General features: G+C 44.7%; 362 protein-coding genes, 2 tRNA genes and 3 pseudogenes (2 of these 367 cut by a window edge). 217 read left to right on the forward strand and 150 right to left on the reverse strand.

All coding sequences use genetic code 11. From position 1 onward, the window contains the following. The 4 genes from DTQ70_RS10745 to DTQ70_RS10760 all read right to left on the reverse strand — a co-directional run. Positions 1-358: the 5' portion of an MFS transporter gene (locus DTQ70_RS10745; protein WP_122930801.1), read on the reverse strand. It extends 812 nt beyond the left edge of the window; the window shows 358 of its 1170 coding nt (coding positions 1-358); its start codon is at positions 356-358; its stop codon lies off the left edge, out of view. Positions 359-425: 67 nt separating this feature from the next. Continuing rightward, positions 426-2879 carry a TonB-dependent receptor domain-containing protein gene (locus DTQ70_RS10750; protein WP_122930802.1) on the reverse strand — a complete coding sequence of 818 codons (2454 nt, stop codon included), beginning with the start codon at positions 2877-2879 and terminating at the stop codon, positions 426-428. Between the two features lie 277 nt (positions 2880-3156). Further along, positions 3157-5619, reverse strand: coding sequence for a TonB-dependent receptor domain-containing protein (locus tag DTQ70_RS10755; RefSeq protein WP_122930803.1), 2463 nt, complete (start codon positions 5617-5619; stop codon positions 3157-3159). A gap of 81 nt (positions 5620-5700) precedes the next feature. After that, entirely contained in the window at positions 5701-9147 is a 3447-nt protein-coding gene (locus tag DTQ70_RS10760) for a glycosyl hydrolase (protein WP_122930804.1), read from the reverse strand. 355 nt (positions 9148-9502) lie between these two features. Between DTQ70_RS10760 and DTQ70_RS10765 the strand changes: the two genes are divergently transcribed. The 3 genes from DTQ70_RS10765 to DTQ70_RS10775 all read left to right on the forward strand — a co-directional run bounded on the left by DTQ70_RS10765 (position 9503) and on the right by DTQ70_RS10775 (position 11769). Continuing rightward, positions 9503-9865: a hypothetical protein gene (locus DTQ70_RS10765; protein ID WP_122930805.1), complete on the forward strand. Its 363-nt coding sequence runs from the start codon at positions 9503-9505 to the stop codon at positions 9863-9865. A gap of 58 nt (positions 9866-9923) precedes the next feature. Further along, positions 9924-10349 carry a hypothetical protein gene (locus DTQ70_RS10770; protein WP_122930806.1) on the forward strand — a complete coding sequence of 142 codons (426 nt, stop codon included), beginning with the start codon at positions 9924-9926 and terminating at the stop codon, positions 10347-10349. A gap of 217 nt (positions 10350-10566) precedes the next feature. After that, complete coding sequence (locus DTQ70_RS10775; protein WP_122930807.1) at positions 10567-11769, forward strand: nuclear transport factor 2 family protein; 1203 nt, start codon at positions 10567-10569, stop codon at positions 11767-11769. A 78-nt stretch (positions 11770-11847) separates the two neighbouring features. On the opposite strand, the gene DTQ70_RS10780 is transcribed toward DTQ70_RS10775, so the two are convergent. After that, the gene (locus tag DTQ70_RS10780) at positions 11848-13026 is read right to left on the reverse strand and encodes a hypothetical protein (RefSeq protein ID WP_122930808.1); all 1179 of its coding nucleotides are present in this window, start codon (positions 13024-13026) and stop codon (positions 11848-11850) included. Positions 13027-13158: 132 nt separating this feature from the next. On the opposite strand from DTQ70_RS10780, the gene DTQ70_RS10785 reads away from it, so the two are divergent. Beyond that, positions 13159-14757: a hypothetical protein gene (locus tag DTQ70_RS10785; protein WP_122930809.1), complete on the forward strand. Its 1599-nt coding sequence runs from the start codon at positions 13159-13161 to the stop codon at positions 14755-14757. 93 nt (positions 14758-14850) lie between these two features. Here the strand turns inward: DTQ70_RS10785 and DTQ70_RS10790 are convergent, their stop codons facing one another. Then, positions 14851-18468, reverse strand: coding sequence for an alpha-L-rhamnosidase (locus tag DTQ70_RS10790; RefSeq protein ID WP_122934359.1), 3618 nt, complete (start codon positions 18466-18468; stop codon positions 14851-14853). Between the two features lie 127 nt (positions 18469-18595). Then, on the reverse strand, positions 18596-19003 hold the full coding sequence (locus DTQ70_RS10795; protein ID WP_122930810.1) for an EthD family reductase: 408 nt from the start codon (positions 19001-19003) through the stop codon (positions 18596-18598). A 125-nt stretch (positions 19004-19128) separates the two neighbouring features. Between DTQ70_RS10795 and DTQ70_RS10800 the strand changes: the two genes are divergently transcribed. The 3 genes from DTQ70_RS10800 (at position 19129) to DTQ70_RS10810 (ending at position 20857) form a co-directional block, all read left to right on the forward strand. Then, positions 19129-19995: a LysR family transcriptional regulator gene (locus DTQ70_RS10800; protein WP_122930811.1), complete on the forward strand. Its 867-nt coding sequence runs from the start codon at positions 19129-19131 to the stop codon at positions 19993-19995. A 63-nt stretch (positions 19996-20058) separates the two neighbouring features. Beyond that, positions 20059-20439: an STAS/SEC14 domain-containing protein gene (locus DTQ70_RS10805; RefSeq protein WP_164489967.1), complete on the forward strand. Its 381-nt coding sequence runs from the start codon at positions 20059-20061 to the stop codon at positions 20437-20439. Next, positions 20432-20857, forward strand: coding sequence for an HNH endonuclease (locus DTQ70_RS10810; protein ID WP_122930813.1), 426 nt, complete (start codon positions 20432-20434; stop codon positions 20855-20857). The genes DTQ70_RS10805 and DTQ70_RS10810 overlap by 8 nt, the downstream gene beginning before the upstream one ends. A gap of 58 nt (positions 20858-20915) precedes the next feature. Here DTQ70_RS10810 and DTQ70_RS10815 read toward each other — a convergent pair whose 3' ends face one another. The 3 genes from DTQ70_RS10815 to DTQ70_RS10825 are packed head-to-tail and all read right to left on the reverse strand — an operon-like array spanning position 20916 to position 26767. Then, complete coding sequence (locus DTQ70_RS10815) at positions 20916-21788, reverse strand: metallophosphoesterase (protein WP_122930814.1); 873 nt, start codon at positions 21786-21788, stop codon at positions 20916-20918. Positions 21789-21838: 50 nt separating this feature from the next. Further along, positions 21839-23962: a molybdopterin cofactor-binding domain-containing protein gene (locus tag DTQ70_RS10820; RefSeq protein ID WP_122930815.1), complete on the reverse strand. Its 2124-nt coding sequence runs from the start codon at positions 23960-23962 to the stop codon at positions 21839-21841. Between the two features lie 24 nt (positions 23963-23986). Then, positions 23987-26767 carry a c-type cytochrome gene (locus DTQ70_RS10825; RefSeq protein WP_122930816.1) on the reverse strand — a complete coding sequence of 927 codons (2781 nt, stop codon included), beginning with the start codon at positions 26765-26767 and terminating at the stop codon, positions 23987-23989. Positions 26768-27033: 266 nt separating this feature from the next. Here DTQ70_RS10825 and DTQ70_RS10830 point away from each other — a divergent pair. Next, a pseudogene (locus tag DTQ70_RS10830) lies at positions 27034-27567 on the forward strand (Uma2 family endonuclease); the annotation flags it as partial. A gap of 5 nt (positions 27568-27572) precedes the next feature. Here the strand turns inward: DTQ70_RS10830 and DTQ70_RS10835 are convergent. The 3 genes from DTQ70_RS10835 to DTQ70_RS10845 form a co-directional block, all read right to left on the reverse strand. Beyond that, positions 27573-28343, reverse strand: a complete 771-nt coding sequence (locus DTQ70_RS10835; protein ID WP_122934360.1) for an SDR family NAD(P)-dependent oxidoreductase — start codon at positions 28341-28343, stop codon at positions 27573-27575. Positions 28344-28360: 17 nt separating this feature from the next. After that, positions 28361-28852, reverse strand: coding sequence for a cupin domain-containing protein (locus DTQ70_RS10840; RefSeq protein ID WP_122930817.1), 492 nt, complete (start codon positions 28850-28852; stop codon positions 28361-28363). A 174-nt stretch (positions 28853-29026) separates the two neighbouring features. After that, entirely contained in the window at positions 29027-30004 is a 978-nt protein-coding gene (locus tag DTQ70_RS10845) for a ThuA domain-containing protein (RefSeq protein WP_122930818.1), read from the reverse strand. Positions 30005-30189: 185 nt separating this feature from the next. Between DTQ70_RS10845 and DTQ70_RS10850 the strand changes: the two genes are divergently transcribed. Further along, a complete protein-coding gene (locus DTQ70_RS10850) occupies positions 30190-30486 on the forward strand; it encodes a DUF6958 family protein (protein WP_122930819.1) in 297 nt (98 codons plus the stop codon). Positions 30487-30524: 38 nt separating this feature from the next. Here DTQ70_RS10850 and kdgD read toward each other — a convergent pair whose 3' ends face one another. The 10 genes from kdgD to DTQ70_RS10900 all read right to left on the reverse strand — a co-directional run bounded on the left by kdgD (position 30525) and on the right by DTQ70_RS10900 (position 45803). Continuing rightward, positions 30525-31430, reverse strand: coding sequence for a 5-dehydro-4-deoxyglucarate dehydratase (kdgD, locus tag DTQ70_RS10855; protein ID WP_122930820.1), 906 nt, complete (start codon positions 31428-31430; stop codon positions 30525-30527). A gap of 21 nt (positions 31431-31451) precedes the next feature. Continuing rightward, positions 31452-32765 (reverse strand): enolase C-terminal domain-like protein, encoded by a 1314-nt coding sequence (locus DTQ70_RS10860; RefSeq protein WP_122930821.1) that lies wholly within the window; start codon positions 32763-32765, stop codon positions 31452-31454. Positions 32766-32877: 112 nt separating this feature from the next. Beyond that, positions 32878-33996 (reverse strand): mannonate dehydratase, encoded by a 1119-nt coding sequence (locus tag DTQ70_RS10865; RefSeq protein ID WP_122930822.1) that lies wholly within the window; start codon positions 33994-33996, stop codon positions 32878-32880. Between the two features lie 21 nt (positions 33997-34017). After that, positions 34018-35448, reverse strand: a complete 1431-nt coding sequence (locus DTQ70_RS10870; RefSeq protein WP_122930823.1) for a GntP family permease — start codon at positions 35446-35448, stop codon at positions 34018-34020. A 188-nt stretch (positions 35449-35636) separates the two neighbouring features. Continuing rightward, positions 35637-37187 (reverse strand): SusD/RagB family nutrient-binding outer membrane lipoprotein, encoded by a 1551-nt coding sequence (locus tag DTQ70_RS10875; protein WP_122930824.1) that lies wholly within the window; start codon positions 37185-37187, stop codon positions 35637-35639. Positions 37188-37252: 65 nt separating this feature from the next. Further along, on the reverse strand, positions 37253-40342 hold the full coding sequence (locus DTQ70_RS10880; protein ID WP_122934361.1) for a SusC/RagA family TonB-linked outer membrane protein: 3090 nt from the start codon (positions 40340-40342) through the stop codon (positions 37253-37255). Positions 40343-40834: 492 nt separating this feature from the next. Continuing rightward, positions 40835-41836 carry a FecR family protein gene (locus DTQ70_RS10885; RefSeq protein WP_122930825.1) on the reverse strand — a complete coding sequence of 334 codons (1002 nt, stop codon included), beginning with the start codon at positions 41834-41836 and terminating at the stop codon, positions 40835-40837. Between the two features lie 44 nt (positions 41837-41880). Further along, positions 41881-42549, reverse strand: a complete 669-nt coding sequence (locus tag DTQ70_RS10890) for an RNA polymerase sigma-70 factor (protein ID WP_122930826.1) — start codon at positions 42547-42549, stop codon at positions 41881-41883. 184 nt (positions 42550-42733) lie between these two features. Further along, positions 42734-44317 (reverse strand): galactarate dehydratase, encoded by a 1584-nt coding sequence (gene garD / locus DTQ70_RS10895; protein WP_122930827.1) that lies wholly within the window; start codon positions 44315-44317, stop codon positions 42734-42736. Positions 44318-44363: 46 nt separating this feature from the next. Further along, the gene (locus DTQ70_RS10900; protein WP_122930828.1) at positions 44364-45803 is read right to left on the reverse strand and encodes a GntP family permease; all 1440 of its coding nucleotides are present in this window, start codon (positions 45801-45803) and stop codon (positions 44364-44366) included. A gap of 179 nt (positions 45804-45982) precedes the next feature. Here DTQ70_RS10900 and DTQ70_RS10905 point away from each other — a divergent pair, with 179 nt between their 5' ends. After that, the gene (locus tag DTQ70_RS10905) at positions 45983-47365 is read left to right on the forward strand and encodes an FAD-binding oxidoreductase (protein ID WP_122934362.1); all 1383 of its coding nucleotides are present in this window, start codon (positions 45983-45985) and stop codon (positions 47363-47365) included. A gap of 111 nt (positions 47366-47476) precedes the next feature. Continuing rightward, the gene (locus DTQ70_RS10910; protein WP_122930829.1) at positions 47477-48907 is read left to right on the forward strand and encodes a TlpA disulfide reductase family protein; all 1431 of its coding nucleotides are present in this window, start codon (positions 47477-47479) and stop codon (positions 48905-48907) included. Positions 48908-49031: 124 nt separating this feature from the next. Here the strand turns inward: DTQ70_RS10910 and DTQ70_RS10915 are convergent, their stop codons facing one another. Both DTQ70_RS10915 and DTQ70_RS10920 read right to left on the reverse strand, forming a co-directional pair. After that, positions 49032-51566 (reverse strand): ABC transporter permease, encoded by a 2535-nt coding sequence (locus tag DTQ70_RS10915; RefSeq protein ID WP_122930830.1) that lies wholly within the window; start codon positions 51564-51566, stop codon positions 49032-49034. Positions 51567-51577: 11 nt separating this feature from the next. Beyond that, a complete protein-coding gene (locus DTQ70_RS10920; RefSeq protein ID WP_122930831.1) occupies positions 51578-52246 on the reverse strand; it encodes an ABC transporter ATP-binding protein in 669 nt (222 codons plus the stop codon). Positions 52247-52362: 116 nt separating this feature from the next. On the opposite strand from DTQ70_RS10920, the gene DTQ70_RS10925 reads away from it, so the two are divergent. Continuing rightward, positions 52363-53052, forward strand: a complete 690-nt coding sequence (locus DTQ70_RS10925; RefSeq protein WP_122930832.1) for an arylesterase — start codon at positions 52363-52365, stop codon at positions 53050-53052. 5 nt (positions 53053-53057) lie between these two features. Here the strand turns inward: DTQ70_RS10925 and DTQ70_RS10930 are convergent, their stop codons facing one another. Then, complete coding sequence (locus DTQ70_RS10930) at positions 53058-54407, reverse strand: aspartate aminotransferase family protein (RefSeq protein ID WP_122934363.1); 1350 nt, start codon at positions 54405-54407, stop codon at positions 53058-53060. A gap of 107 nt (positions 54408-54514) precedes the next feature. Here DTQ70_RS10930 and DTQ70_RS10935 point away from each other — a divergent pair, with 107 nt between their 5' ends. After that, a complete protein-coding gene (locus DTQ70_RS10935; RefSeq protein WP_122934364.1) occupies positions 54515-56281 on the forward strand; it encodes a long-chain fatty acid--CoA ligase in 1767 nt (588 codons plus the stop codon). A gap of 73 nt (positions 56282-56354) precedes the next feature. Here the strand turns inward: DTQ70_RS10935 and DTQ70_RS10940 are convergent, their stop codons facing one another. The 5 genes from DTQ70_RS10940 to ffh all read right to left on the reverse strand — a co-directional run bounded on the left by DTQ70_RS10940 (position 56355) and on the right by ffh (position 62852). Next, positions 56355-59474: a two-component regulator propeller domain-containing protein gene (locus DTQ70_RS10940; RefSeq protein ID WP_164489968.1), complete on the reverse strand. Its 3120-nt coding sequence runs from the start codon at positions 59472-59474 to the stop codon at positions 56355-56357. A 71-nt stretch (positions 59475-59545) separates the two neighbouring features. After that, complete coding sequence (locus DTQ70_RS10945) at positions 59546-60454, reverse strand: LD-carboxypeptidase (RefSeq protein ID WP_122930834.1); 909 nt, start codon at positions 60452-60454, stop codon at positions 59546-59548. A gap of 46 nt (positions 60455-60500) precedes the next feature. Continuing rightward, positions 60501-61031, reverse strand: coding sequence for an NADH-quinone oxidoreductase subunit J (locus DTQ70_RS10950; RefSeq protein ID WP_122930835.1), 531 nt, complete (start codon positions 61029-61031; stop codon positions 60501-60503). A gap of 6 nt (positions 61032-61037) precedes the next feature. Further along, positions 61038-61526, reverse strand: coding sequence for a hypothetical protein (locus DTQ70_RS10955; protein ID WP_122930836.1), 489 nt, complete (start codon positions 61524-61526; stop codon positions 61038-61040). A 12-nt stretch (positions 61527-61538) separates the two neighbouring features. Continuing rightward, positions 61539-62852, reverse strand: a complete 1314-nt coding sequence (gene ffh / locus DTQ70_RS10960; protein WP_122930837.1) for a signal recognition particle protein — start codon at positions 62850-62852, stop codon at positions 61539-61541. Positions 62853-62996: 144 nt separating this feature from the next. On the opposite strand from ffh, the gene DTQ70_RS10965 reads away from it, so the two are divergent. From DTQ70_RS10965 to DTQ70_RS11020, 12 genes are all read left to right on the forward strand, one after another. Continuing rightward, positions 62997-65162: a sialate O-acetylesterase gene (locus DTQ70_RS10965; RefSeq protein WP_164489969.1), complete on the forward strand. Its 2166-nt coding sequence runs from the start codon at positions 62997-62999 to the stop codon at positions 65160-65162. Between the two features lie 142 nt (positions 65163-65304). Then, positions 65305-65679: an NADH-quinone oxidoreductase subunit A gene (locus tag DTQ70_RS10970; RefSeq protein ID WP_122930839.1), complete on the forward strand. Its 375-nt coding sequence runs from the start codon at positions 65305-65307 to the stop codon at positions 65677-65679. 18 nt (positions 65680-65697) lie between these two features. Further along, entirely contained in the window at positions 65698-66243 is a 546-nt protein-coding gene (locus DTQ70_RS10975; protein ID WP_028526557.1) for an NADH-quinone oxidoreductase subunit B, read from the forward strand. Positions 66244-66267: 24 nt separating this feature from the next. Next, complete coding sequence (locus DTQ70_RS10980) at positions 66268-66771, forward strand: NADH-quinone oxidoreductase subunit C (RefSeq protein WP_122930840.1); 504 nt, start codon at positions 66268-66270, stop codon at positions 66769-66771. A gap of 18 nt (positions 66772-66789) precedes the next feature. After that, on the forward strand, positions 66790-68022 hold the full coding sequence (locus DTQ70_RS10985) for an NADH-quinone oxidoreductase subunit D (RefSeq protein ID WP_122930841.1): 1233 nt from the start codon (positions 66790-66792) through the stop codon (positions 68020-68022). A gap of 12 nt (positions 68023-68034) precedes the next feature. After that, on the forward strand, positions 68035-68535 hold the full coding sequence (gene nuoE / locus DTQ70_RS10990) for an NAD(P)H-dependent oxidoreductase subunit E (RefSeq protein ID WP_122930842.1): 501 nt from the start codon (positions 68035-68037) through the stop codon (positions 68533-68535). Positions 68536-68557: 22 nt separating this feature from the next. After that, positions 68558-69898 carry an NADH-quinone oxidoreductase subunit NuoF gene (nuoF, locus tag DTQ70_RS10995; protein ID WP_122930843.1) on the forward strand — a complete coding sequence of 447 codons (1341 nt, stop codon included), beginning with the start codon at positions 68558-68560 and terminating at the stop codon, positions 69896-69898. Between the two features lie 35 nt (positions 69899-69933). Then, on the forward strand, positions 69934-71043 hold the full coding sequence (locus tag DTQ70_RS11000) for a 2Fe-2S iron-sulfur cluster-binding protein (protein WP_122930844.1): 1110 nt from the start codon (positions 69934-69936) through the stop codon (positions 71041-71043). Positions 71044-71061: 18 nt separating this feature from the next. After that, on the forward strand, positions 71062-72165 hold the full coding sequence (gene nuoH / locus DTQ70_RS11005) for an NADH-quinone oxidoreductase subunit NuoH (RefSeq protein WP_122930845.1): 1104 nt from the start codon (positions 71062-71064) through the stop codon (positions 72163-72165). A 70-nt stretch (positions 72166-72235) separates the two neighbouring features. After that, positions 72236-72814: an NADH-quinone oxidoreductase subunit I gene (locus DTQ70_RS11010; RefSeq protein ID WP_122930846.1), complete on the forward strand. Its 579-nt coding sequence runs from the start codon at positions 72236-72238 to the stop codon at positions 72812-72814. 12 nt (positions 72815-72826) lie between these two features. Next, the gene (locus DTQ70_RS11015) at positions 72827-73372 is read left to right on the forward strand and encodes an NADH-quinone oxidoreductase subunit J (RefSeq protein WP_122930847.1); all 546 of its coding nucleotides are present in this window, start codon (positions 72827-72829) and stop codon (positions 73370-73372) included. A gap of 11 nt (positions 73373-73383) precedes the next feature. Further along, entirely contained in the window at positions 73384-74580 is a 1197-nt protein-coding gene (locus DTQ70_RS11020) for an anhydro-N-acetylmuramic acid kinase (RefSeq protein ID WP_122930848.1), read from the forward strand. 45 nt (positions 74581-74625) lie between these two features. On the opposite strand, the gene DTQ70_RS11025 is transcribed toward DTQ70_RS11020, so the two are convergent. Next, positions 74626-75882 (reverse strand): aspartyl protease family protein, encoded by a 1257-nt coding sequence (locus DTQ70_RS11025; RefSeq protein ID WP_122930849.1) that lies wholly within the window; start codon positions 75880-75882, stop codon positions 74626-74628. A 247-nt stretch (positions 75883-76129) separates the two neighbouring features. Here DTQ70_RS11025 and tpiA point away from each other — a divergent pair, with 247 nt between their 5' ends. From tpiA to DTQ70_RS11060, 7 genes are all read left to right on the forward strand, one after another. Then, positions 76130-76894, forward strand: a complete 765-nt coding sequence (gene tpiA, locus DTQ70_RS11030; protein ID WP_122930850.1) for a triose-phosphate isomerase — start codon at positions 76130-76132, stop codon at positions 76892-76894. An 81-nt stretch (positions 76895-76975) separates the two neighbouring features. Further along, the gene (locus DTQ70_RS11035) at positions 76976-78067 is read left to right on the forward strand and encodes a hypothetical protein (RefSeq protein WP_122930851.1); all 1092 of its coding nucleotides are present in this window, start codon (positions 76976-76978) and stop codon (positions 78065-78067) included. A 142-nt stretch (positions 78068-78209) separates the two neighbouring features. Then, positions 78210-78491 carry a 2TM domain-containing protein gene (locus tag DTQ70_RS11040; RefSeq protein ID WP_122930852.1) on the forward strand — a complete coding sequence of 94 codons (282 nt, stop codon included), beginning with the start codon at positions 78210-78212 and terminating at the stop codon, positions 78489-78491. Between the two features lie 30 nt (positions 78492-78521). Continuing rightward, positions 78522-79571, forward strand: coding sequence for a YihY/virulence factor BrkB family protein (locus DTQ70_RS11045; protein ID WP_229600114.1), 1050 nt, complete (start codon positions 78522-78524; stop codon positions 79569-79571). A 373-nt stretch (positions 79572-79944) separates the two neighbouring features. Next, positions 79945-80949: a glycosyltransferase gene (locus DTQ70_RS11050; protein WP_122930853.1), complete on the forward strand. Its 1005-nt coding sequence runs from the start codon at positions 79945-79947 to the stop codon at positions 80947-80949. A 101-nt stretch (positions 80950-81050) separates the two neighbouring features. Next, on the forward strand, positions 81051-81668 hold the full coding sequence (locus DTQ70_RS11055) for an L-threonylcarbamoyladenylate synthase (RefSeq protein WP_122930854.1): 618 nt from the start codon (positions 81051-81053) through the stop codon (positions 81666-81668). A 1-nt stretch (position 81669) separates the two neighbouring features. Beyond that, on the forward strand, positions 81670-83001 hold the full coding sequence (locus DTQ70_RS11060; RefSeq protein WP_122930855.1) for a DUF58 domain-containing protein: 1332 nt from the start codon (positions 81670-81672) through the stop codon (positions 82999-83001). A 4-nt stretch (positions 83002-83005) separates the two neighbouring features. Here DTQ70_RS11060 and DTQ70_RS11065 read toward each other — a convergent pair whose 3' ends face one another. The 4 genes from DTQ70_RS11065 to DTQ70_RS11080 all read right to left on the reverse strand — a co-directional run bounded on the left by DTQ70_RS11065 (position 83006) and on the right by DTQ70_RS11080 (position 87326). After that, complete coding sequence (locus tag DTQ70_RS11065) at positions 83006-84877, reverse strand: gamma-glutamyltransferase family protein (protein ID WP_122930856.1); 1872 nt, start codon at positions 84875-84877, stop codon at positions 83006-83008. 36 nt (positions 84878-84913) lie between these two features. Then, positions 84914-85600 (reverse strand): polysaccharide deacetylase family protein, encoded by a 687-nt coding sequence (locus DTQ70_RS11070; protein WP_122930857.1) that lies wholly within the window; start codon positions 85598-85600, stop codon positions 84914-84916. A 109-nt stretch (positions 85601-85709) separates the two neighbouring features. Next, positions 85710-86861 (reverse strand): glycosyltransferase, encoded by a 1152-nt coding sequence (locus tag DTQ70_RS11075; RefSeq protein ID WP_229600115.1) that lies wholly within the window; start codon positions 86859-86861, stop codon positions 85710-85712. A gap of 3 nt (positions 86862-86864) precedes the next feature. Continuing rightward, positions 86865-87326 carry an Lrp/AsnC family transcriptional regulator gene (locus DTQ70_RS11080; protein WP_122930858.1) on the reverse strand — a complete coding sequence of 154 codons (462 nt, stop codon included), beginning with the start codon at positions 87324-87326 and terminating at the stop codon, positions 86865-86867. 283 nt (positions 87327-87609) lie between these two features. Here DTQ70_RS11080 and DTQ70_RS11085 point away from each other — a divergent pair, with 283 nt between their 5' ends. The 3 genes from DTQ70_RS11085 to metH all read left to right on the forward strand — a co-directional run bounded on the left by DTQ70_RS11085 (position 87610) and on the right by metH (position 92047). Next, positions 87610-87831 (forward strand): hypothetical protein, encoded by a 222-nt coding sequence (locus tag DTQ70_RS11085; protein WP_122930859.1) that lies wholly within the window; start codon positions 87610-87612, stop codon positions 87829-87831. After that, complete coding sequence (locus tag DTQ70_RS11090; protein WP_229600116.1) at positions 87831-88073, forward strand: type II toxin-antitoxin system VapC family toxin; 243 nt, start codon at positions 87831-87833, stop codon at positions 88071-88073. Before DTQ70_RS11085 ends, DTQ70_RS11090 begins: the two co-directional genes overlap by 1 nt. Before the next feature lie 125 nt (positions 88074-88198). Then, positions 88199-92047, forward strand: a complete 3849-nt coding sequence (gene metH, locus DTQ70_RS11095) for a methionine synthase (RefSeq protein ID WP_122930860.1) — start codon at positions 88199-88201, stop codon at positions 92045-92047. A gap of 46 nt (positions 92048-92093) precedes the next feature. On the opposite strand, the gene DTQ70_RS11100 is transcribed toward metH, so the two are convergent. After that, positions 92094-93272 (reverse strand): lysyl oxidase family protein, encoded by a 1179-nt coding sequence (locus DTQ70_RS11100; RefSeq protein WP_164489970.1) that lies wholly within the window; start codon positions 93270-93272, stop codon positions 92094-92096. A gap of 231 nt (positions 93273-93503) precedes the next feature. On the opposite strand from DTQ70_RS11100, the gene dtd reads away from it, so the two are divergent. Both dtd and DTQ70_RS11110 read left to right on the forward strand, forming a co-directional pair. Then, positions 93504-93956: a D-aminoacyl-tRNA deacylase gene (gene dtd, locus DTQ70_RS11105; protein ID WP_122930862.1), complete on the forward strand. Its 453-nt coding sequence runs from the start codon at positions 93504-93506 to the stop codon at positions 93954-93956. Positions 93957-94061: 105 nt separating this feature from the next. Continuing rightward, a complete protein-coding gene (locus DTQ70_RS11110; RefSeq protein ID WP_164489971.1) occupies positions 94062-95837 on the forward strand; it encodes a gliding motility-associated C-terminal domain-containing protein in 1776 nt (591 codons plus the stop codon). Between the two features lie 34 nt (positions 95838-95871). On the opposite strand, the gene DTQ70_RS11115 is transcribed toward DTQ70_RS11110, so the two are convergent. Next, positions 95872-97020 carry a TIGR03364 family FAD-dependent oxidoreductase gene (locus tag DTQ70_RS11115; RefSeq protein ID WP_122930864.1) on the reverse strand — a complete coding sequence of 383 codons (1149 nt, stop codon included), beginning with the start codon at positions 97018-97020 and terminating at the stop codon, positions 95872-95874. Further along, positions 97020-97757: an HAD family hydrolase gene (locus tag DTQ70_RS11120; RefSeq protein ID WP_122930865.1), complete on the reverse strand. Its 738-nt coding sequence runs from the start codon at positions 97755-97757 to the stop codon at positions 97020-97022. Before DTQ70_RS11120 ends, DTQ70_RS11115 begins: the two co-directional genes overlap by 1 nt. 347 nt (positions 97758-98104) lie before the next feature. Here DTQ70_RS11120 and DTQ70_RS11130 point away from each other — a divergent pair, with 347 nt between their 5' ends. The 4 genes from DTQ70_RS11130 (at position 98105) to DTQ70_RS11145 (ending at position 104845) form a co-directional block, all read left to right on the forward strand. Next, positions 98105-101311: a SusC/RagA family TonB-linked outer membrane protein gene (locus tag DTQ70_RS11130; RefSeq protein ID WP_164489972.1), complete on the forward strand. Its 3207-nt coding sequence runs from the start codon at positions 98105-98107 to the stop codon at positions 101309-101311. Positions 101312-101420: 109 nt separating this feature from the next. Next, entirely contained in the window at positions 101421-102920 is a 1500-nt protein-coding gene (locus DTQ70_RS11135) for a SusD/RagB family nutrient-binding outer membrane lipoprotein (RefSeq protein WP_122930868.1), read from the forward strand. A gap of 93 nt (positions 102921-103013) precedes the next feature. Next, positions 103014-104090: an alkaline phosphatase family protein gene (locus DTQ70_RS11140; RefSeq protein WP_122930869.1), complete on the forward strand. Its 1077-nt coding sequence runs from the start codon at positions 103014-103016 to the stop codon at positions 104088-104090. 209 nt (positions 104091-104299) lie between these two features. Then, on the forward strand, positions 104300-104845 hold the full coding sequence (locus tag DTQ70_RS11145; RefSeq protein WP_122930870.1) for an HD domain-containing protein: 546 nt from the start codon (positions 104300-104302) through the stop codon (positions 104843-104845). Positions 104846-104881: 36 nt separating this feature from the next. Here the strand turns inward: DTQ70_RS11145 and DTQ70_RS30670 are convergent, their stop codons facing one another. Then, positions 104882-105211, reverse strand: coding sequence for a histone H1/H5 family protein, HCT subfamily (locus tag DTQ70_RS30670; RefSeq protein WP_164489973.1), 330 nt, complete (start codon positions 105209-105211; stop codon positions 104882-104884). Between the two features lie 244 nt (positions 105212-105455). On the opposite strand from DTQ70_RS30670, the gene DTQ70_RS11150 reads away from it, so the two are divergent. Further along, positions 105456-108011 (forward strand): phosphocholine-specific phospholipase C, encoded by a 2556-nt coding sequence (locus DTQ70_RS11150; protein ID WP_122930871.1) that lies wholly within the window; start codon positions 105456-105458, stop codon positions 108009-108011. Between the two features lie 94 nt (positions 108012-108105). Here DTQ70_RS11150 and yidC read toward each other — a convergent pair whose 3' ends face one another. Then, positions 108106-109977, reverse strand: coding sequence for a membrane protein insertase YidC (gene yidC, locus DTQ70_RS11155; protein ID WP_122930872.1), 1872 nt, complete (start codon positions 109975-109977; stop codon positions 108106-108108). Between the two features lie 438 nt (positions 109978-110415). Here yidC and rho point away from each other — a divergent pair, with 438 nt between their 5' ends. Further along, positions 110416-112227, forward strand: coding sequence for a transcription termination factor Rho (gene rho / locus DTQ70_RS11165; protein WP_122930874.1), 1812 nt, complete (start codon positions 110416-110418; stop codon positions 112225-112227). Positions 112228-112316: 89 nt separating this feature from the next. Here the strand turns inward: rho and DTQ70_RS11170 are convergent, their stop codons facing one another. The 4 genes from DTQ70_RS11170 to DTQ70_RS11185 all read right to left on the reverse strand — a co-directional run bounded on the left by DTQ70_RS11170 (position 112317) and on the right by DTQ70_RS11185 (position 116562). Beyond that, positions 112317-113018, reverse strand: a complete 702-nt coding sequence (locus tag DTQ70_RS11170) for an SAM-dependent methyltransferase (protein ID WP_122930875.1) — start codon at positions 113016-113018, stop codon at positions 112317-112319. After that, positions 113015-113779: an alpha/beta fold hydrolase gene (locus DTQ70_RS11175; RefSeq protein WP_122930876.1), complete on the reverse strand. Its 765-nt coding sequence runs from the start codon at positions 113777-113779 to the stop codon at positions 113015-113017. The genes DTQ70_RS11170 and DTQ70_RS11175 overlap by 4 nt, the downstream gene beginning before the upstream one ends. Positions 113780-113795: 16 nt before the next feature. Beyond that, positions 113796-115826 (reverse strand): M23 family metallopeptidase, encoded by a 2031-nt coding sequence (locus tag DTQ70_RS11180; RefSeq protein ID WP_122930877.1) that lies wholly within the window; start codon positions 115824-115826, stop codon positions 113796-113798. 124 nt (positions 115827-115950) lie between these two features. After that, complete coding sequence (locus DTQ70_RS11185; RefSeq protein ID WP_122930878.1) at positions 115951-116562, reverse strand: fumarylacetoacetate hydrolase family protein; 612 nt, start codon at positions 116560-116562, stop codon at positions 115951-115953. A gap of 74 nt (positions 116563-116636) precedes the next feature. On the opposite strand from DTQ70_RS11185, the gene DTQ70_RS11190 reads away from it, so the two are divergent. From DTQ70_RS11190 to pfkA, 9 genes are all read left to right on the forward strand, one after another. Then, entirely contained in the window at positions 116637-117197 is a 561-nt protein-coding gene (locus DTQ70_RS11190) for a hypothetical protein (RefSeq protein ID WP_122930879.1), read from the forward strand. A 54-nt stretch (positions 117198-117251) separates the two neighbouring features. Further along, on the forward strand, positions 117252-120179 hold the full coding sequence (locus DTQ70_RS11195; RefSeq protein ID WP_122930880.1) for a carbohydrate binding domain-containing protein: 2928 nt from the start codon (positions 117252-117254) through the stop codon (positions 120177-120179). Positions 120180-120256: 77 nt separating this feature from the next. Beyond that, a complete protein-coding gene (locus DTQ70_RS11200) occupies positions 120257-121465 on the forward strand; it encodes an acetyl-CoA C-acetyltransferase (RefSeq protein WP_122930881.1) in 1209 nt (402 codons plus the stop codon). Positions 121466-121594: 129 nt separating this feature from the next. Further along, complete coding sequence (locus DTQ70_RS11205) at positions 121595-123079, forward strand: capsule assembly Wzi family protein (protein ID WP_122930882.1); 1485 nt, start codon at positions 121595-121597, stop codon at positions 123077-123079. 69 nt (positions 123080-123148) lie between these two features. After that, the gene (locus tag DTQ70_RS31060) at positions 123149-125572 is read left to right on the forward strand and encodes an exo-alpha-sialidase (RefSeq protein WP_122930883.1); all 2424 of its coding nucleotides are present in this window, start codon (positions 123149-123151) and stop codon (positions 125570-125572) included. 164 nt (positions 125573-125736) lie between these two features. After that, positions 125737-127266, forward strand: a complete 1530-nt coding sequence (locus DTQ70_RS11215) for a DUF4394 domain-containing protein (protein ID WP_122930884.1) — start codon at positions 125737-125739, stop codon at positions 127264-127266. A 353-nt stretch (positions 127267-127619) separates the two neighbouring features. Further along, positions 127620-129062: a hypothetical protein gene (locus DTQ70_RS11220; RefSeq protein ID WP_164489974.1), complete on the forward strand. Its 1443-nt coding sequence runs from the start codon at positions 127620-127622 to the stop codon at positions 129060-129062. Positions 129063-129113: 51 nt separating this feature from the next. Beyond that, positions 129114-130763, forward strand: coding sequence for a hypothetical protein (locus DTQ70_RS11225; RefSeq protein ID WP_122930886.1), 1650 nt, complete (start codon positions 129114-129116; stop codon positions 130761-130763). 269 nt (positions 130764-131032) lie between these two features. Continuing rightward, the gene (gene pfkA, locus DTQ70_RS11230) at positions 131033-132007 is read left to right on the forward strand and encodes a 6-phosphofructokinase (RefSeq protein ID WP_122934367.1); all 975 of its coding nucleotides are present in this window, start codon (positions 131033-131035) and stop codon (positions 132005-132007) included. 58 nt (positions 132008-132065) lie between these two features. Here pfkA and DTQ70_RS11235 read toward each other — a convergent pair whose 3' ends face one another. Further along, positions 132066-132830 (reverse strand): YdcF family protein, encoded by a 765-nt coding sequence (locus DTQ70_RS11235; RefSeq protein ID WP_122930887.1) that lies wholly within the window; start codon positions 132828-132830, stop codon positions 132066-132068. 99 nt (positions 132831-132929) lie between these two features. On the opposite strand from DTQ70_RS11235, the gene DTQ70_RS11240 reads away from it, so the two are divergent. Then, positions 132930-134357, forward strand: a complete 1428-nt coding sequence (locus DTQ70_RS11240) for a TlpA family protein disulfide reductase (protein ID WP_122930888.1) — start codon at positions 132930-132932, stop codon at positions 134355-134357. A gap of 82 nt (positions 134358-134439) precedes the next feature. Then, a complete protein-coding gene (locus DTQ70_RS11245; protein ID WP_164489976.1) occupies positions 134440-135849 on the forward strand; it encodes a thioredoxin-like domain-containing protein in 1410 nt (469 codons plus the stop codon). A gap of 66 nt (positions 135850-135915) precedes the next feature. Here the strand turns inward: DTQ70_RS11245 and hisS are convergent, their stop codons facing one another. Both hisS and DTQ70_RS11260 read right to left on the reverse strand, forming a co-directional pair. Beyond that, entirely contained in the window at positions 135916-137277 is a 1362-nt protein-coding gene (gene hisS / locus DTQ70_RS11250; RefSeq protein WP_122930890.1) for a histidine--tRNA ligase, read from the reverse strand. 310 nt (positions 137278-137587) lie between these two features. Beyond that, a complete protein-coding gene (locus DTQ70_RS11260; RefSeq protein ID WP_229600117.1) occupies positions 137588-137944 on the reverse strand; it encodes a hypothetical protein in 357 nt (118 codons plus the stop codon). A gap of 93 nt (positions 137945-138037) precedes the next feature. Between DTQ70_RS11260 and DTQ70_RS11265 the strand changes: the two genes are divergently transcribed. Further along, complete coding sequence (locus DTQ70_RS11265; RefSeq protein WP_122930891.1) at positions 138038-138805, forward strand: class I SAM-dependent methyltransferase; 768 nt, start codon at positions 138038-138040, stop codon at positions 138803-138805. A 352-nt stretch (positions 138806-139157) separates the two neighbouring features. Here the strand turns inward: DTQ70_RS11265 and DTQ70_RS11270 are convergent, their stop codons facing one another. Then, positions 139158-141518 (reverse strand): T9SS type A sorting domain-containing protein, encoded by a 2361-nt coding sequence (locus DTQ70_RS11270; protein ID WP_122930892.1) that lies wholly within the window; start codon positions 141516-141518, stop codon positions 139158-139160. A 140-nt stretch (positions 141519-141658) separates the two neighbouring features. Further along, on the reverse strand, positions 141659-142045 hold the full coding sequence (locus tag DTQ70_RS11275; protein ID WP_028526504.1) for an RNA-binding protein: 387 nt from the start codon (positions 142043-142045) through the stop codon (positions 141659-141661). A 453-nt stretch (positions 142046-142498) separates the two neighbouring features. Here DTQ70_RS11275 and murA point away from each other — a divergent pair, with 453 nt between their 5' ends. The 3 genes from murA (at position 142499) to DTQ70_RS11290 (ending at position 146924) form a co-directional block, all read left to right on the forward strand. After that, a complete protein-coding gene (gene murA / locus DTQ70_RS11280) occupies positions 142499-143806 on the forward strand; it encodes a UDP-N-acetylglucosamine 1-carboxyvinyltransferase (RefSeq protein WP_122930893.1) in 1308 nt (435 codons plus the stop codon). 66 nt (positions 143807-143872) lie between these two features. Then, positions 143873-145663: a family 16 glycoside hydrolase gene (locus tag DTQ70_RS11285; RefSeq protein WP_122930894.1), complete on the forward strand. Its 1791-nt coding sequence runs from the start codon at positions 143873-143875 to the stop codon at positions 145661-145663. Positions 145664-145676: 13 nt separating this feature from the next. After that, entirely contained in the window at positions 145677-146924 is a 1248-nt protein-coding gene (locus DTQ70_RS11290; protein ID WP_122930895.1) for an MFS transporter, read from the forward strand. A 128-nt stretch (positions 146925-147052) separates the two neighbouring features. Here the strand turns inward: DTQ70_RS11290 and DTQ70_RS11295 are convergent, their stop codons facing one another. The 4 genes from DTQ70_RS11295 to DTQ70_RS11310 form a co-directional block, all read right to left on the reverse strand. Continuing rightward, entirely contained in the window at positions 147053-148486 is a 1434-nt protein-coding gene (locus DTQ70_RS11295) for a RagB/SusD family nutrient uptake outer membrane protein (RefSeq protein WP_122930896.1), read from the reverse strand. A gap of 19 nt (positions 148487-148505) precedes the next feature. Further along, positions 148506-151991, reverse strand: a complete 3486-nt coding sequence (locus tag DTQ70_RS11300; RefSeq protein ID WP_229600118.1) for a TonB-dependent receptor — start codon at positions 151989-151991, stop codon at positions 148506-148508. A gap of 133 nt (positions 151992-152124) precedes the next feature. After that, positions 152125-153213 (reverse strand): FecR family protein, encoded by a 1089-nt coding sequence (locus DTQ70_RS11305; protein ID WP_122930897.1) that lies wholly within the window; start codon positions 153211-153213, stop codon positions 152125-152127. Between the two features lie 46 nt (positions 153214-153259). Next, positions 153260-153853 (reverse strand): RNA polymerase sigma factor, encoded by a 594-nt coding sequence (locus DTQ70_RS11310; RefSeq protein WP_122930898.1) that lies wholly within the window; start codon positions 153851-153853, stop codon positions 153260-153262. A gap of 324 nt (positions 153854-154177) precedes the next feature. Between DTQ70_RS11310 and DTQ70_RS11315 the strand changes: the two genes are divergently transcribed. From DTQ70_RS11315 to DTQ70_RS11325, 3 genes are all read left to right on the forward strand, one after another. Continuing rightward, a complete protein-coding gene (locus DTQ70_RS11315) occupies positions 154178-157723 on the forward strand; it encodes an SNF2-related protein (RefSeq protein WP_122930899.1) in 3546 nt (1181 codons plus the stop codon). Between the two features lie 141 nt (positions 157724-157864). Further along, positions 157865-158059: a hypothetical protein gene (locus DTQ70_RS11320; RefSeq protein ID WP_122930900.1), complete on the forward strand. Its 195-nt coding sequence runs from the start codon at positions 157865-157867 to the stop codon at positions 158057-158059. Next, entirely contained in the window at positions 158059-158460 is a 402-nt protein-coding gene (locus DTQ70_RS11325) for a type II toxin-antitoxin system death-on-curing family toxin (RefSeq protein ID WP_122930901.1), read from the forward strand. Before DTQ70_RS11320 ends, DTQ70_RS11325 begins: the two co-directional genes overlap by 1 nt. Positions 158461-158517: 57 nt before the next feature. Here the strand turns inward: DTQ70_RS11325 and DTQ70_RS11330 are convergent, their stop codons facing one another. The 3 genes from DTQ70_RS11330 to leuS form a co-directional block, all read right to left on the reverse strand. Beyond that, positions 158518-159246 (reverse strand): hypothetical protein, encoded by a 729-nt coding sequence (locus tag DTQ70_RS11330; RefSeq protein ID WP_122929371.1) that lies wholly within the window; start codon positions 159244-159246, stop codon positions 158518-158520. After that, entirely contained in the window at positions 159176-159730 is a 555-nt protein-coding gene (locus DTQ70_RS30675) for a hypothetical protein (RefSeq protein WP_164489881.1), read from the reverse strand. Before DTQ70_RS30675 ends, DTQ70_RS11330 begins: the two co-directional genes overlap by 71 nt. A 118-nt stretch (positions 159731-159848) precedes the next feature. Next, positions 159849-162677: a leucine--tRNA ligase gene (gene leuS / locus DTQ70_RS11335; protein WP_122930902.1), complete on the reverse strand. Its 2829-nt coding sequence runs from the start codon at positions 162675-162677 to the stop codon at positions 159849-159851. Positions 162678-162739: 62 nt separating this feature from the next. Between leuS and kdsB the strand changes: the two genes are divergently transcribed. From kdsB to DTQ70_RS31225, 11 genes are all read left to right on the forward strand, one after another. Then, the gene (kdsB, locus tag DTQ70_RS11340; RefSeq protein WP_122930903.1) at positions 162740-163519 is read left to right on the forward strand and encodes a 3-deoxy-manno-octulosonate cytidylyltransferase; all 780 of its coding nucleotides are present in this window, start codon (positions 162740-162742) and stop codon (positions 163517-163519) included. Between the two features lie 5 nt (positions 163520-163524). Next, complete coding sequence (gene corA / locus DTQ70_RS11345; protein ID WP_122930904.1) at positions 163525-164577, forward strand: magnesium/cobalt transporter CorA; 1053 nt, start codon at positions 163525-163527, stop codon at positions 164575-164577. A 222-nt stretch (positions 164578-164799) separates the two neighbouring features. Next, positions 164800-165378, forward strand: a complete 579-nt coding sequence (locus DTQ70_RS11350; RefSeq protein WP_122930905.1) for an RNA polymerase sigma-70 factor — start codon at positions 164800-164802, stop codon at positions 165376-165378. A gap of 125 nt (positions 165379-165503) precedes the next feature. Continuing rightward, a complete protein-coding gene (locus DTQ70_RS11355) occupies positions 165504-166526 on the forward strand; it encodes a FecR family protein (protein ID WP_122930906.1) in 1023 nt (340 codons plus the stop codon). A 295-nt stretch (positions 166527-166821) separates the two neighbouring features. Beyond that, positions 166822-170070, forward strand: a complete 3249-nt coding sequence (locus DTQ70_RS11360) for a TonB-dependent receptor (protein ID WP_122934370.1) — start codon at positions 166822-166824, stop codon at positions 170068-170070. A gap of 21 nt (positions 170071-170091) precedes the next feature. Then, on the forward strand, positions 170092-171735 hold the full coding sequence (locus tag DTQ70_RS11365; protein ID WP_122930907.1) for a RagB/SusD family nutrient uptake outer membrane protein: 1644 nt from the start codon (positions 170092-170094) through the stop codon (positions 171733-171735). Positions 171736-171784: 49 nt separating this feature from the next. Next, complete coding sequence (locus tag DTQ70_RS11370; RefSeq protein ID WP_122930908.1) at positions 171785-173437, forward strand: glycoside hydrolase family 28 protein; 1653 nt, start codon at positions 171785-171787, stop codon at positions 173435-173437. Between the two features lie 5 nt (positions 173438-173442). Further along, on the forward strand, positions 173443-174450 hold the full coding sequence (locus tag DTQ70_RS11375) for a pectinesterase family protein (RefSeq protein ID WP_122930909.1): 1008 nt from the start codon (positions 173443-173445) through the stop codon (positions 174448-174450). A 278-nt stretch (positions 174451-174728) separates the two neighbouring features. After that, entirely contained in the window at positions 174729-176357 is a 1629-nt protein-coding gene (locus DTQ70_RS11380; protein ID WP_122930910.1) for a glycoside hydrolase 43 family protein, read from the forward strand. A 146-nt stretch (positions 176358-176503) separates the two neighbouring features. Further along, the gene (locus DTQ70_RS11385; RefSeq protein ID WP_122930911.1) at positions 176504-177289 is read left to right on the forward strand and encodes an HAD family hydrolase; all 786 of its coding nucleotides are present in this window, start codon (positions 176504-176506) and stop codon (positions 177287-177289) included. Between the two features lie 55 nt (positions 177290-177344). Next, a complete protein-coding gene (locus DTQ70_RS31225; RefSeq protein WP_122930912.1) occupies positions 177345-178316 on the forward strand; it encodes a peptidylprolyl isomerase in 972 nt (323 codons plus the stop codon). Positions 178317-178396: 80 nt separating this feature from the next. On the opposite strand, the gene DTQ70_RS11395 is transcribed toward DTQ70_RS31225, so the two are convergent. From DTQ70_RS11395 to DTQ70_RS11410, 4 genes are all read right to left on the reverse strand, one after another. Beyond that, a complete protein-coding gene (locus DTQ70_RS11395; protein WP_122930913.1) occupies positions 178397-179755 on the reverse strand; it encodes a HAMP domain-containing sensor histidine kinase in 1359 nt (452 codons plus the stop codon). Continuing rightward, positions 179752-180444, reverse strand: a complete 693-nt coding sequence (locus tag DTQ70_RS11400) for a response regulator transcription factor (RefSeq protein ID WP_122930914.1) — start codon at positions 180442-180444, stop codon at positions 179752-179754. The genes DTQ70_RS11395 and DTQ70_RS11400 overlap by 4 nt, the downstream gene beginning before the upstream one ends. 98 nt (positions 180445-180542) lie before the next feature. Continuing rightward, positions 180543-180896: a hypothetical protein gene (locus tag DTQ70_RS11405; protein ID WP_164489977.1), complete on the reverse strand. Its 354-nt coding sequence runs from the start codon at positions 180894-180896 to the stop codon at positions 180543-180545. A gap of 77 nt (positions 180897-180973) precedes the next feature. Continuing rightward, on the reverse strand, positions 180974-181762 hold the full coding sequence (locus DTQ70_RS11410) for a prohibitin family protein (RefSeq protein ID WP_122934371.1): 789 nt from the start codon (positions 181760-181762) through the stop codon (positions 180974-180976). A 195-nt stretch (positions 181763-181957) separates the two neighbouring features. On the opposite strand from DTQ70_RS11410, the gene DTQ70_RS11415 reads away from it, so the two are divergent. From DTQ70_RS11415 to DTQ70_RS11435, 5 genes are all read left to right on the forward strand, one after another. After that, entirely contained in the window at positions 181958-184453 is a 2496-nt protein-coding gene (locus DTQ70_RS11415) for a PIG-L family deacetylase (RefSeq protein WP_122930916.1), read from the forward strand. 87 nt (positions 184454-184540) lie between these two features. After that, positions 184541-185137, forward strand: a complete 597-nt coding sequence (locus DTQ70_RS11420; RefSeq protein WP_122930917.1) for an RNA polymerase sigma factor — start codon at positions 184541-184543, stop codon at positions 185135-185137. A gap of 48 nt (positions 185138-185185) precedes the next feature. Next, on the forward strand, positions 185186-186307 hold the full coding sequence (locus tag DTQ70_RS11425) for a FecR family protein (protein ID WP_122930918.1): 1122 nt from the start codon (positions 185186-185188) through the stop codon (positions 186305-186307). 46 nt (positions 186308-186353) lie between these two features. After that, complete coding sequence (locus tag DTQ70_RS11430) at positions 186354-189953, forward strand: SusC/RagA family TonB-linked outer membrane protein (RefSeq protein ID WP_229600119.1); 3600 nt, start codon at positions 186354-186356, stop codon at positions 189951-189953. Between the two features lie 30 nt (positions 189954-189983). After that, positions 189984-191486, forward strand: coding sequence for a SusD/RagB family nutrient-binding outer membrane lipoprotein (locus DTQ70_RS11435; protein ID WP_122930920.1), 1503 nt, complete (start codon positions 189984-189986; stop codon positions 191484-191486). Between the two features lie 64 nt (positions 191487-191550). Here DTQ70_RS11435 and DTQ70_RS11440 read toward each other — a convergent pair whose 3' ends face one another. Then, entirely contained in the window at positions 191551-192024 is a 474-nt protein-coding gene (locus DTQ70_RS11440; RefSeq protein ID WP_122930921.1) for a hypothetical protein, read from the reverse strand. A gap of 116 nt (positions 192025-192140) precedes the next feature. On the opposite strand from DTQ70_RS11440, the gene DTQ70_RS11445 reads away from it, so the two are divergent. The 5 genes from DTQ70_RS11445 (at position 192141) to DTQ70_RS11465 (ending at position 197678) form a co-directional block, all read left to right on the forward strand. Then, positions 192141-193646, forward strand: a complete 1506-nt coding sequence (locus DTQ70_RS11445) for a S41 family peptidase (RefSeq protein ID WP_122930922.1) — start codon at positions 192141-192143, stop codon at positions 193644-193646. 87 nt (positions 193647-193733) lie between these two features. After that, positions 193734-194312, forward strand: coding sequence for a TetR/AcrR family transcriptional regulator (locus DTQ70_RS11450; RefSeq protein WP_122930923.1), 579 nt, complete (start codon positions 193734-193736; stop codon positions 194310-194312). Positions 194313-194404: 92 nt separating this feature from the next. Beyond that, positions 194405-195229, forward strand: a complete 825-nt coding sequence (locus DTQ70_RS11455) for an SDR family oxidoreductase (protein WP_122930924.1) — start codon at positions 194405-194407, stop codon at positions 195227-195229. A 101-nt stretch (positions 195230-195330) separates the two neighbouring features. Next, on the forward strand, positions 195331-196692 hold the full coding sequence (locus DTQ70_RS11460; RefSeq protein ID WP_122930925.1) for a 1-acyl-sn-glycerol-3-phosphate acyltransferase: 1362 nt from the start codon (positions 195331-195333) through the stop codon (positions 196690-196692). Positions 196693-196697: 5 nt separating this feature from the next. Further along, positions 196698-197678 (forward strand): metallophosphoesterase, encoded by a 981-nt coding sequence (locus DTQ70_RS11465; protein ID WP_122930926.1) that lies wholly within the window; start codon positions 196698-196700, stop codon positions 197676-197678. 26 nt (positions 197679-197704) lie between these two features. Here DTQ70_RS11465 and DTQ70_RS11470 read toward each other — a convergent pair whose 3' ends face one another. After that, positions 197705-198328 (reverse strand): hypothetical protein, encoded by a 624-nt coding sequence (locus DTQ70_RS11470; RefSeq protein WP_122930927.1) that lies wholly within the window; start codon positions 198326-198328, stop codon positions 197705-197707. A gap of 221 nt (positions 198329-198549) precedes the next feature. Here DTQ70_RS11470 and DTQ70_RS11475 point away from each other — a divergent pair, with 221 nt between their 5' ends. After that, entirely contained in the window at positions 198550-199875 is a 1326-nt protein-coding gene (locus tag DTQ70_RS11475; RefSeq protein ID WP_122930928.1) for a cytochrome P450, read from the forward strand. Position 199876: 1 nt separating this feature from the next. Here the strand turns inward: DTQ70_RS11475 and lipB are convergent, their stop codons facing one another. Continuing rightward, positions 199877-200590 carry a lipoyl(octanoyl) transferase LipB gene (gene lipB, locus DTQ70_RS11480; protein WP_122930929.1) on the reverse strand — a complete coding sequence of 238 codons (714 nt, stop codon included), beginning with the start codon at positions 200588-200590 and terminating at the stop codon, positions 199877-199879. Between the two features lie 164 nt (positions 200591-200754). Here lipB and DTQ70_RS11485 point away from each other — a divergent pair, with 164 nt between their 5' ends. Further along, on the forward strand, positions 200755-201600 hold the full coding sequence (locus tag DTQ70_RS11485; RefSeq protein WP_122930930.1) for an N-acetylglucosamine kinase: 846 nt from the start codon (positions 200755-200757) through the stop codon (positions 201598-201600). Between the two features lie 95 nt (positions 201601-201695). On the opposite strand, the gene nudK is transcribed toward DTQ70_RS11485, so the two are convergent. Then, complete coding sequence (gene nudK, locus DTQ70_RS11490) at positions 201696-202274, reverse strand: GDP-mannose pyrophosphatase NudK (protein ID WP_122934372.1); 579 nt, start codon at positions 202272-202274, stop codon at positions 201696-201698. 57 nt (positions 202275-202331) lie between these two features. On the opposite strand from nudK, the gene DTQ70_RS11495 reads away from it, so the two are divergent. Next, positions 202332-203081, forward strand: a complete 750-nt coding sequence (locus tag DTQ70_RS11495) for a DeoR/GlpR family DNA-binding transcription regulator (RefSeq protein ID WP_122934373.1) — start codon at positions 202332-202334, stop codon at positions 203079-203081. A gap of 65 nt (positions 203082-203146) precedes the next feature. Here the strand turns inward: DTQ70_RS11495 and DTQ70_RS11500 are convergent, their stop codons facing one another. Continuing rightward, positions 203147-203869 carry a DUF1361 domain-containing protein gene (locus DTQ70_RS11500; RefSeq protein WP_122934374.1) on the reverse strand — a complete coding sequence of 241 codons (723 nt, stop codon included), beginning with the start codon at positions 203867-203869 and terminating at the stop codon, positions 203147-203149. Between the two features lie 125 nt (positions 203870-203994). Between DTQ70_RS11500 and sucC the strand changes: the two genes are divergently transcribed. From sucC to DTQ70_RS11515, 3 genes are all read left to right on the forward strand, one after another. Continuing rightward, the gene (gene sucC / locus DTQ70_RS11505) at positions 203995-205218 is read left to right on the forward strand and encodes an ADP-forming succinate--CoA ligase subunit beta (RefSeq protein ID WP_122930931.1); all 1224 of its coding nucleotides are present in this window, start codon (positions 203995-203997) and stop codon (positions 205216-205218) included. Between the two features lie 121 nt (positions 205219-205339). Beyond that, positions 205340-207247 carry an ATP-dependent DNA helicase RecQ gene (locus DTQ70_RS11510; protein ID WP_122934375.1) on the forward strand — a complete coding sequence of 636 codons (1908 nt, stop codon included), beginning with the start codon at positions 205340-205342 and terminating at the stop codon, positions 207245-207247. 37 nt (positions 207248-207284) lie between these two features. Beyond that, the gene (locus DTQ70_RS11515; protein WP_122930932.1) at positions 207285-208256 is read left to right on the forward strand and encodes a Smr/MutS family protein; all 972 of its coding nucleotides are present in this window, start codon (positions 207285-207287) and stop codon (positions 208254-208256) included. A gap of 65 nt (positions 208257-208321) precedes the next feature. Here DTQ70_RS11515 and DTQ70_RS11520 read toward each other — a convergent pair whose 3' ends face one another. Then, positions 208322-208666: a transmembrane 220 family protein gene (locus DTQ70_RS11520; protein ID WP_122930933.1), complete on the reverse strand. Its 345-nt coding sequence runs from the start codon at positions 208664-208666 to the stop codon at positions 208322-208324. Between the two features lie 33 nt (positions 208667-208699). Then, positions 208700-209023 (reverse strand): cupin domain-containing protein, encoded by a 324-nt coding sequence (locus DTQ70_RS11525; RefSeq protein WP_122934376.1) that lies wholly within the window; start codon positions 209021-209023, stop codon positions 208700-208702. 62 nt (positions 209024-209085) lie between these two features. Here DTQ70_RS11525 and DTQ70_RS11530 point away from each other — a divergent pair, with 62 nt between their 5' ends. The 3 genes from DTQ70_RS11530 to DTQ70_RS11540 all read left to right on the forward strand — a co-directional run bounded on the left by DTQ70_RS11530 (position 209086) and on the right by DTQ70_RS11540 (position 212257). Beyond that, on the forward strand, positions 209086-210993 hold the full coding sequence (locus tag DTQ70_RS11530) for a M14 family metallopeptidase (RefSeq protein WP_122930934.1): 1908 nt from the start codon (positions 209086-209088) through the stop codon (positions 210991-210993). Positions 210994-211074: 81 nt separating this feature from the next. Then, positions 211075-211761 (forward strand): M949_RS01915 family surface polysaccharide biosynthesis protein, encoded by a 687-nt coding sequence (locus DTQ70_RS11535; protein WP_122930935.1) that lies wholly within the window; start codon positions 211075-211077, stop codon positions 211759-211761. Between the two features lie 25 nt (positions 211762-211786). Then, positions 211787-212257: a hypothetical protein gene (locus DTQ70_RS11540; protein ID WP_122930936.1), complete on the forward strand. Its 471-nt coding sequence runs from the start codon at positions 211787-211789 to the stop codon at positions 212255-212257. Between the two features lie 54 nt (positions 212258-212311). Here the strand turns inward: DTQ70_RS11540 and DTQ70_RS11545 are convergent, their stop codons facing one another. Together DTQ70_RS11545 and DTQ70_RS11550 are read right to left on the reverse strand one after the other, a co-directional pair. Next, a complete protein-coding gene (locus tag DTQ70_RS11545; RefSeq protein WP_122930937.1) occupies positions 212312-213010 on the reverse strand; it encodes a TerC family protein in 699 nt (232 codons plus the stop codon). A 42-nt stretch (positions 213011-213052) separates the two neighbouring features. Beyond that, a complete protein-coding gene (locus tag DTQ70_RS11550) occupies positions 213053-215197 on the reverse strand; it encodes a S9 family peptidase (RefSeq protein ID WP_122930938.1) in 2145 nt (714 codons plus the stop codon). A 185-nt stretch (positions 215198-215382) separates the two neighbouring features. On the opposite strand from DTQ70_RS11550, the gene DTQ70_RS11555 reads away from it, so the two are divergent. From DTQ70_RS11555 to DTQ70_RS11580, 6 genes are all read left to right on the forward strand, one after another. Continuing rightward, a complete protein-coding gene (locus DTQ70_RS11555) occupies positions 215383-216537 on the forward strand; it encodes a DUF4249 domain-containing protein (RefSeq protein WP_122930939.1) in 1155 nt (384 codons plus the stop codon). Between the two features lie 58 nt (positions 216538-216595). Beyond that, on the forward strand, positions 216596-219013 hold the full coding sequence (locus DTQ70_RS11560) for a TonB-dependent receptor (protein WP_122930940.1): 2418 nt from the start codon (positions 216596-216598) through the stop codon (positions 219011-219013). Between the two features lie 32 nt (positions 219014-219045). Then, on the forward strand, positions 219046-221205 hold the full coding sequence (locus DTQ70_RS11565) for a 3-hydroxyacyl-CoA dehydrogenase NAD-binding domain-containing protein (protein ID WP_122930941.1): 2160 nt from the start codon (positions 219046-219048) through the stop codon (positions 221203-221205). Between the two features lie 232 nt (positions 221206-221437). Continuing rightward, a tRNA-Arg gene (locus tag DTQ70_RS11570) sits at positions 221438-221511 on the forward strand. A gap of 72 nt (positions 221512-221583) precedes the next feature. Further along, positions 221584-221826: a winged helix-turn-helix transcriptional regulator gene (locus DTQ70_RS31195; protein WP_122930942.1), complete on the forward strand. Its 243-nt coding sequence runs from the start codon at positions 221584-221586 to the stop codon at positions 221824-221826. 23 nt (positions 221827-221849) lie between these two features. Further along, positions 221850-222902 carry an alpha/beta fold hydrolase gene (locus tag DTQ70_RS11580; protein WP_122930943.1) on the forward strand — a complete coding sequence of 351 codons (1053 nt, stop codon included), beginning with the start codon at positions 221850-221852 and terminating at the stop codon, positions 222900-222902. 101 nt (positions 222903-223003) lie between these two features. On the opposite strand, the gene DTQ70_RS11585 is transcribed toward DTQ70_RS11580, so the two are convergent. Continuing rightward, entirely contained in the window at positions 223004-225277 is a 2274-nt protein-coding gene (locus DTQ70_RS11585; RefSeq protein ID WP_122930944.1) for an aconitate hydratase, read from the reverse strand. Positions 225278-225528: 251 nt separating this feature from the next. Here DTQ70_RS11585 and DTQ70_RS11590 point away from each other — a divergent pair, with 251 nt between their 5' ends. The 4 genes and pseudogenes from DTQ70_RS11590 to DTQ70_RS11605 all read left to right on the forward strand — a co-directional run bounded on the left by DTQ70_RS11590 (position 225529) and on the right by DTQ70_RS11605 (position 230494). Further along, positions 225529-226767: a NupC/NupG family nucleoside CNT transporter gene (locus DTQ70_RS11590; RefSeq protein ID WP_122934377.1), complete on the forward strand. Its 1239-nt coding sequence runs from the start codon at positions 225529-225531 to the stop codon at positions 226765-226767. 69 nt (positions 226768-226836) lie between these two features. Next, positions 226837-227625 (forward strand): M48 family metalloprotease, encoded by a 789-nt coding sequence (locus tag DTQ70_RS11595; protein ID WP_122930945.1) that lies wholly within the window; start codon positions 226837-226839, stop codon positions 227623-227625. After that, on the forward strand, positions 227622-229814 hold the full coding sequence (locus DTQ70_RS11600; RefSeq protein ID WP_122930946.1) for a DPP IV N-terminal domain-containing protein: 2193 nt from the start codon (positions 227622-227624) through the stop codon (positions 229812-229814). Before DTQ70_RS11595 ends, DTQ70_RS11600 begins: the two co-directional genes overlap by 4 nt. Positions 229815-229900: 86 nt before the next feature. Next, a pseudogene (locus DTQ70_RS11605) lies at positions 229901-230494 on the forward strand (Uma2 family endonuclease). Between the two features lie 71 nt (positions 230495-230565). Here the strand turns inward: DTQ70_RS11605 and DTQ70_RS11610 are convergent. Next, a complete protein-coding gene (locus DTQ70_RS11610) occupies positions 230566-230868 on the reverse strand; it encodes a ribosomal protein L7/L12 (RefSeq protein ID WP_206019697.1) in 303 nt (100 codons plus the stop codon). Positions 230869-230905: 37 nt separating this feature from the next. Beyond that, positions 230906-231409, reverse strand: coding sequence for an ABC transporter permease (locus tag DTQ70_RS11615; protein WP_122930948.1), 504 nt, complete (start codon positions 231407-231409; stop codon positions 230906-230908). 217 nt (positions 231410-231626) lie between these two features. Here DTQ70_RS11615 and DTQ70_RS11620 point away from each other — a divergent pair, with 217 nt between their 5' ends. Together DTQ70_RS11620 and DTQ70_RS11625 are read left to right on the forward strand one after the other, a co-directional pair. Next, positions 231627-232379: a LytTR family DNA-binding domain-containing protein gene (locus DTQ70_RS11620; RefSeq protein WP_122930949.1), complete on the forward strand. Its 753-nt coding sequence runs from the start codon at positions 231627-231629 to the stop codon at positions 232377-232379. A 13-nt stretch (positions 232380-232392) separates the two neighbouring features. After that, positions 232393-234252: a tetratricopeptide repeat protein gene (locus DTQ70_RS11625; protein WP_164489979.1), complete on the forward strand. Its 1860-nt coding sequence runs from the start codon at positions 232393-232395 to the stop codon at positions 234250-234252. 40 nt (positions 234253-234292) lie between these two features. Here the strand turns inward: DTQ70_RS11625 and namA are convergent, their stop codons facing one another. Continuing rightward, on the reverse strand, positions 234293-235369 hold the full coding sequence (gene namA / locus DTQ70_RS11630) for an NADPH dehydrogenase NamA (RefSeq protein WP_122930951.1): 1077 nt from the start codon (positions 235367-235369) through the stop codon (positions 234293-234295). Between the two features lie 200 nt (positions 235370-235569). Between namA and DTQ70_RS11635 the strand changes: the two genes are divergently transcribed. Together DTQ70_RS11635 and DTQ70_RS11640 are read left to right on the forward strand one after the other, a co-directional pair. Beyond that, a complete protein-coding gene (locus tag DTQ70_RS11635) occupies positions 235570-236520 on the forward strand; it encodes an RraA family protein (RefSeq protein ID WP_122930952.1) in 951 nt (316 codons plus the stop codon). Positions 236521-236579: 59 nt separating this feature from the next. After that, positions 236580-237854, forward strand: a complete 1275-nt coding sequence (locus tag DTQ70_RS11640; RefSeq protein WP_122930953.1) for a mandelate racemase/muconate lactonizing enzyme family protein — start codon at positions 236580-236582, stop codon at positions 237852-237854. A 47-nt stretch (positions 237855-237901) separates the two neighbouring features. Here DTQ70_RS11640 and DTQ70_RS11645 read toward each other — a convergent pair whose 3' ends face one another. The 7 genes from DTQ70_RS11645 to DTQ70_RS11675 form a co-directional block, all read right to left on the reverse strand. Further along, positions 237902-239005 carry a hypothetical protein gene (locus DTQ70_RS11645; protein ID WP_122930954.1) on the reverse strand — a complete coding sequence of 368 codons (1104 nt, stop codon included), beginning with the start codon at positions 239003-239005 and terminating at the stop codon, positions 237902-237904. 12 nt (positions 239006-239017) lie between these two features. Then, complete coding sequence (locus DTQ70_RS11650) at positions 239018-240901, reverse strand: zinc dependent phospholipase C family protein (RefSeq protein ID WP_122930955.1); 1884 nt, start codon at positions 240899-240901, stop codon at positions 239018-239020. A gap of 12 nt (positions 240902-240913) precedes the next feature. Further along, on the reverse strand, positions 240914-242254 hold the full coding sequence (locus DTQ70_RS11655) for a hypothetical protein (protein WP_122930956.1): 1341 nt from the start codon (positions 242252-242254) through the stop codon (positions 240914-240916). A gap of 42 nt (positions 242255-242296) precedes the next feature. Further along, positions 242297-242746, reverse strand: a complete 450-nt coding sequence (locus DTQ70_RS11660) for a hypothetical protein (RefSeq protein ID WP_122930957.1) — start codon at positions 242744-242746, stop codon at positions 242297-242299. Between the two features lie 203 nt (positions 242747-242949). Next, positions 242950-243495 (reverse strand): hypothetical protein, encoded by a 546-nt coding sequence (locus DTQ70_RS11665; RefSeq protein WP_122930958.1) that lies wholly within the window; start codon positions 243493-243495, stop codon positions 242950-242952. A 28-nt stretch (positions 243496-243523) separates the two neighbouring features. After that, on the reverse strand, positions 243524-244063 hold the full coding sequence (locus tag DTQ70_RS11670; RefSeq protein ID WP_122930959.1) for a hypothetical protein: 540 nt from the start codon (positions 244061-244063) through the stop codon (positions 243524-243526). Between the two features lie 27 nt (positions 244064-244090). Continuing rightward, positions 244091-244867 (reverse strand): OmpA family protein, encoded by a 777-nt coding sequence (locus tag DTQ70_RS11675; RefSeq protein WP_229600120.1) that lies wholly within the window; start codon positions 244865-244867, stop codon positions 244091-244093. Positions 244868-245417: 550 nt separating this feature from the next. On the opposite strand from DTQ70_RS11675, the gene DTQ70_RS11680 reads away from it, so the two are divergent. Continuing rightward, positions 245418-245747, forward strand: a complete 330-nt coding sequence (locus DTQ70_RS11680) for a hypothetical protein (RefSeq protein WP_164489980.1) — start codon at positions 245418-245420, stop codon at positions 245745-245747. A 94-nt stretch (positions 245748-245841) separates the two neighbouring features. On the opposite strand, the gene DTQ70_RS11685 is transcribed toward DTQ70_RS11680, so the two are convergent. Further along, positions 245842-249261 carry a DUF4175 family protein gene (locus DTQ70_RS11685; protein ID WP_122930962.1) on the reverse strand — a complete coding sequence of 1140 codons (3420 nt, stop codon included), beginning with the start codon at positions 249259-249261 and terminating at the stop codon, positions 245842-245844. Between the two features lie 262 nt (positions 249262-249523). Continuing rightward, positions 249524-251725, reverse strand: coding sequence for a penicillin acylase family protein (locus DTQ70_RS11690; protein ID WP_122930963.1), 2202 nt, complete (start codon positions 251723-251725; stop codon positions 249524-249526). A gap of 115 nt (positions 251726-251840) precedes the next feature. Here DTQ70_RS11690 and DTQ70_RS11695 point away from each other — a divergent pair, with 115 nt between their 5' ends. The 4 genes from DTQ70_RS11695 to secA all read left to right on the forward strand — a co-directional run bounded on the left by DTQ70_RS11695 (position 251841) and on the right by secA (position 263943). Beyond that, the gene (locus DTQ70_RS11695; protein ID WP_164489981.1) at positions 251841-257663 is read left to right on the forward strand and encodes a leucine-rich repeat domain-containing protein; all 5823 of its coding nucleotides are present in this window, start codon (positions 251841-251843) and stop codon (positions 257661-257663) included. A gap of 72 nt (positions 257664-257735) precedes the next feature. Then, the gene (locus DTQ70_RS11700) at positions 257736-259097 is read left to right on the forward strand and encodes a glycoside hydrolase family 140 protein (RefSeq protein WP_206019698.1); all 1362 of its coding nucleotides are present in this window, start codon (positions 257736-257738) and stop codon (positions 259095-259097) included. A gap of 123 nt (positions 259098-259220) precedes the next feature. Beyond that, positions 259221-260426 (forward strand): ABC transporter permease, encoded by a 1206-nt coding sequence (locus DTQ70_RS11705; RefSeq protein ID WP_122930965.1) that lies wholly within the window; start codon positions 259221-259223, stop codon positions 260424-260426. Positions 260427-260592: 166 nt separating this feature from the next. Beyond that, a complete protein-coding gene (secA, locus tag DTQ70_RS11710) occupies positions 260593-263943 on the forward strand; it encodes a preprotein translocase subunit SecA (protein WP_122930966.1) in 3351 nt (1116 codons plus the stop codon). A 168-nt stretch (positions 263944-264111) separates the two neighbouring features. Here secA and DTQ70_RS11715 read toward each other — a convergent pair whose 3' ends face one another. From DTQ70_RS11715 to DTQ70_RS11725, 3 genes are read right to left on the reverse strand one after another with little or no spacing between them, the layout of a single operon-like run. Continuing rightward, positions 264112-264780 (reverse strand): YggS family pyridoxal phosphate-dependent enzyme, encoded by a 669-nt coding sequence (locus tag DTQ70_RS11715; protein ID WP_122930967.1) that lies wholly within the window; start codon positions 264778-264780, stop codon positions 264112-264114. A 13-nt stretch (positions 264781-264793) separates the two neighbouring features. Next, on the reverse strand, positions 264794-265243 hold the full coding sequence (locus DTQ70_RS11720; RefSeq protein WP_122930968.1) for a GNAT family N-acetyltransferase: 450 nt from the start codon (positions 265241-265243) through the stop codon (positions 264794-264796). 6 nt (positions 265244-265249) lie between these two features. After that, positions 265250-266173: a patatin-like phospholipase family protein gene (locus DTQ70_RS11725; RefSeq protein ID WP_122930969.1), complete on the reverse strand. Its 924-nt coding sequence runs from the start codon at positions 266171-266173 to the stop codon at positions 265250-265252. A gap of 198 nt (positions 266174-266371) precedes the next feature. Between DTQ70_RS11725 and DTQ70_RS11730 the strand changes: the two genes are divergently transcribed. Beyond that, positions 266372-267346 carry a polyprenyl synthetase family protein gene (locus DTQ70_RS11730; RefSeq protein ID WP_122930970.1) on the forward strand — a complete coding sequence of 325 codons (975 nt, stop codon included), beginning with the start codon at positions 266372-266374 and terminating at the stop codon, positions 267344-267346. Between the two features lie 55 nt (positions 267347-267401). Here DTQ70_RS11730 and DTQ70_RS11735 read toward each other — a convergent pair whose 3' ends face one another. Both DTQ70_RS11735 and DTQ70_RS11740 read right to left on the reverse strand, forming a co-directional pair. Then, positions 267402-268136 carry a LytTR family DNA-binding domain-containing protein gene (locus DTQ70_RS11735; RefSeq protein WP_122930971.1) on the reverse strand — a complete coding sequence of 245 codons (735 nt, stop codon included), beginning with the start codon at positions 268134-268136 and terminating at the stop codon, positions 267402-267404. A 55-nt stretch (positions 268137-268191) separates the two neighbouring features. Then, entirely contained in the window at positions 268192-269298 is a 1107-nt protein-coding gene (locus tag DTQ70_RS11740; protein WP_122930972.1) for a sensor histidine kinase, read from the reverse strand. Between the two features lie 48 nt (positions 269299-269346). On the opposite strand from DTQ70_RS11740, the gene rfbC reads away from it, so the two are divergent. From rfbC to DTQ70_RS11755, 3 genes are all read left to right on the forward strand, one after another. Further along, positions 269347-269880 carry a dTDP-4-dehydrorhamnose 3,5-epimerase gene (rfbC, locus tag DTQ70_RS11745; protein WP_122930973.1) on the forward strand — a complete coding sequence of 178 codons (534 nt, stop codon included), beginning with the start codon at positions 269347-269349 and terminating at the stop codon, positions 269878-269880. A gap of 180 nt (positions 269881-270060) precedes the next feature. Beyond that, positions 270061-270804, forward strand: a complete 744-nt coding sequence (locus DTQ70_RS11750) for a tyrosine-protein phosphatase (RefSeq protein WP_122930974.1) — start codon at positions 270061-270063, stop codon at positions 270802-270804. A gap of 49 nt (positions 270805-270853) precedes the next feature. Then, positions 270854-271258: a DUF983 domain-containing protein gene (locus DTQ70_RS11755; RefSeq protein WP_122930975.1), complete on the forward strand. Its 405-nt coding sequence runs from the start codon at positions 270854-270856 to the stop codon at positions 271256-271258. Here the strand turns inward: DTQ70_RS11755 and coaD are convergent. From coaD to DTQ70_RS11775, 4 genes are read right to left on the reverse strand one after another with little or no spacing between them, the layout of a single operon-like run. Next, a complete protein-coding gene (gene coaD, locus DTQ70_RS11760; RefSeq protein WP_122930976.1) occupies positions 271248-271718 on the reverse strand; it encodes a pantetheine-phosphate adenylyltransferase in 471 nt (156 codons plus the stop codon). The genes DTQ70_RS11755 and coaD overlap by 11 nt on opposite strands. Beyond that, positions 271715-272620, reverse strand: coding sequence for a DUF3822 family protein (locus DTQ70_RS11765; protein WP_122930977.1), 906 nt, complete (start codon positions 272618-272620; stop codon positions 271715-271717). The genes coaD and DTQ70_RS11765 overlap by 4 nt, the downstream gene beginning before the upstream one ends. Further along, complete coding sequence (locus DTQ70_RS11770) at positions 272620-273162, reverse strand: NUDIX domain-containing protein (protein WP_122934379.1); 543 nt, start codon at positions 273160-273162, stop codon at positions 272620-272622. Before DTQ70_RS11770 ends, DTQ70_RS11765 begins: the two co-directional genes overlap by 1 nt. Before the next feature lie 52 nt (positions 273163-273214). Next, positions 273215-273652 carry a CBS domain-containing protein gene (locus tag DTQ70_RS11775; RefSeq protein ID WP_122930978.1) on the reverse strand — a complete coding sequence of 146 codons (438 nt, stop codon included), beginning with the start codon at positions 273650-273652 and terminating at the stop codon, positions 273215-273217. A gap of 179 nt (positions 273653-273831) precedes the next feature. Between DTQ70_RS11775 and DTQ70_RS11780 the strand changes: the two genes are divergently transcribed. Then, complete coding sequence (locus DTQ70_RS11780) at positions 273832-275250, forward strand: ATP-dependent RecD-like DNA helicase (protein ID WP_122930979.1); 1419 nt, start codon at positions 273832-273834, stop codon at positions 275248-275250. Positions 275251-275329: 79 nt separating this feature from the next. Here the strand turns inward: DTQ70_RS11780 and DTQ70_RS11785 are convergent, their stop codons facing one another. Next, on the reverse strand, positions 275330-276877 hold the full coding sequence (locus DTQ70_RS11785; RefSeq protein WP_409050425.1) for an acyl-CoA carboxylase subunit beta: 1548 nt from the start codon (positions 276875-276877) through the stop codon (positions 275330-275332). A gap of 119 nt (positions 276878-276996) precedes the next feature. After that, positions 276997-277854: a prephenate dehydrogenase gene (locus tag DTQ70_RS11790; RefSeq protein ID WP_122930981.1), complete on the reverse strand. Its 858-nt coding sequence runs from the start codon at positions 277852-277854 to the stop codon at positions 276997-276999. Positions 277855-278146: 292 nt separating this feature from the next. Between DTQ70_RS11790 and ribD the strand changes: the two genes are divergently transcribed. Continuing rightward, entirely contained in the window at positions 278147-279220 is a 1074-nt protein-coding gene (gene ribD, locus DTQ70_RS11795) for a bifunctional diaminohydroxyphosphoribosylaminopyrimidine deaminase/5-amino-6-(5-phosphoribosylamino)uracil reductase RibD (RefSeq protein WP_122930982.1), read from the forward strand. Here the strand turns inward: ribD and DTQ70_RS11800 are convergent. Then, positions 279162-280397: an NAD(P)/FAD-dependent oxidoreductase gene (locus DTQ70_RS11800; RefSeq protein WP_122930983.1), complete on the reverse strand. Its 1236-nt coding sequence runs from the start codon at positions 280395-280397 to the stop codon at positions 279162-279164. The genes ribD and DTQ70_RS11800 overlap by 59 nt on opposite strands. Before the next feature lie 131 nt (positions 280398-280528). Here DTQ70_RS11800 and DTQ70_RS11805 point away from each other — a divergent pair, with 131 nt between their 5' ends. Both DTQ70_RS11805 and DTQ70_RS11810 read left to right on the forward strand, forming a co-directional pair. Beyond that, entirely contained in the window at positions 280529-280972 is a 444-nt protein-coding gene (locus DTQ70_RS11805; protein WP_122930984.1) for a peptidylprolyl isomerase, read from the forward strand. A 129-nt stretch (positions 280973-281101) separates the two neighbouring features. Continuing rightward, positions 281102-281527: an OsmC family protein gene (locus DTQ70_RS11810; protein WP_028526173.1), complete on the forward strand. Its 426-nt coding sequence runs from the start codon at positions 281102-281104 to the stop codon at positions 281525-281527. Positions 281528-281586: 59 nt separating this feature from the next. On the opposite strand, the gene DTQ70_RS11815 is transcribed toward DTQ70_RS11810, so the two are convergent. Together DTQ70_RS11815 and DTQ70_RS11820 are read right to left on the reverse strand one after the other, a co-directional pair. Beyond that, a complete protein-coding gene (locus tag DTQ70_RS11815) occupies positions 281587-282279 on the reverse strand; it encodes an OmpW family outer membrane protein (RefSeq protein WP_164489982.1) in 693 nt (230 codons plus the stop codon). 26 nt (positions 282280-282305) lie between these two features. Further along, on the reverse strand, positions 282306-282914 hold the full coding sequence (locus tag DTQ70_RS11820) for a DUF4136 domain-containing protein (protein WP_122930986.1): 609 nt from the start codon (positions 282912-282914) through the stop codon (positions 282306-282308). A gap of 65 nt (positions 282915-282979) precedes the next feature. Between DTQ70_RS11820 and DTQ70_RS11825 the strand changes: the two genes are divergently transcribed. Continuing rightward, positions 282980-283897 carry a histone deacetylase gene (locus DTQ70_RS11825; RefSeq protein WP_122930987.1) on the forward strand — a complete coding sequence of 306 codons (918 nt, stop codon included), beginning with the start codon at positions 282980-282982 and terminating at the stop codon, positions 283895-283897. A gap of 4 nt (positions 283898-283901) precedes the next feature. Here the strand turns inward: DTQ70_RS11825 and feoB are convergent, their stop codons facing one another. Both feoB and DTQ70_RS11835 read right to left on the reverse strand, forming a co-directional pair. Then, positions 283902-286025, reverse strand: a complete 2124-nt coding sequence (feoB, locus tag DTQ70_RS11830) for a ferrous iron transport protein B (protein WP_122930988.1) — start codon at positions 286023-286025, stop codon at positions 283902-283904. Positions 286026-286031: 6 nt separating this feature from the next. Continuing rightward, a complete protein-coding gene (locus DTQ70_RS11835) occupies positions 286032-286259 on the reverse strand; it encodes a FeoA family protein (RefSeq protein ID WP_037301893.1) in 228 nt (75 codons plus the stop codon). A gap of 294 nt (positions 286260-286553) precedes the next feature. On the opposite strand from DTQ70_RS11835, the gene DTQ70_RS11840 reads away from it, so the two are divergent. Further along, positions 286554-286934 carry a hypothetical protein gene (locus DTQ70_RS11840; protein WP_051398252.1) on the forward strand — a complete coding sequence of 127 codons (381 nt, stop codon included), beginning with the start codon at positions 286554-286556 and terminating at the stop codon, positions 286932-286934. A 76-nt stretch (positions 286935-287010) separates the two neighbouring features. Here the strand turns inward: DTQ70_RS11840 and DTQ70_RS11845 are convergent, their stop codons facing one another. Together DTQ70_RS11845 and DTQ70_RS11850 are read right to left on the reverse strand one after the other, a co-directional pair. After that, positions 287011-287340, reverse strand: a complete 330-nt coding sequence (locus tag DTQ70_RS11845; protein WP_122930989.1) for a type II toxin-antitoxin system RelE/ParE family toxin — start codon at positions 287338-287340, stop codon at positions 287011-287013. Further along, complete coding sequence (locus DTQ70_RS11850) at positions 287330-287548, reverse strand: hypothetical protein (RefSeq protein WP_122930990.1); 219 nt, start codon at positions 287546-287548, stop codon at positions 287330-287332. The genes DTQ70_RS11845 and DTQ70_RS11850 overlap by 11 nt, the downstream gene beginning before the upstream one ends. Positions 287549-287588: 40 nt before the next feature. On the opposite strand from DTQ70_RS11850, the gene DTQ70_RS11855 reads away from it, so the two are divergent. The 3 genes from DTQ70_RS11855 (at position 287589) to DTQ70_RS11865 (ending at position 294009) form a co-directional block, all read left to right on the forward strand. Further along, positions 287589-291884, forward strand: a complete 4296-nt coding sequence (locus DTQ70_RS11855; RefSeq protein WP_122930991.1) for a CusA/CzcA family heavy metal efflux RND transporter — start codon at positions 287589-287591, stop codon at positions 291882-291884. A gap of 46 nt (positions 291885-291930) precedes the next feature. Continuing rightward, the gene (locus DTQ70_RS11860) at positions 291931-293211 is read left to right on the forward strand and encodes an efflux RND transporter periplasmic adaptor subunit (protein WP_164489983.1); all 1281 of its coding nucleotides are present in this window, start codon (positions 291931-291933) and stop codon (positions 293209-293211) included. A gap of 210 nt (positions 293212-293421) precedes the next feature. Then, positions 293422-294009, forward strand: coding sequence for a peptidylprolyl isomerase (locus tag DTQ70_RS11865; RefSeq protein WP_122930993.1), 588 nt, complete (start codon positions 293422-293424; stop codon positions 294007-294009). Positions 294010-294012: 3 nt separating this feature from the next. On the opposite strand, the gene DTQ70_RS11870 is transcribed toward DTQ70_RS11865, so the two are convergent. Together DTQ70_RS11870 and DTQ70_RS11875 are read right to left on the reverse strand one after the other, a co-directional pair. Further along, entirely contained in the window at positions 294013-294927 is a 915-nt protein-coding gene (locus DTQ70_RS11870; RefSeq protein ID WP_028526165.1) for a DUF58 domain-containing protein, read from the reverse strand. A gap of 83 nt (positions 294928-295010) precedes the next feature. Beyond that, a complete protein-coding gene (locus DTQ70_RS11875; RefSeq protein ID WP_122930994.1) occupies positions 295011-295457 on the reverse strand; it encodes a septal ring lytic transglycosylase RlpA family protein in 447 nt (148 codons plus the stop codon). A 267-nt stretch (positions 295458-295724) separates the two neighbouring features. Here DTQ70_RS11875 and DTQ70_RS11880 point away from each other — a divergent pair, with 267 nt between their 5' ends. Both DTQ70_RS11880 and ychF read left to right on the forward strand, forming a co-directional pair. Further along, the gene (locus DTQ70_RS11880) at positions 295725-296045 is read left to right on the forward strand and encodes a DUF3276 family protein (protein ID WP_028526164.1); all 321 of its coding nucleotides are present in this window, start codon (positions 295725-295727) and stop codon (positions 296043-296045) included. A 113-nt stretch (positions 296046-296158) separates the two neighbouring features. Beyond that, positions 296159-297256, forward strand: a complete 1098-nt coding sequence (gene ychF / locus DTQ70_RS11885; protein ID WP_122930995.1) for a redox-regulated ATPase YchF — start codon at positions 296159-296161, stop codon at positions 297254-297256. Between the two features lie 101 nt (positions 297257-297357). Here ychF and DTQ70_RS11890 read toward each other — a convergent pair whose 3' ends face one another. Continuing rightward, positions 297358-297741, reverse strand: coding sequence for a hypothetical protein (locus tag DTQ70_RS11890; RefSeq protein WP_164489984.1), 384 nt, complete (start codon positions 297739-297741; stop codon positions 297358-297360). Between the two features lie 345 nt (positions 297742-298086). Continuing rightward, positions 298087-298560 carry a transcription elongation factor GreA gene (gene greA, locus DTQ70_RS11895; RefSeq protein ID WP_028526160.1) on the reverse strand — a complete coding sequence of 158 codons (474 nt, stop codon included), beginning with the start codon at positions 298558-298560 and terminating at the stop codon, positions 298087-298089. A 316-nt stretch (positions 298561-298876) separates the two neighbouring features. Between greA and fmt the strand changes: the two genes are divergently transcribed. Further along, a complete protein-coding gene (fmt, locus tag DTQ70_RS11900; RefSeq protein ID WP_122934380.1) occupies positions 298877-299779 on the forward strand; it encodes a methionyl-tRNA formyltransferase in 903 nt (300 codons plus the stop codon). Between the two features lie 201 nt (positions 299780-299980). Beyond that, complete coding sequence (locus tag DTQ70_RS11905; protein ID WP_122930997.1) at positions 299981-300301, forward strand: hypothetical protein; 321 nt, start codon at positions 299981-299983, stop codon at positions 300299-300301. Between the two features lie 99 nt (positions 300302-300400). Here the strand turns inward: DTQ70_RS11905 and DTQ70_RS11910 are convergent, their stop codons facing one another. After that, on the reverse strand, positions 300401-301822 hold the full coding sequence (locus DTQ70_RS11910) for a CCA tRNA nucleotidyltransferase (RefSeq protein WP_122930998.1): 1422 nt from the start codon (positions 301820-301822) through the stop codon (positions 300401-300403). Positions 301823-301911: 89 nt separating this feature from the next. On the opposite strand from DTQ70_RS11910, the gene DTQ70_RS11915 reads away from it, so the two are divergent. Next, on the forward strand, positions 301912-302436 hold the full coding sequence (locus DTQ70_RS11915) for a DUF2480 family protein (protein WP_122934381.1): 525 nt from the start codon (positions 301912-301914) through the stop codon (positions 302434-302436). A gap of 207 nt (positions 302437-302643) precedes the next feature. On the opposite strand, the gene DTQ70_RS11920 is transcribed toward DTQ70_RS11915, so the two are convergent. The 5 genes from DTQ70_RS11920 to DTQ70_RS11940 all read right to left on the reverse strand — a co-directional run bounded on the left by DTQ70_RS11920 (position 302644) and on the right by DTQ70_RS11940 (position 307144). Beyond that, positions 302644-303489 (reverse strand): hydroxymethylglutaryl-CoA lyase, encoded by an 846-nt coding sequence (locus DTQ70_RS11920; protein WP_122930999.1) that lies wholly within the window; start codon positions 303487-303489, stop codon positions 302644-302646. A 58-nt stretch (positions 303490-303547) separates the two neighbouring features. Beyond that, positions 303548-303790, reverse strand: coding sequence for a MoaD/ThiS family protein (locus DTQ70_RS11925; RefSeq protein WP_122931000.1), 243 nt, complete (start codon positions 303788-303790; stop codon positions 303548-303550). 15 nt (positions 303791-303805) lie between these two features. Beyond that, complete coding sequence (locus DTQ70_RS11930; protein WP_122931001.1) at positions 303806-304957, reverse strand: VWA domain-containing protein; 1152 nt, start codon at positions 304955-304957, stop codon at positions 303806-303808. After that, positions 304947-306515, reverse strand: coding sequence for an McrB family protein (locus DTQ70_RS11935; RefSeq protein WP_122931002.1), 1569 nt, complete (start codon positions 306513-306515; stop codon positions 304947-304949). Before DTQ70_RS11935 ends, DTQ70_RS11930 begins: the two co-directional genes overlap by 11 nt. 281 nt (positions 306516-306796) lie before the next feature. After that, positions 306797-307144, reverse strand: coding sequence for a hypothetical protein (locus DTQ70_RS11940; protein ID WP_122931003.1), 348 nt, complete (start codon positions 307142-307144; stop codon positions 306797-306799). Here DTQ70_RS11940 and DTQ70_RS11945 point away from each other — a divergent pair. After that, positions 307136-307603: a hypothetical protein gene (locus tag DTQ70_RS11945; RefSeq protein WP_122931004.1), complete on the forward strand. Its 468-nt coding sequence runs from the start codon at positions 307136-307138 to the stop codon at positions 307601-307603. The genes DTQ70_RS11940 and DTQ70_RS11945 overlap by 9 nt on opposite strands. A gap of 40 nt (positions 307604-307643) precedes the next feature. Here DTQ70_RS11945 and DTQ70_RS11950 read toward each other — a convergent pair. Then, a tRNA-Leu gene (locus tag DTQ70_RS11950) sits at positions 307644-307730 on the reverse strand. A gap of 162 nt (positions 307731-307892) precedes the next feature. Between DTQ70_RS11950 and DTQ70_RS11955 the strand changes: the two genes are divergently transcribed. The 11 genes from DTQ70_RS11955 (at position 307893) to DTQ70_RS12005 (ending at position 328512) form a co-directional block, all read left to right on the forward strand. Beyond that, on the forward strand, positions 307893-308918 hold the full coding sequence (locus DTQ70_RS11955; protein WP_122931005.1) for an LD-carboxypeptidase: 1026 nt from the start codon (positions 307893-307895) through the stop codon (positions 308916-308918). Positions 308919-309026: 108 nt separating this feature from the next. Beyond that, on the forward strand, positions 309027-309575 hold the full coding sequence (locus tag DTQ70_RS11960; protein ID WP_122931006.1) for an RNA polymerase sigma factor: 549 nt from the start codon (positions 309027-309029) through the stop codon (positions 309573-309575). Positions 309576-309676: 101 nt separating this feature from the next. Continuing rightward, the gene (locus tag DTQ70_RS11965; protein ID WP_122931007.1) at positions 309677-310759 is read left to right on the forward strand and encodes a FecR family protein; all 1083 of its coding nucleotides are present in this window, start codon (positions 309677-309679) and stop codon (positions 310757-310759) included. 195 nt (positions 310760-310954) lie between these two features. Continuing rightward, complete coding sequence (locus DTQ70_RS11970) at positions 310955-314404, forward strand: TonB-dependent receptor (RefSeq protein WP_229600121.1); 3450 nt, start codon at positions 310955-310957, stop codon at positions 314402-314404. Between the two features lie 11 nt (positions 314405-314415). Beyond that, the gene (locus DTQ70_RS11975) at positions 314416-315918 is read left to right on the forward strand and encodes a RagB/SusD family nutrient uptake outer membrane protein (protein WP_122931008.1); all 1503 of its coding nucleotides are present in this window, start codon (positions 314416-314418) and stop codon (positions 315916-315918) included. Between the two features lie 343 nt (positions 315919-316261). Next, positions 316262-318619, forward strand: coding sequence for a DUF1549 domain-containing protein (locus tag DTQ70_RS11980; protein ID WP_122931009.1), 2358 nt, complete (start codon positions 316262-316264; stop codon positions 318617-318619). A gap of 119 nt (positions 318620-318738) precedes the next feature. Continuing rightward, positions 318739-320169, forward strand: a complete 1431-nt coding sequence (locus DTQ70_RS11985) for a DUF1501 domain-containing protein (RefSeq protein ID WP_122931010.1) — start codon at positions 318739-318741, stop codon at positions 320167-320169. 11 nt (positions 320170-320180) lie between these two features. After that, positions 320181-322508 (forward strand): PSD1 and planctomycete cytochrome C domain-containing protein, encoded by a 2328-nt coding sequence (locus tag DTQ70_RS11990; protein WP_122931011.1) that lies wholly within the window; start codon positions 320181-320183, stop codon positions 322506-322508. Between the two features lie 370 nt (positions 322509-322878). Next, on the forward strand, positions 322879-324333 hold the full coding sequence (locus DTQ70_RS11995) for a DUF1501 domain-containing protein (protein WP_122934383.1): 1455 nt from the start codon (positions 322879-322881) through the stop codon (positions 324331-324333). A gap of 26 nt (positions 324334-324359) precedes the next feature. Continuing rightward, the gene (locus tag DTQ70_RS12000) at positions 324360-326528 is read left to right on the forward strand and encodes a c-type cytochrome domain-containing protein (protein WP_122931012.1); all 2169 of its coding nucleotides are present in this window, start codon (positions 324360-324362) and stop codon (positions 326526-326528) included. Between the two features lie 157 nt (positions 326529-326685). Beyond that, positions 326686-328512, forward strand: coding sequence for a 3-coathanger stack domain-containing protein (locus DTQ70_RS12005; protein ID WP_164489985.1), 1827 nt, complete (start codon positions 326686-326688; stop codon positions 328510-328512). Positions 328513-328520: 8 nt separating this feature from the next. Here DTQ70_RS12005 and fbp read toward each other — a convergent pair whose 3' ends face one another. Next, positions 328521-329522, reverse strand: a complete 1002-nt coding sequence (fbp, locus tag DTQ70_RS12010; protein WP_122931014.1) for a class 1 fructose-bisphosphatase — start codon at positions 329520-329522, stop codon at positions 328521-328523. 292 nt (positions 329523-329814) lie between these two features. Here fbp and DTQ70_RS12015 point away from each other — a divergent pair, with 292 nt between their 5' ends. From DTQ70_RS12015 to DTQ70_RS12035, 5 genes are all read left to right on the forward strand, one after another. Continuing rightward, a complete protein-coding gene (locus DTQ70_RS12015; RefSeq protein WP_122931015.1) occupies positions 329815-332535 on the forward strand; it encodes a TonB-dependent receptor in 2721 nt (906 codons plus the stop codon). Between the two features lie 89 nt (positions 332536-332624). Further along, positions 332625-333380, forward strand: a complete 756-nt coding sequence (locus DTQ70_RS12020; RefSeq protein ID WP_122931016.1) for a hypothetical protein — start codon at positions 332625-332627, stop codon at positions 333378-333380. Between the two features lie 37 nt (positions 333381-333417). Further along, positions 333418-333855, forward strand: a complete 438-nt coding sequence (locus DTQ70_RS12025; RefSeq protein ID WP_122931017.1) for a hypothetical protein — start codon at positions 333418-333420, stop codon at positions 333853-333855. Between the two features lie 11 nt (positions 333856-333866). Next, on the forward strand, positions 333867-334319 hold the full coding sequence (locus tag DTQ70_RS12030; protein ID WP_122931018.1) for a hypothetical protein: 453 nt from the start codon (positions 333867-333869) through the stop codon (positions 334317-334319). 67 nt (positions 334320-334386) lie between these two features. Continuing rightward, positions 334387-336816, forward strand: coding sequence for a TonB-dependent receptor (locus DTQ70_RS12035; protein ID WP_122931019.1), 2430 nt, complete (start codon positions 334387-334389; stop codon positions 336814-336816). Between the two features lie 180 nt (positions 336817-336996). On the opposite strand, the gene DTQ70_RS12040 is transcribed toward DTQ70_RS12035, so the two are convergent. Both DTQ70_RS12040 and DTQ70_RS12045 read right to left on the reverse strand, forming a co-directional pair. Continuing rightward, positions 336997-338520 (reverse strand): hypothetical protein, encoded by a 1524-nt coding sequence (locus DTQ70_RS12040; RefSeq protein ID WP_122931020.1) that lies wholly within the window; start codon positions 338518-338520, stop codon positions 336997-336999. Continuing rightward, entirely contained in the window at positions 338501-339082 is a 582-nt protein-coding gene (locus tag DTQ70_RS12045; protein WP_122931021.1) for an RNA polymerase sigma factor, read from the reverse strand. The genes DTQ70_RS12040 and DTQ70_RS12045 overlap by 20 nt, the downstream gene beginning before the upstream one ends. A gap of 193 nt (positions 339083-339275) precedes the next feature. On the opposite strand from DTQ70_RS12045, the gene DTQ70_RS12050 reads away from it, so the two are divergent. Continuing rightward, the gene (locus DTQ70_RS12050) at positions 339276-339728 is read left to right on the forward strand and encodes a hypothetical protein (protein ID WP_164489986.1); all 453 of its coding nucleotides are present in this window, start codon (positions 339276-339278) and stop codon (positions 339726-339728) included. Position 339729: 1 nt separating this feature from the next. Next, the gene (locus DTQ70_RS12055; RefSeq protein WP_122931023.1) at positions 339730-341061 is read left to right on the forward strand and encodes a M64 family metallopeptidase; all 1332 of its coding nucleotides are present in this window, start codon (positions 339730-339732) and stop codon (positions 341059-341061) included. Positions 341062-341063: 2 nt separating this feature from the next. On the opposite strand, the gene DTQ70_RS12060 is transcribed toward DTQ70_RS12055, so the two are convergent. The 5 genes from DTQ70_RS12060 to selD form a co-directional block, all read right to left on the reverse strand. Further along, positions 341064-342815, reverse strand: coding sequence for an SMP-30/gluconolactonase/LRE family protein (locus DTQ70_RS12060; RefSeq protein ID WP_122931024.1), 1752 nt, complete (start codon positions 342813-342815; stop codon positions 341064-341066). 210 nt (positions 342816-343025) lie between these two features. Then, positions 343026-343874 carry an inositol monophosphatase family protein gene (locus DTQ70_RS12065; protein ID WP_122931025.1) on the reverse strand — a complete coding sequence of 283 codons (849 nt, stop codon included), beginning with the start codon at positions 343872-343874 and terminating at the stop codon, positions 343026-343028. A gap of 11 nt (positions 343875-343885) precedes the next feature. Then, positions 343886-345109 carry a DUF4105 domain-containing protein gene (locus tag DTQ70_RS12070; protein ID WP_164489987.1) on the reverse strand — a complete coding sequence of 408 codons (1224 nt, stop codon included), beginning with the start codon at positions 345107-345109 and terminating at the stop codon, positions 343886-343888. Between the two features lie 76 nt (positions 345110-345185). Continuing rightward, positions 345186-345860, reverse strand: coding sequence for a 16S rRNA (cytidine(1402)-2'-O)-methyltransferase (rsmI, locus tag DTQ70_RS12075; RefSeq protein ID WP_122931027.1), 675 nt, complete (start codon positions 345858-345860; stop codon positions 345186-345188). A gap of 26 nt (positions 345861-345886) precedes the next feature. After that, positions 345887-346957: a selenide, water dikinase SelD gene (selD, locus tag DTQ70_RS12080; protein WP_122931028.1), complete on the reverse strand. Its 1071-nt coding sequence runs from the start codon at positions 346955-346957 to the stop codon at positions 345887-345889. A 308-nt stretch (positions 346958-347265) separates the two neighbouring features. Here selD and DTQ70_RS12085 point away from each other — a divergent pair, with 308 nt between their 5' ends. From DTQ70_RS12085 to DTQ70_RS12100, 4 genes are all read left to right on the forward strand, one after another. Next, complete coding sequence (locus DTQ70_RS12085) at positions 347266-350601, forward strand: TonB-dependent receptor domain-containing protein (protein ID WP_122931029.1); 3336 nt, start codon at positions 347266-347268, stop codon at positions 350599-350601. Between the two features lie 226 nt (positions 350602-350827). After that, a complete protein-coding gene (locus DTQ70_RS12090; protein ID WP_028526095.1) occupies positions 350828-351208 on the forward strand; it encodes a response regulator in 381 nt (126 codons plus the stop codon). A gap of 58 nt (positions 351209-351266) precedes the next feature. Then, positions 351267-352034, forward strand: a complete 768-nt coding sequence (locus tag DTQ70_RS12095) for an MBL fold metallo-hydrolase (RefSeq protein ID WP_122931030.1) — start codon at positions 351267-351269, stop codon at positions 352032-352034. An 88-nt stretch (positions 352035-352122) separates the two neighbouring features. Further along, positions 352123-353505, forward strand: a complete 1383-nt coding sequence (locus tag DTQ70_RS12100) for an alpha/beta fold hydrolase (protein ID WP_122931031.1) — start codon at positions 352123-352125, stop codon at positions 353503-353505. Between the two features lie 35 nt (positions 353506-353540). On the opposite strand, the gene DTQ70_RS12105 is transcribed toward DTQ70_RS12100, so the two are convergent. Further along, positions 353541-354230: an NUDIX hydrolase gene (locus DTQ70_RS12105; RefSeq protein ID WP_122931032.1), complete on the reverse strand. Its 690-nt coding sequence runs from the start codon at positions 354228-354230 to the stop codon at positions 353541-353543. A gap of 152 nt (positions 354231-354382) precedes the next feature. On the opposite strand from DTQ70_RS12105, the gene DTQ70_RS12110 reads away from it, so the two are divergent. Next, positions 354383-355624 (forward strand): hemolysin family protein, encoded by a 1242-nt coding sequence (locus tag DTQ70_RS12110; RefSeq protein ID WP_229600145.1) that lies wholly within the window; start codon positions 354383-354385, stop codon positions 355622-355624. A gap of 23 nt (positions 355625-355647) precedes the next feature. Here DTQ70_RS12110 and DTQ70_RS12115 read toward each other — a convergent pair whose 3' ends face one another. The 10 genes from DTQ70_RS12115 to DTQ70_RS12160 form a co-directional block, all read right to left on the reverse strand. Continuing rightward, a complete protein-coding gene (locus tag DTQ70_RS12115; RefSeq protein ID WP_183976607.1) occupies positions 355648-356397 on the reverse strand; it encodes a DeoR/GlpR family DNA-binding transcription regulator in 750 nt (249 codons plus the stop codon). Between the two features lie 264 nt (positions 356398-356661). Beyond that, positions 356662-357357 carry a DUF1080 domain-containing protein gene (locus DTQ70_RS12120; protein WP_122931035.1) on the reverse strand — a complete coding sequence of 232 codons (696 nt, stop codon included), beginning with the start codon at positions 357355-357357 and terminating at the stop codon, positions 356662-356664. Positions 357358-357456: 99 nt separating this feature from the next. After that, the gene (locus DTQ70_RS12125; protein WP_122931036.1) at positions 357457-358014 is read right to left on the reverse strand and encodes a YceI family protein; all 558 of its coding nucleotides are present in this window, start codon (positions 358012-358014) and stop codon (positions 357457-357459) included. A gap of 39 nt (positions 358015-358053) precedes the next feature. Then, a complete protein-coding gene (locus DTQ70_RS12130) occupies positions 358054-358956 on the reverse strand; it encodes a DUF5777 family beta-barrel protein (RefSeq protein WP_122931037.1) in 903 nt (300 codons plus the stop codon). 56 nt (positions 358957-359012) lie between these two features. Further along, entirely contained in the window at positions 359013-359519 is a 507-nt protein-coding gene (locus DTQ70_RS12135; protein ID WP_229600122.1) for a ubiquinol-cytochrome c reductase iron-sulfur subunit, read from the reverse strand. Positions 359520-359650: 131 nt separating this feature from the next. Continuing rightward, a complete protein-coding gene (locus DTQ70_RS12140; protein ID WP_122931039.1) occupies positions 359651-360559 on the reverse strand; it encodes a DUF72 domain-containing protein in 909 nt (302 codons plus the stop codon). A 98-nt stretch (positions 360560-360657) separates the two neighbouring features. Beyond that, positions 360658-361800 carry a hypothetical protein gene (locus DTQ70_RS12145; protein WP_122931040.1) on the reverse strand — a complete coding sequence of 381 codons (1143 nt, stop codon included), beginning with the start codon at positions 361798-361800 and terminating at the stop codon, positions 360658-360660. 131 nt (positions 361801-361931) lie between these two features. After that, on the reverse strand, positions 361932-362546 hold the full coding sequence (locus DTQ70_RS12150; protein ID WP_122931041.1) for a YceI family protein: 615 nt from the start codon (positions 362544-362546) through the stop codon (positions 361932-361934). A 148-nt stretch (positions 362547-362694) separates the two neighbouring features. Then, positions 362695-363186, reverse strand: coding sequence for a MarR family winged helix-turn-helix transcriptional regulator (locus DTQ70_RS12155; protein WP_122931042.1), 492 nt, complete (start codon positions 363184-363186; stop codon positions 362695-362697). Between the two features lie 159 nt (positions 363187-363345). Continuing rightward, positions 363346-365283 (reverse strand): hypothetical protein, encoded by a 1938-nt coding sequence (locus DTQ70_RS12160; protein ID WP_122931043.1) that lies wholly within the window; start codon positions 365281-365283, stop codon positions 363346-363348. A 177-nt stretch (positions 365284-365460) separates the two neighbouring features. Here DTQ70_RS12160 and nuoL point away from each other — a divergent pair, with 177 nt between their 5' ends. Beyond that, on the forward strand, positions 365461-367455 hold the full coding sequence (gene nuoL, locus DTQ70_RS12165) for an NADH-quinone oxidoreductase subunit L (protein WP_122931044.1): 1995 nt from the start codon (positions 365461-365463) through the stop codon (positions 367453-367455). 9 nt (positions 367456-367464) lie between these two features. Then, complete coding sequence (locus DTQ70_RS12170) at positions 367465-369051, forward strand: NuoM family protein (RefSeq protein WP_122931045.1); 1587 nt, start codon at positions 367465-367467, stop codon at positions 369049-369051. A gap of 83 nt (positions 369052-369134) precedes the next feature. Here the strand turns inward: DTQ70_RS12170 and DTQ70_RS12175 are convergent, their stop codons facing one another. Continuing rightward, the gene (locus tag DTQ70_RS12175) at positions 369135-370133 is read right to left on the reverse strand and encodes a lysylphosphatidylglycerol synthase domain-containing protein (protein ID WP_122931046.1); all 999 of its coding nucleotides are present in this window, start codon (positions 370131-370133) and stop codon (positions 369135-369137) included. Between DTQ70_RS12175 and ruvC the strand changes: the two genes are divergently transcribed. From ruvC to DTQ70_RS12215, 8 genes are all read left to right on the forward strand, one after another. Then, complete coding sequence (gene ruvC / locus DTQ70_RS12180; protein ID WP_122931047.1) at positions 370132-370719, forward strand: crossover junction endodeoxyribonuclease RuvC; 588 nt, start codon at positions 370132-370134, stop codon at positions 370717-370719. The genes DTQ70_RS12175 and ruvC overlap by 2 nt on opposite strands. Before the next feature lie 149 nt (positions 370720-370868). Next, the gene (locus DTQ70_RS12185) at positions 370869-372071 is read left to right on the forward strand and encodes an AI-2E family transporter (RefSeq protein WP_122931048.1); all 1203 of its coding nucleotides are present in this window, start codon (positions 370869-370871) and stop codon (positions 372069-372071) included. Between the two features lie 114 nt (positions 372072-372185). Further along, positions 372186-374006 (forward strand): alpha-amylase family glycosyl hydrolase, encoded by a 1821-nt coding sequence (locus DTQ70_RS12190; RefSeq protein WP_122931049.1) that lies wholly within the window; start codon positions 372186-372188, stop codon positions 374004-374006. Positions 374007-374038: 32 nt separating this feature from the next. After that, positions 374039-374497, forward strand: coding sequence for a hypothetical protein (locus DTQ70_RS12195; RefSeq protein ID WP_122931050.1), 459 nt, complete (start codon positions 374039-374041; stop codon positions 374495-374497). A gap of 54 nt (positions 374498-374551) precedes the next feature. Beyond that, a complete protein-coding gene (locus DTQ70_RS12200; protein WP_122931051.1) occupies positions 374552-375346 on the forward strand; it encodes a transglutaminase family protein in 795 nt (264 codons plus the stop codon). Between the two features lie 226 nt (positions 375347-375572). Continuing rightward, a complete protein-coding gene (locus DTQ70_RS12205) occupies positions 375573-376295 on the forward strand; it encodes an OmpA family protein (protein ID WP_122931052.1) in 723 nt (240 codons plus the stop codon). A 35-nt stretch (positions 376296-376330) separates the two neighbouring features. After that, on the forward strand, positions 376331-376804 hold the full coding sequence (locus tag DTQ70_RS12210) for a hypothetical protein (RefSeq protein ID WP_122931053.1): 474 nt from the start codon (positions 376331-376333) through the stop codon (positions 376802-376804). Positions 376805-376876: 72 nt separating this feature from the next. Then, positions 376877-377506, forward strand: a complete 630-nt coding sequence (locus DTQ70_RS12215) for a porin family protein (RefSeq protein WP_164489988.1) — start codon at positions 376877-376879, stop codon at positions 377504-377506. Between the two features lie 100 nt (positions 377507-377606). On the opposite strand, the gene DTQ70_RS12220 is transcribed toward DTQ70_RS12215, so the two are convergent. Further along, on the reverse strand, positions 377607-379178 hold the full coding sequence (locus tag DTQ70_RS12220; protein ID WP_122931055.1) for a Na+/H+ antiporter: 1572 nt from the start codon (positions 379176-379178) through the stop codon (positions 377607-377609). A 138-nt stretch (positions 379179-379316) separates the two neighbouring features. Here DTQ70_RS12220 and DTQ70_RS12225 point away from each other — a divergent pair, with 138 nt between their 5' ends. The 4 genes from DTQ70_RS12225 (at position 379317) to DTQ70_RS12240 (ending at position 385172) form a co-directional block, all read left to right on the forward strand. After that, complete coding sequence (locus DTQ70_RS12225; protein WP_122931056.1) at positions 379317-380219, forward strand: AraC family transcriptional regulator; 903 nt, start codon at positions 379317-379319, stop codon at positions 380217-380219. 164 nt (positions 380220-380383) lie between these two features. Further along, positions 380384-382183 carry a serine hydrolase gene (locus DTQ70_RS12230; protein ID WP_122931057.1) on the forward strand — a complete coding sequence of 600 codons (1800 nt, stop codon included), beginning with the start codon at positions 380384-380386 and terminating at the stop codon, positions 382181-382183. 18 nt (positions 382184-382201) lie between these two features. Then, positions 382202-382333 carry a hypothetical protein gene (locus tag DTQ70_RS31200; RefSeq protein ID WP_255417964.1) on the forward strand — a complete coding sequence of 44 codons (132 nt, stop codon included), beginning with the start codon at positions 382202-382204 and terminating at the stop codon, positions 382331-382333. A 409-nt stretch (positions 382334-382742) separates the two neighbouring features. Continuing rightward, positions 382743-385172 carry a TonB-dependent receptor domain-containing protein gene (locus tag DTQ70_RS12240; protein WP_122931059.1) on the forward strand — a complete coding sequence of 810 codons (2430 nt, stop codon included), beginning with the start codon at positions 382743-382745 and terminating at the stop codon, positions 385170-385172. On the opposite strand, the gene DTQ70_RS12245 is transcribed toward DTQ70_RS12240, so the two are convergent. After that, the gene (locus DTQ70_RS12245) at positions 385169-385657 is read right to left on the reverse strand and encodes a hypothetical protein (RefSeq protein WP_122931060.1); all 489 of its coding nucleotides are present in this window, start codon (positions 385655-385657) and stop codon (positions 385169-385171) included. The two genes, DTQ70_RS12240 and DTQ70_RS12245, sit on opposite strands and share 4 nt — an antisense overlap. 115 nt (positions 385658-385772) lie before the next feature. Beyond that, positions 385773-386324 carry a sigma-70 family RNA polymerase sigma factor gene (locus DTQ70_RS12250; RefSeq protein WP_122931061.1) on the reverse strand — a complete coding sequence of 184 codons (552 nt, stop codon included), beginning with the start codon at positions 386322-386324 and terminating at the stop codon, positions 385773-385775. A gap of 289 nt (positions 386325-386613) precedes the next feature. Here DTQ70_RS12250 and DTQ70_RS12255 point away from each other — a divergent pair, with 289 nt between their 5' ends. Both DTQ70_RS12255 and DTQ70_RS12260 read left to right on the forward strand, forming a co-directional pair. Then, a complete protein-coding gene (locus DTQ70_RS12255) occupies positions 386614-386952 on the forward strand; it encodes a DUF6249 domain-containing protein (RefSeq protein ID WP_164489989.1) in 339 nt (112 codons plus the stop codon). Positions 386953-386981: 29 nt separating this feature from the next. Continuing rightward, complete coding sequence (locus tag DTQ70_RS12260) at positions 386982-388469, forward strand: serine hydrolase (RefSeq protein ID WP_122931063.1); 1488 nt, start codon at positions 386982-386984, stop codon at positions 388467-388469. Between the two features lie 79 nt (positions 388470-388548). Here the strand turns inward: DTQ70_RS12260 and DTQ70_RS12265 are convergent, their stop codons facing one another. Continuing rightward, entirely contained in the window at positions 388549-389046 is a 498-nt protein-coding gene (locus DTQ70_RS12265) for a PA2169 family four-helix-bundle protein (RefSeq protein ID WP_164489990.1), read from the reverse strand. A gap of 216 nt (positions 389047-389262) precedes the next feature. Between DTQ70_RS12265 and DTQ70_RS30685 the strand changes: the two genes are divergently transcribed. Then, entirely contained in the window at positions 389263-389481 is a 219-nt protein-coding gene (locus DTQ70_RS30685) for a hypothetical protein (RefSeq protein ID WP_164489991.1), read from the forward strand. A gap of 27 nt (positions 389482-389508) precedes the next feature. Next, positions 389509-389847, forward strand: a complete 339-nt coding sequence (locus tag DTQ70_RS12275; protein ID WP_051398242.1) for a hypothetical protein — start codon at positions 389509-389511, stop codon at positions 389845-389847. A 63-nt stretch (positions 389848-389910) separates the two neighbouring features. On the opposite strand, the gene DTQ70_RS12280 is transcribed toward DTQ70_RS12275, so the two are convergent. Then, positions 389911-390273, reverse strand: a complete 363-nt coding sequence (locus tag DTQ70_RS12280) for a response regulator (protein ID WP_122931066.1) — start codon at positions 390271-390273, stop codon at positions 389911-389913. Positions 390274-390544: 271 nt separating this feature from the next. On the opposite strand from DTQ70_RS12280, the gene DTQ70_RS12285 reads away from it, so the two are divergent. The 3 genes from DTQ70_RS12285 to DTQ70_RS12295 are packed head-to-tail and all read left to right on the forward strand — an operon-like array spanning position 390545 to position 391637. After that, complete coding sequence (locus DTQ70_RS12285) at positions 390545-390850, forward strand: YtxH domain-containing protein (RefSeq protein WP_122931067.1); 306 nt, start codon at positions 390545-390547, stop codon at positions 390848-390850. Positions 390851-390907: 57 nt separating this feature from the next. Further along, on the forward strand, positions 390908-391273 hold the full coding sequence (locus DTQ70_RS12290) for a phage holin family protein (protein ID WP_122931068.1): 366 nt from the start codon (positions 390908-390910) through the stop codon (positions 391271-391273). Next, positions 391263-391637 (forward strand): hypothetical protein, encoded by a 375-nt coding sequence (locus DTQ70_RS12295; RefSeq protein WP_122931069.1) that lies wholly within the window; start codon positions 391263-391265, stop codon positions 391635-391637. The genes DTQ70_RS12290 and DTQ70_RS12295 overlap by 11 nt, the downstream gene beginning before the upstream one ends. Here DTQ70_RS12295 and DTQ70_RS12300 read toward each other — a convergent pair. Together DTQ70_RS12300 and DTQ70_RS12305 are read right to left on the reverse strand one after the other, a co-directional pair. Continuing rightward, complete coding sequence (locus DTQ70_RS12300; RefSeq protein ID WP_122931070.1) at positions 391634-392062, reverse strand: response regulator; 429 nt, start codon at positions 392060-392062, stop codon at positions 391634-391636. The two genes, DTQ70_RS12295 and DTQ70_RS12300, sit on opposite strands and share 4 nt — an antisense overlap. 9 nt (positions 392063-392071) lie before the next feature. Continuing rightward, complete coding sequence (locus DTQ70_RS12305) at positions 392072-393580, reverse strand: CHASE3 domain-containing protein (protein ID WP_229600123.1); 1509 nt, start codon at positions 393578-393580, stop codon at positions 392072-392074. Positions 393581-393728: 148 nt separating this feature from the next. On the opposite strand from DTQ70_RS12305, the gene rpoN reads away from it, so the two are divergent. From rpoN to DTQ70_RS12330, 5 genes are read left to right on the forward strand one after another with little or no spacing between them, the layout of a single operon-like run. After that, positions 393729-395165: an RNA polymerase factor sigma-54 gene (gene rpoN, locus DTQ70_RS12310; RefSeq protein ID WP_122931071.1), complete on the forward strand. Its 1437-nt coding sequence runs from the start codon at positions 393729-393731 to the stop codon at positions 395163-395165. A gap of 35 nt (positions 395166-395200) precedes the next feature. Beyond that, complete coding sequence (locus tag DTQ70_RS12315; RefSeq protein ID WP_122931072.1) at positions 395201-396697, forward strand: sigma-54 dependent transcriptional regulator; 1497 nt, start codon at positions 395201-395203, stop codon at positions 396695-396697. Between the two features lie 33 nt (positions 396698-396730). Then, positions 396731-398728 carry a PAS domain-containing sensor histidine kinase gene (locus tag DTQ70_RS12320; protein ID WP_122931073.1) on the forward strand — a complete coding sequence of 666 codons (1998 nt, stop codon included), beginning with the start codon at positions 396731-396733 and terminating at the stop codon, positions 398726-398728. A gap of 43 nt (positions 398729-398771) precedes the next feature. Beyond that, positions 398772-399242, forward strand: coding sequence for a response regulator (locus DTQ70_RS12325; protein ID WP_206019700.1), 471 nt, complete (start codon positions 398772-398774; stop codon positions 399240-399242). 15 nt (positions 399243-399257) lie between these two features. Further along, entirely contained in the window at positions 399258-400724 is a 1467-nt protein-coding gene (locus DTQ70_RS12330) for a hybrid sensor histidine kinase/response regulator (RefSeq protein WP_122931074.1), read from the forward strand. Here DTQ70_RS12330 and DTQ70_RS12335 read toward each other — a convergent pair. After that, positions 400666-401526, reverse strand: a complete 861-nt coding sequence (locus tag DTQ70_RS12335; protein WP_206019702.1) for a hypothetical protein — start codon at positions 401524-401526, stop codon at positions 400666-400668. The two genes, DTQ70_RS12330 and DTQ70_RS12335, sit on opposite strands and share 59 nt — an antisense overlap. Before the next feature lie 194 nt (positions 401527-401720). Here DTQ70_RS12335 and DTQ70_RS12345 point away from each other — a divergent pair, with 194 nt between their 5' ends. From DTQ70_RS12345 to DTQ70_RS12355, 3 genes are all read left to right on the forward strand, one after another. Beyond that, positions 401721-401873 (forward strand): lmo0937 family membrane protein, encoded by a 153-nt coding sequence (locus DTQ70_RS12345; RefSeq protein WP_122931076.1) that lies wholly within the window; start codon positions 401721-401723, stop codon positions 401871-401873. A gap of 52 nt (positions 401874-401925) precedes the next feature. Then, on the forward strand, positions 401926-402117 hold the full coding sequence (locus DTQ70_RS12350) for a hypothetical protein (RefSeq protein WP_122931077.1): 192 nt from the start codon (positions 401926-401928) through the stop codon (positions 402115-402117). Positions 402118-402283: 166 nt separating this feature from the next. Continuing rightward, positions 402284-403294: a hypothetical protein gene (locus DTQ70_RS12355; RefSeq protein ID WP_122931078.1), complete on the forward strand. Its 1011-nt coding sequence runs from the start codon at positions 402284-402286 to the stop codon at positions 403292-403294. On the opposite strand, the gene DTQ70_RS12360 is transcribed toward DTQ70_RS12355, so the two are convergent. Next, positions 403288-404703, reverse strand: a complete 1416-nt coding sequence (locus DTQ70_RS12360) for a hypothetical protein (RefSeq protein WP_206019704.1) — start codon at positions 404701-404703, stop codon at positions 403288-403290. The genes DTQ70_RS12355 and DTQ70_RS12360 overlap by 7 nt on opposite strands. 248 nt (positions 404704-404951) lie before the next feature. Here DTQ70_RS12360 and gldJ point away from each other — a divergent pair, with 248 nt between their 5' ends. The 6 genes and pseudogenes from gldJ to DTQ70_RS31075 form a co-directional block, all read left to right on the forward strand. Continuing rightward, the gene (gene gldJ, locus DTQ70_RS12365) at positions 404952-406250 is read left to right on the forward strand and encodes a gliding motility lipoprotein GldJ (protein WP_122931080.1); all 1299 of its coding nucleotides are present in this window, start codon (positions 404952-404954) and stop codon (positions 406248-406250) included. Positions 406251-406545: 295 nt separating this feature from the next. Continuing rightward, positions 406546-409125, forward strand: a complete 2580-nt coding sequence (locus DTQ70_RS12370; protein WP_122931081.1) for a TonB-dependent receptor — start codon at positions 406546-406548, stop codon at positions 409123-409125. 65 nt (positions 409126-409190) lie between these two features. Beyond that, positions 409191-410072, forward strand: coding sequence for a sulfite exporter TauE/SafE family protein (locus DTQ70_RS12375; RefSeq protein WP_122931082.1), 882 nt, complete (start codon positions 409191-409193; stop codon positions 410070-410072). Positions 410073-410082: 10 nt separating this feature from the next. Beyond that, entirely contained in the window at positions 410083-411309 is a 1227-nt protein-coding gene (locus DTQ70_RS12380) for a sterol desaturase family protein (protein ID WP_122931083.1), read from the forward strand. Positions 411310-411315: 6 nt separating this feature from the next. Next, entirely contained in the window at positions 411316-411918 is a 603-nt protein-coding gene (locus DTQ70_RS12385; RefSeq protein ID WP_122931084.1) for a redoxin domain-containing protein, read from the forward strand. A gap of 99 nt (positions 411919-412017) precedes the next feature. Beyond that, a pseudogene (locus DTQ70_RS31075) lies at positions 412018-412785 on the forward strand (family 2A encapsulin nanocompartment shell protein); the annotation flags it as partial. On the opposite strand, the gene DTQ70_RS31300 reads toward DTQ70_RS31075, so the two are convergent. Beyond that, the gene (locus DTQ70_RS31300) at positions 412762-412839 is read right to left on the reverse strand and encodes a hypothetical protein (protein WP_122934386.1); all 78 of its coding nucleotides are present in this window, start codon (positions 412837-412839) and stop codon (positions 412762-412764) included. The pseudogene DTQ70_RS31075 and the gene DTQ70_RS31300 overlap by 24 nt on opposite strands. Between DTQ70_RS31300 and DTQ70_RS12395 the strand changes: the two genes are divergently transcribed. From DTQ70_RS12395 to DTQ70_RS12425, 8 genes are all read left to right on the forward strand, one after another. Beyond that, complete coding sequence (locus DTQ70_RS12395; protein ID WP_122931085.1) at positions 412838-414766, forward strand: family 2A encapsulin nanocompartment cargo protein cysteine desulfurase; 1929 nt, start codon at positions 412838-412840, stop codon at positions 414764-414766. The genes DTQ70_RS31300 and DTQ70_RS12395 overlap by 2 nt on opposite strands. Positions 414767-414827: 61 nt before the next feature. Continuing rightward, positions 414828-415643 (forward strand): serine O-acetyltransferase, encoded by an 816-nt coding sequence (locus tag DTQ70_RS12400; RefSeq protein WP_122931086.1) that lies wholly within the window; start codon positions 414828-414830, stop codon positions 415641-415643. A 90-nt stretch (positions 415644-415733) separates the two neighbouring features. After that, the gene (locus tag DTQ70_RS12405) at positions 415734-416546 is read left to right on the forward strand and encodes a phytanoyl-CoA dioxygenase family protein (protein ID WP_122931087.1); all 813 of its coding nucleotides are present in this window, start codon (positions 415734-415736) and stop codon (positions 416544-416546) included. Between the two features lie 48 nt (positions 416547-416594). After that, a complete protein-coding gene (locus tag DTQ70_RS12410) occupies positions 416595-417389 on the forward strand; it encodes an SDR family oxidoreductase (protein WP_122931088.1) in 795 nt (264 codons plus the stop codon). An 8-nt stretch (positions 417390-417397) separates the two neighbouring features. After that, positions 417398-417853: a hypothetical protein gene (locus tag DTQ70_RS30690; RefSeq protein WP_164489992.1), complete on the forward strand. Its 456-nt coding sequence runs from the start codon at positions 417398-417400 to the stop codon at positions 417851-417853. Further along, on the forward strand, positions 417841-419328 hold the full coding sequence (locus tag DTQ70_RS12415; RefSeq protein WP_122931089.1) for a lipopolysaccharide assembly protein LapB: 1488 nt from the start codon (positions 417841-417843) through the stop codon (positions 419326-419328). The genes DTQ70_RS30690 and DTQ70_RS12415 overlap by 13 nt, the downstream gene beginning before the upstream one ends. A 53-nt stretch (positions 419329-419381) precedes the next feature. Further along, positions 419382-420617 (forward strand): peroxiredoxin, encoded by a 1236-nt coding sequence (locus DTQ70_RS12420; protein WP_122931090.1) that lies wholly within the window; start codon positions 419382-419384, stop codon positions 420615-420617. Positions 420618-420629: 12 nt separating this feature from the next. After that, a complete protein-coding gene (locus tag DTQ70_RS12425) occupies positions 420630-421064 on the forward strand; it encodes a DUF4395 domain-containing protein (RefSeq protein WP_122931091.1) in 435 nt (144 codons plus the stop codon). Positions 421065-421743: 679 nt separating this feature from the next. Here the strand turns inward: DTQ70_RS12425 and DTQ70_RS12430 are convergent. The 4 genes from DTQ70_RS12430 to DTQ70_RS12445 all read right to left on the reverse strand — a co-directional run bounded on the left by DTQ70_RS12430 (position 421744) and on the right by DTQ70_RS12445 (position 425590). Continuing rightward, on the reverse strand, positions 421744-423036 hold the full coding sequence (locus tag DTQ70_RS12430; protein ID WP_122931092.1) for an O-acetylhomoserine aminocarboxypropyltransferase/cysteine synthase family protein: 1293 nt from the start codon (positions 423034-423036) through the stop codon (positions 421744-421746). Then, positions 423020-424249: a cysteine desulfurase family protein gene (locus DTQ70_RS12435; RefSeq protein ID WP_122931093.1), complete on the reverse strand. Its 1230-nt coding sequence runs from the start codon at positions 424247-424249 to the stop codon at positions 423020-423022. The genes DTQ70_RS12430 and DTQ70_RS12435 overlap by 17 nt, the downstream gene beginning before the upstream one ends. Before the next feature lie 149 nt (positions 424250-424398). Continuing rightward, a complete protein-coding gene (locus tag DTQ70_RS12440; RefSeq protein WP_122931094.1) occupies positions 424399-424863 on the reverse strand; it encodes a protein-disulfide reductase DsbD family protein in 465 nt (154 codons plus the stop codon). Between the two features lie 112 nt (positions 424864-424975). After that, the gene (locus tag DTQ70_RS12445; RefSeq protein WP_122931095.1) at positions 424976-425590 is read right to left on the reverse strand and encodes a YceI family protein; all 615 of its coding nucleotides are present in this window, start codon (positions 425588-425590) and stop codon (positions 424976-424978) included. 964 nt (positions 425591-426554) lie between these two features. On the opposite strand from DTQ70_RS12445, the gene DTQ70_RS12455 reads away from it, so the two are divergent. The 15 genes from DTQ70_RS12455 (at position 426555) to DTQ70_RS12525 (ending at position 449228) form a co-directional block, all read left to right on the forward strand. Then, positions 426555-429590: a TonB-dependent receptor gene (locus DTQ70_RS12455; protein ID WP_122931097.1), complete on the forward strand. Its 3036-nt coding sequence runs from the start codon at positions 426555-426557 to the stop codon at positions 429588-429590. A 15-nt stretch (positions 429591-429605) separates the two neighbouring features. Continuing rightward, the gene (locus DTQ70_RS12460; RefSeq protein ID WP_122931098.1) at positions 429606-430949 is read left to right on the forward strand and encodes a RagB/SusD family nutrient uptake outer membrane protein; all 1344 of its coding nucleotides are present in this window, start codon (positions 429606-429608) and stop codon (positions 430947-430949) included. Between the two features lie 115 nt (positions 430950-431064). Further along, positions 431065-432408, forward strand: coding sequence for a DoxX family protein (locus DTQ70_RS12465; protein WP_122931099.1), 1344 nt, complete (start codon positions 431065-431067; stop codon positions 432406-432408). Between the two features lie 19 nt (positions 432409-432427). Further along, complete coding sequence (locus tag DTQ70_RS12470) at positions 432428-434116, forward strand: hypothetical protein (RefSeq protein WP_122931100.1); 1689 nt, start codon at positions 432428-432430, stop codon at positions 434114-434116. A gap of 207 nt (positions 434117-434323) precedes the next feature. Continuing rightward, the gene (locus DTQ70_RS12475; RefSeq protein ID WP_122931101.1) at positions 434324-437497 is read left to right on the forward strand and encodes a TonB-dependent receptor; all 3174 of its coding nucleotides are present in this window, start codon (positions 434324-434326) and stop codon (positions 437495-437497) included. 189 nt (positions 437498-437686) lie between these two features. Further along, positions 437687-439147 (forward strand): RagB/SusD family nutrient uptake outer membrane protein, encoded by a 1461-nt coding sequence (locus tag DTQ70_RS12480; protein WP_122931102.1) that lies wholly within the window; start codon positions 437687-437689, stop codon positions 439145-439147. Between the two features lie 63 nt (positions 439148-439210). Next, complete coding sequence (locus tag DTQ70_RS12485; protein ID WP_122931103.1) at positions 439211-440959, forward strand: tetratricopeptide repeat protein; 1749 nt, start codon at positions 439211-439213, stop codon at positions 440957-440959. Positions 440960-441011: 52 nt separating this feature from the next. Next, positions 441012-441893: a DUF1684 domain-containing protein gene (locus DTQ70_RS12490; RefSeq protein WP_122931104.1), complete on the forward strand. Its 882-nt coding sequence runs from the start codon at positions 441012-441014 to the stop codon at positions 441891-441893. Positions 441894-441905: 12 nt separating this feature from the next. Continuing rightward, positions 441906-442514, forward strand: a complete 609-nt coding sequence (locus DTQ70_RS12495; protein ID WP_122931105.1) for a c-type cytochrome — start codon at positions 441906-441908, stop codon at positions 442512-442514. 2 nt (positions 442515-442516) lie between these two features. Next, positions 442517-443755, forward strand: coding sequence for a sulfite dehydrogenase (gene soxC / locus DTQ70_RS12500; protein WP_122931106.1), 1239 nt, complete (start codon positions 442517-442519; stop codon positions 443753-443755). A 16-nt stretch (positions 443756-443771) separates the two neighbouring features. Further along, positions 443772-445019 (forward strand): alginate export family protein, encoded by a 1248-nt coding sequence (locus tag DTQ70_RS12505; protein ID WP_122931107.1) that lies wholly within the window; start codon positions 443772-443774, stop codon positions 445017-445019. 42 nt (positions 445020-445061) lie between these two features. Then, positions 445062-446501: an NAD(P)/FAD-dependent oxidoreductase gene (locus DTQ70_RS12510; RefSeq protein WP_122931108.1), complete on the forward strand. Its 1440-nt coding sequence runs from the start codon at positions 445062-445064 to the stop codon at positions 446499-446501. Next, positions 446498-447418 (forward strand): cyanophycinase, encoded by a 921-nt coding sequence (locus tag DTQ70_RS12515; protein WP_122931109.1) that lies wholly within the window; start codon positions 446498-446500, stop codon positions 447416-447418. The genes DTQ70_RS12510 and DTQ70_RS12515 overlap by 4 nt, the downstream gene beginning before the upstream one ends. Positions 447419-447657: 239 nt before the next feature. Continuing rightward, the gene (locus tag DTQ70_RS12520; protein ID WP_122931110.1) at positions 447658-448470 is read left to right on the forward strand and encodes an arylamine N-acetyltransferase; all 813 of its coding nucleotides are present in this window, start codon (positions 447658-447660) and stop codon (positions 448468-448470) included. Positions 448471-448604: 134 nt separating this feature from the next. Then, positions 448605-449228 carry a dihydrofolate reductase family protein gene (locus DTQ70_RS12525; RefSeq protein WP_122931111.1) on the forward strand — a complete coding sequence of 208 codons (624 nt, stop codon included), beginning with the start codon at positions 448605-448607 and terminating at the stop codon, positions 449226-449228. Here the strand turns inward: DTQ70_RS12525 and DTQ70_RS12530 are convergent. Both DTQ70_RS12530 and DTQ70_RS12535 read right to left on the reverse strand, forming a co-directional pair. Beyond that, a complete protein-coding gene (locus DTQ70_RS12530) occupies positions 449225-449923 on the reverse strand; it encodes a ComF family protein (protein WP_122931112.1) in 699 nt (232 codons plus the stop codon). The two genes, DTQ70_RS12525 and DTQ70_RS12530, sit on opposite strands and share 4 nt — an antisense overlap. 101 nt (positions 449924-450024) lie before the next feature. Next, complete coding sequence (locus tag DTQ70_RS12535) at positions 450025-450843, reverse strand: phytanoyl-CoA dioxygenase family protein (RefSeq protein WP_122931113.1); 819 nt, start codon at positions 450841-450843, stop codon at positions 450025-450027. Between the two features lie 143 nt (positions 450844-450986). On the opposite strand from DTQ70_RS12535, the gene DTQ70_RS12540 reads away from it, so the two are divergent. From DTQ70_RS12540 to DTQ70_RS12570, 7 genes are all read left to right on the forward strand, one after another. Next, a complete protein-coding gene (locus tag DTQ70_RS12540; protein WP_122931114.1) occupies positions 450987-451853 on the forward strand; it encodes an AraC family transcriptional regulator in 867 nt (288 codons plus the stop codon). Between the two features lie 41 nt (positions 451854-451894). Next, complete coding sequence (locus tag DTQ70_RS12545; protein ID WP_122931115.1) at positions 451895-453037, forward strand: DUF4249 domain-containing protein; 1143 nt, start codon at positions 451895-451897, stop codon at positions 453035-453037. A gap of 45 nt (positions 453038-453082) precedes the next feature. Next, complete coding sequence (locus DTQ70_RS12550; protein WP_122931116.1) at positions 453083-454546, forward strand: class I SAM-dependent DNA methyltransferase; 1464 nt, start codon at positions 453083-453085, stop codon at positions 454544-454546. 11 nt (positions 454547-454557) lie between these two features. Further along, entirely contained in the window at positions 454558-455115 is a 558-nt protein-coding gene (locus DTQ70_RS12555; protein WP_206019707.1) for a PDDEXK nuclease domain-containing protein, read from the forward strand. Continuing rightward, positions 455106-456242: a restriction endonuclease subunit S gene (locus DTQ70_RS12560; protein ID WP_122931118.1), complete on the forward strand. Its 1137-nt coding sequence runs from the start codon at positions 455106-455108 to the stop codon at positions 456240-456242. The genes DTQ70_RS12555 and DTQ70_RS12560 overlap by 10 nt, the downstream gene beginning before the upstream one ends. A 185-nt stretch (positions 456243-456427) precedes the next feature. After that, complete coding sequence (locus tag DTQ70_RS12565) at positions 456428-456592, forward strand: PDDEXK nuclease domain-containing protein (protein ID WP_122931119.1); 165 nt, start codon at positions 456428-456430, stop codon at positions 456590-456592. 122 nt (positions 456593-456714) lie between these two features. Beyond that, positions 456715-460050 carry a DEAD/DEAH box helicase family protein gene (locus DTQ70_RS12570; protein ID WP_122931120.1) on the forward strand — a complete coding sequence of 1112 codons (3336 nt, stop codon included), beginning with the start codon at positions 456715-456717 and terminating at the stop codon, positions 460048-460050. A gap of 301 nt (positions 460051-460351) precedes the next feature. On the opposite strand, the gene DTQ70_RS12575 is transcribed toward DTQ70_RS12570, so the two are convergent. Together DTQ70_RS12575 and DTQ70_RS12580 are read right to left on the reverse strand one after the other, a co-directional pair. Continuing rightward, the gene (locus tag DTQ70_RS12575; protein WP_122931121.1) at positions 460352-460657 is read right to left on the reverse strand and encodes a hypothetical protein; all 306 of its coding nucleotides are present in this window, start codon (positions 460655-460657) and stop codon (positions 460352-460354) included. Positions 460658-460956: 299 nt separating this feature from the next. Next, positions 460957-461373, reverse strand: the end of a protein-coding gene (locus tag DTQ70_RS12580) for an MGH1-like glycoside hydrolase domain-containing protein (RefSeq protein ID WP_229600124.1). It continues 1809 nt past the right edge of the window; the window shows 417 of its 2226 coding nt (coding positions 1810-2226); its start codon lies off the right edge, out of view — the gene reads right to left on this strand; its stop codon occupies positions 460957-460959.

Here is a 461373-nt window from a genome sequence, read left to right on the forward strand (position 1 = left end):
TAAAGGCTTCTCCGATTCCGAGAATGAGCCTTCCCGCAATTAAGGCGCTAAAGCTTTCCACAAAAAATGGCAAAATGCCGCCGATACCGTAAAGAATAGAGAAAATAATCAGTAATTTTCTTCGACCAATTTTATCCGTCAAAAAACCTGCATAGGGCGAAAACAATGCTACACACAAACCTGGGGCGGAAATCACAAACGGTGCCAGTGTTTCGATGTACGGAACACCTTTGAAATGATTACGGAGCGTTGGCACAACTGGCATAAGCGTAATGACGGCCATCATAGGTAAAATACTAACCAAGGCAATGATGATTCCTTGGGGTACTCCTGCGGCTCGGGTTTGGGTGTTTGGCATTGTTTTTTATTAATTAAGGTTAAGAGATTGGTTGGGGAGAAATGTATTTTTCTCCCCTAATGACGGTCTATAATCTAACATTCAATTGAGCACCGATTAACCTTGGCGAACCAAATATCCAGTTATACGTATTGATGTTCCCACCGTTAAAGCCTGAAAATGTTATAATTCTGTTGTCTTCGAGGTTTTGGGCAAACACACCAATATCAAACTTACCTCCTTGGGTCGTATAAGTTAAGTTTATGTCGGTTTTTGTATATGCTTTTTGACGGTCCATTGCATAATTAAATGCCGTAGTGTAATACGCTGATTTGAATAAAGTTTGAATACCTGCGTTTAAAATGCCCTTACCCACTTTAAAATCATGGCTATACCCTGCCGTAAGTGTCACTTTAGGAGCCATAGGTGCTACATTTCCCGCAAGATTTCTTTCGGTTACCGCAGCACCAACTCTATTGGCTACTGTTTTTAGGTCTTTGTATTTGGCATCCAAAAGATTCACAGAAAACCTGAATCTATCGGCTTTGCTTGCAGCGTATTCTCCATCTATTTCTAAACCTTTTACGGTACTAACTCCCGCATTTTGGATAGCTCCACCGATGGCGGTCGAAATAAAAATAGTCACTTGTTGATCTTTGTAATCATAATAGAAAGCTGAGGCATTCAAACGTAATTTGTTATTGGCAAACTTATTTTTAGAACCAATTTCGTATGCCGTCAAACTTTCTGGATTATACTGCCCTAAGTTATCGAACCCTCCCGCTTTATAGCCTGTACTTATTTTGGCAAACAACATCTTATTGGCATCTACTTCGTATTCTAATCCAGCCAACCAAGTAGTTCGGTTCCAACTTCCTTCAGTCGGGATTCCCTCAAACGGCTTCATACCTGCTTGAGTACCAGAAGTTGGCACATTCGGGTAGAAAAATCTGATAATTGTAGGTGGCCCAAAAGGTGCAGAGGCTAAGTTGCCACCGCCCAAAACTTTTTTGTCAGAAGTATTTCTGATACCCAATGTTAAGCCCAATTTCTCATTGACTTTGTAAGTGGCTTGTCCAAAAACGGCCGATGTTTTTGAGTTTACATCTCTAATGAAGAAGTTTAAGAAAGGAACTTGCCCGCCAAATGCCCCTGCTGCCGAAACGACTAACAATCCCCGAGCAGTATTTTGGTCTTCATCTCCATAAAAACCACCCACCTGCCAACTCAATTTGGCTGTTTCACCATTTAATCTAAGTTCATGGCTTTGGGTAGCAGTTTTAATGTCGTTGTGAAAACTATTGGTTTCTGGCAAATAGCCATTAAGTGGCTGATAGCCAGTCATCGTTACTTTTCTATACCCTGCGGTGTAGCTTAAAATAGCTTTGCCAAAATCATAAGCGATTTTTCCTCTGATTGCTGATTGGTCAATTTTCATGAATCCAGCCGTTGCAACTGGAAAATCTTTTGGTAAGGTGGTTGTCCAAGAAATGGGTTCTTTGTCTTTTAATTCAGTAAGACTACCCATCGGAACACCATACTGAGAAGGGGCTTGTTGGTCAACTTTACTGATTTCACCAGCTACATACATGGACAATGCTTTTGTTGGATTTACACTTAAACCCAAACGAGAAGCCCACATATTTCCGTTGTCAAATCTGCCATTAAATGCTCCTGTTCCGCTACTTTCACGGTAGCCATCGTGCTTATTTAAAATACCAGCGACACGCACTGCAGCAATTTTTCCTAAAGGTAGATTGACCATTCCGTTTAATTTCAAAGCATTATAGTTTCCATAACTCAATCCCAAATCAGCTTCACGTGTTTGAGTAGGCTTTTTCGCAATGATGTTTACTGCTCCAGCGGTAGCGTTTCGTCCGTATAATGTTCCTTGTGGGCCTTTCAAAACTTCAACACGGTCGAGGTCAAACAAAGCTGCGTTTAGGGCAACAGGTCTGTTAATATATTCGCCATCAATTCCAACCGTAACGGCTTGGTCTGATAGCTCGGCTGCCCCTTGGTTACTACCCACACCACGCACATTGATTTGATTGAAAATGGTATTAGTGATAATGTTTAAACTTGGAGCAATTGCTTGCAATTGTACTAAATCTGTAATACCCTGTTTTTGTATCGTTTTACCCGTAACCAAGTCGAGGGTAATAGGTACTCTTTGTGCCGAAACCGAACGGTTTTCTGCCGTTACGACTACCTCTTCGAGGCTTTCTGAGGCTTCTTTGAGGTTAATATCTAATGACGTTTTATCACCAACAGTCACTTCTTGAAGTTCATACCCGAGGAATGATAAAATAAGCATTTGGTTTTTACGTGCATCGATGCTGAAAGTACCGTTTTTGTCAGTCGTTGTTCCTTTGGTTGTTCCTTTTACAACAATATTCACCCCTGGAAGCACCTCTCCGTTGGTTGATGTGACTTTCCCATTGATTGTTTGAGCAAGAATACTCATTGTTGGGCAACCCAAAATTAAAAGTAATAGGAAGATTTGATGCCAGTTGAATTGGCTAAGAATAGGTTTTTTCATACTTTTGACAGGTTTAAATTTAGACAGACTTTCTACCAAACTGGTCAGGAAGTGAACCAAAGCCGTCTCTATTCGCAGTAGAGGCGGTTTTTTTTATATAGGCACTAGGTTGACTTATTCAGTGAATTTCTTGGACAAAAGTAGTTTGCTTTTGAGTGCAATTAATTATCAAAATGATGCAAAAGACTAACAAAATCAATCCATACTTTCAAAATTGATCAAAAAAAAGCCCTGCCCTAATAAAAGGCAGAGCTCCGAATGTGGTGAATATTATTTTTTAAAACTCCCGCTCCCCAAATTCGCTCGATGGCAACTTGGCTTTGCGGTCCGTTTTGTTGAAGCTATACGATAGGTTCAGTAAAAAGATATTGGTTTCTTGGATGTAGTTGGTAGTGGTATAAAAATTGGTACCCCAAGTCGAGATTCGTTGTTCATTGACTTTCATTTTTCCAAAGGACGTATTTTGCCAAAGCAGCGAAACGCTCATCTTGTTATTCATCAATGATTTCTTTATCGAAAAATTGGGTTGGTAAAAACGCGAATCTTCTCCCTGCGCCGTATTTCTAGCTGATAAATACGAGAGGTTAAACTGCGTGCTTAAAGTTGGCGTAAATTGGTAATTGAGGTTAGAATTGATGGAATATACCCAACCTTGACTATTGACTACCACTGAGTTATCAAACAATGCACCCTTAATTCTCAGATTATAAACGTTCCCACCCACAAAGATTTTCAACTTCTTAACGGGCGAAATTGTTACCCCAATTTCTGAACCCATCAAGCGGGCCTTACCCGCATTGGTGTAAATTCGATCCAAAATCGTGTCATTATATACACTATTGACGCGATTGACAATATTGGTGATTTGCTGACGATAGACGTTCCAGTACAACGATACTTTTTTAAAATCTTTGGTGAGCCCAAACTCAAAAATTCCTACAAACTCAGGACGAATGTTGGGGTCGCCCTGTTCGAGAGTTTCGCTGTGTTCGCGTTCAGGATAAGGATTCAGCTCGTTGTTGGTCGAACGTTGCACGCGGCGACTGTAAGCGGCTTTGAGGCGAAGGTCTTTTCCCATATCGTACAGCAAATTGGCCGAAGGGAACAAGTTTGACAATTTCAATTCATTCGGTTTTCCTCCACGGTCGTCCGTAAATTCACGCAAAGCGTTCTCATACCGCAGTCCCGACGAAAATTCTAGCTTTTTGTATTTGCCTGCGTACTGCGTATAAAGACCATGTATTCGGTTATAAATAGCAATGTTAGCCGTAAAAGCAGGGTTAACCACCAACGGCTGATTGTTTCCATTTTTTTCAGAATACACAAACACGCCCTCTTGGTTTTGTTGACGATATTGGTAGCCTATTGAGAGTTTCCCAATGCCTACTTGCTTTTCGTAATCAGCTCTGAGGCGGAGGGCACGGAGCGGATTCGAGCCCGTATTGAGGGTGTATTGAAGCGTATCTCTGAGGTTATTGATGTTGATATTACTGTTTTTGGTAAAACCATCAATCATCGCATCTTCGTACAAACCCGAAACGCTCAAAGCGGAGGAGTTTTTGAATTTGTGGGTATAATCAAGGTTTACGACCTTAAACGCACCCGATTTTAATACCAAATTGGGGTTATAATACTGGGCTCTCCCAATTACTTGGCTGGTAAGAAGATTGGTTTTGGTATTGTTTCGGTAGTAAATATCTGCCGTTCGGTACTGGTCGCGGCCACCTACATATACGCCCGCCGAAAGTTCATCCGATTTTGAAATGGTATAAATAGCAGAAGCTCGCAGGCCGTAGTTTTCCCGTTTTAGGCTTCGCTCTCCGTCGCTCGGGAATTGGGTCAGTACATTATTAATGATGGTATAAACATCTCCGACGCGTTGTCCTGCAATGTCGTTTTTGAGGTAATTGCCCGAAACCGTCACATCCCACTTTCCTTTGCGGTAATTGAGCGTAGCATCGGCCCCATAGCGGCGGGGTTCGGTGGCGTTCTCGTAGGCTTTTAGGCGTGGCAGGCCGTACTGAATATTAGTCGTTAGTGACAAACCATCGTTGGTACCCGTTTTGGTAATGATATTGATGATTCCTGCTTTGCCGTCGGCGTCATATTTAGCTGAAGGTGCAGTAATCATTTCTATTTTTTCAATGGTATTGGCGGGAATTTGCGACAAAATCGTGGCGGCATCAATTTGCGAAGGTTTGCCATTGACCAAAATCAAAAAGCCTTTTGCCCCTCTAACCATAATTTCCCCTTCGGCATTGACCATCACCGACGGGATATTTTTTAGCACATCGGTAGCCGTCCCGCCCCGTGCTACTTCAAACTGTTCGGCCTTAAATACTTGTTTTTCGAGGGTTGCTACTACGTTGGGTTTGATTCCTGTCACCGTTACTACATCCAGTTGTTGACTCGAAGGACTAAGGGCAATCGACCCCAGATCTAGGCGTTGGCTGGCTTTGTCATAACTCACTTCGATGTACTTGGTTTTGTAGCCAACGTACTCGACTTTAATGACGTACTTATCGTCTTTTAGACCCACAAACTGAAACGAACCTTTATCGTCGGCCACCTCACCTTTTACCATACTACCCTGCGCTTTGGACTCCAGCCGAATGGTAGCGAACGACAATGGCTCGGTTGTGAGCGAATCAACGAGTTTGCCTTTGATAAAACTACCTGATTGTGAATAGCTCGCCAAAGCAAGTAGAACTAACAATGGAATAAAAATCAACTTTTTCATAGAATGGGGGCTAAATTCAACTTCTGATTACAAAAGTGTAAACATCCCCCAAGCTACTTTAGTTTCCAGTGGGTGAGACGTTCACCTCACCTCCAACACCACAGGCCCCAATAAACCCGAGGTTTTGGGTTTAGGAGCTCCCCCTAAGCGAATTCCTCCCGAGACTTTGAGGAGTTTTTTGTCGGCGGGGAGTTTAGCGTCGCCTGCTAAACGGTTGTCCCACTGATTGGTAACTCGGATTTCGAGTTTGTTTTTACCTACCTTGGCCACGCTGGAAAGATTGACGCGGTAAGGCGCTTTCCATAACGTGTCAAGTACAACGCCATTGAGACGTACTTCGGCGATGTCTTTCACCTCTCCCAAATCCAACCACAACGAGCTATTGGGAGCTAGTTGCGCTTTTTTAATGTCTATTTCTTTGGTATAGGTAGCCGTACCACTAAAAAACTGGACACCTTCATCAGGGTGGTTCGTCCACGACGTCAGTTCGGGCAAGGTAACTTGGGCAGGTGCTCCCCAGTTTTCAGGGAAAGAGAGTGTCCAATTTCCCATAATTCTTTGCGAATCTTTGACTTTTCTTTCCGAAACAGCCATTTCGTTTTGTGAAGCATTTTTCTCAAATACAATAAAATAAGACTCTTGCGGGTCAAAATGAAGTTTAACAGTGGTTAAGCCATTCTCTATTTTGTACGCAACGGCTTCGGCAACGCCCTTATCGGCACGCCACAGTTCGGGGACTTTTCCTGCCACCCGAAACACTACCTCCATGTCTTCGGCTTGGTTGCGCATATTGAGCACGAAATAATAGTCTGCTTCACTCGTTTTGCGGTGCATCCACGACAGACGTGTATTGGTATGCGGCAGGGTATAATCAACGTCTTTTTTCAAATTGAGTTGTCCCAAAATCCCTTGCAGCGGCGCATTCCAAAACACCTTACCTTTTCCGTAAGGACTTTGGAAAATAAACTTCCCGTCGGCCATTCCCCAGAGTTCGGTGGCTTTTGTCGCTACTTCATTATCAACCGCAGGGTACCCCACCAAACTGGGCGATTTTTCGGGTTTGGGGCCTACAATGATAGCTCCTTTTTTGAGTAACTCTTCGATTTTGGCCAAAACCTGTGGTGTCATCGTAGTTCGTTCGGGCAATACCAATAGCTTGTAACGCATACCACTTGGCAGCACCAATTCCCCGTTTTCAACCTCAAAACGTTGCAAAATCTCGGTATTCACAAAATCGTAATCATACCCAGCGGGGGCTTCATTTCGTAGTTTTTCCCAGTAGGGCACGGCGGCAGGAATATCTTCGCCCAAATAATAGGCAATGTCGGCCACAAAACGACCTTCTTGGAGTAGGTACTGAGTACGCGTGAGGTAATCTACAAACGGTTTGGCTTGCTCCGCCCACGTAATGTTGCGGTTGAAGTGCGTCCCTACCATCGTATTCCCAGGCTTGGTGTCCAACGGTTGGTGGGCTGAGGTATGAAAAATCACTTGGTTGATTCCCTGCGTCAGCCAATAATCGCCGATAAACTTCAACGCCGCTGGCGCTTCGTAGCCGCCCCCCGTCCAAGCTTCGGCCGCAACTACTTTTTTTCCATAGATATGCCCCGCCGATGCCGCTTCGCGTACATCCGACTGGTGGGCATGAAGGCGGTCGCTGGCTCCCGCGTAGGGTTTTTGTAGTTCCAAATCCGCAGGTGACGTCCACTCTTTATCGGCTCCACTCCCTAAACCTTGCGTCATGCCAAATTCACCCATTGGTATATCCACCGAAGCTTTATTGCGTAGGGCATCTTCGATGATGGGCATCGAAATCCCCGCTACTTCGCCGTAGGTTTTAATGCCCTTTTGATGAGCGTATTCAGTGATGGCAGCATAGTGATTATCAACCAATAATTCGGCAATGGTCAGTCGAAAATCCCACAAAAAACGGTCGCTCACTTCGGCACTTTCCACTACAAAACCTGCCAACACTGGCAAATACTTGGTGGGATCATAGCCTCGGCGTTTTTTAAATTCAGGGAGCATGGTTTCCGTCCAGTTTTGGGCATCCGCTTCGTAGCTATCCACCAAAAAATACTTCATGCTTTTACCATACAGCGGCCCCATTGCTTCGGCAATCGGGTTCGACCATTGATTGAGGTGCGACAACAAATGGGTTTTATTGAACTTGTCCACCTCATAACCAGTGGCTTCTGGCATCGCAGGGCCATTTTTGGCTCCCGTCAGCGACTGCCCAATGCGTAGAATCGTCCAAGCCCCCTGCCCCGCGCGGCGTTCCGTCCCAATGGGGGAATTGTAGGACGGGGCTGTCCAATCTAATGTACCATCAGGCTTCATAAAAGAAGTTATATCTATGATTTCATCGCCTTTAATGACTGTATTTTGACCTGTATTGGGTGTTTTAAGGCTTTCAAAAGCAAACATTGGCGCAAAAGCTGCTTTGTCTTCCCAACGATGCACCCGCGCACCCGAATAAAAAATAGCTTCGGTAATGTCAAACGACTTAGGCGCGGTGGTTGGTCCCCCAAAGCCTCCCACATCATCGGGGCCACCGACGGTTGTCATCGTTGCTCCTTTAACAAACACTACCCGAAAGTACTTGGCTGTGACCTCAGGAAACGAAAATGTACGCACTGGCAGCGCCCGAATGTCGTGCTGCGGCCCAGGCAAGGCCAATAGCGTTTTATAGTTTTTTCCATCTTCGCTAAACTGAACGTACCCTGCGCGCATCGTACGACTGGGAAACCTTGCTGGATCTCCCAATGCCAACGAAAACGAGCGTGCCGTAAAGGGTTTTTCGTATTCAAATTGTAAATAAACTGGTTCGTCTTGTTTGGGCGTTTCAAGGGTAATTTTTGACGTTAAATCATCATCCAAGAGGGCATCGGGTGTCACGTTTTCCCCTTTATGATTGGTGATTTTTGGCGTAGCCACCGTCAGTTCTGCCTCGGGCGTTTTGTAGGCCAATACGATTTGGTCTTGGTAAAAAGGTTCCGATTTGCTGTTGCTACCACCGAAGCTTGCTCCTTTGGGCAAATTCCGAATTGGCCCCGCAACCGTTGGTGGTAAAGGCAACGGACTGCTAAGCTTTTCACCTCCGCGAAGTTGGGTTCTACTCCATACTATTTTTTTCATGGCTTCCAGCGGCTTTACCCACGTTCCTCCTGTTTCGCTCCAGCCTGCGGCAGTTACCATGGTCATTTCCAAGCCCAAACGGTCGGCTTCTGCCGCGGTGTGTTTGATGAGTTCCAGCCATTCGGGTGTCATAAACTTGACTTTTTTCTCAACGGTTTGTCCACCACCAATCGACACATCAAACGCTTGAAAACCACCAATACCAACGCGCTGCATCCATTCGAGGTCTTTGGTGATGCCTTCTCTGGTCACATTGCTCCCCACCCAATGCCACCATACAACAGGTTTGGCCGATTTGGGGGGATTTTGAAAGTTTTTTTGCAAAGTAGTTTGTGCCATACTCCCGAAAGTAGCTACAACCAATACCACGAATAGAAGTGTTTTTTTCATTTTACAGAAATTTTTATGACAACCGATAGTTACTTACCTCAAACGATTTATCTTTTAAATTCAAAAATAAATCCATTAAGTACTATCTCTATCCTACACCTACCTGCTATTGTCTCAAATAGAGAAAATAAAAGACTTTTGCCATTTTGCTTGAGGATGTTATTTTTTATTTAAGCGATCGGCGGCATATCTACCAAATTTGTTCGGTATTGGAGGTCATTTTCTTTGCTTTTTCAGTATCCTACCGCCGTTTAGAAATTAGATGCCGCCGTTCAGAAAGTAGAATTGTTTTGAGAGTAGTAAGGCCACTACTTTTGGAGTGAAGAAATAAAAAGCACTCTTAAACCTCAAAATTATGTCAAAATCAGCCAAAACCGTCTATTTTTTCAGTTTTTACCTTTTCTTGGTAGGGCTTGAACTTACCTTTATCCCTAACTTTTTTACCAAAACGGCGCAACTTCCCGAAGCCCACGAACCCTACATTCGAGTAGTGGGGATTTTGGCCATTATCCTAGGTGTTTATTATTATCAGTCAGCCAAAAACGAGCTTACACCTTTCCTCAAAACCACGATTATCGGTCGGCTGATTTACTTTTTAGGAGCTGTTGGGCTGGTCGTTACGCAAATTGCCCCTCCCCTTTTTATCGCCTTCGGTGTGATTGATTTGCTGGGCGCGGTATGGACGTGGCAAACACTGAAAAGCGAAGACAAAATGTAAGTGCAACTCATTCTTCTACAAATACCCATTCACTAACTGTGCCTACGCACGTATTCCCATGAAAAAACTCCTTTGTTTCTTATTTTTTGCCGTTGCGTTGACAACTTCCGTTTCGGCCCAAACCCCCATTGCGACCTTGTTTGAGAACATGAAAAAAGAGTTTGAAGCAAACCCCTCTAAAGCCATTCAAGACCAAGCGATTGAAGACTATGTGCTTGTTTCGGGCACGGGCTACATTGCCAACAAACAACAGATAGTCAATTTGTTCAAAAACGTTAGTAAAGTAGATGCCCGCTTTCAAGACCTCAAACTTCGTCAATTTGGCAACCTTGTTATTGCCACTGGTCGCGAGTTTTCCGTTCGCCACTATTCCAACGGCACTCCCGACTTATCCACGGATTATTTGGTCACTTATGTGTATGAAATCAAAGACGGCAAACTCACTTACATAAGCGGACAACATACGGTACCTGGGGCAAAATGATTTATACTTACGCACATTATTCAATCAATATCTAGTGCGATAGGTCTGACTATCGTCTGACCGATGTTATCCAAAAAAAGCATATCTCTTCAGCCCCATGTCGTACGGCCTGGGGCTAAAAGAGTAGGTAGATGTCGCATTTTTACAATTTCCGCTCTTTTTGATGGAGTAATTTTGTCAATGAAAAAAGGTATTTACAAAAACCAAGAAATGACCCATGAAAAATCTTTTATTGCTTTTTCTCATCGCCGTGGCGGGTAGCGTTGTTGCGCAAACCCAAGCCGAAAAACTCTTCCAGCAAAACATGAGCGATTACCAACAAAATCCTTTGAAAAACGTAACGGATAATCTCAGCGACAACTACTTACTGGTGTCGGGAAGTGGCTACATTGCCAACAAATCGCAGATTATGGCTTTGTTCAAAAATGTAAAAAGTGTAGAGGCTAATTTTAAAAACCTATCTATCCGCCAATTCGGGAATACCGTTATCGCTACTGGCAACGAACACCATGTAAGACACTACAACGACGGGACACCCGACTTATCAGTTGATTATCTTTCGACTTATGTCTATGAAATCAGGGAAAACAAATTGGTTGGTTTGAGTGGGCAACATACCTATACTACTCCTGAGAATACCCAAGTAGAAGAGGAAATCATTAAAACTAAGCTTCGCCAAGAAACAATTGATGTATATGCAGGCAAGGACGTAACAAGCAGCTTTATCGACTCTCCAAAAACCTTCAGGGGCTGGAACACACGAACGGGGTATTCGGTCAAGTTTGGCGTTGCTGATATTAAAAAAGAAAACGACGTTACATTCGGATACCGCCCTCGGGAAATGAATCCTATCAATGAGAATTTTACGTTTAAGTTTTACACGCCAAATATCGCTTTGGTTATCTACGACCAATACCTTTACGGTAAACCACAAATTCCCTCAAAAGAGATGCGGATGCTCGAAAAAGTTAACGGAACGTGGAAAATTGCGGGTTTGTTAGCGCTTTGGGACTATTCAGACAATGCTTTTGAGAAAGGTAATGTTCGTAAAACCATCGAAGCTGAGACCAATGCGTACCATGCAGGCGACGTAGAAGCGATGAATAAACAATGGGCTTACAATGCCAGTTATGTAGAACGCCAGCAGGAATATTTTAAGAAAATGGGCGTACCTGTTTATTTGAAAGGAGATGCACTCAGGGCGTTTGGCGAACAATTTAAGAAAGTTCACAAACCCACTGGCCAAACCTACAAAATTTCGGATTATGAGGCACACGTAGGCACCACCAACGCTTGGGTCACTTATACGCAAGAGACTTTTAATGCCGACGGTAAAGTTGCCAATAAAACCCGTGAAATGAGAATCTTAGAAAGGGTGGATGGCTGGAAAATCGTTGCCATGAGTAATGTGGAATTGTAAAGCAAGAAGCCTTGCTGGAAGGTGTTCCTTTTCTTTCGCCAGAAAAGGAACACCTTTGCTTATCTTTTCAACCTTTGTCTAAAACACGTACGAAAGCGTAAAACTGGGCGATAGTCGGCTCGATAAATTTACCGACAAGCTTTCTTGAGAGGCAAAAGGTGAGTTGTAAAAGATATTTAAACCCGCTAATTCGGCCTCAACCAAAAATCGGTTACTAATCAAGTACGCAAGTCCGACCGATGAACCCAACTGATAGGTATTAATGTGGTAAGTGCTATTCGTAGAGCTTCCTTTTTGGGTTGAGTTAAAACGCAGGTAATTAAGTGAGCTTTCGATGTAAGGTGTAAAGCGGCTGTTGGTCAAGTAGCGCTTCACAAAGACACCACCCGAAAGTTGTTCTTCGGTTCTGGTGAAATTTCCTGATCCATTGATATATTCTTCGTTGTCTTTTACAAAACCTACGCTTGCTCGGACACCAACGATAGTTCTATCTTTTACAAATTTTCCCGCTTTTACTCCAAAACGATAGTTACTTTCGTTGTTAAGTACGCGGTAATTATTGACAAAGGAACTATTGTCCTTTTGCTGCAACGACGACAAGCCCATGTCTAGTCCAACGACCCAATTGCCGTTTTGGAGCGTAGTAAACGTTGCTTCCTCTATCCGAAACGACGTAGGACGCACCCAATAGAGTAAGCCCAAAGAGACTCCCGAAAAATTGACAGGAAACGAATTTGAAGTTGTTTCAGCCTTGAGCGCCCAATGTTTATCCATGAAATAAATGGCTCCCGCCTTAAAGATTGGGTTGACAGAAAAACTCGAATAATCTGAGGTTGAAAGCGTGTTTGTTCTATTTTCACTTTTGCTATTAGTAAAACTGAATCCAATATTTATCCCTCCACCCACAAATCCGCGCCATTGATTTTTTCCAAAAAAGTAAGACCCTGAAGTGCCTATTCCAAAACCCGAATTGGTCATTCGGAATTGATTATCACTGGACCTTCCTACTACATTGCGGCTAAAAACGATACTCTCGTTGGCATTGATTTCCCAAAGGACATTATCTTTTACAAATTTTCCGTACTGAAGCCCTAAGCCCACAGCCGTACTTCGCCATTTTGAGTTGTAATTCTCTTTTTTCAGCGTCGTTTCAAATCTAGTAGAAAAATTGCCTGCAATAAACGAATTTCCTTTTTCGGTTTGGCCGTACACGCTGAAGGCAGCGAAAATGAGTAAAAATACGTAAGCGTTTTTCATGACATTGTTTTTTTTGAGTGAATAACTATACTCAAAACGCTATCCTTACTAATTTATTGGTGAAACTAGTTGCTAAATAATGTTAAAAATTATCAGTTATCTGCTTTTGTTATTATTCCTAACACCTCCTCCATGTTTCGCTATTTTTACCTCCTCCTTTTTCTTCTTGGGTCGCTCAAAAGTTGGGCGCAAACCAACGACCAAACCTATTTTGACCAAGCCCTGGCCAACGGCAAAGTGGCTAACGAAGCCTTCCTACGCAGTCACCGTTTTTTGTTGGGATGGCTTGGTAAAGCTGACCCCGCAACGGGACTCATTCCGCGTAACCTTACCCAAAGTACCTGCATTTGGAACGCTTGGGATGCTGCCGCCGACAATTATCCGTTTATGGTAATGACCGCTTCTATGCTCGACAAACCTCTTTTTGAGGGTAAAATGCGCGAAATGCTCGCCACCGAAACCCGCCTTACGTCACGCGTTGGGCGACTTCCCGATACGTATTCGTTTTGCAAAAAAGAGTTTGAAAATGCAGTGATTGATAGCAGCCAACTGGTCTTTGGCAGCGCTGAATACATGAAAGACGGACTCATTCCGCTGACCGAATGGCTGGGGCCAAGCCCCTGGTCGGAGCGGATGTTGGGAATCTTGGAGGACCTCGACAAAATTGTGGACGTCCCGACCCAAATCAAAGGTAACTTTTTTGGAAACAGCGCCGTGGTGGAAGTCGGGGGCGACTTGTTGCAAGTGTTGGCGCGGATGTATTGGCTCACCAAAAACCCAAAATGGCTGGCGTGGGGCATCCAAATCGGAGATTATTACTTGAGCGAAGCCCATTTACCCACTCGCGCACTACAGCGCCTTCGCTTGCGTGACCACGGCTGTGAAATTGTATCGGGACTGGTGGAAATGTACGCGGTGGTATCGGTGGTCAATCCTGCCAAAAAGAAACAGTGGCAGCCGTTTATTCACGAAATGTTGGATACCATTTTGGCCAAAGGAAGAAACGAACACGGGCTTTTTTACGACGAAGTAAATCCACTGACGGGCGAGGTGATTCAAAAGCGAATCGCTGATAATTTTGGCTATACGCTCAACGCATTCTACACCGTGTATCTCCTTGACAAACAAACCGCTTACCGAGACGCTACCCTAAAAGCACTCGGCGAGCTTAACGCCCACTACCGCAACCACGATTGGGAATCGGGCAGCGCTGATGGCTACGCCGACGCCATTGAAGGCACGTTGAATTTGTATTTGCGCGAGCCTATGGCCAGCACCAAAGACTGGCTCGACAGCGAAATCAAGGTGTTGTGGAATTTTCAAAAGCCTGACGGAATCATTGAAGGTTGGCACGGCGATGGCAATTTTGCCCGAACGTCGCTGATGTTTGCCCTTTGGAAAACGGCAGGTACGCAACTTTCAGACTGGAATCAAGAGGTTCTTTATGGTGCTGTAACCAACAACAATACTGTTTACATTACGCTCAGTTCGCCCAAAGCTTGGTCGGGGAAGTTGATTTTTGGAGGACAATGGCACAAACAAAACTTGCATTTGCCGTTTGACTATCCCCGCATCAATCAGTTCCAAGAATGGTTCCCGATTGAACCCAACAAAAACTACGAGTTGACGATTGACGGGAAGTCTTCCAAAGTAAAAGGGTCGGTTTTACTGGCAGGCTACCCCCTCCAACTCAAACCTCAGCAAACGATTCAGGTGCGGTGTAAGCGTTGATGAAGTATTTAAAAAATCCAAAATCGCTTCGGAGAAGCGCAACCTTTGTAAGGGTTACGCTTCTCCGAAGCAATATAAACTTCTTTGTAACTATTACTCTTTCACCTCAAAAACATAACTTCCTGATGTTAAAGGAAGTACCACTTCTCCATTTTCCAACTTTGCCCCTTTCCATTGCGCAATAGGTTTGCCGCTTTCGGTGATTTGGGTAAGGCTTTTGGCAGGAAGATGCAATATCGCGGTCGTATTGGCAGGGACTGTGCATTTGTACGTAAAAGTGGTTGATTTGCTTTCCCATTCACTCGAAATGCGTCCGTACATCGTGTCCACGTAGCCTTTGGCAAAGGTAATGCGTTTGTCGGGGTCAGGAGTAGGCTTGAGTACAAACTCTTTGAAAGCGGCTTTGTCGGGATGGCGCTGAATTCCCAACGAATAATTGTACATCCACGAAGCCACCGCCCCGAAAGAATAGTGGTTGAAGGAGTTCATGCTGTTGTTTCCTCCAAAACCATTTTCAACGGTATAGCTGTTCAAACGCTCCCAAATCGACGTCGCACCATTGACCACCGAGTACAACCACGACGGATAGTCTTTTTGCTGCACCAAACGATACGCTTGGGCATGATTTCCGTTGTCCGATAGCGCCTCCGATATGGAAGCAGTCCCGATAAAGCCCGTCATGAGCGAGTACGAGGGGCGTTCGATACCGCCATCGTCTTTGTTTTTACGCTCAATCGTTTCGTTTAAATACTTGATAGCAAACGGCTTATTTACTTCGTCAAACATTCCCAACGCCAAAGGAATGGCGTACGAGGCTTGGGTATCCATGAGCACGCCTTTATCTGATTTTGTTTCAGCCGCTTGCGGCCCTGGAGGCCCCATTCGAGCCGTTACCACCCCCGATTTGACAGTGCGGTGCGTATTTTTATCAACATAAACGTCATTAATGGTCTTTTTGATTTCTTGTTGACGTTTGGCAAACTGCGCCGCATCGTCGGTTTTACCCAAAATGGTCGCGACTTTGCTCATAATTTCCAAGTCGTAGGCAAAGTAGGACATCCAGAAAAGGGTGTTATCATTTTTGTTGTTTTCGGGACTCAACCAGTCACCCAGCGGGCCTTCGTTCAAAATGCCGTTCGTTTTGTCCACCTTGGTTTCCAAGAAGTTGATGTACTTTTTCATGGCATCGTAATGCTCACGTAGTAGCTGATTATCACCGTATTGTCGATAAGTTTCCCAAGCCACAGTAATCCCCGCACTTCCCCACAACGTTCCACCAAAACCACCACCTACGGGTGCGACGTCGGTAAAACGGCCATTTTCAGGCTGCATATCGCGCATAGCCAACAAATGACGCCTTAAAAATGGGTTGGCTTGTGCCAAATACGTCGCGCTTTTGGCAAATACCGAAATATCACCACTCCAACCCATCCGTTCGTTGCGGGCGGGGGTGTCGGTCGGTATCGACAAGAAGTTACTCCGCAACGACCAAGTAATGTTTTGCCAAAGTTTGTTCACCAGTTCGTTGGAAGTGGCGAAACTCGACGACAAATCCATGACTGAACTAATCACCAAGCCTTTTACATCGCTCACAGGAATGGCTTGGTCGATGCCCGTAATTTCTAAATAGCGGTAGCCGTGGAAGGTAAAACGCGGCTGAATGACTTCGTCGCCCCCCTTCAAAATGTACAAATCTTGGGTCAACGCCGCCCGAATGTTTTCCATCATCACCATGCCTTCATTGCCTTTATAATCGGGCAAATTGGGGTATTTCATTTCGGCAAAACGCAGGGTAATGGCTTGACCTTTTCGGCCATTTTTAATGGTGATTTGGGGTACACCCACCATGTTTTGCGTCATGTCATAGACAAATACCTTGGGGCGCACTTCCTCCACGCTTTTGGCGGTAAGGGTTTTGACAATCGTGGCATTTTCACCCATTTGCCCAACAAGCTTAAAATCATCGTATTCCAGCGACGATTTCCGCCCCAAAGCATCGGTAACGGTGCCCTTAAACGCAGTTCCATCCAAGGGTATAACCACTGCCGATTTCCAAGCAGCGTCATTGTAGTCCGCCGTCGCCCAGCCATTGACGGCTGCTTCTTTGTTGGCATCATATACTTCGCCCTGAAAAAACGACCCGTACCGAATGGGACCATCGCTAAAAAACTTCCATTCGGTAGGATTTGACGTTACCACTTGCTCTGAACCATCGGCGTAGGTAATGACCAATTTGCTCAACAACGACTGACGGTCACCGAAGAAATTCCAGTTTTCGCCGCTGTAAGTAATGTTTCCACTCCACCAACCTTCACTCAACCACGCTCCAAGGGCATTTTTCTGGCCAGATTTTATACCAGAGGTAACATCGTACGTTTGGTACATGTGGGTTTTGTTGTACTGCGTAAGACCTGGGTTAAAATAATCGTTAGAGACGCGGCTACCGTTGAGAAACAGTTCGTAAATCCCACGGGCAGTGGCGTACAAACGTGCCTTAGCGATGGATTTCGACTGAGTGGTAAAAGTCGTCCGAAGCATGGGAGCCGCATTTCGGCTAGGGTCGGCCGTGACTAAGCCGCCACTTACTGCGTAGCTTCCGTTCTCCACTTTTACATTTGAAGCCGAAAAAATCCCCGAATACGGCTGTTTTTGAAGGTTTTCGGTAAAAATTGGATTGGATGGATAACGATAATTCCGAACCGTTACGCCCGAAAAAAAGGCTTTTTGTCCGTTAGGAACGCGAAAACCAATGTCGGCTAACATCGGGAAACTGATGTAGTTATTTCCACTTCCAACGGGGTTTAAGTTGTACCCCCGAGCACCAAAACGACCTCCACCGCCTGCGGGTGCTACTTTATCTTTCAGCTTGTTAGCATCTTTGTTGCCGTCCACGTAAAATTCAAACAATCCAAAATTACATTCTACCAACAATTGATGCTTTTCGTATTTATTGGCCGCATTTATCAACGATTGCGGAATGTCAAAACTTTTCAATGGGACGTCTTCTTTATCGTCTTTGGTATAACCAACACGATAAATATTCAGTTTGGCGAGACCGTCCGCAGCGTCGCTAACGTTGGAAATATCTAACTCCAAGGCCACATAACTCTCGTTTTTGCCTTTGGTTACCCCCATCAGGTTCAAGTCTTTGGTCATTAAACGGCGGTCGTTGGCACCAAACACAAAAGAAGCTTTGGTAGCATTGCTGGTTTTATCGAGCTGAACCCCATACTCAAATTTAAACACCGATAAATAGTGCGAATACAACACCATATCGTCATCGCCTCCCCCAATCCAGTTAGCTCCTGACCATGCCGCAATCGAAGGGTTCATCAAGCCCGTTTCAAACCACGAACTACTTGTAATCGGTTTGCCCGTATTGTCCCAAACGGTCAATTTCCACTGATAACGCGTCGTAGGTTGGAGGCCACTTCCTGCGTATTCGATGCCATGCGAAAGCGACGAATTTACCTTTTTGGTATCCCAAACTACTTGATTTTTAGCGTTGGAAACCACAATTTGGTAGGCAGTTTGGCTGTAACCTCGTTTTGCGTCCAAGGCTTTCATTTGCCAAGAAAACTGCGGAATGGGAGTGTCAATTCCTAACGGTGTGGCTTGATAGTTGACTTGTAATTGGTTAAGCGCGACGTTAGCCCACACCCTTGCTCCCCACAAAAACAAGATACAAGCAGTAAAAAATAGTCTTTTCATTTTTGAACTTTGGTTTAGATATGCCTTTGACATTTCTTTTAATTGTTCAAAAATATATTGACATTATACCGCCTGTATCCTGTGCTTTCCCGTTATTGTCTCAACTTGATGCAATAATTAATAATTATTACTTCACCACTTCACTCACCAAAATAATGGGAGCGACATTGGTATAATTGGCAAAATCGGCTCGAATGACGTCTCGGTTAGGCGCGATGGCTGATTGATAGTCGCTGAGGCTTTTTATATAAAATGTACCAATCGCCATAAAGGGTAGTGGTTGATTAGGCAAACCACTCGCCAATCCTTTTTCAATGGTATATTTCACCAAATTTGCCCCCAAATACCCCGCCACCATGGGCATGTGCTTGGTTTCGTAGTACTCCATGTTGAAGGTTTTGCCTTCGGCGTAAGGATACATGATGGATACTTTAATCAAGCCTTTTTCAGCAGCCTGATTTGGTTGTTTGTCTTGGCTAAACGCCGCCAAACTAGAAATGAACAGAAAAGATGACAGAAGAAATCTGAGCTTCATGGCTACATGTGTTTAAAGAGTTAAATGATTGATTTAAAGCAATGTTCCGCAAATATCTGAACAGGTTTTATATTTGCAAAACGCTATTTTTCGATACAAACCATCGAAAAAAACGATTTAGAAAAATGGAATTAAGACAACTGAAGTATTTTTTAAAAGCCAAGGAGCTCTTGAACTTTACGGAGGCGGCAAAGGCATTAAATATTAGCCAAAGCACCCTTTCCCAGCAAATCAAACAATTGGAAGATGAGTTAAACGTGCCTTTGTTTAACCGTATCGGCAAACGCATCACGCTCACTGAAGCAGGAGATTTGTTTGGAGAGTATGCGTTGCAGAGCATAAATAGAGCGAATGAAGGATTATTGCTCTTGCAAGATTTGAAAAACCTGAACACGGGAAAAATTACCGTCGGCGTGATTTATTCCATGCGGATTCTTTTTGCCAAAACCTTGATACAGTTTGCCCAGCAGTACCCAAATATCAAGATCCAAGTGGTGTTCGGCACCACCAAAGACCTGCTCGATAAGCTCAATTCGCACCAATTTGATTTTGTCTTGATTTTCCACGAAAAGCCCAACGAGCCACACCTCAAATACCAGCCTATTTTGACCTCTAATATGGTATTGGTTACTGCTAAGAAATCATCGTTGGCCTCCAAAAAAACAATCTCTCTTCATGAAGTAGCAACCCTTCCTTTGGCACTCCCTTTCAGCGGCTACAGTACGATCCAGTTTTTTGAAGAAGTGTTCAGCCAAAAAAAATTAGAACCCAACATCTGCATGGAAATCAACGACATACCTACGTTGTTTGAAATTGTAAAAACGGGGTTTTGGCACACCATCTTGAGTGATACCAGCGTCAATGACCCAGAAGTAGTAGGCATCCCCATCGAAGGTGAAAACATGAAACGAACGATTATGATTATTTCACTCAAAGAAGCCTACGAGAAGCAGGCGGTAAAAAAGCTGTATGAGTTGTTGCGGGGGATTTGAGGAATGTTTTTCTTTTTGCGTTATTTTTCTTGTATTTTAGTAAAAAAATCAACCTTCATAGGCATGAATTCGTCCCTCTCAGCGCTTTTTCACGAGGCAGAGCGATTAGATAATCGTTCTTTAGATACTCTTATTGCCAATATAATTTCATTAAGAGCTCAACGCGAAACACCTGATAATCAAAAAACAGAAGCTTTTTTATTAAAAAAAATAAATAAAAGTCTCTCCATTGGCCAAATCGAGCGCTTTAAGGTTCTCAACCAAAAACGTTTAGATGAAACAATTTCTGCGGAAGAGTACGCTGAGCTTCTTATTTTACTCGATAAAATTGAAAAACTAAATGTAAGCCGACTCAAGTACTTAACCTCACTTGCTCGGCTGCGACAAGTCACAGTCCGTGAATTAATGAAGCAGTTGGGAATTTCAGGATCACTTAATGGCTAAGTCTTATATTTCACCAAGCACAAAGCAAGCCATTTTTACAAGAGCTCAAGGATACTGTGAGTATTGTAAAAGCCCTGCTGATTTTACTACAGAGCCGTTTTCCATCGAGCACATCCAGCCAGTTTCTAAAGATGGTTCCAACGATTTTCTTAATTTAGCATTAGCCTGCCTCGGGTGTAATATTATCAAATCCGATAAAACTGAATTCACCGACCCTATTTCGTTACATCTTTCTTCTTTGTTTAACCCACGTACAATGTCATGGGAAGAACATTTTATGTGGGATGAAACATCCACCTTAATCATTGGAAAAACTGCCACTGGCCGCGCTACAATCGAAGCCCTCAATTTGAATCGTCGTCCGTTGAAAAATCTTAGACGTGCTCTAATTGCCATCGGTGAGCATCCTCCTGAATAATATTACAACTAATATACCCGCTACGACTTTCCTTAATTGGTCTTCTATTTCACAAATGTCAGTCTTTACCCTCATACGAAACAAACTCATAGGTAGCGTCGCCACCAGATACACTAAATTTCAAAAAGCCCCTTGAACCATGTGTGTTACCGCGCCATGATGGTCGGCCAGCGATGGAGCCACCCGTAATGTAGTGGGTTTTTCCTGCTATGTTTAAGTCCTCAAACCAGTGAATGTGTCCTTGAAGAACAAACTTGAGGTTATAGTCTTTAAAAAGCGCCAAGACTTCATTACGGTTAGTCACTGGGGGCTGAGAGAGGTAGCCATTTTGAGGAGGATACAAGTCATGGTAAGTTGTAACCAAAGGAATGTGGGCGACTACCACCACGGGGGTTTCGGGTTTTACGGAACTGAGGTCATTTTTTATCCATTTTAACTGTCCTTCATCCACTTTCCCGATATACTTGTAGTTATCTACATCCAGCACGTTTAAGACCATAAAATGCCATCCTTTGTGGTTAAATGAATAGTAGGGATCACCAAAATATCGCTTAAACATGCCCAGTTTATAGTCGGGATGCGAGGAATCCTCTGGGCTTTCCTCGTATATACCAAAGAGATCGTGGTTTCCTACGCAATTGTAAACTGGGACTTTAAATCTACGGGTCTGGCTTAGGTAATAGGTAAAAAGAGAATCCCCTTTTGCCCGATTCCCCCGCATAATGTCAAAAATCTGATCTCCCCCCGAAAGCACAAAATCAGGTTTAATTTGCTCTATTCGTTGTACTACTTTATTGAATGCTTTTTCTACGACGGGGTCGGGACGTAGGTGCATATCAGTCATAAAAACGAAAGAAAAGTTGCCGTTTTGAGCCGAAACTGCATTTAAACAGAGACAGTAAACCAAAATAAGTAGAAAGTGCTTCATCATGAAAATGCCATTTTTAAAGGTATAACTGAAAAAAGCACAGTTCAGGCTATCTATTTCACCCCAAACCTCACTCCTTTCATCGCCTCTTCTTTCATAAAAGGTTGGTTATAAAGCCGTTTGCCCGTAGCTTTGAAAAAGGCGTTGGCAAAAGCAGCAGCGGCAGGCGGAAGGGCGGGTTCACCCAAACCCGTGGGGTTGATGGCACTGTCCACAAAATGCACCTCCACGGCGGGAATTTCGTTGATGCGTATCAAGCGGTAGGTATCAAAATTTTGTTGGTTGGGGATACCGTCTTTGAGGGTTACTTCGCCATATAAGGCGTGTCCCAAGCCGTCGATGATTCCACCTTGCACTTGCTGGTACGCGCCGCTGAGGTTAACCACTACCCCACAGTCCACTGCGGCGATCATCTTTCGCAGCACTATACGACCTTTTACCTCCTCAATTTCAGCCACTTGCGCAATGTACGACCCGTGCGAAAAATAGGCGCTAAAGCCTTGAAAAACGTTTTTCTTTTTGCCCCAATTCGATTTTTCGGCCACCAGTTTTATCACTCCCTTCATACGCTCAATGTCGTACTTAACCGACCCAACGGGTTCTTTTTGGGCTTTTTCGAGGTATTCCAAACGGTATTCGATGGGGTCGCGGTGGGCGGCGGTGGCGATTTCATCAAAAAAAGACTGCTCAGCAAACCCCAAAAAATTCTCGGACGGTGCCCGCCACGGACTCGTCGTCACGGGTGATTTGTGGTCGATGGAGTCCACCTGAAAATTTGGCACAGCGCCCGCAGGAAAATGATCAGGGCGTGTGCTGTTACCTGAGTTGACGCCCACGCCCCGCATTCGGTAGCCTATCCAATTGCCTTTTGCGTCTAGTGCCGCCTCAAAACGGTAGCGCATTGCTGGTCGGTACTGCCCACCTCGCATGTCGTCCTCGCGCGTCCACATGAGCTTAACGGGCGCTTTGACCAAACTCGACAATTCGGCGGCTTCCATCGAATAATCCGAACGCTGTCGGCGGCCGAATCCACCGCCCATGCGCGTCATTTCTAAGGTAACTTTCTCAATATCAACGCCCAACAATTTCGCCACGTTTTTTCGGGTATCTTCGGGCAATTGGGCAGGCCCAATCAGTTCAACGCCATCTTCTTTCACGTGCGCAAAGAAATTCATGGGTTCCATGCAGGCGTGAGACAAAAAAGGCGCTTGGTATTCGCGGGTAATAATTTGGGGTGCAGTTTTCAATACTGCCTCGACATCACCGTCTTTGCGCGATGGTTTTACGTCTGATTTTTCCAGCAATTGTTTCATAATGCGGTCGTGGTCAGCCGTGCTTTCAACCGCTTCGTCGGGTTCGTAAGTTACTTTGAGTGCCTTGCGGGCGTTCATTACTTGCCACGTGGACTTCCCTAACACCGCTACTTTGTTCTTAAACACAATCACCTCCACAATGCCAGGCATGGCTTTGGCCGCTGCGGTTTCGACCGATTTTATTTTTGTACCAAACGGCGGGCGTTCAATCATCGCCAACAGCATTCCTTCCCGATAAATGTCTGAGCCATAAATCGGTTTTCCCGCAATGATGTCTGCGTTATCGACACTATGAATGGGTTTACCAATCAGTTTGTAATCTTTTTTGTCTTTAAACTTTACCTCCGTCGGTACGGGTAAAGCGGCGGCATCGGTGGCTAATTCGCCGTAAGTTAGTTTGCGGCCCGATTCTTTATGCCACACCCAGCCATTATCCGTCGTCAACGTATGGGGAGCTACGTTCCAGCGTTTGGCGGCGGCTTCCATGAGCATCCAACGGGCAGTGGCGCCTGCTTTGCGAAGTCGATCCCACGAATGCTGCATGGCGCCGCTGCCTGCCGTGGCTTGGCGATTGAATTTTTTGGTATCCAAATGGGCTTGAACGATTTTAACGTTCTTCCAATCGGCATCCAATTCTTCGGCCACAATCATAGGAAAAGCCGTTTTGATGTTCTGACCGACTTCTGGATTCGGGGCAAAAATGGTGATGACGTTATCGGGAGAAATGGAAAGGTAACTGTTGAAACTCACCTCCACAGGCAACGTAGCCGCCAACGAATCACTTCCCCGAAAACTCAGCAAAAAGCCCCCTCCCATCATGGTGGAGGCTTTTATAAAATCCCTACGGTTGAATTTGATAGACATGGTGTGTACGGAATATACCGCTTTTTAATTTTGACCAAAAACCTTCAGTTGTCGCATCGACCACGGAACTTCATCGCTGTCTTGGGCCAAGTCTTCATTGATTTTTAGACGTAAAAACTTGGTTTTAACATTGCCCAAAGCAACTACATTTTCGCCTTCTTTTCCCTTCAACGGTGCCAAAGATTCTTTCCAAGTTGTCCCATCAGACGATGTCTCAACGGTATAAGCCCTTGGGTAAGACTGAACCATCGGAGGTGGAGTTTGGGGAGCTTTGGGGTTGCGTTGCCAGCCTTTTTTGATACTGGCAGGTGCGACAAATTGCAGTTCGGTTAAGTTCACTTCTTTTGGAAACTCAATTTGGTACCACATTCCTTTGGTTTGACGCCCGCCCGTAGTCCAGCCTTCGTACGTAAATGCACTTTGAGGAGAGACATTTCCTCCAATGCGGGTTGATGTCGTGTGGCTTGCCGTTATTTTCCAACCTTCTTGAGGCTGTAATTCCTGCGGCACGGTTTTTATCAATTTATCGTACGGATACATTCCTTTTTGATCGGCTGTTTTAGCCCGAATACCCGCCACTTGCTGCGGCGTCACCAACGAAGCATCGTTCGACAACCCATTTCTGATGTACGAAATGACATCTGCGACCCATTCGTCCGAATGTTCTTTCATCGAAGTCATCATTCCTCCCGCGTAGGTTTTTCCGTCAATCGCCCCTTCCATTCCGTGCAAAACTACCCGAACGGCATACTCGGGATGCGACTGAATACGGGCTGAACCTGCCAACGCTGGAGCTATCAATTTGCCGTTTCCTGCGGGCGTTCCTTGGCCATTATTGCCATGGCATTGAGAGCACAGTTCATTGTAAATCATGGCACCTCTATCCAAAGACGCCTGTTGCTCTTTGTTCAGTGCTCCCCCACCAAACGGCCCCATATTTCTGGATTTAGGAGGCTCAATGATTTGCGAACCTACCAGTTTTATGCCCGCTGCATTGTTCTTTTCCATGGCGGCTTTGATACCACTTTCCATGTTTGGCAACTTCAAAAATTTGGCCGTCATCATGGCTTGAATCACCACGTTGGCGTCGGGGTCGTTGAGTAAGCTCGCGTAGGTCGTTTCTAAACTTTTTTCGCCTGCTTTATAAAGCGTTTCACTGGCACGAATGGCCTGAATACGGACGCGCGGGTTGAGGTCTTGCATCAATTTTTGCACCAAATTCACTTTCAACGCTCCCAATCCTTCCAGCGACCACAACGCATGGAATCGAGCGACGACACTCTTGCTAGTCAGGGCCATAGAAGTCAAGGCTGGTACCACCGAAAGGTCTTTTTTGAGTACGATTAACTGTTGAGCAGCATCGCGACGCCAGCCGTTGGGGTGTTCCAAATGTTTGACCAAAGCCGCCGCGTTTTCGGTAAGCATTTTTGGCGAGGCTTTATCGCGTTCTTTTCCGTCGTATGTGATGCGCCAAATTCGACCCAATCCCACCACTTTATCCAATTGGTATTGCTCAATTTTGGTACGCAGGTAGGTTCCTTTTTGTGTCCATTGTCCTTCCTGAATAATACCGTGGTACATATCCACAATGTACATTGTTCCGTCGGGGGCAGTGGCCATGTCAACGGGGCGAAAAAGCGGGTCAGTAGAGCGTAAAAACTCCGATTTTTGGTCTTGAAATACGTTATGGAGCGTGGTCAACCCTTCCGTAACGACGGGATTGATTTGGCGAACAATTCGCGCAACGGGTTCACCATAAAAATACTGTCCTTTGATATTTTCGGGCAAACGATCGCCGCGATACACGTCATTTCCTGCCGCACCCGTCACCCGATTTAACGAGCCATCTGGTTGACGTACTTCGTCCATTCCACCCTGCATATCAGCCAGTTTGACGGGCGCTCCCCAAGGTACATCGAAGCCTTTGGCAAATTCATTGGGTACTTCAAAATTGCCATAATGAATCGGGAACTGAAAATACGAAGGCAAGCCACTTGCTCCACCCTGAAACCATAATTTCCCGTCGTCGTCGTGCGTCACGCCCCATTGGGCGCGGTTAAAGCCCGTTTTTTCACGAATCACCCCATTGGGCGTTTCCCGCACCCGAAAAGCATTGACGGTACTGTAAAGCCAGTTGTCCATGCCATAATACATAAACGCCTGCTGGTGCTCCACATTCCCCGACCGACCGTATTTGGTGGTAAAAAGTTCTTTTTTATCGGCCTTGCCATCGCCGTTGGTATCGGTATATTTATACACATTATCGGCGTCAGACTCCATGGTGAGGATGCAGTCTTTGCCGTAGGGCAGCACAAAACGCGGAAAGATTAAATTGTCCAAAAAAGTCGTTCCTGACTCATACACGCCATCGTTGTTTTTGTCTTCCCAACGAGAAATGCGACTGGTAGGCTCTAGCTCGTTTTTTGAATCAGCGTCCAACATATAAGAACGCAGTTCCAAGACATACATACGTCCGTTGCCATCAAAGGCAATGGCACCTGGTTGTTGGATGGCGGGTTCGGTCAAAACAGGCTCAATGCGGTAACCTGGCGGCAGTAAAAACCGACTTTGCTCCTCAGCCACACCGAGCGGTCGAACGGGGGCTTTGGGTTCTAAATCAATGCCTTTCCAATCTTCGCTTTCGGGGTCAGCCCCAGGCGGTAGCTTTACTTTGGTCAAGGTATCCGATTGATTTTCGTACACCTTTTTCAGCGATTCATTGGGGGGGATTGAAACAATGAAAGAGCAAAAAGCAAGTGCTAAACAGGCACTTACCAAGCCTAGTTTTAACGTAGAGGTTTGCATACAACTTTGGGTTTTTCAAGTTGTACGTATAAGCCTAAATGGGTCAAAATCTACTAATTAGGATACATACGTTGAAAGTGGATGGCTTGGTGACATGCTTCAGGCGAAACACGGCCAATTCCCGAAGCAGCTCCTGTAACGAGTGCCACTTTGTTTTCAAATCGTTTCATTTATTTTTGTAAAAATTTAAAGTTATGAGTGAAATTACAAGCCTTTCATAATTAGACCTTTCCTACGAAAATTATACCTATGCCGACTATCTTTCGTGGAAGTTTGAGCAGGCAGTTGAGTTAATCAAAGGCAAAATCTTCCCGATGTCGGGGCCAAGTCGTAGGCATCAAAAAATATCTTGGACGTTGACATTAACAATTGGAACCGCATTTAGGAACCATCGTTGTGAAGCGTATGCTGCTCCTTTCGACGTTCGGCTATACGACAAACGTAAGGCTACCAAAGGAGATAAAAATGTATACAGCGTTGTCCAACCTGATATTTGTATTATTTGTGATTTAGACAAACTCGACGATAGAGGCTGCAACGGTGCACCAGATTTGGTGATTGAAATACTTTCGCCAGGCAATTCTTCCAAAGAAATGAAACTCAAAAAAGACCTTTACGAGGAAAATGGCGTACGAGAATACCTTATTATTAACCCCGAACACGAGAACGCTTTCCAGTTTCACTTGACGGAAGTGGAGGTGTACAGTCCAGCTACGATTTACGTGGATGATGAGGTGTTAACAAGCGTCATTTTTCCTGATTTACAACTCAATCTGAAGGAAGTGTTTAGTGCTTCTTAGCCCCCTTAATTCCCATCGCTAATGGTTGTACCTCCGTCAACGATGATATTTTGCCCCGTTATGAAGCCCCCAGCATTAGACGCTAGCATCACCACTACCCCTGCTATCTCTTCAGGCGTCCCTACCCGTCGCAGGGGAGTCAGTGCCAAACGACGTTCCATAAACGCTTTGTTTTGCATCAACGATTGTGAAAAAGGAGTATCAATCATTCCTGGCGAAATGGCATTGGCTCGGATATTGTAGGGGCCATATTCTACGGCAATGTTTCTAACCATTTGAACCAGTGCGGCTTTCGACATTCCGTAAAGTCCAATGGATTTGTTGCCTCGAACGCTCGCAATACTTGCTAAATAAATTAATACACCATCGCACCTTTTTACCATCGATGGGAGCAACAATTGGGTTAAATAAAGGGCATTTTGAACATTAATTTTCATAACATCCTCAAAATGTGTCGTTTCAATTGTACCCGACGAACCCACGGGCGCAACGCCTACCCCACTCACCAATACGTCAATTCGCTCGTACTTTTCAAGTACTTTTTGGGCGAGATGTTCTATTTCTTCTTTACGTGACATATCGCAGGGAAGGGCCATTGCCTCCACATTAGCCACCGACAATTCGGCCACTACTTCTTCACACGCGCCAGCATCTTTGCTCGATACAATTACCACCGCACCTTGCGCCCCCATCGCTAATGCAATAGCCTTCCCCATACCCGAAGAAGCCCCTGTAACCAACACCACTTTGCCATCTAGCCTAAATAACTGTTGCATCTTGCTCATTTAGAGGGCTAATCATGAATCATACATTCTTCCAAAGCCATTCCATTCACTTCAAACGATTTTGCTTCAATGAGCACAAATACGATACGGCAAATTTGGTCATCGGAGGGATTTCTCCATTTATGAATCGTTCCACGTTGTACGATGATTCCGCCCGCTTCTACCGTTTTGAAAACGCCATTATCAAGTTCGAGTTCTATCGAACCACTAATTACAATACCGTAGTCGATACTATTGGAACGATGAAATGGGGATGAAGCATTAGGCAACATATCCACGATACGAATGACCGAGCCACCATTGAGCGTCGTACCCGCATCTCGTTGACGGCCATCGGTTTCATCGTTACAGTCAGCAGGAACAGTGGCTGTTGTCCAAATAGTGGTCATAGCGGCATCCCCCGAGGGGATAACGACCGTTTCAAAGGAAGTATCAGACATAAAAATAGCCGTACCGTCATCGGTATGGCCTGTCACTATACGTCGAATGGAATTAGTCATATATTTTGTAAAAAAATAAGTTAATTTCTCACAAAAGTATATTTCTTTCTTGGGAAGGTACTATACAAAAAACGGCAGAATATTGACAAAATCAGGCAATATCGCTTGCCAAATTTTGAATTTTTAAGCGTTGAGTAAGACTTTCTCTCTACTCAACGCTTTTATCAGCGCGTATTACTCCACAAACTTACGCTGGCTCACCGCTGTTTCCGTAGGGAAATCGGCAGGAATTGGAATATCAACTTTGCCCGTTGCCGCCCACTGTGCTCCGCGCTGAAGAGAAATAATAAAGCCTACGCACTCTACCGAATAATCAACGTGCCCAAGTGGCGTGTGGAAAATGCGGCCTTTGCCTTGTTTGATGGTCATCAGCATGGGTTCGTGGCGGTCGGTGCCGCGATTGTCTTTCGGAGAAAAAGCCGTGGCCAGTACCTCCATATTTTCGGCAGGCCCACGCAAGCGGTCGTACATTTCGTCTTTGGAGTGCATCCAATTCAGCGGCATTCCCTTCGTAATGGGGTGTTTTGAATTGCGCACCGTAATCAAAAACTCCTTTTGCGCCCCGTGTGAGCCCGCCCGTCCTGGACTGGTGTCTCTCACTAACTTGCCCTCTTTGTCGTAATATACAAATGGGCCGTCTTTTTCAGTGCGGTCGCCCCAACCTCCCAAACCAATCATGCGGTTATAGGCAGGCCACATCGGAAACGAGTTATCAGCAGCATGAACCACCACTAGACCACCGCCATTATTGATGTATTTTTCAAAATCAGCTTGCGTACCGTCCGACCAAGGGGCAGCGTTCCAACCAAAATTACAGATAACGACATCGTACTTGAAAAAATCGGGATGATAGGCCGAATCCATCTTGGGTTTGGGCAACGATTGCGTCGCAGGAAGACCTTTGATTGGGTACTTTGCTTCCAAATCTCCTCCGTTCCAAGTATAGTAGGTACGCTGTACGTCCACGGTAAATTTACCCGTTTCCTCCAAGTAACGCTTCATCATGTAGGTGATTTTAGGCCATTGTTCGTGGTTGTTTTGTCCGTCAATGATGAGTGCCTTTAACACTTTTTTTGAGGGATTAGCGACCGAATCATGACTAGCATAGATGCCTATCACAAGCGTAAGGAGCAAAAGACTGAGTTTCTTCATTGGTTTTTCTGGGGTTTAAAGTACATTTTACCTTTAGGTAGGTAAAGCAAAAAATACCTGCTTCCTATCTATTGTTTTGGGATTGATTTTTGAAACCCTCCCGAAAGTTTCTTTCAAACCTTCCCGAAAGTTTTAGAACTTTCGGGAAGGTGATGTAATTCCCCATAAACTAATTTCCAAAACCCATGAAAGAAGAAACCATTCAAACGCTTCATCCAAAAGAAGGGAAGGTCAACAAGAAAATATCATTAGAAAAATACAACTTCATCCGAAAAAACTTGCTGCAAATTTTGGAGAAAGATGAGCTTACCCACACCGAACTCATGGAAAAATTGTACGAAAAGATAAAAGATGATTTTGTGGGTGGCGTGCAATGGTACGGCGAAACAGTTAAACTTGACCTAGAAGCCAGAAGCATCATTTTCAGAACGAAGTCAAAGCCTGAAAAATATACATTGAAAGGAGAAGAGCAAGCACAATGAAAAAGAGGCGATTATCACTAATCGCCTCTTTTATTTTTCTAGCTATTGGCTTTTATAATTTGTTCAAGTTCAGCATAGTCGGCATCAGTTGGCATCGACAACGGTGGGCGAACATCGCCTGCGCTTTTACCAATTATTTTTGCCCCTGCTTTAATCAAACTGACCGCATAGCCGTTTTTCTTGCTCCGCAAACGTACCAACGGAATGTAAAAACTCTTAGTGATTTCGGCCACCGTTTCGGTATCGCCCGCGCGGAGGCTGTGGTAAAATTTATTGGCCAATTCAGGCACAAAATTGAACGCCGCCGACGAATACGTATTGACTCCAATCGACAAATAGGCTTCGGCAATAATCTCGGCCGTAGGCACTCCCCCGATGTACGACAAGCGCTTTCCGACGGTTTTGATGGTGTCGTTCAGGTCTTGCATGTTGCCCGTACCGTCCTTTAATCCTATAAAATTGGGGCAGGCATCCGCTAGTTTTTGAATGTACTGCGTTGATAAAATACCATTGCCACGGTTGTAATAAATGACGGGCAACGTGGTATTTTGAATAATCGTTTTGGCATACTCAAACACCCCATCTTGCGGGCATTCGGTCAGGTAGGGAGGGAAAAGCAACAGTGCATTGATACCTGCTTTTTCGGCCATTTTTGCAAAGGCAATGGCTTCAGGAATGCTACGCCCCACGCTCGAAATGACGGGTACGCGTTCGGCTACAACCTTCGCCGAAAGGTTGACAATCTGCTCGTATTCTGCCGCCGAAAGCGAGAAAAACTCCCCTGTTCCCCCTGCTACAAACACCGACGAAACATCGTGGCTCACAAACCATTCGAGGCGTTCGGCGTAGGTTTCGGCGTTAAATTCTCCATTTTCGTCAAAATCAGTAATTGGAAACGAAAGAAGCCCGTCTTCGAGCGATGATTTTATTTTTGAAAGTTCCATGTTTTTTTAGTGATGAGTGATTTACCAACGTGTTGCCATAAATTTCCAGCCTGATACTACTTTTTGCATTTCGATTTCGTCGTCGCGTTTGGTCAGGCCGCATTTTAAGTAGTTTTCGTGCAATTTGGCCAAGGCCGCTTTGTCCAACTCTACACCCAAACCTGGGCCTTCGGGAACGGCAACGGCGCCTTCTTCAAATTTCAAACGGCCGCCCACCACGATTTCGTCCGACTGCCACGGGTAGTGGGTATCGAGAGCGTAACGTAGGTTAGGAATAGCCGCTCCCAAGTGCACCATCGCCGCCAACGAAATCCCCAAATGCGAGTTGGAGTGCATCGACAAATCACGCCCAAAGGTTTCGCAAACGCTGGTGAGTTTCATAGATTCTTGCAAGCCACCCCAAAAATGGTGGTCGCTCAAAATAATGTCCTCCGAACCTAACTCAATCGCCTTGGGAATATCACCAAACGAAGTTGTACACATATTGGTTGCCAACGGTGTTTTGAGCGCTTTCCGAACCATCGCCATATTTTGCTGGCCACGGCAGGGGTCTTCCAAGTACTCAAGCACCCCCTCCATTTCTTTGCCGTACTGGATGGAGGTTTCTACCGTCCAGAGAGCATTGGGGTCTAAACGCAAAGGGACATCGGGGCCAAAAGCTTTGTGCAAGGCCAAAATAGCATCCACTTCTTGGCGCGGCTCAAATACGCCCCCTTTGAGCTTAATCGACTTAAAACCAAACGCTTTGCACATGGCATGTGCTTGGGCAACAATCTCTTCGGGGTTGAGCGCACTCGCCTGACGAGCCGCCGCCCAGCCCGTGGCATTGGGGTCGGTTCCAAACTCAAGTTTGCCCCCTGCTCCTTCGTATTTATAAAACAAATAAGCCGAAAACGGCACTGCATCGCGCCGACGCCCGCCTAACAAATCGACGACGGGGCGGTTGATGATTTTACCAATAATGTCCAAACACGCTACTTCAATGGAGCTAAACACGTGCACAACCGTACGTTGGTCCCAAGGGGTAAACCCACGGTCGGCAGGTTTTTCAGTGCCAAATTCGGCTTGAAGAATGTCCTTGATTTTATTGAGTTGGAACGGGTCTTGGCCAATGATTAGGCGTTTGCTTCGCTCCAGTGCCTTGTCGATGTCGATATTGCCAGGGATTTCACTGATTCCTACGATGTTATCGTCGGTGATAAGTTCCACCACCGTACGCAGCGCATAAGGCGCGTGAAGCCCCGCCGCATTGAGCAAAGGCGGGTCCACCACCGCGATGGGTGTAATGTTAAATTCTTTAATTCGTGGTCCTTGGGAGGGAAGGCTGATTGACATAAAAAGTTGAATAAATTGGTAAAGACGTAAGATTGATTAAAACGAATTACTTTTTAAAAGCGCTTCTTGTGCCCAATCTTACGTCTTTGGGGTCTTTTTTTTATCAATGATATTAGGCCGTTTCGCTGGCAACTACTTGCAACAAACCTTTGATGTAACCGTAACAAAACGCAAAGGCTTCTTGAGTACTGTTAGCTGCATGGTGGTGCGGTACGTGGTCGGGCATAACCATCCCCGAATACCCCACGTCGCGTAATGCCCTAACGACCTTAACAAAATCCATGTCCCCGTTGTCGGGATAGACTTCTTGGAAATTATTGAAACTGCCTTTGATGTTTCTTAGGTGAACGTTAAAAATCTGATTGCGCTCCCCTACCCATTTGATGATGGGAAAAATTTCATTTTTGGGGTCTTTTAATCCCTCAGCAATGGAGCCAATGCAAAAGTTAAAGCCATGGTATTCACTGTCGTACAATTTGGCAAAACGTTGAATTCCTTTAAATACATCGGGGCTGTTCCAACGCATCACGCCACGGTAAGCCGCTGGCACTGGCGGGTCGGCGATATGGTTCGCGAGTTTGACTTTGTACTCTTTGGCCACGGGAAGTAATCGGTCGAGCAAATACGTAATTCGTTCAAAAATTTGGTCGATTGATACATCTCCTGCCACCGTTTTAGGGTCGTTACGTTTCAATGCTTCTTCGTAATTCCAAACGCTGTATTCAGCATTTCCGCGCTTGGGGTCGGTGTATTTTCCCGTCCGCAACACGGGCAAAATGGTCGTATTGTAGTTCAATACTTTAATGCCCGATTTGCCCGCCACTTGAATCATTTGTTGTAAATACTCAATCTCACGGTCGCGTTCAGGGCTTTTCCCCAACATAATATTGGGGTAAATCACGCGGTCGATTCCCGCCGAACTCAAGGGATAATGGTACGCGTCCAAACTAATTCCGTACTTTTCGCAGGCTTCTTTTTTGGCCAACGAATCCTCCAAATCCCAGCCTTTACCTGGAATTACTTTTGGCGCACCGCCGTCGATATTAAAGATACCATGACGGGCCTTAAATTCGAGATTTTCAACGCTCGTCCCGCCCGATTGGCAGCCTGCTTTCATCAATACTTTTTTGGGAGGCGTAACAAGCGACGCCGCATGGGCTTTTTCGGCACCTGTCACCGAAGCACTTACCGACCCTACGGCAACTGCTTTGAGAAAATTACTACGTTTCATCTTATTTTAAACGGTTATTTTTTATACCAATGGAAACAAAGCCGCTCCAATCATAATGACAATCAAACCCGTCAGCCCCATCACTACCAACAAGGGCGAAATGGTTTTGAGGGCTTCTTTTTCCGTAAGATTGCTCAATTTACAGATAATCCAAAAACCAGCATCATTCATCCAAGGCACTAATTTTGAGCCACATCCAATCGCTAACCCTAAATAAACAGGGTGAAATGACAGGTTGGCGTTGCTGGCCATTCCTGACAAAATACCCGAGGCTGTAATCAACGCCACCGTAGCTGAACCTTGGGCAGTGCGCACCACGGCCGCAATAAAAAATGCCATTGGAATAAGTGCCATTTGGTATTCTTTGGTCATATCAGCAATGCGGCCACTGATGCCCGTTTGCTGCAACATTCCCCCAAACGCACCACCCGCCGCCGTAATCAAAATAATCCCTCCGCCACTCATCAAGGCCGACTGTACAAAAGGTGTTAATCCGTCTTTTTTAGCGTCCTTTTTCTGACTTGCCAACACCCACAACGCAATGAAACCTCCCGTGAGAATGGCAATGTTTTTATCGCCAAAAAATTTCACAATTGCCACCAAGGTGGTAGAGACTTCACTTGCTTTAAAAAAGGCGCTAAAAGCAGTATCGAGACAAATAAAAAACAAAGGAACAGCTACAGGCAGCAACGAAACACCCAACGAAGGGAGCTGTTTGGTTTCCTTGGCCGCAATCGACTTCATGTCTTCCAGTTTCGCATCCAGCGAGTCGCGGAGTTCAATTGGCCATTTTTTATTGGCCCAAAGGGCAAAAAAGTAACCCGAGGTAATGGTAAAAAGCCCCACAATTACGCCCGTCACCATCATCAAGCCCATCGGAATGTGCATTTCGCCAATCAGGAACAACGGTCCAGGCGCAGGGGGCACCAGCGAATTGGCCATTGCCGCCCCCGCCATGATACACAACACCAACAAAAGGTAATTTTTACCAATGCGGAGGGTCATGGCTTTGGCAAGAGGTACCATCAAAAATAAAACGGTATCAAAAAAAACGGGGATTCCGAGGAAAAAACTGCTTAGTAGAAAGGCAATCGGGGCTTTTTCAATGCCTGTCAATCGAAGTATCGACCGAATGATGCGCTCGGCCGCGCCACTTTCTAGCATACATTTCCCAATAATGGCGGCCATTGCTATCAGAATGCCAATTTTGGCGCAGGTATTTCCAAACTCGGTAGCAATGCGCTCACCCACGCTCTTTTTGGCCATCGCCAAGGCCGCAGCGGGGGCCGTGCCTTTGGACAAAGCGTATTGCTCAATGACTTCGGGGGGTGTCAACATCGCAACGGCAAGAGCACCTAACAACAGTGCCAAAAATGGATGTAGCTTGACGCCAATGATTCCACCCACCACAATCAATACGCCCACCGACAAAATAAATAAGGGATCAGACATTCAGGGTTTTAGGTTTAGGTTTTTCAATTTTTCCAAGCTTGGCAAGTCTTGCTATTAAATATTCAACCTCACCCCACCCTCTCCCTTCTGGAGAGGGCTTTAAATTCCCTTCTCCAGAAAGGACGGGGCCGCCCGAGCGGAAGGGTTAGGGATGAGGTTGAACTTTGCAAGTAAAATCATAAAGATTCTTATTTTTTATCCCACCAGATGCGGGTATCCAACAAGTTAGGACCTTGACGGTCGATGGCCTTTTGGACATTTACTTTATTGACATTCAACTCGGCATCGGTGTAAGTCAAACGGCGAATAAATGGCTCCGTTTTAAGGTCTTTCCCAGGATACGTATTCGGTGTTAACACGGGGAAATCGCTTCTTCGGAAGTTTGCCCACGACTCAGGGCCATTCAGGAAGGTTGCCACCCAGTATTGCGTATTAATTTGCTCCAACTCTTTTCCAACGGCTAACGGATTCGCTTTCACGTACGTATCTATCGCCGCGTCGGCAATAGCCGTATTTGCACCGTAACTCGCATATTGCTGCATGTTGGCCTTTATCCCGTTGGCATACAGTGTGGCGGCATCGCCCGTTGTCCATTTCCGATACACCGCCTCTGCCAACAACAGTTGGGTTTGGGCATAGGTCACCAAAAAGCTAGGCGCCGTTAAGCCGCCCATACGCGTACGATCCAATTGACTATAATCCCACAAACTTGCCAGTTTTTTAGCGGCAACGGCGGTGCTTATTGTCGTGTTGTCGTAGCCTTGAGGAGCCCCAATCTGAACCGCAGACGTACGATTGGCCCGCGACTCCACCTGCTGGGCACCGCTGGTTGCACCCACGTAGCGCACCGCAATCGAGGCTAAGCGCGGGTCATTATTTTTATTCAAATACTCCACAAAATCTTCGGAAAGGTAAAAGAACGCCGACTGCCCCCCGTTGAGTTGTGAACCAATAGGATTGGTAAAACTCGCATTGTGACGAATGATCGCATTGTCTGCGTTGGATTGCATCACCCCACCCGTCACGGCCTTCGCGACGTATTCTGCCGCTTTTGCTGGGTTTACCTTTGATAAACGCATGGCCGCTCTCAACAAAAGTGAATACCCCAATCGCTTCCATTTGGTGACGTCTCCATCGTACAACAAATCGGTAGTTGCTCTGGCTTTAGAGGCATCCAGAGCAGCCGAAGCACCGTCTAATTCACTCAGAATCGCCATATACACCGACTCTTGGGTGTCGTAAACAGGCGTTGAAATGCCTTCCAAATAATTTCGGCCTGCTTGAGTATAGGGAATATCGCCGTAGGTATCGGTCAAAATCATGAACGAATACGCCTGCCAAATCCGAATCATATTGTAGAGGTTCGAGCGCGCAGGGATATCTTTGGTTTTAGCTAGAGCATCTGTCAGTTCTTTGATGTTGGTTTGGTAATACGTATTCCAATTACCCGACGCTACCCCGCGATTGTCTTGGTTAAAATTCGCCGCCGACCCTTGCCCGCTAAAGGGCGTAATCATCTGCTTGACGATGGTCGTTTCGTAACTCAAGTTCCCGTAGGCAGGTGCCGTATTGACAATGGCCGTATTGAGTTGATAGCCAGGGTCAACGGCCGTGAGGGCAATGGGGTTTACGTTCATTTCATCAAACCCTTTATCGCAGCCAACCAAGCCCCCCACTCCAACAACGATTGTCGTCCAAAAAGGGAGCGAAAAAGCCAATTTTCTGATTATATTTTTCATTGTTTGTATCCTTTTATTGTTTCCCCGAAAGCTTAGGAATAAGCCCCCATCGGGGGTTTGGGAGCTTAAAACTTCACATTTAAGTTAAAGCCAATGTTTCTGGTAATCGGTAGTCCCGTAGCTTCGAGACCCACGAGGTTATCCGACGGAAATCCAAACTGCTCTGGGTGAATGTTTGGCACCCATTTTTTGATGACCGCTACGTTGTTAGCGACGGCATTGAGGCGGATTCCTTTAACAAATCGACGGTTGGCGGGCAACAATTTGCTCAAATCATAACCCAACGAAATCTGGCGTAGCTGCCAAAGCCCTGCGTTGTAAACAAACTCTTCGGCGATGTTTTGCGAGCGTACCGTTTCGTAAAATGCCTGAACAACCGACTTGGTTTTATTCACCTCACCGTTCGGATTTACGCCGTCTCCAATGACGAAATTCTCCGCCCGACCTACCAACGTGGCTTTGTGCAAACCATGACGCCACGCGTTGTGGTTGGTACCAGAAATCATCTTATGACCCAATTTAAAGTCAATCAAAAACGATAGCTCTACGCCTTTGAAATTGAAACTATTGGTGATTCCACCTACCCAAAGTGGTAAGGCGCTGCCAAACGGAATTTGGGTAGCAGTACGAAGTGGACGGCCATTGCCCGCGTCAAATACTTGGCGGCCTTGGGCGTCGCGGAGGTAACCAAATCCGAACAACTGCCCCATTGGTTGCCCCACCACCTGGCGCAACTCACCCGTAAATTCACCCGTTCCGACGGTAATCATGTTATCGCTCACGCCGCTTCCCAAATCCAGCACTTTGGTTTTGTTATACGCCGCGTTCAAAATAAGGCTCCAAGTGAGGTCTTCACGCCGAATGGGGTTAAGTGTCACCAACATTTCGACACCTCGGTTTTGGCTTTGGCCTACGTTGATAAGTTGCGTTAAGTACCCCCCTGCATTGGAGGTCTGCGCCCGCAAAATTTGGTCAGAAGACAGTTTGTCGTAGTAGGTAAAATCAAGTCCCAAGAAATTATTAAACAACTTCAACTCCAAGCCAAACTCTTTCTCTGAGACGCGCATGGGGCGTAAGTTAGGGTTCGGTACGGTACTGCCACTGATTGTTCCCAAAGGCTGGGCAACGCCCGTTGGCGAAGGAAACTGCTGCGCGTTGATGCTGTAAAAGAGGTTGTTAGCATAGGGCGACACGTCGGTATCACTACCCACTTCGGCGTAGGCAGCCCTGATTTTTCCGAAATTAATCCAAGTGGGCAACTTCGTCGCAAAGGCTTGTGAAAACACAAAGCTTGCGGTAATAGATGGATACAAAATGCTTCTGTTGGCTGGCGACAACGTTGAAAACCAATCGTTGCGTACGGTTCCGTTCAAAAACAAATAATCTTTGTACGACACCTCAGCCGACGCATAGAGGGAGTTCACTTGACGCTCAGAAAAATCGTACGTGGCATCACGCAAACGACCGTTTCCAACGGTATATAGGTTTCTGGTATAAAAATCTTGCACAAATACATTGTGGCGGCTGATTCGGCGATACATTTGGTTGCCTCCCACGTTCACGTTCATCCCAATGACCCCAAACGTACGATTAGCCCCCAACAAGAAATCGGCATTAAGTTCACGTACACTACGCGCATCTTGTACAAATTGTCCATTTACAAAACCTGCGGGAGCGGCAGGTTGTCGCTGCGTACCCGTTGGGAGGTTATAATCTTGCTCTCTCGAATAGTAATCCTGCCCAACCCGACCTTGCAAAAACAACCAATCAGTAAAGTTATAACGCGCAGTTAGGTTGCCAAAAACACGGTCATTCCGAATATTATCAAAGCGTTTAAGCGCAAAATAAGGGTTAGTACGGTTCGTAAATCGTGACCAAACCACTTCGTTTCCGTTGGCATCTTCCGCATTTTTTTCCAATAAATCGAGCGGCATCGAATTTGCCATGTTGAAAATAATCACGGGACTGTAATCTTGTTCGGCAATGTTTGGGGGATTTTTACGGTATTCGTTTGAGTAATTAACGTTTCCCGAAACGGTCAGTTTTTTGGCAAACGTTTGGGTAAAACCAAGGTTGATTGTCCGACGGTGATAGCCCGAATTTCGGAGAATGGTGCGGTTGTCTAAGTTAGATACCGAAAGGCTAAATCCTCCATTTTCACCTCCAGAAGATAGCGTCATGGTGTTGGTCCAAGTATATCCTTTTTGGTAAAACTGTGAAATTTGATTCCGCTGTGGCTCATACGGAACGGTGATGTTGTCGAACAAAACTTGTGTCATTCCAGGCTGGAATTTTTCTCCAAAACTCCACTGTCCCGACGTAGGGAAGGCCGCCGTTGGACGCAAGCCGTTTTCACCTTGACCGTATTCATATTGATAATCGGTGTAATCCAAGGGAGTTTCGGACGTAAAATTGGAATTATAAGTCAAAGAAACGCCCGAGCCCGAACCACGATTTTTGGTCGTAATCATAATAACGCCGTCTTTGGCACGAGAGCCATACAAGGCCGAAGCCGCCGCACCTTTCAAAACTGTCATCGACTCAATGTCATCAGGGTTGATACTACTCAAGCCGTCACCACCGTCGGAGGTACGGTTGCTTCCTCTTTCGGAAACATCACCGCGCGCGCCGTTGTTGGTATTGTCGATGGGCACACCGTTGACCACAATCAAAGGAGAATTATTTCCTCCAAACGACGATTGCCCGCGAATACGAATTTTGCTCGTACCTGCGGGTCCAGACCCCAACGATGTGATATTTACCCCCGCCATTTTACCCTGCAACGCATTCATAAAATTGGCAGTACGGTTGACTGTCATTTCGTCTGTCCCTACCGTTGCGGTCGCATAACCCACACTTTTTGCTTGTTTTTTTATCCCCAAGGCCGTCACAACCACCTCACCCAACGACTTACTTTCGGGTACTAGCGAAATGTTGATGGCCGTTTGCGTGCCCACGATGACTTCCTTACTTTCGTATCCGACGTAGCTAAAAACCAGCACCGACGCGTTGTTGGGCACTTCCAGTTGATACGCCCCATCAACGTTGGTGGTAGTACCGCGCTGCGTTCCTTTGATCAAGACACTTACGCCTGGCAAACCTACGCCCTTTTCGTCGGACACTTTCCCCTTAATGAGTTCGGCCAGTAACTCCATTTTTTCTACGGCTCTTACCACCGAAACCTCTGCCGTCAAGGGTTTTTCGGTGAGCTGGGGGGCAATGATGCTTTCTTGAAATCGGGCGTCAGCTTCCGCCGTTTTTTTTGACTTTTTTGTTTCCAAAATCACGTAAGCCCCTTCTTTTACCTTCTTGTAGTTCAGTCCCGAAACTTTCAAGACCTTTTCTAAGTTCGACTCCAATGAGGCTTTGTAATCAACAAGGTCAGCGGGTACAACAAGTCCATCTACAAGCCCGCCTTCAAAAAGAATATCAACGCGATAGTAGCTTTTAAGTTGGCTCAAAACTCCTTTTAACTTTTGAGTTTCAGGAGCCGATTTTTGTTCGGGTTTTGGCGCGAGTTTATACGCTTTGGCATACACCTGCTGCGACCAACTTGGCCGCCCAAAGAGCAACAAGGCAAGTAGTAAACTACCTACCCAACTTGATTTTTGTAGGTTTGTCTTCATTATAACACAGGTTTGGGTCTATTATTTATCAGTAAGAAGTACGGTATCACCCACTTTGGTGATTTGGAGGTCAAATATTTCAGAAACAATTTCAAGCAATTCGTCGGCATTATTGGCCCGAAACGACCCCACAAGCGTCCGTTGGGACAGGGAATCGTCGGCGATAATTACTTTTAAACCGTAGTTATCGGCCATAATTCGGACAAATTCTTCCAAGGTTGTATCATCGAACACAAAGCGATGCTCTTTCCATGCCGTGTATTTTTCAGGTTGCTCGGTAACTTCTTTTTTTAGGTGGTTGCTTTGGTCAAACGTCACCAACTCTCCAGGCTTCATCATTAGCTCTTTTTGCGTTGTCCCTTCTTGGTAGCGCAACTGAACTTTGCCTTTGTTCAACACCACTTTGGCTTCTTTGCGGCGGGCATAAACCGAAAATTCTGTTCCCAAAACAACTACCTCTACCCCTTTCTCAGTTTTTACCACAAATCGTTGGTTATCAATGGTATGCGTTACCGAAAAATTCGCTTCTCCCGTTAGTTGCACCTGACGTGTTTTCTTTCCAAAACCAAATCTGGGGACTTCCAAGGCTGAATTTGCATTAAGAATTACTTGTGTACCATCGCTCAGGGTTATCGTTTGGGTTTCTCCAAATGCGGTACGATAAGTTTTAAACAAAAACGAATCTTGGTACAACCATCCTGTCGCCAACACACCCACCAAAGAAGCTGCAACTGCCCACCGCTTCCAAGTCATTTGTCGCGTTACTACCTCTTCATACTCCGTGCGAGCCACAGAATCAGGGTTTTCGTCAACTTGGTCAGCCCATTGGCTAAATCGTTCCAAGCCCGCATCGACATCCGTGAGGTACTGCGGATTTTGGTGTTCGTATTCAAACAGCCATTTGTAAAACAACTCTTCGTTGCCTTCCTTCTTTACCCAGTCATCAATCATTTGCTTCTGCAAAGCCGATGATTTTCCAGATAAATAGCTGAATATAAATTGTTTCGTTATTTCCACGTTCATTGATGTATAAAAGATTGGGAACTCCACTTTCGCGAAGTTGTTGGTTAAAAAATGAGGCCAAACACCACTAAAACTTCCGAAAGAAGCCACTTCCCCTTGAGCAACTCACGAACGTACTGATTGGCTCGGTGAAGCTGTACGTCCACTGTTTTCACTGAAAGGTTCAGCTCATCCGCAATCTCTTGGTACTTTTTCCCTTCAAATTTTCGCATCAAATAAATTTTTCGCCGCTCAATCGGTAATTTATTCACGGCTTCTTCCACATCGTGGTACAGTTCTTCAAATTGGCTGATATGGTCAGGCTGATATTCGTCGAGCATCGGTTTTTGGGCGGCTTCGAGCAGGTCTGCTTTGCGGCTCAAATCCCAACGGAGGTAGTTATACGCTTTATTGCGAACAGCCCGAAATAGGTAAAACCGATAAGAGGAAGTAATGTCGCCAAATGTTTTGTTGGCATACAGTTGATAAAAAATTTCAGAGACAAGATCTTCAGCCGTTTCTCGCGAACCAACGTACTTCACCGCGTGGGTACAAAGGGGTTGGTAATAGCGTTTGTAAAGCAAGGCCATTCCTTCCCGCGCATTGGTCTCAAAGGTTTTTCGGATAAACAATTCGTCATCAAACTCCACGACTTTTTTATCGTCGGAAGAAGATAATGGTGTGGTAATAGGAGTACCCTTGGTTTCAATATAATTATTGTTGACCTGCTTCATCGTGCTATGGTGTACTTTCTCTAAAGACAAGTTCGCACGAATACTTCCTTACAAGAATTGAAAAATATTTTTATTTTTTTGAATTTTATTTAGAATAGCGTGGGCTTATTTTGTAACCATATAAGAAATATAAGAGATTATAAGGCAAACCGTAAACCCAAAACAGGAAACAGAAAACCCAACACTAAGTCAAAGGCCCAGGGTTAAAGAGTACTAAGTCGTTGTATAAACCCAATTTGTCTGTTGCTACTTTTTTGGTTCCACTGGCCACTTCCAAAATCAAGTGGAACAATTCCCAACCCATTTCTTCTATGGTTTTTTCGCCAAAAGCAACGGGTCCCGCGTCGAAATCAATCAAATCGTGCCAACGGTTGGCGAGTTTTGAGTTAGAACTTACTTTTATTACGGGTACCATGTTAAGTCCATAAGGAGTGCCGCGCCCCGTGATGAATACGTGCATGTTCATCCCTGCGGCCAATTGCAGCGTACCACAAGCGAAATCAGAAGCAGGCGTTGCGACAAAATTTAGTCCTTTCTTTCTTACTTTTTCTCCTGGAGAAACCACATCCACAATCGGGCTCGTCCCCGACTTGGCAACCGAACCCAATGCTTTTTCGACAATGTTACTTAGTCCTCCACCTTTATTTCCTGGAGTTGTATTGGCACTGCGGTCGGCTTGACCTTGGTAGAGGTAATTGTCGTACCACGCCATTTCGTCTTTGAGTTTTTGGGCAACGGTTTCATCCATTGCCCTTGGCACCAACAAATGTATGGCATCGCGGACTTCGGTCACTTCCGAAAAAAACACCGTTCCTCCCGCTTTCACAATCAAATCGGCGGCAAAGCCTGACACAGGATTGCCCGTCAAGCCCGAAAAAGCGTCGCTTCCACCACATTGCATCCCCACCACCAAATCCGCTACTGAACATCGGGTACGCTGGCGTTGATTGAGTTTTTTCAGGTGCGTTGCTGCCATTTCCATAATCCCGTCCACCATTTCATAAAAACCCTCAAAACGCTCATCTTGGAGATAGAGAATAGACAGCCCCCCGTCCCCCGATAGGGGTGCTATTTTTTCTGGTCTAAGTTTTTCACAACCAAGGCCAATAATCATCACTTCGCCGCCAAAGTTGGGATTTTGTGCAATGTTTTTGATGGTTCGAATCGGCACAATTGCGCCAGGAGCATCAATTGCAATGCCACATCCATAACTGTGATTAAACGCCACTACGTCATCGACATTAGGATACAAAGGCAGCAATTCTTTTCGTATTTTATTTTCGATAAAATTGGTAATACCTGCCACGCATTGTACGCTCGTGGTAATTGCCAATACATTTTTTGTACCTACACTACCATCAGCATTTCGGTAGCCCATGAAAGACGCCTTCCTTAATTGAGCTTGCAATTTATCATTTATCTCAACAGGAGGTAAAACTGGTTTGTACTTAATATCTTCCAATTTGGGAGGTTCGGGCAAACTGATATTTCCCTCATTGACCCAGCTACCTTTTTCAATGGTTCGGGTCGCATAGCCTATTACTTGTCCATAACGCCGAACTTCATCGCCTATTTTGAGGGTTTGGAGGGCTACTTTATGCCCCATCGGAATATCTTCTACTAAAACCGTTGTACCCATGACAATGCTTCCACGTTTCAGTCCCGAAGGAATTGCTACGATGGCTACGTTGTCATTGGGCGAGGTTTTGATAACTAGCCCCCTAGTCCCTATTGGGGAAGTTTGAGTATCTATAATAGTGTTTTTCATTTTCTGATGTATATATTAAAACTCCCCCATTAGGGGGTGGGGGCTGCTACACCATTGGCCACAACCAAGCTGCTATCATTGTCAAAAGTACCCCCGCCAATCCCATCAAACTTTGCATAGGGGCAATGGTTTTGAGGGCTTCTTGCTCGGTTAGATTAGAGGTTTTACACATAATCCAGAAACCTGCGTCGTTCATCCACGGAATTAGTTTTGCCCCGCTTCCGATGGCCAAGCACAGATAAACGGGGTGAAAACCTAAATTGGCATTTTGGGCCATTCCAGCCAGTATCCCCGAAGCCGTAATCAACGCTACCGTCGCTGAACCTTGGGCCGTACGCACCACTGCCGTAATTAAAAATGCCAACGGAATAAGCGCCATTTGATAATCTTTTGTCATGTCGGCAATGCGCTGACTAATACCTGTTTGCTGCAACATTCCACCAAAAGCCCCACCAGCGGCTGTAATCAAAATAATACCTCCACCACTCATCAAAGCCGTTTGGGTGAAGGCCGTCAGTTTGTCTTTTGTTGTTTTTTTCTGGCCTGCCAAGACGTAAAGCGCAAAACAAGCCCCCATAAAAATGGCGATGTTTTTATCTCCACAGAACATCAGTACATCCATAAATCCTTGACTAAAAGGCGATAAGTTTTCGTGCGGAATTTTAAATGCCTCCACCGCCGAGCGCACACAAATAGTTACCAATGGAAACACCGCAGGAAGCAGCGCCCATCCCAAAGCAGGTAGTTCTTTGTCATCTTTGTTGGCAATGGCTGCAATGTCTTCCAAACGGGCATCGGGCGCATCACGCAAGGGAATATCGTATTTTTTATTGAGATACAGCGCAATAAGGTAACCTACTGTAATGGTACAAAGCCCTAATAAAGTGCCGCAAACCATCATTAACCCAATGGGAACGTTTAACGCACCAATGAGAAATAACGGCCCAGGCGAAGGAGGAACGTAAGAATTGGCCATAACGGCACCCGCAATGACCGACAACGCCAGCAAAAGATAATTTTTACCCAAACGCATTCCCATCGCTTTGGCCAAAGGCATCATTAAAAAGATAACTGTATCAACAAAAACGGGTATCGTCAAAAAGAAACTGCTCAGAATAAACCCAACGGGTGCATTTTTCACGCCTGTCACTTTCAGCATGGCACGAATGATTTTTTCGGCGGCTCCGCTGTCTAGCATCGACTTTCCGATGATAGCTGCCATCGCAATCAAAATACCAATTTTAGCGCAGGTATTTCCAAATTCGGTGGCAATACGTTCACCTACGCTTTTATGCGCTTGTTTCAACGCCTCGGCAGCCGACATGCCTTTGGCCAGATAAAATTGTTCAATCGCCGCCTCGGGTGTAAGCAATGCAACCACCAACGCCGCAGACAAAAGTGCCAAAAATGGATGCAATTTAAAACCAATGATACCACCGACAACAATCACCACGCCAACGAGCAAAATGAGTACAGGATCTAACATGTTATTTAAGTTAAGGATAACAACACTACTAACATTTATAAAACCAAACAAAGATTAATTTGTATTTTTTCACGCAATCGTTATCGGGAACGTTGTCAACGTACCCTCTTTTTACACCTGTAGTAAGTAAAAACGTTTGGGGTTTCTACTTTAAAATTTCACAAAACCAACCTTTCCTCATGACCTCCATTGTTGACCTCCTCACTCAAGCAGTTGGAAAAGACGCCATTTTACCCCCAATCGAAGCTACCGAACGCCCCGCAAGCCGTTGGTTATCGACCGACAACCTTTCGTGCAAAGCATTAGCGCGTCCCAATACCACCGACGATGTGGCGAAAATCCTACGACTTTGTAATGAATACGGCCAAACCGTAGTACCGCACGGTGGTTTGACAAACGTGGTTGGGGGCGTGACCACTACCTCCAACGACGTGGCATTGAGTCTCGAACGAATGAATGTCATTGAGGAAATTGACCTTCAAAACAAAACAGTTACGGTACAAGCGGGCGTGATTTTACACGATTTGCAAAAGGTCGTTGCTGAAGCAGGTTTGTTGTTTCCGCTGGACTTAGGTGCCAAAGGGAGTTGTATGATTGGCGGCAATATCTCAACGAATGCAGGAGGTTTGCAGGCGCTTCGATATGGAGTTATGCGTCAGCTTGTCTTGGGCTTGGAAGTAGTTTTGGCCGACGGTACGGTTATTTCTTCGATGAATAAAATGCTCAAAAACAACGCTGGCTACGATTTAAAGCACTTGTTCATTGGGTCAGAAGGAACGCTCGGGGTCGTCACCAAAGCTGTTTTGAAACTAGAAGATGCCCCCAAAAGTAAAAATACGGCGCTTATTGGCCTTTCCAGCTTCGACAAAGCAATCGCATTTCTGCAAACCGCCAAGCGTGAATTGGCCAATAAACTCACCACGTTTGAAATCATCTGGCAAGACTATTACCGTTTGATGACCTCACCTCCCTCTAGTTTTACGCCGCCTCTTCCCCAAGATTATCCTTATTATGTATTGATGGAAGCATTAGGCCAAAATCAAGAAGCAGACGAAGTTCATTTTCAAAATTTATTGGAACAATCGCTCGAAAATGGCCTTATCGAAGACGCCACTTTGGCACAATCTCAACAAGAGCTGGACTGGTTTTGGGGAATACGCGAAAAAGTTGACTTTATTTTTCAAGTTCACCAACCTGTATTTTTGTTTGATGTGAGTTTGCCCATCACTGACATGGAAGCCTACATTAACACCGTCATCCACAACCTTAAAGCGGTGTGGCCACAAGTTCATTTCTACAGTTTTGGTCACATGGGCGATGGAAATTTGCACTTATTTGTAAGCTGCGGAGAAAACACCCCCGAAACTCGCCACCGCGTGGAAGAAATCGTATTTCTACCTCTTCAAAAAATCGGTGGTTCGATTACAGCCGAACACGGTATTGGTCTCGAAAAAAAACCGTGGCTTCACCTCAGCCGCACACCTGAAGAACTAGCCCTTATGCGTACTCTCAAACAAGCACTAGACCCCAAAGGTATTTTGAATCCTGGAAAAGTAGTTTAATTTTATAAAGGTTGTAGATAGACAAAACGTCTATAAGTCTTTCTATTTCTTATCAAGATAGCAATTTAGTATTAACCTTTTCGTTTCTACTAAAACTAAACCTTTACTCCTATGAAAATTTTATCCACTTCCATTTTCTTTTTTTTCATCTTTACTTTCTTTACTCACGCGCAGCTGCCGAATGTATCAATTCATATTCAATCACCACAAAAAAACAATGCGGTAGCTTACTTGATAATCTCCAATTTGATTTCAGGAGGTGACACCGTCGCCAGAACATCACTCAATGCGCAAGGAGATGGTTCCCTAAACTTTCACCTCAATCAACCAACATTTGCCGAATTAACCATTGAAAAATTCCAATTCACTTGTTTTCTTTCTCCCGACGACAACCTAAAGGTAATTGTGGAAACCAATGATAAGGCGACTTCGATCCAATTTTCGGGTAAAGGAGCTGAGGCCAATAATTATTTGGAGGAATCAAGTAGTGTTTTCAATAAGCACTTCAACGTTGGGGGTAAACAAATCAATGAATTTGCTCCCGAAGAATTTACCAATTCTTTGAATAAAATGAAAAATGCTTTGGATGAGTTCCATCAAAGCTTTATCCAAAAATATCCTCTGCCCGAAAAAACTTCTAAATTACTGGAAATCAGTAACCAAATCATCCCTTTAAGTTTTAAACACAACTATATTTCGGCCCGTTATAACACAACAGAAGGGCGAATGTCCATCCCTGAATTTTTAGAAAAAGTGTACGGTGAAATTCCATTGGATGATGATTTCCTCAACGCCAAGTATTCTTACTATGGCTGGGTTTTGAAAGAATATTACGACAATTTATGTTTTGCACTGCTGGCTCAAAAAACTCCTGATGGAAAAAAAATACCCTATGCAGCGTTTCCCGAAATGCTTGAGAAAATGATTAAAAATGGTAATTACTCCAAAGCAATGACAGAGTGTTTATTGGCAATCAATATTTATGATGCACTCAATCAAGGATTAACTAGCGGTACGATGTCAGTTTATGAATCATTTAAAAAGGAATATTCTCATTCCATTTATCAGTTACCCCTTGACAAAAAGTACCAAAAATGGATTACTATTTCAAAGGGTGCTGCCGCCCCCAATTTTACAGGCGTTACTCCTGATGGAAAGAAGGTCTCTTTGAGCGATTTAAAGGGTAAAATTGTCTATGCAGATATTTGGGCGACCTGGTGCGGACCTTGTGTAGAAGAATTACCAAAAGCAAAGGAAATTCAACAAAAGTTTTCGGAGAAGGATGACGTGGTGTTTCTATACGTCTCTATTGATAGCAAAAGTACAAATTGGAAGAATTTTTTAGAAAAAGACCCCGCATTTAAAGGCACACATATCAATATTTCGGACGATACGGAGGTTTCTAAACTTTATAAAGCATATCAAATGAGCGGTGTTCCTGCATACTTCCTCATTGACAAAGAGGGTAAAATTATTACCGCCACCGCCTCCCGCCCATCGTCTGGTAAAGTGGAAGGAGAAATTCGAGCGTTGTTAAAATAAGGGGAGCTTGTTTCACAAAGGTTGCGCTTCTCCGAAGCGAGCATTGGTTTGCCTCATTTTATTTCTACAAACGTTTTTATTTCTCCGAAGCAATGTTGGTTTCGGAGAAACAAAACGTTTGTACCTACACATCCTGTCTCAGTACTTCCAAAGGAGAACGTGAGAGAATACCCCAGCTGTTGGCAAGGCCAATGAAAACTGTCAAAAAAGTAACCGTTAAAAACACTACTCCTACGGGCCAAAGAACTGGATTAAAGGTCATCTCAAAACTAAACGTCGCCAATGCCCAGCTGCCTACTAATGCCAGTAAAATTCCCGTAAAAGCCGCCAGTGTCCCCAAAAATAAATATTCTAACGCTGTGATTATCAATATTTGGCGACGACTTGCGCCTAACGTTCTCAGCAAAATACTTTCTTGAATCCGTTGGTATTTGGAAATCAGCACCGAGGCAATCAGAACAATCAGCCCAGTCAGGATACTAAAACCAGCCATAAAACGAATGACAAAGCCAATTTTGGTTGAAATATCGTCTAAAACGGTCAGTATCAATCCTAAATCAACCATCGACACGTTAGGAAACTGTCGTACCATCGCTTGTTGAAACTGCGCAGAAACCGTCGTGTTGGGTACGTGCGTGAGCAAAACGTGAAATTGAGGTGCTTCTTCCAACACGCCTTTGGGGAAAAGTACCAGAAAATTGGTTTGTACACCTGCCCAGTCCACATCACGCAAACTAGCCACAACGGTAGTAAGCATCATTCCTTGGACGTTGAACAAAAGCGTATCACCGATGTTGATGGTATTTCGTTCGGCGTAACCATCTTCCAACGAAATAGGTACAGGTTGACTCACATCTTTTACTTCACTTATCCACTTTCCTTTCACCACTTTCTCAGTCGAAATGAGCGAATCACGGAATGTTACGCGGTATTCCCGACTAAACAATCCACGCCAACGTTTGTTTGTTGTGTCTTTAAGGGCTTCGGTAGAAGTTTGTCCGTTGAGTTGTTCTAACCGCATCGTAACAATGGGAACGTTTTGTAAAATTGGCAATTTCTGACTTTTTACCACCTCCATTACAGCCTGTTTTTGAGGTGTTTGAATATCAAAAAGCACCATATTAGGCTGATCACCGTCGGTTGATAGCTTGATTCGGTCTAGTAACAGGTTTTGGACAAACAAAAGGGTACAAATAAACATGGTACCAAGGCCAATAGACACCATCAAAATGGCTGTTTGGTTGTTGGGACGATACAAATTGGCCAACCCCTGCCGACTCAAGTAGCTCCATGAAGAAGGAAAAAATCGACGAACTAACCACATCAAAAGCGTAGCCATTCCCAACAACAGCAAAAAGGCGAACGTAACCCCAACGGTAAATGCCACCGCATCGGTCCAACGCTTCATTTGCAGCCACGTAAAGCCAAACACAAATGCCAAAATCAACGCATACACCAGCCATTTGAGTGGGTCTTTTCCCAGGCCCGATTGCTCGTACGATGCCCGTAATACATTGAGAGGCGAAATTTTACGAATTGAAATCAACGACAAAAGCGCAAATAAGTTAGAAATAATTACGCCCAATAGCACCCCTTGGCCGATAGCCGTAAACGAAAGTGAAGTGGCTAGTTCGAAGGGTAAAAAATCTTTGAGAACGAGCGGTAAAAATTGCTGAATCCCTGCTCCCAGCGCTGCCCCCAATAGAGAACCCAACAGGCCAATCCCCGAAATTTGAATGAGGTAAATCAAAAATGCCTGCGACGCTTTTACTCCCAAGCAACGAAGAATGGCAATGGAATTGATTTTTTCACGGATATAAATGTGTATCGCACTTGCGACACCCACACACCCCAACAACAACGCAATGAACCCCACCAAACTCAAAAATCGAGTTAAATCACGAAACGAGCGACCTGTGTCTTCTTTTTGGCTTTCAACGGTTCGGAAATTGTAGTTTTCGTTTTCAAGCTTGGGTTCAATTTTCTTTACTAAAGCTTCAATATTTGTCTTTGGAGCAAATTTGTAATAATAACGATAAACTATACGACTCCCTTTTTGTGCCAATTTGGTCTTTTCCAAAAACGATAACGGAATATAGACCGACGGTGCAACCGTAGCCGCAATTCCCGTTTGACCTGGGGCTTTTTTAAGAATACCCGCAATTTTAAAAGTCATTTCACCCACTTTGATAGAATCTCCTACTTGGGCTTGGTATTGCAACATTAAGGTTTGATCTACCAAGGCGGCTTGTTGCGTACGAAACTCTTTGGCGGCAGCAAGTGGTTCAGTCTCAAGGGTTCCATAGTAAGGAAAATCCCCTTCTAAAGCCCGAATTTGCGCTAGACGAGTTCCGCTATTTTTGGGAAAATAAATCATCGAAGCAAAACTCATTTCCTTCGACTTTTGCCCTTTTAGCGAATCCATCAGGGCCTGCATTTTATCATTTGGTGTCTGATTATCGGATAATTCCAAATCCGCACCCAATAATTCAGCTGCTTGACTATCAATATTTTCCCGCAAATTATACCCCAAAGAATAAATGGCTACTAATGCTGCAATGCCCAAGACAATGGACGATACAAACAGCAACAATCTCGAATAATTTCGCCGACTATCGCGCCAAGCCATTTTCAAAAGCCAACTTATGTTATTGTTCATGCTTTTTCTTATTAACCATTTACTTTTCCTCCTTTGATTCGGATAATACGCTGCGTTTTTGCGGCTAATTCCAAGTTGTGCGTCACCAAAATCAACGTCGTGCCTGCTTCTTTGTTAAGGTCAAACAGTAGTTTTTCGACCTTTTCACTTGTTTCGGCGTCGAGGTTACCCGTAGGTTCGTCGGCAAACAAAATTTGAGGTTGGTTAGAAAACGCCCTTGCCAACGACACCCGCTGTTGTTCGCCACCGCTGAGTTGGGTAGGATAGTGATGTCCCCGTTCGGCCAACCCAACTTTATCCAACAAGTCCATCGCCCGACTTTTGATGTTCTTCTCTCCGCGAAGTTCGAGGGGAACCATCACATTTTCGAGGGCAGTGAGGGTAGGTAAGAGTTGAAAGTTTTGAAAAATAAAGCCAACGTACCGATTACGAACATCGGCGAGCTGGTCTTCATTGAGGTTGTTAAGGCGAATTCCGTTTAGTTCGACACTTCCCGAAGTAGCACGGTCGAGTCCCGCACAGAGCCCAAGCAGCGTTGTTTTTCCACTTCCAGAAGGGCCAACGATGGAGAGGGTAGCTCCTGCTTCTACCGAAAAGTTAATATCATCAAGTACCTTGAGTTCACGGTTTCCACTACGATATACCTTCGCTACGTGTTCAAGTTGCAGTATATTTGCCATATTGTTTGGTTTCGCGCAACGCTTTTGGTCATTGGAGGAGGAATACTTTCTTTCTCAGAAACTTATGCGGCGCTGCGTGGGTTTATGTTTCGATGGTTTCCTAATCAAAATACAATATGCTTAAAATAGTTTCGCGTTTATCACTTTATTTTTTTGCCTTGGTACTTCTGGCCTGCAACACGAGCGAGAAAACGAGCACTGAGCAATCTAAAACTACCGATACTACAACGGTTGCTGCTTCACAAAAGGAAGTAAAAAATATCCTGATTTTTGGCAATAGCCTCACGGCTGGTTATGGACTCGAACCTGCACAAGCGTACCCTTCCGTTCTCCAAAACCGCATTGATTCTTTGAAATTACCCTATAAAATTGTGAATGCAGGTTTAAGTGGAGAAACCACTTCGGGCGGGAACAGTCGTTTGGATTGGGTGTTAAAAAACAAAGTCGATATTTTTATTTTAGAATTAGGAGGAAACGATGGTCTGCGCGGTATTGCTGTGACTGAAACGCGTAAAAATCTCCAAGCGATGATTGATAAAGTGAAGGCGAAATACCCAGAAGCCAAAATTATTTTGGCAGGAATGCAAGTTCCTCCGAGCATGGGTAAAAAATACGGCGAAGAGTTTAAGATAATTTATCCCGAATTGGCCAAAAAGAACAACGTTGGATTGATTCCTTTTTTGCTCGAAAAAGTAGGGGGAGAAGTCACGCTTAACCAAAAAGATGGTATTCACCCCAACGAAGCTGGGGCGAAAATCGTGGCGGAGAATGTGTGGGAAGTATTGCAACCCATGCTTGGTCAGTAACCCACTTACTCAAGCCGAATAGCAGCCTCGATGGTTTCAAGGATAAAATCGCACTGGTCTTGGGTCAAAATAAGCGAGGGACGAAGGGTGATTACATTGCCTTCAATGGTTTTGAAAGCCAAACCTCGTTCCATGCAACGGTACATGATGCGTTCGGCGGCTTCGTAGGCTCGTTCTTTAGTTTTGGGGTCTTTTACTAAATCAATACCAATGTGAAAACCTCTGCCCGCGACATTCCCGATAATCGGGTATTTTTCTTGCATTGCCCGAAATGACGCCATCAAATACTCGCCTTTTTCGGCGGCATTATTTACTAAATTGTGTTCTTCGATGTATTCAATTTCGGCCAAACCCGCTGCGGCACACAACGGATTTTTTTCGTGGGTAAAATGCCCAATCGAAAGATGTTGTAAGGTATTGTAGGCTGATTTGGTGACGATTCCCGCAAATGGCAACATTCCACCTCCCAATGATTTACCCAACACCAACACGTCGGGCGTCACGAAATGCTCACTGGCAAACATTTTACCCGTGCGCCCAAAGCCTTCGATAATTTCGTCAAAAATCAAGAAAATACCCTCACTATCGCACAGGTTACGTACTTCTTGCCAGTAATTTTTAGAAGGAACAACGGGAGTTGAAGAAATTGGTTCGGCTACGATGGCCGCGATGTCAGGTTCATTGCGAATGAGGAGTTTGATTTGGCGTAAATATTCTTCGTCGATGGCATCTTGGTCGGTCCAATTCCACGGATTTCGGTAGTAATTAGGAAACTCGACGTGCAGCGCTCCTGGCACCATCGGGCCATTTCCTTTCGTAAAATGCGCTTGCCCGCTTACACTTGCCGCCTGATACCCTGTTCCGTGGTAAGCATCCCAAAACGAAATGGTTTTCCACTTGCCCGTAATTTGTTTTGCCAACATGACTGCCATTTCGATGGCCTCGGAGCCACCAGGACAAAAAAGAACCCTATCGAGCCCTGCGGGCGTAATTTCTGTTAGTTTTTTGGCCAACTGTATGGCAGGGATATTGGTATAGCGGCGCGGCGTAAAAGCCAACGCTTCCTGCATTTGATGCTGAAGTGCTTCCACGACCTTGGGGTTATTAAAACCCGCATTGTGGACACCATTACCGTGCATGTCTAAGTATTTTTTTCCGCTCAAATCATAAATATACGCCCCTTCCGTTCGGGACAAAACATTCATAACGGGGGTAGAAAGCGCTTGGTGTAAAAAATATTTGGCATCTTCTTCTAGCCAAAAGTGCGTTTGTTCGTCGAGCTTTTCGTAAAATAAATGGCGTTGCTGAGAACTATTTATATCGCCTTGATCTTCAGAAATGGTATTTTTTGACATTTGTAAATAGGTTTGGTAAGGGTTGCATTTCCAAATATAAGCTGTTTCTTTTTGCAACATTGATTGCTTCTTTATTATTTTACTCAGCTAAACCCGATGTTACCGCTATGCTATCTACTACTCGTATATTCGATATTCTTGAGTACGCTGTTCGACCTCAAAACAAAGCCAATGTCCTAGCTTGTAAACGTAAAGGCGAATGGCTGACGTTTTCAGCCACCGATATTCTTCAACAGATTGACGAAATGAGTTTGGGTCTCATCGGCTTAGGGGTTAACATTGGCGATCGAATTGCCATCGTTTCAGATGGTCGTCCCGAGTGGAATATTTTAGATTTTGCCATCCAACAGATAGGAGCCATTTCGGTACCCATTTATCCTACCCTCACGCTCGACGATTTTCAATTTATTTTTCATGAATCGGCGGTAAAATTTGTATTTGTAGGCGATGCAAGTCTTTTCCGAAAACTCCTTGACATTGTTGCTACTGCGCCTAGCATCGAGGAAATGTTTACGTTTGATGCGGTAAAAAGTGCTAAAAATTGGCTAGACGTACAAGCCCAAGCCAACGAAGCCAACCGAAGCGAACTGAATAAACGCAAAGCCAATGTCCAACCCGACGACCTTTTGAGTATTATTTATACCTCAGGCACAACGGGCAACCCTAAAGGGGTAATGCTCAGCCACCAAAACCTCATCAGCAACGTCATTGAAGGATGTAAATTGATTGCGTTCGGGGCTGAGGCGCGTGCGTTGAGTTTCTTACCCCTCAATCACGTCTTTGAACGTATGGTACAATACGTGTATTTGCGCTCGGGGATTTCAATTTACTACGCCGAAAACGTAGCCACCATTGCCGAAAATCTCAAAGAGGTGCGCCCAACGGTACTTTCTACGGTGCCTCGTTTGTTAGAAAAAGTGTATGATAAAATTATCGCCAAAGGTTACGAACAACCTCGCATTCAGCGAAATATATTTCTTTGGGCGCTTGATTTAGGTTTGAAGTATGACCCAAATAACTCCATGGGATTTTTGTACAATGCTCAACTAAAGTTAGCCCGCAAACTGGTTTTTAGCAAATGGCAAGAAGGGCTAGGAGGAAAATTGGAAATGATTGTAGCAGGGGCAGCCGCCACGCCGCCACGCATTGCAAGGGTGTTTTGGGCAGCGGGCATTCCCGTATGTGAGGGATATGGTCTGACTGAAACCTCGCCTGTTATTTCGTTTAATCGGCTTTTTCCTCAGCCCGAAGTGCGCATCGGCACAGTTGGGCTTGTGATTGACGGCGTCGAAGTAAAATTGGCCGACGATGGTGAAATTTTGGTCAAGGGACCCAATGTAATGAAAGGTTATTACTTAAAACCAGAACTCACAGCCGAAGTAATTGACGCGAACGGCTGGTTTCACACGGGTGACATTGGCGAATGGATAGATGGTCGTTTTTTAAAAATCACCGACCGTAAAAAAGAAATTTTCAAAACTTCCGCAGGGAAATACGTGGCTCCTCAAGCCGTCGAGGCCAAACTCAAAGAATCGTTTTTTGTTGAACAAGCCGTGGTAATGGGTGATGGTCAAAAATACGCCGCGGCCTTGATTGTCCCGTCGTTTGAAGCCATCAAAGAATTTTGTCGGGTCGAAAACATCACTTATACCAGCGACAAAGAAATCATCAAAAACGAAAAAGTAGTAACCAAGCTTCGCGCGGAAATTGAAACCGAAAATCGGGAATTGGCTCCCTATGAACGTATCAAAAAATATCACTTATTATCAAGCCCTCTTTCAGTTGAAAATGGAGAACTAACCCCCACCCTCAAACCCAAACGCCGTATAATTCAGGAAAAATACAAAGCGGAAATTGCGGGATTGTTTGATTAGCCTAATTTAACAACCATGTAAGAAATATAAGACCATATAAGTAATTATAAATCAGCTAAATATCTCAACTTTATTAGTTTTCTCTAAATGACTCCCACCATTTACGAAGTGATTCAATGACTTGTTTTACGTCCAGAAGCGACAATTCGGGGCGTTTTGAGGTCATGGGGATTTGAATAAAAACGGCATTGCCCTCCCCTACTTTGGGTGTCCAGACAATTTGTCCCCGCAAAACGGCCACCCTCGATTCGATATTCCCAATGCCAAGCCCTTGCTTTGCCTTGGCATAATCAAATCCTTTGCCATCGTCAAAATAATCAAAATGAATGATATCTTCATCTTGATGCGCACGAATGGTAATCTTCTTACAATCAGCGTGTTTTAGACTATTGTTCATTAATTCTTGAGTGATTCGGTACAAGCCTGTCTCAATTTCGGTAGGCAAACGTTCGGGCAGCCGAGAGGCATCCATTTCTACACCTACCACTCCCGATTGACTGATTTTTCGAACCAACTCTTCAATGGCCGCTGCATAGCCGTATTGTTCTAATACCCTCGGACTTAGCTCACGCAGCATCCGTCGAATGTCCACAATGGAGTCATTGATTATCTCCAATGTTTTACTTTTTATCTCCTGACTTTCAGGCTTTTTAGACAAATATTTTGTCATCGTGGACGCGTATAACTTGAGTGTCGCAAGTCTTGCTCCCACCTCATCGTGCAGATCTTGGGCGATTTGTTTACGTTCTTGTTCCTGCGCATCCAAGGCAATTCGTAGTCTTTCTTGTTCTTTTTCTTTCAAACGAACCAGTCGATTTTTCCCTGCCACAAAAGCCACATAACCAAACAAACCCGTACAAACAAAATAGAACCACCAAGTTTGCCAAAACGGTGGCTGTACCCGAATAAAAAGTTTCTTTTCGTCGTCACTCCACAATCCATCACGGTTCGAAGCCTTTACCCGAAACACATAATGACCTGGTGCCAGGTTAGCATAACGGACGTAGTTTTTGTTACCACTGCGTACCCAATCATTGTCTTGCCCCTCCAGCCTATATTTGTATTCATTTCGGCCATTACTGTAAAAATCAATGGCCGCAAATTCCAACGAAAAAGTATTTTGGGAATAGGGTAAAGAAACGGCATCGGTTTCATTAATTTGTTTTTCCAATGGGAAGGCTGCTTCATTCACACTGAAATTGTACAAATGAACACTAGGTTTAAAGGATAATTTCCGCATTCGTTCGGGATAAAAACTATTAAATCCTTTTACCCCCCCAAAATATATTTCTCCTTCACTGGTTTCCAAAAAAGCATTGCCGTTATACTCGTATCCCTGAATGCCGTCAGCTACGTCAAAATTTCGGAACTGGTTTGTTTGTTGATCAAAGTGCGAAATACCGTGATTTGTACTGAGCCACAAGTCTCTTTTTTTGTCGATAATTATCCCATAAATATACGAATTGGCAAGGCCATTGCGGTCGTTATAAAAGCGATACATCCTATTTTTAGGATTCAGTTCGAGCAGCCCTTTCTCCGTACCAACCCAAAGCTTCCTACGAATTGTATCTTCACGTATTACATTGATATTGAAGTACTTCATCCCATAATACACCTGTTTCCATTGGTTGTTTTGGTAACGGAAGCCGTACAACCCATCAAAATAAGACGACACCCAAATAGTACTATCTTTGGCTTGAAATACTGAAAACACATTTCGGTTTTTTAGCATGGGTGGGCGCGAAAACGTTGCCTTTTGGACATTAAAAATCCACGGCCCTTGCGGAGTTCCGAGTAAAAATAAGCTATCAGAAAGTTCAGTAATATTTCGCGTATAGTTGTTTCGAGAAGGGTTTTTATCAAACTGAAAAAGCGTAAATTTTTCCGCCTTTGGGTCAAAATACATAATGCCGCCATAAGTGCCCAGCCACATTCGATTATGGCTGTCTCGAAGCAATGACTTGATAAAATTTAACGAAGGAATGGTTGGCATCGCTGCCTTCGTCAGGTATCGCTTGATGATGGTGCGATTTTGGGGATGATACACGTTCAGACTACCTTCGGTGCCCACCCACACGTTTCCATCGGGGCTTTGAGCAAAGCACCGAACCGAAAAATTATCCAAACGCCTTTCATCTGGCGAATCGGGGGTATCGGTTACTTTTCGCAAAACAGAAGCATTCGGAATCACTTTTAAAAGCCCATCGGGGTCAACATTCGCCCAAATAATCCCTCTACTGTCAACGTAAATACGGGTAATCTCGTAGTTGTCTAATTTTCGGGGCGTGACCAATGGCAACGACAAAGGTTGCAGAGTCAATTTGGCAGGGTTCAAAATCCAAAAACCATTTCGTTGGGTTCCAATCCACAATTTTTTATTGATGCCCTCAGCAATGCTATACACTGCCCCAATCGGCTTCCCTTCCGCCGAATTATCAAAAAACTGAAAAGTTGTATAGGTATTGTCAATACGAATGACGCCATTTAACGACCCCAGCCAAACCGTGTTTTTGGCATCAACGTACAAACAGATGATATTAAGTGGAGTTCCGAGTTCGTTATTGGGAGATTGACTAAAATAATAATGGTATTTTTTTTCTTTAATATTATACCTAACCACCCCTTTGTCACCCACCATCCAAACATCCCCCGCAGGTGTACGTGTAGTCCAATCTATATAGTCAAAATCCTGAGAAATAAATACCTCTGGTGCAATCACCCGATGGGTTTTGGTCTTGAAATGATAAGCCAACATTCCTTCTCCTTCTCTGATATACCAAAGTTCGTCTTGATCGGCATAAAACGGCGCTGTTCGCTTTTTGATACCCGCATGTTTTTTGTCAACGATGAGGGTAAAATGCTCTGTCGAACGTTCATAACAATTCAACCCCTCCTCGGTACCTAGCCAAATATTTCCACGGCGATCTTCGACAATGCCTGCAATATTTACCCCATGAAGCGTATTAGAGTTGTTGGGGTCTGGTTTATATACCTTAAATGAATGTCCATCGTAGCGGTTCAAACCATCTTGCGTACCAAACCACATAAAACCCCGCGAGTCCTTGAGCATGTGATAAGGTGAGCCTTGTGAAAGCCCTCTTTCTACCCCAATATGTTCTACCCGATAATCCTGTGCAAACAAGCATCGGCTTACCAACTGAATTCCTAAAAAGAAGAGGAATAATCTATACACTTACCTGGGAGTTTAGGCCATAACTTACTCTGTCAAAAGGCAGAGATAAGGCAAGTTACAGAAAAATATACTTAGGAGTCAAAACACAAGCGAGTATTTTCGGACGTCACTTCCAGCAGCGCTTTTCGTCCGACTACCATGGCACGATTATCGGGGACGTGTCCAACGGGAAAATCAAAGGCGACGGGATAATCAAATTCTTGCACGTAGTCACTGATAATTTCGAAGTGATTTTTACCAAAAGAAGCAGATTCGTTGTCTTTGAGGTCGGTAAATTGCCCCACGACGATGCCCGCCAGTTGATCTAGCTTACGTGCTCGTTTCAATTGCACCATCATGCGGTCGAGGTTGTAATAGTATTCTTCTACATCTTCGATAAATAAAATTTTACCGCGTGTGTCTATCTCAGAACGTGACCCTAACAGATGTGCTAAAAGGCATAAATTACCACCCACTACTGTTGCCGCTGCGTTGCCATTTCGGTTGTACGGATGGGCAGGCACAACATACGTAAGTGGCTCTCCCCAAAGTGCTTTATGCAGCGATTCAAGCGCATTTTCAGCGTCTTCTTGGCCAAATAACTTGGGCATAGTAGCGTGCAAACTCTCAAAACCAAGGCGATGCAAGTGGCAGTGTACGGCCGTAATATCACTAAAACCTACCAGCCATTTGGGCGATTTTTTAAACTTTTGAAAACGGAGGGTATCAATAATTTTTGAACTACCATAACCACCTCTCGCCGAAAATATAGCCTTTATGCTAGAATCATCAAGCATTTGTTGTAAGTCTTGGCGTCGCTCCTCGTCGGTTCCTGCAAACTGGTTGTAATGAGAATAGAGGGTCTGACCTTCAACGACCTCAAGCCCCCAGTCTTCACGCAAAATACGCAACCCCTCTTCCAATGATGGGTACGACACCTTACTGGCCATCGCCAATACCCCGACTCGGTCTCCAGCTCGTAAAAAAGATGGTCTTATCACGTAAAATCGAACTTCTTTAAATTCAAAAAATCATATTTTAATTTTCCTATTTCTCTCGCATAACGGCCAAATAGGTAGCGCCAATCAGGGCCATGAGTAACAAAATACCTATTACTTCAAAAGCCCAAACGTGGGTTGTCATTAGGTGAATCCCAAACTGACGTAGGGTTGTACTTCTAACGGCTGGGTCAATCACATCGTCAGGGCCGTGTAGAATAAGAAAATTGGCATGAACAATCAACCAAAATAAGCCGCCAAAAATGGCCAACGCCACCACTGTTCCCCAAAAATGGTTTACGTGAGTCGTCAGGACAATATTCGCCTGTTGGCTATCCGTTCGGTCGGCTCGGTGCGTCAGCATGACTCCAAAAATGAGAAGTATCAACACCCCACCTACGTAAATGAGCAATTGAGCCACTGCCAAAAAATCGGCTCCTGCCAAGACAAACAGCGCCGCAACCCCCAATAAGGCAATAAACAAACTCAAAGCGGCATACATCACATTGCGGGTGAAGAGTATCGTAAGGGCTGCCCCCACCGCAAGTGCTGAAAATCCATAAAATGCAATTTCTTCCATTCTCCGCTATTTTTTTCCAAAGGTGTAAATCAGCCCAAAATTACTTTTTAGAATCCCTGACTCAAACTTTCGCTCGACGTAAGGGGCAATTTCCAAAGCAATTTTTACTTGGGGCACTGTTTTAAAGGGCGAAACGCGCGTTCCAATATTAAGCGAATAGCCTTCCACTACATTTTTTGTTTGATTGGCCAAAACGCCAATAAAATTAAATCGTACACCGCCACCTGCATAAAATTGAGCAGCGCTTGTTTGTTTAAAATTAAACAAAGGCAACACCTCCGTACTGAGGCTTCCAAACAACGTGTTGGTTTGTAGGCGAGCATCCAGCCAAAAAACTTTGGCGGGGTTTGTACTCACCGAAATCAGGCCATTCCAAGGGTAGTACCCTACCGATTGGGCTTTCACTTGACTCATTCCCAAGAATAAGCCTAAAAAAAGCCCCGTTCGGAGCAAAGTCCGAGCGGGGGTTAATGGTTGGTTCTGCGTTAAAAACATTTGAAAATGGTTTTATCTCATTTTAAGTTTACCCATTTTTTCCATTGTATTCATCTTTTTCATCATTTTGCGCATTTCGTCAAATTGCTTCAAAAGATTATTTACTTGCTGTAAAGATGTACCACTACCTGTTGCAATACGTTTCTTACGGCTATTGTCAATCATGTCTGGGTTTTCGCGTTCTTTCGGAGTCATTGACTGGATGATGGCCTCAATCGGTTTGAAAGAATCGTTGTCAATATCCATATCTTTCACGGCACTTCCCATACCTGGAATCATCCCCAACAAATCTTTGACGTTACCCATCTTTTTGATTTGTTGTAATTGTCCCAAGAAGTCGTTGAAATCGAACTTATTTTGACGCATTTTGGCGTTCAAACGCTTTGCTTCGTCTTCATCAAAGGCTTGCTGAGCACGTTCTACCAACGAAAGTACGTCCCCCATTCCCAAAATACGGCTCGCCATACGATCAGGGTGGAAACTATCGAGGGCTTCCATTTTCTCGCCCGTTGAGATAAACTTAATCGGTTTATCTACAATTTGGCGAATTGAAAGCGCCGCTCCCCCGCGGGCATCACCGTCTAATTTGGTAAGCACAACCCCGTCAAAGTTCAAGCGTTCGTTGAACGTTTTGGCCGTGTTTACCGCATCTTGCCCCGTCATTGAGTCAACGACGAACAAAATTTCGGAAGGTTTTAGGGCTGCTTTGATATTTTCAACCTCACGCATCATGACCTCGTCAACGGCCAAACGACCCGCTGTATCGACAATCACGATTTTCTTGCCCGACTTTTTGGCGTGTGCAATGGCGTTTTGGGCAATTTCTACTGCGTTTTTATTTTCTGGCTCGGCAAAAACTTCCACGCCAATTTGCTCGCCAAGTACTTTCAGCTGGTCAATCGCCGCAGGACGGTAAATATCACAGGCCGCTAACAACACCTGACGCCCTTGGCGCTTGAGTAAGCTGGCTAATTTACCCGAAAACGTGGTTTTACCCGAACCCTGAAGACCCGCAATTAAAATTACGGCAGGATCACCTTTGGTATTAATACCTTCGGCATGTCCACCCATCAATTCGGTCAACTCCTCGTGGACAATTTTTACGAACATTTGCCCAGGCTCTACCGCAATCAGAATCTTCTGATCCAAGGCTTTATCCTTGATTTTATCCGTAATTTCTTTGGCAACTTTGAAGTTAACGTCGGCGTCCACCAAGGCACGGCGCACCTCTTTAATCGTGGCGGCTACGTTAATATCCGTAATTCTGTCTTTCCCCTTGAGGGTTCGAATGGCTTTGTTTAATTTATCCTGTAAGCTTTCAAACATAGTAAACGCAAATAAAATGAGGCCGCAAATTTAGTGAAACAAGTCTGGAAACCATAATAACTTTGAATAGCAGTGTGAAAAGTAGTGTGATAATTTTAAATTTGCGCCGCAAAAAACTTAAAAATCAAAACGTCCGTCATGATTATGCAGAGAAGAACAACTACTTACTGGCGCTGGCTGAATGTGTTACTGATTGTGTTTATGACAGTAGGTACGTTGATGGCCCAAGTCAAAATTACTTTTCCCGTCGAAAGAGCCATTTTTCAGCGTAACAACGCCAACCAAGCAGTTATCTCTATTGGCGGCTACTATACCCAAGCGGTTGACCGCATCGAAGCACGACTAGTGCCTGTACTTGCAGGACAAGGCCAAGCTACTGATTGGACTACCATTCAATCAAATCCCAGTGGAGGTACGTTTTTAGGTACTTTGACTGGCCGAGGCGGTTGGTACACTTTAGAAGTAAGAGCATTTTATGGCCCTAACCAAATAGGTCGTGATGCGATTAGTCGCGTGGGGGTTGGGGAAGTATTTTTGATTGCAGGCCAATCCAACGCCCAAGGTTTTTTTAATTTTGGCGGACCAGCAGCTTCTGATGACCGAGTCAATGCCGTGACATGGGATAACCAAAATTCGGATAAAACCAACAACCCAACCCTTACATTTGCACAGGTTACAGCCAATATGGTTATTGGCCCACGGGGTCGTAGTGCTTGGTGCTGGGGGGCATTGGGCGATTTACTCGTCAGAAAGCTAAATGTTCCAGTGATGTTTATGAACGCCTCTTGGTTTGACACTTCTACCCAAAACTGGTTAGATGCCGCCAATGGCAAGCCCGTTGAAAGCCGAGTACCAGGCGTTTTCTTACCACCAGGTATGCCTTATGCCAACCTCAAAGCATCACTCCAATATTATGGTTCTATCCTAGGATTACGGGCTGTTTTATGGTTGCAAGGAGAAAACGATGCCGCCGCCCGTGTAACAAAAGCAGCTTACCAAAATTCACTACAAGGCTTAGTAAACGTTGCTCGCATAGAGCAAGGAGAAGTCTTATCTTCACTCCCATGGGTATTGTCACGCACGTCTCGCTATGCCTTCAACAGCGCTTCGTTTGTATCTCAAGATGTGATTGAGGCACAAACAGCCGTCATAAACATTCCATTCAATAAATGCTACGGTGGGCCTTTCACCGATAATATTCAAGTACCTCGCCCAGCTAAAAACCCAGTAAATGGTGAAGACGATTATGTACACTTTCAAGGTCAAGGTCTAGCTGAGGTAGCTCGTGCGTGGGATAACTCGCTTCCTCCAAGCTTTTTTGCGACGGTAGTACCTGTCATGGCTCGGCAACTTCTACCCATCAGTATCTCTTGTAACACCCCTGCTGTTAGCTTTAATGCAAAAGCGCCTAATGGATTTTCTTCTTACACTTGGAGTACGGGCGAAACTACCCAAATCATTACGGTAAAGGGAGCAGGTACGTATCAAGTTACGATGAAAGATAACGCTGGGAATACCTACCTAACTGCTCCCATTACAGTGACGGAAAACGTTGAACCACCTGTTCCAACCATCACCCCAAGTGGTGAACAAGTGATTTGTGCCGATTCTTCAATCTTACTTTCAGTCAATGTATCGCCAGTCAATACAGTAACATGGAGTAACTCTTTTGAAGGAAGAACTATTTCCGTTAGAAACCCAGGTCAATACACGGCTAGAATTTCAAACATTTATGGATGTACTTCGTCCAATTCAGCACCCGTGACCATCAAAACCATCAGTATGAAAGCCCCAACTGTCATCCAATCGGGGCCTTACAGCGTACAGGCGGCTGTCGATTCGACGATTTATTCGTTTGCTGACTCAAAGGTTTCGGACATTTCTTGGGATTGGCAACAAGGTAGCAGAACATTGCCCAACAAACAATCTGCCATCAAAACAACGTCCATTGGTGCATTTAGTGCCCGTTCTCGGGTAACGTTTGTGTCTTCGGCAGGTGGAAGTTCACGTACGTGTGTATCTCCTTTTTCATCAGAAATAACCGTTCGTCCCGCTGGTGAGGAAGAAGGTTTAATTATTTATCCGAATCCAAGTCGTCATGGAAAAATTGCCATTGAAACCTTCCAAGACTTGACAAATGTGCAGATAACCGTAGCACATATTTCGGGTCAAGTGGTTTACCGTGAGAAACTTCCTGTGTTGGACATCCGTAAAGTAGTGGATTTGTCGCACCTCCCAGATGGCGAATATATTTTCAAAGTTTCGTCCACCACGCTCAACGATTCACGACGAATTATTATAGATTATTGATATTTTCGGGGCTTCTGTGGTGTACAGAAGCCTTTCTTATTAATTTTACAGCGCCGTTCAAAAACCAAAGCCCTAACATTTGGTTTACTTAACGGACATTCCTAATTTTGAGTATTAAGTTAATCTGCATTAACCAATCCCCATACGAATGAATTATTTACCTTCAGACTACCTACCTATCCTCATTCAACTAGGCTTGGCATTGGCCTTCATCGTGGTGACCATGCTAGTAACCCACTCGATTGGCCCAAAGCGAAACAGCGAGCGTAAAGACGAAGCTTTTGAATGTGGTATCGAATCAAAAGGAGATGCGCGTACTCCTATTTCCATCAAGTATTTTCTAGTAGCTATTCTTTTCGTCTTGTTTGACGTGGAGGTTATTTTTATGTACCCTTGGGCGGTCAATTTCCAAAAATTAGGGTCGCTAGGATTTGTAGAAATGATTTTATTCATGGGCTTGCTTTTGGCTGGCTTTTACTACATCATCCGTAAAGGTGTTTTAGACTGGGAAAAATAACAACGATAACCATCAATTATGGCAACTGATATAAAAATAGTAGAAGCCCCTGAAGGATTCGAAGGTTCGGGCTTCTTCGCTACCTCGTTTGATAAAGTAGTAGGTTTGGCCCGTAGCCACTCGTTGTGGCCATTGCCGTTTGCGACGTCTTGCTGCGGAATTGAGTTTATGTCCACCATGGCTTCGCGTTATGACTTGGCTCGTTTTGGTTCAGAGCGTCCTAGTTTTTCACCTCGCCAAGCTGACATGTTGCTGGTTGCAGGAACTATTGCTAAGAAAATGGCCCCTGTCTTAAAACAAGTTTACCTTCAAATGGCCGAACCTCGTTGGGTCATTGCCATTGGGGCTTGTGCTTCAAGTGGTGGTGTTTTTGATACATACAGCGTTTTGCAGGGTATCGACCGCGTTATTCCTGTGGATGTATATGTACCAGGTTGCCCTCCTCGCCCTGAGCAAATTTTGGAAGGCATCATGCAAGTACGTGAACTTACCCACAACGAATCACTCCGCCGTCGTAATGGTGCCGAGTATCAAGCACTTTTGGCATCGTATAACATTCAGTAATCATCGATTTTATCATTGAGACTTATGCTCAACAATCAATCAGTAGCAGAAGAAATCGTCAAGAAATTTGGGGATGATGTATATGATTTTGAAGAGCCATTTGGGTTGCTCACGTTGACTACCACGCGTGAGCAGATTATTCCAATGCTCGAATACCTCAAAAATCACTCAGAATTTAAAATTGGCTTTCTAACAGATATTACTGGGGTACATTTTCCTGACACCACCCCCGCCACCGAATACTGTGTGGTATATCACTTGCACAGTTTTATTCACAATTTTCGGGTACGTATTAAGGTCTTTTTGGCAGAAGCCGATTTGCACATTCCAACGGCTTCCGAAGTATATGCAAGCGCCAATTGGATGGAACGCGAAACGTTTGACTTCTTCGGAATCATCTTCGATGGCCACCCTAATCTGGTTCGTATCCTGAACATGGAAGAAATGGATTACCATCCAATGCGCCGCGAGTATCCGTTGGAAGACGCTACTCGTGAAGATAAAATTGATGCTCTTTTTGGAAGATAATTTTAAGTAAAACAAGAAATGACCGAAGCTAACATTGCCAAAAAAAATAGCGGTACTCTGGTCAAAGACGAACCAATACAGTACGTCAATGAACTGACTACCCTTAACCTTGGCCCTACCCACCCCGCCACACACGGTATTTTCCAAAACGTGTTGACGATGGATGGTGAAAAAATCATTGCTGGGGAACAAACAGTCGGGTATATCCACCGTGCTTTTGAAAAAATTGCCGAGCGTCGTCCGTTTTACCAAATTACGACCCTCACCGACCGCATGAACTACTGCTCGTCGCCTATCAATAACATGGGATGGCACATGACGGTAGAAAAACTCCTCGGCGTTGAGGTTCCGAAACGGGCTCAATACATCCGTGTTATTATGATGGAATTGGCACGTATTGCTGACCACATCGTTTGTAACGGTATCTTGGGTGTTGACACGGGAGCATTTACGGGCTTTTTGTATATCTACGAGTACCGTGAAAAAATCTACGAAATTTACGAAGAAATGTGTGGGGCGCGGCTGACAACCAACATGGGGCGCGTTGGTGGAATGGAGCGCGATTTGTCGAAAGAAGCCATTCGCAAAATCAATGACTTTTTAACGACTTTTCCTCCTATTTTAAAAGAGTTTGAGCGTCTGTTCAATCGTAACCGTATTTTTATGGATCGTACAATTGGCGTGGGGGGTATCTCCGCAGAACGTGCGATGAGTTACGGTTTCACAGGGCCCAACCTTCGTGCCGCTGGAGTTGATTATGATGTACGCGTCATGAATCCTTATTCTTCTTACGAAGATTTTAAATTTGATATTCCTGTTGGACAGCACGGTGATACTTACGATCGCTTTATGGTTCGTAACGAAGAAATCTGGCAAAGTTTGAGCATCATTGAACAAGCTTTGAAAAATCTGCCAGAGGGGCCTCATTTTGCTGATGCTCCCGAATACTATTTACCTCCAAAACAGGAAGTATATCGAAGCATGGAAGCGCTCATCTATCACTTCAAAATTGTGATGGGTGAAATCGACGCTCCCGTTGGCGAGGTGTATCATGCCGTTGAAGGCGGAAACGGAGAACTTGGATTCTACTTAATCAGCGATGGTGGACGCACGCCTTACCGTTTGCACTTCCGTCGTCCGTGTTTTATTTATTATCAGGCTTATCCTGAAATGTGCGTTGGTAGCACCATCTCAGATGCTATCGTGACCATGAGTAGTCTTAACGTAATTGCAGGTGAGTTGGATGCTTAATCGACTTTGAAAATGACTGAAACTACACATACCGTTGCTTTTACTACCGAGCGTCTAGCCAAAGCCAAAGAAATCATAGCTCGCTATCCAGAAGGTAAACAAAAATCTGCCCTTTTGCCTTTGCTTCACCTTGCCCAAGAACAATACGGCTGGGTAAGCCCTGAGGTGATGGATTATGTGGCTGGATTACTCAATATTTTGCCCATTGAAGTTTATGAGGTGGCTTCGTTTTATACCATGTTTCACCTTGACCCCGTTGGCAAACACGTCATTGAGTATTGCCGCACAGGTCCTTGCTGTCTCATGGGCGGTGAAGATGTTTATGGATACCTCAAAACAAAATTGGGAATTGATACGGGCGAAACCACACCTGATGGTAAATTTACCATCAAAGAAGTGGAATGCTTAGCTGCCTGCGGTTGGGGGCCTGTCTTCCAAGTTCGTGAAAAATATTACATGAACCTGACCAATGAGAAGATTGACGAAATCATTGACGAATTAAGCAAAGACTAAAAGACATTTCATCGATATTACTATGCCAGTAAAAATTCTTACCGAACACATAAATGTTCCCGGTATCGACACCTTCGAAGTCTATCGTAAGATGGGCGGTTATACTGCGGTAGAAAAGGCATTGAAAAAAATGACTCCCGACGAAATCGTTGAGGAAGTCAAAAAATCAGGTGTCAGAGGACGCGGTGGAGCAGGTTTCCCAATGGGAATGAAGTGGAGCTTTTTGGCTAAACCAGAAGGAGTGCCACGCTACTTGGTCTGCAACGCCGATGAGTCAGAACCTGGTACTTTCAAAGACCACTACTTAATGAAAAACAACCCTCACTTGTTGATTGAGGGAATGATTGTTTCAAGTTTTGCGCTTGGTGCCAACAAATCCTTCATTTATGTACGTGGTGAATTGATGTACGTCATTCACATCCTCGAAAGAGCCATTGAAGAAGCAAAAGCTGCGGGCTTTTTAGGGAAAAATATTTTGGGAACTGGCTATGACCTTGAATTGGTCGTTCAACCAGGCGGTGGTGCTTACATCTGCGGAGAAGAAACGGCCCTTCTTGAATCATTAGAAGGAAAACGTGGCAATCCGCGCAACAAACCACCGTTCCCTGCTGTTAAAGGGCTTTACCAATGCCCCACGGTGGTTAATAACGTGGAATCTATCTCAAATACACCTTGGATTGTCAACAATGGTGGTGAAGCTTATGCTGCACTTGGGGTAGGTCGTAGCACAGGAACAAAACTTATTTCGGTTTCTGGCCACGTCAACAAACCTGGGGTTTATGAAATTCCATTAGGTATTACAGTGGAAGACTTTATCTATGCCGACGAGTGGTGCGGTGGGATTCGCCCTGGTCACCACCTCAAAGCGGTGGTAGCAGGAGGTTCTTCTGTGCCTATTTTGCCTGCTAACCTTATCCTAACGCTGGCCAATGGAGACAAACGTTTGATGACGTATGAATCATTGTCAGACGGAGGTTTTGCCACAGGTACCATGCTGGGGTCAGGTGGGTTTATCGTCATGGATGAAACTACTTGTATCGTTCGCAATACCTTGACCTTTGCCCGTTTCTACCATCACGAGTCGTGCGGCCAATGTTCGCCTTGTCGCGAAGGAACTGGCTGGATGGACAAAGTACTCGACCGCATCGAACACGGCAAAGGAAACATGCGTGACATTGACTTGTTGGTGGACGTAGCCAAGAAAATTGAAGGAAACACCATCTGTCCATTAGGAGATGCAGCAGCTTGGCCAATAGCGGCGGCAATTCGTCACTTCCGTCATGAATTTGAATGGCACGTGACCCATCCGCTCGAAGCAACAAAACCCGGTGCAGTGTACCGTGGTGAAATGGAATTAGTTTAAGAGATTGAAGTTTGATTCTGAACTACGAATAATACATGGAAACTACTGCACCGCAGTTATTCAAAATAACGTTTGACGGTATCGAAATCGAAGTGCCGCCTGGAACGACCATCATGCAAGCGGCCCGTAAAATCGCCGAAGCCGATCCTACAAAAATGCACCTTGCTCCGCCAGCTATGTGCTACTATGAGCCATTGAAGGGTTCGGGGGGGAAATGCCGTGCTTGCTTGGTAAAAGTATCCGCAGGGTCAGCCAAAGACCCGCGCCCTATGCCTAAGTTGGTACCTTCGTGTATTACGGCCGTGCAAGACGGTATGATTGTTGAAAACACGACCAACGAGGCCGTGGTAGAAACCCGCAAGGGAATCGTGGAGTTTTTGCTCCTCAACCACCCACTCGATTGCCCAGTGTGCGACCAAGCAGGCGAATGTCACCTTCAAGATTTTGCTTTTGAACATGGCCGTGTTCAGACACGCTACGAAGAAGACCGCCGTACGTTTGAAAAGCAGGACATTGGGCCGTATGTTCAATTACACATGACGCGCTGTATTTTGTGCTATCGTTGTGTATTTACTGCTGACCAAATCACCAACAAACGTGTACACGGGGTGATGAACCGTGGCGACCATGCCGAAATTAGTACCTACATCGAAAAAGCCATTGATAATGATTTCTCAGGAAACGTTATTGATGTTTGCCCAGTAGGTGCATTGACTGATAAAACCTACCGCTTCAAAAACCGTGTTTGGTTCACCAAGCCAGTAGATGCACACTGTGATTGTGAAAAATGTAGTGGCAAAGTGACGTTGTGGTACCGTGGAGATGAAGTAATTCGCGTTACTGCGCGCAAAAACGAATGGGGAGAAGTTAAAGACTTCATTTGTAACACTTGCCGTTTTGAACGTAAAAAGACCAGTGACTGGACCATCGAAGGCCCAATGAAAGTGGCGCGTTACTCGGTGATTATGGCCAATAAATACCGCGCTGACTTGAAAAAACCTGAATTTGGTTTGAAAGTAGCGGCCTCGCAATACAAACAAATTGATGATTCTCGCCCGTTTGTCACTGACAACAACACCATTCGGGAACTGAGTAAAGAAAATAACGCGAAAGCCAATCAACGTTCATTGGCCGAGAACAACTAAAAAACAGTCACTTCGATTATGGCTTTTTCAATAGACGCAGCTTTTATCATCAAGGCAATTATAATATTACTCATTTTTGCCATTACCCTGTTGATAGCAACTTACTCCACTTATGCAGAACGCAAGGTGGCAGCTTTTATTCAAGACCGTATTGGCCCCGACCGTGCAGGTCCGTTCGGGTTATTGCAACCCATCGCTGATGCCGTTAAAATGTTCTTTAAAGAGGATTTCATTCCATCAAATGCCAGCAAATGGCTGTTTATTTTAGGCCCGTGTCTTTCCATGCTTACCGCATTAATGACCAGCGCGGTTATTCCGTTTGGTGACAGCATTAAGTACGAAGCCGCCCCTGGTAAGGTTTGGGACGTGGCCGTACAAGCCATCGACGTTAACATTGGTATTCTTTATGTGTTTGGCGTCGTTTCGCTTGGTGTTTATGGAATCATGGTGGGTGGCTGGGCTTCCAACAATAAATTCTCACTTTTGGGCGCGATTCGTGCGGCTTCGCAAAACATCAGTTACGAAATCTCAATGGGTTTGGCTATTGTTGCCATTTTGATGATGACAGGGTCACTTTCTATCCGTCATATCGTAGAACAACAACACGGCGGAAATTGGAATATTTTCTATCAACCATTGGGTTTTGTTATTTTCATAACATGTGCGTTTGCCGAGTGTAACCGTACTCCTTTTGACCTTCCAGAGTGCGAAACGGAACTCATTGGTGGTTATCACACTGAGTATAGTTCAATGAAACTAGGCTTCTACCTCTTTGCGGAATACATTAATATGTTTGTTTCATCCGCAATGATTGCCAGTCTTTATTTTGGTGGATACAATTACCCAGGTATGGATTGGGTACAAGCTAAATTGATTGCTGCAACGGGAGAAATTACTGGTCACAACCTTGCTACATTGGTAGGTACGTTGGTTTTCTTTGGTAAATCATTGTTCTTTGTATTCTTCTACATGTGGGTACGTTGGACATTGCCTCGCTTCCGTTACGACCAACTAATGAACCTTGGCTGGAAAGGACTCATCCCATTGGCCATTGTCAACATCATCTTGACGGGTGGTGCCATTTTGTACTTGAAACCATTAGTAGTTTCACTTTTGAAATAGCTTACAAGTGTTACAGCTTACTAATTATCACCCTGTAAACTGTAAACTAGGAACTGTAAACCTTTGAGTTATGCAACTTACGAATCGTTCAAAACAAGTTAGTAATAAAGAAATGACTTTTGCAGAGAAGATTTATCTTCCTGCCATTGTCACAGGTCTAGGGATTACGATTAAGCACTTTTTCCAGAAAAAAGTAACCATCAAATATCCCGAAGTTAAAAAGAATCTTGGCCCCGTATTTCGCGGGCGTCATGTCCTCAAACGCGACGACCAAGGCCGCGAACGCTGTACTGCCTGCGGTTTGTGCGCCGTAGCCTGTCCTGCTGAGGCTATTTCAATGGTGGCTTCAGAACGCCAAAAAGGAGAAGAAAATCTTTATCGTGAGGAGAAATACGCTGCCGTATATGAAATCAACATGCTACGTTGCATTTTCTGCGGCTTGTGCGAAGAAGCTTGTCCGAAACAAGCAATTTACCTTCGTCACGATGAGTTTGTGCCCGTATTTACCGAACGTGATCAAGTGATTTGGGGAAAAGACAAGTTGGCCGAAAATATGAACAACCGTTATTTGCGCACCGCTTGGACCAAAGAAGAAGCGCACGAACACAACTTGAAAGGTATCGTAGCACAACCAAGAACACAACTGTAAACTACCTTAATGATGGACTTTTCAACTTTTATTAATAACCTTACCCCCGCCGCAATCTTTTTCTACGTACTTTCGTTTTTGACGATTTTGTGCGGGCTAATGGTCGTTTTAGCAAGAAACCCAATCCATAGCGTGCTTTTTTTGATTGGCACTTTCTTTTGTTTATCAGGACATTATGTACTTCTAAACGCCCAATTCCTAGCTGCTGTTAATATCATCGTTTATGCAGGGGCTATCATGGTACTTTTCTTATTTGTCATTATGTTCTTGAACTTGCGTCAAGAAGACGAAGAATCGAAAACCAATTTAGTCAAAATCGCGGCAACCATTGTGGGTGGAACCCTCGGGGTTATCATGGTCGGTGTGTTGCGTAAATCACAATTTGGCTCTTACAACCCTTACGAATTTAATTCGCAAGTGGGGATGGTAGAAAGCCTCGGAAATGTACTTTACAACGATTATTTACTTCCTTTTGAATTAGCGTCGGTATTGTTCCTCATTGCCATGGTAGGTGCCGTGATGTTGGGACGCCGCGAGGCTGGTGATAGACATTTTTAATCGACAGGCGAATGAATGCAAACCTCAGAAAATTAGTTGAGATTGCACAAAAGCCAACGCGACGAATCATAGGGCTCATGTCTGGGACATCCATGGATGGTTTAGACATAGCCCTATGTCGTTTTAGTGGGCATGGTGCAAATACAACGCTTACCCTCGAAAAATTCGACACCATTGCTTTTGGTGATGACATCAAAGATGAAATTCGTCGGGTTTTTGCCAAAAAAGAAATTGATTTCCAACACCTTTGTCTCCTCAATCCGTGGGTGGGAAATTTGCACGGAAAACTCGTGCTGGATTGTTTGAAGAAATGGCAAATAGCCCCCCAAGACATTGATGTTGTCGCCAGTCACGGGCAAACGGTTTTTCATGCCCCAAAAATTTTGCATCGGCTAGATAAATACCCCAACGCTACGCTTCAAATTGGCGATGGAGACCATATCGCCGTAACGACGGGCATTATAACTGTAAGCGATTTTCGGCAAAAACACTGCGCGGCAGGTGGCGAAGGTGCGCCTCTAGCAGTTTATGGCGACTATTTTATTTTTTCCAAAAAAGACGAAAACCGCATCATGCTCAATATGGGTGGAATTGCTAATTTCACCTATCTCCCAGGCACGCTCGATGCCCAAGAGGTGTTTGTTACGGACACGGGACCAGGTAATACCCTCATCGACGCATTTATGCGTAAGTTCTTTAACCTGCCCTACGACAAAGATGGAAAAGTTGCCCTGAGTGGTCATGTCAATCAGTCTTTGTTAGACGCGTTGAAAAAAGATGCCTTTTTTAAAGGACCATTTCCCAAAACAACAGGGCCTGAATTATTCAGTTTGGATTATGTCCGAATCGCTCAGCAACGTAGCAATACCACCTCACTTTCACCCGAAGATTTAGTGGCAACACTTACCCAATTTTCGGCAGAAACCATCGCTGAAGCCATTTTAAAGGTATTCCAACAAGGCCAAAATTACCATCTCTATTTGAGTGGAGGTGGAATGCACAACCCAGCCCTCATTGATGCTCTTCGGAAGCTATTGCCTGATTTTCCAATGGAAGCAACCGATTCTTTAGGTATTTCAGGAGATGCAAAAGAAGCTGTATTGTTTGCAATACTTGCCAACGAAATGCTTTGTGGCGATACTGTTGATTTTGGCACACGTGAAGGTGTTCCGAGTGTATCCATGGGAAAAATCTCTTTCCCAAATTAGGACTTGGCCTTTGTTAAAGTCTTGAACTTTGACAAAGGCCAAGGCTTAAATCATTCTTTTCAACTGAAATTTGGCAAAATGAATGACCCCTTTGCGACGAACTAGCATCGCAATTTCTTTGCCCTCCCCTTTTTGAAGAAGTTTGTATATTTCACTGATAATCAAATCATCGGCTGATTTATTATTGATAAAAAGGAGCTCGTCGCCTTCCTGTAAGCCCGCGTCCCAAGCAGGTGACGCTTCAACCACTTTATCAATAATATAGTCTTTAAAATCTTGGCCTTGGGCGCGAAACTCAATTCCACTCATATCGTGTTCAAAAGTTTCTTTCAAACGACGTTTGACGGGTTTGAGTACAATATACCGATCAGCATAATTGAACGTCACTTTAAAACGTCTTAAAAGCTCACAACCAATATTTCCTTGACGTTCGTGACGACTGGCAAACTTCATTCCAAACGATACACTATCAGGAAACGACGCCAAAACATTGTCTAGTTCGTATTTGCCAAAACGTACTTTATCGATTCGGCCAAGATTACCATTTATGACACCGTTTAATCCTCTCCCAAGCTGCGCCCGAAGCACTTTTTCTGGAAGCCTGATTTGGTTATCAGCATGTTTGTCAATCAACAAGGCATGGCCAGCACCCGTATCAATCACCACCCTAATGGGGAGTTCTTGCCCATTGTCCACCAGCGCAATAACGTCGGCATAAGGCTTGGTATCTTCTACTACTATCGGATAGCGATCGCCGTGACGGCTGCGGTATTTGTAACTTCCAGGCTTTGTCAATAGCAACTCTTTATTAACAAAATCAATCGTTACCACAAAATTGTTAAACACTTCATAGCCAAAAATACCATCTATTGGAATCCCCACGTATTCCGACAGCCGAAGCACATCTTGTTCTAAAACAACGATATTCTGATACGTAGCTTTCATTTTCCCCATTTCAAGGGTATTACCAATGGCGACCGAAGCCGTCAACGACTCTCCTTCTCCCGCCCCAGTTAAGACCACTTTACGGGTAAATTTCAGTTTTTCCCTTTTCAAAGAATTAGGATTGGTAATAATCACCGAACTTACTCCCGTATCGAGAATAAAGTGGAGAGTATCTGAACCGTTGATGTGAACTGGTACAACGATTAGATTAGCGTGCATTTCAAAAGGGATGCGGGTAAACTTCATATTACCCTGCAGGAAGAAGCCAAATTTGTCTTCTTTTTTTTGGCCTCGCTGGGCCAAAAGTGAAAGTGGCAAACAACAGGCTATTGCGAAAGATAAAAACCACCGTCTCATTGTCGTGCCGAAAAAAGGTAGGCTGTTAGTAAAGTTATGCAATTTTCTTTGAAAAACAAAAAATATACTCCAAAAAGTGCCGTTTTGAATTAACTTATTCTTCTTAACTTCGCATCGAGTTTAATTGTTTTAGAAGGTTTGAGGCGGATTCTTTGGCAATTTGGGGTAAGCTCAATGAATTATTGCCAAATACCTCCAAAAATCGAAATAAAATTACTCCCAAAAACTTTTAAAAATCACCCATCCAATGAGAAAAAAAATTGTAGCTGGTAACTGGAAAATGAACAAATCGCTCGAAGAAGCGCTGAGCCTTACGTCGGAAGTAGTAAATATGGTACGTGACGAGGTTCGTGGCGACGTTGAAGTCGTATTGTGTACGCCTTACATTTACTTGCCAGTTTTGCAGAAATATGTACAAGAAGTAGATCGCATTTCCCTCGGAGCCCAAAACTGCCACCACAAGGCATCTGGCGCTTTCACTGGCGAAATTTCGGCATCAATGCTTTCGGCGATTGAGGTTCCATACGTAATTATCGGCCACAGCGAACGTCGTCAGTACTTTGGAGAAACGGATACGTTAATAGCAGAAAAAGTAAAAATTGCTTTAGAAAACGGCTTGAAGCCCATCTTCTGCTGCGGTGAGTTGTTGGAACAACGCCAAAACGAAGACTTCATCGCCATCGTTAAAGACCAAATCACGGCAGCTTTGTTTGATTTATCAGCTGAAGATTTTGGCAAAGTTGTTATTGCCTATGAGCCTGTGTGGGCCATTGGTACGGGCTTGACAGCCTCTTCTGCCCAAGCGCAGGAAATGCACGCTGCATTACGCGCGCACATTGCTGAGAAATTTGGCGCCCAAGTAGCAGACGACACCACCATTTTGTACGGTGGAAGCTGCAATGAAAAAAATGCCGATGAACTTTTTGCTTGTCCCGACGTTGATGGAGGTTTGATTGGTGGTGCTTCGCTCAAGTCAAGAGAGTTCACCAACATTATCAAATCGCGCATGTAATTTGTTTCGATAACATTCAAAACGCAACGGAGAAACCGAGATGCAGCCTGTAGCTCTGTTTCTCCGTCTTTTTTTACACGTATGAAAAAGTTGACTCTTTATGCTTTAGGGCTATTGGCTTTTGTCAGTTGCCAGCGCCCCGCAAGTCGTTCTATTACGGGTGCGAGTATTATCAAAGAAGGCTTTATTGATTGTTTTCAAGCAGGACTTCAAGCCTCAGGCCGTGAGCTTTGGTGCGAAGCTTCTGCCGTTTTGTACGATGGCCAAAACCTCACCCTTGCCAACGACAAAGACATGCCAAACAACGACGCTGCGGTATTTTATTGGGCTTATTCTGAAACCGATATGTTTGCCCATAACCCAACGTATTTGACTCAAAACCTACTCAAAACTAGCCAGAAATACGAAGATTTTGCCCTTGCACCGAATCGTTCATTGGCTTTTTTAAGCACGGGTTTTGATCGTGTCAAAGAGGGAAGCAACGAATGGGATGGCTACAATGCGCTTCTTTATTGGAAAGTTGGTGCCGATCCAAAAAACATTCAGCCCAAAGCTGCGCACTTGGTGGCGGGTGAAAAGTTCTCCATGAGTCTTCGTACTGCTTTGTCGAAAGCCCTCCGCTCCACCGATTTTCCTGACGGAATGCCTTATTTTAAAGTGGAAGGGTTTGCGGCTACGAACGACAAATTATACTTTGGAATCCGTGAAGAAGGGAAAAAATACGATGATTTTAAGTACAAAGCCAAAATACTTACTGTTTCCTATCGCTTCGCCAATGATTCTTTGATGGTTTCCAATAATTTTGACACATTGGCTGACATTGATATTGCAAGCTTAGAACCTAGTTTACCAAAACCATTGGCACTTTCGTGCATCGAATACGATGCAAAACGCCAGATTTTTTGGGTACTTACTTCGATGGAAAGTGAAACACAGGGAAATAGCGCTTATTTATGGTGGGCAACCGAAGCGGACTTGAAAGCTAATAAACTAACATTGGTCAAAGACCGCACAAGTGGCCAACCTCTCAAGTTTACCCACAAAGCAGAAGACCTCACGCCTGTTGGGTCAAACACGTTGTTTGTCATTCATGACGATGACCGCAATCGCAGCAAAATTGGCGATCAAACCCGCCAACCTCATCAAGCTGCCTATTCAATTGTGGCGTTTTAATGGGTTTACTCCTCAAAAATTAAAGTTCATCCTCCAAAAGAGTGGCTTAATCTGAAAGCGGTAGGGTTCGCCCCTACCGCTTTTTATTTTTGTATCATCAAAAGCAAACTACAATTGTCACCTTTAAACCTAATTAACAATCATGGAAACTGAAAAAGACCCCATTCTCTGGAAAATGGCCCACCAACGGGCAGGATTTAAAAGCCACTTATTCACCTACCTCGTCGTCATCGCTGGTTTATGGGTACTTTGGGGAACAGGAATTATATTTCGTAGCGGCTCAAAATACCCTTGGCCCATTTGGCCAACTTTTGGCTGGGGAATTGGGCTTTTGTCCCATTTTGCAGGGATATATATTTTTAAAGAAAATCAATTAGTTGAGCGCGAATATCAAAAACTCCTTAAAAATCAATCGCGTCTCTAATCTTTAAACCCAACGGCTTACCAAGCTTTTTTGATTAAAAACTTGGTAAGCCGTTGGCACAAAGCATGGGTAAATGGACTAAGTTTAGTAATTTCGTTTTTTCAAAACGATTCGCGTCGCTGCTCCATGCTCCAACACTGGTCTAAATCAAAGTATCATCAATTACGAAAATTCCACCATTTTCTTCATCGTAAACGGTTCTTTTCCCTTTCAGTATCCCTTGCTGACATCGTTACGATTCTGGTTGAAAAGATTCTTTTGTACAACATCGACCAACGAGCTACGGCGGTTGCTTATAATTTTACGCTGGCGGTTTTTCCCGCCACGCTTTTTCTATTTACCCTCATTCCGTACATACCTATTGAAAATATGGAGGTACAAATCATGGGATTTATGCGCGATGCCATGCCAGAGCCCCTCTATGAATTTGCCGCCACCACAATTTATGACATCATCAGCCGAAAACAAGGAGGTATTTTGTCGTTTGGTTTTATTTTAGCGCTTATCACCGCCACCAATGGCATGGGCGCCCTCATGACCGCCTTTAACACCGCCGACCAAGCTTCTGAAAATCGAGGCTATTTTAAAACCAAAGGCATTGCAATCATGCTGACGATTATGCTGTCTTTTGTGCTTTTTTTGGCGGTTTTAATCATTATTGTCGGTGGTTTTTTGGTCGATTGGCTTCACGACACCATTTTTCTCCGCGACAGCTTTACCGTTTTTTTATTAGACGTGGTGCGTTATGGTGTCATGTTTGCAACTTTTACGTTGGCAGTGGCTATTATCTACCGTTTTGCCCCAAAAATCAACCACGGCTGGCGATTTTTTAACCTCGGCGCAATTATCTCATCTTTCTTACTCATTGCATCCACCTACGGGTTTTCCTTTTATTTATCCCATTTTGGCAGTTACAATAAGCTCTATGGCTCCATCGGAACCATCATTGCGCTGATGATTTGGTTTTACCTCGTTGCTTTGCTATTGATTTTTGGTTTTGAATTAAATTTGAGCATTTGGCGCGCCAAATACGAAACATCCACGCCCCCCTCGAAGCCTAAGAAGGATACAAAAAAATAAATGCCGTACGCAGCGCGTGTCGGCATTTATGCACTACCCTAACCCATAAATATTGAAAGATGTTTTTCTACATCTTGATAAATACACAGAGAAAATCATGCCAAAGTATTTCTTTATGTTGAATAAAATTTCTGCATTTTAAGCTTAAAAGCACCCAATCCCCTGTTTTTCAGAACATTTATCCTGCTTAATATTTTTTCAAAAAAAATTATCAGACATTTTTCATGGTATTATTTATGTCGAATAGACATACATACCGTGACCGTTTACTAAAAAGTAAGTATATCCTGAATAGAATTTGTAAATATTAGATTACTTTTACTAATCAAAATTAATGCCCTTTTACGCAAAGAAATAGTCTCAACGCCTCCTTATGAATCCAGAAGTGTCTGTCATCTGTACTTGCTACAACCACGCACCGTTTATTTACGAGTGCTTGCAATCCGTAGCCAATCAAACGTATGACAATATTCAATTAATTGTGATTGATAATGCCAGTACGGATAATTCAAGACGAGTAATTTTACAATTTATTGATCAGTACCCTAGCACCATTTTTATCCGAAATGCCAACAATATTGGGTTGTGCAAAGCCTTCAATCAAGGACTGGGTGAAGCTAGAGGGAAGTACGTTATCGACTTGGCAGCTGATGACGTCATGCCTCCTCAACGCATAGCACAGCAGGTCAAAGCGTTTGAAGAACTTCCCAAAGACTATGCTGTTGTATTTTCAAATGCTTCATACATAGATACTTCAGGAAAGCTTATTGGATACCATTATGCCTTAGGTAACGATGGGAAAGCCCAAGGAGTCGTTCCAACGGGAAATGTTTATAAAGAGATACTGCGGCGCTATTTCATTTGTACTCCTTCTATCATGATGCGAAAATCCGTATTGATGAAACTCGGTGGGTACGACGAAACGCTGAGTTATGAAGATTTTGATTTTTTTGTTCGCTCGGCCCACGATTATAAATACCATTACATTGATGAAGTGTTAATGAGCAAGCGCGTTCTCGATGGGTCGATGGCTTCGCAGTTTTATCTGGTTGGAAACGACATGTTAAAATCCAGTTGGGCAGTTTGCAACAAAGCCTACGATCTCAGCCGTTCTCAAGAAGAATATGACTTATTAGCCGAAAGAATACGCCAATTCATCAAAAAGTGCTTCGTAGCAGAAGATGCCCAGCAAGCCACCGAATTTCGTAAGCTTCTCAATTACATCGAAGATCCAGGCTGGGAAACCGAATTGCTCGTTTTTTTATGCCGCCTCCGTCTCCCGGTCAATTGGCTTTATCAATTTTACGCCAAGTGGCAAAGCAACCGAAAACGATCATTGATGCAGCAAGGCGTTCCGTTTGTACGGCTCGACTCTTAACGTTCTCTGAATGACTTTCGTTATTTGTGTTCTCCAAATAAAATGATACGTTTGTAAAACAAAGCTTTTTCATTTATTTCGGAAACCAACTGACTTGTCGAATGCCTGCTGAGTTCCTTAAAATACACCCGCAAAATCCCGAACCACGCAAAATTCAGCAAGTAATTCGCTGTCTTCAAGATGGTGGTTTGGTAATTTATCCTACCGATACGGTATATGCCTTAGGTTGCGACATTCACAATGCCCGCGCCGTCGAGCGAATTGCACGCATCAAAGGCATCAAGCCCCAAAAAAATGATTTTTCCTTCATCTGCCACGACCTAAGTCACATTGCTGATTATGCCAAAGTGAGCAATTCGGCCTTTAAAGTCATGAAACGTATTCTCCCTGGCCCATTTACCTTTATCCTCTCGGCTGGTAGTCGCGTTCCCAAAGTATTGGCAAACCGCAAAACAGTGGGGATTCGGATACCCAACCACCCCATACCGCTTCAAATTGTTCACGAATTGGGTAATCCCATCATCACTACGTCCATCAAAGACGACGATGATTTTATGGAATACCCTACCGACCCCGAAATCATGTTTGAACGTTTTCAGCACCAAGTTGATATTGTCATTGACGGTGGCTTTGGGGGACTTATCGCTTCAACTATCATTGATGCCACCACCGACGACTTTGAGGTCATTCGCGAAGGAGCAGGCGAATTTTCTTACTAACATGAAAGCCATCAAAAATCTGTATTTTTCCCCGCTTTTCTGGACACTACTGCTTGTTTTGGTAGCGGCGTTTTTGGCCTCTTACCTTTTTATCGGGCTATTTGGTTTGGTAAAATTAGCGGCAGCGGTGGCTTTGGTTGTGACCCTTGCGGACGCTTTCCTGCTATTTCGTGTCGAAAATGGAATTTTTGCCCGTCGAGATGTCGCTGATCGGCTTTCCAATGGCGACCCCAATCCCATCACTCTTCACCTTGAGAACCGTTATCCGTTCCGCACAAATCTAGACATCATCGACGAAATTCCTTTCCAATTTCAACGACGAGATGTTTTGTTTCAAACGAGTTTGGCGCCCAACGAAACCCAGCAACTTCGGTATGAACTCCGTCCCACCAAACGCGGTGAATATAGTTTCGGAGCCGTCAATGTTTTTGTTAAAAGTCCGCTTGGTTTATTAAAACGGCGTTACCAATTCTCGCAAGATAAAATGGTGGCCGTGTATCCTTCTTATTTACAAATGCGGCAATACGAACTTTTGGCCATCTCCAACCGACTCACCGACATTGGCATCAAACGTCAACGGCGGTTGGGACATAGTATGGAGTTTGAACAAATTCGCCCCTACGTTCAGGGTGATGACATCAGAACGGTCAACTGGAAAGCCACCGCCCGTCGCAATGAGCTGATGGTGAATGCTTTTCAAGACGAACGCTCGCAAGCAGTGTATTGCCTGATTGACAAAGGAAGGGTAATGAAATCGCCGTTTGAGGGTTTAACACTGTTAGATTACGCCATCAACGCGTCGCTTGTATTGAGCAACATTGCATTATTGAAGCAAGACAAAGCAGGAATTTTTACCTTTTCGGAAGTAATTGGACAAGTGCTACCCGCCGACCGCCGAACGGGGCAAATGCAAAAGATTTTGGAAGTATTGTACAAACAAAAAACGCGGTATCTGGAAAGCGACTACGAAACGCTTTATAGCCACGTTAAAAACCAAATTCGCCAACGTAGTTTGCTTCTATTATTCACCAATTTTGAAACTGTCAATGCCCTACATCGTCAGTTGCCTTATCTACGACAATTAGCAAAGAACCACCTGCTTATAGTGGTATTCTTTGAAAATACCGAAACGGCTCAATTGCTAAAAACACCCGCCGAAACGACTGAAACGATTTATTTGAAGACCATTGCCGAGCGGTTTTATTACGAAAAACGCCGTATCGTCAAGGAACTTGAACAATACGGCATTCAGTCGATTTTGACGGCACCGCAGGACTTAAATGCGAATACCGTCAACAAATATTTAGAATTAAAATCACGCGGGATGGTCTGATTTGTTACCAGCCAATTCCGTAATCTTCACCGTGGTTGCTTGAGCCTCCCCAAAAACTCCCGTGTTCCCAATCAAAATAAATGGCGTTGATTGGGCCACTGGTGCGTTCTTGGTAGTTGATTTTATACCCCATTCTACCAAGGTCTTTTCGTGTCCAAGCGGGCATGGCTTCATTGAGGGTTAGCCCACCGTTGATGCGTTCGTGGTTACCAAAAGTCGAGTACATCTGAAACGTTTTAAAACTTGGCGCTTCGCACGATTCCTGAACCGTCATCCCAAATTCCACCATGTTAAGGAAAAACTGGAGCAATAACTGATCCTGTTCGTCGCCTGCTTGTTTGGCAAATGACAAGAATGGCTTGCCATTTTTTAGGGCAAGACTAGGTGTGAGCGTAACGCGAGGGCGTTTTCCTGGCTCTACCACGTTGAAAGGATTCTCTTTTGGGTCAAGTACAAACGACTGCATCCGTTGGCTCATTCCGATGCCCGTATTTCCTGCGATACACGCAGGTACCCATCCTCCACTTGGCGTCATCGAGACTACCCAACCTTCAGCATCTGCGGCCTCTACCGAGGTCGTTCCTGCCGTGAAACTTTCTTGGAATTTTTCATCCAATGTTGCATTATTTTTAGGAGCCGTTAAGCTCGCACTTCCCCAATTTTTGAGCAAATCTAAGTAAGGATTTGCTTTGCCCTCAAACGGATAAGGGTCGCCTGGGCCAATTTTGGGGTCGTTCATGTTGGGGTTTATCAACTTGCTACGCTCTTTAGCATATTCCTTTGAAAGTAGCCCTTTCATGGGTTCTTCGGGGCTAAAAGCAGGGTCTCCGTAGTAGAAATCGCGGTCGGCAAACGCCAAATTCATGGCTTGATACAACGTATGCACGTAGCGAGTAGAGTTGTAACCCATGCTTTTTAGGTCGAAGTTTTCCAAAATGTTCAACGTTTGGAGCATGGCGGGGCCTTGCGTCCACTGTTGGAGTTTATATACTTCAATTCCTTTGTAAGTAGTCATCATTGGCTCTTCGATTTTGACCTTCCAATTGGCCAAATCTTGTTCCGTAATCAGGCCACCTTGTTCTTGGCAGCCCCGAGCAATTTCTTTGGCAATTTCTCCACGATAAAAAAGATCATTAGCGGCATAAATCGCCTCTTTTCGAGATTTTCCTTTTGCCAACGCTTGCTGTTCGGCATTTACCAATTTTTTGAGCGTTTCGAGCAAATCTTTTTGCACAAAAATCTCTCCTGCATCGGGCGCTTCGCGTTTAGCTCCCAAATGCGGTAGAAATACCTTTTTGGAATACGGCCACTGTTTGATAAGGTCTTTTTTCCCTTCGATTGAATTAGCCGTTTGGGCTTCAATGGGATAACCTTCGGCCAATTGCATGGCAGGAGCAAGCACTTCTTTGAGCGACATGGTTCCGTATTCGGCCAAAATCGTCATCAATCCTCCTGGTGTTCCAGGCGTTACGGCGGCCAACGGCCCATATTCAGGAGGATACTTCATACCCTTGTTTTTGAAGAAATCGGCAGTGGCTCCCGTTGGTGCTACTCCCAAGGCATTGATGGCAATGACTTTTTTGGTTTTGGGATTGTAAATAAGGGCTTGCGTTTCACCGCCCCAACTGAGCACATCCCACATGGTGCAGGTAGCGGCCAACATACCACAAGCTGCGTCCACGGCATTTCCTCCTTTGGTAAAAATCATCGCTCCAGCGGTAGCAGCCAAAGGTTTACCCGTAATGGCCATCCAATGTTTACCGTGCAAGGGTGGTTTTTGGGTAACAACAGGCAGGTTATTAAACGACTGAGCGTGGGTTTGTGCCCAAATCGACAACAGTAAAAAAGTAAAAGGTAAAAGTTTTGTCCACTTCATCGGTTTTCGGTTAGGTTTGGTGATGATTTACTAAATTTAATGTACCAAATACGGCGAGCTTGTGGCATCGCCAAGGTTCATAGAAGGCGGAATATGCTGCGGTAAGGCTTCAAAACGATACCCAAGACTGGAAAAATGCTCTAGCATTCTAGGAAGTACGTAACTCATATTACGCCACGCTTTTAGGCTATCGTGCAACACCACAATCGAGCCTGCTTTGGTATATTTCAACGTTTTTTCAAGGCAACGCTCAGGGCTAAGGTATTTTTCAAAATCGCCCGTTAGTACATCCCACATCACTACATGATAATCATTGAGGAGAGGCCGCGCTTGGCTCAATTTAATCCGCCCGTAAGGCGGGCGAAAAAGGGACGTATCTACTGGTAAAATTTCACTACACTGCCTTACGTTTTCGAGGTAGGTTTCATCATCAGTATGCCATCCTTTCAAATGGTTAAATGTATGATTTCCAATACTATGACCTTTGGCAATAAGTTGAGCAAACACCTCAGGGTGCTTTCTGACGTTGTCTCCGATGCAGAAAAAAGTTGCCTTTGCCAAGTAGCTATCCAATTGTTCCATCACCCACTCAGTCACGTCAGGGATTGGCCCATCGTCGAACGTCAAATAAATCACAGGTTCTTCCGTCGGAATTTCCCAAACGAAAGGGGAATAAAATGATTTCAGGATTCGGGGCGACTTATGGACAAACAATGGAATCATAGCTGTTGATGATGTTAGTAAGACCCGTTAACATTGTAAAACTTTGGTTAAATTCTGCGGCTTTAATTCTGCGAAAATCTGCGGGTAAAATCACTATTGCGGAGGCAATTTAACGCAAATTTCGCCCTTTCCAAATATAGCCTTTTCGTTGAGCTGCCAGCCCGAAAAACAGAACGTATATTGGATAAAAAAGTTGTACTATGGGAATGTACCAAACCCAGCTTTTTCTCCCCAAAAATCTGATAATCAAACGTAAAAACAAAAATTCAGGCACATATTTTAACAATAGAATTGTACAAAACTCAAAAGACACTACATTTTCGCAGAATGGTGCTATTAACAAAATCAACGTTATCAAATTGACTAAAAACACCCAAACCGCAACCAGCATCGTGGCAAGGCGTTTATTGACTGCCCATTTGCTGGCCCAACGGATGCGTTGGTGGTAGAAACCTTGCCAAGAATCTTGCGCCTGGGTTGAGACAATGGCCGCTTTGTTTTTCAAAAAATAAAGCTTTTCCGCACCAAAATGTTTTGCAATTTTTTGAAGTAAAAACTCATCATCGCCCGAGGCAATTTGCTCCACCCCTTCAAAACCTCCTACTGCTTCAAAGGCGGCTCGTTCATACGCCAAATTTGCGCCGTTGCACATGGTTGGATGCCCCGCTTCGAGCAAACAAGCCCCCGTACCAATGAGGCTGGCAAATTCGATGGTTTGCGCAATCTCGCCCCCACTTTTAATAACACTTTTAGGCATTGTACTCAGAAAAGTCACAGGGCCACTTATTAATTTTGCTCCTGTTTCAAGGTACGTTTGTGCGAACATTTCCAACCACCTCTCTCCTACCCTACAGTCGCCGTCGGTGGTGATAATCAATTGTCCACTAGCTCGCTTGAGTGCTTCCGTTATGGCCCTTTTTTTAGGCGAACTTACGGGAGCATTGACCAATGACACAAGCTGCAAATTCAACAATTTTTTTTGAATAAATTCATTCACAATCTCCGCAGTTTTGTCGGTGGAGGCATCATCCATTACCCACACTTCAAAATGCTGACGAGCTAACGTTTGACGCTCTAAATCATCTAATAATACGCCAATGTGAGCGGCTTCGTTGCGCACTGGAATAATGACCGAAATTTTAAAATCAGGAGGTACGTCCAAGTGATTCAAAGGCCGCTTGGGAATACGTAACCATTGCCAACACAACCAAAAACAAGCCACAGCATAGCCCCCAATCACCCCGCCAAACACGTACACCATAGCTTATACTTTCAGGGCGGTTTCGTGTTTGATTTCGCTCATCACAAAGATGCTGTGAGTGTTGCCAATGCTGTCTAAAGCCCCCAGCTTTTCCATCAAAAAGCGCTGATATTCAGGCATATCGTTAACCACTACTTTGAGCATAAAATCATATTCTCCCGAAATGTTATAACACTCCATCACTTCTTCAAAAGTCATCACGGCCGACACAAACTTTTCGCCGTTGGCGCGACTGTGTTCTTTGAGAGAAACGTTACAGAAAGCAATGAGGTTACGACCTATTTTCTCGCGATTGACGAGCGCCACGTACTTTTTGATAATTCCTTCTTTTTCCAATTTCCTTACACGCTCATACACAGGCGTGTAGGAAAGATTGAGTTGCGCGGCCAATTCTTTGGTCGTTAAGAGCGCATTTTGTTGCAGATAACGCAAAAGACCACGGTCGGTTGTGTCTAGTTTGAGCATTGTTGTATTTTACACTGAAATTGAGGTTAGACATTTTATCTATTTATTGCAGATTGATTTCTGCTAATGCGGGTATTTTATAGGTATTACAGCCTCAAAAGTATAAAATAAATCTATTTTTAAAGATTAATTGACAATAATCGTCTAATTACACGAGAATTCTTTCTGAATTACGTTAATTTTGTACAATCCTAAGATGTCTATTTTTCCGAGCGTACGCCTCCTTCTAGGTGAACGTGCCAAGCGGAAAGTATGTTTTTGAGTAAATAAATCTCCTTCAATTATGGAAGAATTAATCTTGAAATACAAGCTCTTAGATACATTCGGTCAACAAGAGCTAATGGATTTTTTAGAGTTTTTAGTACAGAAAAAACAAAAAAAAATGTCTGTAGATGCCTCTACTTACAAACAACAATTATTACAGGTTTCGACTTGGTCTGAGGATGATTTGGCAGAATTACAGGCCTATCCAAATAAATTTAACTTTAAAGGTTCTGAATGGTAATGCTTGACACCTCTATCTTTATTGAGTACTTACGTGCTTCAAACAAAACACGTACAGCATTGTATAAATTAGCGGACACTCCTTTATCACTGTCATCTGTGACCTATTATGAACTTTTAATGGGTGCTACCAATGAACTAAAAAAACGAGATGTCTATCTACTAACTCAACAGCTAACTATTTTGCCTTTCAACGATGCAGTAGCCGAAAAAGCCTCGGAAATTTTTCATGCTCTTAAATAAGAGAATAAGTTAATTGAATTTAGAGATATTTTTATTGCAGCCACTGCAATCACTCACAAAACACCTCTTAAAACACTTAATGTGAAGCATTTTAAGAGAATTAAAGAATTGATACTAGTATAAAAATGCAACAACCACCTATCCAAGAAATACTCAAATCGCGAATCCTTGTGCTTGATGGCGCGATGGGTTCGATGATTCAGCGTTATAAATTGACGGATGCTGACTACCGTGGCGAACGTTTCAAAGATTTCCCGCATGAGGTCAAAGGCAACAACGATTTGCTTTCGTTGACTCGCCCCGACGTAATCAGCGAAATCCACGAGGCTTACCTCGAAGCAGGTGCCGACATCATCGAAACCAATACCTTCAGTGGAACGACCATCGCCATGGCCGACTACCACATGGAAGACTTGGTGTATGAGCTTAATTACGAATCGGCACGTTTGGCACGGGAGGCTTGTGATAAATACACCGCCATGAACCCCGATAAACCTCGTTTTGTGGCAGGTTCTATTGGCCCCACCAACCGTACGGCCTCGCTCTCGCCCGACGTCAATGACCCAGGGTATCGCGCTGTTACGTTCGATGAGCTAGTGGATGCCTACTACGAACAAGTTCAAGCCCTTGCCGACGGTGGTTCTGACATTTTTTTGGTAGAAACCATCTTTGATACACTCAATGCCAAAGCAGCACTGTATGCCATTGATTTGTTTATAAACCAAAAGCCCCCCGCCCCCCAATGGGGGGATAATCGTTATGATAGGAATAAGTTTCCAATCATAGATGGTTTAGTTTGGGAATATATTCACTCCCCCGTTGGGGGGCGGGGGGCCGCTCCTATCATGGTGTCAGGTACGATTACGGATGCTTCGGGAAGAACTTTATCGGGCCAAACGACGGAAGCTTTTTTGACGTCGGTTTCACACATGCCTTTACTTTCGATTGGCCTCAACTGTGCGTTGGGAGCCGATTTGATGCGCCCATACGTGCAAACATTGGCCAACCAAGCACCCTTTTTCACTTCGGCACACCCCAATGCGGGACTGCCCAATGAAATGGGTGAATATGACCAATCACCCGCTGAAATGGCCGACATCGTTGAGGGCTTTTTGAAAGATAATTTTATCAATATCATTGGTGGATGCTGCGGAACAACACCACCGCACATCAAGGCCATTGCCGAAGTGGCCGCCAAATACGAGCCTCGTGATTTGCCCGAAAACGACCATATTCAGAAACTTTCGGGACTTGAGCCGCTCAAAATCACGAAAGAAACCAATTTCGTAAACATCGGCGAGCGTTGTAACGTAACAGGTTCTAAGAAATTTGCCCGTTTGGTTCGTGAAAGCAAATACGACGAGGCCATCTCCGTGGCCCGCGAGCAGGTAGAAACGGGAGCCCAAGTTCTTGACATCAACATGGACGAAGGGATGATTGATGGCGTGCAAGCCATGACCAAATTCTGCAACTTGCTCATGGCCGAACCCGACATTGCCCGCGTTCCTTTCATGGTGGATTCGTCCAAATGGGAGGTAATTGAGGCAGGTTTGAAATGTTTGCAAGGCAAAGCTATTGTAAACTCTATTTCGTTGAAAGAAGGCGAAGAGAAGTTTATCGAACAAGCCGAAAAAGTAAAACGCTACGGGGCGTCAGTAGTTGTAATGGCCTTTGACGAAGTGGGCCAAGCCGATAACTACGAGCGCCGTATCGAAATCTGTGAACGTGCTTATTGGATTTTGGTCAATAAAGTGGGTTTCCCTCCACAAGACATTATTTTCGACCCGAACATCCTTACGGTGGGTACGGGTATCGAAGAACACAATAACTACGCCGTTGATTTTATCAACGCAACTCGCTGGATTAAAGAACATTTACCGTACGCCAAAGTAAGCGGTGGGGTTTCCAACGTGTCGTTTTCGTTCCGTGGTAATGAGCCAGTACGTGAAGCGATTCACACTGTTTTCTTGTACCATGCTATCAAAGCTGGTATGGACATGGGGATTGTAAACGCGGGTCAGTTGGGGGTATATGACGACCTCCCTAAAGACATGCTGGAGCACTGCGAAGACCTCATTCTTAACCGTCGTCCTGACGCAACGGAACGGATGTTGGCTTTTGCCGAAACGGTAAAATCGAAAGGAAAAGAAATAGTTGTTGACAATGCTTGGCGCGACCAACCCGTTTCTAAACGTCTGGAACACGCTCTTATCAAGGGACTTACTGAATACATAGACACCGACGTGGAAGAGGCGCGTCAGCAATCGAGTCGTCCGTTAGATGTAATTGAAGGGCCTTTGATGGACGGCATGAACGTTGTAGGAGACTTATTTGGAGAAGGAAAAATGTTCTTGCCGCAAGTGGTAAAATCGGCGCGGGTAATGAAAAAAGCCGTAGCGTATTTGACCCCTTACATCGAAGCTGAAAAAGCAGGTGGTGCGGCGGCGGCTGGAAAAATTTTGATGGCCACGGTAAAAGGCGACGTCCATGACATTGGAAAAAATATTGTGGGAGTCGTGCTGGGATGTAACAACTACGAAATCATCGACCTTGGGGTGATGGTTCCGACCGATAAGATTTTAGCAGCAGCGAGAGAACATAACGTTGACATTATCGGCCTTTCGGGCTTGATTACGCCTTCTTTAGACGAAATGGTGGGTGTTGCCAAAGAAATGGAGCGCCAAGGCTTTACTATGCCGTTGTTGATTGGAGGTGCTACTACCTCTCGGATTCACACGGCGGTAAAAATTGACCCGCACTATTCAGGGCCTGTTATACACGTCTTGGATGCGAGTCGCGCGGTACCAGTAGCGGGAAAGTTGACCCAAAACGAACAAACGTACGCCGATACCTTGGCCGACATCAAAAAAGAATACGCCAAACTTCGCGAAGACCACGCAAAACGCCAACAGGCCAAAGAGGCTTTGTCGATTGCGGCTGCAAGAGCTAATAAAACTAAGATTGATTGGGCAGGATTTGAGCCAGTGAAACCAAAATTCCTGGGCAATAAGTATTTCTACGATTATCCGTTGGAAGAAATTGCAAAGTACATCGACTGGACGCCATTCTTCCAAACGTGGCAATTGCACGGAAAATATCCAAAGATATTTGATGATGCTACCGTCGGAGTTGAAGCCAAAAAACTGTACGAGGACGCCAATGCCATGTTGGCCAACATCATCAAAAATAAATCCCTCAAAGCCAATGCCGTCATTGGTTTTTATCCTGCCAATTCGGTGGAAGACGACATCGTTTTGCACGAATTTGAAGAGGTTGAAGTAGGTTTTGCAGGTCAAGGACAGATAAAACGGAATGAATACCGGGTGGTAACTGCCGAAAATGGTCTAGCAACTGAGCAACTTACAACACTTCATAATTTACGTCAACAAAATCAAAAGGCCGCCAATTTGCCCAACCTCTGTCTGAGTGATTTTATAGCCCCCGCCAGTGTAAATAAAACGGACTACATCGGAGCTTTTGCCGTAACGACTGGTATTGGAATTGAGACCTTGTTGGAAAAATACAAAGCCGACCACGACGACTATAACAGCATTATGCTCAAGGCCGTCGCCGACCGTTTGGCCGAAGCCTTTACCGAATTGATGCACGAACGCGTTCGGAAAGAATTTTGGGGTTATGCTTCAGACGAATCTTTCAGCAATGAAGAATTGATTGCCGAAAAATACCAAGGGATTCGGCCAGCACCAGGGTATCCTGCCTGTCCCGACCATACCGAGAAGCGCACCATGTTTGATTTATTGGATGCCGAAGCGCAAGTAGGTATTCACTTAACCGAAAGTTTTGCCATGTACCCTGCGAGTTCGGTCAGTGGTTGGTACTTTGCGCATCCCGACAGTAAATACTTTGCCCTCGGAAAGATCGCCAAAGACCAAGTGGAGGATTATGCCATTCGCAAAGAAATGCCGCTCGATGTCGTTGAAAAATGGCTAGCGCCCGTATTGAATTACGATTAGTCGGTGAGTCGGGGTGTAAGCACCCCGACTTATTTTGTTTATTCGTTTATTTTCGTTCTTGTCGCTGAATATTGTATTTCATTCGAAAAATATTGTTGGATCGATTACTTTCAACGTAAAGATGATTGGGGTCAATTTCAATCTCTAGCCAATATTCCCCCGAAGGCAAATTTCTGGGTAAATCAATAAATTGCCCCTCATACAACATCCCGTAGGTATCAAATCCACCCACGCCGATACCTTGTTTATCAAAATTACAGGCTTCGTACCGCCCCAATCCAAAATTGGGCATTGTTTCACCATAATTTTTTCCCCCAATAAAGCACAAGCCATCTTTGTTATAGCAGCTTCCTGTGGTATATAAGCAATAGCTCACTTTTTTGCCTTTGGCGACAATCTCCCGTTGTTGGTTTTGGATTTTCACCAATCGAAATTCCACCCAATCATCCACGTGGTAGTGGTTATGACCTGGGGTATCGTCCATATACATCGTACCCGCTTCTCTATCGCGACTCACTAACTCCGTTCCTTTTTTTGAAAAAATACGTTGCTTGATTTTCATACGGCTCATTTTTCCATCGGCACAGGCTTGGGACGAATCCACCCGCTGGTTTCCGCAATACCACTCCTTCGTGCCTATAATTTCTAAGGGGCCGTAACCGATATTGGCAATGGAGGCTGCAAACCGCAATTGCCCTGGATAAGTTTTATGGTTCCATGAGTATTCTTGTATTTGGTTGTACGTAAATGAAGGGACAATCACTAAATCAGGCAATAATTCACAATTTGTCGTTCCATCAGGGCAGTCACATCTGCCTATATTCTCTAAAGAGCACTGTTTGGCTTTTATAAAATAAGCAGGCGACTTGCTAAAAATAAGTTGTACACTATCCAACACCCCCGCTATACCCGACTTTAAATCTTCTACTACTACCTTCCACGTTCCGTTCGGATTTTGTCCATTATTTATAAACTCTAAACGTCCATCTGGCACAAAATTACCTCGAAAGGGAGCTTTGGCTGCACTGATTTGCCCGTTTTTCCCAAATTGAGAAAAACGAGTGTTGAGGTAATGTTTCCCCGTCTCCTTTCCATTTCGGTTGGTTAACCACACGCTTGTTCCATCGGGGGCTTCCAATGTTACTTTGATATCACTTACCCGCTCGTGATGCAAGGTAAGCAACACAGCCTCCAGTCCAAAAGTACTATCTAAAGCAATAGGCAACTTTTGAATAACTGTTGTAAATTTTTGTGTAGAATAATACCCCTGATACTCATTGATTACTCCCCCATACACTGTAAAAACTTGTGCGAAAGGCCTCCCGTATATCCCCCAAAAGCACAAAATCAGCCAAACGATTCGAGCACTCATTCGTCTTTTTTTTCTTTTACAAATTCCCCCGAAAGTTAGAGCTCTTTTTGTAGTTTTGCCCAAAAAGTATCCTAAAAACAAATTATGATTGCAGTCATTCAGCGCGTTACCGAAGCCTCCGTCACCATCGAAGGACAAGTAAAAGGTCAAATCGGTTTAGGTTTCATGATTTTGTTGGGAATCACCCATGCCGATACCCAAGAGGACATTGATTGGTTGTCAAAAAAAATCGTGGGAATGCGCATTTTTGGAGACGAGGAAGGTAAAATGAACCTTGACATCAAAACCGTTGGTGGCAACATACTACTTATCAGCCAATTCACCCTTCACGCCAGTACAAAAAAAGGCAACCGCCCGTCGTTCATCGACGCAGCCCGACCAGAGGTGGCCGTTCCGTTGTACGAAAAAATGATTGAGCAGCTATCACAAGAACTTGGTCAACCCATACAAACAGGCGAATTTGGTGCAGATATGAAAGTCGCGCTCCTCAACGACGGCCCTGTCACCATCCTGATTGACTCCAAAAATCGGGTATAATCTTGCAAATAAGTATATTTACGTCTTTGCTGTATTTTGAGATAAGCAATACTTTTTATCCAAATGCGAGGTCGGTCGGCTTTAATATGTTTAACGTTGTTGTGCATGGCATTGGAGCTACTCCATGCCCATGAACCCGCTCGCGTTGCTGATTGCTCTACCCCTCCCACCCTTTTTGTATCAAAAGTAAAGCGCCCTTCGGTTGCTAGTTCTACGACGGTTTGTCAAGACAGTTTGGTTCAACTTAACGCTCGAAACTACCCACCTGGCAGTACATTTACGTGGCAAAAAGGTGGCGTTGATGTACCCAACGCTGCTGATTCTGTTTTGGTAATTCGTGGCAACCAATCAGGCACTTACCATTGTATTGTTCGTTCTCCGCTTTGCCCCCTTCCCATTGTTTCCACCCCTTTAGTCATAACGACCAATGCCAAACCGCTGGTCAGCATTTCAGCAGGCAACCCGATTGGCGTACCTTGCAAGGAAGGAACGATAAAATTAACCAGTAATTCAAGCGGAAACGGCTTTTTAAAATATCAGTGGTATTTTGAAAATCAGCCCATTCCTAGTGCGACTAGCAACGTTTTTGATGCCATTGAGACGGGTGTTTATACCCTGAAAGTCGTTGATGGTTTCGACTGCGCTAACGTGTCTGGGGCATTGACGGCCATCACCTACACACCTCCCAAGGCCAGTTTGAGTACATCCCGCGCTGGGTTTTGTAAGGGTGAAAAAGTAACCCTTAAAGCTACCCAAGGACGCACCTACCTGTACCGTTGGCTACGCGACGGCCAAGAAATTGATGGCATCAAAGATTCCATTTCGGTCACGCAAACTGGTACATACACCGTCAAACTCACCTCTCCTAACGGATGCACCACGGAATCGAACCAAATTTCGGTGGTACAATACGACGACCCTGTCGTGTCAATTACCTCTCCAGGAAATCAAATTTGTCCTGGAGGCACCCTTGTACTCACAGCCCAGGGAAAAGATTTAAAAGCCTTTGATTGGAAAAAAGAAGGGCAAAGCATCCAAAACGCAACCAAAAACACATTTATTGTGACCGAAGCTGGTAACTACACCGTAATGGTCAGAGATACCAATCGCTGTTTCTCTACTTCAAAACCCATTGATATTAAATTAGTTACCAAAATAGAAACCACCCTAGCTCCCATACCTGGTTTTTGTGGAACAACCTCCGCTCCATTTCGTCTAACGGGCACCCCAACGGGAGGAAGTTTTTCTGGAAAAGGGGTAATAGGAGATATATTTGACCCTCAATTGGCGGGTTTAGGACAACATACCGTTAGTTACACCGTCAAAGGAAGTGTAGAATGTATGAATGGAGAAAGCAGCCAAGATGTGATAGTTTCCCCTCCCCCTCAACTCGAATTAGGCCCCGACCAAACCCTCCTCAAAGGCAATTCTATTACTGTCGATGCTAATTTGGGGATTGGTTATACCTACGAATGGACGCCGACGAAGGGCGTTAGCGACGCCGTCCATCCCGCTCCTACCCTTAACCCCGAGCAATCAACAACCTACCGAGTAAAAGCCACAGGACCATCGAAGTGTATTGCCGAAGATAGCATCTACATCGATGTTTTTACGCAACTCTACATTCCTGACGTTTTTAGTCCCAACCAAGACGGGGTGAACGATACGTGGGAAATCAAAGGTTTAGAAGATTACCCAGAGGCTGAGGTAGCCATTTTTAACCGTTGGGGAGAACCCATTTTTTACAACAAAGGGCTATATCAAGCTCCTTTTGACGGAACAAGGAATGGCATACCCTTGCCCGCTAGCATATATACCTACTTAATCACAACCAAACCTAAGGGGCTGACCTACCGCGGATATTTGCACCTTGGGCGGTGATATTTCCACCACACAATTTTTTGACAAAAAATGATTAGGCAAACATCTTTTTGATATTCTCCTCCGAATACCCACCCGTTGAAGTCATTCCTTTTCCACCAATTCCTGTAATGATTTGGATATGTTCATCAATTTGGCGTTCGTAGATTTCCTCGGTGGTTTGGCTGTAAAAACCTGCCCACGTTGTACGAATTTTGTCCACCTCAAAAGTAACAATTCGCTCAGCTTCACTGATAATCAATCCATTAATATAATCGGTGGTATGAAAACCCAAATCATCTACGTGTTGCGCATCTGCGTACTCGTGCGAGTCGCCTATCACCACCGAACCATCTTCGGCTTGTTTAAACAACACGTGAATCCCCCATTTTTTGAGATCAGAATAATGCTCAGGCGTAACCATTGACGCATACGAAGGCATTTGTTGAAATGATTCATAACGGCGGATGGTCAAACCAGTTAGGATATTTCCTTTCATTGATAAATTAGGGAAAGGTATCGTCTGCATCATTTGTAATTTGCTAACAATCAAACCGCTGTTGGCAAACAATTCGGGATATAACATTCTAAATTCGTGCCCGTTGCAAATCAATACTTTTTCTGCTTCAAATACCTGGCGGTTGGCCAATTGTACCTTGGCCTTTCCGTTGACGCTCTGACAATCAACCACCGTCGCATTGTTAAGAAATGTAATACCAATTTGTTCCTTACAATACCCCAACAATCGCTGCATCAAAACGGGTGAATCAACGCTCAGCTCTTGCGGAAAAAAGAGGGCTCCTACGACGTAGCTAGGTCGCAAGTATGGATACATTTCGAGGCACTTTTGACGGCTCAATAATTCGCAGGTGTAGCCTATTCTTTGGTAATAATCATACAGTTCATTGGCCAACTGCCATTCGTCGTCGTCAGACGCCACATAGACAGAGCCATTGTTACGAACGGTCAAATCTACCTTCGATTGCAACGTTTGGTATAATTCTAAGCTGCGTTGCCCATAATTAAACCACCGTCCCGACAGTCCCGAAGGCACCACTTGCCCAAAGTTTCGAACGGTGGCACCAACGGGAAAATTATCTTTTTCAAGCAATAAGACCGACTTGTTTTGAAGAGCTGCGTGATAGGCATGAAACGTACCCATGATGCCACTTCCCACCACAATAAGGTCAAAATGTTTTTGCATTAGTTCTGTACTTTAATTTCTTCTAAAATCTGAATAATTTCATCAATCGAACCCAACAACGCATCGTGTGGGTGACCAATCAATTGTTCGGTGGTATGAGTTCCGTTGGTAACGCCAAGGTTAAGATACACACCTGCTGCTTTGCCCGAGCCTAAGTCTGAAGGGGTATCGCCTGCGTTGATAACACGCTTCACATCCGTAACCCCCAAAAGGCGCATGGCTTTATAAATCATGTCGGGGGCAGGACGTCCCTGCGGCACTTCATCGCTCGAAATAGACGCTTGAATAATGGTCGATTCGTTTCCAACACGCTGTGCATCAAGCCCTTCTAACCAGCCCAGTTTTCCCAAAATAATGTCGGTTACTTCCCGATAAAAACCCGTTGTAAGGGCTACTTTAATACCATTCTTTTTAAGGTAACTAAACAACTCCAAACAGCCAACTGTAGGATAAACAGGCTGTGTGCGATAATGTTTTTCCAAAACCTCTTTAAAAACCGCATACGATTCGTCCACCCTACTCTCAACATCGGGGTGATTTTCGCCCAGTTGTTTTCTCCAAAATAACTGAAAAACAAAACGTTTAGCAAGCCCCTGAACAGCTAATATTTCCTCGTCAGTTGCTTCAATTCCAGTTTGTCGTGCGGCTTTGGCAAAACAGGCTTCTACTTCGTGCTGGTCGGTTACGGTTGTCCCAGCCATGTCCAAAATGACTAATTCAATCTGATGTACACTCATTCGATTACGTGGTAGCTTAATTGAAATAACAAAGGTATAATATTACTATACAAAGTTAACAATTGACTTTGTTATTGTTTAGTTAAATTTAACAAAAAACCATTTTGCAGCAAAGTAAAAAAACACCAAATCAGGTCAAAAAAAATTTTATCAACTGTTTTCCAATACATTACTTCACTACTTCATCATATCTACTTGTTAACGAAGGACTACAAAAGTTTAACTTTTGTAAAATTCTTAATACATCCTTCATCTTGCATTAATCATGAGGTAATATCCACATTCTTACTTTGTGACCTGAAATAATCAAATTCTTCTTCATTCTTACAATTAACCATTCTGTACTTATGTTACAAACTCTACCCCCAATTTTAGGGAAGAAAATCTGGGTGCTAAGTTGTTTAGCGCTTTGTTTTTGCATCACGGTGTTTGCACAAGACATGACTGTGCAAGGAAAAATTATCGACGCCGAAAATAACTCTCCGTTGCCTGGCGTGAGTATCGTTATTAAAGGAACAAACAAAGGCACTAATACAGATGCGCAAGGCAAATACCGCCTGAGTGTGCCTGCTAACGCCTCTCTGGTTTTTTCGTTTGTGGGTTATACTCCTCAAGAAATTTCGGTGGGCAATCGTACCGTCATTGACCTCTCTATGGCGCAAGATTTTCGTCAACTGAATGAAATTGTTGTAACTGCGCTTGGTATCAAAAAAGACGTTCGTCGCACGGGGGTTTCTATTCAAGGAATCGACGCGAGCCAAACCATCAAAGCCCGTGAACCCAATGCAGTTCAGGGATTGGTTGGCAAGGTAGCGGGTTTAACGATTGGAATGAGCGCCGAAATGCTCCGTCGTCCACAAGTAATACTTCGTGGTAATACGGACATTTTGTACGTAGTAGATGGTGTACCTATCAACTCCGACACTTGGAACATCAGCCCCGACGACATCGAAAGCTACTCCGTATTGAAAGGAGCTTCGGCATCGGCTTTGTATGGTTTCCGTGGCAAAAACGGCGCTATTTTGATTACAACCAAGCGTGGCTCAAAAGATAAACGTGGCTTTGCGGTTGATTTTAACTCCTCAACCATGTTTGACAACGGATTTAACGCCATTCCAAAAGTACAAGACCAGTATGGCCCTGGCGACCACGGTGTTTATGAGTTTGTGGATGGTCGTGGGGGCGGTAAAAACGACGGAGATTATGACGTCTGGGGACCAAAATTTGAAGGTCAACTCATTTCGCAATATGATAGTCCTATTGACCCTGCAACTGGTAAGCGCATGCCTACTCCGTGGATCGCTCGCGGAACAGATAACTTAAAGAGGTATTTAGAAACGGGCGTTTTGTCCACCAATAACATCGCGGTTTCGGCCTCAGGTGACAAATACAACGCCCGCTTTTCGTTGTCGAATACCTATCAAAAAGGAATCGTTCCAAACACCCGCCTCAACAGTTCTACCTTCAATACTTCGTTTGATTATAAGTTTAGCAATAAACTTTCTTTTGAGTCAAACTTGCAGTATAACCGTCAACAATCGCCCAACTTCCCTGACGTAAACTATGGACCTAACTCCATGATTTACAACATCATCATTTGGGCAGGTGCCGATTGGAACATCGACGACATGCGCAATTATTGGCAGCCTGGCAAAGAGGGTGTACAACAAATTTACGCCGAATATCAGCGTTATAACAACCCTTACTTTATGGCGTATGAGTGGCTACGGGGACACAATAAAACCGACATTGTGGGTCAAGTGGCGATGAAATACCAAATCGCCAACGGCATCGAAGCCATGTTGCGTACCCAAGTCTCGTCGTGGAATACCCTTCGTACCGAAAAATTCCCGTTTTCGATGGGCACGTACGGACGCGACGAACGCCGTGGCGACTACCGCGAAGACCAGCGCAATTTGTTTGACAACAACACAGAATTGTTGGTGAAAATTGACAAAAAAATTGGCACTAATTTTTCGGTCAATGGTTTTGTAGGTGGAAATATCCGTACGTTCAACTTCAACTATAATTTTACTACCACTGACTACCTCAACGTACCAGGTGTTTATAGTTTTGCCAACTCAGCCAACCCTGTTCGACTCAGCAACTTCCGTTCGGCTATGGGGGTAAATTCGGCCTACTACTCAGCCGACTTTTCCTTCAAAAACTTATTAACAGTCTCTACTACAGGGCGTATGGACCAGTTATCAACGCTTCCCAAAGGGAACAACACGTTCTTTTACCCTTCGGTAGCTGCAAGTTTTGTCGTTTCTGATTTGGTTCAAAATTTAGGCCCCATTTCGTTTCTAAAGTTGCGTGGGTCGTATGCCAACGTAAAAGATGGTTTAACCTCTTCGTCGTTCTCAGGCATCGGTTTGGGCTACGGCGACTCATACACCTCTTCGTACGACGGGCCAACTTACCAAAACTCCGCCGTTTACAGTACGCCATTGACCTACAACAACCAACCTGCGGCCTTTTTTACAAACACGCTCAACAATGCCCAAATTAAGCCCAACTCTACTTCTCAGACTGAGTTTGGAGCTGACATTCGTTTCTTACACAACCGCCTCAGCTTTGATGCTGCCTATTTTATCTCAAACGATGGGCCTCGTATCTTTAACTTGCCTCTTTCTACAACAACAGGGTATTCGGCGGCTTTAGTAAACGGTATCAAAACCCAGAAAAAAGGGGTTGAGCTTTCAATAACTGGTACGCCCATCAAAAATCTCAATGGATTAAATTGGGAAATTTTGGCCAACTGGTCCACATTCAAGGAGCGTTTGACTGAGATTTATCCAGGCGTTGAACGCTTGAATCAATTCTTGAAAGTAGGCGACCGCACCGATGCCTATTACGACCAAACGTTTATCCGTACGCAAGATGGCCAATTGATTAATGATGCGGGTGGACGCCCAATCATCAACCCAGTTAGTCAATTCCTCGGCTACCTAAATCCAGACTGGGTATGGGGCTTAAACAACCGCTTCAATTACAAAAACTGGAATTTCAGCTTCCAATTTGACGGACGTGTAGGTGGTGTCATTGCCAATTACATTCAGCGTCAGACTTTCCGTGGTGGTCGTCACATTGCTACGGTAGAAGGCGCTATGGGTGAAGCCCGTTTCCAGGACTACAAAGGCGTAAAATCATACGTTGGCGACGGCGTGGTAGTTTCCAATAATGTAGCTATCAAATACGATGTTGATGGCAACATCACCAACTATGGCGAGCTTCAGTTTACCCCAAATACCACGAAGCAGTTCCTCCAAGACTACATCAGCCGTCGGTATAGCCCCAACGGTGGCAACCTAATGGATCGTTCGTTTGCCAAACTTCGCGAGGTCGTTGTAGGTTACAATTTGCCAGCCAATTTGCTCCAAAAGACGTTCTTCAAACAAGCAAGCATCTCGTTTGTTGGTCGTAACTTACTGTATTTTGCCGAGAAAAAAGACATTGACCTCGATCAGTTTGCAAACGGCTCACAAGGCAGTTCTGACCTTCAAACACCGACCATGCGTCGTTATGGAGTAAACATCAATTTGACATTCTAAAACAAAGCCCCCAAACCCCCAATGGGGGCTTCGTTCAGCAAACTTTGACAGCTGCCAAGATGTACTGAACGAAGCAAAAATTCGGGGATTCACATAAAATTTTATACCGATGAAAAATATTTTTAGACTTCTGTTATTATTCCCACTTTGGGGATTAGGGGGGTGTCAAGATTTTACTACCCTCGAAAAAGACCCTAACCGCCCAGTCAACGCACCCGCTTCGTTGGTTTTCAATGGCATTTTGAACGACATGTACAATGTTGTCAACGCTGGCAGTGCTTGGGGAGACAAAGCCCGTTGGAACCAGTATTATTGCTCAAACTACAATTATTACGCGACCAACGAATATTCTTGGACTACCACCGACCTCTACTATTTTACGATAAAAAACGTATTAAAAATGGAGGAAGAGGCCAAAAGAGCAGGGCTACCCGAGCAAAATCCTTACAGTGCTTTGGGCAAATTTTTTCGGGCTTATTTCTTCGAAAATATGACAAAGCGCGTGGGTGATATTCCCATGACGGAAGCCCTCAAAGGGTTGGAATCACCTACACCAAAATACGACACTCAAAAAGCGGTGTACGTTCAGGTTTTGAAGTGGTTAGACAGCTCCAACGACGAATTATCCGCCCTTATCGCCAAAGGAGATCGCAATTTATCGGGCGACATTTACCTAGGCAATGACCTTGTCAAATGGCAAAGAGCGGTTAATTCGTTCAAAATGAGGGTACTGATAAGTCTTAGTAGCAAAGATGCTGACGGTGAGTTGCAGGTAAAACAACGTTTTGCCGAAATGGTTAGCAACCCCACCAAATTCCCAGTACAAGCAAGCATGAGCGATAACCTTCAATATACTTTTAATAACTTTAATAAGTACCCCCGAAACCCATCCAATTTTGGTTTCAATGCCACGCGTGAGAACATGGCCAAGACGTACATTGATTTGCTCGTAGCCCGCAAAGATCCGCGCGTTTTTGTCGTTGCCGAACCTGCCGAAGCCAAAATCAATGCAGGTTTGAAAGCCACCGATTACGAAGCTTACGTAGGAGCTTCTTCGGGAGAAGATTTGGCCGATATGAGTACCAGAGTGCTCAAGGGAGAATATTCTTTCCAAAAACGTGCTCGGTATTATTCTAACGACGTCGGCGAGGCGCTTTTCCTCATTGGTTATCCTGAGTTATGCTTCAACATTGCCGAAGGTATCAATCGTGGTTGGGCTACAGGTGATGCCGCTTCTTGGTACAAAAAAGGCATTGAAGCATCCATGAGCCACTATGGTATCGCAGACGTAACAGCGCTAACCACTTACCTCGACGGTACGCTGGTAAAATATGCAGGCAACAACGAAACGGGTTTAAACCAAATCGTTACTCAAAAGTATATTGCTTTCTTCCAAAATTCAGGATTAGAAGCATTTTATAACCAACGCCGTACGGGCATTCCTACTTTTTTGACAGGGGTAGGCACTGGCAACAGTGGTCGAATCCCAAAGCGCTGGCAATACCCAGCCACCGAACGTACCACCAACGTAACTAACTATAACTCTGCCCTTTCCTCACAGTTCACTGGTAAAGACGACGTGAACGATCTTATGTGGTTATTGAAATAATTGTTTTACTCAAAGGCTAAGTGAACACTAAAGCGGGTAGTTTTCTTCCCGCTTTATTTTTTAAAGTAGTGTTAAACTCAATCATTTATACCCATGAAAGCTACAATGGCTTGCATCTACCTTTTGTTGATTACTTTTTCAAGCATTGCCCAGCGCCAAACCGAAAATGTCATTCTGGTTACCACCGATGGCCTTCGCTGGCAAGAAATGTTTGGAGGAGCTGATTCTTCCCTCCTTTTTGACCCAACTTATACCAGCGACACGGCCAAATTAATAAAACAATTTTGGGCCAGTACCGCCGAAGAACGCCGCCAAAAACTCCTCCCTTTTTTCTGGAATACGGTGGCAACACAAGGTCAACTCTACGGCAACCGCTGGAATGGCAGTAAAATGAATGTCTCGAATACCTATTGGTTTAGCTACCCAGGATACAACGAAATTTTGAGTGGCTTTGCTGATGAACGAATCAACTCAAACGACAAAATCGACAACCCAAACACCACCGTTTTTGAGTTTATCAACAACCAACCAAAGTACAAAGGTAAAGTAGCTAGCTATGCAACTTGGGATGTGGTACCGCACATTATCAATGAAAAACGAACTGGCATTCCTGTCAATGCAGGCCACGAACCCGTCGCTAACCCCAACCCTCGCGAACAATTGCTAAACGATATTCAAGACAAGTTACCCAGCCCCTGGGGTGAAACTCGCCAAGATTTTATTACCTATTACATGGCCAAAGAATACATTCAAAAAAATAAGCCTAAGGTATTTTTCTTATCGTTTGACGAAACCGATGACTTTGCCCACGCGGGTAAATATGACCAGTATTTGCTAACGGCCAACATGGTAGATAAATTCATCGCAGATTTGTGGACTTACCTCCAATCACAACCCGAATACAAAGGTAAAACCACGATTTTGCTCACCACCGACCACGGACGCGGACATACACCCAAAGCCCGCTGGAAAGACCACGGCACCAAAACCCCCGATTGTTTTCAAATCTGGATGGGAGCGATGGGGCCTGATACCCCCGCCAAAGGCGAAGTAAAACACGCCGAAGTATTATTTCAAAACCAAATTGCCCAAACATTAGCCTCAGCCTTGGGATTGAATTTTACTTGTGAACATTCAGTAGGAGAAGCTATACAAACGGTTTTTAAGTAAAATCTAAAGCTTCGTCTGACGATGGTCGAAGGTCAGACGATAGTCAGACCGAAAGATAGTCGAAGGTCAGACGATAGTCAGACCGAAAGCAAGGCGATATACATAAAATCGTATAAAGCTTCTTCTGACTACCGTCTGACGAAGAAACACGATAGTCAGACCGAAAACAACGGCTAAACACCAATATTACATTATTTAACAACAAAACGATGTCCGCAATCACCAGCATTCGTCAACTTTTTGAAGCACAAGGCGATGACCAATACTACGGCGAAGACGTGAGCCAACTCGAACACGCTGCCCAAGGTGCCGATTTAGCCCGCAAAGGCGGGTTTGACAGAGAAGTACAGGTAGCTGCTTTTTTACACGACATTGGTCACTTAATGCCCACCGAGCTTGAAGAAGAACTCATGGCCGAATATGGCCGAAAAGACCACGAAGAAGTAGCTGCCGAGTGGCTACGCGCCCAAGGTTTTCCCGAAAAAGTCTGCATTTTAGTCGCCAACCACGTCAATGCAAAGCGGTATTTGACCTTTAAAAACCCAAAATATTTTGCTGGCTTATCCGAAGCGAGTTTAAAAACGTTAGAGTTTCAAGGGGGCCCAATGAATGCTGAAGAAGCAGCTGAGTTTGAACAAAACCCTTACTTTGACTTAATCATTCAGATGCGTCGCTGGGACGAAGCCGCCAAAGTAACAGGTTTAGCCAAACCCGATTTGGAATATTACTTACAACTTTGTGAAAGGGTGTTATAAAACGAGGCCTGATGAATCCATCAGGCCTCAATGTACTTACCCTTGCGTAGCTTCTTCTGTTGAACTTGGAGCAGTTTCTACTTGTCGCGCTTCAACTACTGCTGTTTCTTGCTTATTCTTTTCCGATTTTTTGGAAGTTTTCCCTTTTTTGAGCTTACCTTCTTTTTTACTTACTTTTTCGGCTTTCTTGGCTTCTTTCGCTTTTTCTTTTTCTTCTTTCTTAGCAAATTTAGCCAGCTTCTTCGCTAATTTCTCGGCTGCTTTGCCCACAGCTTTTTTCACTTTTTTTGAGCTAGTCTCGTCGGTAAGTGCGGCGGTTATTTTCTCAATAATTGCACTTGCTTGGGCTTTCTTTTCAGATTTCATTGTTGGTTTACTGATTTAAAAGGTTCAAATAAAAAAATCTACAAATACATAGCTATTTTTCGGTTAAAACAAAATTTTCAAGTTATGTTTATGTTAAGTTTCTAATACGACAAAAAGCAACTCAAGCATAAAAGATTCCTTTTTTTAGTAAAAATAACCATTTCTTAACTTCTTCCCTTAGCCTTTATGTACACTTTTGTCGTAGTATTGCTACCTGTTCCATTTTCATCACCAACTTTTCTATATGGATTCTAGAAGAGAATTTCTCAAAAAAGCCGCTCTACTTTCTAGCGGTGCAAGCCTATGGAGTGCCTTACCTCAATCTATCCAAAAAGCATTAGAAATTAATCCCCAACAGGGAAGTACTTATCTCGACGCCGAGCACATTGTCGTCTTGATGCAAGAAAACCGCTCATTCGACCACGCACTTGGTGCCCTCAGAGGGGTTCGGGGTTTTAATGACCCTCGGGCCATTCGCCAACCCAACAAAAACTTGGTTTGGTTACAGTCTAATGCCAAAGGCGAAACCTACGCCCCTTTTCGCCTTGATATTAAAGATACCAAAGTGACTTGGATGAGCTCCCTCCCCCACTCTTGGGAAAACCAAGTGGATGCTCGAAACAACGGGAAGTACAACCGCTGGCTTGACGTCAAAAAATCAGGAAACAAAGCCTATGCCCACATGCCACTCACCATGGGCTACTTTACGCGCGAAGACCTTCCGTTTTATTATGCCATGGCCGATGCCTTCACGGTTTGTGACCATAATTTCTGTTCGTCACTGACAGGTACTACCCCCAACCGCCTGTATCTTTGGTCGGGAACAATTCGGGAAAAACCTACTATTGAATCAAAGGCCAATGTTCGTAACTCAGACGTTGATTACGACGATTTGGCCCACTGGACCACTTTCCCTGAACGGTTAGAAGATAATGGCATTTCGTGGAGAATTTATCAAAACGAATTGAGCATTTCGATGGGCTTCAATGGCGAACAAGATGCCTGGCTTGCGAACTTCACCGATAACCCCATTGAGTGGTTTTCTCAATATAACGTTCGTTTCTCAACTGGCTATCAACGATTCCTTGCCAAACAGGTGGTTGAATTGCCCAAAGAAATTGCGGCGTTAGAACAAAAACTGCAAACGCTTCCTCCGTCTGGCAAAGAAACTGAAACTGCCCAAAAAACACTCAAACAGAAAAAAGACGAACTCGAAATCGCCAAAAAAGACCGCGAACTTTGGAGCAAAGAAAACTTTGAAAAACTTTCACAACGCGCAAAAAACCTTCACCAAAAGGCGTTTACGACTAATATAAACGATTCTCACTACCACGAGTTGACCACACACCGCTACGAGGATGGCAGCGTCGAACGTGAAATGTCGGTTCCTAAAGGTGATACCCTTCACCAATTCAGAGAAGATGTAAACACGGGAAAACTACCAACAGTTTCGTGGATTGTTGCCCCCGAAAACTTCTCCGACCACCCAGGGGCGCCTTGGTACGGGGCTTGGTATATTTCGGAGGTAATGGATATTTTAACCAAAAATCCTGAGATTTGGAAAAAAACCATTTTCATTGTTACGTACGATGAAAACGACGGTTATTTTGACCACGTTCCTCCTTTCGTAGCTCCCAAACCTGACTTGAGCGACGGGTTGGTTTCCAAAGGCATCGACCCGAGCGTTGAACACGTGACCATGGAGCAAGAACGTAAACGCAAAGAATACAGTGCGCAAAATCCTGGCCGCGACGGGGCTATCGGACTGGGTTACCGCGTTCCGATGCTGATTGCCTCCCCTTGGAGCCGTGGTGGATTTGTCAACTCGCAGGTGTTTGACCACACCTCTGTGTTGCAGTTTATGGAGCATTTCTTGAGCCATAAAACCAAGAAAGACATTAAAGAAACCAACATCAGCGCATGGCGGCGCACGGTATGTGGAGACTTAACTTCGGTCTTTCGCCCCTACAGCGGAGAAGAAATTCCGTTGCCTGAATCCGTTAAAAAAGATAGCTTTTATCAACTCGTACACAACGCCAAATTCAAAAATCCACCTTCTAACTTCAAAGCCCTTTCACCAGAAGAAATTGCCGCAGCCAACCAAAACCCTGCCGCTACTTCATGGATGCCAAAACAAGAAGAAGGTACGCGCCCCTCGGCGGCCATTCCGTATGAACTTTACGCCGACGCAGTACTCAGTGCCGATAAAAAATCAGTGTCGGTTCAGTTGAGCGCCCAAAATCGTGTTTTTGGGACAAAATCGGCGGGTTCTCCCTTTCACGTGTATGCCCCGCACAAATACCGCGCAAACGAAAGTGCTCCTTTTGAAGACTTAAAAGCTTGGTCGTACGCCGTAAGTTCAGGCGATTCACTCACACCCTCTTGGCCGCTTTCCAGTTTTGAAAACGACGCCTATCATCTCTGTGTGTATGGCCCTAACGGGTTTTTCCGCGAATTTAAAGGACAAGCCAATAGCCCACAGTTGAGTGTAAAAGGAGTATATGAAACATTAAAGGGTTCAAAAAATCAACTTTCGGGGAATTTAACCTTGCAATTCCGTAATGCGGACTCTCAAAAAAGGCTACGCGTAGTAGTTACGGACAATGCCTACAAAAACGCCCCTAAAACGGTGGTTGTAGAAGCTAAAAATGGACAAGCATCACTCGTACTCGACCTCAAGAAAAGCCACGGCTGGTACGATGTCAGCATCCGCGTAGAAGGTACGGAGGGTTTTGAGCAACGTTTTGCGGGCCACGTCGAAACAGGCAAAGATTCTGTGAGCGACCCTGCAATGGCATAAATTGATAGATAATAAAAAAGGGCAGCTGATTGCTGCCCTTTTTTATTAATGGCGTGTGCGTTGGGGTGCTTACACCCCGACACATCCTTCCTATCTATTTTTTCTTCGCTTGCGCACGTTTTGCTTCGACTTGCTTTTTCGCTTCGTCAGCTTGTTTTTTTGCTTCATCAGCCGCTTTCATTGAGCGCTCAAGCATATCCGAGAACTTCGACTTCTTCTTCTCACCTGACGCAATTTTGCGGCGGTTTTCTTCCAAAATCGAGCGAATTTTATCATCATTCACAAAACGACGAATCACCTGCTGTTGTAAGATAGTCACTACGTTCGATACCAAGTAGTAAAAACTCAAACCCGCTGGGAATGAGTTCATGACAAACATAAACATCACAGGCATAAAATACGTCAGCATACGCATATCAGGCATTCCAGGCTGCTGCACTTGCGCAGGTGTAATTTGGTTGTTGTACCACGCGTACACCAACTGAGAAACGGTCATGGCCAACGTAAAAATACTTACGTGTGCACCGTAGAATGGAATCGCAAACGGCAATTTAATCGGGGCATCGTAGGTAGAAAGGTCACTTGCCCACAAAAACGACTGCTGACGAAGTTCAATCAAGTTGGGAAACAAGAAGAACAGAGACATCAAAATAGGCATTGTTGCCAACACAGGAATACAGCCACTCAACGGACTCACGCCTACTTGTTGGTACAATTTCATTTGTTCTTGTTGCATTTTGGCCGCGTCATCGCCTACTTTTTCTTTGATAATCGCCAGTTCTGGCGCCAACATCCGCATTTTAGCCATACTTACATACGACTTATAAACGAGCGGGGTCATCAACAATTTTACAATCAACACCAACACCACAATCAGCACCCCATAGTTAGAGAAGAACTTCTCCAAAAAGCTAAACATCGGCACGAAGAAGAACTTGTTAAGCGGTTTCAAGAACGCATAGCCCAAGTCCACGTTATCGCCAAAATCGGTAGCTGTATCAATATTTTTTACGATTTGGTAATCGTTTGGTCCAAAGAAAAACTGGAAGTTTCCTTTCCCTGCTTTCAAGTCCGCCGTTGAAAGGCTTCCTTCACTTTGCATGGTTTTGATGTAGGTCGTGTCCGACTGATTTACCAACGATTTTAAAGTGGCATTACTCAAACTCGAACCTTTAGTAATAAAAGCCGAAAGGAAATATTTGTTTTTATGGGCAAACCACGAAACAGGTTGCTCTATTTTCTCTTCCACATTATCGCTTTGTCCGCGACCGATGTCCGACAATTCCCCGTCTGAGTAATAATTGGTCGTCACTACTTTACGGTTTTCGGCCATGTCATTTTCTAGCTGCTTCAACTTATCTTGCCATACAAGGCGAGTAGGTTCGTTTTTAACAAGGCCGTCCAATCCAACCAATTGCACATCATAATCAATCAAATACCCACTTCCCTGAATGGTGTAGGTTTGTTCGATGTACTGATTAGCTCCCAAAGGCAAACGGAAAGCTAGTTTCGTTGATTTGCCTGAAGTAATTACTTGGTTGCTTGCCTCTGTGGTAAAATACAAATCAGCTAAATTGATTGTGCCTTTGTTGGTAGGGAGTTCGAGGTTAAACTTACTACTTTGCTCATCAATAAGGTACAGAGGAGCATTGGTGTAAGTTTTGAATTTTTTCAATAATACTTCTTTGACATTCCCGCCTTTGGTGCTAAAAGTCAAGCGAACATCGTCTGTTTCTACCACAATATCTTTTGCGGTACCGATGGCTGCACTGGCAAAATCGCCATAGATGGCTTTGGCAGCTACCGAATCCAATTGACGAGGGGCAGGTGCAACAGCGGCAGTAGCACTAGACTTTGTTTGCGTCGCAGGATTCGTCTTGGGAGGCTCAGTTTGTGGTGCTAGGATTTGGTACCCTATTAGCATCATCATGATGAGCGCTAATCCAATGATTTGATTTCTCTCCATTTGTTTGGTTTATACGTTATTTATGACACGTTATTTGTTACACGTTATTCATACTCAGCCGTTAGGAAACATTCTCATGATTAACGGTAAACTAATAACTGCCCTTGCTGTGGCAAAAGCGGGTGCAAAGTTAGTGAGTTTTCAAGAATTAGCACCTGTGAGAAGGATGAGCGGTCGTTTTTTAGCGAAAAAATCACAATAGCGCCAAAAAAAATAACAAATACCAAAATTTTCTTGACAGAATCCCGTTTAAGAAGTATAATTGCGAGACTTTTCTGACAATACTACGGCTTATCTGATACACATTAACCCAAAAGCCGTCTCTCTTGTTCAGTTCCAGCTATCAATCCCTATTTTTCTTGGTTTATCCTCTTGTTGTTAAATAACTAATAATAAACATTTCTCCGTGTAAAGGTTCTCTTTACCCTTCATTTTTATATGCTCAGCATTGATGATCTAAATCCCAAACTCCTAGCAGAGTTGCGGGTAATTGCCGAAAAAAACGGTATCAAAGACCCTTCTAAGTTTTCAAAGAAAGAACTGATTGCTAAAATTTTAGAAAAACAGTCCTCTACTTCTGACACTCCCGCCGAAAAATCAAAATCTGCACAACCTTCAGGTAAACGTCCTCGAAAAGTTGCTGCGTCAGACCCTGATGCGCCAACCGAAGACGCCGCCGCAGAAGATGCTTCTTCAGACTCTATTGAGGTAGTTTCTCAAAGTACTATTGACTTTTTTCACCCCAAATCAAACGATTCGTTTGAGAAACGTGGCAAACGTCAGCGTATTCATAAAAATGAGAAGCCATTCCCTGAAAATTCCCCAAAGGATGCAGCCCCTCGTTTTTTTGATGAACCTACGCCCGAACCCACTGCAGCACCCACCGAGGCGCCCGTGCAGCCAGCAAATGAGCAACCAGCAGCTGAGGAGGAATTTGCCGATATAAAAATCGAACTTCCAGAGGAAGATTTTTTCGACACCTCTTTTATTACTGAAAATTTTGAAGCAGAAGCACCCGCAGAGGTAGAACCCGAGCCACTTCCCGCAAAAACGGAAGAACGCTCACGCGACTATCGACCTGATGAGTTCCAGAGTAAAATCAAACGCCAATACAACAACTACGTAAAAGAATTTGATGGACTTATCATCAACGAAGGCGTACTCGAAATTATGTCTGATGGTGGGTACGGTTTCTTACGGTCTGCCGATTATAATTATTTAGCTAGTCCCGACGATATTTATGTATCGCCTTCCCAAATAAAACTCTTTGGTCTAAAAACTGGTGACACCATTCGTGGCTCAGTACGCCCGCCCAAAGAGGGAGAAAAATACTTTGCCCTGCTTCGCGTAGAAACCGTCAACGGTAAAACAACCGAAGAAATCCGTGACCGTATTCCGTTTGAGTACCTAACGCCTTTGTTCCCACAAGAGCACATCAAACTCAGCGGCAAGCCTGATAATTATTCTACGCGGATTCTCGACTTGTTTGCCCCCATCGGAAAAGGCCAACGAGGAATGATTGTAGCGCAGCCAAAAACGGGTAAAACCGTGTTACTAAAGGAAATTGCCAACGCAATTACGCGCAATCACCCTGAGATTTACCTGATCATTTTGCTCATTGACGAACGTCCAGAGGAAGTTACCGACATGCAACGCAGTGTTCGCGCCGAAGTGATTTCTTCGACCTTTGACGAGCAAGCCGACCGCCACGTAAAAGTAACAGGTATGGTACTTGAGAAAGCAAAGCGGATGGTAGAATGTGGCCACGACGTGGTGATACTCCTCGACTCTATCACGCGTTTGGCCCGTGCATATAATACCGTTACGCCTGCATCGGGTAAAATCCTTTCGGGTGGGGTGGACGCCAACGCACTTCACAAACCCAAGCGCTTCTTTGGTGCGGCTCGTAACGTTGAAAACGGTGGCTCTTTGACCATCATCGCTACAGCCCTCATTGATACTGGTTCAAAAATGGACGAAGTTATCTTTGAAGAATTTAAAGGTACGGGTAACATGGAACTCCAACTCGACCGCCGTTTGGCCAACAAACGTATGTATCCAGCAGTTGATGTAAATGCCTCAGGTACACGACGTGAAGATTTGCTACTCGACCGCGAAACCCTCCAGCGTATGTGGATTTTGCGCAAGTATCTTTCTGACATGAATCCAAATGAAGCGATGGATTTCTTACTAGAACGTATGAAAGGAACACGTACCAATGAGGAGTTCTTGATTTCGATGAACAGATAGAAAAACGACTTTTCGTTCTATCTTACTACTTTTATAAAGAGAGGCTGAGTCAACGACCCAGCCTCTTTTATTTTCTTTCCCGTTTCCAATTATTCTCCCAACAAAAAAACGGTCGGTTTTTTGTGAAGCTCAGGCACTTGGGTTTTCCACTGTTTTACTGTCAACGTTTTGACAAATCCTTCTGGTGATGTCACGTTACAAGCAACACAAACACGGGTGTTTGGCTGGCATTGTGTCAGTATTTCCTTCATCATTTGGTTGTTCCGATAAGGCGTTTCAATAAAAATCTGGGTCTGCCTCTTGGCTATCGCCTCTTTTTCCAATTGCTTAACGGCTTTCCCTCTCGGAGCTCGGTCGATGGGCAAATAACCGTGAAAAACAAACGATTGTCCGCTCATGCCTGACGCCATCAACGCCAACAATAGTGACGAAGGCCCGACCAGCGGCACTACCTCAATGCCCAATTGGTGCGCGTATTTAACGGCTACAGCGCCTGGGTCAGCAACACCAGGGCAACCCGCTTCCGACATGACCCCTGCATCTTTGTTTTCGGCCAACAGTGCCTTCAATTGCGCCAAGGTATCCGCCTCAGGTGTATTTTTTTGAAGTTCGTAAAAAGTGAGGTTTTCAATGGTTTTACCCAACCGTAAACTACTCACAAAACGGCGGCCAGTGCGCAACTCTTCGGCAAAAAAAACCTCCAAATCTTTTACCGCCTCAGGTACATGGGCTGGCAAAACACTTTGCGTTGTCCCCTCAGCCAGCGGTGTTGGAATTAAGTATAGTTTCATTTGGCAAAGTTCATCAACGATTTTACAAAAGCCTCGGGCTGTTCAGCTTGTACCCAATGCCCTGCGTTTTCGATGGTATCGAGGGTAACATTCGGGAAAAGCGTTTGGATGGTCCAGAAATCAGTATCTTTGATATACCTCGATTCTGCTCCCCGAATAAAAAGCGTAGGTGTCCGTATTGTTTGGGTATTTTCTAAATCCGCCCCTATCAACTCGATGTATTGGTTTATCACGGGCAAATTGATACGCCACGCAAACACCCCTTCTTCGTTGCGGTACAGGTTTTTTAATAAGAATTGACGTACCGACGGGCTTGGTTCGTATTGGCTCAAAATGGCTTCGGCTTCGTTGCGGTTTTGAATTTCGGTCAAAGGAACGGCACTTAACCCTTTCAAGATTTCGGCATGATGAACGGGATACGACTTGGGAGCAATGTCAACCACCACCAACTTACTGAACGTGTCAGGATACAACATGGCGTATTGCATTACCGTTTTTCCACCCATCGAATGTCCTACCAAAATCGGGTTTTCAATGTTATTTTGTTGTAAAAAATCGTGTAAATCAGCCGCTAATTCTGGATAGGTATGACTGGGAGCATGAGGTGATCGGCCGTGGTTTCGCTGATCAACGGCATAAACCGAAAACCCTTGCTCTGCGATTACCTTGCTTATTGTCAGCCAGTTATCACATGACCCAAACAGTCCGTGTAAAATAACCAGTGGTTGCCCTGTGCCTACTTGGCGAAAAAAAAGTTGCATATTTTTAACTGCCTAATTATCGCTTAGCGCGTTTTTTGGAAGATTTTTTTGCTTTACCCGTCGCCTTTGTTGCCTTTTTTCGACGACCAGCGACGGCTTTTGATTTGGTGCGTTTTGAAGCTGCGGCAGGACGAACCACCGCTTCTTTGATTTCACTTTCAACAACCGCTACATTCCCCGCTCTATCCCGCACCTCTAAGCGCAACGTACCTTCAAAATCGAGGGAATCTACCAGTTTGTCAGACCAAATATAACTGCGTTTGTAATCATAATTCATCAATACCCACTCACCATTGACGTAGGCATCAAAACGTTCAATACCCGACATGCCATCTGAAATTCGGGCCGAAATGCTTTTTTTATTGGCTTGAATCACTCGAACGGCTGGTGGGTTGGTGTCGGTAGCCAACCCAAAACTCCCAAGTTCTCGGGTGGTAAAATCAATCGAATTTCCTTCCCATTTCCCCCCGACAAACCTCATACGTCCGCCATCTAAGCGGTACATGTGGGTTTTCTCAGGATTTTCGGGCAGGGCGTCGGGTCGAAAGTTCACTCCAATTGCATCCCGAAGTGGCGTATAAGCATCGTTAATAATCAAGCCATTGGGGCGTGACTGAACCGCTAAATACAGCGTATCAAAAATGCTTTTATTGCCAAAACGAATGGAAAAGCGGTCTTCTTTGTAGGTTTCAATTCGGTCGGGGCGAATGCGTTGCCGAAAATCGGTACGAAGTAACTTATTCCCAATCCGAATCGAGTCGGGCAAATGTTCGCGTAAATCCAGCAAATAAACCGTCTCCCCGTTTGATTTGTAAGCAGGTGAAAGTTGCAAGGGCGCACGCTTACTGAAAATTTCTGCGGGAACGGCTTGCGATAAACCCAACGCACTGATTTTTAATACGTTTTCGGTCGCATCCGTTTTGATGTATGCCAAACTCGGTGCCTGTTCAGATTCTCCCAAGGGCATCATAAGCGTTTCTGTAAGTTCTCCTTTTACCTTAAACCGCAGTATCGACGAATTTTCGTAGGAGTCAAAAAGTGTCACTTGTACTTCGTGCGTCAGCGTATCCCGAATTTGAAGTTTTCCCCGATAGCCATCCGTTTTTTGGAGACCATACAGGTTACCGTCGGGGTTATAACATTTTAAATAACGAAGCCCGTTGCGTTGTTCGGTGGCATAATCAATGACGTTGTTGTAGTCGCGGGTGCTCCAGCTGGGAAACGACGTCATGTTGTAAGCAAACACTTCTTTCCCGTCCAATTTGATTTCAACACAATTGACACCATTGCGAAAGTTGACACCGTTCATTGCATCAAAAGCAATCAGTTCTAACCCAATTTCTCCCCAAGCTTTGATAGTCTGGCCAATGTTATAACTTCCATCTTTTTGACGGACAGGACGAACACTGATTCGTTCAAACTCACCATTGACACGACTTATCAGTGACATCGGACGAATGGCCATTGAATTGAAATACGGCGGAATCTCATCTTCTACTTCCTCAAAACCAAAAAACAGTGGATTGAGGTAATTGTCTTTTGAGTCCCGAATTTCAAAGTGTAAATGCGGGCCTCCCGACCCTCCTGTATTGCCAGACAGGCCAATCAATTCGCCTTTTTGAACGGGAAATTGCTCGGGCGACGGATTTATTTCTATTTCAAACGTTTTGCGTTCGTACTGTTTTTCCCGCAAATAACTCCCCATGGGATCGGCAAACGACAACAAGTGCCCATAAACGGTGGTCATGCCGTTGGAGTGCTTGATAAAAATCACATTGCCATAACCCGTTGTTTGAACCTTGATTTTGGAAATATATCCATCGGCAGCAGCCAACACTTGCAAACCTTCGCGTTGTTGGGTACGGACGTCAATCCCCGCATGGAAGTGATTGGCGCGCAAGTCACCCAATACTCCCGCTAGGGTATTTTTTTGCCCAGGAGAAATCGGAAATATAAAATAGCCTTTGGGAAAGCTGGCTTTTTGGGCAAAGCTTCCAATGACAAAAAAGATACTGAAAAACGGTACGAGAATGCGTTTTATAACCATGTACTAACTTTGGTGTTTTCTTTGTTGGGTTGTTGCTTTTTAGTTCACGAGGTTTTGAGAAACCTCGCGTCGGTTATTGTAACCGACGGCACTCTAAACCGTAAACTTAAAAACCTCAAACCTTTTACTTAACCTCAAATTCCAACATTTTTTTACCTTCAACGAAAGCCGTGAGCTTGTCGCCTGCTTTTACAGGGCCTACTCCTTTGGGCGTACCCGTAAAAATCAGGTCTCCTGTTTTGAGGGTAAAAAAGCGAGATACAAACGATATTATGTAGTCTATTTTGAACAACATCAAAGAAGTATTGCCTTGTTGGCGCGTTTCGCCATTTACTTCCAGATGGAAATTGATGTCTTGCATATCCGCAAATTCTGCCTTTGAAACAAAGTCGGAAATCGGGGCGGAACCGTCAAATGCCTTGGACAATTCCCACGGCAAGCCTTTGGTTTTTAGCTTTGATTGTAAATCACGCGCGGTAAAATCAATCCCAATGCCTACTTGGTCGTAGTATTTATGGGCAAACTTTTCGTCAATATTTTTGCCCATCTTACTGATTTTCACCACAATCTCTACTTCATGGTGAACATCTTGTGAGAAATCGGGCAAATAAAATGCGGCTCCTTCCTTCAACAACGCCGTGTCGGGCTTTTGGAAAATGACGGGGTCTTCTGGAATGGCATTTTGAAGTTCGTGAATATGATCAACGTAGTTACGACCTATGCAAATGATTTTCATAATTTTCTGGATTTTACGCGCACAAAACTACGGACTACCTCCCGTAAAAGGAAATCTATTCTTAGCTTTGTAAAATGAAGTCATTTTATCAACTCCTGTTCCAAAACGAAACGCTTTATCGCGCCCAAGAAGTAGAGGCGATAGAAAAAATAGTCAAAGAGGTCGCCACGTCTTTGGTCCAAGAGCCTGTAGCGGAGGCACCTACACCACCGCCTCCTGCTCCTGTAGCCGCACCCATTCCTTCTCTACCGAATTTTGAGACTCCCAACCTCAACCATCAGGTGTTAATTTTAATCAACGAATCGCCAAAGATGTCGCCGAGTAATACCATATTCTTGGAGAAAGTACTCAAAGCAGTCAACTTAAACCTCGATGGCGTGGACATTTTGAACTTATCGGGAGCCAAACAGATGGATTTTCGACCGTTGCTCCAAAACAAGAAAGTACACCATATTATATCGTTTGGCGTGCCGTTTATCCAAATCAATTTGGAAATTATGATGAACCGCTACGACCCCAAACAAATTGCGGGAGTCAATTTTCTTTTGTCCGAATCGCTCGACATTGTGCAGAGTGACGACAAAAACAAACGCGCCCTATGGAATTGTCTCAAAAGTATGTTTTTGGGCAACTAAAAAGACTTTCCAAGTTTTAAAAAACCTAGAAAGTTTACTATAATCTTTAACGGCATGAAAAAGCTACTTTCCTTCTTCTTTGTTGTATATATTTACTTCCCATCTTTTGGGCAAAACTTTACAGGCGGTTTCAACTTTTCGTTTCCCTACAACGATGGAAGTAATGCCGCTTTTTTACCAAAATTTCCCGCGAAAACCATTGGCAACCCAGACCGCGTTTCGGTCAATGGCAGCAACTTCATCGTCAACGGTCAACCTTTTCGTTTTTGGGGCGTCAATATTACTTCTGCCGCTGCTTTTCCTGCCAAAACCACCGCCCCCGACGTCGCAACCCATGCCCGTAAAATGGGCATCAATTTGGTGCGCTTTCACCACTTAGACAATCCCTGGGGAGGAAACGAAGGCAGTATCTTTGTTTCAGGGCAATCAACTCGAACCTTAAATTCAACAACCCTCGACCGCCTTGATTTTTTTATCAATGAGCTGAAAAAGAACAATATTTATACAAATATGAACTTGAACGTATCACGGACGTTCAAGACTTCCGACGGCGTAGCCAATGCCGATTCACTGCTGGATTTTGCCAAAGGAGTCACCATTTTTGACCCACAGTTGATTGCGCTTCAAAAAGAATACGCTACCCAATTGCTGGGACACGTCAACCCTTACACAGGCTTAAAACTTGCCGAAGACCCTTGTTTGGCCATGGTTGAAATCATCAACGAAAATTCGTTGTATGGCATGTGGGAAGACAACCAACTCAAATCAAGAAAAGATGGTGGTTCTTTACTGTATCGTCAGGCTATTAGACTCGACAGCCTTTGGAATGCGTTTTTGGTGACCAAATATCAAACCCAAGCCACCTTGCAAACCGCTTGGCAAGGGTCGAGCCTTAACATCACAGAAAGAGTAACCGATGGCGGTTTTGAAGGCGCAATGTTGAATACCAACTGGACAATGGAACAAAACGCGGGAGCTACTGCAACCGCTACTTTAGACAATTCGCAAGCCCAGTCAGGCAGTAAATCAGCCAAAGTAACGGTCACGAACAAAGGCACCGAAACGTGGCATTTGCAGTTTAAGTACCTCCGTTTTTCGTTGCAAAAAGACACCACCTACACCATTCAGTTTTGGGCAAAAGCCAATCAAGCCGCCGTCTTGAGTGTGTCGCTCATGCAAGATGACTCCCCTTATAAATGGTACGGCGGACAAAACTTCAACCTAACCACTACTTGGCAACTGTTCAAAATCAACGTTGTTTCAACTGACGATTTGGCAGGCAAAGGACGCTTGGCTTTTCAGGTAGGAAATTTACCAAACGGAACTACGATTTGGCTTGATAATGTTTCCCTAAAAGAATCGACGCGTACGGCTTTTCTAGCGGGAGAAAACCTAGCCACGCGCAACATCCAGCGGGTGGACTACCGTGACAGGGGAAATTATTCAAAACAACGCGTGGCTGATTTGGCGCAATTTTATATCCAACTTCAAAAGAAGTTTATGGAAGAAATGCGCACTTTTCTCCGTACAAACCTCAACGTCCAAGCACCCATCACAGGCACCAATGCACTCACGGGGATTCAGGAAGGACTTGAGCACGAATCTATGGACTATTATGACGACCATAGCTATTGGGACCATCCGCACTTTCCAAACGTGGCATGGGATGCTTCCGATTGGACCATCAATAATACGCCCATGGTCAAAAATGCGTATTTCAGTGCCATTTCTTCCGTTTTTTCAGGAATACCATTGGCCTCAAAACCTATCACCATCAGTGAGTACAACCACGGCTACCCCAACCGCTACCGCGCCGAAATGGTGCCCGCCATGGCTGCGTACGGTGCTTTTCACGGCATGGATGGGGTCATGTTTTTTGAATACAATAGCGATGTCAACAGCACTTGGGCGGCCGATAAAGTGGGAGGTTATTTTTCCATTCACTGCGACCACAGCACCATGAGTTTGTTTCCCTCTTGCGCCTGGGCGTTTCGGAATGGCCTCATTACCGAAGCCACGCCGACGTTGGTCAATTACTCCGAAAAAGACATTTATTGGTCGTTTGAAAAAGACAACAGCGGCCGTTGGGGAAAATACGTCCCCTACGATTTTCGACTCCAACTTACCCATTCGCTGCGCACCAATACCTACCACCATGCCCAAGGGCTCAGCAGTCAGACGTTTCCAAACGTAAGCAATGGTACTTTTCAAACATCAACCCAACAAACCACACTAAACACACAGACGGGTTTTTTAACCACCAATACCCCTCGCTTTGTGGCACTTACGGGCTTTTTAAAAGACGCTCCTAATACGCAAGTTGGGAACTTCACCCTCAAATCAGCCAGCGAATTTGGCGCACTTACTTGGGTATCACTCAATTCAAAACCCTTGGCAGATTCCGACAGCTCGTTGATTACCATTACGTCCCAAACCCAAAACACTGGGATGGTTTGGAACGCTGCCAACACTTCGGTCAACAACAATTGGGGAACGTCTCCAACTACGGTGCGCCCCTTGGCCATTGAAGCCCGATTGACGCTTACTGCGGAAGCGCTACGTATTCACAAACTTTCCACGACAGGGCAGGTATTATCAACGAGTGATGTGCTTCCCTCCTCGCCCAATACATTCGATGTGTCATTTGTCCAAAGCACCGACCAAACCCTTTGGTATGCGCTTCAAGCTATTAAAAAATCAGATTTATTACTTTCGGTGACCACCTCCAACCCATCGGGCGATGTGGTCAATGTTTATCCGAACCCAGCTCAAACGCTACTTACCGTCGAATTTACGCTATCAGCGCCCAAGCCCGTATCATTTGAAATCTACAACGCCGCCGCAAGTATGGTGTTCAATACGACCAATACCATGGGAGTTACTGGCAATAATCGGATGACTGTCAACGTCCAACATCTTCCCAACGGAACTTACTTTTTGCGAATAGGCAGTCAGGTAAAGCGCATCGTGATAAGCCGTTAAAAAGTGGTTCTTTCGTTGACAAGATTGTATTACATTTACAAAAAATTGTCTAATACCATTTTCATCTCCCTTCAACTATGGCCGAAGCATTTGTTTATGACGCAGTTCGTACCCCTCGCGGGCGTGGGAAATCGGACGGTTCTTTGCACGAAGTTCAACCCGTTCAACTGCTTACATCTGTTCTAAAAGCAATACAAGAACGTAACCAACTTGATACCAGTTTTGTCGATGATGTCATTATGGGCTGCGTCACGCCCGTTGGCGAGCAAGGGGCCGACATTGCCCGTACGGCCGTCATTGAAGCAGGCTATGCCGAGTCAGTGGCAGGTGTACAGCTCAACCGTTTTTGTTCATCGGGCTTAGAGGCCATCAACCAAGCCGCCGCTTACGTGATGTCAGGCCAAGTCGATATGGTGATTGCAGGAGGTGTAGAGTCGATGAGTCGCGTACCGATGGGAACCGACGGCGGGGCATTGTTTATGAACCCTCAGATTGTGGCCCGTCATAACATCGTTCCCCAAGGAATCTCGGCCGACCTGATTGCGACCAAATACGGTTACGCTCGCCGCGACGTTGACAGCTACGCGGCCGAATCTTACCGACGGGCCGTAGAAGCTCAAAAGGACAATCGTTTTGCCAAATCACTTGTTCCTTATAAAGATGAAATAGGCATTACCCTCCTCGACCGCGACGAAGGGGTTCGCCCAGGCACTACTGTTGACTCTTTGGCGGCTTTAAAACCTGCTTTTGAAATGATGGGAAGCATGGGGCTGGATGCTTTGGCATTGATGAAATATGCCGAAATTGATAAAATTAATCACGTTCACCACGCAGGAAATTCTTCTCAAATTGTGGACGGTGCTGCTGGAATTTTGATTGGTTCAAAAGAAATCGGTGACCAACTCGGTCTGCGTCCACGCGCCAAAATCAAAGCCTTTGCTATCGTTGGTTCAGAGCCAACCATCATGCTTACGGGGCCTGTGCCTGCCACCCACAAAGTGCTTAAAAAAGCAGGAATGAGCATCCATGACATTGATTTGTTTGAAGTAAACGAAGCCTTTGCCGCCATTCCTTTGTTTTTTATGGAGCAATTGGGCGTTGACCACGCCAAAGTCAACGTCAACGGTGGAGCAATTGCCTTGGGGCACCCGCTAGGCGCAACGGGGGCTATTATTTCCGCTACCTTGATTGATGAATTGGAACGTTCTGATAAACAATTCGGTCTTTCTACCCTTTGTATTGGCGGCGGAATGGGCATTGCCACCATTTTTGAGCGCGTCAATTAGAAAAACATTTGTGAGTCGGGTTGCTCACAACCCGATTTTTTCATTTTTGCAAAAAATAACATAAACATAAAGTTACGGAAGCGACCATTTTATCGTACATATTGTTGTCTTCTTTAACTTTATGTCTCTATGCGGCTACTTTACCTCCTTATATTCATCTTTCTAGGCATTGGAGCACAACTGCGCGCCCAACTTTACAAGCCTTTCAACCAGTTTTCCTACGATTTGGAGGCAGGTACAGCGTTTGCTACCGAAACCCACACACCCTTTTGGCTCAGAAGTAATCAATACGGAATGGTTCCCCAAACCAATCCTTTTGTAACATTACGGGTCAATCCGCACCGCGATTACCGTACAGACTCGACGCGTCGTTCGGCATTTGACTGGGCAGCGGGGGCATTTTTTGTGACAAACCGTACGTTTGGCCCTTCCCAAGGCGGCACTACCCTGCTTTGGCCCGAAGTCTATGCTAAACTTAAATGGAAACAGATAGAGCTTTCGGCAGGCCGACAACGCGAGGTCATCGGTTTAGGCGACAGCACGCTTTCTTCGGGTTTTTATGCGTGGTCGGGTAATGCCATGCCTTTTCCCAAAATTCAACTTCAAACGCACGGATTCATTTCACTGGGATTCCTGAAACATATTCTGGCTTTTCAGGGAGCATACGCCCACGGCTGGTTTACGGCCTCTTACATTAATCAAGCGTATTTTCACCAAAAACAATTCTACGTTAGATTTGGCAAACCGCATTGGCCTCTTCGACTCTATGCAGGCATGAACCACCAAGTACAGTGGGGCGGTCATGCCGATTACCTAAACAACTCGCCTGCCGCCGTCAACGGTGCACTTCCTAGTACCTTCCAAGACTACCTTTCATTGATCACAGGGCGTTATCCTGATGACTATTCCAACGATCGCTTCAATTCTTTCGACGGGGCCAATCGCATTGGAAATCACCTCGGCAGCTATGACCTTGGCATTGAATGGAAAACTACGAACTTTCAACTCTTTCTTTACCACCAACACCCCTACGAAGATGCCTCTGGGCTCGCGTTACAGAATAGACCTGACGGACTGACGGGACTACGCTGGCTACGCAAAAGTTCGAGCACACATCCGCTTTTTCTCAAACATATTGTACTTGAATACCTCACTACCACTAACCAAAGTGGCGAACAATACAGCACAACGTCGAAATACCAAGGCGCTGACAATTACTTTAATCATGGCCAATACTTAGAAGGCTGGTCGTACAACGGTTTCACCCTAGGGACGCCATTTATCGCCCCTCGGGCAACAATTCAGCCTAATAATTCGGTTTTGACCCCTGGATATTTTTTCCCTAATAACCGTTTGCGCGTGGGCTACATTGGCACTGAATGGCAATACAAACAGCAACTTACGGTGCGTTCTCGGTTTTCGTATAGCCAAAATTTGGGTGCTTATGGCTGGGTAAATCCGCGTACTTTTCATCAGTTTTCGGGTTTGGTTTCGGCCCAAATACGCCTGAATCGTTGGTCAAAAACTTCCCTCAAAGGTTCGTTGGCATACGACCAAGGGGAATTGTTTGTGCCTAATTTTGGGGGATATTTTGGGATTTGTAAGTCGTGGTAAAGTAGAAATAAGGTAAATTGCGCACTCATAACCAAATCTACCTTTTACTTTAACCACACGTATTCGCCCATGCGCTTAAAACTGCTCAATTTCGTTGTGATTTTCACAGCGTTTATGTCCTCTCTCCTAGCCCAAACTCCCGCAGTCAAGCTCATAAAAGAAGGATTTATCTATGAAACTGCTCCCTTTCCCGAATGCCACGCCTCAAGCATTGTCGAATTAGGCAAAGACCATTTGATGGCTACTTGGTTTGGGGGAACCTACGAACGCCACCCAGATGTGTGTATCTGGACGTCAGAATCTAAAAATGGCAAATGGAGTGCGCCTAAAAAAATGGCAGACGGCGTGATGGACGCCAGTACACGTCACCCTACTTGGAATCCTGTTTTGTTCAAAAGCAAAGCTGGCAAACTCTTCCTCTATTATAAAGTAGGTCCCAATCCTCGCCAATGGTGGGGCATGGTGATGACCTCAACCGACAATGGAAAAACATGGTCGAAGGCTGAAAAACTTCCCGAAGGCTTTCTCGGTCCCATCAAAAACAAGTCGGTACAATTGGCCAACGGTGACATCCTTCACCCAACGAGTTTCGAGAGTAATGACGAAAAAATATGGAACGTGTACCTAGAAAAAACCGACAAAGACGGTAAAAACTGGCAAAAAATCATGATTGACAATGGCTCTTTTGGAGCTATTCAGCCAAGTATTCTTACCTATCCCGATGGCCGATTGCAGTTACTCTGCCGTAGTCGCCAAAATGTTGTGGTTGAAACGTGGTCGAGCGACGGTGGAAAAACGTGGTCGAAAGTAGCAGGTACTTCATTACCAAACCCTAACTCAGGCACGGATGCCGTTACGCTCAAAAATGGCACGCAATTGATTGTTTATAATCCCTTAACACGCGGCAAAGAATGGTCAAACGGTCGTCAAAAATTACGCTTGGCTGCCTCTACCGATGGCAAAGAATGGCGCGATATTTATGTGTTTGAGGATGAACCCAAAGGTGAGTTTAGCTACCCTGCCATCATTCAAAGCAGCGATGGGCTTGTACACGTTACTTATACCCACCACCGCACCAAGGTAAAACACGTGGTGTTGGACATTCCGAACGTATTGCCTCCCAAAGCCGTAGGTCCAACGCCGACCAAAGCCCAAATGGGTTGGCATGAAATGGAGCAAAATGCGTTTATCCACTTCACTACCAACACCTTTACCGATTTGGAATGGGGTTACGGCGACGAAAAACCTTCTATTTTTAACCCTACCCAAACCAACGTAGAGCAATGGATTAAAACGTTGAAAGACGCAGGTTTCAAAGGCGCGATTTTGACCAGCAAGCACCACGATGGTTTCTGCTTGTTCCCCAGTAAATATACCGAACATAGCATCAAAAACAGTCCTTACAAAAACGGACAAGGCGACTTAGTAAAAGAAGTAGCGGAGGCGTGTAAAAAATACGGTTTGAAGTTTGGGGTATATTTGTCGCCTTGGGATCGCAACCATCCCGAATATGGCAAACCTGAATACGTGGAATACTACCGCAATCAGTTGAAAGAGATTTTTGAAAACTACGGCTCTATCTTTGAAATGTGGTTTGACGGAGCCAACGGTGGCGATGGCTACTACGGTGGCGCGCGCGAAAAACGCCGCATTGATGGACGAACGTATTACGACTGGCCAACGACGCTCCAAATGGTACGTCAGTTTAATCCCGAAGTAATTTTCTTTAGCGATGCGGGTCCTGGAGTTCGTTGGGTCGGAAACGAACGCGGTATTGCGGGCGAAACCAACTGGAATTCAATCACTCCTGACACACTCTACGCAGGCAAAGGTGGAATCGAAAAACTGCTGAACACGGGTTCGGTCGACGGAACGCACTGGATTCCTGCGGAAGTTGATGTTTCCATTCGTCCAGGTTGGTTTTATCACGCCAAAGAAGACGAAAAAGTGCGTACCCCAGAAAACCTTTTCGACATCTACCTCACATCGGTGGGAAGAGGCTCAACCTTACTATTGAACGTTCCGCCAGACCGCCGTGGCTTGATTCACGAAAACGACGTCAAAGCGTTGACAGGTTGGAAAGCGATGATTGACCGTGAATTTAAAACCAATTTGGCCCTAAAAACCAAAGCAACGGCCAGTTCACACCGTGGCAAAGTAGCTAACTATGCTGCTTCAAACGTAACCGACGGCGATAAAAATACCTACTGGACGACCAACGATGACGTAACCACGGGTTCAGTAGAAATTGACCTTGGCAAAGCACAAACCGTGAAATATGTAACGTTGAAAGAACACATCCAATTGGGTCAACGGGTAAAAGCATTTACAGTAGAAGCTTGGCAAAATGGTCAATGGCAAAAAATCGCCAATGCTACGACCATTGGTTACAAACGTATTCTTAAACTTACCCCTGTCGAAACCCAAAAAATACGAGTAAGTATCACGGAATCAAAAGCTTGTCCAGTTATTTCTGAAGTAGAAGTATATTAAGGTCATTTCAAATCGTTATCTTCAACCTCTCGAAAGTCTTGGAACTTTCGAGAGGTTTTTTTTGAAAATTTCTGCTTCGCTCAAATCCAAAAAAGGTAGTTCTGCGTAGATACATACAGTTTAGAAATAAATGTACAACCCAACTTGCAAAACTAACTTAAATCATGACTTATCCACCAAAATCACGTCTCCTCCTTTCGGCAATGGCAGCACTCATTGCGGTCTTTGTTTTCAACGCCTGCCAAGACCACCGCATGGCTCCCAATCCTCAAACTTTACCCGATGCACCTTTTTACGCTTTGACTTCATCTAATCAGCTTTTAGCCCTCAATGTACGGGCAACCAACGCTCCTACTGCGACTGTCAGTATCACTGGCTTGATGCAAGGGGAACGTATTTTAGCCATTGATTTTCGTCCAGCTACGGGTCAGCTGTACGGTGTCAGCGACGGTAGCCGCATTTATGTTATCAACCAAATGACAGGCATGGCGCGTGCCATCGGTAGCGCTCCATTTACTCCTGCACTCAGTGGTTCAATGATAGCGTTAGATTTCAACCCTACTGTTGACCGCATTCGTCTTGTCACTGAAACGGGCCAAAACCTTCGTCTTCACCCAGAAACAGGTGCTACAGTGGCGGTAGATGGCAACATCAACGGCGTAGCAGGTGCAATGGTTGCAGCGGGTGCTTATACCAACAACAAAGCAGGCGTAACAACAACCGTTTTGTATGACATTGACCCTGCATCCGACCGCCTTTATCGCCAAGACCCTCCTAACAATGGTACTTTAGCGGAAGTAGGTTCATTGGGCTTAAACATTACAGCAGTGGGTGGATTTGACATTGCCCCCGACGGAAACGCCATTGCTTCGGTGACTTTTGGTGGAAACACTGAATTACAGCAGGTCAATTTGATGACAGGACGTATGCAGAAATTAGGCGACTTACCTAGCAACGTTATCGGTATTGCGATTCCGACAGAGCCGACAGCTTACGCAGTTGACAATACGAATAACCTCCACATTTTCAACCCAATGAACCCAATGCCTATCACGAAAGCCATCACAGGTTTACAGTCGGGTGAAATGGTTTTGGGAATTGATTTCCGTCCTGCCAATGGTCAATTGTACGCTTTAGGAAGCACTAGCCGCCTCTATACTATTAACACATCAAACGGCGCCGCCACGGCTGTTGGTGCAGGGCCATTTGCTTCTACTTTGTCGGGTACAGATTTTGGGTTTGACTTTAACCCAACTGTTGACCGCATTCGGGTCGTGAGCAATACGGGTCAAAACCTTCGTTTACACCCCGATACTGGCGTGACTGTGGCAGTCGATGGAAATATCAACCCAGGTACGCCTAGTGTAACGGCTTCTGCTTACACCAACAACTTTGCAACTGCCTCTACGACTACCTTGTACAACATTGAAACTACGGGTGGAAACGCCATGCTTTATACCCAAATCCCACCAAACAACGGTACTCTTGTTCCAGTAGGTTCGCTTGGTATCCAAGCCGAAAGTGGAAATGGTTTTGACATTGGTGGCATGAGTGGCATGGCTTACGCGTTACTCCGTTCGGGTGGTACTACACGCGTTTATGCTATCAACCTAACGACAGGTGCAGCAACGGGTGGTGCAGCAATCCCTGGCAATCCAATGCTAAAAGGCATGGCCCTTGGACTAGGATTTTAACACTTTTTAATAACAGTTTTTTTACACCTAGGCGTCGGAGGGTTTTCTCCGACGCCTAGGTGTTTTATTAAAACACTGCATTCATATTATCCAATAAAGTATTTTTTCGTTATTTTTGCGGCGATTTCAAATCGTTTTCTATGCAATTTACAAGTTGGCTCGACTTCGGCGGTTCTCCTATTTTTTGGTGGTTGATTGGTCATATTACTTTTGGATACCTAACTCTTTGGCTTTTACTCCGAAAAACACCCATCCCTGAGTTATTATTTTGGGTAATTTGCTTTGTTGTATCAGGCTTCATGCGTTTACCAGCCCTTCTTTTTAACCTTCCTCTCAACCCCGACGAAAGTCAAATGTTAGCCCAAGGGCTAACCCTAACTGTTGACCCTTTGGTCTATCGTTCTGTTGACCCTACTACTAGTGGCCCTATCAATTCTTACCTTTTATCACTAATACATTTACTTGGATTTCAGTTAGACTTTCGTGTTACGCACATTTTAAGTTGGCTTATTACCCTTACCTCTATCTATTTTTTATACAAAGCTCTCAGGTATATATTCCCAAAATATATTTCACAAGTTGCGATTATTCCGACTGTAGCCTTCTTTAATTTTACCCAAAATCCCGATTATATAAACTATTACAGCGAAGGGATTGCGAATATTTTGTTGAGTTATGGTATTTGTCAGATTGCCCGCTGGACTAATTACAAAAAAATTACTTACCCTGAATTAGTTGGGTTTGGTATAGCCTTGGCACTTATTGTTTTGTGCAAAATGCAAGCTTTACCGCTGGCCTTCGTGCTTGGCGTTTGGGGTTTGGGGCTGCTTTACATGTTCCAACAAAACAAATGGTTGGCTTATGCTTCTGTGCTCTCAATGAGTGTCATTAGCGTTTGGGGTAGTTGGCTTTTGTATATGTATCTCAATGGTCTATTAAATGACTTTTTTCTCTATTATATCACAGCTAATGCACAACTAAAAATGCACTTTTCTGACAAGTCTTATCGAAGTGCATGGTATTTATTCATTCGTTTCCCTAAAATAATCTTTAAACGTGGCATCGACCTTAACTATTGGTTTTTTCCATTTTTAGCGCTTGGCGTCGCATTCATTGCTACTCATTTCTCAAAAACTGCTATAAAAAAAATGATACTGAAGAACAACTACTTTTGGGTAGGTCTGACAGCTTACTTTGCTATGGTAGTGGCAGTTATCATTCGTACGGGCAGCTTTTTCCCTCATCATTTTTTATATTTTTTATTGCCATGTAGCCTATTTACTGGCTTTTTTATCCATCAACTTAGCGCTTTTTCGTCCCATTGGAGATGGCTTTCCCTATCTACTCAGTTAATATTTATGCTCATTGGGCTATTACATATTGTTAACAATGAAGATATTAACATGTACAAAACGGCTCATTCTCGACAAAAGGAAATGAGTAACATAAGCAAAGCTATTCTTACGTTTGCCAAACCTGGCGACTATTTAGCGGTGTGGGGATGGTCTTGTGAATACTATGTTGAAACCCAAATGCCCCAAGGTATCAACGAAAACCACTCAGTCAGAGCGGCTATGCAGCACCCTTTACAAAAAGCGTACTATGACAGGTATATACGAGATTTACAACGAACCCGCCCCAAAGTTTTTGTAGATGCCATGACATCTCGTACCCGCTGGATGCGTGACCCCAAAAAATATGGTCATCAAAACTATCCCGAATTGGCCAAATTTGTAGCCGACAATTATGTTTTCAAAGCAGAAATAGATAGCGTTAAAATATACGTTGCTCGTTAGAGTAGCCTGTTCAATAATCCACCATTATTCTTAATTTATTACTCACTTATTATGAATCTTCTGGAGGTTCAGTTTAGTGCTAATCCATTTGTTTTCCAACTTGTTGGTCACCTGCTCATTGCGGCATTTAGTGTTTGGGTTTTGCTTCGAAAACGTCCACTTACGGATGGGGTTTTTATTGTCATTTTGGTGGCGCTTACCGCCTACATGCGACTTCCAGCCTTTCTATTCAACCATGAGCTCGACCCTGACGAAAGCCAAATGCTGGCCCAAGGTCTAACACTTTCCATCAACCCTGTCGTATATCGTTCCATCGACCCTACCACGGGCGGGCCGCTGACCAGTTATTTATTGAGTGGATTTGCCCATCTTGGATTTACCCTCGATTTTCATTTGGCACATATCCTGAGCTGGGTTCTTACCATACTGGGGCTTTTAATCGGTTATTTCACGGCCAAAGCGCTGAACCTTGCTGCTACCGCTCAGTGGGCTCTGCTTCCCTTTATTTCTTTCATTAGTTTGGCACAATATCCCGATTTTATCATTTTCTACAGCGAAATCACCTCCATTTTAGTCCTCAACGCCTCGGTCTATTTATTAGCCCACTGGAATCAAAAAAAAGGATTTCAAGCGAGTGAATTAGTGATTTTTGGGATTCTTCTTGGCATGATTCCACTGTGTAAACTCCAAGCCCTACCGATGGCTTTTGTCATTGGCGTTTATGCTTGTGCCCAATTGTTCTTGTACCAACGTTCCAAACTCTTATCCCATTTTCTTTACTTAACGCTGGGATTTGTGGGTTTGTGGGCTGTTTGGTGCCTTTTTCTTGCCAAAAACGACGTCTTAGATGACTTTTACACGTATTACATCGAGGCCAATTTAGCCTATAAAGACAACCTTGCTGGCAGTGTTGTAAAACGAAGTAAGTTCGTTAACTTCTTCCGCCTCCCTTGGGTTATTATCAATAAAGGATGCGGGTTTGAGTGGCTTCTCTATCCCTTCATGCTGCTTTCTTTGGTGGCTGGTCTTGTAATAATCATCAAAAAGCGCATACGTAACGGCATTTCACTTGACGCTTATTTCTGGGTGATGTTGGGTGGGTATTTGTTAATGGCCAACTTAGCTATCTCCCGAACGGGCAGTTTTTACGAGCACTACTTTCATTACTTATTTTTGCCCTTTTTGCTGTTATTTAGCCTTTTTTTAAAACACCTTCCATCTCAAAGCAAATGGGTGATGGTTTCGACCCAACTGGCTTTTTTTGTGCTTTTTATTAGCAATACGGTGCATAACAGGCCCACCAATAAATTTACTTCTACGCCACGCCCTACCGATGTTATTCGAGCAAAAATTGCTCATCAAATTCTCCAGTATGGGAAATCAGGTCAATACCTGGCTGTGTGGGGATGGTCGTGCGATTTATACGTAGCCACCCAAATGCCCCAAGGGGTAAACGAAAATCATACGACTCGTAGCGGGTTGTACCATTCCTATCAAAAACACTATTATCAACGGTATTTGCGCGATTTGAAACGAAATCAGCCCGCTATTTTTGTGGATGCTGTCACTCCAAGAACCATTTGGATGGATAACCCCAAAAAATATGGGCACCATAATTATCCCGAATTGGCCGAATTTATTGCCCAAAATTACCTACTTAGGGCTGAAGTTGAGGGAGTAAAAATTTATGCACATAAATAACAAAACAACCATTAACAATTGATAAACAGTCTATTACATTTGATAAAGTCAAAATTTTCAATACCAAGTTTCAATAGATGTCCATCCTAAAAAATGAGAGATTTCGACCAGTTATACGGGAGATGCTTCGGTTAAATTTTGAAGAAATTTTCAAAATATTCGGTATTTCACCGAAATACAAAATAAATTTGTGTGTTTGAAGTAGCTAATATGCCTAGCGCACCTTATTAACTGCTGAAATAACTAACCACCTTACTACCTAACTTATGATTAAAAAAATAGCAGTCTTTACCTCTGGTGGCGACGCCCCTGGTATGAACGCGTGTATTCGCGCTGTGGTTCGAAGCGCCATCTATTATGGTATCGAAGTATATGGCATCCGACGCGGATACAACGGCATGATTGCCGGTGACATTTATCAGATGACTTCTCATTCTGTTAGCAATATTATTCAACGAGGTGGTACCATCCTCAAATCGGCTAGAAGCAAAGAGTTCATGACCAAAGAAGGCCGTCAAAAAGCCTACGATCAAATTCAAAAATTTGGCATTGAAGGACTGGTAGCCATTGGTGGTAATGGAACTTTTACGGGGGCAACTATCTTTTTTGACGAGTACGGTATCCCGACAGTTGGTGCCCCTGGAACCATTGACAACGACCTCTACGGAACAGACCATACCATCGGTTACGATACGGCAGTAAATACGGCTTTGGAAGCCATTGATAAAATTCGTGATACGGCAGACTCGCACGACCGCGTGTTTTTTATCGAAGTAATGGGCCGCGACTCTGGCTACATTGCTATCCAATGCGGCATTGCTGGCGGGGCCGAAATTGTAATGGTTCCTGAAGTACTCACCCCAATCTCGGAAGTGGTAGAAACCCTCAAACAAGGCTGGAATCGCTCAAAATCTTCTTCAATCATTGTCGTAGCTGAAGGAGACGAAGAAGGAAACGCCGCCGAAGTAGCCGATAAAATCAAGGCACGTTTGGAAGTTGATATGGACATTCGGGTAACCACCCTCGGTCACATTCAGCGGGGAGGTATTCCTACCGCTTACGACCGTATCTTGGCCAGTCGCCTTGGATTGGGTGCCGTTGAAGGACTCATGAACGGCCAGAAAAATATGATGGTGGGAATCATCAACAACGAACTGGTATATACACCTTTCCGTGACACCATTCGATTGCCAAAACCAATCAACGAAGACATGTTGCGAATGGTAAAAATCTTGAGTACCTAATACATTTCATTCTACATCTGGTGGTGTCATCCGACTCCCCAGATGTATTATTTTTCTTCTACAAGTATCCCATTACTTTATAGATGGTGTAGCCAACCATTTCGTGCCAAACGAAATAAAACGCAACGAGCGCTTCTTCCGAAGGGAAAAACTTGTCAATCCAGATGTCGTAATTCTCTTGCAGAAAGTGGGCAGGAGAAGGCACTACCTCTACCCCCGCTTTTCGGAAACATCCCAGCGCCCTTGGCGTATGAAATGCCGAAGTAATGACGACACATTTGTTAGTTCCTAACTGTTCTTTCAGGATTTTTGCCGTGTAAGCGGCATTGTCACGCGTGTTGCGCGCCATGGGTTCTTGAATAATATCTTCGGCAGGTACACCCGAATAAATCAAGTATTGTCGAATACCGTCGTTTTCGGAAGTAGTATGTTTATTGGTCAAAAATGAACCTTCTCCTCCGCTGATGATAATTTTTTTAATTTTTCCCAATCGGTACAATTCAAAAGCCTGCGTAGCACGGTCACCGCTTTTACCTAACCACACTTGCTTTGTTTGGTAATCATACTTTTTGATGATGCCGCCCGTCAACACAGCCCCCACTTGGTACTCACTTGAAATCGCCCGAGAAGGCGTCTCCCATGCCTTCAAAAGTTCATTTACCAAAATAGGACTACTCATCAAATACAAAAAAAAGAGGGATAATCCAGTAATCCAACGGCTTCGGGTACGGTTTTTGAGAAACATTGCATAAACAATAGCGATGGAAACCATTGTCAGAGGCATTAATAATACGTCAAATGTCTTGGAGAGAATATAAAACATAAACAGGGTTGTAAATCGAACGCTAAAAACGCAAAAATTTCGTTTAAGTAACTAAAAATAATTACGCTATTTTTGGGATTACAATAAAATAAAATCAACATGAAATTTACGAGTACGCTTTTCTTTCTGCTTCTCTGCGTCTTCTACGGCGTGAATGGACAAAGTAATTATCGAATTGAAGGACAAGTGAAGAATTTTAAAAGTGGTGATTGTATCTTGGCAAACTACTATGGAACGCAGATTTATGCCAAAGACACTGCCAAAATTGACCCCAACGGAAAGTTTGTTTTTGAAGGTGAAAAACCGCTATTGGGTGGTGTTTACGAAATCGTTTTTCCTGACCGCAAAAACTTATTTCGTGTATTAATCACTGATGACCAACAATTTAGCTTCCAATGCGATACCACTGATCTGATTTCAAGTACTAAGTTTTCTGGTAGCCGCGACAACGAGCTTTTTTATCAGTTTCAAAAGTTTATGCGGGAAAAAGACAACCAGTATAAGCAATTGAAAGACAGCAAACTCCCCGAAACCGATAAGCGGTACAAAGATTTACAAGAGCAACGCAAAGCTTTTTATGATAAATTTATGAGTGACAACGAGGGCACTTTTACGGTAAAATTGTTCAAAACGTCGGCTGACCCCGAAATTCCGCCCGCTCCCAAAAAAGCCAACGGGAAGGTGGACTCTTTGTGGATGTTTAACTATTACAAAGCCCACTTTTGGGATAGTTTTGACTTTGCCGATGAACGAATGATTCAGACACCCTTCCTTGAACAAAAACTCAAACGTTATTTCCAGGATTTGACGATTCAGTCGGAAGATTCTATTACCAAAGAAGCTGATTTTGTCGTTGGCAAGGCGATTGCGGGTAAGAAAAAGGACATTATTTCCTATTGTATTTGGTATATCACTAACCAGTATGAAAACGCCAAAATTGTGGGAACCGAAGGCGTATTTGTCCACATGGGCGAAAAATACTACCTCACGGGTATCATGCCTGTCTCTGATACAAGTACCCTCAAAAACGTTCGTGATCGCATCAAGGTTTTAAAACCGCTTTTGGTCAACAAAGTGATTCCTGACATTGGGGTAATGAGCTACCGCGCCGCCGACCGTCTTGAGTACATTCATGGTGTGAAAGCCGATTATCAAGTATTGTTTTTTTATTCACCGACCTGCGGGCACTGCCGCGAATCTGCCCCAAAACTAAAGGCATTGCAAGAAAAGCTTTATTCGCAAGGGGTAGAATTAATGACCATTTCGGTAGATGGCAGCGAAGATGAATGGCGGAAATTTATCAAAGAATTTAAGCTCGAAAACCTCATCAATGGTTACGGGTTGGTTGCTTCAAGGCAAGTAGTGTATCGCAACGACTACGATGTTTTTTCTACACCTACGATTTATATTCTTGATAAATCGAAGAAAATCATTGCCCGCCGCCTTGGTGTTGAGGATATTGAGCCGTTTTTGAATGTTTACAAAAATCAAATTGCTCAGGAACAGAAAAAAAGTAGCTCTAAATAGCTCGTTTCAACCTCCCGAAAGTTTTCAACCTCCCGAAAGTTTTGAACTTTCGGGAGGTTCCCCCCCCCGTAACCTACCTACAATGAAAAAAATAACTTTACTTTTCATCAGCTATTTATTTTGCAGCTACGGCTGGGCACAAAGTGGCTACAAAATCGAAGGCACCATCAAAGGGCTCAAGCCAGGCGCTTATACCTTGGCTCACTATTTTGGGTATGACCAAACCATCACCAAAGATACCGCCCTTGTTGACGACAAAGGTGTTTTGAGCTTTATGGGTTCAAAATCGCTACCAGAGGGACTTTACATGGTATTAAAACCCAATAAAAGCCGCTTACTTGATTTTATCATTGGTCCAGAACAGCACTTCTCATTTGTCAGCGATACATTAAGTGTTGTTGGAAATATGAAAATAGAAGGTTCTCCCGACAACGAGCGTTTTTTCAATTACCAACAAAAAATGCTTGGTTACTCCCAAGAACTAACCTTGGTGCAAGCCCAGGCAAAGGTGAGACAAGACATGATAAGTCAAGCAAAAATTGGTAATATTCGTCGCCAGATGTCCGAATATTATCACCAGTTTGTCAAAGAAAACGCCGCTACCTTTACTGGAAAAATTTTGAGTGCTAGTAATGAAATTGCGCTTCCTACGCCTCCCAAACGTCCCGATGGCCGTCCTGATTCGGCTTGGTTGTTTAACTATTACCGTGCGCATTTTTGGGACAATTTTGATTTTAGTGACGAACGCCTCGTTCGTACGCCTTTTCTCCAACGCAAACTCGAACGCTACCTTCAAAACCTAACGTTTCCAGCGCCAGATTCACTCATTCAGGCGAGCGACTATGTGATCGGAAAAGCGCTGAAAGGTGGAAGCAAAGAAATGCAGGCCTATTGTATTTGGTATTTGACCAACCAAGCCGAAACCCCAAATACTGTTGGAGGCGATGCTGTGTTTGTACACTTGGCCGAAAAATATTATTTAGGCGGTATTATGCCCATCACCGACTCCAGTACTGTGCAGAATATCCGCAGCAGGGTAGCAATTATGAAACCATTGCTCGTTGGCAAGCCCATGCCTGCACTTGCCCTCAGCGATACCGCAAGAATCAGTTTTAAACTAGCAGACATTCAATCGAAATACACCGTTGTGTTTTTCTATGACCCCGATTGTGGGCATTGCCGACAGTCAACTCCCGAATTAAAACGTTTTTCGGAAAAATATTCATCCAGCGTTAAAGTTTTGGCAGTATCAGTAACGGGTTCGCCCGACAATTGGAAAAAATACATCCATGATTTTGGCGTAGGTGCATGGCGTCACGGGTATGATTTCAGTTTTAGGACTGATTTCCGCAAAGAATTTGACGTCGTAAACACGCCCATGGTGTATGTGTTAGACAAAGACAAGAAAATTATCGCTCGCAAGATGGCGGTAGAGCAACTAGATAGTTTCCTTGATTTCTACGAAGAACAATCGAAGCTTTCAAAGAAATAAGTTCAACAAAAACCCCCGCGAAATTAAAATCACGGGGGTTTTTGTTAAGAATACAGCTAGTAACAGTTAGACAAACAACGCAAGAATCGCGGCCAAGTCTAATTTCTGTTGCTCTCCTGAGTGCATATTTTTGAGCGAGTACGTTCCCGTTTGAATTTCTTCTGAGCCAATGATAAGCACGTAAGGAATACGTTTACGGTCGGCATAATCGAATTGTTTTTTGAGTTTTGAGGCATCAGGATACAATTCTGCATTGATACCTGCCTCCCGCAATTGACGCAGAACACCCAAGCCGTGCGCCTCAGCAGCAGCATCAAAATTGGTAATCATTACTTGGGTAGAAACCGACTGATTTTCGGGAAACAATTGAAGTTCTTCCATCACATCATAAATACGATCGACCCCAAACGAAATCCCCACCCCCGAAAGTCCAGGCATACCAAATGTCCCCGTTAGGTTGTCATAACGACCACCGCCCGAAATACTTCCCATTTGTACACCGTTGGCTTTTACCTCAAAAATAGCCCCTGTATAGTAACTCAAACCGCGCGCGAGCGTCACGTCGAGCTCCATTTGCGGTGCATTGAGGCCAAAGTGATTTACTTTATTCCAAACTTCTTCCAACTCAGTTACTCCTTTCGTACCAATTTCAGAATCAGCCAACCACGCTTTCAAGCGCTCAAAAATCGCTGATTGGTCGTTGGTTAGTTCATAAATGGGCTGAAGTTTGGCAATGGTTTCCGCCGAGAATCCCCGCGAGGCCAGCTCTTCTTCTACTTTTTCTTTTCCTATTTTATCCAATTTGTCGATGGCCACGCACATCGGCCCTTCCTGTCCTGGAGCGCCAATTACCTCAGCAATTCCGCTTAAAATCTTACGGTTATTGATTTTTACCGTAAAATTTTCAACCCCCAAACCGCGCAATACTTCGTGAATCATCAACACAATTTCGGCTTCACACACCAACGAATCGGTACCTACCACGTCGGCGTCACACTGATAGAACTCGCGGTAACGCCCACGTTGGGGGCGGTCAGCACGCCACACAGGTTGAATTTGATAACGTTTAAAAGGCATTACCAAATCACTACGGTTCATCACCACAAATCGCGCGAAAGGCACGGTGAGATCGTATCGTAGTCCTTTTTCCGACACCTTGAGGGTCGTTTTTTTATACCCCTCTTGTAAGTCAGTTTCAGTAACTTTTTCAAGAAAATTACCTGAATTCAAGATTTTAAACAGCAATTGATCTCCTTCATCACCATATTTACCCATCAAAACGGAAAGGTTTTCGATAGAAGGTGTTTCGAGTGGTTGAAATCCATATCGCTGAAAAACACGGCGAATTGTATCAAAAATGTAATTACGCTTATTCATTTGCGCGGGGCCAAAGTCGCGCGTTCCACGGGCCAAAGAGGGTTTACTCATTGTTATAGTCGGTAGTTGATAGTCCACAGTCCATAGTGTACTAACCGCAAAAGTAGCGTCTCTGGCGAAAAAAAAGAGCGAAAGAGCTTACTTTTTTAAAAATGAATCCGTATTTTTGCGGCTCATTTTACAAGAAACATACAATACATTTAGATAATACGACAATGGCAGTTACTAAACTTTTGCGTAAAAGTAAGCGCAACGTAATGATTCCACAGAACAAGCAAGTGTTAATGAAACAACGCAGCTGGAAACCAGAAATTAAGCGAGTGGACGTTGAAGCTATCAAGGCTGAGTTCGCCGCTAAAGCTTAAACAATCTTGCCGCCTTGAGCGGCATTTTTCTTTTTCAGCGCAAGCTCTACCTCCTTTTGCATCTTTTTCAACTTTCGCCGCGTTTCTTGTCTGAATTGATATTGAATCCTAAATACAATTGCCTGACCAAAAAAGCAAAGCCCTGCATTGATGACCACCAAGCTGTAGGTTCCCATCATAAACCACTGACGAAAGGGGGCATTTGTATGCTTGAGGTGGCCTGCTTCACTAAAAACGCACAAGCCATAGCCAATCATTAATAGGCTGACAGGTGCCAAAATGTATGATTTTGTACGCGAACTCATGCGCTTGATGAGCTTTTTACCGGGCGGTTTCGATGTTTTTGGAATCATCTTTGCTAGTGGTGTCGTAATTGGTTTTGGAATTATGGCGAAAAGTAAAAACTTTGCAGCACTTGTTGAATAAAAATTTGATAAAATTCACGAATGAAAGACGTTATTAGTTGGGTTTTGCGGCATATACCGCGTAAGTACTTGCAGTTGGTCAGTCACATTGGCGTACGCGTTTTGGCTATTTTTTACAGTGGGAAGGGAGTTGAATGCAGTGTGTGCGGCAGCGAATTCCGAAAATTTTTACCTTATGGCCGCTCGGGGCGCGACAATGCCCTTTGTCCAAACTGCTTGTCGCTCGAACGCCACCGTTTGATGTATTTGTACCTCCAACGGAAAACCAACTTTTTCAAAGACAACCTCAAACTTCTTCACGTAGCTCCCGAATATTGTTTTATCGACCGTTTTGAACGTTTAAAAAACATAGACTACATCACTGCCGACATCGAATCGCCTTTGGCAAAGGTCAAAATGGACATCCACCAAATTCCATTTGAGGACAACACCTTCGATGTGACTTTCTGTAACCACGTCATGGAGCACGTTGAGAATGACATCAAGGCCATGTCCGAGCTTTATCGGGTGCTCAAACCTGGCGGCTGGGCCATTATTCAGTCGCCGCAAGACTGGTCGAGGGCTACCACGTTTGAAGACCCCAGCATTACCGACCCCAAAGAGCGTGAAAGGCTTTTTTGGCAAGATGACCACGTGCGCCTTTTTGGGCGTGATTACGGCCAACGTCTCGAAAAAGGTGGGTTTAAAGTAACCGAAGATCGTTTTGTGATGGATGAACTTAGCAAAGAAGAAGCAAAACGTTTTGCCTTACCTGGTAGCGAGATTATCTATTTTTGCCAAAAAGTATAACCTAAACCGACAAGACACAAAAGAGCCACGGGAGAAGTCTCTCGTGGCTCTTTAACTAGTAGAAATATTTCCTCTTCTAAACTCACAATAGAAAAGAAACAGTGTGGATTCTTAAAAACTTATCTTACCAATATATCCGTCTGCACCTCGTTCTTCTTCACATTTATTACACTTTTATCTTCCGGCAGCAGTAGTTGGTCAATGATACCACCATACTGTTGAATTTTGGATGGATTATAACGATTTATGACTTTTGGAATACGTCCTTTATTAGGGACGTCACAAATGTACTACGCCCGTATTAGAGACATATTAAGGTTGGATTAGAATTGCCTTAGAATTACCAAAAACTTTAAGGATGAATCATAACTTTCTGAGTAAGTTCACGGCCTTCAAACATTGCTTTGAGCCAGTACAAACCTGCTACTGCCTGCACAGTTATTCTGCCATTAGACTGATTTACAGGAACATCACGTCCTAACACATCATGAAGTTTTATTTGAGCTCGCTCCCACCCTGTCGGTAGTTTTAATTCAAACTCTCCCAAATTGGGGTTAGGGGAAATATGCAGTTCGGTTTCGGTCGTTCCGTCCACGCCCAACGGTAGCATTACCTCCACCGTTAACGGGGGCGATGTACGGCTGCATCCATCGCGGCTTACCTTCACCGAAAACGCGCCACTTTCGGCCGTTTCGTAGCTCGACGCCACCGCTCCCACGATTTCCTGTCCATTTTTTAGCCACTGATAGGTCAACCCTGCTCCTTCATTGGCTTGCAATTTGGCTTTATTGGGGGCATATACAGGTGGATTTGTCGCTAAAGTTGCGGAGGCATTGGGGGTTGATTTTATTTCAATGGTAGAAGAAAGTGAGCTTGTTCCACAAACTGAGTCAGCGACCATTACGCGATATACACCTTCGGTAGTGGTTTCAAAAGTAGATTGGCGATTGGTAATGATTGCCTGCCCGTCGCGCTGCCATTGGTAGGTCAAAAAGCCCAACGAATCGGAATTCGCTTCTAGTTTGACCGTTTGTCCTCCGCACAAAGATGGCGATGTAGTGGCTAACGTAGCCGTCAATTGGGTATAGCAAGGGCGCGTTATCTTGATAACCGAAGTACTGTAGCTAACATTACTTTGATTTCCCATACTGGCATTTTTGCTCATCGTAATCACCTGAGAGGTCAGCAAGTACGCATCTTTTGTTTCTTTAGAGGGGTACGCCCCCGCCATAAACCGAACTTGATATGCAGGCTCTTCAACCGTTGCATTGATGGGTGTTTTCCAAAGTAATTTTCCTTCCTTCGTGTATTTGCTAAGGGTAAATGTATTGACTACATCAAGATTCCACGCACCAAGAAAAGGACTGGCCGTTGAATTTTTTGTTGAAAATGTTTCAGTCAGCAGGACACCCCCGTCAACATCTTCGCTCACAACTGCCCGTGCACTTGCTCGGTTTATCGTCCACCCAATTTCACCTTGTGGATTAATGGCGTACAATTTATCCAACGTTGTCCCATAGAGCCAGCCATTGCTTCCTTCCATCAAATGAAAAAGCGACAGCTTTGTTTTCTCAGCCCCCGTTGGCGAAAGAATTGTTAAATTATACTGATTTAAGTATTGGGTATAGGCAATGAAGTTCCCCGTCGATGTAATTTTTAACTGATCAATGTATAGAGGCATCTGATAACTCCACTCACGCGTCCCTGTTTTACTATATTTAGCAAAAAAAGTATTCAAAACATTACGACAATAAAGCACAAAACCATCATCGGCTGTTTTTTGAATTTCTACCCCCATATTATTATTCAAATTAGGAATCGAAATCACCACTTCGTTTACTTTCGCACCCTCTCCTGAAAACGTCAATACCCGCCCCAAAGAATCGCGCTGCGTCAAAACATACCACTGTCCTTGCGTATCCGTTCCCACTACTTTGGTGTACGTCAGTGGCGATTCGATGATGGCAGTCCACTTTTCGGTTCCGTTTCCAGTAATCACTTTCAAATCAGTCTGCTGGGAAATAATTGTGTTAAAATTATTGATATCCCGTACGGATTTTGAGCTGATAAACGCAGCTTCTTCACCGTGAAACATAGGAGTGACGGTAGCACTTGCGCGCCAAGTGGTTTCATTTTGAGTTCGGTTATAGTTGGCCGTAGCAACTGCCCAGATACGCTTTCCTTGCCCATCGTACCGAACAAGACTATCACTATAATCCCCTATTAGCGACGTGGTACTCATAATAAGTGCGCCATTTGACAGTGGGTTGACCGAACTAATATACGCTGGTTGCGATTGGGTAACCTTTCCTATCTCATCGAAATTAGGGGAATAATAGGTGCTGGTTGTATAAAACTTGTTGGTAGCCTCGTCCCAACCACCGCTTAATTTGGTTGAATATCCTTTTACAAAAGCCAAAGCGCCGCCTTGTGAAGGCACATAACTGCCTTCAGTTTTATAAAGACTATCGCGAACAATGCTCCTATAAACAATGGAGGTACTGCACCTAGAGGCACAAAGACGATACGGAAAACTAAAAAGTATATTTCCGTTTGGCGTTGCCTTACTCACAGGCCACCCCAAGGCAACCTCGCCCAACAAAGAAGCTCCGTAGCCTTTTTCCCATTGTCGAGAAACTTCTAGGGATGACTGTGCCCAAACTGAGTAAATACTCAAAGCAACAAAGAGGGGGGTAAACAATAATCGTTTCATAGTATAAATATTAAAAAACGGTGTAGGGAAATGTTACTATTTAATTAAATTAGACGCATTTCACAATAAAATGGTTGGAAAGTACAAAAAAAAGAGCCGATTCCAAGGAATCGGCTCTTGCTCTCAATATTGTTGTTAGCTTACCAGCGCTTCTTATAATCGTTATCACGACCACCGCCGCCGCCGTAACCACCGCCACCGCCGCGGTTACCACCGCCTCCGTAGCCACCACCGCCACCGCGGTTGCCACCACCGAAGCCACCTCCACCCGTGCGTGGACGATCTTCGCGTGGACGAGCCTCGTTTACAACGAGTACTTTACCTAAAAACTCATAACCATTAAGTTGTGAAATCGCTTGATTTCCTTCTTCATCGTTAGGCATCTCGACAAACGCAAAACCACGGCTTTTGCCTGTGAACTTGTCCATAATAATGCGGGCAGACGATACCTCCCCAAATTCCGCAAATAATTCGTTTAATTCGTCATCGTTCGCTTTGAACGGGACATTTGCTACATAAATGTTCATTGTGCATTAATTTGATATAATGTGACTTGGTGCGCTATGGACGGCCTTCGATCTAATACTCCGTCTAGCAAATGACAAGTACACAGCAAGTCGAGAGAAACAGAGAAACTACCTATAGCGAGACAAATATAAAAGTAATTTCCGCTTTATTCATAAAACCAAGAATGTTTTTTGAACTTTTTTAAACAAAGAAGCAACCCTCGTTCACTTTTTTGCGTACATATAGTTGCAAGCCAAAGGTATTGGTCAAATACTTTTAGTTTGTAGGCATACCATGCCTTATTATTTGAGGAACGCACACGCGAAAGTCGTGGACGGCAGTTGCTGTCCACGACTTTTTTTATGCCCTCGGTGCTTCTTCCAATTGTAATCTTTTTTTAAAAAATGATAGCTTTGCAAAAAAGATAAGAACCGAACGTTTATTTCAATCCCCCTAACGCTTATTTCCAACACATGGCTTCATTCAAAATAGCAGGTGGGCATTCATTGAAAGGTGAGATTACTCCCCAAGGTGCCAAAAACGAAGCATTGCAAATCTTATGTGCTGTCTTACTGACCAAAGAACCTGTTACTATTCATAATATTCCCAATATCAGAGATGTAAACCAACTCATTGATTTATTGGGAGATTTGGGGGTAAAACGCACTCGTCTGAGCGACTCTTCCATTCGCTTTGAGGCTTCTGACGTCAACCTCGAATTCATGGAAACCGAAATGTATCGCCAAAAAGCTGCCGCGCTTCGCGGGTCGGTGATGCTTTTAGGCCCCATGTTAGCGCGCTTCAAAAAAGGACGCATTCCCCGCCCAGGTGGCGATAAAATTGGGCGCCGCCGCTTGGATACTCACTTTTTGGGATTTGAACGTTTGGGCGCAAAATTTGAGTACGATGCCAACGACGGCGGATTTTATCAAGTGGACGCCAGCGGGCTGAAGGGCGTTTATATGTTGCTCGATGAAGCATCTGTAACTGGTACTGCAAACATCGTAATGGCCGCTGTGATGGCCGAAGGAATTACGACCATTTATAATGCTGCCTGTGAGCCTTATTTGCAACAACTTTGTAAAATGTTGAACCGCATGGGAGCAAAAATCTCAGGCGTAGGTTCTAACTTACTTAGCATCGAAGGGGTGTCTGAACTTTTTGGAACTGAACACACCATGCTTCCCGATATGATTGAGATTGGTTCTTTCATTGGGTTGGCGGCCATGACCAAAAGCGAAATCACCATCAAAAACTGCTCCGTTCCTGATTTGGGGGTTATTCCTGGGGTTTTCCAAAAACTGGGTATTCAAATGGAATTCCGAGGCGACGATATTTTTATCCCTTCTCAAGAACACTATGAAGTAGAATCGTTTATCGACGGCTCGATGCTGGTTGTGGCCGATGCACCTTGGCCAGGCTTTACGCCTGACTTGTTGAGCATTGTCCTCGTGACAGCGATTCAGGCCAAAGGGACGGTGCTTATTCACCAAAAAATGTTTGAAAGCCGTTTGTTCTTCGTGGACAAATTGATTGAAATGGGCGCGCAAATCATCCTCTGTGACCCTCACCGTGCTACAGTCGTTGGGCTTAATCGCGCTACGCAGCTTCGTGGTATCCGCATGACTTCCCCTGACATTCGTGCGGGAGTATCGTTGTTGATTGCTGCTTTGTCGGCCAAAGGTGTAAGTATTATTGATAACATCGAGCAAATCGACCGTGGGTATCAAAATATTGACACCCGTCTCAATGCCATCGGCGCTGACATTGTTCGACTTTAGTACGATTTGACTTTAACACGTAATCCAATACCATCGCTGCCGAAAGGCACATTTTAACAAATCAACATGATACGCAAATTAGTACCGCTTTTTAGTCTTATTTCATTAGTCGTAAAAAGCCAAACCATTTCTTTAAACGACCTTAGTTCTTTTAAAAACCCATCGGCCAACTGGTCGATTGTTGGCGATGCGGTAGTTGACCTTGCTCAAAACAATGCCATGAGCACTACTGCGGGTAAGGGTGTGTTGGCTTGTATTCACCCAAAGGGCAAATATGGTCGTCAGTACGATTTATTAACTAATTTCGAGCACGGTGATGCCGACGTAGAGTTTGACTTTATGATGGCCAGAGGCTCCAACTCAGGCTTTTACCTACAAGGTCGGTACGAAATCCAATTATTTGATAGCTGGGGCGTACGTCAACCCCACGCCCACGATTTGGGGGCCATTTACGAGCGTTGGGATGAATCTAGACCCACTGGACAAAAGGGTTACGAAGGCTATGCCCCTCGCATGAATGCCAGCAAAGCACCAGGTTTGTGGCAACACATGAAAATCATTTTCCAAGCACCTCGTTTCGACGGTTCAGGTAAAAAAATTGCCAATGCAAAAGTTTTGAAAATTGAGGTCAATGGCATCACTGTTCAGGAAAACGTAGAACTTGCTGGCCCTACCCGCGGCAGCCTTGACGGTGAAGTAGCCAAAGGCCCCATTCTTATTCAAGGTGACCACGGCTGCGTAGCTTTCCGCAACCTTTCTGTAAAACAATACGGCGAGCAAGTGCCTCAATTGAAAGACCTAAAGTTTGCCCAGTACGATGGTATTTTTATGGCCGAGCCTGATTACAGCAAAACCAAATTGGTCAAAGAGGGTTCGCTGGAAAAACTTACGTACGATGTCGCCAACAAAGACAACGGCTATCTGTTGCGTTTTACAGGAAAATTGGTTGTACCTGTCGCTGGAGAGTATCGTTTCCAAACCGTACACAACGGTGGTAATGGTATCCTTAGGGTAAACAACGAAGAAATCTTGAAATGGAAATGGTGGGAAGGCCAAGCTAAAGTTAATTTACCAGCGGGCGAAGTGCCTTTTGAATATGTGTATAACAAAAACACCGACTGGGCAAAATCATCGCTCGGGTTGTCGATAGAAAGTGACTTTAACCGTGCCATCGAATTGCAAGGATTGGGCTCTGTCAACCTTAGCAATCCTACCAATCCTATCCTTGTTGCCCCAGGCAGCACACCAGTAGTTCACCGTAGCTTTTTCCGTATTGCCAACGAAAACGTTTCACACGGGGTTTCAGTAGGTGAGCCTACGGGAATTCACTACGCCATCAACCTCGAAAAAGGAGCATTGGCCCGCGTGTGGAAAGGCGATTTCTTGGATGTGACGCCTATGTGGAACGACCGCGGAAATGGCATGAGTATTCCTCAGGGAAGCGTACTAAACCTCAACAACCAGCCAACTTTAGCATTGATTGCCAGTGAACAAACGGCTTGGCCTGCTTCATACGGCGAAACCGATGGCTTCCGTCAGCGCGGATACGAAATCGACGCCGCGGGTCGTCCTACGTTCAAATATGACGTAGCTGGCGTAAAAGTTGAAGACCAGATTCGCCCCGATGCGGATAGCAAATTCTTGAACCGTGAGCTTCGCATTGCAGGAACCATTCCTGCTACCTTGAAATGCCGTTTGGCTTCAGGAAAAGAAATCGTAAAAATCAGCGACAATACCTTTGTTGTCGATAAAAGTTACTATATTCAAGCTGACGGAGCGGCTATCCGAACCATTGGCGGAAATCAAGAGTTAGTAGTGCCCGCAGCGTCAAAAATCAATTATTCGCTGATGTGGTAACTAACCTTAACCCATGAAATATCGCTACCGAACGCTTGCTTTTTTATTCGCGCTTTCGATTATCACTTTCCTTGACCGCGTTTGTATGAACGTTGTCAGCAAGTACGTCAAAGCCGATTTAGGTTTAAACAACCAAGAATTAGGCTGGATTTTAGGCGCATTTTCATTGGCTTATGCACTATTTGAAATCCCGACGGGGGCCATGGGCGATCGCCTTGGCCCCCGTCGCGTTTTGACGCGGGTGGTACTTTGGTGGTCGGGCTTTACTGCACTGACGGGTACGGCCTTCAACTTTTTGTATTTACTCGTCGTACGTTTTCTTTTTGGTATGGGCGAGGCTGGCGCCTACCCCAACGCCACCATTGCCATTTCGCGCTGGTTTCCTGCCATCGAGGTAGGCCGTGCCCAATCGGCCATTTGGGCGGCGGGGCGCATCGGCGGCGCGCTTACTCCCCTGCTGGTCATTCCGTTGGTTCATGCGGTGGGTTGGCGCTGGGCATTTGTGGTATTAGGAGCCGCAGGAGCGCTTTGGGCGTTGGCTTGGTTTATTTGGTTCCGCGATGAGCCAGGCTCCATGGAAGGCATTTCTGAAGAAGAAATTCGGGAGATTGAAGTGGGCAGAAATCTTAAACAGACCGACCACGCCATTCCGTGGAAAACCATTATTCTCAATCCCGACATCTGGGCCTTGATGTTGATGTGTCATTTGTTTTTTTACGGCTCTTATTTCTTCACCAACTGGTCTTCTACCTATTTTCAAGAAGGCCGCCACATGACCGAAGAACAGTCAAAAAACTTCATTTCACTGTCATATTTTTTGGGGGCTATTGGCTGCGTAGTAGGCGGTATTCTCAGCGATTTTCTTACCAAAAAATACGGTTTAAAAGTAGGCCGTCGTGCCGTTGCACTCACAGGTCTGGGCTTATCTAGTTTCTTTTTCTTAGCCGCTGGCCTTACGCCCGACGACCAATTAGCGGGTTATTTGTTAGCCATTTGTGTCCTGACCAAAGACTTAGCCCTGCCCGTTGCCTTTGCGGTGTGTGTGGATATTGGCAAACGAAACGCAGGAACAGTAGCTGGCTCAATGAATTTTGCGGGACAAATGGGCGGGTTTTTCATCACTATTATCTTTGGAATGGTGGTCGAGAATACCAAAAATTTCAATATTCCACTCTTTCTGATTGCGAGTTGTTTGTTTGTAGCCGCGTTGCTTTGGCTCAAAATTGACCCTACCAAAACGGTGAATTTGAAAGAAAGCTAAATCTTCTAACGATTAACTTCACTAACAAAAAGCAAGCGCAGCCCCATATTACAGGGCTGCGCTTTTTGTATTTCTAATAATGGTAGATATAGTTTAAATGGCCGAGTAATAGGCTGTTATTGCTAACATTAGTACCCTGGATTTTGCTTAATCTTGGATGGATTAATATCTATCTGACTTTGCGGAACGGCAAAAACGAGGTTATTTTCGGTTAAACTGGCTTTAATGCCAATGGCTTGTGCCTTGGCCGTAAGCACAGGAATGGCGCGACCTGTACGCACCAAATCGAACCAACGATGTCCTTCAAACGCCAGCTCCATACGGCGTTCTTGCTCGATAGCTAAGCGCATTTCGGCCTGATTTAACGTGCCTTTTGCGGCTAACCCCGCTCTTTGACGAACGCGGTTGAGGTAAGGCAATGCCTCCGCAGGTTTGGCCGTTTCATTGAGCGCTTCGGCATACATCAACAACACATCGGCATAACGCAACACAGGGAAATTGTCTTCCGAATCACCACTGACGGTTGGAGCATCCGAATATTTGCGGACGTAGTTGTACTCAACGCGCACGCCTTGGGCGTTGGTATAACCTGTTGCCATTGAGGCATTTTGGCGTAAATCTCCCGCTTCGTAGGCGTTTACAAAATCGGCGGTGGGGCGGTTGTTCCCACCTCCCCCAAACTGCACCACTGAGTTGCCTGAGTTTTCAGGAGCGTAGGTATTGGGGAGGCCGTTGCCTTCTCCGATTGAACCTTTTTTGTATTGAATATCAAAAATTGATTCTTTATGGTTTTTGTTGGCCGCTTTGAATACATCTGCGTAGTTGGGCAACAAATCATATACGCCACCGTCGATGACCTCTTTGAGCTTTGTTGCTGCTTCGGCGTATTGTTTACGGGTCAAATACACTTTTCCGAGCAACGATTTGGCCGCACCTTTGGTCGCGCGCCCTACATCAGCTCCCGTATATCGGTCAGGAAGGCTTGCTTCGGCTTCAGTCAAATCTTTGACGATTTGGGCATATACATCTGATACCGACGCGCGCGCGTATTCATATCCTTCGGCAGGGTCGGTGGTTTCTTTCAGTACCAACGGCACATCGCCAAATACCCTTACTAAGTTAAAATACATCAGCGCCCGCAAAAACTTGGTTTCGCCAACAACCCGCTTTTTAAGGTTCTCGTCCATCGACACTGCGGCAATCCGATCAATAATAGCATTGGCGCGGTAAATACCACGGTAGCCGTCGTTCCAGCGAGTAGCTAAGAAAGGATTGGTAGTACGGAGATAAAACTTATCAAACTCGTCTTGGTCAGTAACCGAGCCTGACAATACAGGTGTGGTATCGTCGGATGGTATTTCTGAAACTACGTAGTAACTGCCATATTGTCCCGAGGACTGAAGTGAGCCGTAGGTCGCATTGAGGGCAATCACCATGTCATTGCCAGTCTTATAAAAAGTAGCAGTGCTGGTAGAGGAAATAGGAGCAAGTGCAAAAAAACTCTCTTTACAACCGCTCAGACTTAGTACGACGGCGGTAAGGTATATGTATCTTCTTTTCATTGTGTTACCGTTTTTGGGATTAGAAACCGATATTCAAACCTATGGTATATGTACGCGCTAATGGATAAGAACCATAATCGACGCCACCCGTAAGGGCGTTTTCGTAACCACTCACCTCAGGATTGAAGCCCAGGTATTTGGTGGAAGTAAAGGCATTTTGGATACCACCATACAATCGAAGGCTTTGGATTTTAACGCGTTCAAGAGTGGCTTTTGGCAAGTTATAACCTAAGGTGATGTTACGAACTCGGAAGTAACTTGCACTCTCAACCCAACGGCTCGAAATAGCGTTGTTGTTTCCAGTAGTACGTTGATTGGCACGCGGGACAATCCCGTTGCCTGGGTCTTGCGGTGAACGCCAGCGATTGAGTACGGTCGATAATTGATTTTGACTTCCCTCTAAGTTTTCGATAAAACGACGGCTCAAGTTTAGAATCTGCCCACCTTGAATTCCTTGAACGGTAATTCCAAGATCAAAACCTTTGAAAGACAAGGTATTTGTCATACCATAAATAAAATCAGGCTGGTTGTTTCCGATAATTGTACGGTCGTCAGCATTGATTTTACCATCGTTATTGATATCCGCAAACTTCACATCACCAGGGCGCGCCGTGGCGTCGTGTGGGTAGCTGTCCAAATCGGCTTGGTCTTTAAATACCCCCAATTGCTGGTAGCCGTAGAAGTTTCCAAGTGGTTTACCAATGACTGTAATGTTGGTTTCCCCCACACCCGTACCACTTCTAATGGCATCGCCTGTGGGCCCAAGTGCCAATACTTTGTTGCGGTTAAACGAAATATTCAAATCTGTCGTCCATTTCAAATTACCAGTGGTGTTGCGAGTCACAAGGCCAAATTCCATTCCTTTGTTTTCAACTTTGCCAATGTTACGACTGGCGGTCGAAAAACCTGTGAGAGTAGGAACTTGTACCGAAAGTAGTAAATCGGTAGTGATTCTTGAATAATAATCGGCGGTGAAGAAGATTCGATTTTTCCATAAACCTAGCTCCAAACCAATATCCGTTTGACGGCTTTTTTCCCAAGTTAGGTTATCGTTCCCGATGGTTGAAGTAGCCAAACCATTGACAAGGGCATTTCCGAAAACGTAGTTATCAGCCCCCAAAATACCGATTGAGCCATAGTTTGAGAAAGCATTATTTCCCGCCAAACCATAACTTACCTTGAGTTTCATTTCGGATATGGTCGGAATGTTTTTCATGAATGGCTCTTCCGTAACGCGCCAGCCAATAGAAGCTGATGGGAAGATTCCATAACGCTGATTCATTCCAAAACGAGATGAACCATCGCGGCGAATAGAAGCATTGACCAAATAACGGTCTTTGTAAGTATAACCTACCCTTGCAAAATACGACGCCAACGACCACTGATCGCGCAAAGAACTACCACCGATTATTACGCCCGCGTTGACTGTACGTACAATATCGTTGGGGAATCGGTTAGCGTTGACACTATTCGACTCAAAATCATTTTTTTGTGCCTCAAAACCCACCAAAGCATCGAGGTAGTGATCGGCCATAAAGCTGACATTATAACCTAACGTATGGCTTGTAACCCAGTTGATGGATTGGCGCGTAGCCGAAGACCCCGAATTGGCGTTGGGAGGCAATAATTGATTCAATGGAATGGCCGATGTCTGGAACTGATTTTGGCGGAAATAATTTAAGTCAGCACCAAAAGTAGCGCGGTATTTAAGGGTTTTCCAGATCGTCAAATCTGCGTATGTATTGCCCAACAAGCGCAATGTAGTTGCCGTATTATCTAACTCTGTGATGTTAGCCACAGGGTTGGTAACCCCAGCCCAGTCATACGCTCCTGCAATCGACGCTTGGGAGTTGTAGGTCACGCCATCTGCTTGGTAAATTGGAATGATAGGTGCTTGCGATAAAGCGGCGTTGATGACACCATTGCTTGCCCAGTGTCCATCCGAATTGACGCGGCGCTCAGTCGTAAACGAAGGGCTAACACTCATTCCAATTTTTAATTTTGGCGACAATTGGGCGTCGATATTGGAACGGAACGTGTAGCGTTTTAGTCCCGAAGTATTGATAATACCGTCTTGTTTTAGGTAATTTCCCGAAACCATGTACTGGACTTTATCAGTTCCGCCCGAACCCGACATCTGGTAACTACTGATGGGTGCTTGTCTAAAAATCAGGCTTTGGTAGTCGTAAGACGTTAATGAAGCAGGGTTGTCAAAGTCGATTCCTGGAAATTCGCCACGTGGATAACGGTAGCGGTTTCCTGCCGCGCGTACGCTGTTAGGGTCAGAAGCCTGCGCACCCGCTACGCGTTCTACATAGGCGTTGTTGGAAGCTTCCTTGCTAAATTCCGCAAATTGTTGGGCATTGAGCATGTCCATTTTTTTGCTAATTTCTTGCACGCCCGTATAATAATCAAAATTGATACGGCTACGTCCCGCTTTACCCCGCTTGGTTGTAATCATCATTACACCGTTGGCTCCTCTTGAACCAAAAATAGCGGTAGCGGAGGCATCTTTCAATACATCGACGCTTTCGATATCATTGGGATTCATTAGATTAAGGCCGCTACCGTTGGTTAGGTCGCCTGAGTTAAGAGGCTGTCCATCCACCACAATCAACGGCCCATTTCCTGCGCTGATTGAGCCGAACCCTCGGATTTTCACCGAAGGGCTATTGCCAGGCGCACCTGTGGTTTGCTGAATTAACACCCCAGGAAGTTTTCCAGCCATCCCTTCTGCCACGTTGGTCACGGGCATATCCTTGATGTCTTGCGCGCTAATAGAGGCGATAGAACCCGTTACGTCTTTCCGATTTTGGGTACCATAACCCACCACTACGACTTCGCTCAGGGCTTTGACGTCCACTTTTAAGGTAACATCTACGGTAGTACGGCTCCCAACGACAACTTCTTGGGCTTCATAACCAACGAAGCTATACACCAACGTGACGTTCCCTTCTGGAATACTGAGGTTGTACTTACCATCGCTGTCTGTAATAGCCCCTTTGGCTGTGCCTTTGACCACCACACTTACCCCTGGTAATCCTCCCCCACTTTCATCGATTACTTTTCCGATTATTTGTCGGTCGATGGGGGCGAATTCGTTTGGGTGGACAGAAGTTTGATTGGGCGTGGCTGTTTTTTCAGCTTTTACTCGTTTGAGTAAGATACGATTACCTGCTACTTCGTATGCCACTTCCATGGGCGTGAGTAAGCTTTCAAGTACAACCGCCAAGCGTTCGTTGTTAACGGCTAGAGATACACGCTGTGTACTTTTTAGCACGTTGGAGCTGTACATAAATTGCACATTCGTCGTTTTTTCGATGCGCTGAAGCACTTTTTTGATTTCAGCGCTTTCAAAACTTAGCGTGAGTCGTTGATTCAGGAGTTCCTGAGCGTGCATTTTGTGGGCATGAGATATGCTCAAAAATAGCACAGCAACCATCAGTTGCGTCAAAGTAAACCTCATAATTCGAAGCCAAAATTGACCAGTAAAAAGGTTTTGCATAAATTTGTCTGGGTTTATAACATTGGTTTTGAGACATTCATCTTCACTACCATCTTTTTTTAGATAGCTTAGACACACATTTGAAAAAAGTTAAATCCAAATCGGCCGTGCTGGAACCACTGCCGATTTTTTTTTAGATACATCCTTGGGCGTCAAAGATGATTTGGCCGTCCACAATCTCGTAGGTTGCCCCCGTGATTTTACAGAGTAAATTAAGTTTATCATATAAGGATTCGTTTGAAAGCGTTGCGGTGATTTTACAGTTTTTAAGACTTTCATTGTCAAACTGAAAATGAATCCCATAAGCTTGTTCTAATTGATTTAAAACTTGCGGAAGTGGACTTTCGTCATAAGTATAATGGTTTATAATGGCTTCGGGGCGCAACACAATTGGCTCTAACACCAATGTTTTACTGAGTTGTTTTTCTTTTTCTTCAAAGACGGCCGCTTGGTTAGCGGTCAATATCACGCCTTTGGTGGTGGTCATCACATTAGGGGTTTTCTCATCAACAGAATACACCGAAACTTTTCCCGACCGCACTTGTACCGTTACGCGATTATCTGATTTATAAGCCCTTACCGTAAAAACAGTTCCCAAAACTTTGGTGGTTAGCTTACCTGTTTGTACCAAAAAAGGCTCTTTTTTCTTCACTACTTCAAACAGGGCCTCGCCCGTCAGAAACACTTCGCGGTTTTCACCCGTGAATTTTGGGGCGTACTTTAATCGACTATGAGGGCTAAGTTTGACGGTGGAGCCATCCTCTAGGGTCAACAGTAAGAAACCCTCCGTTTCGTTCACCGTTTCGGCCAGCGAATTGTCAAGCGCAGGAATTGAACTCATCAGTGGCGATTTTTCGTCCACATTAATAGCCCACCAAGCGCCAAAGGAAAGAATTGCGCAGGCCATAACCGCCGCAAATTGATAGAGGGGACGTTGCCACCAAAACCGTACGGGCGTTGATACGTCTTGGTCAGAAGGTTTGGTAATTTTTTCTAAAAATTGAGTCACCTCCTGACGAACTTCTTTTTCAGAGAGTGATTCGGGCGCTACATTCATGGCCCGAATAAGCAACTCCGCTTGACGAATGTCTGCCTTTTTTTCGGGATGTTGTTGTAAAAAACGCATCCAAAAACCCTCATCACCTCCTTTTCCACGCACCCAATCTCGGAATGAGTCGTCTTTAACAAAATCTAAGGCGTTATATTCTTCGTATTTTTTCATTTGATTGATGTAATGCTTTTCAGTTAATTTCCCAAAGGCCAATTGATTATCTCACCCACATGGCTACTAATAATAAATTGAGCCCCACTTGCCAGTGTTTTCTTAAACTTGTCAGTGCTTTTTGGAGTAAATTATACAGCGATTGTCGGCCGATTTGCATTGTTTCGGCAATTTGGTCGTAGCTTAGGTCTTGATAAAATCGAAGATAAATGAGCTCTTTTTGGCGTTCGGGTAATTGTCCCAATACGTGTTCCAATCGTTTGAGTTGATATACTTCATACTCGTCTTCAATCATGCGCAGGTCGGCAGAAAACAACACATCAAAATCGTAGTCGTCGTTTAATTCGTAAAAATGGTTGTGTTGTTTTGACAACTCCCTTAGCAACTTCGTTTTAAGCGACTTCAGCAAATAAGCCCGCACATTTTCGACCTCTCCGATGGTCGCATGTATTTGCCAAAGACTCAAAAAAAGCTCTTGGATACAGTCTTTCACCATCTCCCGTTCGGGACAAAAGCGTACTCCCCAATGAAATAAATCGGAGTAATTCAACTGCATCAACTGCGCCAGCGAAGCGGGGTCACCTGCGCGGTAATCTTGCCAGAGTTGTTGGGTATGTTCGTCTTTGGGTCTGGGTTTCATGGGTTCAAATAGGACCTTTACTGACACGAGACCTAAAATCAAAAAACCTAACCCTTGAATTATGAATTTTTTGATAAAAATTTTAACTAAAACATTTTATCTATTCAAACACACTGACTTACAAGTACTTCTTCATATACGCAACAAAATGCGCCCAATCGGTGGGTAAAACCGAGTGGCCAAAGGGCGAGGAATCATACACCGCCCTGAGTTGTCAATCATGTGGTTATAAGCCGCTCAGTTTCAATAGTTACTATTTATCAATTCTGTAGTGTTTCAGACTTCAACAATCCTTCCTTATTTTTGCCAAAAATCGAAAAACGAATGGCATTTCAGCGTAAAAGTACGTTTGGACAAACGTGGTGGGGACAACAATGGATCACGATACTGGAAGGACTCGATGAAAGCGGGCGATTGGCCAGAGGACGTACGTATGCTAACAACGGCTCAGTCCAAAGCATTGCGTTTGAGGGTAATAAAATTGCGGCGCGGGTAAAAGGTACCAGCCCTCGGCCTTATAAAATATCATTCAATATCGACCCACTTTCTCCCTCCGACAAAGCCCGATTGCTGAATTTAATCACTGAAAATCCACTGTATTTGACGCAATTACTGAATCGTCAATTGCCTACAGAATTATTCAACGACTGTCAACGTCAAGGAATTTCGTTATTTCCAAACTCATGGGAAGCCTTTCACTCCGATTGTTCGTGTCCCGACTGGAGCGACCCTTGCAAACACCGCGCGGCGGTGCTGTTTTTGGTTGCCAACGAAATCGATAAAAACCCTTTCCTGATTTTTGAGCTCCGTGATTTTGATTTGTTCAAAAGTTTAGAAACGTTGGGGTTTGCGTCATCTGATCAAAAAGATGTAGAAACGCTCGATGTAGCCGATATTCGCCAACCGTTTGAAGGCTCGGAAGAAATTGTTTTTCAGCCCAACGAAGCCCTGTATGCCCCGCTGGATTTTTCGACGCTTCCCGATATTTCGGATAATTTATTGTCACTTTTGGGTGATAAACCTTTGTTTTACCGAACGGGCAATTTTAAACAGGTTTTACAGAAATTTTACATTCATACTGCCAAAAAAGCGCGCGAACTGGCCGTTTCTGAAGAACCAAGCGAGCAAGAATACGACAAAGATTTGGACGCAGTAGAAAGCGGCGAAATCATCATGGACGAAGCGCTGGGCTTTTTGCAGGCCAATTTTCGAGATACCCGCGAGCGCATTGTCTTTCAATTTGATGAACTCCCCAAGTTTGTTGATTGGATTCATCATTTGCCTTCGTCGCAGTTGCCACAGCTTTCTCCTACCCTCAAAGGGCTTTATTTTTTGAACCGTTTGTCGCTCAAACTCCTTGAACGAGGTGCGATTATTCCCCAATTGCTACGCGCTAAACTCAAACGAGAATACCATTTAATACGCTGGATACCAGCTACAATCAACGAACAAGTTGCCGCCCTGTCGGCTCACGTTCGGGCAGTATTGCCTCCCGAAATCCTGTATTATAAAATTGGGAAACGGGACATTTTCATTCCTACCGAAACAGATTTTATGAATGCCTTGTCTTCCCTCATTTTGACCGAGCGGGTAAGGCAATTCAACGACCATTACGACTACAAAGCCACCGACACCGACGACCTTTTTTTTAGAAACTCAATGGTTTTCTTTGGTGGTTTTGAGTCCCGCGAAATCCCGAGTAACATTCAGTTGTGGCTCAATAAATTTTTCATTGCCCAACGCGATTATGTGCCAATGGTACAAGTGGAAGAACTGGAAGAAGGCTTTAAAGTCAATCTTTTTGTGGAACATAAAAAGTCTGAGCTCAACATTCCGATTCCCCTCCAAACCTTCATGTCCGACCGAAACTATGCCCCCGTACGCATGGGCGTGATGCGCGACTTGTCGATGATGGCGGAGCATTTTCCGCAACTTAATCAACTGATTGCCAGCCATGGAGCGAAAACATTACAATTCGATTCGGAGGTGTTTGCCAATATTCTTCTAAAAATTTTGCCAACGATTCGACTGTTTGGTATCAAAATTCAGTTGCCAAAGTCCTTGCAAAAATTACTCCGTCCGCAGCTTACCATGACGCTCGACAGCGAAGAAGACGGTAAAGTTGCAGCTTCGTCGATTATCAGTTTGGAAAATATGCTCAAGTTCCGCTGGGAAGTAGCCGTGGGCGACGAACACATTGATACTCAAAGCTTTGTGCGGATGATTGAGAACTACCGAGGGTTGGTAAAAATCAAAGACCAGTACGCGTATTTTGACGAAAAAGAAATTAAAACCCTGCTCGAAAAGCTCAAAAACCCGCCTTCGCTCGATAGCAATGAATTGTTACAAACGGCTCTTACTGAAGAATACAACGGTACGGGCGTAACCCTCACCAAATCGGCGCAAAAATGGATGAAATCGTTGTTGAAAAACGAAGCCGTTGCACTTCCCGAGCGCCTTGCCGCCAACTTACGCCCCTACCAACAACGCGGCTACGAGTGGCTGTATAAAAATGCTCGTTTGGGAATGGGTAGCCTCATTGCCGACGACATGGGTTTGGGAAAAACCTTGCAAGTCATCACTACCCTCCTGAAAATGAAGCAAGAAGGGGCTTTCAAAAAATTGAAAGGACTGGTTGTAGTACCAACGACTTTGCTCACCAACTGGTCGAAGGAAATCAGCAAATTTGCCCCCGAGCTTCGTCTGCACCTGTATCACGGTTCGGGACGCAGCTTGGTTCCGCTCAAAGATGCCGATATTTTGCTCACTACCTACGGCGTGGTTCGAAGCGAGGAAGAGGGTTTGAGCAAGCTAAAATGGGCAGTGATGGTGATTGACGAGGCGCAAAACATCAAAAACCCCAATACTGCCCAAACCAAGGCCGTCAAAAAGATGAAATCGGGCATCAAAATCGCCATGAGTGGTACGCCCGTCGAAAACCGCATGGCCGAATACTGGTCAATTTTTGATTTTGCCAACAAAGGCTACCTCGGCAATCTGAAAAAATTTGTGAGCGATTACGCCATTCCGATTGAGATTGACCGCGACCAACACGCCTTGGATAAGTTTAAGCGCGTGACCGAGCCGTTTATTTTACGACGGGTAAAAACGGACAAAAAAATCATCCAAGATTTGCCCGACAAAATTGAAATCGACCAAGCTTGTACGCTCACGGGCGAGCAAGCGGCCCTGTATCAAAGCGTGGTAGATCAAGCCTTGCGTGGAATTGAAGGACAAAAAGATGGGTTTAAACGTAGTGGGTTGATTTTTAAAATGATGACTGCCCTCAAACAAATTTGTAACCACCCCACGCACTACCTCAAAAAAGGCGGCGCTCAACCCGAAGCATCGGGCAAGACCCAATTGCTGTTGGATTTGATTCGTCAAATCCTCGAAAATGGCGAGAAAACGCTCATTTTTACGCAATACGAAGAAATGGGGACATTGTTACAAACGATGTTTCAGGAGCAAATGCAGTTGGAAGTCCCTTTCCTTCACGGAGGTATCAGTCGTAAAAACCGCGATGAAATGGTGGATGATTTTCAACACAATCGCTCGACCCGTATTTTGATTTTGTCGCTTAAAGCGGGAGGAACGGGGCTAAACTTAACGGCGGCCAACAACGTGATTCATTACGATTTGTGGTGGAACCCCGCCGTGGAGGCCCAGGCTACCGACCGCGCTTTTCGGATTGGCCAAACCAAAAACGTATTGGTACACCGTTTTATCACGCAAGGTAGTTTTGAAGAAAAAATCAATAAACTCATCCAAAACAAACGCGAACTCGCCAACCTTACCGTCACCGACGGCGAAACGTGGCTGGGCGATTTGTCTAACAGCGATTTGCGAGATTTGGTGAGACTAGGGTAAAACATAAACCCTTCCACAAACCTTCCCGAAAGTTTGAAACTTTCGGGAAGGTTCATTTCGCGAGTGCCAATTTCCAATTGGAATGAAATAAATTGCATCTTTGTTAAGAAATCGAATTCAGGCATTTTAATAACTACCACTATGACAGCTGTATTGGACAAAAGTATCGTTAAGCAAGCGCTTCGTGAGTTGATTCAAGAAGAACCCGAATTATTTAAAAATATGCTATTGGAAACAGCGATAGAAGAGGCAAAAACTTCACAAGATGCTGATTTTGAAGCATTAATTCGTAAGAATTTTAACCGTTACGAAGAGACGTTTAAGGCACTTGCTTAATGATTTACCTCACAAAACAACAGATTATTCGGTTAAATATAGCAACCATTGAAGCGCACGGAGGAAACTTTATGCCTCCCAGTAATTTTTTACACGAAGAAAATTTAGATTATTTGCTGGAGGCTGTTCAAGCAGAAATGTTTGGAGAACCACTGTACCCAACTATTTCTGACAAAGCTGCCTTGTATTGTTACAACATTATTTGCAACCATATTTTTAGCGATGGCAATAAACGAACAGGATTAGCAGCTGCTTTAATTTTCTTGAATCTCAATTATCACGAGCTACGACTTGAGATCAGCAATTCCATTCTGACGGATTTTATCCTAAAAGTGGCCTCTGGTCAGTCAAGTTTGGAAGAATGTAAAAGGTGGTTCCACGAAAACTCAGTGAAAGTGTAAAGACAACATCCCGAAAGTTGTTGTACGCTTTAAAGTTAGGTACGCTCAAACAGACATTTAGTTTGATTGGTTTTTTTGTTTTGAAAATACGGTCATATTTTTGATTCTATCATCAGTAAGACAGTTATCGGCAATATTTTTGATAATTTGAGTGGAGTTCGAGATTTGCCACTTCAAGGTATCTGGCTTGAATTTAAGTTGGACAAATTGGTGAGCAAATTCTTTTCCTACCCTAATCGTTTGTCCGAAATGCGTAATTTGTCCTACTGATGATACTTTTCGAGTGTAGATTTTTTTTGCAATAAATTCATGAACTCTCTTTGAATCAAAGTCTTTACTTGAAAATACGCGTTGTTTAGTAATTAACTCAGGGAAAGCCATCGCCCTGGTTTTTCCCTCCAGCCGAGTTACTGGATACAGCTGTCGTTGAATATGAATTTGGGCATCTAGCTTGGCTTGTAATTCTTGTAAACAACGGCAAGCTTGCACTTCTGCCCAGCGTTGAGTGGTATCTTGCATTTTCTCAACGCGATTATTCATCTGTGGACAATAAGGTTTATTCCAAGTCAAATCAATATCGTGAGCGATAAGCCACAGCGCTAAAGGCGGAGTAGGTGCCCCAGCAGGACTTCCGAATGGCTCGCCATTATCTACTCTAAAACAACCTGCTTTTCCCCATTTGTTGAAAACCTCAATAAGTTTTTGCCGTATTTGGTCAATGGGCACTTGATTGATTCGGGCATAGGGGGAAAACGGGTGCTTCCAGACAAGCTCCACTTTTTTCATCCACAATGGTCAAATAACAAGCTGATTGACCATTTTCTAAGCTTAATCGTTCTTTGGCATCTACCTGCCAGATGTTATGAACCTGTGTTGATTGCCCAATTTTGGGTTCTAATTTTTGGGAACGTGGTTTGCTCATATGAGCTGACAAAAACCAACGTTGAATCGTGCGTACATGAACCACCTGAGAGCAACCATAGCGATTGACCAGGTGCATATGAATCAAGGGGCTTCCCCAATTTGGATGTAAACGTTTTAGCCAAAGAGCTCCTCGATAAATCACATCGGATCTACTGGGCGGCTTTTTGCCACAGTTCTCATATGCTGTTCGTAAATTTGATTGGGGAGTTTTTTGGTGTTTATGCCATAAGTTTCGCAGGGTAGCATAGGGAACACCTAAGTGTTCACTAATATATTTTAGTGTTTTACCTGAGGCTTTTAACTCCAGTAATGACTGCCGTATCGCTGTATTGGTCGCTTGTCCCATCGGTTGTTGCTTGTATGAGCGTATATCAAAAAACAAAAGTACTTAACTTCTTGCCGCTATAAATACTTAACTTTAAGACGTACAGCAAAGTTTAAAACTTTCGGGATGTTTTATATGATTACAAAACGACGTTTACAATCCGTTTTGGAACGACTACCACTTTTTTAGGCGCTTTGCCTTCCAACCATTTTTGAACCGTATCGTTGGCCAATACACTTTGTTCGATGTCTTCTTTTGACATATCGACAGGGAAAGCGAGGTTAGCGCGAACTTTACCATTGATTTGGATAGGATACTCAAACGAACTTTCTACCAAATACTTAGGCTCAAACACAGGGAATGGAGCGGTGGTCAATGTTCCTGCTTCGTTGCCTAATGCCGTCCAAAGTTCTTCGGTGATGTGAGGCGCATACGGCGACAACAAAATGACCATTTCTTTCAAGATGGCTTTTTTGTGGCACTTCAAATCGCTCAATTCGTTGACCCCAATCATGAACGTAGAAACAACTGTGTTGAACGAATAACGCTCAATGTCTTCCTCCACGCGCTTGATGGTGCGGTGCAATACCTTCAATTCGTCGGCCGTAGGTTCGGCATCCACCAATTTTGATTTACCTGTTTGGTCTTCAAAGAACAAGCGCCAAAATTTACGCAAGAAGTTCGACGTTCCGCTAATGCCGTTGGTATTCCACGGTTTGGCGTCGGTCAATGGCCCCAAAAACATTTCGTACATCCGCAATGTATCAGCACCGTATTTGTCAACAATCGTGTCAGGGTTTACGACGTTGTACTTCGATTTTGACATTTTTTCTACTTCCCAGCCGCAAACGTATTTGCCATCCTCCAAAATAAACTCCGCATTGGCAAAATCTTCTCGCCAATTTTTGAAGGCTTCCGTATCCAAAACATCGTTTTCTACCATATTTACATCAACGTGCAATTTGGTTGTCTCATACTGGTCTTTCAAGCCAAAGCTTACAAAAACGGGTTTTGCGTTATCACTTGACTTCAATCGATACACAAAATTACTTCGTCCCTGAATCATTCCTTGGTTCACCAACTTCGCCGCAAATTCTTCGTGAGGAACCAAGCCCAAGTCTTTCAAGAACTTGTTCCAAAAACGGCTGTACAACAAGTGCCCCGTAGCGTGTTCGGAGCCACCCAAGTAGAAGTCGATGCGCTGCCAGTAGTCGATGGCCTCTTTAGAAGCAAATGCCTCGTTGTTTTGAGGATCCATGTAGCGGTACCAATACCACGACGAGCCCGCCCAACCTGGCATGGTGCTGAGTTCCAGCCCCCAACCCCCAATGGGGGCTTCTGAGTTGACTCCCCCATTGGGGGCAGGGGGGCTATATTTCCATCCTTCCGCGCGGCCTAGTGGCGGTTCTCCCGTTTCGGTGGGAAGGTATTTGTCAATTTTGGGCAATTCTAATGGCAAATCTGCCTCATCAATCAAGTAAGGAACACCGTCTTTGAAATAAGCAGGTACAGGTTCGCCCCAATAACGCTGGCGACTAAACACGGCATTGCGCAAGCGGTATTGTACCTTACCCTTACCCAATTTACGTTCTTCCAACCACTTGATAAGTGTGTCAGTCGCTTCTTGGTAAGTCATGCCGTTGATGATACCCGAGTTGATGTAGTGTCCTTCTTTGGTATTATCGGCCTGTTGGTCAGTGTCTTTTTGGGTATCCAAAATCGGGATAATGGGCAAACCGAAATTCGTTGCAAAGTTCCAGTCGCGCTGATCGCCCGAGGGAACCCCCATGACGGCACCCGTCCCGTATCCAGCCAAAACATAATCGGCCAAATAAATAGGTACTTTTTCACCGCTGAACGGATTGATACAGTAACTTCCCGTGAACACGCCTGACACTTTCTTTTCGGCCATACGATCCACTTCGCTGCGGCTGGCTGCCCACTTGATGTAAGCTTCTACGTCGGCTTTTTGGGCAACGGTTGTTAGTTCTGTCGCCCATTCGTGCTCAGGGGCTAACACCATGAAACTAACGCCGTAAATAGTATCGACGCGAGTCGTAAATACTTCAATCAATTTATCCTGACCCTCAACGGCAAACTTTACCGATGCCCCTTGTGAGCGGCCAATCCAGTTGCGTTGTTGTTCTTTTAATGGTTCAGGCCAGTCGATTGTATCTAGCCCATTTAACAAACGGTCGGCATAGGCAGTGATGCGCATCGCCCACTGTTTCATCAATTTACGCTCCACAGGAAAACCACCACGTTCCGATACCCCGTCTTTCACTTCGTCGTTTGAAAGCACCGTTCCTAAGCCTGGGCACCAGTTCACAAACGATTCTTCGGGAAACGTAAAGCGGTATTTCAACAACACCAATTGCTGTTCTTTTTCGCTCATGGCGTTCCACTCTTCCGCACTAAATTCCGTTACGTCCTCGTCGCAAACGGCATTCACCGCTGCCGAACCACCTTGCGCAAATTGCTCCACCAAATGGCTAATTGGCAATGCCTTGTCGGCCGTACGGTCGTAGTAGTGGTTAAACAACTGCATAAAAATCCACTGCGTCCACTTGTAATAATTAGGGTCGGAAGTACGAATCTTACGGCTCCAATCGTAGCTAAACCCAATATTTTTTAGCTGAGAAATGAACGTATTGATATTTTGCTCGGTCGTGATGGCTGGGTGTTGCCCCGTTTGAATCGCGTACTGCTCGGCGGGCAATCCAAAGCTATCAAAACCCATTGGGTGCAACACATTGAACCCTTTGAGTCTTTTATATCGCGAAATAATGTCAGAAGCAATGTAGCCCAGTGGGTGCCCTACGTGCAGACCCGCTCCCGAAGGATACGGAAACATGTCGAGGACATAATACTTAGGCTTACTTGGGTCGATTTCAGTCCTGTAAGTTTGGTTTTCCTCCCAAAACTTCTGCCATTTTTTTTCGATTTCGCGGTGATTGTATTCGGTCATAATCGTTTGTACTGTGAATTTTCCGCAAAATTAGTGTATTTAGCGACGAAAAACTATTGATTATGATTATTGGAATTATACCCGCGCGTTATGGCTCAACGCGCTACCCAGGAAAACCCCTCATCGACATCAAAGGAAAAACGATGATTCAACGGGTGTATGAGCAAGCTTCAAAAGCAAAATGCCTCACCGACGTAATCGTCGCAACCGACGATGCTCGCATCTTGGAACACGTAGAATCCTTTGGTGGTAAGGCTGTTATGACTCATCCCGACCACCCAAGTGGCACAGATCGGTGCTGGGAAGCCATTCAAGCCCCCTGGCCCCCAATGGGGGAACAATTAACTCCTCCCCCATCGGGGGAGGCTGGGAGGGGGCTATACATCATCAATATTCAAGGTGATGAACCTTTTGTGGCTCCAGAGCAAATCGACGAACTTGGGACAATGCTGGATGGTTCCGTGGAATTAGCTTCTCAAATGATTCCTGTGACCGATGCAGAGTTATTATTTGATATTGGGGAAGCGAAAGTGATTATCAACGAGCAATTCGAAGCCATCTATTTTAGCCGTCAAGTCATCCCTTATTTAAAAGGAATTGACCCGCAAGAGTGGCACAAAAATCATACCTACTACCGACAAGTGGGAATGTATGCCTACCGCGCTGATATTTTGGAGAAAATCACCCGTTTGCCCGTGTCGCCGCTCGAAAAAGCCGAATCATTGGAGCAACTTCGTTGGTTGCAAAACGGCTTCAAAATCAAAATGGGGCTTACGACCTACGAAAGTCATTGCATCGATACCCCCGAAGACGTGGAGAAAGTCTTACATTTCATTCAATAAAAATTATGTCTTCTTCTAAGGTTGGTCTTTCGCCTGGCACGTTGGTATATGTCGGCCCTACGGTCGTCAAAGATACGACCATTACGATGGTTGAATACAATGAAAAATACCATAAGGAACGTACCATTGACAAGGTAGCTGATTGCCAAATTGCCGCCGATGCTTCCTACATCAGTTGGCTCGACGTGGACGGAATTCACGAACCCGAGGTAATTGAAGCCGTCGGGCAGATTCATCACATCCATCCGCTGCTGTTGGAAGACATCATGAATACACGCCAGAAGCCCAAAATTGAGTTCTACAACGACTCTTACGTGTTTATTTCCCTAAAAATGCTGTACTGGGACGACAAAGAACTGAGCATCGATGCCGAACACGTCAGCTTTCTGCTGGGGGCCAATTACTTAATTTCGTTTCAGGAAAAACGTACCAATGATATTTTCGCCCCCGTTTTGGAACGCATCAAAGCTTCGGTGGGAAAAACGCGACGAAACGGTGCCGATTATTTGCTGTTTTCACTCGTTGATCTTATTGTCGATAATTACCTTGAAATTCTGGAGAAAATGAGCGAGCAACTCGAAGAATTGGAAGGGCTGATTTTGGCAAGTAAACACAAAGACCCAATTGAACAACTGTACAATCTAAAACGCCAACTTACGCTGATACGAAAGTACGTGTGGCCGCTGCGCGATATGCTGAGCCAAGGTTTGCGCGAAAACTCAAAACTTATTCAAAAAGGTACGATTCCTTATTTTCGGGATGTGCACGACCACATCACCAACGTCATCGATTCCATCGACTCAAACCGTGAATTACTTACGGGGTTAATTGACATTCATTATTCGACCCTCAGTTCGCGGATGAACAGCGTGATGAAGACCCTGACTATTTACTCGGCGGTTTTTATGCCACTTACGTTCATTGCGGGGATTTACGGCATGAATTTCGACCACATGCCCGAGCTTCGCCAACCCAACGGCTATTTTTATACCCTTGGTGGCATGGCCGTGTTGGCCGTTGGACTTTTGGTTTATTTTCGACGAAGGGGGTGGTTGTAATATCCTTAAAACTACCTTTCCCTTAGGTTAACCTGTGTCGTTTTCCGCCAAAATTTTGCCTTTGCGCTATCTTCTGGCAACGTTCCCGACAACGATTGCATAAAAAAAGCCAACTATTTATTTGTTATGTTCAATTAAATACCCAAACTTCGGATAGACAGAAACCCTCGTCAATGGTTTCAACCCTTTAAAATTTCCACCCTTTTTTACCAATAAAGTCAGGTGAATTATAAATCACTAACCGACGAAATGCTCCTAGTTTATCTCCGAACAGGAGATGAAAAAGCCTTTCGTGAAATTTATCTGCGTTATTGGAAAAAACTATTTGGTCTTGCCACGCAAAAGCTTAAAGATACCGCCGTCACCGAAGAACTTGTGCAAGACATCTTCCTTAAACTTTGGGAACGCCGAAGTACCCTACAAATCGAGCGCCTCGATGCTTATCTTTTTACGGCGGCTCGGTACGCAGTTATTAATCACATTAAATCAAATTTAGTACAAGAAAAATTCGCTGAATACGCGCAATTTCACTATTCGGAAACTAGCTCTATTACAGAAGAACAACTTGAGTTGGACGAATTGATACACGTCGTGGAACAGCAACTCAACGACTTGCCCGAAAAAACACGTCGAATTTTCCAAATGAACCGCTTGGAATACCATACTATCAAAGAGATTTCAAGTAAGTTAAAAGTTCCTGAGCGTACTGTAGAATATCACCTTAGTCAAGCGCTCAAATCGCTACGTTATTATCTGCGCGATTATCTTCCTACACTCCTTTTTTTCAATTTCTTCCTATAGTAATTTATCAAGATTCTTTTCCTCTTTTTTGATTAATTATTGTATTTATCGTAGAATTAATAAAAACATTTGCGGTCTCGTAGTGTTTTCATTGACTTATAAGTTGAAACCACAGCACTACATTTATGAGCCGAAAGAGTTTTAGGCAACTCTTGCAGAAATACCTCCGAGGAGAGTGTACCGCCGAAGAAAAGTCGTTTGTTGAGCACTGGTACGGATTACTAGAGGCCGAAACAGGTGAGTTGGAAAAAAACATGGATACCGATGAACTGGAAGCGCGCCTGTGGGAGCAAATTCAGTCTAAAATGGAGGTAGAAGAGTCGATTGACAACGTCCAGCCCCTCCACAAGCGCATCTCATTCGGCTGGCTTGGCATTGCAGCGTCACTGTTGCTGGTAGCTACTTGGTGGGTTGTTATGCCATGGAACAAAAAAGCACCAACCGATAGCGTCGTTTACAGCGATTGGTTATACCGTACCAATACCTCTACTTCGCCCCTGCTTATACGTTTGGAAGATGGTAGCAAAGTGCAACTTTCCCCCAAAAGCACCCTACGTTTTCCCAAGCATTTTGAGGAACACACTCGAACCGTTTATCTGAACGGCGATGCTTTTTTTGACATTCAAAAATCGCCATCGCGGCCATTTTATGTACATACCGACCGCGTCATTGCCAAAGTATTGGGCACAAGCTTTTTTGTTCGTACCGACACCCATACCAAACACATACGCGTAGAAGTAGTCACAGGAAGGGTCGCAGTGTATGGGCAATCAACCGAAAAACGCAGCCCCGTCGCCAATGGCGTTGTGCTTAGTCCAAATCAGGCTGCGACTTACTATGATGAACAAAAGCATTTTGTGACGGGACTGGTCGAAAAACCAACCTTACTTGAGACGCCCAAGTCAGAAAAACAAGCATTGACCTTTCAGTTTGACGACACGCCCCTATCGGAGGTTATTAGGCGATTAGAACTGGCCTACGGCATAGACATTGTGGTAGAAAACGAGCAACAAAACAACTGTTTACTCACCGCAGATTTGTCCAATCAACCCCTCTTTAACCAACTCGACTTGATTTGTGCTGCGTTAAAAGCCCAGTACGAAGTCCAAGGAACCATTATTCTTTTGAGCGGAAAAGGCTGTCAATAATCCTTTTCCACTCACCACCTAACAACATTTTCAAACCTCTTAATCTTTTTTATCACTATGCGCTTATTTCCACAAATCGAGTAACCCGCTTCAATAAAAAACACCAGCCGTGCTTCCAACACAAACTGGTGCTTTTGCACTCATTTCCTTCGGAGTCAGACCGCGAATCCTATCCCGACAGGAAGTGTTTTTGCTGATTTTTCCACCAACAAAACACCTTAAAGGTATGAAAAAAAACAATTTTATTCTAATAAGCTTCAAGCAATGCTGGCGCTCCAAAACGTTTCTGCGGCTTATGAAACTATCCCTTATTCCCTTCATTTTACTTCTTTCTTGCGTGGGTATGAGCTTTACATATGACGGCTATACGCAAGAAATGATGCATCGTTCGGTGACGTTAAAAGTCGAAGAACAAAAACTTAAACATGTCCTAACTCAAATTGAGAAACAAACCAATGCTCGTTTTGTCTATAGCTCAAAAGTAATTGGTTCAGAACGCAACGTCACCATTTCTATCACGCACAAAACCCTTGAAGAATCACTTCATGAGCTTCTCAAGCCGTTGCACCTCAGTTACCGCTACCTCAATGGCCAAGTTGTGATTGAACCCGAAGAACTCAGCACAACTCCCACACTTTCAACCCCTCAACTCGACCGTACGGTATCTGGGCTTGTGAAAGACGAAAAAAATGTCCCCCTGCCAGGGGTTAACGTAGTCATCAAAGGAACCACCCGTGGGACATCAACTGATGCAAAAGGAGCATTCCAACTGGCGCTGCCAGAAAGCGACAACGTGGTCCTGACCCTTTCTTTTGTTGGCTATCAAAGCCAGGATGTAGCCGTTGGCAATAAAACCACCCTCAGTATTTCACTCGTGCCAGACTTAAACGCCCTCGAAGAAGTCGTTGTTATCGGCTACGGAGCGGTCAAAAAACGCGACCTAACTGGCTCAGTTGTACAGCTCAAGAGTGAACAACTTAAAGAAGTACCCACCGCCAACGTGTTGGAAGCCGCCCAGGGTAAAATTGCAGGCGCTGATATTACCCGTAACAGCGGACAAGCAGGCGCGGGCGTTAGCATTCGTATTCGTGGAAACCGTTCGATTGGCGGAAACAATGCTCCACTAATCATCGTGGATGGCGTCCAATACGGCAACCTTGAAGACATCAATGCCAACGACATCGAAACAATGGACGTGCTGAAAGATGCTTCCTCGATTGCCATTTACGGCTCGCGTGGCGCTAATGGGGTTATTTTGATTACAACAAAAAAAGGTAAATCAGGCAAACCTGATATTTCGTTCAATACCTATTCAGGAATTTCGCAAGTAACGATGTACCCTAAAGCGATGGACATCAACGGCTTTCGCGACCTAAAAAGAGAAGCATGGCGTGCCGCAGGGGTATGGAATAGCCCCACCGACGACCCCGCCATCTTTACCAACGTGGCCGAATACGACGCCCTCCAAAAAGGCATTTGGACCGACTACCAAGATGCATTGATTCATAAAGGTCTGCAACAAAACTACCAATTGGGGGTACGTGCAGGCAACGACCGCCTGAAATCATACATCTCCGTGGACTTCTTCAACGAAAAAGGCATCTTAAAGCTCGACGAAATCAAACGTTATACGGGTCGCCTCAACGTGGACTATACCATCAACGATTGGATGAAAATTGGCCTTCAGAGTCAATTGACCTATTATGACCAGAGCGTCCGCCGCGACCCCCTCAACCAAGCCAACAAAATCAGTCCGTTGGGCTCATTGTATGATAACAATGGCAACTTTAACTTTCTCATGCTTGACGGGCAAACGGCCAATCCATTGGCAGATGAACAACCCAACGTTTTCACAAATTCAGTACTCACGACGCGCTCCTTAACCAACGGATTTTTGGAATTTACACCTATCAAAGGTTTGACAATCCGAAGCACGTTAGGAGTCAATTTAAGCTTCAGCCGCAATGGTTCTTACGCATCGCCTCAGTCCATCGACCGCTCGCTCACGGGCAAATCGCTCGCAAGCTACACCGCCAGCAATGGAAAAACCGTTAACTGGGAAAACGTTGTTACTTATCAACGAACAACTGGCCAACATGCACTTACCGTCACAGGGGTAGCGAGTTATTTAGGAAACTCATCGGACAATGTTTCGGCCTCAGGGGTCAACCAATTATTATCAACTCAATTGTTTTATTCGTTAGGAAGTGCTTCCGAAGAAATCAAAATCAATTCTGAGTATTCTAAAAACAACCTGCTTTCGTACGCAGGTCGCCTCAATTATGGCTTCCGCGACCGCTATTTGTTGACCCTTACAGCCCGTAAAGATGGTTCGTCTAAGTTGGCACCAGGCAACAAATGGACGTTTTTCCCTTCGGCAGCATTTGCGTGGCGAATCATTGAAGAATCGTTTATGCAGCGTATCAAGGGTTTAAGCGACCTAAAACTTCGGGTAAGTTATGGAATAGCAGGGAATGACCCTTCTGGCCCGTATGCTACCCAGACAACGCTTGCTCGTGTGGCATTTGGTTTCAACGACATTGCCGTTCCCGCCTATACTTTCTCTCGAATTGTCGGAAATACTGAATTAGCCTGGGAGCTGTCTGATACCAAAAACGTGGGTCTTGACGTTGGTTTGTTCAACGGGCGCGTTCAAGCTTTTCTTGATTTTTATGACACCCGTACCACCGATTTATTGCTCAACAGAGGTTTACCTCCTACGACAGGGGTAACGACCGTCAAGCAAAACATTGGTAAAACCCGCAACCGTGGCGTAGAACTAGCCATTGGAACAACCAACATCCGTACCGACAATTTTACGTGGAATAGCAACATCACCTTCTCAAAAAACAGAGAAGAAATTGTAGAATTGGTTACTGGGGGCAATGACATTGGCAACGGCTGGTTTATTGGTTATCCCATCAACGTTTATTATGACTACGAAAAAACGGGTATTTGGCAATCATCAGAGGCCGACCAAGCGGCAAAAATGTTGCCAACTCAGCTGCCAGGCGAAATCAAAGTGAAAGACCAAAACGGTGACGGCAAAATTGATGCTGTCAACGACCGTGTGATTTTGGGGAATCCTCGTCCACGCTGGAGCGGCGGTCTTGATAATACGCTCAAATTCAAAAATTTTGACTTGAACTTCTTCATTTTTGCGCGTATTGGTCAGATGATCAACGCCGACCGTTACGCTCGTTTTGACGCCCAAGGCGTTGGCAATAGTACGGCTGGATTAGACTACTGGACACCCGAAAATCCCACCAATGCCTACCCAAGACCCAACAAAAATGGAGGCTTAAAGTACCTTTCAACTTTGGGTTACCAAAACGGGTCATTTGCCCGCATTCGTAATGTATCGTTGGGGTATAACCTTCCTGCCAACGTATTCAAAGGAAAAATTATCAAAGGAATGCGAGTGTATGCCACGGGCAAAAACCTCTATACTTTTACCAAGTTAGACTATGACCCCGAGCGCGGTGGTTCTGAAAACTTTCCTATGACTAAGCTGTTCATCATCGGACTTAACGCCAATTTCTAACCCCACTGACATTTAATCATTATGAAATCATACATCAAAAGAACAGGTATTCTTGGGGTATTTTTGCTGACGTTTGCTTCTTGCGAAACCATTCTCGAAGAATACAACCCCAGCGGCCAAACCGCCGAAACCGTTTTTACCACACCCGAAGGCTTTGAAACGTTGGTCAATGCCGCTTATTCCTACCAACGCTGGTGGTATGGTAAAGAAGAAGGATACAATATCGCCGAAACAGGTACTGATATTTGGACGTCTGGCGCGGGGGAAGTGTATCGTGATTTGACCCAATACCTCAACCTTCAAAGTAATAATGCCGCCCTCACTAACCTTTGGAGAGAGCTTTATGCCGCCGTCAACCTTTGCAATGGTGGTATAAATCGAATCAACAAAGCAGGTTTATCCACCACCCTCCGTCCTGTTAGGGAAGGTGAACTTCGTTTTTTAAGGGCATTTTACTACTGGCATATTGTCGAGACGTGGGGCGATGTTCATTTCACAACCGAAGAAACTAATGGCATTGTCGCCACTGCCAATCGTACGCCCGTGGATAAGTTTTATGCCTTGATTTTTGAAGATTTGAAATTTGCCGTGGCCAACTTACCCGTCACCCAAGCCCAATACGGCCGCGCTACCAAAGGCGCAGCGCAAGCATTTTTGGCTCGGATGTACTTGACCCGTGGGATGAACAAAGAAGCCCTCGAAATGGCCCAAGCAGTGATTAGCTCTAACACCTATAAATTGGAAGCTAACTACGCTGATTTATGGAAAATGACGAACCTCAAAAACAAAGAAGTAATCCACGCCATTGATTACTCTACCAATTTGGCCATCAACGATTTAGCTAACTCCACATCCAACCCTTACGGGCATGGTCGTGGAAGTAACAATGGGCACTTACTTTTCTTGATGAAATACGATGACCGCCCAGGCATGATACGAGATGTGACCAACGGACGACCGTTCAACCGATACATGCCTACGCAGTTTTTGTTGGATTTGTACAGTGACAACGACGCCCGCTACGAAGGGTCATTTATGGAAGTTTGGTACGCCAATGCCACCTCTCGCCCTGCTGGAATGGCCATTGGCGACACTGCCGTGGTTTGTACGCGAAAAGAAGTTGCGGATGCCTTTGAAAAAACCCGTAAATACCAAACCTACGACCGCAGCAAAATTTATAACACCAATGGCTTGGTAAAAGACAACCTGCGTTATCCAACACTTGCTAAATTCATGGATGCCACCCGCCCTAGCCTTAACGAAGCCCAAAGTGCCCGTGATGTGTTTGTGATTCGGTTGGCCGAAGTATATCTGATTGCTGCCGAAGCCCAAATGAAACTAGGCGATACCAAAGCTGCCGCCGATTTAATCAACATCGTTCGGACGCGAGCGGCCAAAACGGGTAAAACGGCGGCGATGCAAATTACTCCTGCGCAGGTAACGCTTGATTTCATCCTCGATGAAAGAGCTCGTGAACTGGCGGGCGAGCAAATCAGATGGTTCGATTTGAAAAGAACAGGTAAGTTGATAGAACGTATCAAAGCCTACGCACCTGACAACGCCATCAACTTGCAAGAGCACCATACTGTACGTCCAATTCCTCAAACGCAATTGGACGCCGTGACCAACAAAACTGAGTTTGCCCAAAACAAAGGTTATCAATAACAAGCCAAAACAGGTATCGACACCCTCGGTACCTGTTTTTTTACATCGAATGAAACCACTACATTTTTTTTCTGTCGCTACCCTGTTAGCATTTGCTTCTTCTGCGCTTTTGGCGCAATCCACCACACCCTATAGTTGGAAAAATCTACCAAAAGTTGCCCAACCTGTCTTTCGTAAGGATACCATTAACATCACCCGTTTTGGCGCAAAGCCCGACGGCATGACGCTTAATACGCAAGCCATCAACACCGCAATTGAGGAGTGTAGCAAAAAAGGTGGCGGCGTCGTATTGGTACCTCCAGGGCTTTGGCTCACGGGCCCTGTTGTTCTCAAAAGCAACGTAAATCTGCACCTAAAAAAAACAGCTACGTTACTTTTCACCACCGACAAAACGCAGTACGCCATCGTTGAAGGCGTGTATGAAGGCAAAAGTGCCGCGCGAAATCAATCCCCGATTTCGGGCAAAAACCTCGAAAACGTGGCCATTACGGGGCAAGGAATTGTGGATGGCAACGGCGATGTTTGGCGCGCTGTCAACAAAAGTCAACTCACTGAAAGCCAATGGAAAGAGAAAGTGGCTTCGGGAGGCGTGTTGAAAGACGACGGCAAAACGTGGTATCCAAGCGAGCAATTTAAGCAAGCCAGCGTGGGCAACAAAAGTATGTTGTTAGTACCTGGCAAATCGCTCAACGATTTTATGGACATGAAGGACTTTTTGCGTCCGAATTTAGTGGTTTTGACCAATTGCAAAAAAGTCTTGCTGGAAGGAGTTACCTTCCAAAACTCGCCTGCGTGGTGCTTGCATCCGTTGATGTGCCAAGATTTAACCTTGCGGAATCTGTTCGTTAAAAACCCCGAATATGCACACAATGGCGACGGCATGGACATCGAATCTTGTAAAAACTTCCTCATCGAAGGCTGCACCCTCGACGTAGGCGACGACGCCATTTGTATCAAATCGGGCAAAGACGAAGAAGGACGTAAGCGCGGAATACCCACCGAAAATGGTATTATTCGCTACAATACGGTCTATAACGGACACGGTGGGTTTGTGGTAGGTAGCGAAATGAGCGGCGGCGCTCGCTACTTATTTGTACATGATTGTACGTTTATGGGTACGGATAAAGGGCTGCGATTCAAATCGGTACGGGGTCGTGGCGGGGTCGTAGAGCATATTTATGCCAAAAACATTTTCATGAAAAATATCGCCCAAGAAGCTATTTTTTTTGATATGTACTATTTTGTCAAATTTGCGACCGATAGTCCCCGCGACGAACGCCCTGAAGTCAACGAAGGTACGCCGATTTTCCGCCACATGAAATTCGAGAATATTGTGTGTAACGGTGCAGAGAAAGGCATTTTTGTCCGTGGTCTTCCCGAAATGCCCATTGAAGATATTCAAATGGAAAACCTAACGCTCCAAACCCAAGTCGGGGCTGAATTGGTAGATGCCAAAGGGATTTCTATCAAAAACGCGCAACTCGAATCGGTTAAAACCAAACCTGTTATCTCCGTCTTAAACAGTAGCTTATTAACGTTCGACGGTATTCAATATGCTCAAAATTCGGACGTATTGTTTTCCATCAACGGCAAACGCACCCAAAACATCAGCGTTAAGAATACTGAGTTTAAAAACACCAAAACCAAGGCGGAGTTTTTAGAGGGTGCATCTGAAAAAGAACTGATTTTTACCAATAAATAACGTCCATGTTTCGATACTTACTTTTTTGCCTCTGCCTTTGCACGCATTTTATTTTTGCCCAATCTACTACCCCACCGCCGCCCACCTATCCCACCAAATTTGTGGTAGCCCAAGACGGTAGCGGTGATTACAAAACCATCCAAGAAGCCGTCAATAACTTTCGTGACCACTCCCAGGTACGCGTTACGTTGTACATCAAAAATGGGGTGTACAACGAAAAGCTCGTCATTCCAGCTTGGAAACCCAATATTCACCTCATTGGTGAGAGCAAAGAAGGCGTTGTGATTACAGGCAATGATTATTCGGGTAAATCATATCCCAATGGAAGCAAAGACGCCACAGGAAAAGACAAGTTTAGTACCTATACTTCCTTTGTTGTCTTGGTAGATGCTCCTGATGTCATTATTGAAAACCTAACCATTCAAAACACGGCAGGGCGCGTGGGGCAAGCAGTTGCTTTACACGTAGAAGGCGACCGTTTTGTGTGCAAAAACTGTGTTTTAAGAGGGAACCAAGATACCCTTTTTTCCGCCCGCGAAGGTAGCCGTCAGTACTACCAGAACTGCTACATTGAAGGAACGACCGATTTTATTTTCGGAAAATCAATTGCCATTTTCGATAAATGTACCATTCATAGCCTTACCAATTCGTTTATTACGGCTGCGGCAACACCCCCTTACCAACCTTTTGGGTTTGTCTTTTTCGACTGTAAACTCACCGCAGCGCCCGAAGCCAAAAAAGTATATTTGGGCAGACCTTGGCGACCTTATTCCCAAACCCTATTTATCCGCACCGAAATGGGGAATCATATCACCCCCGAAGGTTGGGACAATTGGCGAAATCCAGAAAATGAAAAAACGACTTTATACGCCGAATACGCGTCAACTGGCGAGGGCGGAAAAACCGAAAACCGAGTCAAATGGAGCAAACAGCTTTCTACCAAAGACCTGAAAAAATATACCTTAGATAAAATTCTATCGGGCAACGACTCAACTGGAAAATGGTGGAAGTAACCGTGCGGGAGGTTTCTCAAAACCTGCCACAGTGCTGGAGGTTTCTCAAAACCTCCACTCAAGCTTGCTCTGGAGGCGGAATTCTGAGAAACCCTGCCACAGTGCTGGAGGTTTCTCAAAACCTCTACTCAAGCTTGCTCTGGAGGCGGAATTCTGAGAAACCCTGCCACAGTGCTGGAGGTTTCTCAAAACCTCCACTCAAGCTTGCTCTGGAGCGGGGTTTTGAGAAACCCCTGCCACAGTGCAACCTAGTCTTCACTCAAATTAAATCCGACAATATGAATTTAAAAAATACCTTGAGCGCATTGCTCAGTTCCGTCATCTTTGTTGCCCAAGCCCAGCAACCAAATATATCCAACGTATGGGTATCTGACCTTGGCAATGGAACTTACAAAAATCCCGTTCTCCACGCAGATTATTCTGACCCTGATGCCTGTCGAGTGGGCAATGATTTTTACATGATTGCCTCTAGTTTTGATGCCGTACCAGGCTTACCCATTCTTCATTCCAACGATTTAGTCAATTGGAAACTCATTAGTCATGCCCTCAAGCGACAGCCTCCATTCGACCATTTTTCAAAGACGCAACACGGAAATGGCGTTTGGGCACCTGCCATTCGGCACCACAAAGGCGAATTTTACATTTACTATCCCGACCCAGATTTTGGGATTTATTTGACCAAAGCCAAAAATCCAACGGGGCCTTGGTCAGCACCCGTATTGGTCGAAGGAGGCAAAGGCTTAATTGATCCTTGCCCGTTTTGGGACGAAGACGGACAAGCTTATTTAGCACACGGTTGGGCAGGTAGTCGCGCGGGCATCAAAAGCATTCTGACCATCAAAAAAATGAACCCTGAAGGAACGGCGGTGCTCGATGAAGGTGTGATTGTCTATGATGGTCACGAAAAAGACCCCACCGTTGAAGGCCCTAAAATGTACAAACGCAACGGCTATTATTACCTTTTTGCTCCCGCAGGCGGTGTAGCAACGGGTTGGCAACTGGTGCTTCGTTCTAAAAACATCTATGGGCCTTACGAACGAAAAGTGGTAATGTCGCAAGGAAATACCCCCATCAACGGCCCACACCAAGGCGCTTGGGTGGATACACCATCGGGCGAACATTGGTTTTTGCATTTTCAGGACAAAGGAGTGTATGGTCGCGTAGTTCACCTCCAACCCATGAAATGGACCAACGATTGGCCCGTAATTGGGACTGATAAAGACGGCGACGGCAACGGTGAACCCGTAGTTTCGTATAAAAAACCCAATGTTGGTAAAACTCACCCTGTCATCACTCCCCCCGAATCCGACGAATTTAACACGATTCAGCTTGGGCTTCAATGGCAGTGGCAGGCCAACCCTAAAAGCACTTGGCACACGACAAGTAATCTTGGTTTTCTGAGACTTTATTCCGACAAAATCCCCGACGACGCCAAAAACTTCTGGGACGTCCCTAATCTTCTTATGCAGAAATTTCCCGCCGAAAACTTTACCGCAACCACCAAACTCACTTTTAGCCCCAATTCAAAACTAGAAAATGAAAAAACGGGGCTTATTATTATGGGTAAAAGCTACGCGAGTGTCGGGCTAAAGTCCTCGAAAAATGGGGAGGTTTCACTAATATATACCGTTTGTAAAAAAGCCTCTGATAAAGCTCTCGAAGAAGAAACGGTCATAGGTACGGTGGAGAAAGGGAAACCTGTTTACTTGCGCGTTAAAGTCAGCCAAGGGGGAAAGTGCCAATTTAGTTACAGTACAGATGGCGAGCGTTTCACCGATTGCAGCGGAGTTTTTACGGCCGAAGTCGGTCTGTGGATTGGAACCAAAATGGGCATTTTCTGCACCCGTACCACCCAAATCAACGATTCAGGATATGCTGATTTTGATTGGTTTCGGGTAACGCCTTAGCATGTAAATTTGAACCATATAAGACATATAAGGGATTATAAGAAAAACTTATATGTTCTTATGTGTCTTATATGGTTCAGTTTTTTATCATTGTTTTAGAAGAATTTGTGCAATTTTGAGCCTCATTTCACCATTATTCGCATTCAATGACCGATATTAGGCTCATCGCAACGGACATGGACGGTACGTTGCTCAATTCAAAAGGCGAACTCGACGCTTCATTTTTCCCCCTCTTTTCACGGCTACGAGCACAAGGAATTCTGTTTGCCACTGCCAGCGGGCGACAGTATTACAACCTTGCTAAGTACTTCGACGCCATCAAGGATGACATGTTTTTTGTGGCAGAAAACGGCAGTTACGTCATGCACCGCGACCAAGAACTGTATGTTCAATCGCTAGAACTTTCGATGGCGCGTCAAATGATTGAAATAGCCCGTAACATTCCCAATACGTACACTATTTTATGTGGCAAGAAAAAAGCGTACGTTGAAAGTAATGTCCCCAAATTTTGGGACCAAGTAATCAGGCATTTTGAACAGTACGAACTTGTTGAAGATTTAACCACCATTGAGGATGACGAATGCCTCAAAATTAGCCTATGCGATTTTGACGGTTCTGCCAACAATAGTTATTCCTACTTCAAACCATTTGAAAACGACTTACAAGTTAAGGTATCGAGCGGCAAATGGCTTGACATTTCGCACAAATTGGCCAACAAAGGTCAGGCTATCAAAGTATTACAAGAACGCTACGGCATCACACCCGAGCAAACCATGGTCTTTGGTGACTACCTCAACGACCTCGAAATGATGAAACAAGCCCACCATTCGTACGCCATGGAAAACGCCCACCCTGCCATCAGGGAAGCGGCTCGTTTTCAGGCAAAATCCAACGATGAAAAAGGCGTTTTTGAGGTTTTAGAGAAAATTTGAGGAACTTTGACACCCAATTCTTGCTTTTGATAGTATTAACTTTTTGCATAAATAAATGACTGGAAAAGAAGGAATCTACGCCATATTCGACACCGCAAAGGGCGAAATTACCGTAGAGTTATTGTACGAAAAATGCCCCATGACGGTGGCCAATTTTGTAGGTCTGGCCGAGGGAACAATGGAAAACAGCGCTAAACCGTTGGGACAACCGTTTTACGACGGACTTAAATTCCACCGTGTAATCAGTAAAGTCAACGGCGATAGCTCTGATTTTATGGTTCAAGGTGGCGACCCACAAGGCACTGGTTCTGGCGGACCAGGTTACCGTTTCCCCGACGAAATTGATGCTACATTACGCCACGACCGCCCAGGGGTATTGTCGATGGCAAACGCTGGCCCAGGCACCAACGGTAGTCAGTTTTTTATTACACACGTGCCAACTCCTTGGCTCGACGGCAAACATACCGTTTTTGGTTTCGTCATTGAGGGCCAAGAAGTGGTCAATCAAATGAAAACCAACGATGCCATCAATGCCGTAAAAATTGTTCGTCAAGGCGAAAAAGCCCAAGCTTTTAAAGCCGACAAAGCAGCGCTTGAGGCCCACATTGGCCAGCTTGCCGAAAAACAAAAAGAAGCCGAAAAAGCCGAAGTAGAAACGTTTAAGCAATGGGTATTGGCCAACTACCCAACGGCACAATTTACCGCTTCGGGACTTGGATACGTCGTAAACAGTGAAGGAACGGGAAAAGAAGCAGTAGCTGGTAAAAACGTTTCGGTACACTACACAGGCTCTTTCCAAAACGGCCAAGTGTTTGATTCATCACATTCACGCCGTCAGCCCATTGACTTTCGTTTGGGCGAGGGTCGCGTTATCAAAGGCTGGGACGAAGGTATTGCTTTGATGAAGGAAGGCGCAAAATATACACTTTTGATTCCTTACCAGCTTGGCTACGGTAAAAATGGCTACGGGCCAATTCCTGCCAAAGCCACGCTCATTTTTGAGACAGAGTTGGTGAAGGTTGGGTAATAGTGCAACTACTTTGAACCATATAAGACAATAAGAGATTATAAGAAAAAACTTATATGCCCTTATATGTCTTATATGGTTCAGAAAGGCAGTGTCATTATAAAAGTTGTCCCCGCTTCAAGGGTCGAATATACCTGCAAATGACCGTGGTGAAGCAAAACAATGCGCTCCGTCAGCGGCAAACCAATACCGTGTCCATTGATATTGCGCGAGTTAATTCCTCGCCGAAAAGGCTTAAAAATAGTAGGCAATTCGGTTTGGGTAATGGGCGGGCCAATGTTATGAAAATGCAACTCAATGGTATTTCTTAGCACCTGAAAGCGAACGGTAACGCTATGATTTGGGGAAAATTTACACCCATTCTCTACCAAATTGACCAACGCAATTTTGAGCAGTGCTTCGTTTCCTTCGACCACAAAATGAGAGTTTGTTTCTGAAAACTCACTCAAGTCCACTTTCACCGTATAATGCGGATAAACCTTCAACAACTCACTACGAACCTGCCAAAATATTTCATCAATAGGTACTTTTTCAAATTTCACTACTGATTCATCCATGCTCACTTTGGCCAAAGCCAACAACCCATTGGAAAGTTGGTTGAGCTGGCGCACATCTTCCAGTACCGACATCAACGTTTCTTGCCATTCTTTGGGGTCTTCGTCCATCAATGCCACTTCTATCTGTCCCGTAATTGCCGTCAGGGGCGTTCTCAACTCGTGCGAGGCATTCGACACAAAAGCACGTTGCAGTTTAAAACCCTCCTCCAACCGATCCAACATACGATTAAAACGCACAGCCAATTGTCCAATCTCATCTTGTTTATTAGCTACATCTACCCGTAAATCAAGCCGATTGGTTGAAATTTGATCTACCCTTCCGATGAGTTTTTTAAGCGGTAACAAGGCGCGATAGGCATATACCCAACCCACAAAAAACACCACAAAACTTGCCAACAGCCAGCCAACTGCAAGCACCAAGAGCAAATTACGGTTTTTGCGAAACCCATAAATATCAACGCCCGAAGCAAGCACGACAAGGTGGTTATGTTCATCTACAAACAAAACCCCAACCACTTCACGCCCCTTTTGCACCCAACGAACCTCCTTTTCTTCCCGAACTTGTTGTAAAAGCGCTTTTGTCACCTGCAAATAATCGGTACCACTTTCGTAAACCAATGAATCTTGGTCGTTATAAATGATAATTTCCTCCTCCGTCAAAACGGTTAAATGATTTTTATCCAATAGCTTAAAAAGCTCTAAACTAACCGTTTCTGTCCCGAAGAGCAACTGAGCCGACGTGGTAGCTTCGGCCTTGAGTCGTTCGTAAAACTCATTGCTACGGTGCCGCTCCGATAACAAATAAATAACTACACAAAACACCAACAACAGCGCGGAAACTACCGCAGTAAAAAGAAGCGTGAGTCGCCCACGAATGGTCATTTTTCTTTCAAAGTATAACCCATCCCTACGACGGTATGAATGAGTTTAGTGGGAGATTCTTTGTCAATTTTTTTACGTAAATAATTGATATACACTTCGATAAAGTTTGTTCCTGTATCAAAATCTATGTCCCAAACCTGCTCGGCGATGTCCATTTTTGAAACAACCCGACCACGGTTTCGCATCAAATACTCCAGCAGAGCAAATTCTTTGGCAGTAAGTTCTATCGTGTTTCCGCCACGAAGTGCCAGTTTTTGATCTAAATCCAACTCTAAATCAGCAACCTTTAATCGATTGGTAGGTTGCTCATTTGATTTTTGAGAACGTTTGAGCAAAGCCCGCAACCGCGCGACGAGTTCCATAAAATCGAAAGGTTTTACGAGATAATCGTCAACCCCCGCGTCAAACCCTGCCAGTTTATCGGCAGTGGTATCAAGCGCCGTCAGCATGAGAATAGGCACATCTGGATTCTTAGTGCGTACGTAAGTCGCCAATTCAACCCCATCCATGTGGGGTAAATTTACGTCCAGAATGAGCAAATCATAGCTACTTTGATCAAAAAAATGCTGCCCCTCACGACCGTCTTCTGCTATTTCGACGGCAAAACTGTGTTTTTCTAGTCCTTTCTTAATAAAAGCAGCAACTTTTGCTTCGTCTTCTACCAAGAGAAGGTGTGGTGTATTCTCCATATTTATAACAACCTACTTTAAGCGATAAACAAATGTATGTGCAAGATGTTAAATTTTCACTACCAGGCAATTAGAAGTATATTAGAAATGGTTTTTTATCAAAATTTCTCCAAATCATCCTTAAACTTTTCCATAAAATTGATTTCTCTTGGTGATATTCTATTATCGGCTTCCATAATTTGTTCCATCACAGTAAGCAGTTTAGATTTCACTTCGGGAGTCAGTTTTCCTCGATGTTTTCGGAAACAATCCATTGCAAAATGATACGCTTCTTCTGTCGTAGAATTATGATGTTCTCGCAATAAAAAAGTATTTATTGCTTGAATCCCGTGAGGCTTTTGTTCTAGTAAAATATAACGAGCACTCAACGAGTCCAACGAGCGTTCTTGGCCATCAGCCTTAATAAGCGCATAAGCTGCGCTACCGAGTCCAGAAAATATGTAAGGTGACATACGCATATTAGTTTTGTTGTAAAAAGAGAGGGCAAGTAAAGACTCGCCCCATCTAACCTCAATACAGCCATTAAACATTATTGAATTTTATCGGGTCCAATCAGCATTGGGGTTGTACCGTTGGTAATTATTACCTTTGAATTTGGCGAAGTTGACAGTTTATTAAATGCTTCAATGGATTTAAACTGAATCAGCATAGGCGTCAACCCTTCATTAATTATTTTTTGCGCATCTCGTATTCCTTCGGCCTCAATAATTCTACGCTGGGCTTCTTGTCGTTCTTTGTCGAGGACAAATTGCATTCGCTGCGCGTCTTGTTCTGCTTCTAGCTTATCTTCAATTGCTTTGGCAAGTCCTGTAGGCAATACGATACTTTTTAAGAGGACTGCTTCAACGACAAAGCCACGATTTTGCAACTGCAACATCATTTGCTCTTTAATGGCACTTTCTATGGCCGCCCTCTGACCAGTGTGCATATCTTTGGCATAAAAACGAGACGATACATCGGCTACAGCCGACCTAAACACGGGAAGCATTACTACTTGTTCGTAGTTTTGTCCAAGTTTTTCAATAATTTGAGGCGCATCTTTTCCTACTACTCGATATAGAATTGATACATCTGACTGAACAGTTAAACCTTCTTTTGAAGGTAGTGGCGAACGCACTTCAATGTTCATTGTACGGGTAGGTACTTTTATAATACGGGTAACAAAAGGATTGAAGCCTTTGAGCCCTTCATTCACTGGCGTAGGCTGAATTTTCCCGAGTTTTCGCTGAACGCCAACTTCTCCTTGTCGAATAACGACACAACTGCTTGTTAAACAAGCCAGTATAAAAAAAACGGCAGCATGATTTAATGTTTTCATAGTTGCTAATGAATCAAGTGAACGAAAATTTGTTTTCATGTTTAGAATGTAACAAAAGTATTAACCGTAACTTAAAACCAGCTTATAACTACATTAGAGGACTATTAGAAAACAATGCCAATCACGCTTTGGAGGCGTATCATATTTTCATCAGATTTTGTAGTTTTGTCAAAATACTCGCAAACCGTCTAAACCATGAGAAAACCCCTATTTCTTTTTCATTGCTTGTTGCTTACCACAATTTGTCACTTCATCCACGCCCAAGTAAAACCCCTCACCTCGAGTGAAATTTTACTGAACCTAAAAAAATTGAATGTAGTGGGTAGTGCCATGCACATTGCCGCTCACCCCGACGACGAAAATACCCTCCTACTCACCTATTTATCCAAAGAAAGGCTCGTAAAGACGCAGTACCTCGCCCTTACCCGTGGCGATGGTGGCCAAAACCTCATCGGCCCCGAACAAGGCGAATACATTGGGATTATTCGTACGCAAGAATTATTGGCCGCTCGTCGGATTGACGGCGCAGAGCAGCTTTTCTCGCGGGCATACGATTTTGGATTCTCAAAAACCCGCGAAGAAACCTTGAAGTTTTGGGGGGAAAATAACGTGCTGTCGGATGTCGTATATCACATTCGTAAAAACCAGCCCGATGTTCTTATTACACGTTTTCCGCCAGATGCCCGCGCAGGGCACGGTCACCACAACTCTTCGGCCTTTTTGGCTGAAATTGCCTTTAAAATGGCAGGTGACCCAACAAAATTTCCTGAACAACTCAAAGAAGTACAAACTTGGCAGCCCAAGCGCATCGTCTGGAACTCGTTTTCGCCAGGTTTTAATAACCAAAAGCCTACTGACAAAGGCACATTCATAACGGTGGACATTGGCGGCTATAACCCACTTATCGGAAAATCGCACGCCGAAATCGCCGCCGAAAGCCGAAGTTCGCACAAAAGTCAAGGGTTTGGCTCGGGAGCCAACCGCAATGCCCGCGTCGATTTTATGCTTCACAAAGACGGGGTTCCTGCCGAAAAAGATTTGTTTGACGGTGTCGATCTTACTTGGAGCCGCGTCAAAGGCAGCGAGCAAGTAGCCCAGCTCATCGACCAAGCCATCCGCAATTACAACGTGAGTTACCCAGCTTCGTCAGTACCTGTTTTGGTGAAAATTTATGAAGAATTGGGCAAACTCGACGCAAAAAACTTGTATGTACAACAAAAAAAGGCCGAAGTGGAAGTTTTGCTTCAAAATTGCCTTGGCCTTTGGTTTGAAACAAATCCGACGGATTATGCTGTGGCCGTGGGCGACCGCGCACCGCTGAAAGTTAGCGTTGTTAAGCGCAGCGATTTCCCCATCAAACTCACTCGTTTACAGTTTATTGGGGCATCAAAAGACACTACTCTGACGTTGGAAATGAAAAACAACGAGCTTTCAGTGTTTTCGTTTGCGCCTACCGTTCCTGCCAACACGCCCATCAGCCAGCCTTATTGGTTGGTCAAACCTATCAAAGACGGGGCATTTCAGATTGATGACCAATCAAAACTTTCAACACCTGAAAATATCCCAACCCTCCAAACGGCGTTTACGTTTGAAATTAGTGGACAAAAATTCACCTTCACGAAACCGTGGGTTTTTAAATCAACCGACCCCGTGGACGGCGAAGTTTATCGTCCGTTTGAAATTCGGCCAGAGGCTACCGCAAACGTTTCGGAAAAAGTATATGTTTTTGCTGACAATCAACCCAAAACGGTGGATATCGTAGTGAAAGCCCACCGCGCCAATGTAAAAGGTACGTTGACGTTTGACGTACCTGCGGGCTGGCGCGTAGAACCTATGCAATTGCCGTTTGAAATGCGAGAAAAATACCAAGAGCAAACGGTTTCGGTCAAAGTATTCCCATCGGCCCAGCAAAGTGACGTCAAGCTCAAAGTGATTACCAAGACTGACAACGGCGAAAATTCGTACAGCCTTCGTTCGGTAGAATACAAGCACATTCCTACCCAAACCATTTATCCAAGTGCAACCACCGCTTTGGTAAAATTGGACATCAAAAACAAGGCAAAAAACATTGGATACATTGCGGGTGCGGGCGACGAAGTTCCAGCAGCACTTCGCCAAATGGGCTGCCAAGTGACGTTGCTCGATGAAGGGGCACTCAACAAAAACTTGTCAGTTTATGATGCCATCGTGGTAGGTGTGCGCGCTTACAACACCGAAGAACGCATCAAATATTTTCAACCAAAACTGATGGAATACGTCAAAAATGGCGGTACAATGGTGGTTCAATACGTGACAGCGGGTGGTTTTGGAAATACACTCAAGGTACAAGAAATGGGGCCGTATCCGTTCAAAGTTGGCCGCGACCGCGTGACCGAAGAAGATGCCGAAATGCGGATTTTACAACCTGCTCACCCGATTTTGAATACGCCTAATAAAATAACAACCAAAGATTTTGAAGGTTGGATACAAGAACGGGGAATCTATTTTGCCGTAGAGTGGGACAAAAATTACGTGCCCCTTTTCTCGGCCAACGACACAGGCGATGCAGCCAAAGAAGGAAGTTTGATTTATACCCAATACGGAAAAGGCCACTTCATTTACACAGGCATCGTATTTTTCCGCGAATTACCTGCTGGCGTGCCTGGGGCTTATCGTTTGTTTGCCAATATGATTTCGTTGGGAAAGAAATAACCCAATGACAAGATTGACTAGCCTCTGAGACTACGATTAAAACCCGTACTTCGGAGGCTAGTCCGTTTATATACCCAAAGAATTAACATGGACACCCCCATCGACGAGCAACAACTTTGGCAGGATTTTCAGCAGGGTGACGACGACGCATATACCCAGCTCTATCGCCTCCACGTCAGGGCCATGTACCGTTACGGGCTTAGTTTAGTACCTGTTTCTGAAGCATTTGTCTTAGATTGTATTCACGATGTATTTGCCGAAATTTGGGCAAAAAAAACACGCCTTACGGTTCCAGAAAACGTTCGGTATTACTTGCTCAAATCCCTCAAAACCCGCATTTTACACCTTCTCAAACGCCATGAGCGTCCGCATCTATTTGTTTCTCAACCCGATTTTGATGACCTCTGGGCCGAGCCTTCGAGCGATGAACTCCTGATGCAAGAAGAGGAGTCTTTTGATCGAGAACAGTTAATCAAACGCCTTGTTAGCCAACTCCCCCCGCGTCAGCAGGAAGCCATACGACTACGTTTTGTGGAAAATATGGAATACACCCAAATCGCCGAGCTCCTCTCCATGAATCGGCAATCTGCTCAAAATCTGGTCTTTAGGGCAGTCGAAAAATTAAGAAGCTGGCTGCTGCCTTCTCTTTTTTACATTTTTCAAGTTTTTTTTAACAGTAAGTGAGTATAGAAGCGAGGGATTGGTCATCTACGGACAAAAATCCTAAACACTGTGCCAAACCAATACGCTTTTTACTCGGCAGCAGATTTTGTCATCGACGATGCTTTTTTAAAGCACCAACTTACGCCCACCCCTGCTTCAACCGACTGGTGGAATAGCTGGCTTGCTGAAAACCCGTCCCAACAAGAAGAATGGAACAAAGCAGTGCAGTTGCTCGAAGCCGTGCGTTTGGGATTGAACGATTATACCCGTACCTACCTCACCCCCGAAACCGAAGCGATGTTATTGTCGCGCATTCAGGCCACCAACCGCCTGCATGACGAAGAGGAAGCGCCCACTCGCTCGCTGTGGAGTCAGCCGTGGATTCGGTACGTGGCAGCGGCCAGTGTGGTAGGTTTGATAGGTATCGGCTGGTGGGGGCAGCAGTCATTTCAGCGCCGTACCCAACCCTACCAAGCATACGTAGCAACCCTCGATGAGTCAAAAATTGAGAAGGTAAACCAAGGCGATAAGCCTCTTTATTTTCAGCTCCCTGACGGCTCGAAAGTCACCCTTTTTGCCAAAAGTCGTTTGAGTTTTGACCATTTTTTTGGAAAAAAAAATCGCAGTGTTTATTTGTCGGGAAAAGCCTTTTTTGAGGTCAAAAAACAGCCAAATTCGCCATTTTTCGTGTATGCCAACGAACTTGTTACCAAGGTATTAGGCACCAGTTTTGTGGTACAAGCATACCCCAACGACAAACAAGTGGAAGTCCAAGTAAAGACGGGCAAAGTATCGGTATTTACCCAAAACGACCCCTCAAAAGCCCAAAAGTTGAGCAACCGCGAATTGGAAGGAATTGTGTTGACTCCTAACCAACAAATTACGCTCAACCGGCAAGAACTCCGACTGGCGAGGGCTTTGGTACCCGAGCCCCAGCTTTTGGCTCAGCCTATTCCCCTGCCCGCATTTGAGTTTGAAGAAGCACCCGTTCCGCAGGTGTTAGACCTCATTGAAAAAGCTTATGGCATCCATATTGTCTATGATGCCGAGCTTCTCTCCTCTTGCACCCTCACGGCTTCACTTTCGGAGGAATCGCTCGCCCAAAAAATCAAACTGATTTGCCAAGCAATAGACGCCACCTCCGAAACCATTGATGCTCAAATTATTATTTACTCCAAAGGTTGCCATTAGTTCCACTCTTTATATCCATTTTTTAATACCTAATCATCCCTCTTCTATGAGAAATCCTTTACGACTACGCAGTTTGGCGATGCGGACGGTTTGTGTAACCTGTACGATGCTATTACTGTCAGTATTACTGATTGGTGTGTCTTACGCCCGCGAAACATTCGCCCAAGAGTTGCTTCAGCAACGCATTACCCTTAAAGCCGACGAACAATCGGTAAAGGCAGTTTTAACGAAAATCGAAAAGCTTACATCGGTAAAGTTTTTGTACAGCCCTAGCCTCATTAAGTCAGAGCGCAAGGTCAATCTAAACGCCGTCAACGAGCCCCTCAGCAAAGTGCTTGAAACACTGCTTAGTCCGTTGCAAGTTTCGTACGAAGTGGCAGGGAAACAAGTCATTTTAAAGCAAGAACCCCTTCCCCAACCTGTCGAGAAAAAAGCGTCCGTTAACCCTGAACCCTTCGCGATTGAGCAACCCATAACGGGTACCATCACCGATGCGAAAGGAGAGGTTTTGGCGGGAGTAAGTGTACTGGTCAAAGGAACCAATCGTGGGACTTCTACCAACGGCGAAGGAAAATATAGCCTTGTTGTCCAACCTTCCGAAACGCTGGTTTTTTCGTTTGTGGGTTACATCAAAAAAGAAATTGTGGTTGGCAATCAAACTGAAATCAACCTTGTCTTAAACGAGGACACCCAAACCCTCGGCGAGGTGGTTGTCACAGCTTTGGGTATCAAACGCGACAAACGCGCCTTGGGTTATTCGATTCAGGAAATCAACGGCGAAAGCCTTGCTCAAGCCAAAGAAGCCAACGTAGCAACGTCATTGGCAGGGAAGATTGCGGGCGTACAAGTAACTCGCGCAGGCAACGGGGCAGGTGGGTCGTCGCGGGTTGTGATTCGGGGGGCCAATTCATTGGTGGGAAATAGCCAGCCACTGTACGTCATCGACGGGATTCCGATGGATAATAGCAATGTAAACTCTCCAAGCCGCTGGGGAGGAATCGACTACGGCGACGGAATCTCCAACATCAACCCCGAAGACATCGAAAGCATGTCGGTTTTGAAAGGGCCTAACGCCGCCGCCCTCTACGGTCAGCGCGGAAGCAACGGGGTCATCTTGATTACGACCAAATCGGGCAAATCACGCAAGGGCGTAGGCATCAAATACGGCATTGATTATTCGGTCGGTGACGCGCTAGTTTTACCTGATTTTCAAGACGAATACGGTCAAGGACTTGACGGAACGTTTACGCATTTCCGTGGCAACGATGGCAAAATTTATACGTGGGCAGCCGCAAAAGCCGCTAATATTCAGGGCATTCCCAAGATGAGTGGCGGACGCGACCGCTTTACCCGTGCCAGCTGGGGTGCCAAAATGGAAGGACAACAGTACGAAGACCAATGGGGAAATGTATTGAGCCTTACCCCTCAACCCAACACTTTCCAAACGTTTTTCAACAAAGAAAGACAGATGGCCAATAACATTAGCCTTGAAGGTGGAAACGACAATGTCAACTATCGTTTATCGTTTGGAAATACCAAAATCGACGGTTATACCCCAGGAAACACCCTCAACCGTAATAACATCAGCCTCCGTACGATGGCGAAACTTACGCCCAAGCTTGACCTTGACGTAAAAGCCAATTACATCGGTCAACGGGGTAACAATCGCCCAACTGTTTCGGATGCTGCCGACAACCCTGCCTATCTTTGGATTAGCCAACCACGCTCCATTCCTATGAGCATTTTGGAAAACTCAACTTGGACGGCAGAAGATGTAAGCAAACAACTGGGCTACGGCACCACCCCGTTTGTAGGTTTGGAAAAAACCTACGCCACCAACTCTTCAACGGCCAACCCTTATTGGACGCGCGACCATACCCGCAACTCCGACGACCGTCAGCGTTTGATTGGTTTGATAAAATTGAGTTATCAGTTTAATGATTGGATTCGTTTGACTGCCAAAACAGGTACTGACTTTTATACTGACCAGCGTCTTCGCTACCGCGAAAAAGGCACTTACCAAAGCCAAAACCGCAATGGAGATATTATTGAAGAAGTAACGCGCGTCCGCGAAGACAACAGCGACGTATTGCTGTCGTTGACCCCTGAGTTGTCAAAAGATTTTTCATTGTCGCTCAACCTCGGTGCCAACCACCAGAAATTTTATGCCCGTACCACAGGAAATACGGGTACGGAATTTATTGCACCTAATTTGTATTCCATCAACAACACCCTCATCAATTCCTACGTTTTCAACCTCTCGGAGTCATCCATCAATTCTGTTTATGCCGCAGGTTCAGTAGGTTTTCGGGATTATTTGTTTGTTGATTTCTCTGCCCGCAACGACTGGTCTTCTACCCTTTCTCCCGCCAACAACTCCTTTTTCTACCCTGCTGTGAGCGGTAGCTTGGTCGTAACCGATGCCTTGAACCTCCAAAATTCTACGTTGAGTTTCTTAAAAGTTCGTGCCTCGTGGGCACAAGCGGGAAGTTCAGGAAGCCCGTACCAGTTGACGGGCAACTATGCGCTCGACCAAACACCACACGGGGGGCAACCTTTGGGTTCGTTTACCTCAGTTATTCCCGACCCTAACCTTAAAAACGAATTAACAACGTCGCTTGAATTAGGTCTTGAAGCCCGTTTTTTCAAAAATCGTTTGGGATTGACGTTTGCCTACTACGATGCAAGTACAAAAAATCAAATTCTCAATATTCCCTTGCCTCCGTCGAGTACTTTCACGTCTCGCCGCATCAACGCGGGCGAAATTCGTAACCACGGCATTGAATTGGCCATCACAGGAACGCCCGTACGTACCGAAACAGGCTTCTCGTGGGATGCCACTTTCAACTTCTCGCGCAACCGCAACCAAGTCGTTGAATTGGCCGAAGGAGTTTCTACCTTCTTGTTGGGCGACGACCGCAACGTACAAGTTATAGCTACCCCAGGTAAGCCATTCGGAACCATCATCGGTAATGGTTTTCAATGGTTGCGCGACGACAAAGGCAATCGTTTGATTGACCCAACGACAGGTTTGCCACTCAAAACCAATGCAAAGTTGTTGTACGAAATTGGCAGTGCACTTCCCAACTGGATTGGTGGATTTAACAATACCTTCCGCTACAAAGGCTTTAGCCTTTCTGGCTTAATGGATGTAAGTCAAGGTGGAAAAATATTTTCACAAAGCTTGCGCGAAGAATTGGTTTTCGGAACCATCAAGAAGACCCTTCCTGGTCGCGATGGCTCGTATGTGGCTGATGGAGTTGTAGCTCAGAAAAACGCTGACGGAACATGGACAAGCACAGGACAAACCAATACCAAACAAGTAAGAGCCCAAGACTACTGGAACGTAATTGCTCCTGACAAAGACAACGTTGTGTCGGAAGAAATGCTCAACGACGCAAGTTATATCATGTTTAGAGAGCTAACTTTCAACTATCAATTACCGTCAAAAATCATCAGCAAAACGCCTTTCCGCAACATTCGTGCAGGCGTTTATGGACGCAACTTGTTCTACTTACAACGCAAAACCGACGGCTACGCCCCCGAGGCTTCGTCGTTCAACGTCAACAATTCCTCGCTGGGTCTTGAGTCCACCTCTTTGCCATTGTTACGTTATTTTGGCTTTAGCTTGAATTTAGAACTCTAACCACCTCTTTCCTCTAACGACTTTCAACTCATGAAATCTATAAAAATCAAATCGCTTGTGATGATAGGGGCGCTTTTTGTAGCGCAAGGCTGTACCGAAGATTTTGAAAAAATCAATACACCTCCTACCACCCTTTCCACCATCGACCCAGGGCTTATTTTATCAAAAGCCCAAAAAGACGCCGCGTTTTCGGAAGGTTACGAATACCCCAACAACCAGTTTGGCTCATGGATACAACACTGGGCGGGTGGCGTGCTTATTTCGAGTTCTAGGTACATCCAGCAAACCGACGATAACCTTTGGAATGACCATTACACCCTGATTCGGAATATCTCACAAATCAGAACTCAATTGCTCAAAGGACGTGAAAATGATCCCAAAGCACGTACCAAACTGGCCATTGCAAGGATTGTTGAGATTTCGATTTGGCAACGTTTGACGGATTTGTTTGGTGACGTTCCTTTCTCCGAAACTGCCTTGGGCGTAGATGCCGTCAATAATCAACCCAAGTTTGATACGCAAGATGCTATTTATAAAAAGTTGATACAGGACTTGGACGCGGCGCTCTCTCAAATTACGCCAACCGACGATAGCTATGGAGCAGCTGACTATTATTTCAAAGGCAATATTACGCAGTGGAAAAAATACGGCAACTCACTCAAGTTGCGCCTTGGGATGCGTATCCGTTACGCTGACGCGGCTTTGGCCCAGAAAACCGTTACCGAAGCCATGGGCCAACCCTTGCTTGAAAGCAATACCGACAATGCGGCCGTACCAACGTTTAACGACGCAACCAACGCCAACGTACACCCTGTTTTGAACCATTGGCTGGCGGGTAGCCCCGATCTCAAATACTTGGCAGCACCCTTGGTAGCTCAGTTGGTGAACTCTAAAGATCCTCGCCTTGCTCGCCTTGTGCAGCCAACAGTTAACTCTGTGAAGGCTGGCGCCCCCGCTTACAAAGGAATTGGGGTTGCACTTACTGATGAACTTTTGAAAACAATCATCAAAGACGACTATTCAACTGCCTCACAAACAACGTTTTTCAACAAAGCTTATAGCCCTGCCATTGCGTGCTTGGCCATGTCGTACTCAGATGTTTGTTTTTACAAAGCCGAAGCAGCCCTCGAAAGCTGGGGTGCGACACCCGACCAAGCGGAGAAATTTTATCAGGATGGGGTTAGGGCAGCTTTGGCGCAGAACCCGTACAATATCACCACAGTACCTGCTGATTTTCAAAAGGAGCTCTCATTTACTGGTTTGAGTAAGGACGAAAAGTTGGAAAAAATCGGTACTCAAAAATGGATTCAGCTGTTTGGCCGTTCCTACGAAGCTTTTATCGAATGGCGCAGAATGGGTTATCCTGCTTTAAAAGCAGGGCCAAATTTGGGCTCGACCAACGGCCAAATTCCACGCCGAGCTATTTATTCGTCTCGTGAGACTTTGCTAAACAAAACCAATTATGACGAAGCCGTTAAGCGTCTTACCAACGGCAACTCATATACCTCTAAGGTGTGGTGGGATAAGAAATAACCACTGTTTCTATTTTACGTTAAGGCAAACCAAGCTAGTTTTGGTTTGCCTTTTTTTTACTTAACTAAACATAAACAACTTCCGTTTCCCAAGTAAATTGAGGAAGTTTGATGGTACTCAAAAGCTGTTCCTCCAGCATATTCGCCCACTCCAAAATATACAACACCACGTCGTCGCGATAATTATGACGTAGATGGCGCTTATTTTCGGGCAAACGATTCAAAATTCGTCGGTCTGAGAGTCTTTCTAAATGTTTCAAATCGTCCGAATCCAAACCTGCGTCTATCATCTCATTGATGAGCAAGTCCATCGGTAGCCCGCTCGTAGGACAATATTCGTTCAATTGCTCATTCCAATCTCCCCTGCCGTTGGCCAGGGCATGGGCATGAATTTCGGCTTTGGTAAGCTTAGTAATTTCTTGCGCTAAATTTCCACAATTACAGCTCCCCATGTGTCCCCATTGGTACGGAGAGCCTTGTTCAATCTTACGAGCCGTTCGACGAAGAGCGGCAATGAGGTCGAGATTAGGACGTGCCATAGCCTTATACGTTTTTATTTATGTTTATTGAAAATCAAACCGAGTGTCTAGGTTTTTTGTTTTGAAGCAATTTATGTATTTTTTTGTAAAGCAGTCAATGAATATTACAATCAATCATGACCCTAAAAAAACAATTCGTCCTCGCCCTGTTTGGACTTTTTCTTCTACTCAGTTCATGTAGCCGCAAATACATTCCTGATGCTACCTACAGTGTCGAACAAATCAAGCAAGATTTTAAGCTCATGCGTCATGCGTTGGAAGAATCTCACCCAGGAATTTATCGTTACACTTCCCCTGATTCTATTCGTTTGGTTTTTGACCAAACTGAAAAGTTGCTCGACCATCCCATGACGGAGCTAGAGTTTCGGCGCACGGTCAACCCCATCTTTTCGTACATCCGTTGTGGTCATACCGATATTTATCCGTCGAAAGGGTATTCAAAATACATCAAAAAAAACAAACCAAAAGAATTTCCTTTGGGGCTGTATTACGTTGAAAACAAGCTTCGTATTCTTCAAAATCGAACAGACGACACTAGCCTGGTCGTTGGCACCGAAGTAGTATCCATTGATGGGCAACCTGCGGCTGATATTATTGCAAAAATGCGCCAACTCGTTCCTTCCGACGGCTACAATCAAACGTTTAAAACGACGGTTATCAACGGCAACTTTGGTGGTTTTTATCGCTATCTCTACGGAAATAAAGAAACATTTGAAGTAACTGTACAAGATTCGTTAGGTAAAAAAAGAGATCTTAAACTTAGTTTTAATAAACCGCCTAAGCCCACCAAAAAGGCCAGCACTCCTGTCAAACCTGCCAGCAATCAACCACCAAAAACGCCCGAAGCAACGCCCAAATTGATGGTCAAAACCAATCCAAAACTGCGCACTTTGAAGCAATCTGAAAAAGACAGCACGGTGGCTATTTTAGACATCAACACTTTTAGTGACAACCATTATCGTCGATTTTATCGCCGTTCATTCAAAGCATTAAAAACCCAGAATATCAAACATTTGATCATTGATTTACGTGCCAATGGCGGTGGAAAATCAGACGCGAGCATTAATTTGATGTCGTATTTATTGGAATCTAATTACGTAGTGTATGATTCGGCCAATGCACTTACACTCCGTCCTTCCTACCATCGTTACTACAGCCACAAGTTTTCGAGATGGTACACGCGCTATTTTTGGTCAAAAAAATTGCCCAACGGGCAACGAAGCAGTCGTTCTGCCCGACGTGTTCAAAAACCAACCTCTAAAAATGGCTTTAAAGGAAAAGTATATCTGTTGACCAACGGCGGGTCATTTTCGGCAGCATCCATTTTTCCGTCCATGATTCAACAATACAACCCGAGGGCGGTGGTTATTGGTCGCGAAACAGGCGGAGGCCGTCACGGTTGCAATGCATTTATTTCACCTTACTTGACCCTTCCGCACACACAGGCAAAGGTGCGTATTCCCGTGTTTAAGTTGCTTCTTCACATTCCTGGCGCTGATATTGGCCATGGGGTTCAGCCCAATTACCCCGTCGAGTACCGTTTTGAAGATGTCAAAAAAGCCCGCGATTTGGACATCGAACGTGCGTACGAGTTAATAAATGCTTCCAAAAATGAAAAATAATTCACAACACTTCTTTTTATTGAATTTATATTCATGTATTTTTGTTGCATTACTCATTAAACGTAGCAAACAGATTACCGAAACCTAATGAGATCAAAAGACGAAAGTAAAGTACAATTGATCCTGAAGACCGCCCTAAAGATGATTGCCCGTGTGGGCTTGGCTGGCCTCAAAATGTCGGACTTAGCCAAGGAAGCAGGAGTAGCGACGGGTACTGTTTATATTTATTTTGAAGACAAAAATCAGTTGATTCGGGAGTTGTATTTGTACCTAATGCACGAAAATACCAACGACCTTACCCAAGAACTCACGGGTGATGAACCTTTGAAAATAAAGATTAAAAAAATGGCCCGTAATTTTCTGGAAAACAATATTCAAAACCCAGAATACGGCGCTTTTTTAGAACAATATTTTCGCTCGCCATATTTTCAAGAAGACGATACAACCCGCAAAGAAGAAGACCACGCGTTACAACCAATTTACCAACTTGTACTCGAAGGACAACGCCAAAGTTTAATCAAAGATGCGAATCCAGAGCTACTCGTAACGCTTGTTTGCGGAATGCTTAATGAACTAGCCAAACAAGTTATTTATACAAAAACACCTATCTCTAGCAGTGATTGGGAAATGACCTTCAGCGTCATCTGGGACGGTATTCGTGCCTAGTATTTTTTATTCAAAATGAAAGTACGGTTTAGTCCAAATCGTATTTTTTTGAGACTTTTAATGAATATTAATTCATAAAAATAAACAAACCAATGAAAAAGACCATATTAATCACAGGAGCTTCTTCAGGAATTGGAAAAGCCACTGTACAGTATTTTGCCCAACAAGGCTGGAACGTAGCTGCCACTATGCGTAGCCCTCAAAAGGAAACCGAACTCACTAAGTTACCCAATGTCCGATTGTATGCTCTTGATGTTACCAATACCGCGAGTATTCAACAAGCCCTCAAAGGAGCTATCGCCGATTTTGGTGGAATTGATGTTATCGTAAACAATGCAGGGTACGGAGCGGTAGGAATTTTTGAAAAATCGACGCCCGAACAGGTGCAAAAACAGTTTGATACCAATGTGTTCGGGGTTATGAATGTCGTTCGGGAGATTTTACCCTATTTCCGAAAAAAACGGGCTGGAACTATCATCAACGTCACCTCTATGGGTGGGCGAATTACGTTCCCGATTTACAGCGTTTATCACGGCACCAAATGGGCCATTGAAGGGTGGGCCGAAGCCTTGCAATATGAGCTTCGCCCGTTTAATATCCGAGTAAAAAATGTTGAACCTGGCGCTATCAAAACTGAGTTTTTAGAAACGTCTATGGTCTTGTTTGACCAAAAAGGATTTGACGAATATGATACCTACGAAAAAGTTACGTTTAAGAATGGTGCCGACGCCTATGTCAACGCTCCAGGCCCAGAGACAGTTGCTAAGACGATTTTTAAAGCCGCCAACGACTCATCATACAAACTTCGCTATCCTTCTAGTAATCAATCCTCTATGCTACTTTTCTTGCGATGGTTGCTTCCCACAAGTGCCTTCAATGGTATTGTAAGAGTGATTGTTGAGAAGGGGTTTAAATAAAATAGTCATGTGCAGAGGGCAAAGCTACCTCAAAATAACCCTTCTTTATAAATGTAAACAAAAAGTGTTAATTTGAGCAAAAACCGAAGCCCTTTGCCTCTATGCTTTTGTACACCTTTTTAAAATGTATCCTTAAAGTCGCTCTTAGAATATTTTTTCGACGGTTTCAGGTGGATGGACTTGATAAGTTGCATCGGGCGAAAGGGCCACTTATTTTGGCCGTAAACCACCCAAACACCTTCATGGATCCGCTCATTATCGCTACGTTGGTGCGGCAACGGGTCGCCTTTATTGCCAATGGCAGCATCTTCAATCGGTTTACGACCCCCATTTTTAGGTACTTTCATGTCATACCTGTGTATCGAAAAAAGGACACAGCGACCAGCACACTTTCGCCCGCCGAACTCAACAAGCGAACTTTTCAGCGCTGTTATGATTATTTAGAAACCAAAGGAACTATTTTGATTTTTCCCGAGGGAACAAGCGAAATTGAGCGACGTTTGAGAGAGATAAAAACAGGAACGGCCCGCATTGCCCTTGGTGCTGAGGCTGAACACGGGTTTAATTTAGGGGTTCAAATTTTACCCATCGGTCTCAATTATTCTGACCCAACGCACTTTCGGTCGGAGGTTTTTGTCAACGTAGGAGAGCCCATTCACGTTCGTGATTTTAAGGAAAGTTACCGTCCCGATTCGTTTGAAGCCGTTGAAACCCTGACCGATTTGATTCAGCAACGACTTACAGAAACCGTCATTATCACCGAAGATGCCGAAGAGGATAGCTTGGTATTGCAGGTAGAAAAACTGTACAAAAACCAGCTTTTTGATGAACTTCAACTCAACCAAAAAGTAAAAAAAGACGAATTTGGGCTCATTAAACAGCTGATTACCGCTGTTCGATTTTTTGAAACACAGCATCCTGACAGGCTAAAATCACTGCAAGTGAGAATGACAAATTATTTAGAATCACTTCAAAAACTTCACCTTTCTGACCGAATTTTCACCCAAACCAAACGACTGTATAACCACCTGAGCAGCACACTTTTAACGCTTTTACTTGGCCTTCCTTTGTATTTAATTGGCCTCATTACCAACTATATACCCTATATTTTACCTTCAAAGATTGCACGCCTGATTTCGTCAGACATTAGCTATCGCGCCCCAATCATGATGACCGTTGGGATTTTACTTTTCCCGATTTTTTATAGTTTTGAAGCATTTATTGTCCACTCCCTATTTCAGCAGCGCTGGGTTACCCTCGTTTTTGTCGTATCGCTACCTCTCCTTGGTTATTTTGTGCTTTGGTATTGGGATCGTCTTACTCGACTTACTCACCTTTGGCAAGCCCTTCGATTGTTTCGACAAAAGCCCAGTTTAATGGAGTCGCTCACGAGTGAACGTGCTAAAATCTTTAAGGCATTGGAAGAAGCCAAAACACTCTATTTAACTACCATTAAACGCTAAACCAAATGAAGAGAAGAAATATCCTAAAAAGCGGAATGGCACTCCTAAGCGTGTCAAGATTGAAAGTTCCGAACATCGCTTCCGAGCAAAATCGGGGCAGTTTTGCGCTCGATGGAAACGTAGTGCGCTTTTACCACTCAGCCATCAAAGAACGTTTTAACATAACGATGCTGGCGGATACGCACTTGTTTAAAGACGATGAGCGCGGCGTTCCTTTTCAGCAATTCAGCGGAAGAATGGCCAAAGCCTACAACCAAACCATTCATTTTCAAACAGGAACACCTACAAACCCAGAGGAGAGCTTTCGGAAAACGCTTGAAATAGCCAAACAAGATCAATCCAAATTGGTCGCTTTAATTGGTGACATTTTCAGTTTTCCTTCGGAGGCTGCCGTAGAATGGGTGGCGTCTCAGCTAAAGGAAGCGCAACTTCCCCACCTCTACGTGACAGGAAACCACGATTGGCATTACGAAGGTATGGAAGGCTCAAGTCATTCGTTGAGAGATATTTGGATACAAAAAAGACTTCGACCAATGTACCAAAATAACCATCCTTTGATGAGCACTCGCGAAATCAATGGCATCCGATTTCTGGCACTTGATAATTCTACGTACCAAATTACCCCTGAACAGTTGGCTTTTTTTCGAAAAGAGGTTGTTACCCAACAACCAATTGTACTCATGGTTCACATCCCACTTTATGCCCCCGAACGCTCTTTAGGATTTGGCTGCGGGCACCCAAAATGGAACGCCCAAAACGACAAGAATTACCAACTCGAACGCCGCGAGCGCTGGCCTGAAACGGGTCATTCTCAGACTACCTTGCAATTCCACAAAGAAGTGTTCTCTTGTCCCAATTTGCTTGGTATTTTGGCAGGACATACGCACAAGCCAACCCTCGACATTGTGAATGGCATTCCTCAAGTCATCACTCCGCCCAATGCAGCGGGTGGGTATTTGAAGGTGGAGTTGGTTCCAATGAGCTGATGTTCGATTATTATAAACCCCGACTTTTAGTATATTTTTATTAAACTAAAATGAGAACCATTAGCATTAGGAGACATCCCCCCTGTGTAATTATGGGCTATTTTCAGTTGAATTATATCCCCAGAGTTCAAGTAGATAAAATCCGATGTTTGTGAAGTAGAATTTGTAGCTGAAGACAAATTTGTAAAAGAATTTAGTCTAAAAATAGTGTTATTTTTAAAAATATAGATTGTCAAGAAATAATTTACAGGATTTGAGTCGAATGTACCTGCTGTAAATGTGGCAGAAAATTGGTAAACACCACTTTTATCAACTTGATACGAATTATTTGTCAATGTACCATTTCCATATTTAAAGCTTGGACTGTTTAAATAGGCAACAGAAGGTGAATTAGGGTATGTACAACAATTGTTGTAGGAACCAATCGAACTTGAAAAACCTTCTTGAGAAACGGTCTGTAACTGCTTCCAGCTTGTTCCATCGTAAGTAAACAAGGCATTTTCAGGAAGTTTAAAAACAAAACTACCAGTTGAACTGGTTGGAAATGTAGTAACAGTTGGCACAACAATTTCATTTGGCTTAATTTGTACACTTTGGCAAAAAGCAGCCTTAAAAGCAAAAAAGAAGAGAAGAGTTGTTATGACTCTCATTTCGGTGTTTTTTTATAGTTAAAATTACTTAAATTTTCACAAAAATATCAATATTTTGAAATTACACAAAAATAAGCCATTTTTGAATACGCAGTTATTAAATAAAAAAAACAAATTATGTCTCCCTCAATTATTTGATTTATATAAAAATAAAATCTACATTTTTATATAACTATTTTACTATAAAAAGTATAAATACATGAATTTCAACCTATTCATAAATGCCTGTACTCCCAACATATAAACCCAGCAAAATCCCGCTAACGATACCACTTCGATTTGCCAAAGACCCGCTTTCATTTATCAGAAGTGGTTTTTCAGCCTGTGGTGATACCTTTCGGTTGCAGCTGTTTAGAGACATCATTTTTTCGCGTGACCCCGCTTTCTTTCGGCACGTTCTTCAGCAAAACCACCGTGGTTATGCCAAAGGGAAAGCATTTACGGAACTAAGCAAAGTACTCGGAAAAGGGTTGCTAACCAGTGAAGGAGACTTTTGGCTGCGGCAACGGCGTCTGATTCAACCCGTTTTTCACCGTGAACGCATGCTGGGGTTGTATCAAATCATGGCAGAATTAACCGCTCAGTTTGTCAAAGATTTTGAAGCGAACCGAAACCAATCAGCCATCGACCTCGACGAAAAAATGATGGCCATCACTGCTGACATTGCGCTCAGAACCTTGTTTACCACCATTACCAACGAAGATAAAGCAACGATTTATCAGCAAATCAACCGTACCCAAGAATTTATCATTGCCAATATTCGGAAGCCTTTTCTCAAGCCTTGGATGGCCATTAACGGCGCTAATCGTCGTTTTCGGGCTGATTTGAGCTATTTTAATCGCCTCATTTTTGATATAATTGAACAACGCCGTGCTTCGAGTCAGCCGCAAGATGACCTTTTACAAATGCTCCTCGACTGTACCGACGAAGAAACGGGTCAGCAAATGAACGACCAGCAAGTTCGGGATGAAGCAATTACGATGTTTGCCGCAGGGCATGAGACTTCCGCCAACGGCCTCAATTGGTTGTTGTTGGAGCTATCGAAACATCCAGAGGTGGTTCAAAAAATCCGTGAAGAATGTTCAATTTTTGACACTGTTCCGACTTGGGAACAACTTTTGCAACTCACTTATACTCGTCAGGTGGTGGAAGAAGGTTTGCGGTTATTCCCACCCGCTTGGGCTGTTGCTCGCGAAGCCATCGCTGATGATGTAATTGAGGGTTTTGAAATTCGGAAAGGTACCATTGTATTTTTACCCATGTATGAGCTTCACCGTAACCCCGAATTTTGGCACCAACCACTTTCCTTTGACCCCTCTCATTTCGCCCCTGAAAACGTCAAAAATCGCCCCAAATTTGCGTATTTACCCTTTGGCGCGGGGCCACGCATCTGTATTGGTCAGCAATTTGCCCTCATCGAAATGCAACTGATTTTAGCATCCTTACTCAAACGATTCACGTTCATACCCGACGACACCCACAACCCCAAAATGTTTCCATTGATTACGCTCAAGCCCATGAATGGAATCAAAGTTTGGGTAAAATAAATCATAACTCCATTTCAAACAATTCCGCCAAATGCCCTTTCAATTTCTCGGATACTTCACTCATAACCAATTCTCTACCAATCTCTTGCTGCAATGAGGTGACGGCTTTGTCGCTAATACCACAGGGAATGATGTTCCCAAAAAAGTTCAAATCCGTATTGACGTTAAAGGCAAATCCGTGCATGGTTACCCAACGACTGCACTTGACGCCCATCGCACAGATTTTACGGGGATTTTGCCCCTCTTCATGTCCTAGCCAAACTCCCGTCAGGCCGTCAATTCGTCCTGCCGAAAGTCCATAATCGGCGCAAGTCATAATGATGGCTTCTTCCAATAGGCGCATGTATTTGTGAATATCGGTAAAGAAATTTTCCAGGTCCAAAATAGGATACCCAACCAATTGCCCAGGCCCGTGATACGTGATGTCTCCTCCCCTGTTTATTTTATAAAATTGCGCTCCCGCTGCGTTCAGCTGTTCGTCGTTCATCAATAAATTTTCTTGATGACCACTTTTACCGAGGGTGTATACGTGGGGGTGCTGGCAAAACAACAAATGATTGGGCGTAAGCTGTTGTTCTTCAACGGAAAGTTTTCGGTTTTGCGTTTTGATGGCGACGGTTTCGGCCAACAATTTTTCTTGATAATCCCAAGCCGTTTGGTAGTCAATTGTGCCTAAATCTTCAAAACGTACTTTTTTATTCTGAACAGTATTCATCGTATATGTCTTACTTTTCCAAACCTTATAGTTTTTTTTCCCACGGAAACGCAAACCTATAAGGTTTATATTACATTTTTTTCAAAGAGTTGGTTCGTGACGACGAATTAGCCAATTTTGCGCCCGTTATTGTAGCCTCCATTTCATTAATAACCTAGTTCCGAATGATATTAATTGCCGACAGCGGTTCGACCAAAACGGACTGGCGAATTATCGATCACGAAAACAATGTCCAACAGGCTAAAACCATTGGCCTCAATCCCTATTTTCAAGATTCTGATTCGATTGCCAACGAACTTCGACAAAACCTTTTGCCTTCCATCGTTGGCGAAGTAACCGAAATATACTTTTATGGCACAGGCTGCGCTGGCGAAGAACCTTGTGCCATCGTTCGTCGAGGCTTGCAAGCCGTTTTTCCAACCGCGCATCACATTGAAGTCGATAGTGATATGTTGGGGGCTGCCCGTGGCCTTTGTGGACACCAAGCGGGCATTGCTTGTATATTGGGAACGGGTTCCAACAATTGCTTATACGATGGCAAAAACATTGCCGACAAAATCCCTTCGTTCGGATTTTGGCTCGGCGATGAAGGTAGTGGTGGGCATTTAGGCAAAAAAGCCGTTTTAGCCTTTTTACACAAAGAAATGCCTACCGACTTGGCCGAAAAATTTGCCAAACGTTACGGACTTACCCGCGAAATCGTGTTGGAAAATGCCTACAAAAAACCATTTCCCAACCGCTATTTCGCCAGTTTTTCCAAATTCCTTTTTGATAATCGAAACCACCCCTTTGCTTATCAATTGGTTTATGATGCCTTCGGTGAGTTTTTAGACAAGTACGTCGCCAAGCTACCCAATTACAACCAGCACAAAATTCACTTCGTTGGTTCGGTCGCTTTTTATTACAACGACATTCTACGCCGCGTCGCTGCCGACAAAGGCATGACCATCGGGCACATTATGGAAACCCCCATCGCTGGACTAACCCTTTACCACAAGGAAAAAGGATAATTTGAAAATTCATGAATGTGATAATTTGAAAATTAAAGTTTACGAAATTCAATTTTCAAATTATCACATTTTCAAATGGCTCAATTGAACATTTTTCAAATCAACCCTTCTAATTTCGCGTATTGCAACAGCATTATTGTCTTCCCATCCCTGATTTCCCCCGTTTTTATCATATTTAGGGCTTGTTCAAACGGGAGCTCAAGCACTTCTATGTTTTCTTGCTCGTGTGCGGCCCCGCCTCCTTCGTTTACTTTCATGGTAGCTTCGTATTCGGCCACAAAAAAGTAAAGAATTTCGGTGACTGAACCAGGTGACATGTAGGCTTCAAACACCTTACGCACCGACGAAACTCGGTAACCCGTTTCTTCTTCCGTTTCTCGACGAATACAATCTTCCGCGTTATCTTTGTCCAAAAGCCCCGCGCAAGCTTCAATGAGCATTCCCGTTTCGTTTCCGTTGACGTAAGTAGGCATTCGGAATTGACGCGTTAAAATCACCGTTTTATTTTGGGGATGATACAACAAAATCACCGCACCATTGCCACGGTCATACGCCTCACGAGACTGCCGTTGCCATTGCCCCGATTTATTTTGGTAATCGAACGTGATTTTTTTGAGAACATACCAATTGTCCGAAAGCAATTTTTCCTCAATGATTTGAACATTAGGATTCATAAAAATGATTATTTTTGATAAATATTGATTATTTTTGAACAAATCAAAACAAAATCCATGAGTTATCAAAGCAGAAAGCAAATCATCCTTAAACTATTGGATGAAAAAGGCGACGTTGACGTCAAGGAATTGGCACAAGTACTAGAGACGTCGGAGATTACTGTGCGTCGTGATTTAGGATTAATGGCTGCCGACGGCCTGCTTTATCGAACCCACGGAGGAGCTATGAGGTTAAGTTTGGTCAACCAACCCATTAGTTTTGTTCAAAAATCAGCCGTAAATGCCGACAAAAAAGACCATATTTGTCGCATCGCAGCGGCACAAATCCAAGACGGGGACGTTATTTTTATGGATTGCGGAAGCACTGTTTTTAGGATGTGTAGCTTTATTCGTGACAAACGAATAAAGGTCATTACCAATTCGTTACCCGTTGTTCACGAACTCCTCAACAGCGCCGTTTCCATCAATTTAATAGGCGGCGAAGTGGATGCAGAAAGGCAAGCGGTTCACGGTAGCATGTCCACCGAACACATTCGGCGCTACCAAGCCGACAAAGCTTTCTTGGGGGTTGGGGGGATTTCGTTGGACAAAGGGTTAAGTGCGGTAAGTGAAAAAGAAGCCGAAATGACGCTGTCGATGGCCGCAAACGCCCAAGTCACTTATTTACTGTGTGATTCTTCAAAATTAGGCAAAGACAAATACCTGACGTTTGCCACTTTAGAATTGGTAAACGTACTTATCACCGATGAACAATCTTCTGAGATTATTCAGGCATTCACCAATGCAGGCTTAAAGGTTTTGCACTAAGTAAGTTCCTAACATCCCGAAAGCTTGGAGCTTTCGGGATGTTGTAGAGCTTTCGGGATGTTGTGCTACTCATCATTAATATGACGAATTCTAAAACGAAGCAAGGCCCAAAGTACCAAATAGAGCATTCCGAGCAATACCCCAATCTCAAGGCTGAGTATAAGCGCCGTTCGGTCGGTAAGGCTTTGCCAAATGGCATTGAACAGTTCTTGTGGATTATGCAGGATGTCCCAACTGTTCCACCGACGAATTCTTCCTAAATAAATTCCAAAACCTGCCAAAGGAAGGCTTACGAGCAGCAAAAGGTTTCCAATGGCTTTGGAATAGGTTTTTTGCCAGCTTCGGTGCATCCAATACACGGAGACAAGCCCGTTGAATAAGCTCACTTCGGCATAGAAAAAAAGCATAATCATATCATGCCAAGTAAGGTCGCTCCCCATATCCACCGACAAATGTACCAAATCAGTAATCATGTAAGGGGCATTGGGAAAAAACAACAACCAGACCACACTCCAAAGACCCACCCATACGTACCATTTATGAAAACGTTTGACAGTGATGTCAACGATAAAAGCGACGATTAGCGGAATCCAGCTCAAAAATAAATTCCAATCCATTGAAAAATCAACTGCTTCTTTGAACTGAATTCTGACCATGTGGTATGTCAAAGCCACCATACTCAACAACAAGAGCAAAAGTAGCGGATAGAGCCCCTGCATGGTAATAATTGGGGGCTCAGATACCATAAAGCGGTATTTCCAGAATTTATAAAGGAGACGTTTTAGCAAGACATTGAGGGTTAGTTTCACAAATAACGTTGAATTATATGCCGAAATTCAATAATCAAGTTAAAACTTTTGTGTAATTTGGCACGGCCAAACTAATAAAAAACAAACACTCACCTAATAATAGTATGAACATCCACGAGTACCAAGGAAAAGAAATACTCAAAAAATACGGTGTCAGAGTCCAAGACGGCATCGTGGTTGATACCCCAGAACGCGCAGTAGAAGCCTACCGCACTATCGCAGAACGTACAAATTCTAAGTTTGTCGTTATCAAATCTCAAATCCACGCAGGTGGACGCGGAAAGGGTCAAATTGTTGGTAGCGAACAACGCGGCGTTCAAGTGGTAAAATCACCTGACCAAGCTCGTGAAACAGCTACTAACCTCCTCGGACACGTGTTGGTGACGCACCAGACAGGCCCAGAAGGGAAAAAAGTAAACAAGATTTTCTTGGCAGAAGACGCTTACTACCCTGGAGCTTCGGAGCCTAAAGAATTTTACATGTCAATTCTTCTTGACCGTGCCAAAGGTTGCCCTGTTATCATGGCAAGTACCGAAGGTGGTATGGACATCGAAGAAGTTGCCGAACACTCTCCTGAAAAAATCATCAAAGAGTGGGTAGATCCTCGCGTAGGTTTGCAAGGTTTCCAAGCCCGCAAAATCGCGTTTGCGTTTGGCCTTACTGGCAATGCTTTCAAAGAAATGGTAAAATTTGTTTCGGCGCTTTACAGTGCGTACATCGAATCGGATGCGGCCATGTTTGAAATCAACCCTGTGTTGAAAACTTCTGACGATAAAATCTTAGCCGTTGACGCCAAAGTAAACCTTGATGACAACGCGCTCATCCGCCACGCCGACCTAGCCGACATGCGTGACACAAACGAAGAAGACCCGTTGGAAGTTGAAGCTGGCGAAAGCAACCTTAACTATGTAAAACTTGACGGAAACGTAGGTTGTATGGTAAACGGTGCTGGTTTGGCAATGGCTACCATGGACCTTATCAAATTATCAGGTGGTGAACCTGCCAACTTCTTGGACGTTGGTGGTGGCGCTAACGCAAAAACGGTTGAAGCTGGTTTTCGTATTATCTTGAAAGACCCGAACGTAAAAGCTATCTTGATCAACATCTTTGGTGGTATCGTTCGTTGCGACCGTGTAGCAACAGGGGTAGTTGAAGCTTACAAAGCCATCGGAAACATTCCAGTACCTATCATCGTCCGTTTGCAAGGAACCAATGCTGAAGAAGGTGCCCGCATCATCAACGAATCAGGTTTGCAAGTTTTTTCAGCCATTGAGTTCAAAGAAGCAGCCGCGAAAGTGACTGAAGTTTTGAAGTCGTTGGGTCTATAAGAAAACCCCATATTGTATTCACATGGCAAGGCGCGACAAATGTCGCGCCTTGTTTTTTTGGGAGAAAGACGTTTTTCCACCCCAACTGTTACCTTTGCGTTTCGATTGGCGTTTGGGAAGTATGATTTACGATATTTTAAAACAGTACTGGAATTACGATTCGTTTCGTCCGCTACAAGAAGATATTATACAAAGTATTTTGTCGGGGCGAGATACGCTCGCATTACTCCCCACGGGCGGGGGAAAGTCGGTGTGTTTTCAAGTTCCTGCATTGGCCAAAGAGGGTGTTTGTATTGTCGTTACGCCGTTGATTGCCCTCATGAAAGATCAAGTAGAGCAACTCAAACGGCGGCGTATCATGGCTGCGGCCATTTATTCGGGGATGAATTGGCACGAAATCGACATTGTGCTCGACAACTGCATTCACGGAACGACCAAATTTTTGTACGTTTCGCCCGAACGCCTCCGAACCGATATTTTTTTGACGCGTGTCAAGCAAATGAAAATTTCGCTTTTGGCCATCGACGAGGCACACTGTATTTCACAATGGGGATATGATTTTCGCCCAGCCTATTTACAAATTGCGGCTTTTCGTCAGTTGATTCCTACGGTTCCCCTGATTGCCCTGACGGCTTCCGCCACCGACCCCGTAAAGAAAGACATTTGTGAGAAGTTGGAAATGCGTGAGCCTGCCGTTTTCCAATCGACCTTTGCGCGGGCAAACCTTTCCTATTCAGCCTTTTTTGAAGAAAACAAAGACGCTCGGCTGCTCCGTATTTTACAAAACGTACAGGGAAGTTCTATCATTTATGTTCGTAATCGTCGTCGTACCAAAGAGGTTGCCGATTGGCTCAATCGGAACGGCATTCGGGCTGATTTCTACCATGCGGGTGTTCCCAATAAACAACGCAGCGAAAAGCAAGAAGCTTGGATTCGTAACCGTTCGCGGGTGATGGTCGCCACCAATGCTTTTGGCATGGGTATCGACAAACCCGACGTGCGTTCGGTGATTCACATTGATTTACCCGACACCCTCGAAGCCTACTACCAAGAAGCGGGCAGGGCGGGGAGAGATGGGCAGCGCGCCTACGCTGTGGCCCTTTATTCTCAGCGCGATTTGGACGAGTTGGCCCGAAATGTTGATCAAAAATATCCTCCCACTGATTTTCTTCGTCGGGTCTATCAAGCACTGTCCAATTACTATAAAGTTCCCGTAGGAGGAGGCGAATTTGAAACCTTTGACTTTGACTTACAAGACTTTACAGGCACGTTTGGGTTGCCCCTCTCTGAAACCCACTTTGCCATTAAACTCCTTGAAGAAGAGGGCTTTGTACAATTGAGCGAAGCCTACAATAGCGTTTCTAAAATTCATATTACGGTCGATAATCGAGCTTTGTACGAACTCCAACTCAAATACCCGCAGTACGACAGTTTTATCAAACTATTGTTGCGCATGTACGGAGGTGAGTTGTTTAGTCAGTTTGTCCCCATTTCGGAAACTGCCATTGGTCAAAAACATTACACGATGGAAACCGATGTAATCAAGCTCCTGCAAGGGCTTCACGACCTCGGCATGATTGTGTATGACAAACAGCGCGTAAAACCCCAATTTGGCTTTGCTACTCCTCGCTTCGACGCCTCTCAAATGCCCATCGATGCCTTGGCCATTGAAGAAAAGCACAAAACCGATTTGCAACGAATTGCAGCCGTGATTAGTTATGTAAAACAACAAAATCGTTGTCGAACGCAATTGCTTCAAAACTATTTTGGCGAACCCAGCGACGCTGATTGTGGGATTTGCGATAATTGTTTGGCCAAAAAGAAAAAAGCTGCATCCCCCGCCGAACATGCCCCCATTCGGGCCGAAATGCTCCGACTTTTGTCGCTAAGTCCGCTTACTCCCCAGCAATTAGTAGCGGCCTTTGGATTAAAAAACGAACAAGCCGCCATCGCAACGCTGCGGGAACTATTGGAGGACGAAGTCGTTTTGTATGAAAATGAAGGAAGAATACGACTAAAGGAGTCATGAAGCTTCAAAAAACAATAAAACAACGAACATTAGTACAATGAACATAGGCGATAAAGTCCGACTAATCCATTCCAAAGAAGAGGGTATCGTTACCCGAATTTTACCCAATAACGTCATCGAAATCGAAATCGAAGACGGTTTTCGTTTGCCCGTTTTAAAGCGTGAATTGGCCGTTGTTTCAGCCGTTGAAGCACAGGCTTTTCGTACGGTAAAGCCCCAAGCTACTCCCGATAAAGCCACCGATAGCCGCCCCACGGGTATCCGTGCTGAAAAGGGAATTTTTATGGCGTTTGTTCCGCTCAACGACCGCGAAATTGTGCTTCATCTCATCAATAACACCGACTGGGATTTACCTTATTCGCTCACTACTCCCACCGAACGCCACCAAAGAGGCATTGCAGGGGGGTATCTCAAGGCCAAAAGTGCCATCAAAGTCCACGAATTACTGATCAAAGATTTTGAAGACTGGGGCACGTTTGTGTTTCATTGCCTCTATTTCACCGTTGGGTTTTCTCCCGAAAGGGCTCCGCTTACGAAGCGTATTAAGTTTAGGGCCAATACTTTCTTCAATAATAAACGCAAAGCACCCATCCTTGAGAAGGACGCATACCTTTTTCAGCTCGATGCCGACGAGAAATTAGACCAGCCACTCAATGCGCAGGAGTTGAAAGAAAAAATGATGGAGAAAAATGAGCCTGAACCCGCTGTTTCTCTGCCCATTGAGCGTCCTTCTTCGGTCGTTGACTTACACATCGAAAAGCTGACGCGTGATTTTTTGGCGTTGAATAACAACGAAATGATTGCGATTCAATTGAAGACCTTTGAGCAGCAACTCGAAAAAGCCATCGCCAGCGGAATGGACGAAATTACGTTTATTCACGGCGTTGGAAACGGAGTTTTGCGTACAGAATTACACCGTCGAATGAGCAAGCACAAAAACGTAAAGTTTTACGAAGACGCTCAAAAAGAGAAGTTTGGCTACGGAGCTACTAAGGTAAAAATCAAGTAAGATATTACCTTCCCGAAAGTTTTGAACTTTCGGGAAGGTATAACGCACTTTCGGGAAGGTGAAACTTAATTCCGTAAAAAGCCCAAAATAACCATTCCTAAAGCACTGATGGCCAAGCCCAACGACTCACGGGCGAGTTCGATGTTGATGGAACGCATGGCCATTTCTCCCCAAAATACCCCTTCGTACTTAGGTGGCCACTGCTGAAAAGCCGCTAAAAAATAAGCTCCCGCCAAAATGAAAAACACGTAGCGGTTGGGGGCTTTCCCAAAAAATATACTCAAACTAGCCGCGACGGCAATCCCGTAAATCGGCATCCAAAGTCCTGGATCAGGATCATTGTACTGTACCAGAGTAAAATACGCAAATAAGATTGCTAAAATTAGCGACACGACTTTTTTTGGATTCATTTTTATTCGTTAGGTTAAATTACAACGCATTTTCTATCGATAATCCTCCCGAACAGGGGCAAAAACATCCATCACACGCACGTCAGTTAGCGCACGGGCTTGGTGCTCAACGTTAGATGGTATGACAGCCACATCACCCAATCGACAAATTCGGGTTTCTTCTCCGATAGTCAATTCGAGTTCCCCCTCCAACACGGTAGAAATTTGCTCGTGTGGATGCGAATGCCGTGGCAATATACTGCCCGCCTTTGCTCTAAAATACGAAATAGTCATATTCTCGCCGTGAATCATACGGCCAAACCAACCTCCGAAAATTTCCTTTTCGGGCGTCGATTCTAATTGATGAAAAACGTTCATGGTAACAGATTTTTGGCCAAAAATAGCTAATTTGCCCATTCAACAACACTCTCTAAATTCCAATGAAAACCCTTTCTACTCTTTCGCTCGTACTGATTTCTGTCAGTATTTGGGCTCAAAAACCCTATTACCCCGAACCAAAATGGCCCGAACAAGACACGGCTAACAAATTCTACACCGTCAAAGGAGAACGTCATGGCGTAAGTTTTTTCAAAAAACATTATTTCAAAGACGTCCAGTACACCCCCACCGACAAACTTGCATTTGATGTCTATCACTCACCCGATGTGATGTACCATTGGTATCGAAAATGGGCTGAACAATACCCCAATCTCGTTGATTTATACGAAGTTGCCAAAAGCTACGAAGGCCGCCCGATTCTTCAAATGACCCTCACCAACAAAAAAACGGGTAAGCATACCGACAAACCCGCAGCTTACTTTGAGGCAGGCCGCCACAGTGGCGAAGTTACCAGTAGCGAAGCGATTTTATGGCTAACCAAACACCTCCTCGATAACTATGGCAAAGACGCCGCCATTACCAAACTGATTGATACAAAAACCATTTATTTACGTCCCGAAAATAATCCCGATGGCTCAACCATGTATTTGTTTTCGGCCCAGCGAAATCGCAGTACCGTGCACCCCAAAGACGATGATCGTGACGGATTGCTCGACGAAGACCCCGAAGAAGACCTCGATGGCGACGGCGTGATTTACCAAATTCGTAAAAAAGCAGTCACCAAATCCGAAAAAGAAAAGGCTGACTTTATCTTAGACCCCCGCGACCCTCGTTTAATGAAACGCGTTCAAGAAGGAAAAGGAGAATGGCTCGTTTATACCGAGGGCATTGATAATGACGGCGATGGCAAGTACAACGAAGACGGCATTGGAGGGCTTGATAATCACCGTAATTACCCCGAAAACTGGCGCCCCGACCAAGGCGGTGACCTCACAGGACGCGGTTATACCCAAGGAGGGGCAGGTGAGTATCCGTTGAGCGAAATTGAAACACGTTCGACAGTACTGTGGTTGCTCCAACATCCTAATATTTCAGTGGTCAATTCGATGGATACGCGTGTGCCCATGCACCTGCGCCCACCGTCAACGTCGAAAAGCGAAGAAAGTATGTTTCCCGCTGACCTTGCTATTTACAAGCACATGGACAGCCTTGGGCTTTCGCACACCAACTATCCGTGGGCGGGCGATGTCTATTACACGTACGCCACTCGCAGCAAAACCGACCGCGTCACGGGTGACCCTTCTAAACCCCAACCTCTCTTTGGCCACGGCCCCGATTTCGGGTATTTTTACTATGGTTCTATCTGGTACGGCGATGAACTTTGGAATGGTGGTGCCATGAAAGATTACGACAAAGATGGTCAATATGACGAATACGACGGCTTAATGTGGGACGATGAAGCCAATAAAAAGAACGGCTTTAAACCTTGGACAAAATTTACGCACCCCGTTTTGGGAGAAGTCGAACTTGGCGGTTTTCACCCCAAGTTTTTTGCCCAAAACGGCCCCGCCTGGAACTTGGAAACCTGGATTTCAAAACAATCCCTTTTCAACTTAGGGATGGCTTTAGAGCTTCCGCAAGTGGAGTTTAAAGATGTTTCGGTGAAAGCTCTTCCAAACAAAGAATACGAAATTCGAGTTAAATGGAGCAATACGGGTAAACTTCCCGTTGCCCTTGAGCAAGCCAAACGCGTTAAAATCGTTCAAGAAGACCGCCTAACCCTTGACATCGACAAAAACCTACTGAAAGGGTTTGAAGAAGCAAAAGTGGTGATTACACAACCAACCTTGTTTGATAAAACCATTTTTGCGGGCTATACGGCTCCTAATGAAACCAAAGAAGGCGTTTTTCGTGTAAAACTCAACCAAACGGGAAGCGTTAAAGCAAAAGTTAAGCTGCTTTCGACGCGGGGAGGTTATCAAGAGAAAGAAATTGTGATTGGGCAATAGTTTTATTCCATTTTGGTCGATACTTTTCCAATTGGCAAGGTATTGGCCAAAATTTCCAGTCTTTTAACAACCTAGTATTCTATGCGTATCTTACTATTTTTATTGTTCATTACAACTTCTTTTACCCCTCTTTTTTCTCAGGTAGAAATACTTACAAACGAGCAAATTAACACGCTATTTCCGAGTAGTGTTCAAAAAAACTTTGCTATCAACTTCCCTATCTATCGCGCGTACAAATACTCCGATAAAACTGGCCAATATTATTGTTTATTGACCGAAAATATTGATAAAATAGTAAACAGAAAAGATACTCTTCATACTAAAATTAAAGCAGTTAATTTAAAAGTAGAAAAATCCTCTTTTGTCAAAGTTTGGGAGATCAATGATTTTGTTCTTGCCAAAGAAAAGCAAGAAAGTAACATCTGGTTTTGGACAAAATACACCAGTTTTAATGACATTGATAAAGATGGGTTAGTTGACCCTATCATTGTTTATGGAACAGCGGGCGCCAATGGATACGACGACGGAAGAATCAAATTTATCATTTATTACAAAGGCCAAAAATACGCCATTCGTCACCAAAATGGTGTACTGGATTTTGAACGAGAAACCCAAGTGGACAAAGCATTTTATTCACTTCCAAAAACAATTCAAGCCTCCATTCAACAAAAAATGGAAGCCATGACCGAAAACAATCAGGCTATTTTTCCAGCTGGATGGCAGGTTGCCATGCAAAAGCAGCAAACAACTTTTAACGAACGTCGTTAGTTAACAACCCCAGAATAACACTCTCATGGAAATCAAGCATCTATCTTCTCCAATTGACCTTAGTAACACCGCCAAGTTAGAAAATGCCTTCAACCAATTTGGTACTTTGTTAACTGAGTTACGAAAGAAGGAAATTCCCTCCCAACTCATCGACCGCATCAATACGGAAATAAATGAAATCAACTCATTTAGGGGTTCGGGAACAGACTTTGGGAAATTCATTAAAATGAAGCAATCAACTATTGTCAACCTTTTGGCAAAAGAGGTAAAAATTGTCCCTAAAAACTACTACCAAACGACTTGGATGAGTAGGGGTATGGCGGCTATTGGCATACCTATTGGAGTAGCTATAGGGGCTGCAACCAAAAATATGGGGCTTTTAGGGCTAGGCTTACCTATCGGACTAGGTTTGGGAGTAGTTGTCGGCAGTAAAATGGACGAAAAAGCGGCCAAAGAAAATCGGCAGTTGAATATTGTGTTGACTAAAAACTTTTAAATATAAAAAACTTTCCAAGTTTGACTATGAAACTTGGAAAGTCTAAATGCTATTTTAATCCTTCTGTGGCTTGATAGTTTTCATCTGAATTATATCCACCAAAAAGGCAAATGCCATCGAGAAATAGATATATCCTTTAGGAATTTCAAAATGAAATCCTTCGGCTAATAATGCCACCCCAATCATCATTAAAAAGCAGAGTGCCAGTATCTTGAAAGAAGGGTGCTTTCGGATAAATTCACTAATTGGTTTTGAAGCAACTAGCATAATTACCACCGTAACAATGACCGCTGTGTACATCACCCAAAGTTCTTGAACCATCCCAACGGCCGTAATAATAGAGTCGATAGAAAACACCAAATCCAATACGATAACCTCGGCTAACAACTGATTAAATGTGCTTTTTTTAGCAGTTGTAACGGTATCGTTTTTGTTGGCTTCTGTCTTGTGGTAAATCTCTTTGGTACTTTTATACAGAAGAAACAAACCTCCCCCAATCAAAATCAGCCCTTTCCCTGAAAATGGAATATCTAGCAGGGTGAATAACGTTTGGTCTAATTTTAAAATCCAAGAAATAAATGCCAATAAACAAAGTCGCATTACCATAGCTAGAGAAATGCCCCAAAACCTGAGCTTATTTCTCTGATTCTCTGGCAGTTTATCCGCCAAAATGGATATAAAAATAATGTTATCAATGCCAAGAATAACTTCAAGTGCAATGAGCGAAACCAAAGGAATGAGTATGTCTATCATTTTATTAAAAATTGGTTAGTGGTGTGATGTTAACAAACTTGTTTACTTCCCTATTCCCAATCGGCTAAGGATAAAAGCGTAGTTGAAGGCTTCGTCTTTGAGGTAATCAAAACGCCCCGTTGAACCGCCGTGGCCTGAGTCCATGTTGGTTTTGAGAAGGACTACATTCTGGTCAGTTTTGAGCGTCCGTATTTTGGCGACCCATTTGGCTGGCTCGTGGAAGCCAACCTGCGAATCATTTAACCCACCCGTAGCCAAAATATTAGGATAATTCCCTTTTTTGAGGTTGTCGTAGGGTGAGTACGTCATGATATAATCGTAGTCAGCTTTTACGTTGGGATTACCCCATTGTTCGTATTCTTGGGTTGTCAGCGGAAGATTAGGGTCGAGCATAGTATTTATCACATCGACAAATGGTACTTCCGCCACCACTACTTTAAACAAACCAGGGCGTAGATTGGTCACGGCTCCCACCAACAAGCCCCCTGCACTTCCGCCGTTGATGGCTAATTTTTCTGGAGACGTATATTTATCTTTCACGAGGTGCTCGGCACAGGCGATAAAATCGGTAAAGGTGTTCATTTTCTTCTGCAATTTCCCATCTTCGTACCACTGTTCGCCCAAATCAGACCCGCCACGAATTTGCGCAATGACATAGACAAAACCACGGTTGACCAAGCTAAAGATATTGGCATTAAAACCCGCATCCGACGAATACCCGTACGACCCATACGAATACAATAAACAAGGGTTCGTTCCATCGAGTGTGATTCCTTTTTTATGTACAACAGCCATCGGGACTTTAACACCGTCTTTAGCCGTTGCCCAAAGGCGCTTTACCTCATAGTCGTCGGGATTAAACCCACTCGGTACTTCGCGTTCTTTGAGCTTTGTGCTGCTGTTGGTCAGCATGTCGTAGTCGTAGGTAGTAGTGGGGCGGTTAAGCGAAGTGTAAGCGTAACGGAATTTTGTTGAAGTAAAATCAGGCGTGCCCATGGGATAAGCGGTATAGACAGGCTCTGGAAACGATATAGTTTTGGTTGTTCCTGTGGCAAGTTCCCGTACTTGCATCTCTAATAATCCATTGACTCGTTTGGTGATGACCATGTATTTTTCAAAAATATCGACCCCTTCTATTTTGGCCTTGGGGTCATGCGCTACAATCTCCTTCCAAGTACTGCGGTTTTGGTAGCCTTCTTTGGGTAATTCGTATATTTTTTGGTTTTTGTTTTGTGGATCTTTCCACGACACATAGTAGTGAGCGGGGTGGTCTGTAATGTTATATTCGACATCTTTTTGGCGCGGCAAAAACAGCACAAACTTACCATTAGGCTGATCGGCGGGCAAGATACGGGTGTCGCCGCTAGTGAAACTTCCCGACTGAATCGCAACGATGCGTTTGGTTTTTGAACGACCTACGTAGCAGTTAAATAGCTCGTCTTTTTCTTCATATACAAGTTCGTCTTTGGCCTTACTTCCGACTACATGTTTATAAATTTTGTGCGAACGAAGGGCTGCATTTGGCACCGAATAAAATACTGTTTGATTATCAGCCGCCCACGCAAGGCTACCACCCATACGACTGATGACGTCGGGGAGCTCTTTGCCCGTTTGTAAATCCCGAAAACGTAGCTCAAACTCAGCATAAGAACCTGTGGTGTTGCTGACGTAAGCCGCAATGTTGTTGTTATCGCTTACTTCATAGCCTCCCATGATAAAAGCCCCTTTTCCTTCGGCCATTTTGTTTTCGTCAAAAATGACTTCCTCGGCGGCGTCAAGACTGCCTTTTTTGCGACAATGAACACTGTATTGCTGCCCTTTCCCAACGCGAGAATAGTAATAGTATCCATTATCGAACGACGGTACCGACTGGTCTTCTTCTTTGATTCGGCCTTTCATTTCGTCAAAAAGCGTTTTTTGAAGCGCTTTGGTCGAAGCCATCACCGTATCAGCATAGGCATTTTCAGCTTTCAGATAAGCAATGGTTTCAGGATTGGACTTATCCTTTAACCAATAATAATCGTCCACGCGCTGGTAGCCGTGGTTAGTAAAAGTCTGTGGCTTTTTGGCAGCAACGGGAGCGGCAGGATATTCGGCTTGGGTGAGCACTTTTGTTTGTTCGGGAGTGGTTTTACAACCTCCCAAAGCCAAACACACCACAAGGGTGCTGGGAATGAGGTTTTTCATCGAAAATGGTTTTAGAATTTGGGGGTAATTTACGCAATGAAACCGCTATTTCCCAACGAAAAAAGTGGGACTCATCCCTTGTATTCATCTATAAAATAGCCTAATTAGTCTGCACATTGTAGTAAAATAAAAAGACCGAATAAGATATTCCTCAGAAAACTCGTCCTAAATTATTACATTTAGGGATGTTTTTACAAAGAGCCATCACCTTTATTATTCTCTGTTTACTTTGGGTTTCGTGCGTTGAAGTCTATGATGTAAACTATCGTTTCAATGCGGAGGTTATTACCGTAGATGGATTCGTAACCAACGGATACGGTCTGACTGTTACCTTGAAAACAGCTCGTTCAGAAAATGCCACCTATTATTCGGTCCCGCTGCGAAATTGTGAGGTCGAAGTCAGGGTAGGCGATGGTTCGGTTGTAAAACTAACCGAATACGAAAGTGGCGTGTATATGGCTCCCGCTACTTTTAATGGCCAAGTCGGTCAAACCTACCAATTACATTTCCGAACCCCCACAGGAAAAGTATATGAGTCAGAAAAAGAACAACTGAGGGCTTCCCCTGAAATTGATAAAGTCTATCACAAATACAACCGTGACGGCATCCTAGACCGCACAGGAAAACGAGTTGCTTTTTCTTCGTTGGATGTTTACGTTGATTTTAAAGACCCCGCCAATGAGCGCAACTTCTATTTGTGGCGCTGGACAGACTACGAGGAGCAAGGCTTATGTGCCACTTGCGAAGGCGGAAAACTCGACTCAAAAACGTTTGTGTGTATTCCTGAGCGTAACAGTCGGACGATATATGACTACCGATGTGATGCCCCTTGTTGGGAGATTTTTTACAGCAATGAAATTACCGTTTTTTCGGATATTTATTCCAATGGTCGCCAAGTTCAGGCCCAGCAAGTTGCCAAAATTCCGTTCTATGTGATGGGAGGTGGATTTGCCAATCGGGCAGCGCTGGTCGAAATCCAACAATTGGCTATTTCTCCTAATGCCTACGAATATTACAAACTCCTACGAGATCAAGCTCAAAACACTGGTAATCTGACCGATACACCACCCTCGGCCATTATCGGTAACGTTAGAAACATAGATGACAGCACCGAAGAAGTAGTTGGCTATTTCGGGACGGCAGGGGTGGCAAAATCCCGTCATTTTATTGATAAACGCCCTTATTCTAACGCCTACAAGTACCTCATGCTTGGGCGAGAACCTTCACTTGAGCCCGACACCCCTCCCATGCCTCCTTTGTTTGAGTCTCGCCCTCCTTTAGCGCCCTGCGTGCAAAGTGCTACCCGAACGCCCATTCGTCCCGCAGGATGGCTTTTGTAAAAGTGAGAAAGCCAATACCCCATTTTATTTTAACACCTGAGAAAACACTACAATTGGAATGAAAATAAGGCTACTTCTTTTTCTCTGGCTAATGGCGGGTACGGGGTATATATGGGCCCAACAACGCGTCAAGCACCCACCCACCCGACCGTTTGAACTGAGTGGCATCGTTCGTGATTCACTAACGGGCGAACTTATCAGCAATGCCGCCATTCGCCTAAATTTTGACAAATCTGGGCTTTATACCGATTCTACGGGCACTTTCACCATCATGCTCAGCAAAGCCGACTACACAGTAGTAATCAGCCGATTAGGATACCGTCCGCACCGCCTAAAACTCACACTTGACCAAAACATCCACTTAGACATCAAACTTCTCAACGTCGCCAAAGAGCTCGAAGAGGTTGTTATTTCTACCCAAGCAGTGGACGAAAATGTTGCTCGGCCTTTGCTAGGAGTAACGCAGTTGAACATTAAAACCATCAAACGCCTCCCCGCCATTTTGGGGGAAGTCGATGTACTACGAAGTTTGCAAATGCTTCCTGGGGTCACTTCCGTAGGGGAAGCCTCCAACGGGGTCAATATCCGCGGTGGTGCCGTTGACCAAAACCTAATTTTACTTGACGATGCCCCTATTTTTAACCCAACTCACTTGTTTGGTTTGTTTTCTGTTTTTCCGCCCGACGCCGTTTCTAGCATGGAACTGTACAAAGGAACGGCACCCGCTCGGTTTGGCGGGAGAGCTGCGTCGGTACTCGATATCTCGATGGCCAACCCATCCTTGGACAAATTTAAACTCCAAGGCGGCATTAGTTTCGTCGCCAACCGCTTGACCGCCGAAATCCCGTTGGTCAAAGAAAAAGTGGGGTTATTGATAACGGGTCGCGGGGCATTCAACGATTTTGCGTTTCAGTGGGGGCCTCAAAAATTAAAAAACATTCGGGCGAGTTTTGGAGATGCCGCCGCCAAGCTCTTTTGGAGAATCAATGATAAAAATACCTTTTCGTTATCCAATTATTACAGCACCGATTTCTTCCAAACCGACCTTCTTGGCGGTATCAATAACATCAACTCCGTTTCTACCCAATACGATTACAACACCCTCAATTTCACCGCTCGCTGGTTTCATGCTTTTCACGACCGACTCAACGTGCAAACCACAGCCGTTTTTAGTCAATACCGTCCTACCATCCTTTTGCCCGAGCTCAACAGCGATAACAAAGTAACGATTGGCTCCGAAATTCTTCAGCGACAGGCCAAGACCAACTTTAATTATACCCCCAACAAAGCCCATAAAATAGAATTTGGGGCAAACATGACCCATTATCAGTTACAGCCAGGCACGTTAAACCCTGGTGCCAACGACCGAGTTAACCCCTTGCGCGTCCCCAACGAATACGGGCTAGAATTGGCGCTACACGCGGAAGATGAAATCTCAATAAACGCCAAAACAACTGTTTCGGTAGGGCTGCGCTATTCGTATTTTATGGCCTTAGGCCCCGCCGCCGTGCGTTCGTACGCCGACGGTAGCCCCAAATCCGAAGCCAGCATCATCGACTCCACTTTTTACGGAAGCTGCAAACCCCTCCAAACTTACGGAGGTTTTGAGCCACGCGTGGGGCTACGTTATACCATCGACGAGCTGTCATCAATCAAATTTGGCTACAACCTCATGCGCCAGTATTTACAAGTAGTTTCCAATACCACCACTCCCCTTTCCACCTCACGTTGGAAAATGAGCGATGCCCACATTCGGCCGCAAGTGAGTCAGTTGTGGACAATTGGTTATTTCAAAAATCTTAAAAATAACATCTATGAGTTCTCGGTAGAAGCTTACTACCGCGCCACCCAAAACGTGCTAGACTTCAAACCAGGTGCCGATTTTTTGTTACAAAACTACATAGAAACCCAAGTATTGCAGGGACGGAGCAAATCGTACGGTTTAGAATTAATGCTTACCAAGAAAAAAGGCGAAATGACGGGTTGGGTCAATTACACGTATTCAAGGGTATTTAATTTGGTGAACGAAGGGCCTCGCTTCACCGAACGCATCAACGATGGCAAATGGTACCCTGCCAACTTCGACCGTCCTCACAACGTCAACATGTCGCTCAATTTTAGTGAGAACAAGTACCACAGTCTTTCGTTGACATTCACCTACGGGACAGGCCGCCCCTACACCATCCCCAACGGCTTTGTGAGTTTCCAAGGGAAGGCCTACCCCTACTATGCCGAACGTAACCAAGGCCGTATCAAAGACTACCACCGACTTGATTTTTCGTGGCAAATCAACAATCCATCTCTCAAAGACAAACGTTGGATTGGCAGCTGGATTTTCACCGTTTATAACCTCTACGGTCGCAAAAATCAGTACTCGGTATTTTTGAAAACCCAAGGAACAGCCTATACCGCCTACCAGCTTCAAATTTTTGCCTCCCCAATTGTATCTTTGGCATACAATTTCAAGTTTATGTAAAAATCAGATACTCACTTATCAATCAACAACCAATGGCCATTGATTATTCAGTAAAAGACGGGGTAGCGATGATTGTGTGGAACATGACAAGCTCGCCCATGAACGTCCTCAACGACGACTCAGTTCCTGCCTTTGGAGTAGCGCTCGAAAAAGCTTTCTCTGATGCCGACGTGAAAGGAATCGTCATTACATCCTCCAAGCCCGAGTTTGTGGCAGGAGCTGACCTAAAAATGATTTTGCGTAATCAAGGGGGCGACCCTGCCGAAATGCTCAAAATCTCCGCGGGACTTAACGAGCTTTTTCGACGCATCGAAACCAACGGCAAACCCGTAGTCGCGGCCATCAATGGCACAGCGCTGGGTGGTGGCTTAGAAATATGTCTGGCTTGCCATTATCGAGTCGCCCTCAACAACCCCAAAACCAAACTGGGGCTTCCCGAAGTAAAAGTTGGGCTACTACCTGGCGCGGGTGGTACGCAACGTTTGCCGCGGATGATTGGAATGCAAGCCGCTTTACCATTGATTTTGGAAGGCAAAGAACTCTCCCCTAAAGATGCCTTAGGTATGGGGATTGTCGATGCCGTCGCCGAAACCCGCGAAGAAATGCTCGAAAAGGCTTTTTCTTGGATTGCAGCCAATCCAAAACCGCTAAAACCTTGGGACGAAATCAATAAAAAAACGGGTAAAATTCAGGCCAAAGACAATTACAAAGTCCCCAATGGAGCCGTTCTAAGCCCCGTTGGAATGCAAACCTTTACGGTAGGAACGGCGATGATGATGGACAAATCGAAAGGAAATTATCCTTCGACTCAGCACATCATGTCATGCGTTTACGAGGGCTTGTTGGTCAACATCGACCGAGGCATTGCCATTGAAGCCCGTCATTTTGTCAAAGTTGCCACCTCCAAAGAAGCAGGTAATCTCATTAGGACGATGTTTTTGGGCTTAAACGAAGCCAACAAAGGTGCAAGTCGCCCCAAAGACATTGCCAAGACGGAGGTAAAAAAATTGGGTGTTTTGGGTGCGGGCATGATGGGTGCAGGCATTGCCTACGTAAGTGCGCTGGCGGGCATCGAAGTCATTTTAAAAGACGTCAGCCAAGAAGCAGCTGAAAAAGGCAAGGACTACGCACGTAGTTTGTTAAAAAAAGCCGTGGAACGCGGCAAATTCGACGCATTGAAAGCCGAAGGCGTATTGGACTTAATCAAACCGACAGCCAACGCCGATGATTTGGCAGGTAGTGAGCTAATCATCGAAGCAGTCTTTGAAAACCGCGAGCTAAAAGCCACCGTTACTCAAGAAGCCGAGCCTCAATTGACCGCAAATGGGGTATTTGCCTCCAATACGTCCACCTTGCCCATCACGGGTTTAGCAAAAGCATCAGCTAATCCTAAAAACTTTATTGGTATTCACTTTTTCTCGCCCGTCGATAAAATGATGTTGGTGGAGTTGATTGTGGGTAAAGAAACTTCTGACTACGCCCTAGCAGTAGCCATAGATTACACCCGTAAAATCAAAAAAACGCCGATTGTTGTCAACGACTCGCGGGGCTTTTACACTTCGCGGTGTTTTGGCACTTACACTTCCGAAGGAATGGAGCTTCTGAAAGATGGGGTAAACCCTGTCTTGATTGAAAACGCAGGAAAACTGGCTGGAATGCCCGTAGGGCCGTTGGCAGTCTCGGACGAAGTGGCACTTGATTTGGTTTATAAAATCGCGGGACAAGCCGTAAAAGACGGTGTACTGGCCGAAACCGACACTAGCTACCAAATTGGGAAACAATTTACTGAAATGGGGCGCTTGGGTAAAAAAGCCAAAGCAGGGTTTTACGAATACCCAGAAGGTGGCCAAAAACACTTATGGGAAGGTTTGGCCGAATTATTTCCCGTCAGTACCCAACAGCCTACGTTGGAAGAAGTAAAAACGCGTTTGTTATACCGTCAAGCGTTAGAAACGGTGCGGTGCTTTGAGGAGGGAGTGATACGAACGCGCCTTGACGCCGATTTAGGCTCGATTCTCGGCTGGGGTTTCCCTCCTTACGCGGGCGGCACGCTGTCGTTTGTCGATTATGTGGGCATTTCTACTTTTGTTTCAACGTGCGACCGCCTCGCTGATAGTTACGGAGAGCGTTTCCGCCCCACTGAGAAGCTACGAGCAATGGCAGCTGCGGACGAGGGCTTCATCAAAAAATAAAAAGAGTGTTGGTGGAAATTTTAATTTAAAGTCTCCACCAACACTCTTAAAAATAAAAATTTTTACTTTTTTTTCAACACTTATCTTTCTGAAAAACAGTACCATTGCCTTAAAAACGCGGATTTGATAAAAATATTTTTTCAAAAAAATCAAAAAAACGCTTGACAAACGCCCAAAAACGCCCTACCTTTGCAGTCCCAAAACAATGGGAATTAAATAAAAAAAACGACACGGTTGCGTAGCTCAATTGGATAGAGCATCTGACTACGGATCAGAAGGTTTGGGGTTCGAATCCCTACGTGACCACAAAAACCCCTCAAAACAGTTGTTTTGAGGGGTTTTTTATTGTTTGTTTCTGATAGGCATGGGGGGCAACGAATGTGCAAAAGCAAATGTACCAGTTCCTGTCTACGAATTTTACTGGGCAGGATTGAAGTACATTTTACGTCGGTGAAAATCTTGGCATTAATGAGGGAAGCCCCTGAAATAACAATTCCTGCATTGGCCAAAGAAACACGAATCGCCATTCACTCAGTAGAACGTGCTATTGAGAAACTTAAAAAAGAAAATAAAATCGAACGGATTGGCCCCGATAATGGCGGTTACTGGAAGGTTTTATAATCTCTTGTCAGCTTTTTTACACCATGCGTCTATTGTTATTCCTTTTGTTTTTTTGCTTCTCTTCCCTCCTACTTTGGTCGCAAGATAGCCCTTCTCAGTCAGTTAATATCAAAGCCAAGTACGATAGCGCTCGGGTTGAATTTACACAATTTGAGAAAAAACACGGTGGGTTTATACAAACCAAAAACGTAACAATGCACTACCTCGAATGGGGAAATCCGCGACATACCCCCTTCATTTGGGTGCATGGTAGCTTCACCAACGCCTACGAATTTGCTGACCTCGCAAAAGAATTGGTTCAAAAAGGGTATTACGTCATTGCGATTGATTATTACGGTCACGGCCAAACTCCCATTCCCACTCACGAAGTCTCGCTTTATCACGTCGCCGACGATATTAACACCCTCATGTCAGTCAAAAAACTGCCCAAAGCGTTCATTGGAGGCTGGTCGAGGGGAGGTTTCATTGCTACGGCGTTTTACGACGCTTATCCCGAAAAAGTACTAGGCTTGGTACTGGAAGACGGCGGGTCGGTAGCCACCAACACCCACTACCATCAACTACCTGATAGTACGTTGAATGCTCAAGTAAAAAATATTTTTACGGATAAGTTCTCCTACGCCGCCTTTGACACAGAATTTGAGGCATACAAAGCCTATTACGATTATTCATCGTCGGGCACTCAATTTGAACTGTTGGCTTGGCTAGGAAAGGATTCGGAGGGCAAATGGACGATTGGGGCGGGTGTCGAGAAGCTATTTCACATGCGCAACGAGGCTGAGTTTAAAGAAACCATTTTACGTCCTACCAAAGCATCGTTATTTGGGGAATCTATGTCACTCATTGAACCGAAAATTATTTACCGAAACCTGCACGTTCCTCTCCTGATCATCGACCCAACTTCTCCCAACGACCTTTTTCCCTTCGAGAAAGACAACGCCGCCTTACAACAGCAACATTCAAAGTTCATCACACACAAAATTTATCTAAATACAGGACACAATGTCCACTACGAGAAGCCGAAAGAGTTTTTAGAAGATGTTACAGCGTTTTTGAAAAGGGTTTCAGAACGTTAAAAGACCTTCCAAGTTTCGTCTGCAACAAATGGCCAAACTTGGAAGGTCTATAAAAGAAAAAGACTTTCTAAGTTTTGGCAACTTAGAAAGTCTAATTAATATTAATTTCCTGCTACTTGCGCACGAATGATATTAAGGGCCGCACCTGCTTTGAACCACTCGATTTGTTGTTCGTTATAGGTATGGTTTACCGTAATTTCATCGGTTGAGCCATCAGCGTGGTTGAGAACCAACGTAAGTGGCTTGCCAGGAGCAAATTCTGTCAATCCAACGATGTCGATTGAATCGTCTTCTTTGATTTTGTCATAATCTGCTTTGTCCGCAAATGTCAAGGCCAACATACCTTGTTTCTTCAAGTTCGTTTCGTGGATACGGGCAAACGATTTTACCAATACCGCACGAACGCCCAAGTGACGTGGCTCCATCGCCGCGTGCTCGCGTGATGAACCTTCACCGTAGTTTTCATCTCCAACCACAATCGTACCCACTCCTGCGGCTTTGTACCCGCGCTGGGTAGCAGGAACTGGCCCGTACTCTCCCGTTAGTTGGCTTTTTACGTTGTCAGTTTTCTCATTGAAGAAGTTAACTGCCCCAATCAACAAGTTGTTAGAAATGTTATCCAAGTGACCACGGTACTTCAACCATGGACCTGCCATTGAGATGTGGTCAGTTGTACACTTGCCTTTGGCTTTGATCAACAATTTCAAACCTTTAAGGTCAGTACCTTCCCAAGCGGCAAATGGATCGAGCAACTGCAAACGATTTGACGTTGGAGAAACTGCTACTTGAATACCACTACCGTCTTCTGCTGGTGCTTGGTATCCTGCATCCTCTACGTCAAAACCACGCGGTGGCAATTCGTCACCCGTTGGCGCGTCTAAAGTTACTTGTTCGCCATTTTCGTTGATAAGTGTATCCGTCAATGGGTTGAACGTCAAGTCACCCGCAATGGCCAAAGCAGTCACCAATTCTGGCGAAGCTACAAACGCCAACGTATTAGGATTACCATCGGCACGTTTGGCGAAGTTACGGTTGAATGAGTGAACGATGGTGTTACGCTCTTGTTTTTCAGCGCCTACCCGTGCCCACATACCGATACAAGGCCCACAAGCGTTAGCAAACACTTTTGCACCGATTTCATCGAATGTTTCGAGGAAACCATCGCGCTCAATCGTGTAGCGAACTTGCTCAGATCCTGGTGTAATGGTAAATTCAGCCTTGGTTTTAAGATTTTTCGAGGCTACTTGTTTTGCCAACGAAGCCGCACGAGCGATGTCTTCATACGACGAGTTGGTACAAGAACCAATCAAACCTACCTCCACTTTGGTTGGCCAGCCGTTGGCCGCAGCGGCTTCTTTCATTTTAGAAATTGGCGTAGCCAAATCTGGGGTGAAAGGCCCGTTCAAGTGTGGCTCAAGGTCCGAAAGGTTGATTTCGATTACTTGATCGAAGTATTTCTCTGGTTCTTCATAAACGCCTGCATCCGCCGTAAGGTGTTCTTTTACCGAGTTAGCAAGGTCAGCAACGGCGTCACGACCCGTAGCGCGTAAATAGCGCTCCATCGACTCGTCGTAAGCAAACGTCGAAGTCGTAGCACCGATTTCAGCACCCATGTTACAGATAGTACCTTTACCCGTACACGACATTGAAGTTGCTCCTTCGCCGAAGTATTCTACGATTGCACCCGTTCCACCTTTTACGGTAAGGATACCAGCTACTTTCAAGATAACATCTTTTGGAGAAGTCCAGCCATTGAGTTTACCTGTCAATTTAACCCCAATTAGTTTAGGGAATTTAAGCTCCCAAGGAAGGCCCGCCATCACGTCGCACGCATCGGCACCACCTACCCCAATCGCAATCATCCCCAAACCACCCGCATTTACGGTGTGTGAGTCGGTACCAATCATCATACCGCCTGGGAACGCATAGTTTTCAATTACTACTTGGTGAATGATACCCGCGCCTGCTTTCCAGAAACCGATGCCGTATTTATTAGAAACCGACGATAAGAAATCATACACTTCTTGGTTTTCAACTACGGCTTTACCTAAGTCTTCCGAAGACCCAACTTGGGCAGTAATTAAGTGGTCACAGTGTACGGTAGAAGGAACTGCTACTTTCGGACGGCCAGCTTGCATAAACTGCAACAAGGCCATCTGAGCAGTGGCATCTTGCATAGCTACACGGTCGGGTCCAAAGTCAACGTATGATTTGCCGCGCTCATAAACAGTAGTGGCATCACCTTGGGTAAGGTGAGCGTACAAAATTTTCTCTGTGTAGGTCAAAGGACGTCCTACTACGTTACGAGCCGCCTCCACTCGTTCACCGAGTTTTGCGTAGAGGCCCTGCATCATATCTAAATCGAATAACGCCATGGTATTAATATAGGATGAGTTAATTTTCCAGCCATAAAACTACAAACTGTAAAGCAAAATACCCTAAAATTCTTGCTAAATAGTTGTAGAAAGTCCTACTATCGTTCAAATTTTACCCCAATTTGGGGCAAATGAAGGTAGTATTTTTTGGAAAAAGGACGAAGAATTACCAAAAAACAAATGCCCTTCCTATCTTTACTCGCTTGATTCAATCAACTTTAAACCTAACTATAAGTCACCAAATACACTTCATGGAACGTTTTACTGGACTCATTGGTATCGTTTTTATCTTGGGCATTGCTTACGCCATGTCTAACAACCGCAAAGCAATCAACTATCGCACGGTTGGCGTAGGGCTTGGTTTGCAGTTTGGCTTGGCCGTATTTATTTTAAAAACGACAATCGGACAAAATATTTTTGACTGGCTAGGGCGTGCTGTCCAAAAAACGTTGAGCTTTTCTGACAAAGGAGCCGAATTTGTATTCAGCCCGTTGGTCAATGCCACCGTTCTCAGCAAGGCATTTGGTGAAAGCAATAGCTTTATCTTTTTCTTTAGCATCATTCCTACCATCATTTTTGTGGCGGTATTGGTCAATATGCTCTATCACATTGGCCTGATGCAACGCATTGTGGCGGTATTGGCACGCCTGATGAAGTGGTTGATGGGCGTCAGCGGTGCCGAAGCTTTGTCAAACGTTGCCTCGGCATTTGTGGGACAAGTAGAAGCCCAAATCATGATTAAGCCATACTTAAAAGGAATGACCAACTCGGAGCTTTTGGCCTCCATGACGGGTAGCTTTGCGTGTATCGCGGGCGGGGTGATGGCAACGTATATCAAATTAGGTGTACCTGCTCCTTATCTAATTGCGGCCAGTTTGATGGCTGCCCCAGGCGCTTTGGTAATTGCCAAAATTGTATTTCCCGAAACAGAAAATTCTGAAACAAAAGGGGTTGTAAAATTAGAAATCAAAAAAGCCCACGCCAATCTCCTCGATGCCATTGCGGCAGGTGCCAGCGAAGGACTTAAAGTTGGGTTCAACGTGGTTGCGATGTTGATCGGTTTTATCGCCTTGATTGGCCTCCTTGACTACTGTCTTGGCAAAGCAGGTGGATTGTTTGCTTTTCCACAATTAAGCCTCGATTTCCTTTTGGGGAAAGTGTTCTCCGTATTTGCTTGGGCCATGGGTGTTCCAGCCAAAGACGTAGAAGCCGCGGGTTCGTTGATGGGTACTAAGATGGTTATTAACGAGTTTGTAGCCTACCTTGACCTTGTAAAACTCAAAGATACGCTCGACCCTAAAACGATTGCGATTGCCAGTTTCGCCCTTTGTGGTTTTGCCAACTTTAGCTCTATCGCCATTCAAGTAGGTGGCATCAGTGAGTTGGCTCCGAGCCGTCGGTCTGACTTAGCACGTTTGGGCTTTAAAGCCTTGGTATGTGGCACATTAGCCTCTTACATGTCCGCTACAATTGCGGGGCTACTATTCTAATACTTTTCACCGTTCAACTTCCCGAAAATTGTAACTTTCGGGAAGTTCGATTTTCAACCCTAAACATCTATGCAACGTACGCGAATTGGTGGACGGCTTTTGATTGGGATTATCATGGCTGTCGTTGCGCTTTTTGGGTATTTCAGCAAAACCCAAGTCAATCCCGTGACGGGCAAAAAACAACAAGTAAGCCTCACGCCCGAAGAAGAAGTTGCCATCGGCTTGCAAAGCGCGCCCCAAATGGCTGCCGAATATGGTGGTCTATACCGTGATGAAAAAGTGCAATTTTTGGTCAAAAAAGTGGGGCAAGGCATCGTGCAAAGCACCGAAGCTAAAAGCTCTCCCTACCAGTTTGACTTTCACGTTTTGGCTGACCCCGAAACCATCAACGCGTTTGCCATCCCTGGTGGGCAGGTTTTTATTACTATGGGTTTACTCAAACGACTCAAAACCGAAGACCAGCTGGCGGGCGTCTTGGGGCACGAAATTGGGCACGTGGTAGGGCGGCATTCAGCCCAACAAATGGCCAAGCAAGAATTGGTAGGGGGATTGGCAGGGGCGGCCTCTACGGTTATGTCTGACCCCAACTCCCCCAGTAGCGGCGCTTACATTGCCCAGTATGTCGCAAACTTAATGAACCTAAAATACGGACGCGACGACGAATTGGAAGCGGATGATTTTGGCGTTAAGTACATGATTCAAACAGGGCGCGACCCCGAAGCAATGATTCAGGTCATGGAAATTTTGGCCCAAGCAGGTGGCTCCGAGCGCCCCGCCGAGTTTCAAAGCACGCACCCCAATCCCGAAAATCGAATCGTTAAAATAAAAGAAGCAATGGCTAAATACCGTAACCAATGAAACACACCTCATTTTTTCTTACCCTTCTCTTCATCAGCAGTACGTTATTCGCACAATTCAACCGTGGTGTCCAGTGGACAAAAGACGGCAATGCCTACTATCGCGTAGAAAACAAAGAAATTGTCCAGTATAACCTGCCTGATTTGCAAAAAAAGGTGGTCGTAAGTGCCGCTCAACTTACACCAGCGGGCAAAACCGACCCTTTGAACGTACGTAGTTACACGTATTCTAATGATTTCCGTAAAGTCCTCATTTATACCAATACCCAACGCGTTTGGCGCTACGATACGCGGGGCGATTATTGGGTGCTTGATTTGGACAAAAACACCCTTACCCAACTCGGAAAAGGCCGCCCCGTTTCTTCTCTTATGTTTGCCAAATTTTCTCCCGATAGTAAAAAAGTAGCTTACGTAAGTGAACGAAATGTGTATTCGGAAGACCTTGCTACGGGCAAAATTACCGCACTTACCAAAGATGGCACCACCCGCCTCATCAACGGTACGTTTGACTGGGTATATGAGGAGGAATTTGACTGCCGCGATGGTTTCCGTTGGAGCCCCGACAGCAAGAATATTGCGTATTGGCAAATTGATGCTACCAAAATCCGTAACTTCTTGATGATTAACAACACCGACTCCATCTACGCTTTCAACGTTCCAGTAGAATATCCAAAAGTCGGTGAACGTCCTTCTCCTTACAAAATCGGGGTAGTAAGTGCCAACGGTGGCTCTACCAAATGGATGAGCACCCCTGGTGACCCTGGCAATACCTACATTCCACGCATGGAATGGGGAAGTGCCAATGAACTCATCATGCAGCAGTTGAATCGTAAACAAAATGAATCGAGCATCTTGGCTGCCGACATCAAAACAGGAAAAACTACCCAGTTTTATACCGACCGCGACGACGCTTGGGTAGAAACCAAAAGTAGCTATTCGTGGAGCGAAACACCCGAAGGCTGGGATTGGATCAACGGCGGAAAAGAGTTTTTGTGGATGAGCGAGAAAGACGGCTGGCGTCACATGTACCGCGTAGCTCGCGATGGGAAAACTAAGAAGTGCATCACCCCTGGTGACTATGACATTATTTCGGTCGTGTTGGTTGATGAAAAAAACAACCAGTTGTATTTCATGGCGTCGCCCGACAATGCCACGCAGAGTTATTTGTACCGTGCCCCGCTCGATGGCAGCAAAAAAGCAGAGCGCGTTACCCCTAACGACCAATCGGGCTCGCACCGCTACGACCTCTCCCCTAACGCCATGTGGGCTTCGCATTCGTTTTCCAATGCCAACACATCGCCCATGAATGAGTGGATTCGTTTACCCGAACACAAAGCCTTGAAAGACGCCGACGATATTTCAAAAAAATTGGCGGCCAAAGCCGATGCTCCCAAACGAGTGGAGTTTTTCAAAGTAAAAACCGAAGATGGCATTGAGTTGGATGCTTGGATGGTAAAACCTGCCAGCTTTGACCCAACCAAGAAATATCCAATCGTTTTCACAGTTTATGGTGAACCTGCCAGTGCCACTGTTCGTGATAGCTGGGGAACTGGCCGCAATGGTTTGTACGCAGGCGACATGGCCAAAGATGGCTACATTTACGCATCGGTTGACAACCGTGGCACGCCTTCACCCCGCGGAAGAAACTGGAGAAAAGCCATTTATCGTAAGATTGGCGTCATCAATATTCGTGACATGGCGATGGGCGCCAAAGCTATGTTTGAGAAAAACTCATTCATTGATACTAGCCGCGTAGCCGTCCACGGATGGAGTGGCGGTGGTTCCTCTACCCTCAACTTGTTGTTCCAATACCCTGCCTTGTTCAAAACAGGCATTGCCGTAGCTGCCGTAGCCGACCAATTGACATACGATAACATTTATCAAGAACGCTACATGGGGATTCCGCAAGAAAACCGTGAAGACTTTGTGGCAGGTTCACCCATCACGCACGCGCACAAACTACAATCGAACCAAAATCTGTTGTACATCCACGGCACGGGCGACGACAACGTTCATTATCAAAATGCCGAGCGATTGGTTAATGAGTTTATCAAGCACAACAAACAGTTTCAGTTTATGCCATACCCTAACCGCTCGCACGGAATTTACGAAGGTGATGGTACGTCGAAGCACTTAAATACACTGTTTACCAAATATTTGAGAGAACACTGCCCAGCAGGAGCAAAATAAAAGTTGCCAAAAGAAAAACTAAAAGCGGCTTACACCTTCATATTGAGGGTAAGCCGCTTTTTTTCCATTCATTAAGTTGATTCAGTATGAAACAGCCACGTTTTAGTATCGAAGAATACCTTGCGTTGGAAAAAGAAACGGACACCAAATACGAATACCACGACGGCGAAGTATATGCCATGGCAGGTGGTACACCTACGCACAGTTTGATTTCAAACAATGTGGGCACCAGTTTAAATATTGCTCTCAGAAAAAAACGTTGCTTTACCTACAACAGCGATTTACGCGTGGCGACTTAACGCAATCGTTATGTTTACCCCGATGTGACGGTGGTTTGTGGCAAAGTTACTTATTTTTAAGAGTTAAAGAATGCGGCCAATAACCCAGTTGCGATTGTTGAGGTATTGTCGCAAGATACTGAAGCCTACGACCGTGGGGGGAAATTTATGCGTTATCGCATGATTGATACCCTAAAAGAGTACGTTTTAGTACACCAATACCTGCCTTTGGTTGAAGTATTTTTCAAAAATACGCTTGACGTTTGGGAATACCGCGCTTACAATAACCTGCAAGATACCGTTCAACTTCATTCAATAGATGTACAACTTTCGCTTGAGGACATTTATTTGGGCGTAGAGTTTTTGCCCTTTGACGAAGAAAATTGGAAGTTAATCCAGTAAGACCTGGATCAAATACAAAAAAACCACCAATACCTAACGTACTGGTGGTTATGCCCAACACCCTATCTACTTTATTTTACTTCCACTTCAGCCCCCGCTGCTTCCAAGGCCGACTTAATCGTTGCGGCTTCTTCTTTGGCAGGAGTTGTCAGAACCGAAACAGGTGCGCTTGCCACAATCGCTTTGGCTTCTTTTTGGGATACACCCAGCATCGACGCTACAACTTTGGTCACGTGCGCTACCGTTTTTTGATTTTTTGGCTGTAATAGGACAACGGTAAAATACCCTTCTTTTTCATCAACTACTTCTGCTAAAGGTTTGGCAATAAGCATGGTTGACAACGACAACATAGCAAGGAAAAGAAATGATTTCATTTTGGTTGAAAGTTTAAAGTGCAACATTTGTTAACAATTAGTCAGTCAATTCAGCAAAATCTTGCGGGCGAACTTTGAATTTGGGACGTTCTCCTTTGGGGACAATCACAATGAGATCTGTTGAAACCCGTGAACCGTTTTTCAACAAATAACCGCCTTCCACCTTCGTTGTCGTGCCGTTTTGTGTGTATGGCACATAAAATGCCTTTGCCTTCACGTTTGCCCCTTTAGAAGTCAGGCGCTTTCCAGTAGCATTCGTACATTCAAAACGCGCAATTGCCGACGGGTCACCTTCAAAAATGCTATTGAGGTTATCTCCTTCTTTTTTGAAATAAATCAGCATACACCCACTTTTATTTTGTGCTACTACCGATACTTCATACCGCGAATAGGTTTCTTCGGTACGTTCGTTACGAATGGTGTAACTAAATTCAATACCATTCAATGCAGAAGGCTTGTCTTCTGTCAATTCAAGTGCCGCTTGTGCAAAAGCTACGTTCAATGTCAGAAGGGTTGCGACAAAACTCAATACTATTTTCATTGTAAGAATAGAGGTAATAATTTGAATTAAAATTGATTAGCGATTTGACACTGCAAAAGTACACTGAAGAACTCCACTGCCTTTACCCAGTTCACGAAACGCAGGCCAACCTCCACCAACTGTTTATTTCAGTTCATAAAACCAAAAACAGAGGTGAGTTTTTTTAAAATATACCAAAACATGAAGTATCTTTAGCCGTTCGTTTCAACCCTTACCTATGCTCGTAAATGCAATTATTGTCGATGATGAGCCCTCGGCGCGTTCATTACTTCGGCAAATTCTTTCGGAACACTGCCCAGCAGTACGCGTACTTGAAGAGGCCGCTGACGTAAAATCGGCCGTCAAATTGATTAATAAACACGCCGTCGATTTGGTATTTTTGGACATCGAAATGCCAGAAGAAAACGGTTTTGCCTTGTTTGACTACTTCAATCAGCCTACTTTTCAGGTTATTTTTTGTACTGCTTATTCGGAATATGCACTCCAAGCATTTGAAGTTTCGGCCGTGGATTATATTCTCAAACCCGTTAGCATTTCTAAACTCGTAGCCGCCGTTGAGAAAGCAACCAAGCTAATTGGACAGCCTCAATTACCCCAACGCTTCCAAACTTTAAGGGAGAATTTAAGCGTTACCACCCTTCAAAAAATAGCCCTTCCGATGTCTGACAGTCTTGTTTTTGTGCAATTGGAGGATATTTTCTTTTTTGAAGCCGATGGCTCCTACACCCACGTAGTAACCAAAAACGGAAAGACATTGATCAGTAAAAAAATCAAAGAATTTGATGAATTACTCGGCAACGACGCGCGCTTTTATCGAATTCATCGCTCTTTTTTGATCAATACACACCAAATTAGAAAATACAACAAAAAAGACGGTGCTTCTGTCGAATTTGAGAACGGTTTGAGTGTGCCCATTGCCCGCGAAAAAGTCAAAGAGTTTGATGATTTTATTGCAGGTATTCGTGTTTAATATAGCCCCAAAAATGAAACCCTATATTCTCGTTCTTTTGGTACTCATGACTCAAAGCCTTTGGGGTCAGAAAACATACGAACAACTGCTCGTTGATATTAAAAAACACAGCCCTCAAGACAGTATTCGGGTAGAATTGCTCGTGGACGCTTGCGTAGCTGCCACTTTTCGGGCCGACACGTTGGTGTTAAAAATGGCTACAGAGGCCAACCAGTTGTCCAATAAATTGGGTTATGAGAAGGGAAAAATCAGATCACTAAACTGTCTGGGGAATTACTATTTTAGCCGTGCCCTCAACGACAAAGCGATAAATTATTACCTCCAAGCGCTCCGAATCGCTGAAAAAAGGAATGATTTTGAAAATATCGTCATCGGAAAAAGTAATTTAGCCAACGTTTTTTCTCATAATTTTGAAGACCAAAAAGCCATCAAATTATTGAACGAATGTGACCAGCTTTTAATCAAAAATGGGCAAATTTTCACCCAAAGCAGGGCTGCTATTCTGACCAACTTGGCCAATTCTTACTTTCAATTAAAACAATACACCAAAGCGATTCAAACCTACAACGAGGTTCTTGCTATTTGTCAAAAATTGAACATCGGTTTTGGACTGGCGCTTACACTCGACAACCTTGGCAAAACCTATTTTGAGTTGAAACAATACCCAAAAGCCCTTGATTATTTTGAAAAAGCCAAGATTGAAATAGAAAAACACCACGTTGATTTTGTCAGGGGGAAAAACCTCAATAACATAGGTAAAACCTACTCCGCGCTTGGTAATTCCATCAAAGGGCTGAAGTTTTTGCAACAAGCCAAGGTCATTGCTCTTCAGAATCAGGACAATGAGGCGCTTCGAGATATTTATTTTGAAATGCAAAAAGGATTCGCCCAAACCAATCAATTTAAAGCCGCTTTCGAGCATTTAGAAAAATATAGTATTCTAAAAGACAGCGTGTTTAGTTCGGAGAAAAACAAAACCATCCAAGAACTTAATACCAAATACGAAACCGAAAAAAAGGACAACGAAATCAAATCGTTGGCTCAACAAAAACAAATTTCAGAGCTTGAATCGGGACGAAAAACGGCCATTATTTACACTATTCTGGCTTTCTTGCTGGTTGGCAGTATGATGGCGTACGCGTTGTTTATGCGTTTTAAAACCCAAAAACAAAACGAACTCCTCACCACCCAACTCGAAGAAGCACAACGCCGTATTGAAATTGAACAAAAAGCGACCGAAAGCGAACTGAAAGCCCTAAAAAGCCAGATGAATCCTCACTTTATGTTCAATGCCCTCAATAGCATTCAAGAACAGTTTATGTACGGTGACAAAACACTTGCCAACGAGCAAATGGGGAATTTCACCTACCTCACTCGCCAAATTTTAAGTATTTCAGGAAAAAAACGCATCACGCTGGCCACCGAAATTGAGCTTCTTACGAAATATCTTGAACTCGAAAAAATGCGCTTCTCGGAGGGTTTTAGCTACGAGATTTCACTGGATGACCAATTAGATGAAGATTATCACCAACTTCCACCCATGTTGATTCAGCCGTTCGTTGAAAATAGCATCAAACACGGATTGTTGCATAAAAATGGCGACAAACGGTTGTCAATCATGTTTTCGATGGACGAAACGGAAGAACATATTATATGCGTGGTAGAGGATAACGGCGTCGGAAGGGCAAAATCAGCGGAATTGAAACAAAAACGATTCGCTTCGCACGAATCGTTTTCAACGGCTGCCACTTCCGAGCGACTTAGGCTTTTAAGTTCATCCTTAAACTCCCAAGAATTGGTGCATTACGACGATTTACTAGATGAACTAGGTCAAAGCTTGGGCACGCGTGTCACGCTCAAAATTCCGCTTTAGTGCCTTATCCTGAGAAATGATGGTGTATTAAATCGCTTATTTATCCCCGTTTTCCTCTTAAATATTGAACAGGCACATTCACGTCGTCTCCTAGTTCATACGCGGCATTCTGGGCAAAATAAGGGTTTCTCAAAATTTCTCGTGCAAAAAAAATCAAATCGGCTTTGCCCGTTTGAAGGATTTCATTGGCTTGGTCTGCCGACGTAATTAGCCCTACCGCTCCCGTTTTAATTCCCGTTTCAGCTTTAATCCGTTCGGCAAATGGTACTTGATAGTTAGGGGCAATGGGAATCGCGGAAGGAGCAACAAAACCACCCGTTGAGCAGTCAATGAGGTCCACTCCTGCGTCCTTCAACAAATGCGCCAGTCGCACCGAATCATCACCCGTCCAGCCATCTTCCCGCCAATCGGTGGCCGAAATACGCACAAAAAGGGGCGTTTCGGACGTAATTATTTGTTTCACAGCCTCTACCACTTGGAGCAACAACCGTGCTCGGTTTTCAAAACTACCGCCGTATTCGTCGGTTCGATGATTGGCCACGGGAGATAAAAACTCGTTCAATAAATACCCATGCGCCGCGTGAATTTCAATGACATCAAACCCTGCCTCCAGCGCCCGTTGGGTCGCTTTTTTAAAGTCTAAAATTACCTTTTCAATGTCGGAAATTGATAATTCTTGAGAGTACGTTTTATGGTCGCTCAACAAGGTCGCACTGGGTGAAACGGGCACCCAACCGCCATTTTCTACCGAAACATAGCGCCCACCGTTCCAAGGCACTGCTGAACTTGCTTTGTAACCCGCGTGGGCCAGTTGTACACCTGACATTGCTCCTTGGCTATGAATAAAGCGATTGATTCGACGAAGGGGTTCGATGTGGTCATCTGACCAAATTCCTAAATCGCCCACCGAAATGCGCCCTTCAGGGGATACAGCCATCGCTTCGGTGATAATCAGGCCCGTACCGCCCACCGCACGGCTACCCAAATGAACCAAATGCCAATCATCCGCAAAACCATCGGTGGCTGAATACTGGCACATGGGCGACATTACAATTCTATTTTTGAGGGTAATTCCCTTTATTTTCAGGGGTGAAAAAAGTGTGTTATCCGTCGTCATGGTTAAAACTGTGTTTCTCACAAAACCTTTTTTGGGGGGTGAATAGTTTCGTCGCAGTTAAATACAGAAGCATGGCTAAAGATAGAGCAATCTAAACTTATCTTTTTTGTTTCACATTCATTCTAAAAGGATAAAGTAAGTTGAACTATAACCCTCCTTTTATAGTCGAAGATTCGTAACCTTAACCATCATCAGTAATCATGAAATTCGTATCCCTTTGTAAGGTGCTACTGCTATGCAGTTGCCTTTATTTTCCTGCCTTTGCCCAGCAAATTTCCAAAGAAGAGCTCCTTTTTCTCACCCCCGAATGGAAAGGCGAACGCTTCCCCGATGGCCGCCCCAAAGTACCTGACGCTATTTTAAAACGAATGCGCTTGGTCACCCACGAAGAAGCTTGGGCCGTTATGAAAGGTGAAAACTTTCGCTATCAATACGCCGAAGGTTGGCAATGTATTAATCCCGACAGCGTGCTGATTGGACGGGCGCTTACGGCTACTTTTATGCCTGGCCGCCCTGATGTTCATCGGGTTATCGACAAAAAAGGACACGAAAAAGACGGACGTATCAAATCCCAAAACGCTTGGCCGATTGACATGCTCGTCAGAGGAGACGTGTACGTGGTTGACCAGCTAGGTGCCCACGAAAATGGCCCGACGATTGGTGATAACCTTGGAAATTCTATTTATGCCAAAACGGGTAATGGAATTGTGTACGAAGGTGCTATCCGCGACATTGCAGGGCTAAAAGAAATTGGTGGATTTACTTCATATTTTCGGAGCTACCACCCTTCGCACCACCTCAACAACCCCGATGGTGACTTAAATACGACCCTCGTGGCCATCAACCGCCCTACCCGCATCGGAAAAGTCATGGTTATACCAGGAGATATTGTGCTAGGTCGCGATGGCGCTGTGACTTTTATACCCCCTCATTTGGCCGAAAAAGTAGTTACGGTTTCCGAAATTGTTCGTCTGCGTGACATGTTTGGGCACGAACGTCTCCGTCAACAAAAATACACCCCTGGGCAAATTGATAACCGTTGGTCTGACGAAATTGAAAAGGACTTTTCGCAATGGTTGAACGCCCACATCAACGAATTGCCCGTTCCCAAAGAACAAATTCAGGAATACCTCAAAAAACGGACGTGGTAACCTCCCTGACTTCAGTTGCAACATTACCTATCAGTTTACATAAACCTCATCAGTACCTCATGACATCACGCCGTAATTTTTTAACCAAGGGCGCTATTTCAGCGGCGCTTGGCTTATCGACCCTCCAAAGTTTTGGACAAGGACTGGAAACCGCCATCGAACGGACACCCCTTTCATCGGCTCCCTCAGACCTAAAAATCACTGACATCAAATGCGGATTTATTCGTGGCGGGCACAGCTTGTTTGTGAAGATTTATACCAACCAAGGAATTTACGGCTGCGGCGAAGGCGTTGACGCAACCCCAGGTACCTACCACTTGGTAAAAATGATGGGCGACCGAATCAAGGGAAAAAGCCCACTCAACGTACACCGACTTTTTGAGGACATTCGTCGTTCGGGCTATTTTGAAGGGTCACAAGCGGGCATGTACATTGCGGTACTTTCTGCCGTCGAAACGGCGCTTTGGGACCTCACTGGCAAAGCCCTCGGACTGCCAGTGTATCAGTTGTTAGGCGGAAAATTTCGGGATAAAATCCGCGTGTATTGCGATACAGGCGCCTACCGTACCAGCGGCCCCACACCCGATGATTTTGCCAAAGCGGCTAAAAACGCCGCAAAAATGGGATTTACGGCCGTAAAATTTGACATTGACGAACGCAACGACCCCAATAAATTTGATTCGTACAACTGGACGGCCAGCAATGGCGAACTCGAACGGATGTACAACCAAATCGCTGCCGTTCGGGAAGCAGTAGGCCCTAAAGTCGATATTTGTGTTGATATGCACGGACGATATGACACCACAACGGGCAAGCGTGTGGCCAAAATGATGGAGCCTTTGAAGCTATTGTTTTTGGAAGAGCCCTTTCCCGCCGACAATCCTGAAGCCTATAAAATTGTCCGCGATTCAACCCAAACGCCCATTTGTGCGGGAGAAAACCACTATTTAGCCCACGGTTTCCGTAAATTATTGGAATTAGGCGCGGTTGACATCGTCATGCCCGATTTACAAAAAGCAGGAGGACTCGGCGAAGGCCAACGGATTGCGAACCTTTCAAATCTTTATTACGTCCCCTTTGCGCCGCACATGGTAGCGTCGTATTTGGGGGCAATGGCGGCTTCTCACGTATGCGCAACCGTGCCCAATTTCCTCATTTTGGAATGGCAAATTTACTTCCATGAAGACCCGATGTTTAAGGAAATTGTCACGTTCGACGGCCCCATGGTGAAAGACGGCTACATTCCCCTTTCGGAAAAACCTGGCATTGGTGTTGACATCAACGAAGAAGGAATGCGAAAATACGCGCCCAAAGGCGTTCCTTTTTTTGAATAAATGGAATTTCCCCAACCCCCATATTGGAAAGGGTTGGGGAAATTAACCTAAGCCGTCACCACAAAACGAATTCCACCCACCAACTTGTTTTGGTCGGTATCTGTTAGTTCAATATCAACCACCACTGCCTCGTTGTTTTTAAGTTTAAAATCAGGAATCGCCACCTCAAGTTCTCTTGTTCCTTTCTCCAATTTAAAATCCCAGAGATTTTTACGGACGGGTGCCAAAATATTGAGCTTAGACACTTCCAAATTGGGATTTTTTGCGATGAACATCCGATCAGAGACACTTAATTGTACAGATGAGCGTGCAATCGTAGGGTTTAGTAACAACGCCGAACTGGCCCGCATTCTGTTTACTTCAATTCCTGCGTTTGCTTTCAGCGCCCTGACTGAAAAATCAGGAAGGACAACGGCTTCAAGTGGCGAAATCAGTCTCCGAAGCTGCGGTATTCGCGTACCTTTAATGACGTCCATTTTACGTGGAACTACTTTTACTTGAAAGTTTTTAGCCCCAACAAACTCATTCGTTATCAACATTTTAACAAAGTTATTTTGCTGAATAATATTCAGATTTTGCTGACCGATGTGCCTGTCAGCAACCACAGGAAAAGTAGTCGCCGACATTGGTAAGTCATTATTGACAAAACTAAACACCCTTGCAAAAAGACACCGATGCCCGATCATGGCGGAGGTTGCCACAATTGGAAACGAAAGGGTAGTATCGCCTTGGGCTTGCACTTGTGCCGTTTGTACGCCCAATAATGTGCCGTGAATGGGGTCAAAACCCAAGGATGGATTGCAGATAAAGAGTTCAACGTGGCACGAATAACAAGGCAAATCACCACCGTTCCGAACGGTAACGGCAATTTGGTAGTTTTTTCCCGCCACCAACTGGTTATTGGCAATGGGCGTAGTTCCGTCAAAAATTTCAATATCAGGACTCATCCAAAATACCGTACCACTAGGCATGGGGCGGTTGCCCGTATCCGAATCATACCCTTTGATGTACAAAAATGTTTTATCGCGATAAGGCTTGGGCGGGCGCTTTTCGTGCTGACGCATCTCTTTAAAATCACGGCTATTTTGAAAAATTTCTATGTTTTTCTTGGCCTTCTGACGACGCTCACGAATAAATTTAAGAGTTTCCATAAGAAGTTTGGTTTAGAGAATGGTAGAAGAATTTGGGCTAATAATGTCAGTCTGAACGTGCTTCACCGTTTCACTGGGCAACACTGCCACCGTCGGCGCTGCAGGGTCGTTGAGCGCGGTATCGTCCTTAACTTTACGCCAGCACAAATACCCCACTCCCCTATCTCCATCCAAATTAAAATCAGGAATCTTTTCACCATTTAGGAACTCACGGTACAAAAAAACCGAAAAATCAATGGCATTCCCGAGCGTGTCTCCTACCACTTTTCGCTCCATGCGGTCAAACCGACTCTGAATGTCGGAGGAGGTATCAGCGGGCGTAATTTTGTCCCTAAACTCCTTCAGTTCTTTATAAATCTCCTTTTCAAACTTTATTTGCCCTTGGATATAATGCAAATTGGTGGCCTTGTAGTAGCTACTCGGCGCACCCGTTGTGGCATCGGGTTCGAGCTCGGCAAGTGCTGGTACAGGATACACCAAGTGGCAATCTTGCTCCAAACCTTCCACCTCAAAAAATCGCGTAGGATACATTGCAAGCAAACTATTGGCGGTTTGTCCCATGTTGTCGGGCAAATAACTCGCTACCGTATGTTTTGACAAATAATGCCCCAGCTGCGCTTTGGTAGGAAAAGCAAGGCCATTTAGCACCACTCCTTGATAGAAATTCATGTAGGCATTGTAGAGGCTTTCGTAGGCCAGAGAAATCAAAAATCGGATGGGGGCTGCGCCTAAAGTAGTGATAGCTCCCGCCAAAAAGTCAATCAATGCCGCCGCCAACAACGCTCCACCAAGTACCAATGCCGCTAAAAATTCTAGAATAGACGCCAGACTAAAATCACCTGGAGCGGCACCCGACACCATGTCACCAATGTCGCTTACGTTATCAGTAAACGTTTCCCACACTTCCGCAATTTCGGCCGTAAATGAATAAGGCACTGGCGGAGGCAACTCCCCACTTTGCGTCGTATTTTTAAACCATTTCAGCCACATTCGATACACATCGTCGAGGTCTTCCTCGGTCATTTCAGCCCCATATTGCGAATCGTTATTTTTGAAATAGACTTCTTTGATACTTTTCAAAATGAGGTTTCTCACCCCATCGGGCAGCTTTGTTTCACTCCCCATCACGTAGTCTTTCCAAAGGTCACTTTCTACAAACTCTTCTCCCGAGCGCATTTCTTTAAAAGCGTACGTATCTTGGTGATTCTCCACAAATTTGTGGCGCTGGGCGTGGGTTCGGTACGGCCCTCCCGACATGATATTGACAAACGGATGCCCCACCGTATCCGCTGCAAAGTGGGTCAAATAACCAATGGCGTAAGCGTGTTCGGCTGTGCCAGGTGTCGCATTTTTGAGCAGGGTTTGAGCAAACTGTCCCGTGCGCCGATAATGCAGCGTATCGAACCACCACCAAATATCGTGAGGTTGTCCCACGTCCTGAATCGGGTGTTTAAGCTGATTAAAAACATTGACCGTGTCTGTCAAATACTTAATCGCCGCTTGTTGCAAGGTCGATTGGAGCAGCCCCAACAATGCCTGCGACTCACCCAAAAGTTGTTGAATTTCGGTGATGGTAGAGGAACGTGCCGCGACGTTATCCCAAACCGCTTCCAGGGTTTCTACGGCAGCAATCAGTTCAGGGGGAATGATTTTCAAAATTTCTTTTTTGAATTCTTCCATAAAATCCACCGCGTCAAAATACAACCTGACGAGTGTACGTAGTTCGGGACTCAAATCTTTGGTGTTGAAAAACAAAGGATCGGGGCCTTGGGCACCAAAATGTAAATACGGGGCAAAATCAGCTAGTAATTTTGCGGCGTCGGGAGTCAGATGAAGGGCATGTATGCGTTTAGCCACTTCATCCGATATCAAGTGATGGACAGCTGGACCTGGCATAATTTTAGAGCGTTAACGTTGTGAATTTATTTTTTGTAAAGCACCATTGTATTTAAACATCAGCGGAGTAACTCGCTGCACTTCAAGCGATTGTGGCGACACTTTTGTATAAGTCGAAATTTTTTGCTTGTACGTTTTTTCAACTTGGGCTGGCGAAACAGTCATCAATTGAGGAGAAACGCGCACGTAAATATCCTTCACGTTGATTTTTTTCTCCTCTTGCATTTTTGCCAAGGTGGCTATTTTCAAAAAATCATACTTGGAATACCAACCTGGGTAAAATGGCTTTTTAGGCCCTGACGGGCTACTTGGTTTACAATCTGCCACCAGCGGGTCTGACGTTGGAATGGTTTCGGGCGTGGGTGCGGGTGGATAAAGAATCGCCGAAATCTCGTTGATAGCCACCTGCTTACCTCGCGCTACCTCGGCACTGACAGTGGCTACGCGGCACATATCAAGGGCTTCGAGGGCTTTCATGCCAATAATGTGCAAATCGGCGGTGCTTGCGCCGTTGTTTTTTTGGGTCACAAATTGGGCATAATAAGCGTCGCCTTCTTCGCAGTACTTTTCCCATTTTGGGATTTTAATTTCTTTTCCTGCGATTTTGGCCATGGCCGAACTAGACACCAGTACCGTGCCCATCCCAATCATCACCACCGTTACAAACCCCATCACTATTTTTTGGTGGGTTTGCATCCGATTGATGTTTTGTTTGTACAGGGTACGCACCATCCAAAAAAGTAAAATAAAAATAGCGACCAATAACCCGATGCGTATGGCATTTTCGAGGGTTTTGTCAAGCACAACCACCACACTGTTTGTACCTTGGTCAATAATTTCAACGGCGCCAATGCGCACCCTGTCAATCGTTTGTTGGATAACGACCGAGGTTTTATCAATCAGCTCAATCATGGCATCTTTGATTTGCGCAATCCGTTTTGCCAAGACCTCATCAAGACATTTGACGGCATCGCGTACCATTTGATTGACTTCCGCCAGCAGTTTTCGGGCTTCTTGGGTGAGGGTTTGAATAATGGCTCGTATCTCGGTAGAGGCCGCCTTCAAGACGTCGATGGAGGCATCTTTGATGTTGCTAATTTGCTGCGTAATTTTATCATTTAGCTCATCAACGGTTCGCCGTAGCTCAATCCCCAACTGCCCCGTTAGCCCTTGCGTAACGTCTTCGAGTTGCTGAATCAAACGCTGAAGTTCTTCAATCGGGATTTTTACATCCACATCGGCATCGGCCATAGCACGCCCCATTTTTAGTGGAAATAGGCATAAAATAAACGACATCCCCAAAAGCAAAACCTTGAGTTGTCGATACGACACATTGAATTGGGTTGACTTCATAACATGAAAGTTTAGGTGTAAAACAAAAGGTTAATGCGTACGTTACTGGCACACTCCTTGGGAGTTTGGATAGGTAAAAACGAACCTTGGACTGTGCTTGTCGTCCATTTTGCAGCTACATTGGCTCGACCAACTGTCGGCCTGAACCCGCACAGTCCACGTCCCGTATTTCAGGGCAACTCGGGTAATAGAAGGATTGGGATGTACACTCCCCGCTTTGATTTCGTAAGAGCGATTGACGCTAAAAGCCGTCTCGCCAAACTTTGAATCACTGTTTTCTAGATTCCCTGAATAGCTCACCGTAACGTATTTTTTTTCGCCACTGGTTGAAAGCTGTTCAAGCCCCGTTACATTGACCACTACTTGGCCAGAAACCGTTTCGGCAGGTTCACCTACGGTCGCATCCAAACAAGCGCAACTCAGAAAATTGGAAGAAGATAAAACCAGAAAAAGGAGGCCGATAGCGCCTCTGACAACAGGAAGGATTTTCATAACAATCACAGTTTAAAGTATTGAAACAAACCTAATTACCTGATTAGTACGCGATGTACTAATCAAAACTAGCTTGAATGCGGCCTAAACTGGATGTTAAACTTAGTTAGCGGTATTTGGATTTATTAAACGGTAATAAAAAAGCCCCAAAAAGGGGCTTTCATTTAATTGTGTAAAATTTTAGAGCGGAGCGTTTGGATTATTTATTCCAATCTACCTTTATTCAGCTCTTCTTGCCAAGCCTTTAGCTCATCCCATTTGCCATCGCGCGCCAGGGCTGATTGTTTTGGCCAAGTAGTTGGGTCGTGCATTTGGAAGCGGGGCCCTGCGGCGTCTAATATTTCTTTGATTCGCTCGGGGGCAGTGGTGGCAAGTTGAGCAAAGGTAACAATGCCCTCGTTGTTGAGTAGCCCTTCGATTTTCGGCCCAATGCCTTCCACAATTTTTAAATCATCGGGCACGACAGGCACAACGGGTTCGGGCGCAAGGGAAGCCAGTGGCGCAGGAGCAACTGGAACTTCAACGGGTGGTTGTGGTTGTGCTACTTTGACCAACACTTTTGACTTTTTACAATCGTCTAAAGCGGTGCGTTTTGCGTCAATATCAGCGTGTAAACTTTCTATTTTGACGGCAAAGGTTCGCTGTCCTAGCCACCAACCAATGTAAGCAGCCAACGCAAGTAGTGCAATTGCTTCTAAACCTGCGACCCAAAAATTTTGACTTAAAGGAGTTACTTGTAATATAATCATGGTAAAAGTCAGTTTGAAAGTAAAACCATTATCCCTTGCGGCCTTTGTTGAGTTCGTCTTGCCACGCTTTCAATTCCTCAAACTTGCCATCGCGGGCCAATGCCGATTGCTCAGGCCAAGTAGTGGGGTCGTGCATTTGAAAACGCGAGCCTCCAGCCACCAATATTTCTTTGATACGCTCTGGTGAGGTCGTTGCAAGTTGGGCAAAAGTCAGAATACCCTCATTATTGAGTAATTCTTCAATTTTTGGCCCAATTCCTTCCACAATTTTTAAATCGTCAGGAACGACAACGGGTTCAGGAACAACCACGGGTGCAATTGACACTGCGACAGGTACCACCGTTGCGGCCTCGACCTTGACAGGCTCAGGTGCTACTGAAATCACTTGTGTTTTTTGGCAATCGTCCACTGCCGCATCCAAAGAGGCTAGTTCTGCCTCTAGGTTTTCTACTTCGCTTTTTTTGGTGATATAGCCAATAATGTACCCCAACACCGCCGCTATCACAACCATGAGTATATGCTGCCACCACGCACCTGCTTGTTCAAAAGGATTAAAATGTCCGTACATAAAAGTCAAATTTGAATGAGTAAATGTTTATTGAACCACAATACTTACACGTCGATTGGCTTTGCGGCCTTCGGGGGTATCATTGGATGCCTTGGGCTGGGTTTCGCCTTTGGCTTCGGTCGATAGTTGGTCAGCAGCGATGCCAAATTTTACAAAAGCTGACTTCACGCCCGCGGCGCGTTTGCCCGAAAGTGCCAAGTTTTTATCGTCAGCCCCCACGTTATCGGTATGCCCCGTCAACGACAGCTTTTTATCTTTGTGCGTAGCTAGGTATTTTTTAGCTTCATCCAAAAACTTCTCATTGTCGGGTGTATGGATGTAATCAGAACTTCCCGTTTTGAAGTACAAATCCATTGGTTTAAAAACATCCTCGTATTTTTCGGCGGCGGCCAGCGCTTCTTCTGATTTTGGAAGGGCAAGGCTATCAAAACCAAATTCCATTCCGTGTGTAGAATCATCGACGCTAAACTGCAAATCAATCATCCTACTTGCCGTTTGGAGCTGCGCTGCTGGCACACCTGCATCAACAAGATACTTCTTGAGTGCATCAGCACGGGCCAAACCCAAATCGGGAAAAGTAGTGTTGTTTTGCTCAATAGACGCATACAAGCCCGTGACGGTCAGTTTTCGACCTGGGTTTGCTTTGAGGTAAGCAGCCAACGAATCTAGCTCTTTCTTCACATTGGTGTAGTTGGGATCGACTACCGATTTCTTAAAACCAAAATTCAGCGGTGAACTTAGGTTGAGCTGGGCGCCATCAACAATAGACAGCGGGGGATTCACATAAGTGGGAGCTGTAGTCATAGTTGAGGGACCATCACACAGGAGTTTGATTTTACAAACGTGCCAGTAGGTAGCCCCACCTATCCAGCCAACAAGCAGAATCCAAGCAAGCGTTTTGACACCTGAAGACATAGTACGTAATGAGGGGATTGGTGGTGAAAAGGAGAATTTGCACTTACGACGGTGAAAATAAGGATAAGTATCACAAAAACAATGATTTATCTATTTTTCTTCTATACGTCCCCGCTGCTATCTTTGCAAAGTTCAATCAACACGGAATAATACCACATAACAAACAAAATTTTATTTTGTTTTAAATTGCACTTTATCTATTTTTCATTTAATTATTATTATTAAAGTATCAGTATTTGGTATATTTTAAGAATATTATTCTGTTTTATAAAATTTCACCAACCGCTCATCCCTTAAAATAATCCACTTATCCATTTTCAATTCTTCAACCCAAAAAAAGGCTGCACATTTGCATTGTCATCAGAACAAAAACATCTCTGATACACCACAACAGCCGAAAGCAGATTGCTAAATCGTTAATTTTAAACAGAGTACCACTATGAAATCCATTATGATTGCCCTTGTTTTAAGTGTTTCGACACTTGGACATTTCGCAGAGGCCCAAGATGGCAAAAGCCTCCGCACCCAAACACAGATTGCCGAACAATTGATGGCTTCTTTGCCAACACACGATAACTTTACAGAGCCTACGTCAGCTGTATTATTCTCTAAAAATGATTTGCGCCTAATCGCAACACTGCCAACGCAGGATGTAAACGTAGAGATTCCAACCATTGTCGTAGAAAACGTGGCAGTAGCCAAATCAACCGTTATTGCGCCTTCTTCCGCAAAAACAGAAGTAAAGAATACGACTCGCGCTGACAAATAGGCGTATTGAAATAAATAAGTGTAAGTGTTTGCAATTGGAATACATGAAAAAAGGCGGGTTAACCCGCCTTTTTTCATGTATCAGTCTTCTATCCTTACTTTCCGCCCGTTTTTCGGAAATAATTGTCGGCTTCTCGTTTGTAGAAAGGTGCAAAACTTGGCGGCACCGTGCGTAACAGCTCCGTTTGACGTTGCTTTTCTTTGACGTATTGTTCAAAAGCCGCAGGCGGGGTTTTGGGTTGAGGCTTAGCCGTTTCTGATTTGCGCTGGTTGTCTTCCTCTTGTTGACGGAGCGCTTTTTCCGACTCCAACAACCGCGTCACAATCTCTTCTTGGCGTTTAATCAAATTAGGATTCACCCGCTTATTCACCAAATCGGTTTCGGTTTCGTCCATTTTTTGCATCAAATCTTTGACTTCATTGCCCAGCTTTTTACCAGCTTCTGTCCCCTTCTGTGAATCCATCAGTTCTTTCATCATCTGACGAATCATGGCTTGTTCTGCCGCCATTTTAGCCAACTGTTCCGACATTTGACGCCCTCCCATGCCACCTTGGCCACCTTGTTGGTTTTTCTGAAGTTGCTGAATCCGCTGGTTTAGTTGCTTTTGTAAATCACCCATGCTTTGCCCTGGGTTCTTACCTTTTCCTTTTTTACTACCTTTCCCTGGCATACTCATGGCCATCATAGCAGCTTGCATTTGTTGAAGCGTTTGGCTCAACATCAACGACAAATTGTTCATCGACGTCATCGCAAATTGCTGCTTGCTGGTGGCCATATTCAGACGACGTTCGCGAATAAAACGTGTACTTTCCGTCATGTGAAACTTCATGTCGTTCAGTTCGCGGGTGACAAAAGTCTGAATTTGCATCACTCGTTTCGCCAACGCGTAGAGGCTATCTTCAATCACCTTGGCGTCGTCTTGTAGCTTGAGTTGGTCTTGTGCCAATTTGACAAAACGAGGGTCTTGCAGCCCTACGCCGCGAAAATCTTTCATTACGCGTTCTTGGTCAAACGACAAATGAATGAGGTTTTCGAGAATATCACGGAGGTTGTCAATGTTCTCGTCCATCGCTTCCATTTCGGCACTTTCCATCGACTCCTGCATTTTCTGCGCCATTTTTCTCATCGACTTCGCCGCATTTTTCTGCGATTTAGAGGCGCTCTTGTTTTGCTTTTGTTGCAACTGTTTCGAGCTGTTGTCTTGTTCCTGATCGACATCCTTTTGGTCTTCTTTGCCCGTATCAATGTCATTTTTATCGTCTAGCTCTTCATTGAGTTTTTCAAGTTCCTCAATGTCTTTTTTGGTTTCGTCAAACTCTTTGTTCAACTCTTCCTGTTCTTTTTTGAGCTCTTCTTGTTTCTGCTCCTGTTCTTTGTTTTGACCGTCTTTATTTTGTTGGTCTTTACCCTTTTGGTCTTTCTCTTTTTGCTCTTGTTCTTTGGCCAACTGTTCCGCTTTTTCGGCAAGTTTTTCTTCTTTTTCCGCCATTTCGTTCAAATCCTTCTGAATTTGCTCGGCTTTTTGCTGCACCTGCATTTGTTTGAACATCTCAAGGGCTTTCTCAATTTCCTTTTGCGCGTTGAACTCCTTGTTTTTCAACTTGTTCATCAACTCTTGCATCTTGTCATCGCGCTGCTGTTGATCGAGCAATTTTTCAAGTTGTTCGTACAATTTTTGCGTTTCTGGATCGAGCAACTCTTTCATCAGTTTTTGCAACTGTTCCATTTTTTGCTTCATCTCAGGACTTTGCTCCGAAAATCTATCCTGTTTCTCTTGCGAAGTCTGCGCTTGTTCCTGCATACTTTTCATGTCGTTTTGCAGTTCATCGCGTTTTTTCAACAAGTCTTCAATTTGCTTTTTATCCTTGAAATCCAACTCTTTTTCACTCTTCAAACGTTGGTCGAGTTTTTCGATTTCTTTTTGTAGGCTCTTTGCTTTTTGAAGGGTTTTGTTGATTTGGGCTTCGGTTTTTTCGGCTGATTTTTCGGCTTCAGCCCGCACCTCTTCTTTCGACGGAACGGCAAAATCAATCATGCGCGACTTAGCGGATTTAGGCCCGTTTACGCCGTCGTTGTCCCACACCTGAACGTAGTATTCGATGCGGTCGCCAGGTGTCAGGCGAAGACTATCCACAAACCATTGAAAATAAAACGTTTGGCTAGTTGTTGCTTTGTTAAAAGGAATACTAAATCCTTTGTAAGCCACCTTTTTAGGGTCAGTTTTGTCGGTTTTGCGGCGCAAATTATAAAAGACCCGAAGGTTAGAAAAGCCATAGTCGTCGGCTATATTTCCTCCCAACACAAAATAATTATACAAGGTCGTATCTTGGTAATTCTCAAGGGTCAGCGTTGGGTGCTTGTCGTTGATGACATTAAGGAAATAGCTTATTTTTTCGCGGTTTTGAGAATCATCGTTTTTGAGCTTGATTTCGTAATTTCCCGAGCGGCGCACCGTACGTTTAAACTCGTAGCCACCTGTCAGTTTACTCTCGGCCGTGTAGGCTTTTTGATCACCTTCAAAAGCCAATGACATGTCTTTGGTGGCATCTGTATTAAAATCCCAACTAATGGTTGTCCCTTCAGGAATCGTCAAATTCCCCACGTTGCTCAACTGTTCAGCGGGTTTTCCCAAATACGCAGGATAATTTAACGTAACATCAAAAGAAAGCAAACTTGGGCGTTCGGCGACGGTCAATTCATATTCTTTTGACTTATAACCCGCTGCCTCAAATTGAAAATCAATCGGACGTTGCACGTTTTTGAAGGTATAAGAATACGTATTGTTGTCTTCGGCATCAAGTTTAAACTTCGCTTTGTTATGAACTACATAAACAGCTTCTGGCAACGCCCCTCCTGCCAACGACAACCGAAGCGTAAAATCCTCATTACGAAACGCTTTCAGATTTGGATTATCTAATTGAAAAGTAAAAGGAGCGTCGTTAAATTCTTTTTCAAAGTGAATGATACGGTCAGAACTGCTTGCAAAAAAGCGGGGATTAATGGCCAAAACCAACGCTATGGCTGCCAAAGGATACACTGCATATTTGAGGTAACGGCGGTTTTGCTCAATTTTGATGGCATCCGAAAACCGCACAATCATCAATTGCTTTGATTTCTGTTGAATACTGGCTTCAATCAAGTCGGTTTGTTGTCCCGACAAGCCACGAAGCTGGAGGGTATTGATAAGTTTATCACCAATTTCGGGAAAAAAGCTCCCAATTTGGTTGGCTGCTTCTTCGTCAGATAGAGACTTTCGCAACCCCCACAAATGAAAAATGGGGATAGCTACCCACCGCACGAGGGCATAGCCCAAAATGCCAATAAATCCATAAAAAAGCGCAGCACGTACACCCGAACTAAATCGCCCAAAGTACTCTAACGTGTTGACAAACAGATATGCTGACAAAACAAAAGCGGCTGCAAAGATGACGCCTTTAATGAGCTGATTGAGATAAAATTTCCGTTTGTACTCACCAATGCGCTCCAGCAGTACGGAAAGGGTTGGGGTTGTCATAAATTCAATTTTTTTATTGGCTGGTGTTTAGTCAATAGTAAAATAACTCTTTGTACGAAGATACGTTTAAAGATAACGCAAAAATGATGCAAAAAGTAATGGTTTGCCAGAAAGATTCTGCGGATAACGCATTTTGGGGGACATCTTTGGGCTTTTTGCCGACGATTGCTATTTTTTATTTACTTGAACCATATAAGACATTTAAGGGATTATAAGAAAACCTTTTATGCTCTTATATGTCTTATATGGTTCATAAAAAACATTATTCTCCAGGTTTATAGGTTCGTTCGGCGTTTGCCAATACATCCTTTTTGTAAAAAAAGATTTCCTTAAACTGCGCATGGATATATCCATTGACTTGGTCGGTATAGTGAGGAGAAGTAGAATTTGTACTAGCTCCTCCTGTCAGCACAGTTTTGGCTTTCAATACTTTACCAAATTCAACCGCTGCCACAAACGTATTACCCGTAACGCCATAACGGGCCTTGGTTTGGGGTGATTTCCGACTCACATACGCATTGAGTGAGCCCATGTACCCTGGTGTAGCAGGCACTGCCCAGCTTTTCTCGGTGTCACTAAAAGGCTTCCCCTCCACTGGACGCTGAAAACGATTGATTTTTCCCCAAGAAACCTCCCAAGTACCAAAGTCTTTCCGCAACTCAGCAACTACTTGGCCAAGCATTTTCAGTTGCTCGGCAGGCGACAAAAAATCAACCGACAAATTGGAGCCGTTGGTTACGGAGTATTGTTCTTCATTTGTGATGGGTCTTGGCAACTTGGCCACGTTCATTTGTACCAATCGTTCTGTCCACAATACGGCCAAGGTCGTTGCCACAGAGGAGGTATCTGTACGATAATCCCAAGCGCTCAACGTTTTGATTGCCCCTGCCAAAGCAGCAAAAACCGTATCATTTTTCACCTTCTCGAAAGAGGAAATCAGCGAAGGAATAAAACGAGTAGCATTTGGCAAATAAGGGTCGTGAGCAGCCTTAATTACGTCGTCCAAAGTCGCATTTTGAAGCTGATTTAACACCCGAACGGCATTCACAGCCCTAGGAGTATTTCCGTCAGGAAGCATATAAATCGGCTTGCGGTTCATCACAGAATCAAACTCCCCTGCGGCATACAATGGGGTAGAATTACAGTTTTGTACCCAGCCGTTGGCAGGATTGATGTAATGTGGCAATTCTTCCAATGCGTGCGTTCCTTGCCATTCCGTTTCTTTAATACTGCCGTCCACTTGGCGTTTCCAGTCGTAGGAAGGGTTACGTTTTGGCACAAAATTGCCGTGCCAGTAGCCAATGTTGCCGTCGCGGTCGGCATAAACAATGTTGTTTCCTACCATCACGCGTTTGTTGAGCACCTTGGTAAATTGCTTCAGGTTTTTTGTCTTCATTTTCTGCCAGTTTACTGCCAACAAATCAATATTCGACTCTTGGGATTTGAGACTTATCCACTTTTTATTGCGTACTGCCACCACTGGGCCGTGGTGAGTACGGTAAATAGTGAATGTTTTTGACAACAACTCCTCTCCTTTTTTGTACTTCAGCGTCACTTTTGAGCTATCGACTGCTTTCGATTTCCCCTCATACTGATAAACATAGCCATTTCCTTGCTTTGTTACGGTCTCAGCATACAGGTCTTTCCCGTCCGACAGCGTCACAGGGTGCATCCAGCCCAAATGTTCGTTGAATCCCTGAAAAATATTGAATTGCCCCAAAAATGGCGCTCCGTAGGAATTAAGTCCTTCTTCGCTAACGAGGTGAATTTCGATACGGCCATAAAACTCTGAGTGGGGGTTGATGAGTAAAATAGCGTTTTTGTTTTGTGTCCGTGAAGGAGCAATCGCCCAGCCATTTGACCCACCTGCTTGCTGAAAATCATGTTCGAGCGACGGACTTAGGGAGGCCAATGAAACGCTGGCGTCTTTCCCGTAAAATGCCCGAAATTCGGCCTCGGTCAAGTTGCTGTTGGCAATGGAAGGGATGTTGTTCATCAATGCCATCCAAGGCTCAACGCGAGTCAGTAACCTGGGCTTTACTTGAGGATGAGAAATCAAATAAAAATTAATCCCAGCGGCGTAGGCATCGCACAATTTGCGCAACCATTTGGGAGAGCGTTGGTATAGTTGAAGGGCTTTGGTAGGATCAATAAACGTTCTTGCCCATAAATCTTGGTACAAATCCGATTCCCCGTTCACTTCTGCTTGTCGTCCAAGTCTGACTATCAATGAGTTTTCTACTTTAGCAAAAAACTCTTCGCACTGAACGTACATCATCCCAAACACGGCGTCGGCGTCAGTTTTGGTATATACGTGAGGTACCCCCCACTTGTCTTTGACGATGGTGATTTGGTTGGCTTGCTGTTGCAACTTGGCGACTTCTTCCGTTGAAAAAGTTTGGGCAAAAGCGAACGATTGTACTAAAAGACCAATAAGGGTTGGAAAAATAAAACGATGAAACATGATACAGTGTAAAGTTTAGGGTAACGAAAAAATCAGGTTTTTAACTTGTTTATCTGGAATTTGTGAGTTAGAATTGCTTACTATTCCAAGTAAATCTACTGAAAATATCCTTGCCATGAAACCTATTTTACTTTCATTAACTGTATCAAACATTTGCAAATGGCTTTTTTTAGTTTTGACGGGCATTGTGGGAACGTTTCCTACGCAGGCCCAGACCATTACCGACAATGCCTTTGCAGGAGCCATTCGAGAGGTGTGTCCAACTTGTATTGACGACGCCAACAAGCTGCTTTTCCCCGCAACGAGCCTTACGTCTTTGGACATTTCTAACAAAGGAATCAGTGACTTAACTGGGATTGGTGGGTTTACGTCGTTAAAATCACTGAATTGCCACAGTAACAAACTTACCCAATTACCCACCCTCCCGTCCACCCTGACGACCCTCCAGTGCGATGTCAACCAAATCACGAGTTTACCAACTTTACCTGCTGGTTTGACTACGCTGTCTTGCAGCTACAATCAGCTACCATTTTTGCCCAATCTTCCCACTACCCTAACGGCCTTGGCCTGCAACAACAACCAGCTTACCAACTTACCCGACCTCCCAAACACGCTGACATCGCTCACCTGTTCCAACAATCAGTTGGCGGCCCTGCCAAATGCCTTGCCTGCGGGTCTTAAAACATTGTTTTGTTTATCCAACAAACTCACCCAATTACCAACCCTACCAAACAGCCTCACGACTTTGTACTGTCAGGAGAATCAAATCAGCTGTTTGCCAGCCTTACCCAGTTCTCTGTCTGTTTTGTACTTAGATACCGATAAAATCAGCTGCTTACCCACAGTTGTTTCAGGCTTGAAGGTTTATAATGCGAGGGGAAATCTTGCGGAAGAGATGGGGATTTGTGTGACGATAAGCAATCCCGTTTTACTCACCGCAATTAAGAGTAGGTGTTCAGCTTGTTTTGACAATTGTAATAATTTAACCCCCTATGCTTTCACTTTAACTTATCTTGAACTTGATGGGCTTTCAACCAACTCACTTAGCGGGATTGAACATTTCAAGTCCCTACAGAACCTCTCATGTCGCTATGCTCAACTAGAAAGTTTACCTGATAATCTGCCAAATTCACTATTACGTCTCGATGTTCAGAACAATAAAATCACATCACTGCCTAATCTTCCTCCAAACATTCAACATCTGCAATTGGCACAAAACAAGCTTACTAAAATTGACAGTTTACCCGCTGCTCTTAGGCAGTTATATTGTAACAATAATTTAATTGCCTTTTTACCAAAACTCCCCTCAACACTTACACTCCTAGATTGTAGTAATAACCTCCTTCGTACATTACCTGCGTCATTATCCAATCTGAACTCACTTATAGCCTACAATAATCAATTAATTGAACTCCCTCCTATTCCTTCTCAATTAAGCACGCTGGATGTCAAATCTAACTCACTTACCAAGTTACCTTCTTTACCATCTCAACTTTCATCACTTTATTGCGATAATAATTCAATTACGTGTTTACCACTGCTTCCTAACTCAATTTATAGCATTTCTATTAATAATAATCCCATAAGTTGTATCCCAAATAAAATTATCGATCGTATTGTATATCTTAATGGAAAAGAACTACCGCTTTGTGGTATAGCTAACATCAATCTTATTGCTGCTGTCCAAAAAGTATGCCCTTCTTGTTTTGATGAATGTCTAAAAATAAAAACGGAAGAAATTGAGAAAATTACAAATCTCGATTTATCTGGACAGAATATTTCGTCACTTGAAGGCATTGATTTGTTTACATCGCTTGAGTCTTTAAACATCAGTAATAACCCAATCACTTGCCTCTATAATCTTCCTAAAAATCTGTTGAGCCTAACCATTGATACTGACAAAATTACTTGTATCCCCGATTCACTGCCAGCGCTAAAAGTGTATAATTCACTAGGTCAACTTATACCTACTCCTGAAAAATGTGTCAAAATTTTAGACAATGTATTAGCAAATAGAATCCGTAGTTCTTGTTATAGTTGTATAAATGAATGTAATATCCTTTTACCACGTTCTCAATCTTTAACTCAACTAACAATATATCAAACGAATGGTATTGAAGAGTTAGTAAAACTAAAGGCCCTAACTCATTTATCATGTTACAACTGTGAAGGTGAAAAACTACCAAATTTACCTAAAAATTTACGTTTACTAAATTGGTCAATCGGAAAATTAACTCGTGTTGAAAATTTACCTGATAGTTTAATAGAAGCTCATCTTTCGTCAAATCAGATTACTGAAATAATAAATTTACCTACCAAATTAAAAATATTATCTATACCAAACAACAAATTAAAAACTCTCCAAAATTTATCGATTTTTTTAGAAAAGATTGATGCTTCTAGCAATCAAATCTCGTCTATCGATAACCTCCCAAATACACTTATTGAACTTAATGTCCGATATAATCAATTAAGTTCGCTTCCAGACCTGCCTTCAACTTTACAAGTTATAAACTGCAGTCAAAACCCCCTAATTACTTGTTTACCCTTTTTGCCACGAGGATTAAAATCATTGGAAATATACGGAAATTCTGAAATCAAATGTCTTCCCAATAAAGTTGATAATCTTACATTAGGCACTAATTATACGAATCCACTACCTATTTGCGGTTTAGGTGATCCAAATTTAATCTTGGCGATTCGTGAAGTTTGTAATAATTGCTTCAACTCATGCTTCGAAATTAACTATGAAGAAGCTCTAAAGATAACAAATCTTGAGATTTCAGGCAAAGCTATAAACAATTTAGTCGGACTTGAAAACTTTCCCAACATTCAGACATTAAATATAAGCAATAATAATATCGTTTGTATTCCATTTTTACCCGAAAACCTTATTTCATTGACCATTGATGCTGAAAAAATAACCTGCTTACCCACACACAACCCCAATCTCAGAGTGTATGATAAAAGTGGGCAATTAATAAATACGCCTGCATTATGTCCAGAACGCATTTTTGATAGCAACTTTGCCCAAGCAATTAAACGGCAGTGCCCTACTTGCTTGGATGATTGCAACAACCTTTTACCGCCTGCCAAAACACTTGAGCAATTAAATATCAACTACAGTAACATAAAAGATTTGACAGGAATCATTGGTTTTCAGTCACTTAAAACTCTGTCTTGCAATAACAACAAATTAACGTTTCTTCCAGAACTTCCAAGCAATTTAACCTACTTAAATATATCTTATAATTCAATAAAAAAGCTTAATAATTTACCTGAAAGCTTGAATCAACTAGATTGCAATTCAAACAATATGTTAGAAATAGAGGAATTACCCTCTTCGGTTTCCAACCTTAACTGTAATTACAACTCACTCACGACTTTACCAAAACTCCCTCAGAGTCTTACTTATTTGTATTGTAGCAATAATAATTTAATAAAACTCCCAGAGTTCCCTTCCGAGGTAAACATTGTTGCTCTCAATCAAAATCCTCAGCTAGAGTGTTTACCATTCCTCCCCCAAAAACTAAGAAATCTCAGCATTTATAATACAAAAATAAACTGCTTACCAAATTCAGTAAGCGGGGTCTCCATTAATGCTAACCCTTCACTTCTCCCATTTTGTGGAATTTCGGACACAAATCTACAAAAAGCCATTGCAGAGAGCTGTCCGAGTTGTTTTGATGATTGTATGAGAATAAATACTAATGAAGCTCAAAAAGTAAAATCACTAGCCATTTCAGGAAAAAATATTACCAAAATTGTGGACTTACATTTTTTTCCAAATCTGGAATCGATTGACATTTCTAACAACCCTATTACCTGCCTTTCTCCCTTGCCAAACTCGGTATCTTCAATTAAAATTGATGAAGAAAAAATCAAATGTGTGTCAAGTGAAAATTTGAATTTAAAAGTTTTCAACTCAAAAGGTGAAATAATTCCTAAGCCATCAGCCTGTAGTACTTTTATTCATGACATAAACTTTGCCAATGCTATTCGGCGAAGCTGTTCAACTTGTATCGACGATTGTAATTATTTATTGCCGCCTGCCGCAACACTCACTTACCTATCAATAACCTACAGCAATATAACCGATTTAACTGGCATTGAAGGATTTGCGTCTCTTCAGTCTCTGTATGCTTCTGGAAATTTACTCAAAACATTACCCACATTGCCCTCTACTTTACGCACGCTCGAAGTAAGGGCTAATGCTCTACAATCCATTCCCTCTCTGCCTGATAATATTACTGAATTATACATCAGTAATAACTCCTTAACACAGTTACCTACGCTTCCAAACAGGTTACAAAGGCTAGATTTAATCAACAATAAAATTTCAGCAATTCCGACGCTACCCTCTACTTTAATAGACCTACGTTGCTCTTCTAATCAAATCACCTGCCTTCCATCCATACCCTTTTCACTTACTTATTTTCAATTCGACAGTCACAAAATTGGATGCTTAAAAAACCTAAAAAGCGGAATTTCATTGATTGGCTATAATAATGCTTCGTTTACCACTTACCCCGAATGTAGCAACCCCATTATTCTTTCGGACGTTACTGCCAATACCCCTAATCCTGTGACACCAAGCACAACCGTTTCATTGACTGTAAAACGCAACTATACAGGTACTGTAGCCATAAAATGGCAGCGTAAAAAATTAAACGACAGTGATTATTCTGACTTGAAAATTGATACCATCGCGACCGCTACCAATGCCGACTTTGTCTATACACTCCCCAACGTAACTGTCGCCGACAATGGCAGTGAGTATCGGTTGGTGGTCACTTCTGCTTGTTCTGGAACATTCACGGCCAAAGCATTTACGTTGGCGGTAAAAGATGAATCGCTGTCGCCACCCACAATCACGGCAAGCCCACGAGATACAGTCTGTTTATCCCAAACGATTCGGCTCACTTCCAATTGTCCTCCCACCTCCGCTACCCTTTGGAGCACAGGAGAAAACGCACCCTTTATCGACATCCATTCGTCCACGCAAACAAGTCGAACTTTTACGGCAAAATGCAGCACAGGCGCCATTCAATCGCCCGAAAGCCCCGTTAAAACCGTTGTTTGGAAACCTTTTGAGGTGATTCTCATCAACATTGGCCAGTCAAAAAGTGCAACCAAACAGGGGCAAAATGTTTCACTTTCTGCTTGGAACTCCCAATTTGTCACCCCCGACAATGGTCCTTCTTTGGCCTTTAGCTCACAAACAAACCCTAGCATCTATTATCTCGATAATCCCAACAAAATTCAACCTCGTTTTTGGACAGCTTACGTTGATATTTGTGATGTTTCTAACGAAGGTTCGGTTTCATTTGACATGCTAGCGACTCCAGAGATTGGTATTCCCGTTTCCTTCAATACGCATGAAAATAATGCACCCTATTTTATGTACGCCAATAGAGACGGTTTTACTGAGTTATATGCCCAAAACCACCCTAATTTTGGTTTCTACGCAGAAAACGAAAATAAACAAAACCGCTACGATGATGGACTAGCAGCTGGTTTGTACAAACTCAGTATTCGTTATTGGCCTCAAAAAGGGCTTGGACTCGCTCCTTCTTTAAGATTTCCACAGGGTATTTCCACTTCTTACCAAGAACACTGGTTTCGTATTCAATCAAAGATGAGGACTTCCTCGGCTAGGCGCTCCGTTGACTCATCGCCAGACGCCCCTTTATTTAGTATTACACCTAACCCAGCCACTACTACCGCCGTTTTAAGCGTGAAACAAGCCAAACACCAAGAAATTCAGTATGAATGGCTGGACCTTACTGGACGGGTTCATCATAAAAGTCAATTTGTCGCCGAAACAGACAATCACACGGAGCAGCTTAACATTACGCGCTTGCCAACGGGGCTTTATTTTCTACGAATAACCACCCCAACCCAGCAAGTAAATTTGAAAGTAACCAAACTAGATTAACCTCTCCAAAGCCGACCAACCGTCGGCTTTTTTTAGTACTTTCGCCTTCCTAAACTGAACCATTTCAACCCTATGAAACGATTTTTGTTGGCCTTTTCATCGGTAGTGTGCCTGAGTTTTTGTGGCTTTGCCCAACCTGCACCTAAACAAGCACAGTGGTCAAAATTATACATCGCTCCCGACAAACGGGTCATTTCGCGCGGCGATGGCAAACCGTTCTTTTGGTTGGGAGATACCGCTTGGGAATTATTTCATCGGCTGACCAAAGAAGAGGCAGATTTTTACCTCAAACGTCGTGCAGAACAAGGCTTTACCGTCATTCAGGCCGTGGCTTTGGCAGAGTTTGACGGACTGGGGCAGCCCAACCAATACGGACAGCTTCCCTTAAAAAACAATGACCCTTCGCAGCCCAATGAGTTGTATTTCCAACACGTTGACTATGTAGTAAACAAAGCAGCCTCGTTGGGGCTTGTGATTGGAATGCTGCCTACGTGGGGGGATAAATTCAACAAAAAATGGGGCGTCGGCCCCGAGGTTTTTACGCCCGAAAACGCCCGAATATATGGTCAATGGCTTGGAAAACGTTATAAAGGAAAGCCGATTGTTTGGATTTTGGGCGGCGACCGCAACCCCGAAACCGAAAAACATTTTGCTATCATCAATGCCATGGCCGAGGGCCTCAAAGCAGGTCACGGAGGCACCCAACTTATGACCTATCATCCCATGGGTGGTAGCAATTCAGCCGCGTTTTTTCACAAAGAAAACTGGCTCAATTTCAATATGTTCCAGTCGGGACACTCGGCAAAAAACGCCAAAAATTACGTCATGCAGCGCCAAAATTACCAGCTCTTTCCCGTAAAGCCTACCCTCGATGGTGAGCCTCGCTACGAAGACCATCCGATTGATTGGAAACCTGAAAAGGATTATTTCAATTCGCACGATGTTCGTCAGGCCGCTTGGTGGGCAATGCTTTCGGGCGGCGCAGGCCATACTTACGGCGACCACAACGTTTGGCAGTTTTTTGACCCAAACCGCAATCCCGCCATTTCGGTAGCCCGCACGCATTGGCGGGCAGCCACAAACCACGAAGGGGCTTGGCAAATGGGATACATGCGTAAGCTTTTTGAAGCTTATCCTTGGGCGCAACTAATACCTGACCAAGGCGTTCTGAAAAATGACAACTCCGAAGATGCTGGGTATCAAATGGCTGCCATCGGCGAAAATAAAGATTTTATGTTTGCTTATTCCCCAACAGGTAAACCATTAAAAATTGACCTAGCCAAGTTCTCCATACCTCAGCTCAAAGCCACTTGGTTTAACCCCCGCGATGGTGTTTCAACGCCAATTGGAGCCGTAAAAAACGAAGGTATTCAAGAATTTAAACCTCCCGTAGCCTGCCCTACTTGTGATTGGACACTTGTGATTGGGAAATAAGAGGCGCGAATGTGTAAGAGATGAGTGATGAGAGAGAAGTTAGGAGAGGTGAGAGATTAGTATGTAAGGAACGAGTGAAAACCCGAAACAGGAAACCCAAAACAGAAAACAAGAAACAGATAAATGAATTTTCCCTTATTTGTAGCGCGCCGTTATTTTATCTCCAAGAAAAAAAACAGCTTTATTAGTATTATCTCTATCATTTCGATGCTGGGTGTATGTGTCTCAACGATGGCTCTAGTTGTAGTAATGTCCGTATTTAATGGCATGGGAGAACTAAATCGACAACTATTTCGGAGTTTCGACCCCGACCTTAAAGTGACTCCCGCTCAAGGAAAACGCTTTACCCTTTCGTCCAAAACACTGACTGCATTACGGGCAACGGAAGGTGTCAAGTTTGTTACCCAAGTGGTAGAAGATAATGCCCTTGCCACCTACGGCGACCGTCGGGTAGTGACCAAAATCAAGGGAGTGGATGAGACATTTATTCAGCGCCATCAGTTAGATACCGCGATGATTGAAGGGAAATTTGCCCTTACTACTGACAATGAACCCAAAGCAATTGTCGGAGGAACGGTGCAGCAGCTGCTGGGCATTTCGGTCAACAACTTGTTTACCCCTCTCGAACTCGCTTACCCTCGTTCGGACGTAAAAACGCTTAATTTGACCAATACTGACGCTTTTAACCAACAAATTATCCGCGTGGGAGGCGTTTATATGCTCGAACTTCGGTTTGACGATTACGTGATTGTGCCTCTTGAATTTGCCACCGAGCTACTTGGGTATGGCCACCAACGTTCAGCGCTTGAAATTCAGCTTCAACCCAATGCAAAGGCAGGTCAAGTACAAACTCAAATCCAAACCCTACTTGGAGATAAGTTTGTAGTACGTACCCGCGATGAGCAAAATGCCGACCTTTTACGCGCCATTCGTATTGAAAAACTCTTTGTCACAGTCTCACTTGGGTTAATCATTTTGGTGGCGGCCATCAATATTTTCTTTTCCCTTTCGATGTTGGTGATTGAAAAACGAGACGATATTAAAATGCTGTTTGCCATGGGTGCAAATGCTTCAACCGTCAAACGCATTTTTTTGTTTGAAGGTAGTCTAATTGCATTCACAGGGGCACTCTTTGGATTATTTTTGGGAATCATTGCCTGTTTATTACAAAGGCAATATGGTTTGTTCTCCATGGGTATGGTGAGTTCGGTGGTGGACGCTTATCCCGTAAAAATGGAGTGGACAGACTTCGTCATTACGGCTGTCACCGTCATTTCCATCACGATTTTGGTGTCGTTTATTCCCGCCCAACGTGCAAGCCGACTTTAATTTTAAGCTGACATTTTGACCGAAACAAGCAATCAAACCCTTAAAATGTCATTAAACTGCTGACAAAAAGCTAATTTTGTAGAAAATTCCCGAAGCGGGTGCGATATTTGTGATAAAGAAAAATACATAAACCGTTGGCCTTTGTTGGTTGACTCATACAGTAACAATGATTAAATTCCTCACAAAAAGTTTTTCTGGGCTGTTTGGGACCAAATCGGAACGTGATTTGAAAGAACTTGCCCCCTACGTGGATAAAGTAAATGCCGAATTTGCTAAACTACGTACACTCAGCCATGACCAGCTTCGAAACGCAACGCAAGAACTCAAGACCTTTATTGCGAATGAACTCAAGGCCATCGACGACCAAATAGACGCGCTGCGCCAGCAAGTGGCTACCAATGCTGATATGGACGTTGATGCCAAAGAGAACATTTTCAAAAAAATTGACAGCCTTGGGCTAGAACGCGACAAAGAGTTGGAAAAAGTCTTGATGCAGATTTTGCCCACCGCCTTTGCCATTGTCAAAGAAACGGCGCGTCGTTTTACCGAAAATGAAAGTCTTGAGGTCACTGCCAGTCTTTTAGACCACGAACTCGCAATTAGGAAAAATCATATTACCATCGACGGCGATAAGGCTATTTGGAGAACGACTTGGGATGTGGCAGGCCACCCTATCAAGTGGAACATGGTTCACTATGATGTGCAAATCATCGGGGGAACGGTATTGCACCAAGGGAAAATTTCCGAAATGGCTACGGGAGAAGGTAAAACCCTCGTGGCTACGCTACCTGCTTTCTTGAATGCCATTGCAGGTCAAGGCGTGCACGTCGTGACGGTCAACGACTACCTTGCCCGCCGCGATAGTGAGTGGAATGCTCCTCTATTTGAATTTCATGGTTTGCGGGTTGATTGTATCGACCGCCACCAACCCAATACCTACGCGCGCCGCCAAGCCTATTTGGCTGACATCACTTACGGAACCAACAACGAATTTGGTTTTGATTACCTTCGCGACAACATGGCGCACTCGCCCGAAGAGCTTGTGCAACGCAAACACCACTTTGCAATGGTCGATGAGGTTGACTCCGTTTTGATTGACGACGCCCGTACGCCTCTGATTATCAGCGGCCCTGTACCGCGCGGCGACGAACAAGATTTTGCCGAGCTTAAACCCCGCGTATCGCGCATTGTAGAAGCCCAAAAACGCCTCGTGACGGATTTGCTCAACGAAGCCAAAAAGAAAATTGCGGCTGGCGACAAAAAAGAAGGAGGTTTGGCCCTCTTCCGTGCACACCGTGGTTTCCCCAAATACAAACCGCTTATTAAGTTCTTGAGTGAAACGGGTATCAAAACCCTCATGCAGGAAACGGAGAAAATCTATTTGGCAGAAAACCAAAAGTTGATGCCAGAAGCCGATGCTCCACTCTATTTTACCATTGAAGAAAAAAACAATAGCATCGAGCTTACTGAAAAGGGGCTTGACTATATGACAGGCTCAGCCGAAGACCCTAACTTCTTCGTATTGCCTGACTTGTCGATTGATTTGAATGCGATTGACAAAGACGCTGAGCTTACCGATCAGCAAAAACTTATTCGTAAAGAAGAAGTGTTGCGCGATTATTCGGTCAAAACGCAACGTATTCACACAATCCAACAGTTGTTGAAAGCCTATTCGTTGTTTGAACGCGACGTTGACTATGTGTTGATGGACGGAAAGGTAAAAATCGTTGACGAACAAACGGGCCGTATCATGGAAGGGCGCCGTTGGTCAGACGGATTGCACCAAGCTGTGGAAGCCAAAGAAAACGTAAAAGTAGAAGACGCTACGCAGACGTACGCTACGGTAACGCTCCAAAACTACTTCCGTATGTATCACAAGCTTTGTGGTATGACAGGTACTGCCCAAACCGAAGCAGGTGAATTCTGGACAATTTATAAGTTGGACGTTGTTAGTATTCCTACCAACATTCCGATTGCGCGTAAGGACGAAGAAGATAAAGTATATCGTTCGGTACGGGAGAAATACAACGCCGTGGTGGACGAAATCGTTGAGTTGGTAGGCAAAGGACGCCCAGTGTTGGTGGGTACAACTTCGGTTGAAAACTCAGAATTATTGAGCCGTATGCTTACCCTCCGTAAGATTCCACACCAAGTCTTGAACGCCAAACAACACCAACGCGAAGCCGAAATTGTATCGGAAGCAGGGAAACCTGGAACGGTTACGATTGCAACCAACATGGCAGGTCGTGGTACCGACATCAAGCTTACACCTGAGTCAAAAGCAGCGGGAGGTTTGGCCATCATTGGTACCGAACGCCACGAAAGCCGCCGCGTTGACCGTCAGTTGCGTGGTCGTGCAGGTCGCCAAGGAGACCCAGGAACGTCACAGTTCTTTGTGTCATTGGAAGATGGGCTAATGCGTATGTTTGGTTCTGACCGCATCGCGGGTGTAATGGACCGCATGGGCTTGGAAGAAGGTGAAGTGATTCAGCACTCGATGGTGTCAAAGTCGATTGAAAGAGCGCAGAAAAAAGTGGAAGAAAACAACTTCGGTACACGTAAGCGCCTCCTTGAATACGATGACGTCATGAACATGCAGCGTGAAAGCATCTACAAACGCCGTCGGAATGCCCTTTTTGGGGATCGTCTCGCGATTGACATTGCTGACACCATGTACGATGTTTGTAACGAAATCATCAACAATACCGAAGGTAGCTTCGACGAACTCGAATTGGCCGTCATTACCAATTTTGGCATTGAACCACCATTTACGCGCGATGACTACAACAAGCTAAAACCTGAACAACGAGTTCAACGCTTGTACGAAGCGGCTGAAGGCCACTATGCAACCAAAAATAAGTTTATAGCGGAACAAGTATTGCCGATACTGAAACAAATCCACGAAGAACGCGGTGGCACCATCCAAGAAATCGTGATTCCTTTCACTGATGGTATCAAAGGCACGCAAATTGGCGTCAATCTCGTGAAAGCCATTGAATCAAACGGTCGTGAGATTGTGCGTGAAATGGAGAAATTTGTAGTTCTTTCGCTCATTGACCAAGAATGGAAAGAGCACCTTCGCGACATGGACGACCTCAAACAGTCGGTACAAAACGCGGCTTACGAGCAAAAAGACCCATTGTTGATTTATAAGTTTGAGTCGATTGAGTTGTTCAAGAAACTAATGAGTAAGGTTAACTTCGAAACGATTAGTTTCTTGGTAAAATCGTTCATTCCTCAAGAAGAACCACCGCAACAACAACCGCAACGCCAAGTTCGTCAGCCTGAACCAGAACTTCATACCAACCGCGAAGATGAAGATTTTGCAGAAGTAGGTGGCCCAGATGCCTACGCGGCTCGTCAAACCGAAAAAACGATGCCTGTACGTGCCATCAAAATCGCCGACCGTAACCAAAAAGTAACGGTTCAGTACCGCGATGGCCGTGTGGTAAAAGATGTGAAATACAAGAAAGTAGAACACGAAGTAGAACGCGGCGATTGTGTCGTTATCGCTTAAGTTCTGCTGTACTGAATAAAGAAAAAAGCCCCGACCGCATGGTCGGGGCTTTCTCGTTTAAGTCATCGGGTTGGTAATCGGGTTGCTCACAACCCGCCACACACCATAATCGGGTTGTGAGCAACCCTTCACACAAAAGCGTCGGGATGTGAGCATCCCTCTTCACGCTTAGCGTGAGCCAAAGATGGCGCTACCTACGCGGACGAGCGTACTTCCTTCTTCCACCGCAATGGGGTAATCTCCGCTCATGCCCATCGAAATTTCTTTAAGGTCAACATTTGCAGGAAAATCAGCCGCGCGTGCATTTAGCTTGTCAAAAAGCTGTTTTAAGCCTCTAAATTCCAAACGCACTTGGTCTTCGTCATCGGTGTTTGATGCCATTCCCATCAGCCCAACAATACGCACATTTTGCATTGATTTTAATTCATCAGAAAGCAATAGCTCCCCGAGTTCTTCTTCAGAAAGTCCAAATTTTGTTTCTTCTTGGGCAATAAATACCTGCAATAAACAGTCAATCACTCGGTTGTTTTTGGCTGCCTGTTTGTTAATTTCTTGCAATAATTTCAGGCTATCTACTGAGTGAATCATGGCCACAAAAGAAGCCATGTATTTGACTTTATTGCTTTGTAAATGACCAATCAAATGCCACTCAATGTCTTTCGGCATTTGTTCGTATTTACCTACCATTTCTTGCACTTTATTTTCTCCATACCGCTTAAAACCAGCCTGATATGCTTCCATTAACATCTCAACGGGCTTGGTTTTTGTCACTGCAATGAGCCGTGCAGCAGGTGAAATTTCAGTTACTATTTGTTGTATATTTTCAGCAATACCCATCCTTCTCTGACCTTTAAAAATCCAAATGACAATTGATCCACTCTCCATCCAAACGCGCGCCGTAGCGTTCATAAAACTTAATGGATGGCTCATTCCAATCCAGCACTTGCCACATTACCCCAGTACAATTTGTATCTTTTGCCTCTTGAACGGTGGTATCCAACAGCATCTTTCCCAATCCATGCCCCCGCATCGACTCCGTCACAATCAAATCCTCCAAATAGAGTCGTTTTCCTTTCCAAGTCGAATACCGATAATAATAGAGCGAAATCCCGACGATTTGTCTATCTACCTCCGCCACAAAAAGGCCAAAAATAGGTTCTGGGCCAAAGCCGTCTTTCAACATCATTTCAGGGGTGTTGGTGACTTGCTCAGGCGCACGCTCATACAAGGCAAGCTCCTGAACCAAAGCGAATACTTGCGGCACATCTTCAGGTGCACCTTTACGAATGGTAATTTGCATAACTACTTACTTTGAAAAAAAATACTTGTTGTCTTCTGTTTGAATATATTCAACTCCGGTTTTATATCCCTGTACAATCAGCCGTACAATGTCTTCAGATTGAAATTTGAGCATATCTAAGTGTAAAGGCTCGTGGGGACGAATAACCTTTAGTTTCAGCGGGCGTCCTTTTAAGTTTTCATTTTCGACATAGCTTTGCGCCCACGCGATGTCACTGTTTACAATTTGGTTGACATTGATGTCCTTTACCCGCTCCATCAATTGCAACACATTTCGGTAATTGACCGTTTCACCATAAATATGTTCGGAGTGGCAAGCCACACACACCACTTCGGTCGCTCCGTCTTCTAAGGCTGCTTTTAGAGGTGCCACTACCCTCATGCCTCCATCTAGCAAGGCTGTTTTTCGCTGGCCTTTGATCAAGACAGGCGGCATAATCGTTGGCAATGAGCTACTTGCAAGGACATAATCCAAAAAATCAGGTTCTTGGGGCGTGGCGTACACCATTTTTCCGCTGATAACATCCACCGCTCCTACTTTGAGCTTGATGGGGCTTGTGCGTAAAATAAATTCATCCACGTTTGAGCGAAGCAAGTTTTTTAGGGGTGTATTGTCCAAAAGGCCATCAAATCGGCTCATTAACGTATCGAATCCCAAGGTAAGTCGTGAACGGGGTTTGGCAATTGACTCAGGCCCCGTAATATTCTTAATCCAAAACTCTATGAGAAGGCGGCTCAAACGCGGCCAATCAATTTTTTTATGCTCAATTGTCTGACGCCCCGCTTCGTTTACCAAATAACTTGCATTCAAACTTCCGACCGATACTCCGTAAATCATTTCGGGTTCAAAACCTTCCTCCAAAATCGCTTGAATAACGCCCGCTTGAAATGCCCCTTTAAGCGAACCACCGCCCAATACTAATGCTCTCATACTACTATCTTTAGCCTGATTTTTTTATTTACTTCACAAATTCCAAACAAATTATGCCACTTTGGTGTAATGTTAATAGATTTTGTCCCAAATTTGGCGTTTGTTAGACAACAAATCAAAAAAAGGTTAAAGTTGCAGGCACTTTCAGCTAAACTATTTTTGCCACATTCATTGTTTACTGAATAGCCCACTGATAATATGTCCCACTCAATAAAAGATATTCAGGCGCCGATTGCCTCCGAAATGGATGCTTTTGAAAGCAAATTTCGGCAGTTTATGAAAAGCGAGGTAATGCTCCTCGACCAAATCATGAATTACATTGTCCGTCGTAAAGGCAAACAACTGAGGCCCATGTTTGTTTTTTTAACGGCGGGCGTAAGTGGTACAATTACCGAAGCTACGTACCGAGGCGCTGCCCTTATTGAATTGCTACATACTGCGACCCTTGTTCACGACGATGTGGTGGATGACTCCAACTACCGACGTGGTTTTTTCTCAGTTAATGCACTTTGGAAAAATAAAATTGCCGTTTTAGTAGGCGACTATTTACTCTCACGAGGGCTGCTTTTATCCGTTGATAATAAAGACTTTACGCTCCTACAGCTCGTTTCAAATGCCGTTCGTGAAATGAGTGAAGGTGAATTGCTCCAGCTGGCCAAAGCCCGTCGGTTAGATATAACGGAGGAAGTTTACTTTCAAATCATTCGGCAGAAAACGGCTTCACTTATTGCCTCATGCTGCGCTGTAGGTGCCCAGTCGGCAGGTGCAACCGAAGATTTAGTGGAAAAAATGAGAGAGTTTGGCGAAAAAGTCGGACTTGCATTCCAAATCAAAGATGACCTCTTTGACTTTGGCGATGCGGAAGTTGGCAAACCGCTCGGTATTGATATCAAAGAGAAAAAAATGACGCTTCCGCTCATTCATGCGTTGAGTCAATCTTCTTGGAGTACGAAACGCCACATCATCAATCTCATTAAAAACCACAGCGACAAGCCACAAAAAGTAGCGGAAGTCATCAAATTTGTTCGCGAATCGGGTGGTATCCAGTACGCTACGCAGGCCATGCAGCGCTTGGTGGACGAGGCTAAGGTTATCTTACATTCTTTCCCCGAATCGGCATATCGTAATTCCTTAGAAGGCTTGGTGCAGTTTACGATTGAACGTAATAAATAAAACAAAAAAGCCCTTCTCCTAGAGGAAGAAGGGCCATACAATTTGGCGTTATTTCTTACAAACTCAGCATGTCTTTGAAACGGATGGCTTGGCGGCGCGAGATTTCTATTTTCTCCCCGCTTCCTCTCAACGTAACCAAAAGCCCTCCCGAAAACCACGGCTCAATTTTGTCAATCCACTGCAAATTGATGATGTGTTTGCGATTCGCACGGAAAAAACACACGGGGTCAAGTCGCTCTTCTAGGGCGTTCAAAGACTTGAGAACCAATGGTTTTTGGTCATCAAAATGTAAACGGACATAGTTACCCATCGACTCAAAAAGACGCACCTTCCCTAATTTTACAAACCAACATTTTTCGCCGTCCTTGATAAATACTTGGTCGTTTTCGCCCAAAATTTTACGCTCAGACACCGATTCTCCTTCGTGCTTACGGTCAAATTCTTCAAAAACGCGGTGAACAGCCTCGCTCAAACGCGCCAAATCAATTGGCTTGAGGATGTAGTCCAAGGCATTGTATTCAAACGCTTTGAGCGCATATTCATCGTAAGCAGTTGTAAAAATCACCTCGGGAATGGTATCATCTTCGAGCGACTCCAACAATTCAAATCCATTTTTGCCTGGCATTTGAATATCCAAAAAAAGCAAGTCGGGGCGAAGCTCTTCAACGAGTTTTTTAGCTTCGTCGGCGTTAGCAGCTTCTCCCACTATTTCAATTTTAGGAAAATTTTCAAGTAAGCGACGCAGTTCGTTTCGCGCCAACCGTTCATCATCAATAATAAGGGCTTTCATTCGTGGTAGTTAAGTGGGCAAGCCACGGTTATTGGTTATATATTAGTAGATTCTCTTACGAAGTTTGGGAGGTCAATTTTGAAAAAGAAAGGCTGGAGCCACTCTTAAAAACGCCCTCGGTTTGGGTAGGAACGATGATTTCGGCCCGAACCACCTCTTCCGATTCTTGAAAGATTCGGAACTTGGCATCTTCACCGTACAACAAATGTAAGCGACGTTCGGTATTTTCGAGCCCAAAACCGCTGGCTTCTTTTTGTTTGTCAATGCTGTCTTTTTTGGCCAAAACGCCCGTATTTCGGATATGGATGTGAACGTAATCTCCTTCGAGGAACGTGGTTACTTGTACAAAACCTCCGCTCATGGCTTTCTGGACGCCGTGTTTGATGGCATTTTCGACCAAGGTTTGCAGCATCATGGGTGGTACTTGTAAGTAAACCGTTTTGGGGTCAATGTGGAAGTCGGCTTTCAAACGTTCTTCATAACGAACTTTTTCAAGGCTTAAATAGTCTTCTACTGTTTTGAGTTCTTCCCGTAATTCCACGGTTTTACGGCGATCGGCCAACAACGAATTGCGAAGGATATTAGATAGCTGCGTAACACCTTGCTGTGCCTTGGAAGGGTCTTCCGACACCAACGCCCGAATCGAATTGAGGGCATTAAAAACAAAGTGTGGGTTCAGCTGAGAGCGAAGTACTTTTGCTTCCGACTCTTTGATAGAAGTTTTAAGTAAAATACGCTCGATTTCAGCATCTAGTTTGTGTTCTACGTAATGGTAAACCGTATAACTCAACACCCACATAAACATGCTTTTACTCCACGAAAGCCAATCAGCAAAAAAGATGTAGGGTTGGCTTTTAAAGGTATCCTTCAAGACTTTTAAATCAATTGGGTAATTCATCAGGGTCATTAAAAGTCCTAAACTTAATCCAGAAATGATAACCCTAAGGGCAATTTGATATACGGGCAAGCTCACCCAATTTTGCTCCCGCACGATTAGGCGATAGAAATGGGTAAGTAAAACACAGACTAAAATATTAGCCAGAGCGAAAAAAAAGTCCCCAGTTGTTACCTCTCCTTCGAGGGTATAAATCGCTAATTCAGAAAGAATTAGCGCCGTCCATCCTCCAACTTGGCAAATCCAATATATTCTTTTTTTCGTCATTCGTTCAATTTATCTAATTTTGTCGAAGTTTTCAATCTTAACTCACCTATGCAAGTTATCAAAAAATCGCTCGAAGGATTGCTAGAAATTATACCAACGGTTTATAAAGATGAAAGAGGGTATTTTTTTGAGACTTACAATAAGCAAGCATTCGAGGTCCACGGATTGCCCACTCATTTTGTACAAGATAACCAGTCTTTTTCCAAAAAAGGGGTAGTACGTGGTTTGCATTTTCAACGGGAGCCACACGCTCAAGGAAAATTGGTTCGGGTTGTTATGGGTCGTGTGTTAGATTTTGCCGTTGATATCCGTCCCGACTCTCCTACCTTTGGCCAATACGAAGTTGTAGAACTTGACGCAACCCGCGGAAATCTATTTTATGTACCCGAAGGTTTCGCCCACGGATTTGTCGCTTTAGAGGATTCGGTATTTATTTATAAATGTACCAATCTATATAATAAAGCCGCCGAAGGAGGTATTCTGTGGAATGACCCTACGCTTAATATCGACTGGCAAGTAACTAACCCTATTGTCTCCTCAAAAGACCTTGAGCTACCCCAATTTGACCAAATTTCCTTTTAGCAATTTACATACCACACTTTGTACTTTGCCTTTTTTTGATGTACCAAAAGAGTTAAAAAACCGCGTATTTATGTTTTAAAAGGCAAAAGAATTTATTTTTTTTAGGGGGAAAGTTTGGCACAATTCATGGGAATGATATACCTAAATAGTACAAAAGGTTTTCCATGATTTGATTCGTTTATGCCATTCTCATTTTTAAAGCGCAACCGAACGCCCGACACCATCCCACGTTCTTCTGCTTTTACAGTAGATATGCACGCGCACGTACTGCCAAAGTTAGACAATGGCCCAGAAACCCTCGAAGACGCGCTTACTTTGTTGCACGAAATGGCTTCTAAAGGTGTTCGTAAAGTCATTGCTACTCCGCACATCATGGGCGACTATTACCCAAACAGTTTTGAGGATATTCAAATTTCCAAAAAGGTACTCAACCACGCTCTCATTCGCCGATGTATCCCCATTGAGTTGGAAGTAGCAGCAGAATATTACCTTGATGTTTCTTTTTTATCACTTCTTGATACCCAACAACCACTTTTAACGATTGCCAACAACTACTTACTCTTTGAAACAGGCATTGTGGGACTTCCGTCATTCTTGAATGATGCCATTTCACTCATACAAAAACAACAACTGACGCCCGTTTTAGCCCATCCCGAGCGTTATTATTATTTGCAACAAGATTTTAATCAAGTGCTTCGGCTACATCGAAGTGGTGTTCTTTTTCAGGTAAATCTTGGAGCATGGCAATCGAATCATCCCGCCACTCGCCTCCTAGCCGAGCGGCTCATCAATGAAGGACTCGTGGACTTTTTGGGAAGTAACGCGCACAATCTACGTGATTGGGGACAAGCGTCCGACGCACTTCGATCGAAGGTATTTGGAGTTGCGCTTGAAAAAGGGCTGCTCAACGGTAGTTTGCTGTAAGATGTAGTAAAAAAGGCGTACTTTTGGGCAGTAACTACCGATGCCACTCATGTTAAAAGGAACCAAACTATACAGTATTTTTGGCAACAAATGCCCGCATTGCCACGAGGGTGCTTTTTTCAAAAACGATAATCCGTTCAATTTTAAAGACTTCGACAAAATGAATGACCACTGCGAAGTCTGCAACGAGCCATTCGAGCGAGAACCTGGCTTTTATTTTGGAGGGATGTACGGCAGCTACGCGCTTTACACTGCGCTGATTGCCTCTGTGTTTATTACCTGTGTAGTATTGCTGGAAATAAACATTTTTTACGTTTTGGGCGTGTTAATCCCCGTTATTATCATTTCACAACCACTTTTTTTTCGCTGGGGTCGATTGTTATGGATCAATATTTTTGTCAGCTATGACCCAGAAGCGCCTAAAAATCCCCACCGTAACGTACCTAAATGGTAACTTCTGACAACTGATAAGGCAGATACTCATCTACGTTATGGCCGTACTTGTGCAATTCACGAATAATCGTCGAACTTATGGGAGCTAAATGGGGCGACGTAATCAAAAATACCGTTTCTACGTCGGGATAAACGTGGCGGTTTACTTGTGAAATGCTGTTTTCGTATTCAAAATCTGTGGTATTTCGCAAACCTCTTACCAAAAATCGGGCACCAAGTGAGCGTGCCATATTGGCCGTCAGATCATCATACGTAACGACACTTACCTGCGGAAAAGCTTCAAAGGTTTTTTCAATCAAGCCTTGCATGGCCTCTACGGGAAAATACCTTTTTTTGTTAGAGTTGTGTCCTATTCCCACAATAATCTGATCAAACAGATTAAGCCCCCGCAAGACAATGTCTTCATGGCCTTTAGTAAATGGGTCAAATGATCCAGGAAAAAGAGCGATGCGATCTGTCATTTTTTGGGAGGTTGGGTTGCAAAATAAACGTTATAAAGGCTAAAATAACGGTGTTCTGGAAGGTCTTCAAAGGCTTCCTTCAACAAAAAACCCGTCGGGTTTTTACCTAATTGCAGATAGGGTAAAAATTTCTGAAGCAATTGATAATCTTCTGAGTACGGGGTTGTTTCGCCGTAGATGTTACAAAGCACATTTTCTTGCGCAAGACCAAGAGAATCGAGCACAAACATCACAAAATACCCCATATCACTGGCCGATTTGTAACCAAACTTATTACAAAACAGCAACTTATCTGCTTTTGCAACTGTCAACGTCACAAAGTCGTCCTCAAAATAACAGGTCAGCAAAGTCCGTGCTTTTTCTACCGACGCCAAGCTGAGCGTTCCTTCAATAAGTGCGCTCGTTTGGTGAATAAAATGGGGTACGTGCTGCGTATAAGTTGTCAAAAACCATTCCCAGATTTCTTTTTCTACCATAAACACATTACGCGCACCAAGTTTACGAACCTCGTGGTGCAACAAGTGCTCTCCTTCTGGCACCTCTCCTTGTACCAATCCCAAGTAGCTATTGGCGTATTCTTTCCGAAAAAAGACGTCGGGAATCAGGGTAAAAGAAGGTGTATTGAAACACACAGATACGTTCTTCCAAAGGTTACTGTTCAAAAATGGGTGCTCTTCGTACAATTGTTTCAGCCAAACAACCCATTTATTTTCCATGGGAAGTCCGCCAATAGAATAATCTTCCAAACACAAGACGTGCTTGGTTTTGCTTTCTAATACAAAAAACCGAAAACGTTCAACCCCTAATTCCAGCATCAATTCGTACTCGGCGCACTTATCGGGGTTGAAAGAAGGGTCTTTAATCTCCAACAATGGAGTAATAGCCACTTGCGTACCAATCATCAGTTTTGAAATACGATTTGTCTTGTGCTACGTTCGTCGTGTATTTCGGCAGGGACGTGTCCTAAGTACCCTTTTAAGTCATAAATAGCTTCCAGCGAGTCGCAATACTTAAACATGGCATGAACTTCGTTCGCAGGATATTTTTTTATGTCTTCGATACTCATCCATTTCATTTCTTGAATAATTTGGTTGGCATCGGTCATTTCGGGGTCACTTCCAAGGTGCTGTTGTCCACCGACCACTTTCACTTCAAAAAATAATTCCAACGCGTGCAGAGGTGGTTGCATAAATTCATTGACAAACAACAAATTCCCTACTTCCACCTCTAAGCCTGTTTCTTCCACAAACTCACGCTGTAAGGCTTCTAAGGTTGATTCCTCAAATTGGATACCTCCCCCAGGCGGACACCAAAAAACATCGGTATTCCCGATACCACGGTGACTCAACATCAATATTTTATTATGTTGGATACACACCCCGCAAACACGTATGCGAAGTCGGTTTCCATAAAGTCGTGCTACTTCTTCTCTCGCCTTTTCCAACGGTTGAAAAACAGTTTTGGTTTTCTTACAAGGCTGCAAAGATACGCATATATTAATATGGGCTACCCGAAATATAGCTTTCGAGCGATTGGATGCGTGCTTTTTGGTCCTTGATAATACTCGAAACAACGTCGTTGATAGAAATAATTCCAATCAGTTCGCCCTCATCCACCACGGGCAAGTGGCGAATGTGCTTTTCTGACATAATCAACATGGCCTCTTCCAACTTTTGTTCGGAGCTCACTGTTATCAATTTCGAGGTCATCACGTCCCTGATTAAGGTGCTTTGAGACGAACGACCTTGCAAAATTCCTTTACGGGCATAATCCCGTTCCGAAAAAATCCCTGTAAGATTTCCCTCGTCGATGACCAATACCGCTCCAATGTTTTTTTCAGCCATTTGTTGAAGCGCTTCATACACGGTTGTTTCGGAAGTTACTGAGAAAATCGCATTGCGAGACTTGTCGCGAAGTACATTTTTAATGTTCATTTGGAAGGTTAAGTTATAGGATTTATAAAAGATTAACTACGGGTTTTACAAGATGGTGTTTCCATTTTGAACACGTTACTGGCATCAAAATAGTTTTTTTTCTTTGATAATGGCAACTTTTAGTTGGGAATAATTTTAAATGGTTGTGAATTTTGCATTCCTGCCGTAGTTTTGGATACATGAAAGAAACATCGCCTCCTTCGCCGTCTGATTTGCTCAAAAAGAGTTTTCCGCACGAGCCCACTGCTGGACAAGAACATTTTTTCCTAAAAATAGCCGAATTTTTGGAAGATGAAAACCTACGTGATTGTTTTTTGCTGAAAGGGTATGCGGGTACAGGTAAAACGACACTGATTAGCACACTCATCAAAGTACTTCCCAAATTTGGATTTAAGACAGTTTTGCTTGCGCCGACTGGCCGAGCCGCCAAAGTAATGGCCAACTACTCGCGCAAAAAAGCATTGACCATTCACAAAAAAATTTATCGCCAAGTAGCCGATGCTTATACAGGCGCTTTACACTTTGAATTACAATCCAACAAACACCGCGACACGCTCTTTATTGTAGATGAAGCTTCCATGATTTCGGACGAAGCGGAGTTTGGCTCACGCGGATTACTATCTGACCTGATAGAATATGTTTTTGAAGGAATTGGGAATAAAATCCTGATTGTGGGGGATGTAGCTCAGCTGCCTCCTGTCAACAAAGACATCAGCCCCGCCCTCGATAAATCGGTGCTCGAAGCCGCTTATTACATGAGCGTCTATGAGCAAGAACTGACCGAAGTGACCCGCCAAGGGCAAGATTCTGGTATTCTTCATAATGCCACACGCTTGCGGGATTCGTTGCCCAAAGAAAAACTTTCTATTCAACTACAAACCAAAGGTTTACGGGATTTTTATAAAATGCCCAGCGACCGCCTTGAAGATGGTTTGCGGTATGCGTATGATAAATATGGACGTGAAAATGTGACGATTATAACCCGCTCAAACCGTGAAGCCGTACAGCTCAATCAGTTTGTAAGGCGACAAATCAACGGTGCCGAAGAAGAATTAGACACGGGCGATTTGCTGATGATTGTACGAAACAATTACACCGTTTTAGGCGAAGAGTCACCCGCAGGCTTTCTGGCCAATGGTGATTTTGTGGAAGTAAAACGAATCCGCCGCGAAGAAGAAGTTCACGGTTTCCGCTTTGCCACTGTCGAACTACAACTGCTTGATTACGAAGACCAACCGCCGTTTGAAGCAAAAATATTTTTAGATACACTACACTCCCCAAGTCCGTCGCTGAGTCAAGAAGAAAATCGGCGGCTGTACGATGCTGTTTCGCAAGATTACCAATACCTTAAAACGAAAAAAGCACGCACGGAAGCAATCCGTCAGGACGTGTATTTGAATGCTTTACAGGTAAAATTTGCGTATGCCCTGACTTGTCACAAATCACAAGGTGGGCAGTGGAAGGCGGTGTTTGTGAACCAAGGTTTTCTGCCCGAAGATCAACTGAACCGTGAATTTGTGCGTTGGCTTTACACCGCCGTAACCCGCGCCACGGACGAAGTTTTTATGATGAATTTTCACGCTCAATTTTTTGAGTAGGTTACCTTCCCGAAAGTTCAAACCCTTCCGAAAGTTTTGAACCTTCCCGAAAGTTTAAAACTTTCGGGAAGGTAAGGTATTACAAAGGAATATTCCCATGCTTTTTCTTGGGAAGCGTCGCTACTTTGTTTTCAAGCATTTTGAAAGCGCGCAACAATTTTTCGCGCGTTTGCTCAGGGTAAATCACTTCGTCGATGTAGCCACGGTGAGCAGCACGATAGGGATTAGCAAATTTTTCGGTATATTCTTGGACTTTTTCCTGTAATTTGGCCGCAGGGTCTTCCGCTTCGGCAATCTCTTTTTTGAAAATAATTTCGGCTGCCCCGCTGGCACCCATCACCGCAATCTCGGCGCTTGGCCAAGCGTAGTTCATGTCGGCACCGATGTGCTTTGAGTTCATCACGTCATAAGCCCCACCGTAGGCTTTGCGGGTAATAACCGTTACTCTTGGCACAGTCGCTTCGCAAAACGCGTACAACAATTTGGCACCGTTGGTGATAATTGCGTTCCATTCTTGGTCGGTACCTGGCAAGAAACCTGGAACGTCTTCAAGCACAAGCAATGGAATGTTAAAACTATCGCAGAAACGCACAAAACGCGCACCTTTCGTGCTTGAATCAATATCTAGTACGCCCGCTAAAACAGCGGGCTGATTGGCAACAATTCCAATGCTACGCCCGCCCAGGCGCGCAAAACCTACAACAATGTTTTCGGCAAAATATTTATGAACTTCCCAAAAGCTTCCCTCATCGACAATTTCACTGATGACCTCCCGCATATCGTACGGTTGGTTAGGATTTTCGGGAATAATTGTAGCTAGTTTAGCCCGCTTTTCATTGCCACCTTCGTAGGGTAACGCAGGGGCTTCTTCTTCGCAGTTTTGCGGCATGTAGCTCAACAAACGACGAATATCACTGATACATTCCACTTCGTTGGCACTCACAAAATGCGTCACGCCCGACTTTGACGCGTGCGTCATTGCTCCACCCAACTCTTCCGAAGTTACGTCTTCGTGGGTAACGGTTTTTACCACGTTGGGGCCCGTCACAAACATGTACGACGTGTTTTCTACCATCATAATAAAGTCGGTAATGGCTGGTGAATAGACAGCACCGCCCGCACACGGCCCCATAATGGCCGATATTTGGGGAATGACTCCCGAAGCTAAGGTATTTTTGTAAAAAATATCGGCATAACCTGCCAACGACAATACACCTTCTTGAATACGAGCGCCACCCGAATCGTTCAATCCAATCACGGGTGCACCATTTTTCATGGCCAAATCCATGATTTTACAGATTTTTTCAGCGTGAGTTTCTGACAACGAACCTCCAAAAACCGTAAAATCTTGGGCAAAAACATAGACTAAACGTCCGTCGATGGTGCCATAACCCGTAATGACGCCGTCGCCCAAATAATATTCTTTGTCGAGGCCAAAATCTTTGCAGCGGTGCATAACAAACTTCCCAATTTCTTCAAAAGAGCCTGGGTCGAGCAACAACTCTACGCGCTCACGGGCGTGAAGTTTCCCTTTTTTGTGCTGCTGCTCAATGCGCTTGGCACCGCCACCGAGCAATGCTTCTTCGTTTTTTGTGTCTAAAATCTGAATTTTATCTGAGGCTTGCATTGTCATAGATTTTGTTGCTCATCTACTTGGTTTAGTTGGAATAATCCTGCACAAATGTAAGAGAGATTATGACTTTATTTACCGATTACGCCGACAAACAGTTGCTAAAGAAGTATAGCTTACCGTTTTTCAATGCCCGACAAAATACGGCGGATGTCGTTGGCCCGCTGCATAAAATCAAAGCTTGATTTTACATCGCGGTCGTCGATAAACTGCTTGTATTGCTGCAAAAACTCGATGTAATCGCCCAAAGCACGTGAGAGGTTTTCGCGATTTTGATCAAAAATCGGTGCCCACATCGCGGGTGAACTTTTGGCCAAACGCACCGTTGAACTAAAGCCCGTACTGGCCATGTCAAAGATATTTTGCTCGTCTCGCTCTTTTTCAAGCACGGTATAGCCCAAAGCAAAGGAGGTAACGTGGCTCAAATGCGACACATAGGCCAAGTGCAAATCGTGCTCGGCAGGAGTCATGTAGTGGATTTTCATGCCAATGTCGCGGAACAATGCTTCCGCCAACGCCACACATTCTGGGCTACTTTTTTCGCAATCGCACAAAATCACATTTTTTTCAGGCAATAACTCCCGAAAAGCCGCCGACGGCCCTGAGTTTTCAGTTCCCGCCATTGGGTGCGCTGCCACAAAGCGATGGCGTTTTGGATGTGTATCTGCCGTTTCGCAAATTAGCCGTTTGGTAGAACCTAAATCGATCACTGTTCCCTTATCGCCGATTAAATCAAGCACTTGCGGGACTAGCGTAACAATGTGGTTTACGGGAACAGCCAAGACCACTAAATCCGACTTAGGGACGGCCAATTCGAGCGGCAATATTTCGTCCACAATGCCTTTGGCCACCGCCAATCGCCCGTGAACTTCGGAGGCATCAACGCCGACAAAGTGCATTTTGGGGTATTTATCACGCAAAGAGAGGGCGTACGACCCTCCCAAAAGTCCAATTCCTATAATGGTTGTTATCACGTCAGTATCAAATTAAAAATTTACTTTTTGTCTATTTTTCAGAAAAGTGTGCAAAAGTAATGAGTTATCTGTTTTTTTGTCTCGTTTATTTCAGATTGGGTATAGGAAACTTTTCAGGCGACTCAGCAAACGTAAACACATAGGCCACATAGAATTTTCACATAGCACACAAATCCAAAGGTCTATGTTTACTATGTGTTTATTCTAATGTCCTCTATGTGTTTTAAAAAGAATGCTACCATCTCCTGTATTTATTCGTACACCCTAAGACAATGAATTAAATCGCTTTCAAATGATTGAAAAATACATGGTTCGTGCGCTTGAACTAGCCGCACTTGGACGAGGAAACGTAAGCCCCAATCCCATGGTGGGCTGTGTGATTGTGCACGAAGATACAATCATTGGAGAAGGCTGGCACCGTCGCTACGGCGATTGGCACGCAGAGGTCAATGCCGTCAATGACGCGATTGCTCGCGGTAACGAACATTTTTTGCCCGAGAGCACCGTCTATGTTACCCTAGAACCTTGCTCACATTTCGGCAAGACACCGCCTTGCGCGGATTTGTTGGTCGAAAAAAGAGTCAAAAAGGTCGTTATTTGCAACGACGACCCCAATCCGCTGGTGGCAGGAAAAGGAATTCAAAAACTCAGAGAGGCAGGAATTGAAGTAATTAATGGAATTTTGGTAGAAGAAGGACGGCGACTAAACGCCCGTTTTTTTACATTTTTTGAGCAAAAACGCCCTTATATCCTCTTAAAATGGGCCGAAACCGCCGATGGTTTCATTGCCGACGAAGACAAACAACCTCTTTCTATCAGTTGCTTGCAATCACGGGTGTTGAGTCATCAGTGGCGTAGTGAAGAAGATGCCATTTTGGTAGGAACCAACACGGCGCTTCACGACAACCCACAGTTGAATACTCGGCTTTGGGAAGGTCCTCACCCCACTCGAATTATCATTGACCGTACATTACGACTTCCGCAGGATTTGCACTTGTTTGACAATTCACAAAAGACCCTATGTTACAACGCTTTCAAGAACGAAGAACAAGGCAATACGACCTTTGTCCAAATTGATTTTGACGAAAATTTCCTCAAACACCTGCTGACCGATTTATACCAACGCAAAATTCAATCGGTCATCGTAGAGGGAGGAACGTTGATATTGCAAACGTTCCTAAACGAAGGAATTTTTGACGAAATACACATTTTTAAGAATGCAAAAGCGATTCAAAAAGGCACTGCCGCTCCCCTACTCCCCACGGGCGTTCGGTTGGTGAATCAAACCAGCATTGGCGGGGATTGGCTTAGTTCTTATCGGCAATCATCTCCGCAACTTTCCTACCCGTTGCCATGGCGGCATTGAGGGATGGATACGCTACGTGGTCACCACATTCGTACAAAGTATCGGTTATTTTTAATGAAGTTGCTGCTGAATTGGCAGGAAAACTCAACAACGATTCGGGTAAATGATACGTCCGTAGGTGTTTCCACGACTTCACATCAGCTCCGAACCATTCGGTCAACTCCTTGACAATGTGTGCCGTCAGTTTTTGTTCATCCACGCCTTCCAGTGCTTGCGTACTCACCGACACCAACGATTTTCCTGCGGGGGCATACGAAGGCGCGATGTCGCTTGGCACGCATAGGTTATGAACGGTCGAAAGGCGATTGGGATTCAAAGCCAGCATTTTTTCCGTCAACGGAGAACGCTCGGCGGCGAAGTAAGTACAGGTAGTTTTATTGAAAGTCCGAAGAATGTTTCTGCCCAAAAGTCGATCTGCTTGTGAAGCATCTGTTGCTACCACCACGGCCTTTGCGGTGAGGGTGTTACCGTCGGCCAAAGTCACCGTATTGCCAACAATTTTAGCAACTTTCGTCTGCAATCGAACTGTGCCTTCGGGCAATTTTGCCGCCAACTGATTCGGGATTTCCTGCATTCCTTGAGCGGGAATTACAGCTTCTCCGTTGTAAAATTGTTTGAAAACAAACCGAAAAAAATTACTCGACGTTGCCAGCTCATTTTCCAGAAAAACACCTCCAAAAAAAGGTTTAAAAAAGTTCCTAATCATACCTTCACTCCAACCCAAATCGCGCAAATACGACAGCGTATCGGTGGATTTATCGTTGAAAAAAGCATCCGTTGATTCCTTAGAAACCTCATTCGACAACTGTAAAACCTTGAGTTTGTCCACCAACGAACCTACGGGAGAAAGCAACGTATTAACCAATTGAGAAGGCTCTTTAAAAGGGTCGCTCATGACCGAAAAAGCGCCGTCGAGGCGTATTAGCGCCCCCGACTTAAAGCACTTCAAATCAAGGGCCTGGTAATCAAGCAGTTTTTGCGCCTCGGGGTATGCCGTTAGAAGAATTTGAAATCCACGGTCTAGTAAAAAACCATCCATTTTGTCGGTTCTAACGCGGCCACCTACGGCCTCCGACGCTTCCAATACCAACGATGAAACCCCAAAACGGTTTAGATAAGTAGCACAGGTAAGCCCCGCCATGCCTGCGCCTACAATAATTACGTCATGATTTACCATGCAATCAAAACTATTTTCCGAACAAATAGTTTTCACTTTTTTTCACAAAAAAGCTCGTTGGTCAACTGCCAAGTAACGGCTACCTTTGTGGCCAAATTATTTTTCAAACGACCAAAAACAGCGTTAACAGTATGCTTAAAGCAGAAATGATTACCGACAAGGGGACGATGACGATTGAATTTTATGAGCAAGACGCCCCAAATACCGTTGCCAATTTTGTCAACCTTGCTAAAAGTGGTTTTTACGACGGACTAAAATTCCACCGTGTCATCCCTGATTTTGTGATTCAAGGCGGATGCCCTCAAGGAACGGGACGCGGCGGCCCAGGCTATCATATCAAATGCGAACTTACGGGAGGAAACCAGTATCACGACCGTGGCGTACTTTCGATGGCCCACGCAGGCCGCAACACGGGTGGTTCTCAGTTTTTTATCTGCCACAGCCGTCGCAACACCGCACACCTCGACCGTAACCATACTTGTTTTGGCAAAGTAATTGAAGGCTTAGAAGTAATTGATGCCATTCGTCAGGGTGATGTCATTACCAAAATCAACATTATCGAAAGCGAAGCATAGTCCATTTTGAGTGATTGTGTGACGGCGGTTGCTCCCAACCGCAAGAGGGTTCACGATGAAGCTTAATCCTTTTTGAACCAAGTGCTTTTAATAGTTGTATTTTCATTATAATCACAAGCCAAGTTACGTATGAAAGTAGAATTAGTTCGCGTTGACGATGGGTTTCACTTTGAAGCCACAGGTTCGTCAGATATAAAAGTACATACCGATGCGTCGCCAGCCATTGGTGGCCAAAACGCGGGAGTTCGTCCCATGGAGTTGTTACTAATGGGAGTTGGAAGTTGCAGTGCGATTGACGTTGTGCTTATTCTCAAAAAACAACGACAAGAAGTTACCGACTTCAGAATCACCGTAGAGGGTGACCGCGTTAAAGAAGAAACTACCGAGCGCTCACCTTTTCGCTCGGTCACTATTCATTATTTTTTCAAGGGAAATAACCTAGACCGCGCCAAAATCGAACGGGCGGTGAAGTTATCGATGGAAAAATACTGCTCAGCCACGGCGCAATTTGAGCCTTTGGCACAAATCGGACACACAATTACGATTGAGGAGTAAATAAGTTTTGAGTTTGGGGTTTACCGTTGGGAATTCAAGAACCCCAAACTCAAAAACGCCTACCACCAGCGGTAAAACAAACCCACTCGTGCATTGATGGACGAGGCAGCAGTTAGTCCTTCGCTTTCTATTTTAAAAGGGATGTGCTGATAGGTTGCCCCAAGTTCAAGCCCCACATTCCCTGTTTTACTCAGCAAAACACGCACTCCAGCGCCCCCCTGTGCGACAAACTTAAAACCATTGTCGCCCGTTGATAACATTCCGTAGTAATTGGCTACTTCCGCAAACGCAGCCCCCAATCCTGCCTGTACATACGGCCGAACGCGCGCATTGACATCCCCAACGTGATAGCTACCCGTCAACGTAATCGGATAAGCCGTGACTGTACGCGTTTGCACGGCCGAAATAGCGCCATTATCATATTCATACACCTGACGAGGCAAGCGGTTCATAAAATACTGTGAACCAATCGCAAACCCCACCGACATATTGTTTTTTGGGAAAACAAAATCAACGGCCAGTGAATAGTTACGAAACGTATTGGCCGCCATAAAATCACCTAACGAACCTGTAGCAACCCCCAAACCTCCCGTCAAAGAAACACGATAAGAGGTATATCTCAGATAAGGCGACTCTCTCTTGAACAACTGAGGTTTGTCAATAACTTGTTGTGCCTCAACTATATTTGCCAAAAATACCCCCATAAAGCAGAGCACAATGGCGCTTATTGTTTTTACTTTTCTAATTTTCATACCAAGCATCATACGTTGTGGTTTTACTACTTTCTCAAATACATCGACTGCTTAAACACATTGTCAATCAAATTCGTCAAAGACGCCGAGTCAAAAATGCCATTTCCTCGAATCTGGGCATTCCAAACCACTTTGGGTTGCAGACCGTTGGTCGCATTTTTTAAATCTACCATTTCCAAATACCAATAGGTTTCTGAAGTTTGATAGTAAGAGTAGGTTGGAGGATAAAAAAAGCCACCGCCGCCAGTGTATCCCCAGTAGCTGTTCCAAGGGTTATAATTAGCGACAAGCCCCGTTTGGGTTTCTCTGATGCGCGCTACACTGACGCCCAAATCTGGTTTTGCCTCGCGCGTTACTCGCTTGTATCCGCGCTGCGTCAAAGTTGATGTAATTCGGTCTAATGCCACATAATCTTGCGTAGAAGTCGAAACTCCCGTTTGCTGGTTTTGAATTACATATACTGTATCGGCCAAGCTAAAGGTCTGGTAATTAGCAAAATTGGTCGTAGGTTCGTAATTAGTAATAAAAACTTGGGTTTCCTCTACCGTCAAATCATTCAAGGGGTCAGGTGCGCAGGCAGTGGCTATCATTGCGACCGTTACTCCTAAAATAAGTGCTTGAAATTTAACTTTCATGGTTTATTCTCGGTTTTTTTATAACCTACTAACGAAAAGTTGGCCCAAATCATTTCATCTTTTTTATGCTCAAAATTGCCCACGACCCAATTTTTTGTCATCCACTTCCCAAAGGCCCTAACGGAGAACCTCATCGTTTTCCAATGGCCAAATACGAACTTATTCCCGAACAGCTCTTGTATGAAGGCACTTGCACGTCCGACAACTTCTTCTCCCCTAGCCACTTGGACGAACATTGGATTTTGGGGGTGCACGATAGTACCTACTGGGAAGATTTAAAAAACTTGAGAATTTCTGACAAAATGGTTCGACGGATTGGTTTCCCGCTGAATCAACGACTCATTGAGCGCGAAACGCGCATTGCCCAAGGAACGATTGAATGTTGTCATTTTGCGTTGGCGTTTGGCGTTTCGATGAATGTCGCAGGTGGCACCCATCATGCTTATGCCGATCGTGGCGAAGGGTTTTGTTTGTTGAATGATGTGGCTATCGCCGCCAATTATTTACTCTCGAAGCAACTGGCGACCAAAATTCTGGTGGTCGATTTGGATGTGCACCAAGGCAACGGAACGGCCGTTATTTTTCAGAACAACCCTCAGGTTTTTACCTTTTCAGTGCACGGAAAAGATAATTATCCTTTGTTCAAAGAAAAATCAGACCTCGACATCGAACTCCCTACGGGAACGCAAGACCAAGACTATCTCCGCTTACTTTATGAAACATTACCTTATCTCATCGACCAACAACGGCCCGATTTTATTTTTTACATTTCGGGAGTAGATATTCTGGAGACGGATAAATTGGGAAAATTGAAAGTTACCCGCGAAGGCTGTTACCGACGTGATGAGTTTGTATTTTCTCAGTGTAAACAACGAAATATCCCTGTTGTGGTTTCGATGGGTGGTGGCTATTCCCCGCGCTTGGCCGATATTGTGGAAGCACATTGTAATACGTTCCGAATTGCACAGCAGCTATATTTCTAATCTTTTACTGTAAAACTTGGTAAGTCAAGAACGCCAACCCATACGCCAAAACCGTCATGTATGCCAACTGAATGAGGGGCCATTTCCAGCCGTGGGTTTCACGCTTTACGGTTGCGATTGTACTCATGCACATCATGGCAAATACATAAAACACCAACAACGAAAATGCCAGCGCGGGTGTGTACATGGCTTTTCCCGTTTTAGGATTTATCTCAGCACGCATTCGGGCTTTGATGGTTCCGTTATCTTCATCCGCTTCGCTTCCGATGCTATAAATGGTGCTCATCGTACCTACAAACACTTCGCGCGCGGCAAATGAAGCCAATAACGCAATACCTATTTTCCAATCGTATCCCAAGGGTGCAATGGCTGGTTCAATAAATTTCCCAAAATGACCCGCGTACGAATGTTCTAACTTGTAAGCAGCTACCGCGTTTTCCATTTCAGTTCCTGTCAGCGTTGGTTGCTCTTTTTGAATGGTTTCTTCTGCTTTTGAAATGGCATCGCCTGGGCCATAGGTAGCCAACACCCAAAGAATAATAGAGATGGCAACGATGATTTTACCTGCTTGGGTCACAAATGACTTAACACTATCCCAAACGGCAATACCCACATGGTACCAGCGCGGAATTTGGTAAGTAGGCATTTCCATGACAAAATAGCCCGTTTCGGCACTTTCAACCCTTCCTTTGATAGCCCAAGCCGATACTAAGGCACTGATTAGCCCCAGCAAGTACAAGCCCATAAGCGTCAGTCCTTGGAGGGTAAAAAAACCAAGTACTGCCGTAGAAGGCACTACCAGCGCTATAAGCACCGTATAAATCGGCAAGCGAGCCGAACAACTCATCAGTGGTGTGACCAATATCGTTAGTAATCGTTCTTTTCGATTTCCGATGCTTCTGGCTGCCATAATGGCTGGTACGGCACAGGCTACTCCTGAAATAAGCGGCACCACACTTCGACCATTTAAGCCAAACTTTCGCATGAGTTTGTCCATAATGACCATCACCCGAGCCATGTAGCCAGATTCTTCAAGCAGCGAAACCAAGAAAAACAAGAAGGCGATTTGAGGAATAAAAATTACAACCCCGCCAATGCCCGCCACCAGTCCATCGGTCAATAAATCGGTCAATGCTCCTTCTGGAAGTTGTTGTTTTAACCAATCATTCAACGACGCCATTCCCGCATCAATCAAGTCCATGGGATAGCTGGCAAACGTAAATACCGCTTGAAAAATGACCAACAGCACCGCCAAGAAAACGGCATACCCCCAAAAAGGGTGAAGCAAAACTTTATCTAAACGCCTCGTCCACAATGGTTTCACCAAAAACTCCGCCACCGTTTTGACCGATTCTTTGACGAGACCATCGATGACCGCATATCGGTGCATGGTTTCAGCTGCTTGAAAACCGCTTTCTTTAAAACCGTGTTTTTCAATCATTTTATCGTAAGCTACCCGCTTTTCGTGCGGTACAAACGAAAAAATATCGTGTTGCTGAACGTGGTGCAATGCCAAATAATTATTGGAAATATCGTTCGTGCGTTTTACTTCGTCAATCAATTCGGGGAATTGCTCCGCAGGATTAAAATAATATTTCTCAACCGATTTTTTGGGGTTTTCTAACTGTTGCAAAACAGCCTGTTTGAGTTGGTCTAAGCCTTCTCCTACCCGCGCATTGATGCGAACTACAGGCACGCCCAATTTCATCGCTAATTTTACGGCGTTGACTTGCAGGTTTTTATCTCGCGCTACATCGAGCATGTTTAAAGCCAAAACTACGGGCAACCCCAAATCTGCTACTTGGGTAAACAAAAGCAAATTACGTTTGAGGTTGGAGGCATCAGCCACCACTACTACCACATCAGGATAATCTTCATGGGAAGGATTGGCCAAAATATCAATAACCACTCGCTCGTCCAACGCTTTTGGATATAAACTATACAGACCTGGCAAGTCAACAACCACTGCCTCAGTAGCATCATTGAGCATCCAAGGGCCTGATTTTTTTTCTACCGTAACACTTGGGAAATTTCCAACTTTTTGACGCAATCCAGTCAGTTGGTTAAACAACGATGACTTACCGATATTTGGATTGCCGACGATGGCGATGATGGGGTTCTTTTTCAAGGGATATTAAATGCTTTCTTCAACAATAACCGTAGCCGCTTCTTCTTTGCGCATTGCCAAACAATAGCCGTTTACTTGCACACCAATTGGATCGCCCAGAGGTGCCACAAAATCGAGCATTACTTCAATGCCAGGCAAAAAACCCATTTCGAGTAGTTTCAACGATAAATCTTCTTGGCGAAACTCTTTCACAAAAGCTCTTTCTCCCAGTTGTAAGTCGGCGATGGTTTTCATATTGGACGGGTGGTTCAGTCTATTTTCTCAAAAGGGTTTTGAGTCATATAACGCAATTTATTTAGATTGAGTTTAAATAGAACCACACAAAGTAACATTTTCACGCCAACAATATCAAATGATACCTATCAGGTTTTCTAATGACGCCATACACACAAGCACTTATCGAACTGTTTATCAGCATATTACAACAAACAATATCTATACTAATTCTAAATTTTAAAGATTATTACTTCAATCAATACATTATTTTAGTCCAAACTCTACATTTGCTTTTCCATTTTTCGCCGTCGAATGAAAGCCACCCTCGCGTTTTTATTGGCCTCCATTGTGTTTGCACAAAGTCTCCTTCCTCGGTCGGCGACTGAGTTGTTGCATTCACCTGACGTGTGGAAACATTTTGAGGAGCACAAGGCAGAATGCCCTGCGTCATTAAGCTTTCTTGATTTTTTGTGGATGCACTATTCCGCCGATTCGGAGCATACCAAACAAAAAGAGCACCATCTTCCAAGTTTTGATTTCAACAGTGTAGCCAGTTTTTTTGTGCTACCTTCGGCTTCTGTATCGTTTGATGCCCAAACTGTCGTTACCTTCTTAACTTCTGCCAATTTTCATTGGCTCAATTCCTACGCCTTTTTATCATTCAAGGCACTCATTTGTCCACCCCGAGCTTAGGGCTTTTTTTCTTTGATGGGAGAAGTGTATCCTTTCAATGCTGCATTTCCCGCTTTTCATCTATTCTAACAATAGGTCACTCGGGCAAATTCTTAATCCATTCATCAATCGAAGCATCGGCTACCGATTCTCTTTCTGATTTATCATAAATGGAAAGTAAAAATACTTGTTCACCCACAACCCTTACGTGGGTTATTACCCTTGCTCCACCACTTTTCCCTCGATTTTTAGAAGGAATTGCCAAACGTATTTTGAAACATTCTTTACCAAGAGGAATCCCTGTTTTGGGATTTTCTCTAAGTGTTTCTTGTAAATACACTAATGCTTGCTTTATGCTTGCATGTTTTTTAGCAATTTTTTTGAGCTGCTTCTCAAATACAGGTGTTGTTTTAATTTCAAAGTTCATTCAACAACTGATCCAAAGTTTTCAACTCAATTTCTCCTCTTTCGTGCATTTCAACCTCTTTCCAAGACTGACGCAGTTCTTTCAAAAGTCGTGGTTCTTTAGGTTTCAACTTTTTAGGCGTCTTCACCTCGGACTTATAACCAAGTTCCTTGACGAGCGCCAAAAACTCTTCTGCTTTTTTTTCGGGGACGGTGACAGTGATTTGCATAAGATTACAACTTCAATTTTCAACAAAAATAAAACAAAATATGATTGATTCACTGATTCATTACAGTATCAAAAACAAGCTGGTCATTGGATTGGCAGTGGTGGCACTGGTGATTTGGGGAGGGTACTCGCTCTCGCGGTTGCCCATTGATGCCGTTCCTGACATCACCACCAACCAAGTGCAAATCTTAACGCTCACACCCACCTTGGCAGCCCAAGAAGTTGAGCAATTTGTGACTACACCCATCGAATTGTCGCTGGCCAACATTCCTGATGTGACTGAGATTCGCTCGGTATCCAAACTTGGGCTTTCGGTAGTAACCGTAGTTTTTAAGGACGAGGTGGACATTGTCCGAGGAAAACAATGGTTAACCGAACAACTCAAAACCGTGGAAGCCGATATTCCTGCGGAGTTCGGAAAACCCATGATTGCACCCCTCACAACGGGCTTGGGCGAAATTTATCAATACACCTTGGCCGTTAAAAAAGGGGCGAAGTCTAAATATGATCTTACTGAGCTTCGTACTATTCAGGACTGGATTGTCAAACGCCAATTGGTCGGAATAGAAGGAGTGATCGAAATCAGCAGTTTTGGTGGATTCGTCAAACAATACGAAGTCAGTGTCAACCCCGAACGCCTACGCGCGCACAATGTCACGCTATCGGAGTTGTACGATGCCTTGCAAAAAAACAATGCCAACACAGGAGGAAGCTACATCGAAAGAATCGGGCAAGCGCAGTTTATTCGTGGCGAAGGGGTTGTAAAAAGCCTCAGCGACATTGAGCAAATTGTGATTAAAAACGTGGGAGGAATCCCCGTTTTGGTACGTGACGTAGCTGGGGTTGATTTTGGCCATGCCAATCGCTTTGGGGCATTGGTGCGGAATGGCGAAGGCGAAGCCGTTGGAGGAATTGTATTGATGCTAAAAGGTGCTAACTCGGCCAATACCGTCAATGCCGTAAAAGAACGCATTGCCCGTATTCAAAAAAACCTTCCTGAAGGCATTGAAATTGTACCGTTTATTGAACGTACCAAACTCATCAATAAAACCATCACTACTGTCAGCGAAAATCTGCTTTTAGGGGGACTCATCGTGATTGTGGTCTTGGTACTTCTCATGGGTAGTTTGCGGGCAGGGTTGGTGGCCGCTTCGGTCATCCCGTTAGCCATGTTATTCACGATTGGAATGATGAATACCTTCGATATTTCGGCCAACTTAATGTCCTTGGGTGCGATTGACTTTGGGGTGATTGTGGACGGTGCCGTGATTATCGTGGAGGCTATTGTCCATCGATTTCAAGTTTGGTACGAAGACAACAAACGCAACAATGTCGATGACCCACTTGAACGCGACCAGTTGGTGTATGAAACCGCCAAACGCATTCGTACCTCGGCGGCCTTTGGCGAAATCATCATTTTGATGGTGTATCTGCCTATTCTTTCATTGGTGGGAATTGAGGGCAAAATGTTCAAACCCATGGCCATGACGGTTGGGTTTGCCATTTTTGGGGCGTTCATTTTGTCTTTGACCTACGTTCCGATGATGTCGTCGTTGGTGATGGGCAAAAACTTACACAAACACTGGAATTTTTCAGAGCGGGTACTCGCTTGGTTATACCGACGTTATGAACCCCTCATTCTCTGGTCGTTACAGTGGAAAAAAGCTACAGTTGGTATTACCTTGGGACTTTTTGTGATTTCACTTCTTGTCTTTAATCGTCTTGGCGGTGAATTTGTCCCTACCCTCGACGAGGGCGACTTAGCAATCGACTTCCGCACGGCATCGGGGACTTCTTTGACAGAGACAATTAATTCAGCTAACAAAGCCCATCAAATTCTCCGAAAACATTTTCCCGAAATTCAACAGATTGTAGGGCGGGTTGGAGCTTCTGAAATCCCTACCGACCCCATGCCCATTGAAATGGTCGATCAAATGATTAACATGAAAGATATTTCGGAATGGAAAAACGCCAAAAATCGCGAAGAAATGTCCGAAAAAATGGCGGCAGTATTGGCAGAAGAACTACCTGGAACCAGCGTAGAAATGACCCAACCCATACAGATGCGTTTTAACGAAATGATTACGGGGGTTCGCTCAGACGTGGTCGTTAAAATCTTTGGCAACGACCTTGACGTTTTGTACGAACGTGCCAACGCCGCTGCTAAAGTAATTGAAAAAATAGAGGGAATCGCAAGTGTACGCGTGGAGCAAATTGTAGGTTTACCCCAAATCAGCATCAACTACCACCGAGCAAAAATAGCGCAATATGGCCTGAGTATTGCCGACATTAATCGCCTCGTACGCAGTGGTTTTGCGGGCGAAACCGCAGGAACGGTGTATGAACAAGAGCGCCGTTTCGACTTAGTGGTGCGGTTGGATGCGCAACATCGTCAAGACATTGAAAACGTTCGACAATTGCTTATTCCATTGCCACAAGGAGGAACAGTACCGTTGGCAGAGTTGGCGGATATTGGTTTTCGTAAAGCTCCAGCTCAAATTTCCCACGAAGAAACCCGTCGGCGTATTACGATTGGGATTGGCGTTCTCAACCGCGACGTAGAAAGCGTCGTCAACGACGTTCAGGCTACGATTGAGAAAAAAGTGGCCTTACCATCGGGTTATTTTTATACGTACGGGGGAGCTTTCGAAAACCTTCAACGCGCCAAAGAACGCCTAAGTTTCGCCGTCCCGTTGGCACTTTTCCTCATCTTTACATTGCTCTACTTTACCTTTCATTCTTTAAAAGAATCGCTCTTAATCTTCTCCGCCGTTCCCATGTCGGCCATCGGAGGAATTATCGCCCTCTGGATGCGCGACATGCCCTTTAGTATCTCGGCTGGGGTTGGATTTATTGCGTTGTTTGGGGTAGCAGTTTTGAACGGAATTGTACTTATCAGCTACCTCAACGACCTTGAAAAAGAAGGAGTTACTAACTTAAAAGAACGTATTTTAAAAACCGTCGAGGTACGATTCAGGCCCGTAATTATCACAGCGACGGTAGCCTCCCTAGGTTTTCTTCCAATGGCTATTTCTAATTCGGGAGGAGCCGAAGTACAGCGTCCACTGGCCACGGTTGTGATTGGCGGAATTTTATCCGCTACGCTCCTTACGCTGGTTGTCTTGCCTGTGCTGTATGCGTTGTTTTCGAAAGCGTCCACTACTACCAAAGGAGTCGCAAGCCTGTTGGTATTGATCACCCTTTCATTACCCTCCCACGCGCAAATCAGCGTCCAACAAGCGATTGAACGGGCTTCACAGAACAACCTAACCCTAAAAACAACGGAGCTAACCCAACAATCGCAAAAGGCATTGATAGGGTCGGCTTGGCAGCTGCCCAAGCTCTCCGCCGATTTGGCGGCGGGGCAAACTCAAAGCCGTCCTTTTGATTATACGCTCAGCGCCGTGCAGAGTTTTGAGCCTTTCGGCGTATATCGAAATCGCGCAAAAGTGTTGACCCAACAAGTGAATGTAACTCAAAAACAACAGGAAATTCAGCGCAATGAATTGGCTTTCAGCGTCAAGCAGCAGTATTATCAAATTCTGTTTTTGTATAAAACGCGCCAACTAATTCAAGCGCAAGACACCTTGTACGTAAAAGCGCTAGAAGCCGCCAAATCTCGTTACAAAACGGGTGAAACCAACCAGTTGGAAGTGGTGGCGAGCGAAACCAATCGGCGTGAGATTCAAAACCGTCGGACGGTTATTGACCGCGAAATTCAGCTGGCTTACATGGGTTTGCAGGCATTAATGTACAGCAATGAATCCTTAATGATTGATACGTTGCTCAATTTACAACGACCCACTCCCTCCCAAGAAGGAATCAATCGGTACGCTGCCCTTGCGACGGAGGAATCGCAATTGAGTCGTAATTTTACGGACTTAGAACGGGCACAACTCAAACCTGACTGGAGAATTGGCGCTGCTAATCAATCCATTGAAGGTAAACTTGGCTTTATGTACCTTTCTGGTGGTTTGGGGATTCCGTTGACCAATAAACCCCAAAAAGCGCGCATCGAGGCGGCAAAAGTAGGCGAGCAAGCCAGCGAAAATCAGCTCAAAGCCATTCAGTTTCAGACCGAAGCCAACACCAGAATTCTGCGAGAAAGTCTCCAAAAACTTCAGACAACGCTCAATTATTACGAACAATCGGCACTTCCTCAAGCAGAGTTATTGCTTAAAACCGCCTACAAGCAATTTCGTTTGGGAGACATCGAATACGTAGAATTTTTCCAAAATACCCGTCAAGCTTGGCAAATCCGTGAAGCCTATTTGACCGAACAATTGCGCTTTACCCAAACCGTCATTGAGCTTGAAAAATGGCTAGGTATTGAATAGAATAACGATTTTTTGAATGACGACTAACCACTTCAACACAATTCCAATGAACACATTAATTCACTCTATACGCTCTTTGCATTTTGCCCTTCGCATTTTATCCCTCGCCCTTCGCCCCTTGCCATTTGCCTCTCGCATTTTGCATTTTACCCTTCGCCTTTTGCCCTTCGCCCCTTGCCCTTCGCCCCTTGCCCTTTGCCTCTTGCCCTTTGCCCTCCGCCCCTTGCCCCTTGCCCTTTGCCTAACAGCAGCTCTGAGCAGTTGCAATAAGACCGAAACCGCCCAAACCGAAGAAGCAGCCCCCGAAAAGGCTCCAACCGAACTTAAACTCACGGCGGAACAAGAAAAGAATTTTGGCATTAGCCTCGGAAGTCCCGAAACCCGAACGGTTTATGACGCTATTGTCCTCAATGGAGTGGTTGAATCGTCGCCTCAACAAAGCGCGAGTGTGAGCTTTCCGCTCATAGGGATTGTCCGCAGCATTGGAGTCTTGTCTGGTAATTCAGTAGGAAAAGGAAGTACACTTGCCACCATCGAAAGCCTCGAACTCATTCAATTACAGGAAGATTATTGGAAAACGACAGGCCAACTTCAATTTGCCGAGCAAGAACGCCAACGTCAAACGACCCTATCGCAGGAAGAAGTAGGAGCCAAACGTAAACTCCAACAGGCAGAATCTGAAATGAGGGTTTTGGAAGCCACCAAACAAGGCATCGAAGCCAAACTTCAAGTGGTAGGAATCGATCCAAAATCGCTTAAAACAAATCAAATCGTTCGTACCATCGCCCTTCGCTCTCCGATTGGTGGCGTAGTTAAGAGCGTTCAAACAACCCTTGGAAAGTCCATTAACGGCGGAGAATCGTTGTTTGAAATCATTAACCAAACAGGTGCGCGTTTGGTACTCAAAGTGTTTGAGAAAGATGTAGCCCTCATAAAAGTAGGCCAAAAAGTAACGTTTGACAATGGCACAGCCACCATCAGCAGTTTAGGTACTACTTTCGACTCCAACAGTCGTACTGTAGATGCCTATGCTACCCTCAACGCAACCCGCTTATTGGCAGGCCAATACGTGAATGGGAAAGTGATATCCTCGCCGCGCCAAGCTGAGACTCTGCCCGAAACTGCGATTGTTCGAACGGGAGAAACTGCCCACGTATTTGTCAAAACTCCGCAAGGAATTTATCGCCCCATCGACGTGAAAACGGGCGCTTCCCAAGACGGTTTTGTTGAAGTAATTTTCAACCAAAAACCAACCTTACCCATCGTTATCACAGGCGCGCAAACCCTGCAAGCCGAACTGACCAAAGGCGAAGGAGAAGAGGAATAGGTTGGCAAGGAGCAAAGGGCAAAGGGCAAAGGGCAAAGGGCAAAGGGCAAAGGGCAAGTTAGTTTGCTTTTTTGCCAATTTGTCAATTTGCTTATTTGCCTACTTGCTTTTTGCCAATTTGCTTATTTGACAAAATCGCCCTTTGCAAAATTGCCCCATCCTTTCGTACATTAGCTGATGATTCAATATAACTTTTAAAATCCGCGCATCATGTACAAAAGTTTACTGGCAGCCCTGCTTTCGGCCGTTTTACTTGGTTTTACATTCAAAGAGAAAAAATACGATGTTGGTCACATCAAAACCAACATGGGAGATATTTACTTTTGGTTGTACAACGAAACGCCCAACCACAAAGCAAGTTTTACCAAATTGGCGGGAGAACATTACTGGGATTCACTGACCTTCAACCGTGTTATCAATAATTTTGTAGCCCAAGGTGGTTGCCCCGATACGCCCGAAGGTTTTGCCAATTCTCCCTATTTACTCAAGCCAGAGTTCGATAAAAAGATTCGGCACGTGTATGGTGCCGTGGGGGCAGGCCGCGACAATAATCCTGACATGCTTTCGGCGGGTTGTCAGTTTTACATTGTTCAAAACAAAAATGGGCTTGCTCGCCTTGACGATAAATTTACGGTATTTGGGCAAGTTTTTAAGGGGATGGACATTGTGGACGCCATCGTTGCCGTCAAAACCGATTCAACAGACACGCCTCTCAAGCCAATTACGCTTAAAGTACGGGTCGTAAAGATGAACGCGAAAGAGTTACAAAAACTGGGCTGGACGGGTAGTCTTAATTAAAGACTACCGCATTTTTGCTCTTTTGGCCAAGTAAGCCGTCAGAATTTGGTCTAAGCCTTTGGCAACATCGGCTTCGATGAAATCAATTTTATATTGTCCGCACTTGAGTCGAAGTTCGTGGTAATATTTTTTGGCGGCTTCTTGGTATTGCTTTTTCACTTGTCCTGGCTGAATTTTCACCCGCTCACCCGATTCTAAATCAATAAACTCGTACGGGCGGTCATCAAAAGCAAACTCCTCTTCGGTACGGCGGTCGGTGACGTGAAACAACAACACCTCGTGCATGTTGTGACGCAAGTGCTGCATGGCCGAAAAAATTCTTTCGGCTTGATTTATGTCTTCAAACATATCGCTAAAAATCACCACCAACGAGCGTTTGTGAATTTTCTCGGCGATTTCGTGCAATACATCTGCCACGGCCGTTTTACGGAGTTCTTTGGGCTTTTTAAGAACGTTTTCCAGATCCAAAAACACCTTATGAACGTGTGATGGGGTGGACTTTATCGGGGTTTGAACTTCTATTTTATCCGAAAATGTACACAAACTTACCGCATCTTTTTGACGCTGGAGCAAATTGGCGATACTTGCTGCTGCCAACACGCTGAACGTAATTTTATCGTGATTAGGCTCAGGATAATACATCGACGACGACGTATCGACCAGTAAATGGCAACGCAAGTTCGTTTCTTCTTCGTAGCGTTTTACAAACAAGCGGTCGCTTTTGGCAAATACTTTCCAATCGATGTGGCGTGTGCTTTCGCCTGTATTATACAAGCGGTGTTCGGCAAATTCGACCGAAAAACCATGAAAGGGCGATTTGTGCAATCCAGTTATAAACCCTTCGACGAGCTGTCTCGCCAAAAATTCCAAATTTCCGTACTGTCTTACCGTTGCAATATCAAATTTGCGAGCGCTCATGTTGTTAAAAGGTTTGTTCCTGCGAATAAACTACATTATTTGGAGACTATAAACTTAAAACGGAAGAAGGAAGAAATTTTACTTTAATTGGACAAAGCCCGCTCAATGATGTCACCTGTTTCGGTTATCATTTCATTTTGGCCCAGCAGCACCATTCCTTCCATTCCAACCACCCTGAGGGTGACATTGGCAACGCCAGAGCCCAAAATCCCCAAATATTGTGCCGCCGAACGACTCAAATCAATCAGGCGGGTGCGGTGGTACGGTCCGCGGTCGTTGATACGCACAATCACCGTGCGCTTATTGGAAAGGTTTGTGACCTCCACCATGGTGTTGAAAGGCAACGTACGATGCGCGGCAGTATATTCTTTCTGATTGAATGGCTCACCTAATGACGTTTTGCGCCCGTTAAACATTTGTGCATAAAATGATGCTCTTCCTTGCTCTTCCTTCCCCAACAATTGGGCTGATGCTGGATTTACTTTGATCAGCGACAACAATACAAGTACATAAAAAGTGGTAGAATACATAGATTTGTTCGGGTTATTTTTCACCAAAAATGACAATTTGACTAGGAGTCCCCTTGAACGCATACTCAAAAAAATGCAACCTTTTTTGAGTTTAAGGGCTGAAAATTAAGCAAAAAACAAATACGAACTACGTTTTTTACAAATTGACATACTTACCCCAGCTTATAACAACGTAAAAACCAACAACTTTATTTTGAAAATATTTTGACTACCAACAACAAAAGACGTACTTTAGCGTTTGGTATAACTCTAAACCTCAAAAGGATAGTGGAAGACAAAGACAGAGAAAAAATCTACTCGAAACGCGTAAAGGCAGGGAAAAGAACTTACTTTTTTGATGTGCGTTCAACTCGTTCAAATGATTACTACTTGACGATTACAGAAAGTCGCCGTTTTCCGCAAGGAGATGGGTTTGCTTACGAAAAACACAAAATGTTTCTCTACAAAGAAGACTTCGATAAGTTTGTAGATGCCCTTCAAGAAACCGTAGCCCACATTAAAACTGAATTGATGCCTGACATAGATTTCTCTCAGTACGCCGTACGTGAAGAAGAAGACTATACAGGTAGCGATTTGAAGTGGGATTAATCAACCTTTCCTGACCTATCCTATGCCCTGCCTCTGGTTGCCCAGAGGCTTTCGGTTTTGTAGCCACCACAAAATCCACTAATTTTGCCAATCAAAAAATCGTCATTTAACTAATGTCTCTCCAATGTGGTATTGTCGGATTGCCCAACGTAGGCAAATCCACTCTTTTTAGCGCATTATCAAGTGCCAAAGCCGAAGCTGCCAACTATCCTTTTTGTACCATTGAGCCCAACGTCGGAGTGGTTGAAGTACCCGACGAGCGTATCACTGTCCTCGAACGCCTCATTAATCCACAACGTACCGTTCCGACCATCGTTGAGATTGTTGACATCGCAGGTTTGGTTCGCGGGGCTAGTAAAGGCCAGGGTCTTGGCAACCAGTTTTTGGCCAATATTCGTGAGGTGGACGCGATCATTCACGTAGTTCGTTGTTTTTCGGACGACAACATTGTTCACGTAGAAGGCCGCGTCAACCCCGTTAGTGACAAAGAAATTATTGACCTTGAGCTTCAACTCAAAGACCTTGATTCTATTGAGAAAAAATTTGCTCGGGTAGAAAAAGCAGCCCGCGTGGGTGACGCCAAAGCCAAAGTAGAACTCGAAATTCTGACCCGCGTAAAAAATGCCCTATTTCAAGGAAAAAGCGTGCGTGCTGTCGGTTTGACGGACGATGAAAAGGCAGCCATCGCTGATCTTCAACTTCTGACCATCAAGCCCGTTATTTATGTCGCCAACGTGGATGAAACATCCATTCAGACGGGCAACGAGTACGTAGAGCAACTCAAAGCTGCCGTGGCCGAAGAAAATGCCGAAGTAATTGTACTTTGCGCCGCCATCGAATCGCAAATCGCTGAAATGGAAGATGCCGAAGAGCGTGAAATGTTTTTAGGCGAATATGGCCTTAGCGAGTCTGGCCTTTACAAACTCATCCGTGCTTCGTACGCCATCTTGAACTTGATTACTTATTTTACCGCTGGGGTCAAAGAAGTAAGGGCTTGGACGATTCAGCGCGGCTGGAAAGCCCCGCAAGCAGCAGGAGTGATTCACACTGACTTTGAGCGTGGTTTTATCCGTGCGGAGGTTATCAAACTTCCCGATTACGAAAAATACAAAACTGAAGCAGGCTGCCGTGATGCGGGCAAAATCTCCGTTGAAGGCAAAGAATACGTTGTACAAGACGGCGACATCATGCACTTCCGCTTCAATGTGTAGTCTCAAGTTTTTTTATTCACACAAAACCCCGACGAAGTGTTCGTCGGGGTTTTGTTTTTTTTAGTACTGTTGATGCTCAACTCATTTCGTACACAGGGTACCTAATCGACGACTTCTTTTTTTCTAAACAACGCCCGAAAAGTACCCGCCATGTGTATCACGTGGTCAACCCGATTTTTGGCCTGACTGATGACATGAATATTTACTTCTTGTTCGAGCAATTTGCCAAATGATGCCGATAACATATACATTTCTTCGACATTCACTGAAAAGTCATTCACCACAAACTTTTGAAATCCTCGGTCCTGTAAATTGGCAAAATAAAGGACAAGGCAAAAGTTTTCGCCCTCGAAGTAAGAAATCACTTTATCAACGTCAAACTTCTTGGGCATTTCGTGATGGTCAACCAGTGCATCAATAATTTCTTCTTCCTCATTGGTCATGTACAAGTGAGGCGTCAGATAAACAGGTGGTTGATAGTTCATTTTACTTAATCTGATTATTGGAATACTTAGCTTTTCTACTCAGAAAACTATTGGAATGCGACAAAAATGGCATACACAAATTTATTTTCATAACTTTTTAAATATTTTATTGAATTATTTATATTTTATACTTAGTTGCATTTTAATCTAATCAAAAGGAAAAAATACTTATTTTTAATACTATTTCCTCTGACGGCATCCAAGTTTGAAGGAATTTTCAAAAAAACACCTTTTTAGCTACCTTTTTATAACTCATTTTTAGCAAAAAAATATTTTCATAAAATGACAAAAAAGGACGCGTTTCCGCGTCCTACTGAACTATATATGATGTATTTTGGGAAAATATTACCGAGAAATATCGAGTACTTCAAATTCCATTGCTCCAGCTGGTACTTGGATTTGGGCTTTTTCTCCTACTTTTTTCCCCATCAATCCCTTTCCAATGGGTGAGCCTGCCGAGATTTTTCCTTGTTTAAGATCGGCCTCTTCTTCTGCCACCAATGTATAGGTTACAACTGCATTGTTACGGCAGTTTTTGATTTTAACTTTCGATAGTATGCTCACCTGCGATGTATCAATCGACGATTCATCCAAGACCCGCGCGTTGCCTACTATTTCTTCTAATTTAGCGATTTTTGCTTCGTGTAAGCCTTGTGCATCTTTGGCTGCATCGTACTCGGCATTTTCGCTCAAATCACCTTTATCACGGGCCTCGGCTATTGCACGAGCTATTTCCTGACGGCCGCGTGTTTTTAAGTCCTGCAATTCAGCCTTGAGCTTATTGAGACCTTCTTCGGTGTAATATTGTAACTTAGCCATAGTGCTGTTGTGTACGTTAATTGTTTAGTATTATATATCTGTCCTATCACTTATTTCTTCCACCAAAGACAAAAAAAAAGAACGGTGAAATGACCGCTCTACTACAAATGGGGTAGCTCTGTCACTTCTTCCTAAAAGACCGAAAAGAATTGGTTGTGTCGGTTCATGGTCGAAATTTGAACAACAAAATTAGCAATATTTGCAACGGGAATCAAGACTACATCAGTTTGAATCCAAAAAATTGCTCTAAAAATCATATCTAATAATCGACAAAACGATTTTCTCAGTGCATATGTCAAAGCTTCGAATCATTTTTATGGGGACTCCTGAGTTTGCAGTGAGTAGCCTTCAAAAGCTTGTAGAAAGCGGTTGCAACGTGGTAGCCGTTGTGACCGCTCATGATAAGCCTGCAGGGCGTGGGCTGCAACTTACTCCTTCCCCCGTAAAACACTATGCTGTATCTCAAGGTATTCCTGTTTTACAACCTGAAAAGCTAAAAAATCCTGCTTTTTTAGAAGAATTACGCAGCTACCAAGCCGATTTGCAGGTTGTTGTGGCGTTTCGGATGCTGCCAGAAGTTGTCTGGAACATGCCCCCCAAAGGGACATTCAACCTACACGCCTCTCTCCTACCACAGTTTCGCGGTGCAGCACCTATCAACTGGGCGATTATCAACGGAGAAACCGAAACGGGCGTTACTACCTTTTTTCTTGAGCACGAAATTGATACAGGAAACATCATTTTTCAAGAAACTGAACCTATCCATTACGAAGATAACGTTGGAACTTTGTACGAACGACTGATGCACAAAGGAGCGGAATTAGTCGTTCGGACTGTCAATGCCGTAGAGGCAGGGAATTATCCGCAGTTGCCCCAATCACAAAGTGAAGTCCTCAAGGCTGCCCCTAAGATTTTTAAAGAAACTTGCGAAATCAATTGGAATCAGTCCACTGAAGCGGTTCGGAATTTTATCAGGGGGTTATCGCCTTATCCTGCCGCTTGGACCACCTTGAATGGCAAATTGTGTAAAATTTATAAAAGCTCAGTGGCAACACAGGCGCCTACCGACAACGGTAGCCACTTATTTACGGACAATAAACACGTGCTACTTTTTAAAACTACCGATGGTTGGTTGTCCATTGACGAACTACAATTGGAAGGCAAGAAAAGAATGGGAATTGAAGAGTTTTTGAGGGGCACCAAAGTTACGATTGCCTGAGCTCTTTCGGAGAATATTGACTTTTCCAAATAATAAAAGCCGCTACTTGAAAGAGCGGCTTTTGTCGTTGATAAACACAACTGATATAGAAACGACGCTCAGGTAGAAAAAGTTTTAGCCTTGAAAAATAATCTCACTATTTTTCATATTATTGCAAAAAATCAACATTTGTTGATTTTCCTCGAAAAAAGTGACAGATACATGCTCCAACAAACCATCTACGAAGTACGAATTACCTACATCGGTAGCCTTACGGGCCTGCGCGAACGGGAGCCATTTGTTTGCTATTTTTCAAACTTAAAGAAGACGGTAGAGAATTTGACAGCCCAACTCGCGCTAAACGGTTGGCCACTAAAAATCAATTACACGGCAGTATATCGCGGACTCAAAATGAAGAATAAATACCACTGCGATTTTGAAGTTGCAGGGCATAAAGTGTTTAGGATTTCTATTACTCCTTGCGTACTTAATCCTGTTCTCACAACCCTTGGGATTGACGAAATGCCTGCTTATAAGAAGTGATTTGTTTTCGGCTCTTTTTTTGCAACCATATAAGACATATAAGGCCATATAAGTTTCTTCTTATAATCACTTATATGTCTTATATGGTTCAAAAAAGCTTTATTCCGCAACGACTTTGAGTTCTAGGCCGAGTTTTTTCCCCTCTTCTACCATCAAACCAAACGCCTGTTCGTACTGATTGGGAATGATCCCATCAAGAATCGCTTCCCGAACTGCCGTTTTGATAATCCCCACTTCTGCCGAAGGTTTGAGGGCAAAGGCTTGCATGATAACCTCTCCCGTAATGACGGGCTGGAAGTTTCGAATCTTATCTCGTTCTTCGAGGTCGTAAAGTTTTTGTTCAACCTTGTCAAAATTCGCCAAATGTTTGCGAACTTTATCAGGGTTCTTAGACGTAATATCGGCACGGCAAAGCGTCATTAATGCCTCCAAATCATCGCCCGCGTCAAACAACAATCGACGCAAAGCCGAATCGGTAATTTCTTCTTTGGACAGTGCAATAGGACGAAGGTGAAGACGAACGAGTTTTTGTACAAATCGCATACTTTCGTTCATCGGCAATTTCATCTGGCGAAAAATGCGCGGCGTCATTCTTGCACCCAACTCTTCATGACCGTGAAACGTCCAACCCACTTTTTTGTCAAAACGCTTGGTAGCAGGTTTGGCAATATCGTGCATGATTGCCGCCCAACGTAGCCACAAGTCATTGGTATGTTTTGAAATATTATCAAGTACCTGAAGCGTATGATAGAAATTATCTTTATGCCCTTTTCCATCTTGGTATTCAGCCCCTTGCAACTCTACAAACTCAGGAAAAATCAATTTTAAAATCCCCGCTTGATGCAGCAATTTAAAGCCGTAAGAAGGGGTTTTGGCTAAAATAATTTTGTTGAGTTCGTCATTGATACGCTCCTTTGAAATGATGGAAATACGCTCAGCCATTTGCACAAGACCGTCAAACGTATCTGGCTCAATATCAAAATTAAGTTGGGTTGCAAAACGCGCTGCCCGCATCATTCGGAGCGGGTCGTCAGAAAAAGTAATGCCAGGTTCGAGGGGGGTACGAATGAGTTTTTTCCGCAAATCACTCATCCCGTTGAAAGGATCAATAAGCTCGCCATAGTTCGTTGCATTTAAGCTGATTCCCATGGCATTGATGGTAAAGTCACGGCGATTTTGGTCGTCTTGCAAGGTACCATCTTCCACAATCGGCTTCCGAGATTCACTGCGATAAGATTCGCGACGCGCACCCACAAACTCCACTTCAAGATCGTCAGTTTTGAGTTGGGCTGTGCCAAAATTTCTAAATACAATTACCTGTACACCAAGCCTTTCGGCCACTTTTTCGGCCAACTCAACACCACTTCCAACGCTTACTATATCAATGTCCTTAGAAGGACGATTCAGGATTAAATCACGCACGTATCCCCCAATAACATAGGCTTCAACGCCCAGTTCACGGGCGCTATCGGCAATGACTTGAAAAAGGGGATTGGAGGCTAAAACTTCACTAAAATTCATTCGGATTGCTTTTGCAAACTGCAAAGATACTATTTCTTTAAACTTTCGCCCGTGAGTTGGTGTTCATTCAAGAAGAAAAAAAAGTATCAATGGAAGAAATAATTAATAAAGTAGCTAATAGTGGGCTTGTTACTTTGGATTTGGAAGATTATTACCACCAAGGTGAGCGCGTGGTGTATGACCTTAAAGACAATCTTTTTATGGGAATGATTCTCAAGGAAAAAGACTTCCGTGAGTTTCTTAAAAGTCACGATTGGACACAGTACGCAGGCAAAAATGTGGCCATCACTTGCACCGAAGACGCCATCATCCCAACTTGGGCATACATGTTATTAACACTTCAACTTGGGCCTCACGCCCACTCAGTGGTGTTTGGAACCCTCAACGACCTTGAAGAAAAGTTGTTTTTTGATGCCATCAACCGAATTGATGTAGAGACTTTCCGCGATGTTCGCGTGGTGGTAAAAGGGTGCAGCAAACACCCCGTTCCGACGGCGGCTTACGTAGAACTGACGCGCAAACTTCAACCCGTTGTGCAATCGCTGATGTTTGGTGAACCTTGTAGTACGGTTCCGCTGTTCAAAAAACCCAAAAATAAACTTCCACAAACGTAATTCTACAAAGGTTGTGCCTCTCCGAGGCAAAATTATCAAAAAAACTAACTTTTGTGACTACAAACGTTGCGCCTCTCCGAGGCAAAATTGTCGAAAAACAGCTTCGGAGAAGCTTAACATTTGTAACAACAAACGTTGCGCCTCTCCGAGGCAAAATTATCGAAAAACAGCTTCGGAGAAGCTCAACATTTGTAGCATTTGTGATATTTATCCAAAAATATATTGTGAAGCCAACATGGCTTGCGCGAGCTTGAGGTCGTCGATGGGCAAATTGACGCCAAGCTGTGTTAATTCACTCACTACCAACTCCGTTGCTAAATTACCAACCAATTTATCTTCCGCCAGCGGACATCCTCCAAAACCACGCACGGCACAGTCAATTCGGCGAACTCCTGCTTTATAAGCTGCTTTTACTTTTTTGGGCGTTTGCGACGATTTTGCGTGCAAATGCGCCCCAAATTCCACATTTGGGAATTTTTTCACCAAATGCCCAAACAAGGTCTTAATTTCGTCGGTAGTACTCGAACCGATTGTGTCAGAAGGGGCAATGATGTTAATCCCTTGTTGAACCAATTTTTCGGTAAATTCCTCCACGATTTCAGGACTGTAAGCATCTCCATACGGATTCCCAAAACCCATCGAAAGATAAACCACCAACTTTTTATTGGTTTTTTGGCAGATATTCTGAATTTCTACCACTTCACCAAATGCCTCTGCAATGGTTTTGTTCGTATTTTTTTGTTGGAACGTTTCCGAAACCGACAAAGGAAATCCCAAATACTGAATTTGCCCAAATTGTGCCGCATCTTCTGCCCCACGAACATTAGCGACAATGGACAGCAATTTGGTGGAAGTGGTCGATAAGTCTAATTTATCTACTACCTCGGCCGTGTCCCGCATCTGAGGAATGGCTTTGGGAGAAACAAAACTCCCAAAATCAAGCGTATCAAAACCTACCTGAAGGAGCTTATTTAAGTAATTTATTTTAGCGTCGGTCGGCACAAAGTTTTCTAAACCTTGCATCGCGTCACGCGGACATTCAATGATTTTCATTTTAGTTATAGTAAATTATGTAGTAAAGTGTTGGTTGTGAGCAACCAAGACCACAAATTTACCCTCCACTCACGGGGGGAATGAGTACAATTTCGTCGTTGGGATGGAGCGGCTGGGTATCGTCGGCATAGTCGGTATTGACAGCTACGCGCAGCGAAGCCAGTTTTTGAAAATCGGGAAATTGGCTGACCAAATGGCTTTTCAAATCCGCCACCGTTGCTTCTTCGGACAGTTGTAAGGTCAGTTCGAGTTGGCCAATAATCTCTTTGGCAATCCCAAACGCTAATACAGTTATTTTCATATTCAAGTTTTATTCCTAACGTAATTGCTCTATGACTCGTTTCAAACTCTCCAAATTGTGTGCGGGAGCGTGTAAATCCAAATACGGTAAAACCGCTTTTAACGCTTTTACTTCGGGACGAAAATCGGGCGAGCTAGCCAAAGGATTTAACCAAATTACCCTCCTCGCCTTTCGTCGAATTCGCTCCATATTTTTGGCCAGATCATCTCCATCTCCCGTATCCATACCATCGCTGACAATTAACACAATCGTCCGTGAGTTTAATCTTTTCATCGCATACTCGTCCACAAATTGCCTGAGCATCGTTCCAATATCCGTCCCGCCCGACCAATTGGGAACGCGCTCCGAAAGATTTTCAAGGGCTTGGGTATAGTCCATTTCCTTTAAATCTTCCGTAATTCGTACCAATTTTGTACTAAATACAAAAGTTTCAATGGACTGGTACAACGTCTGAAAAGCATACATAAACTGTACCCAAAAGCGGCTGTACAAATCCATTGATTTACTGACATCACAGAGTAAAACCAAACGGATTTTGTTGCGGGCGGGTTTTCGGTAAAAAAGGTCGATGATTTCTTCACCTTTCCGAAAATTGTTTCGTAACACTCGCCGTAAATCCAACTGCCCGCCATTTTTAGTAATTTCGTAACGTCGGCTCATGGTTTTGGCCATCCGCTGTACCATTTGGCGCACCAAACGGCGGGCTTCGTGGAGGTCTTCATCGGTGTAAGAGCCAAAATCTTTGAGCGTCAGGGGTTCTCCCAAACTATACGACGCCAACTCTTCGGTTTGCGATTGTTTGTTGCCGTTTAACCAATTTTTGAGCGCCTCAAAAGCCGCTTCTCCGTTTTGTTTCGGTTTCTTTTTTTTCTGCTCGCTTTCTTTGGCCTCGTCCTTTATTTTAGAATCAACTGCCTTGGCAAGTTCTTTCCAATATTTCGTATATAATTCGTCAAATTCGCGTAGTTGCTTTCGATTTTGAGGAAAAACACTCCGCATCGCCAAGTAAAATTGTTCTTCCTCTCCCAACTGAATTTCGGCCAATGCTTTGAGCGCATCGGCTTCACGGTCAGGACCAACGGGCAAACCTTTTCCCCTCAAAAAGCGGCTAAACGCCACCACGTGGGCCGACAACTCAACTTGGCGCTGAATAAGGTTATCTTTCATAAATTCGACGGAACATATCTCGGGGTAATTCACCAAAACGTCCTTCTGAGAGCATTGGGTTCAATTGATACGTCACCACGGCATCCACATTGTCGAGGTCTTCACCAAAAAGCTCTTGCTCCATTCGCGTACTGTACTGCATTTTCACTTGAATGAGCTTGGCATCCAACGGTTTCCCCCAAGCTTCATTATCTCCCAAAACCAATTGAATTTTTCGCCAATCGTCGTAAAAATATTCTTGCAACAACGGAATCAACTGAAAACGAAATAGTTCACACAATTCTTCAAAAGTAGTTATATTCAAAAAATACGCATGGCCTACGACATGGTCACGGTCGTGCAAAAACTCTATCCGTTCGTTGAGCGTCGCCAAAAGTTTACCTAAATTGGTATTTTCTACTGTTTTATCGTTCAGGGACGGCAGGTCAGGCAAACATTCGTTAAAGTAAAAACGACGACGTAGGGCGGTGTCCAACAAAGCAATCGAACGGTCGGCGGTATTCATCGTCCCGACAATGTACAGGTTAGCTGGCACCCCAAATTTTTCTTGCGAATACGGCAATGTAAGCCAAAGTTCGTCGGTCGCCCCCAGTCGTTTTGAAGGCTCAATGAGCGTAATCAACTCCCCAAGCACTTTTGAGACGTTGGCACGGTTGATTTCATCCATCACCATAAGAACAATGGGCGCTTGGGTAAACCGTTTTTGACGATTTTCGGGGGTGTCAGAAATACAACCTTCAAAACTTTGATAATCGGCAGCCCGTAATGCCTCCAAACACGCTTCGTAAAAAACGCCTTTACGAACTTTGTACGTGATTTTATCACCAATAGTTTCGGGTCGAATCCCTTCTACAAACTCCTCATAACCAAACGATTGATGAAATGTTACAATCTTGTGCGCGTACGATTGGCACAACCGCTGCACTTCATAGGTTTTACCCGTCCCTGGCGCTCCATAATAAATGTAATTGAGGGGAATGGTGGGGCGCTCTATTCGCTTTTGATACGTTTCGGTTGGTTCGGCGACAGCTCGTGCCATTGACGTATTTTTCGCAAACAACTCCGAACGAAACCCCTCATCTTCAGCTGCCTGATAAATTGCTTTATTATGCAATTCACGATGAGTGGTTGTAGTGGCGATTTGCTTTAAATCTTGCAACGAATCAATCCAATACTGAACAACAGAATCGTTTTGAAGCAAATGTTTGTCTTGAAACTTGATTTTACCCAACCAGTAATCTGCATTCCCTTTTTCCTCAAACGTTATATTTCCTAGTTGAAGAGCTGGTTTTGAGAAGTACTCTCTCTTAAAAAGTAAGCTTAACGTAACATTTTTTTCCTTTCCGCTAATTTGTAGGGCTATGTGATTATTCAAGTTAGCCGTGATTTTTTGGTTTTTTCCGCTTAACGTAAACGCAATTTGTGGTGAGTTTTTAGGAATGTCCAAACTCCTTATCATTTCATTCAGCAAGGAAAAAAAAAGCCTCACCGCATCATCTTGGTGTATGCGTTTGATTTGCTTTACGACAATTTCTCTTTCCGTTAAGGTACTTTGCATGTTATCTAAGGCTATGTATCTACTGTGAAGATATCTTAGTGTTCTATGTGTTTACTTTCAATATTTCACACTATTCTTTCTCCCTGCAAATTACAAAAGTCTCGAAATTTTGTCTAATGTGATGGTTTTATGAAGCAAATGTTAAAATAAACCCTGTGAGCGTCCGTTAAGGTATGCGAACGAAAGTTCTTATGTACAATTAGTCTCAATCCCGCTTGTAAACTTACTAGCGGGATTTTTGTTTTCGTTGAGAGGATTAGTAACTGGTTATGAAAAAGCACCTAAAAATCGGCAGGAAGTAGTTCTTTTAGCAATTGATTTATAGAAGACGAAGAAGTCAAATCTGCGTCTTCCAATTCTGCCATATCGAGGGTAAAAATGTTTGTGCCAGGGGCTCGCCAAAGTCGGTCCAACAACAACGACAGGTGTTCGGAGGTGCCATCGCTATACAAAATACAGGCGTCAGCTTCAAGAGAGGCAATCCACGTTTTCCGCCATTCGTCGGCTTCTTGTTCGGGCGATAAATTTTCGAGCCTAAACAGGACGAAATGAGGTAAAAGCTGCGTTAAAGCAAGCAATACATTTTCTTTGTAAATTGAGATGCCAATAAAGTTGATGATATGACGCATAAAATACTTGTTTTTGTTGGTTTGTGGGGCTTGTTTAGCATCCTGACCGTAAATGTAATAGCTCAAACCGTAAAAAAAGACCGCTTTATTGCCAACCAAGGCGTAGTGACTTGGACAGAAACTGTTGAAATTAAAGACATGGACACGCCCATCATCGTGGAAGCCATAGCCGAATCCTTACAAAAAAACCAATACGTTCAATTAGATAGTAAAAGGCTCAATAATGTGTTGACAGGCCGACTTGTTAGTGCACCATCTCTTGGTCTAGCAAAGGCGACTTTTCGCGTAGATATTTTATACGAAAGTTACATTGTTTCGGTAAGGGGCATTACGCTAATGCCTTCCACGCCCATTGAAAAAGTCATTTTGAACTCCCAACAACGATTTATTGACTCTTTTCCTAACGCCATAAACCTCCTTGACGAGCAACTTTCCCAAACATTTAGCATTAGGTTTTAGGCAAACAAAAACCCCGATAGCGGTTGCTATCGGGGTTTTTTGGTGACGAAGGCGAGATTCGAACTCGCACAGGCTAACGCCCACTACCCCCTCAAAGTAGCGTGTCTACCAATTCCACCACTTCGCCGTTCCCGTTGTTTGGGGTTGCAAAAGTAGTAGTCCGAAATGATAATTGCAAATAGTTTTTTCAAAGAAATTTATTTTCTCCAATCAATTTCTTTCCCTCCCCAAAAGTTGCTCAATTAAGCAGAGTCGCTTATATTGGGCTAAAATGAACCTTTTTTCCTCCATGCAACGTCGAAATTTCCTCCAAACCATTGCCGCTACTCCCGCCCTAATTCCTTCTTTGTCAAGCCGTAACAAACCCACGCTCAAACCTGCTCGACTTAAAGCGGGCGATACCGTCGGGCTCGTTTGTCCAGCCGCACCTGCCTACAGCAAACAAACGGTACAAGTCATCGTGGAGTCCATGCAAGCCTTGGGTTTTAAGGTAAAATTTGGGAAACGAATGTGGGAAAGGTACGGTTACTTGGCAGGAAAAGATGCCGACCGAGCAGCTGACATCAACGACATGTTTGCTGACCCATCGGTACAAGCGATTATTTGTGTGCATGGCGGCTGGGGCTGTGCGCGATTGTTGCCTTTGCTGGACTATGACACCATCAAGAAAAACCCCAAAGTGTTGTTAGGATACTCAGACGTTACTGCACTGCTTTTAGGGATTTACAGTCAGACTGGTTTGGTTACTTTTCACGGGCCCGTGGGGGCGGTTAGCTGGAATGAGTTTACCGTGAACTATCTCCGAAAAGTCCTCATAGAAGGCGAAGCTGTGCGATACGAAAACCCAAAAGTAGTGGGCGATAACCTCACGCAAGTCGCCGACCGAATTGATACTATCGTTGCAGGAAAAGCCAAAGGCCGATTGTTGGGAGGCAACCTCACGGTATTGAGTCATTTGTTAGGCTCTCCTTACGTTCCCGACTGGAAAGGGAGCCTATTTTTCTGCGAAGACGTGGACGAAGCCCCCTACCGCGTTGACCGAATGCTTACCCAACTCAAATTGAGTGGTATCTTCAACGATATGAATGGATTTATTTTTGGCAAATGTTCGGAGTGCGAGCCAGGCAACGGCAGTTATGGTTCACTTACGCTCGAAGACCTGTGGCTTGACCACCTCCAACCTGCCCAAAAACCTGCCTTTTCAGGGTCAATGATTGGGCACATTCGCCAAAAATTCACCATTCCCGTTGGCATTGAAGCCGAAATGGACGCTGCTACGGGAGTCATTCAGTTTTTAGAAAAAGCCGTTGTTTAAAATAATTCTTAATCCGACAGGTAAGTACAGGATAAGTAAACAATTGCTTTACAAAAAATTTGCCAGCCAACCCATTCTATATTAAGCTATTTTTTATAAACCAACACCTTGAGCTACGCAACCGATTCGGAGCTATGGCAAGCTTTTAAAGAGGGCGATAGAGTCGCTTTTGCCCAACTTTACAACCTTCACATCGAAGATTTGTTGAGTTATGGCTACCGTGTTACGTCCGATAGGCAGCTTATCAAAGACAGCATTCAAGACCTTTTTTTACACCTTTGGCGTAGTCGTCAGAACTTAGCCGATACCGATAGTATCAAGTTTTACCTCTACCGCTCGCTACGAAACAGAATTGTACGAAATAGCGAAAAAAACAACCATTCCCCCATTGATTCCGCTGGGTTATTTGAAAATATCATTGGAGAATTGTCATTTGAGGACGATTTGATTGCCAATGAACAACTTAGCGAACAGCATCAACGACTCAAACGCGCCATTCACCAACTTCCTCGTCGGCAGCAAGAAATTATCCAACTCCGCTATTACCACGATTTTGGCTTAGATGAAATTGGTGACATGATGCACATCAATCCCCAATCGGTTCGGAACCTCCTCCATCGAGCCATCACCGAATTGCGTGAATGTTTTTCGGTTTAAAAAAGAGCATTTTGGGGTTTTAGAAAAATAAATAAAAATATTTCAAGAAAAATGAGTACAAAACCAAAGTACCCCGATTTAGGGGATTGAATGAAGAACTTATGAACACATCATACGCTTTCTACACCATTGAAGATTTTATCGCTGATGACTATTTCATTCAGTGGGTCAAATACCCTACTCCAGATTCTGACGCCTTTTGGGCCGATTTTTTGGAAAGGTTCCCCACCCAACGTGAAAATGTAATTGGGGCAAAGTTAGGGGTTGAACAACTTTCAATTGCAGCTAAACATGAGATTCCTACGCAAGAAACGCCCGCTATCTGGGCACACATTTCTGACGAGTTGGAAGAGCCGCCTAGACGTATAGTTCAAATCGTTCTAAATTTTTGGAAACCAGCCCTTGCGGCGGCTTCCATTGTGATTGCGCTTGGTTTGGGATGGGGATGGTATAAAAACGCCCACAAAGGCAGGTATGACCAGCTCATTTCAGTCGCAAAGAGTCCGCTTCAAGAGGTAGTGAATACCACCTCCACGAACCTGACAGTGAACATGCCCGACGGAAGCCACGCGATCCTAAAGCCTGAAAGTAAACTCAGTTATACCAAATCATTCACGGGCAATATCCGCGAAGTATATCTTTCGGGAGAAGCATTTTTTGACGTAATTAAAAACCCTAACAAGCCCTTCTTTGTTTACGCCAATGGATTGATTACCAAAGTATTGGGCACAAGCTTTTGGGTAAAAGCATACGAAGCCGACAAACAAGTTACCGTACTTGTGAAAACAGGAAGAGTCTCGGTTTTTGCCCAAAAAAATACCCAAAATCCAGATCCCGAAACAAATGGGCTGGTCTTAACACCCAATCAGCAGGTAGTATTTGGCAAAGCAGACGAACGATTGACCCGTAAATTGATTGAGAGGCCCGTGATTTTGTTATCGCCCCAAGAACTTAAACAATTCTCTTTTACGAATGCGTCTGTCACCGACATTTTCACGGCGCTTGAGAAAGCCTACGGCGTTGATATTGTCATTGACGAAGAATTGATGGCCAACTGTAGCCTTACCACCACCTTGTCCAATGAAACCCTTTTCGAAAAACTAGATATCATTTGTGAAGCACTTGAAGCTACCTACAAAGTAGTTGATGCTCAAGTCATTATCACAAGCAAAGGCTGTAACTAAACCAACTATCCGCTCATTTCAAACCCTTATCGCATGAATATAAAACTTGACTTAGTACACTAAAAAAGCCGATAACGATTCCAGCGTTACCGGCTTTCAAAAGCCCTTTTGATGGTCTTCCAAACCACATCCGATTCCAGCGGATGTGAAAGGGTTGTTTTTGCTTTTCCAAATCACAAAAACCTTAGTAAACTAATGAAGAAAAGATTACAAATCCAAAAAAACCTGATTCGCCTTATGAAGTTCTCGCTAATACAATGCTGCATTGCGATGATTTTTGTGGGTGTCTCGCTCGCACGAGATGTAGTAGCTCAAGAATTGTTGAGCCGTAAAATCAGCATTCAAATCGACAACCAAAGCATGTCCTCAGCTTTGGTTCTGATTGAAAAACAGGCAAATGTCAAATTTACCTACCGTCCTAAAATTGTTGAATCAACACAAAAAATTTCGTTGAATGCCACCAACGAGCCACTCGCTCAGTTGCTGGACAGGCTATTTATTCCGTACAAAATCAAGTACAAAGTCATTAGCAACCAAATCATCTTGTCCAGGCTATCGGCCTCCTCTTCCAGTGAACTCAATACACCCATCGAAGAAAAGAACTTCGAGCCCAACCCGTTATTAGAAGCCCTTGCTGATATTTCGGTTTCAGGGACGGTCGTGGATGACAAAGGCGGGGTACTTCCTGGCGTAAATATCTTTGTAAAAGGTACACAGAAAGGCGCCACTACCGACGAAAACGGCAAGTTTTCGATTGCCGTGCCCAACGCGCAAGCCGTATTGGTATTTAGCTTTGTGGGTTACAAACCCCAAGAAGTGATAGTAGGAAACCGTTCTTCTATCAATATCACTCTTTTGACCGACGAAAAAGCCTTGGGCGAAGTCGTCGTTGTAGGGTACGGTTCTCAACGTAAACAAGACATTACGTCGGCCATTTCGGTCATCAATATGAAAGACATCGGCGAGCAACCTGCCAACAACATGAATCAGATGATTCAGGGACGGGCAGCGGGGGTCGTTGTCAAACAAAAAAGTGGTACCCCTGGCGGTGCATTTGAAGTGCGCGTGCGGGGTATCGGTTCATTGGGTGCTGGAAGCGACCCACTGTACGTTATCGACGGCTTTGCGGTGGGTACGTCGGTAGGCCAAAACCTCAACCCCAACGACATTGAAAGTATTTCTATCCTAAAAGATGCCGCCTCTACCGCTATTTACGGGGCGCGCGGCTCTAACGGGGTAGTGCTGATTACTACCAAAAATGCCAAAGAAGGCAAAGTTGACGTCAATCTTTCGCTTGATTACGGCATTCAAAACGTTCCCTCAACGCGTCGTGTCAAAATGCTCAACGGGGTAGAATTTGCCCAATTTAAGAAAGAAGTATTTGAAGATGGTATCCGCTATTTTCAGAATAGAGAACCAACGCTTGAAGAAGTTCCAATCGGTTTTCGCTATCCTGAGCAAACCAAATATTCAACCGATTGGTTTGGGGCTATCATGCACAACAACGCACCTTATACCGATGCTAACTTAACGATTTCGTCGGGCAAAGGGCCGCTTCGCTCCATGCTTTCTGTAGGTTACTATAAGGAAGAAGGTACCATCACCAATACCAACTACGACCGTTTGTCATTGCGTAGCAATATCGGGGGGCAGGTCAATAAATTCCTCAACGTGGGCGTGAACGTCAACGGGAGTTATACCAAACAAAACCTTGCCAATACCGACGGCCGTAGTGCCTTGGTGGGAGGGGCTTTGTTGATGGATCCGCGTGAACCTATTTACAATACCGATGGCTCGCTTCGTCCGTACATTGGCGGGGTAGATGGCGTTTTTGGTTTTCCTAACCCACTATTTGTGTTGAAAAATGTTCTTCGCCGACGCAACATCGCCGACATCTTGACCAGTGCCTTTGCCGAAGTTTCAATCATGAAAAACCTCAAATTTCGGACATCGGCCAACATAAAACTCAATTATAACACCTTTAAAGAATACGTACCTTCGACCATCGGTTTGTCGGTGGCATCGGGTACGGCGGGCGCTCCCCCGCGCATTGCAACCGCACAAGAAGTGGTAGAACAATTGCAAAACTTATCTTTTGACCAGCTTCTGACGTATTCACCCCAAATTGGAAACAACCAAACCCTTGAAGCCATGGCTGGTTTTACGAGCCAACGCGAAATTTTACGCGGAACGGCGGGTAGTGCCAACACTTTTCCTGATGATTTGGTGCAGTATTTGGGCGCAGGCTCCATCCGAGCATCAAACTCTTACGAGAACGGTTGGTCGTTGCTTGCGTACTTTGCTCGGGTCAACTATGCTTTCAAAGACAAGTACCTATTATCAGCCTCGTTTCGTCGCGAAGGAAGCTCTCGTTTTGGTGCTCAAAACAAATACGGAGACTTCCCTGCGGCTTCGGTGGGCTGGCGCTTGAGTGAAGAGTCGTTTATGCCTAAATTCTCTTGGCTAACCGACGTAAAACTACGGGCAAGCTGGGGGGTTACGGGGAATAACAACATCGGTAACTACCCAAGTTTGGCCTTCGTGGGTGCCAACAACTATATTCTAGGCAATGCTTTTGCCCCTGGGAAAGTGATTAGTTCTTTTGCTAACTCAGGATTAAAATGGGAAAAATCAAACCAATTGGACATCGGTTTGGACATTGCGACCTTCAATAACAAGTTGATGTTCACCTTTGAGTATTATAATAAACTCACCAACGACATGTTGTTGCCAGTGTCTATCCCAGCAGTTTCGGGTTTTACAACGAGTTTGGACAACATCGGAAAGGTACGCAACCGAGGTGTCGAAATTGGGGTGGACTTTCGCACCAGCCTTGGTGCTGTTAATTTCCGCACCAACGGTAACATTACCTTCAACCGCAGCCAAATCTTAGCCATCAAAGGCGTCAACGACATGCTTTGGTACGGTAGCTTCTACGGTGGCTACAACGTACAAAAAGTGGGTCGCCCCATTGGGATGATTTATGGTTACAAAAAGATGGGCATTTTTAATACCCAAGCCGAAATCGACGCTTGGCCAAAACAAGACGGCGTGATTCCTGGCGGGATGAAATTTGCCGATACCAATGGCGATGGTGTAATTACATACGATACGCAAGACATGGTGGAAATTGGCAATCCTAACCCTGCTTTCACATGGGCATGGACAGGAGCAGCAGATTACCGAAGTTTCGACTTAAACGTATTGTTTGTTGGCGCTTATGACTTTGACATTTATCGCAACATCGAAGCATCAACGATGAACATGGACGGCGTATTCAACGTGTTGGACAAAGCCAAAGACCGCTGGCGCTCGCCTTCAAACCCAGGCTCTAATCCTGATGCCAAAAACTCACAAGGTGGTACCAACTACTTCAAATGGTCACGCGAGAGTAGCGAACGCTATGTCTATGACGGCACCTATACATGGTTGAAAACTGTTACATTAGGCTATACCCTACCAAAATTCAAGTCGGTGCTAAGTGGGGCACGTATCTTCGTGATGGCCAACAACTTGCTTTTGTTCTCTAAATATCCAGGCAACAACCCCGACGCTGGAGTACGCGGTGGAACTGAACTCAACAACGACGACGAGTCGTATCCAGTGCCAAGAACGTGGGCAGTAGGCGCTAAGTTTAACTTCTAATCTTCACGACAATGAAAAAAATAACTTCTTTCTGTATTCTCTTTCTTGGTTTGGTGCAATGGTCGTGTAAAGATGATTTTTTGGTAACCACTGACCCTACCCGCATCGGAACGGACATTTTTTACAAAACCCAACCGCAGTTTGAACAAGCCCTCAACGGGGTGTACGGCCAATTGCAAGGGATTACAAGCACAGCTTACATTTTTCAGGAATTTACGTCGGACAATACCACGCTCGATTTCAACCCCCTCGACCGTGGGGGAGCTGCGGGTTGGGAAGCGTTTGAGTTTTCGACCGTCAACCCTGGCAATGGTGAAATCGCTAACTTGTGGAATATCCACTACGCGGCAATGTACAACATCAATTACGCCTTGGAAAAATTGGAGCCTGCCACTATCGACGCTACGGCAAAAAAGGAAATTGAAGGTCAACTCAAGTTCATCAGAGCATACCATTATTTTAACCTAACCCGTTACTTTGGGGATGTTATTTTGGCAACTAAAACCCTTAACAATCCAAACGAAGCCTTTGATTTGGTTCGTACTCCGCAGGCTGAAGTTTACAAACAAATTGAAGCTGACCTCAAAGACGCTGTCAACCTCCTTCCTGTTAAATATCCAGCAACAGGGCTAGGACGTGTAACAAAAGGAGCGGCATTGAGTTTGTTGGGCAAAGTTTATTTGACACTCAAACGCTATCCAGAGGCTGTAAGTACCTTAAAACAAGTGTTGCCGTTGGGGTATTCTCTTTATACCAACTACAAAGACAACTTTGACCCTGCTAAGAAAAACGGCGTTGAGTCCGTCTTTGAGGTGCAGTACCAAGGAGGAAACGACTTGGGTGAGCAAAGTAACTTTGTGTATGTATTTGCGCCACGTTTGTCGCAAGGTGCGGTAACAGGTTTTGCCAATACGGCTCCAAGTGGACGCAACATCCCTACCAATGACATGATTGCGGCCTACGAAACGGGAGACTTACGTAAAGAGATTTCGCTTCAGCTGGGCTATACCCTCAGCGGAAACTTCGTAGGAATTCCGTTTGTCAATAAATACCGTTATCCCCACACCATTACTGGACGCTCGGACAATAACTGGCCCGTTTTACGCTATTCGGATGTATTATTGATGCTGGCCGAATCTATCAACGAAGCAACGGGACCCGACGCTGAGGCGCTGGGCTACCTCAACCAAGTTCGTAAACGGGCAGGATTGGGTGAGTTAACTGGCTTGACAAAAGACACTTTCCGAACAGCCGTTCTCAAAGAGCGCCGTGTGGAATTGGCCTTTGAAAATCACCGCTGGTTTGACCTCCAACGCACCAAAACCCCCGCCGAATTGGCCGCTTTTATGAACGCTTATGCCGCCAAAGAAAAAGCCAACCCGACCGTATCGCGTGGAGGAATTGCGTTCAACGCGTTAGACTATGTATATAGCGATTTTGAGTATTATTTCCCGATTCCAGCACCACAGATTTTGATCAACTCAAAACTTACTCAAAACCCTGGTTATCAGTAGAAATTGATGTGCAGGTGGTTTCTCACCAAGTGTGCAGGTGGTTTCTCAAAACCACCACAGAGGTTTCTCAAAACCTCGTTTTCGACTCAGAATGATTCGAACATTAAGTTTTGAGAAACCAAACTCCAACTATCAGATTTAAGAATCTGATACACGCAGTGCAGGTGGTTTCTCAAAACCACCCCAAGCATCAGATTTAAGAATCTGATACACAAAGTGATTAGAATTTTGTAGTCTTTGAGTTTTTAAGTAGTACATAATTACTCCCCCACCGTATGTTGGGAAAGCCCTTCATCGGTGGGGAAGTACTCAGGTTCCACCCCCTCTTTTCTAAATTAATATCGTGCAAGAAACAACAGAAACCTTCTGGCTTTGGCTTTTTTTAGGACGACTACACCCCTTGGTTGTTCACTTTCCCATCGGCCTACTTTGCGTGGCTTTCGTTTTAGAGCTTTTCGACTGGCGGCGCAAATCCAACGAGCTTCAAGCAGGCATCAAAGCCTTGGTATGGATTGGCGCAGGTAGTGCCGTCTTAGCCGCTATTTTTGGGCTATTCTTAATCAATTTTGAAGACTACGGTGGCGATGCAGTAAGCCTACACCAATGGACAGGACTGGCAACAATGGCCTTCTCATTGGCAGCGGTTTGGGCTTTGCGTTCCCAAAAACAGCAACTCTTCCGTGGACTTTTAGGCTTCACGGTATTGGGCATTACTGTAGCAGGGCATTATGGTGCGCTTTTGACCCACGGTGAAACCTACCTTACCGAAGTCTTACCTTTTAACAAATCCTCGGAAAACGAACCTTCTGGCGGTACCAACTTTACGTTCGCCAGCAATGGCCAACCCTTGAACGAACAGCAACTGAGCGAACTCAACGTAGAAGTGCGGTCGATTCTGGCCCACAATTGCTACAGCTGCCACGGCGAAGCCAAAACCAAAGGTGAGCTTCGTCTCGATAAAAAAGAATTTATATTTAAAGGAGGCGAACACGGCCCCATCATTGTGGCTGGGAAACCCGAGAAGAGCGAAATCATTCGTCGTATCACGCTTCCAGTTGGTCATAAAGAGGCTATGCCAACCAAAGGTAAACGCCTCTCAGAAAAAGAAGTGGCGACCCTTGAATTTTGGATAAAACAAGGTGCTCCTTGGCCCGACGGCCCCGAAAAAAGTATTTATCGCGTTGCGGAATTAGCGCCTCGTTTGCCTGCCCTTCCTCCTGCTACTGCCGACGCTACCCAGCCCATCGACCGCTTCGTCAATGCGTATTTCCAACAAAATAAAATTTCGTGGAAAGGCGTAGTCGATGACCGCACCTACATTCGTCGGGTGTATTTAGATGTGGTAGGCTTACTACCAACCCCCGAGGCCATCAAAGCCTTTGAAACCGACGCTCGCCCTAACAAGCGTGAGCTTTTAGTGACGTCTTTACTCAACCGAAATGAAGATTATGCTCAACATTGGCTTACGTTTTGGAACGATGCCCTCCGCAACGATTATTCAGGAACGGGCTACATCACAGGTGGGCGCTTTGATATAACCAAATGGCTGTATGCTTCGCTGAAAAGCAATAAACCCTATAATCAATTTGTCAAGGAACTTATAAGCCCCACCAAAGAATCGGAAGGGTTTATCAAGGGCATCAAATGGCGCGGCACAATTAACGCAAGTCAGCGTACCGAGATGCAAGCGGCCCAAAACGTGGCGCAGGTGTTTTTGGGACTTAACCTTAAATGCGCTTCCTGCCACGACAGCTTTATTAGCGATTGGAAACTGGAAGATGCTTACGCTTTTGCCAATATTTTTGCCGATTCTACCCTCGAAATCCACCGTTGCGACAAGCCTACGGGCAAAATGGCAGGACGTCGGTTGTTGTTCAAAGAACTTGGAACCATCAAAGAATCACCCGTTACGGCGGAGCGTTTGAAAGAACTTGCCGACTTTTTGGTACAACCCAAAGATGGCCGTTTGTACCGTACTTTGGTCAATCGGGTATGGGCACAGTTGATGGGTCGTGGTATTGTGGAGCCCGTTGACATGATGGATAACGCTCCTTGGAGTCAAGATTTATTGGACTATCTCGCCTACGATTTTGACCAAAATGGCCACGACATCAAAAAGCTTTTGTACAACATCCTTACGTCCAAAACTTACCAACTTCCTTCCATTGGAATAAAAGACGCAGGTTTGCTTACCTCCAACGATTTTGTTTTTCAAGGAATGGTTCGTCGTCGGATGAGTGCAGAGCAGTTTGCCGATGCCATCAGTGTAGCCTTTAACCAGATGTATGCCGACTCAGTAATGGCTTTAAAACGTTTGCCCGAAACCATCAAATCGGAGATACCGTTTCCACGGGCTTCGTTGGTCATCAACGACCCATTTATGACGGCTTTAGGCCGCCCCAACCGCGAAACCGTGAGTACGAGCCGAAATTCGCAAGCCAATTTGCTGCAAGCATTGGAACTTACCAACGGTACCAAATTTAACTCCACCCTCAAAAACGGTGCGATAAAATGGCAGGCGAAGTACCCAACTTCTGATTTGTTGGTAAAAGAATTATATCGCAAATCACTGGGGCGCGAACCCCAACCCAAAGAGTTGAGTGTCGCGCAAAAAATCGTTGGTACAAAACCGAGCGTAGAAGGGATTCAAGATTTGGTCTGGGCCATTGCTTTACACCCTGAATTTCAGTTAATTTATTGATGATTATTCGTTACTGGTTATCGGTTACTGGTTATTAGGAAACCCAAAACAAGGAAACTCTAAACCCCAAACAGGAAACTCTAAACAGGAAACAGAAAACCCAAAACAAGAAACAGAAAATGACAAATAGATGGAATAGAAGGGAGTTTCTCCAAAAAACAAGCGCCGCAACCTTGGCGGCCATGGCAGCAAGTGCCCCCCTCCCAAGTTTATTATCGGGCTGTACCAAAAAAATAGGCCAGACCAACGGCACTGCCGACACTGTTATTTTATTGTGGATGGCAGGGGGAATGGCGCACACCGAGACTTTTGACCCTAAACGATATACTCCTTTTGAAAAAGGAATGGAAGGCAATCGGGTATTGAGCACGTTCAAGTCGCACCCAACGGTACTCGATGGGATTCATTTTTCGGAAGGGCTGCAATCCATTGGTAAAGTGATGGACAAAGGCACGCTGATTCGGTCGTACGTCGCGGCTGACTTGGGGCACATCCTTCACTCTCGTCACCAATACAACTGGCACACTTGTTACGAACCCCCACAAACGGTGGCAGCACCGCACATTGGGGCTTGGATTGCCAAAGAACTTGGCCCCAAAAACCCCGTCATTCCTGCTTTCATTGACATCGGTCAACGTTTTACGGTAGGTGAAGCCGAAGAGTTAAAGGCATTTCATACCGCAGGATTTTTGGGCAACGAATACGGCCCGTTTTTTATACCTGACCCCAGTCAGGGACTAGAAAGCGTTCGGCCGCCCGTTGGGATGGATGCCAAGCGTTTTGAGCGTCGGAATCAATTATACAATGACTTGATTAGCAACAGTGCTTTTGGCGAATTTGGCAGCGATTACCAAAAAGAATCGCTGCGTCGGTCGATGGAACAGGCTTATATGTTGCTCAATTCGCCCGAGTCCAAAGCCTTCAACCTGAGCACAGAACCAAAAGAAAGCTTTGATATTTACAACACGGGACGGTTTGGATTGGGTTGCTTGTTGGCGCGCCGCCTGACCGAACAAGGTGCTCGCTTTATCAGCGTGACAACCGAGTATGAACCGTTTTTTGGTTGGGATACCCACGAAAATGGCCATACGCGCTTGGTGGATATGAAAAAGATGATTGATGGCCCCATTGCACAGTTGATTAAAGACCTTGACAAATCGGGGCACCTCGACCGTACGCTCATCATTTTGGCCAGCGAATTTAGCCGCGACATGATGGTGGAAGGCCGCCCCGACGCGAAGGTGCAAGAGCAGGTAAATCAACCAGAGATTTTATCAGACATGAAGTTCTACGGAATGCACCGCCACTTTACCGATGGCTGTTCGGTGTTGATGTTTGGCGGAGGAATCAAACGCGGGTTTGCCTACGGAAAAACCGCCGATGAGCGCCCTTGCAAAACGATTGAGAACCCCATCAAAATCGACGGCCTCCACCAAACGATTTACCACGCCCTTGGCATTTCTCCTGATACTCAGTACGAAATTGAAAAGCGTCCGTTCTACACAACCCCCGATGGAAAAGGAAAAGCTGTAATGGATTTGTTTGCGTAACGTGTTTCCTTATGAAAAAAGAAACGTTTTTCTTGACCTTCGTTGTGGCTGGTATGCTTACGTATCTGCAAGCCTGCAAGGGTAGTTCGACCCCCACCGAGGAAGAACTACCCGATGAGATAAGCTACAACTTTGACATTCGGCCTATTCTCTCCGATAAGTGTTTGGCCTGCCACGGCCCCGATGCCAACAAACGGCAAGCAGGACTTCGTCTGGACGACCCAGTCAGTGCCTTTGCGGCGTTGAAAGAGAACCCATCGGCCCATGCCATTGTGGCAGGAAAGCCTGGTATGTCAGAGGTATTTTTGAGGATTACGACCAAAGATACCTCCAAAGTGATGCCGCCGAAAGAATCAAATTTGACACTCAGTCCTCGTGAAGTTTCTCTCATCGAACGCTGGATTGAACAAGGAGCCAAGTACGAAAAACACTGGGCGTTTGTGGCTCCCAAAAAAGCCGCACTCCCCGAGGTGGACAATGAAAAATGGGTCAAAAACGAAATTGATTACTTTGTTCTCCAGAAACAAGAACAAAAAGGGCTGACTCCCAACGACGAAGCGGACAAAGAACGCTTGTTGAAACGCGTTAGCCTTGATTTAGTGGGCCTTCCTCCTACCCTTAAAATGATGGAGGGTTTCTTAGCCGACAACAGTCCCAACGCCTACGAAAAAGTGGTGGACGAGTTGTTGAAAAACCCTTCGTATGGTGAAAAAATGGCCATTTATTGGCTCGATTTAGCCCGCTACGCCGATTCGCACGGCTACCAAGACGACGGCTACCGCACCCAATGGCCTTGGCGCGACTGGGTGATTCATGCACTAAACAAAAACATGCCTTACGACCAGTTTGTCACGTGGCAGCTCGCGGGCGATTATCTCCCAAGTCCGCCTAATGACCCTGAAAATAAAGAACATTTACTGGCAACGGGTTTTAACCGCAACCACAAAATCACGGAAGAAGGCGGGGTAATTCCCGAAGAATATCGGATTAGCTACGTCACCGACCGAAACGATTTGTTTGGGAAAGCTTTTTTGGGACTTACGATGGAATGTGCTCATTGCCACGACCACAAGTACGACCCTTTTTCCCAAAAAGATTATTACCAGTTATTTGCCTTTTTTAATAACGTCAACGAAGTTGGTATCGAATCGGTGATTGGTGGGCCAGAAACTTACGCCAAAAAACCGTTGATGCAAATCAGCAATCAGGACGTTAAGAGCATCCTGAAGTTCATCAATAAACCCGATACCAACGGACTGATTGTATCGGTTATGACGGACTTGGACACGGTACGAAAAACGCACATTTTGCGGCGGGGCTCGTACGATGCCCCAGGCGACGTGGTAGAGCCTAATGCGCCTAATATCATTTTGCCTTTTAACAAAAACTACCCCAAAAACCGCCTCGGGTTAGCCAAATGGCTTTTTAACAAAAAAAATCCGCTGACCGCTCGGGTGTTTGTCAACCAAATCTGGCAAGAGTTTTTTGGAAAAGGTATCGTAAAAACAACGGGGGATTTTGGAATGCAGGGCGAACTTCCCTCCAACCCCGCCTTGCTCGACTGGCTGGCGGTGGATTTGATGGAACATAATTGGAACATCAAACGCCTCGTCAAACAAATCGTCATGTCGGCTACTTATCGTCAATCGGCCGTGGTTTCTCCTGAAAAATTAGCCGCCGACCCCGACAATATTTACCTTGCCCGCGCTCCTCGTTATCGGATTCATGCGGAGTTCGTACGCGATGTTGTTTTGTCGAGCAGTGGTTTGTTGGTTCGCACCATCGGTGGGCCGAGCGTAAAGCCTTACCAGCCACCTGGGCTGTGGGAAGGAGCGACTTCGGGACGTGGGCTGTTGTCGATGTATGTGCAAGACCACGGCAATCAGCTTTATCGAAGAGGCATGTACACCTTGATAAAACGCACGGTTCCGCCTCCGATGTTGACCATTTTTGATGCAAGTACCCGCGACATGTGCGAAGTGAAGCGATTGAGAACCAACACGCCGCTTCAAGCGCTCATCATGCTCAACGACCCCACGGTGTTGGAAGCATCAAGAGTGTTAGCGGCCAAGCTTCTTGAAGAAAAATCGGCAACGAAAGAGAAAATCACCAAAGCATTCCGCCTTATTGTTTGCCGAAAACCTACTGAGCAGGAAGTGGATATTTTGGAAAGTTATTACCAAAAAGAGCTTAAAAAACTCAACCCAACACGTGCGGAGAAAGCACTTGCCGTTGGTGAGTATCCTATTCCAGTACAGATGGATAAGGTGCAGTTGGCGGCATTGATGCGGATTGTGAATACCATTTATAATTTGGAAGAGACTTTGATGAAAACGTAGATAATTTTTACCCGCAGACTACGCAGATTCAAATCGCAGATTTTCGCAGAGCGAGTATTCAGCACCAGTCTGCGGTTTTTAGATCTGCGCTTTCTGCGGGTAAAAAACCAAATAAAGCAATGTGTTTGATTTTATCCTTTGAGATACATGAGCAAAATTGACGCGGATTGTGAATACCATTTATAATTTGGAAGAGACTTTGATGAAAACGTAGATAATTTTTACCCGCAGACTACGCAGAGTCAAATCGCAGATTTTCGCAGAGCGAGTATTCAGCGCCAGTCTGCGGTTTTTAGATCTGCGCTTTCTGCGGGTAAAAAACCAAATAAAGCAATGTGTTTGATTTTATCCTTTGAGATACATGAGCAAAATTGACAAAGAAATCCTTGAACATGGCCTGACCTTCAATCGTCGTCGCTTCTTGTCCACCATGAGTTTGGGACTAGGAAGCGTGGCACTAGGTTCGTTGATGATCCCAAATCTATTGAACGGCGGCGACCAAGACGGGGCAAATTTTGTTCCGGGTATTCCTCACTTTGCACCAAAAGCCAAGCGGGTCATTTATTTGTTTCAAAACGGAGCTCCTTCCCAAATGGAAATGTTTGATTACAAACCCAAACTGCGCGAAATGGTGGGGCAAGAATTACCGCCTTCGGTACGAGGTATGCAGCGACTGACGGGGATGACGGCCAACCAAGCATCGTTTCCGTTGGCAGGTTCCTTCACTGATTTTAAGCAATACGGCCAATCGGGAGCGTGGATAAGCGACTTATTGCCCTATACTTCCAAAATCGTCGATGACCTTTGTATCGTGCGCTCTATGTACACCGAAGCCATCAACCACGACCCTGCCCTGACCTTTTTGCAGACAGGCTCGCAGCAAGGAAATCGCCCGAGTATGGGGGCTTGGCTAAGTTATGGATTGGGCAACGAAAATAAAAATTTACCCGATTTTGCCGTATTACTTTCGCGCGGAATTGGCAACGGACAAGGGGTTTATTCCAAACTTTGGACCAACGGATTTTTGGATTCCATTCACCAAGGAGTTCAATTTAGTAAAGGTGAAGACCCAGTGCTTTATTTGCGCGACCCCGAAGGCATGAACCGTGAAGAACGACGGGATATGCTAGACAACTTAGCATCACTCAACGACCTGTCTTACAAGGAGTTTGGCGACCCCGAAATTACTGCCAAAATCAAACAGTACGAAATGGCGTATCGGATGCAAACAGCCGTTCCCGAAGTGATGGACGTGTCGAAAGAACCCGACGATGTGGTCAAACTTTACGGCCCCGATTGTTTGGTTCCAGGTACGTATGCGGCCAATTGCCTGTTAGCCAGAAAATTGTCTGAAAACGGCGTTCGTTTTGTGCAATTGTATCACCAAGGCTGGGACCAACACGGCAACCTTCCTTTTGAAATTACGAGCCAAGCTAAGGACGTGGATCAAGCTTCGGCAGCGTTGGTAACCGACCTCAAACAACGGGGTTTGCTCGACGAAACCCTCGTCATTTGGGGTGGAGAGTTTGGCCGCACAAGCTACAGCCAAGGCAAACTGACGGCTGACAACTATGGCCGCGACCACCACCCTCGTTGCTTTAGTATTTGGATGGCAGGCGGAGGCATCAAGCCTGGTACCGTTTATGGTGAAACCGACGAGTTGGGATATAACATCAGCCGTAATCCCGTTCACGTACACGATTTTCACGCCACGGTACTGCACCTTCTTGGCCTCAATCACGAACAACTGACCTTCAAACACCTGGGTCGCCGTTACCGCCTCACCGACGTGGCAGGCAGAGTAGTACGCGACATTATCAGCTAATTTTCAAGTAATTTCACACAAGTAGTATGGGCAATAAGGTCAAAGGCATAGCAGAGCAATTATTGATTGTTGCGAATATTTTCATTTTATTCTTGCTTATTTTTGAAAACCGTTGGGTTGTTCCGCTCTGGATTCAGCCCATTGGGCGAATGCACCCGCTGCTTTTGCACTTTCCGATTGTCCTTTTATTGCTAGCGCTTGGAATGGAAGTATTTCGGTTCAAACCTGAAAATACAGCCAATACTTTTTACGAAAAATTTCTGTCTTCATTTTGGTTAGCGGGTACGTTTACCGCTGCAATCACCGTAGTTATGGGGCTGTTTTTGGCCAAAGAAGATGGATACGCAGGAAACACACTTGCTACGCATAAATGGCTGGGAATAGGCACGTTGTGGACAGGAACGGTTATTTATTTTTTTCGTAAAGCACCTTGGTACACCCCTACCCTTGCCCGCGTCGGCACGGCTTCGGTGGCCATTGCGCTGCTGGTGGGTGGGCATTACGGCGCTACCCTTACTCACGGTGAAAACTTCGTTTCAGAACCACTTACCCGCAGCGAAAGCGTACCGTTGGACAAAGCCTTGGTATTTGACCACGTTATTCAACCCATTTTGGAACAAAAATGCGTGAGTTGCCATAATCCCGAAAAATTGAAAGGAGAATTGTCGCTAGTGAACGAAGCGGCATTGCTGAAGGGCGGGAAATCGGGAAAGCTATTTGTGGCGGGAAAGCCTGAAATAAGTTTGTTGCTCCAACGCATTCATTTACCCAACGATGACAAAAAGCACATGCCGCCCGTGGGCAAAGCTCAGTTGACCGATGCAGAACAGCTCTTGTTGGCACTTTGGATAAAATCAAACGCGGTGTTTAATAAAAAAGTAATCGACCTCCCCGCGCGGGATTCGTTGCGCTTGGTGGCGAGCAACCTCTTTCAAACCGCCGAAACGCCCGAAGATAAGTTTGATTTTGGGGCGGCTGACGAAGAAACTATCAAAAAGTTGAGCAACAACGACCGTACCATTGCGCCATTGTCGCTTTCATCGCCTGCGCTATCGGTCAATTTGTACAACAAAGCCGCCTATTCTCCCGAAAAAATTCAAGAACTGAGCGAGCTTAAAACCCAAGTGGTTTCCCTCAATCTGAACAAATTGCCCGTCAAAGATGGCGACCTAAAAGCGGTAACTCAGTTTGAAAATTTGCAAAAGTTAGACTTAAACTTTACTGACATTACGGGCAAAGGACTTTCAGAACTCACTGGTTTAAAGCAACTTAAAAGCTTAAACATCTCGGGCACCAAAATTACGTTGGCAGAACTTCAAGCGTCGATTGGCAAGCTAAAAAGCCTCAAAAGTTTGTCAGTTTGGAATACGGGCTTGACGCCTACTGAAATTCAACAATTACAGAAAACGTACAAAAACGTTGAGTTTATCGCTGGTTTTAAAGACGACGGCAGTAACCCCATCAAGTTGAACACTCCGCAAGTCAAAAACAGCTCAATGGTGTTTAATCAGGAACTTTCGGTGAAGCTCTACCACCCCATCCGAGGCGTAGAAATCCGTTACACCACCGATGGAACGGCTCCAGATAGCCTTCATTCGCCGCTTTTTACCAACCAAACGGTGTTAAAAAACAGCACAAAAATTCGCGCCAAAGCGTTTAAAAAAGGGTGGTTTGGCAGCGATGAAGTCGTTTTTGATTTTTACAAAAACACCTACCAGCCCGACAGCATCAGCTTGTTACTTCCCCTCAATCGAGTCCACCAAGCAGCGGGCGCGAAGTCTTATTTTGACGGAATCTTGGGAACCTTCAACGCCAACAGCCCCGCTTGGGCCAACAATTGGACGGGAGTTCGTAACAACGATTTGGCCATTTATTCGGAGTTTAAAAAGCCTGTTTTACTTTCGTCGGTGGGGTTGCGTATTATGGAAGAAACCGAAACGGGTATTTTTCCGCCCGAATCAATTGAAGTGTGGGGCGGCACTAGCCCCACCCAACTGAAACTCATCGGTAAATTGAAACCTACCATGCCGACGCAAGTCAGAACGCATTCTTTATTGAGTGTTACCTGTCCAGTAAAACCCCAAAACATTACTTATCTAAAAATAGTAGCCAAGCCCCTACAAAAAATCCCCGATTGGCACGGAAGCAAAGGCCGTACGGCATTGCTGTTGGTGGATGAGCTGTTGTTGAATTAATAGCAGCTACCTAAACGGGCAGCGGATCCTTACGAGTAGGTTTTATAACTTATTTTATTTTGTGTTTGGAGGAACAATACAACCTTTGACGTAAGCACTGCGTCTTTGTTGAATACCCCTCATTATCAACCTGTTTTGTTATCCAAACACCAAAATCATGCTACGTTCAACCCTACTTCTCGGAGTCTTATTCTTGCTATTTTGTAGTATAAAAGGACAAGCTCAAAAGGTTATTTTGGAGATGGACGAAAACTATCGCTTTACATTTAAAACGATTGAAAGTCCACAAGCTCGAAGTTCGGCAACTTCCCCGATCACCATTACCAGTTCATTAGATAACATTTTTCCTGAGAGCAAAGTACACATTCAAATCCGCTTTGACCAGACCGTTAACTTAAACGAGTTGCGTTTTTTTTCATTACTTATTTTTAAAACTGATGAAATCAACGCTCGTTTTTCCAAATACATCATTTATACCAACAAAGCAATTAATGCTTCAACAAGAACTTTATCAACCACCATTGGGGGTCTTAAACCCAATGAAACGTACAGTGTTAGGATACATTATAATACCCCCACTGTAGAATATAGTTGTTCTTCCGAAACTTCTAAAACCGTCTATTTTACTACTGCCAGAGAACCTATTAATCGCCCGAAAAAATTACTGTTTATCATTGATAAAGACCTCGAAGGAGATTCGGATATAAACCAAGCAATTTCCACCTATCAAAAAGACATATCTACCTATTATCCAATTACTTTTGAGAAAATTTACCTTGAAAATCAAAACCAAAAAAAGAATGAGTTGGTCAATAAAATCAGGCAAGATTACGAAAACGTTGACCAACCATTGCGTTACTTATTTTTCTTAGGTTCCAATGCAGCTACGAACATCCAGCGTCGATTTTTGAATCCAGTAACCAATGAACCTGTCAACGTTTATTCTGATTTAAGCATTAATTTTTACACCCAAGTTTACAATCCTGAATACGTTTATAGTTCAGAAGAAAACCAGTTTATCTTACGAAACTATTCCTACTGTTCTTTCAATGGATTCCCAGCAAACGACATAGGAAATTCTACCTCACAATCAAGTTCTTACGAAATAGCTTATGGCGCACTGCTACCCAATGGCCCTACGCCAAAAAAAGACTATATTCTAAACTATTTCTCCAAATTACACCGTTTTAAAATTGGACAAATTACCTTCAACAAGTCTGTTCTCTTTGCTGATACGCAGTTAAACGACGGAGCTTCACCCGCTAGTTTGTCCCAGAGTATTACCCGTTGGCAATCAAATGACACCATTCAAATTCCCCAAAAATACGGGTTTGAATACCACGGATTTGACCCCGTTTGGCACCAAGATTATCAGTCTAAACTTTCCAATAAATCCTACGAAATCGCCCTTTATATGGGGCATGGTGCCCCTACCTACCATTATTATGGTATTTCCAATCAAACAATTCGAGATTTACCCCAAATGAATACAATGCTTTTTGATTTTCATTCTTGTTCGGTGGGGGCCTTCAATACCTATGATTATGTAGCAGGCGCTTATCTGGAAAAAGGGAATACATTGTTTGTCAAAGCATTTACTCTTCCTATCTTTCTCGCTATCATTAACAATCGCTCGCCCCTGATTGACTACTTTCATGAAAAGTCGCTTTTTTGGGAAATAAGTACGCGGGCTTTTTTTGGCGATGCTTATCTACACGGGTCTAATACTACCATGGTGCAAATTCAGCTAGGTGACCCCCTACTCCAACTCGACCCACCTTGTAGTAGTACTAACTTGACCCTTACCACTAACACCAATACCCAAGTTTTTGCAGGGGCAAAAGAACACATCAATGCCCAAAATAAACTTTACCCGCCAGCAAAAGGCACTTATCAGGCGGGCAAGTCTATCACTTTAGAACATGGTTTTGAGACTAGAAAAGGCACAATTTTTGAAGCAAAAGTCCAAGGATGCCCGCAGTAAATAGCCTTTTATTTTAACAACCCCAGCAACTCTTTCACCATGGTTTCGGCACCGATGTACAACGGTACGCGCTGGTGAAGGGAATCGGGTTTGATGTCGAGAACGCGCTGTGAGCCGTCGGAGGCTTTGGCACCTGCTTGTTCGGCAATCATCGCTAAAGGATAACATTCGTACAAAAGGCGGAGTTTTCCGTTGGCATCTTTGTGCGTTGGTGGGTAGAGATACACGCCACCTTTGAGCAAATTTCGGTGAAAATCAGCCACTAACGAACCAATGTAACGCGACGAATACCCACAATCTCGGCAGTGGTCGATGTAGGTTTTTATCGGTTCGGCGTACTGGTTAAGATTTCCTTCGTTGTACGAAAAAATCTTGCCGTCTTTGGGGCTTTTGATATTTTGATGAGATAAAATAAATTCCCCCAACGACGAGTCGTACGTAAAACCAGCAACGCCATTGCCCGTCGTATAGACCAAAATTGTGGAAGAACCGTACAAAATATATCCTGCTGCCACTTGTTCTTCGCCTCCCTGCATAAAATCCTCCAGTGCGGGCTGAGTACCTAGGGGAGTAATTCGCCGATAAATTGAGAAAATGGTGCCAATAGAGACGTTGACGTCGATATTCGACGAGCCATCAAGCGGGTCCATCGCCACCACGTATTTAGCATGATTGTTGCCCGTGTAAATGATGTCATCGTCTTCTTCAGAAATAATGGCGCAAACTTCACCGCCATTGATGAGCGCACGGATAAAACGAATGTTGGCAACCACGTCGAGCTTCTGTTGGGCTTCTCCTTGGACGTTGTTCGTCCCGAAGCCACCCGTAATGTCAATAAGTCCCGCACGATTGATTTCGCGGTTAATAATTTTTCCTGCCAAAGCAATGTCCCGAAGGAGTTGGGAAAGCTCTCCCGTAGCAAAAGCGAAGGAGTTTTGGTTGTGCATGATGTAACGGTCGAGCGTCACACCCACAGGCACGGCGAGGTGGTGGTCCATCTTGGTTTCCATTCTAAACTGATGTGTAAATTTTTGGTAAAATAGAGATTAACAAAGCTAACCCTGAACTTTGTAAAATACAATACTTTAAATACTTTTTAAATACATTTCTTTGTTTTTTTATAAATCACTTCTGTATTAATCAAAAATTTTATTGAATCAAATTAGGGTAAGAAAAAACGCCTCCACCTCCTCCCCCATAAAGTGTGATAAGAAAAAAATGAGGATATTTTTTAAGAATTTTTGCCCATTCCTAACCGTTTGTCTCTAAGTTTGCGGCAAACAATCCCACTAAAAACGAAAAATGAAACAATTTTTTACCCCCGTTTTACTAAGTTTAAGTGTCATTAAATTTTCGTTTGCGCAAGTCCCCACTAAGAAAAAAAACCTCGAATTAGACACCCTCTATTTGAAAGAGGTGATAGTCTCGGCCTCTCGCACCGCCGAGCCGCTCATGGAAACTCCCGTTTCGGTCGAACGCCTCACTGCCGCTCAACTCAAGCGTCTGCCTTCCACCGAATTTATTTCTTCGCTCGCCCGCCTCAAAGGCATTGATGTAAGCCAATCGAGTTGGCTAATCACCAGTTTTAGTACCCGTGGTTTCAACAGTTCAAAAGCCGAACGCGTCGTGCAGCTCGCCGACTACGTCGATGTAGCGTCCCCGACCGCCTCACTTTACTACGGAAACTGGGTAGGTGTTTCGGAACTGGACATGGAAAGTGTGGACGTAGTATTTGGTGCCAACTCCGCTTTGTATGGTTCCAATGCCTTCAACGGCGTACTGCTCATGCACTCCAAAGACCCGTTCAAATATCAAGGACTTTCGGCTTCGTTGCGAGGCGGGAATCGCAGCATGATTGACGGCCAACTCCGCTACGCAAAGGTTTTTGGTGACCGTTTTGCGTTTAAAATCAGTGCCAACTACTTTGAAGCCGACGAATTTTTGGCTTCCAACAGCGCCGCCATCAAGCGCGTCACGTCGGGTGGATTGGCTGGCTCAGACCCTTTGAACAACGCCGAAGGAAGCAATACAGGCTGGAATGCCATCAACCGTTATGGAGAAGTCGGAAGCACCGTCACTTCGCCCGCGCTCACGGCTTTGAACAATAACCAGAGCTACCGCATTTACACACGAGGCTATACCGAAGCCGAAATGGCCAACTGGCCCGAGTCGTCGGGAAATCCGTTCAAATTGTTCAATAACGGCAATTACAAAGCAGGAAATTACCGCATCAACCCGTCGTTGCATTGGCAAATTACCCCCAAACTCCGCGCCGTTTATGAATACCGCTTGTCGGTGAGCAATGGTATCTTCCAAAGCACCAGTCGTTACGCCCAACGCGGCATGAAGTACGACGTTCATCGGGTCGAACTTAAAACCGACAAATGGTTTTTGCGGGCTTATACCGTATTCGATTACGGTGGCAAAGCGTACGATTTGAGTTCGTTGGCCAGTGGCCTGATGAACGCCCCCATGGCCGCAGGCAACCAGCCCAACGGCTCGCGCTATCCTACTTTTGCCCAAAACTATTTTTCAGTTTGGAACCAAGTCTTTACCGCCGCGCGTAGCAATGGCCTAGCTGCGGGAACAGCCTTGAACGCCTTTGCCCCAAATTCGGCGGGAGGAACGCCAACTCCGTACGTTATTCCTCAATCAATTGCAGGACATCAAAGCATCGAAGCTGCACAAGCCTTGGCCACTCAGCTTGCCTCTGGCGTTCAACTTCCCGTCAATAGTCCACTTTTTCAGCAACTTCGCGAGCAGATTGTCGCAGGAATTGGCTTAATTGATGTCAACGGCACCAAAACGGTGCGCGGAGCGGCGTTTGCCAATACGGCACGTTTTTGGGATATTAGCGGCCAACGCGAATGGAACATTGGTAAACTCAACGCCATCGCTGGGGCGTCGTACCGAACTCATTTGTTGCAATCAGCAGGAACGTTATTTTCTGATGGGCCTAGTTCGCCGATTACGGCCAATACCAACGAAGTTCAGTACCGCGACCGCATCGTGAACTGGGACGGAGGCGCCTACGGTCAACTTCGGTATAGTCTTTGGAAAGACCGCTTGAAACTAGCCGCCGCAGGACGTTTTGACCAATTCCGCAATTTTGGTGGTCGTTTTTCACCGCGCCTCTCGGCTGTACTTTCGCTGGGAGACAACCGTCAACATAACTTTCGCGTCAACTATGCCCAAGCCTTTCGCCAACCTGCTCAGTTAGACCAATTTATTTATCTCGATTTTGGGACATTATTGGTAGCAGGAAACGTTACCAACGGCTACCAAGGCTTGAATGCGGTATCGGCCTTGCCCAATGGACAAGCGAATCCTGATTTCTTGAAACCTGTCACAATTAAGAAAATTGCTCCCGAACAAATGAACACTTGGGAAATTGGCTATAAAGGTCAGATTGCCAAAGGTTTGTACGTGGATGCAAGTTATTATCGTTCGGTTTATAACAATTTTATCGGAACCCTGCGTTTTTATGGTCGCGAAGATGGACTGGCTCCAACGGGTGCACCGTTGCCCACTGCCACAGGAGATTTTGCCAAACCTACTACCGACCGTACCCGTGGACGTTTGATGCAGACTTGGGCCAACGCCGACAAAGAGGTACATACACAAGGAGCCATCGTAAGTCTTGAGTATTTCTTCTCTAAAAAACTAAATTTCAATACCAACTACACTTGGTCAAACATCAACGAAAACGATGTCCCTGGCTTGATTCTAGGATTTAATACCCCTACTCACAAATTTAACGTAGGAATCCAAGGAGAACCTTTGAAAAACGTTTCGTACGCGTTTAACTACCGCCACACCAGCGGATACACCTACTTTATGCCCGTTGACGAAGGGTACATCCAAGCTTTTGGAACCTTGGACGGACAAGTGAGTTACCGTTTACCAAAAATTAAAAGTGCCCTTCGGCTCGGAGGCACCAATTTATTAAACGCCAACGCCGTACAAGTTTACGGAGCAGCGCCTATCGGCCGCATTGTTTATCTAGGCTGGGTGTTTGAGTAAATTTTTCTAGCTTCTTGAAAGTCGAGCGAGTTTTACGATATTTATATCTTAGAACTCGCTCTTTTTATTCACACTAACCGCTGCCGTCTATGGAATCATACGTAGCCCGCTGGGCGTCCCAACACAGTCGTTTAGCTATTTTACTCATTGTTCTTTGTGAACTTACCAATGCCTGTATTGGAATCACGGCGGGCAGTGCTTTGTTGGCGGGGCTATTGCCTTTGCAACTGTTGGTGCTTATTGGGAGTGCTTTTGTGATTCGAACTTTAATTTTAAAGTTTCACAAAACTGAATTCCAGCACCTTCGTTCAAGTACTCGGTTTTTGTTCCAAAAGCGAATTTTTGTTAGCCTTTTTTGTCTCAATTTGTGGATTTATACCTTAGGTGGCGCTGTACTAGGAAGCATGGTGCAGTCACCCCAACCCACCTCCAGCCTCCACAGCAGTATGACAGTGGTAACGAGCGAGCAGTATCCCGATTTCTCTAAAAAAACATCTCCAAAAGAGGAAGAAAAAAAACCAAAATCATCGAATGAGGGGTTGATACGTTTGGGCTATATTTTGCTGTTTGTGGCGGGCGTGGCGCTCTCTTACATTGGTGCCCTATTAGCTTGTAACCTTGCTTGTGCGGGTATCGGTTGGGCGGCAGTAGCAGTCTTATTGTTGGGTTTAGGCATCATGGCGGGCGGTTTTTATTTCTTGGGTCGAGCCATTGATAAAAACATGAAACCCTTCAAAGAAATGACACCCGACGAACGAAAACGTGAAAAACGACGGTATTGGCGTACAGCGTTGGGAACTGTTTTAGTGACCGCTTTTTTAATTTTACTTTCAGCGCTTTCTTAGAGTTTTCATTGACTATCATGTGTTTTTTAGTATTGATATGAACTATTTGCGCTTTCTGCTACTGACCTTCCTTTTGCTCACGACATCTGAAGTACAATCGGCGAACTATGCCCCATCGGATAGTATATATTATTCCAAAAGAAGTGCAGATTCTACGATTGTGAAGGAAGCGAAAAATAGAAGAGAGGCAACCATTTTGGGCATTACTGGCGCTGCTATGGCCGTAACAGGTATTTTGTATGGTGGCATTCTGGTGGCTGTCCTTGGAGTAATATTGATTGTTGTGGCCATAATTAAAACGAAAAATAGGTCTAAAAATCAGCCTCAAAAAATACCACATTCAAGTTCTTCGGATTCATCAAAAAAAGGAATTGCATCCACAGGACAAGCCATATTGCTTGTGCTTGCTGGAATTGGAATTGCCGCATTGGCTCTTAGAGGGCTGACATATCTAGTACTTTCTAATGGTTTCTAATCTCTCCCAAAATGAAACTTCTCATCTACCTCTATTTTGGCTTTTTTGTCTTGACCATTTCTGCCAAAGCAGCAAATACACCTGTTGTTAATAAAGAAGCCACAATTGCGATATATCCCTCCGATTCGAGCAATAAAAAGAAACCTCAGAAAATAATAAAACTACAGGTTCTAAGTGCGGTTTCGTTTAGTTCTGCAATCATTGCTACCATTTTAGCCTTTTCGGGAGCGATGGTCGGCGTTATTGTTTTGGGAGTAGCTGCTATTTTAGCAGGGTATTTCGGTGAAACTTTAGCTAGAAAAATCGCAACAGAACAACTTCAACCACCCGCCATAAGTCCATCAAAGAAAGTCAAAGCAAGATGGGCAACTTTAGGTATGATCTTAGGGGCATTGGCCATTGCAGCTACACTTTGCATTGCTCTTTCTAATAGCTTTTTCGGCTTATTCAAATTAGGGGGATAATGCCCATAATGCCATATAATTTGGTTTATTTACCCAATTTTCTTCATTAGTTTTAAAATTCATTCCTATGAAAAATACACTTCTATCCACCTTCTTTTTATTAGTTGCTCTTTCCACGTTTGCCCAACCTTCTCAAACCGTTCGCGGTAAAATTGTTGATAAAGAATCAAAATTTCCATTAATCGGTGTAGCCGCCCTTTTGGTCAATAATGCTACGCAACCCGTAGGAACGGTGACGGACGTTGAAGGCAATTTTCGGCTTCCGAACGTCCCCGTAGGCCGACAAACTTTGCGCTTTACGTTGGTAGGTTACAAAGAAGTTTTGCTCAACAACATCGTCGTAGAAGCAGGCCGCGAAACGGTTTTGAACCTCGAAATGGAAGAATCTGTGACAGAACTCAATACGGTGGTCGTGAAAGTGAAGCGTAATGGCGAAGCGGCCAACGAAATGGCTACGGTCAGCGCGCGTCAATTTTCGGTAGAAGAAACGGGGCGGTACGCGGGAAGTCGCGGCGAACCCGCTCGGATGGCCTCCAACTTTGCGGGTGTACAAGGGGCGGATGACTCGCGCAATGACATTGTGATTCGAGGAAATTCGCCTTCGGGCGTGCTTTGGCGATTGGAAGGCATCAACATTCCGAACCCCAACCATTTTGCCATTTCGGGAACATCGGGCGGGCCAGTGGGAATTATCAACAACAAGTATTTAGCCAATTCTGATTTTTTTACGGGCGCCTTTCCTGCCGAATTTGGCAACACAACGTCGGGTGTTTTTGACCTAAAACTACGCAACGGCAACGACGAAAAGCACCAACTTTCGGCCCAATTTGGCTTTCTGGGCACAGAATTTTTAGCCGAAGGGCCGTTATCGAAAAAAAGCAAAGCTTCCTATTTAGTAACTGGCCGCTACGCCAACCTCTGGTTATTCAAAAAAGCGGGCATCGACATCGGCACGGAAGCTACTCCAACCTACGCCGACGGCTTTGCGCGTTTTAATTTTCCACTAAAAAAAGGCGGAAACGTCGCTATTTGGGGCGTGGGCGGCGCAAGCACAATTGATATTTTGATTAGCGAGCAAGAAGCATCCGACCGTAATATTTTTGGGCAAAACGACCGCGACCAATACTTTTCTACCAACATGGCCGTGGGCGGAATCACCTTAAATAAACCCCTTAATAAAAGTACATTTTTTAAAGCAACTGTAGCCGTTTCTGCCAACAGCCAAGACGCTAATCACGATTTTTTGTTTTTACGCAAAAATGCCCAAGGCGAGCCTCTCATCGAAAACAAACGATTTGTGATTGACTCACTTCGGCCATTATTAGATTACAAGTTTACCGAAAACAAATATTCATTGGCTACTTATTTGAACAAAAAATGGGGTGCAAAAAGTATATTAAAAGTAGGATTAACGGCTGACTTATACAGCTTTACGGCTTTTGACCAAGCCCGTTCTTTTAATGAAACTACCCAAAAATGGAACGCTTGGGTAACCCGTTGGAATACCAATAATGCCACGTATGTGTTACTACAGCCTTACGTTCAGTTCAAACATTACCTCACCGAAAACTTTTCGTTCAACGCGGGGCTAAGTAGCCTTTACAGTTCCATCAATTCCAATAGTTATTCCCTTATCGAACCAAGAGTTGGGTTTGCTTTGGAACTTCCCCAACGCCAAAAACTCACGTTTGCCACAGGTTTACATAGTCAAGGGCTACCTTCTTACCTTTATTTTTACGACCAAAGTGGGGCAAATGCCAGTACGCGCTTCCCCGTCAAAAACGTAGGTTTCTCTAAAAGTTGGCATTTTGTGGCTGGGTATAGTAAGATGCTGGCGGATAATTTGCGCTTGCTAGTAGAAGCGTATTACCAAAATCTCTTCGATATTCCCGTTGAAAAAACCATTTCTTCGTATTCCTTGGTCAACTCAGGAGCGGGTTTTTCTCGGTTATTCCCCAACCAACTTCAAAATGGTGGCATTGGGCGGAATTACGGAATAGAAATGACCTTGGAAAAGTTTTTCAACAACAGCTACTATTTTTTGGTAACGGCTTCACTCTTTGATGCCCAATACCAAGGCTCGGATAAGATTTGGAGAAATACCGATTTCAACGGAAAGTATGCCTTCAATGCGCTGTTTTCCAAGGAGTTTACATTCAACAAACGCAAGAGTCTTAACATCGGCGCGAAGTTTACAGCCACGGGAGGGCGCTGGTACGGCCCTGTGGATGCGACGCAATCGCGGTTTGCACAGGAAATTATTTATGCCGATGCCACGCGCAATTCACTGCAATTCAACCCCTACAAGCGCTTTGACTTAAAAACAGAATACAAAATCAATAAAAATCGCTTGACCCACACCATTGCAGTGGATATCGTAAATGTATTAGGCAGCCAAAATCAGCTGAGCCTCAGCTATATCCCGCAAGCGCCGTACTTTAAGCAAGAATACCAGCTTGGGTTTTTGCCTGTATTCTTTTATCGAATTGATTTTTAGGAAATCAGCCTTGATTCGCTGTTTTGGTCGGGTTTTGAGAAACCCTCTGCACGGTTACTCGGGTTTTGAAAAACCCTCCTCACGGTTACTTGGGTTTTGAGAAACCCTCGGCACGTTGGCACGGTGGGTCGGGTTTCTCAAAACCCGACCACTACGCCGAGTAACAGACCTCAGGGTTTCTCAAAACCCTGTTCGCGGCAAGCGGTATTTGGCAGAAATAAAGAAGCCTGACGTTTGAAGTTTAATCTTCCCAAAACCCACTTCGGCCATGGGAATTTTCCAAAATGGCTCTACTTGAAGGGAAAAATTACGCCCAATTTGTCGTTCCACACCCACCGACGCATTCAATATACCCATCCAATAATTTCCCGTTGAGCCTTCCCAGTTCATCCATTTTGGGTATGAATGCGGTGGGTAAGTATAATCATACCTTTCATTCATCATCTTGTAGCTCGATACACCCGACGATACAAACCACCGACTTCGACGTCCTTCCAAAACATCAAAACGGATATTGATTGGAATGTCTAGTACCTTACAATTGGCCGCCACCTCGGTAGGTCTGGCTTTTTGAGAATTCCAAATTTCAGGCCATTTGTACTGTTCGCCCGTGGCGGTATAGACTTTATCACTTTTTATAACGCCCACCTGAATGCTCCAGCGGCGTGCAAAACGGTATTCTAACATCGCCCCCAATGCCAAACGGGGGTTTTTAAGCATTTCGCTCGACGAGATAAAACTCAAATCGGGTGTTGCGATTACACGGGTGCTTAGCCCTTTTTGGAAGGCAACGGGAGGCTCTACAGATTCTTTTTTCTTTACAACAGGAGGCGGAGCAGGTGGCAAATACGCTACCGTTGGCTCTGCAACAGGTACTGTAAGCAACTTCCAGTTTTTAGCCACAAGTTCATTTAATGTAACATTGAAATTTGTAGGCCCTTGAGGTTCATTGGAAGATGACTGAGGTGTTCGCTCCGCGGGATCTGTATCCTTTGACACAACCGAAACCATTGTATTCCCCTTTTTATCTTGCTTTCTTCCCAACGTAGAAACATACGATGGAGACGTCGAACTTACCTTTGCAGCCGTAACTCGTTTGTTTTCTGAATCCTTTACCCAGCGGGCCGTTTGGCTCGTTTCATCGGTTTGTTTTAAAACAGGCTCCCGCGTATTTTTAAGGGCAAACGATTTTTGGCGGGTTACACCTACTGAATTGGACTGCTTTTTACTAGACGCAATGGACTGTTTTTTAGCTTGTTGTACTGGTGTTAACTGTTCTTTTTCTTTTTCCTCCAACGCTAGGTGCGGTTCTTCATTCAGTGCAGAGCCTTCTTCTTTCGCTGCTTCGGGGTTAACTTTTTCCGTTTCAGAGGCATTGACTTTTTCGGCTTCCTTTTGTGATTGGCTTGGGTCACTTACCTTAGGAGCATTTCGTTGAGACTCTTTTGGCATTATTTCGATTTTCGGACAAACAAACTCCATTTCACTTGTATTAGGCCAAAACAAATAACTTCCCAAACCTAAAAGCAACACAATGCCTCCAATGACCCCTGCGCGGCGCCACCACCAAGCTCCTGGCTTTTTGTCCTCGTCGTCCAACTTACGACGCATTGCCTCCCAAGCTTTTGGATCGAATGTTGGCTCAAACTCCTCAGACGATTTTCTGAAGAGTTCGTCCAGTCTGTCATCTGGTAACTCTTGCATACTCATCGTTTCCCTTTTTCAGTAACATACTTCTTAAATTTTCGCGGGCTCTGGCCAAATTAGATTTGGAAGTCCCTTCACTAATACCCAGTTTTTGGGCAATCTCTTCGTGTGAATAACCGTCGATTACGTATAAGTTAAATACGGCTCGGTACGAGGGAGTGAGTTGCTGAATTAATTCAATCAACTCATTGTATTCCAATTGGCTATACGCAGAATGACTCTCCGAAGCTGCCACCGTATTCTCAATGCTACTTACGTCATCATGGTTTTGAAATTTCACGTTTTGACGATAAAAATCCAAGGCAGTATTAATCATGACCTTTTTGAGCCACGCTTTGAAAGGCTTATCGGCGTCATACATCTGCACTTTTTGGAAAATTTTTAAAAAACCGTCGTTGACAACCTCCAGCGCCTCATCTCTATTGGGCACATAACGCATACACACTCCCATAGCGTAGCCATAAAATTGCTTGTAAAGCAATTCCTGACACTTACGGTCATTGCGCAAGCAACCCTCAAGAAGTTCCGGTAATGTTTTCAACGCACGAGAAAATAACATTCAATATAGCGTTACGGAGCGAAAGTTGGAAAGGTTGCGTCCAGATTGAAAAAAACTTTTTTTTATCTATCGTCAATTTACGACAGTTTTAGGCAAATTCCCACAAAACCGTTGGATAATTTTCAATGGTTTTGTGCACTGTCTGACTAAACTATTGATACCTTACACTGATTTTTCACAAACAGTCCTTTCTATGAAGACCAGGCTATTACTACTACTATTTGTGCTCACTGGAGCTTTTACGCGGTTACAAGCGCAAGAAGAAGCCAAAATTTTGTTTTTGACGTTTAAAATCTCCAAAGTGAAAAACGGTGAAGATTACCAAATTCAGCTTTTGGACAAAAAAATTGTGGATGGGAAAATTAAAAATGAGAAAGTTCATTCGCATACTCCCGAAAAACTGGTCTTTTCTATTCTGGATGCGCAACAGCAATTGGCCAAAAGTCTTGAAATTGATAACCCACTGAGCTCGGCCATTGAGTCTTTTGAGCCTGACGGAACCATTCATCGGCACGTCGCTACGCAAGAATCTTCTGAGTTTATGGTTCGTTTTCAGTACGTTAGCCAAATGAAAAAACTCACCTTGCAACCCCAGAATAAACGAGCAAGGGTTCAAACTTTTTCCACCTTTAGCATGGATTTGTAAAATGAAAAAATACCTACTCCTATTTGGGTGGCTGGTGGGCGCTAGCCTCTCGTTTGCCCAAACGTTTCCGACTGAATCTTTGCTCAACAACGGCGACAGAAGTAAACTGATAAATATCGTCATATTGGGCGACGGATATACAGCGGCCCAACTAGACCAATTTAAAGCCGATGCCCAAAATATCACCAACTACTTATTTTCAGTTACCCCGTTTAAAGAATATAAGAACTACTTCAACGTCGATATTGTCAAGGTACCTTCTAATCAATCGGGTGCCAAACACCCCGCGACGGCAACCGATGTAAACGAACCCGTCATTCCTGCCTCAAACCCAGACAATTATTTCGGTTCTACGTTTGATTTTGCCAACATTCACCGACTGTTAGTTCCAACCAAATACGCCGCTATTTCTTCGGTATTAGCCAGCAATTTCCCTGATTATGACCAAGTTTTAGTCATTGTCAACTCCACCGAATACGGTGGTTCGGGAGGCGCTTATGCCACTACTTCCATCAATGCTAGTGCCTTTGAAATTGCGGTACATGAGTTAGGCCACTCCTTTTCAGCCCTTTCTGACGAATACTGGGCAGGAGATGTTTACGCCCGCGAATCAGCCAACATGACCCAACAAGCCAACCCTAGTTTGGTTAAATGGAAAAATTGGTATGGGCTCAACAGCGTAGGAGTTTTTCAACATGGTACAAGCGGAAACCAAGCCCTTTGGTATCGCCCCCACCAAAACTGCAAAATGCGCTTTTTGGGCGTTAATTTTTGCTCAGTTTGTCGTGAGGCCATCGTCGAACAGATTCACAACTTGGCTAGTCCCATTACGGGTTTTAGCCCTGCCAATAGTTCCACTCTTACAGCCAATTCCAACCTTACCTTTACTTTATCCACCCTAAAACCCGTCCCCAATACACTCGAAATCACTTGGACGCTTAACGGTAATTCGTTTGTAACCAATAGTGATACGCATCTTTTAAACACCAGCAGTCTTGTGTCAGGCAGCAATACCTTGGTGGCAAAAGTGATTGATAAAACGACCTTATCTAAATCTGACACTCACCCAACCGCCCATCAATACTTGGTTTCGTGGAATATTCAGTACACCCCCTGCCCCGATGCCATCGTAATGGCAAGTCCCACCGACAACATCCCCGCAGGAAGCACCACCAAAAAAGCCAACAAAACGGTAAACGCCACCAATAAAATCAGTGGAAATGCGACCAACGTCATCTATCGCGCAGGACAAGCGATTACGTTAGAGCCAGGTTTCACGTCCGAAAACACAACTGTTTTTACTGCCGAAATCAAGGTAAATCCGTGCAATTAGGATTAAAGCCTCGGCGGGGCGGGTTTGTTTGGTGTTCCCCACGCAGTCGCCCCTTTTACTTTTACTTTGCGCTTATACACCTTATCACCGCAAGTCGCGTACAAGACATCGAAATTTTCACCCCCAAAACAAAGATTAGAAACGTCACCGTTGGGAGTCGGAATGATGGCATTCACCCGCCCCGCTTGGTCGCACACTTGAATGCCTAAGCGCGTAGCCACGTACAAGCGGCCATCACGGTCGGTTTTCATCCCATCTGCACCCGCGTCATCGGCGGTGTCGGGCGCGTGTAGCCAGTAATATTTTTGTTTGTTGGCCAACGTACCATCGGGTAAAATTGAATAGCTATATACCCAATGAGAACGCGTATCAGACACATACAGCAATGTTTGGTCGGGCGAAAGGGCAATCCCATTGGGAAATTTTAGTCCCTCGTCCACCACCAATTTTTGTCCATTTGAACGCACCAACCACACTTTGCTTGGCACTTTTGAGTCCGACGACGGGCTTGTTACGTAGGTATTTCCGTTGCTAGTCACCACCAAATCATTTCCCGCAAACCCTTCCGTGATTTTTGTACGCTTTTCTACCGCATCGTACGCATTGATTACTTTGGTTGTTAAGGTAGAAGAATACATTTTTCCATCGGGGCCAAAAGCTAACCCATACGAGTTCCCCGAATTTTTGGCAAATACCACCACTTGATTATTATTACCCACTTTCCAAAGCGTAGCGGCATCGCCATCCGCAAAAAACACCTCACCTTTGGCATTCGCGGTGGGGCCTTCGGCAAATTTATACCCTTCGCCTACCAACTGCCAGTCTTCATTGGGTAGTAAAATATCATTGAGCATGGGGTTCTTGGTTGAACCGATTTTAGGTGTTTGGGGCCATTCTTTCCATAAAAAACGCATGGCATCCGCAAAAATAGCCGTACCATGCTTGCCATTATGTGCTCCTTCGCCCCACACGTGCTGCACTTCATAACCCGAAAAAACCAAAGCCCGCTCCATCGTCTGATTGGCCATCCACCAATCGCCCGCGTAGATATTTAAGTCATTGGTGCCGTCTTGCAAAAAGATGCGTAATGGTTTGGGCTCATATTTCCGAACCAACGTCGCATAACGATCGGCGCCGCGCAAGCCCACATACGTACCAATTGCGCTAAAAACCCGACTGAAGGCATCGGGACGTTCCCAAGCAGCCGTAAACGCACAAACGGCTCCACTACTCGACCCACCGATGGCGCGGTCGCTGCCGTTTTTCGACAGTCGAATAGCTCTTCCATCTGACGCTTTTTTTGTTTCTACTTCGGGCAGAAGTTCTTCCAGTAAAAAACGAGCGTAGGTATCGCCAAGGCCGTCGTATTCAAAACTGCGATTAAAACGATCTAAGGCTTTTTCTGGTTGTTCGGCTTTTACGCGCCCGTGCATCACAAATACCCCAATGGTAACGGGCATTGCTTTTTGGTGAATAAGGTTATCAAAAACCGTGGGCGCTTGCCACTGAACCCCGTCTTGGTTGACATAGACACAAGCAGGCTGTGAAGGAGTATATTGGGCAGGAACATATACCCAATACTCCCGCCAAGTTCCTGGAAAGAATTTTGAATTTTCGAACGTAAATTTAAGAATTTCCCCTTTCGGCACTCCCTCTTTGACTTTTGCATCAGGATGAACGGGGTATTCTTCGGGCACTTGGGAGTAAAGCGAAAAGCTTACGAGAAAGAGACTAGCAATCAAAAAGGCTTTCATGTTGGCAACGTTTGTGAGTTACCCATGAAAGCCTTTTTTAAACAACAATTACCTGTAATTCAGCACATTGTTAAGCAAATAATTTCATTATTTCACCCGCAGAAGTCCACAGATTAATACAAACGCAGATATTCGCTGAAAAAGAAATTACATCTGCGCTAATCAGCGGGTAAAACTTTTAACAAACTTAGCTAACACGCCGTTCAGGAGTTATCCCCAATGTTCTTGAATCACTTCTAACAATTCGGTTTGAGCAGCGCAGCCCGCAATCACATCTCCTCCAAAAAGCCAATTTTGCCCCCCCGAGAAGTCCGTAATTTGCCCACCTGCTTCTAAGATAAGCAATGCACCCGCGGCCATATCCCACGAATTGAGGTTATATTCATAAAACGCCTCAAAACGACCCGCCGCTACGTACGCCAAGTCGATGGCGGCTGCTCCCATACGCCGCAAACCGTGGCAACGCTGCATGAGTGTTTCCAAAATTTTGAGGTAACGGTCTTGTTTTTCAAACTTATAATAAGGAAAACCTGTCGCCAACAAACTATCTCCAAGCGTTGACGCTGCCGACACTTTCAGACGGGTAGCCCCCTGCCCCCCAATGGGGGAAATAGTAGTGCCTCCCCCATTGGGGGCTGGGGGGCTACTCCACGCACCACCGCCTTGCCAGCCATAAAAAAGTTCTTCTGTCCCTAAATGATAAATCACTCCAGCAATAGGAATACTATTTTGCACCAACCCCACACTTACGCAATAAACGGGCAGGCCGTGAATAAAATTGGCAGTTCCGTCCAAAGGGTCGATTACCCAGTACAATTCATTCGGGTTTGATTCTTCGCCTGCTGTGCCTTCTTCCGTAATAAACCCTGCTTCGGGTAAAATTTGTCGCAAACCTGCAACCAACATTTTTTCGGTTTCTTTGTCAACGTACGAAACGAGGTTGTTGGCAGCTTTGTATTCGGTTTGTGAACGGTCAAATTTGGCCGCTTCTTGTTTGATAAATCCTCCCGCTTGGCGGACAATTTCTATGGTTTGTAACGTGATGTTTTCGAGATTCATGTACAATGATTTTAACGCTTTGTTTTAAGTAAAAAGAACAACCGATGCACAAGGCAAAAAATGAGTAACCAAGCCTCTACAGGCATCCCGACGAATGAGCCTTTGATAACACTTCCGACGGCTACCACCAACAAGTAAAGCCCTATCAACCCAAAACTGATTTGTAGGTATCTCAGTACCCAACCCCCTTGTTGAACGCTAGCAAAGAAAAAAGCCAATGGCAAATGAAGCGGTAACATCCAAAGTATGTGCGGATTCCAAGCCGTCACACCGTGGTTGGTGGCCGTTGCCAGCCCAAATAGAATCCATCCCATTAGTCCAACTACAGTAAAAAGGATTTTATCAAAGGTATAGCCAATCTTGAGCCGTTGTTGCTGACGGCGGGTGTGCCAAATGGTTCCAAGTACTAACAAAACCAACAAAAACAGCGGACTCAAATACCAAGGCTGCGACGGCTGCGCCATGTGCGAGAAGTTGGTCACTACCAAAGGCTGCGTTGCACTTACGAGCGGCTTACCTCCGACTTTGGCTTTGTCAAAATGGTGCATCAAATTGTACGGCAAGTACATTTCTTGCATTGGCGTAGCGACATCGTCCGAAGGAAGTCCCAAAGCTAAATTCATCAAAAATCGCTCCCAAGGTTTTTCGACCAAATAATCGTTCATCCATTCCCGAAAACTTTTGGCTTCTCCTTCAATCGGCTTATTATAATACACCAAGCTATCGCCACAAGCCGCTGTGAGTGCATCACGCAAGCGAGTCGAGCAGTTATCAAAAAAGAAACGGTATTGGTATTCGCGGTTTTGGGGTAAGGCATTATTTTCGAGAAAGTCGTACAGACGCTGTTTTTGCATTTGCGAAAGGTTCAGCACTTGTTCGGTCATATCCCGTCGCTCAGCTTCGTAATGCGGCACCACGTATTCCATCGGAATCACCGAAATGGTGTAAGGCAACGTCCCTTGCACAAACTTCAGTAAAAAGTTGCCCGTTTGAAAAGTGAACGTCCCGTAATTGTAATTTTTGTTGATACCGTTGGCTGGGTCCGAAACCCACAACGAACTATGGCCAAAACCACTTCCTTCAAATACGCTATTTCCTGGCGCAATGGTCACCAAGCTGATTTTGGCGTCTTTGGTAAGGGTTTGAGCGGAAAGGGTTGAAGCGGTCAGCAGGCAGCAAGCAGCGAACAGTAGTGAGAGAGATGGGGTTAGATACCTCCTTCGTCGGTATGACAAAGTGCTTTGTCGATTTGACCCAAATAATAACTTCCAAACAGGAAACCCCAAACAGGAAACTGGAAACAGGAAACTTCTATTTCCCAGATACGACAATAACGATTTCACCTTTGATTGTTTTTTCGGTAAAGTAAGCAATAATTTCAGTTAAAGTACCTCTTACTGTTTCTTCAAACATTTTTGTTAACTCACGAGAAACAGATGCTTGACGGTCGCCCCCAAAATACTCCGCAAATTGTTCCAACGATTTCAAAAGGCGATGGGGTGATTCGTAGAAAATCATCGTTCGTTCTTCTTCTTTGAGTTCGGTCAAGCGCGTTTGTCGGCCTTTTTTATGGGGTAAAAAACCCTCAAACGTAAATCGGTCAGAAGGCAGTCCCGAATTGACCAAGGCAGGTACAAAAGCTGTCGGACCAGGAAGGCACTCGACTTCCACGCCGTTTTTCAAACATTCTCGTACCAACAAAAACCCAGGGTCAGAAACCGCAGGCGTTCCAGCATCCGACACCAAGGCCATGCTTTCCCCTTTCAAGATTCTAGCAATGATTTTTTGGACAGTTTGGTGCTCATTATGAATATGATAACTCTGCATCGGTTTCGAAATGCCGAGGTGTTTGAGCAGATTTCCAGATGTACGGGTGTCTTCTGCCAATACCACATCCACGCTTTTAAGGACATTAATCGCGCGCAGGGTGATGTCTTCTAAGTTGCCAATGGGCGTAGGGACTAAATATAATTTTGGACTTACCATAAATGAAGGTCAAATACTAAATTCAATTATTTCACATAAACAACTTTCTCACGTTTTTCTACCAGTTTTCCAAGGGTTTGTAGTTCAAAGCCACGTTCTTCCATCAACGCCTCAAACTCCTCTTGGGCATCTGGTTCTACGGCAATGAGCAATCCTCCACTGGTTTGAGGATCTGCCAAAATGAACTTTTGTAATTCGGACACCTCACCTATTTTATGCCCATAGCTATCCCAATTCCTAACCGTACCGCCTGGAAACGACTTTTGGGCCAAATAATCTTCGATAAAAGGCAATTTGGGTACTTTGTCAAACTCAATTTCAGCACTCAGCCCACTTCCTTCGGCCATTTCAATCAAATGCCCTAGCAAGCCAAAACCCGTCACGTCGGTCAAGGCGGTTACGTAAGGTAACGTACCCAAAACGGCCCCGATTTGGTTGAGTTGCATCATTTGCTGAGGTGCAATATCGGCGTGTTCGTCCTTGAGAATCCCTTTTTTCTGCGCCGTTGTCAGAATACCCACTCCAAGTTTCTTGGTCAAATACAACAGACATCCTTCGGTGGCGGTATCGTTCTTTTTAAGGTTGGGGATAGCGACTTTCCCCGTCACGGCCAAACCAAAAATAGGCTCAGGGCTGTCGATACTATGCCCACCAGCCAACGGAATACCTGCTTCCGCACAAATCGACCGACTTCCTTCTATTACCTGCGCCGCCACTTCAGGCGGGAGTTTATCAATAGGCCAACCCAAAATGGCAATGGCCAAAAGCGGCATTCCACCCATGGCATAGACATCCGAAATGGCATTGGCCGAAGCAATTCGACCAAAATCAAAGGCGTCATCAACGATGGGCATAAAAAAATCGGTGGTACTAATAATCGCCTCCCCATTTCCTAGATCCATGACGGCGGCGTCATCCCGAGAGGAATTACCTACCAACAGCCCCCCCGCCCCCAATGGGGGAGTTAATACAGGAGCTCCCCCATTGGGGGTGGGGGGGCTTAAAATAACATCCAACACTTTTGGGGATATTTTACAGCCGCAGCCTGCTCCGTGGCTGTATTGAGTCAACTTGTACGATTTTAAGTCAGTTGTCATCAGTGATTCAAATCTTCGATCTAAAATAAATGCAAGTAAACATTTTTTACGTGACACTGTTGTATGTTCAAACAAATAGGTTTATAAATAAGATAAGAGGTAACAATTTTTTAACCTAATTTTTTTGAAATTTTGTGTTAAAAAATTGTTTTATTCCAATAAATCAAGTAGTTCCTAATGTTAACTTGGTATTATATTAAGAATTGGCTTTTGTTTGTCAACCAATTTTCTTGTTTCTTTGCACTGCATTTCATTGCTTATCAGCAATTAAAAACCAAATCATAATTCTAACCAACTTCCCAAATTGTATGAACTTTCAACTTCTACGAAAGAGCAAAGCAGTAATTGGACTTTTCGCAGTCATTGCCGCTGTTTTTATGGGTTTATCTTCCGCCAACGCACAGGTGACGGCCTCTTCAATCAGAGGTATTGTCAAAGACACTAAAGGCTCTGAGTTGCCAGGTGCTACTGTCGTGGCTATCCACACACCATCTGGTTCTAAATACGGAACTGTTACCAACGACAAAGGACGCTTCGTTCTTCCTTCGGTTCGTGTAGGTGGTCCTTATAAAGTTGTTGTCACATTTGTCGGTTTTAAAGAGCAAACTAAAGACGATATTTACGCCAACTTAGGAGCTTCTGCCGATGCAAACTTCAGCTTGGTTGAAGACGGGAAAGAACTTCAAGAAGTAGTAGTAACAAGCGGTCGTTCGGACATTTTTTCATCGGGCCGTACGGGTGCTGCCACTACGTTGGGTTTGAATGCCGTTAACAGCTTGCCAACCATCGGTCGTACCATCGATGACATTACAAAGTACAATGCTTACAGCAACGGCCGCTCATTTGGTGGTCAAGATAGCCGTTTGAACAACTTTACCATCGACGGTTCGGTGTTCAACAACGGTTTCGGTTTGGGTTCTTCTTCACAAGCTGGTGGCCGTACAGGAACAACCGCCGTTTCTTTGGATGCGATTGAGCAGGTTCAAATCAACATCGCTCCTTTCGACGTTCGTCAGTCAGGTTTTGCAGGTGCAGGTATCAACGCCGTAACTCGCTCTGGAACAAATGAGGTTTCTGGTTCTGCTTACTTCTTGACAAGAGGTAGCAGCTTAGTTGGTAAAAAAGCAGATGGACGTGACTTACCAACGGTAAATCTTAACGAAAAGACGTTCGGTTTCCGTATCGGTGCACCAATCATCAAAGACAAGCTTTTTATCTTTGCTAACTTTGAAAACTTCACAAGCTCTACGCCAGCGTTGACATGGGTAGCTAACCGCTCAGGTGCAACTGGAAACGTGTCACGCGTGACAGCTGATGACTTGAATGACATTGCTAACTTCATGAAGACCAACTTCAACTACGAGTCAGGTGCAATTGATAACTTCAACAACGATGTAACAAGTAAAAAAGGTCTTGTTCGTCTTGATTACAACATCAATAACAACCACAAATTGTCGGTTCGCTATTCACACCACAACTCACAGTCTGGCCAGATTATCTCCAACAGTAACAGTAGTAACACCGCAGGTAACGGTAACCGTACAAACTCTAACTTGGCACTTTCACCAGAAAATACAGGTTACTTGATTGCGGATAACACTCGTTCGTTTGTAGCCGAGTTGAACTCTAACTTCGGTGGTAAGTTTGCCAACAACTTCATCGCTACCTACAACAAGCAAATCGAAGACCGTCAGTATAAAAACGATATTTTCCCAACGGTTGACATCTTGAAAGACGGTAGTACTTATACTTCAACAGGTTTTGATCCATTTACGCCTAATAACAAGTTGAATTACTCAACGTTGAACTTCACCAACAACTTGAGCTATTTCGCGGGTAAGCACAACATCACTTTAGGTCTTTCGTACGAACACTTTACGTCAAACAACGTGTTCTTCCCTGCATCAAACGGGGTATGGGTATTTAACTCAATCGCAGATTTCAAAACGGCAGCGTTGGCATTCAAAGCCAATCCAAACTTGACAACTTCACCAGTTCCAGTAGCCCGTTTCAACTATCGCTATTCACTCTTGCCAGACGGGGCTGAACCTTTGCAAACATTGAAACAATCAACGTATGCTGCTTATCTCCAAGATGAATTCCAAGTAAGTGATAAATTCAAATTGACAGGTGGGATTCGTTTCGATTTGTTTGACTACAACGATGACTTAGCAAAAGACTTTAACAACCCAGTTGTGGCAGGTTTGACCTACAAAGACGAAAACGGACAAGACCTTAAAGTAAGCACAGGCGCTTTCCCAAGCAACAAATTGTTGGTTTCTCCACGTCTTGGATTTAACTACGACGTAAAAGGAGACAGAACGACGCAAGTACGTGGAGGAACAGGTATTTTTGTATCTCGTATCCCACAGGTATTGGTATCTAACCAATTGGGTAACAACGGGGTAAACACGGCCGTTCTTAACTTCACTAACACTACCGCCTATCCTTTCACAACTGACCCTAGTCGTTACAGACCCGCTACGACAGACATCACAAGATTGCCAGCATACGTAATCAACGCTTCGGTAGATGGTTTGAAAAACCCAGTGATTTGGAAAACAAACTTAGCGATTGACCACAAACTTCCTTTCGGTTTGATTGCTACTGTAGAAGGTATTTACAACAAAAACGTACAAGCACTTCGCTACATCGACGCCAACTTGAAAGGCCCAAGCGCTACTTTCTCAGGTCCAGATACACGCGGCCGTTTCCCTGCATCAGGCTTATCGGGTGCAGCAGTAAACCCAGCTCGTTTTATCAACGCTGCTAACACCAACGCCTTCATCTTGACAAACACGAAAGAGGGATATTCTTACTCGTTGACAGGTAAATTGGAGAAAACAGCAACGCAAGGCTTGAGCGGTATGTTGGGTTATACTTACGCAGTAGCCAAAGACATCCAATCAGTAGCAAGTACAGTATTGGCTAACATTCCAACGGTAGCTGGTCAAAACTATTTGACGCCATCGTGGTCTGACAACGACCTTCGTCACCGCATCGTAGGTTATTTGAACTACCGTATCAACTACGGTGGCAAACTGGGTGGTTCTACCATGTTCACATTGGGTATGGTTTCTAACAGCGGTTTTAAAGTATCTTATACATCTGGTAGCGACATCAATGGTGACGGTCAGAACAACGACCTTATCTTCGTTCCGAACAGAGGTTCTGATTTGACTTTCACATCGCTTACTTCAGGTGGTAAAACTTTCACTCCTGAACAACAAGCAGCCGCTTTTGACGAATACATTTCAAACCATCCTTACTTGAGCACTCGTCGCGGTCAGTATGCAGAACGTAATGGTGCTGCCGTACCTTGGTTGACTCGTTTCGACTTCACAGTTGAGCAAGATTTCAACATCTCTGTAGGTTCAAAAGGCAAGAAAAACATCCTTCGTTTCCGTTTCGACCTTCTTAACGCAGGTAACTTGCTAAACAACAAATGGGGTGTAGCTTACACAACTACTGGTACAAACCCATTGACAATGGCAAGCGTAAACGCTCAAGGTGTTCCTGTTTACCGCATGGCAACGCAAGTTGTAAACAACGAAACAATCTTGTTGAAAGACGCTTTTGTAAAGAGTATCAACGTCAACAACGTATGGCAGGGCCAATTCGGAATCCGCTATATCTTCAACTAATCGGTTGATTCTCATACCAAAAAATCCCGCACTTAGGTGCGGGATTTTTTGTTTTTACCCCTCCCCTCACCCGCTAAAACTTGTAGATAAAATTTTGTTGATTAAGAAAAGCGCCAACTTTTACATTTTACATTTTTCAGTTTAAAATTTTTCGGCTTACTTAGTGTCTCATTTATTTGAACGTTTGCCAAGCAAAGCTTTAAACCACCAAAAACTTCCTATTACCATGTCGCAAAAGCGCGTACTTATTGCCGAAGACAGTTCTGTAATCCAAAACCTAGCAAAGAAAATTTTGGAGTTCCAAAACTTTGAAATTACCGCCGTCAAAAATGGCGAGCAAGTGCTACAAATTTTGGATAAAGAAGATTTTGAGATCATTTTGCTCGACATTAACATGCCTATCATGGATGGTATGGAATGTGTAAAGGCAATTCGGGGATTAGCCAACAAAGCTAAAGCTCAACTTCCAGTGGTAGCCATTACAGGAAACGCTAAAAACTACTCTGAAGAAGATTTTACTACCGCAGGATTCAACGATGTACTTGTAAAACCGCTCAATTTTGACCGCCTCGTTGAAATTGTGAATGAACTGACTGCCGCAGAATAATAACGAACGATGGGGATGCGTAAAAGCACTTTTACGCATCCCCACTATTTTATAACGAATGGTCATTACGCTCCTTGGGACAGGGACATCTTCGGGAATTCCATTGATTGGTTGTCGTTGTGACGTTTGTCGGTCGTTGGACTACCGCGACAAACGCCTACGGGTGTCTGTCTATGTCGAAACACAAGGCAAGTGTTTTGTGATTGATACAGGCCCTGATTTCCGTCAGCAAATGCTGCGCGAAGATATTACCCAACTGGATGCTGTTATTTTTACGCACCAGCACAAAGACCATACCGCGGGCTTAGACGATGTCCGTGCCTTTAATTTCCTACAAAACAAAGACATGCCCGTCTATGGGCGTTTGCAGGTCTTAGAGCAGCTAAAACGCGAATTTGAATACGTATTTGCCGACTACCGCTACCCAGGTATTCCGAGACTTCAGCTCCACGAAATTACCAATACCCCTTTTGACGTCTTGGGAGTTACGTTTACCCCCATCGACGTGCTTCATCATCGCTTGCCCGTTTTTGGCTTCCGCATTGGCAATTTTGCCTACCTAACCGACGTTAATCATATTCCCGAAGCAGAAGTGGCGAAACTTCAAAACCTTGATGTGTTGGTTTTAGGAGCCTTGCAGCGCGAAACACACATTTCGCATTTCAATTTGCAACAAGCTATTGATACCGTCACAATTTTGAAGCCCAAAGTGACCTATTTTACCCATCTGAGTCATAAAATGGGCCGCCATGCCGAAGTAGAGAAAGAACTACCTGCTCACATTAGGTTGGGATTCGATGGGTTAAAAATTCGGCTCGAAGACTAATTCTTAGCGATTTTTTCTGTCAAAATTTTTGGCGTAAATTTTGCACCAAATTGCAGTGTCTCCTGCTTTACTTTTATCTTAGATTCAGATGTACGCAAAACTCAGCCACGGAATTTTCATCATGTTGATTGCCTTTGTATCAACCGCTCAGGCACAACACCTTCACCGCAAAGGATCATTAGGAATTGACTACGTCGAAGCACCTGATTCGCTCCTAAATGCCCTCAAAATAGAGGAAGCGCATTGTATTTGGGTAAAAAGCGTTCATCCAGAATCAACAGCCGCCCAATTGGGTATTCGTCCTGACGATATTTTGGTAGCCATCAACGAAACAGACTCGCTCTATCTTTTTGACTTCCATAACCTCGAACAACAGCTCAAAGAAAACGACCCTATTTCCATTACCTATCTCCGCAAAAACCGTAAAACGCGCGCCGTGGGCATCGTCAAACCTGCCCCCCGCGAAAACTCAGCGGGTGAAGTATTTTACGATGAAGTTCCGTACCAACGTGGGTATTTGCGCACCATTGTGCACCGCCCCTCCAACATCGACAAAGCTCCTGCCGTTTTTTATATCCAAGATTTTGATTGTGGTTCCATTGATTTTTCAAAAGATAGCCTCTCTCCTACCAAACAATTGGTTGATGGCTGGGTGAAGGCAGGCTATGCCGTGGTGCGGGTCGAAAAGCCTGGTGTGGGCGAAAGTGCGGGTACCAAAGACTGTGCAAGGCTGGATTACCAAGAAGAACTCGCCGCTTTTCAAAATGCGTTTCGTTTTACCCAAAAACTTCCCTTTGTTGACAGTTCAAAGGTTTTTATTTTTGGTCATTCTATTGGCGGAACGGCTGTGCCCATCGTCGCCCTGAAAGCGCGTCTCAAACCACGTGGTGTGATGGTGTATGGCACGGTGGTAAAACCTTGGTTTGAGCATATGCTTGATGTGTTTCGTAAGCAACCCCTGCTCTATAAAGAATCTCTATTGCCTTCCGATGTCAATGCCCGCATGATGACGCCACTCTTGTACGAATGGCTAGTACAAGGCCGTAGTGCTACCGATTTGCTCAGTGTCCCCGATTTTGAAGCCATACTTACTTCCAAAGAAAATCCGCTTGGCTATCGGAGAGGGACATTTTGGGGACGTTCGGCGGGATACTTTGCTGATTTAAACCGCGTCAACCTTCTACAAACGTGGGCACAAGCCAATGTCCCCACTTTAGCCATCCACGGTGAATTCGACAGCCAAGCGATTAGTCCAGAAGCAGCGCAGCAGATTGCCCAAATCGTCAATGAGTCGTTGCCAAACAAAGGTACTTACAAATTACTGAGAAATGCCGACCACTTTATGGCAAGGGTAAATTCATTTACAGAATATAAGCAGTTACAACAAAAAGGGAAATACAAAGATTTTGCCTCCCACAATTTCAACGCTGCCATTATCGAAATGACCGTCAACTGGATGCAGCAGCAGTAAGAAACCCATTGAATTCATGGGTTTCTTTATCATTTTTAATCCATGTCCACTTCTTGGCCCAGAAAACAATCCACTACATAGCGAATGGAACTGAAAGAGTTCAGGAGGGCTTGACGCGCTTCCGTTTCGGTCATCCATACAATCTGCTCAATTCCTTCCTCGTGTTGAGGTGCCATTTTTTTATCATTGACGTTGCGCATCAAGTACCACTTTGTGCGTTTGAGGTATTTTTGATTGTTTTGGCTGTATGTGTGCCAAGTGGTACAAATTTTTTCAACCAATTCGGCTTTCACGCCCGTTTCCTCTTCTACCTCACGCAAAGCAGCTTTTTTGGACTTTTCGCCCTCATCCAATTTTCCTTTGGGCAAATCCCAGCAACCACGCCGAAACATCATCAAAAACTGCTCACCTTTGGTCACTACTCCACCCGCAGCTTTTACGACCGTAAACATCTTTTTAAGGCGCTTTTCTACGGCCTCTTTATCTTTTGGCACCAAATAAACCGACTGTAAATCAGGCAAATCGAAGTTGTTCAAAAAATGAAACAACTTTTCAACCGTGATGGGAGTAGCGTTTAAAATCAGCAAATGGCCACGCAAACTAGCCACTTTCAACATCTCTAGGTTAGCATCCACTACCTTGTCAAAAGTGCTTCTATCGGGAAGCTTTTGGGCAGCCTTTTCGCTTAAAATTCGGATAGGTCGGTCTTTGATAAAAATAATCATTCTGCTATGGAAAGTAAAACTTGACAAAATTAGCAAATGCGATTGTTTTGGATAGCAAATAGTTTTGATAATTTTGCAATTGTACCAACCATCCCCCCTTCGTGGAACTACTTGTAATCGTTCTACTCGTTCTCATTAACGGAATTTTCTCCATGTCGGAAATCGCGCTTGTTTCATCGCGAAAGTCGAAATTGGAAACCGCGGCCCGCAACGGTGACCGTCAAGCCCAGCACGCGCTTGAACTTGCCAACTCTCCCAATCGCTTCTTATCCACAGTCCAGATTGGTATCACGCTCATCGGTATCCTCAACGGGGTATTCAGTGGCGAACGCATTACAACTGATTTTCAAACGTACATCGAACAGTTTGAGTTGCTTAAACCTTACGCCCACAGCATTGCCGTTGGGGGGGTTGTTCTTTTTGTCACTTATCTCTCGTTGGTACTTGGAGAACTTGTTCCCAAACGAATCGGGATGGCCAACCCCGAAGCTATTGCCAAGTTTATGGCAGCACCGATGAACTGGCTTTCTACCCTTACGGCTCCGTTTATTTGGTTGTTGGCAAAATCGAGCGATTTGATTATGAAATTGCTACGCATTACGCCACAAAACCAAGCCATCACGGAGGAAGAAATTAAAACAATTATCCAAGAAGGAACTACGGGAGGTGCCATTGATGAAATCGAGCAAGAAATTGTTGAAAACGTATTTCACCTCGGCGATCGCAAAATTGTTTCATTGATGACCAATCGCCAAGAAGTGACTTGGCTAGATGCCGCCGATGAACCCGACGTGAATAGGGCAAAAATCTTAGAATCTAAACATTCAGTATATCCCCTTTGCAACGACGGAATCGACAATATTGTTGGTTTAATTTATGTCAAAGACTTACTTGGGGAAGACCTCGATGGTCAGCTTCGACGGTTGGAATCACTGGCCAGAGAAACCTTGTACATCCCCGAAAACATAAAAGCGTACCAAGCTTTAGAAAAATTTAAGGAGCGCCGCGTGCATTTTGGCATCATCGTCGATGAATATGGCGCCATGCAAGGCATTGCCACCCTCAACGACATTATGGACGTTCTGGTGGGAGATTTGTCAGAAACGAATGAGTTTAACTACGACATCGTTGAGCGCGAAGACGGCAGCTTTTTGGTGGATGCACAGCTTCCTTGGGAAGATTTCCTCGATCACTTTGATATTGTGGTCGAAGACAACAAAGAATTGACTGGGTTTAATACCCTCGGCGGATTTGCCTTGCACATTATCAAGGATATTCCTACCACTGGCGAATATTTTATCTGGCAGGAATATCGCTTTGAAATCATCGACATGGATAAAAGTCGTATTGACAAAATTCTTGTACAACGTATCCCTGACGAAGGTATTCTTTAAAACTGCAAACTTTTGCAATATTTTTAGATGAGTTCAATACCTTGCTGCCGAAACGCATTTAAAGTGACGTCAGAAGGCTTTAAACTTGTTATCAAAATATCAATATCTTGTAAGTCGCATACTTTATAGGTTTCTACCGTATGCAACTTTTCGGTAATGGCGCAGATAGCTACTTTTTTGGCTGCTTGCGCCATTTTTTGTTTTAAGACCGACTCTTCATAATGCCGCAACGTCACGCCCACTTCGGGATCGAGCCCATTAAAACCCATCAAGTACAAATCCACCCGAATATGCTCAAGTTGCTTCATTACTTGGTTACCAATCGTGATTTGATAGCGTTTATGGTAAGTGCCCCCCAGTAAAATGGTTTCGATTTTGGGATGTTCGTTCAATACCGCAGCCAAGGGTAAGCTATTCGTAATCACAGTCATTTCCAGATTTTTAGGAAACTGCTCCGCAATATGAAAATTGGTTGTTCCACCGTCCATGAGTATTGTCTGGTGATTGTAAAAAAGTTTTTGGGCTTTTCGGGTCAGCATCACCACCTCTTGCTGGTCGGCGCTGTAATTGTGCGTATTCTTAAACGATAAATACGAGTTGGCCACCGCACCGCCGTGGACTTTCTTTAAAAGCCCCTTGTCTTCTAGCTCAATGACATCGCGGCGAATGCTATCGTAGGAGACATTCAACAATTGGCTCAACTCCAACAAATTGATTTTTTGGTCACGATTGAGCTTCTCAATGATGAGCCGTTGGCGTTCTTCTTTAATCATAGGTGAATGTGTCTGACAGGTATCCAGGTATCGTTTGCAAAGTATTGAAAATTCTTTGCAAAAAAATGCAAAAAAAAGTTGCATTAAAACAAAAAGTTTGCATATTTTTGCAATGTTGATTCAATCACAACTTGACCTATGATGAAAAAAACCTCGCGCTACCTTAGGGGTTTGTGTAGCTGCGAGGTTTTACAAGAATCTGTTTTAAAATGATGTGGATAGGAACGTCAGGCCCAGCTGTTTCAGCTGGGTTTGTGTTTTTATCTACAGTTCACGAAGACGGACATTGCGGTACCATACTTTGTCGCCGTGGTCTTGCAACGCAATTTTGCCTTTTGCAAACTTTCCAAATCCTTCCCAAGTCTTAAATTTACTGTTAGCAACCAACGCATCCCATCCTTCTCCTTTGGTTGGGAAAGTCACCGTCTGCTTGCCATTAAGCCAAAAAGTACCTTGTCCGTTTGAAATGATCATTTTAGCCTTGTTCCACTCTCCCGCTGGCTTCACGGCTGTTAGGTCTGCGGGTGGAATCATGTCGTACAATGAACCTGATTTGTGGTTGCCATTTTTACCCGCAAACGAATCAGGGTGTTTGGCGTCGTCCAATACTTGCATTTCTGGTCCTGTACTGTATGGGCAGCAGTATTTTTTATCTTCTACTACGCCCCACATCACACCGCTATTGCCTTTTTCAGCAATTTTCCATTCAAGTTCCAACTCAAAATTTTCGAACTCTTGGTCAGTCACTAAGTCACCACCACCTCGGGCAGTAAGGGTCATTGCGCCCTCTTCTACCTTCCATTTATCCGACACAGGCTGACCTTGCTTGTTATAATTATGCCAACCGCTGAAATCTTTGCCATTGAAAAGCTTTTGCCATTTTCCTTTTTTTTGCACAAATCCGCAGGTCAAAATGAGCGCTGCTGCTGCAAAAACGAGTGTGAATTTTAATTTTGTCATGATACTAAAAGTGATAAATTAAGAGAAACAAAAAATGAGTAGTCTTGGTTAAGACCACTCATCAAAAGGAATCTGTGCGACACCTATACTTATTTTACTTTATTTTTTAGCAGCTTGTGGCGCCATACTGTACTTACATTTCACTTTAATTACCTGCGCGATTTTCACAAAAACCATCTGTGGTACCTCTATATTGTGATCTACCAAAGCAACGTCAAACTCAGAGCTAATGGAGATTGTTCCCTCAGCCACAGTGAGTTTTCCCTTGAGGGTACGGGGTTTTGTCACTCCATGAATCGTTAGGTCACCCGTAGCAGTGACGTCGTACGTACCGTTTTTAGTGTAATCAATTTTTTCTACCAACTTTCCTTTAAAAACGGCTTTGGGATACTTGTCCGAATCCATGTAGTTTTCGTTGAAATGCTCCTGCATCAACTTATTGGGAAAATCAAACTGCTTCATCACCATTTGCACGGCTACGTCCCCCGTTGCGGTGTTGATGATACTTACACTGTTTTTATTCACTGCCGAAATGTCCTCGACGGGAGTTTCTGAGAAGAAAGTGGTTTCTCCTTTATTGGTCAGATATATCCCTTGCGCTTGCAGCGAACCCGCAAATAGCAGGCAGCCCAAGAAAAGTTTGATGCGTGTTTTCATAGCCATTCAAATAGGTTTGAGATAATGTTAAATGTGTCTTTATTTCATCATTTTTTTAGCTCTCTTGTCGAAGCTAAACGTACGCGACACATTGAATCCGTAGCGAATATCGCCTTTGCCCCAACTCCCCGCCGTATCGCCAATAAATTGTTTTTCAACCATACCTGATGAATTGGTGAAGTGGAGCTGGAAAACGTGCCCGCCCGTCTCGATGTCAAAGCCAATCGCCAGCGAGTTATTGTACTTATCGCCGAGGTCATTAATAATATCTTGATCGCGGAAAGCCCAATAGTATTCTGCATTCAAAGAGACGCGCTTACTGACTTTCATTCGCCCCCCAAAACCAAGGGCAAACAACGCACGTTCTTGCGCAGCCGTAGCCACTCGGTTGCGGTACAGTAACGTTGGGTTCAATTGCAACGACAGCTTATCGTTAAATTTTCTTGCAATCAACAACTGCGTACAGTATGAGGTTTTGTCTTGGGTAGAAAGCGTCTTATCTTGGGTTTCGATGACTGCGCTAACCAAGCCTGTAATAGACACGGGGATATTTTTTGTGCCACTTGCCTGCCGCAACAACTTGGCTTTCCCGAAGAAATCAAAGGTCTTTTGGACGCTGCTACGCCCAACGCCAATCATGATGTTGTCGGTCAGGCCGTATTCAAACCCCAAACGGACGGTAGAATAATCAAGTCCAAACAAATTATAGGCCCCCGAATTGAGGCGGTCGAAACGGTGGTGAATCAAGAAATCAAGGTGGTTTTTCTTCACCGTTTCAACCGAATGTCCATTGATAATCCGTGTCCCTTTGAAGGTCGCAGAGGTATAATCAGTCGTTTTTGGAGTTTCTTGCTCCAGCAATTTTGTCAAGTCATCTTGGGCATTTGCCTTGACCATACCTATTACTAGCCACAATAGGGCTATTTTAGCAACTACTTTCATAATTTGGGAATATCAAATGTGTTACAAGCTTTTTATTAATTGAGGAACTTCGGCAATTAGGCACTTACCGTGAGCGTATTGCCATTGGCACTTAATTGGGCTTTATAAACTGTCAAGGCCCTAGTAGCTGGCCCTACTTCTACCGCACCTGTTGTACTAAACTCTGAACCATGGTTACTACAATAAAAATCATTTTGTGCCGAGCGGTAATCTACGGTTGTACCTTCATGGGTACAGGCTTTTGAAAGGGCAACGATGGTACCTTTGGCGTTGGCCACAATCACACTACCGACTACGACAAAGCGCCCATCCGTTTTTAAAGTTGAATAGGTGCTTGACGTTAAATCAAGGGTAAAACTAATCGCTCCTTTGCTCAAATCTGCGTTACCTGTCAGCCCAGTTGTTCCTGTCCCAGTACCTGTTCCTGTCCCAGTACCCGTTCCAGTTGGGCTCGGATCTTCGCTTCCCGTTGAGCAAGCCGTCAGGGTCGTTCCCATACAATAAAATGCCATTAGCGCACTGCTACTAAGCCCCAAATTGCGCAAAAATTGTCCTCGTTTCATGGTTTGATTTTTCATGTTAAAGAAAGATGGATTGTTGGTTAAAACTCCTTTTGAATGTATTTACGTGTCCATAACCGATATGGTTGCGTGAATGGCACTTTTTTTTATGCCTTGTAACAAAAGAGAGGCAATTAAAACAACGAGCCTTGGATTACTTTAGGCTGAATACGAGGAGCTAAGAGTGTAAAGTGGCAGTGTTTATTTATTTGCTCAATCCAATAGCTCGACAGCTCGGGGGCGTGAAGATTTTCACCACAATGAACAAAAATGTAGGCAGTAGATAGTCCCTTTTCAAACCAATTTTTTAAACGCTGTACCCATTCGTCCACCCTGCTGTAGTCGGTCGGGTGAAGTTCATTTCCCACAAAGCGGAGCGTAACCGTTGAATTTGACAGGCCCATGTGAACCACATCGCGGCGGCCTGCCACATCCGACATGACCGTGCCCACGCCTAGCTCATGTAACATCTGCAACGTTTCTTCCCAAATTAATGGTTGCGCAAACCAATCGGGGTGGCGAAATTCGACCGCTATGGGAAATTTTGGCGGAAGTTGTTTCAAAAAAGCTGTTAAAATCTTTGACTGGCGCGGGTCAAAATAAGGGCCTAGTTGAAGGAAAGTCATGCCAAGGTTAGCTTCTAAACCCAACACTGACTTGGTAAATGCATCGCTTAAAGGTTCACAACCGCGCAATTGGCGGTCGTGGCTTATTTCTTGGGGCCATTTGGGGCAAAATTTAAAATGGGTAGGTACCGACTCTTTCCACCGCTGAATGGTGGACTCCGACGGAATTTGGTAGTGCGTTACGTTTAATTCAATCGTGTTGAACTGACGACCGTAATGGTAAAGAAAATCTTTTTCTTTGGCCGTGGTGGGATAAATTTTCCCCACCCATTCTTTATTTGCCCAAATGGGTGGCCCAACAAATACTTGCTTTTCTCCCGCAATGACAGTTCCGTTTAACACACCTTGATTAAAAACTGGATCATTGGGTAGTGCAAAATTAACCCCCGAAATATCCGTTAATTTTCCAAAATCCATGTTGGTATTCGCTTTTAAAAACCAAAAAGCCGCTTTAACAGCGGCTCGCCAATTTACAACAAAATGAGGTTTGTTATGTTTGATGAAAGAGGTAATTTCTATTTTACTCGCTCGTCGTTGGTATAGACCCCAACTTCTTTGCGACCATTACGGTGATAAAATGCGCCTTGTCCATTGCGTTTTCCGTTGGCAAAGATACCCACAAATCGATCACCATCCACGTAATAGTACGTTCCCTTTCCATTGGGTAAATTATTTTGGAAAATACCGACGTATTTATCGCCATTGGGGAAATAATAAGCGCCGTAGCCCGCACGTTGGTCGGCTTGAAAATCGCCTTTGTACTTCATTTTTCCGTCGGGATAATATTGAACCCCAATGCCATGACGACGCCCCATCCGAAAATCTCCTTCGTATCGCTCACCGCTTTCGTGTACGTAAATGCCGTAACCATTTTCACAATTTCCCGCAGTACACCCTACCTTTTCGTCTTCTTCTTCCTCCTCTTCGTCATCGTCAGAAGCAGGAAACGAGCCAGTGTTTGTGGAGGCGACCGTTACTGGAATTTTACTTTGATTTTTGGCCGTTAGGGGTGCTTCCGATTTCGACGGTGTAGTGGTCATTGTTAGCCCTGCTGCATCCATCCAACCTTGCCGAATGGCGTCAATGCGGTATGTTTTGGCGGGATGAGAATACGTTGCTTTGTCATCGCCCAAGGTTTTGATGGCCACCAGCGACTCTTCTAATGAAGCTCCAAGACGCTGCATGACAAAACCTGAAAAACGGTCGGCTTCGAGTTCTTTTTGCGGACGCGCCCCTTTTCCATCAATGGTGTGGCCTTGTAAATGATGCCCAATTTCGTGAGCTACAATACTGATGGCCGACCAGTCGGTGTGGGTTACGTTTTCAACCCGCTTCATAAACGCACCGTCATAAACGATGTAGCGTTGCCCATCCACCACGGTTGCAAAGCAGTTTTCGGTGTTGGGACACTCGACCACGATAAAATTTCGCAGCAATCCCACTTGCTTTAAGATTCGGTCCACGACCGCTTCGGCGTGCTGGTTGGAGCGAAAGCTCAGGTAGTTACAAATGTCTTTGGGTGATTGGAGTTGTTTAAATCCAAAATAATGACAAACGAAGGCATCATCTTCGGGGTTGTCGTTTTTTTGGGTTGCCGCAGGAGTTTGGGCAAACGAATAACTTGAAAGAGCTGTTAATAGGCAGATTAGGCGTTTCATAAGTGGTTGCAGTCAGGAATCGCATTATTGAAAAAACGACAGTTAAGTTCAAAAATTACATTCCCCAGAAAAAATAAAAACCTCTCCCAAAACTCAGGAGAGGCTTTCTGATTTTCTCAAAATAGGTCAAGTTACTTTGCAGCAGCCAATGTCAAGTCGATAGCGAAATCATCATAAATCGCTTTATCACCGATGTTAGCAAAGAATGTTTTTGAGCCGTAACGAATATCCCACTTTGTACGGTCAAGCGTGATTTTAGCGTTAGCAGTTACTCCTTTTGCATCAGCTTTCACTGTAGCTGGGAAAGTTACGCTTTGAGTAATTCCTTTGATTGTCAAATCGCCAGTGATGTTGATGTTTGCACCTGTTCCGTCCACTTTCTTGATGACGAACTTTGCTTTTGGATGCTTTTCTACCGAGAAGAAATCATCTGATTTTAAGTGACCCACCAATTTCGCGTTGTACCCTGCATCAGTCAAGTCATCACATTTGATGGTCGTCAAGTCAATTTCAAAAGAACCGCCAGTTACTTTAGCGCCGTCCACGGTCAACGAACCATTTGCCAATGAGACTGTTCCGTAGTGCTCACCAGTTACTTTTTTCGCGTTCCATTTTACCACACTTTTCGACGCATCTACTTTGTAAGCAACTGCCTTTTTCGAGCTATTTTTTTCAGTAGCAGAAGCACCGCTAACGGCCAACAAACCAGCTACCAACACACTTGCAATCATTTTCATTGTTTTCATTGTACTTAATTGTAGTTAAAAAATTATTGTTTATTGTGAATTTTGAAAGTTTTAAACGTTAAAAATGTACTAATTACAAACTAGGTTTATCGAATTAATAGGTTTTGACTCTATAACACTTAAACGTGCAAAATTAGTTCGCATCAACCTACTCTTCGACAGATGGGCACTGGCTTTCTTCAACAGCACCTGACCCTCTAAGGCGGTCAAGCAAGTCGCTTAGTGTGCTCGCTTCTTCTTCAGTCAGCCGCTTCAACTGGTTTTCCCATACTTCCTGCATATTGTCCAGTTCCAACAAAATTGTCAACCCTTCTTCTGTAATCACTACATCCACTGCTCGGCGATCACTTGGGCATTCCGTACGGCGAACATACCCCTTAACCAATAGTTTATCAACCAAGCGAGAAGCGTTCGACATTTTGTCAAGCATCCGCTCAATGATGTCATTTACTCGTACTGGCTTCGGATGTTGACCTCGCAATATGCGTAATACGTTGTATTGCTGAGGAGTCAAATCGTAGGGCTTCAATAGACAAGCCTGACTATTTGATAACCAGTTTGTTGTATAGAGCAAGTTAATCGCGACTCGCTGATACGGATTTTTAAACTTTGTTTGTTTGATGTCAGTTTCGATAGACATGGTACGTGTGTCATATTTGACGTTGCAAATATATGATGTATTTACATTATATGTCAATACATTTAATTTATTTTTTTAGAAAAAATTGAAAATAAAAATTTATCTCTTTGATAATCATCTAATTAGATAATTAACAAAATTTCAACAATTATTTTCTTTTTACTTAAACTGGACGATTTCGGGGGCTGAAATGTCGAAATCCCTAAACCTTAACGGTGGGACTCCGTCGAAATTGGCCCGAAATGGCTGCCCAATGTCTGGGATTCCCGAATAAATACTGAGCCGAACCTGAAAAGTTGTAAACGTCAGATTTTCGTTTCGGAACCTAAACCCAAGTCCATAGCCAGCAAAAGGTTTGTTTCGGAAGAGGTATTGTCCACTAAAGGCAGTCCATCCCAAATCGGCAAAAGTAAAAGGTGCTACCCGAAAACCCAAAAAATTGAGTGGACTAAAGAAAACGGTCTCCGCACCAATGACCATTTTTCGGGTACCGCGCAGCTCGTCGCTGGTGATCCCCCTAATGCCCTCATTACCACTTATATTAAAATATTCATTCGCAAACCGATTGAACCCCCAAGCAAATTTGAGGTTAATAAAATGCCGCGCGTACCATTCTCCTCCAAAGCGATGCAATGGAGTAAAGTAATTGTTTTCGGTGCTAAAAACCCCTTGCTCGGTAGCTCCTTCTTTTATATAAGTGCCGATGTTGGTGAGGTTGTATAAGTACCCAATTTTAATGTAACGCGCCCTCGAATATTTTAAACCTATGTATTTTCGGTCGCCCAATTCGGCGGGATCGCTGCCATAAACAAACGACACCAAATCTCCCACGGGTACGTCTTCAGTTCGACCGAAGCCATAAATCAATAAGTCGCGCTGGTATCGGCGGTTGGAGTACCCAATGCTCAACAAAGTTGGGCGGGTATTTTGGAAGAGTTGGTTAGTGCTATCCGTCACGCTGCGGTCACGATTGTAGAACGACTGACGCGTATGCCGCAAAGCCACCACAAACCGAGCCCGTTCACGCAGTTTATCATCACCAAAAAATATACGAAAAGAGCGACCCATCCACGCATCAAACAGTACGTATTGCGACCAAAAATAATTTCTTACGGAGCGCCCAGTCAGGGAATCGAGGGTAAATTCAAACAACCGACGATTGTAGTACCCCAATTCGATGGCTCCCGCATATTTCATTTGGGGGGTTAAGAAAGGGCGGTAGGCTTTAAATGAAAGCTGTTTTTGGTCGCGTTGAACGTTGAGTATCCCCTCCCCCGCCACAAACGATTTGCCAAAAGATGGAATAAAATAACGACCTGCATATTCCAAACGCTGTCGTTCATCGCGGCCGTTGTATGAAACGGTATTTTTGAATGATTGTCCCAATCCACGAAAATTTCGTTGTTCTATGCCAATCGTAAAATTATCAAAATTTGAGGCCGAGCCATCGGGCAGCAGCGACCACAAATCTTGGGTATAAACGTGGACATCGACGGCATCCTTGGCATTGCGAAAGGGGACAATGACAATTCGCGCATCGTGAAAAATTCCCTGTTGACGCAAATAACGCTCGTTGTCGCGCATTTTTTCTGGGTCAATAACGTCGCCTTCCTCAAAAAAAAGATAATTTCTTAGAATCGTTCGTTCGCGGGTACTTCGGTGCAATTTATTTCCCGTGCGTTCAGTCCAATTTCCTGGCACTTGTAAGGTATCATGCACACTGTAACCAAAAACATCTAAACTATGGATATGAATTTCGCGAATCCAACGGCCCGCAAACGGCAAGTGCGGGTTTTGTTCCATTTGGGCCACTTGTCCCGAATCAATGTGCCGATCAATATCTCGAAACAATACATTGTAAAACGTCTTGGGAATCACCTTTTTAGCTGTTTTCCCAAAGGCGGTATCTTTGGCCGTAGGGGCATCTAGTTTTGCTTTAAAGAGGCTATCAATGGGCAAAGAAACCCGCGTTGTGTCTTTGATTTTAGTACTTTTTCGGGGGTCAGGCCGTTCAATAGTGGGCTTCTGCGCCAACGACGACACCGTCATCAGCACAAATACCACCCACAAAAGTCCATTTTTTGTCATGAAAGCCATTTCCCTAACCACCGCTTGCGATTCGTAGTACTACATACGAGAAAAATCAGTTGAAAATTAAAGAAACTTAGTCAAAATCATTACTCTTCTGCGAATTTTTAGAAACAGCTTTACAGTAAACTTCTGAAAGTTGGCAGATAGTTTTTACTTTTGCCCTCGCAAAAGGCTAACGTTTGAATGTTTTCAAAGCTACTCATTCTTCTTTTTTTACCCTTGGTTAGTTGCCTCGGGCTGTTGTCAGTAGGCAAAAAAGCCAATGCTTGGGCAGGTTGGGTCGCATCCTTTGTTTCTCTCCTCGGGCTTGGTATCTCGCTTTATCTGTTTCAATCGTGGGTAGATGCTCCGCAGCAGTTTGCCGTTGAGTGGTTTCAGCTCAAAGAAAAATCATTTACGTTATCGCTTCAAACCGACAACCTTACGCTCATTATGCTTATTCTTGTGCATTTTGTGGCGTTGTTGGTTCAGCTTTTCTCCATCAGCTACATGCACGACGATGCGGGGCAGTGGCGGTATTTTGCTTTTTTGGGCGTGTTTGTCTTTTCGATGTTATTGATTGTGCTCGCTGGCAACCTATTTTTAATGTACGTAGGTTGGGAATTGGTGGGTTTGTCTTCCTATTTATTAATTGGATTTTGGTACGAAAAACCAAGGGCGGTTTGGGCAGCAAAAAAAGCTTTTATCCTCAACCGAATTGGCGACGCGGGCTTTTTAATGGGAATTTTGCTCCTATTTTGGTATTTCGGAACGAGCGAATTATCGGTGCTAAGTTCGCAGTTGGCGGTTAACAGTTTACAGGTTATAGTTTCTGGTAATGAATTGACACTCATTGGCTTGCTGCTTTTTTGTGGAGCCGTAGGGAAATCCGCACAATTTCCCCTTTCAGCTTGGCTTCCTGACGCCATGGAAGGCCCAACGCCCGTTTCGGCACTGATTCACGCCGCAACCATGGTGGCAGCGGGGATTTTTTTGTTAGCAAGAATTTATTTTTTACTGACGCCTGATGCCCTTACCATCATCGCCCTCATTGGCGGAATTACCATGGTGATGGGTGCTTACCGCGCCATTTTTCAAACAGACATCAAAAAACTTTTGGCCTACTCCACCATTTCACAACTAGGCTTGATGGTACTCGGAATGGGGATTGGCGCGCGCGAAGCAGCTTTGTTTCACTTATTGACCCACGCTTTTTTCAAAGCAGGGCTATTTTTGTGCGCAGGAGCCGTCATACACGCCGTACATACACAAGACATGCGGCAGATGGGCAACCTACGCCCCAAAATGAAAATCACCTTCATCGCTTATTCGATTTGTGCAGCGGCATTGGCAGGCTTACCGTTCTTTTCGGGCTTTTTATCGAAAGACGCGATTTTGGTAGAAACATTTGCTTGGGCTTCGCAACGCACTGCCATTGCGTACGTCTTACCCGTCTCAGCCCTTGTTTCAGCTGGGCTAACGGCCTTTTATATTACAAAACAGTGGCGTTTGGTCTTTCTAACGCGACCTACTTCCGAAACGGTGGTGCACTCGCCTGAAATACAAGAAGCCGATAAGCTCATGCAGCTTCCGATGGTTTTGTTGGCAGGATTGTCGGTTTTTGTGTGGTTTTCTATCAACCCTTTAGACGCCGCACACGGTTGGTTTTTCCAACTTTTCCCTAGTAAATTTAGTCATGAATGGCATACCATCGTTGCTACTTTATCAATAATTGTTGCAGCAGTAGGCATTAGTTTGGGATACATTTGTACTTTTAATCACAACATTCCATCTATTGTTCAGCAATTTGGGACATTGCACGATGCCATCAAAAAAGCATACGAACAAGGTTGGAATTCGGTCAAGCATCAACTCCAAATCCTAAGAGAGCACGACCCCGAAACGGAGCAGTTTTTGTTTTTAATAAGTCCTCTCCAAAAAATTGGACAATGGCTGTATCATCTCGATAGCAAAATTGTGGATGTAACCGTCAATGGATTTGCTTATTTAACCGTCATTATCGCTCATATCATTGGTCGTTTTGACCGAATGGTCGTCGATGGAGCAGTCAACGGTGCGGCCTGGCTGGCAAGGTTTGTCGGCAGCCGAACCCGCAACCTTCAAAATGGCCAAGCCCAATCTTATTTTGTAGTCGTTCTCGTAGGAATTATCGCTGTTATCCTGTGGGTACTCCACTGAAACTAAGTTATGAAGATACCTTATTTACTTTCTTTTTTTGTATTTCACCCTCTGGTAGGTACGATTGCTATTCTACTGATTTCTAACCGTTTCAAACACACGTACAAATGGATTACGTTGTTTTTTACGGCTTGTCAAGTGCTTGTATCGGGGGTTTTATACGCCATGTACGACACCTCCAACCCTGCTCCCCAGTTCGTCGAAAAAGCAGATTGGATTACGCTTTCGTTGGGCAACATGGGCACCGTTTCCATTGATTACCTGCTCGGAATTGACGGTATCAGTTTTCCAATGGTCTTACTAACGTCGGTCGTCATGCTGGTGGGAGCGATTTCTTCTTGGAATATTGACAAACGCGAGAAGGCTTATTTTTCCTTGTATTTATTATTAACTACCAGTATCACAGGCTGTTTTATTGCCCTCGACTTCTTCTTATTTTTCCTCTTCTTTGAGTTTATGTTGTTGCCCATGTATTTTTTGATTGGGCTGTGGGGAGGACCACGTCGCGAATACGCTTCTATCAAATTCTTTCTTTATACGCTTGTCGGTTCTTTGCTTATTCTGATTGTAATGATTGGCCTTTACCTATCGGTGATTGACCCCGTCGAGTCACAATTGACCCAAACGATGGTTCATACCTTTGACCTTCGTTATATGACTGATATGCGCAACTACCTACCCAACAGCTTATTGTCGTTATCGGGTGAGGTTTATTTATTTGGAATACCTTCACGAATGCTGGCCTTTTGGTTGTTGTTTCTTGGTTTTGCCATCAAACTTCCCATTGTCCCTTTGCACACGTGGCTACCCGACGCCCACGTAGAGGCCCCAACGCCTGTATCGGTGGTGCTTGCGGGGATTTTGCTGAAAATTGGGGGCTACGGTTTGTTGCGAATCGCCTACCCTATTTTCCCCGATGCGGCCAATGAATACGCCTTTGTGTTGGCACTTTTGGGCGTCATTTCCATCGTTTATGGGGGTTTTAATGCCCTTGCCCAAAACGACCTTAAAAAAATGATTGCTTATTCATCAGTCTCGCACATGGGTTTTGTGGTACTCGGAATTGCTTCGCTTACGTCGGAGGGTATCAACGGCGCCATTTATCAAATGGTGAGCCACGGAGTGCTTTCGGCCATGTTATTTTTGGTGGTAGGTGTTATTTACGACCGTACTCACAACCGCCTCATCGACAGCTACCGTGGACTGATTGGCCCAATGCCTATTTATACTGTGCTTACTGGAGTAGCCTTTTTTGCTTCGCTAGGTTTGCCAGGTTTTTCGGGCTTTGTGGGCGAATTATTCACCCTCATGGGAGGTTTCAAATCGGCAGTAGTTCCAACTTGGGTAGCAGCCCTTGGCACCATAGGCATTATTTTAGCCGCCGCTTATTTTCTATGGACACTCCAACGGATGTTTTTGGGGAAATTATGGGCCAAAAATCAAGACGATTTGGCAGTTTTGTATGACCTAGATACCCGTGAAAAATGGATGTTGGTGCCGCTGGCATTGCTGGCATTCCTTATCGGGATTTTGCCAAATAGCCTTTTTCAGCTTTCGGACAAAACAGTAAGTCAGTTACTCAAGGTTTTTGAATAAACAGGGGCGGGTTGTGAGCAACCCTTAACACAATCAGAACAATACGTTGGTCAGGTTGTGAGCAACCTGACTCACATATGCCCTCAATTCCACCATTTTAGTTTAAAAGTCCAAACCGTTCCTATCAATACAGGAAGAAGAATATTAATACACCAAAGCGTCAGCGTTACTGCTAAAATACGCGCAGGTTCGACGTCGTAAAAGCTAAAAACGTAAAGGGAAGAAGCTTCGCGAATGCCCAAATCACCCAAAAAATTGAGGGCTGGGATGAGGGTTTTGGCAAAAAAGACTAGAAAAATACCCGCTATGGCCACATCAAAAGGGAGATTTACCTCAAAAAGCCAAAGTAACAACGCAAACTGAAGGGTAAAAACGCCATAACGCAAGATTGCCCAACGAAACGCCTGACCAATTTCGGATAATGTATATTCTGCAATGACTTTTACGTAAGGATCTACCCATCGAAACAATCGAAAGCGAACCAAAAACTGCTCGGCTTCACCGCGTTTGGTCATCAATACCCCACCAAAAACAAGGGTCATCACCAAGGCCAGCAACAGCAGCACCTGCGGCCATTGTTGTAAAGTAGGTTGATGATATACCCAAAACCCCCAACCCAACGTACCAAAAAACAGGGACACAAAAAACTGTAATCCATTGGAAAGCAGCGCTGCTCCTACCCCCGACAGACGTTGATGACTTTGTAACGAAAGCACCCTTCCTGCTGCATCACCGACGTTGTTGGGCATTAAAAACCCCAACGCAAGTCCCGAAAGCACCCCTTGAAAGGCTTGTCCGAAGCTGATTTTTTCGATTTTTTGGGCTAAAAGTTGCCATTTACGGCTTTCGCAAGCCCAGTTGATGGGGGTCAGGAAAAGAGCGAACCCAAGGATTTTCCAATGACCTTGCTGTAAATGGAAAAGCAAAAGCCGATACACTTCCCCCAAACTTTGTCCTTTGGCCTCCACGCTGACGTACAGGTAGAGCAACATCCCCAAAAAAAGGAGCCATTTGAACACCCAAGTGATTTTTTTGAGCGAAGAAAGCCGAGAAAACCACGAAGGGCTGTTACTTTGCGTCATGCAAGATCAACAATCAAATCTGACTGAAAAAATTATTTTAGGGATTGACCCTGGAACCCGTATTGCAGGATACGGTGTCATTCGTATTATTGGTGCTCGTATCGACTTACTTCAATACGGCGTCTTAAAACTCGACAAATATAGTAGCCATGAACTAAAACTGAAGAAAATTTTTGACCGTATCACCCAACTTATCGAAGAATTTTTGCCCGATGAAATGGCCGTGGAAGACCCTTTTTACGGAAAAAACCCCCAGTCGATGCTCAAATTGGGGCGTGCTCAGGGTGTAGCAATGGCCGCTGCGCTCAACCGAAACATTCCGATTGTGGAATATTCGCCCAAAACCGTAAAAATGTCGGTGACGGGTAACGGTAATGCCTCCAAAGAACAAGTGGCTTTTATGTTGGAAAGCATCCTAAAGATGCCTCTACAACCCGAATACCTCGACGCCACCGATGCCGTCGCCATTGCGATTTGCCATCATTACCACGCCAACGCCTTACCTTCGGCAGCGGCCAAAAAGAAAGGTGCAAAAAAAGGCGGTTGGTCAGCCTTTGTGAGTGAAAATCCGAATCGAATCAAGTAATTCTTTACCACCTTCCCGAAAGTTTGAAACTTTCGGGAAGGTAGCTATTAACTTTCGGGAAGGTGGGGAAAAACATCTACGAACTCGCCACACTAACCACTGGAACGATGATTTAGGCGTATAGTACAGGTCTTTTAACCTTTACTCGTATGCCACCGACTACAACACCTCCTACCGCGTTTCAGCTTCCGTACGTTGCCCGTTTGGGTTTCGTATTGCTCAGTGTCACATTATTGGTGTACTGGATGCACGTTTTGGGGTCTATTGTTACCCTGCTGCTCTTCTCCATCATTTTGTCGATGGCCATGTTTCCCCTTACCAAATGGCTCGAAAAAAAGGGACTTCCGAATACTTTGTCCATCACCCTCGCTATTTTAGCGTTTACGGCCGTTTTTGTAGGGATTGGCTTTGTGATTGGGTACGAGGTCAACGAATTTATGCAAATGCTCCCCAAAATGCTTTCCAAAATGGAATCGTGCGCGGCGCAGATGCAGCAATGGGCGTACGAGCATTTGAAGATTTCGCACAAAATGCAAGTGAATAAGCTGCAAGAATATACGCAAAATCTAAGCTCCAAAAGCGGCGATATGGTCGGTTCGGCGGTTACAACCACGGGGTCGATGCTCGGAATGCTCGCAATAGTCCCCGTTTTTATCTTTTTTATTTTGTACTACCGCAACATGCTGACGCAGTTTTTGTACAAAGTTTTTAGCAACACCCCAAAGTCGAAGCTGAACGGCGTTTTTAGCAAAATTTATGAAGTCGTACATAATTACCTCTACGGCCTGTTTCTGGTAACCCTTATTGTAGGTACGCTTAACTCGATTGGTTTATTGGCTTTGGGTATTCAATCAGCCTTTTTCTTTGGTTTTTTGGCAGCCGTTTTGCTCATCATTCCGTATTTTGGGATACTCATTGGTTCTATCCTACCCATTGTGGTAGCGCTTGTTACCAAAGAATCGCCCATGTATGCACTCGGCGTGGCTGGTATTTTTTTCTTTGTCCAAATTTTAGAAGGAAATTTTATTACACCCTACATCGTGGGTTCTAAAATCAGCATCAACCCACTGGCTGCTATTGTCGCGCTATTTCTTGGCGAAATGCTGTGGGGCATTGCTGGAATGGCCCTCGCTTTACCACTTACGGCCATCTTGAAAGTTATTTTTGACTCAGTTTCTTACCTAAAACCCTACGGCTACGTCTTGGGAGAGCCTGAGGTGGACAAAGAACGCGAAATAAAAAGCACCAAAATTCAGGCCCTCGAACGAGAACTGGTTGAAACCATCCACGAAACTACGGATGAAGTAAAGGCTATTTTCCACAAGAAAAAAGCTGTCAAAAAAGCATCTTAATATCGGGGAATAAATTCCCCATTTTTTACCCAATATTGGTGGCAAATGGGCTTGGCATACGATTTTTATATCAAATAGCATAATTGTAAACCACTAGAAAACAGCATATAAGCCATGAAAACAATTGAAATCTCAGACATACAAGCAAGTACCATTGCAGGCATGGGAGCCGTACCACATTCGGAAGGTGTTTCGTTTAGGGTTTGGGCTCCCAACGCCAAAGCAGTATCGGTAGTTGGAGATTTCAACAGTTGGAATAATGAAGCAACGCCCCTTTCGCACGAAGAAAATGGGTATTGGTCGGTCAATGTTCCAGGCGCAACAATTGGACAAGAATACAAATACGTGCTTTTCACGGAGGTTGCAGAATTGATGCGCAACGACCCTTATGCCCGACAATTGACCAATTCGGTTGGCAACAGTATCGTGCATGACCCACATTTTGATTGGGCAAATGATGACTCTTTTCGGATACCCAACTGGAACGAAATGGTCATATATGAGCTACACATTGGGACTTTTAATGCAAAAGGAGAAGGCAAAATTGGCGATTTTTATTCAGCCATTGAGCGTCTCGACTACCTTAAAGCACTAGGAATCAATGCTGTAGAAATTATGCCCATTGCCGAATTTCCTGGCGGATACTCGTGGGGATATAACCCTGCCCATCCTTTCGCAGTAGAATCGGAATATGGTGGGCCGTTGGGCTTGAAAAGTTTTGTAAAAGCCGCCCACGAAAAAGGTATTGCCGTTATTTTGGATGTCGTCTATAACCACTTTGGCCCCACTGACATGGACTTATGGCAGTTTGACGGCTGGAGTGAAAACAATCTTGGAGGAATTTATTTTTACAACGATTGGCGGGCAACTACCCCTTGGGGAGATACCCGCCCCGATTACGGTCGGCCAGAAGTGCGTCAGTATATTCGTGACAATGCCTTGATGTGGCTCGAAGAATATCACTTGGATGGTCTCCGAATGGACATGATTCCGTACATGCGAAATGTCAACGCCGACGGAAACCCCGACAACGATTTAGCGGAAGGTTATTCGTTGATACAGTGGATTAATTCGGAAATCAGGGAAAAATTTCCCCACAAATTTACGGTTGCCGAAGACCTCCACACCCTTTCATCCATCACCGATAGTGTCGCAAACGGTGGGCTTGGGTACAGCAGTCAATGGGATGCCCAGTTTGTCCACCCCGTACGAGAAGCTATCATTGCGATGCACGACGCCGACCGCAACATGGATGCGATTGCCCATGCCATTACGCACAAATACAACAACGACGCTTTTCAACGGGTCATTTATACTGAATCGCACGATGAGGTGGCCAACGGCAAGGCACGGGTCGTTCAGGAAATTGCGGGCGAAGGCGACGTCGATAACTGGTATGCCAAAAAGCGTTCCATTTTAGGAGCCGTGCTTACGCTCACTTCCCCAGGCATTCCGATGCTTTTTCAAGGGCAGGCATTGCTCGAAGACAAATGGTTTGATGATACCGACCCAATCGATTGGAGTCGCCTGTCGGCACATAAAGGTATTGCTAAACTTTACCGAGATTTGATTCATCTAAGGCTCAACAAACACCAAACCACGGCTGGGCTTTCGGGACAACATGCGATGGTATTGCACCTCGACCACGAACGTAAAATTATCGCCTTTTATCGTTTCCGAAACGGCGGATACAACGACAACACCATTGTGATCATCAACTTTTCGCAAGAACCCGCCCACGATTTTGGCATTCGTTTTCCCAAAAGAGGGCACTGGCGATTGCGTTTCAACAGCGATTGGGACGGCTATGACGCCGATTTTGACAATCATTTTACCAGTGATTTAATTGCCGTTGGAGTCGAAGAATCCAGACATTTATTGGTTCAAGTTCCATTGGGAGCCTATGCTGCCCTCATTTATTCACTCGAAAACTAACATCCTATTTCACTCATAAACATCACAAAATCATGAAAAAAGCAACCATCATCGTCGCTGCCATGTTGGCATTCGGAACAATCTCATTATCAAGCTGCTCGCGCGAAGAAAAACGCGAAGTTGCCGACAACGTACAAAATGCCCAAGATGAGGTAAAAGATGCGGCTGACAACGTAGCCGAAGACGTAAAAGAAGCCAGAGAAGAAACGGCGGAAGAAATAAAAGAAGCCCGTGAAGAGCTATCGCTTAAAATCGAAAATCGCCGTCAAATCATTAATAGCGAGCTTGACGAGCTAAACGCAAAAATCAAAAAAGCGTCGGCCAAAGAAAAGGATAAATTAGAAGCAAGACGTGACAAGTTGAAAGAAAACTTGAACGACTTAAACGACGATTTGGCGGAAGTAAAAAAAGACGTTAAGCGCGACTGGAAACAGTTTAAACGCGACCTGAACGACCGCATTGACGCCATGCAAAAAGATTTTGAAAACTAGCCATTACACCCCAGTCCAGCTCCACAACGGAGCTGGATTTTTTCACTTCCTCTCATGAAACTCCAAGGCCAAAGTACCCTCATTTACCAAATTCCCCAGCCTGTGCCTGTTCAGATGATGCTCCGCCCGTATCGCCACGACGGACAATCTATTGTAAAAGAGCAGTTTAGCATCCAGCCAAGTGTGCCATTTACCGAATACATTGATGCCTACGGCAACCAATGTCAACGTGCGATTTTACCCGCTGGCGACGTCACTATCACGACCGACGTGGAAGCACTCGTGCAACCCTATTTGGCACCAGCCATTCCTCTACCCGCATATATTCCCGTGGACGAACTTCCCAATGAAGTGATGATGTATTTGTTGGCTAGTCGGTATTGCCAATCCGATTTGATTGATATTCAGAATCTTGCAAGAGAAATCGTTGGAAACAGCGAACTGGGTTATGCCCAAGTGGAAGCAATAAGGACATGGATTAATCAGTCGATTAGCTACCAATATGGCACTACCAACGCTACTACCACAGCCCTCGATACGGCGCAACAACGCGTGGGGGTTTGCCGCGATTTTACCCACCTTGCCATTGCACTGTGCCGCAGCTTGTCCATTCCAGCCCGCATGACGGTCGGCTTTTTAGACCAACTCGAATACATGGATTTGCACGCGTGGTTTGAAGCATACGTAGGTAATCAATGGTACACCTTTGATGCCGTTCAATCGCAAACGCAAGGCTGTCGGGTCGTACTTGGCTACGGGCGCGATGCCGCCGACGTAGCCATGGTCACACAGTTTGGGGCGGCCAATCTGCAATCGCTCACGGTCAACGTACAAGTTTTTCAAGAATAATAAGGTTTCCGCTTTTTATATGTTCCGAAAGCTGCACCAAGTTTGGTGTAGCTTTTTTTGTGGCCATTTGGGAAAAACGGGGAAAAAATTCTACATTTTTTTCTCGCCCAAAAATCAAATATAAACAACACAAAACACTGAATATCAAATATTTAACACAAAACCAAACCTCAACTGGAACAGCTTTTTTAGATTTTACTGCGTCAATCTTTAACATCAACACAGTATGAAAACGAGCATCATCACCTACTTACTTTGTTTCGGATTATTAGCACCGAGCCTCTATATACCTTCGCAAGCCCAAACGTCGTCGAAGAAAAAAACGACCAAAACCAAGCTCAAAAAAACGCAGTCAGGCGCTCTGATTGGTGCGGGAGCGGGAGCGGTTATCGGAGGAATCATTGGTAAAAACAACCGAAATACCGCCATTGGCGCCATCATTGGAGCAACCGTCGGTGGGGCAACGGGTGCCATCATCGGGCAGTCGATGGACAAGAAAGCCGAAAAACTTCGCCAAGATTTAGGACCCGATACCAAAGTAGAACGCGTGGGAGAAGGGGTAAAACTCACGATGAACGACCAACTCCTGTTTGACTTTGGCTCGGCCAAGCTCCGTCCCGAAACACTCGGTAATTTGAGAAAAATGGCCGCCACTCTCAAAAGCGACGACTATACGAATTTGCTCATTGAAGGAAACACCGACAACGTGGGCAGCGAAGCCTTCAACAAAACCTTGTCAGAACAACGCGCCGCTGCCGTATCCAATTTCTTGATAGGCGAAGGTGTTGCCTCAAATCGGGTAAAACTGATTGGTTTGGGCGAAGCAAATCCTATCGCAAGCAACGCATCTGAAACGGGACGCCAGCAAAACCGACGCGTAGAAATTGGAATTTTTGCCAACGAGAAATTAAAACAGCAAGCCGCTCAATCGGCCTTTAATGCCCAATAATCACCATACCTAACTTATTTTAACATACCAAAACCATGAGAACTCGCCTCTTCATCATCGCTTTAGTAGCCATCCTAAGCACTGCCTTCAGCGCTTCTGCCCAAGATTACCGTACGGCCGTGGGACTACGTTTAGGTTCTACCAACGGTATCACTATCAAGCACTTTACCAAAAGAAATGTCGCCCTCGAAGGAATTGTTTCTACCCGCTGGCGGGGAGTTGGCTTGACGGGACTTATCGAAGGACACACCCGCTTTTTGGGAATCAATCGCCTCAATTTTATCTATGGCGCAGGTGGTCACGTCTATATCTGGGGGGAAGGAAACCGTGGCTATGCCCCTTACCAACGCTCAAGCATTGCGGGACTAGACGCCCTTTTGGGACTCGAATACAACTTTCGAGAAGTACCCATCAACCTCGGCATTGACTGGAAACCAACCCTCAATTTCAGCGTTGACAACGGTTTCTGGTGCGACGAAGCCGCCATTTCTATCCGATATGCTTTTTAAGTGGAACGAGTTACGCACAACTCTTTTTTGTTCAAATTCAACCATTATCAAACATTAAAATCAACAATCGCCATGAATCGCAAACACATCATTTTAGCCATCGCTTTTGTAGCCTCAGCCCTTACTTCGTTCGCTCAAGACTCCGAAAACAGAGCACGAACAGGTATCCGTGGTGGACTAAACGCCTCGAATATGTACATCGACGAAGTTACCGACCGCAACCCTCGCTACGGATTTCACGCCAGTTTATTTACCCAATTACCTTTGGTGAAAAATAAATTGTACCTCCAACCCGAAATTGGGTACAGCAACAAAGGAACAACGGCCAGATACAACGTTCTCAATACTTTTCAAGGAGAAAATACTTTTAGCCTCGATTATGTAGAAGTTCCTGTGTTGCTAACGTATAAAATTGGCAATTTTGTTGACTTACACGCGGGTGGTTACGGAGGCTATTTGCTCAATGCCAACACCAAAAGTAAAAGCGATGTTGGCTCCACTCAAATTGAACTTGGGAAGGGCAATTTTAACGAAATTGACTACGGACTTTCGGCAGGTTTGAGTATTTATTTTGGCAAGTTAATGATTGGTACTCGCTACAATTATGGGCTTCGTCCAGTAGCGACCAGCGATGCCGCCAAAGTATTTATGGGTAACGCCAAAAATTCAGTGGGACAAATCAGCGTAGGTTTTACGTTCTAGGCAATGCTGTTGGGGAGGATGTGAGCATCCTCCCCACACCGCTAACATCCTCCCCACACAGCCAACATCCTCTCAGCACGGCCAACATCCTCCCATACTGCTACGAGTACTTCAGCTTCTCTTCATCTAGGTCAATTCCGTGCAATAGTTTTCGCACAATTTCTTCGTCGATTTTATCATCGGTATTATTTTTATTTTGTAGCCAAAGTCGCTGCTGTTCCAACACATCCAAGTAAATGCGCTTGGTTTCTTCGGTCAGTTCTTCAGGTTCTTCATGGCTTTTTTGCTCCCAAAATGCCACTTTAGTCCGTAGTATTTCATTTGTAACAAGGTGTTTACGATAGTTTTGGTGAAAATACTGCAAAGAATGTTCGGCCATTCCCCTTTTTAGCATTGCTTCGGTTTCTTCTTCGGGCAAATAATCCCCATAATCGGGGAGTTCCAGTTTTTTAATCAGCCACGGTAATGTAAGCCCTTGGACTACCAACGTCGTAAGAATCACCACAAACGTAATAAACAAAATAAGGTTTCGGTGGGGAAAAGGCACGCCGTTTACCTCCACAGGAATGGAAAGCGCCGCCGCCAACGACACCACGCCCCGCATTCCTGACCAAGACAACACAACGGGTGCTTTCCAACCTGGGTTGGAATCGGCTACTTGTATAAAATGACTCATTATTTTGGTCGTAACCACAGCGCCAAAAGAAGCGACAATTCGCCCAATAATAAGCACGGCAGTAATGACCAAACCATACCCAATCGCCAGAGGTAGCGCAATTCCTTCTTGCTTGAGCCCTTCGTGGATTTCGGGCAAGTCCAAGCCAATCAGTAAAAAGACCACGCCGTTGAGCACAAAAACAAAGCTTTGCCACACATTTACCCCCCGTAAACGCGACGAGCTTGAAAGAAAAATATGTCTGCGGTTGGCCAATAACAATCCACCACTCACCACCGCCAAGACCCCCGAACTATGGACTTCTTCAGCCGCGATGTACATCACATAAGGCGTCACGAACGAAAGTACAATGTCTATGTTGGCATCGGTAGGTAATAATTGATGGGCCTTCATAAACAACCATCCTACCGCTAATCCAATCACCGAACCACCAACAACCATCCACCCAAAACTTAACGCGGCTTCGTGCCAAACAAACTGTCCCGTGGCGACGGTGAGCATCGCAAAACGAAAGATAATCAGCGAGGAAGCATCATTGAGTAGGCTTTCACCCTCCATGATGGAGGACATTCGTCTTGGTAGTTTCACAAATTTTAAGATGGCGCTTGCACTTACTGCATCGGGCGGTGAAACGATTCCTCCCAACAAAAACCCTAAGGCCAACGAAATACCAGGAATGCACCAATTGGCCACCAAAGCCACCGATAAGGCAGTTAAAAATACCACAACAAATGCAAAACTGCCCACAATTCTCCGCCAACGCCACAGTTCTTTCCACGACATCGCAAAGGCTGCATCGTACAACAACGGAGGTAGGAAAATGATAAAAATCAGTTCAGGTTTGACTTGTATTTTTGGGATACCAGGAAAAAAACTGATGATTAAGCCTGTGATGACCAACAGCACAGGATAGGCTACTTTTATCCTGTCAGCCAGCATAATCAGCAGCAAAATGACGACAATCAGCGTGAGAAAAAAAGGAAAATGTTCAATCATAGATGTAAGAGGTTTGTTGCTTGATGGGTAGGTGGACGTTCAAATGTACATAAAAATTAAAATTACACCACTCATCAAATAATCGGTTGTCGGCAATGGATAAGTACTTTATTTGAAAAATTATCGCTTTAAAACGCCATGGTTCATTTGTCGGAGCAAACCAAAAATCTATTGGAAGGAGTCAATTACCGCAACAATTTGCTGGTGGTTTCGTCATTGAAAGAATTTTACCATCCCATCAAATCACACGGTTTTGCCATTAAATACGTACTCAACGGAGTCGAGCATTATACCCTCAACGGGCAGGCGTATCCCGTGGGGGCGGGCAACTATTTGCTATCTAACAATACCAGCGATGGTCACGTAGAAATAGACAAAGGCGAATTTGTGAAAGGGATTTGCATCAATATCGTACCAGAATTATTGGCCGACGTCGTAGCCAGCTGCCAGCGACCAGATACTGCTTATCCCGACGCGAATTTAGGTCATTTTTTTAGCTCACATCTTTTTTTGGAGCAACAATACTCCGCCACCAACACCCGTTTAGGCCACCTATTACGGCAACTTCATACTGATTTTTTACAGAACGACTTATTAAATTCTCCCATTGAAAACGATTTTTTTTATACGCTTTCAGAGCTAATCGTTGCCGACCAAATACCTGTTTTTAAGCAACTTCATTCCATCCCCAGCCTTAAACCCTCCACAAAGAAAGACCTCTACCGCCGACTTCATCGGGGCAAAGAGTGCATCGACGCGCTTTTTCAATTTCCACTAGCCATCGAAACCGTCGCTACTGAGGCTTGTCTTTCAGAGTACCATTTTTTTCGTCTTTTTAAACAAGTTTTTGGCCAAACTCCCCACCAGTACCTCCACCAAAAACGACTCAATCATGCCGCTCAACTGCTTGGTCGTGAGCAAGCCTCGGTCACCGAAGCGGCGATTGCATCTGGCTTTGCCGACATCCATTCATTTAGCAAAGCCTTTAAAAAATACTTTGGCGTTTCCCCTACCAATTGGCTTCAAAAAGAAAGTTTCTAGCCCTAAATTTCTGCGTGCCTCTGAGTTTTTTACATCTGGGTTATTCTGGGAGTAAAATTTATTTGTTCCATAAAAAGCCGTCATTTTTACGAATTAGCAGGATTTGACAAATCGTTTCCTCAGCTTCGCCGTAGTTTTACCCCACAGTTTGAAAACACACTACGATGAAGAAAACTATCCTATTTTTGACGCTTTTAGCAAGCACTGCCTTTGCCCAACAACCCACTCCCGACGCCCGTTTTGCAGGATTGGACACCCTTTTTGCCCGCGTCCTCAACGAATGGAAATGCGCAGGTTTTGCCGTGGCAGTGGTGGAAAAAGACAAAATCGTTTATGCCAAGGGCTTTGGGTACGCCGATATCGATTCCAAACGCCCCGTCACCGAACACACCCAATTTGCCGCAGGAAGTTGTACCAAACCCTTCACCTGCGCCGCTTTAGGCTTACTACGAGCCGAAAACAAAATAGACTTTAACCATTCTGTCCGCGAATATTTGCCTCAATTGTCGTTTTACAACGAGGAGATGAACAAAAACATCACCGTTCGCGACTTAATGTGCCACCGAACGGGTTTGCCCCGCCACGACCAAGCGTGGGCACTATTTTCCACCCATTCCGTTGATACTTTACTCAAACGGGTTCAGTATTTAGAGCCTAATTATGGGCTGCGCGAAAAATGGCAATACAACAACTTTATGTTTGCGGCACAAGGAAAAATGGTCGAAAACCTCTCTGGGCAATCTTATCGTGCCTTTGTGAGGGAACGAATTTTTCAACCTTTGGGAATGAAGGACGTTACTTTTTCGGTCGATAGCATGACGCTCTACAACGACCGTTCGTTGTGCTATGCCGTTTCGGAAGATGACAAAATCGTACCGTTAGATTATTTCAACCTAGATGTGATGTCGGCGGTGGGAGGCATCAACACCTCCGTCAGTGAGATGGCAAAGTGGGTCATGTTGTGGGCCAACAACGGTATTTACAAAGGCAAACGCATCCTTCCTGCCGAATACGTTCGCGAAGCCATCAGCTCACAAATGGTTGTGCGTGACGCTGCTCCATCGGCCAGCAACCCGTCATTGCACTTTGAAAATTACGGTCTTGGCTGGTTTTTATCCTCCTATCGGGGGCATTATCGGGTAGAACACGGCGGAAACATTTCGGGTTTTTCGACCAATACCTGTTTCTTTCCCACCGACGGCGTAGGCATTGTGGTTTTCTGCAACCAAGCAGTGTCGCGGGTTCCGTCCGTAGTTCGGAATATTCTCGCCGACCGAATGCTCGGTCTTCCTTATAAAGATTGGCAAAGCTACCTCTACACCTCCGATATGGCGGCTAAAAACGCTGCCAAGAGTGCCAAGAGCCAAATGGCGAGCTTGACCAAAACCAACGTCAAGCCCGCGCATCCAGCAGATGAATACGAGGGTTACTTCCAACACAAAGGGTACGGAACGTTTGAAATTGTAAACCGTAACGACTCGCTCTTTGCCGTTTTTCCGTTACAACAATGGTATTTACGTCCCTATGGACACGACGTTTTTGATGCTTTGCCCGTCGATAAAAGCGGAAAAGTGGCGTCCGAAGGTAGTGTTCAGCGAATTGTATTTAACCAAAATACTGAGGCCGAAATAGCCAGTGCCTCCATCGCTTTTGAACCTGAATTGATTCATCCGCTGGAATTTACGTGGTCGCCTAAAGTCAAAAAATTACCCAAAGTTGTCCTTCAACGCTACGTAGGCGAGTATAATCTCAATGGTATGGCCATGAAAGTGGGCCTCAATGCCAACGAAATTTTGTACTTATCGCTCCCTAACCAGCCTACCCGCGAATTAGAAGCGCTCGGTAAAGGGAAATTTCGGCTAAAGGGGTTGAACGGTTATTCGATTTCGTTCAGCCAAGATGCGAAAGAATTTTTACTAACTCAGCCCAATGGCATCTTCAAAGCCCTCAAAAAGAAAGCATAATCTAAACGACTCACAACGATGGAAACTTCTCAATTGGTAAAATCCAAACTCTTCAAAGTGTTTCTCGTGGTATTCATTGCCGCTTGCCTGTTTAAAATTTTTGGAAGTGGATATGATTTTGGACAATGGCTGTACCGTTCGACGCACTAACCCTGCCCGTGCGGGAGGATACACGTGCGGGAGGATACTTATATCCGACCCATCACGAGGTTTTGAGAAACCTCTGCGTTGGTTTTGAGAAACCAACGGCACCAAATGTGCGGGAGGATACTTATATCCGACCCAAAGGTTTCTCAAAACCTTCAATAACGGTTCACGAGGTTTTGAGAAACCTCTGCGTTGGTTTTGAGAAACCAACGGCACCAACTGTGCGGGAGGATACTCATATCCGACCCCTTTGGCGCGAAAACGGCACAGAGCAGCGTCCGATTTTGCACAAAAATTGTTCAATTTCGGACAAGAACTCATTCATATATTCACCCAACTACCTGTATATCAAACCACTTTAACCTTGGCACAACTTTAGTGGCACATCATTATTTCAACAATCCAAATTCCAATGACAAGAGCTATCCTTTTACTGTTTTTATCAACCCATATATTACTCGCTCAGACAGCTAAAATCAGCGGGAACGTCGCCAATACCAGCCAACAGCCCCTTGATGGTGCTGTCATTTCGTTGTTAAAATCCAAGGACTCCACTTTTGTTAAGGCAGCCATTACAGAGTCCAACGGAAACTTTGAATTTTTAAACGTTAAAGAAGGCTCTTATCTAATCAGCATTTCTCATCTGACTTATCAAAAATACCTGAGTAAAGCCTTTGAAGTGGGGCAATCTGACCTTGCCTTGCCCTCAATTCAGCTCAGAGAGGGCGAAAAAATGCTCGCAGAAGTAAAAGTAACGGGCAAAAAACCCTTCGTAGAAACCAAAATTGACCGTACGGTCATCAATGTCGATGCGTTGATAAGCAATGCAGGTACCAATGCACTGGATGTCCTCGAAAAATCGCCAGGCTTGGCTATCGACCCCAATGGAGGCATTCGTCTCAAAGGCAAAACGGGTGTCGTGGTTTTTATTGACGATAAACCCACTTATTTGTCGGCGGAGGATTTGTCTAACTACCTCAAGTCATTGGCCGCAGGTTCGGTCGAAACCATCGAAATCATGCCCAACCCTCCCGCCAAATACGATGCCGCTGGCAATGCGGGAGTCATTAACATTCGTCTCAAAAAGAATACCGTCAAAGGATTTAATGGCGGACTCAGCTTGAGCTACGGACAAGGCACGTATCGTCGTTCCAACAACAGCTTTAACTTCAATTACCGCATCAATAAATTTAACTTTTTTAGTAATCTAAGTGTAAATCAAAACAATAGCTACCAAGATTTAACCATTTGGCGGCGGTATTTCCAGCCCAATACCACCATTTTCTCCTCGGCATTTACCCAAAACTCTTACATTCAACGGAACATTGGCGGCAATAATGCCAAAGTAGGTTTTGACTATTATGCCTCTAAAAAGGCGACATTTGGGGTCGTTCTGACGGGTTTTATCAATCCTTCGCACGTGGATGTGACCAACAAAGCCAAGGTTTTCAACGCCTCCAACGAAGTTACTAGCTTGGTAGAGGCCATCAGTCCGACGGATAAAACCCTAAAAAACGGCAGCATCAACCTCAACTACGCCTACAAACTTGACAGCACGGGCAAAGAACTTTCTACCAACGTTGACTATATCCACTACCAAGCGACCACGGCTCAGTCGCTTACTAATTCGCTTTTTGATGCCCAAAATAAATTCGTTAGTCAGTCGGTTTTGGTTTCTTCTTTGCCTACAAACATCGACATCGGTACGGCCAAAATTGACTATGTACATCCGTTGGCCAGCGGCGGAAAATTTGAAACGGGCGTCAAAACAAGTTTTATCAGCACTGGCAACGTCGCTGATTTTTCTGACCAAGTTGACGGTAAACTTTTCCCCAATTATGAATTTACCAATAGCTTCAACTACAACGAAAACATCAACGCAGGCTACCTCAACTACGCCAAAGAGCTTAATCGTCTAACCATTCAAGCAGGACTTCGGTTTGAAAACACCAACATTCGCGGGCATCAATTGGGAAATAAACAAACCAAAGACTCCTCGTTTACGCGCAATTACAACAATTTGTTTCCTACCTTGTACATGCAGTATCGGTTGGACTCAGCGGCGGTGCACTTGTTAGGTTTTTCGTTTGGCCGACGTATCGAACGTCCTAATTATCAGGACATGAACCCCTTCTCCTACCCCCTCGACCGTTTTACGTACTACGGCGGAAATCCATTTTTACAGCCTACTTTCTCGTATAATTTTGAATTGTCTCACACCTTCAAACAACGCATTACAACGACGCTTCAATACAGCATCGCCAAAAACGTCATTTCCGAAACCAACGAACAACGCGGCACCATCTACTACAGTCGTCCAGGGAATTTTGGGCAACGAATTTCGTACGGTATTTCTGTTAATGGGAGCTTTCAGTTGGCCAAATGGTGGTCGCTCAACCTTTATACTGAATACATCAGTAACGGATTCAAGGCGACACTCTACGGTCAAAAACTCGATGATTCACGGTTTTATTGGGCTGTGGTGCCAACCAACCAATTTCAGCTCAAAGACGGCTGGGCGGCAGAGTTGGCAGGCTCATACCAAACCACCTTTTTGTTAGGTCAATTGCTCATTTATCCCATTGGAAACGTTCGAGCAGGGGTTTCTAAGCGCATTATGAAGAACAAAGGCACGCTGAAACTGAACGTCAGCGACGTATTTTATACCAATCAAATCAAGGGAGACATCCGAAACATAGCCAATGCCGAAGCCAATTGGTTTAGTTATTTGGATACCCGCGTGGCTACGCTTACCTTTTCGTACCGATTCAACAAAGGCAAAACGCTCAACCTTCGTCAAACGGGTGGCTCCGACAGCGAGAAGAGTCGGGTAAAAGCCTAGGCTTGTTGAACGTTGTTTTTTCCGTACCGAATCAGGTAATCAAACACCAACAAAACACAAATAGCCAATGCGCCTAACAACAATTGGTCGGGTATGGCAGAAGCAAGTTTTGAAATATCGAAAGAAATCAACTTCACTCCTCGGGGCACGGTTCCTGAGGAGTTTTTTTGTGGAAAATATAATCCAAAAACCAGCAATGCACCCAAAAAAGTCGCCACCATGTACCACACGTAGTTGGGTATAATAGGGGCAAATACGGTTTTGGGAGGTGCGATTTGTTTTAACACATCTTTCGTAAAATCGGGGGCTGTTTTTTCGAGGCCATACTGCTGCAACAACGCCCGCAACGCAGGTTCTTTCGCTTCCGATAAAGCTGCTTCTGCTTCAATTTTCAGCAAAAGTTTGTCTGTAAAAAGCGGGCTTGGGGCGTCCAAATCGGCTTTTTTTAGAAGTTCTCGTAGTTTATTTTCTTTTTCCTCTTCCATCTTAATACATTATCAGTTTCATTACTGCTGAAAGTTACTAATCCGCGTCAATCTGCGGCTTTAAATCAGCGCCCATCTGCGGGTAAAAAGACTAAACCCCTAAACCAAAATGCACTTACTCCAACAAAAAACGCAAGGAATGTTCCAGCTTTTTTCGGGCGCGAAACAGCCTAATTTTAATATTCTCGGCCGTCAACCCCGTAATTTCTTGGATTTCTTTGACCGAACGTTCATCTAAATAATAAAGCGTTACGACCACCGCTTCTAACTTAGGCAATTGATTAATGGCCTCTCTCACAAACCGCTGCTGTTCGGAGGCTTCCATCGGTGGCGCTTCCGTGGAGATTTCCTCCGACCAATACGTATCCGATAATTCGTCCGTCAACGGAGCCGTATCCAGCGAATTTTCTTTCAGCTTCGACGCCGCCGCTCGGTACGCAATGGTGTATAGCCAAGTCGAAAACTTAGACCGTCGTTCAAACCGATAAAGTTGACGATATGCCTTGATAAAAACCTCTTGGGCGATGTCCTCGGCTTCGGCTTCGTTTTCCACCATTTTTACCGCAATCGTATAAACCATGTACTTATACTTATCCACCAAATACGCATACGCGCGATGGTCTCCCTTCAGAACTTGGTCAATGTATTTGTAGTCTTGCTGTTCCATTCCTACATATGACAGGCGTTTGAGAGCATTGGTTACAGATTCGTGAATTATAATGCGGAATTTAGGGCATTCATTTTAAAACACATAGGGCACGTTAGAATTTTCACATAGTAATCATAGAATACAGCTTTGAACTCTGTTTTCTATGTGAAAAATACTGTGTGACCTATGTGGTTACCTCATAAAACACATAGGTCACTTTAGAATTTTCACATAAGTAATCCTAGAATTTTGTAACCAGTCTTGCACTTCTCCTGTCCTATGAGCAGTCACCTAAAAATTAACTGCTATGAACGAGACCCTTAGAGATTGTATTGTGTCAATTACGGCATTTGGTTCTGTATTCGGAATCCTTTATGTAATTCTGATGACCCGCCACCGTGAACGAATGTCGCTTATGGAACGTGGACTTTCGACTGCTGAGTTTTTCAACCAAAAAAGTACTTTATCTGCCACCCTCAGGTACGGTTTGTTGCTCATTGGCATCGGCGTCGGCATTTTGTTCGGCAATTTTGCTCAAACCCATTTCGACGTACCTCGACAAGGTGCATTTTTAGCCATGATTTTTCTTTTCGGCGGTATAAGCCTAATTATCAGCTTTTTAATCGAACGAAAGTTAAATAAATAAGATAGTAAATTCATTTCTCCCAAACAGCCATGAAACGTATCACTTTAATTCTTGTGTGGAGTATCATCTGCCACTTCACTGCCAACGCCCAAACAGAGAATCTTTCCAAAGCCATCCAAAGCCAAGATAGTATGATGTTCAACATTACTTTCAACACCTGCGATTTAGGCCCGTTGGAAGACTTGGTAAGCGAAAACTTTGAGTTTTACCACGACAAAGGCGGCATTACGATGGGAAAACGTGCTTTCATCAATAGCCTTAAAAATGGCCTTTGCGCCCATCCAGAGCGTTATCAGTCGCGCCGTGAATTGGTAAAAGGCAGTATGGAAGTTTATCCTCTGGCCAAAGATGGCGTCATTTATGGGGCAATTCAGTCGGGGCGGCATCGGTTTTATGAAACCAATGAAGGACAATCCGAACGTTTTGCAAGCATTGCCCGATTTACGCATTTGTGGCTATTAGAAGCGGGGAAATGGCGGTTTGCACGTGGCCTTAGTTTCGACCACCAAACCACCGATACGCCTGATAAAGAAGCAAATACCTTTGAAAACGAAGAAGGAATCAAACAATGGCTCGCCCAAAACCACATTCCAGCGCTGGGAGTGGGGATTATTCGCGATGGAAAATTGAAAGAAGTAAACGTCTATGGGGAAATAAAAAAAGGAGAAACAGCTCCCTACAACGCCCTTTTTAACGTGGCATCGTTGACCAAACCTGTCGTAGCCATTTTGACGCTTCGCTTGGTGAGTGCGGGGAAATGGAATTTGGACGAACCTTTGGCAAATTATTGGATTGATCCCGACCTTAAAAATGACCCTCGCCACACCCAATTGACCACGCGGCACGTTTTGTCGCACCAAACAGGCTTTCCAAACTGGCGTCGGAATCACCCTACCAAAAAATTAGCCTTTGACTCCGACCCAGGCACCAAATATGGATATTCGGGCGAGGGATTGGAATACCTCCGCAAAGCGTTGGAAAAGAAGTTTAAAAAGCCGCTAGACCAACTTGCCAAAGAATGGGTACTGGAACCTATCGGAATGAAAGACACCCATTTTTACTGGGATGGCTCGTTTGACGAAAGTCGTTTTGCCGTGGGTTACAATACGCAAGGTATTCCTTACAAAATAAACAAAACCACTTATGCCAATGCAGCCGACGACTTAGTGACCAGCATCGAAGACTATGGAAAGTTTTTGGTTTCGGTACTCAACAACGAGGGTCTTAGCAAAGCCGTAGCCGAAGAAATGGTGAAACACCAAGTTAAAACCAGAGAAAACAAATACTTTGGACTGGGTTGGGAAATTTATGAATTGGCAAGTGGAGACTACGCGCTTTCGCACGGTGGCGCCGACGAAGGCGTTAAAACCTTGGTGTTTCTTTTTCCCAAAACGCGCGAAGGACTCATTATTTTTACCAATGCCGATGACGGCTACAAAGCCTACGACCTTTTAGTAAAAAGTTACTTGAAAGACAAAGGAAAACAAATCATCGACATTGAAATGGGGAAAAAATAAATTAGGAGTTAAAAATTAGGAATTACGATAGTTGAATTTAGCATTTCTAATTCCCCGATTCGTAATTCCTAATTCTCTTCTACTCTTCCATCAGCCTCATGGTGTCTTGTTCGTAAGTATTTGCGGCTTGGCTATGGTGAAGCGATTGAATGACTTTGAGTGATTGTTCGATACTCCCTTTTTGCCCCAACAATACCCCCTTAATTTCAGCGTTTGCTTGAATATCTTCTACTTCCAGTGCAGCTTGATACGCCTCAATCGCCGCTTCATCTCCAAACTCGCATGAGCTTAAAATACCGTTTCGGTCATTGCCCACTACTGCCGCTTTAAAATTGAGCCAAGCTTGGTGGAGAATCCCTACCAAGGTGCCTTCATTCGCGGGAATTTCGCCCGCTTCGCGTATGTAAGCGGCTAGGGTTTCCGCAAAATTGACGCTTTCATTGTACATACTCGAAAAAATAACTTTCAAGCCTTCATCTTTGGTATCAGAGGCGGCAATTTGATAACCAGAAAGGCGGTCGTTGTTAATTCTTAAAAGCTCATTGAGCGTCCGTGTTATTACTTCGTTCTGTATCATGGTCTTGCGTTGTTTAGTGAATGAGTAGCCAATAAGCCAACAAAACAGTTCCACCCGTTTTTAGGAAACAAATTGGGGAAATGGCACATTAAAAGCGTTCATAAAAGGCCAAATTGGGGAAAATACACCTCATTTTTTCTCACAAAAAAGGATGGTATTTATTTTTTATACAATTCATTACCAAACAGTTATGACCACAAATTAAAGACAGCAACCATGAATAACATAGAAAGAAAAAGTGCAAGAGACTCGGCGGAGTCAAGAAGAATTTCTGCCTCCAAAATTACGCTTACCGTCTTATTAATAGGTATCGGGCTAATGGTAGCCGCGTATTTCGCAGGTTTTGTAACCCGCCCCAACGAACAGCGTTTTGGCAAAGTACAGACTACTGACTCCGCCATCGTCACCGAAAGTGACACCACCATTGGAAAATAAATCTGAAAACCATAAAGCGCAAGTAACATGAAAACCACAGAACAAAAAATCAAAGAAACCGCCCAAGAAGGCATCGAAAAAATGGAAAAAGCCGCCACAAAAGCGGAAGCCAAAGTGGAAGTGGCAGTAGCCAAAGCCCAAGCCAAAGCTGAAGTAGCTGCTGAAAAAGCTGACAGCAAATGGGAACAATTTAAGGACAAAGCAGAAGACGCTTGGGAGGACGCCAAAGAAAAAGCTGAAGATATTTGGGAAGATGCCAAAGACGCGGCCGAAGACGCTTGGGACAAAACCAAAGAAAAAGCCCACGAGGTAGGCGAAAAAATCTCGAAGAAAACCAAAGAAATCAAAGAAGATGTATCGGCTTAGCAGCTAAACGTCTTAAAACAAACGCGCCTGTGAGCAATGCTCGCAGGCTTTTTTTTGAAATCATTACAAAACACTTGCTATCTTTTTTACATCCAGCGGTTTTTCAACAAAACCATCTGCTCCAAGTGCCAGGGCTTGTTCGCGCAAGGCGCTCATGGCTGTCATCATCACGAGTTTAGCTTGGGGCATTTGTTGTCTCACTTGTGCGATATAATCAATGCCCGTTCCGTCGGGAAGATTATTATCCAAAAAAATCAACTGAGGGGCTTCTATTGTCAATTTGGCTAAGCCATCCGCAAGGCTGTGGGCCCGCATCGACACGATACCGTATTTTTTGAGAAACATTCCTAATAATAGACACGTATCTAGTTCGTCGTCGATTATTAATGCCCTCTCATAGACCTTATCTAAACTCGCATTATCCATTTCAATCAATCATTAAATAAAAGGCTAATCTTTCAGTAGTGGGTATGCTTACGGTAATTGTAAGCAATATATGTATTAACATTAAAAAACCGTGCCAGTAACACGTAGAAATACGGGCTGGTCTTGGTAGAATCTCCCCAATCGGGGTAAAAATGCCTCAATTTTCCACTCAAATCACGCTTCTTGGCTTTGGAACAGCCTTTTTATCTTATTGCTCGAATTCATCAGTAAATGAATAAATCATCACAAATCATTTAAACAAATAATTGCCATGACTAACAATTCAAAAGTAGTATTGGGCGTAGCTGCGGCAGCCGCAGCAGGTGCCGTAATCGGAATGATGTTTGCGCCAGAAAAAGGAAGTGATATCCGTGAAAAGCTTCGCGAAACTGCGAACAATTTCGCTTCAGATTTGCTCGACGCGCTCCAAAACGGACGTACACAATACGCCCAAGTTGCCGAAGAGGTAGAAGACGCCGCGCAAAATGCAAAATCGAAAGTAGTAGGCAAAGTAGCTGAAATCAAAGACCGAGTAGAAACGGAAGCAGGGCAATTTGCCAACTCGCTCAAATCATAACCCCTTCATTCATCCCGACCAAGCGAGGTAGCTCGCTTGGTCATTTCCCTTACCGCTATGGAAGTCATCAAATCAGCCCATGAAATCAAAGATAACGCCACCGACTGGCTCGATGCTGCCACTACCTACCTCGAAGCCCGTTGGAACTTAGGCGTCCTTGACCTCTCTGAAAAATCTGCGCGCGCTGCTTCGCACGTCGTGTCGTTGTTGATTTTAGGTACCATCGGCACCATTGTGCTGCTATTTCTCAGCTTAGGAGTAGCTTGGTTGCTAGGCGAATGGCTCCAAAGCCCCGCCAAAGGCTTTTTTCTAGTTGGTCTTTTTTACGGAATCGTAGGGCTCATTCTGTTTTGGGCCAAAGACCAATTTATTCGGGTTCCCGTTGTCAATGCCTTTATCAAACAATTTTATTATGAAAAATAACATCCAATCCATCGAAGATATTCGGGCCGAACGCGCCAATTTGAAGAATAAATTGGCCTTGTCACAACTTCACATGCACACCCGCGTACAAGCCATTCAACAGGAGCTTAATCCTGCTCGTCAAGCACTAGGTGTGGTAAAAGATGTATTTGCTAGACCCCGCAAAGGACTTCTTTACGTGGGCGTTGGCATCGGCGTTGACCTACTCCTTCGTCGTCGTTTGCTCAAAAAAGCAGGCTGGTTGCCTCGGCTAGTTGTTCCTTTTTTGGTTCAAAATGCTGCCGCCAACGTCATTCAACGCAACAGCACGTCGTTCCTAGAAAAAGGACTACGGTGGTTTAAAAAAGCGACTGACAAGCGCTAATTAGCCCCCACGGGCAAACGACTCAATTGCGTCCAAAATTTGAGCAATGTTTTGACGGTATCGTTGAAGTTTTCGTAAGAGGCAGGTTTTGTAATAAAACAGTTAGCCCCCATCGAATAGCAATTATCGATGTCTTCACTGGCGCTCGATGTCGTCAGAATCACAATAGGAATACGCCGTAACAATCCATCCGATTTTACGGCTTTTAGCACTTCCCTCCCATCCATTTTTGGCATATTTAAGTCGAGGAGTACCAAACCGATTTTGTTTTGCAACGCAGGAGAATTGAGGTTTGCAATCGCTTCTAGCCCATTTTTTGCGTAAACAATCGGGTTTTTTATACCACATTCTTCCATGACCGACTTCAATAAATACACATCGTCCTCGTCGTCGTCACAAATAAGAATCGTTATTGCTTTGTTCATTCGTTTAGGTTATTTGGGAAGGTAAACATGAAAAATGGCCCCCGATTGTCCCTGACGAGGTTCGGCCAGTATATATCCGTTGTGATTAGTGACAATTCTACGGCACAACGAAAGGCCAATTCCCGTTCCTTCAAATTCATTTCGGCTGTGTAATCGCTGGAAAATTACGAAAATTTTTTCAGCATATTGAGGTTCAAAACCTATCCCGTTGTCTATAAACGTAATTCGGTGGTATATATTTTCACTTTGCAAATCGCCTGCATTCGGTATTTCACTCCCTGCCACCTGTTGGTAGTCAATCGTTATCATCGGCATAACCCCTTCATGACAATACTTGATTGAATTGGAAATCAGATTAGTAAACAACTGTTCAAACTGACTTCGAACCCCCAACACCTCAGGAAGTTGCTGATTTATGATACGTGCGTTCCTCTGGATAATACGCTCCGACAATTCTTCTCGTACATTTTTCAGCACCACATTCAAGTCCACTTTTTCAAAATTTTCTTCCCTTCGATTGTTGGCTTTGGAAAATGCCAACAGGTCATTGATGAGGTTTTGCATCCGCATCGCCGACTGACTTATTTTCACTAAGCTGTTTTGAGCATCTTCGTTGAGCTGTGGCGCATGTCGCACCTGCAAACGTTCGCTAAATGCTCGAATTTTACGCAACGGCTCTTGTAAATCGTGCGAAGCTACGTAAGCAAATTGTTCCAATTCGGCATTGGTCCGTTCGAGTTCTGACAGTTTATTTTCCAACTCTGTTTGAAACCCAATCCGACGGCTCAGTTCTACGTACAAAAGACGGAAAAAGACGGCCAAAAAAGCCAAGGCTAACCCACACAGCCCCAACAGATACAGCGACATATTTTGGTCAGCACTTTTTTGTAATTCAATGCGGAGCTCTAAGTAACCTTTCTCCTGCTGATCAAAACGCTCAGAGGTAGCCCGAATTTTATCCATATACCCTTTTCCAAGATTCAAGGTCTTTAGGTCGATTGGGATATTTTCTTGCGCACGGGCAATGTTACCTTTAATAAAAATCAACCGTTGCTTGATGAATATTTCCAGCGAATCTAGCCGCTTCAATTGGGTATCGTTGTCGCTCACAAGCGCCCGCAAGTCCGACTGATATTGCTTTATATTTTCGAGTCCTTTTTGGTAAGGCCCTAAAAAATGCTCCTGATGCGACAGTAGAAAACCGCGTTGACCAGTTTCTATGTCAACTAATGTCTTGATTAGTTCTTTGTTCAAAAATCGGATTTGGTACGAATGCGCCACATCATTCGTCCGTTTTCCCATCTCTTCAAAGTGATTGAAGGTAACCCAACTCAAAAAAACCAATAAAAGTAAGCTGACAAACGTCGCCAAGATAATGGTAAAAAGGGCACTGGGGACGGAATACAAAGGATTCAAATTGGGAATTTTTTTACCCGAAATACTGTGGAAATATTTCCCCAATTTGGGCAAAAAACGAATCAAAAACCACACTTTAATTTTCTGCGCTCTTGTTCTCATGCGAAACTGTTACCAAGTCTATCAAAATTCAGCATTTTTTTAGAATTAACTAAAATTTGCTACCCCATTTTTCAAAAAAATACCCAAAAGTAAAACTTGGGCATATTTTTTTAATACCACAACCACAGAACAATTCCCATACCACACCATGGCCGCACCTGCCTTTAATCTGTTACAATCGCAAAAGCAAACGCTTAAAATCTCGCCCTCCCAAATTCAGTTGCTCAATTTTTTGCAATTGAATTCGCTGGAGCTTGAGCAGTACATCAAAAACGAGTTGGAAGAAAATCCGCTCTTGGAAGAACGTCAAAACGACGAGCAAGACGGAGAAGCACACGACGCGGAGTTTTCGTCGGGCACACAAGCAGAAGACCGTACCCAAGACTACATGGACTGGGACGAGTTTAGCAACGATGATTTACCTGATTATCGGACGCGCATCGACCATGCCTCCGACGACGACAAAATATATACGCCTGTAGTGGTCGAAACCACCGATTGGCGGAGTGAATTGAAAGAACAATTTCACTTGTTACCTTTTTCAGAAAAACAGCTACAACTTGCTGATTTTCTGATAGACTCCCTCACCGACCAGGGCTATTTGCCTGCTTCGGTAAGTGCCTTAGCGGATGACGTTTCGTTTACTACGGGGGTATTTGTGGAAGAAGAAGACGTGCATTTCTTGGTTGATTGTCTCCGAAAAATGGAGCCCATTGGTTTGGGAGCACGCGATTTAAAAGATTGCCTGTTGATGCAGTTGGCCCGCGAAAAAAGTCCCGCTGCGGGCATAGCTTCGTGGCTGGTTGATGACCTTTTTGAGGAAGTTGCGGCCCGTAATTATGATAAAATTATGCGCATGAGCGGCCTGCAACAGCACGAATTAAAAGAGGCAATTACGCTCATTAGCACCCTCCGCCCCTACCCAATTGTCGATGGTGGAAGCAGTTCGGCCATGGTGATGAAAGAAACCATTGTGCCTGATTACATCATAACGGTCGAAAACGAGGCCATCGAAGTCGGACTTAACACGCGCGGGATTCCACCGCTGAAGATCAATACCGATTATGCCAAATCTGTGGGCACATCGCGGTCGGCGGCAAGTTACGTCAACTCAAAAATTTCGGCCGCCCAGTGGTTAATTGAAGCCATTTTACAACGCGAAGCCACCATGCTCAAAACCATGCGCACCATTGTAAATTTGCAGCGTGCGTATTTTTTGACGGGAGATGTACGGCACTTGAAACCGATGGTATTGCGCGATATTGCCGAACGCATCAAAATGGATGTGTCAACCGTTTCGCGTACAACAAGCGGAAAATTTGCCCAAACACCGTTTGGAATTATTCATTTAAAAGACTTATTTACCGAGGGAGTTAAAACCGACAACGGCGAAGAAGTCTCAAACCGCCAGATTCAGTCCGCTTTGGTCGCGTTGGTGGAGCAAGAAGACAAATCTCAGCCGCTCAACGACACCCAATTGACGGAGCTTTTGGCGCAACAAGGGTATTCACTGGCCCGTAGAACGATTGCCAAATACCGCGATTTACTCGCTATTCCGTCCGCAACCATGCGGCGAATTTTATAACGTACTTACTTGATTTTAATTAGTATTTGCATCTCATGGGACAAAAAATCTTAGTCATCGACGACGACACCGACATCTGCTTACTTTTACGCCGTTTTTTAAGTAAAAATGGGTTTGATGTAGCTATTGCACACAATGGTGTCACTGGCTTGGCCACCCTCGACGACTTTCGTCCAGACCTTGTTTTGACGGATTTCAAGCTAGGAGATATGGACGGCGTTACGATTTTAGCCCAAATCAAAGAGCGGTTTCCTTACGTTCCTGTGCTCATTATCACGGGTTATTCCGACATAAAAGTGGCCATCAACGTCATGAAACAAGGTGCTTATGATTACATCACGAAGCCCCTTTTTCCCGACGAAATTCTATTAACCATTAAAAAGGCCCTCAGCCAGCCCACCCACCACGTTGTGCCTGCGGCGACGTCGGTCGAAGAAGAAAGCAACAGCCCATCTTCGTCCCGTAAAAAAAGCAGCGGCCCCGCTCCTGCCTATATTTTAGGAAATGGCCCCGAATCTCAGCAGTTGTACAAACAAGTGGACTTGGTTGCCCCGACCAATTATAGCGTACTCATTTACGGCGAAAGCGGTTCAGGAAAAGAAGCCGTAGCCCTCGAAATCCACCGTCGGAGCAAGCGCGCCAACGGGCCGTTTGTTGCCATGGACTGTGGGGCCATCTCTCGTGACTTGGCGGCGAGTGAGTTGTTTGGGCACGAGAAAGGGTCATTTACGGGCGCACTTACCCAAAAAATCGGTCATTTTGAAATGGCCAATGGCGGTACGCTCTTTTTGGATGAAATTGGGAATTTACCCTACGATGTTCAGGTATCTTTACTCCGCGTGGTGCAAGAACGGAAAGTACGCCGAATTGGCGGAAATCGTGAACTCGAAGTTGACGTACGCATCATTGTCGCCTCCAATGAGCGCCTCATCGAAGCCGCCCGCCGAGGAAAATTCCGCGAAGATTTGTATTACCGTTTCAACGAGTTTAGCATCGACGTCCCACCGCTTCGTGACCGCAAGCAAGATCTCATGGCGTTTGCGCAATTTTTTCTTGATAAAACCAACGACGAATTGGGGAAAAATGTCCGTGGTTTTTCGGCCGAAGTCATTCAGGCGTTTGAAGAATACCCTTGGCCTGGTAACCTTCGCGAGATGCGAAACGTCATCAAACGCTCTACATTACTGTCGGAAGGAAGCTTAATAGAAGCCCGAACGCTCCCGTTTGAGTTGCTGAATTACAGCCGATTGCTGTTTTTAGAACCCAGTACCCCTGCGGTAGCCTCATTGCCATCTCCACCCGTAGAAGTGCCCGTTTATGCACCACCCCAGCCCATCGTTTCGACGCCCGTAGCGGCAAAGGCTCCATTTAACAAAACCGACCTAAAAGCCGCCGCGCTGGAAGCCGAATACGAAATGATTTTGAATGTATTGAAACAGGTTAATTTCAATAAAAGTAAAGCTGCCGCCGCTTTGGGCATCGACCGAAAAACGCTTTATAACAAAATGAAAAGCCTCAACTTAAACAGCTAGGTGTCCCAGCTGTTTAAGGCATTTTCAGCAACCATGACCGTACCCTACGATAATCCGCTTAAAACATTTCAGCTCGACTTAATAGGAAGTCAAGTAGAATTACTTTGTCGTATTTTGCCTGACCTCATTTATGTAATTGACCTAAAAATCAAGAAGTTAGCATTTGTCAGCGACCGAGTTACCGAATTATTGGGATACTCGCTCGACGATATTCACGACATGGGCGACACGTTTGGCCCTATCATGGTCATTGAAGATCGTGCGAATTTTTCTACCCAAATCTCAGAAAAATTCCAGAACCTTCAGATTGGTGAAAATGTAGAATTTATGATGGGATTTCGCCACAAAAATGGTGACATTCTTACGCTTCGTAACCGTGGTACTGTCCTTAAAAAAGACGAAGAAGGAAACAACCACTACCTGATTCTCACTGCTGAAGACGTCACTCAATCGCAACTCAGGGAGCAAACAATTTATAAAAAACAACAACACATCGAAGATACCGAACGCGCGCTCAAGTTTGGCTCATGGGCAGTAAGCAATTACCCCGCCAACGACAAAGTGTATTGGTCTAACGGTGTTTTTGATATTACGGGACTGTCTGTTAAAGACTATCCCGACAGCTTTGTTCCGTATCAAACTTACTCGGAGCTGATTCCCGCGCAGGAGCGTGAGCGCGTGCAGGCCATTGCCCAAGCCCACCTCGCCTCCAAAGACCCGTACTATGAAATTGAGCACGGGATGATTGACACCAATGGCCAACAAAAACAGGTTTTGCTTCGCACCCATGCTTTTTTTGACGAGCAAAGCTTTTCGCTGATTGGAACCGTTTCGGACATTACCCTGACCAAGCGCTACGAAGACGAACTTGCCACGAAAATTGTCGAGCTCGAACGTCAGCAAGCGCAAATGGAAGAGGCAGAATCCATTTTTAAGTTTGGAAGCTGGGAGTGGCAGTTAGGCCAACAAAGTTTTCGCTGGTCGGAGGGGATGTTTCATTTGCTAGGCATTGACTCAAGCACTTGTCCCAATCATACTGTTCCCGAAGGATTTTACAATCAGTTTGGACACCCTAGCGACATCAAGGCCATTGATGATTTTGCGGCTGAATTATTAGCTGGGCGAAATCACATCAACGAACTCAACCACCGCCTGGTTGATAAAAATGGCGATTTAAAGCACATTTCTATTCGGGCAAAAAGCCATTTTGACGAACACGGCAAAGTCCAAAAAATCGTTGGGGTTTGCATTGACGTCACTCAACTTGAAATTTATAAACGCGAGCTCGAACGCCAGCTCGAAGCCGTCAATAAAAGTAACCGTGAGTTGGAGCAGTTTGCGTACGTAGCTTCCCACGACTTACAAGAGCCGCTGCGCAAAATCATTGCGTTTGGCGAACGTCTCGAAAAGAAATACCAAGAAAGCCTCGGTGACGACGGGCGTTTTTTGCTGGGCCGCATGACCAATGCCGCCCAACGAATGAACCACCTCATTGAAGGGCTTCTGACCTATTCACGGGCATCGCGCCAAATGGAATCGCTGCAAACGGTTTCACTACAAGAGGTTATCAAACAAGTACTTGAAGACCTCGAACTGAAAGTCCAAGAAAAACAAGCTACCATCACAGTTGGCAACTTACCAGCGGTGGACGCCCAACCCGTTCAGATGCGTCAGCTATTTCAAAATCTCATCGACAACGCCCTGAAATTCAGCAAAAAAGACAGCAAACCCAGCATTGAAATCTCGGCAGTTGCGGTCAGTAAAAATGACATAAAGTACAATCCGCAGCTTAATTCTGAGCTTCATTACTATAAATTTTCGGTCAAAGACAACGGCATTGGCTTTGCTCCCGAATACAATCAACGCATTTTTGGGATTTTCCAACGACTTCATGGACGCTCTGAGTACGAAGGAACGGGCTTAGGATTGGCCATTTGTCGAAAAATTGTGGAAACCCACCAAGGGTATATCGAAGCCGAAGGCCAAGAAGAGCAAGGAGCCGAATTCGTCTTTTACTTGCCTGTCAAATAACTACCTCGCTTTAACCTATGTTTAACCTGTAACACCAACCACTTTGGAAGCACAAGACACCCACTACAGCAAAAATCGAGCATTAATTTTGGTCGCTGAAGATGATGAAGATGATCAACTGTTCACCAAAGAAGCCTTTGAAGAAGCCCGTTCATATATTGATATTCGCTTTGTAAACGACGGTCTGGAGCTACTTGATTACCTCAAAAAACGCAACAAATACGCCGAACCCGCCGATGCGCCACGGCCTTCGCTTATTTTGCTTGACCTCAATATGCCCAAAATGGATGGTCGCGAAGCCCTCAAGGAAATTAAGTCGGACGAAACGCTACGTTCTATACCAATCGTTGCCCTCACTACGTCCAAAGCTGAACAGGACGTCCTAAAAACGTACCAATTGGGCGTAAATAGTTTTATTACCAAACCCGTCACATTCACCGAATTTACCGAAATAGCCCGAACCCTCGGCCACTATTGGCTTGATATTGTTCAACTTCCGCAAAATCGTAAGTAAGCTTTTTTAACGCACATGAGCACCGAAACCCTCAAACTCCTCATCGTTGACGACGACGAAGATGATTTTTATCTAACCTCCGACTACCTCAAAGAAATACCTTCCAAGACGTTTGACATCACTTGGGCAAATTCATTCAATGAGGGCATCAAAAAACTCACGCAGGATAACTTCGACCTCTGTTTTTTTGATTTTTTGTTGGGGGCAAAAACGGGTATCGACTTGCTCAAAATGGCCCTCGAAAGGGGCGTAAGTTGCCCCATCGTGCTGCTTACGGGAAAAGGCGACCAGCACATCGACCTCGAAGCCATGCGTCTGGGTGCGATGGATTATCTGGTTAAAAGTGAGTTGGATTCTGAAAAATTAAATCGGTGTATTCGGTATTCATTGGAGCGTGCAGAAAGTGTTCGGCGGCTACGAGAAAGCGAAACCAGGCTGCGTAATATTTTTGAGCACATGAAAGATGCGGTGCTTTTGAAGCGCCCCAATGGACTCATTTTTTACCACAATACTGCCGCCCTTACCCTCCTTGGATTTGACGAAACCGACATCCGACAGCTTCATTTTCGCGATTTGTTTGTCACTGTTTCTGATTATGACCGCTACGTACAGGCCCTTGAGCACCGCGATTCGTTAGACCATTTCGATGCGCTATTGCTCCGAAAAAACAACGAACGAATGCTCTGTTCTCTCCACATCAGCAGGCACACCGACAGCGAGGGGATTCCGTACATTATGATTGTCATTCAGGATATTACGACCCGAAAAAAACTTGAACGAGACCGATTACTGGCCGAAAAAGCCGCTTCAACAGCCCGTCTTGTACGAACGCTTGCCCACGAAGTTCGGAACCCCCTTACCAACATACACCTGTCGCTCGATCAACTAGAACCTGAGCTTGAAGACGAAGATTTACGCCTTTTTACAGATATAATTCGGCGAAACGGCCACCGAATCAACGGCCTCATCACCGAACTCCTCAACTCCTTTAAACCCCAAGAAACGATTCTCAAACACGTTTCTATTCAAGATATTTTGGAAGCAGCCCTTGCTGAGGCCATCGACCGCATCAATTTGAAGAAAATTACACTGGTCAAAGAATTTGGACAGGCGTGTTTTTTGGAGTTAGACGAGTCAAAAATTAAAATTGCCCTACTCAATCTTATTATCAATGCCATCGAGGCCATGGAACCCGAATCGGGCGTGCTGACCATTGTTACTTACATCGACGACGAAACCTGTTTTGTCAAAGTCCAAGACAATGGCTCGGGGATTAGCCCAGAAAACCTAAACCGTTTATTTGAGCCTTATTTTACCTCAAAAACAAACGGTTTAGGCTTGGGATTAGCCGCTACGCTTACCATTTTACATTCGCATCAAGCGACGGTCGAAGTCGAATCCGAACTTGAAAAAGGCACCACTTTTACTGTGATGTTTCCACTTGCGAAATATACGTCCTTTGCTGAGGAGGAAATGGTCTGATGATTGTTTTTCGGAACAACGACCGCAATAGCTCAATCGCCAACGCACCCACCACAAGCAGCATAGCAAACACCGTGGCCCACACCAAAATACGGTGGTACTCTGCTGCTTGATGGCGTGCGATGAGGATGCCCGTAAAAGCCCACAAAACTGAAAGGCTCAAATACCCATTACGGAGTATATTCAGGGCAATGCCCGTCACAATGGCGCCAATAACGACCATTGTACTTGCCCACGACACCTCGTTGCCTGTCCAGCCTAAACTTACCAAATAGGCAGTCACGTTGGCAATCGTTGCAATGCAAATCCAGCCCAAATACAACCCAAATGGCGCTTTTAGTGCCACCCGACTTCCGAGCGTAAGCGCTGGGGCAATGCCATCTATTTTGCGATTGATTTGAACCAATTGGGCCAATAACAACACCATAACGACTACCGAAATGGCGATGTACTCAAAATGCCACAAACAAATCCAAGAGGCATTCAGAAAGCAGGTCGTCACAAACCCCAACCCGATACTTCTAACCGTTTCGCCCGTGGCAGGATCCACATTTCTTTGAAACATCGACTTGCTTTGCTTGACACAAAACCAAAAAAGGAGAAGATAAATCACTCCCCAAATGGAAAACGTGAGGGGGGCAGGGACAAATAAATTAGGGTATTGGTCAGAAAGCTGACCCGTAGTTTTATGGTTTAAAGGTAGCGCTACGGCAAGGTAATTGGCCGCAATCATCACTACAAAAAAGACCCAGTTAAGCAACTGTAAAGTCTTGACTCCTAGGTTATTCATCTGTGCTTTCATAGTTTTTCATGTTTTCTATTATTAGTAAAACACACGTTCCAAAGCCATTGTTTGCCCCAACTGTGGCATTTGTTCCACACTTTCCCCCATGTCTCGCCGTATTTTCCCCATTTTTTGGGTCTTTTTGACATTGGAACAAAGTTTTTAACTCACTGAGCATCAATCAATTTTTCAACCTAAAACCATTTTCAATCATGCGCTCTCTCTTGTATATTATCGCGGTTATTTTAGTAATAGGCTGGTTAATTGGGGCATTTGCCTACAGCGCTTCTGGGCTTATTCACATTCTTTTGGTATTTGCCGTTATCTCGTTCCTGATTGGATTTATCCGTAGAGGAACGGTTTAGCACCACGACGCTACGTTTTTGTTGATGTTTCACTTAAAAACTGTTCAATTGTATGGAAGCTCTCATTTTGTTAATAATCATGGGTGTAGGACTCATCGGACTTGCAGTTTCATCGGCGTTGCTTTATTCAACTTATCATCCCAAACAGGATGAACTCAACACAAACGTAGATCAAGCACACCGTGACTTGTTCTTTCGGAAAGTCAAAAACAACGCCACCCGTATGCGTCACGCTCTTCACTAATAGATAGTACCACAAACAAAAACGCGCTATTCCAAAACAGATGGAATGGCGCGTTTTTTTAGTTTCTTCTTCTCTGTAGTGGTAAAAGGCCAGTAAGTTGTCTTTAGGATAGTTGGGAAAGAACCGCCCACTACGTATTTTTGCAGGAAAGAAAAAACTCGTATAGTTGAAATTTACAGCCCAAATAACGTCTATCATCCTCCTACTCTTAACCACTTTGGCCGTCTATGCCCAAGAGGTTAGTATCCAAGTTCTCCAACAAGGAACGTCTTTCAGCGACTCTTCCTTTTATGATATTATTCCCGTAGCCAACCAATTTTGGATTGGTGGCAAGTACGGAACCCTCAAAGCCAGTGATGCCAACGGCCAACTTTCCGACATTTCGTACCCCAACCAACACGTTGATATTTATAAATTTGACCGCTTCGATGACCAAAACCTGATTGCTTGCGGTGATAAAGGAGTGATTTACAAACACAACTTAGGGTCAAAAACGTGGGAAGTGATACGGGTAAAAGGCTACGAAAAAGCATGTTTTTACAACATGGCCGTCGTCAATGACTCTACGGCGTTTATCTGCGGTGGCAACTCAGCCATTGCCCACTCTCAGAAAACCATTCCGTTGGGTTTTATTCTCAAATCCATTGACCGTGGTCGCACTTGGGAAAAAGTCTATAGCAATCCTTTTCAAATGGTTTGGTGCGTTAAGTATAATCCTCATAATCAGCAAGTATATGCCTTAATGTACACCCCAAACAAGACTTTTTTGTACGCACTCTCAAACGACCAATGGAAACGTCAGGAAAAAATAGGCAATAGTATTTTTCACGAAATTCAGTTTGACAGCCCATCGCAGTACGTAGCCATGGGTGGGTGGATTGGAAAAAAAGGGCGCGTTCATCGCAATCGGCAACGTTCCGAAATCCCACTTTCGGGCTTGGTTTGGGGGCGCGTAACCAACCACAAATACGAGCTTTACACCGCCTGCAATGGACAAATATTACTGGGCGACAACGCAGGAAAATACAAACGTTTTGGCATACAACTCAACGACCAATTTAGCATTTACGAAGCCGTTTTTACTTCCGAAAACACCGCATTAGCCATCGGTAGCGCCCAAACCCTGCTTAAAATCACGATTCAGCCCACGCTTCCTACTGTAGGAAGTGCTCAGTAAAGTTGAAGAAATTTTTGCAAGCCCAAGGCAATCAACGCCGTCGTGTAGGCATCGGATGTGAAGTAAAGTACATTGCGCACCACCGTTCCTCCCGAAAAAAACACGCCTCCCTTCCAATAAATCTGGTCTTTTTCCTGCTGTTTTTGGCTATTTAAAAACTCTACCACCAACCCTACTTTTTCTTTAGGAACATCGACTCCTGCTTCTTTAAAATACAACAACGCCAACAACGCATAAGCCGACGACTGCACCACATCTCGGTGATTTACTTTTCGACGACTCCAAAAACTTCCATTGTCCCGCTGTGAAGCAACGAGGTGACTCAACATGATTTTGGCAGTTGGTCGTAACGAAGAATCGCCAGCGGCAAATGCTTTGGCAACCGCGTAATGAAAATGGTAGCGGTTTGGGTAATACGTCGCCGCCCGCCGCCAGCGCTGCATTTTTGCTTGGTGTTCAATAAAGTTTTTTGCCCCTACCCGCCCTCGGCTTTGGGTCAACTCGCCCTTTTTGGCCAAATAGGTCAGGACGTTGGCGTTCACGACGGCGTCTAGGTCGTTGGTCCCGTACGGAATGTAAGGCTGATAAGGCGTTGGGTAGCAAATACTACTTTTCAGAAAAAACGTCTGGTTGTGTCCAATCGTTTTTAAGATATTCCAACGTTTAAATTCCGCCTCCTTTCCTAGCCAAGTCATATAAGCACTTGAATTAGGCAAGCCATTAAATAAGTAATTGTACCAATGGCGATTTTTACGATTTTCGTCCAAAAACGCGTCAAAAATCCGAGGGCTTACCAAGCTGTCATTTGTCCCAAAAATGCGGTTGTGATACCAAATCGCCAAGTTACCCGAAGCCGTATCGTCGGCGTCATTTTCGACGTTGGCAGCATTATTGATATAACGAGAATTTAATTTATACTGCGTTGGACGCCGCACCAACGGCACAGGCTGCGGTTCTGCCCCCCGTTGTAAGTCGCGATTGGGCGGTAATTTTTTCCAAAAATTAAATTCCAAATTCGTAGCGTACGAACAAATTTCGGGGTAGGCTTTGAGTAACATGGGGCGAATTTTATGCAAAGCGGTGTCCGACAAATACATTTCAGCCAACAAGTTATGAATACCAATTGTGGTAAAACTGTTTGAGTCTCGGTACTTGTGGCGTGTACCTAACAGTACAAAACGCGTGTGCATTTGCATGTAAGCAGGCCATTCGCCCGCATATTCTTTACCCTCAATGGTGAACGCGCATTGGCTCTTTTCCAGGTAGTTAAGGGCAAATTTTATTTCCAACGCAATCGAATCAGGTGTTTGGGCGTTAGTTGTGGTAATTGCTCCACAATAAATGATACCAAAGCAGAGGCGGCGCAATCGCCAACATCGTATGTATAATTGAGTAAGGCACAGAGACATTTTATTGAAAATCTTTTTTACTTATGACAATACCGTCAAAATAGGATTCGTTATTTGAACGAAAAAACAAGAAAAACGACCTTTTTGAAGTTTGGCAAAGTTATTGATAGACAACAAATCGACGGATTCTTAGTTCTTTTAAGGCAATAATTGTACTTTTGCCGAGTTAATAAACAAACATTTAAGGTACAAAAATTCGTAATTAACGATTACAAGGATAACTAATAACGATTAACTATTTAATCTAAATGGTCAAATTCAGTATGAAAGCGGCGATTTGGGTGCTCTCAGCCACAGTGCTGATCAGTGCTTGTAAGTCGAAACACCCTTCAAGCCTCAATCCAGGCAAGAAAAGTACAGCAACGAACGTGGATTTTGCTTCTAAAAACGGCAAAGCCAAAAAAGGGAAGAAAGGTGTTGCAGCAACGTCTACCGAGCCAGAAGGCTTCGCAGTAATGCCTTACAAATCGCAAGTGGTAGGTCCCAACCTTGTGTTTATCGAAGGAGGACGTTTTACCATGGGGGCGTTGGAAGAGGATGTGATGAACTCTCGTGACAATCGTGAGCGTACGGTCAGTGTGCAGTCTTTCTACATGGATGAAACCGAGATTACCAACCTCAACTACCTCGAATACCTCCATTACGTACAGCGCGATTCATCGGCAGAGGTAGCCTCTAAAGCACTTCCTGACACAACGGTTTGGTACGATCCCTTGTCGTTCAACGACTCGTACGTAACGTACTACTTCCGTCACCCTGGTTTCCGTATGTACCCAGTAGTGGGCGTATCGTGGGTACAAGCAAACGACTATTCTATCTGGCGTACCAACTTTGTGAACGATAACCTAGCCAAACAAGCTACGGGTAAACCAAAGAAATCGTCGCTGGGTGGTAAGAAGAAAAAAGGCCAAGCCATGGCTGAGTCGGAAGCATTGGCCACCAATGCTCGCCCAGCGGTAGAAAGTGGCTATGTGCTACCAAACTATCGCCTTCCAACCGAAGCTGAATGGGAATATGCCGCCAAGGCTATGATTGGTACACAGTATGCCGACGAAAACCAGTCGAACCAACGTATTTATCCTTGGGATGGTTCATCTTTACGTAACCCACGTGGCAAACACAAAGGAGAAATGATGGCCAACTTCAAACGTGCCAAAGGTGACTATGCGGGTATTGCTGGTAAGTCAAACGACGGTGCCATTATCACGGAAGAGGTTTACAAATACCCTGCCAACGATTTTGGTTTGTACAACATGGCTGGAAACGTAAACGAGTGGGTATATGACGTCTATCGTCCGTTGTCATCAATGGACTTCAAAGACTTGAACCCGTTACGTCGCGATGGTTTCTTGGACGAAGAAAAACGCTATGACGTAAAAGGTAACAACTCAGTAATCAACGACAAACTCCGTGTTTACAAAGGAGGCTCTTGGAATGACGTAGCTTATTGGTTGTCACCAGGAACGCGTCGTTTCTTGTCACAAGATTCTTCGACGGCCATGATTGGTTTCCGTTGTGCAATGATTTCGACAGGAAGAAATAAATAATAATTGATTTTATATTTTTACACGAAAAGAGGCGGCTGAAAAGTCGCCTCTTTTCGTGTAAATACGGCTGATTATCAAGCACTTTTACTAAAACACAAAATCTATGTAAAAAATATTTTTTATAAAATATTTGGATTTCACGAATCACTACTAGACCTTTGTGACCAGCAAAAATGGCCAGAGAAAAAATCTCTGGCCATTTAAAAGTTCTAATAATACATATATTCGATAGGGTATAGGTATTTTCATAAACCACAAATAACAACCACCAAAAACTGTCCAATTCGCCACGATTATGAAACAGGCTCTAAAAGTATTCTATTCGATAGGTTTACTATTTTTTGTATTTCAATCGAATGCACAAAACACCCCCGTTATTAATGCTACCTTATCGGGAACTGTTATCGATGCCGTCACCAACGAACGCCTTATTGGCGCTTCGGTCTCCATCAAGGGTACGACAAACGGTGCCTCCACCGACGCCAACGGCGAGTTTCGACTCATCACGGGGCAAAAACTTCCATTTACGCTTATTGTTTCCTACCTAGGCTATAAAACCAAAGAGTTGGTAGTGAATGAACCCAAAGTGGAGATTCGTTTAGAAGCAGGTTCTAACCAACTCGAAGACGTGGTCGTTACGTCACGCCGCCGTCAGGAGTCTGTGCAAGACATTCCTATTCCAATTTCGGTAGTACGCGGAGTAACCGTTGAAGACCAAGGTGCTTTTAACGTAAACCGTTTGAAGGAATTAGTACCAACAGTTCAGTTTTATGCCTCAAACGCTCGAAATACTACCCTCAATATCAGAGGATTAGGCTCAACCTACGGATTAACCAACGACGGAATCGACCCTGGTGTCGGCTATTACGTTGATGGTGTTTATTACGCTCGTCCAGCAGCTACAGCCCTTGATTTTATTGACATCGACCAAGTAGAGGTACTTCGTGGTCCACAAGGAACCTTATTTGGAAAAAATACAACTGCGGGTGCCTTCAACGTAACCTCACGCGCTCCTTCTTTTGACCCAACTGCCAACTTTGAACTTAGTTACGGAAATTACGGCTACATTCAAGCAAAAACTTCAATCTCTGGTCCATTAAGCAAAAAACTAGCGGCAAGGGTTTCGTTTTCGGGTACGCAAAGAAATGGGTTGTTTTACAATACTCGCACCCAAACCAACATCAATGACATCAACAATATCGGCGTCAGAACGCAGTTTTTATACAAGCCAACTGAAAAGATAAACATCACTTTTATCGCCGACATCACCGACCAAAAACCTGTGGGGTACGGTTGGCCAGTCGCCAAAGTAGTCACCACAAAACGCGCCGCTTATCGCCAATTCAACGCCATTATCGCCGATTTGAACTATAAACTACCCTATGAAAGTGCTTTTGAAAGAATCATTGACCATGATACTCCATCCAGAGCTGGCAACCAATTAGGGGGATTATCCTTGAATGCAGACTTTAAAATCGGCAAAGGAACCTTGACTTCCACAACAGCTTGGCGTTATTGGAAATGGGATCCACTCAATGACCGCGATTACATCGGTTTGCCGTCTTTCACTATATCATCAGGAACCTCTGCCCACGACCAGTTTTCGCAAGAATTCAGGTATTCAGGAAAAATCAATGACAAAGTAAGCGGCGTAATTGGTGCTTTCGGTTTGTGGCAAGACCTAAGAACTGATCCAGTGCACACTGAAGAAGCAGGTTCAGCACAGTGGCGCTTTGCACTTAGTTCACAAGATCCCGTAGTAGTGGCGCGTTGGAAAACTCCTGGCCTATTGGACAACTACGGTATTAAAACTACTTATGACATTAAATCAGCGAGTGTGGCCTTATTTGCACAAGCTGACTGGGCGATTACCGACAAATTGCACCTATTACCAGGTATCAGATACAACAAAGACACTAAAAAGGTCAACTACAGTCGAGTAACTTACGGTGGACTCCAAACTACTGATGCTGCCTTACTTGCTATTAAAAACAGTGTTTATAGTAACCAAACCTTTACCATTGATGCAGAAGAAGATAACTGGTCGGGTCAATTAACCTTGCAATATAAATTCAACAAAAACGTCAATGCCTTCGCTACGTATTCACTGAGCTATAAACCAATTGGTGTCAATGTAGGTGGTTTGCCAACGGCAAGCGGCCGAGTATTGACTGAATTGGCTACGGTTAAACCAGAGGCAGTTTCTCACCTTGAATTTGGGGTTAAAACTAAACCATCTGCTAACTCTGTACTGAACATTGTATTTCACGACACTGACATAAAAGATTACCAAACGCAAGTACAAACCCCTGAACCTGGCGTAAATAGAGGATATTTGGCCAATGCAGAACGCGTAAGAATCATTGGTGTGGAAATAGATGGAAGCATCAAAGTAAATAATCACCTCTCTTTCACGGGTGCTTTCGCCTACACAGATGGAAAATACGTAAAATTCACCAACGCTCCAGTGCCTATTGAAGAAGTGGGTGGTGCACAAGCTTTCAAAGATATTTCGGGAGGTCAGTTACCAGGTATTTCAAAATATGCAGGGTCGCTTGGTACTGAAATTACGGGCAAAGGAAGTCTGTTGGGTCTCAAAGGCAATTTCTTCGGCGGTCTTGACGTGTATTACCGCTCTACATTTTCGTCAAGCCCTTCACCTTCAGCTTTCTTAGACATTGAAGGTTACGCGTTGCTCAACGGCCGAGTAGGTTTCAGGGCATCAAATGGCTTGACTATTTTTATCTGGGGAAGAAACTTAGGTAACAAAGATTATTACGAGCAACTATTGGTCGCTCCAGGCAGCGCAGGCCAAATTGGTGGTATTTTGGGAGACCCACGTACCTACGGCGTAACGCTTCGCTACACGCTATAACCTCACCGTATTTTGAACGAGGGTTTCGTTTTGACCCTCGTTCAAAATCCTAAACAAATACAACCATGGCACAGACATCCGTTCAAAAAAGAGTATTCGGGGGTGATTACCTTCTCTTCGGGCTTTTTGCTTTTATCTTAGTAGCCGCCGTGGGTCTGGGAGGATGGCAGCTTTGGGGAGCCAACCTGAAACTGAGTTTTAAAGACTTATTTACCTCCGAAACCCTCCTTTTTATTGGGGCAGGTTTTCTGGCCCAAACCATCGACGGTGCTTTAGGAATGGCCTACGGAATAAGCTCTACGTCACTTTTGTTGAGCTTGGGCGTCCCTCCCGCAGCCGCTAGTGCTAGTGTTCACATTGCCGAAGTATTCACGAGCGGCGCTTCGGGATTGTCACATTGGAAGTTTGGGAATGTCAACAAAAAACTGTTCAAACTTTTGCTCATTCCTGGCATTATTGGGGCAGTCACGGGTGCTTATATTTTGAGTTCATTTGACGGTAATTTGATTAAACCTTACATTTCCATTTACCTTCTTATTATGGGCATTGTGGTGATTCGCAAAGCCTTAGGTAAAAAGAAAGCAAAAGCAAAAACCAAATACGTCGGGCCTTTGGCACTCCTCGGTGGGTTTGTCGATGCCGTAGGCGGCGGTGGCTGGGGGCCTGTCGTTACCTCCACCTTGATTGGAAGCGGTCGCGACCCTCGCTACACCATTGGTTCTGTCAATACCGCCGAGTTTTTTATTGCAGCTGCAGGAGCTGGAATGTTTACCCTAATGATTGGCATTGACAACTGGCGTGTGGTTATCGGGTTACTGCTTGGTGGTGTAATCGCTTCTCCCTTTGCCGCTTATGTGTGCGGAAAAGTAAACCCAAAAATCTTAATGGTAATTGTCGGAATCGTTATTGTACTTCTTAGCCTACGCAATATTTTGACTTTGTTTTAATGCTCAAGCCATGAACATCAACATCTTTGCCTTTGCTGTTCCCCTTTTCTTATTTTTTATCGGATTAGAATACTTTATAGCTAGAAAAACAGGGAAAAAGTATTTTCACTTTAATGAAACCATTGCTAATCTCAACGTTGGAATTGCAGAACGCTTGATTGACCTTTTTACCGCAGGCGGTTTTTACTTTGTCTATGACTATTTGCATCAACATTTTGCGTTGCTTGACATCCAACCGACACTTCTTCACTGGATTCTTTTACTATTGTTTACTGACTTTTTGTGGTATTGGTACCATCGACTTGGCCATGAAGTAAATATTTTTTGGGCGGCTCACGTGGTTCATCACCAAAGCGAAGATTTTAATTTAACTACAGGTACCCGAATCACCATCATTCAAGCGGTTGCCCGAACATTCTTTTGGACCATCATTCCCATCATTGGTTTCCCAGCGGAAATGATTACGGTCGTACTTATCATTCACGGAATTTACCCCTTTTTTACACATACACAGCTCATTGGAAAACTAGGAATCTTAGAATATATTTTAGTAACACCGTCGCACCACCGCGTTCACCACGCGGCCAATGAACAGTATCTCGACAAAAACTACGGGGATATGTTCATCATTTGGGACAAGCTGTTTGGGACGTTTGCCAAAGAAATCGAAGCGCCAGTATATGGTTTGACAAAGCCCCTCGGAAGCCACAGCTTTTTGTGGCAACACTTTCACTTTTTTGTAGAACTAGGACTTGCTGTAAAATCACAAAAAGGATTTTGGAACAAAATAAAAGTCGTATTTGGTAAACCCGCTGACTTCGACGAACGAATGAGAGCAAAAGCAGAAATTCTTTTTTTGTCTCACCGAAAAGTACAAGCTCCCACTCACCGATTCAAAGGTTACGTACTGGGTCAAATGGCGTTTACGCTCTTTTTACTCTTTTGGTTTTTGCTGTTAGAACAATACGTTCCGATGCCAGTACAGCTCGCAGTTTCCCTATTTATTTTATTGACCTTGGTCAACAGTGGTGCCATTTTAGAACAACGCCGCTGGGTATTTTACCTTGAATACCTACGGATGGGTAGTTTGATGGGCGTCGTTTATTACTACTACCCTAGTCCAACCACTTTTGTACTTTCGACGGGCTTGCTCGTTGCGGCATTGATTTACCTAAGAAGCATCGAACGCCAATACTTACGCTTACTCTACGGAAACATTTACCTCCCAAATTCTTAATACAACATGAGAGCCATCATAAAAAACATTGGAGAAGATTATTTTATCTCATCATTACCAACTTCTTATCAAAAAGTACAACCCGTAAAAAATCGCGGACTTCTACCGAGCATTCGGGTGAATGCGGAAGTGGGTGTGTGGCAGAAGCTGCCCGTGTACCTTGAATCCAATAGCTTTTTTTATTTACACGATTTTCTAAACGAAGGCCCTTTGGTCTTGAGTACCTACAGCCCCGCTTGGGAAAAATACGGCGTAAACCACCTCGAACGCCTCAGCAAAGCTTTTTCGAGCATTAGCAAATTAGGCGCCAATATGCTAGTTATCAGCACCGAACAGTTCAAAAATATCGTCCATACAGTGCAGGATTATGGTCTTGAATTTAATATTGTCCAAGACCTCAATAACAAAATCAGCGAAGCACTGGGGGTGTATTCCGAATTTGAACCCGTTTGGGACCGCATCGCGGGGATTTCGGAAGATGTGCCCTTCCCTGCCACGTTTGTCATCAGCCGAAACCGCTACATCGTCTATGACTACGTTGACAAGGACTTTGAATATGCTGTTTCAGAAAAAGAAATTGAACGGGCCGTAAAAATCGCACTAAAATAAATCCATCTTATGTCAGACACATCCAACAAAAACAAGCAAACGGCCTTAGGCGACGTAGCCGCAAGACAGCTGGCGATTGCGACCCGTACCGTGCCGCAAATGGTGACCATCACCCCTCGCTGGCTAACTCGCCTTTTGAACTGGGTTCCTGTAGAATCAGGCGTTTACCGTCTCAACAAAGTCAAAAACGCCAATAGCGTTGAAGTCGATTGTTCGGCGCGCGACGAGCGGGTTCTTCCCCAAACATTTGTCGATTACATTGACAATCCGCGCGAGTACAATTTATCGGCCGTTCAAACCATTGTTGACGTTCACACGCGCGTTTCTGATTTGTACAGCAAGCCTTATAATCAGATTTCGGAGCAGTTGCGATTGGCGATTGAAACCATTAAAGAGCGCCAAGAAAGCGAACTTATCAATAACAAAGAATACGGTTTGCTGCACAGCGTCGTTCCGTCGCAAGTCATCAAAACGCGCCTTGGACCTCCTACTCCCGATGATTTGGACGAGCTGATTGCCAAAGTTTGGAAAGAACCTGGTTTCTTTTTGCTTCACCCGTTGGCCATTGCGGCATTTGGTCGCGAGTGTACGCGCCGTGGTGTACCACCGCCAACTGTTTCATTGTTTGGGTCGCAGTTTATTACTTGGCGGGGCATTCCGTTGATTCCTTCGGACAAGCTTCCTATCCAAAACAATAAAACCAAAATCATTTTGCTGCGCACGGGCGAGAGCCGTCAGGGTGTAGTGGGTCTCATCCAACCTGGCTTGCAAGGCGAACAAACCCCTGGACTTTCGGTTCGTTTTATGGGCATCAATGACAAGGCCATCGCCTCTTACCTTGTTTCACTTTACTGCTCGTTGGCGGTATTGGTGGACGATGCCATTGCAGTTTTGGAAGACGTTGAAATCGGCAACTACCATGAGTACAAGTATTAATACTTTGACAGGACTGCCCGACGTAGCAGCGTTGGAAGCACTGGCAAATCAGTTTTTTGCTGCTTTGCCAGGTGAACATCCGATTGCGCAAGGATTTGCCAAACAGGGGATTCATGCCCTTGCACCTGTTCACGCAGAAGCTCCCAATGAGGTTCCTTTCTATTTTGCAGACGGCGCACCCACGCCGCCTGCATTGGGAGGCGTGGGCATTTCACCGACTTTGCACGACCCAACGGCTTTTGTCGCTGCTGGTGCAGCACCGACTACGCCGCACGTGGTAGAACCTGCCAGCATTAGCTCAAACGGCGGACGAATTCCTAGTTCCGTGGCAGGAAGTGGTGCATCGCCCTCGGCGATTCAACACGGCAACAACATTAATCTGGAGAATCCACAGACCAGTTTTCCCGACGAAAACTTAAAAAGTGACGCCATCCCCTCCTCCATTGGTTCGGGCAGGGAAACATCCCCAGAACAGTTGCCCTTCCAATCCCATTTTTCGTTTGAATCCCAATTACAAAAAGCGCTGGAAGCACTCTCGGGCACGAACCACGTTGCTTCAGTACCTCAAATAGGAAGTCCATACTATTTTCTTTCGGGCAACGCTTTGCACGGGTTAGGAGATGGTGTTGTACCGCAATTTCCTTTTGTTTCTTCCACAACAGCTTCCGCCAATAGCTTACAATCAGCACCAAAGCTACCGCTGGACGCTGCACTCATCAAAAAAGACTTTCCCATTCTTCAGGAAACTGTCAACGGGAAACCTCTGATTTGGTTGGATAACGCGGCTACGACCCAAAAGCCCAAGTTGGTCATCGACCGTTTGAGTTATTTTTACGAACACGAAAACTCAAACATTCACCGCGCCGCCCACGAGTTAGCTGCTCGCGCCACCGATGCCTACGAAGCGGCACGCGAAAAAGTCAGAGCGTTTTTGAATGCTGCTTCGACCAACGAAATTGTGTTTGTTCGGGGGGCAACGGAAGCGATTAATTTGGTTGCTAAAAGTTTTGGAGAGCAATTTATTAACGCAGGTGATGAAATCATTGTCAGCCACCTTGAGCACCACGCCAACATTGTGCCTTGGCAGCAATTGGCGCAGAAAAAAGGCGCGCGTTTGCGCGTGATTCCCGTGGATGATGATGGTCAAGTAATCTTGGAAGAGTACGTAAAATTGCTCAATTCCCGCACCAAACTCGTATCGTTCACGCAGGTCTCCAACGCCTTAGGAACGGTTACTCCTGCCAAACAAATCGTTGAACTCGCTCATCAGATTGGCGCAAAAGTGTTGGTCGATGGGGCTCAGTCGGTTTCGCACATGAGCGTGGATGTTCGTTACTTAAACGCCGACTTTTTTGTCTTTTCGGGGCACAAGGTGTTCGGGCCAACGGGCATTGGCGTGGTTTATGGCAAAGAAGAGTTGCTGAATCAGATTCAACCTTGGCAAGGTGGAGGAAACATGATCAAAGACGTAACGTTTGAGCGTACCGTTTACCACCCTGCTCCTTCTCGTTTTGAAGCAGGAACAGGAAACATCGCCGACGCAGTGGGGCTCGGCGCAGCCATTGACTACGTCACAGGTTTAGGCATGAACCTTATTTACCAATACGAGCATCAATTGTTGCACTACGCCACTCATTTGTTGAAAGACGTTCCAGGGCTTCGATTGGTAGGTACTGCTCCCGACAAAGCCAGTGTTTTGTCGTTTACCTTAAAGGGGTACACCAACGACGAAGTAGGGCAAGCCCTTAACAAAGAGGGAATTGCGGTTCGTACGGGACACCATTGTGCACAGCCTATTTTGCGGCGTTTTGGCTTGGAAAGTACCGTTCGACCTTCGTTGGCGTTTTACAATACCTGCGCCGACATCGACACGTTGGTAGAAACGCTCTACCGTTTGCAACATAAAAAATAACCCTAAACCTTATAGGTTTTTTAAACCTATAAGGTTTCAGAATTGAAACCTTTCTTTCACTATGTCTGACGTAAAGGAATTTATCGATAAGCTTCACCACACGCACAAAGCAGAATGGGAAGCAACGCCAAAAATCCAAGATTCGATTGATTGGTTGACGAACCTTTTTGAGTTTCTTTTTCCCAACAACCGTTTGCACAAAAAGGCAACCTACGTGGGTATCCTCAAAAAGAATCAAATCGACCTTGAGAATATTTTATTGAGCTACTTAGACCCTACGGAAGCCGATATTGAAGGGACGGTCAATGCCTTTTATCAATCATTAGAAACGGTCTATCATCATTTACGAGCCGACGCCGCCAAGATTTACGAGTTTGACCCCGCCGCTACGAGCATTCACGAAGTTATCGTTTCTTATCCAGGCTTTTACGCCATTGCCGTTTACCGAATCGCTCATCAATTAACGCTCTTAAAAGTACCCGTTTTACCACGGATTTTGAGCGAGTATGCGCACCGAAATACGGGCACCGACATTCACCCTGCGGCGAAAATTGGAGTCCCCTTTATGATTGACCACAGTACAGGCATTGTAATCGGCGCAACGGCCATCATTGGAAATAATGTTTCTATTTATCAAGGGGTTACGCTAGGAGCATTGCAAGTAGCAAAGGAGCTGGCCGAAGTAAAACGCCACCCTACGGTAGAAGACAACGTCATCATTTACGCCCGAACTACCATCCTTGGCGGAAAAACCGTCATTGGTAAAAACAGCATCATTGGGGGGAGCGTATTTTTAACCAAAAGTGTAGCGCCCAATTCGCACGTTTTTAATACCCACCAACTCCGAATCGAAGTAAAAGACGAGGTGTTTGACTAAGGTTTGCTTTTTAAGCCTTGTGTTTTATTTTTGCCAATTAATCTATTAAATCTATAAAATTGATATTTATTTTCAAAACCTGATACAATTATGAAAAGATTAGACACTCAGACCTTTACTTTCAACGAAAAATTGACAGAAGAACAAATCTCTTTTTTCAATCAAAACGGTTTTTTGCACTTTAAAAACTTCATTGCCAAAGACACCGTTCAGTTGTTTCTCAACGAATTCAAGCGGATTGAAGAACAAATTTTGACCGATGGCGAACAAAAAATCAACGGAGTGCCCCTCAAGTTTGGAAAAGACCTCGACGGCAGCCCGTTGGTTCAGCGAATTTGCTTTGCGTCAAAGTTCAGCCCCATCCTGCGCGAATATATCCAAGACCCTCGTATCCAATCGCTTACCACTTTGATAGGCGGTGATGCCCGCGTGGGAGAAGACGAAAAAGATGGGCTGGTCTTTAATCATTACGTTCGAGACAAACACAGCAAGTTTACTTCCATGGGATGGCATACCGACAGCCCACGAGACTTGTTTTTAGGACAAAAAATTCACAAAATGCTCAATATCGGTACTCACCTTGATGACTGCCTAAGCCGCAACGGGGGTCTCAAGGTGTTACCGGGTACGCACACCCAAGGCGTTTTTCAGACGCTTTTCCGCAAAAAACAATTCATCGACCACCAGCCTGACGTCAACGAGGTAGGTCTCGATATTGAAGCGGGTGATTTGACGATTCACGACGGCGACTTGTGGCATCGGGTAGAAGCCAGTGTTTTTGAGGGCGAACAGTCACGCCGTCGCGTCATGTATGTACCCATTGTGACAGGAAAATACGTACCCAAAAACGAACATAGCAAAACCCCTTTTTATCAGCGTCTTGCGAAATATGTTGTTAAATAAGCTCCATTGGCCTGTAATAATTCACTCATTCGTAATTCGTATTTCACTATGAATACACCCCAATATGCCCTCGTAACAGGCTCGGCCAAAGGCATCGGAAAGGCCATTGCCAACGAACTTGCTCAACGTCAGTACCACCTCCTCTTGGTCGATTTTGACCAAGAGGTGCTCGAATATACCCAAACCGAGCTACGCGGACGCTACCCCGCGCTCAGTGTTCACACTTTTGTGCAAGATTTATCTGAGCCAGAAGCCGTCGCTAACATTGAAAAATGGGTGGCTCCCTTCAAGGATAAATTAAAGGTGGCGATTAACAACGCAGGGTTTGGACTAACGGGGCGATTTTCCGACCTCAATATTGAAGAGCAACTCAACATGGTTGATGTCAACTTCAAAGCGGTCGTTCGGCTTTCGTACCTGTTTGTTTCTATCCTAAAAAACAACGGAGAAACCTATTTGCTCAACGTAGCCAGTACCACCGCTTACCAGTCTGTACCATACCTAGCCGTTTATGCCGCCTCCAAAGCGGCGGTATTGTCGTTTACGCGCAGCCTTCGGTTTGAACTAAGAGAAACTGGCCTTTCCGTTTCGACCCTAAGCCCAGGCAGCACCGACACCGATTTTGTCTATCGCGCCAGAATGGGCGAACATACCAAAAAGACAGCATCCAAAGTGAATATGACGCCCGAAGCCGTAGGCAAGATTGCCATAAAAGGGTTGTTTGCCAAAAAATCAGAAATCATCCCTGGTTTTCTCAACGTCCTCAATGCACACCTACCCAAGTACGTACCCAAACTTTTGACAGAAAAAGTAGCCGCAAACATCTACGAACCCCGAAACTAACCGAAGTTATGTCAAAGAGCATTCCTGTCCTTATCCCTTCCGAAATCCATAGCATTGTCGATAAGCAATATACGCAAGTACACCAGCTGCTCGGCAAACGCCTTGCCTTGATGTTTGGCTACCTCATTGCTCAATCCGCTCAAAGCGCAGTGTTTTCGGCTTTTTTCAGGAAAAACTTACTGGAGTTGGGAGAAAACCCCGACCTACTAGAAGTGGAAGAAGACGAATTGCTTGTGATTTTATTTGGCTCAAAAATAGCCACCGAAGGAGGAAAAATTCCCGATGAACTGTACGACGCCCTTACCCAGCGCTACTCGCAAGAGCAGGTCATCCTGCTGGTGAGCTTTGCGACTCAATTAATTGCCGCAACGATGTTCAACGCAACATTGGAAGTACAAGTCGAAGCATCGCTACAACCGTATGTGTTACCCGAAGAATTCAGAACTGAGTTATGTTTAGTATAAAAACTTATTTCGCGCTTTTTGTGGGCTATTTTTTGGTTGTTTCTTTGGTACAGGCGGCTGATTTTGACTTTACCCCAACCCTGCAAAAAGCCCACCAAGAAGTATTTAAACTTCGGCTCGAAAGTGCGAAAAAATTGGCTGCTTCCGAAAAATCAACCAATCCGTTTCGGGCTTACGTGGAGCACTATGCCGAAACCATTTATTTGCTCAACACCGACACCGAAGATGCTTATAATGCGTTTCTAACCCACGAAGATGAACGCCTCGACGCCATTGAAGACCTCGACGAACAGTCACCTTACAATCGGTTTTTGCGGGCCGAAATCAAACTACTGTCGGCAGTCGTGCGCATTCGTTTTGGGAATGAGGTAAAAGCGGCTTGGAATGTGATTCAAGCGGCGAAGTTGTTGGAAGAAAACCAAAAATTGTTCCCTCAATTTCTACCAACCTATAAATCGCTGGGCTGCCTACACATCGTCATTGGCTCCGTTCCCGACAACCACCGTTGGGTACTCAAATTGCTGGGTTTAAAGGGTAACATTGCTCAGGGCGTTGCTGAATTGCGCCGAGCTACCAAAGACAAAGAGTGGGGAAACGAAGCGGTACTTACGTCCTTTTTTATTCAAGAATTTGTTTTAAAATTTGACGAACGCGAAAACACCGAACTGCTCAATACAATTGAAAATCAATCGGATAATCTCAGTTTTTATTGGTTAGCCACGGCCATTTCGCTCAAAAGTACCCGCAACGAGCAAGCGTTGAAACTGCTCAAAAAAGCACCGTCTGACCCCGCCTACCCCGCACTTTTCATTTTTACGCTCTACCGCGCCGACGCTCATTTGCTCAAAGGTGACTACATCGAAGCGAGTCGGCTGTATGCGCTTTATATCCGTCAATTCAAAGGTAAATCTTACCTCAAAGAAGCCTATTACAAATTAGCGCTGTGTCAGTGGCTCACAGGCGATTCAACGAAGGCTCAACAATCATTATCGCGAATTCCGTCGGTGGGGGTGGCTTACGCGGAGTCAGACAAAGCCGCCGAGAAGTTCTACGAAAGCTATTCAAAAACGCACCTACTTCCGAACAAAACCCTGCTCAAAATTAAACACGCTTCTGACGGTGGTTACTACGAAAAAGCGGCGGAATTGCTGACTCAACTTACTGAAAAAGACCTAGAAACCCCAAAAGAACGCGCCGAGTATTATTTCCGAGCGGGTAAAGTGTTTCAACGTACGCATCAGGGTGACAAAGCCTTGGCTTCGTTTGAAAAAGCGATTCAGTTGTCGGCCAAAGAAGGCTGGTATTTCGCTCCGAGTGCATCGTTGCAGATTGGTTATTACTACCAAGAAAAAGGGCAACGCCAGCAAGCCAAAGCCTATTTTGAGAAGGCAATTTCCTATAAAAAACACGAATACAAAAACTCCGTTGACAGCAAAGCACGCGCTGCACTCACTGAAATGGGGTTTGATAGCTAACATTTTAACAATTAATAATCAAACACTTATCAACTTTAAACTAGCAAAATTGTATGAAAAAGCTCACGATGTTTACCGCCCTCTTTGGTGCAAGTATTGCCCAAGCTCAAGTCGCTCCTCAACAAGGTCATTGGCGAGGCACTTTTGCCTTTCCCGCAGGACAAGAAGCACCCTTCAATTTTGAATTAAAAGGTCAGACCGCTTACCTCTTGAATGGCTCCGAACGCTTTGAATTAAAAGGAGTGACGCAAAAAGGAGATTCTTTGTTTTTTCCCGTGGAGGTATATGATGCCGTATTGGCCGCCAAAATTGACTCCCCAACGCAGCTTTCAGGCGCTTTTAAACGCAACGTGGCCGATGCAGGCATCCCATTTAAGGCCGATTTTGGCAAGAAATACCGTTTTTTTGAAGTAACCCCCGTTGCCAACGTCAGCCTCAAAGGCAAATGGGACGTGACCATCAGCGACGACAAAGGCAATGGCCGCAACGTGGTTGGGGTGTTTGAACAAGTGGGGAGTAAACTAACTGGGACATTTCTAACTACCACGGGTGACTTTCGCTATTTTGAAGGAACTGTCAAAGGCGAAGAATTTTATCTTTCTGCCTTCAGTGGTTCCAACCCAACGCTCATCAAAGGAAAAATTTCAGGAAACGAATTGACGGGCGAATTTATCGGTTTTCGGGGAAATCAACTCCTCAAAGGAACGCGCAATGAAAAAGCCGCCCTTCCTGATGCCTACCACCTGACCACCCTTAAAGAAGGCGCTTCAACCCTTCATTTTTCCTTTCCTGACGCTTTTACGGGCAAAACGGTGTCACTCAAAGACCCTAAATACCAAGGCAAAGCCGTGATTGTAACGGTCTTGGGAAGCTGGTGCCCCAACTGCGTGGATGAGGCGCAATTTTTGGCACCTTGGTACAAAGCCAACCGCGCAAGGGGCGTTGAAATCATTGGATTATCATTTGAACGCAAAAACGACCCCGCCTTTGCCAAAACACGACTAGAAGCCCTTAAAAATCGGTTTGGCATCGAATATGACTTGCTGTTTGCGGGCGTAGCAGATAAAAAATATGCGTCGTCGGTGCTACCTGAACTGAGCGAAGTGCTCTCGTTTCCTACTACGATTTACATCGACCGCACGGGAAAAGTAACCAAGATTCACACGGGCTATACTGGACCTGCTACGGGCGCATACTACGAAGAATTTGTGAAAGAATTTAACGAGGATGTCAATCAATTGCTTGCTACTGAAGCTCCCAAAATAAACGCAGCCACGGGCGGTAAGTAACGCACAATCACCATGTCAGAAATCAAACACATCGCTCAAATCAACGAATACAAAGTGCGTACTATCGCCTTTTTAGTGTTGGTACTGGCTGTTAGTTATCTCATAACAGGTTGGCTACTTTTGCCCATTTTATTGGTGATTGACTTTGGTTTACGCGCATTCGATGCGGGAAAATACAGTCCGTTAGCTCGGTTAAGCGACATAATTGTCAAGCAATTTTCTTTTCCAACCAAACCCATTTACTTTCCTCCCAAACGTTTTGCAGCGCGGATTGGATTTGCTTTTTCAGTCACAATCACCGTTTTACATTTACTAGGTATTGCCACGATTTGGGTAGCAGGTATTTTAACTTTCTTTGCTGCACTCGAATCTCTGGCGGGAATTTGTGCGGGTTGTTACGTCTATGATTGGCTGTTGCCCGTATGGAGGAAAATAGGATTAGAGTAGCCTACTTTTCTTGCCTGTAATAAAAAATCCCTGAAGCAACGCTTCGGGGATTTTTGCTTTATTCAACCCACCAATTCTATACAATTTTCTGAGCTAGCTTATACACACAATACGGTCTGACTGCCGTCTGACCTTCTAGGCAATCGGTCAGACGGTAGTCAGACCGAGAATTCAGTACATTTTTCTGAGCCAGCTTATACACACGATACGGTCTGACTGCCGTGTGACCTTCTAGGCATCGGTCAGACGATAGTCAGACCGAGAATTCAGTACATTTTTCTGAGCCAGCTTATACACACGATACGGTCTGACTGCCGTCTGACCTTCTAGGCATCGGTCAGACGATAGTCAGACCGAGAATTCAGTACATTTTTCTGAGCCAGCTTATACACACAATACGGTCTGACTGCCGTCTGACTTCTAGGCAATCGGTCAGACGGTAGTCAGACCGAGAATTCAGTACATTTTTCTGAGCTAGTTTGTACACACGATACGGTCTGACTGCCGTCTGACCTTCTAGGCAATCGGTCAGACGGTAGTCAGACCGAGAATTTAGTTCGAGGAATGGCCTTTGGAAAATAAAATTTGGGGTACTCAACTGACTACCCCAAACCGACTCATTTCCCAAATTCCCTTTCACTCTCCCTATACAGGGCTATGAAAAAGGCTCAATAAAAAATCATCCTAAGCTAATTGCTTGACTTATATCCTCTTTGATGTCGTCGATATGTTCGATACCCACCGAAATACGCAACAGATTAGGGTCAACACCCGCCGTGCGCTGCTCATCGGCCGACAACTGCGAATGAGTCGTAGAAGCGGGATGAATAATCAACGTTTTGGCGTCACCTACGTTTGCTAAGTGACTGATTAACTTCAAATTGTTGACAAATTTTTCAGCCTGCTCGCGGCCACCTTTTAATTTGAACGAAAGTACCCCGCCAAATCCTCGCGTAAAGTATTTTTTCGCCAGTTCATGGTAAGGATTTTCCTCCAAACCAAGGTAATTCACACTCTCTACTTGCGGTTGATTTTGAAGCCACTGCGCCAAAGCAAGGGCGTTTTCACCGATACGTTCTACGCGCAATGTCAGCGTTTCGAGCCCCTGAAGTAATAAAAATGAGTTAAACGGCGACTGAGCAGGCCCCCAATCACGTAAACCCTCTACCCGTGCTCGAATGATAAATTGAATGTTGCCGAAGGGGCCTCCAACACCAAAAACGTCGTTGAGTACCAGTCCATGATAACTCGGCGACGGGTCTGTAAACTGCGGATATTTTCCATTTCCCCAATTGTACGTTCCAGCATCAACGATGACCCCTCCCATCGTTGTCCCGTGACCGCCAATCCATTTCGTGGCCGACGATACTACGACGTGTGCTCCGTACTTGATGGGTTGGGCAATCGCTCCACCCGCACCAAACGTATTATCCACAATAATCGGCAGGTCATATTTGTCGGCAAGTTTCGCAAAAGCCTCAAAATCTGGAACATTAAAACCTGGATTTCCGATAGTTTCTAAGTACAAAAACTTGGTTTTTTCATCAATCAACCGCTCGAAAGCATCCACGTTGTCGCCGTCCACAAAACGAGCTTCTACCCCAAGGTTTTTGAAAGAATTTTTAAATTGATTGTACGTCCCACCGTACAAAAACGACGTAGTGACGAAGTTATCGCCAACCGTCGTAATATTATTGATTGCCAAAAACTGCGCTGCATGTCCCGAACCCGTAGCAAGGGCAGCGACTCCCCCCTCTAATGCTGCGATGCGCTTTTCAAACACATCGTGGGTAGGGTTCATAATACGGGTATAAATATTCCCAAACTCTTTGAGTGCAAACAAATTAGCTCCGTGTTCGGCGTTATTAAAAACGTACGAAGTGGTTTGGTAAATAGGCACAGCCCGCGCGTTGGTGGTGGGATCGGCAGTCTGACCTGCGTGTAACTGTAAGGTTTCAAATTTTAGTGACATGACGATATAATACGTTTAAGGGTTCAAAAAATCGTTCATTCAAATCGTTTCGTAAGCGTTTTGGATGGAATGTTCGGCGGTCGTTTTCGTAAATCTCGCTCAAGCTTTGGGTGACATAATCCACTTCGCCAGGCGTATTGTATTTACTAAACGAAAAACGAATATGTTGGGCATCGGGCGCGGCTTGAAGCGCCGTCAACACGTGAGAATCAGTAGCTTGAAGGTTAGAACACGCACTTCCACCCGAGGCAGCAATGCCGTACAAATCCAGGTAACTCAACAAAGACTCTCCTGATTTTAAGGCAGGAAACGCGACATTGAGTAGCGTATAAAGGCTATTTTCGGAAGAAGCACTCTCACCGTTAAACGTACAGCCTATTCCCAAATTTTCGAGTTGTTTAATCAGGCGATTTTTCACAAAACGGATGCTTTTTTCGTGCGCTTCTAAGTCATGGTAAGCTACTTCAAGGGCTTTCCCGATTCCGACGATGGCGGCTACATTTTCCGTTCCCGAACGGAGCGAGCGCTCCTGCCCCCCGCCGTGTAACAACGGTTTTATCTTGCGTTTGGGTGAAACATACACAAAACCCACACCTTTTTGAGCGTGAAACTTGTGCCCCGACCCAACCAAAAAATCAACAGGAAGACGCTGCAAATCAAACGAATACTTACCAATTGTCTGGGTAGTATCTGATAAAAAAAGCGCTCCAGCAGCTTGACACAGACGCCCAATCAGCTCCAAATCATGGAGGTTTCCGATTTCATTATTGCCGTGCATAAGCGCCACCAACGAATGCGGAAGCTCCTTCAATAATTGTTGCAAATGGCCTAAATCTATCTGCCCTTTTTCATCCAGCTCCACGTAATGTAGCTGGATTTTATGCTCTTTTTGCAGCCAACGAAGGGGTTGTAGCACGGCTTTGTGCTCAGTAGGACTGGTGATGACGTGCCGAAGTTCGTAAGCATTCACCGCTGCGGTAATCACCCAATTCAACGCCTCCGTCGCGCCCGATGTAAAATAAATAGCCTCAGAAGGCGTATTGAGTAGCTTCCCAATTTGCGCTCTGCTTGTTTCAATGGCTTCGCGTGCTTGCCGTCCAAATCCATGACTGGAGGATGGGTTACCGTAAAAAGTGGTCAAGTAGGGCATCAACGCCCCTAACACCTCACGGTCGATGGGGGTAGTTGCTGCATTGTCAAGGTATATTTTCATGGTGTCTGATGATTGGAATGTTAGAGTCGGGGTTTTACTTCCGACTCTTTCTCGACGTAGGTTAGGTAAGGAAATTGGTTTGATTAGTTGATGATGATTAGATGAAGTTTTTGAACTAAAAACAAGATAAACAATTGATTTTATGATAGTTAATTCAAGAAATGAAACGTTTTTTGAAATGGAATACTTTTACCTAATCGCTCGTTGTAGAGCATTCCTTTGATGGTACCTGATATGTCGTAGTTAGGGTCATCTAAGCGAACTTTCGTTCTAAATTCCCCCTTTTGAGTAAAATAGGTTGTCTCTGCTCCCTCTACTTCATTTTTTTGCGCAAGGGGTGCTACGGGAACGATGGTGCTCGTAACAGCAAAAGAACCGTTTTCGGCAAACTCAAACTGGGTAGGTTCTACGCCTTTTTTTGCCTTACAATCCGATGAATAAAGCGACCAACCTTTTTCAAGCTGCACCTGAAAAACTAACTCTACTTCTTCGCCCATTTCAAAACTTGATTTGGCAAACTTAAACTGCCACTGTGCCACATTATCGGCATTTTGGGCAAATACCCCCAGCGTTCCTACTAGGAAAACGAGAGCTACTATTGCGATTTTTTTCATAGTTATAATGGTTCAGAAAATACTCCGTCGGGGTAAGCCCCCGACGGTTATTTGAAATAACTAACCCACCTTAAATATACATACAGACTAATTTTTGGGGACTTCCCCCCTTTTATTGTTGGCTTGACGAAGCATTTGCCACTAAATTAACGTCAAGCGTAAAGTCGTTTTCGATGGCCTTATCTCCCAAGTTTTCGAAAAAATTGCTCGACCGATAGCGAATATCAAACTTAGTCCGGTCCACCTTAATCTTGGCCTGGGCAGTGAGGAGCGATTTTTCGGCTTTTACCACGGCAGGAAACCTAACTTCTTGCGTAATGCCCTTGATGGTAAGTTTACCCACGATTTCGTAGTTGTTAGCCCCTTTAGGCGTCACCGAAGAGATCACAAAACTTGCTTTGGGGTATTTTGCCACGGCAAAAAAGTCATCATTTTTAAGGTGCCCCACCAACTTTTCGTTGTACGAAGCATCCGTAATGTCAGTTACGGTTAAGTTTTTAACGTCAATGTCAAAGTTTCCCCCTTTGAGCTTGTTGTCTGCCCACACAAGGCTTCCATTGGTGATGGGAACAAAACCCGTGTGTTCTCCCGTCACTTTCTTGCCCACCCAAACCAATTTACTGTTTCGGGTATCAACAGCATAAGAGCTTTCCTTTTTCGACGGGCGAGCTTGCGAAACGCCTCCAAACAACATAAATGAGGCAACAACAACTGGTACTTTTTTCATGGTGTTTCTTTGTTTAAGTTTAATTAATAATTATTCCTATATACATTATAGATATTTTATGTAAATAAAAGGACGTAATAAATTGATTAACTATTAAAAAAATTTCGATGAATTTTGATGAGCGATACTTTTTCTAAAAAAGCTTCACTTCCAAGTGAAGTGCAAAAGTTAGTATGATTGAATAAATAGCCAAATGGTATATCACTTCGCTCAGTGATTGTGGTTGCAAAGGTGAGAAATAAAAAAACAATTTTCCAACTATTTTTCAAAAAAAATTAAAAAACAAAATTTCAATTAGTCTATTGATTATTAGGAGTTTATGCTTTCATTTTTTAGTCTAACTAAGGCATTTAGGCGCTACTATCCTTCAAAAAGTACTATTTTACTTCTATAATACGCTCAAATCGAGAATAAATAAAACTTTTAGAAGATTTTATGTCAATATATTTTACATATAGACTAATTTATTTACCACAAATAGATAGATTTTAGGGTAAAAATTATAAAAAAAATTACATTTAAAGCTTGTTTATATGAAACAGGCTTTTCAACTTTGTGCCCACAATTAACCAAACGGCAGCTTCTATACCAATGGTAGTAAGCTTCTGACCAAAACCAAACTCGTTTCTTCAATTTACTTTAAAAATATACACTAACGAGTAAACCAATGGTTAGTGATTTATGAGCAAATACAGCTCGTAGGAAATCATTCAAATGAGATAATATAAACAGAATAAGGAAATAAAGAAAAATCTGTAAAAATTTCTATATTTATTCGATAGTTTTTAATCCAAATTAAATATTGTAGTAATCATTTTTAAATTACCTAATAAACAAAACGTGCCAGAGTAGCGGCAACTACCCTGGCACAAGCTAAAACAACAAAGGCTCATTGGCTAAAATGATACCATTTCCTACGCAGGAAGCGGTACAACCATTTGTTTTATTTAACCACTGCAAAGTAATGAAAAAAATTTTATCTCTGTGGGGCTTACTGCTATTTACCTCATGGCTGGCTTCGGCCCAAAATACGCCGACCATCAACGCGACGGTTTCGGGTAAGCTCATCGACCAAAAGACACGGGAGGCATTGGTAGGTGCGTCGGTCGTCATCAAGGGAACCACCAACGGAAGTACCAGCGATGCGGATGGCAAATTTACCCTTCGAACGGGACAAAAATTACCCTTCACGGTCGTCGTCAGTTACATCGGTTATTTGACCAAAGAAATTATTGTCAATTCAGACAAAGTAGTTCTTGAAATTGCGCCCGACACCAAACAACTCTCTGAGGTTGTGGTGGTTGGCTACGGAACGCTTGAGCGAAAAGACCTCATTGGCTCCATTTCAAAAATTGACCCTGCCGAATCAAAAACCATCCAAGCGGGCAGTTTTGACGCCCAGTTGCAAGGAAAAGTATCGGGTGTACAAATCTCCAGCAACACGGGGGTTCCTGGAGAAGCGGTCAACATTCGAGTACGCGGGGCAACTTCCATCAACGCCGACAACGACCCGCTTTACGTCGTGGATGGCGTATTTATCAACAACAATTCTTTGCAAACCATCGGAACGGGCGGTAAAGCTACTTCCCCGATTGCCGACCTCAATCCCAACGACATTGAAAGTATCGAAGTCCTCAAAGACGCCGAAGCCACTGCCTTGTACGGTTCACGCGGCGCCAACGGGGTGATTTTGATTACGACCAAACGCGGAAGTTTTGAACAAAAGCCGAAGATTTCGCTGAACGCATCGTACGGACAAGCCAAAGCCACCAAACTTTGGGAATTGACCACGGGACCAGAACACGCTCAGCTTGTCAACGAGTGGTGGATCAATACGGGCAAAGATACCCCTTCACTCAACCGCACGTTTGCCAACCGTTCCTTCCGCCCAGTATCAGAAGGCGGACGTGGGCTGCCCGAAGAACAGCAAACCTACGACCGTTTGAGTGAACTGTTCCGCACGGCAAGCTTGTCTAATTACGACCTTTCGCTTTCGGGCGGTACTAAAAGCACCAAGTACTACATTGGCGGTGGTCTCAACACGCAAGAGGCTATTATTAAACCTATTACCTTCCAACGCGCAAGTTTTAAAGTTAACCTTGACCAAAAAGTAAACGACAACGTGCAAGTGGGTGTGAGTAACACCTTTACCCGTACGTACCGCAACCAAGCCCGCGCGGGAGATGGCCCTGCGGGAGGACTCCTACAAGCGGCATTGCACACGCCAACATACCTTTCGCCCGTCAATGAACAAGGGGTTTTGGTCGGGCGCGCAGGATTTGACAACCTTACGTTATTGCTTGATAATTACAACGTTAACTCCGCCAGCCTGCGCTACATTGGCAACTTATACGCGGATGTTCAACTTTTACCCAACCTCAAATTTCGCAGCAGTTGGGGCGTTGATTACAACAACTACAACGAATCGGAATATTGGAATAACTTGTTGATTTCGGGAAGTCCGAACGGGTTGGCGACGTCTTCGATTAGCCAATTTACTACTTGGTTGAACGAACAAACGCTTACTTTCCGTCAGAAAATCGGGGTCAAACACTCGTTTGGAGTTTTGGTAGGAAATACGCTTCAAAGTGATTTGCTGACCCGTACGTATGCCGAAGGACGCGGTTTTGCCAATAATCAATTTACCCAAATTTCTTCCGCCGCTACCACTGCCGCTTCCCAAAGTTGGAGCAAAAGCAACTTGGCCTCATTTTTTGCCAAAATAGACTACAATTTTGGCGGAAAATACCTCATTGATTTCAGCGCTCGGGCCGATGGTTCATCGCGCTTCGGGAACAACCGCAAGTGGGGCTTTTTCCCTTCGGCGGGGGTCGCCTGGCGAATTAAACAAGAAGCATTCTTACAAGACATTCGGGTCTTGAGCGACCTCAAACTACGGGCTAGCGTCGGGGTAATTGGAAACCAAAACGGCATTGGAAACTTTGCCTCGCAAGGTCTTTGGACGGGTGGTTCGGGTTACCAAAGTTCGGCGGGAATTGCGCCTCAGCAGTTGGGGAACGCCGATTTACAATGGGAACGTACGCGTCAGTTTAACGTCGGACTTGATGCTTCGTTCTTAGACCAACGCCTCAACGTAGAATTTAACGTCTATAACAAATACACCACCAACGGTTTGCTGCAATTGGCCTTGCCCGCCACGTCAGGGTTTAGCAATTACTGGTCGAACGCCGCCGAAATCACCAACAAAGGTTTTGAATTGGGCATCAGTTCGGTCAACATTCGCAAGGGTGATTTACAATGGACTACCAGTTTCAACATTGCCCGAAATATCAACAACATTGAAAAACTACCCAACCCCCTTCGTTACGGAAGTCGCGATTTGATTTTGCAGCAACAGGGCACACCACTGTATTCGTTTTGGGTGTATAAAGAACTGGGCGTTGACCCACAAACGGGAAATGTCATTTACGATGACGTCAACAAAGACGGACAAATCACCGTGGCGGACCGCCAAATTGTGGGCAGTATTTGGCCAAAATTCTTTGGAGGCTTGACCAATAACTTCTCCTACAAAGGCTTTGATATTGGCTTATTTTTCTCTTTCCAATACGGCAACAAGATTTATAACCACAACCGCTTCTTTGGCGAAGGGGGCGGCGCGCGCGACGCGGCACGAATCATTTTTGCTAAAAATAACCAACGTTGGCAAAAACCTGGCGACATCACCGACGTACCTCGCCCCGACGGCATCAACGTCAACAATTACCGCGACGGTGGCAGCCGCTGGCTCGAAGACGGCTCGTTTGTACGCCTTCGTTCCCTTAACGTAGGGTACTCCATTCCAAAATCGGTCAGTCGTAAAATTGGAGCTGAGCAACTTCGCGTCTACGCTTCGGGAACCAACCTTTGGTTATTGACCAAATACACAGGCTTAGACCCTGAGTCGAGCGCAAGCAGCGACCAAAACCAGCAAGGCATCGACTTAGGTACGCCTCCCCAACCGCTTGGGATACAGATTGGTATCAATGTTACATTTTAAAAATTGAGCAAAACAATGAAATTCAAACATCATATACTCTGGGTAAGCTTGGCACTGGCAAGTAGTTCTTGCGAAAAGTTTCTGGATGTTCAGCCCAAAGAATTTATCTCCGACGCCGCCACCATTGTGAATCGTTCTTCGGCCGAAACAGCCGTACGAGGAATATACAGCGCCCTCGCCGATGGCAGCTACTACGGCACTTCTTTCCAATCCATTGGTTATTTGTCGGGCGATAACATCGTTTGGACGGGTTCGCAGTCGCAGGTTCAAGAGTTTATCAATAAAAAAGTCAATGCCGACAATTCAACCATTAGCTCGGCTTGGGTTTCGATTTACCGAACCATCAACCGAGCCAACAACGTCATCGACAAAGTACCCGCCGTTAAAGATGCGCAGTTGACCGATGCCCTTAGGAATCAGTACATTGGAGAAGCTTATTTTGTGCGTGCATTGGCCTATTTTGACTTGGCTCGGACGTGGGGTGGTGTACCTCTTATTACCAAACCAACCATCAACCCTACCGACAACAGCGGAATCAAACGCAGCAGCGTTGCCGAAACGTACGCCCAAGTACTCAAGGACTTAGAAACGGCCGAACCACTTTTACCCGCCACCACTGACCGTTATCGGGCTACCCGCAAAACCGTGTGGGCCTTGAGAGCACGTTATCATTTGTACCAAAAAGAGTGGGCCAAAGCCGAAGAATATGCCGATAAAGTCATCAGCGATGCTGCCAGCTACAGGTTAGTCAAACCGTTTAGTGCGTTTTTTGCCAATGATGCCCGTGGTACTACCGAGTCGATTTTTGAGATTTTTTACAACGGTACGACCGAAGTAAACGGTCACCGTGGTCAATGGCAACCCCAAACCAACGGCGGTACGCGCCAGTGGGCGCCCAACGATGCCCTCGTGGCTTTGCTCAATAACCCCGCCGTGGGAGGAACGCGCAGTGCATTGGTCGCCAGAGATAACCAGAACCGCTGGTATGGCAATTTGTACTACCGCAACCCTGCCTCTGACCCAAGCTACGTACTTCGTATTGCGGAAGTTGTTTTGATTCGGGCCGAAGCACGTGCCCAACAAGATAAACTCACACTTGGCTTGGCTGATTTGAACTTGATTCGCGATCGCGCAGGAATCGCCGCCAGCACAGCCGCTACCAAAAACGATTTATTGTTGGCCATTGAAAACGAGCGTCGCGTAGAGTTTGCGTTAGAACCACACCGTTGGTATGACATCGTCCGCACGGGGCGTGCTCCTGTCGTCTTTAATCTTTCGGACGCTAATCGCTACGTGTTGCCTATTCCTGTCCAGCAACTTCTTTCTGACAAAGCATTGGAACAAAACCCTGGCTATTAATCCCTAATACCTCTTAACATCCTCCCTCACAAGCCGCGACGGCGTACGGGGAGGAGTTTGGGGAGGGTTAGAATCATAACAACTTCTATTCACCTTATAACAATTAGAACCAACCATGGCAAAAGAATTACTCCTCGACGATTCTATCGAATGGCAAGGGTGGGAAAAGAACATTTTTCGATTCTTTGGGCTCTATTTCTTGATTCAAGTTCTTCCGCTCGACCTTCGATTTTTTAAGCACTTATTTGTAACCGAAGATTGGGCGTTTAGCTACCGAAATATCTTTTATTTGTCCAAGTACTCTCCAAATTTCATAGGACAAGAAAGCTTTATCAATTGGCTGATTGTGGCCGTTTTGGCGGGCATTGGTGCGCTCATTTGGTCACGAATCGACAAACCAACGACTGATTATAACAAGCTTTACTACGGAATCCGCGTTTTGGTTCGCTACCGCTTGGCACTTGGTGTGATTGCGTACGGATTTATTAAGTTTTTTCCATTGCAAGCGCCCCTCCCTTCACTCAGTAACCTCAATACCAATTACGGTGACTTCACGGCTTGGAAACTATTCTCGTTGGGCTTGGGCGTAGTCCCTAATTACCAATCGTTCCTAGGTTTGGTCGAAATTGTGGGCGGGCTTCTGTTGCTCCACCGTAAAACTGCCACCATTGGTACGCTCATTATTTTGCCTTTTACGGGTAACGTCTTTGTTTCCAACATCGCTTACGAAGGGGGCGAATACATCTATAGCTTTTATCTTATTACGCTAGCCCTCTTTTTGTTTTCGTACGACGCCCTCCGCTTGTTTACGTTGGTATCGCTCGAAAAACCTACCCTTCCCAACAAGTATCAACCTGTTTTTCAGGCCAATTGGCAAAAAGCTCGCTGGGCGTTGAAAGCCGTTTATATTCTTATGTTTGTGGTGGTATATGGCGCAGAAACCTACGCAGCCTACAAAAAAGGGCCGTACCAATTTCCTGCTAAGCAAGGCTTACCTCATTCAGAAGGGATTTACAACGTCAGCGAATTTAAGGTCAATTCCACACCCCTGCCCTACTCAAAAACAGACTCGACACGCTGGCAAGATGTGGTATTTGAAAAATGGAATACGCTCAGTATCAAATCAAATCGTTCGGTGAAATTGGATTTGTCCAACACCGAAGAGATTCACCCCAACGACGACGACCGTACTTATGAATTGGCAGGCTCGCAGGGGCGTCATTATTACAGTTACGAAGTGGATGAAAAACAACACGTTTTGCACCTCAAAAACCGTAACAAACACTACGCGAACGAAGCCCTTGAATTGCATTATTCTCAGCCCAATGACTCAACGATTGTCCTCTCGGGAATCAACGAACGACGCGATTCGGTGTATGCTGTACTGCACAAAATCAACAAAAAATACCTCACGTTCGAAGCACAAAAAACAGGACGTCGGAGCGGCTTAAAACTCTAAACTCAAACGCTTTACTGCTATGTCAAAGACACTAAAAATCACTTCAGAAAGGGTCGATTTAGGAGCGGCTTCCGCTCTAAACATACAATCGGTAACGGAACCATTTCCGCAGCACAAAGAACCAGCACAGGCGTCGGGCGGTGCATGGCCGCTGTGGAAAAAAATTGCGTTCCGCATTGCGTTTGTCTTTTTTGTGGCCATGTCGTTGCCCAACAACCTCGACTGGTACAAAGAGGTGGCGACGTTTGATTGGTTGCACCTGCACTACCGTGACCTGTACGACGTGGCGCGTTTTGGTTCTGGTTTAAACTTCTTTGGCAACCGCATCTTTGGCAGCACCCTCAACGGGTACGCCGTTTGGGTCATTACCTTCCTGTTTGCTATTGTCGTAGGATTGGTCTGGACGGGCATTGCCACCGTCACTAAAAAAGACCGTAAGGAATACAACTTGCTTTATTATTGGCTTCGCGTGATTGTGCGCTACCGCGCAGGCATTGGCATCATCGGATTTGGCTTCACCAAACTCACACCTACGCAGCTTCCTTACCCGTCTTGGGGCGTATTAAATACCAATTTTGGGGATCTGACCCTCCAAAAAATCTACTGGCTTTCGATTGGGATTGTGCCTTGGTACGAAGTATTTACGGGCGTAGTTGAAGTAGCAGCGGGGGCGTTATTGTTTTTTAGAGCCACTACATTTTGGGGAGCCGTTTTACTATTTGGCGCACTGGCCGACATCGTCTATGTCAATTTTGCCTACGACGGCGGCGTCCACGTTTACAGCTCTTACTTTGTGTTGTTTTCGGCCTTTTTATTAGTTGACTACATTCCAAAACTCTACAACCTGCTCATTTTGGAGAAGCCGACTATTCCTACCACCTACTACCCCACTTTTTCCGAAGCTTGGCAGCGTATTACGCGCATTTCGCTCAAAACAGGAACACTCATTTTATTTTTACCCGTTTTTACGTACTTGTCGGTCATCAACTTTTTGTACGACCCTTACAAACAACCTGCCCTCAAAGGCATCCCACAGTTACGGGGAAATTACCACGTTACGGAATTTCGTCACAAAGGCCAAGTGATTCCTTTTTCGCCGCTGGATACTTTGCGCTGGCAGCAAGCCACGTTTGAAAAATGGACCACACTTACCTTCAAGGTCAACAAACCTGTGGATTTGGATTTATCCAACGGCGGCGGCGCTCCCATGCGCGACATCAACCGTACGTTTGAATTGACGGGCGTAGCGGGTGGCCAACGCGTGTTTTACTACGAAGCCGACACCGTTCATCACGTGCTGTATTTGCAAGACAAAAACCGTGGGCAACGCCAAGAAGGGCGTGAATTCTTAGGAAATCGAACCGACTTTGGCGGCGACGGACGCACCAATGCCCCAGGCAAAAAGAAGAACGAAAAGAAAAAAGAAGACAACTGGATTCCTAAAGAAGCTTTGGCCATCATTGGCCCCGAAGCCCCTAAGATTGAACCCATTGCGTATTCAACTCGCCGCGTCAAGGGCATTGAGGCCGAATCTCGTCCTGGCAAACGCAACCGCATGATTCTTAATTATGACATTCAGAACGGTGGCAATCGGGTCGTGTTGACAGGCATTGATGAGCACAAAGACTCCATCCGAGTGGTTTTAGACCGCTACGAGAAAAAATATGCTTTGTCACGCAGTACGCTAGAGGCTGGAAAGTACAATTAAAAACTCATTTTTAACTAACTACATTGTCAAGTAAATAATTTTATTTCTTACCCGCAGAAGCCCGCTGAATAATACAAACGCAGATTTTCGCTGACAAAGCACTTAATGAAGCTAGTCTCATCGGCGTATATCTGCGGCTCTTAATCTGCGTCAATCCGCGGGTAAAACTTAAAAAACTTATCTAACAATGTACTAACCATTATTTTTATGAAAATCAGAAAACTACACTTTATTTTACTCTTGATAGTGAGTTCGGCCATCACTGCTTTGGCGCAGAAATCAGTATCAGGCACCATCAAAGACAAAGAAACGGGCGAGGCGCTACCAGGCGTCTCGGTCATTGTCAAAGGCACGCAAACGGGAACAATTTCCGACCAACAAGGCACTTTCAAACTATCCGTTAACGATAATTCTACCCTCATTTTTTCTTTTATTGGATATACTTCCATTGAAAAAGCCGTCGCTAATCAATCTACCTTTTCTATCGAATTAACATCTGACACCAAACAACTCAGTGAAGTTCGGGTAATTGGCTACGGTACGCAAACCAAAGCTGAATTTACGGGTTCGGCTGTGCGGGTTTCGGGCGAAGCCATCAAAGAGCAGCCCGTGCAAAGCTTTGACCAAGCCCTTCAAGGCCGTGCACCTGGGGTAAGCATTGGTCAGCCCAATGGGGTTTTGAACAATCCGCCCGTGATTCGGATTCGGGGCGTCAACTCCATTTCGTTGAGCTCGTACCCGCTGATTGTAGTCGATGGGATTCCCATCAATACGGGTAACGTTTCGACCAGTACGGCCGTTCCTAACAACCCCCTTGGCGACATCAATCCCGCTGATATTGAATCCATTGACGTATTGAAAGATGCTGCATCCACGTCCATCTATGGTTCGCGGGCAGCGGCGGGGGTATTGCTCATTACGACCAAGCGCGGAAAAGCAGGCAAACCTCGGATTACGTACGAAACTTGGGCGGGCGTTTCCAACGTCGTGCGTCTGCCTGAGTTATTGAACGCCGAACAGTACATCGCCATCAAAAACGAAGCGGTTTTAAATGCCAAAATTTTGGGTGGAAATGCCAACAACGACCGAGTAGCTTCGGCTTTATTTTTCCCTAATTACGACGAAAACAAAAACCCGATTGACACACGCTGGTACGATTACATTTACCGCACGGGTACTTCACAAAGTCATAACATCAATATTTCGGGCGGTACGCCCACTACGTCGTACTACTTTTCGGCCAACTATACCAACCAAAATGGCTTTTTGGTCGCCAACGAGTTTAAACGCAAAGCGATTCGTTTCAACATTGACCAAGAAATTACCTCTTGGTTGAAATTAAAAGGAAGCGTTTCGTACAACACTAGCTACAACAAATCACCGTACGCGGGGTCGTTGCCAAACTCTAATTTCTTCTTGGTAGGAGCAGCGCGCTTGGCCGTTGCCCTCTCGCCCAACGTTCCTGCCTTTAACGCCGACGGTTCGTACAACATCAACCCCTCGGCACTCAATACCATTGGCATGGGCAACAACCAAGTGGTGAGCAACTGGGGAAACCCCGTGGCGTTGCTGCGAGAAAACCGCTACACGTCCGAAAACGACCGCGTTATTGGAACTCTTTCGGCAATAGCTAATCTCGCCAAAAACCTTGATTTTACAACCTCCTACTCCATCGACCGCCTCCGTACCGACAACGTAAGCTTTGACAGCGCCATCCAAGGAAATGGTTTTTCGACGCGTGGAAATGCTACTAATACCACTGGAACTAGGGATACGTGGAACTGGACCAACACGCTCTCGTACAACCTTGGTTTTGGCGGAAAGCACTCAGCTTCGGCATTGGTAGGGTATGATATTCAGAAGTTTGACTATACCGCATGGGGAGCGTCACGCACGCAAACCTCCGACCCTTTCTTTGATAATTACCAAGGAAACTGGGGGGCCATTTCGGCGACTGGGAATGAGATTAGCGAACGCGCGTTCCTCTCGTTCTTTTCCCGTTTGAATTACGACTTCAACAAAAAATACTTCGTTACCTTTAACTTCCGCCGCGATGGCAACTCGGCTTTGGGGGCGGGTAAAAAATACGGAAACTTTGGTGGTGTGTCGGGTGGCTGGGCCTTGTCAGAAGAACCATTTTACAAAAACTTGTCACTTTCCAACGTGCTAAGCAACGTCAAACTCCGCGCCAGTTGGGGGCGCGTAGGCAACGGAAACCTTAACGACGCCTACAGTTCGCTCGAACTTTACAGTGGCTCGCTTTACGGCAGCGTTCCGACTTGGGAAATTTCGCAAGCAGGAAACTCAAATTTGGGTTGGGAAACCAGCAACCAAACCAACATCGGAGCCGATTTGGGTTTGTGGAACGACCGCGTTCAAGTGGAAGTCACGTATTTCAACAATGACGTCAACGGTCTGATTTTGAGCGCTCCGCAGGCAGTTTCTAAAGGGATTCCTGGCAATGCAATTTTGGGCAACGTAGGTTCGATGTACAACCGTGGGCTTGAGTTGGGCATCAACGCCACCGTGCTTCGTAAAGGAGACTTTTCGTGGAATACCTCGTTCAATATTACCTCGCTTGAAAACCAAGTAACGGCATTGGCCCAAGGCAACACGGACATCGTTGGAACTACGCACGTATCGTACGAAACCACCAACATCACGCGCGTGGGTTATTCGGTAGGAAGTTTGTACGGCGCCAAAACCGCAGGTGTTAATCCCGACAACGGACAGCGTATTTTTATCAATGCCAAAGGGGAAAAAGTACAGTACAGCCAAGTGGTATTGCCAGGGCAAAGCCAGTGGACGTACTTAGACGGCACGAAAGCGCCTGCCATTACGGGAGCAGATTACTACCTCATTGGCAACGCCCTTCCAAAGTGGTACGGAGGTTTGACCAACACCTTTAAATATAAGAACTTCGATGCAGCCGTGAGTTTGTCGTTTGCGGGAGGTAACTACATCATGAACGGTACCCGCGCCACTCTTCTCGACCAACGCGCCTACAACAACTCTACCGAAATCTTGAACCGTTGGCAAAAACCAGGCGACATCACTGACATTCCTCGCTTGGTGTACAACGACCAGCTTTCGAGCGGTTCGTCGTTCCCCGTATCGACTAACGCCGAAAAAGGAGATTTTCTCCGTTTGCAAAACGCTTCGCTTGGCTACCGCATTCCTGCCAATCCTGTGTTCACGAAGCTCGGACTCAGCACGGTTCGGGTCTATGCCCAAGGCTCTAATTTGTTTTTGTTGACCAAATACACGGGCACCGACCCAGAATCGTCGGTCAACGGAAACTCAAACGTAACACCAGGCATCGAAAAGAACTCAGTGGGTCAAGCAAGAACCTTCACCTTTGGCTTAAATGTGAGTTTTTAGGGGGGGGAGCGTTAGCCGTTATCTGTTAACCGTTATCTGTTAATCGTTTACCACTAAAATTTCCATTATCAAAGGTTTTGAAGAATCCAAAGCAGCCTCGGTAGAGGCGCAACGTTTGTAGAAAAACGTTTTGAGTAAGTCCATCTAGCCTCGGTAGAGGCGTAACATTTGTAGAAAAATCAATTGAAGATGAAAAAAAGTCAGAAATACATCGGAAAAAGAGGCGTCATTGGCGCATTGTGCGTAGGATTGGTGTTGTCAACGGCCTCGTGCAACGACCAAGAACTACTCAATCCCCAACCAGAAACCGCCATCAGCGGTGCCAATGCCTTTGATACCCCTGATCGGATTTTGGGGTTGGTCAACGGCGTTTATAAATCCATCAAAAGCGCCAACTTTTACGGGGGCAATTACTACACCTACACCGAAGCCAGAGGCGAAGAGTTTATCAACCGCACTAGCAATACCTTTACCGCCTACGAAGCTTGGAATCAGACGCTTAATTCGGGCTCAAACTTCGTGGCAGGTTTTTGGTCGGCGGCGTACACGGCCATTAACAATGCCAATATTTTAATCAAGGGGCTGAACGACAATCCGACCAAAGTAAGCGCCACGCTCACCAAGCAATACATTGCCGAAGCAAAATTTGCCCGCGCGCTGAGTTATTTTGCCCTGGTCACCCTCTACGCCCGTCCGTTCAACGAAGACAAAGGCGCGTCAAAAGGGCTGCCATTGCGCTTGCAAGCCGAAACTTCAACGGACAACAACGACCTCAAACGTAGCACTGTAGCCGAGGTTTACGCTCAAATTATCAAAGACTTGAACGAAGCCGAGGCTGATTTACCGTTGAACCACGCCACGGCTCTTCTCAACACCACCCGCGCCCACCGCAATACGGCCATTGCCCTCAAAACGCGGGTCTATCTCAATAGCGGCAACTACGCCAAAGTGATTGAAGAAGCCAAAAAAATTGTCTCCGAAACCGCCCCCTACGCGGCAGCTTCGGGCGTCAACCACAAGCTACAGAACATCGTCGAAATTTTTACGACCAATTACACCTCAACCGAATCTATTTTGTCAGTTCCCATGACCGAATTAGACAACGTCGGTGGGCAATCGTCGTTTCCATACGTCTTTAACGCCAATTCGGAATACAACCTCAATCCCAACGGCATTTGGGGAGAAACCGAATGGCGGACCGCCGACCTTCGTCGCACGTTTGCGCGGACGGCATCGGGGCTTCAGTTTCTTACCAAGTATAGCAAGCCTTCTCCGTTTTTGGACTACATGCCGATTATTCGCTATTCGGAAGTATTGCTCAACTACGCCGAAGCCGCTGCTCGCACGGGCGATTTGACCAAGGCCGTTGAACTTTTGAAAGCCGTGCGTAACCGCTCCGATGCCAGCTATGTATTCCCTCAGAGCGCGATTGGTACGCAAACGGCTTTGGTCAACACCATTTTAAAAGAACGCCGCATTGAATTACTAGGTGAAGGGTTCCGTTCCAACGATTTGCTACGCAACTTGTTGCCGTTACCTGCCAAGTCGAGCAGTGCGTTGAGCGCTCCTGAGGTCAAACCGACCGACCCCAACTACACATTTCCACTCCCCAACGTGGAGATTGTCACAAACAAGCTTTTGTTGGATTAATACCGTACCATGTGTTAGTTACAGTGGTGCACCTCAGTGCACCACTGTTTATCCTCGCCAATTATGTCATTTATCCACCATATCATCGCCTTGGGGTGCATTGTGATTAGTTCCCAATGTCTAGCGCAGCGTACGCGTGCAGGAGAGTCTCCTGAGCATAACACTCACGCCCAACACCAGCATGAAGCCCACGACGGCGCCAGCCACGACCACCTAAACCACATTCAGGAATACCGTAAAGAAACCGTGTTTGTGCACCATCTCCCCTCTCCTGAACGGTTGAACGGGATAGGCGCAACTAACTTTCCGATTACGACGTCTTCCAACGAAACCCAGTTTTTTTTCAACCAAGGCATTGAGTTACTGCATTGTTTTTGGGATTTTGAAGCCTATCGAGCCTTCAAAGAAGCCATTCGACACGACTCTACGGCCATCATGCCTTATTATGGGTTATACAGCGCGATTGGAGCCATTGAAGGTGATGATTTCAAGAATGACCAAAAACTAGCTATCCGCAAACTCAAAGCATTAAAGGAAAAAGCCACCGAGCGCGAAAAATTATACGCCGAAGCCATTTTGGCCCGTGATGCCGACGCGGAAGGAGGCAAAGCCGCGTACCAGAAAAAACTTGAATTGATTGTCCACAAATATCCGCAAGACTTAGACGCGAAACTTTTTTTGGCTTTGAGCAAGATGGGCGGCTACGATGCCAAACTCAACCCCCGCGAAGGCCAGATTTATTCTGAATATTTGCTCAAAGACATTCTTCGTTTGCACCCAGAAAATGCCGCCGCGCACCACTACTGGATTCACCTCAAAGAAAATTGTTGCCCCAATGAAGCGCTGGAAAGTGCGGCCAAGCTTCCTAAACTAGCCCCCAACTCGGGGCACATGGTGCACATGCCAGGGCACGTTTATTACAAAGTAGGTGACTATCAAAAAGCATTTGACGCGTTTGTGGCGGCAGTTAAGGTCGATTCGGCCTATATGAAACAACAAAATATACCCGAAGTTGACAACTGGAATTACATCCACAATATCAACTACTTGCTGTCAAGCTGTGCCGAAGATGGGCGCTACAGCACAGCCCTTTATTACGCCGAAAAACTCAAAAATATGCCCGCTACCAAAGAGCGGAAACGCAAATATGAAGGGCGTTTTTTCTACCAAGGGGTTATTGCTCCCGCCAAAATGGAGATTTGCTTTGGCTTTTATGACCGTGCCGCGCAAAAATTAGCCGCCATCCAGCTCGACAAAGACAGTTTGTTTACTCCCAAAGCCATTGCCTACAAACAGGCGTTGTTTCACTTTGCCACGGGAATGAACGCCGTAAAAAAAGGAGACCTACCAACGGCTAAAAATCACCAAAATGCACTTGATGCCTTGCTCTGGCGCAACGCCAACCAATCAGACGCCAAAGACATCATCAATACTCGACGGGTAAATGACCTAAACGTAGCTTCCTTGGAATTGCAGGGCGTCATCCAAAGTGCCGAAAACAACTACACCGAAGCCATTGCATTGCTCAAAAAAGCAAAACAAAAAGAAGACGAGTTAGGCTACAGTGAACCACCTTCGTATGCCCGTCCCGTGCTGATAAGTTTGGCCGAAGCGCACCTCAAAGCCAAGCAATACTCGAAAGCCGTGGAAGCCTACGAAGAACTGTTACAACAACATCCCAATTCGGCCAACGGTTACTGGGGATTATACAAAGTGTTTAAACAAAAAGGAGACCAAACCAAGGCAAGTGAGTATGCCAAACGCTTGCAGTCCGTCACCCCGCACGGTGGCCAAGGGCTTTTTCCACTTTAGCAGTATAAGTAACTAAAAATCAATAGAATTTATTTAAACCAAAACAAAAAAAATGAAAACACCCGTAACTTTCGTAGGCGCTCTCCTGTTGGGCGTGAGCCTGTTGGCTTTTCGTAGTGATAACCCACACGAAGCCGAGATTAAATCGTGGCATCAAAAACGCATCGAAAGCCTGAAAGCTGAGGAAGGATGGCTCAACTTGGCGGGGCTTTTTTGGCTCAAAGAAGGCGAAAATACCATTGGCGGAAACGAAAAAAATAGCATCGTTTTTCCAGCGGAACACAGCGATGCGTTTTTGGGAAAAGTTATTTTAAAGGACGGCAAAGTGACGTTTGAAGCAGCGCCCCAAGCGGCGGTGCAGTTGGGTGAGCAGGCAGTTACCAACGCCGAACTTTTTCCTTACCAGGGCAAACCTACGGTTCTGAAACACAAAACATTGCGCTGGTTTATTATCCAACGGGGTGATAAATTTGCCATTCGCTTACGCGACTTGGAAGGTACCTACGTAAAAGCATTCAAAGGCATCGAAACTTTTCCGATTACGACAGACTGGAAAGTGAAGGCAAAATTTATTCCGACGGAAGGTAAAAAACTTACCATTTTGGACATCACTGGACGGTCGTACGAACAGGCATCTCCTGGTAAATTTGTATTTACGATTGATGGCAAAGAATATAGCCTTGAGTCAGTAGGGTCGAAAGAGCGCCCTCATTTTGTGTTTGGAGATTTAACCAACAAACACGATACTTACGGTGGCGGACGTTTCTTGGACGCACCTGCCCCCGACGCTGAGGGATATACGTACATTGATTTTAACAAAGCTTACAATCCTCCCTGTGCTTTTACTCCGTATGCTACTTGCCCATTGCCTACCAAAGAAAATCGGTTGCAGGTAGCCATCAAAGCGGGTGAAAAGTACCACGGAGACCACTAAACACTAAAAAAAATGCCCAAAACTCTAAGCAGGGTACTCTTGACCGTTGTATTACTCCCATTGTTGATTCCAACTTTGGGAGTTTTTCACGCAGAAAACCCTCCCCAAACCCCTTCCCAAAACGTTGCTTCAGATACCGCTCATTTTCCCCGTTCTTTTGGGCTTGGCAGAGTTGCGACCCAAGTTGAAATTAAAAAATTGGACATTGACGTCCGCCCCGACGGCAAAGGATTGCCCGTTGGTTCGGGAGTTTCGGCCAAAGGAAAAGCCATTTTTGAGGTCAAATGCGCTCCCTGTCACGGGATAGGCGGCGTGGGTGGCCCCAACGGCTCGCTGGTCTCTTCGGTGCCTGCTGCGGGCAAACGACCCGAACGCACCATCGGCAATTATTGGCCGTACGCTACCACGGTTTTTGACTACGTGCGCCGCGCAATGCCTTTCAACGCCCCTGGATCGTTGACCGACGAGGAAGTCTATCACTTAACGGCGTACTTGCTTCATGCCAACAAAATCATTGACGAAACGACGGTGATTGACGCCAAAAGTCTGCCCAAGGTTGTAATGCCTGCCCATCAACTATTCATTCCCGACGACCGCAAAGGTGGCCCCGAAATCAAATAACGATGAAAAACAAACTCATTGAGATTGGGCAGATTGCCCCCAAATTTAGCCGACGAAAATTATTAGGTGGTGCCGCTACCGCCGCCGTGGCCATCGTACAAACGGCCCAAGGCAAAAACCTCCAACAAGCCATTACAGTCGGCGATTTGCCCGACGACCCCACCAAAGTAGTAGGTACGCTGGCGGGCGAAGTAGGCACACGCTCTTCGTTTGAAAAATTGGTTAAAAAGCCTTCCGATATTTCGTCGCGCTCTCCTTTGCAAGATTTTTACGGAATGATTACGCCTTCCGATTTGCACTTTGAGCGCCACCACGCGGGTGTGCCTGTCATTGACCCCAACAAACACGAATTACTGATTCACGGATTGGTCGAAAAACCGTTGATTTTTAAACTGTCTGACTTAAAACGTTTTCCTTCGGTATCCCGTATTGCTTTTTTGGAATGTTCGGGTAATTACCGCACGGGCAAAGAAACGCTCTCGCCACAAGAAATTTGTGGGCTCACCAGTCAAAGTGAGTGGACGGGGGTCAAACTTTCGACGCTTTTTCGGGAAGTAGGCGTCAAGCCCAACGCATCGTGGTTTTTGGCCGAAGGAGGCGATGCTGCCGTGATGACACGCAGTATTCCCGTCAAAAAAGGCTGGGACGACGCCATCATTGCCTACGCCCAAAACGGCGAAGCTTTACGTCCCGAACAAGGCTACCCCGTTCGGTTATTTTTGCCTGGTTGGGAAGGAAACACCAGCGTGAAGTGGCTACGTCGCCTCGAACTGTCGGACGCGCCTTTTATGACCCGCGAAGAAACGTCCAAATATACCGAAAGTGTCAACGGAAAAATCCGACAATTTAGCTTTGACATTGATGCGCGTTCCATTATTACGTACCCTTCCTATCCCCAACGCATCGAAAAAGGCTGGGTCGAAATCAGGGGTTTGGCGTGGAGTGGGCGCGGCAAAGTAGTCCAAGTGGAGGTCAGCACCAACGCTGGAAAATCGTGGCAACTGGCCCGACTGCAAGAACCGATTTTGGACAAAGCCCACGTGCAGTTTCGGTACTTGTGGGAATGGAAAGGAGAGTCCACCGAAATTATGAGTCGCGTAACGGACGAAACGGGTTACGTTCAGCCCACTTACCAGCAGCTCATTGCCGCCCGAGGGGCGGACGGAGGCTACCATTTTAACCCTATTGCGTCGTGGCAAATCAAACCCGACGGTGCTGTCCTGCATAAACCAGAAAAATAACTGTATTATTTCCACGATGTCTTTTCTTACGCTTGTTACTGTCTTACTGATTTCTCAACAACCCGCAGAAGATTCGGTCAAAAACGACTTTTCCGTCAACGTAGAAATACGTCCGCGCCTAGAATTTAAAGAAAACTATCGGCTTTCTTCGGAAGAAACGTTTGACCCAACGACCTTCATCAGTCAGCGGAACAGGCTTAATATCAACAATCTACGCAAAAACTTTAACCTCCGTGTGTCTTTTCAGGAAATTCATTTATTCCTAAAAGATGGCGTTGGCTCACAGGTAGGAAGTCTCAATTTCAACGAATTATACATTGAGCCAAAAATAGGTAAGCATTTTTCAGCCCTTATTGGTCGGCAAAATTTTCAGTTAGACAACGGGCGGATGTTTTCAGCTGCTCCTTGGTCACAGCAACATCGTTCGCACGAAGGCATTCGTTTGCAATACGTTACCCGTTCGTTTAGAACCGATTTTGCGGCCTTTTTTACGCGAAATTACGGCAGCCGCTTCGAGGCTAGTTATTCGCCCGTGGCTTCGCACAAGTACCAGTATTTGTTGGTTCATCAGTTAAAAGGCACCCACCAACAGCTCACTTATACCCTCATCAATTCGGCAGAACTGTTTGATAAAACCTTTTCTAATGCCAAACGCTACGCGACGGGTGGCCGACTGGAATACAACCTAAAAGGCATTTATACCACGCTCAGTGCTTTTTACCAATACGGACGAAACCAACAAAATCAACGCGTGAGGGCCTATTATGTTCAACCCGAGGTCAGCGCTACGCTTAAAAAATTTACGTTGAGGGTGGGAGCTGAACTGCTTAGCGGTAATCCAGATAACGTTAAAAGTGGCTATTCCAATTCGTACGAAATAGCCTACGGGGTTGCGTGGAAATTTATGGGTAACATGAATTTTTACGCAAAATTCCCCGCCGACGTAGCCAACAAAGGTTTGTTTAACCCCTATCTTTTTTTGTTTTACCGCCTCACCAAAAAACTACAGTTACGCCTCGACAACCACTTGTTTTACAGCCAATACACCTTGGCAGCCCAAGCTCAAAAATACCTCGGATACGAAATCGATTGCTCCGTCAATTATAAACCAACAACCTACGTTGACCTCAACTATGGACTATCGTTTTACGACCCAACCTCCAGTACGTTGCTACTGAAAAAAATACGAAACACCACCACGACGCCCGTCTGGAGTTATTTGATGGTTTCGTTCAATCCAACGCTGTTTTCGCGAAAGAAATAAAATTGGCGTATCAAAATTCATTTCCAACAACTCTGATACTAAATGCCTCACACAGACTTTGACGCCATCGTAGTAGGTTCGGGACCCAATGGGCTCGCGGCCGCCATTACCCTCCAACAAGCAGGGCTTTCGGTATTGTTGGTCGAGGCCAAAAGCACCCTCGGGGGAGGTATGCGCACCGCCGAACTTACCTTGCCAGGCTTTCACCACGACATCTGCTCGGCCATTCATCCGATGGCGTTGGCTTCGCCTTTTTTTAAATCATTGCCACTTCAAAACTATAGGCTTGAATTTGTGCACGCTCCCATTGCCGCCGCTCATCCGTTCGACAATGGCACGTCGGCCGTGCTTACTCGGCACTTAGAAGAGACTGCCGCGCTGCTGGGAAGTGATGAAACAACGTACAAAACGTTAATCAAACCCCTCAAACAGCAATGGGACACGTTGATACCCGCCATTTTAGGGCCTTTACGCTTTCCCGAAAAACCCATCGAATTGGCTCAATTTGGGCTTTCGGCCTTGCAACCCGCTACTTGGTTAGCCAAAAAATTTAAGACGCCCTCGACGCAAGCTCTTTGGGCGGGCATGGCTGCCCATTCGATTTTGCCGCTTGAACAACCTACCACTTCGGCCATTGGTTTGGTACTGATGACCGCCGCGCACCTCGGCGGTTGGCCCATTCCCAAGGGAGGGAGCCAACAAATTGCCAACGCGTTGGGGAGTTATTTTGAAGCGTTGGGCGGAAAAGTAGAGAAAAACTTTCAGGTGACCTCTTTGTCGCAATTACCCTCGTCGAAGGCGGTTTTATTTGATACTACTCCGTGTCAGCTCCTCCAAATCGCTGGGCATACCTTTTCATCCATCTACCGTTGGCAGCTCGAAAAGTACCGCTACGGCATGGGGGTTTTCAAAGTAGATTGGGCATTGGATGGGCCTGTGCCATTTACGTCAAGGGATGCGCGATTGGCAGGGACACTTCATTTGGGAAATACAATCCAAGAAATAACCGCTTCTGAACGAGCCACTTGGAAAGGGGAACACCCCGAAAAACCTTTTGTGTTATTAGCGCAGCAAAGTTTGTTTGACAAAACACGCGCACCCGAGGGAAAACATACCCTTTGGGGATATTGCCACGTCCCGAACGGTTCGACCAAAGACATGACCGAGGCGATTGAGAACCAAATTGAACGGTTTGCGCCAGGGTTTCGTGAACGAATTTTGGCAAAAAATACCTTCCACACTGCCCAATTGGAAGAATATAACGCCAATTACATCGGCGGAGACATCAACGGCGGCGCCGTCACGTTTGACCAACTTTTTACGCGCCCTGCTTTACGTTGGTCACCTTATCGTACCTCCACCAAAGGTTTGTATCTTTGTTCTGCCTCTACCCCACCAGGCGGAGGTGTTCACGGAATGAGCGGATATCACGCCGCTAAACAAGCCCTTAAAGACATTTTTAACCTAACTATCTCCCAATGAAACACCTATTACGCGTTCTTTTAGCCATCTGTTTTCCGTTTGCCCTCATTGCCCAAACGCCCATCACCATCAACGAAAAAACTATCACGCGCCACGGCCCCGAAAAAGGCTCTTTGCTCATCATTGGCGGTGGCACGATTCCACCCGAAATTTGGGCAAAATTCATTGAATTGGCAGGTGGAAAAGAGAAAGCAAAATTAGTGGTAGTAACTGCGGCAGCGGGAGATTCGGCGGCCTTGAGTCCGTCGCACGTTGAACTGGTAAAAAAACAAACGGGCGCTTCGCAAGTGACCTTACTCCACACCAAAAACCTCAAAGAGGCCAACAGTGAGGCGTTTGTGGCCTCGCTTCGTCAGGCGACGGGGGTGTTTTTTGTGGGTGGGCGTCAGTGGCGCATTGCGGATTCGTACCTCAACACGCTTACACACCAAGCCTTCAACGAGGTATTGGAGCGCGGCGGGGTCATTGCGGGCACGTCGGCGGGGGCGAGCATTCAAGGGTCGTTTTTGTGGCGCGGCGATACCAAAGGCCCCCATATTTTGGTTGGAGACCATACCCAAGGGCTGGGTTTTCTCAAAAATTCGGCCATTGACCAGCATTTACTTCGTCGAAACCGTCAGTTTGATTTGGTGGATTTTATTCGTCAATCGCCCGATTTGATTGGCCTTGGCTTGGACGAATCTACTGCCGTTTTGGTACAAAAAGATACCTTCGAAGTCGTTGGAAAATCGTACGCTGTAATTTACGACTACAATACCATTATCGGAAAAGGAGAAACCCATGTTGTTGAAAATAGAGAGGAATATACCGCTTCCAACGGGCCTTTTATCTTTTTAAGTAATGGTCAAAAGTATGACCTCCGAAATCGAAAAGTACTACGAGAAATTCGAAGCAATAGCGCTACATCCAATCGTTAGCCATCAACTTACACAACAATTACCTACCACAATGAAGCTTTTCTACCGAATCTCTTTCCACCAAGGGACAGGGCTTCATTGTGGTGGAGTTGATACGCTTTGTCGAAACAGATGGGAAGCAGTGTACAAGAATCAATATGGTAACTCTTTGCACGTTTTCACTTTACAAGTATTGACGCAATCAACTGCAATACAAACTACTCAGTCAATACAACCATTTGTTAGCAATTCCCCCTAAAATGAACCTAAAAAAGTATCTTGAGCGAATTAAATACACTGACCGTTTGGAAATTACCGACGAAGTATTGTTCAAGCTCCATCAGCAACACGTGCATCAAGTTCCGTTCGAGAATGTAGATATTTATCTAAAAAGACACTTCAGTTTAGAGCTTGAAAAGGTTTTTCAAAAAATAGTTAGCCACAAACGAGGTGGATTTTGCTATGAACTCAATTTGCTATTCAATTGGCTTTTGAATGAAGTTGGGTTCTCCAGTCGTATCATTGCTTCCCGTATTTATAACGAAAATGGCACGCTTGGCCCTCCATTTGACCACATGTCGGGGTACGTTAAAACCAACAAGGCGTTTTTAGTCGATGTGGGTTATGGCGACTTATTCGTAATTCCGCTTGAAATTAAAGAAGGAATTCAGTACGATGGAAGGAATTATTTTCGAATTGAAAAACTAAACGAAAATGATTTTTCACTATCCATGTCGCCCGATGGGCTTGAATTTCAGAAGCGGTACCTGTTTAGTTTAGACACCGTTCATCTCGATGCCTTTACAAGCATCTGTTTTGACAAGCAAACCCATCCGAACTCCTACTTCGTCAAGAATTTGGTTTGCACCAAGCCAACTCAAAACGGGCGAATCACTATTTTCAACGAAAAACTCATCGAAAAAAACAATCGCCATAAAACCGAGACACTACTACAAGGAAACGATGTTTTGAAAACGTATTTAAAGGACAAATTTGACATGGAAGTGGACATGGATTTTATTCCATATCATCAACCTAAAATGGTTGTTCCTGTGGGAATAAATGAAATTTGATACCAATAGGTATTGTTGAAAAAAAGTACCAACAAATTTGCGAAACCAATTAGCTGCATATATATTTGCAATTAATTGGTTTCGTATTTTATATACGAACAACTATCTGAACCATTGAAAATCAATAAAAAAAGATGAGCAAAATAATTTTCGATAGCGGAATATCTCTTGATGGATTTTTCGCAGGAGATAACAGAAGCCCTAAAAATCCTATGGGTGGGGTTTCGGGACAAATTCATTCGTGGATGTTTAATCAAAAAGCTTTTTGGGAATACCTAGGGTTTGAGGGAGGTAAAGAAGATGGCGCTGATGGAAAGTTGATAAGAGAAACTATTGAACGAACGGGTGCATTTATAATGGGTAAGCGTATGTTTGAGGAAGGCGAAGCTAGTTGGCCAAATGACCTGTACAAAGCGGACGTTTATGTGTTAACAAACGAAAAACGAGCCCCTTGGATTCAAGAAGGTACAACCACCTTTTACTTTATAAATGATGGGATAGAAAGTGCGCTGGAAAAAGCAAAACAATCAGCAAAAGGAAAAGACATAAGAATACAAGGCGGCGCAAACACAATTCAGCAATTTCTAAATGCTGGACTTGTGGATGAATTTTTTATTCATATTGCCCCCGTTTTTCTAGGCAGTGGGATTCGACTTTTTGATGGTATTGATAAAGACAAATATGAACTTCACATCCAAGAAGTAATACCCTCCCATTTTACAACCCATATAAAATACAAACTGGCCCAAAAACCTTAATACGCCGCCGCCATCGTAATCACCGACACCTCTTTGGCGCCGTTTTCAAGTAAAGTCGCTACGGCCGATTCGAGCGTTGAACCTGTGGTCACTACATCGTCCACAATCGCAATTCGTTTTCCTAGTACTTCCTCAGGACGAACTACCTCAAAAATCCCAGATACGTTTTCAAAGCGTTCTAAGCGGGTTTTTCGGGTTTGGGTGGAGGTAAACTGCGCCCTTGCCAGCACCTCCGCCGACCATGGAACACCCAAGGTTTCGGACAGCCCTTCGGCAAACATATCGCTTTGGTTGTAGCCACGTTGGGCTTTTTTTCGCGGATGAAGCGGAACGGGCAACAACAAATCAATCCGCTTTTGGACGTCTCCAGTCCGAAGTTCCTCGCCGTAAAGCCGTCCTACCACCTGCCCCACTTCGGGCCGATTTGTGTACTTCAACTGGTGAAGCAAACGCTGGACTTTGCCTCCTTTTTCAAATTTCAAGAAAGTATAGACGAAAGAAACCACCACTTTTCCCGCAAATTTGTTGGTAAGCTCAGGTGTAGAGATTTTGTGTGAGTGTGAGCGAGGTAAAGTCAACCGACAAGAAGTACAAAGACATGCTTCGTTTCCGACCAACGGCGTTGCACAAGCACAGCAGGTATTGGGGTAAAATAAATCCAGTAAATCGTTCCAGAGTCGAAGCAGCAAGTTCATGGTTTGAAGTCTTTTCCCTTTGACTTCAAAAAAGCCTGAAAGTTACGGCTCGTCCCGACTTGAAGTCGGGACGAACACTGCCTAACCTCACTGACGTTACTTTATGAATGACTAAACAAAATCGGGTTCAATGGGCTTTCGGGGGTACTACCAACGGGTGCAGACGCCAGCCACGTTTCCCAATCTGCTTTTTGATAACTGTTCTTTGGCGCCATTATTTGCTGGTCTTTGTCCATGTAAATCATCGTCATCACTTTACGGGCTCGGTCAGAGACGTTGGCACCCGCGCGGTGAAACAACCAACCCGCATGGTAACTGACTTCACCCAAATCAAATGGGGTTTCATTGAGCGAAAACTGCGTAAGCGATTGTTGCATAAGGGCTTCGCTTTCATCGCTGATTTCCACATCACGCCCGATTTCGACCAACTGACTTTTTTCGGCAAACGCCAACGGCCCCATTTCCAAGGGCGTCGCTTGGAGAGGAATCCAAACCGTGACAGTTTTGGGCGAAGCCAAAGGCCAGTAAAACTGATCGGCGTGCCAAGGAGTGATACCTCCACTTGGCTCTTTGTAAAGCGCTTGGTCGTGGTACAAACGCACCCCCTCCACTTCCATCAAATCGGCGGCGATTTGCGCCAAACGCTTTGAAAACACAAATTCTTTCGCGGTTTCATCTTCCCGCCAAAGGTTCATAATCTGTAGAAAAGCTTTTTCGTAGGTGGTTCGCTCTTCCATGGGTTTGGTGAGTTTGTTGAGCTTAAACACCAAATCCGTAATGATTTCCCCGTAATACGCAATCGCCTCGGGGCTGAGCACATTTTTAAGCTTTACGTAACCATTTTCGCGGTAAAATGCCACTGCTTCCGCAGGTACAGCATAGGGAGTTGACAATTCTTCGAGCAAGGCTGACTTTTGCATAAATGTTTCGATTGGGTTGTTTGATGATGCAAAGTACCGTATTCGCTGAATTTCAAAAATTCTGTTTTTTAGCCAATTAATGTAGTATTTTAACTCTTATCATTGCTTATTTTAAAATAAAAAAGCAATATTCTACATTTTATATGCGACCGCTGCTTGAACAACTGACTTTTGAACATACCTCCTCCTTTCTTGTACGTGCGTTTGAACGTCCCTATTTCGACGCGCCTTGGCATTATCACCCCGAATTTGAACTTACTTACATCGTTCAGGGCGCTGGGCAGCGTTTCGTAGCCGATAGCATCGAGGCTTTTGAGGCAGGCGATTTGGTACTGCTAGGCGCCCACGTTCCGCATTTTTGGCGCAACTCCGTCGAATTTTACCAACATAACTCTAAGCTGACCGCCCAAGCCGTCGTTGTTCAATTTCCACCGCAGTGGGTTGCCGATTTCATCAACAAAATCCCTGATTTTAAATCCATTAGTTCATTACTTCTAAAATCAGAAAGTGGCCTTGTTTTTAGCTCCATCTCCCCCACCCTTCACCAAAAGCTCCTCCAACTTCCTACCCTTACAGAGGGCTTTCGGTTGGTGGCTTTGCTCGACATTTTATTGCAGCTTGCCACTCAAACGCCCTTTCGGTCGCTGGCAAGCCCTACGTATCGCCTTACCATCGACGACTCAGAAACCGAACGGATGAAACGTATTTTAGAATTTACGTTGGCCCACTTTCAAGAGGAAATTTCGCTCGAAACCATCGCTGATGTCGCCCATTTGACGGTGCCTGCTTTTTGTCGTTACTTCAAAAAACGAACAAAAAAAACGTACATCGAATACCTTAATCACCTCAAAATCAACCACGCGTGCAAACTTCTGACGACCTCCGAACTGAGTGTGGCTCAAGTTGGGTTTGAATGTGGATTCCACAATTTGTCTAATTTTCACCAAACCTTCAGGCGACAAATAGGTCAGTCACCCTTGGCCTTTCGAAAAACGAACCCCCTCAGGTAGTTTTTGGGCGTGTGGTTCTTTTTTAACTAATTCCACGCGCCATGACCTATCTATCTCGACTTTCATCCTTACTACTTTTCATAATTATTTGCTATCTGAGCGATGGCTGTATCGAATCCTATTCGCCACCTGAGGTGAATCAGGCACAAAATTACCTCGTGGTGGAAGGAACGCTCAACCCGTCTATTACCAGTGAAATACGTCTGAGTCGTACCCAAAAAGTCAAACAAACGGGGGCTACGTTGCTCGAACAACGCGCCCAAGTAAAAGTTGAAAGCGACCGAGGCAACAGTTATAACCTCGTCGAAACCCAGCCAGGCGTTTATACTTTAAAAGTATTTTCGGCAGCCGAAAATGAAAAGTTTCGACTACACATTCAAACCATTGGCGGCAAAGAATACCTTTCGACCTACGTCCCCCTCATCCAAACGCCTGCCATTGATAGCGTCACTTACCGTGTCAATCAAGCGCGTACCAACGTGCAAATATTCGTCAATACCCACGACCCGCTGAACAAAACTCGTTTTTACCGTTGGAACTTTGAAGAAACGTGGGAGTACCAAGCGCCCTTGTATTCGGGTTATGAAATAGTGGCCGGGAAAGTTAGAGCACGTACCGAAGACATCAACACCTGCTGGGGCAACCAAAAATCGGCGCAAATTACGTTGGCAAATACCCTGCGCCTAAGCCAAGATGTTGTTCAGGATGTTCCCCTCACAACGGTGTTGTCCACCAGCGGGAAATTAGGCAGAAGGTACAGCATTTTGGTACGCCAATACGGGCTATCGCGGGAAGAGTTTGATTATTGGGCGGCGCTTTCCAAAACCAACGAAATCACGGGCAGCCTCTTTGATGGACAACCCTCACAAATAACGGGCAATATCAGCTGCGTCACCTCGCCCGAAGAACCTGTATTTGGATTTTTCAGTGCTTCAACGCCCCAATTCAAACGGTTATTCATCACCGAATACTTAGGCAGGTTTACGGTACAAGACCAACTCTGCGAGCCCCTCGACACCCTTTCTGAGACCGAAATCATTCGTCAATCGACCAATGCTTCATTTTTGGTACTTATCGAGTACCCCGTGCCAGGTTCGGTCATTCCTTTTTACACCATCGGCAGCATCCCGTGCAGCGATTGCCGCACCCAAGGCGGCACGAACAAGCGGCCTGCGTATTGGTAGAAGGGGGGGATTTGATAACTTTGTAAGTTTACTATTAAAAAAACTATGATTACTGGAGACCTAAAATCGCAAATAGACAAAGTATGGGAAGCATTTTGGACGGGTGGCCTCTCTAACCCCATCACCGTTATTGAACAGATGACCTATTTGCTTTTTATCCGCCGCCTCGACGAGCTGCAAACCCAAAAAGAGTCCAAAGCCAATTTGCTCAAAAAGCCCATTGAAGACCCCATTTATACCGCCGATGAGGCCGAACTGCGTTGGAGTCATTTCAAAAATATGGACCCCGAGGTGATGTACCGCCTTTTTACCAAAGACCAAGGCGTCTTTGACTTCCTGCGCAACGTGGGCAACAAAAGCGCGGCTTTTAGCAAATTTATGAAGGGCGCTACGTTTATGATCCCTACGCCGAGGTTGCTGGCGCAGGTGGTGGAAATGATTTCCAACATCAACATGAGCGACCGCGACACCAAGGGCGATGTCTATGAGTACCTCCTGAGCAAAATTGCCTCCGCAGGCCAAAACGGGCAGTTTCGCACGCCCCGCCACATCATCCGTATGATGGTGGACATGGTGCAGCCTACCCTCGAAGACGTCATTTGCGACCCCAGTTGTGGCACGGCGGGCTTCCTCACCGTGGCGGGCGAGTACATCCGCGAGCATTTTGAAAAAGACTTATACACCGACAGCGTCAAGGCGCATTTTCAGCAGAAAATGTTTATAGGCATGGAGTTTGACCCGACCATGATTCGCATCGGTGGCATGAACCTCATGCTGCACGGCATCGAAAACCCGCAACTGATGGACGTGGACGCCCTCAGCGAAGCCAATACGGGTTTTGCCGACAAAGCCACCCTCGTACTGGCCAATCCTCCCTTCAAAGGCAGCCTCGACCGCGAGGCCGTGGATGGGAAAATACTGGCGGTGGTGGACAGCAAAAAAACCGAATTGTTGTTTTTGGCCTTGATTTTGAAGGGCCTCAAACTCGGTGGCCGCTGTGCCGTGATTGTACCCGACGGCGTGCTGTTTGGCAGTAGCAAAGCCCACCTCCAAATCCGCCAAGAACTCATTGACCGCCAGAAACTCCAAGCCGTTATTTCGATGCCCAGCGGGGTGTTTAAGCCTTATGCGGGGGTAAGTACGGCCGTATTGGTGTTTACCAAAACCAACAGCGGCGGCACCGACCAAGTGTGGTTTTATGACATGCAGGCCGATGGTTTTAGCCTCGACGACAAACGCCAGCCCGTAGAGGCCAACGACATTGCCGATATTGTAAACCGCTACCACCACCTCCAAGCCGAAAGCACCCGCCGCCGCACCGACAAGAGTTTTATGGTGCCGCTCAAAGAAATACAGGACAACAAGTACGACCTGAGCATCAACCGCTACAAAGAAGTGGTCTATGAAGAAAAAACCTACGAAAAACCCAGCGTGATTATTGGGCAAATCGAAGCCTTGGATGCCGAACGTGCCGAGTTGTTGAGCCAATTAAAAGCGATGCTGGCATGAAGGATAAATCTATGAATTTTGAAACTTTGGTCTCGATAATTGAGCAAACGCACCTACACTTTCAACAACAGGCGGTAAAAGTCTTTGAAGACAATAATTTGTATGACTTTTTGGGACTCAGAAGCGATGGTCTAATCGAGGAAAAAAATCTCGAAACCGCTCTGCTCAACCATCTGCAAGATTTTATTCAGGAACTTGGACTCGGATTTTGCTTTGAATGTCGACAAAAACGCATTTTGATTGATGATGAATATTTCTTTGCGGATTTGGTGTTTTACCACCGAATTTTGAAATGCCATGTGATTATTGAACTGAAAGTTGATGCCTTCAAACACGAATACCTTTCGCAACTCAATACCTATGTGGCCTATTATAATGCCGAGGTAAAGCGCGACGATGACAACCAATCCATTGGCATATTGCTCTGTACCGAAAAAGGAAAAAAATTGGTAGAATACGCCACCGCAGGCATGGACAACCAACTCTTTGTATCCAAATACCTGCTCGAACTACCCAAAAAAGAACAACTCGAAGCATTTATCTTAAATGAACTCAAAGCATGGAAATAGAAACAATAAAGAATAATAGTGGTGTGAAGTGGAAAATGGTGAAGTTGGGGGAGGTTGTTGATATAAAAAATGGAAGGGATCATAAGAAAGTAAATAATGTCAATGGCCAGTATCCTATCATTGGAAGTGGTGGAATTATGGGCTATGCTGATGATTTTCTGTGTGAAGGAAATGCGACAATAATTGGCAGAAAAGGCTCTATAAATAACCCGATTTATATTGAGTCCCGATTTTGGAATGTCGATACAGCATTTGCATTATGTCCAAAAAAAGAGATTGAGCCTAAATTCTTCTATTACTTCTGTACTACCTACAATTTTGCAAAACATAATAAGGCAACTACACTACCCAGTTTAACTAAAACGGATTTATTAGAAATCCAAATCCCTCTCCCACCTCTCCCCGTTCAAAAGCGGATTGCGGAGATACTGGATGCTGCCGATGCCTTGCGCCGCAAAGACCAAGAACTCCTCAAAAAATACGACGAACTCGCCCAAGCTATTTTTATTGATATGTTTGGCGACCCCGTGAAGAATGAAAAGGGGTGGGAGGTGAAACTTTTTGGAGAATTATTTGATACACGGTTAGGCAAAATGTTGGATGCAAAAAAACAGGTAGGCAATACAAAATATAAATATTTAGGAAACTCAAATGTCCAATGGTTTAGATTTCAACTTGAAGATTTAGCAGAAATGGAGTTTGAAGAAAAAGATTTATCTACATTTGAATTAAAAGACGGGGACATACTGATATGCGAAGGGGGAGAGGTTGGTCGTTCGGCAATTTGGAGAGGTGAAAAAGAAGATATTTATTTTCAAAAAGCCATTCACCGAGCACGGGCGAAGTCTCAAAATATAACTTCCGAATATACTGTTATGTTGTTTTGGTTTTATGCAAAATTTGGTGGTTTAAAAGATTTTGTAACAACATCTACAATTTCACACTTGACTGGGGAAAAACTAAAAACTATTCCTATCCCAGTACCTCCTATTTCATTGCAGGTAAAGTTTGATAATTTGATTTTAGGTCAAAAGAAACTGGTGGGGCAAAGGTCGTCAAATTTATCCTCTTCCCTCTTCCAAACCCTGCTTCAAAAAGCCTTCAAGGGGGAGTTGGTGGCGGAGTAGAAGGGCAGTTATTTAAGTTCAACAGCAAAAAGTAAACCCTAAAATAGCATCATACACATGGTCAATTCTGAATATAAAAATTGGCTTCAAGAAGTGAAACAACTTTACCAAGGGACAAACTTTTTCCACCAGCTTGGTGGAAAAATTCCTTGGAGGCATCACGTAGAAATTTTCACCCAATCAAAATGATTTGTAAAAACAAAAACAACGTCATTGCCGACTATGCGCTAAAAAATATCAACCAGCCCATAGGCATTTCAGAATATCAGCTCACCAAGCTGTTTCCCGAAGAATTTAAAAGCAGCCTCCCCACCATCGAAGAAATTGAAAACGAACTAAAAGGAGAGTAAAGAGTCTTATATTTTAACTATCTTGCCTCCGTATGAATCTGTTCAATCAGTGTCATCAGTGTGCTAAAATCGGCGATGATAACACAGATTCGACACAGTTTTATCCACTACTCAATTGACTTATGAGCAACTTCTCCTTCATACCCACTTCATGGGCTGATTTGGCCCAATCGCCGCAAGAAGCCGAACGGCAAGTATTGAATGCGCCCTTGGTGGCAGCTTTTCTCTGCCGCAAAAGCCTGGAAGAATGGGTACGCTGGATGTACGAACGCGACGCCGATTTGGTATTGCCTTATGACACATCGTTGAGTTCGCTCATGCACGCCCAAGGTTTTAAAAACTTGGTAGCGCCCATACAGTTCAACCAAATCAACCTCATCCGTAAGCTCGGCAATACCGCCGTGCATACTTCGGCCAAAATCAAACCCGAAGAAGCCCTCTATGCCTTGCGGTTGTTGCACGGCTTTATTGGTTGGGCGGTGCAGCTCTACCACGAAGAGCGCGTTTCCGTTCCCCGATTTGACGAAAGCCTCCTCTCAAAAAACAAAGAAAAAGATTTATACAAGCACGACCTTCAAGTACTAGAACGCAACTACCACGAGTCGCAGAGCAAACTCGCCAAATTGGAAGCCGAGCTGGCAAGCATCAAGGCCATCAAAGCGCAGAACCAAGCCTTTGTGGTGCCTCCCACCGAACCCAACGAAGCCCTTACCCGCAAACTCTACATTGATACCCTGCTGCGCGAAGCAGGCTGGGATCCGTATGGGTTCAATGTCCCCGAATACCCCGTTAAAGGAATGCCCCAAGGCCACGGCGATGCCAACGGCCACGGCTTTGCCGATTACGTACTTTGGGGCGACGATGGCAAACCTCTGGCCGTCGTAGAAGCCAAACGCACCCAACGCGACCCCCGCGTGGGGCAGCACCAAGCCAAACTGTATGCCGACTGCTTGGAAAAAGAATATAATCAACGTCCCGTTATTTTTTATTCCAATGGCTTCCAAACGTTCCTGTGGGACGATGTCAACTATCCCCCCCGCGAAGTGTTTGGGTTTTATACCAAAGACGAATTGCAGCTAATGGTGCAAAGGCGCAGCTCCCAAAAAACACTGGCCACCCAACCCATCAACAACGCCATCACCGACCGCCCCTACCAACACGAGGCCATTCGGCGGGTAGCCGAAGCCTTGGATGGCAAACACCGCGAAGCCCTGCTCATTATGGCCACGGGCACGGGCAAAACCAGGGTTGCGGCCTCCATAGTTGACTTACTGAGCAAAGCCAACTGGGCAAAACGCGTCTTGTTTTTGGCCGACAGAAACGCCTTGATTCATCAGGCCAAAATCAACCTGAACCAGTATTTGCCCCATCTGCCCGCCGTAGATTTGACCAAAGAGAAAGAAGACGAAAGCAGCCGACTTGTGTTTTCGACCTACCAAACCATCATCCACATGATAGATGGCGAGGCCGACGGCAACAATCGTTTTTACGGCGTAGGGCACTTCGACGTCATTATTTTCGATGAAATCCACCGCAGCGTCTATAACCGCTACAAGCATATTTTCAAGTATTTCGACGGCATTCGCATTGGCCTCACCGCCACCCCCAAATCAGAAACCGACCGCGACACCTATGGGTTGTTTGACATGGAACCCAACAACCCCACTTTTGCCTACGAGCTGGAGCAGGCCGTCAACGATGGTTTTCTGGTACCACCCAAGGCCATTTCAGTCCCTATTAAATTTCAGCGAAGCGGCATCAAATATGCCGACCTCAACGAAGAAGAAAAACGCGCCTACGAAGAACAATTCTCCGACCCCGTTACGGGGGCCTTTCCCGACGAAATAGACGCCGCCGCTTTAAACAAATGGCTGTTTAATACCGACACGGTGGACAAAGTAATCGGGCATTTGATGGAACACGGCCTCAAAATAGAAGGAGGCGATAAGCTGGCCAAAACCATTGTGTTTGCCCGTTCGCATACCCATGCCAAGTTTATTGAAGAACGCTTCAACAAACAATACCCCGCCTACAGGGGCGATTTTTTAAAAGTAATTGATTATCACGAAGAAAAACGTGACGACTTGCTCAACAAGTTTAAGGACAAAGCCAAAATGCCCCAAATAGCCGCGTCGGTAGATATGCTCGATACGGGCATTGATGTGCCCGAAGTCTGCAATTTGGTGTTTTTCAAACCCGTGCGCAGCAGTGCCAAGTTTTGGCAGATGATAGGCCGAGGCACCCGCTTGTGCAAAGACTTGTTTGGGACAGGCCAAGACAAAAAAGAGTTTGTAATTTTCGACTTTTGCGAAAACTTCGAGTTTTTCAACGCCCATCCCAAAGGCAAAGAAGGGACAAATAGCAAATCGTTGAGCCAGCGATTGTTTGAACTGCGCTTGCGCTTGGCATTGGTACTGTTGGGTCAGGAAGAACCCGAATTGAAGGAATACGGTCAAACCCTCCTCGGCCAATTAATCAAGCAGACCCAAGCCTTAAACGGCGACAGTTTCGTGGTTCGTCAGCACTGGGCATTTGTCGAGAAGTACCGCGACCCCAATGCTTGGAACGCCCTCAGCGATTTGGACCACAAAGAACTCCGCGACCACATCGCGCCCTTGATGCTGGAAGCCGAGCAAGACGAATTGGCTAAGCGCTTTGATGCCCTCATGCTCGACCTCCAGTTGAGTGTATTGAATGGAGAAAAAAAGCAAGCCACGCTGATTCAAAAAGTAGTGGCCACCGCAGGTAAGCTCAGCAAGAAAGCCAGCCTACCAGCCGTAGCCAAAAAAATGGACACCCTCCACCAAGTGCAGCAGAAAGTATTTTGGGAAGGAAGCACGATTTTGGGAATTGAAAAAGTCCGTATTGAGCTGCGTGACATCATTCAATTTTGGGATTCGGAAAATACCCCCATCTATTTTACGATGTTTGAAGATGAGTTTACGGGTAAAGCGCACGAACATCAATTGGTGTATCATTTTAACGACTTGGATGCCTACAAACGCAAGGTAGAGCAGTACCTGAAAGAGCAAAGCACCCATTTTGTTATCCATAAACTCCGCAACAACCTCCCTATCACCCAAGCAGAAGTAGAAAGTCTCGACCAACTATTGTTTGAACAAGGCAACTTAGGCACCAAAGCGGAGTTTACGAAAGCCTACGGCGAGCAACCGTTGGGGAGATTTATCCGCAGCATCGTTGGGTTAGACGTACAAGCGGCCAAGTTGGCTTTTGCCGAAATACTGAGCCATCAAACCTTCAATGCCCAGCAAATCAAGTTCATAGACACCATTATCAACTTCCTGACCGTGAAGGGAATGGTTGAACCCGCTATGCTTTTCGAGTCACCTTTTACGGATATTAATTCCAACGGAATTGTAGGTTTGTTTGATAATGCCGTAGCTACCAAAATTATCAGTTTACTCGAAACCATCAACCACAATGCCGAAGCCGCCTAACAAAGAGAGAACGTAATTCTGGGCGTTTGGGGTATAAAAAAAGCACTTACAAGTTTTGCTCGTAAGTGCTTTTTTGTGGGCCCAGCAGGGCTCGAACCTGCGACCACCTGATTCACTTTCCTCTGGTTTCCCAAAGTAGTAGGACTATCTCACCACCCTTCCCAAATTAATTTAGGAGTCGGGTGAGGGGCGTTAGTAGAAGCTTATTGGTTGGTTTCCTCACTTCTTAGTCTCTGCACCTTCCAAGTTACTCTTAAACCATTTACTTGGCTTGGCTCAGGATTACCATCGGCGCTACCCGTTAAGGCTTCCCTGAATTAACCCCTATTCCATCTAACAATCTCTTGTTAGCGGCACCGTCTAAAATTTTTTGAATATTTTTAACACTAAGCTCTGGATTATGCTCTTCTGCATGGCAGTTGGAACACAGCAACAAACATTTTTTTGCTTCTTCTACAATATTCTCCCATTTTTTATTAGAAAGAATTCTAGCATCTAGTTTGAAGTGCTTCGTTGTAGAATCCAGATGATGAAAATGTAATGCCGCCAGATTTGCGTTATAACCACATTTGCTACATTTTCCTCCAAACATTTGTACTAATTTCATTTTTCGTGAAATTGATCTAACTGTTTGTGAGTGATATGTATTTGTTTGCTTTTTTACCTTGTAATAGTGGTCTTTTTGCTTGCATGTATTACTACAGTACTTTTGCTTTTGACCATAAATTTCAGTTTGGCAAACAACACAAACGCGATTCATTAATTCAAAGAACTTTAATTGATGAGTCAGATGCTCTAACCGACTGAGCTATGGGCCCGAAAAATACCTATTCGATATTTTGTGGGTGCAAAAGTAGAAAATGAACTTTACATTCGCAAGCAACTGACCTTTTTCCTACCTGTGTTTTAGCGTACGGCTTCTTTCAACGTTATTTCATGTTTGCCTGAGCCTAGTTGTAAGGTTTTAAACACCGAGGCTACCTGCTTCCCATTCACCATTACTTTGTCCTCCGCATTGGTTTTTATCTCTACTTCGGCGGCCATGTTGGCGGGGACGTCAAAAGTAAAGTGCTTCATACCGTCGCTCGTTCGCTGGTAACTTGCACTTACGTTGCCCATCATAAAAGGCACTTTGATTTCGCTCGACGCTAATTTCCCTAATTGTGGTTTGATGGACACCACGCTCCCCCCCGCCGTTTTAGGCTGAATCCCCCACAACTGACGCGGAATGATGTTGGCAGGCACTGCACCCCAGGCGTGATTCCAGTCAGAATTGGGTTTGTATTTCATGTCCCACGCTTCGAGGGTAATCGTTGCCCCAAT

The sequence above is a fragment of the Runella sp. SP2 genome, from assembly GCF_003711225.1.
In the GTDB taxonomy this organism is placed as follows: domain Bacteria; phylum Bacteroidota; class Bacteroidia; order Cytophagales; family Spirosomataceae; genus Runella.

Bases quoted from the DNA above. Each gene is read 5' to 3' on its own strand.
- DTQ70_RS10750 (WP_122930802.1), bottom strand. From the start codon at position 2,879: ATGAAAAAACCTATTCTTAGCCAATTCAACTGGCATCAAATCTTCCTA.
- DTQ70_RS10755 (WP_122930803.1), bottom strand. From the start codon at position 5,619: ATGAAAAAGTTGATTTTTATTCCATTGTTAGTTCTACTTGCTTTGGCG.
- DTQ70_RS10760 (WP_122930804.1), bottom strand. From the start codon at position 9,147: ATGAAAAAAACACTTCTATTCGTGGTATTGGTTGTAGCTACTTTCGGG.
- DTQ70_RS10765 (WP_122930805.1), top strand. From the start codon at position 9,503: ATGTCAAAATCAGCCAAAACCGTCTATTTTTTCAGTTTTTACCTTTTC.
- DTQ70_RS10770 (WP_122930806.1), top strand. From the start codon at position 9,924: ATGAAAAAACTCCTTTGTTTCTTATTTTTTGCCGTTGCGTTGACAACT.
- DTQ70_RS10775 (WP_122930807.1), top strand. From the start codon at position 10,567: ATGAAAAATCTTTTATTGCTTTTTCTCATCGCCGTGGCGGGTAGCGTT.
- DTQ70_RS10780 (WP_122930808.1), bottom strand. From the start codon at position 13,026: ATGAAAAACGCTTACGTATTTTTACTCATTTTCGCTGCCTTCAGCGTG.
- DTQ70_RS10785 (WP_122930809.1), top strand. From the start codon at position 13,159: ATGTTTCGCTATTTTTACCTCCTCCTTTTTCTTCTTGGGTCGCTCAAA.
- DTQ70_RS10790 (WP_122934359.1), bottom strand. From the start codon at position 18,468: ATGAAAAGACTATTTTTTACTGCTTGTATCTTGTTTTTGTGGGGAGCA.
- DTQ70_RS10795 (WP_122930810.1), bottom strand. From the start codon at position 19,003: ATGAAGCTCAGATTTCTTCTGTCATCTTTTCTGTTCATTTCTAGTTTG.
- DTQ70_RS10800 (WP_122930811.1), top strand. From the start codon at position 19,129: ATGGAATTAAGACAACTGAAGTATTTTTTAAAAGCCAAGGAGCTCTTG.
- DTQ70_RS10805 (WP_164489967.1), top strand. From the start codon at position 20,059: ATGAATTCGTCCCTCTCAGCGCTTTTTCACGAGGCAGAGCGATTAGAT.
- DTQ70_RS10810 (WP_122930813.1), top strand. From the start codon at position 20,432: ATGGCTAAGTCTTATATTTCACCAAGCACAAAGCAAGCCATTTTTACA.
- DTQ70_RS10815 (WP_122930814.1), bottom strand. From the start codon at position 21,788: ATGATGAAGCACTTTCTACTTATTTTGGTTTACTGTCTCTGTTTAAAT.
- DTQ70_RS10820 (WP_122930815.1), bottom strand. From the start codon at position 23,962: ATGTCTATCAAATTCAACCGTAGGGATTTTATAAAAGCCTCCACCATG.
- DTQ70_RS10825 (WP_122930816.1), bottom strand. From the start codon at position 26,767: ATGCAAACCTCTACGTTAAAACTAGGCTTGGTAAGTGCCTGTTTAGCA.
- DTQ70_RS10835 (WP_122934360.1), bottom strand. From the start codon at position 28,343: ATGCAACAGTTATTTAGGCTAGATGGCAAAGTGGTGTTGGTTACAGGG.
- DTQ70_RS10840 (WP_122930817.1), bottom strand. From the start codon at position 28,852: ATGACTAATTCCATTCGACGTATAGTGACAGGCCATACCGATGACGGT.
- DTQ70_RS10845 (WP_122930818.1), bottom strand. From the start codon at position 30,004: ATGAAGAAACTCAGTCTTTTGCTCCTTACGCTTGTGATAGGCATCTAT.
- DTQ70_RS10850 (WP_122930819.1), top strand. From the start codon at position 30,190: ATGAAAGAAGAAACCATTCAAACGCTTCATCCAAAAGAAGGGAAGGTC.
- kdgD (WP_122930820.1), bottom strand. From the start codon at position 31,430: ATGGAACTTTCAAAAATAAAATCATCGCTCGAAGACGGGCTTCTTTCG.
- DTQ70_RS10860 (WP_122930821.1), bottom strand. From the start codon at position 32,765: ATGTCAATCAGCCTTCCCTCCCAAGGACCACGAATTAAAGAATTTAAC.
- DTQ70_RS10865 (WP_122930822.1), bottom strand. From the start codon at position 33,996: ATGAAACGTAGTAATTTTCTCAAAGCAGTTGCCGTAGGGTCGGTAAGT.
- DTQ70_RS10870 (WP_122930823.1), bottom strand. From the start codon at position 35,448: ATGTCTGATCCCTTATTTATTTTGTCGGTGGGCGTATTGATTGTGGTG.
- DTQ70_RS10875 (WP_122930824.1), bottom strand. From the start codon at position 37,187: ATGAAAAATATAATCAGAAAATTGGCTTTTTCGCTCCCTTTTTGGACG.
- DTQ70_RS10880 (WP_122934361.1), bottom strand. From the start codon at position 40,342: ATGGAGTTACTGGCCGAACTCATTAAGGGGAAAGTGTCCGACGAAAAG.
- DTQ70_RS10885 (WP_122930825.1), bottom strand. From the start codon at position 41,836: ATGAACGTGGAAATAACGAAACAATTTATATTCAGCTATTTATCTGGA.
- DTQ70_RS10890 (WP_122930826.1), bottom strand. From the start codon at position 42,549: ATGAAGCAGGTCAACAATAATTATATTGAAACCAAGGGTACTCCTATT.
- garD (WP_122930827.1), bottom strand. From the start codon at position 44,317: ATGAAAAACACTATTATAGATACTCAAACTTCCCCAATAGGGACTAGG.
- DTQ70_RS10900 (WP_122930828.1), bottom strand. From the start codon at position 45,803: ATGTTAGATCCTGTACTCATTTTGCTCGTTGGCGTGGTGATTGTTGTC.
- DTQ70_RS10905 (WP_122934362.1), top strand. From the start codon at position 45,983: ATGACCTCCATTGTTGACCTCCTCACTCAAGCAGTTGGAAAAGACGCC.
- DTQ70_RS10910 (WP_122930829.1), top strand. From the start codon at position 47,477: ATGAAAATTTTATCCACTTCCATTTTCTTTTTTTTCATCTTTACTTTC.
- DTQ70_RS10915 (WP_122930830.1), bottom strand. From the start codon at position 51,566: ATGAACAATAACATAAGTTGGCTTTTGAAAATGGCTTGGCGCGATAGT.
- DTQ70_RS10920 (WP_122930831.1), bottom strand. From the start codon at position 52,246: ATGGCAAATATACTGCAACTTGAACACGTAGCGAAGGTATATCGTAGT.
- DTQ70_RS10925 (WP_122930832.1), top strand. From the start codon at position 52,363: ATGCTTAAAATAGTTTCGCGTTTATCACTTTATTTTTTTGCCTTGGTA.
- DTQ70_RS10930 (WP_122934363.1), bottom strand. From the start codon at position 54,407: ATGTCAAAAAATACCATTTCTGAAGATCAAGGCGATATAAATAGTTCT.
- DTQ70_RS10935 (WP_122934364.1), top strand. From the start codon at position 54,515: ATGCTATCTACTACTCGTATATTCGATATTCTTGAGTACGCTGTTCGA.
- DTQ70_RS10950 (WP_122930835.1), bottom strand. From the start codon at position 61,031: ATGGAAGAAATTGCATTTTATGGATTTTCAGCACTTGCGGTGGGGGCA.
- DTQ70_RS10955 (WP_122930836.1), bottom strand. From the start codon at position 61,526: ATGTTTTTAACGCAGAACCAACCATTAACCCCCGCTCGGACTTTGCTC.
- ffh (WP_122930837.1), bottom strand. From the start codon at position 62,852: ATGTTTGAAAGCTTACAGGATAAATTAAACAAAGCCATTCGAACCCTC.
- DTQ70_RS10965 (WP_164489969.1), top strand. From the start codon at position 62,997: ATGCAGAGAAGAACAACTACTTACTGGCGCTGGCTGAATGTGTTACTG.
- DTQ70_RS10975 (WP_028526557.1), top strand. From the start codon at position 65,698: ATGGCAACTGATATAAAAATAGTAGAAGCCCCTGAAGGATTCGAAGGT.
- DTQ70_RS10980 (WP_122930840.1), top strand. From the start codon at position 66,268: ATGCTCAACAATCAATCAGTAGCAGAAGAAATCGTCAAGAAATTTGGG.
- DTQ70_RS10985 (WP_122930841.1), top strand. From the start codon at position 66,790: ATGACCGAAGCTAACATTGCCAAAAAAAATAGCGGTACTCTGGTCAAA.
- nuoE (WP_122930842.1), top strand. From the start codon at position 68,035: ATGACTGAAACTACACATACCGTTGCTTTTACTACCGAGCGTCTAGCC.
- nuoF (WP_122930843.1), top strand. From the start codon at position 68,558: ATGCCAGTAAAAATTCTTACCGAACACATAAATGTTCCCGGTATCGAC.
- DTQ70_RS11000 (WP_122930844.1), top strand. From the start codon at position 69,934: ATGGAAACTACTGCACCGCAGTTATTCAAAATAACGTTTGACGGTATC.
- nuoH (WP_122930845.1), top strand. From the start codon at position 71,062: ATGGCTTTTTCAATAGACGCAGCTTTTATCATCAAGGCAATTATAATA.
- DTQ70_RS11010 (WP_122930846.1), top strand. From the start codon at position 72,236: ATGCAACTTACGAATCGTTCAAAACAAGTTAGTAATAAAGAAATGACT.
- DTQ70_RS11015 (WP_122930847.1), top strand. From the start codon at position 72,827: ATGGACTTTTCAACTTTTATTAATAACCTTACCCCCGCCGCAATCTTT.
- DTQ70_RS11020 (WP_122930848.1), top strand. From the start codon at position 73,384: ATGAATGCAAACCTCAGAAAATTAGTTGAGATTGCACAAAAGCCAACG.
- DTQ70_RS11025 (WP_122930849.1), bottom strand. From the start codon at position 75,882: ATGAGACGGTGGTTTTTATCTTTCGCAATAGCCTGTTGTTTGCCACTT.
- tpiA (WP_122930850.1), top strand. From the start codon at position 76,130: ATGAGAAAAAAAATTGTAGCTGGTAACTGGAAAATGAACAAATCGCTC.
- DTQ70_RS11035 (WP_122930851.1), top strand. From the start codon at position 76,976: ATGAAAAAGTTGACTCTTTATGCTTTAGGGCTATTGGCTTTTGTCAGT.
- DTQ70_RS11040 (WP_122930852.1), top strand. From the start codon at position 78,210: ATGGAAACTGAAAAAGACCCCATTCTCTGGAAAATGGCCCACCAACGG.
- DTQ70_RS11050 (WP_122930853.1), top strand. From the start codon at position 79,945: ATGAATCCAGAAGTGTCTGTCATCTGTACTTGCTACAACCACGCACCG.
- DTQ70_RS11055 (WP_122930854.1), top strand. From the start codon at position 81,051: ATGCCTGCTGAGTTCCTTAAAATACACCCGCAAAATCCCGAACCACGC.
- DTQ70_RS11060 (WP_122930855.1), top strand. From the start codon at position 81,670: ATGAAAGCCATCAAAAATCTGTATTTTTCCCCGCTTTTCTGGACACTA.
- DTQ70_RS11065 (WP_122930856.1), bottom strand. From the start codon at position 84,877: ATGAAGTGGACAAAACTTTTACCTTTTACTTTTTTACTGTTGTCGATT.
- DTQ70_RS11070 (WP_122930857.1), bottom strand. From the start codon at position 85,600: ATGATTCCATTGTTTGTCCATAAGTCGCCCCGAATCCTGAAATCATTT.
- DTQ70_RS11075 (WP_229600115.1), bottom strand. From the start codon at position 86,861: ATGGTGTACGTGTTTGGCGGGGTGATTGGGGGCTATGCTGTGGCTTGT.
- DTQ70_RS11080 (WP_122930858.1), bottom strand. From the start codon at position 87,326: ATGCTCAAACTAGACACAACCGACCGTGGTCTTTTGCGTTATCTGCAA.
- DTQ70_RS11085 (WP_122930859.1), top strand. From the start codon at position 87,610: ATGGAAGAATTAATCTTGAAATACAAGCTCTTAGATACATTCGGTCAA.
- DTQ70_RS11090 (WP_229600116.1), top strand. From the start codon at position 87,831: ATGCTTGACACCTCTATCTTTATTGAGTACTTACGTGCTTCAAACAAA.
- metH (WP_122930860.1), top strand. From the start codon at position 88,199: ATGCAACAACCACCTATCCAAGAAATACTCAAATCGCGAATCCTTGTG.
- dtd (WP_122930862.1), top strand. From the start codon at position 93,504: ATGATTGCAGTCATTCAGCGCGTTACCGAAGCCTCCGTCACCATCGAA.
- DTQ70_RS11110 (WP_164489971.1), top strand. From the start codon at position 94,062: ATGGCATTGGAGCTACTCCATGCCCATGAACCCGCTCGCGTTGCTGAT.
- DTQ70_RS11115 (WP_122930864.1), bottom strand. From the start codon at position 97,020: ATGCAAAAACATTTTGACCTTATTGTGGTGGGAAGTGGCATCATGGGT.
- DTQ70_RS11120 (WP_122930865.1), bottom strand. From the start codon at position 97,757: ATGAGTGTACATCAGATTGAATTAGTCATTTTGGACATGGCTGGGACA.
- DTQ70_RS11130 (WP_164489972.1), top strand. From the start codon at position 98,105: ATGTTACAAACTCTACCCCCAATTTTAGGGAAGAAAATCTGGGTGCTA.
- DTQ70_RS11135 (WP_122930868.1), top strand. From the start codon at position 101,421: ATGAAAAATATTTTTAGACTTCTGTTATTATTCCCACTTTGGGGATTA.
- DTQ70_RS11140 (WP_122930869.1), top strand. From the start codon at position 103,014: ATGAAAGCTACAATGGCTTGCATCTACCTTTTGTTGATTACTTTTTCA.
- DTQ70_RS11145 (WP_122930870.1), top strand. From the start codon at position 104,300: ATGTCCGCAATCACCAGCATTCGTCAACTTTTTGAAGCACAAGGCGAT.
- DTQ70_RS30670 (WP_164489973.1), bottom strand. From the start codon at position 105,211: ATGAAATCTGAAAAGAAAGCCCAAGCAAGTGCAATTATTGAGAAAATA.
- DTQ70_RS11150 (WP_122930871.1), top strand. From the start codon at position 105,456: ATGGATTCTAGAAGAGAATTTCTCAAAAAAGCCGCTCTACTTTCTAGC.
- yidC (WP_122930872.1), bottom strand. From the start codon at position 109,977: ATGGAGAGAAATCAAATCATTGGATTAGCGCTCATCATGATGATGCTA.
- rho (WP_122930874.1), top strand. From the start codon at position 110,416: ATGCTCAGCATTGATGATCTAAATCCCAAACTCCTAGCAGAGTTGCGG.
- DTQ70_RS11170 (WP_122930875.1), bottom strand. From the start codon at position 113,018: ATGAAACTATACTTAATTCCAACACCGCTGGCTGAGGGGACAACGCAA.
- DTQ70_RS11175 (WP_122930876.1), bottom strand. From the start codon at position 113,779: ATGCAACTTTTTTTTCGCCAAGTAGGCACAGGGCAACCACTGGTTATT.
- DTQ70_RS11180 (WP_122930877.1), bottom strand. From the start codon at position 115,826: ATGGTTATAAAACGCATTCTCGTACCGTTTTTCAGTATCTTTTTTGTC.
- DTQ70_RS11185 (WP_122930878.1), bottom strand. From the start codon at position 116,562: ATGAAAATCATTTGCATAGGTCGTAACTACGTTGATCATATTCACGAA.
- DTQ70_RS11190 (WP_122930879.1), top strand. From the start codon at position 116,637: ATGAAGTCATTTTATCAACTCCTGTTCCAAAACGAAACGCTTTATCGC.
- DTQ70_RS11195 (WP_122930880.1), top strand. From the start codon at position 117,252: ATGAAAAAGCTACTTTCCTTCTTCTTTGTTGTATATATTTACTTCCCA.
- DTQ70_RS11200 (WP_122930881.1), top strand. From the start codon at position 120,257: ATGGCCGAAGCATTTGTTTATGACGCAGTTCGTACCCCTCGCGGGCGT.
- DTQ70_RS11205 (WP_122930882.1), top strand. From the start codon at position 121,595: ATGCGGCTACTTTACCTCCTTATATTCATCTTTCTAGGCATTGGAGCA.
- DTQ70_RS31060 (WP_122930883.1), top strand. From the start codon at position 123,149: ATGCGCTTAAAACTGCTCAATTTCGTTGTGATTTTCACAGCGTTTATG.
- DTQ70_RS11215 (WP_122930884.1), top strand. From the start codon at position 125,737: ATGACTTATCCACCAAAATCACGTCTCCTCCTTTCGGCAATGGCAGCA.
- DTQ70_RS11220 (WP_164489974.1), top strand. From the start codon at position 127,620: ATGTTAGCCCAAGGGCTAACCCTAACTGTTGACCCTTTGGTCTATCGT.
- DTQ70_RS11225 (WP_122930886.1), top strand. From the start codon at position 129,114: ATGAATCTTCTGGAGGTTCAGTTTAGTGCTAATCCATTTGTTTTCCAA.
- DTQ70_RS11235 (WP_122930887.1), bottom strand. From the start codon at position 132,830: ATGTTTTATATTCTCTCCAAGACATTTGACGTATTATTAATGCCTCTG.
- DTQ70_RS11240 (WP_122930888.1), top strand. From the start codon at position 132,930: ATGAAATTTACGAGTACGCTTTTCTTTCTGCTTCTCTGCGTCTTCTAC.
- DTQ70_RS11245 (WP_164489976.1), top strand. From the start codon at position 134,440: ATGAAAAAAATAACTTTACTTTTCATCAGCTATTTATTTTGCAGCTAC.
- hisS (WP_122930890.1), bottom strand. From the start codon at position 137,277: ATGAGTAAACCCTCTTTGGCCCGTGGAACGCGCGACTTTGGCCCCGCG.
- DTQ70_RS11260 (WP_229600117.1), bottom strand. From the start codon at position 137,944: ATGATTCCAAAAACATCGAAACCGCCCGGTAAAAAGCTCATCAAGCGC.
- DTQ70_RS11265 (WP_122930891.1), top strand. From the start codon at position 138,038: ATGAAAGACGTTATTAGTTGGGTTTTGCGGCATATACCGCGTAAGTAC.
- DTQ70_RS11270 (WP_122930892.1), bottom strand. From the start codon at position 141,518: ATGAAACGATTATTGTTTACCCCCCTCTTTGTTGCTTTGAGTATTTAC.
- DTQ70_RS11275 (WP_028526504.1), bottom strand. From the start codon at position 142,045: ATGAACATTTATGTAGCAAATGTCCCGTTCAAAGCGAACGATGACGAA.
- murA (WP_122930893.1), top strand. From the start codon at position 142,499: ATGGCTTCATTCAAAATAGCAGGTGGGCATTCATTGAAAGGTGAGATT.
- DTQ70_RS11285 (WP_122930894.1), top strand. From the start codon at position 143,873: ATGATACGCAAATTAGTACCGCTTTTTAGTCTTATTTCATTAGTCGTA.
- DTQ70_RS11290 (WP_122930895.1), top strand. From the start codon at position 145,677: ATGAAATATCGCTACCGAACGCTTGCTTTTTTATTCGCGCTTTCGATT.
- DTQ70_RS11295 (WP_122930896.1), bottom strand. From the start codon at position 148,486: ATGAAAAGAAGATACATATACCTTACCGCCGTCGTACTAAGTCTGAGC.
- DTQ70_RS11300 (WP_229600118.1), bottom strand. From the start codon at position 151,991: ATGCAAAACCTTTTTACTGGTCAATTTTGGCTTCGAATTATGAGGTTT.
- DTQ70_RS11305 (WP_122930897.1), bottom strand. From the start codon at position 153,213: ATGAAAAAATACGAAGAATATAACGCCTTAGATTTTGTTAAAGACGAC.
- DTQ70_RS11310 (WP_122930898.1), bottom strand. From the start codon at position 153,853: ATGAAACCCAGACCCAAAGACGAACATACCCAACAACTCTGGCAAGAT.
- DTQ70_RS11315 (WP_122930899.1), top strand. From the start codon at position 154,178: ATGGCATTTCAGCGTAAAAGTACGTTTGGACAAACGTGGTGGGGACAA.
- DTQ70_RS11320 (WP_122930900.1), top strand. From the start codon at position 157,865: ATGACAGCTGTATTGGACAAAAGTATCGTTAAGCAAGCGCTTCGTGAG.
- DTQ70_RS11325 (WP_122930901.1), top strand. From the start codon at position 158,059: ATGATTTACCTCACAAAACAACAGATTATTCGGTTAAATATAGCAACC.
- DTQ70_RS11330 (WP_122929371.1), bottom strand. From the start codon at position 159,246: ATGAAAAAAGTGGAGCTTGTCTGGAAGCACCCGTTTTCCCCCTATGCC.
- DTQ70_RS30675 (WP_164489881.1), bottom strand. From the start codon at position 159,730: ATGGGACAAGCGACCAATACAGCGATACGGCAGTCATTACTGGAGTTA.
- leuS (WP_122930902.1), bottom strand. From the start codon at position 162,677: ATGACCGAATACAATCACCGCGAAATCGAAAAAAAATGGCAGAAGTTT.
- kdsB (WP_122930903.1), top strand. From the start codon at position 162,740: ATGATTATTGGAATTATACCCGCGCGTTATGGCTCAACGCGCTACCCA.
- corA (WP_122930904.1), top strand. From the start codon at position 163,525: ATGTCTTCTTCTAAGGTTGGTCTTTCGCCTGGCACGTTGGTATATGTC.
- DTQ70_RS11355 (WP_122930906.1), top strand. From the start codon at position 165,504: ATGAGCCGAAAGAGTTTTAGGCAACTCTTGCAGAAATACCTCCGAGGA.
- DTQ70_RS11360 (WP_122934370.1), top strand. From the start codon at position 166,822: ATGAAACTATCCCTTATTCCCTTCATTTTACTTCTTTCTTGCGTGGGT.
- DTQ70_RS11365 (WP_122930907.1), top strand. From the start codon at position 170,092: ATGAAATCATACATCAAAAGAACAGGTATTCTTGGGGTATTTTTGCTG.
- DTQ70_RS11370 (WP_122930908.1), top strand. From the start codon at position 171,785: ATGAAACCACTACATTTTTTTTCTGTCGCTACCCTGTTAGCATTTGCT.
- DTQ70_RS11375 (WP_122930909.1), top strand. From the start codon at position 173,443: ATGTTTCGATACTTACTTTTTTGCCTCTGCCTTTGCACGCATTTTATT.
- DTQ70_RS11380 (WP_122930910.1), top strand. From the start codon at position 174,729: ATGAATTTAAAAAATACCTTGAGCGCATTGCTCAGTTCCGTCATCTTT.
- DTQ70_RS11385 (WP_122930911.1), top strand. From the start codon at position 176,504: ATGACCGATATTAGGCTCATCGCAACGGACATGGACGGTACGTTGCTC.
- DTQ70_RS31225 (WP_122930912.1), top strand. From the start codon at position 177,345: ATGACTGGAAAAGAAGGAATCTACGCCATATTCGACACCGCAAAGGGC.
- DTQ70_RS11395 (WP_122930913.1), bottom strand. From the start codon at position 179,755: ATGACCATTCGTGGGCGACTCACGCTTCTTTTTACTGCGGTAGTTTCC.
- DTQ70_RS11400 (WP_122930914.1), bottom strand. From the start codon at position 180,444: ATGGAGAATACACCACACCTTCTCTTGGTAGAAGACGAAGCAAAAGTT.
- DTQ70_RS11405 (WP_164489977.1), bottom strand. From the start codon at position 180,896: ATGTCACCTTACATATTTTCTGGACTCGGTAGCGCAGCTTATGCGCTT.
- DTQ70_RS11410 (WP_122934371.1), bottom strand. From the start codon at position 181,762: ATGAAAACATTAAATCATGCTGCCGTTTTTTTTATACTGGCTTGTTTA.
- DTQ70_RS11415 (WP_122930916.1), top strand. From the start codon at position 181,958: ATGAGAAAACCCCTATTTCTTTTTCATTGCTTGTTGCTTACCACAATT.
- DTQ70_RS11420 (WP_122930917.1), top strand. From the start codon at position 184,541: ATGGACACCCCCATCGACGAGCAACAACTTTGGCAGGATTTTCAGCAG.
- DTQ70_RS11430 (WP_229600119.1), top strand. From the start codon at position 186,354: ATGAGAAATCCTTTACGACTACGCAGTTTGGCGATGCGGACGGTTTGT.
- DTQ70_RS11435 (WP_122930920.1), top strand. From the start codon at position 189,984: ATGAAATCTATAAAAATCAAATCGCTTGTGATGATAGGGGCGCTTTTT.
- DTQ70_RS11440 (WP_122930921.1), bottom strand. From the start codon at position 192,024: ATGGCACGTCCTAATCTCGACCTCATTGCCGCTCTTCGTCGAACGGCT.
- DTQ70_RS11445 (WP_122930922.1), top strand. From the start codon at position 192,141: ATGACCCTAAAAAAACAATTCGTCCTCGCCCTGTTTGGACTTTTTCTT.
- DTQ70_RS11450 (WP_122930923.1), top strand. From the start codon at position 193,734: ATGAGATCAAAAGACGAAAGTAAAGTACAATTGATCCTGAAGACCGCC.
- DTQ70_RS11455 (WP_122930924.1), top strand. From the start codon at position 194,405: ATGAAAAAGACCATATTAATCACAGGAGCTTCTTCAGGAATTGGAAAA.
- DTQ70_RS11460 (WP_122930925.1), top strand. From the start codon at position 195,331: ATGCTTTTGTACACCTTTTTAAAATGTATCCTTAAAGTCGCTCTTAGA.
- DTQ70_RS11465 (WP_122930926.1), top strand. From the start codon at position 196,698: ATGAAGAGAAGAAATATCCTAAAAAGCGGAATGGCACTCCTAAGCGTG.
- DTQ70_RS11470 (WP_122930927.1), bottom strand. From the start codon at position 198,328: ATGAGAGTCATAACAACTCTTCTCTTCTTTTTTGCTTTTAAGGCTGCT.
- DTQ70_RS11475 (WP_122930928.1), top strand. From the start codon at position 198,550: ATGCCTGTACTCCCAACATATAAACCCAGCAAAATCCCGCTAACGATA.
- lipB (WP_122930929.1), bottom strand. From the start codon at position 200,590: ATGAATACTGTTCAGAATAAAAAAGTACGTTTTGAAGATTTAGGCACA.
- DTQ70_RS11485 (WP_122930930.1), top strand. From the start codon at position 200,755: ATGATATTAATTGCCGACAGCGGTTCGACCAAAACGGACTGGCGAATT.
- nudK (WP_122934372.1), bottom strand. From the start codon at position 202,274: ATGAATCCTAATGTTCAAATCATTGAGGAAAAATTGCTTTCGGACAAT.
- DTQ70_RS11495 (WP_122934373.1), top strand. From the start codon at position 202,332: ATGAGTTATCAAAGCAGAAAGCAAATCATCCTTAAACTATTGGATGAA.
- sucC (WP_122930931.1), top strand. From the start codon at position 203,995: ATGAACATCCACGAGTACCAAGGAAAAGAAATACTCAAAAAATACGGT.
- DTQ70_RS11510 (WP_122934375.1), top strand. From the start codon at position 205,340: ATGATTTACGATATTTTAAAACAGTACTGGAATTACGATTCGTTTCGT.
- DTQ70_RS11515 (WP_122930932.1), top strand. From the start codon at position 207,285: ATGAACATAGGCGATAAAGTCCGACTAATCCATTCCAAAGAAGAGGGT.
- DTQ70_RS11520 (WP_122930933.1), bottom strand. From the start codon at position 208,666: ATGAATCCAAAAAAAGTCGTGTCGCTAATTTTAGCAATCTTATTTGCG.
- DTQ70_RS11525 (WP_122934376.1), bottom strand. From the start codon at position 209,023: ATGAACGTTTTTCATCAATTAGAATCGACGCCCGAAAAGGAAATTTTC.
- DTQ70_RS11530 (WP_122930934.1), top strand. From the start codon at position 209,086: ATGAAAACCCTTTCTACTCTTTCGCTCGTACTGATTTCTGTCAGTATT.
- DTQ70_RS11535 (WP_122930935.1), top strand. From the start codon at position 211,075: ATGCGTATCTTACTATTTTTATTGTTCATTACAACTTCTTTTACCCCT.
- DTQ70_RS11540 (WP_122930936.1), top strand. From the start codon at position 211,787: ATGGAAATCAAGCATCTATCTTCTCCAATTGACCTTAGTAACACCGCC.
- DTQ70_RS11545 (WP_122930937.1), bottom strand. From the start codon at position 213,010: ATGATAGACATACTCATTCCTTTGGTTTCGCTCATTGCACTTGAAGTT.
- DTQ70_RS11550 (WP_122930938.1), bottom strand. From the start codon at position 215,197: ATGAAAAACCTCATTCCCAGCACCCTTGTGGTGTGTTTGGCTTTGGGA.
- DTQ70_RS11555 (WP_122930939.1), top strand. From the start codon at position 215,383: ATGTTTTTACAAAGAGCCATCACCTTTATTATTCTCTGTTTACTTTGG.
- DTQ70_RS11560 (WP_122930940.1), top strand. From the start codon at position 216,596: ATGAAAATAAGGCTACTTCTTTTTCTCTGGCTAATGGCGGGTACGGGG.
- DTQ70_RS11565 (WP_122930941.1), top strand. From the start codon at position 219,046: ATGGCCATTGATTATTCAGTAAAAGACGGGGTAGCGATGATTGTGTGG.
- DTQ70_RS31195 (WP_122930942.1), top strand. From the start codon at position 221,584: ATGTGCAAAAGCAAATGTACCAGTTCCTGTCTACGAATTTTACTGGGC.
- DTQ70_RS11580 (WP_122930943.1), top strand. From the start codon at position 221,850: ATGCGTCTATTGTTATTCCTTTTGTTTTTTTGCTTCTCTTCCCTCCTA.
- DTQ70_RS11585 (WP_122930944.1), bottom strand. From the start codon at position 225,277: ATGGCGTTATTCGATTTAGATATGATGCAGGGCCTCTACGCAAAACTC.
- DTQ70_RS11590 (WP_122934377.1), top strand. From the start codon at position 225,529: ATGGAACGTTTTACTGGACTCATTGGTATCGTTTTTATCTTGGGCATT.
- DTQ70_RS11595 (WP_122930945.1), top strand. From the start codon at position 226,837: ATGCAACGTACGCGAATTGGTGGACGGCTTTTGATTGGGATTATCATG.
- DTQ70_RS11600 (WP_122930946.1), top strand. From the start codon at position 227,622: ATGAAACACACCTCATTTTTTCTTACCCTTCTCTTCATCAGCAGTACG.
- DTQ70_RS11610 (WP_206019697.1), bottom strand. From the start codon at position 230,868: ATGAAATCATTTCTTTTCCTTGCTATGTTGTCGTTGTCAACCATGCTT.
- DTQ70_RS11615 (WP_122930948.1), bottom strand. From the start codon at position 231,409: ATGAAAATAGTATTGAGTTTTGTCGCAACCCTTCTGACATTGAACGTA.
- DTQ70_RS11620 (WP_122930949.1), top strand. From the start codon at position 231,627: ATGCTCGTAAATGCAATTATTGTCGATGATGAGCCCTCGGCGCGTTCA.
- DTQ70_RS11625 (WP_164489979.1), top strand. From the start codon at position 232,393: ATGAAACCCTATATTCTCGTTCTTTTGGTACTCATGACTCAAAGCCTT.
- namA (WP_122930951.1), bottom strand. From the start codon at position 235,369: ATGACGACGGATAACACACTTTTTTCACCCCTGAAAATAAAGGGAATT.
- DTQ70_RS11635 (WP_122930952.1), top strand. From the start codon at position 235,570: ATGAAATTCGTATCCCTTTGTAAGGTGCTACTGCTATGCAGTTGCCTT.
- DTQ70_RS11640 (WP_122930953.1), top strand. From the start codon at position 236,580: ATGACATCACGCCGTAATTTTTTAACCAAGGGCGCTATTTCAGCGGCG.
- DTQ70_RS11645 (WP_122930954.1), bottom strand. From the start codon at position 239,005: ATGGAAACTCTTAAATTTATTCGTGAGCGTCGTCAGAAGGCCAAGAAA.
- DTQ70_RS11650 (WP_122930955.1), bottom strand. From the start codon at position 240,901: ATGCCAGGTCCAGCTGTCCATCACTTGATATCGGATGAAGTGGCTAAA.
- DTQ70_RS11655 (WP_122930956.1), bottom strand. From the start codon at position 242,254: ATGAAGTCAACCCAATTCAATGTGTCGTATCGACAACTCAAGGTTTTG.
- DTQ70_RS11660 (WP_122930957.1), bottom strand. From the start codon at position 242,746: ATGAAAATCCTTCCTGTTGTCAGAGGCGCTATCGGCCTCCTTTTTCTG.
- DTQ70_RS11665 (WP_122930958.1), bottom strand. From the start codon at position 243,495: ATGATTATATTACAAGTAACTCCTTTAAGTCAAAATTTTTGGGTCGCA.
- DTQ70_RS11670 (WP_122930959.1), bottom strand. From the start codon at position 244,063: ATGTACGGACATTTTAATCCTTTTGAACAAGCAGGTGCGTGGTGGCAG.
- DTQ70_RS11675 (WP_229600120.1), bottom strand. From the start codon at position 244,867: ATGACTACAGCTCCCACTTATGTGAATCCCCCGCTGTCTATTGTTGAT.
- DTQ70_RS11680 (WP_164489980.1), top strand. From the start codon at position 245,418: ATGAAATCCATTATGATTGCCCTTGTTTTAAGTGTTTCGACACTTGGA.
- DTQ70_RS11685 (WP_122930962.1), bottom strand. From the start codon at position 249,261: ATGACAACCCCAACCCTTTCCGTACTGCTGGAGCGCATTGGTGAGTAC.
- DTQ70_RS11690 (WP_122930963.1), bottom strand. From the start codon at position 251,725: ATGTTTCATCGTTTTATTTTTCCAACCCTTATTGGTCTTTTAGTACAA.
- DTQ70_RS11695 (WP_164489981.1), top strand. From the start codon at position 251,841: ATGAAACCTATTTTACTTTCATTAACTGTATCAAACATTTGCAAATGG.
- DTQ70_RS11700 (WP_206019698.1), top strand. From the start codon at position 257,736: ATGAAACGATTTTTGTTGGCCTTTTCATCGGTAGTGTGCCTGAGTTTT.
- DTQ70_RS11705 (WP_122930965.1), top strand. From the start codon at position 259,221: ATGAATTTTCCCTTATTTGTAGCGCGCCGTTATTTTATCTCCAAGAAA.
- secA (WP_122930966.1), top strand. From the start codon at position 260,593: ATGATTAAATTCCTCACAAAAAGTTTTTCTGGGCTGTTTGGGACCAAA.
- DTQ70_RS11715 (WP_122930967.1), bottom strand. From the start codon at position 264,780: ATGGGTATTGCTGAAAATATACAACAAATAGTAACTGAAATTTCACCT.
- DTQ70_RS11720 (WP_122930968.1), bottom strand. From the start codon at position 265,243: ATGCAAATTACCATTCGTAAAGGTGCACCTGAAGATGTGCCGCAAGTA.
- DTQ70_RS11725 (WP_122930969.1), bottom strand. From the start codon at position 266,173: ATGAGAGCATTAGTATTGGGCGGTGGTTCGCTTAAAGGGGCATTTCAA.
- DTQ70_RS11730 (WP_122930970.1), top strand. From the start codon at position 266,372: ATGTCCCACTCAATAAAAGATATTCAGGCGCCGATTGCCTCCGAAATG.
- DTQ70_RS11735 (WP_122930971.1), bottom strand. From the start codon at position 268,136: ATGAAAGCCCTTATTATTGATGATGAACGGTTGGCGCGAAACGAACTG.
- DTQ70_RS11740 (WP_122930972.1), bottom strand. From the start codon at position 269,298: ATGACGAAAAAAAGAATATATTGGATTTGCCAAGTTGGAGGATGGACG.
- rfbC (WP_122930973.1), top strand. From the start codon at position 269,347: ATGCAAGTTATCAAAAAATCGCTCGAAGGATTGCTAGAAATTATACCA.
- DTQ70_RS11750 (WP_122930974.1), top strand. From the start codon at position 270,061: ATGCCATTCTCATTTTTAAAGCGCAACCGAACGCCCGACACCATCCCA.
- DTQ70_RS11755 (WP_122930975.1), top strand. From the start codon at position 270,854: ATGTTAAAAGGAACCAAACTATACAGTATTTTTGGCAACAAATGCCCG.
- coaD (WP_122930976.1), bottom strand. From the start codon at position 271,718: ATGACAGATCGCATCGCTCTTTTTCCTGGATCATTTGACCCATTTACT.
- DTQ70_RS11765 (WP_122930977.1), bottom strand. From the start codon at position 272,620: ATGATTGGTACGCAAGTGGCTATTACTCCATTGTTGGAGATTAAAGAC.
- DTQ70_RS11775 (WP_122930978.1), bottom strand. From the start codon at position 273,652: ATGAACATTAAAAATGTACTTCGCGACAAGTCTCGCAATGCGATTTTC.
- DTQ70_RS11780 (WP_122930979.1), top strand. From the start codon at position 273,832: ATGAAAGAAACATCGCCTCCTTCGCCGTCTGATTTGCTCAAAAAGAGT.
- DTQ70_RS11785 (WP_409050425.1), bottom strand. From the start codon at position 276,877: ATGCAAGCCTCAGATAAAATTCAGATTTTAGACACAAAAAACGAAGAA.
- ribD (WP_122930982.1), top strand. From the start codon at position 278,147: ATGATTGAAAAATACATGGTTCGTGCGCTTGAACTAGCCGCACTTGGA.
- DTQ70_RS11800 (WP_122930983.1), bottom strand. From the start codon at position 280,397: ATGGTAAATCATGACGTAATTATTGTAGGCGCAGGCATGGCGGGGCTT.
- DTQ70_RS11805 (WP_122930984.1), top strand. From the start codon at position 280,529: ATGCTTAAAGCAGAAATGATTACCGACAAGGGGACGATGACGATTGAA.
- DTQ70_RS11810 (WP_028526173.1), top strand. From the start codon at position 281,102: ATGAAAGTAGAATTAGTTCGCGTTGACGATGGGTTTCACTTTGAAGCC.
- DTQ70_RS11815 (WP_164489982.1), bottom strand. From the start codon at position 282,279: ATGAAAATTAGAAAAGTAAAAACAATAAGCGCCATTGTGCTCTGCTTT.
- DTQ70_RS11820 (WP_122930986.1), bottom strand. From the start codon at position 282,914: ATGAAAGTTAAATTTCAAGCACTTATTTTAGGAGTAACGGTCGCAATG.
- DTQ70_RS11825 (WP_122930987.1), top strand. From the start codon at position 282,980: ATGCTCAAAATTGCCCACGACCCAATTTTTTGTCATCCACTTCCCAAA.
- DTQ70_RS11835 (WP_037301893.1), bottom strand. From the start codon at position 286,259: ATGAAAACCATCGCCGACTTACAACTGGGAGAAAGAGCTTTTGTGAAA.
- DTQ70_RS11840 (WP_051398252.1), top strand. From the start codon at position 286,554: ATGAAAGCCACCCTCGCGTTTTTATTGGCCTCCATTGTGTTTGCACAA.
- DTQ70_RS11845 (WP_122930989.1), bottom strand. From the start codon at position 287,340: ATGAACTTTGAAATTAAAACAACACCTGTATTTGAGAAGCAGCTCAAA.
- DTQ70_RS11850 (WP_122930990.1), bottom strand. From the start codon at position 287,548: ATGCAAATCACTGTCACCGTCCCCGAAAAAAAAGCAGAAGAGTTTTTG.
- DTQ70_RS11855 (WP_122930991.1), top strand. From the start codon at position 287,589: ATGATTGATTCACTGATTCATTACAGTATCAAAAACAAGCTGGTCATT.
- DTQ70_RS11860 (WP_164489983.1), top strand. From the start codon at position 291,931: ATGAACACATTAATTCACTCTATACGCTCTTTGCATTTTGCCCTTCGC.
- DTQ70_RS11865 (WP_122930993.1), top strand. From the start codon at position 293,422: ATGTACAAAAGTTTACTGGCAGCCCTGCTTTCGGCCGTTTTACTTGGT.
- DTQ70_RS11870 (WP_028526165.1), bottom strand. From the start codon at position 294,927: ATGAGCGCTCGCAAATTTGATATTGCAACGGTAAGACAGTACGGAAAT.
- DTQ70_RS11875 (WP_122930994.1), bottom strand. From the start codon at position 295,457: ATGTATTCTACCACTTTTTATGTACTTGTATTGTTGTCGCTGATCAAA.
- ychF (WP_122930995.1), top strand. From the start codon at position 296,159: ATGTCTCTCCAATGTGGTATTGTCGGATTGCCCAACGTAGGCAAATCC.
- DTQ70_RS11890 (WP_164489984.1), bottom strand. From the start codon at position 297,741: ATGAACTATCAACCACCTGTTTATCTGACGCCTCACTTGTACATGACC.
- greA (WP_028526160.1), bottom strand. From the start codon at position 298,560: ATGGCTAAGTTACAATATTACACCGAAGAAGGTCTCAATAAGCTCAAG.
- fmt (WP_122934380.1), top strand. From the start codon at position 298,877: ATGGGGACTCCTGAGTTTGCAGTGAGTAGCCTTCAAAAGCTTGTAGAA.
- DTQ70_RS11905 (WP_122930997.1), top strand. From the start codon at position 299,981: ATGCTCCAACAAACCATCTACGAAGTACGAATTACCTACATCGGTAGC.
- DTQ70_RS11910 (WP_122930998.1), bottom strand. From the start codon at position 301,822: ATGAATTTTAGTGAAGTTTTAGCCTCCAATCCCCTTTTTCAAGTCATT.
- DTQ70_RS11915 (WP_122934381.1), top strand. From the start codon at position 301,912: ATGGAAGAAATAATTAATAAAGTAGCTAATAGTGGGCTTGTTACTTTG.
- DTQ70_RS11920 (WP_122930999.1), bottom strand. From the start codon at position 303,489: ATGAAAATCATTGAATGTCCGCGTGACGCGATGCAAGGTTTAGAAAAC.
- DTQ70_RS11925 (WP_122931000.1), bottom strand. From the start codon at position 303,790: ATGAAAATAACTGTATTAGCGTTTGGGATTGCCAAAGAGATTATTGGC.
- DTQ70_RS11930 (WP_122931001.1), bottom strand. From the start codon at position 304,957: ATGAAAGATAACCTTATTCAGCGCCAAGTTGAGTTGTCGGCCCACGTG.
- DTQ70_RS11935 (WP_122931002.1), bottom strand. From the start codon at position 306,515: ATGCAAAGTACCTTAACGGAAAGAGAAATTGTCGTAAAGCAAATCAAA.
- DTQ70_RS11945 (WP_122931004.1), top strand. From the start codon at position 307,136: ATGACGCATAAAATACTTGTTTTTGTTGGTTTGTGGGGCTTGTTTAGC.
- DTQ70_RS11940 (WP_122931003.1), bottom strand. From the start codon at position 307,144: ATGCGTCATATCATCAACTTTATTGGCATCTCAATTTACAAAGAAAAT.
- DTQ70_RS11955 (WP_122931005.1), top strand. From the start codon at position 307,893: ATGCAACGTCGAAATTTCCTCCAAACCATTGCCGCTACTCCCGCCCTA.
- DTQ70_RS11965 (WP_122931007.1), top strand. From the start codon at position 309,677: ATGAACACATCATACGCTTTCTACACCATTGAAGATTTTATCGCTGAT.
- DTQ70_RS11970 (WP_229600121.1), top strand. From the start codon at position 310,955: ATGAAGAAAAGATTACAAATCCAAAAAAACCTGATTCGCCTTATGAAG.
- DTQ70_RS11975 (WP_122931008.1), top strand. From the start codon at position 314,416: ATGAAAAAAATAACTTCTTTCTGTATTCTCTTTCTTGGTTTGGTGCAA.
- DTQ70_RS11985 (WP_122931010.1), top strand. From the start codon at position 318,739: ATGACAAATAGATGGAATAGAAGGGAGTTTCTCCAAAAAACAAGCGCC.
- DTQ70_RS11990 (WP_122931011.1), top strand. From the start codon at position 320,181: ATGAAAAAAGAAACGTTTTTCTTGACCTTCGTTGTGGCTGGTATGCTT.
- DTQ70_RS12000 (WP_122931012.1), top strand. From the start codon at position 324,360: ATGGGCAATAAGGTCAAAGGCATAGCAGAGCAATTATTGATTGTTGCG.
- DTQ70_RS12005 (WP_164489985.1), top strand. From the start codon at position 326,686: ATGCTACGTTCAACCCTACTTCTCGGAGTCTTATTCTTGCTATTTTGT.
- fbp (WP_122931014.1), bottom strand. From the start codon at position 329,522: ATGGAAACCAAGATGGACCACCACCTCGCCGTGCCTGTGGGTGTGACG.
- DTQ70_RS12015 (WP_122931015.1), top strand. From the start codon at position 329,815: ATGAAACAATTTTTTACCCCCGTTTTACTAAGTTTAAGTGTCATTAAA.
- DTQ70_RS12020 (WP_122931016.1), top strand. From the start codon at position 332,625: ATGGAATCATACGTAGCCCGCTGGGCGTCCCAACACAGTCGTTTAGCT.
- DTQ70_RS12025 (WP_122931017.1), top strand. From the start codon at position 333,418: ATGAACTATTTGCGCTTTCTGCTACTGACCTTCCTTTTGCTCACGACA.
- DTQ70_RS12030 (WP_122931018.1), top strand. From the start codon at position 333,867: ATGAAACTTCTCATCTACCTCTATTTTGGCTTTTTTGTCTTGACCATT.
- DTQ70_RS12035 (WP_122931019.1), top strand. From the start codon at position 334,387: ATGAAAAATACACTTCTATCCACCTTCTTTTTATTAGTTGCTCTTTCC.
- DTQ70_RS12040 (WP_122931020.1), bottom strand. From the start codon at position 338,520: ATGCAAGAGTTACCAGATGACAGACTGGACGAACTCTTCAGAAAATCG.
- DTQ70_RS12045 (WP_122931021.1), bottom strand. From the start codon at position 339,082: ATGTTATTTTCTCGTGCGTTGAAAACATTACCGGAACTTCTTGAGGGT.
- DTQ70_RS12050 (WP_164489986.1), top strand. From the start codon at position 339,276: ATGAAGACCAGGCTATTACTACTACTATTTGTGCTCACTGGAGCTTTT.
- DTQ70_RS12055 (WP_122931023.1), top strand. From the start codon at position 339,730: ATGAAAAAATACCTACTCCTATTTGGGTGGCTGGTGGGCGCTAGCCTC.
- DTQ70_RS12060 (WP_122931024.1), bottom strand. From the start codon at position 342,815: ATGAAAGCCTTTTTGATTGCTAGTCTCTTTCTCGTAAGCTTTTCGCTT.
- DTQ70_RS12065 (WP_122931025.1), bottom strand. From the start codon at position 343,874: ATGAATCTCGAAAACATCACGTTACAAACCATAGAAATTGTCCGCCAA.
- rsmI (WP_122931027.1), bottom strand. From the start codon at position 345,860: ATGGTAAGTCCAAAATTATATTTAGTCCCTACGCCCATTGGCAACTTA.
- selD (WP_122931028.1), bottom strand. From the start codon at position 346,957: ATGACAACTGACTTAAAATCGTACAAGTTGACTCAATACAGCCACGGA.
- DTQ70_RS12085 (WP_122931029.1), top strand. From the start codon at position 347,266: ATGAACTTTCAACTTCTACGAAAGAGCAAAGCAGTAATTGGACTTTTC.
- DTQ70_RS12090 (WP_028526095.1), top strand. From the start codon at position 350,828: ATGTCGCAAAAGCGCGTACTTATTGCCGAAGACAGTTCTGTAATCCAA.
- DTQ70_RS12095 (WP_122931030.1), top strand. From the start codon at position 351,267: ATGGTCATTACGCTCCTTGGGACAGGGACATCTTCGGGAATTCCATTG.
- DTQ70_RS12100 (WP_122931031.1), top strand. From the start codon at position 352,123: ATGTACGCAAAACTCAGCCACGGAATTTTCATCATGTTGATTGCCTTT.
- DTQ70_RS12105 (WP_122931032.1), bottom strand. From the start codon at position 354,230: ATGATTATTTTTATCAAAGACCGACCTATCCGAATTTTAAGCGAAAAG.
- DTQ70_RS12110 (WP_229600145.1), top strand. From the start codon at position 354,383: ATGTCGGAAATCGCGCTTGTTTCATCGCGAAAGTCGAAATTGGAAACC.
- DTQ70_RS12115 (WP_183976607.1), bottom strand. From the start codon at position 356,397: ATGATTAAAGAAGAACGCCAACGGCTCATCATTGAGAAGCTCAATCGT.
- DTQ70_RS12120 (WP_122931035.1), bottom strand. From the start codon at position 357,357: ATGACAAAATTAAAATTCACACTCGTTTTTGCAGCAGCAGCGCTCATT.
- DTQ70_RS12125 (WP_122931036.1), bottom strand. From the start codon at position 358,014: ATGAAAACACGCATCAAACTTTTCTTGGGCTGCCTGCTATTTGCGGGT.
- DTQ70_RS12130 (WP_122931037.1), bottom strand. From the start codon at position 358,956: ATGAAAGTAGTTGCTAAAATAGCCCTATTGTGGCTAGTAATAGGTATG.
- DTQ70_RS12135 (WP_229600122.1), bottom strand. From the start codon at position 359,519: ATGAAACGAGGACAATTTTTGCGCAATTTGGGGCTTAGTAGCAGTGCG.
- DTQ70_RS12140 (WP_122931039.1), bottom strand. From the start codon at position 360,559: ATGGATTTTGGAAAATTAACGGATATTTCGGGGGTTAATTTTGCACTA.
- DTQ70_RS12145 (WP_122931040.1), bottom strand. From the start codon at position 361,800: ATGAAACGCCTAATCTGCCTATTAACAGCTCTTTCAAGTTATTCGTTT.
- DTQ70_RS12150 (WP_122931041.1), bottom strand. From the start codon at position 362,546: ATGAAAACAATGAAAATGATTGCAAGTGTGTTGGTAGCTGGTTTGTTG.
- DTQ70_RS12155 (WP_122931042.1), bottom strand. From the start codon at position 363,186: ATGTCTATCGAAACTGACATCAAACAAACAAAGTTTAAAAATCCGTAT.
- DTQ70_RS12160 (WP_122931043.1), bottom strand. From the start codon at position 365,283: ATGGCTTTCATGACAAAAAATGGACTTTTGTGGGTGGTATTTGTGCTG.
- nuoL (WP_122931044.1), top strand. From the start codon at position 365,461: ATGTTTTCAAAGCTACTCATTCTTCTTTTTTTACCCTTGGTTAGTTGC.
- DTQ70_RS12170 (WP_122931045.1), top strand. From the start codon at position 367,465: ATGAAGATACCTTATTTACTTTCTTTTTTTGTATTTCACCCTCTGGTA.
- ruvC (WP_122931047.1), top strand. From the start codon at position 370,132: ATGCAAGATCAACAATCAAATCTGACTGAAAAAATTATTTTAGGGATT.
- DTQ70_RS12175 (WP_122931046.1), bottom strand. From the start codon at position 370,133: ATGACGCAAAGTAACAGCCCTTCGTGGTTTTCTCGGCTTTCTTCGCTC.
- DTQ70_RS12185 (WP_122931048.1), top strand. From the start codon at position 370,869: ATGCCACCGACTACAACACCTCCTACCGCGTTTCAGCTTCCGTACGTT.
- DTQ70_RS12190 (WP_122931049.1), top strand. From the start codon at position 372,186: ATGAAAACAATTGAAATCTCAGACATACAAGCAAGTACCATTGCAGGC.
- DTQ70_RS12195 (WP_122931050.1), top strand. From the start codon at position 374,039: ATGAAAAAAGCAACCATCATCGTCGCTGCCATGTTGGCATTCGGAACA.
- DTQ70_RS12200 (WP_122931051.1), top strand. From the start codon at position 374,552: ATGAAACTCCAAGGCCAAAGTACCCTCATTTACCAAATTCCCCAGCCT.
- DTQ70_RS12205 (WP_122931052.1), top strand. From the start codon at position 375,573: ATGAAAACGAGCATCATCACCTACTTACTTTGTTTCGGATTATTAGCA.
- DTQ70_RS12210 (WP_122931053.1), top strand. From the start codon at position 376,331: ATGAGAACTCGCCTCTTCATCATCGCTTTAGTAGCCATCCTAAGCACT.
- DTQ70_RS12215 (WP_164489988.1), top strand. From the start codon at position 376,877: ATGAATCGCAAACACATCATTTTAGCCATCGCTTTTGTAGCCTCAGCC.
- DTQ70_RS12220 (WP_122931055.1), bottom strand. From the start codon at position 379,178: ATGATTGAACATTTTCCTTTTTTTCTCACGCTGATTGTCGTCATTTTG.
- DTQ70_RS12225 (WP_122931056.1), top strand. From the start codon at position 379,317: ATGGTTCATTTGTCGGAGCAAACCAAAAATCTATTGGAAGGAGTCAAT.
- DTQ70_RS12230 (WP_122931057.1), top strand. From the start codon at position 380,384: ATGAAGAAAACTATCCTATTTTTGACGCTTTTAGCAAGCACTGCCTTT.
- DTQ70_RS31200 (WP_255417964.1), top strand. From the start codon at position 382,202: ATGGAAACTTCTCAATTGGTAAAATCCAAACTCTTCAAAGTGTTTCTC.
- DTQ70_RS12240 (WP_122931059.1), top strand. From the start codon at position 382,743: ATGACAAGAGCTATCCTTTTACTGTTTTTATCAACCCATATATTACTC.
- DTQ70_RS12245 (WP_122931060.1), bottom strand. From the start codon at position 385,657: ATGGAAGAGGAAAAAGAAAATAAACTACGAGAACTTCTAAAAAAAGCC.
- DTQ70_RS12250 (WP_122931061.1), bottom strand. From the start codon at position 386,324: ATGGAACAGCAAGACTACAAATACATTGACCAAGTTCTGAAGGGAGAC.
- DTQ70_RS12255 (WP_164489989.1), top strand. From the start codon at position 386,614: ATGAACGAGACCCTTAGAGATTGTATTGTGTCAATTACGGCATTTGGT.
- DTQ70_RS12260 (WP_122931063.1), top strand. From the start codon at position 386,982: ATGAAACGTATCACTTTAATTCTTGTGTGGAGTATCATCTGCCACTTC.
- DTQ70_RS12265 (WP_164489990.1), bottom strand. From the start codon at position 389,046: ATGATACAGAACGAAGTAATAACACGGACGCTCAATGAGCTTTTAAGA.
- DTQ70_RS30685 (WP_164489991.1), top strand. From the start codon at position 389,263: ATGAATAACATAGAAAGAAAAAGTGCAAGAGACTCGGCGGAGTCAAGA.
- DTQ70_RS12275 (WP_051398242.1), top strand. From the start codon at position 389,509: ATGAAAACCACAGAACAAAAAATCAAAGAAACCGCCCAAGAAGGCATC.
- DTQ70_RS12280 (WP_122931066.1), bottom strand. From the start codon at position 390,273: ATGGATAATGCGAGTTTAGATAAGGTCTATGAGAGGGCATTAATAATC.
- DTQ70_RS12285 (WP_122931067.1), top strand. From the start codon at position 390,545: ATGACTAACAATTCAAAAGTAGTATTGGGCGTAGCTGCGGCAGCCGCA.
- DTQ70_RS12290 (WP_122931068.1), top strand. From the start codon at position 390,908: ATGGAAGTCATCAAATCAGCCCATGAAATCAAAGATAACGCCACCGAC.
- DTQ70_RS12295 (WP_122931069.1), top strand. From the start codon at position 391,263: ATGAAAAATAACATCCAATCCATCGAAGATATTCGGGCCGAACGCGCC.
- DTQ70_RS12300 (WP_122931070.1), bottom strand. From the start codon at position 392,062: ATGAACAAAGCAATAACGATTCTTATTTGTGACGACGACGAGGACGAT.
- DTQ70_RS12305 (WP_229600123.1), bottom strand. From the start codon at position 393,580: ATGAGAACAAGAGCGCAGAAAATTAAAGTGTGGTTTTTGATTCGTTTT.
- rpoN (WP_122931071.1), top strand. From the start codon at position 393,729: ATGGCCGCACCTGCCTTTAATCTGTTACAATCGCAAAAGCAAACGCTT.
- DTQ70_RS12315 (WP_122931072.1), top strand. From the start codon at position 395,201: ATGGGACAAAAAATCTTAGTCATCGACGACGACACCGACATCTGCTTA.
- DTQ70_RS12320 (WP_122931073.1), top strand. From the start codon at position 396,731: ATGACCGTACCCTACGATAATCCGCTTAAAACATTTCAGCTCGACTTA.
- DTQ70_RS12330 (WP_122931074.1), top strand. From the start codon at position 399,258: ATGAGCACCGAAACCCTCAAACTCCTCATCGTTGACGACGACGAAGAT.
- DTQ70_RS12335 (WP_206019702.1), bottom strand. From the start codon at position 401,526: ATGAAAGCACAGATGAATAACCTAGGAGTCAAGACTTTACAGTTGCTT.
- DTQ70_RS12345 (WP_122931076.1), top strand. From the start codon at position 401,721: ATGCGCTCTCTCTTGTATATTATCGCGGTTATTTTAGTAATAGGCTGG.
- DTQ70_RS12350 (WP_122931077.1), top strand. From the start codon at position 401,926: ATGGAAGCTCTCATTTTGTTAATAATCATGGGTGTAGGACTCATCGGA.
- DTQ70_RS12360 (WP_206019704.1), bottom strand. From the start codon at position 404,703: ATGTCTCTGTGCCTTACTCAATTATACATACGATGTTGGCGATTGCGC.
- gldJ (WP_122931080.1), top strand. From the start codon at position 404,952: ATGGTCAAATTCAGTATGAAAGCGGCGATTTGGGTGCTCTCAGCCACA.
- DTQ70_RS12370 (WP_122931081.1), top strand. From the start codon at position 406,546: ATGAAACAGGCTCTAAAAGTATTCTATTCGATAGGTTTACTATTTTTT.
- DTQ70_RS12375 (WP_122931082.1), top strand. From the start codon at position 409,191: ATGGCACAGACATCCGTTCAAAAAAGAGTATTCGGGGGTGATTACCTT.
- DTQ70_RS12380 (WP_122931083.1), top strand. From the start codon at position 410,083: ATGAACATCAACATCTTTGCCTTTGCTGTTCCCCTTTTCTTATTTTTT.
- DTQ70_RS12385 (WP_122931084.1), top strand. From the start codon at position 411,316: ATGAGAGCCATCATAAAAAACATTGGAGAAGATTATTTTATCTCATCA.
- DTQ70_RS12395 (WP_122931085.1), top strand. From the start codon at position 412,838: ATGAGTACAAGTATTAATACTTTGACAGGACTGCCCGACGTAGCAGCG.
- DTQ70_RS31300 (WP_122934386.1), bottom strand. From the start codon at position 412,839: ATGGTAGTTGCCGATTTCAACGTCTTCCAAAACTGCAATGGCATCGTC.
- DTQ70_RS12400 (WP_122931086.1), top strand. From the start codon at position 414,828: ATGTCTGACGTAAAGGAATTTATCGATAAGCTTCACCACACGCACAAA.
- DTQ70_RS12405 (WP_122931087.1), top strand. From the start codon at position 415,734: ATGAAAAGATTAGACACTCAGACCTTTACTTTCAACGAAAAATTGACA.
- DTQ70_RS12410 (WP_122931088.1), top strand. From the start codon at position 416,595: ATGAATACACCCCAATATGCCCTCGTAACAGGCTCGGCCAAAGGCATC.
- DTQ70_RS30690 (WP_164489992.1), top strand. From the start codon at position 417,398: ATGTCAAAGAGCATTCCTGTCCTTATCCCTTCCGAAATCCATAGCATT.
- DTQ70_RS12415 (WP_122931089.1), top strand. From the start codon at position 417,841: ATGTTTAGTATAAAAACTTATTTCGCGCTTTTTGTGGGCTATTTTTTG.
- DTQ70_RS12420 (WP_122931090.1), top strand. From the start codon at position 419,382: ATGAAAAAGCTCACGATGTTTACCGCCCTCTTTGGTGCAAGTATTGCC.
- DTQ70_RS12425 (WP_122931091.1), top strand. From the start codon at position 420,630: ATGTCAGAAATCAAACACATCGCTCAAATCAACGAATACAAAGTGCGT.
- DTQ70_RS12430 (WP_122931092.1), bottom strand. From the start codon at position 423,036: ATGTCACTAAAATTTGAAACCTTACAGTTACACGCAGGTCAGACTGCC.
- DTQ70_RS12435 (WP_122931093.1), bottom strand. From the start codon at position 424,249: ATGAAAATATACCTTGACAATGCAGCAACTACCCCCATCGACCGTGAG.
- DTQ70_RS12440 (WP_122931094.1), bottom strand. From the start codon at position 424,863: ATGAAAAAAATCGCAATAGTAGCTCTCGTTTTCCTAGTAGGAACGCTG.
- DTQ70_RS12445 (WP_122931095.1), bottom strand. From the start codon at position 425,590: ATGAAAAAAGTACCAGTTGTTGTTGCCTCATTTATGTTGTTTGGAGGC.
- DTQ70_RS12455 (WP_122931097.1), top strand. From the start codon at position 426,555: ATGAAAAAAATTTTATCTCTGTGGGGCTTACTGCTATTTACCTCATGG.
- DTQ70_RS12460 (WP_122931098.1), top strand. From the start codon at position 429,606: ATGAAATTCAAACATCATATACTCTGGGTAAGCTTGGCACTGGCAAGT.
- DTQ70_RS12465 (WP_122931099.1), top strand. From the start codon at position 431,065: ATGGCAAAAGAATTACTCCTCGACGATTCTATCGAATGGCAAGGGTGG.
- DTQ70_RS12470 (WP_122931100.1), top strand. From the start codon at position 432,428: ATGTCAAAGACACTAAAAATCACTTCAGAAAGGGTCGATTTAGGAGCG.
- DTQ70_RS12475 (WP_122931101.1), top strand. From the start codon at position 434,324: ATGAAAATCAGAAAACTACACTTTATTTTACTCTTGATAGTGAGTTCG.
- DTQ70_RS12480 (WP_122931102.1), top strand. From the start codon at position 437,687: ATGAAAAAAAGTCAGAAATACATCGGAAAAAGAGGCGTCATTGGCGCA.
- DTQ70_RS12485 (WP_122931103.1), top strand. From the start codon at position 439,211: ATGTCATTTATCCACCATATCATCGCCTTGGGGTGCATTGTGATTAGT.
- DTQ70_RS12490 (WP_122931104.1), top strand. From the start codon at position 441,012: ATGAAAACACCCGTAACTTTCGTAGGCGCTCTCCTGTTGGGCGTGAGC.
- DTQ70_RS12495 (WP_122931105.1), top strand. From the start codon at position 441,906: ATGCCCAAAACTCTAAGCAGGGTACTCTTGACCGTTGTATTACTCCCA.
- soxC (WP_122931106.1), top strand. From the start codon at position 442,517: ATGAAAAACAAACTCATTGAGATTGGGCAGATTGCCCCCAAATTTAGC.
- DTQ70_RS12505 (WP_122931107.1), top strand. From the start codon at position 443,772: ATGTCTTTTCTTACGCTTGTTACTGTCTTACTGATTTCTCAACAACCC.
- DTQ70_RS12510 (WP_122931108.1), top strand. From the start codon at position 445,062: ATGCCTCACACAGACTTTGACGCCATCGTAGTAGGTTCGGGACCCAAT.
- DTQ70_RS12515 (WP_122931109.1), top strand. From the start codon at position 446,498: ATGAAACACCTATTACGCGTTCTTTTAGCCATCTGTTTTCCGTTTGCC.
- DTQ70_RS12520 (WP_122931110.1), top strand. From the start codon at position 447,658: ATGAACCTAAAAAAGTATCTTGAGCGAATTAAATACACTGACCGTTTG.
- DTQ70_RS12525 (WP_122931111.1), top strand. From the start codon at position 448,605: ATGAGCAAAATAATTTTCGATAGCGGAATATCTCTTGATGGATTTTTC.
- DTQ70_RS12530 (WP_122931112.1), bottom strand. From the start codon at position 449,923: ATGAACTTGCTGCTTCGACTCTGGAACGATTTACTGGATTTATTTTAC.
- DTQ70_RS12535 (WP_122931113.1), bottom strand. From the start codon at position 450,843: ATGCAAAAGTCAGCCTTGCTCGAAGAATTGTCAACTCCCTATGCTGTA.
- DTQ70_RS12540 (WP_122931114.1), top strand. From the start codon at position 450,987: ATGCGACCGCTGCTTGAACAACTGACTTTTGAACATACCTCCTCCTTT.
- DTQ70_RS12545 (WP_122931115.1), top strand. From the start codon at position 451,895: ATGACCTATCTATCTCGACTTTCATCCTTACTACTTTTCATAATTATT.
- DTQ70_RS12550 (WP_122931116.1), top strand. From the start codon at position 453,083: ATGATTACTGGAGACCTAAAATCGCAAATAGACAAAGTATGGGAAGCA.
- DTQ70_RS12555 (WP_206019707.1), top strand. From the start codon at position 454,558: ATGAATTTTGAAACTTTGGTCTCGATAATTGAGCAAACGCACCTACAC.
- DTQ70_RS12560 (WP_122931118.1), top strand. From the start codon at position 455,106: ATGGAAATAGAAACAATAAAGAATAATAGTGGTGTGAAGTGGAAAATG.
- DTQ70_RS12565 (WP_122931119.1), top strand. From the start codon at position 456,428: ATGATTTGTAAAAACAAAAACAACGTCATTGCCGACTATGCGCTAAAA.
- DTQ70_RS12570 (WP_122931120.1), top strand. From the start codon at position 456,715: ATGAGCAACTTCTCCTTCATACCCACTTCATGGGCTGATTTGGCCCAA.
- DTQ70_RS12575 (WP_122931121.1), bottom strand. From the start codon at position 460,657: ATGAAATTAGTACAAATGTTTGGAGGAAAATGTAGCAAATGTGGTTAT.